Origin of the sequence: Gordonia rubripertincta (assembly GCF_038024875.1) — a bacterium.
GTDB classification, from domain to species: Bacteria; Actinomycetota; Actinomycetes; order Mycobacteriales; family Mycobacteriaceae; genus Gordonia; species Gordonia rubripertincta.
The window spans coordinates 4540593-5001965 of sequence record NZ_CP136136.1 but is presented as its reverse complement, the minus strand read 5'-3'; the positions used below and the strand labels follow the sequence as shown (position 1 = coordinate 5001965).

Below are 461373 nucleotides of genomic sequence, written 5' to 3'. Positions count from 1 at the left end.
GGACACCGATCCGGAGATCACCTCACAACTGCCGGCCTCGACCAAGGCCTTCTACATCTTCACCTCGGGCACCACCGGCATGCCCAAGGCCAGCGTGATGAGCCACAACCGGTGGCTGGCCAGCTTCTCGGGAATCGGCGGCCTCGCGGTTCGGCTGCGCCACAGCGACACCATGTACGTGCCGCTGCCGCTCTACCACAACAACGCACTGTCGGTGTCGCTGTCGTCGGTGCTGGCGTCGGGCGCGTGCTTCGCGATCGGCAGGTCGTTCTCGGCGTCGAAGTTCTGGGACGACGTGATCCTCAACCGCGCCACCGCCTTCTGTTACATCGGTGAGCTGTGCCGCTACCTGCTGGCGCAGCCGGAGAAACCCACCGACCGGCAGCACTCGGTCCGCACCGTGGTCGGCAACGGGATGCGCCCCGATATCTGGGACGAGTTCCGCGAGCGGTTCGGCGTGGACCGCGTCGTCGAGTTCTACGGCGCCAGCGAACTCAACCTGGCCTTCGTCAACGCCTTCACCGTCGACAAAACGGCCGGCTTCTGCCCGCTGCCGTACAAGATCGTGGAGTACGACGAGGAGGGCAACCCCAAGCGCAACGCCGAGGGACGGCTGACCGAGGTCGGTAAGGGCGGGACGGGTCTGTTGCTCGCGCAGATCTCCAACCGCGTCCCGGTCGACGGTTACACCGACGAAGAGGAGACCGAGAAGAAGATCGTGCGCGACGCCTTCAAGAAGGGCGACTCGTACTTCAACTCGGGCGACCTCGTCCGCGACCAGGGCTTCGCGCACATCTCCTTCGTCGACCGCCTCGGCGACACCTTCCGCTGGAAGGGTGAGAACGTGGCCACCACCGAGGTCGAGGGTGCGGTCGATTCCTACGACGCGGTGGCCCAGTCGGTGGCCTATGGCGTCGAGGTGCCCGGCACCGACGGCCGCGCGGGGATGGTGGCGATCAAGCTGCGCGACGGCGCCGACCTCGAGCCGAAGCGGCTCGCCGAACACCTCTACAAGGCGCTGCCGTCGTATGCGGTTCCGCTGTTCGTGCGGATCGTCGACGACTTCGAGCAGACCTCGACGTTCAAGAACCGTAAGGTCGAACTCCGTAAGGAAGGTTATGCCGACGCCGAGGCCGATAAGGTCTACGTGCTGGTCGGCAAGGAGAAGGGCTACGTGGAGTACTACGAGGATTACCCGGACGACGTGGCAGCCGCCAAGGTTCCCAAGGGATGACCGTTTCGCCGACCCTGTGCGGTCGTCCGGTGGCCACCGACCGCGCGCTGGTCATGGCGATCGTCAACCGCACCCCCGACTCCTTCTACGACCGTGGCGCCAGCTTCGACGACACCGCCGCGCAGCGGCGCGTCGACCAGGTGGTCGCCGAAGGTGCCGACATCATCGATGTCGGCGGGGTGAAGGCAGGGCCCGGCGAGGAGGTCGACGCGACGACCGAGGCGGCTCGCGTGGTGCCGATGATCGCGTGGATCCGCGAGCGCCACCCGGATGTGCTGATCAGCGTCGACACGTGGCGCAGCGAGGTCGCCGACCAGGCGTGCGCGGCGGGGGCCGATCTCATCAACGACACGTGGGCCGGATTCGATCCCGAGGTCGTCGCGGTGGCCGCCGAACGCGGCGCGGGGATCGTGTGTTCGCACACCGGCGGCGCCGTCGTCCGGACCCGTCCGCACCGGGTCTCCTACGGCGATTCCGTCGACGCGGTGGTGGCCGATGTGCTCGCCGAGGTGACCGGGGCGGCCGAACGGGCTCTGGCTGCGGGCGTACATCGAGACGCGATCGTTATCGACCCGACGCATGATTTCGGCAAGAACACTCACCACGGGCTCGCTCTGTTACGCGGTGTGAAAGATCTTGTTAATACGGGCTGGCCGGTCCTGATGGCGCTGAGCAACAAGGATTTCGTGGGGGAGACTCTGGGTACAGACCTGGAGCAACGGTTGGAAGGAACTCTCGCCGCGACTGCTCTGGCCGCCGCCGAAGGCGCCCGGATCTTTCGCGTACACGAGGTCGCCGCCACCCGTCGTGTGGTCGACATGGTCGCTGCCATCGCGGGAACGAGACCGCCCGCCCGAACAGTCAGGGGACTTGCATGACCAAGCAGAAGCGACGTAACCCCATCACTCGCGACAAGGGCGCCGTCTGGCCGACGCCGGCCGAGGCTCTGGGTACCAAGCGGCAGTGGTCGGCAACCCACACCTGGGAACAGCCGGACTGGACCATCGACGAACTCGTCGCCGCAAAGGCCGGTCGCACCGTCTCGGTGGTGCTCCCCGCGCTGAACGAGGAGGAGACCGTCGCCGACGTGATCGCCTCGATAATGCCGCTGTACGGCACGCTCGTCGACGAACTCATCGTCCTCGACTCGGGCTCCACCGATGCCACCGCCGAGCGTGCTCTCGCCGCCGGCGCGCAGGTCATCAGCCGTGAAGAGGCGGTACCCGAACTCGAACCCGTCAAGGGCAAGGGTGAGGTGCTGTGGCGTTCGATCGCCGCGACCACCGGCGACATCATCGCCTTCGTCGACTCCGACCTGATCGACCCGGACCCGGCGTTCGTGCCGAAGATGCTCGGACCGCTCCTGGTGAACCCGGAGATCCATCTGGTGAAGGGCTACTACCGCCGCCCGCTGCGGACCGGCGGCACCCAGGACGCCAACGGCGGCGGTCGCGTCACCGAACTCGTCGCCCGTCCGTTGCTGGCCTCCCAGAAGCCCGACCTCACCGCGGTTCTCCAGCCGCTCGGCGGTGAGTACGCAGGCACCCGCGAGATGCTGTCGTCGGTGCCGTTCGCGCCCGGCTACGGCGTGGAGATCGGCCTCCTCATCGACACCTACGACCGGTACGGTCTCGCCGGCATCGGACAGGTCAACCTCGGCGTTCGCACCCACCGCAACCGTCCGCTCATCGAACTCGGCGTCATGAGCCGACAGATCGTCGGCACGCTCATGCGGCGATGCGGCATCGAGGACTCCGGTGTCGGACTCACCCAGTTCACCGCCGAGTCCGACGGCTCGTTCACCCCGCACACCACCGAGGTCTACCTCGAGGACCGTCCGCCGATGAACACGCTCCGCTCCGTCGATGCCAAGGTGATGGCCTCCTAAGCGATCTCGTAGGGCACCGACGACCACTCGACCCCGGCGACACCGTGACACGCCTTCGGCGTGACGCAGTGTCGCCGGGGTTCGTGTGGGGCCTCGCCTCCGGACGGGGCGGACTGCCGCGGGGCCACCCGACGCCGGTCTGTCAGGATGGGACGTATGCAGACCCTGCTGCTGTACCTGCTGATCATGGCGCTCGTCGCCGGGGCAGTGTTCGCCATCGTCTGGTTCGTGTTCGGGCGCGGGGAGGATCTGCCCCCGGTCGAAACCGACACCACCCTCACCCGTCTGCCGACGGTCGGGATCAGCGGCGACGACGTCCGGGCGCTGCGTTTCATGCAGACGTTCCGGGGTTACAAGCAGTCCGAGGTCGACTGGGCGCTGGCGCGTCTCGCACGCGAGGTCGACGACCTTCGAACGGTCATCGCGCGTCTCCGCGAGCGCGAGTCCAAGACAGGTGTGACCCCTGCCGCGACGAACGTTCCGGACGCTGCCGCAGAAGATGCCGACAACCCCGAGAACAGCCGGGAACAGGCGGTTTACGGCGATCCGGACCCCAATTCCGCCACGCGCGAGGCAGGTCCGTCGATGTCCTCCGACAGGTGATCGGAGCACGTCAGAACCGTGCTTGTGTCGCGCACTCGCATTCGATTGAGACGACGACACGTATCATGTTCAAAGCAGGACACTGTGAAGGGAGCTTGAGAATGGCGGCAATGAAGCCACGTACTGGGGACGGCCCCCTCGAAGCGGCCAAGGAAGGGCGTGGAATCGTTGTCCGGATTCCGATCGAGGGCGGAGGTCGTCTCGTCGTCGAGCTGACCGCCGACGAAGCCGCCGCACTGGGTGAGGAACTCCGCGGGGTCACCGGCTGAACGGAGATCTCGCCGACGTCGTCGAGCTGCTTCGATGCCCGGTGTGTACCGGGCCTTTCGAGACCGCGCCGCCCGGGACCGGGCACGACGAGACTTCCCCGGCCGTAGCCGGGGCCCGGCCGTCACCGCGTGGAGGAACACTCCGCTGCGGTGACGGTCATTCCTTCGACATCGCCAGACAGGGTTATGTCTCACTGCTCGACGGACGTTCGGGTTCTTTACGTGCCGACACGGCGGCCATGGTCGCGGCCCGCGCACGGGTCCACGAAGCCGGCTTCTTCGACCCGGTTCTCGACGCGGTGGCCGAACGGACACGCGAATTCGGCGCGAACGTCGACAAACCCGTCGTCCTGGATGCGGGAGCCGGTGGGGGCCACTACCTTCGCGCCGCGGTGACTGCTCTCACCGGCGCGTCGTCATCTACCGCGGCCCGCGGGATCGGCATCGACCTCTCCAAATTCTGTGCGCGGGCGATCTCCCGCGGCGCTCCGAGTCACGCGGCGATCGTCGCCGACATCTGGCGCGGCCTACCGATCGCCGATGACGCTGCCACCGTTGCGCTCTCGGTGTTCGCGCCACGCAATGCCGCCGAGTTCGCGCGGGTACTGCAGCCCGGCGGAGGTCTTGTGGTCGTCAGCCCGGCCGCGGATCATCTCGCCGAGATCATCGAGCCGATGCAGATGCTGCGCGTCGACTCCGGCAAATCCCAGCGGCTGCAGGCCACCTTCGCCGACGGTTTCGAGGTCGTCGACTCGTCGCCGGTCCGTTCCGTTCTCGAACTCGATGCGCGGACCGTGGGCGACCTCGTCGCGATGGGCCCGTCGGCCTTCCACGCCGAGGACGCCGACATCCGCTCACGTGCTGAGGCATTCGTCGGGGACGGACGGGTGCAGGTGTCGTTGTCGGTCGTCGTCACGACCTGCCGTCCGACCGCCGGGAACTGACCACCTACCGCGCAGGCGGTGCGTCAGCGAAGGACCGAGTTGTACACCCCAAGGGTCTGTTCGGCGATCGTGGCCCACGAGAACTCGGCCTCCGCACGCTCGCGGCCCGCCGCACCCATCGACGTCGCCATCATCGGGTCGGCGACGACAGCGTTCACCGTCTGAGACAGGTCGTGTTCGAAGGTCTGCGGATCGACGGGGTCATAGGGCACCAGCCGGCCGGTGACGTGATCGCGCACCACCTCGGGGATCCCGCCGACCTCCGAGGCCACGACCGCGGTTCCGCAGGCCATCGCCTCCAGGTTCACGATGCCCAGCGGTTCGTACACCGACGGGCACACGAAGACCGATGCCGCGGTGAGGATCTCGCGGATGCGGGGCAGCGGCAGCATCTCCCGGACCCAGTGCACACCGGGCCGGGACGCGGACAGCCTGCCGACCGCCGCCTCGATCTCGGCGCCGATCTCCGGGGTGTCGGGCGCACCGGCGCAGAGCACCAGCTGGACGTCGGGGGCGAAGTCGTGGGCGGCCGCGACGAGATGTGCGACACCCTTCTGCCTGGTGATGCGTCCGACGAAAGCGACGATCGGCCGCTGGGGGTCGACGCCGAGCGCGGTGAGCGTCGACTCCGGCCCGAAGGGGTCGTCGACGGGATACCACTGGGTGGTGTCGATGCCGTTGCGCACCACGTGGACCCGCTCGGGGTCGAGGCGTGGGTAGGTGTTGCAGACGTCGTTGCGCATGCCCGAGCTCACCGCGATCACCGCGTCGGCGTATTCGACCGCGTTGCGTTCGACCCAGCTCGACACCCGGTAACCACCGCCGAGTTGTTCGGCCTTCCACGGGCGTGACGGTTCGAGCGAATGCGCCGTGAGGATGTGCGGGACACCGTACAGCTGCGCGGCGACGTGTCCGGCGAGGCCGGTGTACCAGGTGTGGGAGTGCACGACGTCAGCGCCTTCGGCCCCGACTGCCATGCGCAGGTCGGCGGAGAGTGTCGTGATCGCCGCATTCGCCCCGGCCAGGCCCGGATCCGGTGAATAGACCGCTGCGGTGTCGCGTTCGGCGCCCATGCAGTGCACGTCGACGGTCGCGAGATCGCGTAGGTGACGGACCAATTCGGTGACGTGTACGCCGGCACCGCCGTACACCTCGGGTGGATACTCCCGTGTCATCATCGCCACCCTCATGATGACGACGCTAGTGGCATCGCGGGCAGTTCGCCATCGCTGTGCGAACACGGCCGCGAATCCGTCGGTGCTGTCATCTGGCCGAGGCTGTCGATCGCGGTTAAGTTGGGGGAGTGAGATCACAGCCGCACGTCCTCGGCATCGTCCTCGCAGGCGGCGAAGGCAAACGCCTTTACCCGTTGACAATGGACCGGGCCAAGCCTGCGGTGCCCTTCGGCGGTGCCTACCGGCTGATCGACTTCGTACTGTCGAACCTGGTCAACGCCGGATATGAGCGCATATGCGTGCTGACGCAATACAAGTCGCATTCGCTGGACCGGCACATCTCGCAGACCTGGTGGACGTCGGGTTTCCACGGGGAATACATCACGCCGGTGCCCGCGCAGCAGCGCCTCGGACCCCGGTGGTACACCGGCAGCGCCGACGCGATCTTCCAGTCGATGAACCTCATCACCGATGAACAACCCGAGTACATCGTGGTCTTCGGTGCCGATCACGTGTACCGCATGGACCCGTCGCAGATGGTCGAGGCGCACATCGCGTCCGGTGCCGACGTGACCGTCGCCGGCATCCGCGTGCCACGTGCGGAGGCGGTCGCCTTCGGATGCATCGACTCCGACGCCTCCGGCAAGATCACCCGCTTCCTGGAGAAGCCCGCCGACCCGCCCGGAACCCCGGACGACCCGGACTCGACCTTCGCCTCGATGGGCAACTACGTGTTCACCACCGAGGCGCTCGTCGAGGCGCTGCGCGAGGACGCCGCCGACTCCGACTCCGACCACGACATGGGCGGCGACATCATCCCGGCGTTCGTCGCCCGCGACACCGCCTACGTCTACGACTTCAAGGACAACGAGGTGCCGGGCGCCACCGAGCGCGACAAGGGTTACTGGCGCGACGTCGGAACCCTCGACGCGTTCTACGAGGCGCACATGGATCTCGTGTCCGTGCACCCGATCTTCAACCTCTACAACGGCCGCTGGCCGATCCGCGGCGAGACACACAACCTCCCACCGGCCAAGTTCGTCCAAGGCGGCGTGGCCGAGGACTCGGTGGTCGGTTCGGGCTGCATCATCTCGGGTGGCACCGTTCGCAATTCGGTGCTGTCGTCGAACGTCCTCGTCGAGGACGGGGCGATCATCGAGGGCAGCGTTCTCATGCCGGGCGTACGCATCGGCAAGGGGGCGGTCGTCCGTAAGGCGATCCTCGACAAGAACGTAGTCGTCGGCGACGGCGAGCAACTCGGCGTCGACCCCGACGCCGACCGGGAGCGCTTCTCCGTCAGCGCCGGTGGCGTTGTGACGGTCGGCAAGGGGATTCGGGTCTAGCTGGGGGTCGCGTCAGCCAGTTCTTGACTGCCGAACCTCAACTCGACCGGCAGACGTCAATCGACGTCTGCGGGTCGGGTTGAGGTCGACCAGTGAACACAGGGTCTTGTCAGTCCCGCAGCGCGGCCTGAATCAACTCCGGGATGTCGGCGTCGGTGTCCGGGGGGAGGCCGTCGATGGGCCACCACTGCAGGTCCACCGATTCCTCGCTGCGTTCGAACTGTGGCAGACCGCCGTCGGCGGTCGGGGCCGCGACCACCCGGTAGCGCACGTCGAGATGCCGGGTCGGCACTCCCAGCGAGCAGGTGATCGGGTGGGTGTGCAGATGGACGATGCCACCGCCGGCGCCGACCTGGTCGAGATCGAGCCCTGGGATGCCGGATTCCTCGCGGGCCTCCCGCAGCGCGGCGGCGGCCAGGGTCTCGTCGGATGGTTCGCAGTGTCCGCCGAGCTGGATCCACTTGCCGACGCGGGGATGCAGGGTCAGCAGGACATGGCTGCGGTCGGCGTCGAAGACGATGGCCGACCCGGTGAGATGGCCTGCCGCACAGGCCCGCAGGCACGCGTCGGGGGTGGCGGCGAGGAACGCGAGATAGGCATGCCGAAGACTGTCCTGCCCCGAGTCGGGCGCCTGCCACGCGGTCAGTGCCCCGACAGCTGAGGCATGCAGGGATTCCGCACTCACAGTTCGATCACCCATTCGTCGGTCGGCGCCGCGTCGCGCAGCGGAGCAGCCTCGAGAGGGTGCCCGACGGCGACGGCACCCAGCGGCTCCCACGACGCGTCGAGTTCGAGAACACGACGCACGGTCGGCGCGGCGAAGATCGTGGAGCCGACCCAGCAGCTACCGATCTCGCGGACCGACAACGCGATCAGCAGACTCGCCACCGCGCCGCCCGCGGCCACCGTGAACATGGTGTGCTCGGCCGCGTTGCGTCGGTCGTCGGGGTAGTCGTGCACTCCGTCGGGCACCAGGAACGGGATCACCAGTTCCGGTGCGTCATACAGGATCTGCCCACGACGGAGTCGCTTCTCGATCGATTCGGGTGTCTTGGAATCGGCTTCGAGGTCGGCACGCCATTCGGCGGTCATCGCGTCGAGCAGCGCACGACGCCGCTCATCAGACCGCACCCACACGAACCGCACCGGATGGGTGTGGTGCGGCGCGGGCGCGGTGAGGGCCTCGCCCAGCGCGGCGCGCAGCAGTTCCGGGTCGACTGGCCGGTCGTCGAAGGCCCGTACGGAGCGTCGGGTACGGATGGCCTCCCGACGGCCCAGCGCGATCGCCTCCTCGGTGCCGAGCCGGAACAGATCCTCCTCGGCGGGACGGATCAGGTCGGCGGCGGTCGAACCGTCGTCGACGGGCGCGAACCCGCGTACGACGGCCACCGGCACGGCGGCGAGCTTGCCCTTGACCAGGTCCGCGGCCGCGGACAGTTCGTCGGCGACCGCGATGTCGGTCACCACCAACGGGTTCCCGTAGTCGTCGGTGCCGCCGTCGTAGGGATGGGTGACAGCGATACCCGCCGACCCGATCGCGACATCGGTCTGCCCGGTGCGCCAGGCACGCCCCATCGTGTCGGTGATGATCACCGCGACCTCGAGACCGACACGCTCGGCGATGGCGGTGCGCAGTCGTCTCGCGCTGCCGTCGGGGTCCTCGGGGAGCAGGGCCAGCTGGTCGGAGCGGACGTTGGAGCCGTCGATCCCGGCTGCTGCCTGGACCAGACCCAGACGGTTCTCGGTGATCAGCGTGCGGTTCTTGCGGGCGAGTACCCGCACCGACTCGGCCTCGACGAGCTTGCGCCGCAGCGCATCACGCTCCTCGGGATCGGCCGGCGCATCGACCATGCGGCCCTCGGCCTTGGAGATGATCTTGCTGGTCACCACCAGCACATCTCCGGATTCCAACCATGGTGCGGCGGCGAGGATCTCGGCGGCGACGTCGGATTCGGCAGTGAACTCGGGGAGCCCGCTGACCGGCCGGATCTCGAGGCCACCCGGGGCGCGGTGATCGGCGAGGTCACTCACTCGGTGCCCGCGTTCTGTTCGGGCATGGCCACGTCGACGAGTGCGCAGGCAGCGCGGATCATCTGCGCGGTGGCCTGGGGGTCGGTCATCAGCAACGGTGCGGAGCCGATGGCGATCCCGTCGACCTGCGCGCTGTCGCCCTCGGCGATCAGCCAACCGTCGAGGATGCCGTTGCCGCTACGGGCACCGTAGTGGCCGGCGACGGCCTCGGCGGACGACTCGACACCGATCACCGAGAGGCACGCGTCGGCCATGCCGCGCAGCGGCCGGTTGTCGATGATCGGCGAGACACCGACGACCGGGGCCTTGGTGGTGCGCAATGCACTGCGCATCCCGGGAACGCTCACGATCGCGCCGATGCTCACCACCGGGTTCGACGGTGCGAGCAGGATGACGTCGGCGTCGGTGATCGCGTCGAGCACCCCGGGTGCGGGTGTGGTGTCGTCCGATCCCACCTGTGCGAAGCCGAAGGTCGGGACCTGGGCACGGTGGCGCACCCACCACTCCTGGAAGTGGATGGCGACGCGCTCGCCCTCGTCACCGTCCGGCTTGGCGATCACCACATGCGTCTCGTGCCGGTCGTCGGTGACCGGCAGCAGACGCACGCCCGGACTCCAGCGTCGGGACAGGGCAGCGGTCACATCGGACAACCTGTACCCGGCGTCGAGCATCTGGGTACGGATCAGATGGGTGGCGAGATCGCGGTCGCCGAGGCCGAACCAGTCGGGGTCGGCGCCGTAGGCGGCGAGTTCCTCTTTCGCGTGCCAGGTTTCGCCGCGCCTGCCCCACCCGCGTTCCGGGTCGATGCCGTCGCCGAGGGTGTACATGCACGTGTCGAGGTCGGGGCAGATGCGCACACCATGCATCCATGCGTCGTCGCCGACGTTCACGATCGCGGTGATCTGATGTTCGCCGACACCGATCGTGGGGTCGTCGGGATGCGGCGGGAACGGGGTGGTGCCGAGCAGTTCGCGCAGTCCGAGGAGGAAACGCGCGCCCCCCACGCCGCCGACGAGTACGGTCACCTTCACAGCAGGTACTCCTTCACACCGCCACTCTAGTGGTCGGCCACGAGGGCCCGTACGCCGCTGTCGCGCCCGTCCTGCGGGCGGGGAGGAGGGCTCGGGAGTGTGATCTTCACTTCGCCTTCGAGCCGTCGTCGTGTCGAGTCACAGATTTGTCGGCACGCGATGGTAAAGGGAATTCTTCGATTCAACTTGACCGGGACCGCCTCCGGCGTGTCTAATCACATCAGTGTCATTCCGAGTTTGAGATCGAGAACATCTGAGGTCGAGAACCACTGGCCTCCAACGGATTCGATCATATGTTCGAACTTGGTTGAGGGCCGGTGCCGGCAGTGAAGGGGCCGTCGCTCGGGCGCTGTGTACAACGGATGCAGTGAGTCAGTGCACCCCGAGTACAAATGGTGTGGCAGAAATGGTGGGTACGGCAGCACGTCGTGTTCGCAAAGGACAGTCAACGACCAACATCCCGAGCTAGGAGGCGCCGACGATGGCTTTGGACAATCCGATCGGCAATCCGCTTGAACCACATATTCGCCCGCAATTCATCGCAGAGCCGCACGTGATGACATCCACCCCGGAGATCGGCACCGCAGAGTTTCACACCCTTGGACCCGTTGACGATTCGATGATCGGTGGCACCGCGCGTGCGGCCGCACTCGAATCCGTTGGCGGTGCAACCGATCTCGTCGATTCCGACGCAGACGATGCCACCGGCCGCCGTCATCTGGCCTTGGTGCCCAACGACTTCGACGATCTGTTCGACGCCGTCGAGGAGCAGTGGCAGGACCGTGCACTGTGTGCGCAGACCGACCCGGAGGCGTTCTTCCCGGAAAAGGGTGGATCGACACGTGAGGCCAAGCGAATCTGCCAGGGCTGCGAGGTCAAGGCGGAATGCCTGGAGTACGCGCTCCACAACGACGAACGCTTCGGGATCTGGGGCGGTCTGTCGGAGCGTGAACGCCGTCGCCTGAAGCGCGGAATCATCTGAGAGGTCGCCGGAACGGCGTCCTCCGAACAATCGAATTACCCAGTGAGAGCTGGACGCTCGACGCTCAGGCGTCGAACGCGATCATCGACCGCGGATCATTCAGGTCCGCGGTCGATCGTGTCTTCGTCGACGCCCAGATGGGTGGCGACCTGCTGGACGAGGACCTCATGCACGAGCTCGAGGAGATCTGTGCCCTTCTTGGCCCGTGACTCCAGCGGCCGGCGGAACAGGATGATCTGAGCCCGCGTGGGCACCCCGTGGACGTCCATCCCCGCGGGGATCAATCGGGCGAGCGGCACTGCGCCGTCGGCGGTCACCTCGTCGGGCCACTCGACGGTCTCGGGATCGCGTGGGAGTAGTCGCGGGATCTCGTCGACGGCGATGTCGAGTCCGGCCAACTGGTCGTGCCACTGTGCGTCGATCTCGGCGAAGGCCTCGAGTGCGACGGCGTCGAACTCGTCGGAGCGGGTGTTGTAGGCGGGGACGTTCTGCGGCAGCAGCGGGGATCGCAGGCCGCGGCCACGCCGATCTCGGTACCGTCCGACCCGGCGTCGGCCACGACGGATTCCCGGCTGGCCGATCGAGCCGCGCGGCGTCGGCTTCGGGTGGATGCGCATGGCGCGAGTCTATGAGGTCACGGTGGTCTCTGTCTCCCCGCCTGCCCCCGTTCTGAGCGTGTCGAGTCCGTGGTTGCGGACAGTGGGGGCTAATCTCGTCACGTGAAGCTTCCCCGTCTGTGCTGCCGACCCGGCTGCGCCCGATCCGCGGTGGCTACCCTGACCTTCGTCTACGCCGAATCGACTGCGGTGATCGGTCCGCTGGCGACCTCGCAGGAGCCGCATTCCTGGGATCTGTGCGACGACCACGCTCGACGGATCACCGTCCCGCGGGGCTGGGAGATGCTGCGTAGTGAGCGGGGATTCTCGGTGCCCGCCGAGGACCACGAGCTGACCGCCCTCGCCGAGGCCGTCCGCGAGGCCGGCGCCGTCGCCGGAGGTGGACGCCCGGGTTTCATCGACAGCGGGCCCCGCGGCCGTAACTCCGACCGGACGTCGGCCGACTCTCTCGATGCCTTCGACTCGCGAGCTCTCGACGAGGCGCGTGCGGCCGACGCTGCATACGACGCCGCCCTCGCCGATCGCCGCAGCGGCCGTCATCGCGCCGGCCCCGTCGACTCGCCGTCACAGCCGTCAGCAACCCCGGGTGCGCCCCGCCACCAGACCCGACCCCGGCCGGGTCGCCGCGGACATCTGCGGGTACTTCCGGATCCGGTCGACTGACCGCACACCACCACGCGGGGGGCGTGGAAGCCGGTGTCGTTGTCGGGGGCCGCGGCCGTTCGTACTCCGGTCCTGCGCCTCTCCGGGGGTCGAACGAGTGACTGTGTCGCGTACCCGGGCGTGTGTCCCCGCGGCTGGCTACGCTGGTCCCATGCGTACCGGTACACCCGACCTCGATGACGCCGAGGAGCTGTTCTCTGCGGACGTCGACGGGCTCTTGCGGGCCGTCGCGCTCGCCGGGGCTCAGGTTCGTGCCACCGCCGAGGCGGTCCGTGAGGGCGTACTGTCCCCGCTCGCGGATCTGCGGCCCCGCAGCGTCGTGATCGTCCACGGCTCCAGTGAGGTCTCGCATCGGGCGGCCGAGCTGGGGGTCGCCACCCTCGCCGCGCGCGTCGACGTCCCGGTCGTGACGGGTCCCGTCCTGCCGGGGTGGGTCGGTCCGCTCGACGTGGTGGTCGTGGCCGGTGAGGATGCGGGTGACATGGCGCTGGCCGATGCCGCCGCGCGTGGGCTGCGCCGTCGGGCGGAGGTGGTCGTCGCCGCACCCGTCGCCGGTCCCCTCCGAGATGCGCTGGGCGGCAACGGGATCGATCTCTCCCCGCGGTTCGACGTCGAGCCGCGGTTCCGGTTCGTCGGATTCGTCGCCGCGCTGCTCGCGGTGTTCGGCGGTCTCACCCAGGTTCGGGTGACCGGCCCGGTGCCCGCACTCGACGACCTGGCCGATGCGCTCGACGCCGAGGCGTCGGGCTCGCACCCGTCGCGGGAGACCTTCCACAACCGGGCCAAGTCCCTGGCTGTCCGCGTGCAGGGGCGTCCTTCCGTGTGGACATCGGATTCGCCGGCGGGTTCGGTGCTGGCCGTTCATGCCGTGACGAGTCTTCTCGCCTTCGCCGGGATCGTCGGTGCCGTCGCCGAACTCGGCGACGTGGCACGGATGTCCCGGCTCCTGGATTCGCGACCCGGCACTGCGCCGGCTATCGATTCGATCTTCTACGACCCGGAGTTCGACGGTCCGGCGCAGGAGCCCGCTCCGCGCATCCTGGTGGTGTCGACCGCCCGTCGTGAGTGGTACACCCGGCAGCGGGTGATGGGGCTCGGCGACGTCGACCTGGTGGTCGGCGCCGACGAGGGAGACACGTTGCCGCAGAACGGCGGGCAACCGTGGGACGACCGACGGCCGGTGCCGGGTGAGGACCCGGTGGCCGACGGGCCCGGCGACCTGCTCGATTTCCTGGTCGCCGCCTTGCGGGTCGAGATGGCGGCGGTGTATCTCCGCCTGATTGGGAACACGGTGCAATGAGGATTCTCGACGGAGTGGTGCGCCCCTACGCGTGGGGCTCACGAACAGCCATCGCGTCGATCCAGGGGAGGCCTGTCCCGTCGGCGCATCCGGAAGCCGAGTTGTGGTTCGGCTCGCATCCGGCGGGCTCGGCGCGGTGCGTCGACCCCTCGGGTCCGGAGCAGGACCTGGTCGAAGTGATCGACGCCGATCCGGTGGCGACCCTCGGCGCGGCGAGCGCAGCCGAGTTCGGCAACCGACTGCCGTTCCTGCTCAAGGTCCTCGCCGCCGAGGAGGCGTTGTCGTTGCAGGCGCACCCGTCCGCGGACCAGGCGCGCGAGGGGTTCGAGCGGGAGAACGCCCGCGGCCTGGCTCTCGAGGCCCGTGACCGCAACTATCGCGACCCGTGGCACAAACCGGAGCTGATCGTCGCCACGACGCCCTTCGACGCGCTGGCCGGTTTCCGTGATCCGCACAAGACCGTCGCCCTGCTGCGCGAACTGCAGGTCAGCGAACTCGACCACTACCTGGGAATGCTGGCCGGACAACCCGATTCCGAGGGTTTGCGGGCGGTGTTCACCACGTGGCTGACGCTGCCGGAGTCGTCGATCCGGCAACTCGTTCCCGCGGTCCTGCACGGCGCGATCGAGGTGTTGAGCGCGGGCCGCACGGAGTTCGCCGCCGAACTGCGCACGGTGTGTGAGCTCGGTGAGGACTACCCGAACGATCCCGGTGTGCTCGCCTCGCTGCTGCTCAATCACGTGCATCTCGAACCGGGGCAGGGTCTGTACCTGCCCGCCGGCAACCTCCACGCCTACCTACGGGGCACCGGTGTCGAGATCATGGCCAACTCCGACAACGTCTTGCGCGGCGGCCTCACGCCCAAGCACATCGACGTGCCGGAGTTGTTGCGCGTCCTCGATTTCACCCCCGTCGATGCTGCCCAGATGGCGCCGCCGGTGCGCATGGTCGGCGCCGAACGCGTCTACCTCACGCCGGCGCCGGAGTTCCGGCTGTCGCGGATCGAGTTGGACGGCACCGGATTACACCACTCGTCGTCGATCTGCTTCGACATGCCCGGACCGCAGATCCTCGCCGTACTCAGCGGCGCGGTCGAGGTCCGCCCCGCGGACGGTGCGCCGCTGACCGTGAAATCGGGTCAGGCTCTGTGGATCACGAACGAGGACCCGGACGTGATCGTGCGGGCCGCCTCGGCGCGCGCGGTCTTCTACCGCGCGCTGGTGCCGGTCGCGGTGTCGGCCGCCGAAGGTGTGTCGGCGTCCGCGCCGGCCGCGGTGACCGCCACCGACTGAGCCCCGCTATCGCCGGACCGGCGCCGCGGGTGTCTGCGCGGCGGGCTCCGGATACCCGCCGATGAGATTCCATTCGTCCGGGGTCGCGACCATCGTCACCAGCACCGGCTGACCGCCGGCGTCGAGCGAGAGGTCTTGTGGCGCACGCGCATTCTGGGTCAGGGCAACGGTGGGGGCGTGGGTCGGCTCGTGGACGCCGGGAGCGGACACGATCATCCGCGTCGTATCCGGTTGCGGTGACGGGGGAGTGACGCCGTCGACGATGACGAGCGCGGGCCCCGGCCGGGCCGGTGTGCGGTCGCCGGCGAGTGACAGTGCGCTCGGGTCGGCGACGGCGCGGACCAGCGGTGCCCAGCGATGCGGGCGGTCGGAGTGGACGCGCACCGAGGCGCCGACGGCGACCGCTCGCAGCGCGATCTGTGCGACGACGTGGATACCGGCGGCGACCGACACGGTGGCGATGCCGGGACCGACCAGTCGGGTGGCGACGGCGCGACCCGTGTGGTCGGCGCCGATCAGCTGACCACATCCACCGGCCGGGAGGCGGACCGCGCCGAGGAAGGCCTGCGCGTCCTCGCCGGTGAGCGTCGGCAGGTTCCGGTCCAGGCGGGCGGGGGTCGCGATGGGGAGACTGACGGAGAGGGCGTCGAACTGTCGGCCGTCGAGCGGCCGCAGACCGGCCGGCCACGAGGGCACCGACCGGTGCGCATCCGGGAACTCGTTGAATCGCACGAATGCGGAGACCTCGACCTCGGGCCGTCCGTTGCGATGGCGGCGGTCGGCGGTGACGTGCCGGAGTCGAACGGTGAGGGTGGTGGAGACGGCCGAGTTCACCCACACGTCGCGGACGACGGTCGGCAGCGCATCCGGTTCCACTGCGGCACTGCGGATGCGGAGCCCGGAGACCCCGACCGATTCCCATTCCTCGGTCAGCAACCCGATGCCGGCGCCCTCGGTCAGTTGGGTGGTGACCGAGGTGATCTGCGCGGCGGACAGGATGGTGGTGGCCAGTCCGTGTTCGGCAAGGCGTTTGGCCACCCGGCGGGTCGTGACCGTCGCGGTCCGCAGGGCGCCGGTTGCGCCGCCGCCGCGTCGCGCCACGGCGTCGGGGCATTTGAGCGGATCGAGCCGCAGCACGACGAACACCGAACGCTGTGCCGTCGCCGACAATGGGCCGAGGGTGCGGTCGTAGGTCGCCGGTGCCACACCCGAACCCCACATGCGCACACCGTGACTGATGATCTCGATCGAGCTGAGCGCGATGTCGTATCGGTCGATGCACTCGGCGAGGACGTCGAGGGGGACGAGTTGGCCGTTCTCGTCGCCGAGGGTGCTGTTGCCCGGGGTCAGATAGGTGACCGCGGGGCCACCCGGGTCCACGCGGACCACGGTGACCAGGGTGTCGCCGACCCAGCGGGCGCCGATGGTCGTGGGGGTCGACGACCGGCGTGCCGACGGCCGGGTCGAGGGCCCGGACATCGGGACGTCGAACGGGGCGGGGTTGAGGTCGGCGTCGCTCCGGCGCATCCGCGACCAGGAGAACGACATCCGCGCGGCGAGCCGGCTGAACAGAGACTGCCGACCGCCCACGCTCACCAGCCCGGCCGCGATCACCGCCGCCACGATCAGGGCCGGCAGCCCCCACGCGCTCCCGGACAACGCCCACACGACGAGGCCGAGGGCCAGGATCACCTCGATCACCACGAGTGTGCGCAATCCCGACGCGCGCGTGTTCCGATCCACGATCCCCCCTCGATCCCGGCGCCGCGCCCCACGCGGCTCGCCCGTCGGTGTGTCCACAGGCGGCGAAGCCCCACACGTGGGGGGCTCATATGTCGGTTAGGCTACTACCGCGCGGCAGGGGGTACGCCGCAGGAGATCACAACCGATCCACACCGACGCCCGTTCGCGGGCGCGTGCTGGTCGGTGCGGACAGGGGGAGTCGTGGCACGTCAGCTGACGACCAAGGCTCAGGTCAACGGCTATCGGTTCCTGATCAAGCGACTCGAGCACGCGCTCGTGCGCCGCGACGTGCGGATGCTCCACGACCCGATGCGGTCCCAGCTGCAGGCACTCGTGGTCGGAACCGTCCTCGGCCTGCTCGTCCTCGGTGGTTGCGGAGTGTACGGCCTCGTCCGGCCGCAGGGATCGGTCGGCGACGCCTCCATCGTCGTCAGCAAGAACAGCGGCAGCACCTATGTCCTCCTCGAGGACACCCTGCACCCGGTGCTCAATCTCGCCTCGGCCCGGCTCATCACCGGGAGCTCCGAGAAACCGACGTCCGTGGCCGACACCAAACTCGAGCCCTACCCGCGCGGCCCGCTGCTCGGTATCCCGGGTGCGCCCGCGTCTTTGCCGGGTTCGGCGCACAAGAGCACCTCGATGTGGACTGTGTGTGACTCGTCGACGGTCTCGTCGGACACCGCGAGCGAGTCGATCCGACAGGCGGTCATCGCCGACGAACCCGTGCTGGGGTCGTCGACCGTGGAGACCGCCCGTCCCGAGGACGCTGTGCTCGTCCGCACCGGCACCGAGACCTTCTTGATCTATCAGCTGTTCCGCGACGGGGCCTGGAGCCCGGTCCGGGCGGCAGTCGACACCGACAGTGCGCCGGTCATGCGCGCACTCGGCCTCGACGGCGTGACACCACGCCGGATGACCCCGGGCCTGCTCAACAGCTTCCCGCTCGTCGAACCGTTGGAAGTGCCCACCGTTACGGGTGCCGGGCAACCGGGCGCAGTCGGCTCGACGACCGTCGGGTCGGTTGTGAAGTCGGTCGACGTCGACGACGAGACGACCTATCACGTCGTGCTCCGCGGCGGTGTCCAGGAGATCAGTGCCCCCGCCGCCGAGATCCTGCGTCTCGCCGACCGCGAGGGTGCGGCGCCCGTCAAGACGGTAGCGCCCGGCGAGCTCGCCACCCTGAACGTGGTGGAGGAGTTGCCGATCGGTGATTTCCCCCAGGTCAATCCGTCGATGCGTGGCCTCTCCGCCGATCCGACCCTGTGCCGCAGCTGGTCTCGCGGCACCGACGATCCGCGGGCCGAAACCGCGCTGCTGGCCGGTCGCGCGCTTCCACTGGAGTCCGACGCCCGGCCGGTACGCCTGACGTCGGCCGACGGTGACGGGCCCGGACTCGACGAGGTCTATCTGCCGCCGGGCTCGGGGGAGTACCTACAGGTGACGGGCAACGAAGCCGACAGTGCCCGCACCGAATCGCTGTTCTACGTCAACGATTCGGGTGTGCGCTTCGGGATCCCGGATCTCGAGACGGGTGGGACCCTGGGGCTCGGCGACTCGCCTTCGCGCGCACCGTGGTCGGTGGTGTCGCTGCTCGCGCCGGGTCCGACGCTGTCCCGGGACGCCGCGCTGGTCGCCCACGACGGTCTGAAGACGGCCGCGATCGAGCCGGCGGGGGAATAGTCGACCCGCTCGTCGTCGGTCGTCATCGTGCCGCGCCGGGTGCCGACGCGCGCTCGGCGGTGTCCCGGTCCTCGACGGCCGCGGCGACCTGTTCGGTTGCCGCGCGGATGAGATCGCCGTACGCCCCGGCGGGAAGCGCGGACATGTGCTCGCGGGCTGCCTCGACGTGCCGACGTGCCGCGTCGAATGAACCGAGCCGTCGGAACCCGTCGGCGAGGTTGAGGTGGAGAGACGGGTAGAACGCTGCGACGTCGAGCGCGGCGTGATGGGTCCGGGCGCGTTCGTCGCCGACGGCCTCGGTGATCGCCTCCATCATCGGGTCGGTGGCTGATGTCATGTCGGAATCTCTTCTCGGGCGGGTGCCGGCTCCTGCGCGGCGGCACGTCCACCGCCGGGCGGCGTGTGGTCGGCGGCCGGCGATGGTCCGGCCCCGGGCGGCGCGATCGGCATCACCAGGGTGGTGAGATCACCACGGTCCGCGGAGCGGATGGTGGCCGGCAGATCGTGACCGCGGAAGTCGACGAGCACATCGGCGCCGATCGCGGAGATGATGGCGGGATACAGAGTGATCATCTCGAACCAGAGATCGAGCGATGGTCCCCGTACGGTCGCCGGTATCCGGGCTTCGTTGTCCGAAAACAGGTTCCGAAGTGTCATCGTGGACCGTCCGACGACGAGCCCGATCTGATCCGCGTCCCGGTGCTCGAGCGCGCGCAGGAACGCGGTGGTGGGGATCTGGACGCGCGTGGTCACCGGTGGGAGCGCCTCCAGCATGGCGCGGTGGTCGGGGAACGGTTCGGCGAGGAGACGGCAGGACCGGTCGCCACGGTCGCTGAGCCGCAACCACATCTCGTTCTCGGTGGCGTCGATCTCGACCCGCGGGCTGCGCCGGAGGTCGGCGAGGGCATTGCGCAGATCGGTGCCGTCGACCGTCGCGGCCCAGGTCGTCGGTCGGGAACTCGACGGCACCATGGTGCGGGTGGCGAGGCGGTATCGATCGGTGGCGGTGACGGTCAGGCCGTCCGGGCCGGCGTCGAAACGCACCCCGCCGAGTACCGCGATGTCCGGGTCGGCGGTGGTGGCGGTGAGGACCTGCCCGATCGCCGCTGCCAATACCGGACCGCTGAGCGCCGCGACCGGCTCGGTGGATCGGGTGAGGAGAGAGTCCTTGATCCGGAGTGCGTGTCGCCGAGCGGCTTCGGCGTCGTCGATGACGGCGTCCACGTGCTCGTCCACGAGACGGATCGCTTCGTCGGGGTCGGCGTCGAGTGCCTTTCCGACCGCCGCCAGCGACATACCGATCTCGCGCAGCCGGCGAAGTAGCACCGCACGGTGGAGCTGGTCGTCTCCGTAGAACCGGTATCCGGTCGTCGGTGCGACCTGAGCCGGCCGCAAGAGGCCCGCGTCACCGTAGAAACGCAGGGCGCTGGCGGTGAGCCCGCATCTCTGTGCGAACGAACCGATCGGCATCAGGTCTGGGCTGGTCACCCTCACATCATCGGGCTTCCATCTACGTGAAGGTCAACCCCTGAGCGGCGATCAGGTCAAGGGTCCGCCCACGATGTTGCCGACGATGCCGCGGATGATGTTGGTGCCGTCCTCGCCGCGCAGTTCGTCGTACCAGGCAGCTGTTTTCGCCGGGTCCTTGCCATGGGTGACGTCCGAGCGCTTGCGCGCGCGGAGCACGAGCTCGCCGGCGCGTTCGGTGCGTGCGGACTCGTAGGCGCTCAGGGCGGCGACCGGATCGTCGGGGTGGTCGCGGAAGGCGAACTGCAGGGCTATCGCGTCCTCCATCGCCGAACAGCCGCCCTGCCCGATGTCGGGGGTGGTGTTGTGTGCGGCATCGCCGAGCACGGCGACGCGTCCCCTGACCCAGGTGTCGAACGGGTCGAGGTCGAGGATCTCGACCCGGTTGGTCGTCGCGGGGTCGAGTTTCGCGATGAGGGTCTGAACGCCGGGCGCCCAGTCGGCGAACTCCGCGGCGAGGACCTCGCGCGCGGTGCCGCGTTCGAACGGAACGCCCTGGGGCATCGGGACGTCGAAGAAGAAGTAGAAACGGTTGCCCGCCACCGGCATCACCGACACTCGACGCGAATCACCCACGTAGGTCGTCCATTCGGTGGCGGGTCCGATCTTCTCGTCGACCTCGACGAGTCCATTGAAGTTGACGTATCCCGCGTAGCGCCGCGTCACCGGGCCGGCGAGCACGTACTCGCGGGTCAGTGACTTCGCCCCGTCGGCGCCGATCACGATGTCGGCGGAATCGGTGGAGCCGTCGGCGAATTCGACGGTCGCGCGATCCGGGCCATCATGGACGGCCACCATCTTCTTGCCGAAGTGGATGTCGTCGTATCCGTAGGCGTCCATCAGCATCTGCTGCAGTTCGGCGCGCGCGATCGGGTACGGCCGCTGACCCACCTCGTCGATGAGCGGCTGCATGCTGAAGCGGCACATGATGTCACCGCTGAAGCCGTCGACGTAACTCATCGAGTCCATGGTGCCGCCCAGTTCGGCAGTCTCCTTCTCCAGACCGAGGTGGTTGAGGCACTTGACCCCGTTGGACCACACCGAGATCGCCGCGCCCACGGGCTTGTTCTCGGTCACCTGCTCGTAGACCTCGACGTCGACACCGAGCTGCTTGAGGGCGATGGCCGCCGACATGCCGCCCATACCCGCGCCGACGACCACTGCCTTCACACTCACCACCGCTTCCACGAGATCACCCGCCGACCACTCGCGCCGGCACGACACCCCAGGCTAAGTCGCGGCCGACGGTGGCGCGCGGCGAGACACCTCGTCCGGCCGACGAGAGGACGGGGTCGCAGGTGTCAGTGCGAGCTGCGGGAGGTCACGAGTGCGGTGACCATCTCCTGCCACTGTGTGGTGATGGTCTCGAGATCGAGGCCGACCTCCACCATCAGATATCGGACCGATCCGGCGGCGAGCGGTGCCTGCACGGCCAGCGACATGAAATCGAGCTCGTTCGCGAAACCCAACTGCCGGAGCAAGATTTGGACGTGCTGGGTCGACGCGCGGCCCACCGGATGGGTCATGAAGTCGTCGGCGGCCGCCCCGGCCTCCAGCAGGATGTCGAGGTGGTCACAGGTGAGTTTGAGGCGGGCACGGCCATAGGCCAGCAACCGGTCGAGCGGCGGTGCGCCGGGTCCCAGGGGTTCGGGCCCGGACAAGTAGGCCTGCTGCATCTCCGATTCGGAGTGATCGAGGAGTGCGAGCATCAGCCCGGTGCGGTTGCCGAAGCGGCGGAACACCGTGCCCTTGCCCACGCCGGCCTCGCGGGCGACCGCCTCCATGGTCACCGCGGCGGCGCCGTGGTGATCGATCAGGTTCTTGGCGGCAGCCAGCAGCAGACGCCGATTACGCGCGGCGTCGGCACGTTCGGTCCCCGAGGTGTTGAAGGAGATATGGAGAGGGGAGTGGTCTGGGCCGTTCGGCACGTGATGAGGGTAACTCTTCACCCGGCTCGGGAATCAATCGGACCCGGGTCCGGTTCCTTGGTGCGTATCTCCGGTCCATCGGGCCGGTTCCCTCGTCGAAAGGAACGACATGTCGGATCGAGTTGTCGAACTGGTAGCCCTCGTCGGGAGCCTCCGTGCCGCCTCCGTCAACAAGCAGCTGGCCCACGTCGCCGCCGACAATGCTCCCGCCGGTGTTCACATCACCGTCGTCGACCACCTCGGTTCGCTGCCGTTCTACAGCGAGGACATCGACGTGGAAGGTCAGGTCGACGCGAGCGTGACCGCCCTGCGCGAGGCCGTGGCCAAGGCGGACGGCGTCCTCATCGCGACCCCCGAGTACAACGGCACCATCCCGGCCGCGCTGAAGAACGCCATCGACTGGCTCTCGCGTCCCTACGGCGCCGGCGCGCTGGGCGGCAAGCCGGTGGCCGTGCTGAGTGCGGGCCTCGGCCAGTACGGCGGACAGTGGACCCGTGAGGACACCCGCAAGTCGGTCGGTATCGCGGGCGGGCGCGCGATCGAGGAGGCCGACCTCGGTCTGCAGATCCCCGCACTCCCCGAGGGTGGCCTGACCGATCCGACGATCGTGGAGAAGGTCGTCGCATCCGTGACGCGCCTCGTCGACGAGGTCGCCGTCAGCGCCTGATCGTCGTCTCCGACTCTTCGCCCTCCCGACTCTTCGACCCCTCGGCGCCGTACCGGGCCCACGCCCGGTGCGGCGTCGTCGTGTAGGCGAGCTGGGGATTGTGGACTGCCGGTGCACATGTTGTGGAGCACCGCTGGACAACCTGTGAGCGACACGCCGGGCGCGTCCGGGACACGCCGGAATTTCGAATCCTGCACCCCTCCGACCTGCATGTCTTCCACCGATGTTATTCACAACCCCTTGTGGTGCCCAGAAATGTCAGCCACTAGGTGTAGTGTTTGCCCTACCAGTCAGGCGGACAAGAGGAAGTGGACGTAATCCTCCGGGAACGCCAGGAAGACGGTGACTCAGATCACCATCTTCACGCTGGGAAACTGCACGTCACTGGCGATTCCAACGACCCGAGGAGTACCTCTCGATGTCTTCCATCACCGTCTACACCAAGCCGGCATGTGTCCAGTGCAACGCCACCTACAAGGCCCTCGACAAGCAGGGTCTGTCCTACGAGATCGTCGACATCAGCCAGGACCCGGAAGCCCGTGACTACGTCATGGCGCTGGGCTACCTGCAGGCTCCGGTCGTCGTCGCCGGCGACGAGCACTGGTCGGGTTTCCGCCCCGATCGCATCAAGGCCCTTGCCACCGCCGCTGCCTGATCGCCCGCAGTCTGCCGTCACCATCGACCCCGCACGCGGGTGCGATCCGAAGGGGAAGCCGGATCCGCCGCGTCGGGATGTGACAGCCGAGACGAATGTGGCCATCGGGCCCCGATACGGGAAATGGTCACGAAGGTTCCGGCGTTGGAACCACCAGGCGTCCCGAGTGTCGGACGCAACGAGCAATCGTCATCACAATCGGTCACCGTCATCAGGGTTGGAGGGAGACATGTCGGCCACCTCGCCGTTGATCGTCTACTTCTCCTCGGTCTCCGAGAACACCCACCGGTTCGTCGAGAAGCTGGGCATGCGCTCCGTGCGCATCCCGCTGACCGGCGCGCGCGGTGAGTTCAGTGTCGACGAGCCCTACGTGCTGGTCTGTCCGACCTACGGCGGAGGCAAGGCGACGGGGCAACCCGGCGGCTTCGTCCCCAAGCAGGTCATCCGCTTTCTCAACGACGAACACAACCGATCCCTGATCAGGGGGGTCATCGCGGCGGGCAACACGAACTTCGGTGAGGAGTTCTGCTACGCCGGCGACATCATCTCGCGTAAATGTCGCGTGCCCTACCTGTACCGATTCGAACTGATGGGTACCACCGACGACGTCGACCGCGTCCGCGCGGGACTGGCCGACTTCGCGCAGAGCCCGGCGTTCGCAGCTGGTGTGTCGCTGCACCCCACGCCGGCCTGACGCCCCGCCCAGCACGTCGCCACCGGACTGTCACACCCCGCCCATACTCTGCCCACGAGGCACTTGGTAAGCCCCCACTATCCGCAGGAGTCATCTGTCGTGTCGCCCACCGCCGCCGTCTCGGACACCTCTTCAGCAAGCAAGTCGGGCGTGCATGCCGGCCCGTCGGGTCATGAACCCGGCGAGCTCGACTTCCATGCGCTCAACGCGATGCTCAACCTGTACGACGCCGACGGCAAGATCCAGTTCGACAAGGATCGCGAGGCCGCGCGCCAGTACTTCCTGCAGCACGTCAACCAGAACACCGTGTTCTTCCACGACCTCGACGAGAAGCTCGACTACCTCGTCGAGGAGAACTACTACGAGCCCGAGGTCCTCGACAAGTACGATCGCGATTTCGTCAAGGGGCTGTTCAAGCACGCCTACGACAAGAAGTTCCGCTTCCCGACGTTCCTCGGGGCGTTCAAGTACTACACGAGCTACACGCTCAAGACCTTCGACGGCAAGCGCTACCTCGAACGCTTCGAGGACCGCGTCTGCATGGTGGCGCTGACGCTGGCCGACGGCGACACCGCCCTCGCCCGCAACCTCGTCGACGAGATCATCTCCGGCCGCTTCCAGCCGGCCACCCCGACCTTCCTCAACTCGGGCAAGAAGCAGCGCGGCGAGCCGGTCTCGTGCTTCCTGCTTCGCATCGAGGACAACATGGAGTCGATCGGCCGCTCCATCAACTCGGCACTGCAGCTGTCCAAGCGCGGTGGCGGAGTCGCCTTGCTGCTCTCCAACATTCGTGAGCACGGCGCCCCGATCAAGAAGATCGAGAACCAGAGCTCGGGTGTCATCCCCATCATGAAGCTCCTCGAGGACTCCTTCTCCTACGCCAACCAGCTCGGCGCGCGTCAGGGTGCGGGCGCGGTCTACCTGCATGCCCACCACCCCGACATCTACCGCTTCCTCGACACCAAGCGCGAGAACGCGGACGAGAAGATCCGCATCAAGACACTGTCGCTCGGCGTGGTCATCCCGGACATCACGTTCCAGCTGGCCAAGACCAACGACGACATGTATCTGTTCAGCCCGTACGACGTCGAACGCGTCTACGGTGTGCCGTTCGCCGACATCAACGTCACCGAGCGCTACCACGAGATGGTCGAGGATCGTCGTATCCGCAAGACCAAGATCAAGGCGCGCGAGTTCTTCCAGACCCTTGCCGAGTTGCAGTTCGAGTCGGGCTACCCGTACATCATGTTCGAGGACACGGTGAACCGGTCCAACCCGATCGACGGCAAGATCACCCACTCCAACCTGTGCTCGGAGATCCTGCAGGTCTCGACGGCGTCAACGTTCAACGATGACCTGTCCTACTCCCATGTGGGCAAGGACATCTCGTGCAACCTGGGGTCGCTGAACATCGCCAAGACGATGGACTCGCCCGACATCGGCCAGACCATCGAGACCGCGATCCGCGGGCTCACCGCGGTGAGCGACCAGACGTCGATCACCTCGGTGCCGTCGATCGAGCACGGCAACAACAACTCTCACGCCATCGGTCTCGGCCAGATGAACCTGCATGGCTACCTGGCCCGCGAGCGCATCTTCTACGGGAGCGACGAGGGCATCGACTTCACGAACATCTACTTCTACACGGTGCTCTTCCACGCGCTGCGTGCGTCGAACCGGATCGCCCGTGAGCGCGGCCAGGCGTTCACCGGCTTCGAGAAGTCGAAGTACGCGTCGGGTGAGTTCTTCGACAAGTACACCAACAAGGTGTGGGAGCCGGAGACCCAGAAGGTGCGGGACATCTTCGGGCAGGCCGGGATTCACATCCCGACCCAGGACGACTGGCGTGAGCTGAAAGAGGCCGTCCAGCGCGACGGCATCTACAACCAGAACCTGCAGGCCGTCCCGCCGACCGGTTCGATCAGCTACATCAACCACTCGACCAGCTCGATCCACCCGGTTGCGGCGAAGATCGAGATCCGCAAGGAAGGCAAGATCGGCCGCGTCTACTACCCGGCGCCGTACATGACGAACGACAACCTGGAGTACTACCAGGATGCGTACGAGATCGGGTACGAGAAGATCATCGACACCTACGCCGCGGCGACGCAGCACGTCGACCAGGGCCTGAGCCTGACGCTGTTCTTTAAGGACACAGCCACCACGCGCGACGTCAACAAGGCGCAGATCTACGCATGGCGCAAGGGGATCAAGACGCTGTACTACATCCGTCTCCGACAGATCGCGCTCGAGGGGACCGAGGTGGAGGGCTGCGTGTCATGCATGCTGTGACCCTCTGCGCCACCGCGCCTTTCAGTACTCCCGGCCCCCACACCCCCCGTTAGACGAGGAACAGTGATGACCTCCACCGAAAGCCACAGCCCCGCCGACGGCACCCCCATCAAGCTGGTCAGCCGGGTCTCGGCGATCAACTGGAACCGCGTCCCCGACGAGAAGGACGCCGAGGTGTGGGATCGCCTCACCGGCAACTTCTGGCTGCCGGAGAAGGTGCCGGTGTCCAATGACATCCCGTCGTGGGGCACGCTGACCGAGTACGAGAAGCAGCTCACCATGCGGGTCTTCACCGGCCTGACCCTGCTCGACACCATCCAGGGCACAGTCGGCGCGGTGTCGCTGATCCCGGACGCCACCACTCCACACGAGGAGGCGGTGCTCACCAACATCGCGTTCATGGAGTCGGTCCATGCAAAGTCCTACAGCTCGATCTTCTCGACCCTGTGTTCCACCAAGGAGATCGACGAGGCCTTCCGCTGGTCGGAGGAGAACGAGAACCTGCAGCGCAAGGCGCGCATCGTCATGGACTACTACCGTGGCGACGACCCGCTCAAGCGCAAGGTCGCCTCGACGCTGCTCGAGTCGTTCCTGTTCTACTCGGGCTTCTACCTGCCGATGTACTGGTCGAGCCGCGCCAAGCTCACCAACACCGCCGACCTGATCCGCCTGATCATCCGTGACGAGGCCGTCCACGGTTACTACATCGGCTACAAGTACCAGCGCGGCCTCGAGACACAGACGCCGGAGCGTCGTCAGGAGCTCAAGGACTACACCTTCGAGTTGCTGTTCGAGCTGTACGACAACGAGAGCGACTACACCGAGGCGCTCTACGACGAGGTCGGGCTCACCGAGGACGTCAAGAAGTTCCTGCGCTACAACGCCAACAAGGCGCTGATGAACCTCGGCTACGAGGCGATGTTCCCGAAGGACGAGACCGACGTGAACCCGGCGATCCTGTCGGCCCTGTCGCCCAACGCCGACGAGAACCACGACTTCTTCTCGGGGTCGGGCAGCTCGTACGTGATCGGCAAGGCCGTCAACACCGAAGATGAGGACTGGGACTTCTAGATCGTCGTTCGGCTCGGGGGATCCGAGTCGAACGAGTGCAACACCGAACCGCTCCGAGGTTTATCCCGGAGCGGTTTGTGTCTTGTGCGAGCTTCTCACTGCGGAATAGCAACTGCAAGAGAGGTGCTTGGTGGAACGCGCTCTTGCTGTTCGTCCGAGCGGACGATGGTCGTGCTGTATGGGCGCCGGTACGGTAGCGGAATTCGTAGAGGCCGAGGTGATCTGCGTCCCAAGTGCGGACCTCGGCACCGTCCTCCCAAGAAGGAGTTCCGCGTGCGCTCACCAAAACCCTTGGCTTCGAGCCTTTCGAGGTTGTTCTTTGCCGCAGTCTGTGCGTACGCCCTGGTCTTCGGTGGGCAGATGCTTGTCTCCCCACAGGCGGACGCTGCGGTCCAATGTCGAACAGCTAGTGGTGGATACACGCAAAAGACGGTGACGGGTGCGACAGCATACCGTTTCACGCATACCGCGAGCTTCTGTTTCGATGGGCGGAGGGTGACTCGCGTCTACAACCAGAGCATCGGAATCAACAGCATCGACGCGAACTTCTACTGGCGAGGAATCGTGAACCAGACCCACGGAATTAACGGCAACGGTTCGGGATGGTCCTTTAGGAAGGGGCAGTTAGACAACTGCGTCCTGAAGTACGGTTGCATAGGCACTGGCTATCCGTGGGTCACCCTCAATTTCAAGGGCAATGGCGCGTGGTCAGTGTCTTCGGGGCCGCGCTAGTTCCCCGCTCGGCAGAATTCGTAGAAATAAAGCGCCTATACCGCCGATAACTTCTACAAATCGCCGGCGGTCAGGCGGTCGTAGAGATCACCGAGTTCGTCGATGGCCTCGGCAATGTCCGCCGGCGCCACACCCGTCGCCCGTAGCGCGGCACGGAGGTCCGAACCGTCGAGCGCGGTGAGTGGGTTCATCCGCGGGACCGAGGGAAGTGGCGGCAGCGTCGACGCGGTGCCGTAGAAGTCGTCGGGCCGCAACGCGTCCGACGTCGAGCTCTCCTCGACGGCAGGGGATTGTGCGGGGCGCGAGTCGATCTCGGCCAGCAGGTCACGCAGGTCGGTACCCATCACCGTCAGCAGCGTCAGTGGCGAGCGGTCGATCTCGGCGGCGATCTCGTAGCTGGTCACCAGCGCATGGACGCACCGCGGGGCCTCGTCGGGACAGGTGCAGTCGGTCGCGACGTCCGCGGATTCGGTGGGCACGAGCAGCTCACCGAGGATCGGCGGTTGCTCTCCCCGCGTTAGCCGCATGAGTTCCTCGACGCCGCCGCGGTCGCGGAGCAGCCCGGCCAGCGTCGGGGTGTCGACGGTGCGTGTGGTGATGATGACGTCGAACGGTTCGAGCTGGGTGCCGTCGACCGACGCCGTCACCCGGCCCGCACCGATCCGCAGACCGCGCACATGCCGATCACGGAAGTACCTGCGCGCCTTGGTGACATGACGGCTGTCGGCGACCGCCTCGCCGTCGGCGCCGCGACCCTCGACCACGTCGACGAACGCCCGCGACCACGGCGTGAGGCCGTAGCCGCGGACAGCGATGGTGCCACGCTCGCCCTTGCGCTGGGTGCCCTTCTTACGGACGGTCATTCGCTCACCGCCTCGTCGCGGAGCCGGAACAGTTCGAAGAGTTCGTCGTCGGCGAGGTCGGACACCCAGTTCTCGCCGGCGGCGACGGTCAGCCGGGACAGCTCGCGCTTCTTGGCGATCATGTCGTCGATCCGCTCCTCGATGGTGCCCACACACACGAACCGGTGCACGGATACCTTCTGGTTCTGGCCGATGCGGTAGGCGCGGTCGGTGGCCTGGTCCTCGACGGCCGGATTCCACCAGCGGTCCACGTGGATGACGTGGTTGGCCGCGGTGAGGTTGAGGCCGGTGCCGCCCGCCTTGAGGGTCGCCAGCATCACCGGGGGGCCGTCGTCGGACTGGAAAGCGGCGACCATGCGATCGCGTTCCGTGCGGCCGAGTCCGCCGTGCAGCAACGGGATCTCGGTGCCGAACTGTTCGGCGAGCCAGCCCGACAGCATCTCGCCGAACGCCGCGAACTGGGTGAAGACGAGTGCGCGGTCGCCCTCGTCGGCGACGGTGGAGACGATGTCGGCCAGCAATTCGACCTTGCCCGAACGGTGTTCGCCGTCGCGGATGAGGTCCGTGCCGTCGGCGAGGTAGTGCGCCGGGTGGTTGCACACCTGCTTGAGCCGGGTGAGCGCGGCCAGTACGTTGCGACGACGCAGGGTGCGTTGCTGCTTGTCGCGCAGCGCGGCCATGAGTTCGTCGATGACCGCACGGTAGAGGGCGGCCTGCTCGACGGTGAGATTGGCGCGCACCGCGAAATCCGCCTTCTCCGGCAGATCGGCGGCGATCGCCGGATCGGTCTTCTCGCGGCGCAGGATGAACGGCCGGGTGATCGCGGACAGGCGCCGCAGTGCTCCGGCGTCGCGGTCGCGTTCGATGGGCTCGGCATAGCGCGCGCGGAACACCGATGCCGACCCCAGCAGTCCGGGGTTCACCAGGTCGATCACCGCGCGCAGGTCCTCGAGACGGTTCTCCACCGGGGTTCCGGTCAACGCGAGACGTCGATCAGCGGGGATGTTCCGGATCGCCTTGGAGGCAATCGTGTTGACGTTCTTGAGGTGCTGGGCCTCGTCGACGACGACGCGATGCCAGGGATGCTCGGAGAGCAGTTCGAGGTCGCGGCCGGCGATCGCGAAGGTCGTGATGACCACGTCAACGGAGTTGCGTATGCCGGTGAACACGGTTCCCGATGCGCGCGAGGGTCCGTGGTGGATCGCCACTCGCAGCGAGGGCGCGAAACGCGTGAACTCGCGAGACCAGTTGCCGACCAGCGACATCGGACAGACCACGAGGGTCGGCCCGGGTGGCTCGGCGTCGTCGGTGCCGCGCATGCGCTCGTGGCATTCGAGCGCGATCACCTGCAGCGTCTTGCCCAGACCCATGTCGTCGGCGAGTACGCCTCCGACACCGAGGTTCGACAGGTGTGCCAGCCAGTCCAGACCCCGCTGCTGATAGGGGCGCAGCACGGCCTCCAGATCTGCTGGCGGAGCGACCGGTTCGGGTCGGATGGCACCGCCTTCGGCGACATCGTCGAGCCACGAGAGTCCTTCGACCCGGGTGACGGGGACCGGGAGCTTGTCAGCCCCGCCGGTCACGAGGCCGAAAAGTTCGCCGAAATCGGCGGGCGGTTGGGATGCGGCGAGCGCGCGCTGGGTCGCGACGAATGCCGCGGCGCGCGTCAGCGCCGATCCCTCGGCGCGAACCCATACGCCGCGTACCCGGACGAGGTCGCCCTTCTGTCCGGACAGTTCGTCGAGGTCGGCATCCGTCAGGGTGATGGCGTCGGGGGTGTCTCCCAGAGCCAGGCGCCATTCGAACTCGCGGATCTCACGGAGCCCGACCATCGCCGCGGGTGCGCCGCCGCCGGGCGGAGGCACTGCGCGCAGGGTGAGGCTCGGTCGGACCTCGGCGATTGTGCGGGGGAGCAGCACCGGGATTCCGGCGGCACCGAGAGCGGCGGCCCCGGTGGCGAACAGCTCGGCCGCGACGTCGGTGGGGAGCAGGAAGTCGAGAGAGCCGCGATCCGGGTCGGCCCGGTCGAGTTCGGGGAACTCGCGTACCGCGGTCGCGAGTGCGGTGGTCAGCTCGTCGAGTTCGTGAGCATCGAGGCGATGAGGAGCGACCGGCTCGATCTGGCCGTCGATACTGCGCCGGCAGACCTCGAGTCGCCACCGGGAGGCGTCGGCGACCTCGTCGCGCGTTGGCAGGTCGAAGGAGTCGTCGGCCCACGCGTCGTCCCAGTGGGTCTCGGCAAGGTCGTCGTACTCGGGCTCGTGGAGACGGAAGATGAGGGACTGGTCGTCCCGCGGCACCCCGGCATTCCACCGGGACCAGCTCCCCACGGCGGCCGCGAGTCGCTCGGGGGAACAGGGCGGGCCGGCGTCGGTGCCGGGCAGTAGCGCGCGGACCACCGGCGACGCCGGACGCGGCTCGCCGAGCCGGGGGATGGAGCGGGCGATCGTGGTGCGGCATTCGTGGTCGACGAGTTCGGCGAGGAAGTCGTCCAATGCGGCGTGGGAGCCGTTGTGTAGCAGGGCATCCGGAGCGCTCCCCAGGACGACGGCATGCCAGCTGCGCCACGTCGGCGTCGGGATGACGACCCAGCGGAGCAACCATTCACCCGTGACGTGCTCGGCCGACGGCGCCACCGAGCCGGCGGCGACGAACGAACGCACGCCGTCGAGCAGGTATCGGTACCACCGCAGGTCGCCGGTCACCGTCACCGATCGCGAAGCGTCGAGCAGGGACACCGCCGAGGTCAGACCGAGCGTGGCCGCTCGGACGAACTGCCGGCGGTTGCCCTCGCCGACGATCGGGATCTCGCTGCGGAACCGGCGGCCGGACAAAGCGTCACGGAGCGGCTCCGGCAGGTCCGCCGGTTCGCCGTCGACCCACACGGCCATACCCACACCGGGTCGCCACAGGGCGTGGAGCGGTGCGAGGGAACGAGGCGTCGGGGCGGAGTCCGGGGGAGTCGGCCCACTGAGCTGCGATTCTGATGGCATCGAGGATCGCCCGCCAGTCTAACGACGGCCCCCGACACGCGGTTTCCCCGTCGTTCGCCGCGGGTAAGGAAGAGGATCGATTCGCAGTACACCGGCATCACGAGTGCGAGGAGGCACCGATGGGACAGTCGAAGAACCAGCAGGCCGAACACGAGGAGGGCACTGCCGAAGTTCGCAAGGACCCGCCCGGGCCCCAGGACCACGGACGTGAGGGCGGCATGGCGACCCGGGAGAACGCGCCCGATGCGGTGAAACGCTCGGGCGACTCCGGAAACTGACTCGGGACTGACGAGACCAACTGACCGGGCACGCGGCAATACGCGTGCCCGGTCGGTTCTGTCTGCAGACCAGAAAGGTCAGGAGACCTCGCGGAGGAGACCGGTCGCCACGTCGAAGACGAACCCGCGCAGCGAGCTGGTCTTGGTGATGTACGGGCTGTTCTTGATGCGGTTGAGCGACTGGCGTACGTCCTCGTCGATGTCGCTGAACGCCTCGGCGGCCCATTCCGGCTTCTGGCCGATCTCCGCCTGGATGTCGCGCTTGAAGTCGTCGTCGGTGAAGGTGAGCATGCCGCAGTCGGTGTGGTGGATGAGCACGATCTCGGTGGTTCCGAGGAGTCGCTGGCTGATCGCGAGAGAACGGATCTCGTCGGCGGTGACGACGCCGCCGGCGTTGCGGATCACGTGGGCCTCGCCCTCGTTGATGCCGAGGGCGCGATAGACGTCGAGGCGGGCGTCCATGCACGCGACGATGGCGATGTGCTTGCTCGGCGGCAGCGGTAGGGGGCCGTTGAAGGATTTGGCGTATTCGACGTTGTTGGCCAGGTACTGATCGGTGACAGTCATGCGCAAACAGTGATGGGTCGGGGCGTCCGGAGCGAGGGTTTGACCTGGCCTGATCCAAACAGTGGACGTGGGGACGGCTCAGGAGTTGCCGTCGAGCGAACCCTTGACGTCGTTGAGGACCAGCCAGGCGGCGGCGAGGCCGGACGAGTCGTACCAGACGGCGTCGTCGACGGCGAGGACGCGCTTCCACATCGAGGCACCCCAGGCCCAGCCACTCGTCGCTGAGCAGGACCTTTTCGCCGTGCTCCTGGCCCTTCTCGCCCTCGAAGCTCACATAGATGAGGTCGCCCTCGGCCTCGCGGAAGTTCTCGGAGGTGACGGGGAAGGAGTCGGAGACCCGTTGCGGACCGGGGCGCTGCACGCCGATCTCGCCGAGGATCTGACCGGCGAAGGTGTCCATGCCGGCGATGGTCTCCGAATCCGCGCCGAACCGGACCAGCGACACCTGGGTGTGTGAGGCATCCATGCGCCTGCCGGTTTTGCCGGCCTCGGTGGTGAACTCTGCGAGACGCTGGCGGCCGGCCTCGCCGCGGCCGACGGCGTCGGCGACCGCCTGGAACTGGTCCTGCCAGTCGCCGGCCGGGATGGTCACCGAGCGCACATCGCGAAAGGTCTTCGACGACGCGGCGGTCTCGGGGGTGGTGAGGACGAGGTCGGCGTCGGCCTTCGCAACCGCAGCGGCGTCGGGGGTGGTCCCGATCGCCGGTACGGAGGTCAGTTGCGGCCCGAGATAAGCGGGCACCGAACCGGGAGCGGCGGTCACGGCGGTCACCTTGTCGCCGATGCCGAGGGCACAGAGTGCGTCGAGGAGCGTCGGATCGGTCACGACGATCCTCGCGGCGTCGGTGGTGCGGGATTCGGCAGCCGTGGGGGCGAGGCAGGTCTTGGAGAAGTCACGCTCGGGGGAGACGATGTTGACCTCCGCGACACGCGTGACGGTCGTCGAGATGGGGGAGCCGTCGGGGGTGGTCAACTGGTCGTCACCGGAGCACGCCGCCGACGCGACGACGACCACGCCGAGGACCGCCGCCGCCCAGACGGGCCGGCGGCCCCGCACACGACGAACACGTACATCCGTGACCCCGTAACCCCTGCTCTGCACCCGCCCAACCTAGCACCGGCACTCAGGCGTCGAGCGTAGGCTTCAACGGGGCCGCGAGACCGTCGGTCGCAGACGTCGCCGAGGGTGTCCGGAACACCCGGCGCGTCGACGAGGAAAAGGGTTTGAGCACCGCCGATGTGGTGTGTCAGGCGTCGAATACGACAGATCGTAGGACCCGCTCGGCCCAGGCGTCGGTAAGGGTTTAGGATCAGTACTCAGCGCTCGGTTTGTGTTCATGTGCCGACCGACGTTCGAAGGGGTTCGACGTCGAGCTCGCGCAAGAGGAGGATCTGTGACCGCGGTAGACCAACCCACCACGCAAGTGGCTCCAGTGCGACCATTCCCGGAGCGCTATCAGCCCAAGGGTTCGTTCATCTACAAGCTGTTGACGACGACCGATCACAAGCTGATCGGCATGATGTACATCACTGCATGTTTCGCGTTCTTCCTCATCGGCGGCCTCATGGCGCTGCTGATGCGTGGTGAGCTCGCGCATCCGGGCATGCAGTTCCTGTCCACGGAACAGTTCAACCAGCTCTTCACGATGCACGGCACCGTGATGCTGCTGATGTACGCGACCCCGATCGTCATCGGCTTCGCCAACTTCGTGTTGCCGCTGCAGATCGGTTCGCCCGACGTCGCGTTCCCGCGACTGAACGCACTCGGCTTCTGGCTGTTCGTCTTCGGTTCGACCATCGCCATCGCCGGCTTCATCACCCCGGGCGGCGCTGCCGACTTCGGTTGGACGGCGTACACGCCGCTGACCGATGCCGTGCACAGCCCCGGCCTCGGCGCCGACCTGTGGATCATGGGTCTGGGTGTGTCAGGTCTGGGCACCATCCTCGGTGCCGTCAACATGATCACCACCGTGGTCTGCCTCCGTGCACCCGGTATGACGATGTTCCGCATGCCGATCTTCACCTGGAACATCCTGGTGACCAGCGTGCTCATCCTGCTGATCTTCCCGCTGCTGACCGCCGCCCTGATGGGCCTCGAGGTCGACCGCCAGTTCGGCGCCCACATCTACGACCCGGCCAACGGTGGCGTCATCCTGTGGCAGCACCTGTTCTGGTTCTTCGGACACCCCGAGGTGTACGTCATCGCGCTGCCGTTCTTCGGCATCGTCTCGGAGGTCTTCCCGGTCTTCTCGCGTAAGCCGATCTTCGGTTACTCCGGCCTGATCTACGCGACCCTCGCGATCGCCGCCCTGTCGGCCGCCGTGTGGGCGCACCACATGTATGTCACCGGCGCCGTGCTGCTGCCGTTCTTCTCCTTCATGACGTTCCTCATCGCGGTTCCGACCGGCGTGAAGTTCTTCAACTGGATCGGAACGATGTGGCGAGGTCACATCACGTTCGAGACGCCGATGCTGTTCTCGGTCGGCTTCATCGTGACCTTCCTCTTCGGTGGACTGACCGGTGTTCTGCTCGCGAGCCCGCCGCTGGACTTCCACCTGTCCGACAGCTACTTCGTGGTCGCGCACTTCCACTACGTGCTCTTCGGAACCATCGTGTTCGCCACCTACGCCGGCATCTACTTCTGGTTCCCGAAGATGACCGGACGTATGCTCGACGAGCGCCTCGGCAAGATCCATTTCTGGCTGACGTTCATCGGTTTCCACATGACGTTCCTGGTGCAGCACTGGCTGGGCAACGAGGGCATGCCGCGTCGTTACGCCGACTACCTGCCTTCGGATGGCTTCACCACGCTGAACACCATCTCGACCGTCGGTGCGTTCATCCTCGGCCTGTCGACCCTGCCGTTCCTGTGGAACGTCTTCCGCAGCTACCGCTACGGCGAGGTCGTGACCGTCGACGATCCGTGGGGGTTCGGCAACTCGCTGGAGTGGGCGACCTCGTCGCCGCCGCCGCGTCACAACTTCACCGAGCTGCCCCGTATCCGTTCGGAGCGTCCGGCCTTCGAGCTGCATTATCCGCACATGATCGAGCGGATGCGTGCCGAGGCTCATGTCGGCCCGGGTCACGAGGCGGGCAAGGATCGCCAGATGGAGGAGGCTCGCCGCGAGCCGTTCACCGTCGGATCGCATGAGGGGTCGCCGGATCCCGATCCGCGCTGACCGGTGGGCAACGACTCAACAGGCACTACCGGTACGACCGTTCTCTTCACTGTCACCGGTCCCGACCGGCCAGGTGTCACCTCTGTTCTCATGGGTGCCCTGGCCGGTCAGGCCGTTGCCCTGCTCGACGTCGAGCAGGTGGTCATCCGCGGTCAGCTGACACTCGGCGTGCTCGTCTCCGCGAACGGCGACCCCGAGACGTTGCAGGAGATCGTCGAGCAGGCGATGGCCTCGATCGGCTTCGACGTGCGGGTGGAGATCGGTGTCGACTCCGGTAGCCGCACGACCTCATCGCATGCCGTGGTGATCCTCGGCAGCCCGGTCACGGCGACTGCTTTCAGTGCGGTCGCCGCGAAGCTGGCCGGCCAGGGCGGCAACATCGACTCGATCCGCGGTATCGCCGACTACCCGCTCACCGGCCTCGAACTGATGGTCAGCGTGGCCGGGCGCGGCGGGGTCGCTGCCGACGCCGCTTTGCGCAAGGGTCTCGCCGAGGTCGCCGCCAAGCATTCGGTCGACATCGCCGTCGAACGTGGTGGTCTGGCCCGGCGTGCCAAGCGCCTCATCGTCTTCGACGTCGACTCCACCCTGATCCAGGGTGAGGTCATCGAGATGCTCGCCGCGAAGGCCGGCCGCGAGGCCGAGGTGGCAGCGGTCACCGAAGCCGCGATGCGCGGCGAACTCGACTTCGAACAGTCGCTCCATCAGCGCGTCGCTGCCCTCGCCGGGCTCGACGCCGGGGTCATCGACGACGTCGCGAAGTCGCTGCAGCTCACACCGGGCGCCCGCACCACCATTCGTACGCTGCACCGGCTCGGTTTCCACTGTGGCCTGGTGTCGGGCGGTTTCCGTCAGGTCATCGACGGTCTGGCACACGAACTCGAACTCGACTTCGTGCGCGCCAACACCCTCGAGATCATCGACGGTAAATTGACCGGACGCGTGATCGGTGAGGTCGTCGACCGGACCGGCAAGGCGCGTGCGCTGCGTTCCTTCGCCGACCAGGTCGGGGTGCCGATGGAGCAGACGATCGCCGTCGGCGATGGTGCCAACGACATCGACATGCTCAGCGTTGCCGGACTCGGCATCGCCTTCAACGCGAAGCCCGCGCTGCGGGAGGTCGCCGACGCCACGCTCAACCATCCGTTCCTCGACGCCGTGCTGTTCATTCTCGGCGTCTCGCGCGACGAGATCGAGGCCGCGGACGCTGCCGACGGCGTGTACCGGCGGGTCCCGCTCGGCTGACGTGTCGGACACGACGGACAGCGACGACGTGACGGGCTTGCCCGTCACCCCCGATGCGGTCGTGGCGAACCATCGACGCCTCGTCGGATATGTCGGTGGCGGTGGGGATCCCGAGGATCCGGCCGACGTCCTGGCGATGGCGATGGTGTTGCGCATCGAGAAGTCCGATCCGCCGGATCGCACCGACCTGTTGACCGCGGCGGCACGGGCCGTCGCGCTGCTGTGTCTCGACGACCGCGCAGCCGGTGACGGGCCGTGGGCGAAGGCGATGGACGACTGGTGCAACGCGCGGATCCGCAAGATCGCCCGCCGTGCGCGTGGAGCGCAATGGGCTGCAGCGCAAGAGGTGTGGGGTGTGACCGCGACCGAGGGTGGCGCCGAGGCGCGCGCGTTCGTACCCGGCCGCGTCGGCGATCTGGACCGTCGGGTCAAGAAGCTGCAGATCGGCGGCACCGAGGTCGACGGCGAACTCCCGATGGAGAAGCCTGATCACGGCGTCGTGCTGTGGACCAATCCCGGACTCGATATGACCGTCGGCAAACTTGCCGCACAGGTCGGCCACGCCTCGATGCTCGCCGCGAAACTGCTGACCGCCGAGGAGACGATCCGGTGGCGGCTCGACGAGTGTCCGCTGGCGGTGCGTGAGGCCGCCCCCGAACAATGGCGGGACCTGCTCGACGCCGATGCCGCCGGGTCCGCGATCGCGGTCCGTGATGCCGGGTTCACCGAGATAGCGCCCGGTTCGGTCACCGTCATCGCCGAGGTCGTCGGGAACTGATCACGAGACAGGGGAGCAGATGAGCGCCACCGAACTACCCGACTGGGCGAAAAACCTCGACCTCCGACCGCATCCCGAGGGGGGATGGTTTCGCGAGACCTGGCGCAGTGAGGTCGGTCTGCCGGAGTTCGTGCTTCCCGCTGGTTACACCGGTGAGCGGACTGCCGGAACAGCCATCTACTTCGTCCTGATGCCCGGCGAACAGTCCGCCTGGCACACCGTTCGCGGTTCCGAGATCTGGCTGCACCATCGCGGGGCGCCGGTGCAGCTCGACCTCGGCGGCGACGGCGATGCGCCCGGCGATCCGACCCCGATCATCGTCGGGCCCGACATCGAGGCCGGGAATCGGCCGCAGGCGTTGGTGCCTCCGGGCGTGTGGCAGCGTGCGCGCCCCGTCGGCGACGAGGCGGCCCTGGTCAGCTGCATCGTGGTACCCGGCTTCGACTTCGCGGACTTCCGGCTCGAGGACTGACGCCCTCGCTGCGGATCAACTGCCCACGGCCACCGGCGAATTCGCCGGAGCGAGGTGGCCCAGGGTGCTCAGCCACACGTCGCGGCTCGGCGCCAGCGACGCGACGATCAGCTCGTCGGCATCGCCATGTCCGGCGAACCAGCTCAGGTACTGCCGCACCTCGTCGGGCGTTCCGACACCGGCGTAGGTGAGCATCTCGTCGATCTGCCGACCCTGAGGCATCGACAGCACGGCGTCGGCTTCCTCGTCGGTGAAGGTGCGGCCCCGGCCGTAGAGCAGCGAGACACGCTGGCGCCGGGCGATCTGCAGTTGTTGCCGGGCGACCTCCGGATCGTCGTCGGCGATGACGCCGACTCCGGCGATCACGTAGGGCTCGGCGAGGACCTCAGACGGCCGGAACTCGCGGCGGTACAACTCGACGGCCTGTGTGAGGGCCTGCGGTGCGAAGTGGGACGCGAAGGCGTAGGGGAGTCCGAGGGCCGCGGCGAGCTGCGCGCCGAACAGCGACGAGCCGAGGATGTAGAGAGGTACGTGGGTTCCGGCGCCCGGGGTCGCGCGGACTCCCTCGATGCGGGATTCGTCGCCGAGGAACGCCTGCAGTTCGAGAACGTCGTGCGGGAAGCGCTCGGCCGAGGCGTGCGTACGACGCAGGGCCTGAAAGGTCTGCTGGTCGCTGCCCGGGGCGCGGCCGAGCCCGAGATCGATGCGGCCGGGATGGAGTTCGGCGAGGGTGCCGAACTGCTCGGCAATGGTGAGCGGGGCGTGGTTGGGCAGCATGACGCCGCCGGCACCCAGGCGGATGGTCGAGGTGTGGGCGGCGATGTGCGCGATGAGCACGGCAGGCGCCGACGACGCGATCGCCGACATGTTGTGGTGCTCGGCGTACCAGATCCGCTTGTATCCCCACTTCTCCGCGTGCTGCGCGAGATCGACACTGGCGGCGAGGCTTTCCGCGACGGTCTCGTCGCGGCCGACGGTGGCGAGATCCAGGATGGACAGAGGCAGATGTTGAGCGGTCACGTAGTCCATCAACCCGGCGGACCTGCCGGGGTATTCCCGTGCCGTGTCCGCGACGGCCGCCACGGCTACCTCCGACACGACTGATCCGATCCGGTCGAACGAGAGGGCGTGAGGCAGGATAGGGGTCGTGACCGAATCCGATCCCGACCTCTTGATCGACTTCCGCGACGTCGCGATCGTCCGTGGCGGCAAGACGCTGGTCGGCCCGCTGTCCTGGCAGGTCGAACTGGACGAACGCTGGGTCATCATCGGCCCCAACGGTGCCGGTAAGACCACCCTGCTGCGGCTCGCGGGGGCAGAAATTCATCCGACTTCGGGCACCGCGTTCGTGCTCAACGAGAAGCTCGGCCGGATTGAGATCCGCGAGCTCGCGACGCGGATCGGCGTCGCCAGTCCCGCCCTGGTCGACCGGGTGCCCGACCACGAGGTCGTCAGCGACGTCGTCATCTCCGCCGGCTACGCGGTCCTGGGTCGCTGGCGCGAGGCCTACGACGACATGGACCGCGACCAGGCCGTCGAATCGCTGGAGTCGATGGGTGCCGAGCATCTCGCCGACCGCACCTTCGGCACCTTGTCGGAGGGTGAGCGCAAGCGCGTGATCATCTCCCGCGCGCTGATGACCGACCCCGAACTGCTGCTGCTCGATGAACCCGCCGCCGGTCTCGACCTCGGCGGCCGGGAAGAGCTCGTCGACCGTCTCGCCACCCTCGCCGCCGACCCCGACGCCCCCGCCATCGTGCTGATCACCCATCATGTGGAAGAGATCCCGGAGGGGTTCACGCACGCGCTGATCCTGTCCGAGGGCGGCGTCGTGGCTCAGGGCCTCCTCGAAGAGGTCATGACCAGCGAGAACCTGACGGCCGCCTTCCGGCAGCAGATCATCCTCGACAAGGTCGACGGCCGGTACTTCGCTCGACGCCGTCGCCGCGCGGGCGGTCACCGTCGAGCAGGAGGCAACTGATGACATCCACCGATCAGGGACCCGAGGTCGTGTCCGCACCGATCCGCGACGCCGCGACGGTCGTCCTGGTCCGTGACTCCGCGGACGGCATCGAGGTGTTCCTGCAGCGTCGGGTGAAGCAGATGGCCTTCGCCGGTGGCATGACCGTGTTCCCGGGTGGCGGCGTCGACAAGCGCGACGCCGGCGCCCACGTGGCCTGGACCGGGCCGGACCCGGCGTGGTGGGCCGAGCAGTTCAACACCGATGAAGAGCTCGCCCAGGCGCTCGTGTGCGCGGCCGTCCGCGAGACCTTCGAGGAATGCGGCGTCCTGCTCGCGACCACCGACGACGGTGCCTTCGCCGACCCGGGGGCCCTCGCCGACGACCGGCAGCGGCTCGTCGAGAAGTCGCTGTCCTTTGCCGAGTTCCTCACCGCGCGCGGCCTCACCCTGCGCGCCGATCTGCTGAGTCCCCTCGCGCACTGGATCACCCCGGTCAACGAGAAGCGGCGCTACGACACCCGTTTCTTCCTCGCCGCCATGCCGGAGGGCCAGAAGGCCGACGCCGAGACCACCGAGGCCGAGGTGGCGCGCTGGGTCAACGCCCGCCTCGCGATCGACACCTGGGCCGGCGGCAAGCACTTCCTGATGCCGCCGACCTGGGCGCAGCTGCACTACGTCAGCGGCTTCCCGAGCGTCGAGGAGCTGCTCGCCGCCGAGCGGTCCATCGAGTGCATCCTGCCGAACACCACCCCGGGCGCCGGGCTCGCCGGACTCGGCTTCCCCGGCTCCGACGAGTACTTCCGTACCCTCGGCGATCAGACGCCGCCGGAGATCACGCTCTAGGGCCTCAGGCCTCGTCGAGGTCGACCGTCTCGTCCTCGTCCTCACCGATCTCCTCGCGATCGGCCCATTCGAGCAGTGTGTCGAGTCGGTACGCGACGTCGTCGATCTCGGCGTGCAGATCCCCGAGGTCGGCGAACCGCGCGGGCACGGTGGCGATGGTGAAATCGTCGGGTTCGATGTCGTCGATCTCGTTCCAGCGGATCGGCGTGGACACCGTCGCGCGCTGGTTGCCGCGCACCGAGTAAGCCGACGCCATGGTGTGGTCGCGAGTGTTCTGGTTGTAGTCGACGAACACGGCCGCCGGGTCGCGGTCCTTGCGCCACCACGTCGTCGTGACGTCCTTCGGAGCGCGACGCTCGACCTCTCGCGCGAAGGCGAGCGCGGCGCGTCGGACCTGCGGGAACCCCCACTCGGGGGCGATGCGCACGTAGATGTGCAGACCGCGACCCCCCGAGGTTTTCGGGAAGCCGCGCATGCCCAGCTCGTCGAGGACCTCCTCGACGACGTGGGACACCCGCTGGATGCGTGAGAAGGTGCAGTCGGGCATGGGGTCGAGGTCGATACGCCACTCGTCGGGGGATTCGGGATCGGTTCGACGGGAGTTCCAGGGATGGAACTCGACCGTCGACATCTGCACCGCCCAGATCACCGACGCCAGCTCGGTCACGCACAGCTCGTCGGCGGTCCGCCCGTACCGGGGGAAGTAGATCTCGGTGGTCTCCAGCCAGTCCGGTGCGCCCGCAGGGACCCGCTTCTGGTGCACCTTGTTGCCGCTGATGCCCTTGGGGAAACGGTGCAGCATGCAGGGACGTTCGCGCAGGGCCCGCACGATGCCGTCGCCGACCGACAGGTAGTACTCGGCGAGGTCGCGCTTGGTCTCGCCGCGTTCGGTGAAGTACACGCGGTCCGGACTCGACAGGCGAACGGTGCGATCACCCACTGTCAGCTCGATCGGCTCACCTGCGGAACCCGCGCCTTTGGCCATGTCGCCCACTGTAGGGCGGTTCGATGTGACGCGTGGGATCTCCGGGGCCGGTGACACCGGCCTGCGACACCGGGCTGACTTACCAGACGGTAGCCTTCGAGAATGCCTGAGTTCGTGACCCTCGAAACGTCCGACGATCATCCCGGCGTGGGCACCATCCTGCTGGCCCGCCCGCCGATGAACGCGTTGAGCCGCCAGGTGCAGGCCGAGCTGGCCGCGGCCGCCGAGGAGGCGACGCTGCGCGACGACATCAAGGCCGTCGTCGTCTACGGCGGACCGAAGGTCCTCGCCGCCGGCGCCGACATCAAGGAGATGAACGACCTCGGCTACGCCGAGATGAGCAAGGTCGCGGGTCGTCTGCAGCGCGACCTCGGCGCCATCTCCGAGATCCCGAAGCCCACGGTCGCGGCGATCACCGGCTACGCGCTGGGCGGTGGCCTCGAAGTCGCGCTGGGAGCCGACCGCCGGATCGCCGGTGACAACGCGAAGCTCGGCGTGCCCGAGGTCCTGCTGGGGCTCATCCCCGGTGGTGGCGGGACGCAGCGTCTGGCGCGGCTCATCGGACCGGCCAAGGCCAAGGACCTCATCTTCACCGGCCGGTTCGTCGGCGCCGAGGAGGCACTCGCCATCGGCCTGGTCGACGAGGTTGTCGCCCCTGACGAGGTCTACAACGCCGCCCTCGCCTGGGCGGGACAGTTCACCGGCGCCGCGTCGGTGGCCATCGCCGCCGCCAAGAAGGCCGTCGACCAGGGCCTCGGCGTCGACCTCGACACCGGACTCAAGATCGAAGAGCAGCTCTTCGCCGCGCTGTTCGCGACCGAGGACCGTGCCATCGGCATGAAGTCGTTCGTGGAGAACGGTCCCGGCAAGGCGAAGTTCACCGGGCGCTGACGGCCCCACCAACATCACGACTGACCGACCCACGCGACAAGGAAGCGATCATGACCACCGACGCCACTCCCGGTATCGATCCGGCGCCGAATCCGCATGCCACCGAGGAGCAGGTGCAGGCCGCTCTGAAGGACACCAAGCTCGCCCAGGTGCTCTACCACGACTGGGAGGCCGAGACCTACGACGAGAAGTGGTCGATCAGCTTCGACGAACGCTGCATCGATTACGCGCGTGGACGGTTCGACGCCATCGAGACCGACGAGTCGCTGCCGTACGGGCGTGCGATGGAACTCGGTTGCGGCACCGGCTTCTTCCTCCTGAACCTCATGCAGTCCGGTGTGGCCGAGAAGGGTTCGGTCACCGACCTGTCGCCGGGCATGGTGAAGGTCGCGCTGCGCAACGCCGAGAACCTGGGCCTCGACGTCGACGGCCGAGTCGCCGACGCGGAGAAGATCCCGTACGACGACAACACTTTCGATCTCGTCGTCGGACACGCTGTGCTGCACCACATCCCGGATGTCGAGCAGGCGCTGCGCGAGGTGCTGCGCGTGCTGAAGCCGGGTGGCCGGTTCATCTTCGCGGGTGAACCGTCGACCATCGGTGACTTCTACGCGCGCTGGATGAGTCGCGCGACGTGGGCCGTCACCACCAACGCCACCAAGTTCGGGCCGCTGCAGAGCTGGCGTCGCCCGCAGGAGGAGCTCGACGAGTCCTCGCGTGCCGCCGCGCTCGAGGCCGTCGTCGACATCCACACCTTCGATCCCGACGAGCTCGCGGGCATCGCCCGTTCGGCCGGTGCCGCCAAGGTCGCCACCGCCACCGAGGAACTGGCCGCCGCCATGCTCGGCTGGCCGGTCCGCACCTTCGAAGCCGCGGTGCCGCCGGAGAAGCTCGGCTGGGGCTGGGCGCGATTCGCGTTCGGCGGCTGGAAGCGCCTGACCTGGCTGGACGAGAACGTCCTGCGCAAGGTCGTCCCGCAGAAGTTCTTCTACAACGTCGTGGTCACCGGTACCAAGCCGGAGTGATCGCCGGCGATCTGTGAAAGCGCAGGGATTTGACGCGCATTCGCTCCACCGATCGGGTCGTCGCTTTCGCGGCGGCCCGATCGTCGTTTTCGGGGCCGGGGCCGCTTCCTGCGTGCAACCATGGGCTATGGCCACCCTGCTGACGTCCGATGAGTTCGAGATCCGACTGCTCTTCAGTGATCCGGTGCCGGAGGTGAGGCAGTTCCTCCACGAGGCCATCGAGAAGCGCGAACCCATCGCTCTCGACGTCGAGGGCACGGTCCATCTGTTGAACGTCGCCAACGCCACACACGTGGTGCTGGCCGAGCAGGACCCGGACGACGAGTCGTTGGCCACCGGGGATCGGACCACGATCGTCACCTCCATCGTGGAGTTGCGTCAGTAGGCTCTGCGACGCGGCGGGTGGCCCCGGGGAGGCGCGGGCCACGACGGTAGCCTGCAAGGATCATGAGCTACACCTTCGGTCTCGACGATGTCGCGTTCCTGCGGTCGCGCCACGGTGAGAAGGCCCTCGACACGGTGTCGGGTCTGGCGCTCACCCCCGCGTCGATGCTGTCCGACATCACCGAGGTCCGCGGCCGGTACACACCGCACGACGCCGCGCTGATCGAGACCGTCCGGAACCGTCGGCGAGCCGCAGCGAAACTGCGGGACCCGGCCGAGTTGTTGCTCACCGACGACGGGCTGCAGCAGGCGACCGCGTCGGTCGTCGCTGCGCATCGCGCCGCCGAGATCGCCGCTCGCTTCTCGGCGTCGGTGGTCCACGACCTGACCTGTTCGATCGGTGCCGAGCTCCGGGAACTGGTGCGCGTCAACGGGATCGCCGGAGTGATCGGCAGCGACCTCGACCGCGTCCGGCTCGCGATGGCGCGCCACAACGTACCCGATGCGACGCTTCTGGTGGCGGATGCGCTGACCCCGACCTCGACTGCGGACGTTCTTCTCGCCGACCCTGCTCGACGCTCCGATGCGGGCCGGATCTTCCGTCTCGACCAGCTGACCCCACCGCTGCTCGAACTGCTCGCCACCTATGCGGGCCGCGTGCTGATCGTGAAATGTGCTCCCGGACTGGACCATCAGATGCTGCGGAACCGGTTCGGATTCGACGGCGAGGTGCAGGTGACCTCGCTCGACGGGGGCGTCCGCGAAGCGTGCCTGTGGTCGGGGCCGGGGGTCGAGACCCGGCGCCGGGCAACGGTTCTGCGCACCCGGCCCGACGGCGCGGTATCGGAGTTCGAGATCACCGATCACGAGGACGACGACGTGCCGGCCGGTGATGCGGGGGAGTGGATCGTCGATCCGGACGGCGCTATCGTGCGAGCCGGACTCGTCAAGCACTACGCCCACCGCTTCGGCTTGTGGCAACTCGACCCGCAGATCGCCTATCTGACCGGCGATTCGGTGCCCGCCGGGGCGCGCGGGTTCCGGGTGATCGAGCAGGTCGGAGTGACGGAGAAGGTTCTCCGCAAGGCCCTGGCCGCCCATGGTTGCGGCCCGCTCGAGATCCTCGTCCGCGGCCTCGACGTCGATCCCGACCAGCTCCGCAAGAAGCTCAAACCCAAGGGTGACCGCCCACTGTCGGTCGTGCTCACCCGGATCGGACGCAAGGGAACCGCTTTCATCTGCGAGCCTGGTGTGAGGTTCTGACGGACCGCTGTAAACCGGAGCTTGACACTTCGATACTTGTAAACCTAATCTTTACAAGTGTCCGAGGTGGAAGAAACAGCACGGGAGATCGAGCGGTACGCGCGCAGTGTGGCAACCGGACCCGGTTTCGAACCGGGGGACCCGGGTGCTCGCGAGGCGGCACTGACCCGAGTCCATGACGCACTCCAGTTGGGCCGTCGTGCAGAGGAATTGCTCAGCGCCACGGCTCGCGCCGCACGTGAGTTCGGATGTACCTGGCAGGAGATCGGCGACGTCGTCGGTGTCACCCGTCAGGCGGCGTTCCAACGCTTCGGCAAACCCATCGATCCCAGAACAGGAGCACCCATGCAGAAAGTCACGATCGCCCACGCCGATGCCATGGCCCTCGACGTCATCGAGAAGATCGCCAAGACCGAGTGGGCGAGTGTAACAGCACGTTTCGACGAGCCGATGACCGCAGCCCTGACCGACACCGCATTGGCCGACGCCTGGGCGTCAGTCGTCGCGCTCCACGGCGAACTCGAGAACACCGGAGCGCCTTTCGTGCGCGGCCACGGCCTGCACACGGTGGTCGACGTCCCGCTCGAGCAGGAGGCCGGGGAGATGGTCTTCCGCGTCGCGTTCGACGCCGACGGTCGGATCGCGGGGTTGTTCTTCCTCAATCCCGACGCGGCGAGCAAGGAACTCTGAGCGGCCAAACACGAAGTGCGGGCTGAGTGTTGGGAAACGACACTCAGCCCGCACTCTGCGTCGGAGCTATCCGAGGTTCTTCTTGCTGTCGAAGAAGTACACCTCGCCGAGGTTGGTCGCGGTCGCGATCTGACCCGAGTAGGAGACCGAGACGCCGGTCGCGAAACCGGACGAATTCGGCAGCGGCAGAGTGCGTTTGGTCGTCCCGTCGTCGGTGGAGACCTCCACCAGTGACAGGGTGTTCTTGCCGGCGTCACGGACGACGGTCCAGGCGGTCTTCTGCTGGGTCAGCGCGGACAGGCTGACCGTGGCGAGATCGGTGCGCTGCCAGACCTTCTCGGCGCGGTCACCCGCGTCGCGGTACAGGGTGAGCGGGGCACCGAGCGAGCCGGTGGGGATGATCAGGCCGTCGGGCGACACGGTCATCGTCGCGAAGCCGTGACCCCCGATGTCCTGGGTCCACTTGGTCGACCCGTTCTCGGTGTTCAGGGCGACGATCTTGCCGTCCCGCGAGAAGGCGTACAGCGTCGCACCGTCGGCGGACAGGGTCGGCGTGCCGATGACGCCGCTCGGGACGTCGGCCTGCCAGGCGGTCCGCACCTCGCGCTTGCCGGCGACCTTGTTGTACTTCATCGCCCGGATCTGTGACGACGCCGCGCCCTGGGGGAAGAAGTTGAGGTAGAAGCGTTCCCGGCCGGTGTCGACCGCGGCGGGTGCGGGGATCGCGCACCGGGGCCCGTTGCTCACGCAGTCGCCGAAACCGAGGAGCGGCTGCGCCGGGTCGGCATCGTCGCGCAGCTTCACCTCGGGGGCGACGAGCTCGTTGCGCTGGGTGTCGATCAGCAGGATCTGACCCTGCGTCGTGGTCACCAGCACCTCGTTCGGCGCGGCGAACTTCGCCGACAGAGGGACACCGATGACGCCGGCGCGCCAGCGGATCGCGCCACCGGCGTTGAACGCGAGGAAGGTGGTCTCCTCGCCGAGGTACGGCTGGTCGTACTGGTCGACGAGCATCGCATTGACCTCGACACCCGCGCGCATGTCCTTGCAGAAGTTCTTGCGACCCGATCGGCCGTCGAGCACCAGCACGTTGCAGCCCTGAGCGGCGTTCGACGTGACACCGACATTGCCCTTGCCCGAAATGGTGACGGGCGCGGTGACGGGACCGCCGGTGGGGCGTGTCCAGCTGAGGGTGAGGTCGTCGGGGACGTCGGCGTAGGCGAAGTTCGCGTTGCCGGGGACGCCGCCGTAGCTGGGCCAGCCGACGCTCGGGACCGACCGGACGTCGATGTGTCCGTCGGAGCAGCCGGCGAGCACCAGCGAGCTGACGGCCATGACGGCGACGAACAGGCGGGTCAGCGCAGATCGGCGGTGTCGGGACACCTGCTGTCGTGCCAGGGCCATCCTGCTCCTCATAGTCGGGTGCTCTCCGGCACGAGTCGTGCCAGGAGTGAGCCTATCGTGTGTGATTTTCGGGTCGTTTAGGGTTTGTCCCATGACCACCATGTGGAACGCCTCCTACCGATCGCGACGCCGCGCCGGCCGCCGTCGCGATCCCGAGCAGGCACGATTCCTCACTCTCGATTCGCTGCGCTGGGTGAAACGCAATCGCGCGTACACCCCGTGGTACCTGGTCCGCTACTACCGTCTCGCGAAGTTCCGCCTGGCCAACCCGCATGTGGTGCTGCGGGGGATGGTCTTCCTCGGCCGCAACGTGGAGATCCACTGCACTCCGGAACTCGCCCGGATGGAGATCGGCCGCTGGGTGCACATCGGCGACGGCAACTCGATCCGCTGCCACGAGGGCAGTCTGAAGATCGGCGACAAGACCGTCTTCGGCTGCAACAACGTCGTGAACGCCTACCTCGACCTCGAGATCGGCGGGTCGACGCTCATCGCCGACTGGTGCTACATCTGCGACTTCGACCACAAGATGGACGACATCACGCTCCCCATCAAGGACCAGGGCATCGTGAAGGGTCCGGTCCGCATCGGGCCGGACACCTGGGTGGCCGCGAAGGTGTCGGTGCTGCGCAACACGATCGTCGGCCGCGGTTGCGTCCTCGGTTCGCACGCGGTGGTCAAGGGAAAGATCCCGGATTACTCGATCGCGGTCGGCGCACCCGCCCGCGTGGTCAAGAACCGCTTGGACGACTGGGCCAAGAACGCCGAACAGCGCGCGGAGCTCGAACGCGCCCTCGCCGACATCGAACGCAAGAAGGCCGCCGCCGAGAGAGCTGCGGCGGAGAAGGCGAAGTAGCGACCGACCGGCCGTCCGGTTCGACGTCGCGCGCGACGTCGATCCGGCCCTGCGAGATCAGGGTTCGGCAGGTTCGTCCCCAGACGGCATCGACGTGGCTGCCGGGGTCGACGGCGAGTGCGACGGCGCGTCGCTGTCGTCGGTCGGAGCCGTCGCCTCGGCGGCTGCGGGTTCGACGACGGTCTCGGTCCACCGCGATCCGTTCCGTTCGACGGTCGTCACCGTGCCGTCCGGGTCGGTGACCTCCAGGGTCGAGGTCCCGGGAAGCCAACGGATCTCGCTGGTCGACGGATACCGTCCCTCGTACACGGCCTCGCCGGTTTCGGTGCTGCGGATCGTCACCTCGCTTCCCGACCGGAAGTACGCGTAGTCGCTTGGTTCGGAGAGGATTCCGCCGGCCGGAGGGGCGGTGCTGTCTGGCGTCGTGGTCGCCGAGGTCGACTCGTCGGCGTGCTCTGCGCCGTCGGTTTGTGTGGCGGCCTGACCGGGATCCGACGACTCCGGGGCCGCGCGAAGCGCCGCGCCTGCGGGGGCGGTTCCGCATTTGATTCCTGTTGGCAGTTCGAGGAGAGTCGTCTTGCGAATCCATTGGTCCCGGTAACCCGCGGATTCAAAATTTCCGACCAGGTTCGTGAGTCGAATTCGGACTGAACTGCTGCCGAAGATGTTCAACAGGTCGAGAAGAGCGGAGAGAAGGTCCTCGGCGATCACGTAGGTCTCGGTACCGGTGGTCTGGGTGGCCGGTACCGTAGCCAGATGGGCGTCGTCGTCGTCGGGGAGGCTCAACTTGTACGCCGTGTAATTCGGCGAGGCCGGCCAGCTCAGCTGTACCGATGAGAACAGAATAAGGACCGAGCTGTTGGTACAGCTGAACGATGTCGGACCGGCAGGCCGGCCGGCGTTCACCGTGCCCGTGGCGGTTGCTGTGTCGGAGGCCGCCAATGCCTCAGCGGTGCCGTGGACGCTGGTGATCCCCACTACGACGACCGTGGCGGCGGCCGTGCCGGTCAGGACGCGTTGGCCTGCAGACGAATTGCGCCAACCCTGCCTCGGTGCGAAGCCGACAGCGAGAAGAAACAGGATCGCGAGAGCTTGTAGAGCAAGCGTGTACGGATTCTTGAGCCAGGCGGCGACGTAGCCGAGAAACGGCACAGTCCCGAGAACGCGGTCGACCTGGGTCACGGCGTACGTTCGCGGATCGTCGGCGTCGTTCGCATCGCCGCGCAGTGTCAGGGATACGGAATTACCGGTACGCCCGTCGACCGAGGCGACTCGATGCGTCACTCGCACTCCGTCGTCGCGGATGACGCTCACGACGTCGCCGCGTTGCACGGAGGTGGCCGGCATCGAATGGCCGAGTCCGAGCGAACCGGTCGGGATGGTGGGCGCCATCGACCCGGTCTCGAAGATCATCGGACGGACCCCGAAGGCCAACGCGATGATCGTCGCGATCAGACAAACGCTGCCCAAGACGGCACCGACCGTCAGTAGACGATCGCCCCGGCGGCGGGGAGTGGGTGACGCGAATCCGGCGGTCGGGAAGTCCTCGATTTCGGTGTGTTGCATCACGGCACCGTCGTATCGAACGTGAAGGTGACCGAACCGCCTGTCCCCGCGAGGTTTCCGGCCGCAGTGGTAGGCAAGGTCAGTTGCAGGCACAACGCCTCGCTGCCGCTCGTCGCCGCGAGTGGGCCCCGCCCCGTCGAAAAGGCCACCGGGTTACCGGTGATCGGGACGTTGTCGGCGACCTGAATACCGTTTGCGCCCGGGACGCACGTAGAGCCGCTGACCGATCCGCCGGCCACCACCTTCAGCAGCATCGCCTGCCCCAGTGCCGTCGCGCTGGAGACCTTGGAGTTGTAGTGAAACGACACCGAACCGGTGTTCTGCACGTTGATCACAAAGGCTGTGGTGTCCCCAGGTAGGAGCGACCCGGGAAAGGCGAACAGGTACGACGCCGAACCATTGGCCTTGATCTCCACATTCGCGGTCGTGAACGTGCCGGAGGTGGTGGCCGCGCTCGTGGTCCACAAGGCAGTCGTGCCGATTGTCGCCGTCGTCAGCAGGATTCCGCACGTCAGCAGCGCGCGCAGGCGGCGAGACGCGCCGGATGACCAGGTGAGGCGTGTCATGGCGCCGGCTCCGGGTCGTCGTTCTCGCGTTCCCGACGATCCGCGATGAATTGCCATGCGCCGTAGACGAACAGGAGTCCGGCAAGAGCGAACGCGGTCACGGTTCGACGCTTCTCCGTGAACCAGTTGTTGACCCAGCCGATGAGCAGCAGCCAGGACACGGCCTCCCACAGATGGTGCAGGACACCGCGGCGCACGTCCGGGTGATCACGTCCGGCGTCCGGGTTGTCGAACTCGGCCATCGGCTGATCGTCGAGGGCCGGTGTCGATCTCGGTTCGTTCATGGTCGGGTCTGCTCCGCTGCGAAACCAAAGGTGATCGTGAAGGTCGCCGGCTGTGCCCCCGTCACCGAGACGAGGGTCGCGCGAATGCACCACGAGGTGACGGCGCCGACGGCGAGAGGTGACCAGGGCGAGGTGAACACGGTGCCCGGGGCCGAGCTGTCCTGGGCGGTGAACGCGCCGGTCAGAGGAGTGCCGGTGCCTGGGCAGTTCGATGCCGGGGCGCCGGACAGGTTGACCGTCACCGTTGCACCTGGCGTCGACACCGATGGCCCGGCCGTTGCCAGTCGGAACCGCAACGGCGTCGAGCCGGTGTTGGTGACGTGCAGCACCGCCTGCTGGGCCTGTCCGGGAACGACATTCGATCCGTTCAAGGCGGGGAAGGTGAACGAGCCACCACCGGCCCCCGGTGCCAGGCCGAGCGTGCCGGTGGTGATGTTGCTGCTGGAGACATCTCTCCGCTCGGCCCATAGTGCCCCGGTGGTCCGCACCGATCCGAAGAACAGCACGGCCACCACGATCGCCAGGGCGGCGAGGAGGATGCCCCGCCGCGTGAAGGCTGCGGGCATAAGTGAACCGACGTTATGCCGGTCGGACCTGATTCAACGCGATTCTCATTCCGCTGACATTGATTTGTCCGTCGGTGAAATCCAGGTTCGGAGTGTTCTCAGCGAACGCCACGGTGACGGATACCGGAATGACCTGCGCGTCGGAAACCACGACGGCCGTATTCGGGGTTCCTGCTCCCACCTGAGTGGTGGTGGTGACATACGTCGTATCGGGAACGGTCGATCCGGTGCCGATCCCGGTCACCGAGAGTTAGGCTTTCATGTTCTTTCCGGTCGCGGTCACGGTGCAGCTCGCGTTGTACCGCCAGGTGTCGCCGGGCACCATGAGATCCGTTGCCGGGTCGATCGTCGTCCCGCCGTTCATGTTGCCCGAGATGTCTGTCCATGTACCCGCGGGGCAGACCAGCCCGAAGTCGCCGGCGGTGATGTTGCCACCGGCGACTTCCTCTTCATCACTCCACAACGCATATGACCCCATGCCTCCGAGAAGTAGGATCGCGCCCGCGCCGACGGCAATTGCGCCCTTGGATTTCCGATTCATGAACGTGCCCCTTCCAGGGAGAAACTGTGCCCAGGAAAATTCACTGTGGGCAATGCGCGTCACGTTAGCAAAACCGGAACCAGGTCCGCTTTAGGAGCGGATGTTATTTATCATTCGGAATTAACTCGTTATGGAAAGTGCAAATCAGTGCGCGGCGGGTTTTCCCGGATCCCGTTCCGGGAGGGGACGCAGCGGAATGTCCGGTCGCCCGACCGGATGACGCACGCGTCGCTTGGCGGCGAGATGCACCGACGCGGTCCGCTCGGCCACCTCGGCCCAGGAGAACTCCGCGGTCAGTCGGGCACGTGCCCGGAGGGCTCGCTGCGCTGCGGCGCCGGGGTCCGACAGTGTCGCGCGTACTGCGGCAGCGAGGCCGGCGACGTCGGCCGGTTCGAAGGTGAGGCCGGTGTCGGGTTCCTGCACCGCTTCGCCGAGACCGCCTGCGGTGGAGACGATCAGCGGGATGCCGGTGGCCGCGGCCTCGAGGGCGACGATGCCGAACGGCTCGTACCGGCTGGGCAAGACGATCGCGTCGCAGCGGTGCATGAGCGTCACGAGCTGGTCGTGGTCGACGGCGCCGACGAACCGCACCGCCTTGCTCACCCGGTGCTTGCGCGCCTGCTCCAGCAGCCAGTCGCGCTGGGTTCCGTCACCCGCGATGGTCAGAGTGGTGCCGGGATGGCTGCGGCGGATACGGGGGAGCGCGGCGAGTAGGTCCTGCACGCCCTTCTCGTATTCGAGGCGGCCGGCGAACAGCAGTTCCGCCGGACCGCTGGTCCGGGTGCGTGCAGCGAACGGCCATGTGTCGACGTCGATTCCGTTGTGGATCACGGAGATGTCCGCGGCGTCGTAACCGAAGAGCCGGTTGACCTCGTCGCGCATGGACGTCGAACATGTGATGAGGGAGTCTGATTCGGCGACGAGCCACCATTCGACCGAGTGCACCTGGCGATTGGTGCGGCCGCTGACCCAGCCGCTGTGCCGTCCCGCCTCGGTGGCGTGGATGGTGGAAACCAGTGGCACGTCGAAGAATTCGGCCAGCGCGATCGCCGGGTGGGCCACCAGCCAGTCATGTGCGTGCACGACGTCGGGAATCCATCGGGTCGAAGAATCCGCGAATGCTCTCTCGCCGTAAACATTCGGCCCGCTCGCTCCGCTCCCGGCGCCGGCCAGGATCTTGAGTCCCGCCCGGATGAACGAATGACCCATCGCGAGAGTCCAGGCCATCATGTCCTGACCGAACTCGAACTCCGGCGGATCCTCGGCGACCGCGATCACGCGTACGCCCTCCACGACAGAGTCGGTCGTCGGGTGGCTGACCGCATCGGTGCCCGAGGGGCGGCGCGTCAGCACCACCACATCGTGTCCGGCGGCGGCCATCTCGGTGGCGAGGTGGTGCACATGTCGACCCAGTCCACCGACCACGACGGGCGGGTATTCCCACGACACGAACAGCACCTTCATCCGACGCCCCCCTCAGCATCCGCGGTCAAGATCGCGTGCAACCGGCGCGCATCGAGTGCGGGAAACAGATTGTCGGCCCGCGCCCAGTTCCGTGCCAGGTCCGCCGCGACCTCGTCACGTCCGCGCATGGCGGCATCGCAGATCTCGCGCGTGGCATGTGCGTGCGTGTGCGCTCGCGAGACAGCGTACTGCGCGGCAGTGTCCTTCGACACCATGAAAGGCCAGTCGGAAGACACCGTGAGCAGCGTCTCCCGGACGATCTGATCGGCGACGCGGCTGCGCTGTCCGCCACCGGCGAGGAGTTTGGCCACGGCGTCGAGGGCGGTCTCGGTCACCTCCTCGTTGAGGGTGACGAGGTGCTGCACCTGTGGACCGTTCCACACGCGCCAGTCCTTACCCGACCCCCACGACGACGCGGGGAGATCGACCGGCTCGCCGACGAGTCCGGATCGCGTTGCGCCGGCGAGGGTTCCGACCTTCACCCCGACCTCGGGCAGGCGACGAAGGACGCGTTCGAGCCAGATCGGACCCTCATGCCACCAATGCCCGAAGAGCTCGGTGTCGAAGGCTGCGACCACCAGCGCGTCGCGGCCGATGCGCGCCGACTCCTCGATGAGGCGCTCCCGGACGTGCCCGACGAAATCCTCGACGTGGCGGTCGATCACGGCGTCGATGCGGGCCGGATCGTAGGGCTTCTTCTGGTTGCCCGGCACCGAACGTCCGGTGACGCGGAACCGCTTCAGTCCCGATTCATGGTCGTAGGTGTGGAAGTCGCGGTAGGCGGCGTGGCCGGGGTAGCCCGACTTCGGCGACCACACGCGGTAACTGACGGTGAGGTCACGTCCGTAGGCGATGACCCCGCTGTCTCCGACCGGGCGGCCGAGGGCGGTGTCGCCGTGCAGGGTCGGACCGTCGACCATGAAGTGCCCGACTCCCGCGCGCGCGTACTCCGCTTCCATCCCCGGCGCGAAGGCGCATTCGGGTGCCCAGATGCCTGCGGGGTCGAAACCCCAGCGTGCGTGTGCGTCGTAGAGGCCCTCACGGAGGAAGAAGGTGCGCAACCGCGGGTCGAGCAGCGGCGCGAACGGATGCGCGAGGGGTCCGCCGAGGATCTCGGCGACCCCGCTCGAGGCGACACCGCGGATCAGTGGTGAGGCGCCGTGTCGCCACTTCGTCTCGAAGGTCTCCAGCGCGCGCTGGGCGTCGAGGAACTCACGGCGACCGGCGTCGGCGCGGTCGGGGTCGTTCGACGTCGCGGCCTCGGTCGCCCGCAGCTGCCAGTCGGCCAGCCATTCGTACATCGACGACGCGCAGTGCGGGTCGTCGAGCTGCGCGGCCAGGACCGGGGTGATCCCGAGGGTCAACTGGTCGGTGAAACCGTCGTCGGCGAGACGTTCGAGAACGTCGAACAGGGGGATGTACGACGACGCCCACGACTGGTAGAGCCATTCCTCGCCGACCGGCCAGCGCCCGTGGTTGGCCAGCCAGGGCAGATGGGAGTGCAGGACGAAGGTGAACTGTCCCGGAACCTCGGGGGTGCTCATGGTCATTGCTCAGTCCCGGGTCGCCACCGCGACCAGGTCGAGCGAGGCGTCGATGTCGGACTCGCGCGCGTCGCGCACGGCGAAGTCCTCGGCGGCCACACCGGCGACGTCGTCGACGAGGTCGGCCGGCCACGGTTCGCCGGCGAGGGCCCGCTCGATCTGGGCGTCGATCAGCGATCCGCCCCACTTCTCGTCGAGTGCGACCAGGCGCGGTCCGTGGTGCACGCCGAGCATCGCGTCGAGGGTGAACCCGCCGTCGACGATCAGCTCGGTGAGTTCGGCGGCGTTGAGCTCGCGGGTGTGGAACGGGTTGAGCGGGGTGTCCCGGCCGGGGGAGAAGGTGATCCGGTTGGGCGTCGAGATCAGCAGCTCGCCGCCCGGACGCAGCACGCGCCGGCACTCGGCGATGAATGCGGCCTGATCCCACAGGTGCTCGATCACCTGGAAGTTCACCACCAGATCCACCGAGGCGTCGTCCAACGGGAGATCGATCAGATTGCCCTGGTGCACGATCAGCCCGGGGTAGCGGCGGCGGGTGTGTTCGACCGCCGAGGTGTCGTAGTCGACGCAGACCACCGACGACGCCCCGGCGTCGGCGATCATCGCGGCCCCATAGCCCTCGCCGGACCCGGCTTCCAGGACCTCGCGCCCCGTGCAGCGGTCGAGGATGTGCCGGTAGGCGATCTCGTGGCGGCGGAACCAGTAGTTCTCCGCGGGTATCCCGGGAACCGTCCGCTCGCCGGTCAGCGCCAGCTGTTGGTCGGCGTCGAGGGACTCCAGACCGGTCATCCCGGCCGTCGGCGGAGAACCGAGGTCTGCGTCAGTCATCTGCAAGAGCGTAGGGCATGGGGTCGCGGCGTCCCGGTTCGTCCTGGCGTCGGCCACCGACCGAACGATCGGCCGTGGTCGTCGCCGGTTCTCTGTCCAGGTACGACGCCGGTCCATAGTGTGAGGTAGTCGATGTTTAGTGAGAACATAGGAGACGCTAAAGTGGTGGAGACCAATGGCCTTACCCGCCGGTAAGTTGCCGAACCCGACGCAGGAGGTCGACGAAGACCAATGACAAACATTGTCGTACTGATCAAGCAGGTTCCCGACACGTGGTCCGAGCGCAAGTTGTCCGACGACGACTACACCCTGGACCGCGAGGCAGCTGACGCGGTTCTGGACGAGATCAACGAGCGCGCCGTCGAGGAAGCGCTGAAGATCAAGGAAGCCGACGGCGGTGAGGTCACCATCCTGACTGCGGGTCCCGACCGCGCCACCGACGCCATCCGGAAGGCTCTGTCGATGGGCGCCGACAAGGCCATCCACATCAAGGACGACGCGCTCCACGGCTCGGACGCGGTCCAGACCGCCTACGTCCTGGCCCGCGCACTGGGCACCGTCGAGGGCGTCGAGCTCGTCATCGCCGGTAACGAGGCCACCGACGGCCGCGTCGGCGCGATCCCGGCCATGATCGCCGAGTACCTCGAGCTCCCGCACCTCACGCACCTGCGCAAGCTGACCCTCGAGGGCGAGACCCTCAAGGGTGAGCGTGAGACCGACGAGGGCATCTTCCACGTCGAGGCGCAGCTCCCGGCGATCGTCTCGGTCAACGAGAAGATCAACGAGCCTCGCTTCCCGTCCTTCAAGGGCATCATGGCCGCGAAGAAGAAGGAAGTCACCGTCGTCTCGCTGGCCGAGATCGACGTCGAGCCGACCGATGTGGGCCTGGAGAACGCCGGCAGCGTCGTGAACTCCTCCACCCCGAAGCCGCCGAAGACCGCGGGCGAGCGCGTCACCGACGAAGGCGACGGCGGCACGAAGGTCGCCGAGTACCTGGTCGGCCAGAAGATCATCTGATCTTCCCCACCAGTCCATCCGGCGAACCCCAGACATTCAGGAGAAAACCAACATGGCAGAAGTACTCGTGCTCGTGGAGCAGGACGCCGAAGGCGCCCTGAAGAAGGTCACCAGCGAGCTCATCACCGCCGCCCGCGCTCTCGGTACCCCGTCGGCTGTCGTCGTCGGCAAGCCCGGCTCGGCCGACGCGATCATCGACGGCCTCAAGGAAGCCGGCGCCGAGAAGGTCTACGTCGCCGAGTCCGACGACGCCGCCTCGTACCTGATCAACCCCCAGGTCGACGTACTGTCCTCGATCGCCGAGAGCGCCGCTCCGGCAGCGATCCTGGTCGCGGCCACCGCCGACGGCAAGGAGATCGCCGGCCGTCTCGCCGTGCGACTCGGTTCGGGTGTGCTCGCCGACGTCGTCGACGTCAAGGAAGGCGGCGTGGGCATCCACTCCATCTTCGGTGGCGCGTTCACCGTCGAGGCACAGGCCAAGGGCGACACCCCGGTCATCTCGATCCGTCCCGGTGGCGTCGAGGCCGCTCCGCAGGCCGGTGCCGGCGAGCGTGTCGACGTCGAGGTCCCGGCGGCCGCCGAGAACGCCGTCAAGATCACCAAGGTCGAGCCGAACATCGGTGGCGATCGTCCCGAGCTCACCGAAGCGTCGATCGTCGTCTCCGGTGGTCGCGGTGTCGGTAGCGCCGAGAAGTTCTCGGTCGTCGAGGAACTCGCCGACGCGCTCGGTGCCGCTGTCGGCGCCTCGCGTGCCGCCGTCGACTCCGGCTACTACCCGGGTCAGTTCCAGGTCGGTCAGACCGGTAAGACCGTGTCGCCTCAGCTCTATGTCGCCCTGGGTATCTCGGGCGCCATCCAGCACCGCGCCGGCATGCAGACCTCGAAGACCATCGTCGCGGTCAACAAGGACGAAGAGGCGCCGATCTTCGAGATCGCCGACTACGGCATCGTGGGCGACCTGTGCAACGTCGCCCCGCAGCTGACCGAAGAGGTCAAGAAGCGCAAGTGATCCACGAGATCACGTAGTACCCCGGTGGCCCCCGACTCCGCGTCGGGGGCCACCGTGCGTTTGCGGCCTGTTCATCCGAGCCCGCCGATGCGGCTCGTGTTCATCCGGATCGCCCCGACACGTCACGCGGCCGTGGTCGTGACGACGCCGGCGGTGGCTTTCATACGGGGCATGAACGCTCTGCAGTCCATCGCCACCACTACGGCAACCGATTCCGCTGTCTCGGCCACCCTGCTGACCGCCGGCCCGGTTCGGGTGCTGGTGTCCGACGACTCGGCCGACATCCTTGCCGCCCAACGACTTCGCTTCCGGGTCTTCGCCGACGAGCCCGGCTTCTCCGATCGAATCGGCGACGCGACCACCGGTTGTGACGTCGACCGATTCGACGAATTCTGTGAACACCTCATCGTGCGGCACGACGACCACGGCGTCATCGGGTGCGCGCGGCTATTGGCACCGCCGCGGGCAATCGCCGCCGGCGGCTGGTACTCGTCAACCGAGTTCGACCTGCGTCAGTTGGGTGACATCTTTTCCGAGACAGTCGAATTGGGTCGTGCATGCGTACTCGGCGGGCACCGTGACGGATCCGTCACCGCCCTCATGTGGGCGGCTCTGCTGCAGTACATGGATCTCGCGGGCTACCGGTATCTGATGGGTTGTGTCTCGGTGCCGCTGCACAGCCCGGGGGAGTGGATGCCCGGATCCGTGTTGCGCGCCGTCCGTGATCGCCTACGCGACGACTACTCCGACCCGGTTCGGCGGGTTGCGCCGCTGACGCCCCCGCGTATCGGTGGGCGTCTCCTCGACGACATCACGCCCTCGGACACCATCGGGATGCCGCCCCTGATGCGCGGATACCTGCGGATGGGTGCTCGTATCTGTGGCGAGCCCGCCGTCGACGATGTGTTCGATGTCGCGGACTTCCTCACCCTGCTCGACCGGGAGGGCGCCAACCGGCGCTATCTCGACCGCCTGCGATCGAGTGCCCAGCGTCTCGGCTCGGCGAGGTCCTGACGCGGTGACCACCCTGCCGGTGGAGCGTCACCCGTGGTTCCCGGTCAGTGACTGCGGGCATGCCTGCCTCGGTCCGCGGGTCGAGAGGCGCGTGGCCGACGCCGTCGTCGCGGGCGCGCGGCTGTGTCGTCTCGCCGCGATCGCCGGCTGGATCGTCGCGACACCCATTGCCGACGGGACGATGGCGCGGCTCCGGAGGCGGCCGCGACGAGCGTTGCGAGCGCGGGCCGCACGGCCACTGCTCGCAGCGCTCGGCATCGGGGTCGTCGTCGACGACCGGCGGAGCGATCGACGCGCGACCGGGCTCATCGTCGCCAACCACATCTCCTTCCTCGACGTCCTCGCGCTCGCGCTTGTCAGCCCGGCGCCGGTGGTAGCGAAGTCCGATGTCGTCGACATGCCGGTGGTGGCGGGGCTCGCACGCCGGTTCGGGGTGATCGCCGTCGACCGTGGGACGCTGCGCGGACTCCCGGCGGCGGTGGGCGATGTGTCCGCGCGACTGGCCGCCGGATCGTCGGTGATCGTGTTCCCGGAGGGAACGACCTTCTGCGGCCGGACGGGTGGCGCGTTCCGCCCGGCGTTCTTCCAGGCGGCGGTCGACGCGGAGGTGCCGGTGTTCCCGGTTCGCCTGCGGTTCGTCGGACCCGACGGGGGTGCCGCGACGGCCCCGAGTTTCATCGGCGACGACTCGCCGCTCGACACCCTCCGTCGGGTACTACGGGCCCGCGGACTCACCGTGGTCGTCCGCCTCGAACGGGCCGAGGCGCCGGGCGCCGACCGTCGGGAACTGGCCCGGCGTTGTGAGCGGGTGCTGAGCGCGCGGAAAGTGACATCGGCCGTTCTCTGATATAGGTTTCTTCGGTGTGGCCGAACCCGTGGCCGCGCAGATCGCCGTATGTCGAAGGAGTCCGACGATGACGTCCACCCTCAGCCGGGAAGCGGCCCGCGCCAAGTTCTTCGAGCTGCGGGAAGCGGAAGGTCTCGTCGACGACGCGGTCCTCGACACCGTCTGGGCGGGGCTCGCGACGCTGCGTCCCGAGGAGATGCTGGGCGCCTGGAAGGGCGGCGAGTTCACCACCGGTCACGCCATCAACGGCATGCTGGGGAAGGCCAACTGGTTCGGCAAGACCTTCACCTCGCGCAGCGACGTGCAGCCGCTGGTGTGCCGCGACGAGGACGGCAAGCTGTTCTCGAACGTCGAACTCGGCAAGGGTGAGGCGAGCCTGTGGGCGGTCGAGTTCCGCGGGGAGCTCACCGCGTCGATGGTCTACGACGGCCAGCCGGTCATCGATCACTTCAAGCGCGTCGACGACACCACCGTCATGGGCATCATGAACGGCAAGGGCGGCGTCATCGACGGACGGCACCTGTACTTCTACCTCGAACGCGTCTGAGGCGTCCGAGGAGGCGACCGCGGGGTCGGGTCCGGTGGTCGTGCGCCCGATGACCGGCGTGAGGCGCACAGCGCTCACACGTCGCGGAATTTGTCGACGTCGGCCGCGCGTTTATCCTTGCTAGCGATGCCCCTGCCAACCCGAGTGCCGCCGCGCACGTCCGTCTACCTCGACCACGCCGCTTCGACGCGGATGCTGCCCGAAGCTGTCGAGGCGATGACCGCTGTCTTCGGTGCCCCGGGCAACGCCTCGTCCCTGCACGGTTCCGGGCGGACCGCCCGACGCCGCCTCGAGGAGGCGCGCGAGGCGATCGCCGCGGCCGTCGGTGCGCGGCCGTCGGAGGTCATCTTCACCGGAGGCGGCACCGAGTCGGACAACCTCGCCATCAAGGGCATCTACTGGGCCCGTCGCCGCGACGACGACCAGCGTCGCCGCATCATCGTGTCGGCGGTCGAGCACCACGCCGTCCTCGACCCCGCGCAGTGGCTGGCGGCCGACGCCGGCGCGGAACTCGTGGTGCTGCCGGTCGACGCCGACGGCGTCGTCTCACCCGCCGATCTGCGGGCCGAACTCGAGGCGCACGCCGACCAGACAGCCCTCATCTCGGTCATGTGGGCCAACAACGAGGTGGGTTCCATCCAGCCCATCGCCGAGATCGCCGCGCTCGGAGCGGAGTTCGGTGTCCCGGTGCACTCCGACGCCATCCAGGCCGTCGGCCACCTGCCGGTCGACTTCGCCGCCGGTGGACTGTCTGCGCTGAGCCTCGCCGCCCACAAATTCGGCGGTCCGCAGGGCGTCGGCGCGCTGCTGCTCGGTCGCGAGATCGCCTGTGTCCCGCTGCAGCACGGTGGCGGCCACGAACGGGACGTGCGGTCGGGAACCCAGGACGTCGCCGGCGCCGCCGGGATGGCCGCCGCGCTGACCTGGTGCGTCGAGCACATGGAGGAGAACACCGCTCGCGTGCGTGCGCTTGCGTCGCGACTGTCCGAGATCCTGCTCGGTGTCGAGGGTGCGGTGCTCAACGGTGCGCCGGCGGACGCCCGTCTGCCCGGAAACGTCCATGTCTCCTTCGCCGGCTGCGAGGGGGACTCCCTGTTGATGCTGCTCGACGCCAAAGGCATCGAGTGCTCCACCGGTTCCGCGTGCACCGCGGGTGTCGCGCAGGCTAGTCACGTACTGCTCGCGATGGGACTCGACATGGCCGACGCCCGGTCGTCACTGCGGTTCTCGCTCTCCCACACCACCACCGACGCCGACATCGACGCGGTGGCCCAGGTCATCGACGAGGTCGTGGGCCGAGCTCGTGCCGCCGGCCTCGTCACCGCACCCGGCGGAAAGGTCTCCTGATGCGCGTACTCGCAGCGATGAGCGGGGGCGTCGACTCGGCGGTCGCGGCCGCACGTGCCGTCGACGCCGGCCACGAGGTCGTCGGCGTCCACCTCGCCCTCTCGACCGCACCGGGGGCCCTGCGCACCGGATCGCGCGGCTGCTGCTCGCGGGAGGACGCGTCCGATGCCCGCCGTGCCGCCGACGTACTGGGAATCCCGTTCTATGTCTGGGATTTCGCCGACCGGTTCAAGGACGACGTCATCGACGAGTTCGTCGAGGCCTACGCCGCCGGACGCACCCCCAACCCGTGCCTGACGTGCAACGAGAAGATCAAGTTCGCCGCGCTCGCCGACAAGGCGATCGCTCTCGGCTTCGACGCTCTCGCCACCGGCCACTATGCGCAGCTCGTCGACGGTGAGCTGCGTCGCGCCGTCGACCACGACAAGGACCAGTCGTACGTCCTCGCCGTCCTCACGAGCGAGCAGCTGTCCCGTGCGCTGTTCCCGGTCGGGGACACCCCGAAGGCCGAGATCCGGGCCGAGGCCGCTCGCCGCGGCCTCGCGGTCGCCGACAAGCCCGACTCCCACGACATCTGCTTCATCCCCAGCGGCGACACCCGCGCCTTCCTCGGCGCCAAGATCGGTATCCGCCCGGGCGCGGTCGTCGACGCCTCCTCCGGTGAGCGCCTCGCCGACCACGAGGGAGTTCACGGCTTCACCATCGGACAGCGCAAGGGTCTCGGCATCGACGCCCCCGCCGCCGACGGCAAGCCCCGCTATGTCACCGAGATCGACCCGGAGTCGGGCGCCGTCACGGTCGGTACCGCCGAGGACCTGCAGGTCTGGGGCATCACCGCGACGCGTGCGGTGTGGACGTCGGGCATCACCCCCGACGAACCGTTCGAGGCCGTCGTCCAGGTGCGTGCACACGGCGGGCTCGCACCCGTCACCGCGACCCCGACCACCGTCGACGGCGAACCCGCGATCGACGTCGTCCTGCACGAGCCGCTGACCGGAGTCGCACGCGGCCAGGCCGCCGTGCTGTACCTGCCCGACGCCGAACGCGGCGATCAGGTCGTCGGATGCGGGCGCATCGCCTCCACCTCGTCGCAGCCGACCGCCGTCGCGACCCGGTGACCACCCCCGGTCTGCCCACCGGCGTCGGAACCGGCGTGGGCTCGATGCCCGGCACCGATCCGCGCGCGGCGGCCGCGGTGGTCAACGGGGAGCTCGACCTCGCGCACCTCGTCGAACTCCCCGGTCGGGGTGCTGGTTCGGACCTGATCGGTCGGATGGCCGCGATCCTCGTCGACCTCCCGATGGACACCGCGACCTGGGGTTACCGTCTGGCGCAACGGGAATCGCAGCTCACCCGCCGCGCCCGCGACTTCCTCAAAGAGGATCTCGACGTCGTCGAAGAACTTTGGGAGACAGCAGGCTTCGTCGGTACCGGCCGGCCGTTCAAGGTCCAGGTCGCCGGTCCGTTCACCGCCTCGGCATCGGTGGAACTGCCCAATGGTCATCGCGTGCTGAAGGACCCGGGCGCGGTCCGCGACATCGTCGCGTCGACCGCGGAAGGACTCCGCGAACACGTCGGAGAGATCACCCGGCGTCTCGGGGCGCAGGTGGTCGTGCAGATCGACGAGCCGATGATCGGCCGGGTCATCGACGGAACCGTCAAGCCCCTCACCCGGTTCGACCCGATCCGCGCGGTGCCGGCCGTCGAAGCGGCGCGGGCTCTCACCGAGCTGATCGAACACGTCGACGCACCGGTGATCCTGCACGACTGCAACCGGCCCCGCTGGGATCTCCTCGAACACCTTCGGGGCGTGGCGTACTCGATCGACGTCACCGCCCCCACCGACGCCGACCTCGACGGCATCGGGATGCTCATCGACCGCGGCGACATCCTCGTCGCCGGTCGCGTCCCGTCCACCGCACCGAAGCGGCCGATCAACGCCGACACCGTCGCGACCGACCTCGCCGCAATCGCCGACCGCATCGGCCTCAACCGGAAGGTGTTGTCCGAGAACGTCGTCGTCACACCGACCTGCGGTCTCGCCGGGGCGTCGGAGAGCTGGGCGAAGAAGGCCCTCGCGGTATCCGCCGACGCGGGTCAGCTGCTCGGCACCGACCCGACCGCGCTCTGAGGCCCTCGAAGCTCTGCGGAATCCCGCCCGCCGGAACTATTCTGCGAGGGTGCCGCATCCGATCATGTTCGACGACTCCGACCCGGTCCTGGGTCGCGTGCGCGAGATCGCCCTTGCGTTGCCCGACGCCACCGAGGTCGTGGCCCACGGTCGCCCGACCTTCCGATGCGGCAAGATGTTCGCGAACTACGGCGGTGGCCTGAAAGGCGGCAAGGTCCGGTACGACCAGTCGGTCCTTTTCATCCCCGACGAGGCGGAGAAGCCCGCGCTCGAAGAGGACCCGCGGTTCTACGTTCCCGCCTACTACGGCCCCTTCGGCTGGCTCGGCCTGATCCTCGACGACGCCACCGACTGGGACGAGGTCGCCGAACTGCTCGACGCCAGCTACCGGCACGTCGCGCCGAAACGGTCGCTGGCGAAGCTCGACGGCTGACCCTTCGGGACCCGCCTTCCGCAGCTCCGGGCGCCTCAGGGAGCAGCGAGGCGACCCTGTCCGAGCACTCCGATACCCTCGGAACGTGGCAGAAACAACGGAGTCGGAGCGCCCGGCGACCGAGCAGTCGGGACCCGAGGGAGACCTTCGCGAGCAGTGGACCGAACTCGCCGAGGAAATCCGCGAGCATCAGTTCCGCTACTACGTGAAGGATGCGCCGGTCATCACCGACGGCGAGTTCGACGCGCTCCTCCGACGCCTGCAGGATCTCGAGGAACGCCATCCCGAGCTCGCAACCCCCGATTCGCCGACCAAGCTGGTCGGCGGCGGTTTCTCCACGGCATTCTCCCCGGCCGACCATCTCGAGCGGATGATGTCGCTGGACAACGTCTTCGACTATGACGAGATGACCTCGTGGGTCGAGCGCGTCAACTCCGACGCCGGCGTCAAGGCCGAGTTCCTCTGTGAACTCAAGATCGACGGGGTCGCGCTCGCGCTGGTCTACCGCAACGGTGTCCTGGAACGCGGTGTCACCCGCGGGGACGGGCGCACGGGCGAAGACGTCTCGCTCAACGCCCGCACCATCGAGGACATCCCGCAGCGCCTCACCGCCTCCGACGAGTACCCGATCCCGCACGTCCTCGAGGTTCGCGGCGAGGTCTTCTTCCGGGTCGAGGATTTCGAGGCGCTCAACGCATCGCTGGTGGCCGACGGCAAGCCGCCCTTCGCCAATCCCCGCAATTCGGCGGCCGGCTCGCTGCGGCAGAAGAATCCGCAGGTCACGGCCCGTCGCAGACTGCGGATGATCTGTCACGGTATCGGGCACACCGAGGGCTGGCGACCAGCATCGCTGCACGACGCGTACCTCGCGCTGGGTGCGTGGGGACTCCCCGTGTCGACCCACACCACCAAGGCGTCGGACGCCACCGAGATCCTGGACAAGATCTCCTACTGGGGTGAACACCGCCACGACGTCGAGCACGAAATCGACGGCATCGTGGTCAAGGTCGACGACTTCACCCTGCAGCGCCGCCTCGGTTCCACCTCGCGCGCGCCGCGCTGGGCGATCGCGTACAAGTACCCGCCGGAGGAGGCCACCACCAAGCTGCGCGACATCCAGGTCGGCGTCGGTCGCACCGGCCGCGTCACGCCTTTCGCGGTTCTCGAACCGGTCCTCGTTGCCGGGTCCACCGTGTCCCGCGCGACCCTTCACAACGGCTCGGAGGTCAAGCGCAAGGGCGTGCTCATCGGCGACACGGTGACCATTCGCAAGGCCGGCGACGTGATTCCCGAGGTGCTCGGTCCGGTCGTCGACCTGCGCGACGGCTCCGAGGTCGAGTTCGAGATGCCCGAACGCTGCCCGGAATGCGGTACGCCGCTGCGCCCGGAGAAGGAATCCGACGTCGACGTCCGGTGTCCGAACCAGGAGAGTTGCCCGGCGCAGTTGCGGGAGCGGCTATTTCATCTCGCCGGTCGTGGATCCTTCGATATCGAGGCTCTCGGTTACGAGGCCGCGACCGCGCTGCTGACGGCGAAAGTGATCCGCAACGAGGGCGACCTGTTCTCCATCACCGCCGACGACCTCGCCCGCACGGAACTGTTCACGACGAAGGCCGGCGCGTTGTCGGCGAACGGCAAACGCCTGCTGGCCAACCTCGACAAGGCGAAGGACGTGGCGTTGTGGCGAGTGCTGGTGGGTCTGTCGATCCGCCACGTCGGTCCCACTGCTGCGCGTGCGCTGGCGACCGAATTCGGTTCGCTGGAGGCCATCGAATCCGCCGACGTCGAACAGTTGGCGAACGTCGAGGGGCTCGGTATGACCCTCGCGCAGTCGATCCACGACTGGTTCACCGTGGGCTGGCATCGCGAGATCGTCGAGAAGTGGCGCGCGGCAGGCGTTTCCATGGAGGACCAGCGCGACGACTCGATCGCGCGAACGCTCGAGGGCAAGACCATCGTCGTGACCGGATCGCTGGTGGACTTCTCCCGTGACGGCGCCAAAGAGGCGATCCTGCAACGCGGTGGCAAGGCTTCGGGGTCGGTGTCGAAGAAGACCGACTACGTGGTCGTCGGCGATTCGCCGGGAAGCAAGGCCGACAAGGCCGAACAGCTCGGCGTCCCGGTCCTCGACGAGGACGCGTTCAAACGACTGCTGGAGACCGGCAGTTCGGACTAGACGCGGTCACCGCCAGATGCGACCGGCAGATATGCGGCGACTTACCGTCCCCCTGAGGGTGGAACGAGGGCAAGGTGCCCCCCGTGGTGACCGAGGGGGACGCATTGTCACGGCGTGGGCGGTTGATGCTCACTGCCACGAACAGCGGGCAGCGTCAACCATTGAGCGCCTTCTCGAACGCGCGGTACGCCCGTGGGTCGAACAGCACGAACCGGATCTCGGTCATCGTGGTGTCCGTGGATCGGACCGTTTCGACGGCCCGGTGTGCGCCGTCGTCCATCGGCCAGCCGTAGACGCCGGTCGAGATGGCCGGGAAGGCGATCGTCGTCGCACCCAATTCGTCTGCCACGCGCAGGGATTCGCGGTAGCAGGAGACCAGGAACTCGGAGCGGTCCTCGTCGTGGGAGTGTACCGGCCCGACCGTGTGGATCACCCAGCGTGCGTCCAGGTCGCCCGCGGTGGTCGCGACCGCCTCGCCGACGGGGAGTCCGCGTCGGTACCGACCGGCCCGTAGCTCCTTGCATTCGGCGAGGATCGCCGGACCGCCACGGCGGTGGATGGCGCCGTCGACCCCGCCACCGCCGAGGAGCGTCGAATTGGCGGCGTTGACGATGGCGTCGACCGTCTGGAGGGTGATGTCTCCCTGCACGAGTGTGATGGAGGTCATGGCTCCATCATCGCGCTATCCGTCGGCGCGCAACACCGTACTGACGATGCCTGCCAGATAGCCGAGCCGTGCGACCTCCGAGGGACGGAAGTCGGGTCCGCCGATGCGGCCGAGCAGGACGGCCTTGTCGTTGGAACCGATGGGTGCGGCGGCGAGACGGGTGTCCATCTCCTGCCAGGCGCCCGGCACCCAGTCACCCTCGGCGTCGAGCTGCGCCGCATGTTCCAGCGGCAGCCAGTCGGCCCTGGTGAGCGGGGTTTCCGGGGCTCCGGAAGAACCGAACAGTTGGAGCACGCCGCCGCTGGCCTTGGTGATGACCATGGCCCACGACACCCGCAGCACGCGCGGGGCGTTGTCGACGAGGACCTGGAGTCGATCGTTGCGGGACGCCGTGGCGACCTGGTCGACGAGCTCGAGTTCGCGGTGTGTGTCGAGCACACCGGAGTACGGGCGGATCGAGTCGACGCGAACGCCGTTGACCTTCTCCGCGGCCGTGATCAGGCTGTCGGGCAGCGAACCCGGCGGGACCTCCACGACGAGATCGTCGACGGCGTAACCGTTGCCGCGTTCGACCACTTCGAGAGACAGGATGTCCGCACCGACCGAACCGAGCTGCACGGCGAGCACACCGAGACTGCCGGGACGGTCCTCGAGGTGGACGCGCAACAGGTAAGACACGTGGGCCATTCTCGCACTCGTGAGGATTGCGCGCGCACCGCCGGGGGAGGGTCGGACCGGGCCCGGGCACGCAAACGGTGGCTGGAGTGAGTCGGGTCGGTGCGTTCCCATAGGCTGGAGAGGCACATCTGCGCCGCTCTGGCGTCGCGGTGGGCGACATGGCCGTGCAAATGATGGTGAGAAAGGACGCTGACGGTGGCTGGCGAACCGAAGTCCATATCGCGTGAAGAGGTCGCGCACCTGGCGCGATTGTCGCGACTGGCGCTGAGCGAGGACGAACTCGATGTCTACGCCGAGCAGCTGGACTCCATCCTGACCCACGTCGCGTCCGTGTCGGAGGTGGCCGCCGACGACGTACCCGGCACCGCGCATCCGGCCGAGCTCGCCAATGTGCTGCGCCCCGACGTGGTCGTGCCCGGTCTGAGCACCGACGCCGCGCTGTCCGGTGCGCCGGCCGTCGAGCAGGACCGTTTCGCCGTTCCGCAGATCCTGGGAGAAGAGCAGTGAGCCCCGCGTCGCACGCCGCAGCGCCTCGTCCCGCCGGTGACCTGACCGGCCTGTCCGCCGCCGAACTCGCCACCAAGATCGCGACCCGCGAGGTCAGCTCGGTGGAGGTCACGCAGGCCCACCTCGATCGCATCGCCGAGGTGGACGGCGAGCTCGGAGCCTTCCTGCACGTCAGCGGCGCCGAGGCGCTCGTCGCCGCCAAGGCCGCCGATGACGCGATCGCCTCGGGCGACGCCGTGTCGTCACTCGCCGGTGTGCCGATTGCACTCAAGGACGTCTTCACCACCACCGACGCCCCCACCACGTGCGGCTCCAAGATCCTCGAGGGATGGGTTCCGCCCTACGACGCCGCGGTCACCGAACGTCTGCGCGCCGCGGGCATCCCGATCCTCGGCAAGACCAACATGGACGAGTTCGCCATGGGCAGCTCGACCGAGAACTCCGCCTATCAGCTGACCCGAAACCCGTGGGACCCCACCAAGATCCCGGGTGGCTCGGGTGGCGGCAGCGCCGCGGCACTCGCTGCGTACGAGGCGCCGCTGGCGATCGGCACCGACACCGGTGGCTCGATCCGTCAGCCGGCCGCGGTCACCGCGACCGTCGGCGTCAAGCCCACCTACGGAACCGTGTCGCGCTACGGGCTCGTCGCCTGCGCGTCGTCGCTGGACCAGGGCGGCCCTTGTGGCCGTACGGTTCTCGACACCGCGATGCTGCACGAGGTCATCGCCGGACACGACCCACGCGACTCGACGTCCATCAACGTCCCGGTGCCCGACGTGGTCGCCGCCGCCCGCCAAGGCGCCGAGCAGGATCTGAAGGGCGTCAAGATCGGTGTCGTCACCGAGCTGCAGGGTGAGGGCTACCAGTCCGGTGTGCTCGACTCGTTCCACCAGGCCGTCAAGCTCCTCGAAGAGCGCGGCGCCGAGGTCGTCGAGGTCAGTTGCCCGCACTTCACCTACGCGCTCGGCGCGTACTACTTGATCCTCCCGTCCGAGGTGTCGTCGAACCTCGCACGCTTCGACGCCATGCGGTACGGTCTGCGCGTCGGCGACGACGGTTCGCATTCGGCCGACGAGGTCATGGCACTGTCCCGCGAGGCCGGTTTCGGCCCAGAGGTCAAGCGCCGCATCATGATCGGCACCTACGCACTTTCGTCGGGCTACTACGACGCCTACTACGGCCAGGCCCAGAAGGTCCGCACGCTGATCTCGCGCGACTTCACCACCGCCTTCGAGAAGGTCGACGTGCTGATCTCGCCGACCACGCCGACCACCGCCTTCCCGATCGGGGAGAAGGTCGACGACCCGCTGGCGATGTACCTGTTCGACCTCTGCACCCTGCCGGTGAACCTGGCCGGGATCGGGTCGATGTCGGTGCCGTCGGGTCTGTCCGAGGACGACGGAATGCCGGTCGGCCTGCAGATCATGGCGCCCGCACTCGCCGACGACCGGCTGTACCGGGTCGGCGCATCGTACGAGGCGGCTCGCGGCGCGATCATCTGACGTCTCTGCAACCCATTTGTGGTGGGTCTGCGAGGTCATCGCGGCACATCGCTGACCGCACGCGCCTGCTCGACCCCGTAGCGATGGCCGACGCCGGTGGGGCCGTCGAGTGCGGCCAGCAGGTCGACGCTGGTCTGTAGGAAGCTGACCACCGGCAGCCACGGGACCTGGGGTACCTGCCGACCGCCGAGCACTATCTCCGCGGGTTCGCTCGGGGGACGCCACAACGAACTGAGTGACCAGCGGACCACCGGATCGCTGCGATTGGCGACGACCACCCGCGGTGTCGCCGACACCTCGGCGACCGTCCCGGCCGGCGGCGCGGTCAGGACCGTCTCCGCGAGGAGGTCCGGGTGATTGTCCTCGAGCCAGATCCGGGCGGCGTCGGCCCCGATCGCGCCCAGGCTCTGGCCGTACAGCACCAGTCGGGGGCGGTCAGGTTCGGGCCGGCTCTCCAGGGCCTTCGCGACCTCGCCGACCAGCGCGATCGACGAGTCCGTTGCCGCCGCGTCGTCGGAGATGAACGCCTTCCACGACGGGACGCCGGCGTAGGGGAGTGTCAGGATTCGGACGTCGCCGCCGAAGCGGTCGACGAAGCCGGCCACCGCGGCCTGGTCGACCCAGCCCGATCCGGTGGGTACGGCCACGATCACCGCCTCTGCCGAAAGCCCGTCGTCGGCCACCCACGACTGAACCAATTGTGTTGCCGGACGCCGGAATTCCGGGGCCGAGAGTTCGCCGCGCAACAGCGTCCCGGATTTGGAGACGATGACGGTACCCGGCAGCCGTTGTCCCTCGTCGGCGCCCGCGGACGCGGGAGTGAGAAGGCCCGCGGTGAGGGCGACCGCCGACGCCGCGATGACTGCGGTGACGCGGGGGATGGCTACGATCGCTGCGACCGCTGTGAGCGGTGCCAGTGTTGCCCCGGCCCACCAGTCGGGGCCGGCCGGCCCCGCTCCGACGGCGGCACGGATCAGGTTTTGCCACCACACCGCCAGTCCCGCAGCTCCGGCCGCGACGAGCACGCCGACACCGAGGACGACGCGCCGCGATTGCCGGTCCGGTTGTCTTCGGCGGCGGGATGCTCTCCATGACAACAACATTCCGACGACCGCGCCCAGCGCCGTGACGCCGGTCGCCCCGATCGTGGTCGTCAGCGCATCGCGCGGGAGCGTACCGGGAAAGAGGGCGACGACATATGCGACGACGACGCTGACCACGACGACGGGGTGAGGCAGGTGTTGACCGGTGTGCGTCGACGATGCTGCGGGCGAGTACATCACGAAAGCTCCTCGGTGTGGGGATCCCGGTCGACGAGTGCGCGTTCGACCGTGGTGGACACGAGCTGCGGGATCGTTTCCTGGCGGGTGGGAGCTCCGCCGTACTGGCGCCAGGTGTTCCAGGCCAAACCGATCCGTGCCACGCGTGCCGCGGCGTCGCACGCAGGGTTGCTGCATGAGCGCTGCATCGCGTCGGCCAGCATGCGGTCCAGGGCGAATCGCGCCCACGAACCCAGCGGACGACCATTCGCGGCTGCTGCGCGCAGCAGGTCGTAGCCGAGATCATGTGTACGGCAGAGAGGTGTGAACCGGTCGGGGAGCGGTACCGGGGACGAGCAGTCGCCGTCCGGATCGACGGGCACACCGGATACGACGGCCGGTGTGTAACCCATGTGCACGTCGAAGGTCGCGGGCAGGACGTCCATCGTCGTGGCCGGGGCCGGCCCCGTCAGCGCCACGACGGCAGCGGTGTACGGGTTGTCGGCGTCCTCCGGAGAGGGGGCGACCACACTCGCGGTCGAACCGACGTCACCGGCGACCGCGTGCGCCGTCGACATCCACTGCCCGGCAACGAGAACGGTCAGTGTCAGGGCGGCCACCAGCCAATGGAGCGAATGTCGTGGGCTTGTGGGTCCGGTCTGATCAGCGGGTCGAGAAGCGTTGTCCGACGGCCATTTCCGCAGCGGTCCTGGAGTGTTCATGGACAGTGACGCTAGGTAGCGCAACCACCTGGCCACATCGCTCCGACGGGCGGTTCCCGCTCACCGGTGGGGGTGGGCGCGCGGCGCGCTGACCCTACTCGGGAACGAGGGCGTCTCCCCCGAAAGTATGAGGACTGACGGTCTCCGCCGGGCCTAGGGTGAACCTCATGTTCGGTTTACGCAAGCACTTGCGCGCGGCCGGCGGCGACTTCGTCGACTGGGCGTCCACGGCGCCCGTCGCCCAGGACCCCGCGGTGCGCGCCTACTTCTCCAAGCGGGTCAACTGGTTCTTCCTGGTCGTCGCCCTGATCATGTACTCGATCGCCTGGCCGACGTTGCCCGTGACGCATTCCGTACCCACGTTCCTGCTGCCTCTGGTCTCGGCGTTCGCGGCACTGCCGATCGCGCTCGCTTGGTCGGCGCCGCTGGTCGGCTGGGCGATCTCGGTGGTTTCGGCACAGGTCATCGGCTTGATCGTGCCGACGCACGGCGGGTGGGAACTCACCATCCAGGTGACCCACTTCATCGAGTTGCTCGTGCTGACCTTCGTGGTCATGCTCCGCTGTCCGCTGCGGTGGATACCGGTGGTGTGGCTGGCGACCTCCCTCGCCGTCGCCTACGCGGTGCATCCGGCGTGGATCGTGGGCATCTCGGTGCTCGCGGTGGTCGTGGCCCTCCTCCGCGGACTGATGGCGTCGCGCCGTCAGCTCGCCGCCCGCACCAGACAGACCGAAGAGGCCGAGGCGGAGTCCGCGGTGCTGCAGGAGCGTGCACGCATCGCCCGAGACCTGCACGACGTGGTGGCGCACCGGATGTCGATGGTCGTCGTCATGTCGCAGACCGCGCGGTACCGGATCGACGACGTCTCACTCGCTGCCGCAGCCGAATTCGACGCCATCGCCGACGCCGCACGAACGTCGCTCGACGAGGTGCGGCAACTGCTCGGTGTGTTGCGGGTCGAGGGTGCCGAGGTCAGCGCGGTCCCCAATCCGCGCCTGGCGCAGATCGATTCGCTCGTCGCCGAGACCCGGCGCGCCGGCTCCGAGGTCACCCTGAACCGGGAGGTCGACGACGGAATGGTCGGCGAGTCGGCGGCGCTGGTGGTCTACCGAATCATCCAGGAGTCGCTCGCGAACGCCACCCGGCACGCGCCGGGCAGCCGCACCCTGGTGAGCGTCACCCCGGGAGAGCACGGCGCCGTCGAGGTGGCCGTGGTCAATTCGGCCCCGACGGCCGCGCCCCTCGGGATCGGCGGCAACGGCGTCGGCATCCCCGGAATGCTCGAACGTGCGCAGGCAGTTGGTGGTTCGCTCATCGCGGCGCCAACGGTCGAGGGCGGATTCGCGGTGCGCGCGTGTATCCCGGCGACACCGCCTCGCGACGGCGTCCTCCCCGACGCGGCCGCCTCCGTCGTCACGCCGAGAGTCCCCTCCTCGGCCTCCGACCAGTAGCCTGTCACGCGTGCCGATCAACGCGGAACCGCAACAAGCACAGGGCAGCTCCCGCCCCATCACCGTCGTCATCGCCGATGATCAGGCGATGGTCCGGCAGGGCTTCTCGGCTCTGCTCGCCGCCCAGCCGGACCTGTCCGTGCTCGGCGACGCCGCCGACGGCGTGGAGGCGGTCGAGGTGTGCAAGCGGGTGCGGCCCGACGTCGTCCTGATGGATGTGCGGATGCCGCGCAAGGACGGACTGTGGGCCGCCGAGCAGATCCTGTTGGCCGGGCTGGAGCCGCCGACCCGCGTGCTGATGCTCACCACCTTCGACATCGACGACTACGTCTACGAGGCGTTGCGGATCGGCGCGTCGGGGTTCCTGCTCAAGGATGCCCCGGCCGACGAGCTCGTGCGCGCGGTGCGGGTGGTCGCCGCCGGTGAGGCCCTGCTCGCGCCGTCGATCACCAAGCGGCTCATCACCGAGGTGACCGCCCGGCGTCGACGCCCCGCCCGGAACCCGGCGCTGGAACACCTCACGCCGCGGGAGCGGGAGGTGCTCGACCTGGTGGCCGACGGCAAGTCGAACGCCGAGATCGGCGCCGACCTCTTCGTCACCGAGCAAACCGTCAAGACCCACGTGAGTAGTCTGCTGGGCAAGCTCCGACTGCGGGACCGCGCTCAGGCGGTCGTCTTCGCCTACGAGAACGGCATCAAGTGAATTCGTGCTCAGCGGGGAGGACACCCGCGCACTAGATTGGGGTGTGTTCGTCGCGTTCGAGAGGGAGGGTCTCACCACATGGCCAAGAGATTCGGCATTCTCACCTCCGGTGGTGACTGCCCCGGTCTGAACGCCGTCATCCGCGGTGCGGTGCTCAAGGGTGAAACCGTCTACGGTCACGAGTTCGTCGGCTTCAAGGACGGCTGGGCCGGTCTCGTCTACGGCGACATCATGGAGCTGAACCGCTCCACGGTCCGCGGCCTGTCGCACGAGGGCGGCACGATTCTCGGCACGAGCCGCTTCGGGCCCTACACCGAACCCGACGGTGGGCCCGACACCATCAAGAAGGTGCTCAAGAACCTCGGTATCGACGGGGTCATCGCGATCGGCGGTGACGGCACGGCTGCGGCGTCGAAGCGTCTGTTCGACGACGGCATCAACATCGTCGGGGTCCCCAAGACCATCGACAACGACATCGACGCCACCGACTACACGTTCGGGTTCAACACCGCCGTCGAGATCGCAACCGAGGCCATCGACCGCCTGCGCACCACCGGCAACTCGCACAAGCGGTGCATGGTGCTCGAGGTCATGGGCCGGCACGCCGGCTGGATCGCGCTGCACTCGGGTATCGCCGGCGGCGCGCACGTGATCCTCATCCCGGAGAACCCCGAGAGTCTCGACCAGATCTGCGCCTGGGTGACCAGTGTCAAGGCGCGCGGCCGTTCGCCGATGGTCGTCGTCGCCGAGGGGTTCAAACTCCCCGAGATGACGGAGGCGTACTCCACCAAGGGCCTCGACGGCTTCAACCGGCCGCGGCTCGGCGGCGTCGGCGAGGTGCTGGCCCCGCTCATCGAGGAGCGCACCGGCATCGAGACGCGGGCCACCGTGCTCGGCTACATCCAGCGCGGCGGCGTGCCGTCGGCCTACGACCGCGTCCTCGCCACCCGCATGGGCATGGCGACCGCCGACCTGGTCGCCGAGAAGGGCTGGGGTCAGATGGTCGCCCTGCACGGCACACGGATCGACCGGATCACCTTCGACGAAGCGCTCGGGGAGCTCAAGACCGTCCCGCTGGATCAGTACAAGGAGATCCGGGTCATCTTCGGCTAGACCGGCACGACTGCCGCCGGTTCGCGCGGGATGATGATCCACAGCGCGAGGTAGATCAGGACCTGCGGGCCGGGGAGCAGCATCGACAGCACGAACAGGACCCGGACCAGGGTCGGGTCCCAGCCCCAGCGTTCGGCGATGCCGCCGCAGACGCCACCCAGCCAGGCGTTCGAACGGGAGCGCGTCAGTCGCGGGGCGGACGAAGCGGGTTGTGCGGTGGTCATCGGGGTCTCCTGCTGATCGAGGTGGTCGGTGAACTGATGTCTACGACGGTAGGTCCGACGACCCGTTCCTGGCATCGGTGATCACCCTGAACGTTCCCCTGGGATATCGCCGCATAAACTGGCAGCCATGACTTCCGCCGCCGTCGAACTGTTGGAGTACGACGAGGTCATCGCCGCTTTCGATCCGGTGATGGGCCTCGAGGTGCACGTCGAGCTGGGTACCGCGACCAAGATGTTCTGCGGATGCCCGACCGACTTCGGCGCCGAGCCCAATACCCAGGTGTGCCCGGTGTGCATCGGCCTGCCCGGATCGCTGCCGGTCGCCAACGCGAAGGCCGTCGAGTCCGCGATCCGCATCGGCCTCGCGCTGAACTGCTCGATCCGGCCGTCGAGCAAGTTCGCGCGGAAGAACTACTTCTACCCGGACCAGCCGAAGAACTACCAGATCTCGCAGTACGACGAGCCCACCTCCTACGACGGCTACCTCGACGTCCTGCTCGCCGACGGCACCACGTGGCGTGTCGAGATCGAGCGCGCACACATGGAGGAGGACACCGGTAAGTCGCTGCACATCGGCGGTGCCACCGGCCGAATCCACGGTGCGAGCCACTCGCTGCTCGACTACAACCGCGCCGGCGTCCCGCTCGTCGAGATCGTCACCCGACCCATCGTCGGCGCCGGCGACCGCGCACCCGAGGTCGCGCGTGCCTACGTGACCGCGCTGCGCGACCTGCTCAAGTCCCTGGAGGTGTCGGACGTGCGCATGGACCAGGGTTCGATGCGCTGCGACGTCAACCTGTCCCTGATGGCCAAGGGCGCGAGCGAGTTCGGTACCCGTACCGAGACCAAGAACGTCAACTCGCTCAAGAGCGTCGAGGTCGCCGTCCGCTACGAGATGCGTCGTCAGGCCGCGATCCTGCAGGCCGGGGGCGAGATCGTGCAGGAGACCCGCCACTTCCACGAGACCGACGGCACCACCTCCGCCGGTCGCCGCAAGGAGACCGCCGAGGACTACCGCTACTTCCCGGAGCCCGATCTGCCTCCGGTTCAGCCGGATTCGGCGTGGATCGAAGAACTGCGCGCCACGCTGCCCGAGCTGCCGTGGCTGCGCCGTGCCCGCATCCAGGAGGAGTGGGGTGTCTCCGACGAGGTCATGCGCGACCTGGTCAACGTCGGCGCCGTCGACCTGATCATCGCCACCGTCGACGCCGGCGCCTCGCCGGAGGCAGCCCGCGGCTGGTGGGTGTCCTTCCTTGCGCAGCAGGCCAATTCGCGTGGCGTGGAGCTGGCGGACCTGTCCATCACGCCGGCCCAGGTCGCCGAGATCATCGAACTGGTCGACGAGGGGAAGCTGACCACCAAGCTTGCCCAGCAGGTTGCCACCGCGGTGCTCGACGGTGAGGGTGAGCCGAAGCAGATCGTCGCCGACCGCGGTCTCGAGGTCGTCCGCGACGACTCGGCACTGCAGAAGGCCGTCGACGACGCGCTCGCCGCCAACCCCGACATCGCCGAGAAGATCCGCGGCGGCAAGGTTCAGGCTGCGGGCAAGATCGTCGGCGACGTCATGAAGGCCACCCGCGGACAGGCCGACCCGGCGCGCGTCAAGGAACTCGTCCTCGCCGCCTGCTCGTAGACGCCACCTCCGCTGCGAGGCGTGAGGAGCGACAGCGACGACCGGCAGACGTCAGCTCCACCGGCAGACTTCGATCGAAGTCTGCGAGTCGAGCTGAGGTTCGCCGGTCGTCAGCGCTCAGGCGCGGAGGCGCCGGATCAGGTCCGGTCGTTGCCACCGCCCTGCGGGAGGAAGCGGAACACGCGGTCGTCGGTCGGCTTCGGCTCGCCGGCCTGCTTGTTGACCGTGGCCACCTGCAGGAGGCCGTTGGGCAGGGCCGCCATTCGGCCGAGTGCGCCGTAGCGCTTCTCGAGCGCGACGACCGGCGGGGTGATCGTCGGGTCCTCGCGGGTGGGTTCGCGGATTCCCTCGATGCGCTGGGTGCGGGTCGTCGAGACGAAGATGCTGCCGCCCGCGACACCGCATCCGGCGATCTGCGGCTTGTCGGGCCACGTCCACAGCACCTTGGGGCCGCCCTCTTCGATGACCTGTACGCGGTCCTCGGTGGCCGTCTGATCGGCGACGTAGATGGTGCCGGAGGTTTCGTTGGGGCACAGGGCGACCGATGATCCGAAGCCGGAGGCCAGGATTCGCGGCCGCGGGCTGACTCCCGAGGTGAACGAGGTGACCAGCAACAGTTTCCCGGCCAGCGACGACGGGTCCTCAGCGGCCGCGGGATTCCCGGCGTCACCGGTGGCGACGACCAGTTCGGTGGGCGTGCGGAAGTACATCGAACCCATGTTCCCGGTGGCGCCCTTGGGGATTCCGGTCAAGATCGGCTTCGGCACATCGTCGGGCGCCAACCGCACGACGCGGTTGTCCGACGGCGTCGTGATCAGCGCATAGATCAGACGATCCTGGGAGTAGGTGGGGGAGAAGGCGAAATCGATGAGCCCGCCGTCGCCCGACGCGTCGACGGGTGCCTGACCGAGGACCCGTTCGGGGCCATAACGCTTGGTGGTGATGATCTTTCCGGTGGTGCGTTCGGCTACCACCGTGACCTCACCCTGCTCGTCACCGGGCATCACCCCGCCCGTCGACGCGAGGCAGGTCGCGATCACCGCGGGGTCGGGGTCGACGCACGGGCCGGTGGGCGGCGGCTGGGTGTCACGCGGCGTCTCCGGCGGCGGCGTCGGCTCGGCCTGGCCGCTCGGTCGGTTGTTGGGACTGAACGCGCCGGCTTCCCGCTGACGGTCCTGTTCGGTGAAGTTCGCGCAACCGCCGACGGCGAGCGCGATCACCGCCAGAACCGACACCAGCATTCGGCCTGTCGGCCGCCCCTTCCACATGGCGTCCACAGTAATGGTGTGCCGACTCACCCCGCCGGGGTGCGGGGAGCGCACCCCGCGAGCCTCTAGAGTCGGGCTTGTGAGCGAACGCGACACGCCGAGCGACAGGGAGCCCGATACGTCGAGCCCGCCCGCGATGAGCCCGTACGACGAACCGACCGGCCAGATCCCGGTCCAGGATCATCCGCCGACCCCCGCACCGCGGCCCGAGGTCGATCGCGATGACTTCTACACCCGGCACGCACGGCGGCCGGCACCGTTTGCGCGGGTCGACGACCTGGACGACATCGATCCCGGCGACGTGGAGACTCGACAGATCAAGGGGAGTGCGGACAAGCCGCCGGCCGCACCCGTCCCCGAAGCCCCGCGAGTCCTGGAGTCCTCCACGGCCCCGGAACAGCCCCGCACGCCGGAAGCCCCGCGCGCATCGGAGCCCGACGTCGAACCGACCGAGGCATTCGAGCGACGCCCGGCTGCCGGTCCGGTCGGCGACATCCCCGCCGACGACACCGCGACCCGGCCCGAACCTGCATTGCCGCCGGTCGGCACCGCCCGCTACGACTTCCTCGACGAGGACGACACCGCCGGCCGCTACAGCGCGAACACTGCCGATCCGAGCGCCGCGGACACCGCCCTGATCGACGACGAGCCGGAGCGCAAGGGCCTGTTCGGTCGTCGCCGGCACCGGACCCCAGAGGACGAGTACGAAACCAAGTCGGTCGCCGACGACGATCTCGAGGATGCACTCGCGAAGTCCCGGCGCGGCACCCTCGACCTCGGGCTGTTGCTGTTGCGCATCGCGCTCGGTGGCGTCGTCGGCGCGCACGGACTGCAGAAGCTGTTCGGCCTGTGGAACGGGCCGCGTCTCAGCGGTTTCGAGCAGATGCTCGTCGACGGCGGGTTCAACGCCGATTACGCGCAGATCCTCGCCATCGTCGGCGCACTCGCGGAGACGGTCGGCGGCCTCATGGTCATCCTCGGCCTGTTCACCCCGATCGGCGCCTCTGCCATCCTCGGCACGATGCTGACCGCGGCGGCGTATCGGGTGTCCTCGGCCGGCGGTTTCGAATTCTTCGCCGCCGCACAGGGAGTGGAGTACGAACTGTTCCTCGCGACCACTGCGGCCGCGGTCATCCTCACCGGTCCGGGCCTGTACTCACTGGACTACCCGCGCGGTTGGGCACGCCGACCCTTCGTCGGGTCGTTCGTCTGGTTGATCGTGGGTATCGGTGCGGCCGCCGCCGTGTGGATCCTGGCGAACGGGACCAACCCGCTGAACTGACCTCGGCGCACAGACGAAAGTGCGGGGTGCGTGCCGGAAACCGGTACGCACCCCGCACTTTGTGGTTCGGCCGTCAGTCGACCCGACGGACTGCGCCCTTGTCGGCCGAGGTCGCGAGCTTCGCGTACGCGCGCAGCGCGGTCGTGACGGTGCGCTGGCGGTCCTTCGGCTGCCACGGACGTTCGGAGGCCTCCATCTTCGCGCGGCGCTCGGCGAGAATCTCGTCGTCGACGAGGACCTCGAGGCGACGGGTCTTGACGTCGATGAGGATCCGGTCGCCGTCCTCGACGAGTCCGATCGCGCCACCCGACGCCGCCTCCGGCGACATGTGGCCGACCGACAGACCCGACGATCCACCGGAGAACCGGCCGTCGGTGATGAGCGCGCACTTCTTGCCCATGCCGGTGCCCTTCATGAAGGCGGTCGGGTGCAGCATCTCCTGCATACCCGGACCGCCTGCGGGTCCCTCGTAGCGAACGACGAGAACCTCGCCGGCCTGGATGGTCTTGGACAGGATCACCTGAACGGCGTCCTCCTGGCTCTCGACCACACGTGCCGGACCCTCGAAGTGCCACAGGTCCTCGTCGATGCCCGCGGTCTTCAGCACGGCGCCGTCAGGCGCGAGGTTGCCGCGCAGGACGCACAGCCCGCCCTCGACGGTGTAGGCGTGTGCGAGGTCGCGGATGCAGCCGCCGGCGGCGTCGGTGTCGAGTGAGCTCCACCGGTTGGCGGTCGAGAACGGGGTGGTGGTGCGCACGCCGCCCGGCGCCGCATGGAACAGTTCGACGGCCTCGTCGAGGGCCTTGCCGCCGCGGATGTCCCAGTCGTCGAGCGCCTGGGCGAGGGTCGGGCTGTACACCGTCGAGGTGGTGTCGTCGAGAAGTCCGGCGCGACGCAGTTCACCGAGGATCGCGGGGATTCCGCCGGCCCGGTGGACGTCCTCCATGTGGTAGTCGGAGTTGGGGGAGACCTTCGACAGGCAGGGAACGTTGCGGCTGATCTCGTCGATGGTCGACAGATCGAAGTCGGCGACCTCGCCCTCCTGCGCCGCGGCGAGGATGTGCAGCACGGTGTTGGTCGAGCCGCCCATGGCGACGTCGAGCGCCATCGCGTTCCGGAACGCGGCCGGGGTCGCGATGCTGCGCGGCAGCACCGACGCGTCGTCCTCGCGGTACCAACGGTTCGCGGCGTCGATGACGACCTTGCCGGCGCGCTCGAACAGCGCCCGTCGCGCCTCGTGGGTGGCCAGCGTGGATCCGTTGCCGGGCAGGGCCAGTCCGAGGGCCTCGGTGAGGCAGTTCATCGAGTTGGCGGTGAACATGCCCGAACACGAGCCACAGGTCGGGCAGGCCGACCGCTCGACCTCGCTCAGCCCGTCCTCGTCCACGTCGCTGTTGGCCGAGGCGGAGATCGCGGTGATCAGGTCGGTGGGCGCCTGGGCGACACCGTCGACGACGACCGCCTTGCCGGCTTCCATCGGACCGCCGGACACGAAGACGGTCGGGATGTTCAGGCGCATCGCGGCATTCAGCATGCCGGGGGTGATCTTGTCGCAGTTGGAGATGCACACCAGCGCGTCGGCGGTGTGGGCGTTGACCATGTATTCGACGGAGTCGGCGATGATCTCGCGGGACGGCAGCGAGTAGAGCATGCCGCCGTGGCCCATCGCGATGCCGTCGTCGACGGCGATGGTGTGGAACTCACGCGGGACGCCGCCCGCGGCTCGCACTGCGTCGGCGACGATCTCGCCGACATCCTTGAGGTGCACATGGCCCGGCACGAACTGCGTGTACGAGTTGGCGATCGCCACGATCGGCTTGCCGAAATCGTCGTCGGTCATACCGGTGGCGCGCCACAGGGAGCGGGCGCCGGCGGCTTCGCGGCCGACGGTGGTGGTGCGTGACCTCAAGGCTGGCATGGGTTCCTCATATCGATCGTCGGGTCGGGCAGAGTCGGCGTCGCCGAACGCCTTCGGGCATCTGCTGGGCCGAAGTCGTTCTGCGCGTCGGACTCTTGGCGTCAACACCGCGATCCCGGGGGTTTGTCTCACTCGGGCTGTGTGGCCCCGGGAACTGGGTTGAACGGCGTCGCACGCTGAGGGTGGGCGTCGCGAGTCGCCGAGAGACCAGGCTACTCCGCTGTGACATGGGGAAACAAAACGATTCGGGCGTGACCCCGGGCCGTCGACGAGACGGCGGCGAACTCAGATTCCCAGAACCGCCTTGGCGATGGAGAAGTAGACGATCAGGCCGGTCGCATCGCAGAACGTCGAGATGAACGGGGTGGAGAAGACGGCGGGGTCCACCCGGATGGATTTCGCGACCAGCGGCATCACGCCGCCGACGGTCGCGGCCATCGTGCAGATCGACACGATCGTCAGCCCGATGACCGCGCCGATGTCGACGCCGTAGACCAGTGCGGCGACGGCGAACCCGACGACGCCGAGCAATGATCCCATCGTCAGCCCGACCCGGACCTCCTTGGCGGCGACCCGCACGACGTCGCGGGTGGTGACGTCGTCGGTCGCGAGGGCGCGGGTGACGGTGGTGGCGGCCTGCGACCCGGTGTTGCCGCCGATGCCCGTCAGCAGCGGGATGAACAGGGCGAGGGCGACCTTCTGTTCGAGGGTGCCCTCGAAGATCTCCAGGACGTTGACGGTGAGGATCGCCGACACCGCGAGGACGAACAGCCACACGATGCGGGCGCGGGTGATCGACAGGATCGACGCGTGCAGGTACGGCTCGCGGAGCGGTTCGCGGGCACCGGCACGGGCCTCGTCGGTGTCGCGAGCCTGTTCGACGACCTCGACCGCGTCGTCGATGGTGAGAACGCCGACCAGTCGGTTGTCGCGATCGACGACCGGCATCGCGAGAATGCCGCGGTCGACGCATCGTTGGGCGGTGGACTCGGCGTCGTCGTCGGCGTGCGCGAACATCGGCTTGCTCATCAGCGCGGCGATGGGTGCGTCGGGTTCGGCGAGGAGGAGGTCGCGGAGGCTGACCACGCCACAGAGCGACCGCGCGTCGTCGAGGACGGGCACGGTGTAGATCGTCTCGGCGGCGTGGCCGCGGTCCTTGACCCGGGTGAGGGCGGCGCCGGCGGTCTCGTCGCGCCGGGCGTGGACGAACTCGGGGCTCATCCGACGCCCGACCGAACCGCGCGGGTAACCGAGCACGACGGCGGTGACGTCGCGTTCGCTGGGGGCGAGTTGTTGGATGAGGGCTCGGGCGACGCCGGCGGGCAGTTCGTCGAGGAGTTCGGCACGGTCGTCGGGGTCGAGGCGATCGAACGCGGTCGCCACCTCGACCGTCCCGAGATCGTCGATGAGCCGACGCTGGGAACCCGCGGCGAGGTCGTCGAAGACCTCGACGGCGAGATCCTTCGGGAGGAGACGGAAGGCCACGCCCCGCGCCTGATGGGACAGACGGTCGAGGAGCGCGGCGATGTCACCGGCGGGCAGCGCCGAGAGCGCCGTCGCGGCCGCCCCGAGTTGACCGTCGGAGATCAGGTCGTCGAGTTGGTTGGCGTCGAGCGTCGCGTACGTCACGCCGACGAGCCTAATGGTTGTTGCCGGTGCCAAAGCCGTTCGCGCAGCGACGATTCTGTGCCGCCGGGACTTCTCGGGCCTACTTGTCGCGGTTCGCGGCGGCCTCGAACGGATCCGGGATGCGACCCTTGCTCACCACGTTCAGCACGGGGAGATCGCGAAAACCGATGGCCGGTAACTTGACCCGCTGACCGTCGGGGCGGACCGCACGCACCGAGCTCCACTTGGGGAACTGCAGGCCGGCGATCTCGGACCAGGGGAGTTCGGTCGTGGACAGGGCGCCCACGGCGCGAAGTCCGTCCTCGGTGACGACCGTGCGGAGGCGGTGGATCCACATGTACAGGGCCACCGGGGCGACGAAGAGGAAGGCGAACCAGTACGAGGCGCCGAGCAGCAGGACCACCACGAGCGCGACCATCGGAACCGTGAAGTAGGCGACACGGTTGATGCGGAAGACCACGGGATAGGGGATCTCCGCAGAGTCGTCGGGTGTCGAGGCGGCGGGGTCGCTGGAATCAGTCGGCACATGTCCATTGTGCCAACCCGGCCACGAGGAACGCGGCGTCGGGTCTACCCGGCGGTAGTCGGTGAGACGTCCGTCACCACCAGTGGGTTCTCATCATGTGGGACGGCGTGGTCCGGAGTTTGACTCAGAACGACGCGCGGTCCTACCGTGATCAACGTGATGACAAACGGGATCCTCGTAGTAATCGGCTGGCGCGTCGCCTGACCGGTCACTTCACAGACCCCTACCGGCATCGACGCGCCACCCTCGAACAGCGGAAGCTGTCGGGGGTTTTTTCATGTCAGGTAGTCACATCACCCCACCACCGAAATACAGACAAGATGAGGATCGTGCAGTGAGCGCACCAACAGCACGCACCGACGCCGGCCGTGATGAGCCGACGCGTAACGCCGGACTGCGTCAGCAGTCTCCCGCGGCGGGCAACCTCCGTGCGGTAGGTCAGCACACCGTCGCGCCGGAGCGCGTCAGCGGTGCGCAGTCTGTGGTCCGATCGCTCGAGGAGCTCGGTGTCGAGGTCGTCTTCGGCATCCCCGGCGGCGCGGTGCTGCCGGTCTACGACCCGCTGCTCGACTCCACCAAGGTCCGCCACGTCCTCGTGCGCCACGAGCAGGGTGCGGGCCACGCCGCCACCGGCTACGCGCAGGTCGCGGGTCGCGCCGGCGTGATGATGGCGACCTCGGGCCCGGGGGCCACCAACCTCGTGACCCCGCTCGCCGACGCCCAGATGGACTCGGTGCCCGTCGTCGCCATCACCGGCCAGGTCGGCCGCTCGCTGATCGGCACCGACGCCTTCCAGGAAGCCGACATCTCCGGCATCACCATGCCGATCACGAAGCACAACTTCCTGGTCAGCCGGGCCATCGACATCCCCAAGACCATCGCCGAGGCCTTCCACATCGCCGAAAGCGGCCGTCCCGGTGCGGTTCTCGTCGACATCCCGAAGGACATCCTGCAGAGCCAGACCACGTTCTCGTGGCCGCCGCAGATCGACCTGCCCGGCTACCGTCCGGTCACCAAGCCGCACGGCAAGCAGGTCCGGGAGGCGGCTCGCCTGATCAACGCCGCCAAGGCGCCGGTCCTCTACGTCGGTGGCGGCGTCATCAAGGCCAACGCCTCCGAAGAGTTGCTCGAGCTCGCCGAGCTGACCGGCATCCCGGTCGTCACGACCCTGATGGCGCGCGGCGCGTTCCCCGACAGCCACGACCAGCACCTGGGCATGCCGGGTATGCACGGCACCGTCGCGGCCGTGGGCGCCCTGCAGCGCAGCGATCTGCTCATCACCCTCGGCGCCCGGTTCGACGACCGCGTGACCGGTCAGCTCGACTCCTTCGCGCCCGATGCCAAGGTCATCCACGCCGACATCGACCCGGCCGAGATCGGCAAGAACCGTCCGGTCGACGTGCCGATCGTCGGCGACTGCAAGGCGGTCATCGCCGAGCTGACCGAGACGCTGCGCGACGAGCGGGCGACCACCGGCACCACGCCGGACCTGTCGGAGTGGTGGACCTACCTCGACGGCATCCGGAAGACCTACCCGCTGAGCTACGACCGTCAGACCGACGGTTCGATGTCGCCGGAGTTCGTCATCCAAGCGCTGGGCAAGGCCGCCGGACCCGACGCGGTGTACTGCGCCGGCGTCGGGCAGCACCAGATGTGGGCCGCGCAGTTCATCTCCTACGAGAAGCCGCGCACCTGGCTCAACTCCGGTGGTCTGGGCACGATGGGTTACGCGGTGCCCGCCGCCATGGGCGCCAAGGCCGCCGCACCCGACACCGAGGTCTGGGCCATCGACGGCGACGGCTGCTTCCAGATGACCAACCAGGAACTGGCCACCTGCGCGATCGAGGGCATCCCGATCAAGGTCGCGCTGATCAACAACGGCAACCTGGGCATGGTCCGCCAGTGGCAGACCCTCTTCTACGAAGAGCGCTACTCCAACACCGACCTTGCCACGCACTCCCGGATGATCCCGGACTTCGTGAAGCTGGCAGAGGCGTTGGGCTGCGTCGCATTCCGCGTGGAGCGCGAGGAGGACGTCGACGACGTCATCGCACAGGCACGTGCGATCAACGACCGCCCGGTCGTCATCGACTTCATCGTCGGCAAGGACGCCCAGGTGTGGCCGATGGTCGCCGCGGGCACCGGCAACGACGAGATCATGGCGGCCCGCAACATCCGGCCGCTGTTCGACGACGACGAGTCGGCGTCGGACCCGGTCGAGATCCACGAGACGATGAACGCCCCCCGCGGGACCGTCGACCAGCAGGTTGACAACGCTCCGGCCGACCGCGCAGCAGAGAAGGACCAGAAGTGAGCACCACCCACACCCTCAGCGTCCTGGTCGAGGACCGGCCGGGCGTCCTGGCCCGCGTCTCCGGATTGTTCTCGCGTCGCGGGTTCAACATCGAGTCGCTGGCCGTCGGCCCGACCGAGCTCAAGGGGATCTCGCGGATGACCATCATGGTCTCTGTCGAGGACTTCCCGCTCGAGCAGGTCACCAAGCAGCTCAACAAGCTGGTGAACGTGATCAAGATCGTCGAGCAGGACCCGGCCAATTCGGTGTCCCGCGAGCTCATGATGGTCAAGGTCCGTTCGGATTCGACCGTGCGCACCGAGGTCATCGAGGTGGTGAACCTGTTCCGCGCCAAGGTCATCGACGTGTCGCCGGAATCGCTCACCATCGAGGCCACCGGTACGTCGGAGAAGCTCGAGGCTCTGCTGCGGATGCTCGATCCTTACGGCATCCGTGAGATCGCCCAGTCCGGCGCCGTTGCGCTCGGACGCGGACCGAAGAGCATGTCGGCCAATCGCTGACCGTAAACTCCGCTGGTGACAGCGGCGAAGAATTTATATGTCCCTCGGCGAGAGAGAGAATCGCGAGGGGCGCCACAAATCGAAGGGAAACAAAGTGGCCATCGAACTGTTCTACGACGACGACGCGGATCTGTCGATCATCCAGGGTCGCAAGGTCGCGGTGATCGGCTACGGCAGCCAGGGCCATGCGCATTCGCTGTCGCTGCGTGACTCGGGCGTCGACGTCGTCATCGGCCTGCGCGAGGGTTCCAAGTCCAAGGCCAAGGCCGAGGAGCAGGGCCTGAAGGTCCTGACCGCTTCCGAGGCTGCCGCCTGGGCCGACGTCATCATGGTCCTCGCACCCGACACCTCGCAGGCACAGATCTTCACCGAGGACATCGAGCCGAACCTGAAGGACGGCGACGCGCTGTTCTTCGGTCACGGCCTGAACATTCACTTCGGCCTGATCAAGGCTCCGGAGAACGTCACCGTCGCCATGGTCGCCCCGAAGGGCCCCGGCCACCTCGTTCGTCGTCAGTTCGTCGACGGCAAGGGTGTCCCCGCGCTCATCGCCGTCGCGCAGGACCCGAAGGGTGAGGGCCAGGCTCTCGCTCTCAGCTACGCCAGCGCAATCGGCGGTGGCCGCGCCGGAATCATCAAGACCACCTTCAAGGAAGAGACCGAGACCGACCTCTTCGGTGAGCAGGCCGTGCTGTGCGGTGGCACCGAGGAACTGGTCAAGGCCGGCTTCGAGGTCATGGTCGAGGCCGGTTACGCACCGGAGATGGCCTACTTCGAGGTGCTGCACGAGCTCAAGCTCATCGTCGACCTCATGTACGAGGGCGGCATCGCCCGCATGAACTACTCGGTGTCCGACACCGCCGAGTTCGGCGGCTACATCTCGGGCCCGCGCGTCATCGACGCCGACACCAAGGAGCGCATGCGCGCCATCCTGAAGGACATCCAGGACGGCACCTTCGTCAAGCGCCTCGTCGCCAACGTCGAGGGCGGCAACAAGGAGCTCGAGGGCCTGCGCAAGCAGAACGCCGAGCACCCGATCGAGGTCACCGGCAAGAAGCTGCGCGACCTGATGAGCTGGGTTGATCGTCCGATCACCGAGACCGCCTGAGTCTCTCTGCTCTGACCGCGGGCCCGCACCTTTCGAGGTGCGGGCCCGCCGTCGTCGGAGCGCAAAAGGTTGGGTTCACAAGAGCTGCGGCGGGGCGGAAGATGTCCCGGAAATGCACAACGCCCCGGGTGTGAACCCGGGGCGTCGCGAGGGGAAGTTCGATCAGGCGATCGTGAATCCCTTGTACTCGGGGACCGAGGCCACCCGGTTCAGGATCGGCTTGATGTTGGTGCCGGTCTCCGGACCGAAGCAGCCGAGGAAGTAGTAGGCATTCACCATGCCGACGAGGCGGTCACCGACCACGACGGGGCTGCCGGAGTCGCCTTCGATCACGCACAGCTGGCTGAGATGGACGTCACCCTCGGAGAACCAGGCGATGCCACAGGTGTTGCCGGTGGTGCGACCTTCCTTGCACGCGATGGTGGGGAAGCCGATGGGGCGGGGATCGACCGAGCGGATCGTCACGCCGCGGACGGTGCGCAGCGGCACGACCTTCGAGGCGTCCATCTGGATGATCGCCATGTCGAGGTCGGAGAACGAATGGGTGATGGTGCCGGCCTGCCCGCGGTCCTGGAAGGTCTCCGAGTAGACCTTCTGGCCGGGGTTACCGCAGTGTCCCGCGGTGATGCCGATGAGCTTGCCGGTCTTGGAGCGGCCGATCGTCGTCAGGGTGCAGGCTGCAGCGGAGTTTCCACCTTTGAGGACAAGAATTCCAGAGCCGCCCCCGAGGAAGATCTTTGCCGGGGCCGCGACCGCGACACCCGCTCCCCAGCCGGCGAGCACCGTCGCAGCCAAAACCGCCAACAGTGCCGTCAGCTTCTTCGTCATCCGCTCTCCACTTCTGATTCGCAATGCGCCGAAACGCCTGCCGGAACTGGTCGCGGCAGGCGGTCAAAGCACACCGTACCGGGACTCTCCGGCGTTCGCTCCTGCGTGGGATCGACCCGCGGTCGGTTTGCAACCCTTCCGTGATGCTTGCCGCAGCGCGCCGTAATGCCCGTCACACTCTACCCAGCCCCACGGACACGGCGTCACTTTCAGGGTAGACCGCCTGTTCGGGGCCATCTACCAGACCTTTAAGCTGTGACACGGAGAGTCCACGACGCTCCGTCCTGCCAAAGGTGAGAATTCGCACCTGCCCCGAACCTGGAGAAAAGACTGTGAGCTCTGCTGGCCGCCCGGTCGTACTCATCGCCGACAAGCTGGCGCCGTCCACCGTGGAAGCACTCGGTGACGGTGTCGAGGTGCGATGGGTCGACGGCCCGGACCGTCCCAAGCTGCTCGAGGCCGTCGTCGACGCCGACGCCATCCTCGTGCGTTCCGCGACGACTGTCGACGCCGAGGTCCTCGACGCCGGCAAGAAGCTGAAGATCATCGCGCGCGCCGGTGTCGGTCTCGACAACGTCGACGTCCCCGCCGCCACCGAACGCGGCGTCATGGTCGTCAACGCGCCGACCTCCAACATCCACACCGCCGCCGAGCACGCCATCGCGCTGCTGATGTCGGCGTCGCGCCAGATCCCGGCCGCCGACGCCACCCTGCGTGAGAAGACGTGGAAGCGTTCGGCTTTCAACGGTGTCGAGATCTTCGACAAGACCGTCGGCGTCGTCGGCCTCGGCCGCATCGGTCAGCTGGTCGCCGCACGTCTGGCCGCCTTCGAGACCCACATCATCGCGTACGACCCCTACGTCTCGCCGGCCCGGGCCGCTCAGCTCGGCATCGAGCTGGTCAGCCTCGACGAGCTCCTCGAGCGCGCCGACTTCATCACCGTGCACCTGCCCAAGACGCCCGAGACCCTCGGTCTCATCGGCGCCGAGCAGCTCGCCCGCACCAAGAAGGGCGTCGTCATCGTCAACGCCGCCCGCGGTGGTCTGATCGACGAGCAGGCACTGGCCGACGCCATCAACTCCGGCCAGGTCCGCGCTGCCGGCCTCGACGTCTTCGCGACCGAGCCCTGCACCGACTCGCCGCTGTTCGACCTCCCGCAGGTCGTCGTGACCCCGCACCTCGGCGCCTCCACCAGCGAGGCCCAGGACCGTGCCGGCACCGATGTCGCCAAGAGCGTCCGCCTCGCCCTGGCCGGTCACTTCGTGCCCGACGCCGTCAACATCACCGGCGGCGCGGTCGACGAAGAGGTCGCCCCGTGGCTCGAGGTCGCGCGCAAGGCCGGTGTCCTCGTCGGCGCCATCAGCAAGGAGCCGCCGACCTCGCTGGTTGTCGATGTCCGCGGTGAGCTGGCCGCCAAGAACGTCGAGGTCCTCGGGCTCTCGGCGCTGCGCGGCCTGTTCTCGGCCGTCCTCGACGAGCCGGTCACCTTCGTCAACGCTCCGGCCGTGGCCGAGAGCCGTGGTGTCACCAGCGAGGTGACCACCGCTCCGGAGAGCCCCAACCACCGCAGCGTCGTCGACGTCAAGGCAGTGTTCGCCGATGGTTCGGTCCACAACGTCTCCGGCACGCTCACCGAGCCGCGCCTGGTCGAGAAGATCGTGAACATCAACGGCCGCAACTTCGACCTCCGCGCCGAGGGCCACAACCTGATCGTCAGCTACGCGGATCGTCCGGGCTCGCTCGGCAAGATCGGCACGCTCCTCGGTGACGCCGGCGTCGACATCCTCGCCGCCGGTCTGTCGCAGGACGCCGAGGGTGAAGGCGCCACGATGATGCTGCGCGTCAGCAGCGCGCTGACCGACGAGGTCGTCGAGGCCATCGGTTCGGCGGTGGGCGCCACCCTGATCGTGCAGGTGGATCTGTCGTGAAACTCGCTGTCATCGCCGGCGACGGCATCGGACCCGAGGTCATCGGGGAGGCGCTCGGCGTCCTCGAGACCGTCGTCCCGTCGGTGAGCACCACCGAGTTCGATCTCGGTGCTCGCCGCTACCACCGCAACGGTGAACTCCTCACCGAGGACGACCTGGAGTCGCTGCGCCGCCACGACGCAATCCTGTTGGGCGCCATCGGCGATCCGTCGGTGCCGCCGGGCATCCTCGAGCGCGGCCTGCTGCTCACGATGCGTTTCGCCCTCGATCACCACGTGAACCTGCGTCCGTCGCGCCGGTACCCCGGTGTCACCTCGCCGCTGGCCGGCGACCCCGAGATCGACTTCGTCGTCGTCCGTGAGGGCACCGAGGGTCCCTACACCGGCAACGGCGGCGCGATCCGCGTAGGCACTCCGCACGAGGTGGCCACCGAGGTCAGTGTCAACACCCGATTCGGCGTCGAACGCGTGGTGCGCAACGCTTTCCAGCGTGCACAGCAGCGTCGTAAGAAGCTCACGCTGGTCCACAAGACCAATGTGCTCGGCTTCGCCGGATCGCTGTGGAGCCGTGCGGTCGAGGAGATCGGCGCCGAATTCCCCGACGTCACCACCGATTACTGCCACGTGGACGCGGCGACCATCTACCTGGTCACCGATCCCGGCCGCTTCGACGTGGTCGTCACCGACAACCTGTTCGGCGACATCATCACCGACATCGCGGCTGCCGTCAGCGGCGGCATCGGACTGGCGGCGTCGGGCAACATCGACGCCACCGGCGCGAATCCGTCGATGTTCGAACCGGTTCACGGTTCGGCACCCGACATCGCCGGTCAGGGCAAGGCCGATCCGACCGCCGCCATCCTGTCGACCGCCCTGCTCCTGCAACACCTCGGTGAGAACGACGCCGCGGCCCGGATCGAGAAGGCCGTCGCCGACGACCTCGCCGAGCGCGGCGGACCGGTCGTCACCGGTGAGGTCGGCAAGCGCATCCGCGAACGCCTCGCCTGAGGGTCCGCGGACCGGCACCAACGGAATCAACCCACCACCCGACGATCGGGTGGTGGGTTGATCCATATGTGGTGAGTTCGGCGGCCGGTCAGGCCTTCACGGGCTCCTCGACCAGCCGCTGGGCGTCGCGCGGCACCAGGGGGGTGGCCGCCAGTGGGGCGAGCGCGGTGACCGCGAACGCCGCCGGGAAACCGACCGCGGCGATCAGTGCACCCAGCACGGGCGTCGTCGCGGCGGTGACCAGGTACTGACCCGTGTTCTGCACCGCGAGTCCGCGTCCGCTCCAGGCCGGCCCGGCGAACTCGGCGATTGCGGTGAACGCCAGGCCGTTGTCGGCCACCGAGATCACGCCGGCCACGGCCATCAGTGCGGGCGCGACGGGACTGTCGAACCAATCCGCCACGGCGAGAGCGCACATCGAAGCGACACCGGCGACCGCGATGACCCGCACCGGACGCATCCGGGAGAGCCAGGCATCCGACCATCGGCCCGCGGCGATCCGGCCGAACGCGCCGATCACCTGCGTCACGGTGATCAGGATTCCGGCACCGGCGGGCGACCAGTCGTGTGCCACGATCAACCACGTGGGTACGAAGGTCCACATCATCGACTGCGGTACGACGAGCAGCATGCTTACGGCGTGCACCCGGGCGAGGAACGAGTTGCCCCGGTAGGGGTTTCGGCCGGTCGTGGAATCGTCTTTGTGGCCGACGGAGCTCGCACGACGCGGCGGGTCGCTGATGCCGATCAGCACAGCCAGCAAGCCGGCGGCGGTGATCACGGCCGGGATGGCCAGGGCCGCAGCGGGTCCCTGGGTGGCCGCGACAACCGGCATGGTCAGCGCGCACACACCGATGCCCAGGGGTTGCGCCATCTGCCGGACACCCATCGCGGTGCCGCGCTGCTGAGCGGGGAACCAGCCCACCACGATCCGGCCGCTGGCCCCGTTGGCGGCGCCGGATCCGATGCCGCCCACCAGGAGAGCCGCGCCGATGAGGACATATGAGGCATCGGTGGCCGCAGCAACGGCCGCGCCGGTGGCGCCCACGAGCGAGATCGACAGAGAGATCAGCAGGATCCGGCGTTCGCCGTAACGGTCCAGCAGTATTCCCCACAGGAACGTGGCCATCGTGAGGCCGATCGTCGGGATGGCGGCGAGTGTCGCCGCCGCGGTGAGGGTCAGTCCGGCATCGGTGTGGAGCGCGGGGATCAGGTACGCGACGCCGCTCACGACGCAGGTGGTCGTCAGCGCGGCTAGCAGTGAGCATCCGAGGATGACCCACCTCCTGGTGTTGGACATGATGCTCAGGTCATCCATCCGAACTCACCCCGCTCTCTGCATCTCACAGTGTGGAACAATTGGCTCACATTCTAAGACCGCCGGAAGGGTCCGCCAACTCGACTCCCAACGGATGGGATCGGTGGGTGCGATAGGGTCTGGACATGCGCTTAGGTCGAATTGCGAGTCCCGACGGAGTGGCCTTTGTGTCCGTCGAAGGGGAAGGCGACGACGCAGTCGCCAAGGAGATCGCCGAGCATCCGTTCGGCACCCCGACGTTCACCGGTCGCTCCTGGAAACTGGCCGACGTCCGTGTGCTGGCCCCGATCCTGGCCAGCAAGGTGATCTGCATCGGTAAGAACTACGCCGCGCACGCGGCCGAGATGGGTGGCGAGGCGCCGGCCGATCCGGTGATCTTCATCAAGCCGAACACCTCCATCATCGGTCCCGAGGTCCCGATCGTGCGTCCGCCGTCGTCGGAACGCGTGGACTACGAAGGCGAGTTGGCTGTCGTCATCGGCCGTCCCTGCAAGGACGTCAAGGCCGCGCAGGCCAAGGACGTCATCCTGGGTTACACGATCGCCAACGACGTCACCGCCCGCGATCAGCAGAAGGCCGATGGTCAGTGGACGCGTGGCAAGAGTTACGACACCTTCTGCCCGCTCGGTCCCTGGATCGAGACCTCCTTCGATCCGTCCGACGTCGAACTCGTCACCGAGCTCGACGGAGCGGTCAAGCAGCGCACCCGGACGTCGTTGATGCTGCACGACATCGGCGAGATCGTCGAGTGGATCACGCGGATCATGACCCTGCTCCCCGGTGACGTGATCCTCACGGGCACGCCAGAAGGGGTGGGACCCATGGTTGCCGGACAACGGGTCTCGGTGACCGTCAACGGAATCGGCACGCTCTCCAACCCGGTGGTGGACAAGGCATGACAGCTCCCAGCACGGCACGCGTCAACGGCATCGACATCTCCTACAGCGTGGCCGGCAGCGGCCCGCTCGTCGTCATGGTGATGGGCACCGGAAGTCCCGGTCGCGTGTGGAAGGCCAATCAAGAACCGGCACTGGTGAAGGCGGGCTACACCGTCGTCACCTTCGACAACCGCGGCATCGCCCCGTCGTCGGAATGCCCGGAGGGTTTCGGCCTCGACGACATGGTCGCCGACACCGCCGCGCTCATCGAGCATCTGGACCGCGGTCCGGCCATCGTCGTGGGAACCTCGCTGGGCGCCCGGATCACCCAGGAACTCGCTCTGGCCCGGCCCGATGTCGTGAAGGCGGCCGTCCTGATCGCCACCTACGGGCGGAACACCCCGCTGCAGGAAGCGATCTCGGCCGGTGAGCGCGCGCTCTACGACAACAAGATCAAGCTGCCGTCGGAGTACCAGGCGGCCATCACAGCTCATCTCAACCTGTCGCCGCACACCCTCGACGACGACCGCGCGGCTCGGGACTGGCTCGACATCATCGGTTTCTCGCCGCAGACGATCACCCCGGGCGTGCGTGCGCAGCTCGAACTCCACAACAAGGAGTCCGACCGGCTCTCGGCGTATCGCAACATCACCCGTCCGACGCTCGTCGTCGGTTTCGCCGACGACCGCACGTTGCCGCCGAAGCTGGCTCGCGAGGTGGCCGAGGCGATTCCGGGCGCGGAGTACGTACAGATCGAACGTGCCGGGCATTTCGGCTATCTCGAACAACCGGCCGAGGTGAACCGCGTGCTCGTCGACTTCTGCGGGCGGTTCCGGGACTGAACGCGCCGGTCAGGGCCTGAGGCGGTTTCGTTACCCTGAAGGTCATGACCAGTAGTGAGACCGTACGAGTCCGATTCTGTCCGTCCCCGACCGGTACACCCCATGTGGGACTCGTGCGGACCGCGCTGTTCAACTTCGCCCAGGCGCGTCACGACGGCGGAACCTTCGTGTTCCGCATCGAGGACACCGATTCGTCGCGTGACAGCGAGGAGTCGTACCAGGCCATCCTCGACGCCCTGCGCTGGCTCGGGATGGACTGGGATGAGGGGCCCGAGGTGGGTGGTCCCTACGGTCCCTACCGACAGTCGGAGCGGCGCGACATCCACGCCGACGTCGTCAAGCGTCTCCTCGAGGCGGGGGAGGCCTACGAGGCCTTCTCGACCCCGGAAGAGGTCGAGGCGCGGCACAAGGCTGCCGGGCGTGATCCCAAGCTCGGCTACGACAACTTCGACCGCGATCTCACCGACGAGCAGCGGGAGGCCTACCGTGCCGAGGGTCGCAAACCGGTTGTCCGCCTGCGCATGCCGGACACGGACCTCACCTGGGACGACCTCGTCCGCGGTACGACGACCATCAAGGCTGGCACCGTTCCCGACTTCGCGCTGACCCGCGCGTCTGGCGACCCGCTGTACACATTGGTCAACCCGGTCGACGACGCGATGATGAAGATCACCCACGTCCTTCGTGGCGAGGACCTGCTCTCGTCGACGCCGCGGCAACTCGCGCTGTACGAGGCGCTCATCCGCATCGGCGTCGCCGACTTCGTCCCCCAGTTCGCCCATCTGCCGTTCGTGATGGGCGAGGGCAACAAGAAGCTGTCCAAGCGCGACCCCCAGTCGAACCTCTTCCATCACCGCGATCGGGGTTTCATCCCGGAGGGTCTGCTCAACTACCTGGCCCTTCTCGGGTGGGGTTACTCGAGCGACGTCGATGTCTTCTCGCTGGACGAAATGATCGCGGCTTTCGATGTGCGACAGGTCAATTCGAATCCTGCGCGTTTCGACCAGAAGAAGGCCGACGCGATCAACGCCGAGCACATCCGCCGACTCGAACTCGGTGACTTCACCGCACGCCTCAAGGAATTCCTCGTCGGTCACGGCCATCTGTCGGAGCCGGTAGACGATGTGAGTTTCGCCGCACTCGCCGAGCTGGTCCAGACGCGTATCCAGGTCCTCGGCGACGCCTGGGACCTCATCAAGTTCGTCTACGTGTCCGACGACGACTTCACCATCGACGAGAAGGCCGCGAGCAAGAACCTGGGTGCCGACGCGGTGGCCGTTCTCGACGCCACGATCGCAGCCATCGAGCCGTTGGCCTCCTGGACCACACAGGAGCTGCAGGACGCGCTCAACGGGGCTCTGGTGGACGGTATGGAGCTCAAACCGCGTAAGGCGTTCGGTCCGGTGCGGGTCGCCGTGACCGGTTCGCAGGTGAGTCCGCCGCTCTTCGAGTCGATGGAGATCCTGGGTCGGGAGAAGACCCTCGCGCGCCTCGCCGCAGCCCGTGAGATCGCTGCAAATTAGCCCTCTGAGCTGCACGTTTGTGGACTTCCAGTAACCCTTTGCTATTGTCTTTCTCGGCACTTTCCCGCAGGGAATAGGGAAGTCCATGGGGTATGGTGTAATTGGCAACACAGCTGATTCTGGTTCAGCCATTCTAGGTTCGAGTCCTGGTACCCCAGCGAACTGAAGAAGATCGACACCGCGAGGTTCGATCGCTGGAAGTTCCTTGGCCCCGTCGTCTAGCGGCCTAGGACGCCGCCCTCTCAAGGCGGTAGCGCGGGTTCGAATCCCGTCGGGGCTACAGAAGCTCCCTCTTCCTGCTCAACGCAGGAGGGGGGAGTTTTTCACTGCAAGGTGAATGCGGCCGGACCCATGCTAGGGTCTGGTTCGCCGGAAAGTTCCAAGGCCCCGTCGTCTAGCGGCCTAGGACGCCGCCCTCTCAAGGCGGTAGCGCGGGTTCGAATCCCGTCGGGGCTACGGTTACACCCTCCCTCTGTCCAGCAGAGGGAGGGTGTTTTTCTCTGTGCGGCACAACAACTCGCCCGCGTTGCGATGTGATCATCACGACACGGGCGAGTCTTGGGCTCGGAGATCGGGCTACAGGTACTGCGCGGTGCTTCCCGACGCCGGCATCTCCGGGATGCCGAGCTTGCGGTGATCCCACGAACGGGTGCGCGAGGGCACCAGGCGGACGGCCACACGCTTGTGCATCATCTGCTCGACGAACGGTCGCGATTCCTCGGTGTAGGGGGCCGTGTAGCGCTCCCAGACGCTGATCCCGACCTTCAGGCACGAGTCGGGGTCGTCGAGGATCTCGGCGGTCCCCTCGAAGGAGACGCCGCGCAACGTGTCGTAGGTGTCGCCGTCCTCGATCATCACTGTGCACCGGTTGTCGCGGCGGAGGTTGACCGCCTTCTGCGACTTGGACTTCGTCTCGAACCAGATCTCGCCGTCGATGACGCCGTACCACATGGCGACGAGGTGGATGCCGCCGTCGGGGCCCGTCGTCGCGAGGGTGGCCGTGCGGCTGCGCGCGACGAATTGCTCGATCTCTGCGTCGGACATGACGATCTGGTTGCGTTGATTGACTCCCATGTGACGAAGCTATCCGACGGACCCGCCGGACGGAACGGTCACTGCGCGGACGCGTGGGTGTCTCAGGCGCGGGAGGTCTGCAGCCGCTTGTGGATCGCATCGGCGGCAGCCAGCAGATCGGCCGCCCATCGTGCGCCGGGACGACGCCCCATGCGGTCGATCGGACCGGAGACCGAGATGGCCGCGACGACGTCGCCGTTGCCGTCGCGCACCGGGGCCGAGACGCTTGCCACGCCGGCGGCACGTTCGCCGGCGCTCTGGGCCCAGCCGCGGCGTCGGATCTCGTGCAGTGCACGCTCACTGAAGACGCTGTCGTGAAGCAGTGCACGCTGCGTGGTCGGGTCGGCCCAGGCGAGCAAGACCTTGGCCGCGGAGCCCGCGCTCATCGGGAATCGGGTGCCCACCGGCACGGTGTCGCGCAGACCGGTGGGTGGTTCCATCGCCGCGACGCACACGCGCTCGGCACCTTCCCGCCTATAGACCTGAACCGATTCGCCGGTGATGTCGCGAAGGCGGGGAAGGACCATCAGGGCCGACTCCGTCACGGGATCGTGGGCGGAGGCGGCGAGTTCGCCGAGAGCCGGCCCCGGCTGCCAGCGGCCGGTGATGTCCCGGGCGAGGAAGCGGTGGGTCTCGAGGCCGACCGCCAGCCGATGGGCCGTGGCGCGCGGGAGTCCGGTCCGCCCGCACAGCTCCGAGAGATTGCACGGGGCCTCGGCTATGGCATGCAGCACAGCCACGGATTTGTCGAGTACGCCGATTCCGCTGCTGACCCCGGATGCGCTATCCTTTCCCATAGGACGATACTAGCTGTCCAAATAGTGAGATGCACGTTTTCATCGTGAGATGGGCGTGCCCCGTCCGCCGAACCCGAGAAGATATCGAGTGCAGCCATGAGCAACAGCCCAGCCCAGCCGCTTACTCTCGCCGAGAAGGTCTGGCGCGACCATGTTGTCGTGCCCGGTGAAGCAGATGCGTCCGGAACCAGGAACCCGGACCTGATCTACATCGACCTCCATCTCGTGCACGAGGTCACCAGTCCGCAGGCCTTCGACGGCCTCCGGTTGGCGGGACGCCCCGTGCGGCGCCTCGACCTGACGATCGCCACCGAGGACCACAACGTCCCGACGATCGACATCGACAAGCCGATCGCCGATCCGGTGTCGCGCACGCAGGTCGACACCCTCCGCAAGAACTGCGAGGAGTTCGGTGTCCGGTTGCACCCGATGGGTGACGCCGAACAGGGCATCGTGCACGTCGTCGGTCCGCAGCTGGGTCTGACGCAGCCCGGCATGACCGTGGTGTGCGGCGACAGCCACACCGCCACCCATGGCGCCTTCGGTTCGATCGCGATGGGCATCGGCACCAGCGAGGTCGAGCACGTCCTGGCCACGCAGACGCTGTCGCTGCGTCCGTTCAAGACGATGGCGATCAACGTCGACGGTGAACTGCCGCCCGGCGTCACCGCCAAGGACCTGATCCTGGCGATCATCGCGAAGATCGGCACCGGCGGCGGGCAGGGATACGTCCTCGAATACCGCGGCGAGGCGATCCGCAAACTGTCGATGGAAGCCCGGATGACCGTGTGCAACATGTCGATCGAGGCCGGCGCCCGTGCCGGCATGATCGCCCCCGACGAGGTCACCTACGAGTTCCTCAAGGGACGCCCGCATGCCCCGAAGGGCGCCGAATGGGATGCGGCTGTTACCTATTGGGACAGCCTGCGCACCGACGACGACGCCGTCTTCGATGCCGAGGTTCACATCGACGCGAGTGAGCTGACCCCGTTCGTCACCTGGGGGACCAACCCCGGCCAGGGGGCGCCGCTGGGATCGATCGTTCCCAACCCCGCCGATTTCGGTGACGAGGTGGCATCGAGCGCCGCCGCCAAGGCTCTCGAGTACATGGACCTGAAGCCCGGTACCCCGTTGCGTGACATCAAGGTCGACACGGTCTTCGTCGGATCGTGCACCAACGGCCGCATCGAGGACCTGCGCGCGGTCGCCGACGTCCTCAAGGGGCGCAAGCTCGCCGACGGCATGCGGATGCTCATCGTGCCCGGCTCGATGCGGGTGCGCGCCCAGGCCGAGGAAGAGGGCCTCGGGGAGATCTTCCTCAACGCCGGCGCCGAGTGGCGTCAGGCCGGTTGCTCGATGTGTCTGGGGATGAACCCGGATCAGCTCGCCCCCGGCGAGCGTTGCGCCTCGACGTCGAACCGCAATTTCGAAGGGCGGCAGGGCAAGGGCGGACGAACCCACCTGGTGTCGCCGGCCGTCGCGGCCGCCACCGCGATCCGCGGGACGCTGTCCGCTCCGGCCGATCTCGGTTGAGTAACCCCCAGACCACATTCCAGACCAATTCCGAACAGGGGCTTTGAAAAATGCAGCCGTTCACCGAACACACGGGCATTGGCGTCCCGCTGCGCCGCAGCAACGTCGACACCGACCAGATCATCCCAGCCGAGTACCTGAAGCGCGTGACCCGCACGGGCTTTGAGGACGGCCTGTTCGCCGGATGGCGTACCGATCCGGACTTCATCCTCAACAACGAGCCGTGGAACAACGGCTCGGTGCTCGTCGCCGGTCCGGATTTCGGCACCGGCTCCTCGCGTGAGCACGCGGTGTGGGCGCTGTCCGATTTCGGGTTCCGCGTGGTGATCTCGTCTCGTTTCGCCGACATCTTCCGCGGGAACGCGGGCAAGGCCGGACTCGTCGCCGCCCAGGTCGAGCAGTCCGACGTCGAGTTGCTGTGGAAGCGTCTCGAGGAGAACCCCGGGATGGAAATCACGGTGAGCCTTGTCGATAAGACCGTCACCGCCGGAGACCTCGTGGTGCCGTTGGCAATTGATGACTACACGCGGTGGCGCCTGATGGAGGGTCTCGATGACATCGGATTGACGTTGCGCCAGGTAGACGCGATTTCCGAGCACGAATCGAAGCGCCCGTCGTTCAAACCGAGGACTCTCGCGGACTGACCCGAGACCCCTTCGGGGCCGCGCGGACGGCCGGGTCCCGCCGAGGTGGAGACCTTGTGAGCTGACATGCGATTTCGCAACACGGCGTCTTAATTGGCGTGGAAGATGGACGTTTTCAAATTCGACGTTTACCGTGTGTTGGTAGCTGGCCGAAAATCGGTCAGATCAGCTTGCGGAGGTACTTATGAACAAGGCGGAGCTCATTGATGAGCTGACCAAGAAGCTCGACGCGGATCGCAAGACTGCGACTGAAGCCGTCGAGCTCGTCGTCGACACGATCGTTCGCGCGGTCAACAAGGGCGAGAGCGTGACGATCACCGGCTTCGGCGTCTTCGAGAAGCGGAAGCGCGCACCGCGCGTCGCGCGCAACCCGCGCACCGGCGAAACCGTGAAGGTCCGTGCTACTTCGGTTCCCGCGTTCCGTCCGGGCGCTCAGTTCAAGGCCGTCGTGGCCGGCAAGCAGAAGCTCGCCGCCACCGGCCCGGCTGTGAAGCGCGGCAGCGGAGCCACCGCGGCCAAGAAGGCTGCTCCGGCCAAGAAGACCGCGGCGAAGAAGGCCACCCCGGCGAAGAAGACCGCGGCCAAGAAGGCTCCGGCCAAGACCACGGCAGCGAAGAAGACCACCGCGGCCAAGAAGACCACGCCGGCGAAGAAGACCACCGCAGCGAAGAAGACGACGACCGCGGCGAAGAAGGCCACCCCGGCCAAGAAGGCTGCACCGGCCAAGAAGACCGCCGCAAAGAAGGCTCCGGCCAAGAAGACTGCGGCCAAGAAGGCTCCGGCCAAGAAGTCGACGCGTCGCTGAAAACCGGCCCGGTAGGGCGAACCTCTCAGATCAACCCCTGGTGACTTCCCCACCAGGGGTTGATCTGTGTCCGGGGTCCTCAGCCCGGGTTCGTCAGTCCGGGGGCAGGGGACTCGCGATGTGATCGGCCGCCACGAGCCGGCCGTCGTGGAGCGAGCAGACCCATACACTGCCCTTGCGGTTCGACGCCTTCGGCAGCGTGATCCCGTCCTGCTCGGCCCACCATTCCATGAGCGGTGGGATCACCTTCCCCTGGCTGCACACGGCGGGCGTGTCCGGCATCTCGGACGCGAGTTCCCTGATGCGTCGTTGTGCCGCCGCCGGATTGGCGCGATACACCTCTTCGGAGAGGTCCGGCTCGCTCCGCGCTTCGACCTCGAGGCGGGCGCGCAGAGGTTCGAGCGTCTGCTCGCAGCGCACTCGATCCGCCGCGTGAACCCGCCGGGCACCGAAGGCCAGCAGAAGGGGGACGAGGGCCACCGCCTGCGTGCGGCCCACCGCGTCGAGTGGGCGAAGGCGGTCGTCGCCCTTGTACTGAGAACGTCGACCCGCCTTGGCATGGCGCACCAGCAGCAGGGTGTGCAGATCGGCCGGCAACCGCGTGAACTCCCGCAGGACCTGACGATCCAGCTCGTGGCTCAACAACTCGCGTGCCTTCTCGACCGTGAGCCAGCGCAATTCGTCGACCTCGTCGTCCGGGGTGAAGCCGGCGTCGCTGCCGCGCGCCGACCAGTAACGCACGTGCTTGCGACCCGCGTCGACGTCGTAGTGGACATCGCCGAGGTGCCGCCCGAGGACCACGTGTTGTCCGGTCTCCTCGGCGATCTCGCGGACCGCGGTGTCGACGAGGGTCTCGCCCGGCTCGCCCTTGCCCTTGGGGATCGTCCAGTCGTCGTAGCGCGGCCGGTGGACGACGGCGATCTCCACGTCTTCCGTCGCCGTCGAGCCCGACGGCGACGGACGCCAGACCACGGCGCCCGCGGCCCACACGTTCTTCGGCGGGGTCTTACCCATCGGTGATCACCGTCGGGAAGGGGCGCCGCGACCGGCCGGTCACGAATTGGTCTCCGGCCGACGACGATTGCGGCGCATCATCTGTCGTTGATGATCCCGGACCTCTTCTCCGGCGGCGGGGGAGGCCACCCAGCTGCCGTCGGTCTGCAGGACCCAGCAACGGGTACGGGGGTCGAGCGCGGAGGCGAAGATGTCGCCGAGTTCGCCGGCGAGGCGTTTGTCGCGCACGTTCACCATCACCTCGACGCGGCGGTCGAGATTGCGGTGCATCATGTCGGCGCTGCCGATCCAATACTCGTTCTGGGCACCGAAATGCAGGATTCGGGAGTGTTCGAGGAACTGTCCGAGGATCGACCGGACGTGGATGTTGTCGCTGACACCTTCCATCCCCGGGCGGAGTGCGCTGATGCCGCGGACCACCACGTCGACCGGAACCCCGTTCTGCGACGCGCGATACAGCGCGTCGATCACCTGCTCGTCGACCAGCGCGTTGGCCTTCAACTGCACGCGGGCGCGGTCGTCGCCTGCGCGGAACAGCTCGATCTCGCGGTTGATGCGTTTGATGATCCCCGCCCGGATGCCCTGCGGGGCAACGAGGATGTTCCGGTACTCCTTCTTGCGGGAGTAGCCGGTCAGGGTGTTGAACAGGTCGGTGAGGTCCGCGCCGATGTCGGGAGCGGCGGTCAGCAGGCCCACGTCCTCGTAGAGCCGCGCGGTCTTCGGGTTGTAGTTGCCGGTCCCGATGTGGCAGTACCGCTTGATGGTCGAGCCCTCGCGCCGTACCACCAGGCACGTCTTGCAGTGCGTCTTGAGTCCTACGAGTCCGTAGACGACGTGCACTCCCGCCTGCTCGAGTTGGCGTGCCCACTTGATGTTGGCCTGCTCGTCGAAGCGGGCCTTGATCTCCACCAGCGCCACGACCTGCTTGCCCGCCTCGGCGGCGTCGATGAGCGCGTTGACGATCGGGGAGTCACCCGAGGTGCGGTACAGCGTCTGCTTGATCGCGAGGACCTGCGGGTCGGCCGCGGCCTGTTCGATGAAACGCTGCACGCTCGTCGAGAACGAGTCGTAGGGGTGGTGCACGAGGACATCACCCTCGCGCAGCGTGGAGAAGACGCTCTTGGGCGTCTCCCGTTCGCCGAATGCCGGATGCGTGCCGGGCACGAACGGGCGGTCCTTCAGATGTGGCCGGTCGAGGTCGTAGAGCTCGAAAAGCGAAGACAGGTCGAGCAGACCGGGCACCTGGATGACGTCGGCCGGGTTCACGTCGAGTTCGCGCAGCAATAGATCGAGCATGTGCTCGCTCATGTCGTCGGCCACCTCGAGTCGCACCGGCGAGCCGAATCGGCGTCGGGCGAGTTCCCGCTCGAGCGCCTGCAGGAGGTCCTCGTCGCGGTCCTCCTCGACCTCGAAGTCGGCGTTGCGGGTGATCCGGAAGGCGTGATGTTCAACGACTTCCATGCCCGGGAACAGGGTGCCCAGGTTCGCGGCGATGAGATGTTCCATCGGGAGGTACACCGCCTGCTTGGGGCGCCCGTCGTCGGTGCCGCGGTAGGGCACCAGCTGATCGACCCGGATGAAGCGATTCACATTGTCGGGGACCTTCACTCGCGCGAAGTGCTCGCCGCTTTCGTTGACGTCCTTGACGGTCACCGCGAGGTTCAACGACAGGCCACTGATGTACGGGAACGGGTGAGCCGGGTCGACGGCCAGTGGCGTCAGCACGGGGAAGACCTCGTCCTGGAAGTAATCGACCATGCGGGCACGCTGCTCGTCGGTCAACTGCGACCAGGACACGACATAGATGTCGTTGGCGGCCAACGCCGGCCGCACCGAGTCGAGGAAGACCCGGGCATGGCGGTCGGCGATGCTCTGTGTGCGCCCGGCGATGCGCATCAACTGTTCGCGCGGGGACAACCCGTCGGCGGACCGGACCGACAGCCCCGTCTCGTCACGACGCTTCAGGCCGGCGACCCGCACCATGAAGAACTCGTCGAGGTTGGAGGCGAAGATGGCGAGGAACTTCGCGCGCTCGAGCAGTGGCAGCGAGGTGTCCTCGGCGAGGGCCAGAACACGGGAGTTGAAGTCGAGCCAACTCAATTCGCGGTTCAGGTACCGGTCCTCGGGCAGGTCTGCGGACTCGTCGGGGACGAGGGTTGCGGCCGGCGGCGCATTGGGGATCGGCGTGGTCGTGACAGTCGCGGTGGTCGATGAGGTCTCGTCGGCAGGGCTCACCCGTCAATCATGGACCAAACCCGCCGCGCTTGGCATGGGTCGGCGGCCGGCACCTCACCGCCGCCGCCCCGATGTCCGAATCGGCATGGTGCGACAGGCGAAGTCACGCGCTTCCAGAAGTGACGAAAAGCGTCGTCACAGGCGACGCAGGGCCTCGGCGGTGTGGGGGCCGAGACCGAGTGCGCGCGCGGCGTCGAGATCGGTGGCGGTGTCGACGTCGGTGCGCAGATCGGTCCATCGCGTGTGCGCGGGGTCGAGTTCGACGGCGCCTGCAGCTCGGTGCGCGGCCGCCGATCCCGGGCCGAAACGCGGTGCGTCGTCGAGGGCGCCGGTGTCGTCGGGGGTGAGGGTGCCGTGCAGCAGAACGGTGCCGGTCCCGTCGCGGTCGGTGAGGAAGCTGAGGCGATGTGCCGGCGCTTCGTGCAGGACCTCGCGCAACGAGTCGCTCGTCGCAGCCGGCAGATCGGCCTGGACGAACACGACCCGCATCGAATCGGGCCACGTCTCCCGCGCCCACCGTGCACCGTGACCGAAGGCGACATTCAGTCCCGATCCCGCGGTCGGGAAGGGCAACTCGGGCAGTCCATGGGTGCCCGTGCGCCGGGCGGCGGCGAGCACGTCGTCGTCGGGACTGACGACCACCACCCGCGAGACGCCGGCACCGCGCAGCGCTTCGACGGTGTCGAGGAACATCGCGAGGACCAGCGAGCCGCGGGTCGTCGGATCGTCGTGGCCGATGGCCGACGACAGGGTGGCCGCCAGCCTCGACTTCGCGCGATGCAGACTCTTGACCGCCAGCACGGCCACGACCGTCGCCCCGCCGGCCACGGGGGTCCCCGAGGCAGTGCTGAGGGCGACGCTCATGTCGACGGCGCTGTGGTCCATGCTGACCATCATGGTCCACCGGGGGGCCGCGGGTGACATTCCGGGTCTGTCGACACGGGAGTGGCATTAGGGTGGTCAGGTAGTCGTTCGGTCCGGTGAAACGGACCCGGGGCAGGAGGAGTGCGGTGCGCGCGGCGGTCATGGGTGCTGGATCCTGGGGTACGGCGGTGGCGAAGGTGCTCGTCGACGCGGGGACCGAGACGGTCATCTGGGCACGACGCCCAGAACTGGCCGATGCGATCAACTCCGAACACGTCAATCCGAACTACCTGTCGGACATCACGTTGCCGGAAGAACTCACTGCGACCAGCGACTCGGTCGAGGCCCTGAGCGGGGCCGACATCGTCGTCTGCGGGGTGCCGTCGCAGTCGCTGCGGGAGAACCTCAAGCAGTGGACCCCGCACATCGGCTCCGACGCGTCGCTCGTGTCGCTCGCCAAGGGCATCGAGACCAGCACGCTGCTGCGGATGAGCGAGGTCATCGCCGAGGTCACCGGCGTCGCCGACGACCGCGTCGCGGTCCTCACCGGGCCCAACCTCGCTCACGAGGTCGCCGAAGGGCAGCCGGCCGCGACCGTCATCGCCTGCACCGACGAATCCCGTGCGGTCACCCTGCAGAGCGCCTTCAGCACGCGCTACTTCCGCCCGTATACCAACACCGACGTCATCGGTTGCGAGATCGGCGGCTCGGCGAAGAACGTGATCGCGCTTGCATGCGGTATCGCCAGCGGCGTCGGATTCGGCCAGAACACGCTCGCCACGATCATCACCCGCGGTCTCGCCGAGACCATCCGCCTCGGTGTGGCCGTCGGCGCGCAGATCGAGACCCTCGCCGGACTCGCGGGCGTGGGCGACCTGGTCGCGACCTGTTCGTCCCCGTTGTCGCGCAACCGGACCTTCGGTGCGCGGCTGGGCGAGGGCGCGACGATGGCCGAGGCGCAGGCGGCCACCAACGGGCAGGTCGCCGAGGGCGTGAAGTCGTGTTCGTCGGTGCGTGCGCTCGCCGAGAAGCATCAGGTCCCGATGCCGCTCACCGACGCGGTCCACAAGGTGTGCCACGACGGGCAGTCGGTTGCCGACGCCATCAACTCCCTGCTCGGCCGCAGCGCCAAGCCGGAGATCTACCGGGACTGAGCCCCTCGACTGAACCGCGGAATCCGGGCGCGGTCAGCCGAAGTCGAGCGGTCCGCGTTCGAGTGTCTGATCGATGAGACCCGAGATGTCGGTGATCGGACCGTTCCCGGCATTCGACGGGACCCACAGTGCGACGTATGGGCGATGGTCGACGCACACATAGGCCTGCCCGGAACCGTCGACGGTGTCGGTGATGAACCACTGCACACCGGCCTGGCCCGCGGCGTGGATCTCCTGGAGGTTGCTCGTCGGGGACAGTTCCGCCGGCCGGGTCACGCCACAGCGGAGGGTCAGGTCGTCGCCGGACCCCTCCGCGGGCCAGGTCGCCCGGTCCCCGGAGACCTCCTTGTCGCCGAATCCCTCGAAGGTCTGCGGCACCGCCTCGAGCAGTCGCGTGCAGTCCGCCGATGCGCTGCCGTCCGCCGCATAGGACTCGACGGGGTTCACCGCATCGGGGCGCAGCGCGGCGAACGCGATGAACCCTGCGATCACCATGATGGGGATGGCGACGAGGGTGGCGATGAGCGCAGGACTCAGCCGGGAATCGGTGCCGTAGCGCTCGACGGCGGTGGGGTCCTCGGTGGACACGGCGTCATCACCACGGGCCGGATCACCGGCGACCGGGTCGTCCGCCTTGTCGTCCACGGGATCCTGCGGGGTGTCATCCGAACCTGCTGACGTCACGCCACCACAGTAAGAGCCGAACAGGTCTGCGACGACGTCGGTACCCCGCGGAACCGGGACTAACGGGTGTTGCCGACCACCGGACAGGTCAGGGTGCGGGTGATCCCGTCGACCTTCTGGATCTGCGGGACCACGTTCTCGGTGAGCTGCGTGGCATCGGCGGCATCCACGCGAACGATCACGTCGTAGGGTCCGCTGACCTCTTCGGATGAGGCGACACCCGAGATCTCGGCGATCGTCGCCGCCGCCAGGGCGGCTCTACCGACCTCGGTCTGGATCAGTATGTATGCCTGAACCACGGACATCCTCTCCGTTTGTGCCCCCTCGCCGACCCGGGCGGTCGAATCCGGCGGCAACGGGCGCTGCGCGGCGAACACCGTTCGCCGTGAGCCCAATACACTGTGGCACACATTGTCACCGACAAACCCGCTCGCGCGCGACTCAAAGCGGACCCGACGAGAGTGAGACCTGACAAGTGACCTCCGACGACGTCGGTACAACCCGATCCGACTCCGTCGGGATAGACCGGTCCGACTCCGTCGGGATAAACCGGTCCGACTCCGTCGGGATAAACCGGTCCGACTCCGTCGGGATAAACCGGTCCGACTCCGTCGGGATAAACCGGTCCGACTCCGTCGGGATAAACCGGTCCGACTCCGTCGGGGAGATCGGCGAGCGGGCCGTGATCGCCGCACTCACCGCGGCCGCGACCGCGGCCGGCCCGGCCGACGACATCGTGATCGGCTCAGGCGACGACGCGGCCGTCCTCGACATCGGCGGTTCGGCGGTCATCAGCACCGACACCGTGGTCGAGGGCCGGCATTTCCGGTTCGACTGGTCGACGCCCCAGCAGATCGGGGCGCGGGCGGTGGTCCAGAGTTCGGCCGACGTCGCCGCGATGGGTGGTCGGACGACGGGGCTGGTCGTGTCGATCGCCTGCCCGGCGGCAACACCCGTGGGCGTCATCCTCGACCTCAACGACGGTGTCGTCGGCGCCGCCCATGCGCTGGGCGCACGTGTTCTCGGCGGGGACCTGGTGGCGGCGGAGCAGGTGGTCGTGAGCGTCACCGCGGTCGGGGCCCTCGAGGGTCGACGACCGGTGTCCCTGGGTGGTGCCCGTCCTGGCGACGTGCTCGCCGTGAGTGGTGCCCTGGGTGCGAGCGCTGCTGGTCTCGCCGTGCTGTCGACGCCCGGTATTGACGATTCGCAGTGGCCGGAAGTCGTTGCTCTCCATCGTGTTCCGATGCCCGATCTGAGTCAGGGCCCCGTCGCGGCCGCTGTCGGAGCCCATGCGATGACCGACATCTCGGACGGTCTCGTCGAAGAGTTGCTCACCATGTCGCGGGCGGCGCGGGTGGCCATGACAATCGAGGTCGATGCGGTACCGCGACGACCCGATCTGGCCCGCCTGGCAACGGAACTCGGAGCCGACGTGGACGAATGGGTTCTGACGGGCGGTGAGGATCACCACCTGCTGGCGGCCTTCGACGCCGCGTCGGTGCCGGACGAGTGGTCCGTGATCGGGTCGGTCCGAGAGGCCACGTCGTCGACCCCGGAGGTGTGGGTCGACGGCCGGCGCGTCGGTGGACCCGACGGACCGGACCTGCACGGCTGGCAGTCGTTCGCCGAGCCGCGCGGGTGATGTGCCGAATCCGTGCGGTTCGGCCACCGGAACCGCCACGCTCCACAACACTGTGGACATGGACTCGCGATCCGATCCGGCCGGCGACTCACCGTCGTCGATGCTCCTCGCGACCGTCGTCAACCCGGCCGGACTGACGCTGGCGAAGACGGTCACCCCGGAACGCGTGCCGGCGTTCGCATCGGTGGGTCTCGGTGCCAGCCCGTCCTGGCACGCCTTCGCGATCGACCAGACCGGGATCGCGTTCAGCGACGAGGTCGGGGTGGTGGGGGACCAGCGCATCCGGATCGACCTGGACGCTCGCGTGGAGGTGGACCCGACCCTGAGTTGGGCGCCCGGAGAGTTCTTCGGTCTCACCGGGGATCCGGTGCCGCAGTGCGCCCGCGGCACCCTGCGACGCGTCGTCGCCGAACTGGTCGATGCCGGCCTGCACGCCATGGTGGGCCACGAACTCGAGTTCGTTCTCGTCACCGCGGACGGATCGCCGCTGCCGTCCGCTCCGTGGACCCCGTACGGCGCGGTCGGGCTTCTGGAGTACGAGGAGTTCGTGCGGGACGTCCTGGTGTCGTGCCGTGCCGCGGGCATCGCCGTCGAACAGCTGCATCCGGAGCATGCACGGTGGCAGTTCGAGGTCTCACTCGGTCCGGCGGACCCCGTCACCGCCGCTGATCGGCTGGTGCTCACACGGCTCATCATCGGTCGCATCGCCCGCAAGTACGGTCTGCGGGCGAGCTTCTCGCCGAAACCTTTCGCCGACGAAGCCGGATGCGGTGCCCATCAACATGTCTCGTTGCACCGCGGCGATCGGCCGCTGTTCTCGGGCGGAACCGGCGTCGCCGGGATGACGTCCGACGGTGCGCGCGCGCTCGCCGGCATCGTCGATGCGCTCCTCGAACTGCAAGGGGTGCTGTGCGGCTCGGTGGTGTCCGGATTACGCATGCTGCCCGGTCAGTGGGCGGGTGCGCACGTCTGCTGGGGCGTGGAGAACCGGGAGGCGGCGGTGCGGCTGGTCCGTGCGGACTCGGCGCACGATGCGAGTGTTGCCGGAGCGCAGGGTGACAGACCGGAGGTCCGGGGTCGGGGTGCGAACGTCGAGGTGAAGATCACCGACCCGTCGGCGAACGTCTACTTCGCCACCGCCGCCATCCTGGGCGCGGCAGCGGCCGGCATCGAGCGGGAGGCCACCCTGCCGCCCGAGGTCGCCGTCGATCCTCGTACCCGTGCGCCCGGCGAGCGCACGCTGCTCTCCACCGACCAGGGAGAGGTGGTCGACCGGATGGATGCGTCGCCGCTGCTGCGCGGAATCCTGGGCGATCCCGCGGTCGATGCGCTCGTGGCGGTCCGCCGGTACGAGGTCGTCCACATCCCGGATCACACCCCCGAAGCACTTGCCGAACGGTTCCGGCTGGCCTGGAGCATGTGACCGGCGCGGGTGGGCACGGGCCGCCGTCGGTGCGTGGCTAGAGTCTCGGTATGGCGATCTACGCACTCGACGACCGCGAGCCCGTTCTGGGCAACGACACCTATGTCCATCCCGATGCGGTGGTGATCGGAGCCGTCACTCTGGAAGACGGCGTCTCGGTGTGGCCGGGGGCCGTCCTGCGCGGCGACTACGGCACCATCACCATCGGCGAGCGCACCAACATCCAGGACGGCACGGTCATCCACTGCACCGTCTTTGAGCCGTCCGTGATCGGCGCACGCTGCGTCGTCGGGCACAACGCGCACATCGAGGGAGCGACGATCGGCGACGACTGCCTCATCGCCTCCGGGTCGGTGGTCCTCAACGGTTCGACGATCGGCAACGGTGCGATCGTCGGGGCCGGCGCCGTCGTCCCGTTCAAGTTCGACGTGCCGCCGCGTCGCATGGCCCTCGGCGTCCCCGCGCGTCTGCGGGAGAACTACGAGGTCCCCGAAGGCCACACCGATCTCAACAGCGAGATGTACTTCCAGAACGCCCAGTACTACCGCAAATCTCTGCGGCGACTCGACTGACACCGTGACCACACCGACGGTACCGATGGGGAGACCGCAGTGACCGCACCGACCAAACCGCTCGCCGAGATCATCGACCCCGGCTGGGCCGAGGCCCTCGCCCCGGTCGAACCGATCATCACCGAGATGGGCCAGTTCCTGCGCAACGAGATCGCCGAGGGACGCCGCTATCTGCCCGCCGGGCAACACATTCTGCGGGCGTTCACCCGGCCGATCGACGACGTGCGCGTGCTCATCGTCGGGCAGGACCCGTACCCGACCCCGGGACATGCTGTCGGACTGAGCTTCTCGGTGGCCCCCGACGTACGCCCGATCCCGCGGTCGCTGGCCAACATCTACACCGAGTACTGCTCCGACCTCGGCTACCCGATGCCGAGCAACGGCGACCTCACCCCGTGGGCCGACAACGGCGTGCTGCTGCTGAACCGGGTGCTGACCGTGGCACCCGGGGAGCCCGCATCGCACCGCAAGAAGGGGTGGGAAGCGGTCACCGAATGCGCGATCAAGGCGCTCGTCGCCCGCGACGAACCGCTTGTCGCGATCCTCTGGGGCAAGGACGCCGCCTCGCTGCAGGAGTGGCTGCCGGATGTCCCGACCATCGTCTCCGCACACCCGTCGCCGTTGTCCGCGTCGCGTGGCTTCTTCGGGTCGCGGCCGTTCAGCCGGGCCAATGAAGAACTCGCCGACCTCGGTGCCGACCCGGTGGACTGGCGACTGCCCTGATGACACAACCGCCCCGCTTCCACACGGAAGCGGGGCGGTCGGGTCAGCGGTGAGATCAGCGCGTCTTGCCGAACTCCGGCGCGCGCTTGCCGACGAATGCGTCGACGCCTTCGATACCCTCGGCCAGACCGGAACGCTCGGAGATGGACCGCCCTTCGAGGGCCAGCTGTTCGAGAAGCGAGTTCTCCGACGAGACCGACAGCAGGTGCTTGGTGCCGGAGTCGGCGGAGCGGGGTCCGGCGGCGATCTTTTCGGCGGTGGCGCGTGCGACGGTCTCGACGTCCTCGTCGGCGACGATCTCGGAGAAGATGCCCCAGTTGAGTGCGTCGTCGGCGGACAGGACGCGGTCGGTGAGGATGATCTGACGGGCTCGGGCGGCGCCGACGACGCGGGGGAGGGTCCAGGTGAGTCCGCCGTCGGGGGTGAGACCGATGCCACGGTAGGCGGGCCGCAGTTTGGAGGAGGTGCCGCCGATCGCGACGTCGGCATGCAGGACCAGCGACATCCCGGCTCCGGCCGACCAGCCCTTGGCGGCGGCGACGACCGGTACGTCGGCCTCGTAGAGGGCGGCGACGAAGGCGTGGAAATTGTCGGCGATCAGGCGCAGATAGGTGGGGCGATCATCGGCGGCGGCGAAGGCGCGGACGTTGCCGCCGGCGCAGAAGTTCTTGCCGGCTCCGACGAGCAACACCGCGCCGACGTCACGACGGCCACGAGCCACCTCGCGCAGAGCCTGGGTGCCCGCGGCGATCCCGTCGTCGTCGAGAGAGTTGCCCGCGCCGGCAGCCGACACCGCGATCGTCAGGACGCCGTCGGCCTCGCTGACGAGTGTGGGGGCGTCGGGCCGAGTGATTTCCGTGGCAGGGGATTGTGTGGAGGTCATGCGCGAAACATTATCCCGCCCACACCAAAGACCCGACGCCGGGGAGCTTGCGCTCGGTGGCATCGGGTCTCGTGCTCTCGGAACCCCAAGTCACCCGCGTTGCGGGTGACGCGGAGGTCAGACAGCTGCGGTCTTGCCGGCCTTCAGGCAGGAGGTGCAGACGTTCTTACGCTTGCGGTTGCCCGGGGCGACCTCGACGCGAACAGACTGGATGTTCGGGTTCCAGCGGCGGTTGGTACGGCGGTGCGAGTGAGACACCGACTTGCCGAAGCCCGGGCCCTTGCCGCAAATGTCGCAGACGGCAGCCATCGTCGAACTCCCTTGATAGATGAATATGGTCTGGTGGTCAGCCTCTCGGATCGGCACCACCGGAAGGTGTGCGCGTGGACCGAAAGGCAACCCTGCAAGGATAACCAGCTCGGGTGGGCGTGACCAAATCCGGGTCGGACTGCCTCGCCTCGTGGTGCGGAGGTCCCCGGACCGTCGGGGACGCCGAGTAACCTGACACACATCCTTCCGGCAGGTCCCGTCGGCCCGCGACCCAGCCCCGTCGTATGCCCACGTCAGAGCGAGAAAGAGTCACCGCGTGATCGCCCGCACCATCAACCCGCAGCTGCTGCGCGACTGGGCCCGTGTCTGTGTCGACCAGCTCGAGGAGTTCCGCGGTGAGATCAACGACCTCAACGTCTTCCCGATCCCGGATTCGGACACCGGCAGCAACATGCTCTTCACCATGCGTGCTGCCGCGGAGGCTGCCGATGCGACATCGGATGAGGCGTCGTTGCCGCAGGTCGCGCGCGCGATGGCCGACGGAGCGGTGGCGCAGGCCCGCGGAAACTCGGGCATCATCCTGTCGCAGGTCCTCGTCGGCCTGGCCGACGGTGCGGAGATTCTCGGCGACACCGACTCCCTGACCTTCGGTGATCTGGCGTCGCTCGGCCTACGGCTGGGATCACTGGCCGCGACCCGTGCGGTCAGCGAACCCCGCGAGGGCACGGTGCTCACACTGGTGCGGGTGGCCGCCGAGTCGGCCGCGGCGCATGAGAAGGAGACCGCCGCCGACATCGTCCGGGCCATCGCCGACGACTGTGCCGAGGCGCTCGAACGCACACCGGAGCAGTTGTCGGTACTCGCCTCCGCCGGTGTCGTCGACGCCGGCGGTCGCGGCTTCCTGGTGATCGCCGACGCGATGGTCCGGGTGATCACCGGCGTGGCCAACCGCCGGCGCCGCTACCGGGGCATCCTCACCGACAGCGCGACCCTCGGACACGGCGTCGACGACTCGTGCGTGGAGAGCAGCGACCAGGACTTCGAGGTCATGTACCTGCTCGACGGCGCGGCCGGTGACCAGATCGCCCGGCTCCGCGAACGGCTGGACGAACTCGGCGACGCCGTGGTCATCGTCGGCGACAGTTCGAGCCGCGAGGATGAGCGCTTCTCCGTTCACGTGCACACCTGCGAACCCGGTGCCGCCGTGGAGGCCGGCGCGGGACTGGGGCGGTTGTCGGATGTCCGCATCAGTTGTTTCGCGCTGGATGCCATTCGCGCACAGTCTGATTCGAATGAGCCCCCGCCCCGGCACAAGCGTGCGGTGGTCGCGGTCGCATCTGGTGAGGGGGCCGCCGACCTCTTCGCCGAGGCCGGGGCGACCGTACTCCGCGCCGACGACGGGCTGACCGCACACGCGTTGGGGCAGGCGATCCGCGACACCGACAGTGCGCATGTGGTCGTGATGGCCAACGGCGCATTGAGTTCTCAGGATCTCGTCACCGTCACCACCGAGGTGCGTTCGACACGACGGTCGGTCCTGATGCTCCCGACGTCGTCGATGACCCAGTGCCTGGCCGCGCTCGCGGTGCACGACCCGAGCGAGATCCCCGACGTCGACGCCTACGCGATGGCGGAGGCCGCCGCCGGTGCGCGGTGGGGATCGCTGCAACTCGCAACCACCAAGATGATGACGCTGGCCGGGATGTCGGAGGTCGGGGATGTCCTGGGACTCATCGGCGACGACGTCCTGGTGGTGGCGCCCGATCAGACCTCCGCGGGGACCGCGCTCATCGACCTGATGCTCGCGACCGGTGGTGAACTCGTGACCGTGCTCGCCGGTACCGACGTCGACGAGGAGGCGCTCGAGGCCGTCGGCGAGCAGATGCGGCGTAACTACCCGGGCATCGAGCTCGCGGTCTATCGGACCGGGCAGCGCAGCGACCTGCTGCAGGTGGGTGTGGAGTGAACGAACTGGCACTGGCGGATTCGCTGTCCGACGTCCTCGGGTCCAAGCCCGCCGACAAGCTCGCGGGACTCGGCGTGACCACGGTGGGGGAGCTGCTGCGCTACACCCCGCGTCGGTACATCCGTCGTGGTCTCGTGGCCGACCACCAGCGGCCCGAACCGGGCGAGTGGCTCACCATCGTCGGCCGGATCACCAAGTCCGACCTGATCCAGATGAAGAGTCGCCGTGGCCAGTTCCTGAAGGTCAAGGTCACCGACGACAACGAGGTCTACGAGGCGAGCTTCTTCAACCCGAAGTTCATCCGCCATCAGCTGCGCCCCGGTGCCCGGGTGATGATGGCCGGCACGGTCAAGTACTTCCGCGAGCAGATCCAGCTGTCGCATCCGGAGTGGATGATCCTGCCCGACGGCGATCCCGAGATCGAGGACCACGTCGTCGGCTCCAAGATGCTGACCGAGATGTACGCCGTCGAGGAGGAGATCGCGAAAGAGGAGGGTGCTCACCCTCTCGTCGCGATGTTCGACCGCGAGATCCTACCGATGTACCCGGCCACCAAAGAGGTTCAGACCTGGGACATCCTGGGTGCGGTCCGGCGGGTCCTGGACCACTGCGCGCCGATCCCCGACGCGTTGACCGATGCGCAGCGTCGGGAGCGGGGGCTCGTCTCGACCGACGAGGCGATCCGCAAGATCCATCTGCCCGACTCCGAGGACGACGTGAAAGTCGCCTCGCATCGGCTGAAGTTCGATGAGGCGCTGGCGATCCAGACGGTGCTCGCGCAACGGCGCCTCGCAGGTCGCAGCGAATCGGCGCCGCCGTGCCCGCACGTGCCCGGCGGTCTCGAGGACAAGTTGCGCGAACGTCTGCCGTTCACGCTCACCGAGGGCCAGGTCGCGGTCGGGGAAGAGCTGGCCGAGGACCTCGCGCTCGCGCAACCGATGTCCCGGCTGCTGCAGGGTGAGGTGGGTTCCGGTAAGACCCTCGTCTCGCTCCTCGCGATGCTGCGGGTCGTCGACAACGGATACCAGTGCGCAATCCTCGCACCCACCGAAGTGCTTGCCGCCCAGCATCACCGGACGATGAAGAAGATGCTCGGTGACCTCGCCGAGGGCGGCGAGTTGACCGCGGCCGACGGGGCGACCCGCATCGCCCTGCTGACCGGGTCGATGAAGACCAAGGGGCGGCGCGAGACGCTGCTCGACGTGGTGACCGGCACCGCGGGCATCGTCATCGGCACCCATGCCCTGCTGGAGGAGAAGGTCGAGTTCTTCGACCTCGGCCTCGTCGTGATCGACGAACAGCACCGGTTCGGCGTCGAACAGCGTGACGTGTTGCGCAACAAGGGCCGTGACGGTCGGATCCCGCACTTCCTGGTGATGACCGCGACGCCGATCCCGCGCACCGTCGCGATGACCGCTTTCGGCGACCTCGAGACGTCTGTCCTGCGCGAGCTGCCCCGCGGGCGCCAGCCCATCTCGACCTCGGTCGTGCCGATGGGTCGGCAGAACTGGGTCGACCGGGTGTGGTCGCGTGCCAACGAGGAGATCGACGCCGGCCGCCAGGTCTACGTGGTCTGCTCGCGCATCGGCGACGACGACTCGCCGGAACCCGAACCCGGCCCCGACGGCGAGAAGGGACCGAAGACGACCTCGGTGGTCGAGCAGTACGAGGCCCTTGTGGCCGGTCCGTTCGCGCATCGCCGGGTCGAGATGCTGCACGGCCGTCTGGCGCCGGAGGAGAAGGCGGAGATCATGGACGCGTTCGGTCGCGGCGAGGTCGATGTCCTGGTGTCCACCACCGTCATCGAGGTCGGTGTGGACGTGCCCAACGCGACCACGATGGTCATCGTCGACGCGGAGCGATTCGGTGTCAGTCAGCTCCATCAGCTGCGCGGTCGCGTCGGCCGTGGCCAGCATGCCGGGCTGTGTCTGCTGATGACCAACAGCAACGAGATCTCCCAGTCGATGCAGCGTCTGCGCGCGGTCGCCGGGTCGAACGACGGCTTCGAACTCGCCCGCGTCGACCTCGAACAACGCCGCGAGGGCGATCTGCTCGGTTCGCTGCAGTCCGGTGTCAACACCTCGCTGCGGTTCCTGTCGCTGCTCGAGGACGTCGAGGTGATCGAGGACGCGCGCGGACTCGCGGAGGACGTCGTGAGCGAGGACATCACGCTGTTGCACCACAGCCCGCTGGCCGATCTCGTCGACGGGATTCTGGTCCCGCAGAAGATCGCGTATCTCGACAAGTCCTGAGTTCCGATTCGTTCCCGCCGGTGTGTCTCCTTCCGCTTGTCGAGCTTGATCAGCCGGAGGTAGGTGGGCGGGCCCGAGGGAAACAGTTGCGCGGGAACGCATTCCGCGCCCATGGAACCGTGGGAGCGTGCGCTGCGTCAAAGTCCCATGGTCCTTCACGACGCGACGTTCCGATCGCCGACGCTACGGCGGCTGCGCATGCGTCTGCGGTGGATCGGCTGGAACGGATCGGCGGCCGGGTCGTGGTCGGCGCGGCAGTGGGGGCTGCTGGTCTTCGCGGTGGCCACGACGATCGTGGTCGCGGTGGGGTCCGGTGGATTCGGCCCGCGACCCGACACCGACCCGCGGGTTCGGGCACTGGCGCGAGAGGCGTTGGCTCGTCTGGCGTCGATACCTGTGTACGCGCAGCGTCCGGACCGCGACGACTACGACCGGAGCGCATTCGGCTCGGCGTGGACGGACGCAGTGGCCGTCGCCGGCGGCGGCAACGGATGCGACACCCGTAACGACATCCTGGCCCGGGACCTGCGAGACATCCGGGCCGGACCGGTCTCGAGTTGCCCGAGAGGGGTTCTCGCAGGGGAGTTCCGGAGTCCGTACAGCGGTGAGTTCGTGGTGTTCCGTCGTGACCGCGGGGCGTCGAACGTACAGATCGATCACATCGTGCCGCTGGCCTACGCCTGGGACATGGGCGCATGGTCGTGGGAAGCCGGCCGCCGAATCGACTTCGCGAACGATCCGGCCAACCTGGTCGCGGTCGACGGGTCGTCGAATCAGGAGAAGAGCGACTGGGAACCGGCACGATGGATGCCGAAGGCTCGCGGGTTCTGGTGCCAGTATGCGATCCAGTTCGTGACGGTCAGCGCGACATACCGTTTGACGGTCGACCGGGGGTCACGGGAAGTGCTCACCAAGGCACTCCGTTGCGCCGGTTGACGTGATTCGGGCGGCTTCGCCATCGGACGCGTTGTGCAGCACGTGCCGTAGAGGGCGGTGCCGACCGCACCATACCGACCCGGACCGCGTAGGCGGTACCGAGCGGTATGGAGCGGATCGTCACCCCAAGTGTGGCCGGACCGGCTCGCCGGCCGAGCGCCGGCCGAGCGCCGGACGAGATCAGGCCGAGAACGTCGGTCGCCCTCCGGTGGGGCGCTTGAGCTGCGAGAAAGCGGACGTGGTCCCGAGTGTGGTGATCGCGGTGAAGAGGGCGTGCGCCTCCTCGCCGGTCGGGATGTCGGAGAGAACCGGGCCGAAGAAGTGGGTTCCGTCGATTCCGGTGATCAGGCTACCGCCGGTCTCTCCCAGTGCTTCCTGGCTCCGCTGGTGCGCTGTTTCCACTGTGTCGTCCCACGAGTCGTCGTCCATTGCGTCGGCCAATTCGGGAGGGAGCCCGGCCTCGGCGAGAATCTCGGCGACCACGGCAGGGGTCATCTCGTCACCGGCTTGGTGAATGCGACGGCCCATCGCTGTGTAGAGCGGCTCAACCGAATTGGCGCCGTTCTTCGCGATGGCGGCCATGAACACCCGGCCGAGTCGGCGGGAGGTGTCCCACTGCCGGCGCTGCTGATCGGAGGCGGGCTCGCGATCCTGGTTCAGGACGGCGAGGCTCATGACGTGCCAGTCGACGGTGGCATCGTGTTGTGAAGCCTCGTCGGTGAGCCATCGCGATGCGGCCCATGCGAAAGGGCACACCGGATCGAAGTAGAAGTCGAAGCGGGTCATGACAACTCCTGTCGTGTCAGGGGATTCTTTTCCGAGGTCGGCGGGGTCAGGACTGATCCGACAGCGCGTCGATCGCGGCCTGCAGCTTCGCGGCGGCATCGACGGCGACGGACTCGAGCTCGGGCTCACCCGAGACCTGAACCATCAGAGCCGGATTCATCGCCTCGACGAGTGTCGTGCCGGGATGGTCCGGGTTCGCTCGGACGACGACGTTGCACGGGAGCAACAGTCCGATCTGGCGTTGGACCCCCAGCGCTCGATGAGCAAGAGGCGGATTGCAGGCGCCCAGGATCAGGTACGGCTCCATGTCCTCGTCGAGCTTGGTCTTCAGCGTCGCGCGGACGTCGATCTCGGTGAGGACGCCGAATCCCTGGTCGGCGAGAGCGGCGCGGGTGCGTTCGACCGCTTCGTCGAAGGGGACGGTCAAAGTGGTGGCGAGTGCGAGTGTCATTCTGTTCCTTCGTTTCGGAGATGGTCAGTGAGAGAAGCTGATCGAGGGCAGGATGCGGCGCAACCAGCTGGGCGCCCACCAGGCGGCGCGGCCGGTGATCCGCAACAGGGCCGGAAGGAGTGTGAGGCGGATCAGGACGGCATCCAGCAGAACTGCGACACCGAGGATGATGCCCATCTCCTTCGGGGGGAGAGGCTCGGCCAGGGCGAAGGTGAAGAACACCGCCACCATGACCGCCGCCGCGGCGAAGATGATCCGGCCGGAGTGGGCCATGCCGTCGATCTGCGCCTGTGTGGCGTTGTCGGACCGCTCGAAGTGTTCCTTCGCGGTGGCGAGCAGGAAGACCGTGTAGTCCATCGCGATCGCGAAGATCATGGCGAAGAAGAACACCGGTCCCCACCCGTCGAGGAAGCCCTGCGGTGTGAAGCCCAACAGGTCCGCGAGGTGCCCGTCCTGGAAGATGAGCTTCGCGACGCCGAAGGCAGCTGCCGTCGACAACAGACTGACCACGGTGCCGATCAGGGCGATCAGCGGTGCCTGCAGCGAGACCAGGAGCAACAGAAAGCCCAGGATGAGGATGACGGAGACAACCAGCGGGAAGTAGTCGTTCAGGGCCTGCTGGAGGTCCAGGTTCTCGGTGGGCGCGCCACCGACCAGCGCGCCGTCGGGAAGGGTGTTGCGCAGGTCGTCGACGATCGTGCCCATCTGCTCGTCGGATGGATCGACCGACGGAAGTGCCTGCATGAGAACGTAATCCGAGTCGTCTGCGGCGGGCATCGGGGGAGTCACCATCTGGATTCCCGGGGACTGAGAAGCGGCCTGCGCGGTCTGCTGCGCCTCGTCGGCAGGCGCGACGATCTGCAACATCCCGGGTGCGCCCTCGCCCATCTGTGACTGGACGAGTTCGTAACCCTGACGCACCGGTGCGTCCTCGGGGACGACGGTGATCGACGGCATCGCGACCTTCAGGCCGAACACCGGGATCGCGAGCGCGACGAGAACGCCGAGGGAGCCGACGGCCACGGTCCACGGGTGACGGTGCAGGAAGAGTCCCCAGCGGGCGAACACCGGTGAACGGTGTTGCTGACGGCGGGCATACGGCATCGACACCGCATTGACCCGGGGACCCAGCTTGCCCAGTGCGGCGGGCAGAAGTGTCAGGGTTGCCGCCAGGACGAAGACGACGGCGAGCATGATGCCCACGGCCATCGTTCGCACCGCGGGTGCGGGAACCAGCAGCACCGCGGACAGGCTCACCAGGACGGTGATGCCGGAGAGCAACACCGCCTTTCCTGCGGTGTCCATGGTCTCGGCGACCGCGGCACGCATGTTGTCCTCGTAACCGCGCATGGCATCGCGGAAGCGCGACACGATGAACAGGGCGTAGTCGATGCCCAGGGCCAGGGCGAACATCATGGCGAAGTTGATCGCCCACACCGAGATCGGGGTGACCTGGTTGAGCAGGACCAGTCCGCCGGCGGAGGCGACGAGTCCGGCGATGGTCAGCAGCAAGGGAAGTCCGGCCGCGACCAGCGACCCGAAGGCCAGCACCATGATCGTCAAAGTGACCGGCCAGGAGAACAATTCGGCCTTGATCATCGCGTCGTGGTTGGCCTTGTTGAAGTCACTCCACAACGCCGACGCGCCGGTCGGGTAGACCTCGACGCCGTTTCCGGACAGACCGGTCAGCTCGTCTTTGTGTTCGTCGACCGCCCGCACCATCTCGTCGGTGTTGGCGGCAGCGCCGATGATGACGATGCCGGTGTGACCGTCGGGGCTGATGGACATCCCCGGTTGTGGTGGCACGACCTTGGCGAATCGGTCATCGGTCGCCGCGAGTTCGGTGATCTGTCCGACGACGGCCTGGACCGCGGGACTCTCCACGCGATCGCGGTCGGAGTGGACGACCACCTGGACCGCGGCCGAGGAGTTCCCGCCGAAATGCTGTTGGGCCAGCTCGCGGACCTGGACGGACTCGGACCCGTTGGCCTGCCATCCGGCGCCGGCGAGGGAGGAGAACACCGAGGGTGCCGCCGCTCCCAGGACCACCAGGAGCAGTACCCAGACGCCGAAGACCCAACGGGCGCGACCCGCCATCGTCGCGCCCCAGCGTCCGAGGAGCCCGGCTGTGGGACCCGAGGTATCAGGTGCTGCTTCGTCTTCGGACAAGGCCGAATTCGACGACATGAGAATCCTTTCGTTTATACCCCTAGGGGTATCCGATCTGGCGTCGAACATACCCCTGGGGGTATCCTTGGGTCAAGGGGCCGATATCGATCGGTTGCGGAAACGGCGGAATGCCGAGACAGGAGAGGTCGGAATGACCAGTGATGGGAGGGCCCGTGCGGCCGTCGACGACGAGGCGATGGGTGCTGTCCTGAATCGGCTTCGACGCGCTCAGGGCCAGCTTGCGGGCGTGATCGCCATGATCGAGGCGGGTCGGGACTGCGCGGACGTGGTCACGCAGCTCGCGGCGGTGTCACGCGCGCTCGACCGCGCAGGGTTCAAGATCGTTGCATCGGGGATGTGGCAATGTATCGAGGCCGCTGACGGCGAACAGCCGCCGTTGTCTGAAGCCGAACTGGAGAAGTTGTTCCTCGCCCTGGCGTGACGACGCGCGGGCTGATGTGGTGATGGGCGCGGGGCGGAAGAGAGAGGGCTGTGGGGCCCTCCCTCTTCGGTGATCGCCGGCGCGCGCCGGCGTGATGTGTGTGCGGCGCTAGCTGGGGTAAGCGGCGCGGGGCAGCCCGGCCTTCGCCATCAGCAGGCTGGCCGGGCACCATCCAACCGCGCTGTAGAGCAGCAGGTTCGCGGCGACGAACAGAGTGAGCACGGTCCACCATGGGGACACCGTCAGCACGAGGATGACGCTGATCGTCACCATGACGCCCGCGAGCGCGGGCACCATTCTTTCCACCGTCAGTCGGGGCTCGTGAGTACCGGTTGCGCGTGTCATGGGTCTTCCTTCTGCGGGGGACGTGTGAACGCCCGGGATCGATGACGACGCCACTATACCCCCTGGGGTATAGTGGCGTCGTTGTCTCGAACTCGAACGTAAGGACCGAGAGCATGTGTTCACCGGTGAAGTGCCCAACGTGTGGTAAGACGACCTGGTCGGGCTGTGGCAGCCACGTCGACCAACTCAAGCGTCGCGTTCCCGCTTCTCAGTGGTGCGACGGGCACGAGCAAGAGCCGTCCCGACGTTCCAAGTGGTGGTCGCGAGCCTGACCGGACGAATCTCCTTTGGGGACGTGCTCGGCCCGGCGCTACTCTTGAGAACGGCATATCTCCCGCGACGACCTCGTCGCGGCGACCACCCGCGAAGTCGAGGAAGTTGATGAGCGCACCCACCGCAGAGCCCTCCGTCGCAACCGGCGAGTCCGACACCGAGAAGGTCGTCCTCGGACTCGCCAGAGCTGCGAAAACGGCATCCCGCTCACTGGGTGGACTGACGACGGCGGACAAGAACGATGTCCTGCTCGCGGCCGCCGACGCCATCGAGGCCGCCACGGAGACGATCCTCGCGGCCAATGCCGAGGACATCCAGCGCGCCGAGGAGGCGGACACCGAGGCGAGCCTGCTCGACCGCCTGCGTCTCGACGCATCCCGCGTCGTCGGCATCGCCAACGGTCTGCGGCAGGTCGCGGTCCTGCCGGACCCTATCGGCGAGATCGTCGCCGGCAAGACCCTGCCCAACGGGCTCCAGCTCCGACAACTCCGGGTTCCTCTCGGCGTTGTCGGCATCGTCTACGAAGCACGTCCCAACGTCACCGTCGACGCCTTCGGCATCGCCTTCAAATCCGGTAACGCAGTGCTGCTCCGCGGCTCGTCGTCGGCGCGGTCGTCGAACGCCGAACTCGTCCGCATCCTGCGGGAGACCTTGTCCTCCAAGGGGGTCAGTGCCGACGCGGTGTCGTTGCTGCCCAGCGGGGACCGCTCGAGCGTCACCGCGCTCATCCGCGCCCGCGGGCTCGTCGACGTCGTGATCCCGCGGGGCGGTGCCGGACTCATCGAGGCCGTCGTCTCCAATGCGACCGTCCCGACCATCGAGACCGGCGTCGGCAACTGCCACGTCTACGTGCACGCGCTCGCCGACCTCGACGTCGCCGTCCGCGTCATCCTCAACTCCAAGACGCGTCGGCCGAGTGTCTGCAACACCGCCGAGACCGTCCTCGTCGACAAGGCCGTCGCCGTCGACGCGCTGCCCCGGATCACCCAGGTGCTCCAGTCGCAGGGTGTTGTCATCCACGGAGACGAGCCCGGCATGGAACCGGCCACCGAGGACGACTGGCGCAAGGAGTACCTGTCGATGGACATCGCGCTGAAGATCGTCGACGATCTCGACGCCGCGGTCTCACACATCGACACCTACGGCACCGGGCACACCGAGGCGATCATCACCACCGACCTCGCGGCCGCGGACGAGTTCACCCGCCGCGTCGACGCCGCCGCAGTCATGGTCAACGCCTCGACGGCCTTCACCGACGGCGAGCAGTTCGGGTTCGGCGCCGAGATCGGCATCTCCACCCAGAAGCTGCACGCCCGCGGCCCGATGGGCTTGCCGGAACTGACCTCCACCAAGTGGCTGGTCTGGGGCAACGGCCACGTTCGGCCGGCCTGATGACGACCCCCGCCGAGTACACCGGCTCCGGACCGCAGGTCGTCCCGTCGTTCACCTCCGTCGACGACGTCGTCGCGAAGCTGCGTGCGACCGGCTATCTCGCCGACGACGCCACCGCGACGTCGACCTTCCTCGCCGACCGTCTGGGCAAGCCGCTCCTGGTCGAGGGGCCCGCGGGTGTCGGCAAGACCGAGCTGGCCAAGTCGATCGCCGCGGCCACGGACGCCGAACTCGTCCGCCTGCAGTGCTACGAGGGCATCGACGAGGCACGCGCTCTTTACGAGTGGAACCACGCCAAGCAGATCCTGCACATCCAGGCCACCGGCAACCGCGCCTGGGACGAGGCGAAGACCGACATCTTCTCCGACGAGTTCCTGCTGCCGCGTCCGCTGCTCAAGGCGATCTCGCGCGAGGGTTCGACCGTGCTGCTGATCGACGAGGTCGACAAGGCCGACGTCGACATGGAAGGTCTGCTCCTCGAGGTGCTCAGCGACTTCGCGATCACCATTCCCGAGATGGGAACCGTTGCCGCGCAGCGCCGTCCGATCGTGCTGCTCACCTCCAACGCCACGCGCGAACTGTCCGAGGCGCTCAAGCGCCGCTGCCTGTACCTCTACATCGACTTCCCTGATGCCGAGCGGGAGAAGGAGATCCTCGCATCGCGGGTACCGAACCTGTCGTCGTCGCTGAGCGCGGAACTCGTCCGCATCGTCGGCGTGCTGCGGACGCTGGACATCCGTAAGAAGCCGTCGGTGGCCGAGACGATCGACTGGGCCAACACCTTGCTTGCACTCGGCGCGGGCGAGCAGGCCGACACCAAGCGCGGGGGCCTCGACGACGGTCTCATCGCGCGCACGCTCGGGGTGGTGCTCAAGCACCGGCCCGACCTGAAGACGGCTCTCAAAGAACTCAAGCTGGGCTGATGACGACTCCGCTCGTCGCGCACCTCACCGATTTCGTCGACGAGCTGCGTCGTCGCGGGATCGTCGTGGGGCCGTCGGCGCTGATCGACGCGGCGAGCGCGATGGAGGTCCTCGACCTGCTGGAGCGCTCGCGTCTCCGCGAGGGGTTGGCGACCACGCTGCTCGTCGACAATGCGCATCGCGGGGTGTTCGACCGCGTCTTCGATCTGTGGTTCCCGGTGGGAGCCGGAATGCGCACCGTCACGGAGGATCTGCCACGCGACGAGGAGGGCAACCTCGATGTCGAGGCCGTGCGTGACGCGCTCGCCGAGCTGCTGGCCGACGACGCGGCGGCCAGTGACGGCCGGCTCGAGCAGGCGATCGCGATGATCGTCGACGAGCTGGGACGCTATGGCTCCACGAAGGGTGAGGCCTTCTCGGCGTACCAGGCGATCTCCGCGGTGAGCCCGCAGACGCTGATCGCCAAGATCGCCGCGGCGATGGCCGGGGACGGCGAGGGCGTAGGTGGCCGACCGGGCACCGAGCCGCTGTACCGGCAGGCCGCCCGCCAGAAGGCCGCCGATCTGCGGGCAGCGATCGAACGCGAGACGCAGCGTCGGATGGCCGACCGCAACGGCCGCGACAAGGTCGGTGCCTACGCGGTGCCGCCGCTGCCGGAGAACGTGAACTTTCTCTCCGCGGGCGCCAAAGAGCAGGTGGAGATCCGCAAGACCATCGAGCCGCTGGCCCGGCTCCTCGCGGCGAAGCTCGAGACCCGACGCCGCCGGGCCCATCGCGGTGCAGTGGACGTACGGAAGACGCTGCGCGCCTCGATGTCGACCGGCGGTGTGCCGATCGAACTCAGTCACCGCAAGCCCCGTCCCGGCCGCCCGGAGCTGATCATCATCTGCGACGTGTCGGGGTCGGTCGCCGGTTTCAGTCAGTTCACGTTGCGACTGGTGTACGCACTCCGGCAACAGTTCTCGAAGGTTCGGGTGTTCGCCTTCGTCGACACCGTCGACGAGGTGACCGAATTCTTCGACCACGGCGAAGAGGACTTCGGTGCGGCGATGCACCACATGATCTCGACCGCGCGGATCTCGACGCGCGACGGACATTCGGATTACGGGAACATGCTCGCCGGCTTCGTCGGCGACTACGCTGAGACGCTGACTCATCGCGGAGCGCTGCTGGTCCTCGGCGACGGCCGTAACAACTATCACGACGCGCACGTCGACGCGCTCGCCGAACTCGTCGAACGTGCCCGTCACGCGTACTGGCTGAACCCCGAGGCGAAGGAGCATTGGGGGACCGGTGACTCGGCCGCCACCGATTACGCGGAGGTCATCGACATGTTCGAATGCCGCAACGCCACACAGCTCGGCACGGTCATCGCCGACCTGCTGCCGATCTGAGCGCGGCGTCACCGCGTAGACTGACCGTCCATGTCAACCGACCGCCATCGTGCGCGCCGCATCGGTGTGATGGGTGGCACGTTCGATCCGATCCACAACGGGCACCTGGTGGCGGCCAGCGAGGTCGCTCATCGCTTCGAGCTGGACGAGGTGATCTTCGTCCCGACCGGACGCCCGTGGCAGAAGCTGGGCGAGCACACATCGGTGAGTCCGCCCGAGGATCGGTATCTGATGACGGTCATCGCGACGGCGTCGAATCCGCAGTTCAGCGTCAGTCGTGTCGACATCGACCGTGACGGTGACACCTACACCGTGGACACGTTGCGCGACCTGCGGAGGCAACTGCCCGACGCTCAGCTGTACTTCATCACCGGCGCCGATGCGCTGGAGTCGATCCTGTCCTGGCAGGATTGGGAGGAACTGTTCGACCTCGCCCGCTTCGTGGGCGTGAGCCGACCCGGCTACGAACTCGACGCCACGCACCTGGCCCAGCATCTCGCGCAGATGCCGGACGACACGCTGCACCTGCTGGAGATCCCGGCGCTGGCGATCTCGTCCACCGAATGCCGCACACGTGCGGCGCTGGGCCGCCCGGTCTGGTACCTGGTGCCCGACGGCGTCGTGCAGTACATCGCCAAGAGGAAGCTGTATCGTGCGCCTCGGGCGTCGTCGCCTGGTGTGTCCGCGCCGGGAGCGGAGCGAGCGGGCGGAAGGTCCGCCGCGCCGGGAGCGGAGCGAGCGGGCGGAAGTTCAACACCGTCCGCGCCGGGAGCGGAGCGAGCGGGCGGAAGTTCAACACCGTCCGCGTCGGGAGCGGAGCGAGCGGGCGTCGAGCCCTGAGTGAATATTTCGAGAGGACTTGTGTGACTGCGTCAGCTGAAGCGTTGGAGATGGCCAAGGTGGCTGCTCTGGCGGCCGCGGAGAAGCTCGCCCATGAGGTGACCGTGATCGATGTGTCGGAACAGTTGGTGATCACCGACGCCTTCGTCATCGCGTCGGCGGACAACGAGCGGCAGGTCAATTCGATCGTCGACGAGGTCGAGGACAAGCTGCGCGAGGCCGGTCACAAGCCGCTGCGTCGTGAGGGCACCCGTGAGGGGCGTTGGGCGCTGCTCGATTATGCCGAGATCGTCGTGCACATCCAGCACACCGACGAGCGCCGCTTCTACGCGCTCGAGAGTCTGTGGAAGGACTGCCCGGTCGTCGAGGTCGAAGGACTTTCGTGAGCGGGGGTCCCGATACGCACGACACCTCGGTCGAGCGTCTGACCCCGGTCGTCCGGCGGCTGATCCTGCTGCGCCACGGGCAGACCGAGTACAACGCGGGTAGCCGTATGCAGGGCCAGCTCGACACCGACCTCTCCGAGCTCGGTGTGCGGCAGGCTAATTCGGCTGCCATCGAACTGGCGAAGCGACAACCGCTGGTGATCTGGTCGTCGGATCTGAAGCGTGCCCGTGACACGGCGGAGGCTCTTGCGCAGCGGACCGGACTGCCGGTCACAACCGATGTGCGCCTTCGTGAGACGCATCTCGGCGAGTGGCAGGGCCTGACCCATCTCGACGTCGACGAGGTCATGCCCGGCGCGCGTGCGGTGTGGCGCGACGACGCGACCTGGACGCCACCGGGTGGCGAGAGCCGCGTCGACGTGGCGAAGCGTTCCACCCCGGTGGTCGACGAGCTGATCGAGCTTTTGCCGGATTGGGGTGTCGGCGACAATCCCGAGGCGCCGGTTGTGCTGGTGGCCCATGGTGGCGTCATCGCGGCGATGACCGCGGCGCTGCTCGGTCTGCCGGTGGACGACTGGCCGGTCTTCGGTGGTCTCGCGAACACCAGCTGGGTGCAGCTGTCGGGTCACGGTATGCCCGGCGACCTCCCGCGGTGGCGGTTGGACGTGTGGAACGCGTCGGCCGAGGACTCGGACCCCGCCGTTCAGTGACCGACGTGAACGGCGGTGCCCCCTCGGGGGAGCGCTGCATGATGGTCCTGTCCGACTCGCTGGCCTACTACGGCCCGGTCGGCGGGCTGCCCGCGAACGATCCGCGGATCTGGCCGTCGCTGGTCGGCGCCGACGTGGGTCTGCCGGTGAAGCTGTTCGGCCGGATCGGCTGGACGAGCCGCGACGTCTGGTGGGCGCTGACCCAGGACCCGAACATCTGGGCCACCGTGCCGAACACCGACGTCGTCGTCCTTGCGTTCGGCGGCATGGACACGCTGCCCTCGCCCTTGCCGACGGCGCTGCGCGAGCAGATCCGTTACGTGCGGCCTAATCGGCTGCGGCAGTTGGTCCGTGACGCGTACTCGTGGGTGCAACCCCGCGGCTCGCGCGTGGGGTGGCCGCTGGCGCTGCCGCCGAAGGTGACGGTTGAATACCTCGACAAGATCCGTGAGGCCCTCACACAGCTCCGGCCGGATCTGCCGATCGTCGTGTGCCTGCCGCCGACGCATCGCAGCCCGTACTACGGCTACGTCCACACCGGTCGGATCCCGGCCACGGCGGCGATCGCGCGGTGGGCCGACGAGCACGGACTGCCTTGCGTCGACTTCTATCCGGTGACCCGCGACGCCTTCGACGATCCGGCGGCGGAGATGAACCCGGACGGCATCCACTGGGGCTTCTCCTGCCATCGTCAGATCGCGGATCTGGTGGCGCCCGTGGTCGAAATGAGCCGCGCGAACACGTGGTCGACTGAGGCGTGACTCCCATGTGAGGTCCCACAGGTGAACCGGCTAACGTAGACGCGTGCCTGTCGTCGTAGTCACAGATTCGTCGTCTCGGTTACCGGAATCGGTCACCGAGCACTATGGGATCCGGCAGGTCCCGCTCCATGTCACGATCGAGGACAAGGACTACCGCGAGGGTGTCGATCACATCCCGGAGGATGTCGTCTCGACACCGGGTGTGACCACGTCGGGGGCCAATCCAAGTGAGCTGACCGAGTACTTCGAGTCGGCACTCGAGGCGAGCGACGGTGCCGGCGTGGTGGCCGTGCACATGTCGCGAAAGCTCTCCGGCACGTGGAGTTCGGCGCGGCTGGCGGCCGAGAAGTTCTCCGGACAGGTCCGCATCGTCGACTCCCGATCCGTCGGTCTCGCAGTGGGTTTCACCGCCGTCGCGGCGGCGCAGGCGGCCGCGGACGGCGCCGACCGGGATCGCGTGTACGAGTCCGCGATCCGGCAGGCCGCGACCGTCGACTCGCTGCTGTGCGTCCAGCAGCTCGACAACCTGCGTCAGAGCGGCCGGATCTCCGCGGCCGGCAAGATCTTCGGCTCGGCGTTGTCGATCAAGCCGATCCTGCACATGGTCGACGGCACGCTCCAGCTCAAGGAACGTCATCGTACGTTCTCCAAGGCACTGGACAAGATGGTCGACGCGGCGGTCGAATCCGCCGGTGGACGTGCGGTCACGGTCGGCGTCCAGCACTGCGAGACCCCCGACGTCGCGGCGGAACTCCTCGCCACGCTGCGCAACCGGCTGCGGATGGTGACCTCCGAGCTGACCGTCGACCTCGGGCCGATCCTCGGCTCCCACGTGGGCCCCGGATCGGTGGGCATCGTCATCGCGTCGCATCTCGACCCGATCGAAGGGCTCGAAGAAGGCTGAGCCGCGCGACCTGAGTGGGGAACCGGTGGACAGTCTGGTTGCTGTCCACAGATCGGTCGGCCGCGCGCTGTGCCACGTCGTTTCAGCGCTGAACCGCCCTAACGTGTGGCGCCATGAGCGCATCAGGACGGCGGAATCCGCTGGACCGTCTGGGACCGGTCGTCGAGTCGCCGGCGCGGTGGGATCTGTCGCCGGCCGGAGCCGAATCCGACCCACCGCCCGGTGTAGGCGACCCGGTCGCGGCAGCTGTTGTCATCGAGGAGCCCGAACATCCCGGCTGGGGGATCGGCGGGATGCCGACGTGGCTGGATGCGCCGCCGCCGTCGCCACCGCGTCGTGGTCGGGTCGGGCGATTCGACGACGTGCTCGACCCGGACGACGACTCTCCGGGCGGGGACGAGGACGACGACCCCATTCGACGCCGACGCTTCGCGGTGGCGCCGCCGGCAGCGATCGCGCTGATCGCGGTCGGGGTGATCGCCTGCGTCGTGGCCGGGTTCGGACTGTTCCGCGGAACGGATACGACGCCGGTGGTGGACTTCGGTGCAGCCGGGCTGTCGTCGACGGCGGCGGTATCGACGCCTCCGGTTGCCGCACAGCCGAGTACGACGCCGGCCCAGTTGGTGGTGAGTGTCGTCGGCCTGGTGAACAAACCGGGACTGGTACGTCTGGCTCCTGGAGCGCGGGTCGCGGAGGCGATCGACCACGCCGGTGGGCCGCGTAAGGGCGCGGACCTGTTGTCGCTGAATCTCGCTCAGGTTCTGCGGGACGGGGATCAGGTCCTCGTCGGCTATGCCGGTGGTGAGGGGCAGATGTCGATGCGCAGTGCGGTGGTCGGCGCGGAAGGTGCTGTGCCGGCGCCCGGTCCCTCGGCGGGCCCGGGCAGTCCGCCACCGGCGCCACCGGCGGCGGCCGGCGGTCGGGTCAACCTGAACACGGCGACCGAGACCGAACTCGATGCACTGCCCGGGGTCGGTCCGGTGACGGCGAAGGCGATCCTCGACTGGCGAGAACGCAACGGCCGCTTCACGTCTGTGGATCAGCTGGCCGAGGTCGACGGGATCGGTCCGGCGCGACTGGCGAAACTGCGTGACCTTGTGACGGTCTGACGGTGGACTTACGGCTGCTCGTGCCGGCGGTGGTGGTGTGGGCGGTGACGGCGTTCGGTCTGGTGGCCCCGGTCGGGGTGAGCGTCAGCATCGCGATCGTGGCGTCGGTGGCTGCCGTGGCCGGTGTGGTCGGGTCACGCCGGTTCGGTTGGGGAGTTGTGGGGCTCGTCGTCGTGGGAGCCGGCCTGGCCGCTGCGTGTGCAACGTCGCTCGCTCTTCGGCAGGAGGTGCGCGCCGACCATCCGTTGGGGCATGTCGCTGGAAAGGCAACGGCGGTCATGACCCTCCGCAGCGATCCGACCCCGATCGGACCGGCCGGTCAGGGACGTATCCGCGCGCGGGTGGACGTCGAACAGATTGGGAATCAGCGGGTTACGAACGCAGCTGCAGAGCTGCGCGGTGCGGCACAGTCATGGTTGGGTTTGCTGCCCGGCCAACGGGTTGTCGCGGTCGTGAAGGTGCGGGCACCGCCGAACCGAAGTCTGCTCGTCGCATCGGTGACGGCCTCGACTCCGAAACTGGTCGGTGAACCGCCCGCGTATCAACGAGTCGCCGGATCGATCCGGCAACGCCTGCAACTGGTGGCCACCCGCGGCCTCGAACCGGAGGCCGCCGGCCTGCTGCCGGGTCTGGTGCTCGGTGACGAGAGCGGGCTGGACGAGGACCTGCGCGACGACTTCCGCGCCGCCGGACTCAGCCACCTGACGGCGGTGTCGGGAGCGAACTTCGCGATCGTCTGCGGCGCTGCACTTCTCATCGTCCGCAGTACAGGGGTGCCCCCGCGGGCGGCGGCGGTCGTCGGACTGGTGGTGATAGTCGGGTTCGTGATGCTCGTACGACCCACGCCGAGCGTGCTGCGGGCGGCGCTGATGGGTGCAGTCGGTGTGCTGGCACTGTTCGCGTCGCGGCGGTCTCAGTCGATGCCGGCTCTCGGGGCCGCGGTGATCGGTGGTCTCCTGTGGTGGCCGGAACTCGCGCTGCAACCGGGTTTCGCGCTCTCGGTGGCAGCCACCTGCGCGATCGTGCTGTGGGCGCCGCGTCTGCGGGACCGGTTGCGGGCGTGGCGATGTCCGACGGGGCTCGCAGAGGTGATCGCGATGGCGGTCGCCGCGCAGGTGGTCACCGCGCCGATCGTCGTGCTGGTCACCGGCCGGTTGTCGGTGGTCGGGATCGTGGCGAATCTGCTCGTCGCCCCCGTCGTCGCGATCATCAGCGTGGTCGGAACCGTCGCCGCCCTGGTCGGTGCGGTCGGCCCGCCGGACGGACCGGGCGCCGGGATGGCCGAGCTGTTGGTGCGTGCTCTGGGACCGGAGCTGTGGTGGATGATTCGGTGCGCGCACGTCCTCGGCGGGCCGGGGTGGGCCAGTGTCGAGGTGTTCGGGTGAGGAGAAGATGAGGCAGATGCCCCACGCGGGTAAGACGGGTCGCGGACGACGCTGGGGTCATGAACACACAGACACCCCGAGAGGTCGTCACCGAAGCCCGCACTCACCCGCGGCTCGCCTCCGGTGATGACGAGCGATTCGCCGGCTACGGCGTCATGGGCCTGCCGTTCGAGTCAGGCCACTATCTGGCTCTGCGCGACATGGTCGCCAGTTCCATCGGACCCGCGTACCGGTCCGTCTGGCATCGAGATCCACGCGGACACTGGACGCTTTACACCACCACCGAACCCGATCAGAGTTGCCCGCGCTACTTCGGTGCGGGCGCGACCACGAGACGGGTTCCAGCGATCAACGTCGGCTGGACCGACGACCGGACGTTCGAGGTGACTATGGGCGACATCCTCCGCTGGACAGTCGAGCTGGCCTCGTCGCCGGCGACGCGGCTGATGACCACGCTGAGTGGTGCGACGCCAACCGCAGCGTGGCGCAGCCGGACCGTGCTGCACGCCATCGGCCCCATGGCGACGCTCATGCTGCACGCCGGCCGAATCCGCATGTGCGCCCGAACCCCCAACGGGCCGCAGTTCCGCGGAACACCGCTGTACGTCTGGCGCGTCGTCGATAGCCGGGCGTGGCTGGAGGATGAGACATTCGGTCCGCCCGCACCCCTCGACGAACAGATCAGCATCGGCGACATCCCACTCCCGCAACGCGGACTGTTCTTTGTCGGCCGGTCGGCCTTCGACGCACCCGCCGTCGCAGACGACACCACGGACGCTTTCACCGACACCGGAGTACGGACATGACCACGACAGAATCGCCGTCACCAGCGGACACCGCCTCGGCGACAACCCTTCTCACCCGCACTGTCTACCTCGTCTACGGGGTGGTGGCCTACGTCGTCTTCCTGGCGGTGTTCCTGTGGGCGATCGCGTTCGTCGAGAACGCCTCGATCGTCGTCGGCGGCGTCGAGGTCGTGCGGCGGACCATCGATCGTGGCGGGGCGTCGGCGGGAGTGGTCACCGCGCTGACGATCGACGTCGGATTGCTGACACTGTTCGCCGCCCAGCACAGCGTCATGGCGCGCGACGGATTCAAACGACAGTGGACGCGGCTCGTGCCCCAACCGATCGAGCGCAGCACATACGTCCTGGCGGCGACCATGTGCCTGGCAGCTCTGCTCTGGTGGTGGCATCCGATCCCCACGACAGTCTGGGACGTGTCCACGCCTGCACTGCGGTGGGTTCTCGTCGCGGCGGCGTTGTTCGGCTGGATTCTCGTCCTGACCTCGACGCTCCTCATCAACCACTTCGATCTGTTCGGTCTGCGTCAGGTGGTCGCCAGCGCACGCCGGCGACCGCTTCCGCCGTATCGGTTCATCACGCCCCTCTGGTACGGGATCGTGCGCCATCCGATCTACCTGGGCTTCGTCATCGCATTCTGGGGTGGCGCCGACCATGACCGTCGGGCATCTGGTGTTCGCCTGCGCGACAACGTCATACATCTTCGTCGGCACCCACCTCGAGGAACGGGACCTGATCCGGGCGTTCGGGACGGACTACGTCGAGTATCGACGTCGCGTCCCGATGCTGGTGCCCGGGCTACGTACGCGTCGAGCGTCATCACGGGCGCACGCACAGGTCGGCTGACACCCGAGGCGATGAGCGCGACAATGAACGCCATGAGCCCGCAGACGGTGCTGCCACGTCGCGTCGAGGTGCTGGCCGGCCTGTCGGTCGCCATCGACCTCGGGCTTGGCCAGCCCGCCGAGCACATGCTGCGGTCGGCGGTCATCGCCACACGACTGGCGCGCCGCCTCGGGCTCGACCGATCGCAGCAGGACACCGTCTACTACGCGACGCTCGTCATGTGGATCGGCTGTCACGCCGACTCCGCCGAATACGCGCGCTGGTTCGGCGACGACATCGCGGTGCGCCGCGATGCCTATCTCGTCGACTGGTCGGGACTCCCGTACCTGCGTTTCCTCGTCGGCAATCTCGGTCGCGGAGAATCACTTCCGCATCGTGTGAAGACCATGGCCGAACTCTTCCGGGATTCGCGCGGCAACTTCGCGGCACTGGTGCACTCGCACTGTATGTCGGCGGCTGCCCTGGCCGGCCACATCGGACTGGGTCCCGACGTCGAGCAGGCGATCACGTACACCTTCGAGCGATTCGACGGGGGAGGCCTCCCCGGCGGGGTGCCGGGCGCGGAGATCCCGATCGAGATGCGGGTGGCGCAGCTTGCCGACATGGCCGAGGTCCACCAGCGCACGTACGGCGTCGACGGAGCAATCGCGATGGCGCGGAGTCGTCGGGGAGGGCACTTCGACCCAGACGTCGTCGATGCGTTCGCCGACGATCCCGCTGGGCTGTTCCCGGCCGACTCCGACGATCCGTGGGAACTGGCGCTGGCCATCGCGCCCGACGCAGAGTTGCGCCTCGACGATCCGGGGCTCGACCACCTACTGCTTGCCATCGGTGACTTCGTCGACCTGAAATGTCCCTTCGCGCTGGGTCATTCACGCGCAGTGTCGGCGCTCGCCGAGTCGGCTGCGGGGCACCTCGGTCTCGAGCGGTCGGAGATCGACGCGACCCGTCGTGCGGGCTGTCTCCATGATGTCGGGCGGATCGGGGTGTCGAACCAGATCTGGTCGAAGGCCGGCGACCTCACCGCGGCGGAGTGGGAGCGCGTTCGGATGCACCCGTATCTCACCGACCGCGTCCTCACGCGCATCCCGGGGCTCCGGGACGTGGCGCGCATCGGCCGGACCCACCACGAGCACCTCGACGGCACCGGCTACCCGCTGGGGCTCAGCGGGTCGGCGCTCGGGCAACCGGAGCGCATTCTCGGTGCCGCCGTCGCCTATCGGTCGGCGGTCGAGCCGCGGCCATATCGGGAGGCGATGTCAGCGGAGGAGGCGGCCGCGCGGTTGAAGCGCCGCGCCCATCGCGGAGAACTCGACGCCGACTGCGTAGCGGCCGTCCTCGTCGCTGCGGGTCACGCACGGACACGCACACGACGCACCGACGCGCTCACGCCCCGGGAGCGGGAGATCCTCGGACTCGTCGCGCGCGGGTTGTCCAACCGGGACATCGCGTCGAAGCTCGTCCTGAGCGAGAAGACGGTCCGCAACCACGTCGAGCGGACGTACACGAAGATCGGGGCGTCGAACCGGGTGGGTGCCAGCCTGTACGCGCTGGAGAACGGGCTCGCGGGGTCGGGGTGAGGGGCCGGTCCGAGCTCCGCGAAAAGCCCCCGGAAAGCGCCCCTGGGATGCACCCTCCAGAGGACAATGGCTGACGATATGTCGTCGGCACCGTCGCACAGGGCCGATCCGAGGGGCGCTTTTCAGTGCAGGGTCGAGCCGAGTGCGCGTCGCGGTAGCCCCCGCAGATATGTCCGCCCGATCTGGCACGATGAGCGGGTGACCGATCGCCTGCACCTGCTCCTCGGAGACGACGACTTCCTGACCGGCCGGGTGATCTCCGCGGTCGCCGAGGCGACGTCGAAGGAAGCGGGCACCCAGGTCCCGGTGACCCGGGTGCGTGCCGGTGACGTCAGCGAGCACGAGCTCGCCGAGCTGCTCAGCCCGTCGCTGTTCGCCGAGGAACGCGTCGTCGTCATCGAAGCGGCGGCAGAGGCAGGCAAGGAGCCGGCTGCGCTCATCGCGGCGACGGCCACATCCCTGCCCGACGGCATCACGCTGATGGTGATCCACTCTGGTGGCGGTCGCGCAAAGTCGATGGTTCCGGCGTTGAAGAAGTCCGGTGCCGTCGAGCACGCGACCACCGCACCGAAGTGGGCATCGGACCGAATGACCTTCGTCCGCAATGAGTTCCGCTCGCTGGGCGTGAAGGTCAGCGCCGACGTCGTCGAGCAGGTCGTCGAGAGTGTGGGTTCGGAACTGCGTGAACTGGCTGCCGCATGCGCCCAGCTTGTCGCCGACACCGGCGGCAAGGTGAACCGCGAGAGCGTGCAGCTGTACTACCAGGGCCGGTCCGAGGTGACCGGCTTCGAGGTCGCCGACAAGGCGGTCCTGGGCGATCGCGCGGGTGCGCTCGAGTCGCTGGCCTGGGCGATGCACCACGGCGTGCCGCGCGTCCTCCTGGCCGACGCCCTCGCCGAGGCCGTTCACGCCATCGCCCGCATCCGCCCGATGGGTTCGATCGACCACTTCGCCGCCGCCTCCGAACTCGGCATGCCGCCCAACCGGGTCAAGGCCGTCCAGGCGAAGGCCAAGGCCTGGGATTCGGAGTCGATCGCCCGCGCGGTCGGCGTCGTCGCCAAGCTGAACGGCGACGTCAAAGGACAGGCGGCAGACGCCGACTATGCGCTGACCCACGCCGTCGCGGCCGTCGCGGATCTCCGGCCGGACGGTCGACGCCGGAGCTGAGCCGGCACTGGGTATCGCCAGGCGACACCTAGTGCCGACTGTCTGAGTCTCTTTCAGTGGATCGGCGGGAGCGACTCAACCGCGCGCGGCCGGGCGGGCGGTATCTATCAGCAGAGAAGAACGACGATCACCCCGGCAACCGCGTGGATGCTGCCGGGGTGATCGTGAGTATGAACATATGGCGGCGCGCTATGCGCCGGGACGACCCGGGGGTCGGGGTGGGTCAGCTCAGAGCTTGTTGACCGCGAGAGCGATGGCCGACTTCTTGTTGGCGGCCTGGTTCGCGTGGATGACACCCTTGCTGGCGGCCTTGTCGAGCTTGCGGCTCGCGGCCTGGCCGAGCTCGGTGGCCTTGTCCTTGTCGCCGGCCTCGACGGCCTCGCGGAAGCTTCGGATCGAGGTACGCAGTGCCGACTTCACCGACACGTTGCGCTGCCGGTTCTTCTCGTTGGTGCGGTTGCGCTTGATCTGAGACTTGATGTTCGCCACGCGTGTTACCTCTGTCGTTGCTGGTGGATATGTCGGTCTGTTCTGGTCGGGCGGCGGACCGGTTGGCCCGAACTCGCACCGCGCGGCGTCGGCGCGTGAAGGATCTTCACGGCGTCACCGCAACAGCGGACAACATTACCAGCCGGGATCAGTCAGCCCAAAATCCGTCGGCGGGCCGATGCGCGCCGAAAAGAATCATCGTGGGCAAAAGTCTAGGCTCGAGTCATCATGTCCGTCGTTTACGTACACATCGGCCTTCCCAAGACCGGCACAACGCACCTGCAGGATCGACTCTGGCGCAACCGTGACCTGGCGTTACAGACGTCAGGGTTGCTCTACCCGGGCAATGTGATCTCCGATCACTTCCACGCCGCCGTCCACCTCCAGCCGGAGCGCTACCTCGACTGGGCCGACCCGGCCTTCTCCGGGGTGTGGCCCAAACTGCTCGGGCAGATGCGGGCCTGGCCGCAGACCTCGCTGCTGTCGCATGAGCTCTACAGCACCGCGACGAACGACCAGATCGAGCGGCTTGTGGCCGATCTGTCGTTCGCCGACGAGGTCCACGTCATCGCGACCGTGCGCGACCTCGCCCGCCAGCTCCCGTCGGTCTGGCAGGAGAACGTCAAGAACCAGCGCCGTGCCTCCTTCGACGAGTTCGTGGACGCGGTCGCGTTCGCGGCCGAGTCGAACGCGGTGGGCGAGGCGTCCGCAGACGGTGCCGGTCCGCTTGTCGAGGACGAACCGTTCTGGGAGTTCCAGAACCACGTCGGCATCCTCGCGAAGTGGGCGAAGTTCGTCGGACCCGAACGCGTCCACGTGGTGACCGTGCCGCGCGGTCGTCCGGAGCCGGGTGACGGCCTCTGGGATCGCTTCCTCCGCGTGATGGAGGTCGACCCGGCACCGTTGAACATCCCGGTGCCCAGCCTCAACAGTTCGCTGTCGGCGTCGCAGGCCGAGTTCCTCCGCGGTCTGAACCAGCGCCTGCAGCCGGAGACCATCGAATGGCGCCGCTACGAACGCATCATCAAGGGGCAGGTGATCGGCGAGATCCTGTTCGAGGCACGCTCGGGCGCACCCCAGGGGTTGACGGTCAAGCACCGGCAGTGGGCCGCCGCGCAGGCGGCCACGATGGTGGAGGCCGTACGCAGCGCGGGATACGACGTAGCGGGTGACCTTGCCGACCTCGACGTGTCGCCGGACGGTGCCGCCGCCGACGCGCCGATGCCGTCCGACCGGGAGGTGCTCGACGTGGCTCTCGACACGATCGCCTCGATGGTCCTCGCCGCTCCGCTGCCCAAGGTCGGACCGCCGGTGAAGACGCGCGCAGCCAATGTCCTGCGGCGGGTCAAGCGCCGCGCCCTCGCGATGCGACGCTCGCTCTGAGGCGCCGGCGCGCAGTGCGCACGACACGGTCTGCCAACCGTCGTGCCGATTTCGCGGTTATGCGGCACCATGGCAATTTATGACCCCCGCATCGACAAGTACGCCCGCCAAGAAGGTGGCGCGTAAGTCCGCATCCGCGAAGACAACGACGTCGAGCTCGTCCGGGAAGGCGGCCTCGGGCCGCTCCGGATCGTCGAAGAGTTCGGGGTCGGGAGGCAGGTCCGGCAAGTCGAGCGGTGAAGAGAACTTCACCGGGAACTTCGGCGGGTACTCAAAAGGCCCGTACGGCAAGGCATTTGACGAGATGTTCGATGCCTCGGGGGATGTGCGCACCCCTTATCGCGGCATCTACAAGGCGATGGCGGACGAGGACTCGTCCGACCTGGTCGAGGCCCGCGTCGAGGCCCTGGGCCGCGCGTACCTCGATCAGGGTGTGACCTTCTCGCTGTCCGGCAAGGAACGCCCCTTCCCGTTGGACGTTGTGCCGCGCGTGATCTCGGCCGGTGAATGGAGCAAACTCGAAGCGGGTATCACCCAGCGGGTGCAGGCCCTCGAGCTGTTCCTCGACGACATCTACGGCGAGCAGGAGATCCTGCGCGACGGCGTGCTGCCGAAGCGGCTCGTCCACTCCTGTGAGCATTTCCACCGGCAGGCCGCAAACATCCGGCCGCCCAACGGCGTTCGCATCCACGTCGCCGGAATCGACCTGATCCGTGACGAGAACGGTGACTTCCGGGTCCTCGAGGACAACCTGCGGTCGCCGTCTGGTGTCTCGTACGTGCTCGAGAACCGCCGTGCGATGGCTCGCGTGTTCCCTGATCTCTTCTCCAAGCACCGCGTCCGTGCGGTCGCCGACTATCCGAGCCACCTGCTGCGTGCCCTGCGGGCGTCGGCGGCGTTCAACGAGGCCGACCCGAACATCGTCGTGCTCACCCCGGGCGTGGCGAACTCCGCGTACTTCGAACACTCGCTCCTCGCACGCCTGATGGGCGTCGAGCTCGTCGAGGGTCGAGATCTGTTCTGCCGCGACAACGTCGTCTACATGCGCACCACCGAGGGCGAACAACGCGTCGACGTCATCTACCGCCGCATCGACGACGACTTCCTCGACCCGATGCAGTTCCGCCCCGATTCGATGCTGGGTGTCGCCGGACTGCTCAATGCGGCCCGCGCCGGCAACGTGGTCATCTCGAGCGCGGTCGGCAACGGCGTCGGCGACGACAAGCTGATCTACACCTACGTCCCGGAGATCATCGAGTACTACCTCGGTGAGAAGCCGAGTCTGCAGAACGTCGACACCCTGCGCTGCTGGCTTCCCGAGGAGTGCGAGGAGGTCCTCGACCGCATCGACGAGCTCGTCGTGAAACCCGTTGAGGGATCGGGTGGATACGGAATCGTCTTCGGGCCCGAGGCCACCAAGGCGGAGCTGGACACCCTGGCCCGCAAGGTGCGTAACGACCCGCGCGGCTGGATCGCACAACCCGTCGTGCAGCTGTCGACGGTGCCGACGAAGATCGGCAACGAGATCCGCCCCCGTCACGTCGACCTGCGTCCGTTCGCCGTCAATGACGGCGAGTCGGTCTGGGTCCTGCCCGGTGGCCTCACTCGCGTCGCCCTGCCGGAGGGATCGTTGGTGGTGAACTCCAGCCAGGGAGGTGGTTCCAAGGACACCTGGGTGCTCGCCAGCCGGACGTCGGAGGCCGAACGCGAACTCTCCGGCGCGAAGGTGGTCACCACCAGTGGCGTCGCCGCGGCCCGGCCCGCCGACAATGCCCCCGACCCGGTGCACACCCAGACCCAACAGCAACAACAGGGCGCGTCCTCCCGGTCGCGGTCACCGGGCAAGCAGTCCCAAGGTCTCGTCGGCATGACTCAGCAGCAGGGAGGTGACCCCCGATGATGTTGGCGCGCAACGCCGAATCCTTGTACTGGATCGGCAGGTACGTGGAACGCGCCGACGACATGGCGCGCATCCTCGACGTCGCGGTCCACCAGCTGCTCGAGGACACCACCGTCGACGTCGACCAGCAGGCGCGCCTGATCATCCAGGTGCTCGGGCTCGAGGCGCCGGAGACCGACGAGGAACTCGACGTGTGGTCGCTGACGGAACGGGTGGCCTACGACGCCGACGCGGTCGGGTCGATCGTCGACCTCATCCGCGCCGCGCGTGAGAACGCCCGCGGCGCACGGGAAGTCACGTCGAGTGAGCTGTGGGAGTGTCTCAACACCACCTACAACGGACTCGACGCCGCCGAACGCCGCTCGCGCCGGCTCGGTCCGCACGAGTTCCTCTCGTATGTGAAGAACCGGGCGGCCATGTTCGCCGGTCTCGCCGACGCCACCCTCAGCCACGACGACGGCTACCGCTACCTGCTGCTCGGCCGTTCCGTGGAACGGGTCGACATGACGATCCGAATGCTGTTGTCGCGTGCGGGGGATCGCACGTCGTCGCCGGCCTGGGTCAACGTGCTGGTGTCTGCCGGCGGCCACGACACCTTCCTGCGCACCTACCGCGGCGTCCTCGACGCGGAGAACATCGTCGAGTTCATCCTGCTCGACCGTCTGTTCCCGCGGTCGATCTTTCACGCGCTCAGCGTCGCCGAACGCAACCTCGGCCAGCTCGAGAAGGGGCCCAGCCGCGTCGGCGCGCAGGCCGAGGCCCAGCTGCTGCTCGGCCGGGCACGGAGTTCGCTGGAGTTCCTCGAACCCGGCGAGCTGCTCGACGGACTGCAGGAGCGGCTCGTCGATCTGCAGGACACCTGCCGTGCCGTCAACGAGGCGGTCACCAAGCAGTACTTCCATGTGTCGCCGTACGTCTCGTGGGCCGACACCCGCGTCAGCGACAACCAAGTCATCGAGGAGAGTGAACTGTGAGCTGGCGTCTGCGCGTCGTCCATTCGACCGGTTTCGCGTACCACAGTCCCGTCACCTCCTCGTACAACGAGGCCCGGATCACGCCCCGCAGTGATGCCCGGCAGAACGTGATCGTCAATCGTGTCGAGACCGTCCCGGCCACCAGGTCGTACCGCTACACCGACTACTGGGGTACCGCGGTCACCGCCTTCGACCTCCACGCACCGCACGAGGAGCTCGAGGTGTCGGGCATGTCGGTCGTCGAGACCGACGCCGGACAGCGTCCGGCCGAGGAAGACCAGGCGTCGTGGGAGGACATCCGTAGTGAGGCCACCATGGATCGCTACGACGAGATGCTCTCCAACACGACCTATGTGCCGAAGAACCGGCAGTTGATCGCAGCGGCGAAGAAGGTCGCCAAGGGGCTCACCCCGGGGGAGACGGTCGAGGCGCTGTCCCGATACGTCCACGAGGAGATGGAGTACGTCCCCGGCACCACGGGCGTGCACACCACCGCCGTCGACGCGTGGAACGAACGCAAGGGTGTCTGCCAGGACTACGCCCACCTCACCCTGGTGATGTTGCGCGGCCTGGGGATTCCGGCCCGCTATGTGTCGGGGTATCTGCACCCGAAGCCGAATGCCGCGATCGACAAGACGGTCCAGGGTCAGAGCCACGCATGGATCGAGGCCTGGACCGGTGGCTGGTGGGGCTACGACCCGACCAACGACACCCCGATCACCGAACAGCACGTGTCGGTCGGCGTCGGCCGCGACTACGCGGACGTATCGCCGCTCAAGGGTGTCTACACCGGCGGCGGCGCAACGGATCTCGACGTCGTCGTGGAGATCACGCGGCTGGCGTAGGGGAGTGCTCAGCCGTAGGGGAGTGCTCAGCGCCAGCCGAAGCGCGACCTGAGTTCGTCGGCGACCGCGTCGAAGCGGCGACGGTCGAGGATGGCGCCCTCGCGTCGGATGCCGTCGGAGTCGACGACGAGGACGCGGTCGAGGCGGACGAAGCTCGGCCGGTTCTGTGAGTCCCAGCTTCCGGTGCCGACGGCGAACCAGTCGTCGTCATCCTGGTGATGGTCCTTGCTGGACAGCATGAGTCCGAGAACGTCGTCGGCCGTGCGCGCGTTGGCGTCACGGCCGACGACGAGCACCGGGCGGTCCTTGCCCTGGCTGGGGTCGTCCTCGTAGGCGACCCAGGTCCACACGATCTCGCCGGGGTCGGCGTCGCCGTCGAGTTCGGGGTGGTAGCTGATCGTGCGGGCGACCTCGGCGGTGGGGCGGAAGCGGGACCGGATGTTGCGGCTCGTCACGCCCGAGATTCTTCCATCAGGAACTCGTCGACCGCGTCGGCGGTCAGCTGCGCGGTCGGCTTCCTCTTCGGGTTCAGGTCGTGGCCGACCTTCTCGAGTTCGACGATCCGCGTCGGCGCGTCGATCAGGCCGATGGCCGCGGCCATCTCCTCGGTGGTGCCGAACGGGTCGGTGCTGCCGTGGACGACGAGGGTCGGCACGGTGATCGACGGCAGGTGCTCGGTGCGCAACCGGTCGGGCTTGCCCGGCGGGTGCAGGGGATAGGAGCTGAGGAGGAGGCCGTCGGCGAGGTCGGTGCCGTCCTCGGCGACCGCCATCGACGCCTGACGCCCGCCGTAGGAGTGGCCGCCGACGAACAGCGGGCCGTCGGACTCGTTGCGGAACCTCGCGCAGGCGGCGCGGATGCCGTCGCGGTCGGCCGGCGATGTCGAGGGGCTCGGCGGTCCCTTGGGCCGGCGCCGGCGATAGGGAAGGTCGATTCGGGCGACGACGTAGCCGCGTGAAGCGAGTTCGTCGGCGAACGCGCGCAGGATGACCGCGTCGCGGTTGCCGCCCGCGCCGTGCGCCAGGACGATCGTGGCGCGGGGAGTGCCGTCCGGACGGTGCACGTCGGCGGCGACGTCCTCGGCCTCGACGGTGGTGATGGTGGTCGCCGGCTTTTTCGACTCGGCGGGCTCGGCTGTCACGGCTGCCACGGTAGCGCCCCGCCATCCGCTTGGGCACCATTCGCGGCGCTCATGAGAACATGGTGGTCAACGTACGTGTCCATCCTCGAGGAGTAGTTCCAATTCCCACCTTCGCCGACCAGACCTTCACCGACCCGGCGCGCATCCGGAACTTCTGCATCATCGCCCACATCGACCACGGAAAGTCGACGCTGGCCGACCGGATGCTGCAGCTCACCGGTGTCGTGGAAGAGCGCCAGATGCGGGCGCAGTACCTCGATCGCATGGACATCGAGCGTGAGCGCGGCATCACCATCAAGGCGCAGAACGTGCGATTGCCGTGGCAGCTCGACGGTGACGACTACGTCGTGCACCTCATCGACACACCCGGTCACGTCGACTTCACCTACGAGGTGTCCCGTGCGCTCGAGGCGTGTGAAGGTGCGGTTCTCCTCGTCGACGCCGCGCAGGGCATCGAGGCGCAGACGCTCGCCAACCTGTACCTGGCGATGGAGAACGACCTCACCATCATCCCGGTCCTGAACAAGATCGACCTTCCCGCGGCCGACCCCGAGCGGTATGCCGCCGAGCTCGCCCACATCGTGGGCTGTGAGCCCGAGGACGTCCTGCGGGTGTCCGGCAAGACCGGCGTCGGCGTCGGCGAACTGCTCGACGAGGTCATCCGCAAGGTGCCCGCCCCCGTCGGGAACGCCGACGCCCCGGCACGCGCGATGATCTTCGACTCGGTCTACGACACCTACCGCGGCGTGGTCACCTACGTCCGTGTCGTCGACGGCAAGATCGTGCCGCGCGAGAAGATCCAGATGATGTCGACCGGTGCGACGCACGAACTGCTCGAGGTGGGCATCGTGTCGCCGGAGCCGAAGGCCACCCAGGGCCTCGGCGTCGGCGAGGTCGGCTACCTCATCACCGGCGTGAAGGACGTCCGACAGTCGAAGGTCGGCGATACCGTCACCAGTGCGCGCAACGGCGCGAGCGAAGCGCTCACCGGCTACCGCGAACCGCGACCGATGGTCTACTCGGGTCTGTACCCGATGGACGGGTCGGACTATCCGGTCCTCCGTGAGGCGCTGGAGAAGCTGCAACTCAACGACGCCGCGCTCACCTATGAGCCGGAGACGTCGGTGGCGCTGGGATTCGGATTCCGTTGCGGCTTCCTGGGTCTGCTCCACATGGAGATCACCCGCGAGCGTCTCGAGCGCGAGTTCAACCTCGACCTCATCTCGACCGCACCCAACGTGGTGTACCGCGTCGTGATGGAGGACGGCTCCGAGCACATCGTCACCAACCCGTCGGACTGGCCGGAGGGCAAGACCCGCCACATCTACGAGCCGGTCGTCAAGACCACCGTGATCGCGCCGAGCGAGTTCATCGGCGCCATCATGGAACTCTGCCAGTCGCGTCGCGGCGAGCTCGGCGGCATGGACTACCTGTCGGAGACCCGCGTGGAACTCCGCTACACCCTGCCGATGGCCGAGATCATCTTCGACTTCTTCGATTCGCTGAAGTCACGCACGCGTGGCTATGCCTCCCTCGACTACGAGGAGGCCGGTGAGCAGGAAGCCGACCTGGTCAAGGTCGACATCCTGCTGCAGGGCGAGGCCGTCGACGCGTTCAGTGCGATCGTCCACCGCGAGGCGGCCTACGCCTACGGCAACAAGATGGCGCTCAAGCTCCGCGAGCTCATCCCACGCCAGCAGTTCGAGGTCCCGATCCAGGCGGCCATCGGGTCGAAGATCATTGCGCGCGAGAACATCCGAGCGATCCGCAAGGACGTCCTCGCGAAGTGCTACGGCGGCGACATCAGCCGTAAGCGCAAGCTGCTCGAGAAGCAGAAGGAAGGCAAGAAGCGGATGAAGACCATCGGCCGCGTCGAGGTCCCGCAGGAGGCGTTCGTCGCGGCGCTCTCCACCGATGCAGCAGGTGACAAGCCGAAAGGGAAGTAGATGACGGGGCAGGACAGCGCAACCAATCCGGTACTGGCACAGAGTGATCTGCCCTACGATCTACCGGACTTCGCGTCGATCTCCGACGACGATTTCCTGCCCGCCTTCCGCGAGGCGATGGCGTCGCATCTCGCCGAGGTCGAGGCCATCGCCGCCGACCCCGCCGCACCGACCTTCGCCAACACCATCGAGGCGCTGGAACTCTCGGGTCGCGACCTGGCCCGCGCGTCGGGGATCTTCTTCAACCTCGTGGGCCCCGACACCAACCCCAAGCGCAACGAGATCTCCCAGGAGCTCTCGACGCTGCTGACCGACCACGGCAACACGATCGCGATGAATCCGGTTCTTTTCGGCCGGATCTCGGATCTCTTCGCCCGTGCCGACGAACTCGACCTGACCGAGCCGCAGCGTCGTCTGCTCGACAAGCGGTACCGCGAGTGCGTGCGCGCCGGGGCCGGTCTGCCCGAGGCGGAGCAGGAGGAGATGCGTCAGATCGCCTCCCGGCTCGCCTACCTGACGACCACCTTCTCGCAGAAGATCCTCGACGACACCAACGACTCGGCGGTCCTCGTCGACGATGTCGCCGACCTCGACGGCCTGTCCGCCGGCCAGATCGCGGCCGCTCGACGCGCGGCGGCCGACGCCGGTCACGAGAGCGGCCACCTGATCACCCTGGAACTGCCGACCAGCCAGTCGGTGCTGACCGAGCTGACGAATCCCGCCGTGCGGCAACGGGTGTTCGACGCATCGGTGAACCGCTGCTCGCGTGGCAACGACCACGACACCCGCGAACTCGTCCTCGAGATCGTCCGTCTTCGGGCTCGCCGTGCCGAACTGCTCGGGTACCGCGACCACGCCGAGTTCGTCATCGCCGAGCAGACCGCACCGGACCCGTCCGCGGTCGACGACCTGCTCCGTGAGCTCAACGAGTCGGCGATGCGCGCCGGGGGGCGGGAACTGACGCGGCTCACCGAGTTCGCCGACGACGCCGAGATCGGACCCGCCGACCTGACCTTCTGGCTCGAACGCGAGAAGCAGGCCCAGTCCTCGGTGCCGCTCGACGGTTTCGCCGACTACTGCGAACTCGACACCGTCCTGACACGCGGAGTCTTCTACGCCGCCAACAAGTTGTACGGCCTGACCTTCGTCGAACGCACCGGGCTGCCCGTCTATCACCCCGACGTGCGGGTGTGGGAGGTTCGGGACGACTCCGGTACCGGCATCGGACTCTTCCTCGGCGACTTCTACGCGCGGCCGTCGAAGCGCGGCGGTGCCTGGATGAACAACATCGTCGACCAGTCGTCGGTGCTGCAGACCCAGCCGATCATCGTCAACGTCCTGAACCTGACGAAACCCGATGAGGGGCAGCCGTGTCTGCTCACCATCGATCAGCTGACGACCCTGTTCCACGAGTTCGGGCACGCCCTGCACGGTCTGCTGTCGTCGGTGGAGTATCCGTCGCAGTCGGGCACGTCGGTGCCGCGCGACTTCGTCGAGTTCCCGTCGCAGGTCAACGAGATGTGGTCGCTGCACCCCGATGTGCTCGCCAACTATGCGCTGCACCACTCGACCGGTGAGGCGATCCCGGCCGAACTGGCCACCGCCGCAAGGGAATCGGCCGGCGCCGAAACCGCGCACGGGACCATCGAATACCTCGCCGCGTCGTCGCTCGACCTGGCCTGGCACCGGCTGACGGTCGAGGAGGCCGCGGCTGTGACCGATGTCGAGGCGTTCGAGGCGAAGGCACTGGCCGAGGCCGGCCTGCAGACCGACCTGATCCCGCCCCGCTACCGCAGCGCCTACTTCAACCACATCTTCGGCGGTGGATATTCGGCCGGTTACTACAGCTACATCTGGTCGGAGGTCCTCGACGCCGAGACCGAACAGTGGTTCCTCGCCGCGGGCGGCCTGGAGCGCGACAACGGACGACGCTTCGCCGAGGCGACGCTGTCGCGCGGTGACAGCATCGACCCGCTGGTGTCGCACGAGGCGCTGATCGGCCGCAAACCGCAGATCGAACCGCTGCTGCGTCGTCGGGGGCTCGCGGCCTGAGCCGCGTCCGACCATGACGAGCGGGCAACGCCAGAACCTCGTGCGGTTCGCGGTGCTGAGCATCGTGACCGCCCTGATCGTGTTCGGTCTCAAGCTGCTGGCCTGGTGGATCACCGGATCCGTGGGCCTGCTGTCCGACGCGCTCGAGTCGATCGTCAACGTCGTCGCGGCCGTGGGCGCGTTCGTCGCGCTCCGGGTCGCCGCGAAGCCGCCGGACCGGGGACACAACTTCGGGCACACCAAGGCCGAGTACTTCTCGGCGGTCTTCGAAGGTGTTCTGATCGTCGTGGCGGCGGTGATCATCGTCGTGACCGCGGTCGACCGGCTCATCAACCCTCGCGAGCTCGAAGAGGTCGGACTCGGCCTCGGCATCTCCGTGGGCGCCACGGTCCTCAACGCGGCGGTGGGGTTGATCCTCATCCGCGCCGGCCGCAAACACCGGTCACTGACCCTGGAAGCCGACGGCAAACACCTGATGACCGACGTCGCGACCACCGTCGGCGTCCTCGTCGGTGTGTTCCTGGTCGCGTTGACCGGCTGGCTGCCGCTCGACCCGATGATCGCCATCGCGGTCGCGATCAACATCATGGTCGTCGGCACCCAGCTCGTGTGGCGCTCGAGTGCGGGCCTGATGGATTCCGCGCTTCCCGCCGAGCAGCGCACCTCGATCGACGACGTGCTCGAGCGGCACCGCGCCGACGGCATCGTCTTCCACGACATCCGCACCCGCGAGGCCGGTCACGAGCGGTTTCTGCAGCTCCACATGCTCGTGCCCGGTGAGTGGTCGGTGCAGCGCGCCCACGATCTCACCGAGGTCGTCGAGGACGAACTGCACGCGGCGGTCCCGGACCTGAACATCACGACACACGTCGAACCGGTCAACGATCCGCGCGCCTACGAGGACTGGCGACTGGAATAGGAACGGGCGCCCTGACCATGGCCTGCGGGAAGTTTTGATCTCACTGATTTGAACTCCGGCTACGGCCCGGCAGGTTGCTAGCGTAGTCCGGTCTCCGCCGGTCACAGCCCTCATTCGACCGGCCCCGCCGAGTCTTGGAGGAAGAGTGAGCGCTGGCCGAGTCATGCCGCGCGGCACCCGGGTGCTGGTGAGCCTTCTGGCGTTGGCGATGGTGTTCGTCGCGGGCTGTGGTGGCGGATCGACCGACGAGCCCGGCGGAGTGGACATCTCCAGTGGCGACCGGCACCTCGACCTGGTCGCCTACGCCGTCCCCAAGATCGGCTTCGACGAGATAATCCCGGCATTCCGCGACACCCCCGAGGGCCACGACATCGGCTTCTCGGCGTCGTACGGCGCCTCCGGCGACCAGTCGCGCAAGGTGGCCCGCCGTGTTCCGGCCGACGTCGTGAACTTCTCCGTCGAGCCCGACATCACCCGATTGGTCAAGGCGGGTCTGGTCGACGAGGACTGGAAGAAGCAGGCACCGAACAACAGCACCCCGTTCGGGTCGGTCGTCGCACTGGTGGTCCGCAAGGGCAACCCGAAGGGCATCCGCGACTGGGACGATCTGCTGAAGCCCGGTGTTCAGGTGGTCACCCCGAATCCCGGCAGCTCCGGCTCGGCGAAGTGGAACCTGCTCGCGCCCTACGCCGCGATCAGCAACGGCGGCCAGGACTCGCAGGCCGGCCTGGACTACGTGGCCGAACTGGTGCGCGATCACATCAAGGTGGTGCCCAAGTCGGGTCGCGAGGCCACCACGGCGTTCGAGCAGGGTCAGGGCGATGTCTTGATCAGCTACGAGAACGAGGCGATCATGCTCGACAAGGCCAACGCCGGCGCCGGTCCGAACAGCCAGGTCGAATATGTGATCCCCCCGCAGACTTTCAAGATCGAGAATCCCGTCGCGGTCGTCAAAACCTCCGACGACATCGCCGGCGCACGCTCCTTCGTTGACTTCCTCTTCACCCCGGAGGCGCAGCTGATCTGGGCCGAGCGGGGCTTCCGGCCGGTGGACCCCGCGGTCATCGAGGCGACCCGGGATCTCTTCCCTGGCGACATCGCGAAGCTGTGGACCATCGCCGAGCTCGGCAAGGTGCTCGGGAAGGGCACCGCCGAGGACAACGACGGCAAGGACCTGACCGGCTGGAAAGCCGTCGACGAGGCGCTGTTCGGCAAGAAGGGCGCCATCACCAAGATCTACGACTCAGGGGGTAAGCAGTGACCTCGGTCGACTCGACGGCCACGGAGACCGGGACACCCGTTCCCGACTCCCGGCCGCCACGCGGGTTCCTCGGACGCTCACGCACCTTCGCCGGTGTGAGCCCGATGACCATCGGCGTCGCCTGGCTCTGGCTCAGCGTCATCGTGCTGCTGCCGCTGGCCGCCATCACGGTGCAGTCCTTCGAGGACGGTTGGAGCGGCTTTTGGGAGGCGATCTCAGCGCCCGCCGCGGTGGACACCATCTGGATCACGGTGCTCGTGTCCGTGATCGCGGCGTTGATCAACGTCGTCTTCGGCACCCTGATCGCGTGGGTGCTGGTCCGAGACGAGTTCCCCGGCAAGGGGGTCGTGAACGCCATCATCGACCTGCCGTTCGCGTTGCCGACGATCGTCGCCAGCCTCGTGCTGCTGTCGCTGTACGGGCCGAACAGTCCCATCGACGTCCAGCTCAACGCCACCAAGCCCGCACTGGTGATCGCACTGACCTTCGTCACCCTGCCGTTCGTGGTGCGCCAGGTGCAGCCGGTCCTCATCGAACTCGACGTCGACGTCGAGGAAGCGGCAGCGGTACTGGGCGCGAACAACGCCACGATCTTCCGCAAGATCGTCCTGCCGGCCCTTCTCCCGGCGATCCTGACCGGCGCCGGCCTGGCGTTCACCCGTGCCATCGGCGAGTTCGGTTCCGTGGTGCTCATCGGCGGCAACATCCCGGGCGACACCCAGGTCGCCTCGCAGTACATCCAGCAGCAGATCGAGATCGATGCACCCGTCGACGCGGCAGCGATCTCCGTGGTGTTACTGCTGATCGCCTTCGTCACCCTGCTCGTCCTGCGCGTCGCGGGCCGCCGGCAGTCCAAGAGAGAGGACGCAGACCGATGAAGGTTGCACCTCTGACGAAGTATGGGCTGCGCACCGTCGCGCTCGTCTACCTGCTCATCCTCCTGGTGGTCCCGGTCGGCACCATCTTCTACCGCTCCTTCGAACACGGTCTCGGCCAGTTCTGGGAGTGGATCACCACGCCGGCGGCCATCTCGGCGCTGCAACTCAGCCTGCTGATCGTCGCCATCGTGGTGCCGCTCAACGTGATCTTCGGGGTGATCACCGCGCTGGCACTCGCCCGCGGCCGCTTCCCGGGCAAGGGTCTGCTGCAGTCGGTCGTCGACCTGCCGTTCGCGGTGTCGCCGGTGGTCGCCGGTGTCGCGCTGATCCTGCTGTGGGGCTACGGCGGCTGGTTCGGCGGCATCGAGAGTCTCGGCTTCCGGATCATCTTCGGCTTCCCCGGGCTGGTGCTGGCCACCCTGTTCGTCACGCTGCCGTTCGTCGCGCGCGAGGTCGAACCGGTACTGCGGGAGATCGGCACCGAACAGGAAGAGGCCGCAGCAACCCTGGGCGCCAGCAACTGGCAGGTCTTCTGGCGGGTCACCCTCCCGGCCATCCGCTGGGGCCTGACCTACGGCATCGTGCTGACCGTCGCACGAGCGCTTGGCGAATACGGCGCGGTGACCATGGTGTCGTCGAACTATCCCGGTGTATCCCAGACGCTGACGTTGCTGGTCCACTCCCGCTACACCGACGACTACAACGAGTTCGGCGCCTATGCGGCCGCGACCCTGCTGATGTTCGTCGCCATCCTGGTGCTCGTGCTGATGTCGCTGATCGAGCGCCGCGCCAAGTCCCGACTCGTCGACGCCGGCGAATCCGCCTCGGGCGACGTCGAACTCACCGAGGTCGACCTCACCCCGCCGCATGGCCCCGAGTCCGTCGATGCCAAGCAGATCGTCCATCCCGACGCCCAGTACAAGGAAGGCGTGTGACATGTCCATTCAGGTGATCGGCGCGAACAAGCGCTACGGCGACTTCGCCGCCCTCGACGACGTCTCCATCGACATTCCGGACGGTCAGCTCACCTCGTTGCTGGGACCGTCGGGCTCCGGCAAGTCGACGCTGCTGCGCGCGATCGCGGGCCTCGACACGCTGGACTCGGGCATCGTCCGCATCAACGACAACGACGTCTCGCAGAAGTCGCCGCAGAAGCGCGACATCGGCTTCGTGTTCCAGCACTACGCCGCGTTCAAGCACCTCACCGTGCGCGACAACATCGCGTTCGGCCTCAAGATCCGCAAGCGGCCCAAGAAAGAGGTCGACGCCAAGGTCGACGAACTCCTCGAGGTGGTCGGCCTCGCCGTCTTCCAGCACCGGTTCCCGGCCCAGCTGTCGGGTGGCCAGCGGCAGCGGATGGCGCTCGCCCGAGCACTCGCCGTCGACCCCAAGGTGCTGCTCCTCGACGAGCCGTTCGGCGCCCTGGACGCGAAGGTGCGAGATGACCTGCGCCGCTGGCTGCGTCGTCTCCACGAGGAGGTGCACGTCACCACCGTGCTGGTCACCCACGACCAGCAGGAGGCACTCGACGTCAGCGACCGGATCGCGATCCTCAACAAGGGACGGATCGAACAGGTCGGCACGCCCGACGATCTGTACGACCGCCCGGCCAACGAGTTCGTGGCGTCGTTCCTCGGGTCGACGGTGCGTCTGAACGGCGAACTCGTCCGCCCGCACGACATCCGGATCGGACGCACCCCGGAGATGGCCTCGCCGGCCGCGGACGCGTCGCTCGACACCGGCGTGATCAAGGCGACCGTGCTGCGCGTCGTGAACCTCGGCTTCGAGACCCGCGTCGAGCTCGTCGCCGCGACGACCGGTGACGAGTTCGCCGCCCAGATCACCCGCGGCGACCAGAACGCCCTCAACCTGCAAGCCGGGGAGACGGTGTACGCGCGGGCGACCAAGGTCGCGGCACTGACCGAGGTCTGAGACCCGGCCAGAGTGCGTCAGTGATTGGCCGGCTGGAACGTGTGCTGGTGCTCGGCCTCCTCGGCGCGGATCACGTGCATGACCGCGTTGATGAGCGCGAGGTGGGTGAAAGCCTGCGGGAAGTTCCCGAGGTGCTGACCGGTCTTCGCGTCGATCTCCTCCGCGTACAGCTTGAGCGGGCTCGAGTAGTTGAGCAGCCGCTCGCACAGGGCCTTGGCCCGCTCCAGCTCACCGATCTCGACCAGCGCCGACACGAGCCAGAACGAACAGATCGTGAAGGTGCCCTCCTCACCGGTGAGGCCGTCGTCGGTCTCCTCGACCTTGTAACGCAGCACCAGTCCGTTGTCGGTGAGCTCGTCGGCGATCGCGAGAACCGTTGCGCGGACGCGGTGGTCGTCGGACGGCAGGAACCGTAGCAGCGGCACGAGAAGCAGCGATGCGTCGAGCGCGTCGTCGCCGTAGCGCTGGGTGAAAACCCCGCGGTCGTTGACGCCGTGTTCGAGGATGTCGGCCTTGATCTCGTCGGCGATCGCCGCCCATTCCCGAGCGTGGGTCTCCTCGCCGTGCATGGTGGCCAGGCGGGATCCGCGGTCGAGGGCCACCCAGCACATCACCTTCGACGAGGTGAAATGCTGCGGTTCGCCGCGGACCTCCCAGATGCCGCGGTCGGGTTCGCGCCAGTGCTTGATCGCCTCCTCGACCTGCGCCTTGAGGACCGGCCACAGGGTTTCGGGGACGGCCTCGTGGGACTTGATGTTGAGGTACACCGAGTCCAGCATCGTGCCCCAGATGTCGTGCTGCGCCTGGTTGTACGCACCGTTGCCGATGCGGACCGGGCGGGCGCCGTCGTAACCGGAGAGGTGGGTGAGTTCTTCCTCTTCGAGCGTCCGCTCGCCGCCGACGCCGTACATCACCTGCAGGGGATGACGTTCGCCGTTGGTGATGCCGGAGACGTCGGCGATGAAGGAGAAGAAGTCGTCGGCCTCACGGTCGAGGCCCAGGGTGTACAGACCCCACAGGGCGAAGGTCGAATCGCGCACCCACGCGTAGCGGTAGTCCCAGTTGCGTTCGCCCTGAGGGGTTTCCGGCAGCGAGGTGGTCGCCGCGGCCAGCAGGGCGCCGGTCGGGGAGTAGGTGAGTCCCTTGAGGGTGAGCGCGGACCGCTGCAGATGGGAACGCCACGGGTGGTCGGGGAAGGTGCCGATGTTGATCCACTGCCGCCACGATTCAGCCGTCGACCACATCTTCTGGGCGGCCTCATCCCAGTTCTGCGGTGCAGGAAACCGAGACCAGCTCAGGGCGACGAACCGGTTGTCGCCCTCGACGAGACGCGTGCGCGCCCGTGCTTCTCGCCCCTCGAGTCCGAGGCGCAGGTCGGTGGTGAGCTTGAGTGTGGGGGTGTCGGCGTCGGTGTCCCGGGCGGTGGCGATGGCTTCACCGTAGGCCGGACCCGAGTACTCCCACTTGGTGGTCCCGCGGTGGTAGTCGAAGGCCGGCTCACAGCTCATGTGCAGTTCGACGGTGCCCGACACGCAGCGCACGGTGCGGAGCAGGATGTGCTCGGCATCCCAGTCGGTGGGCGTGCGGCGATGGGTACGGGAGCGTCGGTCGTTGTCGTGCCACGGACCCATGACAAGCGCATCGCGCACGATGATCCAACCGGTCTCGGTCTGCCACGTCGTCTCGACCATCAGGCTGCCCGGCAGGTATCGGCGGTCGACGGGCACGTTGACGCCGTACGGGGCGAGGCGGAAATGGCCGGCGCTGCGATCGAGCACCGCCCCGAAGACGCTCGGCGAATCGGGCCGCGGCACGCACATCCACTCGACCGAACCGTTCCGGGCGATCAGACAGTTGGTCTCGGTGTCGGACAGGAACGCGTAGTCGCCGATGGGTGGGAAAGCGCTCCGGTGCGCCGGGTTGGTCGGGACCATGGGCGCCGGTCCCGGGACGCTGACTCGTGCGGCGTCGGTGCCGGCGCCCTGTGCGGGAGTCGCGGTCGGCAGGGACGTTACGGTGGAGTCATCTGCAACAGACATGGGAACTATCATTGCGACGGACGCTGTCCGATGCCAGTCGGCCTGAACGGGGCCGGGCCGACAGTTGATCCGGATCGGACGGACGAGGTGATGAGGTGACGGCGTTCTTCGCCTGGTGGGACGGTGTGGAGGAGTGGCTGACCGGGCTGTCCTTCGTTCCGCAGCTCCTGGTCACCGTCGCCGTGGTGATTCCGGTCGCGATCCTGATCGCCTATGTTCTCAATCTCTTGGTCGATCTGGCGGCAACGCTGTTCGACCGCCGACACTTCGCCGACGACGATGGGACCGGACTGTGAAATTGATGCGCTCGCCGGTGACCCTCGCCCTGCTGGCGTTGTTGATCCTCGTCGTGATCGCCTGGCTCATCACGATGTAGATGCCTTGGGACCTGACGGGTCTCAGCGCCCGGCGATCACCGTTCGACGCTGAGTGGCTGTGCGGTACAGGCCACAGATGCCTTCGATGACGTCGGGGTGAGCGCCGAGTGGTCCGGCGACGAGTGTCTCGTCGGCCAGCGCGTCCAGAGCCGACTCGACCCGCTCGATCAGCAGACCGGCCGACAGGAAGTACGGGCTGAGGGCGATGCGCTGCGCACCGGCGACCCGGAGGCGACGCACCGCCGAGGTGACCGCGCGGTTGTTCGGACCGAGTTTGGTGGCGAAGACCACTTCGACCGGTCGATGCAGGTACGTCGACAGTTCGAGGGCCCGGCGGCGGACGTGTCGGTCGGCGGACTCGTCGGAGGAACCGACTGCCGACAGGATCACCCCGTCGCGCTCGCCCAGGCCTGCTTCGAGCAGACGATCGGCGAGGGCCGTCGTGAACGACCGGGTGCCGATGACGTCGGTCTGATGCGCGAACGGCCGGTGCTCGGCGATGATCGCCGGCAGGTCGACCTTGTGGTGATACCCCGCCGACAGCAGCAGTGGGACCACAACCGGATCGTCACCGGGCTCGTTCGGGCCAGACGCGAGCACATCGCCGACGAGCGGGTCGTCGAGGTCGAGGTAGGACAGGACCACCTCGACGCCCGGCAGAGCGGCGGCGACGGCGCCGCGCACACGGCGCGCGGTCGCGCCGAAGCGCGGATCGCGACTGCCGTGTGCGACGAGGACGAGAGAAGGACTCACACCAACTCTTTGAGATGCAGCGGCGCGAGCGCGTCGCCTACCAGACCGGCGGCGAGGGTGTTGCCACCCTGCGGGTCGATCAGCAGGAAGCTGCCCGACTCGCGGTTCACCTGATAGTCGTCGGCCGGGATGGGCTCGGCGGTCTGCACCGAGATCCGCACGATCTGGTTGAGCTCCACCGACTCCGGGGCCTCCACGAGCGCCAGGTTCTGCTCGTCGAAGAGCGCGTCGAGCCCCCCGACGATGGCCTGCGTGGTCTTGGTGCCGTGCTTGAGGAGCAGACGCGCGCCCGGGCGCAGCTGCTTCTCGGCGAGCCAGCAGATGGTTGCGGTGAACTGCTGCACCGGCTCCGGTGCGTCGACCGCGGCGGCGATCAGGTCGCCACGCGAGATGTCGACGTCGTCGGCGAGCAGGATCGTGACGCTGCGTCCGGTGTGCGCGGTCTCCAACGGGCCGTCGGCGGTGTCGATCTGGCTGACGGTGGTCCGCTGACCCGACGGCAGGACGACGACCTCGTCGCCCACAGAGACCCGGCCGGCCGCGATCTGACCCGCGTAGCCGCGGTAGTCGGGGTATTCGGCGGTGCGGGGACGGATCACGTACTGCACCGGGAAGCGCAAGCCCACCGGGGCACGTTCGGTGAGGTTCGGGACCGTCTCGAGGTGCTCGATGAGGGTCGGCCCGTCGTAGAACGGGGTGTTCTCCGAGCGGTTCGCGATGTTGTCGCCGTGCAGCGCGGACACCGGGATGGCGGTGACCTGCTCGTCGGACCAGCCCAGCGAGCGGGTCAGCTCGGTGAACTCCGCGGAGATCTCGGCGAACACCGATGCCTGATCGTCGACGAGGTCGATCTTGTTGACCGCCAGCACCAGCTGCGGCACACCGAGGAGAGCCATCACCGCGGCGTGGCGACGGGTCTGCGAGACGACGCCGTTGCGGGCGTCGACGAGCAGGATCACCAGCTGGGCGGTGGAGGCGCCGGACACGGTGTTCCGCGTGTACTGGACATGGCCGGGGGTGTCGGCGAGCACGAAAGAGCGTGCGGGCGTGGCGAAGTAGCGGTACGCCACGTCGATGGTGATGCCCTGCTCGCGCTCGGCGCGCAGGCCGTCGACGAGCAGCGACAGGTCGGGGCCCTCGAGACCGCGGTCGACCGAGGCCTTGGTGACGGCGTCGATCTGGTCGGCCAGAACCGATTTCGTGTCGTACAGCAGTCGGCCGACGAGCGTCGACTTGCCGTCGTCCACACTGCCGGCGGTGGCGATGCGGAGAAGGTCGGGTGCGTGCCTCATCAGAAATATCCTTCGCGCTTGCGGTCTTCCATGGCGGCCTCGGAGACCCGGTCGTCGCCACGGGTGGCGCCGCGTTCGGTCAGCCGCGATGCGGCGACCTCGGCCAGGACGGCATCGTTGTCGGCGGCGTCGGACAGCACCGCGCCGGTCGACGAGCCGTCGCCGACGGTGCGGTAGCGCACCGAGAGCCGCTGCAGCTCTTCGCCTTCGCGGGGTCCGCCCCAGACACCGGGGGTCATCCACATGCCGTCCCGCAGGAAGACGTCACGTTCGTGGGCGTAGTAGATCGAGGGGAGCAGGACCTGCTCGCGGGCGATGTAGCGCCAGATGTCGAGCTCGGTCCAGTTCGACAGCGGGAACACGCGGACGTGCTCGCCGGGTGCGTGCCGGCCGTTGTAGAGGTTCCACAGCTCGGGGCGTTGACGCTTCGGGTCCCACTGGCCGAATGCGTTGCGCAGCGAGAAGATTCGCTCCTTGGCGCGCGAGCGCTCCTCGTCGCGTCGACCGCCGCCGAAGACCGCGTCGAAGCGGTTCTCGGTGATCGCGTCGAGCAGCGGGATGGTCTGCAGGGGGTTGCGGACGCCGTCGGGGCGCTCGGTCAACCGGCCGTCGGCGAGGTAGTCCTCGACCTTGGCGACGTGTAGACGCAGGTTGTGACGTTCGACCACGTCGTCGCGGAACGCGAGGACCTCGGGCAGGTTGTGCCCGGTGTCGACGTGCAGCAGCGAGAACGGCAGCGGCGCAGGCCAGAACGCCTTCAAAGCGACGTGCAGCAGGACAGTGGAGTCCTTGCCGCCGGAGAAGAGGATGACCGGGCGCTCGAATTCGCCTGCCACCTCACGGAAGACGTGGATGGCCTCGGACTCCAACGCGTCGAGCGTGGTGAAGTCGTCGGCGTCGGCGGAGACGGACATGTCGCGGACGGGTTCGGTGACGGTCATGCGTGGAGCCCACATTCTGTCTTGGCGCGACCGGCCCAGCGGCCGCTGCGCGGATCGGATCCGGGTTCGGGTTTGGCGGTGCACGGTGCACAACCGATGGAGGGGTAGCCCTCGTCGACCAACGGGTTGACCAGCACGCCGTTGGAGTCGATGTAGTCCTGCATCTGCTCGTCGGTCCACGGCGCGATCGGGTTGATCTTGACCAGTCCGAAGGCCTCGTCGAACGAGATGAGCGGTGCATTGGCACGGGTCGGCGCCTCCACGCGGCGGATGCCGGTGATCCAGGCGTCGTAACCGGCCAGACCCGCCTTCAGCGGGACGACCTTGCGCAGCCGGCAGCACTCGCCGGGATCGCGCGCGAACAGGTTGCGGCCCAGCAGTTCGTCCTGCTGCGCGACGCTGTGTTCGGGGTTGAGGTTGACCATCTCCACCCCGTACACCTGCTCGACGGCGTCACGCGTGCCGATCGTCTCGGCGAAGTGGTAGCCGGTGTCGAGGAACAGGACCTTGACCGGGTCCGCACCGAGCAGGTCGCGGTCGATGTTCTTCACGGCGAGGTCGACGAGCGCGGCGTCCTGCATGTTCGACGCGACGACGAAGTTGGTGCCGAAGGTCTCCGCGGTCCAGCGGATCAGTTCCTCGGGGGTGGCGTCGGGGCCGAGGTCGGCCGCACCCTTCGCCGCGATCGCGCGGAGTTCGTCCTCGCTGTACCGGCGGGCGGTGGCCGGTGCGGACGTGCTGATGGTCATCGGAGAGCCTCCTCGTCGGCGCGAACGGCCCACTGCGCGAACCGTTCACCCTCTTCGCGCTGGTCGACGAAGTTGCGGACCACGCGCTCGATGTAGTCGCCCAGCTCGGTGCCGAGCACCTTGTGCTGGCGCAGCTTGCGACCGAAACCGGAGTCGAGGCCGAGGCTGCCGCCCAGGTGGACCTGGAAGCCGTCGGTCTGGTTGCCGTCGGCGTCCTCGACGAGCTGCCCCTTGAATCCGATGTCGGCGATCTGCGATCGGCCGCAAGAGTTGGGGCAGCCGTTGATGTTCACGGTGATCGGCACGTCGAGCTTCGAGTTGATGTCGGCGAGGCGCTCGTCGAGCTCGGGCGCGAGAACCTGAGAACGCTTGCGGGTCTCGGTGAACGAGAGCTTGCAGAACTCGATACCGCTGCAGGCCAGCAGGTTCCGACGCCACTGGGTGGGGCGGCCGTGCAGGCCGAGCGGCTTGAGCTCGTCGATGAGCCATTCGACCTTGTCGTCGGGGACGTCGAGGACGATCAGCTTCTGGTAGGGCGTGAACCGGACCCGGTCGGAACCGGCGGCGGCGACGGCCTCGGCGGTCTTGGTGAGGATCGTGCCCGAGACACGTCCGGCGATGGGGGAGAAGCCGATCGCGTTGAGCCCGTTGCGGAGCTTCTGCACGCCGATGTGATCGATCGGGCGTTCGGGCTGTTCCGGGGGCGGACCGTCGATCAGCTTGCGGCCGAGGTACTCGTCCTCGAGCACCTGGCGGAACTTCTCGATGCCCCAGTCCTTGATGAGGAACTTCAGGCGGGCCTTCGCGCGGAGGCGGCGGTATCCGTAGTCGCGGAAGATCGAGACAACGGCCTCCCACACATCGGGCACCTCGTCGAGCGGGACCCAGGCGCCGACACGCTGGGCGAGCATCGGGTTGGTGGACAGGCCGCCACCGACCCAGAGGTCGAGGCCCGGGCCGTGTTCGGGGTGGACGACGCCGACGAAGGCGACGTCGTTGATCTCGTGGACCACGTCCTGCTGGCCGGAGATCGCGGTCTTGAACTTGCGCGGCAGGTTCGAGTACTTCGGGTCCCCGATGTAGCGACGGACGATCTCGTCGATGGCAGGGGTGGGGTCGAGGATTTCGTCGAAGGACTCACCGGCCAGCGGCGATCCCAGCACCACTCGGGGGCAGTCACCGCAGGCCTCCGTGGTCTGGAGGCCGACGCCTTCGAGGCGCTCCCAGATCGTCGGGACGTCCTCGATCCGGATCCAGTGATACTGGACGTTCTCGCGGTCGGAGAGGTCGGCGGTGTCGCGGGCGAATTCGGTCGAGAGCTCGCCGAGGGTGCGCAGCTGCGCGACGTTGAGTGCGCCGGCGTCACAGCGCACGCGCATCATGAAGTGCTTGTCCTCGAGGATGTCGATGTTCTCGTCACCGGTCCAGGTGCCGTCGTAACCCTCGGCGCGCTGGGTATACAGGCCCCACCAGCGCATCCGGCCGCGCAGATCCTGCTTGTCGATCGAGTCGAATCCCTGCTTGGAGTAGATGTTCTCGATGCGGGCGCGGACGTTGAGGGGGTTGTCGTCCTTCTTGACCTGCTCGTTGGGGTTCAGCGGCTCGCGGTAGCCGAGCTTCCACTGACCTTCGGCGCGACGCTTGGCCGGGCGTGCCTTGCGCGCCGGACGCGCGCGCTTCTCGGTGCCGGCGCCTGCTGAGTCGACGGCATGAGGCTCGGATCCCGTGCTGGACACAGCAGGGGCATCGGTGGTGGACGTCATGAAATCTCCTGTGCCGGCGCACAGGGCCGGCGTTCATTGCACGAAAAAGTGGGCTGAAACGTGCCGGCATCCCCGGAACCGGGGACCAATCGGGGCCGAAACGTCGCTAGACGCGACAGAAAGCGCTGTTGACGCGCTTGAGATCAATGTGGCGACGCGCTGCGAGCCACACCCCTGGGAAAATCACGAGGTCCATAGTGCCACGACCATCATCGCCTCGTCTACTTGGGGTTATTTTCCATCACGATGATGGAAACGTGTCTGTGCCGGCCGGGCCGGAGGTCCTACCTGAGACGGTCAATGCCGCCGGTCACACGGTTATTCCGCGCTGCGGCGTCTTGCTTCCCGGCGCCGAGGGTCTCAGCGATTTCGGTGCAGACGCGGAGGTCGTCATGATGGAACGGTGAAAGTCGACATCGAAGCACCCACCTCTGAGCTCACCACGCAGCTCGTCGACGGGGCCTGCCGAGACGTCGACCCCGCGGTGCCGTTCGGCCTCTACCTGCATGTCCCGTTCTGCGCGACACGATGCGGGTACTGCGACTTCAACACCTACACCGCCGGCGAGCTCGGCTCGTCCTCGTCGCCGGAGTCCTGGCAGGCGGCGGTGGCTGCGGAACTGGAGTCGGCGGCTCGGCTGCTGTCGCCGGCGCGTCAGGTGTCGACGATCTTCGTCGGCGGCGGCACGCCGTCTCTCCTCGGGGCGGACGGTCTGACCAGGCTGCTCGACGCGGTACGCGCGAACTTCGACCTCGCCCCGGGCGCGGAGGTCACCACCGAATCGAACCCGGAGTCGACGTCGCCGGAGTTCTTCGAGCACTTGCGCACCGCCGGGTTCACGCGCATCTCGCTCGGCATGCAGTCCGCCGCCCAGCACGTGCTCAAGGTCCTGGACCGGGTGCACACCCCGGGCCGTGCGGTCGCCGCGGCGCGCGAGGCCCGGGCCGCCGGCTTCGACCACGTCAACCTCGACCTCATCTACGGCACCCCCGGCGAGACCGATGCCGATCTGCACGCGACCCTCGACGCCGTGCTTTCCGCGGGTGTCGACCATGTGTCGGCCTACGCGCTGATCGTCGAGGACGGCACCGCGCTGGCGCGTCGGATCCGGCGGGGCGAGATGCCCGCACCCGACGACGACGTGCTCGCCGACCGCTACAAAATCCTCGATGATCGGTTGAGTCGCAACGGTTTCGAGTGGTACGAGGTGTCCAACTGGGCGCTCGACGACGCCGGTGCGTGCCGGCACAACCTCGCGTACTGGAACAGTTCGGACTGGTGGGGGATCGGTCCCGGCGCGCATTCCCATGTCAACGGGGTGCGCTGGTGGAATGTGAAGCATCCGGCGCGTTACGCACAGACTCTGTGCGAGGGTGCGTTGCCCGCCGCGTCGTCGGAGCAGCTCACCGCGGAGGACCGTCACATGGAGGCGGTCATGCTCACCACGCGACTCCGCAGCGGCCTCCCGGACCGGCTCCTCGACGACGCCGAACGCGCGAACGCCGAAAAGCTCTGCGCCGACGGCCTGCTCGCCCCGGCCGGGGATGCCCACGTGCTCACCGACGCCGGCCGGCTTCTCGCCGACGGGGTGATCCGCCGCGTGCTCTGGGGTTAGGCAACGCGCACAGGTCCACCCCTTTTCCGTGAACCCGGCCCCGCGCCGGCCGGTGGATTCACGGAAAAAGGGTGGGTGTGCGGACTACCAGGGTCGCTCGGGACGCGGCGGACTCGTCCAGCCGGTGGACCGGCGGCCTCGACGATGCACGCCACCGCCGCTGTGGGGGTCGGGAGCGCTGCGCGGCGGCCGGACCGGTTCGGGCGGGACGTCGACGACGCGGGGACGCGCCGGGATCTCGGCGGTGTCCTCGAGCTGTTCCTCGAGAGCGCGTGCCCCCTCGGAGAGGTCGAGGGCGTCGAGATCGAGGGTGCGGGCATGGATGATGTTGCGGTTCCGCAGCGCCGAGCGCACGGCACGGTGCAATCCGTCCTCGAGGTAGAGCTCGCCCTCCCAGCGGACCACGTGCGCGAACAGGTCGCCGTAGAAGGTCGAGTCCTCGCTCAGCAGCTTGTCCAGGGCCAGCACCTTGGTCAGCGTCGTCAGCTGGTCGAGTCGCAGCTGGCGGGGAGGGATCTTCGCCCAGCCGCGCGCCGACAGCTTGTGGTCGGGATAGGGCCTGCCCTCCCGCACCCCCTTGAAGATCATGGAACTCCGCGCCGGTTTCGTAGTATGGAAAGTACCCAGTATGGGACGTAACCCAACTCTATGGCCCAACTCCATGGACCGGGACTTGGATCAGGAGGTGTACCGCGTGTCCACAACGGATGACCGTCGATTCGAGATCCTCCGCGCGATCGTGACCGACTACGTCGAGTCGCAGGAGCCCATCGGATCGAAGGCGCTCGTCGAACGGCATCAGCTCGGGGTGTCGAGCGCGACCGTCCGCAACGACATGGCGGTACTCGAGGCCGAGGGGTACATCACCCAGCCGCACACCAGCTCGGGTCGTGTCCCCACGGACAAGGGCTACCGGATGTTCGTGGACCGCATCAGCGAGATCAAGCCGCTCTCGTCGGCGGAACGACGCGCCATCCTGTCGGTGCTCGACTCCGGCGTCGACCTCGACGATGTGCTGCGACGCTCGGTGAAGCTGTTGGCCCAGCTGACCCGCCAGGTGGCCGTCATCCAGTACCCGGTGCTGTCGGCGGCGCGTGTCCGGCACCTCGAGGTCGTCTCGCTCTCGCCGTCGCGGCTGCTGCTCGTCGTGATCGTCGACAACGGTCGCGTCGAACAGCGCATGGTCGCGCTGAACGAGGACCGCGACGAGGAGGACATCGCACGCCTGCGGGACATGTTCTCCGTCGCGCTGCACGGCCAGCGACTCGAGGAGGCGTCGGCGGCGGTGGCCGAGCTCGCCAACTCGGCACCCGACGACATCCGCGGGGCGGTCCTCAACATCGCGACGGTTCTCGTCGAGACCCTCGTCGAACGGGGCGACGACCGTCTCGTCCTCGGCGGCACGTCCAACCTGGCGCGGTCGGCGGCCGATTTCACGCCCGTCGTCGGCGGCATGGACACGGTCCTGGAAGCCCTCGAGGAGCAGGTCGTCGTGCTCAAGATCCTCGCCACGACGCAGGACATGGGCCAGGTCACAGTGCAGATCGGGGAGGAGACCCAGACCGAGAACCTGCGTGGGACCTCCGTGGTGTCCACAGGGTACGGTGCATCGGGAACCGTGTTCGGCGGCGTCGGTGTGCTCGGCCCCACACGGATGGACTACCCGGGAACCATCGCCTCGGTCGCAGCCGTTGCCAAATACATCGGTGAGGTGCTCGCCGAACGATGACCGCCACCCGGCGGCGGAGGTCGGGCGAGAGCCGGAACCGGTCGTCGGCAGAATTGGATGGTTCCACTGCGTACCGCGCGGTCGCGTGTCCACTCCGAATAGGCATGCACCGCGTGGGCACAGACTGAGACCGCTTGGGTACCAACTGAAACCGAAGGATCACTACAACCGTGGCACGTGACTATTACGCAATCCTGGGTGTGGCGAAGGGTGCCAGTGACCAGGAGCTCAAGCGCGCCTACCGCAAGAAGGCACGCGAACTGCATCCCGACGTCAACCCGGGCAAGGAAGACGAGTTCAAAGAGGTCAGCACCGCCTACGAGGTGCTGACCGATCCGGAGAAGCGTCGCATCGTCGATGCCGGTGGCGACCCCCTCGCGGGCGCGGGCGCCGGTGGTTTCGGCGGTTTCGGTGGCGGGGGCGGTGGCTTCGGCGACGTCTTCGAGGCCTTCTTCGGCAACGGCGGCGCCTTCGGCGGAGGCGGCGGATTCGGGTCGGGGCGTGGTCCCCGCTCGCGCGTTCAACCGGGTGAACCCGCGCTGGTCAACATCAAGCTCGATCTCGCCGAGTGCGCCAAGGGCGTCAACAAGGAGATCACCGTCGACACCGCGATCCTGTGCGACGCGTGCACCGGTTCGGGAACCAACGGCGACAGCAAGCCGGTCGCCTGCGACACCTGTCATGGCGCAGGCGAGATCCAGTCGGTGCAGCGGTCCTTCCTCGGTCAGGTGATGACCGTCCGTGAGTGCCCCACCTGTCACGGCGTCGGCGAGGTCATCCCCGACCCCTGCCACAAATGCGGCGGCGACGGCCGGGTTCGTTCGCGTCGCACCATGACCGTCCGCATCCCGGCCGGCATCGAGAGCGGTATGCGGGTCCGGCTCAGCGGCCAGGGCGAGGTCGGTCCCGGCGGCGGCCCGGCCGGCGACCTCTACGTCGAGGTCACCGAGCGTCCGCACGAGGTCTTCCTGCGCGACAAGGACGACCTGCACTGCACCCTGAAGGTCCCGATGGTCGACGCCGCGCTCGGCGCCGAGTTCGACGTCGAGACCATTCTCGGAGACCCGGTAACCGTCAAGATCGACCCGGGCACTCAACCCGGTCAGGTGGTCAAGCTGCGCGGCCAGGGCATGCCGCACGTCAGCTCGGGGGTTCGCGGCAACCTGCATGTGCACCTCGACGTGGTCGTCCCGACCAAGCTCGACAACGCCCAGACCGACGCCCTCAAGAAGCTCAAGAAGGTGGCGCAGGACGAGATCGAGGTGGTCAACACCTCGGCCGCGGCCGCTCCGGGCGGACTCTTCTCACGACTGCGCAACGCGTTCGCAGGCAAGTGAGCCCACCGCTTTTCTGGGCGGACTCCGTCCCCGCCCCGGGTGCCGACCTCATCCTCAGCGGGCCGGAAGGCCGGCATGCGGTGACGGTCGCGCGCCTCGGGGTGGGGGAGCGCATCCTCGTCGGCGACGGCGCGGGATCGGTGGCCGGATGCGAGATCCGGGAGATCGCCGGCAAGGACACCCTCGTCGCGTCGGTGCGTGAGTTCTCGTTCCAGGCGCGGCCCACCCCGCAGGTGACCCTCGTGCAGGCGTTGCCCAAGTCCGAGCGATCCGAACTGGCCGTCGATCTGGCGACCGAGGCCGGCATCGACGTGATCGTTCCGTGGCAGGCGATGCGCTGTGTCGCACGGTGGACGGGCAAGGCGGACAAGGGAGTTGCCAAGTGGCGGGCCGCGGCGTCGGCTGCCGCGAAGCAGAGCCGACGACCCTGGATTCCTGAGGTCACCGACCTCGCCACCACCATCGACGTTCGTGCGCGGTGCGCAGACGCGGTGGCCGCGGGTGGTGTGGTCGCGGTGCTGCACGAGGAGGCCGCGCGGCCCCTCGCCGAACTGCTGCTCGCCGATGCGAGCGAGATAGTGCTCGTCGTCGGCCCCGAAGGCGGACTCGACGACGCCGAGGTCGCCGACCTCACCGCGCTCGGCGCCCATCCGGTGGTGCTCGGTCCGGAGGTGCTGCGTACCTCGACCGCGGGTGCGGTGGCGCTGGGTGCGATCGGCGTGCTGACCGGACGGTGGTCGCGATGAGTGGCGTCCGACGCTGCGCCGTACGACGCACCAAGATCGAATACGGCAGCGAGCCTTCGCAATTCGGCCACCTCTACCTTCCTCGAGAAGGCCTCGACCCGGCGACGCCGGCCCGGCTGGTCGTCCTGGTTCACGGCGGGTCGTGGGCGGTGGAGTACGGCTCGACGATCCAGACCGCGGTCGCGCGGACGATGTCCGAACGCGGTGCGGTCGTGTGGAACATCGAGTACCGCCGCGTCGGGGAGCCGGGCGGCGGCTGGCCGAACACCGGCCGCGACGTCCTCGACGCGATCCGTGCCCTCGACGGTCCGGTGCGCGATGCGCTGCAGGAGCAGGACGTCGACCTCCGTGTGATCGACTTCTCCTCGGTCGGCGTCGTCGGACACTCGGCCGGTGGGCAGCTCGCGGTGTGGGCCGTCGGCAAGCTCGGTGCGCGTACCGCCTCGACGACCATCACCACCGTTGTCGCCCAGGCAGCGGTCCTCGACACCGTCTCCGCGGCGGACAAACAGTCCCTGCGCGAGCTGATGGGCCGGCCGTACAGCGAGTCCCCGCGCCGCTACGAAGAGGCGTCGCCGATGCTCGCGCCGGTCTTCGACGCGCACGTCGTCGCCATCACCGGTGACGAGGACGACCTGGTCCCCGACGTGGTGAGCCGCCGCTACGTCGACGACGCGATATCGCGCGGGCAGTCGGCGGAACTGATCGTCGTACCGGGGGAGGGCCACGAGGCCTTCGTCGATCCGCGCAGCGGTTGTGCGCGGCAGACGATCCGGGTCCTGGGGATCTGATCGACCGGTATGTCCGATCGGCGGGCATACTGTGACGTCGACAGTCGACTTACGCACACGAAGTTGGTGGGGGCTCGTGCTTGTGAATCCAGATGCCTTACGTGGGCTTTCCGACAAAACGGCGGACGCAGCGGAAGTGGTCGAGGCGAACACGCTGGCCGGGGTGGTCCCGGGCGCGTTCTCTGAAATGCATGGGTCGACGTCCGAGTGGAGCGCACGTGCAGTAGATGAATTCGTGGCACCGCTCGTCGCACGTGTGTCTCAGGGCTTCGAGCAGTTGGCAGGTGGGGCCAGGGGAGCTGCAGGCAACTTCGAGGTGACAGATGAGGATCTCAAGTCCAAGATCGAAACCTCGTTCAAGCAATGATCCCTTCGCGTGCTCGGTTGACGGGTTGGAAGTTCGGGCCCATCTCGGCTGCGGCGGACATGGTGAGCACCAGGGGAGCTGCCATCGAGCAGGCAGGTCACGATATCGAGAGTTCGTGTGAAGCGTTACCTGCTGTCCGGGCGTGGGACGGCCCCAGCCACGCTGCCGCGACATCTGCGTTTGGGCGCGCCCGGGGCCAAACTGGTGATATCGGGAAACTGGCTGACCGCCTCGTCGATTCTTTGACTCAGGGGTATTGGACGCTGACCTCCGCGAAGGACAAACTGCTTGGAAAGGTCGCAGAGATAGAGGGCGGAGGACTCTTCCTGATTCATGACCACTGGGCGATCACCCTCCGACCAATGCCGATGACTCGCGCACGCGCAAAAGAACTCTTCGCGCAACGCGACAGTCTGCAGGAGCAATTGAACCCTCTGGTGACAGCGATGGGCCAGGCGGACGATTCAGTGTCCGAAAGTGTGCAGAGAGCCGCTCGCGTTGCGGGTTTCGAGATGCGGTCGTCGTCGATACCTCAGGTCACTCCCTGGCTTGTGAAGCCGGAAGACGACGTCCCTGACCCATCCACGCTGCCCGGGCAGCTCTATCAGCGTTCGGTATCCGAGGCAGACGCATCGGTGACGGTGGCAGAGACAACCACGGGTGTCGATTCGGACGGCCAAGAATTCACGACGCTGATCATGCAAGACGGAAGCCGGGTGGTCAGGACCGAAATCGGTCAGTCCCGCGGGGTGATTTGGACGGAGGACCGGTACGACCCGAGAGGAGAACTCGTGTGGAGTACCAGTGCGACGGACTGGCTCAACGGTCGAACGATGGTGTCGACGAGGTATGCCGATAGAACCTTGGTCTCGGTGCTCCATGGCGAAGACGGACGGATCATCAGCGGCGAGGTTCTTCCGAAGGGGCAACACGATGATGCGCGACCGCTGGACAGTGCTTTCTTCTCGCATCCCGCGTTGACAACCGTGGGTGGAGGTTTGGCAGGCGCCGAACAGATCAGCGACAACGCCCTCAAGAAGGAGCTCCCGACTCTGACGAAGAACGAGTTCCAGAATCTGAAAGCGGGGACGAAATTCGGAGGGTACGGCTTAGGGATTGGCATCGCTCTCTATGACGTGGCGACTGCAGGAGAACCTGAGGAGAAATGCCAGGCAGCTATCTCGGGGCTGGCGAGCGCCGTCGGTGGCACTGCCCTGGGCGCTGCCGGCGGCCTGGTGCCGATTCCCGTCGTCGATGTTGCAGCGGCGGGAGCCGGCACCGTCGCAGGGGCATGGTTGTTCGGATTTCTGGGCTCGGAGTTGGGAAGGGCTGTCTGTTATGACGAATGATCAGGCGGTTCCTGAGTGGGATAGGGTACGCGTCCAAACCCGATGGACCTGCGTTGCCTTGACGCTCTTCGGATCTCTCGGTCTCTTCTGGCTGTGGCACCTGGCAAGATCGCTGGCCGGCGGTCGCTATTCGGATGCCGCGTTTTTCGTGTGCGCGTCGGCGGCCTGCGCAGCCGTGCTCTGGGCGTCTGTGCTCGTCTTGAAGAACCGTGCACGGTCCATCGCGGCGCCAGGTACGGCTGATTGGGTTCCGGGTGGGGTTCGGTTCTCGACATCGCGTGGATTTCGTGTGGCCTACCGCATGGCTATGGCTTTCATCGCCATCTCGTCCGGCTTGTTCGCCGTCGGTACCTGGCTTGGACAGTTCGACTTCCCGATGAGCTCTGGACAGAAGTTGATCTTGCCCTTGGTCGCTGCCGCGGTTGCCGGCTACGCGGTTGGTGCGCTGACGTGGTTCGCGGCCGGATTTCTGCGGTATCCCGGCGTTGAGGTTTCCCCAGATGGTCTGTCCACCACCGGGTTTCGGCTGAAACAGACGGTCACGTGGGATAATGTCGCAGACATCGTTCCGCTTGCGGACGGCAAGAACCCGGAGATCGACATCGTTCTGAAGGATCGTGCACGGGCCGGCGTCGACATTTTCTACCGGGGTCCATTTGCACCGGCATATATGCGGGCTCAGCGCTCGGTACGAATCACCGCTGATCTTTTCGCCGTCGGAGCGGTACCTCTGCTCGACTTCATCGACTACTACGCGTTCAGCCCCGAGGATCGTTCCGAGCTGGCTGATGGTCGTGCACTGCGACGGTTGGCCTCAATGGGTCAACCGACACTCGACGGCTGAGGCGCCTGAGAAATATTGCCTGCTGATCGGCTGTTGCATAGCGATACACTGACCACACAACCGTGCGTTTCCTTCAGTGAATCCTCATTGCGAGGTGACCGAGATGCGCAGCCCAGAACCGCAGACCACCAGGAGTGATTTCATACGTGAGTGACGACAACCCCGACCCGAGCGGGCAATCCAGCCGAACGCAGCCGCGCCGGTCTGGGGTCACATCCAACGTCGAAGTCTCTCCCGGAGTGGTGTTCGGGCTGCTCGGCGCCAGTGACGTCAACCTTCGGACGCTCGAGCAGCTGCTGCCCGCCGACATCCACGTGCGTGGTAACCAGGTGACGCTGACCGGCGAGCCCGCCGACGTCGCCGCCTCCGAACGCGTCATCGCCGAACTCACCGACCTCGTCGGACGTGGCACCCCGCTGACCCCGGACCTCGTCCGGCACAGCGTGTCGATGCTCTCCGACGGCGGACAGGAGTCGCCGGCCGAGGTGCTGTCGCTGGACATCCTCTCGCGTCGCGGCAAGACCATCCGGCCCAAGACGCTGAACCAGAAGCACTACGTCGACGCCATCGACAACAACACCATCGTGTTCGGGTTGGGTCCGGCCGGTACCGGCAAGACCTACCTCGCGATGGCCAAGGCTGTACAGGCACTGCAGTCGAAGTCGGTCAACCGCATCATCCTCACCCGTCCGGCCGTCGAGGCCGGCGAACGCCTGGGCTTCCTGCCGGGCACGCTGAGCGAGAAGATCGACCCGTATCTGCGTCCGCTGTACGACGCTTTGCACGACATGATGGACCCCGAGGCGATCCCGAAGCTGATGGCGGCAGGGGTCATCGAGGTGGCGCCGCTGGCCTACATGCGCGGCCGCACCCTCAACGACGCCTTCATCATCCTCGATGAGGCGCAGAACACGACGAGCGAGCAGATGAAGATGTTCCTGACGCGCCTGGGCTTCGGCTCCAAGGTGGTCGTCACGGGTGACGTGACCCAGGTCGACCTGCCGGGCGGTGCGAAGAGCGGCCTGATGGCGGCGACCGCGATCCTCGAGGGCATCGACGACATCCACTTCTCCCGGCTCACCAGCCAGGACGTCGTCCGGCACCGCCTGGTCGCCGACATCGTCGACGCCTACGGTCGCGCCGAGGAGAACCAGCGCACCGGTGCACCCATCGACGCCGCGATCGGCGGCAACCGTGCGGCGCGTCGGGCAGCCTCTCACGGGCGTCGCTCATGAGCATCGAACTGGCCAACGAGTCTGGGGTCGAGGTGCCGGCCGAGCTGATCGTCGACGCCGCACGGTTCGCGGTGAACGCGATGGACGTGAACCCCGCCGCGCTGCTGTCGGTCTTGTGTGTCGACGAGGACACCATGGCCGACATGCACGTGCAGTGGATGGATCTGCCCGGACCCACCGACGTGATGAGCTTCCCGATGGACGAACTCGTCCCGGGCGGCCGACCCGACGCCACCGACCTCGGTCCGGCGATCCTCGGCGACATCGTGCTGTGCCCCGAGTTCGCGCGGAAGCAGGCCCGCGAGGCGCGTCGCTCGTTCGAGCACGAGCTCGCGATGCTGACCATCCACGGTGTGCTCCACCTCCTCGGCTACGACCACGCCGAACCCGAGGAAGAGCGCGAGATGTTCGGGTTGCAGAACGAGATCCTCGACGCCTTCTACGCCGAACGGCACCGACGCGCGCAGGAACAGCGCCAGACCGACCGTGACTCGCGGTTGCTGTCCAACATCGGATTCACCGGGACCGAACAGGGGACCGGCGAAACGGGGACGACCGGACGGTACGAGGAGGACTGAAAGTGTCCTCCGACTATTGGTTCATAGTGGCCGCAGTCGTCCTGATCGCACTCGGCGGGCTGTTCGCCGCGGTCGACACCGCGGTGTCCACGGTCTCCAACGCCCGCGTCGACGACATGGTCCGCGAGGGCCGCGCCGGCGCCCGACGCCTCGCCATCATCCTCGATGCACGGGCCACCTACGTGGGACTCGTGGTCCTGCTGCGCGTGGTCTGCGAGACCGCGGCTGCTGCACTCATCGCCCTGTCCGCGGCCGAATGGCTCGGGGTCGGCTGGGGACTCGTCGTCGCGATCACCGCGATGACGGTCATCTCCTACGTCGCGATGGGCGTCGGACCGCGCACCCTCGGCCGCCAGCACGCCTACACGATCGCGCTGTCGACGTCGTATCTGTTGTCGGCGTTGGGCATCCTGCTCAAACCGGTGACCCGACTCCTCATCCTCATCGGTAATGCCCTGACCCCGGGTCGTGGCTTCCGAAACGGCCCGTTCGCCACCGAGATCGAGCTGCGCGAGGTCGTCGACCTCGCCGAGGCGCGGGGCGTGGTGGCCGCCGACGAACGCCGGATGATCCACTCGGTCTTCGATCTCGGCGACACCAGCGCGCGCGAGGTCATGGTGCCGCGACCGGAGATGGTCTGGATCGAGGCCGACAAGAACGTCCTGCAGGCCACCAATCTCGCGACGCGGTCGGGACATTCGCGCATCCCGGTCATCGGCGAGAACACCGACGACGTACTCGGCATCGTCTACCTCAAGGACATGGTCGCGCGGACGGTCGCCAAACGGATCGACCCGACCACGCTGCGCGTCTCCGACATCATGCGCGAGGCCGAGTTCATCCCGGACTCCAAGCCGCTCGACAAGGTCCTCGCCGACATGCAGCTCACACGCAACCACATGGCGATCCTCGTCGACGAATACGGCGGCATCGCCGGTCTGGTGACGATCGAGGACGTCCTCGAGGAGATCGTCGGCGAGATCACCGACGAATACGACACCGACGAGCTCGCGCCCGTCGAGGATCTCGGCGACGGCTCGTACCGGGTGTCGGCACGGCTTCCCGTCGAGGACCTCGGCGAGCTGTTCGACGTCGAGATCGAGGAGGAAGAAGTCGAGACGGTCGGCGGGCTGGTCGCCCTCGAACTCGGCCGCGTGCCGCTGCCCGGCGCACGGGTCAAGTCACACGGACTGCAACTCGTCGCCGAGGGCGGCCCCAATCGCAAGGGACGCCAACGAATCATCACGGTCCTGGTCACGCGCGTCCCCGGGACCGAGGACGACGGCCGGGACTCGCATCGGCACGAATCCTCGAATGGTCGAGGGCATTCGGGTCGGCAGGGTCGCCATGACCGCACCGCGGCCCGCGAACACGAGGACGAGTCCCATCGCAACAACCACGAGCAACCGACAGCAAGGATGAACCAGTGACCGAGACCCTCGCCGACGAGGATCAGAAGCTCGTGGTGCTCGCCCGCGGAGCACTCGCGCGCGCCGAAGCGCGTTCCGGGGCAGCCGTCCGGGACGGCGACGGCCGCACCTACGCGGGCGCCGAGGTCCGCACCAGGACCCTCACGCTCAGCGGACTCCAGGTCGCGGTCGCCTCGGCGATCTCGAGTGGCGCCACCGCTTTCGAGGCGGCGGTGCTGGTCAACGGCGACGCCGACGATCCCGGTCTCGCGACCCTGCGCGAACTGAGTCCGCAGGCCTACGCCTACGTCACCGATGCGGCCGGCCGGCCGCAGCAGCGACTGGACGGCGCCGATGTCTGAGTCCGCCCCCGAGTTCCGTTCCGGCTTCGTCTGTTTCGTCGGCCGCCCCAACACCGGCAAGTCGACGCTCACCAACGCGCTGGTGGGGGAGAAGATCGCGATCACCTCCAACCGGCCGCAGACCACGCGCCACACGATCCGCGGGATCGTCAACAGGCCCGACGCCCAGCTCATCCTCGTCGACACTCCCGGACTGCACCGGCCGCGCACGCTGCTCGGCAAGCGGCTCAACGAACTGGTCCGCGACACGTACTCCGAGGTCGACGTGATCGGCGTCTGTATCCCGGCCGACGAGGCGATCGGCCCCGGCGACCGCTGGATCATCTCGCAGGTCCGCGAGATGGCGCCGCGCACCACGCTTCTCGGCGTCGTCACCAAGATCGACCGGGTCGGCCCCGAACAGGTCGCCAAACAGCTCATGGCGCTCTCCGGACTCCTCGGCCCCGACGCCGAGGTGGTGCCCGTGTCGGCCAAGTCGGGCAAGCAGCTCGACGTCCTGAGTGACGTGCTCGTCAGCCTCATGGAAGAGGGCCCGGCGTTCTATCCCGACGGTGAGCTCACCGACGAACCCGAACAGGTCCTGATGGCCGAGTTCATCCGCGAGGCCGCACTCGAGGGCGTCCACGACGAGCTGCCGCATTCGCTCGCTGTCGTCATCGAGGAGGTCATCGATCGCGAGGACCGGCGTCCGGACCAGCCGCCGATGGTCGACGTCCACGCGGTGCTCTTCGTCGAACGGGACAGCCAGAAGGGCATCATCATCGGGCGCAAGGGTGCGCGCCTGAAGGAGGTCGGTACAGTTGCGCGCGCACAGATCGAGCGTCTGCTGGGGACCAAGGTCTACCTGGATCTGCACGTGAAGGTCGCCAAGGACTGGCAACGCGACCCCAAGCAGCTACGCCGACTGGGCTTCTAAGACGAGCAGATTGCCGGCACCGTCCTCGCGGACACGGGCCGCGGGGGAGGTACGTCGATGGGAACGCACGAGTCGCGGGAGGCCTCCGACACAGGTCGCGGAGCGCACGAGGTGCCGGAGGTCGAGGAACCGACCGGACGGACCATCGCCGGGGTGCTCGGATCGCCCCGGTTCTGGCTAGCTCCGCTGATCCTCGTCGCGGTGCTGTTCTCGCTCATGGCCGCGTTGTACATGTCGGCCGTCGTCGACCCACAGCGCCACCTCCACGACTTCCCGATCGCCCTCGTCAACGAGGACTCCGGCGGCGAGGTGACCGGCGCCGACGGCAAGGCCACCGAGCAGAACATCGGCGATCAGGTCGCCGACGGCATCATCTCCTCGGCCGCCGACAACGGCATCGTCGTCCGACGCACCGACCGGTCGACTGCTCTCGGCGAACTGAACAGCGGCAAGGTGTACGGCGTCGTCGTCATCGGTTCGAACTTCACCAATCGTGCGGTCGCGCTTGGCCGTTCGACGGTGCTCCCGGCGCAGCCGACGCGCCCCGCCATCGACATCTTCATCAACCGCGGGTCCGGCGCCTTCGCGTCGTCGATCACCTCGACCTTCGCCGAGCAGGTGACCACCCGGGTCAACGCCGAGGTCGGGCAGCAGCTGACCGCGCAGGTGCGCGATCAGCTCGACCGCAACGACGTCACGTTCACCGGCGCCGCCCAGCTCGCGCTCGCCAGTCCGGTTGCGGTGTCGGTGTCGGAGCCGACGCCGCTGCCACAGGGCGCCGGAAACGGATTGTCGGCGTTCTACCTCACGCTGCTCCTGGTGCTGGCCGGCTTCACCGGCGCGATGATGGTGAGCATCGTCGTCGACGGCATGCTGGGCCAGACGCCCATCGAGTACGGCCCGTTCTACCAACTCCGCGAACGCCTCGCGATCAGCCGCTGGGCGACGCTCGCCGCCAAATGGACCATCATGTTCCTCGTCTCGGTGGTCCTCTCGACCCTGTTCATCGCGGTGGGCTCGTGGGTGGGCACGTCCCTGCCGAACGCCTTCGTGCTGTGGCTGATCTCGATCCTCGCGATCTTCGCGGTGGGCGTGAGCGCGAGCGCGATGATGGCCGTGTTCGGCAATGCCGGTCTGCTGTTCAATCTCGTGTTCTTCGTCGTGTTCGGCCTGCCGTCGTCGGGCGGAACACTGCCGCTCGAGGCGAGTCCGCGGTTTTTCGAGTGGATCGCCGCGATCGAGCCGATGCACGTCATCTACCTCGGTGTGCGCTCGGTTCTGTACTTCGACGCCGACCTGTCCGCCGGGCTCGCGCGGTCGGTCGTCCAGTGCTTCATCGGCCTGCTCGTCGGCGTGCTGCTGGGCATGCTCGGCACCAAGTACTACGACCGCAAGGGTTGGCACCGCTACCCGGGCGGCATGACGCTCCCACCGAAGCTCGACAAGATCGTCAACGCCGGCTGAGCGGGTTCTGCGCCCCGCCCCTTCCGCGGAAACCTGGCACGGTGGATGCATGTCTACGACGGTGGAGATGTCGATCGCGGAGATGTCGGCCGCTTTGCACGACCTGCGGGACGAGCTCGACCGTGCGGAGGAGCTCGCGGGGCCGCTGATCTCCGCGGTGGCCGAACAGCATCGGCAGAGCGCGCGCAACCTCGTGCACTACGTCACCGTGCGGCGGCGGGATCTGCGTCCGCTGCAGTCGTCGATGGCCGCCCACGGGTTGTCGAGTCTCGGCCGGATGGAATCGATCGTCTACTCCTGGATCGAGACGGTCATCGAGACCGTCGACGCCCTCGCCGAAGGCAGACGCAGACACCCGATCTGGGGTGATCTCTCCGACGGGGTCCGGGTTCTCGGCGCAAACCGCGACCAGTTGTTGGGCCGCGTGCACCCGGGTGGGGCCGACGACGTGACCGCCGACCGGGCCGGCGACGAGCACGGTGAACGAGCCAGCCGGGTGATGGTCACGATGCCGACCCAGGCCGCCGACGACGCGGATCTGGTGCGACGCATGGGCGAGGCCGGGATGGATGTGGCACGGGTGAACTGCGCCCACGACGGACCCGCCGAATGGGCGCGGATGATCGAGTCGGTGCGCGGACTCCCCGGGCGCGTGCGTATCGCGATGGATCTGGCCGGGCCCAAACTCCGCACCGGACCGCTCGAGCCGGGACCGAAGGTCGTCAAGGTGAAACCCGTCCGAGCCGACGACGGGACCGTCGAACGCCGATCACGGGTGCGGATGAGGACGACCCCGCCCGATCCCGATCACGCCCTGCCCGACGGCATCGACGCGATCATCCCGGTCGACGACCTCGGCGCGGTGTCCGAGGGCGACCGATTCCGGCTTCGCGACGCACGCGGTCGCCGTCGACGCCTGAAAGTCGTCGCGGTGTCCGAAGCCGGGATCGACGCCGAATGCGATCGCACCGTCTACTACCGGACCGGGGCGTCGATCACGGGGAAACGCCTCCGCGGAAAAGCTCTCGTCGTCGCGGACCTGCCGGAGAAGCGCCAGCATCTGCTGATCCGCACCGGCGACGAGATCCGACTCCAGCGTGACCTCGCGCCCACACCCGCGACCAGGGTCGGACCACATCGGATCGGATGCGAACTCGGGGTCGCCTTCGACGATGTCGAACCGGGGCACCGGGTTCTGTTCGACGACGGGAAGATCGCCGGACGCGTGCGCGAGAGGTTCGACGACGAGATCGTCGTCGACATCGAACGCGCCGGCCCGAAGGGCACCAGACTGCGCGCCGAGAAGGGCGTCAACCTCCCGGACACCACTCTCCACATCCCCGCGCTGACACCGGAGGACCGCGCTGCTCTCGAGTTCGTGGCGACGCACGCAGACATGGTCAACTTTTCGTTCGTCCGGTCGCCGGAGGATGTCGCCGACCTCATCGCCGAACTCGAGCGCCTCGACGCCCGGAACGTCGGGATCGTGCTCAAGGTTGAGACCCGCGCCGCGTTCGAATCGCTGCCGCAGATGCTCTTCGAGGCGATGCGATGGGATGCGGTCGGCGTGATGATCGCGCGAGGTGACCTCGCCGTGGAGGTCGGGTTCGGCCGGCTGGCCGAGGTGCAGGAGGAGATCCTGTGGCTCTGCGAGGCCGCGCACATTCCGGTCATCTGGGCCACGCAGGTTCTCGACGGTCTGGCGAAGAAGGGTGTTCCGTCTCGTGCTGAGGTCACCGACGCCGCGATGAGCCGCCGCGCCGAGGGGGTCATGTTGAACAAAGGCCCGTACATTGTCGAGGCCATCGAGGCGCTCACCTCGATCCTTGACCGGATGGGCGGCCACGTCGAGAAGAAGCGGTCGCTGCTGCGTCCGCTCACCTCGTTCGACATCAGCCCGCGCTGACCCATTGCTGCTCGAGTAACCCCGAGCTTGCGAAGGGCGTATCGGAAGGGCATGTCGGGGTCGGCGGTGTCGGTGGACGGTGGGACAATCGGCGGGTGAGGTTCTACCGGGATGAGGCCGTCGTGCTCCGCCAGCACAAGCTGGGCGAAGCCGACCGCATCATCACCCTGCTGACCGCGGAGCACGGGCTCGTGCGCGCGGTCGCCAAGGGGGTGCGCCGGACACGGTCGAAGTTCGGCGCCCGTCTCGAACCCTTCGCCCACATCGACGTGCATCTGTACCCGGGGCGCAGCCTCGACGTCGTCACCCAGGTGCACAGCCTGCACGCCCTCACCGACGCGATCGTCGCCGATTACGGGCGCTACACGACGGCCTGCGCGGTCCTCGAGACCGCCGAGCGGCTGGCGGGTGAGGAACGCGCACCCACCCGCCAGTTGCACCGCCTCACGGTGGGTGCGTTGCAGGCGCTGGCCGAGGACCGTCGGCCGCGGGAACTGATCCTCGACGCCTACCTGCTGCGCGCCATGTACAGCGCCGGCTGGATGCCCGCGCTGGAGGAATGTGCGCGCTGCGCCAACCCCGGTCCGCACCGGGCCTTCCACGTCGCCGCCGGCGGGGCGGTGTGCCTGCACTGCCGGCCACCCGGCTCGGCCACCCCGTCGCCCGGCGTGCTCGACCTCATGGACGCGCTGTTCCGCGGTCAGTGGGAACACGTGGAGGAGTCGTCGAACTCCCTGCGCCGCCAGGCCAGCGGCCTCACCGCCGCGCATCTGCAGTGGCATCTCGAACGTCAGCTCCGAACCCTGCCGCTCATCGAACGCACGGCGCCTCATAGGCTGATGGAAACGGGTGTCGAGCCAGGTGTGGAGCACGGGGTGAGGAGAGTCGACGATGGCGTTGCGGCCGGGTAGTTCGTCGAAGGGACGCAAACCGACGAGCCCACGCACGGAGGTTCGTCCCCCGGACCCCCATCCCAGCGGAGCGCGACCCCCGGCCATTCCCGCCCAGTTCGTGCCCAAACACGTGGCCTTGGTGATGGACGGCAACGGCCGCTGGGCCACCGATCGCGGACTGCCGCGCACCGAAGGGCACAAGCGTGGCGAGGCCGTCCTGATGGACACCGTCTGCGGCTGCATCGAATTGGGCGTCGGCTGGCTGTCGGCGTACGCCTTCTCGACCGAGAACTGGTCGCGCAGTCCCGAAGAGGTGCGCTTCCTGATGGGCTTCAACCGCGACGTCATTCGTCGTCGACGTGACGAGATGCACGAGATGGGTGTGCGGGTCCGCTGGGCCGGCCGCCGACCCCGCTTGTGGCGCAGCGTCATTCGTGAACTCGAGATCGCCGAGGAGCTGACGAAGGACAACACCGTGATGACGCTGACGATGTGCGTCAACTACGGTGGGCGTGCCGAGATCGCCGACGCCGCCCGTGAGATCGCCCGTCGTGCCGCGCGTGGCGAGATCGATCCCGAGCGCGTCACCGAGTCGACCTTCGCGCGCTACCTCGACGAACCGGACATGCCCGACGTCGACCTGTTCCTGCGTCCGTCGGGGGAGCAGCGCATCTCGAACTTCCTGCTGTGGCAGTCGGCCTACGCCGAGATGGTCTACCAGGAGAAGCTGTTCCCCGACTTCGACCGCCGCGACCTGTGGGACGCCTGCCTGGAGTACGCCTCCCGCGACCGTCGCTTCGGTGGGGTGAAGCCGTCGTGAGCGATGCCGCCGCGCTGCTCGAACGTGCCGCCGTCATCGTGGCCGAGCTCGGACCCACCGACCGTCCCGACGCGGAATCCGTTGTCGTGCAGGTCGGTCCGACGCGTGCCTCGATCCGGGTGCTGACCCTGTCGGAGGGCCTCGATGTTCTCGCCGTGACCCAGATGGTTGCCATGGACCTGCCCAACACCCCGACCCTGCGTGACGACGTGGAGGCTTTCGGCGCCCAGATGAGCTTCGGCAGCCTCCGACGCTCGGACCCGGCCGGAGTCACCACGGATGTGTTGCAGTACTACACCTTTCCCGCCGGGCGACTCGACGACCTGCCGCTGCTGACGGTGTTGCACATCGTGCTCGCGGCCGGCGTCGACGCCGCCGAGCGGCTGGTGGCGAAGTAGCACTTCCGGGCTGAGGTCGCTCCACGCTGTGTCAGTTGCGCTGGCAGCCTTGACAGTTCGCGCACAGTCCGAAGACCTCGACCGTGTGGTTGATGTCGGTGAAGCCGTGTTCGGCGGCGATGGTCGCGGCCCACTTCTCGACCGGGTCGGCCTGCACCTCGACGGTGGTTCCGCAGTTGCGGCACACCAGGTGATGGTGGTGTCCCGACGAGCAGTGGCGGTACCGGGTTTCGCCGGACCCGTCCCACAGGACGTCGATCTGACCGGCCTGACTCAGGGCCTGCAGGTTGCGATACACGGTGGTCAGGCCGATGGACTCGCCTCGGCCCTTGAGGATCTCGTGGAGTTCCTGGGCTGAACAGAAGTCGTCGGTGCCGGCCAGGGCGTCGGCGATGGCCGCGCGCTGGCGCGTCGAACGGACTCCGGTGACCGGCTGCGGGCCGGATGCCTCGACGCCGGTCATTCGGACACCACCGACGGGCCGCGGTTGGTCTCGTTCGCGTGGACCAGGGCGTCGACGACGATGTGGGCGACGTGGTCGTCGAGCAGTTCGTAGGTGATCTCGCGGCCGTTGCGGTGACCCCGGACGACGCCGGCGTCCTTGAGGACGCGGAGGTGCTGGCTGACGAGCGGCTGGCTCAGACCGAGGTGGCCGACGAGTTCGTGCACGCACTGGACGCGCTCACGCAGCGAGAGCACGATCGCGACGCGGGTGGGGGAGGCGAGAGCACGCAACAGGTCGGCGGCTGCCTCCCGTGCGGCGGCGGAGTCGTCGGCCGGTCCGGACGCGCCGAACTGACCGGATCCCTCGATGGGTTCAGCCGACATGTCACTCCTCCCGGACTGCTCGCGTCACAGCACTGCCGCCATTCTAACGGAAATCGTTTTCAATCAGTGAAGGCGGAGTCAGCCTTCGCTCCGTTGCCGCCGATCGACCGCCGGAACGCCGTCGGGACCGTTCGTCGCGAGCGCAAAGGTGGCCACGGTGTGGGCGACCGCGGCGGCGTTGACGGCCAGAAGTCCGGTGTTGATGTTGTCGATGGTGTCGCGGGGGCTGTGATAGTTCGGGTCGAAGGCCTCGCCGGCCTTGCCGCCCCACATCTCGGCCTCTTTCGCGCTCTTCTTCCGTTCGGCACCGGTCGCGACGCCGCCGGCGGGGATGCCGACCGCGATGAACGGGCCATAGTCGGATCGGCCGTCGAAATCGGCCGCGCCCAGCTGGATTCCGCGGTCGGCGTAGAACTTCGCGAAGACGCGTTCGATGCCGTCGGAACCGGCGGGACCCGCCGCGGCGCCCTTGCGTTCGGAGTCGTCGCCGTCGTAGGTGAAGTACCCGCCGTTGGGGGAGGCGAGCATGTCGAAGTTCAGGTACAGCGCGAGGGCACGGCGCCCGGCGGCGTCGAGACCGCCGACGTATTCGCTGGAGCCGACCAGACCGTCCTCCTCGCCGCCCCAGAACGCGAAGCGGACCCGGTGGGGGACTCGCGGTGACGACCCGAGGCGCAGGGCCGTCTCGAGGACCGCCGAGCTGCCGCTCGCATTGTCGTTCATGCCGGGACCTTCGACGACGCTGTCGAGGTGGGCGCCGGCCATCACGACGTCGTCGGGTGCCCCGGTGCGGGTCTCGGCGATGATGTTGCGGGTCGTGACCGGGGTGGTCTCCGCGTCGACGGACAGGCGCAGTTGCTCGGCCGCGCGCACCTGGTCGGCGTCGTCGCGCGCCACCGCGAGAACGGGGATGTCGGGCACGTCGTCGGTGCCGAGAGTCAACCCGAAGGGTGGACCGTCCTCGTTGTTCACGATGACGACTCCCACCGCGCCCGCCGACTGGGCGTGGCGGGCCTTGTCCGTGAAGGTGCAGGTGCCGCGGGTGATCACCGCGAAGGACCCGCGCACATCCGCCGGGTAGTCGGCGGGTGCGCATCCCGCTGCTGCGACGGTCACCGGTTTCGCGGTGACCGGCTTGCGGGTTCCGACCGAGTACTCGAGCACGTGGCCCTTCACGTCGCGGCCGTCGGCGGAGAACTTCACGGGCCCGAGGTCGAAGCGTTCGTAGCTGAGCTCGGGCGTGGTGACCTCGAACCCGGCGCCGCGCAACAGTCCGGCGACGTAGTCGACCGAGGCGTCGTAGCCGGGCGTGCCTGACGCGCGGGTCCCACCGTGGTTGTCCGCGATCTGCTGAAACGCTCGGACGTGCCCCATGACGTGGTCGAGGGTGACCGCGTCGGCCAGTCCGGCCGGGGTGACCTCGCGGACCGGTGGTTCGACGGCCGGTGTCGACACCGGCGCCGATGTGGCGCTGCGCGCCGGGCTCTCGGTTCGGTCGGCCGAGCAGCCGGCAAGAAGGGTCATCGTCGCCGCGGTGGTGGCGACGGCGGTCAGCAAGCGGTCTCGAGAGATCACCCTGCCACTGTGACAGTTCCGGCGGGCAGGCATCGCCGGTGGCGGTGGACGGCCTGCCGAAGCGACTGGTTTCGTCGAACGGATGCCCCGCTCGGTAGTCTGTAGGGGTTGCCGTGCGCGCGCCCGACCCCACCCGGTCGCCCCGCGCACGAGCAGGACAGTACGAAGCCGAACACCTTCAACCCGTGGAGAGCAGTTAACCGTGGCCGCCCAGTCCAAAGTGGAATCCGTCGTCAACCTCGCCAAGCGCCGGGGTCTGGTCTACCAGTGCGGTGAGATCTACGGCGGCACCAAATCTGCCTGGGACTACGGCCCGCTCGGCGTCGAGCTCAAGGACAACATCAAGCGGCAGTGGTGGCGGAACATGGTCATCAGCCGTGAGGACGTCGTCGGTCTCGACTCGTCGGTGATCCTGCCGCGCCAGGTCTGGGAGGCATCGGGCCACGTCGAGGTGTTCACCGACCCGCTCGTCGAGTCGCTGCACACCCATAAGCGCTACCGCGCCGATCACCTGATCGAGGCCTACGAGGCCAAGCACGGCCACCCGCCGGAGAACGGCCTCGCCGACATCAACGACCCGGAGACCGGCCAGCCCGGCAACTGGACCGAGCCCAAGGCGTTCAGCGGTCTGATGAAGACGTTCCTCGGCCCGGTCGACGACGAAGAGGGTCTGCACTACCTCCGTCCGGAGACCGCGCAGGGCATCTTCGTGAACTTCAAGAACGTGATGACCACCGCGCGCAAGAAGCCGCCGTTCGGTATCGCGCAGATCGGCAAGAGCTTCCGCAACGAGATCACACCGGGCAACTTCATCTTCCGCACCCGCGAGTTCGAGCAGATGGAGATGGAGTTCTTCGTCAAGCCGGGTGAGGACGAGGAGTGGCACCAGTACTGGATCGACCAGCGCTTCAACTGGTACGTCAACCTGGGTATCGATCCGGAGAACCTGCGACTCTACGACCACCCCAAGGAGAAGCTGTCGCACTACTCCAAGCGGACCGTCGACGTCGAGTACAAGTTCGGTTTCGCCGGCAACCCGTGGGGCGAGCTCGAGGGTGTCGCGAACCGCACCGACTACGACCTGTCCACCCACAGCAAGCACTCCGGTGAGGACCTGTCGTTCTTCGACCAGGCCACCGGCGAGCGCTACACGCCGTACGTCATCGAGCCGGCAGCCGGTCTGACCCGGTCGCTGATGGCGTTCCTGTGCGACGCCTACACCGAGGAAGAGGTGCCGAACGCCAAGGGCGGCACCGACACCCGCACCGTGCTGCGCCTCGACCGCCGCCTCGCGCCGATCAAGGTCGCGGTGCTGCCGCTGTCGCGCAACGAGAAGCTGTCGCCGAAGGCACGCGACCTCGCCGCCGAACTGCGCAAGCACTGGAACGTCGAGTTCGACGACGCGCAGGGGATCGGCAAGCGTTACCGCCGCCAGGACGAGATCGGCACGCCGTTCTGCGTGACCGTCGACTTCGACACCCTCGACGACCAGGCCGTGACCGTACGTGAGCGCGACACCATGAGTCAGGAGCGCGTCGCCCTCGACAAGGTCGCCGAATACCTCGGCGGCAAGCTGCTCGGCGCCTGACCGCACGCCGCCACACCCGGCATCCGGGTGTGGCGGACCGGCCACGATTCCGCCTGACCTGCGGATGTCTGTCACAATTGATGGCGAGTTGTCGCGCGGAGTAGGGCATGGGGTCCGTCATGCGCGTGACGAGAGAGTGAGTGGAGTCGTGTCTGTCAGCGGGAAAGTCGTTCATTACGACGCAAATCGGGGATTCGGTTTCTTGGCGCCGGAGTCGGGCGGTGCTGATGTGTTCCTCCACATCAACGACATCGACATCGACGAGAATTCGCTGAAGCCGGGTGCCAAGGTGTCCTTCGACATCGAGGAGACCGATCGCGGTTCCAAGGCGGTCAACGTCGCCGTGACCGAGGAGGCTCCGGCCGACGACTCGGCGGGAGCACGTGCGCATCGCCGTGACGACCACCACGGTCGTGGGGACCGCGGCGACCGCGGTCATCGTCGTGATGACCGTGACGACCGCGGCAGCCGACGCCCGCGCGGAGGCAGCGGTTCGCTCGACGCCGGCGCCTTCACCGAGGAGCTGACCGAGCTGCTCCTCGACGCCGACGATGACCTCACCGCACGCCAGATCGTGGCGATCCGTCAGCGGGTCACCGATTTCGCGGTCGGCCGGGGCTGGGTGCTTGACTAGCACCCAATCCGGGTCCGGCGCCGCCGGCCATGTCCTCCCGGCCGTGGCCGCCTACGGCGACGAGGCCGTCGAACGTTATGTCCCCGAAGGTGCCAAGGTCGCGAGTCTCCCGGGCACCCGAACGGATCATCGTAGTGATTTCGCCCGCGATCGTGCGCGCGTGCTGCACTCCGCCGCGTTGCGACGGCTGGCCGACAAGACACAGGTCGTCGGGCCGCGTGAAGGTGACACCCCGCGTACCCGGCTGACCCATTCACTCGAGGTGGGTCAGATCGGGCGCGGTATCGCCATCGGTCTGGGGTGCCGAACCCGACCTCGTCGAACTCGCCGGCCTCGCCCACGACATCGGGCATCCGCCGTACGGGCACAACGGGGAACGGGCGCTCGACGAGGTGGCCCTCGACTGTGGCGGTTTCGAAGGCAACGCGCAGAACCTCCGCATCCTCACGCGGCTGGAACCGAAGCTGCTCGACGCCGACGGCGTCAGTGCGGGCCTCAATCTGACGCGCGCGTCGCTCGACGCGACGCTGAAGTACCCGTGGACGCGGCGCAGTCCCGGCGGCAAGTTCGGCGCCTACGACGACGACGCGGCGACGCTCGACTGGGTTCGTCGCGATGCACCCGGAACCGCGAAGTGCATCGAGGCGCAGATCATGGACTGGTCCGACGACGTCGCCTACTCCGTGCACGACCTCGAGGACGGCGTCATCGGCGGTCGTATCGACCTCCGCAGCCTCGGGGACCCGCAGGATCGTCGAGAGATGGCCGAGATCGGCGCCAAGGAGTTCCCGGGCCTCGACCCGGAGGCCCTCGTCGACGCGGCGCAGCGACTCTACGAGATGGACATCGTGCGGGCGGTCGGCGTCTTCGACGGCACGCTCGACTCCTACGTCGCCCTCAAGCGACTGACCAGTGAGCTGATCGGGCGTTTCGCATCGGCGGCCATCACCGGCACCCGGGCGGTGGTCGGAGACCGGCCGGTCTCCCGCTACGACGCCGATCTCGAGGTGCCGCCGCTCATCGCCGCCGAGGTCCCGATGCTCAAGACCATGGCGCTGCGATTCATCTTCTCCAACGAACGCCACAAGGCGACCCAGCAACGGCAGCGGGAACGCATCCACCGTGTCGCCAATTGGTTCGTCGAGGCCGCTCCCGGAGGGCTCGACCCGATCTTCGTGCCCTGGTGGAACGCCGCGACCGACGACGCCGCCCGGATGCGGGTCATCGTCGACCAGATCGCGTCGATGACCGAGGGCCGCCTGGAACGCACCGACAAGCAGAACTCCGGAGCGCAAGCGCACCTGGGGTGAGGTCGGTCGCCGGGTGCTGTCGGCGTGTGTGAAGCGCCCGGTCATCCCCGCGTCGGGAGGTCACTACACTGGACGCGTGGCAGGCCGAATCCCCGATCGTGACATCACGGCGATCCGTGAGCAGACGAGGATCGAGGACATCGTCGGCGACTACGTCGCACTGCGCCGCGCCGGTGCCGACAGCCTCAAGGGACTGTGCCCGTTCCACGACGAGAAGTCGCCGTCGTTCCACGTCCGTCCCAACCACGGTCACTTCCACTGCTTCGGGTGCGGTGAGGGCGGCGACGTCTACAGCTTCCTGCAGAAGCAGGAGCACATCAGCTTCGTCGAGGCGGTCGAGCAGCTCGCCGACCGGCTCGGTTACCAGATCAACTACGAAGGTGGCGGCACCGCGATCAAGCGGGACCGCGGCACACGCGCCCGGCTCGTCGCCGCCAATGCCGCCGCCGCGAAGTTCTACCAGGCCGCACTGCAGACCCCGGAGGCGCAGGCGGCACGGGACTATCTGTCCGAGCGTGACTTCGACGCCGCGGCCGCCGTCCAGTTCGGCTGCGGATACGCGCCCGCCGGCTGGGACACGATGACCAAGGCCCTGCTGTCGCAGGGATTCGAGTTCAGCGAGCTCGAGGCGGCCGGCCTGTCCAAGCAGGGACGCAAGGGTCCCATCGACCGATTCCACCGTCGGCTGCTCTGGCCCATCCGCAATCTCGGCGGCGACATCATCGGCTTCGGTGCCCGCAAGCTCTACGACGACGACAACCTCGGCAAGTACATGAACACGCCGGAAACCATGCTGTACAAGAAGTCTCAGGTGTTGTTCGGTCTCGACCACGCGAAGAAGAGCATCGCCAAGGGGCATCAGGTCGTCGTGGTCGAGGGTTACACCGACGTCATGGCCATGCATCTCGCCGGCGTCACCACCGCAGTCGCATCGTGTGGCACCGCCTTCGGTGAGGATCATCTCGCGCTGATCCGTCGTCTGATGATGGACGACTCGTATTTCCGCGGCGAGGTGATCTACACCTTCGACGGGGACGACGCCGGAAAGGCCGCCGCGCTCAAGGCTTTCGAGGGGGAGCAGGCGATCTCGGGCCAGACCTTCGTGGCGATCGCGCCCGAGGGCATGGACCCGTGCGAACTCCGTCAGTCCCGGGGCGACGCCGCGGTCCGCGACCTCATCGCCCGGCGCGTGCCGATGTTCGAGTTCGCGATCAAGACATTGCTGACCGAACACGACCTGGACACCGCTGAGGGCCGAGTCCACGCCCTGCGCGACACGGTTCCGGTGGTCGCCCGCATCAAGGACATTGCGCTACGCGACGAGTACGCCCGTCAGCTCGCCGGCTGGGTCGGCTGGGAGGAAGTGAGCCAGGTCCTCGGGCGGGTGCGCGAAGAGGGTGCGAAGATCCGGAAGGCGAAGGGCGCCGGGGACTCCGGGCGTGGTGGTCGGCGCGGTGGGCCCGCACGCAACCGGCCGGAGGCGGAGGCCGCACCGACGTCCGCACGCCCCCAGCCCAACGACCCGCGGCTATGGCCGCAACGCGAAGCCCTCAAGGCTGCGCTGCAGTACCCGGCGATCGCCGGCACCGTCTTCGACTCGCTGCCCGTCGAATGCTTCGACGAACCGGCGTACGCGATCGTGCGGCAGGCGATGATCAGCATCGGCGGCACGTCGTCGGGTCTGGGTGGGGCCGCCTGGGTCGACGCCGTCCGCAACGCCGTCGACGACCCGGTCATCGACCCGCTGGTCACCGAACTCGCCGTCGAGTCGATGCCCGTCGACGAGGACAACATCGCTCGCTACATCACCAGCGTTCTCGCCCGCCTGCAGGAGGTGTGGGTCGGCTCGCAGATCGCCGACATCAAGTCCCGTCTACGCCGGATGGCCCCGAGCGACGACCCGGACGGCTACAACGCCGTCTTCGGCGATCTCGTGGCGCTGGAGGCGTATCGCCGCAGCCTGCTGGAGCAGGCGCTGGACCCGACGGTCGGCGCCGGCTGAGCACCGACCGCGATGAGTTCTCGTCGTTCGCCTGGTCTGACCATCGACCACGTCTGAACGGAGAACACCACATGGCGACGACGATCTACTCGGCAGCGGCATCGCTCGACGGCTTCATCGCCGGTCCCGGTGGCGACATGTCCTGGCTGACGCGATTCTTCGGCGAGGACGCACCCGAGGGCAGCGACAGCACGGCAGCGCTCCGTCTCCGGGAGGGGACCGGGTCCCTGCTGGTGGGAAATCGGAGCTTCCGCGGTGACGATCCCAACAAGGGCACCGACCGCGAGGGCGCCTTCGAGGGTGAATTCCATGGACCGACAGTCGTTCTCACGCACAACCCGCCCGCCGAGCCCGTGGAGGGCGTCACCTTCGTCTCCGACCTGAACCGCGCCGTCGAGGAGGCCAAGCGCCTGGCGGGAGACGGGTACGTCACCGTCATCGGCGCCGACGTCGCGCGTCAGATGATCGACGCCGGACTGCTCGACGAGGTCCTGCTCTTCCACGTCCCGGTCTTCCTGGGCGACGGGGTCCGGGTCTTCGATCGACCCGGCGGCGGAGAGGTGCGCCTGACGCGTGTCCCCGGCGAAACCGAGTTCTGGTGCCGCGTCGAGAGGTGAGCGGGATCGGGTGACGGGCGGTGTGAGAGCCTGGATTCATGACGACGGTGTCGATCGGCGATCTCACGGTGAACTACGCGGAACAGGGGAGCGGCGAAAGCTCTTCAACGCCAATTGTTCTGGTGCACGGACTGGGTGAGGACAGTCGAAGCTGGGCGCACACGCAGCGCGACCTCGCCGATCTGCACACCTACGCCTATGACCTCCGCGGCTTCGGCTCGACGACGGTCGGCGAGGCTGATGGGACGCTGGACCAGCTCGGTCGGGATCTCGTCGGGTTCCTCGAGACGGTGACCGGACCCGCGATCGTGGTCGGGTTCTCCGCCGGCGGGACGATCGTGCTCTGGGCCGCTGCCGAGCGGCCGGACCTGGTGAGCCGGGCCATCGTCCTCGGTACGTCCTCGGTGGTGGGACGAGCCGCTGCCGAGTTCTACCAGCAGCGCGCCGATCAGGCCGCCGACACCTCGAGCGACGAGTTCGGCACCGCGATGCGCGACGACACCGTCGCCGGCCTGGTGTCCGCTCACGACCGCGTCGACGAGATCACGGCCAGGAGGCTCGAGGCGGTCGGGGATGGCGCAGGCTATTCAAACGCCGCACGAGCGATGGCCGGAGTGCGCGAGCAGCCACTGACCCCACGGCTTTCCGAGATCCGGCAGCATGTCGACGTGATCGCCGCCGATCGTGACGCGTTGTGTCCGGAGAAGGCCGCGAAGATGATCGTCGACGGTCTGGCGGACGTGACCTACCGCGTGATCCCGGACGCCGGGCACCTGATGAACGTCGACAACCCGGCCGCCGTGACCGCGGCGCTGCGCGAGGCCATCGTCGGCGACTGATCGTCGGCGAGAAAGATCGTCACCGCGTGGTGGGGAGTGCGGGGCTCGAACCCGCGACCTACGGATTATGAGTCCGCGGCTCTAACCGACTGAGCTAACTCCCCGTGCGGGCACCCGGCCCGCGGGAGGAGATTACCGCACGGTCTCCCGGCGGTTGCAGCCCGCCGCTGTGCACAAACGGTCGACGGTCGACGGCGCCGCAGAATCGGTCACGGTGGACGTGAGTACGCCGATGACGTCGAGGGGCTCAACGGTGGCGGCGAGCTTCCGAAGAGCCTCGTCGACGTGGCCGGCCGCCGAATGGCAGGCCGCCGAATGGCCGGCCGCCGAATGGCAGGCCGCGTTCATCTCCATCCGTCCGTCAGGGCAGATCTGGGCGGCCGCATCCGCGGTGTCCCACGGCTCCCTGATCTTCGGTGCGGTGCGTCTGGCCCACTGGAGGATTTGCGGCAGTTGGTTCCGGATACCGGAACCAACTGCCCCAGCTGTCCCTTCGCTGACCTGCCGTTTTGTTGTCCGGCGGCGGCATGCGCTAGAGTCTGTCCTCGGTTCAAGTGATGCGTTCACGACGCCTCGCGGGGACCAGAGCAATCCCCCATAGCTCAATTGGCAGAGCATTCGACTGTTAATCGAACGGTTACTGGTTCGAGTCCAGTTGGGGGAGCAAACGAGAAGCCCGCCCCTGCGAAAGCAGGCGGCGGGTTTTTTCGTCGGCGCACACAAACCCGCCCTCTTTCGGCAGAATCAACACCTTCGCGGGGGTTTGCGGTTGGTGCGCGGACGGGTCAGGCCTTCGCCCTGTGCCGGTAGTCGTACTCCGCCTGCGCCTCGCGCACCGTCGGCATGCTGTCCTGCACCAAGTCGATGAGTCCTTGCAACTGGTCGGCGACCTGCCGGCCGAGCGGGGTGAGGTGGTACTCGACCTTCGGCGGGATCGCCTCCAGGACGGTTCGCACGATCATGCCGTCGCGCTCCAGGTTCTGGAGCGTCTGCGACAGCATCCGTTCGCTCACGCCGTCGACGCGGCGTCGAAGTGCGCTGAACCGATAGTTGCTCTCGCCCAACGCGATCAGGACCAGGCTGCCCCAGCGCCCGGTGACCGTCTGCAGAGTCGACCTCGACGAGCAGTCGCGTGCGAAGACGTCCGCCTCGAGGGACTGGTCGTCGTGGTCGGGCATGGCCTCAGGTTAGCGAAGGTCACACCGATTGGCTAACCAACCGTATTGCACTTACGAAAAGTAAGTGGGTACTGTCTCGGGGACAGACCATGACGACGAGGGAGAACGACCATGACGATTGCAGTGACGGGTGCGACGGGGCAGCTCGGTGGACTGGTGATCGGCGAGCTGCTCGCACGGGGAGTCCCGGCCGCGGACATCGTGGCGATCGTGCGGGATGAGGCGAAGGCCGACGACCTTGCGTCGAAGGGCGTCCAGATCCGCGTCGCCTCCTATGACGACCCGGAGGCACTTCGACGCGCACTCGACGGTGTCGACAAGCTGCTCCTGATCTCGGGTTCGGAGGTCGGACGTCGAGTTCCGCAGCACACCAACGTGATCGAGGCCGCGGAAGCCGGGGGCGTCGGGCTGATCGCCTACACGAGCCTCCTCAATGCCGCGACGAGCGGACTCGGGCTGGCGCCCGAACACGTCGCCACCGAGAAGCGTCTCACCGAGTCGTCGATCCCCGCGGTCTTCCTCCGCAACGGTTGGTACTGGGAGAACTACCTGCAGGCCATCGGGCAGGCTGCCGCCACCGGCGCACTGTTCGGTGCGGCCGGCGAGGGCAAGGTTGCCGGTGCGGCCCGCGCCGACTACGCGGCTGCCGCCGCTGCGGTCCTCACCGCTGACGCCGACCAGGGTGGCAAAATCTACGAGCTCGGCGGCGACGAGCGCATCACCTACGCCGACCTCGCGAAGATCATCGGCGAAGCGGCCGGTAAGACCGTCGAATACCGGGACCTGCCCGAGGCCGAGTATGCGAAGGTGCTCGCCGACAACGGCGTCCCAGAGCAGTTCGCCGCCGTGCTGGCGGGCTCCGATGCCGGCATCGCCCGCGGCGAGCTCGACACCACGTCCGGTGACCTTCAGGCGCTCATCGGCCGGTCGTCGACGCCGGTCGCCGAGATCGTCCGAGTCGCTACCGCCTGACACTGCTCCGCACCGATGAGTTTCGCTGCGGCGTCGAGTCTGTCCTGGTTGGATTGGCCGACGACGACAGGAGCGGAAAAACATGCCGCAGCTACTCAGAGTGCAGAACTTCGCGGTCTCGCAGGACGGGATCGGTGCCGGCGAGAACCAGACCTTCGAGCGGCCGTTCGGTGACACCGTCGAACCCTGGGAACTGATGTCCTGGGCAGGGGCCACCGCGAGCTGGCCCAACCGCACCGATCCCGGCGGCACCCGCGGACTCGACGACTACTTCACCCGCGACTTCACCCACAACATCGGTGCGGAGATCATGGGCCGCAACAAGTTCGGGCACCAGCGAGGTCCGTGGACCGACCATGACTGGCTGGGGTGGTGGGGCGACGAGCCGCCGTTCCACACCCCGGTCTTCGTCCTGACCCATCACCTCCGACCGTCCTTCACGTTGGGTGAGACCACATTCCACTTTCTCGACGCCACACCGGCCGAGGCGGCGGAGAAGGCGAAGGCCGCGGCCGACGGCAAGGACGTCCGGATCGGCGGGGGAGTCAGCACCGTCCGGGAGTTCCTCGACGCCGATCTCATCGACACGCTGCACATCGCGGTCGCACCCGTCACCTACGGAAACGGACTGCGGCTGTGGAACTCGCCCGCCGAGTTGGAGGACCGTTTCGAGCACGAAGTGGTCCCGAGTCCGAGCGGGGTCACCCACCACTTGTTCTGGCGGAAGTAGTTTTTCGCCAACTCCCGGAATGTGCGCGTCGACCGGCGTAGTTGTAGGGGTCATGACCGAACTCGCCGACAAGGCCAAGACCCTGCTCGAACTCCACCGGCCCGGAGACCCGGTGATCCTGCCGACGGTGTGGGACGCATGGTCGGCGAATCTGGCGGTGTCCGCGGGATTCACCGCACTCACCGTCGGTAGTCACCCGGTGTCGGACTCGATCGGCAAACCCGACAACGAGGGCATCACCTTCGGGGAACTCACGACGCGGATCAAACAGATCACCGCAGCGGTCGACGTCCCGATCTCCGTCGACATCGAATCCGGCTACGGCGAAGACCCCAAGACGCTGATCGACGGCCTCATCGACGCCGGTGCTGTCGGCCTCAACATCGAGGACACCGTCCACAGCGAGGGCGGCCGACTCCGCGAGGCGCAGGAGCACGCCGACTTCGTGGGCGCCCTGCGGGCGGCGTCGGACGCCACCGATGTCCACGTCGTCGTCAACGCCCGCACCGACCTGTTTCTCAAGCAGGTCGGCGACGAATCCGACCGCGTCGACCGCGCCATCGCCCGGATGAAGCTGTGTGCAGAGGCCGGTGCCGACGTGCTCTATCCCGTCGGTTTCCACGACGACGCCACGCAGAAGCGGCTCGCGGACGAACTTCCGCTCCCGGTCAACGCCATCGGGCACCCGACCAAGAACAACAAGGCGGCACTCGCCGCGCTCGGCGTCGGACGCGTGAGCTTCGGCCCGCTGTTCCAGATGGTGCTCGCCGAACGCGCCGCCGAGGTTCTCGCTCCCTGGAAGTAGGGACGACCGGCGCGAATCGGGCGCGAACTGTCAGACGCCGGGTCTACCGTCGGGGCATGGCACTCACCAAGAACGAAAGAGAAGCGTTTCTGGCAGAACCACACGTCGCGGCGTTGTCCGTCGAGGCCGAGCCCGGGAGGGCGCCGCTGACGGTGCCGATCTGGTACCAGTACGAGCCCGGCGGCCGGCCATGGCTGCTCACCGGCACAGAGTCGCGGAAGCTGAACCTCATCCGGGCGGCGGGGCGGTTCACCCTCATGGTCGACGAGGTGTCGCCGCGCCTCATGTACGTCTCGGTGTCCGGCGATGCCGTCGACATGGTCGCCGGAACCCGGGACGACCTGCGCGAGATGGCATCTCGTTACCTTCCGCAGCAGGCCGTCGAACCGTACATCGAGATGGCCGAGAAGGAACACGGTCCGCAGACCAAGGTGTACCTCGACCCTCAGCAGTGGGTGTCGCTGAACCTCGGCAGCCTCGGCGACCTGCCGGTGGTATGACGCCGGACACAAAGCGCGAGGCGGCATCGCTACATTGAACCCATGCCGAAGCCTCGTCAGACCTCCGACGCCCCCGACGCCAGCATGGCGACGACAGACGTCGAAGACGGCGTGACCCCGCTCGACGGCAACGAGTTCCTGCAGGCCAACCGCACGAACCGGGAGAAGTATCGGGCCGAGGCGGAGGCCAAGGCCGCGAAAGCGGCCCGCAAGGCGGCCCGTCGCGGGGAGGCGGTCGATGCCGACGCCGCGCTCGAGGACTCGATCGACTCCGACGAGACGGTCGCGAATGACCGCACACCGCGCAAGCTCGACCCGCCCGCGGCGTCGGGCAAGAGCGACCGCTGGACCGGTTGGGCGACGAGTCTCGGCAAGAAGACCTGGGCAGTCCTCGCACTGGTGGCGGTTGCCGTCATCCTCGCGGCGTCGACCGCGGTGTTGGCCGTCGCCTACGTCGATGCCGACCGTCGGGCAGGCACTGCGGCCGGCGCGATCGACTCGACGATCCTCGACACCGCACGCAAGTACGCCGCCGAGATCACCACCTACAACTCGGCCGACTACTCCGACCTCGACCGCAGAATCCGCGAGATCTCCACTCCCGCGTTCACCCAGACCTACATCGAGTCCTCGCAGGACGCCCGAAAGGGCTCCACCGAGGCAGCGGCCGTGTCGACCGCGAAGGCCGACAACGCCGGCATCATGTCGCTCGACGACGAGAAAGCCGTCGTGCTCGTGACACTCGACCAGACCGTCAAGTCGCCGCAGACCGCACAGGAGTTCCCCGACGGGTTCCCGTACCAGACACGCGTCAAGGTGACCCTGGTGCAGCAGGACGGCCGCTGGCTGATGGACGACTTCGCGGTGCTGTAGGAGTTACGTTCCCGCCCAGCAGAATTCGCACCGACAGCGCCTCGATGCGTTCGGGGGAGGGTTGTGGCCGCAGCCGCGACAGGTCGGTGACGACGTTGAGTGCGGCGTGCACCAGGAACCGCGCGTGGGTGATCGGGAGGTTCGCTCGCTCGCGACTCATCCAGGTCGCCCATTCATCGACGGTGATGCGTTGCTGATGGCGCAGCGCATCCCGGGCCTCAGGCGTGGCGTGTCCGATCTCGGTCTCGTAGACGCTGATCAGATCGGTTGAGCTGCAGGTCAGTCGAACGTATCGGCGCACCATTCCGACGAGCGCCTCGTGCGGCGTCGTCGCATCGGCGAGGGCGTCGGAGATGGCGGTCGTGACGCGGTCGGTCGCCCGCCAGAACGCGGCCTCGAGGATCGCGACCTTGCTCGGGAAGTGGCGGTACACGCCGGATGCCGGAAGGTCCGCGGCATGCGCGATGTCCTCGATGGTGACGTCGCGGAAGCCGCGGGCGGCGAACAGGTTGATCGCCTCCGTCAGGATGATCTCGCGCTTCGCCGCCGGTGCGAGGCCGTGAACGGCGGGAGCCGGCGGTTGCACCGGATCGGGGAGGTCGACGTCGAGCAGGTCGAACGCGGTATCGGAGATGAGGGTGGTGACCTCGCGCGCCGGCAGCGAGGAGCGATGGGTCGTCGGGCTGGCCGCGACGCTGGTCATCGCGGCGACGGTCAGATTGGCGTCGGCATCGCCGAGCTCGGGGCGCAGGCGTCGCGCCGCCGCGCGAACACGGCGGTGCTGGTGCACCACGACGTCGCGGACGATGTCCCGGTCGGCCGGCTCGAGGTACCGGGACTCCCACCGGTACAGGCCACCGGTGCGGCGGTTCTCGAAGGAGGCCGCGGTGATCGCCACGAGCAGGTCGCGCAGTTCGTCGTCGCCGGCGGGTTCCACCGCATCGAGCGCCGACCGCAGCGACTGGGCCAGCACGGCGGTGGTCTCCGCGAACAGCGCGTACTTGTTGGGGAAGTGCCGGTAGAGCGCGGGCGCGGAGATCCCCACCGCATCGGCGATGTCGTCGAGGCGAACCGCGTGGTAACCGCCGTCGCTGAATGCTTTCGCCGCAGCATCGATGATGAGTCGCCTGCGGTCGGCCGGACGGCGTCGTCGGGTGCCCGGCGCGACGGTCTGAGACGTGTCAGAGGTCGACGTCCCCGGGCGCACGGTCATGGCGACACACTCTATCCGGATACGACGTTCACACATGATTTTCGGGGCGATCGTCCGAAAAACCCAGCAAGGGGTCTTCAGTGACGAGTATAAGTTAACCAAGATTCTCGTGATCTGCGTCGCACTGTGGTAGTACTCTAGGCGATGGCACAGATCCGAGAATCTGTGTCTATCTGTCCGGCCACGAGTGGGGAGTGCAGTGAGCGACGAGACCAGCCAGGCAATCGTGACCTCGGTCGACGACCGAGGAGTCGCGCGGCTGACGATTTCCCGCCCGGAGAAGATGAACGCGCTCGACACCGAGGCGAACCACGGCATCAAGGCTGCGATGGAGGAGTGGTCGAAGAGCGACGACGTCCGCGTCATCGTTCTCGACGGTGCCGGCGGGAGCTTCAGCGCCGGAGCCGACGTGGTCTCCATCAACTCACAGTCGACGGCCAACGGTTCGTCGGGGCTCGACCCCGACCAGGCTCGCGGGATCATCTCCGCCGGTTCGGAACTCGCCCGCGCGGTCCGCTCGTCCCAGGTTCCGGTCATCGCCTCCGTCGATGGACCGGCCGCGGGCATCGGTGCCTCGCTGGCCCTGGCCGCCGACCTCATCTACACGACGAAGCGGTCGTACTTCCTGCTCGCCTTCATCAACATCGGCCTGATGCCCGACGGCGGCGCGTCGATGCTCTTCACCTCAGCTGTGGGCCGGGTCCGCGCCAACGAACTCGCGCTCCTCGGTGAAAAGCTTCGCGCCCCTGAGGCTCTCGCGGCGGGACTGGTCAACGGTGTCTACGACGACCGGCCCGCCCTCGACGAAGCCGTCGACAAGGTAGCCGCGAAGCTCGCCGGCAAGAGTCGGTCCGCACTGCGCCTCACCAAGTCCGCGCTCGACGCCCACACCATGTCGGGCTTCGAGGCCGCGATCGCGCGAGAACTCGAGGGGCAGACCGAACTGCTGCAGTCGCCGGAGTTCCAGGCCGCCATCGCCGCCTTCGCCGGCAAGAAGTGAGCTCGGAGACAGCGCCGAAACCGCACTCCCGCAGACGCATTCACGACCCACCTTCGTCACGACGACAGACACCAAGGAGACCGATCGTATGACCGCGACCGTCGACACCGTCACCGACCTCGCCACCGAACCGTTGCGCTCCCGCCGCAACCACTGGAACAACCAGATCAAGCGCCACGCCTTCATGAACCCCGAGGGCCCGGCCCTGAAGTTCCAGGGCGAGGTCACCACCTGGAAGGAACTCGACGAGCGGACCCGCGCCTTCGCCGCCGCCCTGACCCGTCGTGGCGTCCAGTTCGGTGACCGCATCCTCGTGGTCCTGCTGAACCGCAGCGAGTACGTCGAAGCGGTGCTGGGCGCCAACCTGATCGGCGCCATCCCGGTGCCGGTGAACATCCGTATGAGCCCGGCCGAGATCGCGTTCCTCGTGAACGACAGCGGTGCCAAGGTGATCGTCACCGAGACGATGCTCGCCCCGCTCGCCGACGCCGTCGCGGCGTCGACCAATGCGATCGACCACATCGTCGTCGTCGGTGGATCGGACAAGGACAGCCACCTCGACTACGAGGCCCTGGTCGCCGAGGGCTCCTCGGACCTGCCCGAGATCGACGTCCCCGAAGAGACCGTCGCGCTGATCATGTACACCTCGGGTACCACCGGAAAGCCCAAGGGCGCCATGCTCACCCACACCAACATGCAGGCGCAGGCGGTGACCTGTCTGCAGGCGCTGCAGACGCGATCCGACGACATCGGATCGTGCGTCGCGCCGATGTTCCACATCGCGGGACTCGGCGCGATGGCGCCGCTGTTCTACATGGGTGCGCTGTCGGTCATCCATCCGCTCGGTGCCTTCGACCCGAACGACATGCTCGACACCATCGAGAAGGAGGGCACCACCTCGATCTTCCTGGTGCCGGCTCAGTGGCAAGCCGTCTGCGCCGCCCAGCAGGCCAAGCCGCGAGACCTGAAGCTGCGCGTCATCAGCTGGGGTGCCGCCCCCGCGTCGGACACGGTGCTGCGGGCGATGAACGAGACCTTCCCCGACGCGCTGAACGTCGCCGTCTTCGGTCAGACCGAGATGTCGCCGATCACCTGCGTGCTCGAGGGAAAGGACGCGCTGAACAAGATCGGTTCCATCGGCAAGGTCGTGCCCTCGGTGACCGCGCGCATCATCGACCCCGAGGGCAACGACGTCAAGCAGGGCGAGGTCGGCGAGATCGTGTACCGCGGGCCCAACATGATGAAGGGCTACTGGCAGAACGAGCAGGGCACCGCCGATGCGTTCGCCGGCGGCTGGTTCCACTCGGGCGATCTCGTGCGTGAGGACGAGGACGGCTTCCTCTACGTCGTCGACCGCGCCAAGGACATGATCATCTCGGGCGGCGAGAACATCTACTGCGCCGAGGTCGAGAACGTCCTGTTCGGTCACCCGAGCATCAGCGAGGCCGCGATCATCGGCCGCGCGCACGAGAAGTGGGGCGAGGTGCCGGTGGCGGTCGTCGTCCTGGCCGAAGGCGTCACCGACCTGGCCCTGGCCGACCTCGAGCCCTACCTGAACGAGAACCTGGCCCGCTTCAAGCACCCGAAGGACCTGGTCATCGTCGACGAGCTGCCGCGCAACGCCGGTGGCAAGGTCGTCAAGCCGACCCTGCGGGCGAGCTACGGCTCCAAGGACGCCGGTCTGGCCGACTGACCCTGTCGCGGTGTCCCGGCGTCGGATTCGGCGATCGAGAGGTTGCCGGTGGCGATGGAACACGGACTAGAACACGTTTCACTTTTGTGATTGAGTGACTACAGTCACAAGCGACGGCAACCCGTCGCTCGACGGACTTCCCGGGGCGAGATTGTTGCCGGGTTCGAACGGAGGAGACCAGTGAAGACAAAGGGCGCGCTGCTGCGTGAGCACAACAAGCCGTGGGCGATCGAGGAGATCGAGATCGGCGATCCCAAGGCCCACGAGATCAAGATCAAGATGGAAGCGGCGGGCATGTGCCACTCCGACCATCACTTGATGACCGGCGGCATCCCGATGGCCGGGTTCCCGATCCTGGGTGGCCACGAGGGTGCGGGTGTCGTCGCCGAGGTCGGCGAGGGCGTCACCGACTTCGAGGTCGGCGACCACGTTGTGCTGTCGTTCATCCCGTCGTGCGGCAAGTGTCCGTCGTGTCAGTCGGGCATGGCCAACCTGTGCGACTTCGGCGCCATGCTGCTGCAGGGCGAAGCGGTGTCGGACAACACGTTCCGAATCCAGACGGCAGCCGGCGAGAACGTCTACCCGATGACCCTCCTGGGCACCTTCGCGCCCTACATGGTGGTCCACGAGGCGTCGGCGGTGAAGATCGACAAGGACATCCCGTTCGAGGTCGCCGCACTGTGTGGCTGTGGTATCCCCACCGGCTACGGCTCGTCGACCCGCAGCGGTGACGTCCGTCCCGGCGAGGACGTGGCGATCGTCGGTGTCGGCGGCGTCGGTACGGCAGCCCTCCAGGGCGCTGTCATCTCGGGTGCCCGCAACGTGTTCGCCATCGACCCGGTCGAGTGGAAGCGTGAGCAGGCGCTGAAGTTCGGTGCCACCGCGGCATTCGCGTCGGTCGAAGAGGCCGCGATGGCGATCGCGGAGACCACCCACGGCGGCATGTGCCAGAAGGTGATCGTCACTGTCGGCGAGGTCCACGGCAAGGACGTCGACCTGTGGATGGGCATCACCGCCAAAGGTGGCACCTGTGTGCTGACCGGCATGGGCAACATGCTCGAGAGCGACGTGACGTTGAACCTCGCGATGCTGACGCTACTGCAGAAGAACCTGCAGGGCTCCATCTTCGGTGGCGCCAACCCGAAGCTCGACATCCCGCAGCTGCTGTCGATGTACAAGATCGGCAAGCTCAACATCGCCGACATGATCACCCGCCAGTACCGTCTGGACCAGATCAACGAGGGCTACCAGGACATGCTGGACGGCCGCAACATCCGCGGCGTCATCCGCTACACCGAAGAGGATTGGTGAGCCCTGTGCCCACCGGCCGGCACGCGGGCACGGGTAACGTGACCCGATGTGTCGGTCCTTGAATCTCTGACGGAATGGCCTGTCGACAATGTGTCGGCGGCGATCATCACCCGCGACGGGGTCGCCGAGGAATTCGGCGACCCCGTTCGCGTCTACGAACTCGCCTCGATCACCAAACTTTTGGTCGCCGAGGCGATTCTGGTGGCGGTCGAAGAGGGAGCGGTCGAGCTCGACGATCCGGCCGGCCCTCCCGGGGCGACCATCCGGCACCTCCTGGCACACGCATCGGGACTCGCCTTCGACTCGCGGGATCTCGAGGCCGGGGTGGGAGAGAAGCGCATCTATTCGAGCGCGGGCTTCGAGATCCTGGCCGAGACGGTGGAGCAGGCCGCGGGCATCGGCTTCGCGGAGTACCTGGCCGACGCCGTCTGCGCACCGCTTGGCATGAAGTCCACCGAACTGTACGGGCCCGCCGGGCACGGGGCGCGGTCCACCACCGCCGACCTCGCGCGTTTCGCGCAGGAACTCCTCGCGCCTCGACTACTGGCACCGGAGACCCTCGCCGACGCGACATCGGTCCAGTTCCCAGGACTCGACGGCTTCGTTCCCGGCTACGGCAGGCACCGCCCGAACGACTGGGGCCTCGGGTTCGAGATCCGATCGGCGAAGTCCCCGCACTGGACCGCGACGGGCAACTCGCCCCGGACCTTCGGGCACTTCGGTCAGGCCGGCACCTACCTCTGGGTCGACCCCGAACTGCAGGCGGCATGCGTCGTCCTCACCGACCGGGCCTTCGGGCCGTGGGCGAAACCGTTGTGGAGCGAGTTCAACGACCGGGTCGTCAGTGAACTTTCGTCACAGAAATGAACCTTTCTCGCACGAGAAACTAGCGCAACACGCGCATCATGGGGCACAATGAATCCCACGAGTGTGATATCCGAAGTCGCGAGGTGTGTTGGGGAAGACGTTCCTCGTCGACAACGGAGGTGAAAAGGTGCGCAATCTGAACCAGTTTGCGGACATGACAACAGGAGTGGTCTACATCCACTCGGCGCCGGTGGCGCTGTGCCCACACGTGGAGTGGGCTCTGTCGTCGACCCTGAACGCGCGCGCGAACCTTAAATGGTCGGCCCAGGACGCCGAACCGGGTATGCAGCGTGCAACAGTCGACTGGGCAGGGCCGGTCGGGACAGCGGCACGTCTGGTGACCGCTCTGCGCGAATGGTCGGCGCTGCGGTTCGAGGTCACCGAGAACCCGAGCGAGGGTGTCGACGGCGAGCGCTACAGCTACGTGCCGGGTCTGGGGCTCTGGCGCGGATCGACCAGTGCCAACGGCGATGTCATCATCGGCGAGAACCAGCTGCGCTCGATGATCGAATCGCAGCCCGACAGTGCCGGTCTCGCCGGCGAGCTCGAAGCCGCTCTCGGTACGGCCTGGGACGACGCGCTCGAGCAGTACCGCATGGGCGGTGCCGGGGCCGAGGTCACCTGGTTGCAGCAGCGGGTCGGCTGACCCTTCGAGACGCGCCCTCCGCAAGCTCCGGGCGATCCTCAGGGACCCGGGGAGACGCTTTGCAAGCTCCGGGCGCTCCCTGAGGAGCGAGGCGGCGTCCTCGGTTGTGAGGAACGACACGCCCGGTAGGCGCGAGACGGGGTTTCGTCGGCGCAAGAAGTGGGAAACTTCCTGACGCTGCGGAGAATACAGACTTCCCAGGGAGCGCGGTGATTCGTCCCGCGAGCTCAGGGACACACGAGAAACGCCACCGGTGAGAACCGGTGGCGTTCTTCGTGTGTACGTCCGCTGGTCAGAGCGGGATGTTCTTGTGACGTCCGCGTCGAGCGGGGGCGGCCGCGAGTGCCTCGGCGATGATGCTGCGTGTGCGGGCCGGGTCGATGATCTCGTCGACGACGCCGATCGACTGTGCGCGTCCCACACCGCCGGCGATGGCCTCGTGTTCGGCGGCCAGCCGGTCGTGGAGTGCCTCACGCTCGTCGTCGGGTGCGGCGGCGAGGGCCTTCTTGTGCAGGATGCCGACGGCGGCCTTGGCGCCCATGACGGCGACTTCGGAACCGGGCCAGGCGAATACGGCGGTGGCACCGAGCGCCCGCGAGTTCATGGCGATGTAGGCGCCGCCGTAGATCTTTCGCGTCACGAGGGTGACGCGGGGGACCGAGCACTCGGCGAAGGCGTGGAGGAGTTTGGCGCCGCGTCGGACGACACCGTTCCATTCCTGTCCGACGCCCGGCAGGTAGCCGGGGACGTCGGTGAGGACGATGAGCGGGATGCCGAAGGCATCGCAGAGGCGGACGAACCGGGAGGCCTTCTCGGCGCTCTCCGAATTCAGGCAGCCGCCCATGCGCAGCGGGTTGTTGGCGATCACGCCAACGCTGCGGCCGGACAACCGGCCGAACCCGATCACGATGTTCGGCGCCCACTTCGCCTGCAGCTCTTCGAAACTGGAGATCTCGGTCTCGCCGTCGGCGGCGAGTGCCGTGTCCAGCAGCTTCTCGACGACCGGGTGGACGTCGTAAGCGCGGCGGGCGGATTCGGGCAGCAGGGCCTTCAGGTCGGTGTCACCGGCCGCGGCCAGTTCACGGTTGAAGTGGCCCTGCTGACTGAATGTCGAGACGAGACGTCGCGCGCGCCACAGGGCGTCGGGCTCGGAGTCGGCCACGATGTGGCAGACGCCGGACTTCTTGCCGTGAGTGGTGGGGCCGCCGAGCGACTCCATGTCGACGTCCTCGCCGGTGACGCTGCGGACCACATCGGGCCCGGTGACGAAGACGCGACCGGCCGGGGCCATGATCACGATGTCGGTGAGGGCGGGTCCGTAGGCCGCGCCGCCGGCCGCGAAGCCGACGACGACGGAGATCTGCGGGATGTATCCGGAGGCCCGGACCATCGCCTCGAAGACCTGACCCACGGCGTGCAACGCCTCGACACCCTCGGCGAGGCGGGCGCCACCCGAGTGCCAGATGCCGATGACCGGCGCCTGCTCGGAGATGGCGGTGTCGATGGCGTTGACGATGTGAGCACACCCGACGACACCCATGGCACCACCCATGACGGTGCCATCGGTGCAGTAGGAGACCGTGCGAACGCCGTTGACGAGGCCGACCGCGGCCTGGACCCCGGACTTGTCGCGAGGATGCAGCAACGACATGGTGCCTTCGTCGAAGAAGTTCGTCAGCCGCAACAGCGGGTCGCGGGGATCGGCGGCTTCTTCGCGGCCGGCCATGGGAGCCAAGGTCGTCATCGCAGTCTCCTCCAAGGGTGTCGGGCGTGGTTCGTCTCAGGCACTACCGAGATCGGCGGGGAGCCGACGCTCAGTAGCGACCGAAGGCGAGCGCCACGTTGTGCCCACCGAAACCGAACGAGTTGTTGATCGCGTAGTCGATCTGTCCGTAACGGGGTTCACCGTGGACGACGTCGATGTCGCATTCCGGGTCCTGGTTCTCGAGGTTGAGGGTCGGCGGGATGACGCCTTCCTCGACGCTCTTGATGGTCAGGACCGACTCGAGCGCACCCACCGCACCGATCGAGTGTCCCAGAGCGGACTTCGGCGCGTAGATCGCAGCATGCTGACCGATGGCAGCGGTGATACCGGCGGCCTCGGCGGTGTCGCCGATCGGCGTCGACGTCGCATGCGCGTTGATGTGGGTGATGTCGGACTTCTGGAGACCGGCGGTCTGCAGTGCCCGCGTCATCGCGCGGGCGTTGCCCTGACCACTGGGGTCCGGGGCAACCAGGTGGAAGCCGTCGGAGGTGATGCCGGAACCGAGCAGGCGTGCGTGGATGTGCGCACCGCGGGCCCGAGCGTGCTCCTCGCGTTCGAGGATGAGCATCGCGGCACCTTCGCCGAAGACGAAGCCGTCGCGGTCCTTGTCGAACGGACGAGAGGCGGCAGCGGGATCCTCGTTGCGGGTGCTCATCGCACGCATCATCGAGAACGCCGCGATCGGCACTGCGTCGATGTGTCCCTCGACGCCACCGGTGACGACCATGTCGGCGTCACCCATGACGATGTGACGCCATGCATGTGCGATCGCCTCGGCACCCGACGAGCACGCCGAGACCGGGGTGATCACGCCCGCGCGGGCGCCGATGTTCAGGCCGACGACGGCCGCCGGGCCGTTGGGCATGGCCATCGAGACGGCCAGCGGGGACACCTTGCGGTAGTTGCCGGTGCCTTCCATGGCCTTGACGGCGTCGATCATCGCGTCGCCGCCACCCTGGCCGGTGCCGATGACCACGGCGAGACGGTCGGGATCGACCTCGGGCTCGCCGGCCTGCGTCCAGAGACGCTTGCTCAGCACGTGGGCGATGCGCTCGACGTAGGCCATCCGACGAGATTCGACTCGCGTGACCTCTTCGGACGGATCCGTCAGCAGCCGACCGCCGATGCGCACCGGCAGGTTGTACTTGGTGATGAAGTCGTCGGTCAGCTCGCGGATGCCCGACTCACCCGCCAGCAGGTTTTTCCACGTCGAGTCGAGATCCTCGCCGAGCGAGGTGGTCGCCACCATGGAGGTGACGACCACGCTCGGGAAGTTCCCACCCAGCGTCGAGTAGTCGCGGAGGGAGGGGGAGCTCATCAGTTCTGGTCTGCCTCGACCTGGGCCTTGATGGCAGCCGCAGCCTCGGGGTTCTCGCTCTCGAGCTTCTGGATGTACGAGACGGCGTCGCCGACGGTGCGCAGACCGGCGAGGTCCTCATCGGGGATCTTCACGCCGTACTTGTCCTCGGTCTGCACCGCGATCTCGACCATGGACAGCGAGTCGATGTCCAGATCGTCGACGAACGACTTCTCCATCGTCACCTCGGACGGCTCGATGCCGGTGACTTCCTCGATGATCTCGGCGATGCCGGCAATGAGTTGTTCCTGGGTGGCAGCCACTGTGTGGTTCCCTTTCGTGTTCGGGTTGATGATTCCGGAGCGTCTGACGGACGTGTAGCCCGCGCGCTTGGACAGATCGGCGCCGGGCGCCGATCTTCCGGGGGTCGCGGACTAACCGCGACCGCTATCCAAGTTCTGCGATCTTCGCGATGTCGCCGGGCTCCTTGAGAGCCAGCGATGGGGTGCCCTTCAGCTCACGCTTGGCGATCCCCACGAGCGTGCCCGCCGGTGGCAGTTCCACGACGGCGGTGGCCGAGTTGTCCCGCAGGTACGCCGAGCAGAGATCCCAGCGGACCGGCCTGGTGACCTGGCCTACCAGTTTTGTCAGTGCGTCGACGCCATTCGTTACAGGCTGACCGTCCGAGTTGGACAGCAGCGTGCGATTCGGGTCGGCCGGGGTGATCTTCGCCGCCGCGGCGGCGACCGCGTCCTGCGCCGGGGCCATGAAGTGGGTGTGGAAGGCGCCGGCGACCGCGAGCTTGCGGATGCGGGCTTTCTCCGGCGGCGAGGCGATGAGCTCGTCGATCTTCTCGACGGCGCCGGCCGCGACGATCTGACCGACCGCGTTGCGGTTGGCCGGGACGAGCTCGAGCTCGTCGAGGCGGGCGAGTACCGCGGCCTCGTCGCCACCGAGAACGGCGGCCATGGTGGTGGGCACCAGGGCACAGGCCTTGGCCATCTCGGCGCCGCGGATCGCGGCGAGGGTGACGGCCTCGTCGGCGGAGATGACGCCGGTGATGGCAGCGGCGGCGAGCTCACCGACCGAGTGGCCGGCGACGGCCGCGTCCGCGGGCAGTTCACCGTTCTTGCGGACCTCGTCGAAGGCGAGGAGGGCGGCGACGACGACCAGCGGCTGGGTCACCGCGGTGTCGGTGATCTCCTCCGCGGTGGCGGTGGTACCGAGTCTTTCCAAGTCCAGTTGAGTGAGCTTGGACCACGTGGCGATCTGATCACGGGTGCCGGGCAGGTCGAGCCACGGCGTGAGCATGCCGGGTGTCTGGGAACCCTGGCCGGGAGCAAGCAACGAAAGCACGTGACCAGAGAACACCCTTTGCCCGCTCCATGTGGGTGTGGAGAAGCATGAACCTTGATGCCGGGTTTTGTGGGGTTCCCACAAACTTGACCTCAGTGTCACCTGCTTCGTCATCAGGCTGAGATTCGTTACCGAAACGTGCTCTTAAGGCTCCTATCAGCATAAATCGTGAATCGGACATGTTGCCAGTGTGACTCATGGTGCAGGAGAGTCCGATTTGTGCCTTAAGTGTGTCAGACGACCGACAGTCGTCGCGATCCGTAGTACATACGCGTCTCGTGGGTTTGTCGGATCGCGGCGTGTGATTTCCGCAATTTTTTTCAGTCTGTACCGGACCGTATTTGGATGTATGTACAGAACGCGCGCGCAGGATTCGACCGATCCGCCAGAGTCGAGGTAGGCCTCGAGCGTCGTGGTCAGTGTGGTGCCTCCCGTGGAGAGCGGACGGACCACCGATTCGACCAGGGCGGCGACCGCCGATTCGTCACCGTTGAGAGCTCGCTCGGGGAGCAGTTCGAGACTGTGGACCGGGCGGGGTGCACTCGGCCAGCCCACCACCGCTTCGATCGCCGCCATCGCCTCGGCGGCGCTGGCATGGGCGCTCCCCAGGTTCGGCATGGTCGGTCCGATGACCACCGGGCCGTCGGCGAAGTGGGAGAGAAGAGCCGAGACGAACTTCTCCGTGGGGCGTGCGGGACCGCTGACGATGGCGACGAGCACCGAACCCTGGACCACCGACAGTGCCGACCGGTCGAACTGTCTTGCCGTGTTGTGGATGGCCAGCGGCACCGACACGTTCTGTTCGGGTGGCGGGGTCCCGACGATGACCGTCGCCGGGGCGTCGGAGTCCCAGTTCAGGGCTGCCGCGCGGGAGAGGAGCTGGGGACCGGTGTCACCGCGGACCACGGCGTCGACGACCAGGGCCTCGAGTCGGGAATCCCACGCGCCGCGCGATTCCGCGGCTGATGCGTAGATCGCGGCGGCGGCGAAGCCGATCTCGCGCCCGTATCTCAGAACCGACTCGGTGAGTGCGCGGAGCTGGGCGTCGTTGCGAGCAAGCAGCGGCAGCCACTTCTCGAAGAACTCCATGGCCACGCGGACCATCTCGACGGTCTGCAGCAGCGTGATACGTCTGGCGAGGTCCTGCGGCACCACCTGAAACGCCTGGACCGTGAACTTGACGTTGCCCTCGGGGTCCTGGATCCACTCGACGAAGTTCACGACCGCCGTCTGCACGACGAGCTGGACACTCGCGCGCTGCGCGGCGTCGAGGTCGCCGAAGTACGGCAGCTGGTCCTGCATGGAGTGGACCGCCTCGGTGGCGAGGCGTCCGCTGTACTGCTTGACCCGCCGAAGAAGCGTGTCCGGCAGCGCGTCGTGCACGGTGGCGGGGGCCGGTACATGGGCACCCCGCTCACCGAACACGTCAGCCGGTGGTGTTGTGGGCTGATTCACTCGCGCGTCGGACACCATCTCAATCTAGTCCCCGGAAACCGCCGCGCCGGGATCGCTGGTCTGTCCGGGTGCGGCGGTCCGGTGCCGAACTAGGCCACGCCGGGATCGCTGGTCTGCTCCGGAGCGGCGGCGACGTCGTCGATCTTGTACTTGTCCGCGGCCTGCTTGGCCACCGACATGTCGATGTGACCGTCGCGGGCGAGTGCGACCAGTACCGCGACCACGATCGACTCGGCGTCGACGTTGAAGAAGCGTCGTGCCGCCGGCCGGGTGTCGGAGAAACCGAACCCGTCGGTGCCCAGCGTCAGGTACGTGCCGGGCAGGTAGGCGCGGATCTGCTCCTGGACGCCGCGCATGTAGTCGCTGACGCCGACGAACGGTCCGGCCGCGTCGGCCATCAGCTCGGTCAGGTAGGCGGGTGCGGGCTCGCTGCCCGGATCGCGCAGCGCCTGCCGGTCGGCGCGGATACCGTCTCGGGCCAGTTCGCTCCACGACGTCACCGAGTACACGTCGGCGCCGACGTTCCACTCCTCGGCGAGCAGCTCGGAGGCACGCAGCGCGTCGGGCATGGTGATGCCGGAAACCAGGATGTTGGCCGGGTACTCCTTGTTCCCCGGGGCCTTCTGGAACAGGTAGCCGCCCTTGACGACGCCCTCGTGGTCGACGTGCTCGGGCTTCGCCGGCTGGCTGATCGGCTCGTTGTAGACGGTGATGTAGTAGAAGACGTTCTCCGGGTCCTCGCCGTACATGCGCTTGAGACCGTCGTCGACGATGTGGCCGAGTTCGTAGGCGAACGCCGGGTCGTAGGCGACGACGGCCGGGTTGGTCGCGGCGAGCAGCGGCGAGTGGCCGTCGGCATGCTGCAGACCTTCACCGGTGAGCGTCGTACGGCCGGCGGTCGCGCCGATGACGAAGCCGCGCGCCATCTGGTCGGCGGCCGCCCAGAAGCTGTCGCCGGTGCGCTGGAAGCCGAACATCGAATAGAAGATGTACAGCGGGATCATCGGCTCGTCGTGCGTCGCATACGACGTGCCGACGGCGGCGAAGCTGGCCGCCGAACCGGCCTCGTTGATGCCCTCGTGCAGGATCTGGCCTTCGGCGCTCTCCTTGTAGGCGAGCATCAGCTCGGCGTCGACCGAGGTGTAGAGCTGTCCGTTGCGGTTGTAGATCTTCAGGGTCGGGAACCACGAGTCCATACCGAAGGTGCGGGCCTCGTCGGGGATGATCGGCACGATGCGCTTGCCGATCTCCTTGTCGCGCAACAGATCCTTGAAGACGCGGACCAGTGCCATGGTGGTCGCGACCTGCTGCTTGCCCGAGCCCTTCTCGGTGGTCTTGAGCGCCGACGACGTGTCGGCTTCGAGGACCTTGGCCTTGGTACGGCGGCTCGGCAGGAAGCCGCCGAGGGTCTTGCGGCGATCCAGCATGTACTGGAGTTCCGGCGAATCCTTGCCGGGGTGGTAGTACGGCGGCAGGTACGGATCCTTCTCGAGCTGCTCGTCGCTGATCGGGATGCGCGTGCTGTCGCGGAAGGCCTTGAGGTCGTCGAGCGTCAGCTTCTTCATCTGGTGGGTCGCGTTGCGTCCCTCGAAGTGCTTGCCGAGCGTGTAGCCCTTGATCGTGTGCGCCAGGATCACCGTCGGCTGGCCCTTGTGGGTCATGGCGGCGGCGTAGGCGGCGTGGATCTTGCGGTAGTCGTGGCCGCCGCGCTTGAGGTTCCAGATCTCGGCGTCGGAGAGGTCCTTGACGAGCTCCTTGGTCCGCGGGTCGCGATTGAAGAAGTGTTCGCGGACGAACGCGCCGTCGTTGGCCTTGTAGGTCTGGAAGTCGCCGTCGGGCGTCGTGTTCATCAGATTGACCAGGGCGCCGTCACGGTCGGCGTGCAGCAGTGCATCCCACTCGCGGCCCCAGATGACCTTGATGACGTTCCAGCCGGCGCCGCGGAAGAACGACTCCAGCTCCTGGATGATCTTGCCGTTGCCGCGCACCGGACCGTCGAGGCGCTGCAGGTTGCAGTTGATCACGAAGGTCAGGTTGTCGAGGCCCTCGGTGGCCGCGAAGCTGGCGAAGCCGCGCGATTCCGGCTCGTCCATCTCGCCGTCGCCGAGGAACGCCCACACGTGCTGGTCGGAGGTGTCCTTGATGCCGCGGTCGTGCAGGTAGTGGTTGAAGCGCGCCTGGTAGATGGCGTTCATCGGGCCGAGGCCCATGGAGACGGTCGGGAATTCCCAGAAGTCGGGCATCAGCCGGGGGTGCGGGTACGACGGCAGGCCGCCGCCCTCACCGGCGTGGCTGTGCTCCTGGCGGAAGCCGTCCATGCGGGCCTCGTCGATGCGGCCCTCGAGGTAGGCGCGGGCGTAGATGCCGGGGGAGGCGTGGCCCTGGATGAAGATCTGGTCGCCGCCGCCGGAGTGGTTCTTGCCGCGGAAGAAGTGGTTGAAACCGACCTCGTACAGCGACGCCGACGACGCGTACGTCGAGATGTGGCCGCCCACACCGACTCCCGGACGCTGAGCGCGATGCACCATGATCGCGGCGTTCCAGCGGATCATCTGACGGAAGCGGCGCTCGACCTCCTCGTCGCCGGGGAACCACGGTTCCGCCTCGGTGGGGATGGTGTTCACGTAGTCGGTGGAGGTGAGTGCGGGGATCGACACCCGCTTCTCGCCGGCACGCTCGAGCAGGCGCAACATCAGGTAGCGGGCGCGGCCGGGGCCGGCGGCGTCGAGCAGGGCGTCGAACGAGTCGAGCCACTCGGTGGTCTCGTCGGGGTCGATGTCGGGCAGATAGGACGCGACGCCTTCGCGGATGACGCGGACGCGGTGTCCGCTCCGTCCGGCAGCACGTCCGTTGGAGCCCGGGCCGGCGTGCTCGCTGGGAATCGTGTCCTGCGTCGCCTGGTCCATCTGGTCGGTCACGGTGATGCCTACTCCCTCTGACAGGCCGGACTCGGGGTGGTGGTCCGGCTGCATGGTGTACGACACTGCAACTCCGATGTTGTGCGGTGTCACCCCTCATCGTGCCCCATGTGAGGTGGCTTGGCACCGGGTGGATCCGGGTAGGCTGCCGCGACAGCGAAGCTGCTGTAGCTTCCTTGCAGCGTTACTGACGAGTAGGGGGAGAGCAATGCTGGGCGCAGGGGAGGCCAGGCCCGGCCGCAGCGGACACGGGGGTGTTCGGACGAGTGTGATCGTCGGCATCGCATTCGGGGGAATCATGTTGTCGGCGTGTACGTCCACGGTCGGAGGTGCGGGTGTCGCGGCACCCGGTGAGGTGGCGATCTACCGGTCGGAGGTGTCGGCGTCGGCGGCCGCGCAGGTGCGGACCGAAGGCGTCGAACTCTGTCGGGAGTCGATGTCGTCGATGGTCGTGATGGTGCGCGGCTACAACACCTTCATCAAGCGGCTCAACACGACGCATTCGTACCCAGAGGTCGGGGATCTCGCCGACAAGGCGCGCGCGAGTCTGATCGCCGGTGCCGATCAGATCCGTCCGAGGATCACCGCGAGTGCGCCCGTCGACGTCGCGACGCCGGCGCGGACGTTCCTCGATTCGACGGCGCGTCTCGAGAACGCGATCCGCAGGGAACAGCGCACCGAACTGAACACGGTGTCGGGGCAGTGGACCCGCGACAAGGCGCGCCTGCTCGAGGTGTGCGGTGAGTACACGCCGGTGCCGGCGGCGTCGTCGGCGACGCCCCGTTCCTCGGGCACCACCACTCCGGCGCCGACGAGTCCCGGTCGCTGAGCGGTTCCGGTGGTCGGCGAAAAAGAAACGCCCGAAATCGAGTGACGTAGGTCGGCTTGCAATGTGAGGCTCTAGGCTGTTGCCTATGCTGACAAGCGAGTTGGCGTACACAGATGCACACACCGGCGACGGAAAGAACGTCCCATCACCCTCAGGAGGTCACGCGCGGTGGTAGCCGCCACAGACGGTACGGGCAGCAACGCCCAAAAACTGGGCTTGAAGGCCGGCTTGGTCGTGCAGGAAGTCGGCTGGGACGAGGACACGGACGACGAGCTGCGAGCCGACATCGAGGACGCGATCGATGCCGAGATGGTCGATGAGGATGCCGACGACGTCGTCGACGTCGTCGTCCTCTGGTGGCGCGAAGGCGACGGAGACCTCGTCGACGCGCTGATGGACGCCATCGGACCCCTTGCCGAAGACGGATACGTGTGGGTGTTTTCGCCCAAGACCGGCAAGCCGGGATACGTGGATCCGAGCGAGATCGCCGAGGCGGCCCCCACCGCGGGCCTGACCCAGACGTCGGCGATCAGCCTGGGGGATTGGTCGGCAGCCCGACTCGTTCAGCCGAAGGCCCGCTCGGGCAAGAAAGCATGAGTGATGCTCTGCCCACCGCGCCGCTGAGCGTCGGTGACCAGGCACCTGATTTCGAACTCCGGGATCAGAACAACCAGCTCGTGTCCCTGAGCGCGTTGCGCGCCGAGCGCAACGTGCTCGTGGTCTTCTTCCCGCTCGCGTTCACCGGCACCTGCCAGGGCGAGCTGGGTTACATCCGCGACCAGCAGCCGCGCTTCGAGAACGACGACGTGACCACCGTGACGATCTCGGTGGGTCCCTCCCCGACGCACAAGGTCTGGTCGGCGGCACAGGGGTTCCTGTTCCCGCTGCTGTCGGACTTCTGGCCGCACGGCGAGGTCGCCAAGGCGTATGGGGTGTTCAACTCCGATCGCGGGTACGCGAACCGCGGCACCTTCCTCGTCAACCGCGAGGGTGTCATCGTCTACGCCGACATGGTCGGGCCGGGCGAGGTGCGGGAGAACAACGTCTGGGACAAAGCCCTGGGGTGCTGTTGGCTGATCTATAGCTCCAAGCCGCGCTGGGCGCGGGTTGGAGCTATGAATCGTGGTGCGCGCAAAGGGATTCGAACCCCTGACCGCTGGTGTGTAAGACCAGAGCTCTACCGCTGAGCTATACGCGCGCGGAGTGCCGAGAGCGTCACTCGCGACAATGAATCTAGCCGGTCGGGACCGATCGCCCAAACCGCGGGGCTGCGACGGGCGAACCTCACTTCGACCTGCAGACTTCGATCGACGTCTGCAGGTCGAGATGAGGTTCGCCGGTCGGCGGCTCAGGCGAAGACCGGCGGAAGGGCAAGCACCATGATCGCGCCCCAGATGACGTGGGTGATCGCCGGCGCGAGGACACCGGCGGTGCTGCGCCGCAGGATCGCGCAGACGGTACCCAGGACGGCGCCGGCGAAGCCGAGCATCACGTTGCCGCTGGCCATGGTGACGAGCACGTAGATGACCGTCGACACCAGGACCGGGTTGTAGGGGCGCGCCGCCGAGTAGACCGACCCGCGGAAGAACAGCTCTTCCGCGAGACCGTTGACCACGGTGATCAACGTGACTATGGCGAGGCTGCCGTAGTCGGCGAAGGCGAGCACCTGGTTCGCAAGATCGCTGACCCCGGGGATCATCCGGGCGATCAGACCGCCGACGACGAAGGCCGCGCCGACCGCGAGGCCGACGGCGGTGCCCAGGCCGATGGCCCCGAGACGGTCCGGGGGCCGGGAGGAGATCGGGCTGTAGGCGCCGAGCGGCAGCGGGCCGGAGACGAAGGCGCCGACGGTCCAGACGACGGCCAAGCCGACCGTCAGCGGATAGAACGCGGTGTCGCCCGGCTCCACGCGCAGCGAGATGCCGAGCACGACCGCCCCGATGACGAGGAAGACACCGACCAGCCAGCGGCGTCGGACGTAGTGGGAACCCGGATCGGGATCACGATCCAGAGCTATCGAGTTGTAGAGGTCGCGAGCCAGTGCAGTCACCAGCAGTCGTCACCACCTTGGTCGGTCGTCAACGGACACACGTCGTCAGGTACGGGCCGGCAGAAGGGCTCCGGCGATCCTCGCCGACACCCTCAGCGTGCCACCGATCGTCCCACCCACGCGGCGTTTGACGCGCAGCCAATCGCCGCCGGCCCACGCGGGGTCGGTGTCGGCGAGGTGGTGCAGGTCGTGCAGATCGCAGACGGAACGGGGATACGGGGACTCGACGGACGCGCGCACGGCGTCGCGCATCGGCGTCAGACCGCCCTCGGGTGGCGGCACCAGCTCGCGGATGCTGTGCTCCGACGCCGTCATCGAATGGTTCAGCGACGTCACGAGTTCCTCGGTGAGCGACGCCGGGACCGGCACGAACATGCCGCCGAGGCGGCCGGCGAGACGGGTGCTCACCCCGAAGACCGGAAGACGCAACCGCGGGAAGCGGACCGCGGAGATGTACTCGTGGAGAATCGAGATGTAGCGCGCGTGGTCGGGCCCGGAGATGTCGTATTCGCCTGGCGGAAGCGATGATTCGCACGCGGCAACGAGGTAGTGGATGGCGTCGCGGATGGAGATCGGGTCCATCTCGTTGGTGATCCAACCGGGTTCGGGGATGACCGGCAGGCGGTCGGCCATGTAGCGGATGATCTCAAACGACGTCGAGCCGGCACCGATGATCACCGCCGCGCGGAGCCAGACGAGTTCCGGACCGTCCTCGACGACGAGCCCCTCGGCGACGTCGGCGCGGCTCTGCAGATGCGACGAGAGCTGGTCGTCGCCGGGCACGAAGCCGCCGAGGTAGACGATCCGGCCGACGCCGGCATCGCGCGCGGCCTCGGCGACGTTGCGTGCCGCATCGCGATCGCCGTTGGCGAAGTCCGCCTGCCCGATCGCGTGGACCAGGTAGTAGATCGCGTCGACCTGCCCGGCGTCGGACATGGCCTTCTTGACCGAGATCGGGTCGTCGGCGTCCATGGCCACCTTGATGACGTCCGACGACCAGCCGAACCGGTCCAGTTTGCGGGTGTCTCTGGACGTGACCACGACCTCGTGACCCTGCCGCAGCAATGCGCATACGAGCCGGGAACCCACGTACCCGGTCGCCCCCGTGATGAGTAGCCTCATGCCTTCGACCGTAGAGAAGAATCCGCGATCCGGTCGGAACAGCAGGTCAACGCGGTCAGGGCCGGGCGGACATCGCCCGTCGATAACGTTCGGCGACCTGGTCGTGATACGCCGCGACGGCACCCAGTTCGACGCGCAGCTCGTCGGGTTCGAGGACGGTGAAGTCGGCGTCGAAGGCGTACATCCACCGTGCGATCGACGTCAGTGAGGTGCTGTAGACGGTCACCTCGCAGCTGTTCTCGTCGCCGGATTCCAGGGCACCCCAGTAGTGGTGGATCATCGGCGCGACCTCGTCGAGCGGAAGGTGGACGCGGACCCGCGCGGTCGCCTGTTGCTGCACGGCACCGAGACCACGGGCGACGAAGGCCGCGGCGCCGCCCTCGGGGGGTTCGCGCGGGGTGAATCGGGGGCCGGTGGGGATCTTCGGGTCCATGCGGTCGACGCGGAACGAACGCCAGTCGTCGCGGGCGAGGTCGAAGCCCACGAGATACCAACGGTTCCCGCTGCGCACCAACCGGAACGGCTCGACCTCGCGTCGACTCTCCTCACCGTCGTTGCGCCGGTAGTCGAAGCGCAGGCGTTCGTGGCGGTGGCAGGCCGTGGCGATGTCGGTGAGGCGTTCGGCCGGGACCGCGCTCGTCGGCGCTTTCCGCGGGATGGCCTCGATCCGCAGCGCGTCGAGGCGGTGCTGGAGTCGCGACGGCATGACCTGACGCAGTTTCGCAAGCGCCCCGGCCGATGCCTCGGCCATGTCGGCGACCGCGCCCGTCGTCACCGCGTCGAGCCCGAGCGCGACGGCGAGGACCTCCTGGTCGTCGAGGAGCAGGGGCGGCATCTCCGCGCCGGCGCCGAGCCGATACCCGCCGCGCGCACCGACATTCGCGTCGACGGGGTAGCCGAGCTCGCGCAGCTTGTCGATGTCGCGTCGCACGGTGCGGGTCGTGATGTCGAGGCGTTCCGCGAGCTCCCGGCCCGACCATTCCCGCCGCGTCTGCAACAGCGACAGCAGAGCCAGCAGCCGGGCCGAGGTTTCCAACATGCAGACATCTTGCCGCAGGATGCGGACAGTTTCTGTCCTTGTTCGGGGGATCGGTGCGGCTCGTGGCGGTGCGTCAATGCGGCCGTGCTGCACACCGATCCCGATAGGGTTGGTGCGGTCCGGGTCTCGCCGGGCGCACGACGCTAGGAGCATCACATGCCGACGACCATCCTGCCGCTCGCCGAGGTCACCGAAGGCTTGATCGCCCAGTGGGACGCGATCGCCGACGTCGCCGCCGGATTCACCGACGAGCAGTGGTCGGCGGCATCGGTACTGCCCGGATGGACCAACGCCGACATAGTCGCGCACATCATCGGTACCGAGAGCATGCTGGACGGTCGCGATGTGGAGGCCACCCGTACGGTCAGCGCACTCGACCACGTGCGCAATCCGATCGGCGAGCTCAACGAGAAGTGGGTCGACCACTACCGCCCGAAGCCGCGGGCCGAGGTCCTTGCCGCGCTCGACGAGATCATCACGGTGCGCACCGCGGCGCTGCAGGCGATGACGCAGGAGCAGTTCGACGCCCCGTCGATGACGCCGGCCGGCGCCGACACCTACGGACGCTTCATGCGCATCCGCGTCTTCGACTGCTGGATGCACGAGATCGACCTGCGCGACGGCACCGACGGATCCGCGGTCACCCACTCCGTCCCCGCGTCGTTGGCGCTGGAAGAGATCGGTGCGTCGCTGCCGTTCGTCGTCGGCAAGCGCGCCGATGCCCCCAAGGGCAGCAAAGTGCTCTTCGACGTCACCGGCTTGTCCCCGCGGACGGTTCGGGTTCTCGTCGGCGACCGCGCGTCGCTGGTCGACGAGTTCGACGGTGGCGACGCGTCGGCCGACGTGCGTCTGCGGATCGACGCCGCGAACCTGGCCCGGTGCGCCGGGGGGCGTCGGGACGCCGCCCCGGATGCGGTCGAGATCGAGGGTGACGCCGCGCTGGGCAATGCAATCCTCGATCGGATGAACTATGTGATCTGACCCTTCGAGGCTCGCTTCGCTCGCACCTCAGGGCACGACGTTCGCAGAGTGCGGTATGGCTGCCGGAAAACGGCACTGATGACGCACTCTGGCGTGGCGCTACTCGCTGACCGTCGCCTTCTGGATCAGGAGGTTCTGGTTCGGCGGTCCGGACTGGGCGCCGGGTTTGGCGGGGGTGAACCCTCCCGCGACGATCTTGTCCAGGACGGCGAGCCCGGACGGGTCCATGGTGCCGACGATCGAGTAGGTGAGCGGGAGGTCGGTGTCGTCGGCGAGCATGAAAAACGTCGTCGAGCCGGTGGCGCCTTCGTCATCGGGGAGATCGAGGATGCCGACGGCGCCGCGCGGGTAGGTGACCTGCGGGATCCCGTTGCTGTCGGTGCCGGCCGACGGTAGGTCCCGGGGGAGTTCGTCGGGGCTGGTCCAACCGGGGTTGGTGCCCTCCTTGCCGCCCGACGACCCACAGATCAGGTACTTCGCCGACGCCCGGTGGCACTTGCTGCCGTCGTAGAACCCGGACTTGATCAGCGAGACCATCGCGCCGACGTTGCACGGCGCCTCGGCCCGGTTGAGTGTCATCGTGATGGTGCCCTGCGCGGCGATCGGGATCTGGGCGTCCACGGAGCCGGTGTTCGGCTGGGTCGACGCCGGTGCCGGTTGGGTGATGCCGCCGACGACCGTGCGCGCTGGGTAGTTGCACGCGACGGTGCCGGCGGGCATCGCCTGGTTCGAGGTGTCGGGGTCCGGCGGATCATCCCCGCCCCTTGACAGTGCGACGACGATGCCCGTAACCGCGAGGGCGATCACCACCACGCCCACGCCGATGGCGATCGCGATGTTGCGGCTGGTGTTCGACTTTCGGGGAGGCGGAGTCGGGGTGCCGCCCCACTGGTTGGGCCCGGAGAATGACTGGGCTCCCGAATACGCCTGGGGTCCTGAGAACGCCTGGGGGCCTGAGTATGATCGCGGCCCCGAGTGGGACTGTGGCCCCGAACGGGAAGGGCCCGAATGGAATTGGGGTCCTGAGAATCCTTGCGGCCCGGACGCTCCCGGCGGCGGACCATATCCGCCGGCCGGGCTCGGAGCGTGCGGCGACCCGTGGACGTTCGGGCCCGAACCCAGACCGCGGACCATCGTCGGGTCGGATGCCATGGATCCGCCCGGCGTCGGGTGGGCAGCCGGCGGTGGGGACTGCGGCGGGAGCGGAGCGTGGGGCCGCGGGTGCAGGCCCGCGGGTGGGATCGGCTGGGGCACGACCGTCGGCGGTGCCTGCTCGGCCGGAGGTGTCTGCGGTCGGGTTGCCGACGTCGATGCGCGGCCCGCCAGCGCTTCGGAGGCCGCGTGGATGAGTTCGCGCGCGCTCGGGAAACGCTGCGCCGGGTCCTTTGCGAGACCGCGTGCGATCACCGGGTCGAGCGGACCGCCCGTCTGCGGTGGGGGCTTGGTGATGTGCGCCGTCATCAGGCCCTGATCGGTCTTCGCCGGGAACGGGGTCTGGCCGGTGACGCACTCGTAGAGCACGCAGGCGAGGGCGTAGTTGTCCGAACCCGGGCCGGCCGGCTCGTCGCCGAACCGCTCCGGTGCCATGTAGGCCAGCGTGCCGAGCGCGGTTCCCACCTGCGTCAGGCGACTGTCGGTGGTGCCCTGGGCGATACCGAAATCGACGAGGTAGGCGAAGTCGTCGGCGTCGACGAGGATGTTGTCGGGTTTGATGTCGCGGTGGACGAGACCGTCGCGGTGCGCGGCGTCGAGTGCCGCCGCGACCTGGCCCAGGATGCGGACCGCCCGATCCGGTGGGAGGGGGCCGGAACCGAGTACCTTGCGCAGATCCTGGCCGTCGACGAGGCGCATGTCGATGAACAGGACGCCGTCCGTCTCACCCCAATCGTGGATCGGGATGACGTGCGGATCGGACAGTTTCGCCGCGGTCTTCGACTCGCGCTCGAACCGTTCGCGGAAGTCCTTGTCGTGCACCAGGTGTGGCGGGAGCACCTTCAGGGCGACGCGTCGTTCCTTGCCGGTGTCGTAGGCCTCGTACACCTCACCCATGCCGCCGCGACCGAGAAGTCTGTCGATGCGGTACGGGCCCAGTGTGGTGCCCGCTCTCGACGATGGATCGGTCACGTCATCCTCGGTTCTTCGAGCGTCAGATCTCGGCCGGCGGTCGAAACCACCCTAACGACTGGCACGCGGCTTCGTACATCGGGCGGACGCCGGACCGGCGGCGATCACGACCGCTCCGGTGCGACGTCGGCGTCCGTCAGACCGGGGCCGCGTGCGAATTCGCGGGCCTTGGCTCCGGAGAGGATCTGCGCAGGTAGGGGATCGCTGAGCAAGGTGCGGACGAGGGTCGCCGACGCGTCGAGCGGGGCATCGCTGCCGACGATGACGATGTTGCCGGTGCGTCGACCCTTGAACATCGCGGCGTCGGCGATGAGCAGGAGGTGCTCGAAGACCGATGCGACGGTGGCGGCCTCGGCCCGGGCTCCCGCGAGATCCCGGCTGTCACCACAGTTGGCGAGATACAGCCCGCCCGGCACGAGCACGTCGCGCACGGCGTTGGTGAACTCACGGGTCGTCAGATGTGCGGGCGTGCGGTCGCCGGCGAAGGCGTCGCGCACGACCACCTCGCGCGTCCCCGGCTGGAGCGACGTCACGACTTCCCGCGCATCGCCGACCCGGATCCGCAGCCTGGGAGCGCGGGGCAGGTCGAACCACTCGCGTACGAGGCGGGCCAGCTCGCCGTCGACCTCGACCGCCACCTGCCGGGCGTCGGGGTACCGGTGGTCGAGGTAGCGGGCGAGCGCGCACGCCGCGCCGCCGAGATGGAGGACTCGCAACCGGTCCGAGGTGGGGTGGCGTTCGGCGATCACGGCGGCCATCTGACGCAGGTACTCGAAGTCGAGCACGGTCGCGTCGTCGGGATCGATATGCGAACTATGCGCGCCGTTGACGGTCAGCAACCAGCCGCCGGCGATGGTGTCGCGCGCGAGTTCGGCGACGCCGGTGTCGATGACGTGCCGACCCGGGGTCGGTTCCGCGGTTGACCTGGCCACGGGTCGAGTCTGGCACGACCGCGGTCGATACGATCGCGCGGTGCCCCTGACTCGTGAGCAGCGAAACCGACCCCCACGACGAGCCCTGCCGGCCGCAGCCGGACTCGTCGCCGGCTTCCTCCTCGACGAGGCCCTGGGTGACCCGTCGACGGGGCATCCGGTGGCCGGTTTCGGCCGCCTGACGTCGGCGCTCGAACGTCGCCTGTACCGCGAGTCGCGGGCCGCCGGCGCCGGCCTGGTCGCGGTGGCCGCGGGCGGCGTCGTGGGCGTGGGAGTAGCTGCGACGGCCGGGCGCCGGGCGCCGGCCCTGGTGGCACTGACCGCGGCGTCGACCTGGATCGCGCTGGGCGGGACCTCGCTCTGCCGGGTGGGCGATGCGGTCGCCGACGCCCTCGAGTCCGACGACATCGACGCGGCGCGCGCTCTGATCCCGAGTCTCTGCGGCCGGGACCCGGAGTCGCTCGACGAGGCCGGGATCTGTCGGGCGGCGCTGGAGTCGATCGCCGAGAACACTTCCGATGCGACCGTCGGACCGTTGTTCTGGGGAGCGGTCGCCGGCGTCCCCGGAATCCTCGGGTACCGCGCGGTCAACACCCTCGACGCGATGGTCGGGTACCGCAACGAGCGCTATCGCGACTTCGGCTGGGCGGCCGCGCGGCTCGACGACGTCGCCAACATCCTCCCGGCACGACTCGCGGGCGCGTTGATCGTCCTGGTGTCCGGGTCGCCCCGACGTGCCGCCGAAGCCTGGCGACGTGACAGTCACGCGCATCCGAGCCCGAACGCCGGGGTCGTCGAAGCTGCTTTCGCCGGAGCCGTGGGGGTGCGGCTGGGGGGTCGGACCGTCTACCCGCACGGCGTCGAAGAACGGCCGTCGCTGGGTTCCGGGCCGGCACCGAGGCCGGCCGATCTACGGACAGCGGTCGAGTTGTCGCGGCGGGTCCAGCGGGCGACGCTGGCCGCGTGCGTGGCGGGGTGTCTGATCCGGTTCGGGCTCAGCCGCCGTAGCGCCGGCTGAGCTTGTCCCGCACATCGCCGTCCTGGCTGCGGGGGTCGGGCGTCGCGTCGCGGACGTCGCCGACCGTGTCCTCGGCGACGGGCCCGTGCCCGATGCGTCCGACGTTGTGGACCACGGTGGTGCCGCTAGCGGCGCGCAGTTCCTCGCGCATCTGCCGACGACGTTCGGCGCGGGAGGCGGCGGTACTCGGCTGTGTATTCGGTGCGGTGTCCTCGGGATGCGTCGCGGTGTCCGCGTCGGCGACCTCACCGGTGCCGGCGGTGGCCTCCGCTGCGAGAGCGGCCCGCGCGGCGGCAGCGCGTCGGCGCGAGCGGATCTCCGCGATCAGGAAGTACAGGACGCCGAGCGGCGCCATGATCCCGAATGCGAGCCACTGCAGCCCGTACGAGAGGTAGGGGCCGGTGTCGAGTTGGGGGAGCGGGATCTCACCCAGGGAGCCCGGCCGGTCCGGGGACAGCTGCAGGTAGAAGTCGTCCATCGACGTACCGGTCGCGGTCCCGACCAGACCAGGGTTGATCGACGGGACCGTCAGCACGCCGTTGTCGGCGAGGGAGCCGCGGTCGGCGCTGACGCTTTCCGCCGCGCGAATCCGCCCCTCGATGGTCTGCTCACCGGCCGGCGGCGCCGGAACGTCGGGGACCCCGCCCTCCACCGGGCGGACAAAACCGCGGTTGATCAGGAGCACACGATCCGACCCGTTCACCGCGAACGGCGTCAGGACGACGACGGCCGGGCGTTCCTGGATGTTGCGCAGTCGCACCAGGGCCTGCCGGTCCTCCAGGTATCGGCCGGTCACCTCGACCTCGCGCCACTCGGTCGACGGGTCGAGGGTCGACGAGGGCGCCACCTCGGCGAGCGGAGCGGTCTCGAGAGAGGTCGCGGTACGGATCAGGTCGTTGCGGCGTTCGGTGTCGGAGTTCTTCCCCAGCTGCCACGGCGCGAGAAGTGTGAAGCAGGCCACGGCGAACGCCGCGACGACGACGCCGAGGGCAATCCACCCGGGACGCAGGATCGTTCGCAGCACGTGCACGGTGCCCAGGTTACTCAGCACCTGTAGCGTGATCTAATGCGAGACTTCATCTGTCTGAACTGCGGCCAGCGCCTTTCCTTCGAGAACAGTCTGTGCCTCAACTGCAAGAGCCCACTCGGGTTCTGGCTCGGGTCCCGCTCCATCCAGGTCCTCGACGAGAAGGGACGCGCGGAGGTCGACGGCGTCCTCCTCGAGCGATGTGCCAACATCAAAATCGCGCAATGCAACTGGCTGGTGAAGTGGACGGGTAACCCCGAGCTCTGCCAGTCGTGCGAGCTGACGCGCACGCGTCCCGGCGACGACGACCCGGAGGCGCTGGTGGTGTTCGGTCAGGCCGAGACCGCCAAGCGGCGTCTCGTCCTCGAACTCACCGAGCTCGGGCTGCCGATCGAGAATCGTGACGAGAATCCCACCACGGGTCTTGCCTTCGACCTGCTCTCCAGCGCGCAACAGAACGTCATCACCGGTCACGCCAACGGAGTCATCACCCTCGACCTCGCCGAGGGGGACGACGTCCATCGTGAGCAGATGCGCGTCGAACTCGACGAGCCCTACCGGACGGTCCTCGGACATTTCCGGCACGAGATCGGTCACTACTACCAGCTCGTCCTGATCACCGACGATCGTCGTCCGCAGTTCGAGGAGCTGTTCGGGAACCCGGACGACGACTATCAGGCCGCGCTCGACCGGCATTACAAGGAGGGTGCGCCGGAGGGGTGGCGGAAGAACTACGTCTCTTCCTACGCCACGATGCACCCGGCGGAGGACTTCGCCGAGACCTTCGCGCACTACCTGCACATCCGCGACACCCTCGACACCGCCGCCGCGTTCGCGATGGCGCCCTCGGGTACGACACTCGACAGCGTGCCTCCCGGCGACGTGGGCTTCGACCGCATCATCGACGAGTGGCTGCCACTGACGTGGGCGCTCAACCAGATCAACCGGTCGATGGGTCACCCGGACCTCTACCCGTTCGTGCTCCCGGCGCCGGTGCTGGAGAAGATCCGCTTCGTGCACAACCTGGTGGCACCGGCCGGCTGAGACCGTTCCGGTGGACTGGGCGTGGTCGTCAGGCCATGCCCAGCTGAATCCGCACCCAGTCGATCAGGCCGGGGAGCGCGCTCTCGATCTGTTCGCGGGTCGCCACGAAGTCGTCGGTGCCGCCGTAATAGGGGTCAAGCAGGGCGAGATCGTCGGCGGGTGCCGACGGGTCGAACGACCGCAGCAGTCGGGTCCGGTCACCGAGCCGCTTGCGCTCGAGCTCCCGGACGTGGCCGTCGTCCATCGCCAGGAACAGATCGGCGTCGAAATGCTCGGGTCCGAGCAGTGCTGCCACGTGCGCATCGGAGTAGCCGTGGGCGAGCAGTTCGGTGCGGGCGCGGTTGTCGGCCGGCTCGCCGACGTGATACCCGGTGATCCCGCAACTGGTGACACGCACCTTGCCGCCCAGTCCCGCGTCGTCCAGCGCGGTCCGGAAGATGTTCTGCGCCATCGGCGATCGGCAGATGTTGCCCGTGCACACGAAACAGATGTGTAGTTCTTCAGCCACTGGTGTCTACCTCAGCTCGACGTGCCGACGCGCCCGGTTGTCGAGGGTGTCGGGTCACATACCCAGGACGTCGCGCAATTCGGCGGTGGACTCAACCGTCCAGGCTGCGTCCTGTTCCTCCCCGTGCAGAGAATAACCCCATCTGACCAGGACCGCTGAGATCCCGAAGGCCGCGGCGCCGTGCACATCGTGGCTGCGATCGCCGATCATCACGACCGGCGCGGTGACGTGGCCGGTGTCGGCGTCGACGGGCAGACCCAGCTCGGCGACCGCGTGGGCGATGACGTCGGCCTTGTGGCGGCGCGTGCCGTCGTCGCTGGCGCCGGCGATGTACTTGAAGTGGTCGGTGAGACCGAAGTGCTCGAGGATCCGGTGCGCGGTGGTCTGGTTCTTCGACGTCGCGACCGCCACCGTGCGCCCCGAGTCGGAGAGATCGGCCAGGACGTCGGGCATCCCGTCGTAGACCGCGTTCTCCCGCCAGCCGATCTCGGTGTAGCGCTCGCGGTAGGCGCGCATCGCCTCGTCCGCGACCTCGGGTGCGAGCCCCAGGCCGTGGAGGGTGTCGATCATCGGCGGCCCGACGATGCCCGCGACGACCTGAGGGTCGGGCTCGGGTGCGTCGACGGCGGCGAGGGCGTGCCGGAAGCTGTTGGCGATACCCGCGAAGCTGTCGGTGATCGTGCCGTCGAGGTCGAAGAGCAGCACGGTGTCGGGATGGCGGGGATCTGGCGGCGTCAACACGCGTCCATCGTGCACGTAAGGTCAATAGACATGACAGCTGGGTCTGGCGTCGCATCTCCCTCCGACCTGTCCGATCCGGATCGGCACGGCGATCAGGACGCGGCACCCGGGCTGGTGGATTTCGCCGTCAATGTCCGAGGCACGCCACCGCCTTTCGTCCTCGACGCCATCATGCGCGGTCTCGGTGACCTGGCTCGTTATCCCGGCCTCGACGACGAGCGGCGCGCGGTCGACGCCATCGCCGCCACCCACGGTCGCTCACCCGACGACGTGCTGCTGCTGTCCGGCGCGGCCGACGGTTTCGAGATGCTGCCGCGACTCGGCGTGCGCCATGCCGCGCTCATCCAGCCGTCGTTCACCGAACCGGAGATCGCACTGCGTGCCGCGGGAGTGCCCATCACGCAGGTGACGCTCCACGAGCAGTGGCGGCTGTCCGGGGCGCAGGTGCCCGACACCGCCGACCTGGTGATCCTGGGCAACCCCACCAACCCGACGTCGGTGCTGCATCCGCGGGAGTCGATCGATGCGCTGCGGCGTCCGGGACGCATCATCGTCGTCGACGAGGCCTTCGCCGATCTCACCCTCGGTGCCGACGGTGGACTCGAGCCGCAGTCGCTGGCATCGGCCGACTGGCCGGACCTCATCGTGATCCGGAGTGTGACAAAGACTTTCGGCCTCGCCGGGCTGCGTGCCGGCTATCTACTCGCGGCGCCGGGGATTCTCGCGCGTCTGCGTGCGGGGCGTCGTCCGTGGGCGCTGTCCACACCCGCGCTGGCCGCCCTGACCGCCTGCCTCGGCGACGAGGGACACCGCTACTGCGCCGAGCAGGCCCGACGGGTCGCGGCCGAGCGCGCCGAGATGATCGACGAACTGACGCGGATCGGGCTCGTCGTCGTGGCGGAACCGGCCGCGCCGTTCGTCCTCGTCGAGGTGCCGCGCGCGACCGAGGTCAAGCAGCGCCTCGTCGACCACGGGTTCGCGGTGCGCAGCTGCGCCAACTTCGTCGGACTCGGCGACGGCCATCTTCGGCTGGCGGTACGTCCGGTCGAGCAGGTTCGCGCGCTGACCGCGGCGATCGAGCAGGTACGAGAGGAGATGAGGGATGGGAACCGTGTCGACGTCTGAGGGAGTCACCGTCGGAGACGTGGTCGACGCCGTGGAGCGTGCGTATCCGCCGGCGCTCGCCGAGTCCTGGGACGCCGTGGGGCTGGTGTGCGGCGACCGGTCCGAACCGGTGCGTCGGGTCCTGGCGTGCGTCGACGTGACCGACGCCGTAGTCGACGCGGCCGTCGCCGAGAAGGCGGACCTGGTGATCACCCATCATCCGCTGCTGATGCGCGGGGTCACGTCGGTGGCCGCGGACACCCCCAAGGGCCGCATCGTGCACCGTCTGATCCGCGACGGCATCGCGCTGCTGTCGGCCCACACCAACGCCGACAGTGCGCGGCCGGGTGTCTCCGACGCCCTCGCCGATCTCCTCGGCGTCGTCGACACCGCGCCCATCGAACCGAAATCCGCTGCACCGCTCGACAAATGGGTGGTGATGGTGCCCGAGGGCAACGTCGAACAGGTCAGTGAGGCGATGTTCGCCGCCGGCGCCGGTGAGATCGGCGACTACCGCGACTGCTCCTGGACGGTCGTGGGCACCGGCCAGTTCGAAGCGCAGGAAGACGCGTCGCCGACGATCGGTGAGATCGGCACCCGCACCCACGTCGACGAGGCGCGGGTGGAGATGGTCGCCGACCGGTCCCTCCGCGGGTCGGTGCTCCGGGCGCTGCGCAACGCGCATCCGTACGAGGAACCGGCGTTCGACGTCTTCGAGCTCGCCGACCTCGGCAGCGGACTGGGTCTGGGCCGGGTCGGTTCGCTGCCCGAGCCGATGACACTGCGTGACTTCACCGATGTCGTCGCCCGCGCACTGGGCGCGCCGTCGGGAATCCGGGCGGCCGGCGATCCCGATGCGCTGGTGCGCACGGTAGCGGTCTGCGGCGGGGCGGGCGATTCGCTGCTCGGGCGCGTGCGTGGGCTCGGCGTCGACGTCTATGTGACCGGCGACCTGCGCCACCATCCCGCCGACGAGAGCCTGCGCGACGGAGGGCCGGCACTCGTCGACGCCGGACACTGGGCCACCGAGTTCCCGTGGTGCGACCAGGTTGCGGAGCTGGTCCGCGAGGAGTGCCACGTGCCGGTGGTGGTGTACGACACGCCCACCGACCCATTCGGACTGCACAGCTTCGGGTGACGCCCGCAGGACCGCCTGACCAAAGGCCATCCGCCCGCCGGGACGCCGGGACCAGCCGCGTACGGTAGGGGGACTTCAGAACTTCAGAGAGAGGAGGCCGCAATGAAAGTCGACGCCGGAGTGCAGCGACTGTTGCTCGATCTCGCGGACTCCGATGCCGAGATCAACCGACTCGAGCATCGCCGCAAGAACTTGCCCGAGAACGCCGAGATCGCCGAGCAGGAGAAGGCGATCGACGCTGCCCGTGACGATCTGGTGCGTGCGGAGATCTCCGCCGAGGACCTGGGCCGCGAATACCGCCGCATCGAGTCCGAGGTGACGGGGATGGCCAACCGCGAGGCCAAGGACTCCAAACAGCTTGCCGCCGGTGGGCTGGCGCCCAAGGCGTTGTCGGAGCTGCAGCACGAACTCGCCGGACTCGGACGCCGCCGCGCGGTCTTCGAAGAAGAAATGCTGACCCTCATGGAGCAGCAGGAGGCCGTCGAAGCCGAGCGCGACCGCGCCGCCGCGACGATCTCGCACCTCGAGGAGAAGGTCGCCGACACCCGGGCTCGCCGGGATCAGTCGCTCGCGACCATCGAAGAGGACCTGACGCGCGCCCGCGAGAAGCGCGACACGATCGCCGCGGAGATCGACGCCGACCTGCTGGCCGTCTACGACAAGCAGCGTGCCAACGGTCGCATCGGCGCAGGACTCCTGCGTGCACGACGCTGCGGCGCCTGCCGGATGGAACTCGACCGCGGCACCATCGCCTCGATCAGCGCGGCGCTGTCCGACGAGGTCATCCGCTGTGAGGAATGCGGCGCAATCCTCGTGCGGACCACCGAGTCAGGGATCTGACCACTGTGGGGGAGAAGTCCCCGTCCTGGCAGGGACAGCGGAGTTCGCCGACGCGGTTCATCTTGCTCCGTCACGGCCAGACGGCGCTGTCGGTGGATCGTCGGTACTCCGGGCGCGGCAATCCCGAGCTGACCGCGGAAGGTCTGCGCCAGGCGCGCGCGGCGGCCCAGCGGGTTCTGCGCGAGAAGGGCATCTCGGCGATCGTGACCTCGCCGCTGAGCCGCGCCCGTGCCACCGCCGACGAGGTCGCCGCGGTGACCGGCGTCGACGTCGTCGAACATCCCGGACTCATCGAGAACGACTTCGGCGAGTGGGAGGGCCTGACCTTCGTCGAGGCATCTGAACGGCATCCGGAGATCCACCGCGAGTGGCTGTCGGACATCACCGTGCCCGCGCCGGGCGGTGAGAGCTTCGCTCAGGTCGCCGAGCGCGTCGCGGAGACGAAAGACGATCTGCTGCAGCGGTATCCCGGTCAGACGGTCGTGCTCGTCTCGCACGTCACGCCGATCAAGCTGATGCTGCGGGAGGCGCTGGGCGTCGGGCCCGAGCTGCTGTTCCGCCTCCACCTCGACCTCGCGTCGGTGTCGATCGCCGAGTTCTTCCCCGACGGTGGTTCCGTCGTACGTCTGGTCAACGACGCTGCGCACTGGCACTGAACCGACGGATGCAGGTCGAAGTCTGATCCTGGGGGTATCCTGGGTTCGCGAACGAGTCGGCCGGGCGGCCGCGGTGAGCGGAACGGACGGAAGACCGTCACGCCGCGCACCGAGGAAAGTCCGGACTCCACAGAGCAGGGTGGTTGCTAACGGCAACCCGGGGTGACCCGCGGGACAGTGCCACAGAGAACAGACCGCTGGCCGCGAGGCCGGTAAGGGTGAAACGGTGCGGTAAGAGCGCACCAGCGGCGCGGGTGACCGCGTCGGCTCGGTAAACCCCACCCGGAGCAAGGCCGAAGCACGCACCTCGCGGTGCGTGTGCGCGGGCGTTACGAGGGCTGCTCGCCCCAGCCCGCGGGTGGGCCGCTCGAGGTACCCGGCGACGGTGTGCCCAGATGGATGGTCGCCGCCCGCGACGGTCGAGAGACCGCGCGGGTACAGGATCCGGCTTACGTGCCGACTCGTTCGCCTTCGGCTCGCGTGCGCCGGATCGGCCGCGTCCGCGCGCTAGGGTTCGAGGCGTGACGCGCTTCCTCTTCGCCCCCGACATCGACTTCGCCGGTATCCGCGATCAGCTCGGGGTGGACGAGTCCTACGGCGACGACGCGCTCGCCGAGGCCCGCGACGCCGTCGACCGGTTCGCGGACTCGCGCGAGGACCAGACCGACGTCCCGTTCGTGACCATCGACCCGCCGACGTCGCGCGATCTCGACCAGGCCGTCCACCTCGCCGCCGACGGTGACGGGTTCGTCGTCGACTACGCCATCGCCGACGTCGCGGCCCTGGTGATCCCCGAAGGCGCTCTCGATCAGGAGAGCCGGCGCCGCGGGGCCACCGTGTACTTCCCGGACGGCTCGGTACCGTTGCATCCGCGCGAACTGTCGGAGGGCAGCGGATCGCTTCTGCCCGAACAAGTTCGGCCCTGCGTGCTCTGGACGATCCGGGTCGCCGGGGACGGAACGGTCGCCGAGGTCCGGGTGCGTCGCTCGCGGATTCGATCCGTGGCCCGCTTCGACTACGCGGCGGTCAGCGCCGACGCCGAGGCCGGCCGACTCCATCCGTCGATCGCGGCGCTGCCGGCCTTCGGCGAGCTGCGGCAGAGCGTCGCGATGGACCGCGGGGCCGTCGAACTCGACCTGCCGGACCAGCAGGTGTCCCGCACCGACGCGGGCTGGCGCCTCGACCTCGAGCCCCACACGCCGGCCGACAGGTGGAACTCCCAGCTCTCGCTGCTCGCCGGGATGTGCGCGGGCACGATCATGGCCGACGCCGGGATCGGGCTGTTGCGGACGCTGCCGCCCGCCGATTCCGAGGCGGTCGACGATCTGCGCGCCGCCGCGACGGCACTCGACGTCGAATGGCCCGAGGGTATGGCCGTGGGTCGGTTCCTGGCGGGCCTGCCCGGCGACCGGCCGAGCACGCTCGCCATCCAGTCGGCCGCGGGCGGACTCATGCGGGGCGCCAACTATCTCGCGCTCGACGGTTCCGACGAGGCGCGTGCCATCCCGGATGGCAAGAAGCGGCACGCGGCGATCGCCGGTCTCTACGCCCATGTCACCGCGCCGCTGCGTCGACTCGGGGACCGGTTCGCCACCGAGGTGTGCCTCGCGGTCACCGCCGGCGACGACGTACCCGACTGGGTGATGCGCGCCCTGCCGACCCTGCCGAAGATCCTGCGTTCCGCCGACACCCTCGGCGCCACCGCCGACCGAGCGAGCATCGACCTCGCCGAGGCGGTCATCCTCGGCGACCGGGTCGGCGAGCGCTTCGAGGCCGTCGTCATGTCCGCGGCCACCGATCGCAAGCCCGCGCAGGTCTTCATCGCCGACCCGCCCGTCGTCGCGGGGTGCGAGGGCGACCTCCGGCCGGGCACCAGGCTCGACATCGAACTGGTGACCGCCGACGAGGTGACGCGGACGGTCGGGTTCCGGCCCGCGTAGGGCGCTTTCCCCGCGGGAGCGTTTACCGCGCGCGTGACCGTTTCCCTCCCGCGGGTGCTAGCCAATAAGCGGGAAGTAATCAGTCCCGCGGGAGAAAAATGCTTGCGCGGGAGGTGATCTCACCAGGCCTTCGTGGCTCGTCGCTTGCGCTCCTCGCACCTCAGGCAGCGGGGGCGGGGCGGGTCAGAGGTCCTTGGCGGCCTTGCGGTACGCGGCGACCGCGCGGTAGGCGTCGGCTTCGAGGCGGGCGTCGAGCCGGCCGACGATGAACATGTCGGCGGGACCGAGCTTTCCGTCGGCGAGGATGGCGGCGAGGTGGGCGCGGCTGATTCGGATGTCGTTGAAGTCGCCGAGAGCGGACTGGACTTTCTTGGCGACCGCACCGACCTCGCGGTACTTCTTCTTGTTCAGCGGTTCGGTCGCATCGATGCTGTAACGCAACCGCTTTGCGCGTTTGCGGATCTTGTGCATCTGCTCCTGCCACTCGGCCGACCCCTCGGCGAGGTCGGCGAGATCGGCCTGGGCCTTGCGGATGTGCTTGCGGCTCTTCGCGATCGCCTTGTCGACGACGACGTTCGCCGGGAGCTCGGCGTCAGGCCCCGGCGGGGGAGAGGCGAGCAGTGCATCGATGGAGTCGAGCAGGGTGAAGTAGCGCTTCGACGACATCGCGGCGTGCGCGGCCCGGATCGCGCGGTCGTGGGTCCGGGACTCGGCGCCGGCGAGGGCGGCGAGCAGTTCGGGGGAGGCGTTCTCCCCGCGGAGCAGGGACTGGTCGAGTTCGAGCTGGACTTCGGAATCGCGTGCGTCGCCGAGGATCTGCGCGAGCAGCTTGAGTTCGGCGCCGATGTGGGCGGTGCGCTCGGCGTCGAGCACCGTCGGGAAGCCCGACAACACGCTGCGCAGCCGGCGGCACGACACCCGCATCTGGTGCACGGCGTCCTCGGCGTCTTCGCGCACGAGTGGGTCGTAGGCGATCAGACTGTTGCGGTGCAGCGCGATGTCGGTGATGACGAGCTCGAGAGCGGTGGGCCGCTTGGACAATCGGGGTTTGTGGACGGTCGGGGTCGACCCGATGGCACGGGCCAGCTTCGATGCACTCGACGCCGAGCGGCCGCCGCCGGCGCGCAGGGCCTTGTCGGCGGCCTTGAGCAATTTGGTGGTGCCGCCGGAAAGGAGTTCGAACTCCCACTCCGCCCACTGCTGGGAGTGTCCGCCCGGCAGCAACGACTGCGCGGTGACGAGGTCCTCGGCGAGTTCGGCGAGCGGCTCGTCGTCGACGCCGAGCAGGCGCGTGACCGTGCGCGTGGTGGAGATGACGGCGACCGGGTCCAACTTGCGGGACCGGGTGAGCGCGAGGACCGGCGTCACCAGGGCCTCGGGGATCTCACCGTCGGCCGGCGCCTCGTCGAAGCCGATCTGCAGTTCGCGACGTGCGCCGGGGATGTCGGTGGGCCGCTTGAGATGCCAGCCCTGATCGGTGCCACCGGTGCGGCGTCGCATGGTGATCTTGTTGCCGGCGAGGTCGAGGGTCTCGGTGTCGAAATAGGTGGCGTCGAGCGAGAACGTCTCGGGTTCGGTCGCCGACACGACTCCGGGGAGCGCGCGCAGGTCCGGGGCCACATGGCCGGGATCCACGTCGAACTTGAGTTCCACCTCGACCTGCTCGGATGCGGCCACCTGATCCTCCTGACGCCGACGAAACGGTGCAGCTGACTCGAGTCTAGTGACCGCGGCTCCGGCGCCCCTCATTCGGCGAAGCGGTCAGTTGCTTCCAGCAGATGATGTTTGATGCCGGTCTCGAAGGAGGCGTGACCGGCGTCGTCGACGATGCGGAGATCGGCGGCCGGCCAGGCGCGGTGAAGGTCCCACGCGCTGCGCATCGGGCAGACGACGTCGTAGCGGCCCTGGACGATGACACCCGGGATGTGTGCGATGGCGTCGATGTTGTCGAGCAACTGGCCGTCGGCGAGGAAGCCGTGGTTGACGAAGTAGTGGTTCTCGATCGACGCGAAGGCGAGGTCGAAGCGGTGGGCCTCGTCGGCGTCCTGGCCCGGCTCCTCGGGGCGGGGGAGGAGATAGCTGGTGGCCTGCTCCCAGCCGGTCCACGCCCGGGCCGCGGCGCGGGCGACCGACGCGTCGTCGGACGTCAGCAGGCGGTGGTAGGCGGCGACGAGGTCGCCGTCGCGTTCGTTCTCCGGGATCGGCTCGAGGTAGCTCTCCCAGACGTCCGGGAAGATGTGTGACGCGCCGCCGTTGTAGTACCAGTCGATCTCACTGCGGCGCAGCAGGAAGATCCCGCGCAGCACCAGTTCGGTGACCCGGTCGGGATGCGTCTGGGCATAGGCGAGACCCAGCGTCGAACCCCAGGAGCCGCCGAAGACCTGCCAGCGGTCGATGCCGAGGTGGGTCCGGAGCTTCTCCATGTCGGCGATGAGGTGAGGGGTGGTGTTGACGCTCAGATCCGCGCCGTCGGCGATGTGCGGACGCGACTGTCCGCAGCCGCGCTGATCGAACAGCACGATCCGGTATCTCGCGGGGTCGAAGAAGCGCCGCTGGGTCGGAGACGTCCCACCGCCCGGACCGCCGTGCACGAAGACCACGGGCTTGCCGTCGGGTTTCCCCGAGGTCTCCCAGTAGATCTGCTGGCCGTCACCCACATCGAGGTGACCGGATTCGTAGGGTTCGATCTCCGGGTAGAAGTCACGCATGGTCACCGAGCCTAGGCGCAAACCGGGGTTCCGTAGAAGTTGTGGGGGTAGGGGGCGTCCACGCCTTCCACGGATCGCCGGTCAGTAGCTGTGCTCGGGGCCGGGGAAGACGCCGCGACGGACCTCGTCGGCGTACTGTTCGGCGGCCGAACGCAATTCGGAGCCGACATCGGCGAAGCGCTTGACGAACTTCGCCGTCTTGCCGTGGGTGAGGCCGGCCATGTCCTGCCAGACCAGCACCTGGGCGTCGGTCTCGTTGCCGGCACCGATGCCGACGGTCGGGATCGTCAGCTTGCGGGTGATCTGACCGGCCAGGTCGGCGGGGACCATCTCCATGACGACGGAGAAGGCGCCGGCCTCCTGGACTGCGATGGCGTCGGCGATGAGCTGGTCGGCGCCGTCACCACGGCCCTGGACGCGGAAGCCGCCGAGGCCGTTGACGCTCTGCGGGGTGAAGCCGATGTGCGCCATGACCGGGATGCCGGCAGCGGTCAGGGCCGCGATCTGCGGGGCGACGCGTTCGCCGCCCTCGAGCTTGACCGCGTGTGCGCCGGTCTCCTTGAAGATCCGGAAGGCGTTCTCGAGGGCGTGCTGCGGGCCGATCTCGTAGCTGCCGAAGGGCATGTCGGCGACGACGAGAGCGTGCGGGGCGCCGCGAACGACGGCGCGGATCAGCGGGATCATCTCGTCGACGCTCACCGGGATGGTGGTGTCGTAACCGAGCACGACGTTGGCCGCCGAGTCGCCGACGAGCAGCACCGGGATTTCGGCGGCGTCGAAGATGCGCGCGGTCGAGTAGTCGTAGGCGGTCAGCATCGACCACTTCTCGCCCTCGGACTTCATCTGGGCGAGGTGATGGACGCGGGTCACCCGGCGCTTGGGAGCGTCGGTGGAAGGGGTGGAGGTGGATGCACCATAGACCGAGGATTCGGACATCGTTGTCTCTTCTCTGCCTCGAGTCCCGACTGGCCCGAAAGGGCGCGGCGGGTACCCGGGTTGAACACGGACAAGCGCCATTGTGTCACCGCAGGCAGGTGGTGTAACCGCTGCAGGTTATGCGATTGGTCACACCGTCAAGGAGGTCCTCTCGGTCGGCTGGGGTAGCGCTGTCGCCCTCGGGCAGCATCCTGGCTGCTCCCGGGCCTCCCAGACCTGCGGCCGGGTGTCCCAGATATTGAGACGACGTCGGCAAACCTGCAGCACAAAGAGCTGGTGTTGCGCGTGTAACACAGATTTAACAGCCGACTTCTAATGTCGGCGACCATGGATCGCCAAAAGGAATTCGTGCTGCGGACCCTCGAAGAGCGCGACATTCGCTTCGTCCGACTGTGGTTCACCGACGTACTCGGTTATCTGAAGTCCGTGGCGATCGCGCCGGCCGAACTCGAGGGTGCCTTCTCCGAGGGCATCGGCTTCGACGGCTCGGCCATCGAGGGCTTCTCCCGCGTGTCGGAGGCCGACACCGTCGCCAAGCCCGACCCGTCGACCTTCCAGATCCTGCCGTGGACCACCTCGGCCGGCCGCCACCACTCGGCTCGCATGTTCTGCGATATCGCGATGCCCGACGGCACCCCGAGCTGGGCCGATTCCCGCCACGTGCTGCGTCGCCAGCTCAACAAGGCCGCCGACCTCGGCTTCAGCTGCTACGTACACCCCGAGATCGAGTTCTTCCTCCTCAAGGACTCGCCGCTCGACGGTTCGGTGCCGACCCCGGCCGACACCGGTGGTTACTTCGACCAGGCCGTCCACGACGCCGCACCCAACTTCCGTCGACACGCCATCGAGGCTCTCGAGTCCATGGGCATCTCGGTCGAGTTCTCCCACCATGAGGGCGCGCCGGGCCAGCAGGAGATCGACCTCCGCTACGCCGACGCGCTGTCGATGGCCGACAACGTGATGACCTTCCGCTACCTCATCAAGGAGGTGGCGATTAACGAGGGCGTGTGGGCGACCTTCATGCCGAAGCCGTTCAGCGAACACCCCGGCTCGGCGATGCACACTCACATGAGCCTGTTCGAGGGCGACATCAACGCCTTCCACAACCCCGACGACCCGATGCAGCTGTCGGCGACCGGCAAGAAGTTCATCGCCGGCATCCTGCACCACGCGTCGGAGATCAGCGCCGTCACCAACCAGTGGGTCAACAGCTACAAGCGACTCATCCACGGAGGTGAGGCCCCGACCGCCGCGACCTGGGGCGGTGCCAACCGGTCCGCGCTCATCCGCTTGCCGCTGTACACACCCAACAAGGCGTCGTCGCGCCGCATCGAGGTGCGCAGCCCGGACTCGGCCTGCAACCCGTACCTGACCTTCGCGGTCCTGCTGGCCGCCGGCCTGAAGGGCATCGAGGAGGGTTACGAACTCCCCGACGAGGCCGAGGACGACGTCTGGGCCCTCACGCCGGCCGAGCGCCGGGCGATGGGGTACCAGGAACTGCCCGGCAGCCTGGCCGACGCGCTCACCAAGATGGAGAACTCGGAACTCGTCGCGGAAGCCCTCGGCGAGCACGTCTTCGACTATTTCCTGCGCAACAAGTGGAGTGAGTGGACGGGCTACCGCAGCATGGTCACCCCCTACGAGCTGAAGAACTACCTGCCGCTGTAAGGGACCGGGCCCGGTCGTTAGGGACCGCGATGTCGTCTCCGGTGATCCGTATCGCTATTTTTGTGATGTGACACGACGACCGGGACGCAGCGCGGTACCCAGTGCAGGACGGTTGGGTCTGCTCGACACCTCCGCGCCGCAGCATCTTGCCGAACTCGGCTGGAACACGCCCGAGTCCGTCGACGTGCTGTGGGCGCTGTCGCGCGCACCCGACGCCGACCTCGCGCTCCGGACGCTCGTCCGCCTGCGCGGAGCGGTCGAGGGCGAGTGGTCCGAGATCGACTCGACGCTGCGCACGAACAAATCGTTTCGAGGACGTCTGTTCGGTGTCATCGGCTCCTCCGACGCCCTGGCCGATCATCTCGTCGCCGAGCCGTCGGCCTGGCGTCTGCTGCTCGCCGACGAGTTGCCCGGCCGCGACGAGGTCGACCGTCGGATGCTCGAATCCGTCGGCGCCGAAACCGTGCCGGGCGAGGTCGAGAAGGGTAACCGCGTCTATCGCGCGAAGCTCACCGGACCGAAGTCCGTCGTCGCGCTCCGTCTCGCGTACCGCAACCTGCTCCTGCAGTTGGCCGCGCACGATGTCGCCTCCACGGTCGAGGACGAACCGGTCATGTGGCTCCCGGAGGTGGGCGCCTACCTGTCCGACCTCGCCGACGCCGCACTGACGGCGGCACTCGCCGTCGCCTTCACCGAGGTGTGCGGCGACGGTCCGATCCCGGTCCGCATCGCCGTGATCGCGATGGGCAAATGCGGTGCGCGCGAACTGAACTATGTCAGCGACGTGGACGTCATCTTCGTCAGCGACCCGGCCGACGGTGTCGCCTCACGGATCGCGGGCGAGATGATGCGGATCGGTTCGCTGGCCTTCTTCGAGGTCGACGCCGCGCTGCGCCCGGAGGGCAAGTCCGGCGCGCTGACCCGCACGCTGGATTCCCATGTCGCGTACTACGAGCGGTGGGCCAAGACCTGGGAGTTCCAGGCGCTGCTGAAGTCCCGCGCGATGACCGGCGACATGGAGCTGGCGAACGAGTACATCGCGGCGGTCAAGCCGATGGTGTGGAAGGCCGCCGAGCGCCCCGACTTCGTGCCCGAGGTGCAGAAGATGCGGCGCCGCGTCGAATCACTGGTCCCGGAGGGAGAGCGCGAGCGCAATCTCAAACTGGGACAGGGGAGTCTGCGCGACGTCGAGTTCGCGGTGCAACTGCTGCAGATGGTCCACGGCCGCGTCGACGAAGAACTCCGGGTGATGCCGACGGTCGACGCCCTCGCGGCACTGACCGCCGGTGGGTACGTCGGCCGCGACGACGGCGCCAATCTCAGTGCGTCGTACCAGTTCCTGCGACTGCTCGAACATCGGTTGCAGCTGCAGAAGTTGAAGCGGACCCACCTGCTCCCGAAGCCCGACGACACCGAGGGGCTGCGCTGGCTGGCACGGGCGGCCCACATCCGTCGCGAGGGTGAGCTCGACGCGACCGGCGTGCTGCGCGAACAGATCCGCCATCAGACCCTCCGCGTCCGGCGGCTGCACCAGAAGCTGTTCTACCGTCCGCTGCTCGAGGCGGTCACCCGGTTCAAGCCCGACGAGCTGACGCTGAGTGACGAGTCGGCCGAGAGGCGCCTGGCCGCACTGGGTTACGCGATGCCCGACCGCGCGCTCAGTCACATCCGGGCGTTGTCGAACGCGCCCGGGCGCCGCGGTCAGATCCAGCTGCTGATCCTCCCGCAGTTGCTCGAACACATCGGTGACACACCGGATCCCGACGCCGGTCTGCTCAACTATCGCCGGTTGTGCGAGGCGCTCGAGGACAAGGACTGGTTCCTCCGGCTGCTCCGCGACGACGGGGTGGTCGCCGAGCGGCTGATGAAGGTGCTCGGCACCTCGGAGTTCATCGCCAACATGCTGATGCGCTCGCCCGAGGTGATCCACCAGTACTCCGACGGCCCGGACGGGCCGAAGCTGTGCGCCATCCGGCCCGAGGACGTGGCGAAGGGGCTCATCGCCTCGACCGTGCGCCAGGAGGACATGAAACGTGCCGTCGCCGTTGCGCGTTCGCACCGTCGTGCCGAGCTCGTGCGGGTTGCGTCGGCCGACGTGCTCGGTCTCATGGACGTGCCGACCGTGTGCAAGGCGCTGTCCAGCGTGTGGGCCGCGGTCCTCAACGCCGCACTCACCGTGGCGATCGACATCTCCGAGCGGGACCGCGGCAAGCCCGCGCCCGCACGCATCGCCGTGATCGGGATGGGGCGGCTCGGCGGCGGTGAGCTCGGCTACGGCTCGGACGCCGACGTCCTGTTCGTCTGCCAGCCGAACCGCGACACCGACGAATCCGAGGCGGTGAAGTGGTCGCAGACGATTGCCGAGACCGTCCGCTCCGCACTCGGCAGCCCCAGTGCCGACCCGCCGCTCGAGGTCGACACCGGACTGCGTCCCGAGGGGCGCAACGGCCCGGTCGTGCGCACCCTGGCCGCCTACTCCGCGTACTACGCCCAGTGGGCGCAGCCGTGGGAGGTGCAGGCGCTCCTGCGCGCGCATCAGGTCGCCGGCGACGAGGCCCTCGGTATCGACTTCCTGCACATGATCGACCACGTGCGCTACCCGGTCGGCGGGGTCAGCAACGAGGCGGTCAAGGAGATCCGGCGCATCAAGGCGCGCGTCGACGCCGAGCGGCTGCCGCGCGGAGCCGATCCGGCCACCCACACCAAGCTGGGACGCGGCGGGCTCGCCGACATCGAGTGGACGGTGCAGCTGCTGCAGCTGCGCTACGCCCACCGCTACCGCAGTCTCCACAACACCTCGACGCTGGAATCACTCGATGCGATCGGCGCCGCGGAGTTGTTGTCGGAGAACGACGTCGCGCTGCTCAAGAACGCCTGGATCACCGCGACCAAGGCGCGTAACGCGCTGGTCCTGGTTCGCGGTAAGCCGGTCGATCAGTTGCCCGGCCCGGGTAAGCAGCTGCGGCAGATCGCGTATGCGGCGGGCTGGCCGGAGGACAAGGCCTCGGACTTCCTGGAGAATTATCTGCGGGTGACGCGCCGGGCGAAGGCCGTGGTGCTCAAGGTCTTCGGCGCGTAGTCGCGCGGCTGCTGTACGGGGGGACAGGTGAAGAGATTCCTGTGGGTGTCGGCGTACATCGTCGGCTGGGCGATGCTGGCCGGGGTGGTGCTGGCGGTGTGGCTGCACTTCTATCCCTCGCGCGGGAACGTTGCGCTGTATCTGACGAGCGGGGTGGCCTTCGCGCTCGTCCCGGCGCTCGCCGCCATCACGATCTTCGCGGCGTTGCGCCGCTGGTTCATGCTGGCGATCGCGCTCGTCGTATCCGGCGTGCTGGCCTACACCCAGATCCCGCTGGTGGTCCCGGCGAGCGCCCCGCAGGGCGAGGAGTTCACCGTCGTCTCCGCCAATCTGCTCTTCGGCGGCGGTGACCTCGGTGCGCTGGAAAAGATCGTGGCCGAGGCCGATCCCGACATGCTTTCCCTGCAGGAGGTGACTCCCGAAGCGCTGCAGCGGATTCGCGGCAGCAAGATCGCGCGTCTCCTGCCCAACGAATTCGCCATCCCGTACTCGTACGCGGCGGGCACCGCGTTGTTCACCAGGGCGACCCTGTCGGATCGGTTCAACATCCCCGACACCATCCTCCACAACCTGCAGGCGCGCACCGACCTGCCCGGCGCACCCGGTACGCACGTGCTGGCCATTCACCCGGCCGCACCGCTGTGGGGGGAGAAGGACGGCTGGTTCCACGACATGGGCATCCTGGCCGACCACTTCGCGAAACTGCCCGCGGGGCGGGTGGTCGCCATCGGCGACTTCAACTCCACCTGGAACCACGCGACCTACCGCAAGCTGCTGACCAACGGGCTCGTCGACGGGACGGACGTGGCAGGCGCGGGCTTCCTGCCGACGTATCCGACGGACACGAGGCTCGGCAACCGTCCGCTCGTCGCCATCGATCGGGTCATCCTGCGCGGATTCGTGGCCACGTCGATGGACAGTCACCACCTGCCAGGTTCCGATCACCGGGCGCTGGTGGTATCACTGATTGCATCATGAGCGCCAGCATCTCCGGTCCCGACACCGCGGGCCCCAGCATTTCCCAACGGCTCCGTGAGGCGACCGCCGCCGCACACCAGCAGGCCGAGACGGCTCCCTTCATCGACGACCTGATGTCGGGCCGCCTCGACAGCGGCGAGTACCAAAGGCTGGCTGTGCAGCTGTACTTCGTCTACGAGGCCCTCGAAGCCGTCGGTGACCACCTGGCCGACGATCCGATCGCCGGAGCCGTGATCGACGACAAGCTGCGTCGGCTCCCGAGGCTCGGTGCAGATCTGGCGTCGTTCGGCGTCGACCCGAGTTCGTTCAGCCCGCTGCCGGCCGTCGCCCGGTACGTCGAGGCCATCGAGGCCACGCGAGATGACCCGGCTCGCTATGTGGCACACCACTACACGCGATACCTGGGCGACCTGAGCGGGGGACAGGTCGTGGCCCATCGAATGCGCGAGCACTACGGCGTCGACGCTTCGGCGCTGAGTTTCTACACCTTCGACGAGATCGAAAAACTCAAGCGCTACAAGGATTCCTATCGCGCTCGGCTCGACGCCCTGCCGCTCGACGCCGCTGCCGTGGAACGGCTCGTCGACGAAGCGGTCGCCGCGTTCGGCCACAATCAGGCCGTCTTCGGCGACCTCGACTCGGCCAGCGCCGCCTGACGGCGGCGAGTACCTGTTGGGGTTCAGTTCACCTGGAGCTTGACGGTGCGGTCCAGCACGACCTCGTGGAGGTCGTCCCCTTGACCAATTCGATGCGCAACTGATTGTTCTCGAGTCGGCTGGTGGTGCGAACCACGCGCGGGGTGCCCTCGAGGCTGATGCGGTCACCGGGGACAAGGTCTTCGACATACACATCTCTGGTCATGCGACCAAACTAAGGCCGTACCTTGTGGTTTGGCAGAGTAAGAAGTCACATTTGTGCGGTAGATCACATCATTCTCTGTTCAGGCCCTCGCAATGAGACGTTCGACTCCTTCGCGTATCACCGTCAGCCCGAAATCCATTTCCGCGGAGAAGAAGTCGTCGGAGTTCTGCATCGCGGGGTCGGCGCACTCCGCGGCGAGCACACATGCAAACGCCCTCGCAGACGACGAACGCCCCGTCCGCGAGAAGGCGGACGGGGCGTCGTGGTCGAATGCTGGGATCAGCAGTCGTAGTACAGCGAGAACTCGTACGGGTGCGGACGGATCTGCACCGGCTCGATCTCGTTCTCACGCTTCAGCGCGATCCAGGTCTCGATGAGGTCCTCGGTGAACACGCCACCGGCGGTGAGGTACTCGTGATCCTCTTCGAGGCGGTCGATGACGGCGGACAGCGAGGTCGGCGCCTGCGGGATCGACTTGGCCTCCTCCGGCGGGAGCTCGTAGAGGTCCTTGTCGACCGGCTCGTGCGGCTCGATCTTGTTCTTGATGCCGTCCAGGCCGGCCATCATCATGGCCGCGAACGCCAGGTACGGGTTGCCCGAGCTGTCCGGGCAACGGAACTCGAGGCGCTTGGCCTTCGGGTTGTTGCCGGTGATCGGGATACGCACACAGGCCGAACGGTTGCGCTGGCTGTAGACCAGGTTGATCGGGGCCTCGTAGCCCGGGACCAGACGCTTGTAGGAGTTGACCGTCGGGTTGGTGAACGCCAGCAGCGACGGGGCGTGGTGGAGGATGCCGCCGATGTAGTAGCGAGCCAGATCCGACAGGCCTGCGTAGCCGGCCTCGTCGTGGAACAGCGGCTTGCCGTCCTTCCACAGCGACTGGTGGGCGTGCATGCCCGAGCCGTTGTCACCGAAGAGCGGCTTCGGCATGAAGGTGACCGACTTGCCGTTCTGCCATGCGGTGTTCTTGATGATGTACTTGAAGAGCTGCACGTCATCGGCCGCGTGGAGCAGCGTGTTGAACTTGTAGTTGATCTCCGCCTGACCCGCAGTGCCGACCTCGTGGTGGCCGCGCTCGAGCTCGAAGCCCGAGTTCTGCAGGTTGGTCGACATCTCGTCGCGCAGGTCGACGTAGTGGTCGTATGGAGCAACCGGGAAGTAGCCACCCTTGGGGCGGACCTTGTAGCCCAGGTTGGGGCTGCCGTCGGGATCGCTCGGCGAGGCGGTGTTCCACCAGCCCGACTCCGACTCGATCTCGTAGAAGGTGCCGTTCATCTCCGAGCCGAAGGACACCGAGTCGAAGATGTAGAACTCGGCCTCGGCGCCGAAGAAGCAGGTGTCGGCGATGCCGGTCGAGGCCAGGTAGTCCTCGGCCTTGCGCGCGACGTTACGCGGGTCGCGGCTGTAGGCCTCGCGGGTGAACGGGTCGTGGACGAAGAAGCTGATGTTCATCGTCTTCGCCTTGCGGAAGGGATCGATCCGCGCGGTGGCCGGGTCGGGCAGCAGCATCATGTCCGACTCGTTGATCGACTGGAAGCCGCGCACCGACGAACCGTCGAATGCCAGACCGTCCTCGAACACGCTCTCGTCGAACGCCGAAGCGGGGATCGAGAAGTGCTGCATGACACCGGGCAGGTCGCAGAAACGGATGTCGACGTACTCGACACCTTCCTTCTTGATGCCCTCGAGTAGTTCTTCTTTACTGCTGTACACCGTGCGGTGACTCCTTCGTGATCGGGTGGTCAGTCGTACTGACACGCCACACACATCCGCCACCGAGAAACAGCAGCGGATCTCAGCGGCAACCGTATGGAGGCGAAGTTGCCCAGGCGTCAAGTCCGTGTTTCCCCCGTGTTACACACCCCGGTGTTCTTGGCGACACACGGCTCATACCTCGGTGAACGCACTCGGCAGCTCCCACCCTAGCCCGCCGCGGCGACCGGGGAGGGTGGTAGGGGTAACGGCCCCGACTACGATGGACACCATTGAACGCCGTGGTCGTCGACGACGCGCCGCGGCCGCGAGAGGAGTCATCACAATGGGACGTGTAACCGGTTCCTGGCTGTCGGGGCCGCAGATCGGTCCCGGCGACGGCGTCGACAACGATTTCCGCGGTCAGGACCTCGGCCTGCCTGCGTCCGGGCCGGGCTCGCTGGCCACCGGGTGGCCGCGCGTGGCCGGGCTCCTCGTCGACTGGCTGATCGCCGGTGGTCTCGCGCTTATCTTCGTGGGCGGCAACCTGATGTCCTCGAGTCTCGCCGGTGCCCAGATGGCCATCTGGTTCGTGATGGGGATCTTCGCGGTCTCCCTGTTCGGCTTCACCCCCGGCCAGTACGCGGTGGGCATGCGCGTGGCCCGCGTCGACTTCGGGGCCGAGCGCAACGCCGCCGAGGCCGCCGGCAAGGAGAGCCCGGCGTCCGTCGGCATCGTGCGGGCCTTCTTCCGCCAGCTGCTCATGGTGTTCCTGGTGCCGGCCCTGATCAACGACTACAACGGTCGTGCTCTGCACGACCGCGCTACCGGAACGGCGATCCTCCGGACGCGCTGAGCCGTTTTCACGCCTGGAGCGAGAAAACCCACGACCCCGTGTGGGTCGTGGGTTTCCTTCGTGGATGGAGGGTTTCGCGTCAGCCGCGACGACGCGCGGTGCGCTGCATGCTCTTCATCTTCGCGTTCCCGGGCAGCGGGCCCTTCGGCATTCCGGGGCCGGGGGCCTTGCTGCTGAGCGCGGCGAGACGGCCCTCGAGGGTCTCCATGCGCTTGCGGTCGATGTTGCTGGGCAGCTTGTTGATGTGCCGCTCGAGCTTGGACAGCGGGACCTGGCCGTCGTCGTTGCCGACCATGATCTCGTAGATCGGCGTGTCGCCGACGACGCGGGCGGCCTTCTTCTTCTCCTGGTTCAGCAGCGACTTCACCCGGGTGGGGGAGCCCTCACCGACGAGGATCACGCCCGGCTTGCCGATCACGCGGTGCACGGCGTCGAGGTGCGAGGTACCCGAGACGGCCTGGGCGACGCGCCACTGGCCGCGCATGTTGCCCAGCGCCCAACCGGCGGCACCGGGCTGACCTTCGGCCTTGGTGTAGACGTTCTTCTGCACGCGACGGCCGAACAGGATGAACGCACCGAGCACACCCAGCACGACGCCGAGCGGGATGAGCAGCCACGGCGAGCCCAGCAGGAAGCCGAGTGCGGTGAACACGGCGATGGACAGCACGATCACACCCACCATGTAGGGGATGAGTCGCTTGTCTTCCTTGCGCTGCATCTGGAACGCCTGCCACAACTGCTGGCGCCGTTCCTTCGATGCAGCCTTGCGGGCCTGCTTCTTAGCGGCCTTTGCTTCCTTGCTCACGGACTGCGCCTTTGCCATACGGCCAGTTTACGTCCGGTCGTCCGGTGACCTGCCGCATGGTCGGCAGGCGGGGTGCGGGTGCGGTCAGCGCGCGAGGCGGGCCATCAGGCTGGACGCCTCCTGGCTGGCCGAACCCTCGGCGGCGAGATGCGCCAGGGCCGGCGAGATCTCGCGGCCGTGATGGGCCATGGCCTGCGCGTACAGGCGGCCGGCACGGTACGACGAGCGCACCAGCGGCCCGGCCATGACACCGGCGAAGCCGATCTCCTGGGCGAACTCGGAGTGGTCGACGAACTCCTCCGGCTTGACCCACCGCTCGACGGGATGGTGCCGCGGCGAGGGACGCAGGTACTGGGTGATCGTCAGGATGTCGCAACCGGCCTCATGGAGGTCGACGATCGCCGACTGCACCTCTTCCGGGGTCTCGCCCATGCCGAGGATCAGGTTCGACTTGGTCACCAGGCCGAAATCGCGGGCCGCGGTGAGGACCTCGAGGGAGCGCTCGTACCGGAACGCCGGACGGATACGCTTGAAGATGCGGGGCACCGTCTCGAGGTTGTGGGCGAGCACCTCCGGCCGGGCCTCGAAGACCTCGGCCAGCAGGTCGGGCTTGGCGTGGAAGTCCGGGATCAGGTTCTCGACGCCGGTGCCGGGGTTGAGCCGGTGGATGGCGCGGACGGTCTCGGCGTAGAGCCAGGCACCCTCGTCGGGCAGGTCGTCGCGGGCGACACCGGTGATCGTCGAGTAGCGCAGACCCATGGCCTGGACGCTCTCGGCGACGCGACGCGGCTCGTCACGATCGAGTTCGGCGGGCTTGCCGGTGTCGATCTGGCAGAAGTCGCAGCGTCGGGTGCACTGTTCGCCGCCGATGAGGAAGGTGGCCTCGCGGTCTTCCCAGCATTCGTAGATGTTGGGGCAGCCGGCCTCTTCGCAGACGGTGTGCAGGCCCTCGCGCTTCACGAGTCCCTTGAGTTCGGTGAACTCCGGGCCCATCGTCGCGCGGGTCTTGATCCAGCTGGGCTTGCGCTCGATCGGGGTCTGCGCATTGCGCACCTCGAGGCGGAGCAGTCTGCGGCCCTCGGGAGCGGGCGAGGCGGGAGCGGGGGGTCTTCGGTGCGGGTGCCGAGGCCGGGGGTGTGGCGTCGGGGGCACCGGGTCCGGGGGTGAGGGGGGACGCGGTCACCGGACCGATCCTACGCTCGCCGTCGCAGGCGCCTCGGATCCAGTCGGAGCGGCCTTCTCCCAAGGGGTGTCCAGGGCGTCGAGTACGGCGGCCGCGACGGTGTCGAGCAAAGAGGCCACCGAGATCGGTTGTGCCAGTTCACGGGACAGCGAGGTGACGCCGGCGTCGGCGATCCCGCACGGGACGATCGCCTCGAAGGCCGACATGTCGGGGTCGATGTTGAGTGCGAACCCGTGCAGCGCCACACCGCGCGCGACGCGGATGCCGATCTGGCCGAGTTTGCGCTCACCCGCGGCGTCGTCGATCCACACACCCGAGCGTCCCTCGACGCGTCCGGTGGTGACGCCGAGACCGGCGCAGACGGAGATGAGGGCGCTTTCGAGGCGTCGCACATATTCGACGACGTCGAGCGGCTCGGCGAGCTTCACGATCGGGTAGCCGACGAGCTGTCCCGGTCCGTGCCAGGTGATGCGGCCACCTCGGTCCACGTCGATGACGGGCGCGCCGTTGGTGGGTCGGTCGGCGTCCTCGGTGCGTTTGCCCGCGGTGTAGGTCGACGGGTGTTCGAGCAGGAGGAGCACGTCGTGGTCGAGAGTGCCGTCGGCTCGCTCGGTGGCGAGCCGGTGCTGCATCTCGTAGGCATCGCGGTAGTCGACGGTGCCCAGGCGCCGGACCTCGACAGGTGCCGGGTCGGCGCGGACGGAACGGTGGGTCATGACGCCGGCTTCGTCGCGTAGGCCAGGGCCTCGCGGATCTCGGGGTGGTTGAACGTGAATCCGTGGTCGGTGAGCACGTGGGGTTCAACGCGTTGACTGAACAGAATCATTTCCTCGGCCATCTCACCGCCCACGCGGCGGGCCACGAACTCGGGCACCGGCAGCACGGCGGGACGGTGCACCGCCTTGCCCAGCGCTGTGCAGAACTCGCCGAAGGGCAGCGATCCGGGAGCACTCAGGTTGACCGGGCCGGAGATGTCGGGGGAGTCGAGGAGGAACTCGATCGCCCGCACCTCGTCGATGAGGCTGATCCAGGAGAAGTACTGCTTGCCGTTGCCGATCGGGCCGCCGAGTCCGAGTTTGAACAGCGGACGGAGCTTGCCGAGCAGACCGCCGTGCGAGCTGAGGACCGGCGCGGTCCGAAGCAGGACGACGCGGGTGTCGGGGCCGGCGTTGGTGGTCGCAGCCTTCTCCCAGTCGACGACCAGCCCGGCGAGGAATCCCTCACCGGGACCGTCGGTTTCGACCGCCGCCCGGGTGCCGGTGTCGCCGTAGTAGCCGGTCGCGCTGGCACTGACGAACGTCGGGATGCCGAGGTCGCGCACCGCTTCGGCGAGGACCTCGGTCGGGGTGATGCGCGAGTCGCGCAACTCCTGCTTGAAACGGCCGGTCCACCGGCCGTTGCCGACGCCGACCCCGCCGAGCGAGACCACCGCGTCGACACCGTCGAGGCTCTCTGCGGGCATCCCGATGGTCTCGGGATCCCAGCTGAACTCGTCATCGGCGAGTGCCTCGCGGCGGACCAGACGGATGACCGTGTGGCCCGCCGCGCGAAGCGAGTTGACCAGGGCGTTCCCGATGAGGCCCTGTGAACCGGCGACGGCTATGCGCATCGCTTGCTCCGACGTCGTCGTCTCGGCGTGAGCCTAGAGACCCAGGTCCGCGGCGAAGGAGGCCTCTTCGAGGCGCTTCTTCACGGTGGTGAGGAAGCGGCCCGCGTCGGCGCCGTCGATGAGCCGGTGATCGTAGGTCAGCGGCAGGTACGACATCGACCGCACCGCGATCGACTCGGAGCCGTCCTCGCCGGTGATGACGACCGGACGCTTGACGATCGCACCGGTGCCCAGCATCGCCGCCTGCGGCGGGACCAGGATCGGGGTGTCGAACAGCGCGCCCTGGCTACCGATGTTGGTGATGGTGAAGGTGCCGCCGGCGAGCTCGTCGGGCTTGAGGCCGTTGGAGCGTGCTCGTGCCGCGATGTCGGCGATGGCGCGGGCGAGGCCGGCCACCGACAGGTCGTCGGCGTTGTGGATCACGGGCGACAGCAGGCCCTGCGGGGTGTCGACGGCGATGCCGAGGTGCACCTTGTCGTAGTAGGTGATCTCCTTGGCGTCCTCGTCGATCGAGGCGTTGACGTTCGGGTGCGCCTTCAGCGCCTCGACGACGGCCTTGGCGATGAACGGCAGGAAGGTCAGGTTGACACCCTCGGACGCCTTGAAGTTCTCCTTGGCCGCCTTGCGTAGGCTGACGATCTTGCTCATGTCGACCTCGAAGACCTGCGTGAGCTGAGCGCTCTGCTGCAGCGACTCGCGGGTCTTCTTGGCGGTGATCTGGCGGATCCGGTTGATCTTCTGAGTGGTTCCGCGCAGCTCGGCGAGCTCCGGACGGATCTCCGGCGAGGCCGACGACGACGCAGATGCGGCGGCGGCCGGCTCGGCCTTCTTCTCCGGGGCGGCAGCCGGCTTCTTGGCGGCCTCGGCCGCGGCCAGCACGTCCTGCTTGCGGATGCGGCCACCGACACCGGTGCCCTTGATCGAGTTCAGGTCGATGTTGTTCTCCGCAGCCAGCTTCCGCACCAGCGGGGTGACGTACGGGGTCGACTCGACGGTCGGCGGATCCGACTTCGCGGGGGCCTCGGCCTTCTCTTTCTCGGGCTCGGGCTCGGGCTCGGGCTCCGGTTCCGGCTTGGGCTCTTCCTTCGGCTCTTCCTTGGCCTCGGGCTCGGGCTCCGGTTCGGGCTCGGACTCCGGCTCCTTCTTGGACGGTGCCGCCGAGGCGTCACCGATGACGGCCAGCTTGCCGCCGACCTCGACCACGTCGTCCTCCTGGGCGAGGATCTCGAGCAGGGTGCCGGCCACCGGCGAGGGGATCTCGGTGTCGACTTTGTCGGTGGAGACCTCGAGCAGCGGTTCGTCGGCGGCGACCTCGTCACCGACGGCCTTGAGCCAGTTGGTCACGGTGCCCTCGGTGACGGACTCGCCGAGCGCGGGCATCAGCACGTCCGTGCCCTCGGCCGAGCCGGAACCGGTGTCGGCGGTCGGCTTCTCGGCCGGTGCCTCTTCCTCGGTGGACGGCTCCTCGGCGGCCTCTTCGGGCGCGGGCTCCTGGGCGGCCTCGGTGGGCTCGTCGCCCCCTGCGGAATCGTCGGAGCCGGAGTCGTCGGAACCGGCCTCGTCGGCGTCACCGATCAGTGCGAGTTCACCACCGACCTCGACGACGTCGTCCTCCTGCGCGATGATCTTCGTCAGCACACCCGACGTCGGAGCCGGGATCTCGGTGTCGACCTTGTCGGTCGACACCTCCAGCAAGGGCTCGTCGGCCTCGACGGTGTCGCCCTCCTCCTTCAGCCACCGGGTGACTGTCCCCTCGGTGACACTTTCACCAAGGGCGGGCATCTGGACGGAGAAGGCCATCGTTGTGAACTCCTGAACTCGACGTGGTGGTCTGTAGGTTTGTGGCCCGTCGGTGTGTGCTCCGTGGGCACGGGGGGTGGGGAGCGGTCAGGGGACCGCGGAATGAGTGGCGGGTCAGCCATTCATCCCCGCGGATCACCCTACCCGTACGCCGCTTCGCCGACCGGCTTCGGCTCGTACTCGCGGGTAACGATTCTCAACCGTCGGCGGCATGACATGTCAGCCGTTGGCCGCGATGTCCTCGAGGACGGCCGCGATGGTCCGCACGGGAACGCCCGTGCCGCCCTTGGTGGTGTAACCCCACGGGCCGCCGGTGTTGAAGGCCGGCCCGGCGATGTCGATGTGGGCCCACTGCACGTCCTCCGGGACGAACTCCTTGAGGAAGATGCCCGCGGCGAGCATGCCGCCCCAGCGGTGCGGGGTGACGTTGGCGAGGTCGGCCACACGCGACTTGAGGTCGGCGCGCAGCTCGGCCGGCAACGGCATCGCCCACGCGTTCTCCCCGACATCGGCGGAGCGGGCGGCCACCCGATCCCGGAACTCGTCAGTGCCCATCACGCCCGGCGTGCGGGTGCCGAGCGCCACCATCTGCGCGCCGGTCAGGGTCGCGGTGTCGATGAGGTAGTCGGGATCGTCCTCGGCCGCGCGCACGATCGCGTCGGCGAGGATCAGCCGGCCCTCGGCGTCGGTGTTGAGGACCTCGACCGTGCGCCCGCCGTACTGGGTCAGCACGTCACCGGGACGCTGCGCGGTGGACGAGGGCATGTTCTCGGCCATCGGCACGGTCGCGGTGACCGAGACGTCGAGGTCGAGGCGGGCGGCCAGGATGGTGGCGGCGATGACCGCGGCCGCACCGCCCATGTCCGAGGTCATCTGGTCCATGTTCGCGGCCGGCTTGATGGAGATGCCGCCGGTGTCGAAGGTGATGCCCTTGCCGACGAGGGCGACCTTCTTGGTCGCCTTCTTGCCGGTGTGGGTCAGTCGCACGAGGCGGGGGAGACGTGACGAGCCCTTGCCGACGCCGATGATGCCGCCGTAACCCTGTGCCTCGAGCTCCTTGTCGTCGAGGATCTCGACCTTGAGGCCGGCCTTCGAGCCGAGCGTGCGGGCGCGGGCCGCGAACTCCTCCGGGAAGAGGTGGCTGGGCGGGGTGTTGACGAAGTCGCGGGCGATGGCGACCGAATCCGCAACCGCGATCGCGCGGTCGAGTTCTGCCTTGGCCTCCTTGGACTTCGACTCCACCAGAAGCGTGATGTGTTGCGGTGGCGTCTTCTTCGGCTTCGACGACTCCGAGCGGAACTCGTCGAACCGGTACGCGCCGAGGAACAGGCCCTCGGCAGCGGCGCCGAGGTCGACCGACGAGAGGGTGGTCGCGACCGACTCGTGGCCGTCGAGTTCGCGGGCGACGATGCCGGCGGCCTGACGGACCTGGTCGGCGTCGTCGAGGTTGTCGGCGTCGCCGAGACCGACCGCGACGACGAGGTCGACGGGCAGCGACTCGGGTGCCGCCAGGCGGGTGACCTCGCCGTGCTTGCCGGTGGCGCCGAGCGCCGTCAGGGCGGCGGTGATCGCCGCGGCCTGGGCGTCGTCGAGCACGCCGTCACCGATGGCGAGCGTCGGTTCGGCGGTGGACTCACCCTTGCCGTCGGCCTTCTCGTCGCCGTCCGGCGCGCTGATCAGGCCGATGACCAGGGCGGCGTCGCCCTTGCCGATCGAGGTGGACAGGTCGAATTCGGGGCCGCGTACGCGGTCGACGGTGTCGTTCTTGCTCACCCGCTCAACTTTGCCACAGCGCGCCGGATGTCGGAGGCGACCGCGGGACCGGCCCGGCCGGCGGGCGCGGCCCGATACCGTATGGGCCATGAGTGAACTCCTCGCCGGACCCATCGCCGACCGTCACGCCGCACTCGAAGCGAGTTTCGCCGAGTTCGGCGGCTGGAACATGCCGGTGTCCTACGCGGGCACCGTCGCCGAACACACCGCGGTCCGCGAGGCCGTGGCGATCTTCGACGTCAGCCACCTCGGCAAGGCGTTGGTGTCGGGTCCCGGCGCCGCCGCGTTCGTGAACTCGACCCTCACCAACGATCTCGGCAAGATCGTTCCCGGAAAGGCGCAGTACACGCTGTGCTGCAACGAATCCGGTGGTGTCGTCGACGACCTCATCGCCTATCTCGTGAGCGACGAGGAGGTGTTCCTGGTCCCCAACGCCGCGAACACCGCGACCGTCGTCGCGCAGATGTCGGCCGTTGCGCCCGAGGGGATCTCGATCGCCGACCAGCACCGCGACTTCGCGGTCTTCGCCGTGCAGGGTCCGCGCTCGCCGGAGGTCCTCACCGGGCTCGGCCTGCCCGCCGACATGGAGTACATGGCCTTCGCCGACGCCGAGCTGCCCACCGCCGACGGCGACAAGCCGGTCCGCGTGTGCCGCACCGGATACACCGGTGAACGCGGCTACGAGATCCTGCCCCGCTGGGACGACGCCGGGGCCGTCTTCGACGTGCTGCTCGAGGCGATCACCGCGGCGGGTGGGCAGGCCGCCGGTCTCGGCGCCCGCGACACCCTGCGCACCGAGATGGGTTACGCCCTGCACGGTCACGAGCTCAGCCCGGAGATCACCCCGGTGCAGGCACGGTCGAGCTGGGCGGTCGGCTGGGACAAGCCGTCGTTCTTCGGACGCGACGCCCTGGTCACCGAGAAGGAGGCCGGCCCGGCGCGCCGCCTCTACGGACTCAAGGCAACCGGCCGCGGCGTGCCGCGCGCCGACTGCGCGGTCAAGCTGGGGGACACGGAGATCGGGGTGTGCACCTCCGGCACGTTCTCGCCGACCCTCAAACAGGGAATCGCGCTCGCGCTGCTGGACACGGCGTCGGGCGTCAAGAAGGGCGACCAGGTGGTCGTCGACGTGCGCGGCCGCGATCTCACCTGCGAGGTCGTCATCCCACCGTTCGTGGCGTCGCACGTGTGACCCCGGCGTCGCAGGTCCATGGGCCGCCTCACACGCATCGGACGGGCGCGGAATTGCTTTTGCGGCCAGCGGTACCATGGGCCGCATGACCTTGGAGTTCAACCGTACCGAGCATCCCCATCCGGTGTCGGAGAACCGTCGTGCGGAGATTCTCTCCGCCCCGGGATTCGGCCGCTACTTCACCGACAACATGGTGATGGTGGACTACGACGCGGACAAGGGCTGGCACAACGCGCAGGTACGGCCGTACGGGCCGATCGCACTCGATCCCTCGGCGATGGTGCTGCACTACGGTCAAGAGGTCTTCGAAGGTCTCAAGGCCTACCGTCAGCCCGACGGCTCGATCGCCGCCTTCCGCCCGGAGGCCAACGCCGAGCGGCTGCAGCGCAGCGCCGAGCGCCTCGCGATGCCGGCGCTGCCGGTCGAGGACTTCATCGAGTCCCTCAAGGCGCTGCTCGACGCCGACAACGCGTGGGTTCCGCCGGCAGGCGGTGAGGAGGCGCTGTACCTGCGGCCCTTCATGTTCGCCTCGCAGGCGGGTCTCGGCGTCAATGCGCCGTCGTCGCAGTACATCTACTCCGTCATCGCCTCGCCGGCCGGCGCCTACTTCTCGGGCGGCATCAAGCCCGTCAGCGTGTGGCTGTCCACCGAGTACGTGCGCGCCGCTCCCGGTGGCACCGGTTTCGCCAAGTGCGGCGGCAACTACGCCGCGGCCTTCCTGGCGCAGCGTCAGGCCACCGAGCAGGGCTGCGACCAGGTCGTCTGGCTCGACGCGATCGAACGCCGCTACATCGAGGAGATGGGCGGCATGAACCTGTTCTTCGTGTTCGGCTCCGGCGCGGACGCCCGCCTCGTGACCCCGGAACTGTCGGGGTCGCTCCTCCCGGGCATCACCCGCTCGTCGCTGCTGACGCTGGCCACCGACGCCGGCTTCGCGGTCGAGGAACGCAAGATCACCACGGAGGAACTCCGCAAGGGCGTCGCCTCCGGCGACATCACCGAGGTCTTCGCCTGTGGCACCGCCGCGGTGATCACCCCGGTCGGTCACGTCAGGGGCGTGGGCGAGGACTACACGATCAACAACGGTCAGACCGGTGAGGTCACCCAGGCCCTCCGCGACACCCTCACGGGCATCCAGCGCGGCACCTTCGCCGACACCCACGGGTGGATGACGGAGCTCTACCGGGCCTGACCCCGGCCGCAGCACAGACATCTTCTGGCGCCACGATCTCGCCGATCGTGGCGCCAGAACTGTTCTGGGCGGCGCTCAGATGAGCAGGCCGACGAGCGCGAGGGCGACACCGAGTTCGATCGTCGCGCCCAGGACGTCGCCGTTGAGTCCGCCCATGCGTCGTGCGCAGTGCCGGGTGAAGATCCATGCGAACACCACGACCGCGAGTACGACGACGAGTGCCTGTGCCACCGCGGCGACATCGAACCCGTTGTCGCGCAGGGCGATCGGCACCGTGGCCACGGCGGCGATCAGACACCACACCGGGATCGAGGCCCGCTGGGTGCCGGCGACGAGGGCGCCGAAGCCGCTCGGGTGAGCGGGGGAGATCGATCGCCGGGTGCCCACGAGAGCGCCGAGTCGCCCCAGCGCGATGGCGAAAGCGAGCTCATACCAACGTGATTCGTCGACGAGGCCGGACGACGCGGCGGCTTGCACCCCGAGTGTGAGGACGAGGGTCGCCACCCCGAACGGGCCGACGGTCCCGCTGCGCATCACCTCGGCAACCCGCTCCGGCGGACCGTAACAACCGAGCCCGTCGGCGGTGTCGGCCAGGCCGTCGAGATGCATTCCCCGGGTGAGCGCCGCGGTCAGGACGACGACGAGGACGCCGATGAGTGCGGTGGGGAGGTCGGTGAGCGACAGCCCGAATGCGAAGGCCGCGGCCGCGGCACCCACCACGACGCCGACAACGGGGAGTGCCGCCATCACCGCACCGCCGACCGCGCGATCCGGAAGCTCGTCCGGGTCGGTCCCGGTGCCGACCGGCAGGACGGTCATCCAGCACACTGCGGTCCGGACCGCTCGCAGCGGCGAGATCATCGCGCGACCGGACGTGTCATGGGTGTCAGGACGACTCGGCCGCTTCGGGTACGGCCGAATCGTCGCGGTCGGTCACCCCGGCCTCGGCGAAGGTCGCCATCGAGATGAGGATGTCGGTGGCCGACTGCACGACCGGCAGCGCCAGGACCGCGCCGCTGCCCTCGCCGAGGCGCATCGACAGATCGAGGACCGGTTCGAGGTCGAGGTGGTCGAGCGCGATCTGATGCGCGGGTTCGACCGACCGGTGTCCGGCGATCCACCAGCGCGTGGCGCCGGGTGCGAGCTCGTTGGCGACCATGGCGGCCGCGGTGATCACGACGCCGTCGAGGATGACGGGGGTGCGGCGGAGCGCAGCCTGCGCCAGGAAGCCCGCGGTGGCCGTCAGGTCGGCGCCACCGACTGCGGCGAGGAGAGCGAGCGGATCGTGCACGACCTTGCGGGCCCGGCGCATGCCGTCGCGGATCGCGGCGGTCTTCCGCATCCAGCCGTGGTCGTCGACACCCGTTCCGCGGCCGACGATCTCGACCGGTTCGCGGCGTGTGAGCGCACCGATGAGGACGGTGGCGGGGGTGGTGTTGCCGATGCCCATCTCGCCGGCGATCAGCAGGTCGCTGCCCGAGTCGACGAGCCGGTCGGCGATCGCCCGACCGGCGGCCAGCGCAGCGCGGGCCTCGGCGAGGGTGATGGAGTCGGTGGTGCGCAGGTCCTCGCTGCTACGGCGGACCTTGAACGTCGACAGATGGGGCGCGGTGTCGGCGTCGACGGACATGTCGACGACCGTGACCGAGGCGCCGATACGCGCAGCCATGACGTTCACCGCGGCGCCGCCGGAGGAGATGTTGGCGACCATCTGCGCGGTCACCTCGGGCGGGAACGCCGACACGCCGCCCCGGGCGACGCCGTGATCGCCGGCGAAGACGACGACGCTCGGCGAGGTGATCGGCGAGGGTGGGCACTGCCCCTGGCACGCGGAGATCCAGACCCCGATCTCCTCCAGGCGACCCAGCGAACCCGGCGGCTTGGTCAGAGTCTTGTGGCGCTCGCGGGCCTCGAACGCGACGGCTTCGCTCGGGGGAGTGATCGGTCCGAAGACCTCGGCGTCGGTGGGATCCGGGAGATCGCCGGACGCCGTGACGGGTGTGGGCTCGGTGACGGCGCCGGGCGTGACCGGGGCGGGGGTCGCCACCGGTGCTGTCGTGACCGGCGCGACGGCCGGCGCTGGTGCGGCGGAAGCCGTTGCGCCGGTGAGGTCTCCGGCGGACGGGCCGCCGGGTAGGTCGAGCACGCGGCCGGCGACCACGAGCGACACCCGGTCGCACACCTGTGCCACCGCCGAGTTCAGGGTGCCGAGCAGGTCCTGGAACAACCGGCCCGCCGGTGTCGGGGGAACCAGGGACAGGCCGACCTCGGAACTGATCAGCACCACGTCGGCGTTCATCGCCTGCAGCGCGTCGCAGAGCTCGGTGATGTCGGCGTCGAGGTCGATCTTCGAACCGGACTGCCAGCCGTCGACGGCGTCGATCCGTGCGGTGAGCCAGCTGCCGAGGTCGTCGACCAGGGCCGGGATGTCGGGTGCCGCGCGGAGGGCCTCGGCGAGATCGGTGGTCTCGATCGTCGTGTAGCGGGCGTCGCGGCGCTGCTTGTGGGTGTCGACCCGCGCCGTCCACTCGGCGTCGGCCGTGGTCACCGGTCCGGTGGCCAGGTACCGGATCTGCTGATGCGCGCGGAGCAGCGACTCGCCGTGTGCGGATTTACCCGAACGCACACCGCCCAGGACGAGTGTGCGCGTAGCGCGATCGGCCATCGATCAGACTTCGTCGCCGCGCGACACCGAGGGCTTGGGCGCTCGCATCTTCCGGAGCTGCATGGCACGGGTGAACGCATACCAGCCGAGCTTGAAGCCGCCGTCCTGCGAGTCGGGATAGCGTTCGGCGACACGACGATTCACGAGACGGCCCAGGATGAAACCGTCGACGGCCATGAGGACGACGAAGGCCACGAGGATCAGGTTGGTGAGCCCGGCTGCCTGCGGAACCATGAACATCAACACGATGAGCAGGATCGCGAACGGCATGAACAGGCCGGCGAAGTTGCGGCGTGCGTCGACGATGTCGCGGGTGTAGCGACGGACCGGGCCCTTGTCGCGGGGCATGAGGTAGGCCTCGTCGCCCTCCATCATCCGCTCGCGCTGCTCGAGGCGCTTGGCGCGACGCTCCGCGGCGAGCTGCTTCTTCTCGTCCTTGGAGAGCGTGTTCTTCAGTTCTTTCTTGCGCGCGCGGGCCTCGGACCGGGTGGTCGGCGGCGGCGCGACGGGCCCACGACGCTTCTCGGCCTCACGACGCTTGGGGGTCGGGCGGCCCTTTCCGGGGGTGGTCTTGCTGCCCTTGGCCGGCGCGGAGTCCTCGGTGGCCGCGTCGTCGGCGGCGTACGTGGTCACCGTGCTCTCGCCGGATTCCTCCGACGTCTCGTCCTTCTTCCATGGCAGCTTCACGCCTACGAGGGTAGGTGATCGCGGTTGCGGTCGAAACGCGTGGTCGTCGCTTTTCGGTGGACCCTCGCAGACGCCCGAATCGGTCACCCTGCCGGGTCGTGGTGGCGCTCCTATACTTCGTGCTCATGACCCGGGACGGAAGTCGGCGTTTGCGCATCCTGATCGCGCCGGATTCCTTCGGCGACACCATGTCCGCTGTCGTGGCCGCGAACGCCATCGCCCGCGGATGGGCGGCCGCCCGGCCCGACGACGCCCTCGTCCTCGCACCGCAATCAGACGGCGGGCCGGGGTTCGTCGACGTCCTGGCCTCGAGATTCGGCACCCTCGTCACCGAGGACGTGCACGGCCCGCTCGGCGCGGGCGTCACCGCGCACTGGCTCTTCGACGCCGCGTCGTCGACCGCATACGTCGAATGCGCCCAGGCCTGTGGCCTTCATCAACTGGGCGGCCGGCCGACCTCGCGGACCGCGGCCGCCGCCACCACGCACGGTGTCGGCGAACTCGTGGCGGCGGCCCTGGCGCGCGGCGCACGACGCCTCGTCGTCGGACTCGGCGGCAGCTCCACCACCGACGGCGGTGCTGGGCTCGTCGACGCGCTCGGCGGACCGGAAGATGCTCGCGAGCGACTCGCCGGGGTCGAGATCGTCGTGGCGTCGGATGTGGAGAACCCGCTGCTCGGAGCGTTGGGTGCGGCGGCGGTGTTCGGACCGCAGAAGGGCGCCGACCCCGAGACCGTCGAAGTCCTCGAGAAGCGCCTCACCGAGTGGTCGATCATCCTGAACGAGCTCGCCGGGCGCGACATCACCGCCGACGCCGGTGCCGGTGCAGCGGGCGGAATCGGCGCCGCGCTCCTCGCATTGGGCGGCAGGCGGGTGTCCGGGGCGACCGTCGTCGCCGACGCCACCGACCTGACCGCCGACGTCGCGGCCGCCGACGTCGTCATCACCGGCGAGGGCAAGTTCGACTCCCAGACTCTCCGCGGGAAGGTCGTAGCGGCCCTGTACAACGCCGCGTCGACGACGGGCGCAGGGGGTGCCGGGGCGCAGACGGTGGTCCTCGCGGGACAGGTCGCGCTGTCCCCGGCCGAGATCGAGGAGGTCGGGATCGCGGGGGCGCACGCCATCGTCGATGTCGCCGGATCGGTCGAGGTCGCGATGAACGACGCCGAGAACCAGCTCGTGAAGCTCGCGGAGACGGTCGCCGGCTCTTTCGAAGCCGGATTCTGCCCGCCGGTCGAGTAGGCGAGAAGCGTGCGACGAGCTGTGTCGAAACCAGGTCCGAATAGGCGGGAATAGTCCTGGAAGGAGTACGGTTGTACGCACGGGCACAACCGGTCGACCTCCCGGCGAGCGGGGTGTTTCCCGATCATGCGCGGGCAGAGGGCTCCGCGACGAGATCGGACCACGTCACACCGGGACCACACCACTACAGGAGCATCAATGACCGTGCAGAACGAAACGAGCACTGCCACCGGCGTCATCCTGAGCGACGCAGCCGCCTCGAAGGCAAAGGCACTGCTCGAGCAGGAAGGTCGCGACGACCTCGCGCTGCGCATCGCCGTGCAGCCGGGTGGATGCGCTGGTCTGCGCTACCAGCTCTTCTTCGACGATCGCACCCTCGACGGCGACATCACCTCGGACTTCGGCGGCGTCACGCTGGCCGTCGACCGGATGAGTGCTCCCTACGTCCAGGGCGCCACCATCGACTTCGTGGACACCATCGAGAAGCAGGGTTTCACCATCGACAACCCGAACGCCACCGGTAGCTGCGCCTGCGGTGACTCGTTCAACTGAGTCGAACACGTCTTCCGACACCGGCCGTATCCCGATTCGGGATGCGGCCGGTGTCGTGTGTCGGGGCAGTGGGTAGCGTGAACAGCTGTCCGACCAACCAATCGAAGGGCTGAGACCGCCAGTGGCAATCGTTGTATGCGGCTCCATCGCAACCGACCATCTGATGAAGTTCCCCGGGAAGTTCTCCGAGCAACTGCTCGGCGATCACCTCGAGCACATCTCTCTCAGCTTCCTCGTCGAGGACCTCGTCGTCCGACGCGGCGGCGTCGGGGGCAACATCTGCTACGCCATGGGCCAGCTCGGCGGCAACCCGGTGCTCGTCGGCGCGGTCGGCTCGGACTTCCACGACTACCGCAAGTGGCTCGAGTCCAATGGCGTCGACTGCCGTGGCGTCCGGGTTTCCGAGACCCATCACACCGCTCGATTCATGTGCACGACCGACGAGACGATGGCGCAGCTCGCCACGTTCTACGCCGGCGCCATGAGCGAGAGTCGCGACATCTCGCTCGCCGACGTCATCGCCGAGACCGGTACGCCGGAGCTCGTGCTGATCGGCGCCGACGACCCGGCCGGCATGCTCAGCCACACCGAGGCCTGCCGTGCCGCCGGTATCCCGTTCGCCGCCGATCCCAGCCAGCAGCTGGCACGTCTCGACGGGGAGCAGGCCCGGACCCTCATCGAGGGCGCCGCATACCTGTTCACCAACGAGTACGAATGGGGCCTCCTGCGCCAGAAGACCGGCCTGTCCGAGGCGCAGGTCGCGGAGATGGTCGGCGTGCGCGTCACCACCCTCGGCAAGGACGGCGTCGAGATCGTCGAGCGCGACGGCACCCGCATCCACGTCGGGGTCGTCCCCGAGTCCGAGAAGGTCGATCCGACGGGCGTCGGCGACGGTTTCCGTGCCGGCTTCCTGTCCGCGCTGTCCAAGGGTCTCGGCTTCGAGCGCGCCGCGCAGGTCGGCTCGATGGTCGCCGTGCTGGTGCTCGAGACGGTGTCGACGCAGGACTGGTCCTGGGACATCGAGACTGCCCTCGCCCGCATCGAGGGTGCCTACGGTGCCGAGGCCGCAGCGGAGATCAAAGCCGCCTTCTGACAAGTTCTTTCGGGACGGGTGGCGCGGGCAATGGTCTGCGCCATCCATTTTCGCGTTTCCAGGGCGGTGACCGGTCTGACATTGCCGTCGTGATCGGTGGTGTGCCAACGTGGAGGCAGAGTCCGCTCTACCGGACTCCCGGACGAGGGGTGCTGTACCCGGTGTGCGACAAGACGGCCCGCAGGAGGCTGTCATGTCGTGGTTGATCCTGGTGCTGTCCGGTGTCTTCGAGGCCGTCTGGGCCACCGCGCTCGGGAAGTCCGAGGGGTTCACCAAGCTCGGACCGTCGGTCGTCTTCGGCGTCGCACTCGTCATCAGCATGGGTGGTCTGGCGTACGCCATGCGCGATCTGCCGGTGGGCACCGCCTACGCCGTCTGGGTCGGCATCGGTGCGGTGCTGACCGTCGTCTATGCGATGGCCACCGGTGAACAACCGGCCTCGCTGATCCAGGCGCTGTGTCTGGTGATGATCGTCGGCGGGGTCATCGGGCTGAAGCTCGCTCACTGACCCGGAAGGCCGCCGACACCGAAGACCGCCCCCGGTACTCCAGGGGCGGTTCTCGGGGGCGCTTTTCGGCAGGCGGTACTAGAGGCGGACCGGGTACGTGTGGTCGACGATGTCCGGCACGATCGTGCCCTCGACGAAGATGCCGTGCCAGATCATGAAGACCAGTACCGTCCACAGGCGACGGCTGTTGTCCACCACGCCTTCCCGGTGCTCGTTGAGCATCGCGATGACCGCCGTCTTGTCGAAGATGTGGTCTGTCTGGCTCTTGGTGATCGTGTCGTGTGCCCAGTCGTACATCTCGGTGCCGGCCAGCCAATGGCGGATCGGGACCGGGAAGCCGAGCTTCTTGCGGTGCAGGACGTGCGCCGGGACGATCTGCTCGAGCGCCTTGCGCAGGGCGTACTTGGTGGTGCCGTGCGAGATCTTCTCGTCGTGGGGCAGACGCTCGGCGACCGCGAAGACCTCCGGGTCGAGGAACGGCACGCGCAACTCGAGGGAGTTGGCCATCGTGATCTTGTCGGCCTTGACCAGGATGTCGCCGCGCAGCCAGGTGAAGAGGTCGAGGTGCTGCATGCGGGCCACCGGGTCCCAGCCCTCGCTCATCGCGTAGATCGGGGCGGTGACGTCGGTGTGGGTCCACTCCGGGCGGTAGTCGCGCAGCACCGCGCGGAGTCGCGCGTCGTCGAAGCTGCGGGCGTTGCCGTAGTACCGCTCCTCGAGGGTGAGCGAGCCGCGGTGCAGCAGGCTCTTGCCGCGGGTGCCCTCCGGGATGCGGTCGGAGATCTTGCCGGCGGCCCGGCGCAGCGGGCCGGGGAGACGGTCGAAGGCCGCGAGCGACAGCGGCTCCTTGTAGATGGTGTAGCCGCCGAACAGCTCGTCGGCGCCCTCACCGGACAGCACGACCTTGACGTGCTTGCGTGCCTCGGCGGCGACGAAGTAGAGCGGGACCAGGGCGGGGTCGGCGACCGGGTCGTCGAGGTACCAGACGATCGACGGCAGCGCCTCGATGAACTCCGACGGTCCGACGACCTTGACGACGTGTTTCGCGCCGATCGCCTCGGCCGACTCGGCGGCCACGTCGACCTCCGAGTAGCCCTCGCGCTCGAAGCCCGTGGTGAAGGTGATCAGGTCGGGGTTGTGCCGGATCGCCAACGCGGCGATGGCCGTCGAGTCGATACCGCCCGAGAGGAACGAACCGACCGTCACGTCGGCGCGCATGTGCTTGGCAACCGAGTCCGCGAGGACGTCGGCGATCTCGTCGTAGCGCTTCTGTCGCGTGGCGTCGGTGACCGGCTTCACGCCGAACTGCGGCGTGAAGTAGCGGCGGATCGACAGCGGGCTGCCGGGGGAGGCGGTGGCGTGGCAACCCGACTCGAGCCGGCGGATCGACGCGTGGATGGTCTCGGGTTCGGGGACGTACTGCAGTACGGTGTAGTGCTCGACGGCCCGCGGGTCCAGGTCCTTGGACAGGCCCACGCGTTCGATGAGCTCGAGCAGCGACTTCTTCTCACTGCCGAAGACCAGCCCGCCCGGACCCGAGGCGACGAACAGCGGCTTGATGCCGAACGGGTCGCGCGCGAGGAACAGCGACCGGTTCTCGGTGTCCCAGATGGCGAAGGCGAACATGCCGCGGAGACGGCGCACCGCGTCGGGACCCCAATGGTGGAAGGCTGCGACGATGGCCTCGCCGTCACCCTCGGTGCGGAAGACTGCGCCTTCGTCCTTGGTGAGCTCGGCGCGGATCTCCAGGTAGTTGTAGATCTCGCCGTTGAAGACCAGCGCGTAGCGGTCCGGGTTCTCCGGCGGACCCCAGCGCAGCGGCTGATGAGAATGCTCGATGTCGATGATCGAGAGGCGGTTGAAGCCGAAGACGATGTTCTCGTCGTGCCAGGTGCCCGGCTCGTCGGGCCCGCGATGCCGCATGCAGTGCGAGGCCACCGCCACCGCGTCGACGACCTCGGCGGCCGTCCGGTCGGATGTCAGAAGGCCGAGCAGACCACACACGTTGGCTTCTCCCCAATCTCGTCGCGAGCACAGGTCCCGACGGGCGTCGGGTCGCGTCCGAGTATGCCTGAGCCACCAGCGGGATTCCGACCTGGAGGGCGCGGACACGACCGGATCAAACCCCAATCACGAAAGCTTCTCCCGGTTGGTCTACGCTGCGTAGTACTAGGTGCAAGACTCTCGTCGTGTGTCCACGGCGGGTACTTGCCCTTGCAGGTCATGTGGCATGCACTCACTGCGGCGCGAGGGCGCCGGTGAGCGAGCAGGAAGGCGTGAAATTGGCACACGGTGGACGGCCCCGAGCGCGGCGTGTCTCATCCGCGTCGCAGACGATGAAGCGACTGGGAATCGTCGTCGCTCTCGGACTCGGCGCACTGCTGATGTCGGGATGTGACGCCAATGAGGCGATGCGTTTCGGTTGGCCCGAGGGCGTCACGCCCCAGGGTAAGAAGATGGTCGATCTCTGGACCTGGTCCGTCATCGCCGCACTCGTCATGGGCATTCTGGTCTGGGCCCTGATCTTCTGGACGATCACGTTCCATCGTGCGAACGACGCCAAGAAGGGCGTCTTCCCGCGTCAGACGGCGTACAACGTCCCGTTGGAGCTCACCTACACGGCGATCCCGTTCGTCATCATCGCGGTGCTGTTCTACTTCACCGTGATCGTGCAGAACGACGTCGAGGGCAAGAACGACGACTCGAAGGTCGTGGTCGACGTCACGGCGTTCCAGTGGAACTGGAAGTTCGGCTACAACAAGGTCATCTTCAGCGACGGATCGACCTACGACGGCTTCGAGGCCGCGGGTAACCCGTTCCAGGTCCAGGAGCAGGCCGGCAAGGCCGTCGTCGAGCCCGAGGTCGAGGGTGAGCACGGTGGCGAGCTGCCCGGCCCCGCCGGCGGTCGTGACGACGACATCCGCGACTACCTGAAGTTCGACAAGATCGAGACCATCGGCTCGTCGACGGAGATCCCCGTCCTGGTGCTCCCGACCGGAAAGCGCATCGAGTTCAACCTCGCCGCAGCCGACGTCATCCACTCGTTCTGGGGTGCCGGAGTTCCTGTACAAGCGCGACGTGATGCCGTTCCCCAAGGAGAACTCGACCGACCCGATCTTCCAGATCGGCTCGATCGACCGGACCGGAGCATTCGTCGGCCGTTGCGCCGAGATGTGCGGTACCTACCACTCGATGATGAACTTCGAGGTCCGCGCGGTCTCGCCGGAGGACTTCGACAGCTACATCCGTTTCCGTGAGTCGAACCCCGAGGCCACCAACGCCGAAGCGCTCGCGTCGATCTGCCAGGCACCGGAAGCCGTCACCACGGTTCCGTTCGACAGCCGACGCAAGTCCGACGGTTCGGTGACCGCATCCGGCAACCCGGATGACCCGACCCTCGCCAACTGCACCAAGAAGGAGAGCTGACGATGAAGATCGAAGCCCGTCTCTTCGAGATGTTGACAGCCTTCTTCGCGCTGACCGGTGTCGCGTACACCCTGTTCACCGCGTTCACCAGCAAGGGCATCGAGTGGGTCGGCGTCGTCGGCCTGTTCTTCGCGGCGGGCCTGACGCTCATCGCCGGCACGTTCTTCCGGTTCGTGTCGCGTCGCGTCGAGATCCGCCCCGAGGACTACGAGGATGCCGAGATCGAGGACGGCGCCGGCGAGCTGGGCTTCTTCAGCCCGCACTCGTGGTGGCCGATCCTGATTGCCCTGGGCGCCTCCACCTTCGCGGTCGGTTTCGCCTCCGGTAACTGGTGGCTCGCGATCTTCGCGGCCGTCGCGATCATGGGTGCCGCCGCCGGGCTCGTCTTCGAGTACCACGTCGGTCCCGAGAAGCACTGAGCGCTCGCAAGAACCAAAGAAGAACGACGCCCCACCTCTGTGGTGGGGCGTCGTTCTTCGTCCTGGGTCAGCGGCTCTCCGGGACCCGTCGGCTCATCGGCGAACGGGTCCGTACACCTTGAGTCTGCGGTAGTCGACGCGAAAGTGGGCGTCGGTGAAGCTGTCCTCGACCTCGCCGTCGTGGGACACCGCCACCGGGCCGCCGACGGCGGTGAACCGGAACTCGGGGACCTGCATCTCGTGGTAGAGCCGAGAACGTTCCAGCCGGCCGGCGGCCAGAGATCCCAAGAGACGCAGGGTCGCCCAGCGGTGGCCGGTCTCCAGGATGCGCACGTCGAGCAGGCCGTCGTCGAGCCGTAGGCGCCGCGAGGGCAGAAAACCCGTGGGTTGGTAGATCGAATTGCCGATCAGGAACAGGGAGACGTCGAGGACCTTCCCGTCGACCTCGATGCACACGTGGGCATCCTTGCGGATGACCCGGAAGATCGCGGTGGCGGTGGCGAGCGGACGGCTGATGCGATGCCGGAGTCGCTCTCGGACGCGAACGAAATGCGGGTACGCGCCGATGCTCGCGGTGTTGAGGATCAGCCGGGAGTCGTTGAGCCACACCGCGTCGACGCGGGACACCGAACCGGCCCTGATGGCCTCGACGGTGTTCTCGACCGTGGCGCAACCGATGTCGCGTGAGAAGTGGTTGAACGTGCCGGCGGGGAACACCGCCAGCGGCAGGTTCGCATCGATGGCCGCGCGCGCCGCACAGGCGACGGTCCCGTCTCCGCCGGCGACCCCGACGATCGAAGCACGTGTCGCCACATCGGCGAATACCGTTGCGACATCGTCATCTTCGTCGAGCTCGACGATCTCGGCCGCGGGGAGGGCCTTCCGGATGTCGTCCAGAACACGACGACCCCGCCCGTCCGACGACGCGGGGTTCACCACCACGACGAGACCGGCGCCGTCCGGGCGCGGCTCGGCGTCGACGAACGTCGGGTCCGCGAGAGAGATGGAGGGGCGGGTGATCGGGGGAACGACCCGTGTTCCCAGCGTCGCGACCGTGGCACCGATCCCGAGCCCGATCACGACGTCACCAGGGTAGTGGGCGCCGGTCGCGACGCGGGAGAGCCCGACGAGGCCGGCCAACGCCGACAGGAGAAGACCCGCGGGCGGACTCTCGACGGCCACCCCCACCGCGAAGGCTGCTGCGCTGGCCGAGTGTCCGGAGGGAAACGAGCTCGAGGTCGGTTGCCGGCGCCCGCGACGGGGGACGGGGATGAGCCCCGGGGAGGGACGTGCGCGGCGGCGAATCCGTTTGGCGCCCTGGTTGGTCACAAAGCTGGTGACGGCCAGCGAGGCGACTCCTCGGGCGGCTCCGCGCTGCAACGACGGACGGCCGGAGACGGCCAGTCCGGCGGCGATCGCCATCCACAGCTTCGAGTGGTCCGCCGCGTGGGTCAGCGCCGGCATCGTCTTGTCCAGCAGCGGACTCGGCGACCGGGCGATGGTGTCATAGATCTCGGCGTCGAGAGTGCCCATCCCACGGGTGATCTGGGACAGGCCGGAACCACGATGTCGTAACCGGCGCATGGTGTCCACCGTGCCACATCCGGTGGGGTAGGGGAGTGGTGGGACAGTGGGCGAACAAAGAAAGCGGGCCGTCGTGCACCAGTTGGTGCGCGACGACCCGCTTCTGTTGTGTGGAACTACTCGCCGAGGGGGTTGCCACCCTTGGCCTGGAGCTCGCGGAGAGCCCTGCGCTCGGCGGCTTCGAGCTCGTGCTCGGCCTCGACGTGGCGCAGCTGCTCCTCCGGCGGGTCCGCGGTCAGGATCGAACCCGTACCCGGGGCACCCGCGGAGCCGAGCTTGTTCATCCGCTTCGGCAGTGCGACACCCTCGTACGGGAGCGGGATCGGGTGACCGTGGCTGTCCACCGGGCCGAGCGGTTGGTGCAGCTCGATGTACTCACCCTGCGGCAGACGCTTGATGATGCCGGTCTCGATGCCGTGTGCCAGGACCTCACGGTCGCTGCGCTGCAGCGAGATCGCCCAGCGGTAGGCGATGAAGTACACCACCGGCGGCAGGATGATCAGACCGATACGGCCGATCCACGTCGTCGCGTTCAGCGAGATGTGGAACTTGAACGCGATGATGTCGTTCATGCAGGCCAGCGTGAGCAGGATGTAGAACGAGAACGCCATCGCACCGATCGCCGTGCGCACCGGGGTGTCACGCGGGCGCTGCAGCAGGTTGTGGTGAGCGTCGTCTCCGGTGAGCTTCTTCTCGATCCACGGGTACGCGAACATCAGACCGAACATGATCGTGATGATCAGGACGACCCAGTTGGACATCACCACGGTGTAGTTGCCCAGGTAGAGCTCCCATGCCGGGAACAGACGGATCAGACCGTCGGTCCATTGCATGTAGATGTCCGGCTGCGATCCCGCCGACACCTGCGCCGGGTTGTACGGGCCGATGTTCCAGACCGGGTTGATCTGGAAGATGCCCGCCATGACGGCCAGGACACCGGTGACGAAGGCGAACATCGCGCCGCCCTTGGCCGCGAATACCGGCATGATGCGCACGCCGACGACGTTCTTCTCGGTGCGGCCGGGGCCGGGGAACTGCGTGTGCTTCTGGTACCAGACCAGCGCCAGGTGGGCGCCGATCAGGGCCAGGATGATGCCCGGGAAGAGCAGGATGTGCAGCACGTAGAGGCGCGGAATGATGATGTCGCCGGGGAAGTCCCCACCGAACAGCGCCCAGTGGATCCAGGTGCCCACGACCGGGATGCCGAGGACGATGCCACTCATGGCGGCGCGGACGCCGGTACCCGAGAGCAGGTCGTCGGGGAGCGAGTAGCCGAAGAAGCCCTCGAACATCGCCAGCACCAGCAGGAGGCAGCCGATGATCCAGTTGGCCTCACGCGGGCGGCGGAACGCACCGGTGAAGAAGATGCGCGCCATGTGGATGATGATCGACGCCGCGAACAGCAGGGCTGCCCAGTGATGGATCTGGCGGACGAACAGACCGCCGCGGACCTCGAAGGAGAGATCCAGCGTGGTCTCGTACGCCTTGGTCATCATGACGCCGTTGAGCGGCTGGTAGGCGCCGTCGTAGACGACGTGCGTCATCGACGGATCGAAGAACAGCGAGAGGTAGACGCCCGAGATCAGCAGGATGATGAAGCTGTAGAGCGCGATCTCACCCAGCATGAACGACCAATGGGTGGGGAACACCTTGTTGATCTGGCGACGCATACCTGCGGCGAGGTGATACCGCGAATCCACCTCTTCGGCCTGTGTGCCGAGCTTTTCGGCGATGCTCATGACTTACGCTCCCAGAATGCCGGGCCGACGGGCTCGATGAAGTCGCCTGCCGCAACGAGGTAACCCTCATTGTTCACCGTGATCGGCAGCTGTGCCAGAGCGCGGGCGGCCGGTCCGAAGATCGGCTTGGCGTACTCGAGCGCGTCGAACTGCGACTGGTGGCAGGGACACAGGATGCGATTGCTCCGCTGCTCGTACAGCGATGCGGGGCAACCGAGGTGGCTGCAGACCTTGGTGAAGGCGAAGTAGTCACCGTAGTTGAAGCTCTCCTGGCCCTGACGCTTGATGGCGCGGGCCGCGTCCTCGGGACGCAGACGGATGAGCATGACCGGGTTGCGGACCTCGTGCAGGCTCTCCATCAACGCGTGACGGGAGTGCTCAGTTTCGCCGAAGCCGTTGGAACGGCGCCACGGGAACACGGTCTCCATGCCGCCGGCGTCGAGATCCTCGGGGCGGACCAGGGCGACCTGGTACGGGTTGCCCGTGTCGCGACGCAGGTAGATGGTCTCGTTCGGGTCTTCCTTCGAGTTGTAGATCGGCGACCAGCCCGAGTGCCACAGGGGAGCATTCTCCCGCTCGGCCCACGGGTTCTTGATGAAGCCACCGAGGAAGGCCACGAGTCCGGTCAGCGCGAACGCGCCCAGACCGAAACCGGCCGAACCGATGATCATCTTGCGACGACCCAGGGTCGAGGTGGTGCCGGTGTCCTGGAGGAGTCCGACGATCGTCTTCTTGTCGACCTCGGACGAACCGCCGTCGTGGCGATCCTGGACGGAGATCTCAGCCGGGATGAACTTCTTGGTGATCAGGATCAGCGCGACGCCGATGGCCAGCACCGAGAGACCGAACGTGGCGCCGAGGAGCGGCGTGTTGAACGTGTACCACCAGTAGTTCGGGTCGTCCGGAAGGGCGAACTCCCAATGATTGAACAGGAAGATGCCCAGGCAGGCGAGCGCGGAGATGCCGGCGATCGTGAACCAGATCGCGACCTGCCGCTCGGCGCGCTTCTCGACCTTCGTGCCCGGTTCGGCGTACCGCGGGGCCCGATGGATGATCTCGACACCGTCGAGATTGGTACCGAGTTTGACGAGTTCCTCGGTGCTCATCTGATCGAGTTCGTCCCTCGACGGGACGTCCTTGTCACTGCCGCTCATGCTCGAGATCCCATCCACATGGCGCCTGCGACGATGGCGACGACGCCGACAAACCACATCACCATGCCCTCACTGACCGGCCCGAAGCCGCCCAGTCCGAGTCCGCCGCTGGGCTGGGCCTCGGTCACGTACTTGACGTAGGCGATGATGTCTTTCTTTTCATCCGGATCCAGCTGCCGGTTCGAGAACTTGGGCATGTTCTGCGGGCCGGTCAGCATCGCGGTGTAGATCTGTGCCTCGTCGACGCCGTCGAGGACGGGTGCGTACTTACCCGAGGACAGGGCGCCGCCACGACCGGTGAAGTTGTGGCACGACGCGCAGTTGAGGCGGAACAGCTCACTGCCTCGACCGATGCTGTCGCCGCGGAGCGAACTCGAGGCGACGTCGCCGTTGGCGTCGCGCGGGACCTGCGGTCCGCCGCCCTCGGCCTGGATGAAGGCGCCGAGCTGATCGATCTGCTCGGTGGTGAACTTGGCCGGCTTGCGCTGCGCCTGTGCCTCACCACGGGCGGCCGGCATACGGCCGGTCGACACCTGGAAGTACACGGCGGCATCGCCGACGCCGAGCAGTGCGGGACCACGGTCGGGCACACCCTGCAGGTTCGCGCCGTGACAGGTGATGCACGAGGTCTCGTAGAGCTTGCGACCGTCGTTGATCATCGCGGCGTTGCTCTCGTCCGCCACCGCGACCTGGGGGTCCGGGGTCAGAACCGAGGCGAGCACACCGGCCATGACCAGACCGGCCAGGAGCACGATGGTGCCGCTTGCGCGTCGACGGAGCTTGCGTCGGGCCTTGGCGCGGCGGGCGTCGGTGCCGCTATCCGACGGTCGCGGTGGAGATGAACTCATCTGTGACTCTCTACTAAGCGGGACGGACTGTTTGTTAGAGCGATTCGCGCTGTGTGTTCGACAGGCGGGGTGCGCTCTGCGGGGCTGGCCGCGGAGTGCGCGGGGTCGCCGGCGTCATCGGATGAAGTAGATCGTGACGAACAGTCCGATCCAGACGATGTCGACGAAATGCCAGTAGTAGGAGACAACGATTGCGGCGGTTGCCTGCGCCGGGGTGAACTTCGAGAGCTTCGTGCGGATGAGGAGGTAGACGAATGCCACCAGACCGCCGATGACGTGCAGGCCGTGGAAGCCGGTCGTCATGTAGAAGACGGAACCGTATGCACTCGACGACAGCGTCGTGCCCGTGTGCACCAGGTGGTAGTACTCGTACGCCTGGCCGCATACGAAGAACGTGCCCATGGCCAGCGTGATGACGTACCAGCGGCGGAGGCCGAAGACGTCACCCCGCTCGGCGGCGAACACGCCCATCTGGCAGGTCACCGAGGACAGAATCAGCACCGTCGTCACCGGTATGGCGAGGGCGAGATTCAGCTCGGTTGGCTCCATGGGCCAGCCGACAGCGGAGTTGGCCCGGGCGACGAAGTACATCGCGAAGAGGCCAGCGAAGAACATGAGCTCACTGGACAGCCAGACGATCGTGCCGACGCTGACCATGTTGGGACGGTTCAGCGAATGGACGCGCGAGGTGATGGCTGTTCCTGAGGTACCTACGGCGCTTGTCACAAGTGAAGTATGACGGTTCGTAGTAAGCGGTGGCCACCCGGGTCGGATATTGGTGGCAGGTTTTTGTCCCGCTGCAGGTCGGGGGCCTCGTGATGTCGACTTCGGCGTGTCCGCAGACGCTGTTCGACGGGTGTGTTCACGTCCTTCTCGCGATGACTACGGTGAGTTCATGTCGACTTCGGATTCCTCCGGTCCACGCGACCTCAACGGGCGGGTCGTCGCCCGGGGTCGACTGGCGCGTCTGCGATCCCGGCTGCGGGGCGGTGGCGGCGCCGGTCCGCTGGGCCTCACCGACGAGGTGGTGGTCGTCGCCGGCTCGGATGACGACGCGATCGCCTCGTCGACGGCCCTGGAAGCATCGTCGTGGCGGGCAGGAGAAGAGGTCGTCCTGCGTCACGATCTGGAGGTACCCGCGGATCGGCTCGCCGACGCCGCCGCGGTGGCCGCCCTCGACGGCTACGAGGTGGTCGACGACGAGCGCTGGGGGTCGCTGCCGCATGCCGTCGACGACCGGTTCGAGGTGCTCGTCCTGGCGCGTGTCCAGTTGCTCGACGCCATGCATCTGTCGCAGGAACGGTCACGGATGGCGAGTCTGGGCTCGCGCCACGACGGAATCGCACGCCGGTGGTCTGTACTGCAACGTCCGTCGGACGGGGCGGGGCACTAGGCTCTCTGCGTGTGAGTACCGCACAGTCTGCCTTCACCTGGCCGCAGATCCTCGGCAAGATCACCGATCGCATCGACCTCTCCGCCGAAGAGGCGGGCTGGGCGATGAACGAGATCATGACCGACAGCGCCAGCGGCGCCCAGATCGCCGCCTTCGGCGTCGGCGTGAAGATGAAGGGCGCGGCGCCCGGCGAGCTCGTCGGCCTGGCGCAGGCGATGCTCGATCACGCGACCCTCGTCGAGGTGAGCCGCCCGGCGGTCGATGTGGTCGGTACCGGCGGCGACCGGTCACACACCGTCAACATCTCCACGATGACCTCGATCGTGATCGCGGCAGCAGGTATCGCGGTCGTGAAGCACGGCAACCGGGCGGCGTCGTCGAAGAGTGGCGGTGCCGACGTGCTCGAGGCGCTCGGGGTGGACATCACCCTGTCGGCAGACGCGGTGGCGCAGTGTGTGGACGAGCTCGGTATCGGGTTCTGCTTCGCGCCGGTGTTCCACCCGGCCTTCCGGTTCACCGGCCCGCCGCGGAAGGAGATCGGCATCCCGACCGTGTTCAACGTGCTCGGACCGCTGACCAACCCGGCGCGCCCCAAAGCCGGCCTCATCGGCTGCGCCTTCGCCGATCTCGCCCCAGTTCTGGCCAGCGCGTTCGCCGATCGCGGCGGTTCGGCTCTGGTGGTGCGCGGCGACGACGGCCTCGACGAACTCACCACGACCACCACCTCGACGGTGTGGCAGGTCGTCGGCGGTCAGGTGTCCCAGATCCGCATCGACCCGGCCGATCTCGGCATCGCCCGCGTCCAGCTGTCCGCACTGCAGGGCGGCGACGCGGTCGCCAACGCCGCCATCGCTCGCGAATTGTTCTCGGGCACAACAGGTCCCGTGCGCGATGCGGTTTTGCTGAACTCCGCGGGCGCGATCGTGGCGTTCGAACAGCAGGGTCCGATGACGTCGGCCGAGCTGACCGAGGCACTCGGCGCAGCGAAGGATCGGGCCGCCGACGCCATCGACTCGGGTGCGGCGGCGACGCTGCTCGACCGCTGGGCGGCGCTGAGCACCCAGCTGGGATCGGCAGCTCGCGGCTAGTTCTCGCCGATGGAGAAGCCACCCTCGACGTCCGAGCTGGAGTAGCTGCGGAACGCGATGTGGGTGGCGGACTTGAGCACGCCGGGCAGTCGATTGATCTGCCCGGTCACCACCGACGCGATGTGCTCGTGGTCGCGGACGCGGATCTTCGCGATGAGGTCGACGTCACCCGCGCAGGAGTACACCTCTTCGACGCCGGCGATGTCGGCCACGGCCTGAGCGGTCTCCGGGATCTGGTGGATGTCGGCCTGGATGAGGACGATGGCAGTGATCATGGCGCAAGCCTAGTGGCCACCAGCTCACGGATCGGCGAGCGCGGCGCGGCTCGTGGCGTCCGGTGCATCACCGCGCGGGCGTCGGAGCGGGCATCCCGCGCGGATTGCGACCAGCCGCGCCGGCGTTCGGCGCATCCTGCCGGGAGCGCCACCGGGTCGGTGGTGGACACGATCCGGGCCCCGGGTTCGGTCATCCACCGGTAGATCAGCGCCACCTCCTCCGGCGGTGCCCCGCGCAACGGCCCGGGCTCGGGGATGACGGTCTCGGCCGCAGCGACGAGGGCGTCGACGACCGGCATGGGGGAGACGCCTCGCCGGGCGCGCCCGGCCGCCGCGAGCCGTCCGTGGCGGACGACGGCGAGATGCCAGCCGCGTTCGTCGTCGGGGCGGGCGATGACGATCTCGGCGATCGCACACAGCGCGGCCAGCCGCTGACACCGCGCGAGGGCGTCGATGGTCAACGCGAGCCGGTCGCGGTGGCGTGCCGCAGTCTCGAACATCTGGGCCTCCGAGAGGTCGGCGAGGCGTGCGGTGAGGTCGTCGAGGAGGTCGTCGGCCTCGCCGCGCATCAGCCGGCGGGCCGCGGTCACGCGCGGTAGGTAATCCGGGACGGTCTGCGGCTGTTCCGCGGCGGCGTGGCATCCGCCGGGCTGGCGGACACCGTCGGCCGTTGGGCACCAGTGGTAACCGGTGGCCCCGAGCCGCTTGGTGCACGTACGGAGTCCGGCGGCCGCGGCGATCACGTCGGCCACCGTCGCCGCGTTGTTGCGGTTGCCCACCGGACCGATGGACTCGTCCGTGGGCGTGCGGCTCACCTTGAGGCGGGGGAAACGCTCCTCGGTGAGAGTCACCCACCATCCCTTGTGGGGCTGCGTCGAACGCCGGTTGTAGGCCGGTGCGTGCGCGGCGAGCAGCCGGAGTTCGCGGACGGCCGCCTCGAGGGCGTGGGAACACTCGACGACGTCGACGCGCTCGGCCAGCAGGACCATCTCGGCGATACGGCGTCGGGGGTCGCTGCCGGAGAAGTAGGAACGGACGCGGCGTCGGAGGTCCACCGCGGTGCCGACATAGAGGACCTCGTTCGACGGCCCGCGAAAGAGGTAGACGCCCGGTCGCGCGGGTACGCGGTCGGCCATCTGCCGTTTGGCCCGCAAACGGGGGTCGGTGCGGGGCAGATAAGAGGTGAGTTCCCCGACCGTCGAGATTCCCTGGTTCCCGACCCGTTCGAGGAGACGGTGGAAGACCTCGACAGTGGCGCGGGCGTCGTCCAGGGCGCGGTGGGTGGGACGGACCGACACGTCGAAGAGGTCTGCGAGGGCGCTGAGCTTGACCGTGGGCGCCTCGTCGCGCGGCAGGATGCGCCGGGCCATCGTCACGGTGCAGAGGCTCAGGCTGAACGGCCAGTCCAGATGGAGCCGGAGGGCGTTCTGTCGCAGGAACCCCATGTCGAAGCGAGCGTTGTGCGCGACCAGGATCGAACCGCGGGCGAATTCGAGGAACGCCGGCAGTACGGACTCGATCCGGGGCGCATCGGTGACCATCGCCGTCGTGATCCCCGTGAGCGTGACGATCTGCGGCGGGATGGGCCGGCCCGGATCCACGAGGGTGGCGAACTCGCCGATCACCTCGCCGCCGCGGATCTTCACCGCGCCGATCTCGGTGATGCGGTCGTGCGCGGGATTCGAACCAGTCGTCTCGAGGTCGACGACGACGAGGGTGGTGTCGAACAGGGCCCGATCGCTGAACTCGCTCGACATGGCGTCGTCGCCGTTGGCCTGGTCCGCGGCTTCGAGGTCGGCGAAGGTCAGTTGTCCCGTGGTCACCTGTCCTGCGGCTGCACCGCCACCATCCCTGAGCGTCACGAGGCGAACATTAGTTCGATGCACCGACACGGGGGATGTGACACCCCGATCTATCGTTCCGTTTCGATCCGGGAGTGCGGCAGGGACGTTCGCCGACGTCGTCTGTTACTCGTGTGACGGATGTTTCGAACAGTGTGCGAACGAGTTTGTCGGTGGTGCCCCCTAGTCTCCACCTCGAAGTGAGAGATCGACGCCGACGGCGGCGAATCCACCCGCCGTGACCCGCACGATCCGGAGTTCAAACGCCTCCGACGGCCAGATGAGATGGAGATCACACGATGCACGTTGATTGCGCGACCTGCCCGGCCCGCCCCGTCGCCTGTGACGGGTGCATGATGACGGTACTTTTCGGTGGCCCGAACTGGGACGATGCACCTGCCGAAGGTGGAGCTTCGGTAACGGTGCAGGCCCTCGACGACGATGCGGAACTGGACCTCGCGATCGATGTTCTCCAGTCGGCTGCAATGATCACCAGTGCCGCTGCACGATCTGCAAGAACCGCGAAAACCGCACGTCAGATCCCCTTTCGGGTGGTCTCCTCGACAGAGCTCCGCGCAGGCTGAGAATCGGCGGCGAATTGCGTGTCCGTTGCCTAGTGGACACAGCGCCGACGATTTCGTAACCTTTCTGAGACCTTTGCGGAGCGTCCCGCTTCAACAGAAGTGGTCCGCACAAGTCGCCGCTCAATCGCCCTCGCGGGCGAACCGGGGAACCACATACTTCGGGCAGCGTGGCCTGGCCTGTCACAACCGACATGACCAGCCGGAACTGTCCCGATCGGGGTGAATCGCGTCAACGCGCAAACGTGTCCTCCTGGGATACGCCTGTGCCGAAAACGCGTAGGGCCACTCTTCCGGCCCGAACCCGACAGCTAACCCGGTCGGCGGTACAGGGAGAAACTGAAGGAGAACTCGCTTCGTGCCCAAACATCGTTTGGAACAGCCCAATCGTGGGAGCAAGGTTGCCAAGAAGGCGGTGATCGCTGGATCGATCACGCTCGGTTCGCTCGCCGCCGCGGCCGGACCTGCCCTTGCAGCCCCGGTCCACACCCCGCTCGGTACCTTCGAGATCCCGGCTCTGCCCGGTGAGCAGAAGGCCCCGGAAGCGGCCCCCGCACCCAAGCCCGTCGCGAAGAAGTCGCCGGCTGCCACGGTCGAGATCCCCAACGTCGGCCAGTTCACCATCCCGGGTATCGGCCAGAACCAGATCCCGCAGCAGTTCCGCCCGCACGGTGGCGCTCCCCTCGGGCAGCCGCAGTTGACCGCCGGCCAGAAGGCCGTCAAGGCTGCGGAGAGCAAGATCGGCTCGCCGTACTCTTACGGTTCGGCCGGCCCCAACGCCTTCGACTGCTCGGGTCTCGTCTACTGGTCCTACAAGCAGGCCGGCAAGACCATCCCCCGTGACAGCTACGGCCAGCTCGGTGGCGGTCGCGCGGTCTCCTACAGCGAGGCCAAGCCCGGCGACGTGATGATCTTTAACGGTGGCGGCCATGCCGGCATCTACGTCGGAAACGGACAGTTCGTCCACTCCTCGACCTACGGCACGCCCGTGAAGCGTGACGCCGTCAAGGAATGGCAGCTCACCGGAATCCGGCGGTACTGATTCCAACTGAACACGAGCATCAGGAGAGGGCGGGTCGCGAGCTTTGTGCGATCCGCCCGATCCAGTCCTGGGGGCCACCGGGGGAACTCAGGGTGGTCCGCGGGGAGGAACGAAGCGGTAGAGGAGTGACTGGACCGTGCTTTCCGGGGAGGGACTAGTGAACGCGACGCGTCGGCGCGCTCGATCGGGCCCGATGGTGCTCGCCTTGTGCCTGCTGGCGGCGATCGTGACGGCCGTCCCGCTGACGACCGGCGTCGCCGGGCAGGCCCAGGCCGCGCCCGCGCGATCGGCCGACCAGCTACTCGATCGCTACAAGCAGCTCGGTACCGAGGCCGAGAAGACCACCGAGGCGATGCACAACGCCAAGATCGAGTACGACAAGCAACGCTCGATCGTCACCCAGGCGAAGCGGGCCGCCGCCGACGCCCAGCGCAAACTCGACATCAGCCGTGAACAGCTGGCCTCCTACCAGGCCAGGGTCGACGCCATCGTCCGCGCCAGCTACCAGGGTGCCCGTGTCAGCGGGCTCTACGCGGTGATGGTCAGTGACTCGCCGCAGGCACTGCTCGATCAGATGTCCGGACTCGACATGATCTCGCGGCAGGCGGCATCCGACCTGACCGCCATCAAGAAGGTCCGCGCCCGCACCGCGGCCGCCAAGAAGGACGCCGACCAGACCGCGCTCGCCGCGTCAGAGGCCGTCTCGCGCGCCGAACGGGTCCGCGGAGACCTCCAGACCAAGCAGGCCGACCTGCAGATGCAGGCGATCCAGATCCGCGCGATCTACCAGTCGATGACCGGTAAGCAGCTGGCCGCCCTGCGCGGCCCGAAGTTCGACTTCGATCCGCGGATCGTCCCCAAGGGCACCGCCGCCGCGCTCGTCGCAGTCCAGGCCGCGCTCACGCGCATCGGCGATCCGTACGTCTGGGGCGCGACCGGTCCGAGCTCGTTCGACTGCTCGGGTCTGATGGTGTGGGCCTACAAGCAGGCCGGCAAGACCCTCCCGCGGTCGAGTGAGGCGCAGATGGCCGGCGGTCAGCCGGTGTCCCGCGAGGACCTCAAGCCCGGAGATCTGGTGATCTACTACCCGGACGCCCACCACGTCGGGATGTACGTCGGTGACGGATACGTCATCCACGCCTCGACCTTCGGTGTCCCGGTCAAGGTCGTCCCGCTCGACGAGGCCGGTCCGTTCAACTCCGGCCGACGGTTCTAGACTCCACTGGTGGTGTCACTCCGCGGGCGTTGGCGCCCGACGCTCGCGTCCGCGGTGGTCCTGTTCATCGGTGTGGCCGCCGGATGCGGCAGCCCGGAGCCGCCCACGACCGACGCGTCGATTTCCCGTGGCGCGTCCACGACGGCCTCGACCCCGGCCAACCCCTATGAACAGCAGCGCGCCGAGGGTGTGACGCGCCTGCTCGACGATCTCACCGGGACGATCACGTCCGGCAATCTGCAGAAGATCGGGTCGTTGCTCGACGATGCCGCGACCCCGGCCTTCGAGAGCCGCTGGGTCACCGCGGCCGAGAATTTCCGTTCCCGGCAGTTCGCCCGCGGCGACTCCGACGGCCGGTTGCAGTTCAAGAGTTTCCGCTACCAGCTGGCTCCCACGGAGGAGGCCGAGACGCTGGTGCCCGCCGACGTCCAGGGTCTCCTCGACGCGAACGGCAGCTCCGACGCCTGGGTGGCACCGGTGGAGCTGCGCTACGCCCTCGGCGGTGAACGCGCACCCGGTGTCGACGAACCCGAGATCGTGGTGACGACCCAGTTCGTGGTCGCCCGCTACGGTGACGAGTGGAAGCTCGTCGGCGACACCGCGGCACTCGGCGAGAAGCCGACCCCGACCCAGCTGTGGGAACTGCCCGGTCTGTCCGTCTCCGACGTCGCCACGGCCGGTGGGACGTCGGTGATCACCCGCTACCTCCGCACCAGCCCGGCGTCGGCGAACCTGCCCGAGCTGCTGCCCGACGCCGTCGACGCGGTGACCGCCTTCTGGGGGGACTCGTGGGACCGGCGCGCCGTGCTGGTGACCACCTCGGACCAGGAACAGTTCTCCGATCTCGTCACGCAGGATGGCGGCGTGATCGGTGCGGCGGCCGCGGCGACCGTCTACAGCCGGGTGGACTTCCCCCGGCGTACCGCCATCGGCCAGCGCGTGATCTTCACCCCGGCCGCCGACGACCTGGCCCCGCCGACACTCGACGTCGTTCTGCGTCACGAACTCACCCACGTCGCAGCCCGTGCGCAAACTGCTCTCGACGCCCCGCTCTGGATCACCGAGGGCGTGGCCGAATACGTCGGCCGCAAAGGCACCTACCGCCGTCTCGCCGACGCCGCACCCGATCTGACCGAGGCGGTCCGGGCGGGGAGAACTCCCACCGCGCTGCCGGACGATGCGGCCTTCGCGATGGACGGGCAGACCTCGCAGCTGGCCTACCAGAGCGCATGGTCGATGGCCGCCTACGTCGCGGATCGCTACGGCGAGGCGCGACTGAAGAGGTTCTATCTCGGGGTCGCGGCGACCGCCGATCCGGCTCGCCAGGACGCTGCGATCCGGGCCGCACTCGGAGTCAGCCGCGACGAGCTCATCGCCGGATGGGGCCGATGGCTCGACGGGCAGGTCCGCTGATGGGACGAACCCTGTTGATCACCAACGACTTCCCGCCCCGGCCGGGCGGAATCCAGTCCTACCTGCAGAACCTGGTCGATCTGCTCCCGCCGGGGGACATCGTCGTCTATGCGCCGCGCTGGCGCGGCCGATCACACATCGACTTCGACGCCGAGGTTCCCTACCGGGTGTACCGCCATCGCACGACGCTGATGTTGCCGACCCCGTTCGTCGCCCGCCGTGCAGCGGAAATCGTTCGGCGCGAGCAGATATCGACCGTCTGGTTCGGTGCGGCCGCGCCGCTGGCCGTCCTCGCGCCCGCGATGCGGCGGGCCGGTGCACAACGCATCCTCGCGAGCACGCACGGTCACGAGGTCGGCTGGTCGATGCTCCCCGTCGCACGTCAGGTGCTGGGCCACATCGGTCGCCACACCGACGTCATCACCTTCGTCAGCCGGTACACCCGCGGTCGATTCGCGTCGGCCTTCGGTGCGCATGCGGCATTGGAATACCTGCCGCCCGGCGTCGACGTCGCGCGGTTCTCGCCCGATCCTGTTCTGCGGCAGAAGTTCCGGGACCGCCACAAACTGGGGGACCGGCCGACGATCCTGTGTCTGTCGCGCCTCGTCCCGCGCAAGGGGCAGGACGTGCTGATCCGTGCGCTGCCGCTGATCCGCCGGACGATCCCCGACGCGGTCCTCGTCATCGTCGGTGGAGGTCCATACGCCGAGAAGCTGCACGCACTGGCGACCCGGGCGGGTGTCGAGGACCAGGTGATCTTCACCGGATCGGTTCCGGCCGAGGAACTCTCGGCGTACCACAACATCGCCGACGTCTTCGCGATGCCGTCCCGCACGCGCGGGGGAGGGCTCGACGTCGAAGGCCTCGGGATCGTCTACCTCGAGGCGTCGGCCACGGGGGTGCCTGTCGTCGCCGGCCTGTCGGGCGGCGCGCCGGAGACGGTCGTCGAGGGCATCACCGGCACAACGGTCGACGGCACCGACGTCGATGCCGTCGCGATGGCCATCCTGTCGATCCTCGGTGACCGGGCAGCCGCCGCCGAGATGGGCGCCGCCGGACGACGTTTCGTCGTCGACAACTGGCAGTGGAGTCAGATGGCCGCCCGGTTGCGGCAGTTGCTCTGAGGCTCTGAGCCTCTCGCGGCTGAAATGCGCCCCTGAGAAGCGCCCCCGGTTTCCGCCCGGCGTCGAAATGCGCCCCTGGGAAGCGCCCTCCGTAGCGCTGCGGGCGACATATCGCTCGCGGCGCCGCGCTAGAGGGAGGATCGCAGGGGTGCTTTTCAGTCTGGGGCCGATCCAAGGCGCGGATCTCAGGGGCGCTTTTCGGGGCGGGGCGCAAGTCAGGGGCGGTTTCAGTCGATCGACGCCCGGGCGGCGTGTGCCGCCTACGCCTCAGCCGACACCCGCACGACGATCTTCCCCCGCACGTGCCCGGACTGGCTGCGTTCGTGGGCGGCGGAGGCGTCAGGCAGGTCGAAGACCTGGGCGATCTCCGGCTCGAGGTCGCCGGCGTCACCGAGTCGGGCGAGTTCGGCGAGATCTGCGGAGTCGGGTCGGACCCATACGTACTCGCCGCCGAACTCGTCGCGCGCCCGGGCATCGATGATCGAGGCCACCGTGCCGCCGGCGCGGAGTACGTCTGGCACCGAGTCGATCGCGTCACCGCCGACGTAGTCGAGGACGACATCGACGCCGTCGGGCACGAGCTCGCGCACCCGGTCGGCCAGGCCGTCGCCGTAGGTGGTGGGCTCGGCGCCGAGACCCCGTAGGTAGTCGTGATTGGACTCGGAAGCGGTGCCGATGACCCGCGCGCCCAGCGACCGCGCGATCTGGACCGCGAACGATCCGACGCCGCCCGCAGCGGCATGTACGAGCACCGTGTGGCCCGACGTCACGCCTGCCCGTCGAATGGTCTGGTACGCCGTCAGTCCGGCGAGCGGAACGGCAGCGGCCTCCTCGAACGACCAGGCGGCCGGCTTGTGGGCGAGTGTTCGGACCGGTGCGGAGACCAGATCGGCGAAGGTACCCCCGGCGACCTCGCCGCCGACGAGGTCCTTACGGACGTAACCGAACACCTCGTCGCCGACCCGGAACTCGGGCGTGTCCAGGCCGACCTGTTCGACGACGCCCGCGACATCCCAACCGGGCACCACCGGGAAGACGGTGTCCAGGACCTCGGCGAGGTGACCTTGCCGGATCTTCCAGTCCACCGGGTTCACACTCGACGCGCGCACTCGGACCAGGACGGAGTCGGGGCCGACCTTGGGGGTGGGGAGGTCGGTGATCTCCAGGACATCGGGGCCGCCGAAGCGGCTGTAGGTGATAGCTCGCATGATGGCACCAACGGGTGCCCGGACGCATTGATTCCATGACCCGACCGCGGGTGCCGGGTATCGAACGCCCCGACACCGGAGTCAGAACGCCGCCGCCGGGAGGGCGGCGGCGCGTCTCATCGCTGGTAGATCGCCTCGATGTCGTCGGAGAACTTCTCGACGACCACGTTGCGCTTGACCTTGAGTGTCGGCGTCATCTCGCCGGTCTCCTCGGTGAAGTCCGACGGCAGGATGCGGAACTTCTTGATCGCCTCGGCGCTCGACACGGTCTTGTTGGCGGAGTCGATGGCTGACTGGACCTCGGCGCGGAGGTCGGCGTCGTCGATGAGGTCGGCGACCGAGGCCGACTCCGGCTTGTTGTTGCGTTCCTTCCACGCCGGGAAGACCTCCGGGTCCACGGTGATGAGCGCGGCCACGAACGGCTTCGCATCGCCGACGACCATCGCCTGCGAGATCAGGGCGTGGGCACGGATGACGTCCTCGAGACCGGCGGGGGAGACGTTCTTGCCGCCCGCGGTCACGATGAGTTCCTTCTTGCGGCCGGTGATCGTGATGAAACCGTCGGCGTCGACGGTGCCGAGGTCGCCGGTGTGGAACCAGCCGTCGACGATCGCGCCCGCGGTCGCCTCCGGGTTCTGCCAGTACTCTTTGAACACGACGCCGCCCTTGAGCAGGATCTCGCCGTCCTCGCCGAGGCGGACGGAGTTGCCCGACAACGGCTTTCCGACGGTGCCGATCTTCCAGGCCGACGGGGTGTTCACGCTGAACGCGGCCGTCGTCTCGGTCAGGCCGTAGCCCTCGAACACGGGGATGCCGACACCGGAGAAGAAGTGGCCCAGACGTGCACCCAGCGGACCGCCACCGGAGATCGCCATCCCGCACTCGCCGCCCAGGGCCGTACGGAGCTTCTTGTAGACCAGCGCGTCGAACAGCGCGTGCTTGAGCTTGAGGACCAGACCGATCTGGCCCTTCTCACGCCCCTCCGAGTACGCGACCGCGGTGTCGGCGGCGGCGTCGAAGATCTTGCCCTTGCCGCCGTCGTAGGCCTTCTGACGTGCGGAGTTGTAGACCTTCTCGAACACGCGCGGCACCGAGAGGATGAGAGACGGCTTGAAGACCGCGAACTCGTCGACGAGGGTCGAGATGTCGCTGGTGTGTCCGACCTCGGCTCCGGCCTCGATCGCTACGAGGGTGATCGCACGGGCCAGCACATGTGCCAGCGGCAGGAACATCAGGAGGCGCTTCTCGTCGCGCCCGATGAGGTCGTCGAGTAGGTCACCGGCGAGCACCGCGCGTACCTCGGACAGCATGTTCGAGTGGGTCAGCTCGCATCCCTTGGGGCGTCCGGTGGTGCCCGAGGTGTAGATCAGGGTGGCGGGATCGGCGGCCCCGAGGGTCGCGCGGCGCTTGCCGACCTCGTCGTCGTGGACGTCGGCGCCGGCGGACACCAGTTCGTCGACGGCACCGGGTGCGTCGGCTCGGTCGATCTGGAAGACCTTGACCGGCTCGGTGAGCGAGTCGATGGACTCGAAGGCGGCGCGGTGGGCGTCGTCCTCGAGCACGATCGCGACGGCGCCGGAATCGCGCATGATCCATTCGATCTGGCTTGCCGACGACGAGTCGTAGATCGGCACGGTGATCGCGCCGGCCGACCAGATCGCGAAGTCGAAGAGGTTCCACTCGAGGCGGGTGCGCGACAGCAGTGCCACGCGGTCGCCGGGGTTGACGCCGGAGGCGATCAGGCCCTTGGCGATCGACGAGATGCGTGCTGCGGCATCGGCGGCCGTGATGGGAGCCCACGTGTCGCCCTGCTTGTGGCGGAACACGACGTGCTGCGGTGATCGCTGAGCCAGATCGAAGATGATGTTCGTGCAGTTCTCGTCTTCGGCGATCGAGAACTTCGCAGGCACGCTGTACTCACTCATCGTGGTTACCCTCCAGTAGATGCCGTTGTGCAAATCGTATCCCTGCTGTAAATCGGCACGTTCACGGCACCGCCCTTCGGGTGCACTACCCTGCGTCGACGCGAGTATGTGAAGCTAGTGGGCGTGACGAGCATCCAGGTGGCCGACGAGGTCTTCGTCGCCGCGGCACCACGCCTGGCCGCTGCCGTGATCGGCGACCCCGCCAACTGGCGGCGATGGTGGCCCGACCTGCGTCTGGCGGTCACCGAAGACCGTGCGGAGCAAGGTGTCCGGTGGCGTGTCGACGGGCCGGTGGCCGGGACGATGGAGATCTGGAACGAGGCGGTCCTCGACGGCTTCGTCCTGCACTACTTCCTCCACGCGGAACCGACCCGCGCCCTGCCCGGTGAGCGGGGGGACGACCCGGTCGCCCGGGCCGACGCGCTGGCCGAGGAGAACAAGCGACGTCGCGTGGCGGGCAAGGACATGTCCTTCGAGGTGAAGCGTCTCCTCGAGGCGGACCGGCACGTGGGCGGCCCCGCGGCGGGGGCCGAGACCGCGGAGGCCGTGTGATGGCCGACCACACCGAACGCGACATCGTCATCGGCGCCGACGCCGAGGACATCCTCGCCGTCATCTCCGATTTCGCGCACTACCCGGACTGGGTCACCGCGGCACACGAGGTCGAGGTGCTGCGCACCGACGACGCGGGACGGGCACTCGAGGTGCGTTTCGTTCTCGACGCGGGTGTCCTGCAGGACACGTATGTACTTGCCTACGAATGGGATCCGCAGGGAACCTCGGTCTCGTGGCGGCTGGTCTCCAGCGATCTGCAGAAGGATCAGCGCGGCCGCTACATCTTGACCCAGCAGGTGCCCGGCTCCACCAAGGTCACCTATGAGCTCATGGTGGATCTGCAGGTGCCGATGATCGGTCAGCTCAAACGCCGTGCCGAGAAGGCGATCACCGATGCCGCGCTGAACGACCTGAAGAAGAGGGTCGAAGGCTGATCGATCTCACACCCATACATGTGGTGCTCGGTCCGGGAGGCTCCGGTGTCTCCGCTGTCGCTGCCGCGGCGGCCTCCCAGCGGCCCAGCACGCCTCGGGATTCGCGTCAGGCCGTCACCCGGCCCGAGCAGCACACCCTGCTCATCACCGTCGACCGCTGGTCGCCGGTGCACGACTGGGCCCGCGTCTACCGGCAGCCCGGTGAGCCGGTGGCGGTCTCGAAGTTCCTCCACCTGCTGACCCTCGACCGCCTGGATCTGACCGAGCGCACCTGGTCGGCGTTCATCGACGTCCTCGAACACACCGCGGGTCGCAGCAAGGCCGTCCTTCCCGGGGTGGGGACCCTCTCCGGCATCGACGCCGCGGAGCTCACCTCGCTCCCGGGTATCGACGACTTCCTGCTGCTGCGGCGCATCCGCGACGAGGCGACGAGCGGTCGGTGGCAGCGGATCATCGTCGACCTCTCGGGGTGCGGCGACCCGCTGCAGTTCCTGCGCGGGGGATCGGTGCTCAGTCAGGCGCTCAATCGCTTCTGGCCGCGGCACCGACGCCTCGCGACGGCGTCCGAGCGGCCGGTGATGGCCCCACTGACCGCTGCCGTCGACGCCATCGACCGCGACTGTGCCGATGTCGCAGAGCTGTTCTCCGACGCGCACGCGGTGGCGGTCCACCTCGTCCTCGGTGCCGACGACCGTGCCCGCCGCCTCGCGGAGCACTATGTCGCCGGTGCCGACGTCATGGGGCTGCCGCTGGCGTCGGTCCAGGTGAACCGTGGCGTGGGTTCGGAGTCGCCGGAGGACCTCGCCGCACACATCGAGGGGATGCTCGACGGTCCCGGCGGCAGCCGCGGTGTGCCGGTGGCCCTGGTCGAGCGGTCCGCGGAGACGATCGATCGCATGGCACGGCTGCGTAAGCTCGCGGTTCGGCTGCCCGATCCGCACGGCGTCGCGCGCGGTTCGGCCGCGTCGGTCGTGGAGACCGTGGCCGGCACGGAGACCGCCTTCCGGTTGTCGTGGCCGCAGCGCCTGCCCGAACCCGATTCGCTCGCACTCGGCCGCAGCGGCGACGACCTGCTGGTGACGATCTCCGGTTTCCGCCATCCGGTGCGTCTGCCGTCGGTGTTGCGCCGGTGCATCGTGGTCGACGCGGCGTGGGAGGACGGGCGGCTGACCGTCGGCTTCGTGCCCGACCCCGCGGTCTGGCCGCGCCGGTAGCCGGCCACGCACGGCCACCGGGTACGTTCGAAGACCGCGTAGCTCGTGGCGACCACAGACTCGTGGATCACACGGTCGGCGACCACACGGTACGGTGCTGGGACGCCCGCCCACCGGTGGTGACGGGTGACAGCGGCACGAGGCCTCCGGGTACCAGCGGCGAGGGGAGAGAACGCGAATGGGCACGGACGAGGGGACGTCACGGGGTGACGGGCCCGGTCGTGACGACCGTGGCGCTGCACAGGGCGATCCGGTCCGGGACCTGCTTCTCGGGTTGGCCAATCAGATCGACGCGCTGGCGGCACTCTTCGCCGGTGGTCGTCAGGAAGCGACCGCCGCGGCCTCCGGCTATGCCGCCGCATTCGGCGCCGACGGACCCGTCGGCCATGCGCTGGCAGGCGCGTCGGGCGAGATCGGTTCGCTGTTGAGCGAGATCGGTGACCTCGTCGCTCGGCTCCTCGCAGCGGTCATCGCCGTCCTCGAGGCCATCGCCGAGGCATTGCGGTCGGCCCCCAGCACGATTTCCGAACCCCGGCACTATGAGCCGATCGCGGTCCGGATCGGCAGTTCCCGACGCTTCGACGCACACACCGGGTCCGACGAGGAGCAGTGATGGGTGAGCTGACGATCGGGATCGACATCGGCGGCACGAGCGTGCGGGCATCGGTGGTCGACGACCGCGGCACGATGCTCGACACCCTGCGCGCCCAGACCCCGTCGACGGTGGAGGCCCTCGAACACTGCCTGGACCGCCTCGTCGGCGAGCTGATCTCGCGCTGGGACGCGAAGGCCGTCGGGCTCGCGATCGCCGGCTTCCTCACCACCGACCGCAGCATCGTCCGGTTCGCACCCCATCTGCCATGGCGTGAGGCCCCGGTGGCCGAGGACATGACCCGACGCGTCGGCATCCCGGTGTTCGCCGAACACGACGCCAACGCGGCAGCAGTCGCGGAGGTGCGGTTCGGTGCCGCCGCCCGCGGGCACAACACTGTGGTGCTGGCCATCGGGACCGGCATCGGCGCCGGGTTCGTCATCGACGGTGAGATCTACCGCGGGAGCTACGGCGTCGCGCCGGAACTCGGACATCTCACGATCGTCCCCGACGGGCGCGCCTGCGCCTGCGGCAAACGCGGCTGCTGGGAACGGTATTGCAGCGGAACGGCATTGGTCGACACGGTGGTCGAGCTGCTCGCCGACGGTGCACCCCTGAACGGCGACTGGGGACGCAGCCAGCTCGCCGCCGACGTGGCCGCCGATCCCGGTTCTCTGACCGGACGCCGGGTCGCCGGGGCGGCCGCCGACGGCGACGCCGTGGCCCTGGCGGCCTTTGCCCGGTTCGCGACGTCCCTGGGACAGGGGCTGGCGATGATCGCCGACATCTTCGACCCCGACCTGATCGTCCTGGCCGGTGGCGTCGGCGCGGCGTCGAGCCTGTTCCTCGACGAGGCCCGCGAACACTACGCCCGGCAGGTCACCGGTGCCGGTCACCGCCAGCTCGCCCGCATCCGCGGCACCCAGCTCGGCGAGACGGCCGGTGTCGTCGGCGCGGCTGAGGTTGCGCGCCAAGGACTTCGGGCCGCGACGAGTCGATCGGCTCCGCCGTCGGCCGCCCGCTGACGAAACCGGGGACAGTCGGTACGGTCCGACGCAGGTATGGTCTTGATGTCGGGACCAAGGGGTGAGGGGTTCCGGCAGTGGGGGTCCGATGTCGACCGCGGCATCGGGTCGAGTAAGTGGCGCGGCGAGGAGAGTCTCATGTGGTACTGGGCGTTCAAGTACATCTTCCTGGGACCGATCCTCCGGGTTCTCGGACGCCCGACCATCGAGGGCCATGAGAACATCCCGACCGACGGGCCCGCGATCCTCGCGAGCAACCACCTGGCCGTGATGGACAGCTTCTTCCTCCCCCTGATGGTCGACCGCCGCATCTACTTCCTCGCCAAGAGCGAGTACTTCACCGGCACCGGACTCAAGGGTGCGTTCCAGCGGTGGTTCTTCACCGCGGTCGGGCAGATCCCCATCGACCGGTCGGGCGCTGCCGCCGCCGAGGGCGCCCTCACCGCAGCTCGCCGCCAGCTCGACAACGGCAAGCTGATGGGCATGTACCCGGAGGGCACCCGCTCTCCCGACGGCCGCCTGTACAAGGGCAAGACCGGACTCGCGCGCCTCGCCATGGACACCGGTGTGCCGGTCATACCGGTCGCCATGGTCGACACCCACAAGTTCAACCCGCCCGGGTCGGTCCTCCCGCGACCCACGAAGGTGACCGTCCGCATCGGTAAGCCCCTCGACTTCTCCCGTTTCGCGGGCATGGAGGGCAACCGCTACATCGAGCGTGCCGTCACCGACGAGATCATGTACGAGCTCATGCAGCTCTCCGGTCAGCAGTACGTCGACGTCTACGCCGCGAGCCTCAAGAACAAGGCCCCCGCAGTCGAGCCGCCGGCCGCCGACGCTGCTGCCTGAGAGCGTCGCCGGAGGAGTTCTAGCCCGCTTCGCCGACCTTTGCCTCGTCGAGGATGACGCACAGCTCGGGAATCCAGTCGCGATCTGCGGGGACGACGTGGTCGAGGTCGAGTCCGCGTAGTTCGTCGGCCGTGAACCACTGCATGTCGAGGTGTTCCAGCGCGGCCGGGGTGCCGGCGCGGAGCCGTGCCCGGTAGGCGTGCAGGACGAGGCCGCTGGGCAGGGTCACCGGCTTGCCGACGGCGTCGCCGGCCTCGACGTCGGCGCCGAGTTCCTCGCGAATCTCCCGGACGAGCGCGGCCGCGTGTGTCTCGCCGGATTCGACCCGGCCGCCGGGGAGTTCCCACTTGCCGGCGAGTTCGACCGGATGGGCGCGCTGGGCGAGCAGCACCCGACCGGCGTCGACGATGGCCGCGGCCACCACGTCCATCGGGAGGTCGTCCGCCGCGCCGGTCCCGCGGGCGGAACGGGTGGCGATCAGCCAACCCATCGTGACGAAGGTGGCGATCGTCCAGGCCGCGCCGAGTACGGCCACGACGGCGTCGGGAGGCACGGGGCCGTATTCCTCGAGTACGCGCAGGATCCATGGGATGCCGAGGCCGGCGACCACGAGCCACATGACGAGGATCGCGCGGGCACCGAGGCGCCGTGCGCCGGCGCCGTGGACCAGCCAGATACCCAGCGGGACGACCCAGACCCAATGGTGGACCCACGAGATGGGCGAGATCAGCAGACCGAAGAACTGCACGACGAGCAGGACGCCGAGGGCGTCGGAGACCGCGCGCCAGGTGAACACGACCGCCACGGTGGCGACCACGACGCCGAGGAACCAGATCCAGCCGGTGCCGACGTCGAATCCGACGAACCTCGACATCGTTCCGCGGAGACTCTGGTTGATGACCGCCTCGACGGGGCCGATGCGTTCCGCGTCGCCGAAGAGGGTGCCGTAGTAGGTCCGGGTGACCTCGGGGAAGAGCAGCAGACAGCCCAGGACGGTGAAGACGAAGGCGAACGCCGCCGACAGCGCGCCCCACGGCTTGCGGACGGCGAGGTACCAGAGGCCGGTGATGGCCGGGGTGAGCTTGATACCGGCCATCAGACCGATCAGCGCGCCGCCCGCGAGCACACCGCGTTCGCTCGGGGTCCCGTCGGCGCGGCGTGCCCAGGAGATCGCCAGCAGGGTGCCGAGCATGAGGAAGACGTTGATCTGGCCGTAGTCCAGGGTCACCCGGACCGGTTCGCACCAGATGGCCGGTGCGGTCCACAGCGCGGCGAGCGCGTGGACGTCGGTGGTGCGCCCGCAGAGTCGGAGCGAGAGGACCACGCACGCGTAGAGGGCGGCGAAGGTCGCGAGCTGCCACCCGATTGCCACGACGTCCCACGGGATCAGCGACAGGGGATAGAGGACCACCGCGGCGAACGGCGGATAGGTGAAGGGGAGCGCGAAGTCCGTCTCACCGGAATAGGTGAACAAATAGAGCGACCCGTCGGCGAGACCCGCCGAACCGTCGCGGTAAACGTGCAGGTCCACAAAGTTCCTGCCGTTCACGGTCAGCGTGTCCCAGACGAGCCGCGCGATGATCGACGCCGCCAGGAGAGCGGTCGCCAGCACAGACCTGGAGCGCACGAATTACCAGGGTAGCCAGCAAAGGACGGCAATGGCGAAACGTGACTCGTCCGGGCGCGTATCCGTGCCCACCTCGCCGCGCCTCGAGGCCGCCCGGGGCAGGTGTGAATACTGTCCCCATGCGGTTCTTCTACGACTCGGAGTTCATCGAAGACGGAAACACCATCGAGCTGGTCTCGATCGGGGTGGTCGGCGAGGACGGCCGTGAGTTCTATGCGGTGTCCACCGAGTTCGACCCCGGCCGCGCCGGTGACTGGGTCCGCGCCAACGTGCTGCCCAAGCTGCCGTCCCCGTCGTCGCCGGTCTGGAAGGACCGTCGACGAATCCGCGAGGACCTCCTCGAGTTCCTCACCGCGGACGGGACCGACATCGAACTGTGGGCGTGGATCGGTGCCTACGACCACGTGGTCATGTGCCAGATGTGGGGTCCGATGACCGCGCTGCCCCGTCCCATCCCGCGTTTCACCCGCGAACTCCGCCAGCACTGGGAGGCCGCCGGACGTCCCGCGCTCCCGCCGGCGCCGTCCGACGCCCATGACGCACTGAGCGACGCCCGGCACAACCTGCGGCGCTGGGAGGCGATCGAGAAGGCTCGTCTCGACCCGCGTGGCTGACCCCGCGTAAATCGCCGGGGAGCCTGCTTTACGCTGGAACAGTGGTGAACTGGACCGTAGACGTTCCTATCGACGAACTCCCCGAACTGCCGCCGCTTCCCGGTGGCCTCCAGGAGCGTTTCGACGACGCGATGAGCCGCCCCGCGCTGCAACAGCCGAGCTGGCCCGCCGAGGAAGCACGCAAGATCCGCACCGTCCTGGAGTCGGTGCCGCCGATCTGCATGCCTGCCGAGGTCCAGTCGCTGTCGTCGCAGCTGGCCGACGTCGCCGAGGGTCGCGCCTTCCTGCTGCAGGGCGGCGACTGCGCGGAGACTTTCGCCGACAACACCGAACCCCACATCAAGGCGAACATCCGGACGCTGCTGCAGATGGCCGTCGTCCTCACCTACGGCGCGAGCATGCCGGTGGTCAAGGTCGCGCGTATCGCCGGCCAGTACGCCAAGCCGCGGTCGTCGAACGTCGACGCCCTGGGTCTGCCGTCCTACCGCGGCGACATGGTCAACGGCTTCCCGGCCGACGAGGCCGTCCGCCAGCACGATCCCTCACGTCTGGTGCGGGCATACGCGAATGCCGCCGCGGCCATGAACCTGGTCCGGGCACTCACCCAGGCAGAAGCAGACCTGCATCGCGTCCACGACTGGAACCGCGAATTCGTGCGGACCTCGCCCGCGGGCGCCCGCTACGAGGCCCTGGCCTCCGAGATCGACCGCGGCCTGCGCTTCATGGACGCCTGCGGCGTCACCGACTCGAGCCTCCACTCGGCGTCGATCTTCGCCTCGCACGAGGCACTCGTCCTCGACTACGAGCGCGCCATGCTGCGCCTCGCCGACGCCCCGGACAGGGAATCGCAGGAGAAGGTCCTCTACGACCTGTCAGCGCACTTCCTGTGGATCGGAGAGCGCACCCGTCAGCTCGACGGCGCGCACATCGCGTTCGCCGAACTGATCAGCAACCCGATCGGTGTGAAGATCGGTCCGACGACGACGCCCGAGCAGGCCGTCGAGTACGTCGAGCGTCTCGACCCGCACAACGTCCCCGGCCGCCTGACCCTGGTGGCCCGGATGGGCAACGGCAAGGTGCGCGAGGTGCTCCCGGCGATCGTCGCCGCCGTCGAGGCGACCGGTCACAAGGTGATCTGGCAGTGCGACCCCATGCACGGCAACACCCACGAGGCGTCGACCGGCTTCAAGACGCGCCACTTCGACCGCATCGTCGACGAGGTGCAGGGCTTCTTCGAGGTCCACCGCGCACTCGGCAGCCACCCCGGTGGCGTGCACGTCGAGCTGACCGGTGAGGACGTCACCGAGTGTCTCGGTGGCGCTCAGGAGATCTCGGATCTCGACCTCGCCGGCCGCTACGAGACCGCCTGCGACCCGCGCCTCAACACCCAGCAGTCGCTGGAGCTCGCGTTCCTCGTCGCGGAGATGCTGCGCGGCTGAGGTCAGCCGATCGTGAGATAGGTGCTGCCGAACCAGAATCCGGCAGCACCGAGGCCCACGGCGAGCAGCAGCACCAGCAGGATCCACAGGACCGCGCCCAGACGCCCGCCCCCGACGAGTTCGGGTTCGAGCGGGTCCCGGTCGTGAGCGTCGACGACATCCCGGCGACGCGCGCCCGGTCGGTCCTCGCGCCCGCGTGCGGGTGCTGCAGCGCGATCATCCGCGTCGCCGACCCCGGCACCCGGGCGGATGGGTGCCGCGGGGGAGTCCGGCGACGACGATCCCGGCTCGTACGGTCCCGGTGCCGACTGGACCCGGGTGTCGTGACCGACCGGACCGGCTGCGCGGTAGCGCGACTTCATCTCTCGCTCACGGGACCGCTTCGGTGCGGGCACCGTGAACGGCGGGAGGTCGAGGTCGTCGGCGACCGCAAGAAGCGCCCGCTGCATCTCGAAGCCGTCGGCATATCGGTCGGCGGGGTTGCGTTCGGTCGCCCGCAGCACGATCTCGTCGAACTCCGCAGGGACACCGGCGATCACGTCGCCTGGAGCGGGGACGTCGTAGGTGAGTCGCTGGTAGGCCAGCGACAGCGGTGAGTCGCCGTGGAAAGGTGTTCGGCCGGTGAGCAATTCGAACATCATCACGCCCATGGAGTAGACGTCGCTGCGGGCGTCGGCGTGGGTGGACTCGACCTGTTCGGGGGACAGGTAGGCGGCGGTACCGAGGATGACGCTGGCCGAGGTGACCCCTGCTTCGGCGACGGCGCGCACGAGTCCGAAGTCGGCGACCTTGACCTCGCCGGCGTCGGAGATCAGCACGTTCTCGGGTTTGACGTCGCGGTGGACCAGGCCCGCGGCGTGTGCGGTCCCGAGGCCGCCGAGCACGGGTTCGGCAACGGCGACCACCGCGTGCGGCGGCATCGGGCCCCGTTCGCGGAGCAGTTCGCGCAGGCTCCCGCCGTCGACGAGTTCCATGACGAGGAAGGCGATGCCGTTGTCGATGCCCTGGTCGTAGACCGCGACGAGACCCGGATGCTTGAGGCCGGCGACCGCGCGCGCCTCGAACTCGAAGCGGCGCAGGAACTGCGGGTCGCCAGAGTACCGGGAGTCCATCACCTTGACCGCGACCTCACGCCCGAGCCGGAGGTCGACACCGAGGTAGACCGCCGACATGCCGCCCCGTGCGATGGGTGCGTCGATGCGGTACCGGTCCTCGAGGACGGTCCCGAGCATCGGGTCGACGGGGGCGTTCACCCCGCTGAATCTACCTGCAGGACCACGCCGTCGGGGTCATCGGCGCGTGTGACCCGCCCCCGGTGTCGGGTGCGCGGAGGTCGGCGGTTTCATCGTGCCCGGGTCTACCGCTACGCTTCTTTCCGTGGGTTCCATTCCGTTGTCGCCTGACACCCTGTCCGCTGATGTCGAGATGCTGTCGGTCGACGAGGTCGCCGACCGGCTTGCGGTGTCCACCAACCGGGTGCGCACACTCATTCGTGATCACAACCTGCTCGCCGTCTCCCGCGGCGGGCATCCGGTCATCCCGGCGGTGTTCTTCGACGACGAGGGCGTCGTCAAACACTTCTACGGTCTCGTCGGGGTCCTGCTCGACGGCGGTTACACCCGAGACGAGGCGATGAACTGGTTGTTCACCGTGCAGGAAGACCTCGACCTCCACCCGGCCGCGGCGCTGCACACCGACTCCGCGCGCGAGGTCATCCGCCGGGCGCAGGCTCAGGCTTTCTGACCTTGTCCTCGCCGGACACCGGTTGATCCGGCGTTCCGGTACGTTCCGAGCCCCAGGCCCATCGTCCGAAGCGGCCGAGCCGCAACGGGTCCGGACGTAGCAGCGACCAGGCGGCGAGACCGGCGAGCAGGAACGCCAGCGTGAGCTCGAAGGGCTTGTAGAAGACGATCGCATCGTCGGGCTGGAACACGATGAGCATGAACGTCGACACCCCGACCACGGTCGCGCGCGCCCACGGCGGAAGCGTGAACGCCACCGCGACCGCCAGCACCCACGTGTAATACCAGGGGAGCGTGGACGGTTCGAGCAGGAGCACGGCCAGCATCGCCCACGTCATCCCGGCGACCGCATCCCGTTCGTCGTGACGGTGACGCCACCACAGCGCCACGAGGGTGACCGCGAGGACCGCGGATCCGATCGCACGCGTGATCTCCAGCACCGGTTGCAGATTCAGTGCGACGAACGGTGCGGCGACCAGCGTGACGACATGCGCGGCGAAGGTCGGGATCGTGAACCAGTTGATGATCACATCGGCCCAGCCCAGGCCCGTGAGCCAGCCGAATCCCAAGCCCACCAGCAGGGTCCACAGTCCGAACACCGTGACCGAGATGCCGACGATCGCGGCGAAGACACCGACCACGTCTCGGGCGGTCAGCGGCCGACGGGACCGTATGTGGGACAGCCAGATCCACAGGACGAACGGCAGCGCGATGCCGGCGGTGATCTTGATCGACACCGCGAGCGCGAGGACCGCGGTGCCGGCGACGTGGCGCCCGGTCACGACCAGGACGACACCGGTGGTCAGCACGCCCGCCATCAGGAGCTCGACGTGGGGTCCCGCGACGAGATGGATGAGGACCATCGGATTGAACAGCGCCAGCCACAGTCCCGCCTGCGGTGAGGCGCCGAAATGCCGTGCGAGCCGGGGGATGGCCCACAGCGACAGGAACAATCCCGGTAGCAGGACGAGTCGCACGGCGAGGATGCCGGCGACGACGTGGTCACCGGTGACCTCGGTGACCACGCGGAGCAGACCCATGGTGAACGGCCCGTACGGCGCGGTGGTGGTGGCCCAGACCGTCGCCATGCTGTCGACGAGCGGGCCCGGGTGGTGGGCCGGACCGTCGGCGTAGGGGTTGAACCCGGCCCCGAACACCGCCCCCTGGGCGAGATAGGCGTAGACGTCGCGGCTGTAGACCGGTACCGCCACGACCAGCGGTGCCGCCCAGGCGATCAGCCACCGCTGCAGGGTCCGGACGGACGGGGAGTCCGCGGCCCCTCGGGCGATCCGACGGCCGAGCCGCACCCCAGGCGAACACCATCAGGAAGACGCCGAGCCAGAAGAAGATGCCGAAGAGGTTCTTGCCGTGACCGTAGGTGATCCAGCTGAGTCCGAGGTCGGCGAGTGTCGTGGTGTTGCGGGGCGGGTCGCCGACGCCGAAGCTGCCCATGCACACGCCGATCGCGCCGACCGCGCCGATGACCAGATCGCCGCGGGCGGTCCGGTCACGAACGCCCGCGGGCGTCGCTGCTGGTGCTTCCACGCCGGGGCTCACGCCTCGCGATGAGCGGTCCGGTGGGCGACCGCGGTGAGTTCGTTGCGGATGTCGTCGCCGATGTCGGCGGTGTCGAGGGCACCCCAGAGCTGCCCCGAGGAGGTCGTCGATCTGCTTCTCCATCTCGGCGACCGCGCCCACGTCGACGAGAAGCCCTCGTGCGGAACCCAGTTCGTCCTCGTCGAGTGGGCGTCCGATGAAGCCCCGCAACCGGTTCCCGACGGCGGGGCCGGAGTCGTCGGCGCGTCGCAGGGCGGTGGCCAGCAGGGCGGTGCGCTTGCCCGAGACGAGGTCGTCACCCGAGGGCTTACCGGTCCGCTCGGGGTCGCCGAAGACGCCCAGCTGGTCGTCGCGCAGCTGGAAGGCGATGCCGAGGTCGTGCCCGATCTTCCGCAGCGTCGCGACCAGATCCTCCGACGCACCCGCGAGACGTGCGCCGAGCTCGAGCGGGCGGGCGACCGTGTAGGCGGCCGTCTTGAACTCCATCACCCGATACGCCGCGGCGGGCGAGTCGTCGCCGCTCGCCTCGTTGACGATGTCGAGGAACTGGCCGCCGAGCACCTCGGTGCGCATCGCCGCCCAGGTCGCGCCAACGGCCGGCGGGAGCGCGCGGTACTCGACGGTGCCCGCCTCAACCCCCGGCCGGTGATCGTGCACGAGGTCGTCGGCCCACGCGAGCGCGAGGTCGCCGGCCAGGATCGCCGCGGCCACCCCGTGGTCGGCGGCGTCGCCGGCCCAGGAGGCGGCGGCATGGCGTGACTGGAAGACACGATGCAGCGTCGGATGTCCGCGCCGGGTGTCGGACTGATCGATGATGTCGTCGTGGATCAGGGCACACGCCTGCACGAGTTCGAGGGCCGCGCCCACCCGCAGCGCGTCGCGGGCCTCACGACCGACGTCCGACGCCGGATCGGAGACGGCGCGACCTGATTCGGTCATACCGCACCGCCATCCGGCGAAGGCGAAGACCGGCCGGATGCGCTTGCCGCCCTGCAGGACGAAGTCGCGGACCAGTTCGGCCGCGGTACCGACCACCGGGGCGATCTCGGCCGCGGCGGGGACCGCGACATCGAAGAAACTGCGCAATTCGGTCTCGACGGCCGCCGGGACCGCATCGAGCGAGGTCGGCGTGGGGGAGGCGGAGGTCACCCTGCCAGGCTATGCGAATCGCTCTCTACACTGTTCGGGTGACCCCAACCGCTCCGGCACCCTCGATCGTCGAACGCCTGTCCGCCCCGCACCGTGGACCGGTGCCGTTCTCCGTCGAGTTCATGCCCCCGCGCGACGCCGAAGGTGAGGCCCGGCTGTGGCGCGCGGTGCGGATCTTCGAGCGGTTGTCCCCGGCCTTCGTGTCGATGACCTACGGTGCCGGCGGTTCGACGCGCGACCGCACGGTCCGCATCACCGGCGAACTGGCCGCCCAGACCACGCTGCTGCCGGTGGCGCACCTCACCGCGGTCAACCACAGCATCGCCGAACTGCGCGCTCTCGTCGGTGCGTACGCCGATCAGGGCATCGCGAACATCCTCGCGCTACGCGGCGACCCGCCGGGCGATCCGCTCGGGGAGTGGATCGCCCATCCGGAGGGCGTCGAGTACGCCGAGGAGCTGGTCCACCTGATCGACACCCTCGGCGACTTCCACGTCGGCGTGGCGTCGTTCCCGGAGGGCCACCACCGTGCCCCCGACCTCGAGCACGACACCCGCAACCTGGTGAACAAGCTGCGCGCGGGCGCCGAGTACTCGATCACCCAGATGTTCTTCGACGTCGAGGACTACCTGCGTCTCCGCGACCGGGTGCAGGCCGCCGACCCCGAGCAGGGCGCCAAGCCGATCATCCCGGGCATCATGCCGGTGACCTCGCTGGCCAGCATCAAGCGCATGGCCGAGTTGTCCGGTTCGGTGATCCCGCCGAAGGTGGTGGAGCGATTCACCAAGGCCGCCGGCGACGGTCCCGAGGAGGACCGTGCGACGGTTCGCGCGGTCGGCATCGACTTCGCCACCGAGACCGCGGAACGGCTCATCGCCGAGGGCGCACCGTGCCTGCACTTCTGCAGCCTCAACTTCGCCAAGGCGACTTCAGAGGTGCTCGGCCGCCTCGGCGTGGACGTCGACGCCGCGCTGCACGTCCCCGCCTGACGCCGGTCGGGTCCTAACTCTTCTCGGGTGCGCTCGAGGCCTTCGGGTCAGCGGCCGCCGAGAGACCCTCACCCGACAGGGTCGACGGTGCGGTGTTGGTGGCGACCGGTCGTCCCGGGCGCGGGCCGCGGTACCGCTTCGCGTAGGCAAGGCGCACGATGACCAGCACCGCGATCAGACACACGATGGCGACGAACCACGACCAGCTGCTGACCGCGGCGGTCGCGGGATCCGGGTAGGTGGCATCGGCGGTGAAGTCCGACGGCTCGCCCGGAGCCGGGGTCCAGGTGACCGTCGACTCGCCGACCTGGTCACCGTTGGTCGCCGTCACCGGCCCGCCGAAGGTGACCGTCAGCTGGACGAAGTCGCGACCCGGGATCAGTTCGGACAGGTCGGTGTCACCGCGGAAACGAACCACCTCGGCGCTGCGCTTGGCGGTGAGGTCCATCGTCAGCGAGGTCTCGCCGTAGGCGTCGGCGACAATGTCGCCGAGCTGGCCGAACTGGCCTGCGGTGAGATCGGAGAAACTCGCACGGGTGCCCACGCGGGTGACGGCCTCCTCGCCGTTCTCGCCGCCCTTGCCGTCCCCACCATCGGCTGACTCCGACGGGGAAGCCGACTCCTCCTCGGGCGTCTCCTTGTACTCGGCCACCGAGACCTGCCCCATCATCGACTCGGGGAGATCCAGCTGCGGGGCGCCGCGGGGATTGTCCGGGGACGTCGCGACTATGACACTGCCCGAATACCGATCGCCCACCGTCGTCGAACGTTCCAGACATCCGGCCATCAGCGGCGACAGGAGAAGAGCCACGACCGACACCGCCACCGGCATCAGCCGGCGGTGTCGGGACTGACCGCGGGAGGACTTCGGTGCACCCTGCTCGGGATTCGACAATCGCACGCTGCTCATCGTGCCAGACGCTCAGCGGAACGAGCGTCTCCGACGCTCAGCCGAACAAACGTCTCCGACGCTCAGCCGAACAAACGTCTCCGATGCTCAGCCGAACAAACGTCTCCGACGCTCAGCCGAACAAACGTCTCCGACGCTCAGCCGAACAAACGTCTCCGACGTAGTGCCGCGTGGCCGGCGATGTAACCGCTCGCGCCCGTCACCCCGCCGCCCGGATGTGTCGACGCCCCGGCCAGGAACAGCCCGTCGGCGCCGGGGACGCGATGACCGGCCAGGTCCGGGGTCGGTCGCCACATGAACATCTGGTCGATCGACATCTCGACATGCATGATGTTGCCGCCGATCAGGCCCAGTTCGGACTCGAGATCCTCGGGGGTCTGGATGTACCGGTGGGCGATGGACTCCGCGAAACCCGGTGCGTGACGGTCGACCTCGTCGCAGACCGCCGCGGCCGCCTGCGCACCCAGCGTCGACCAGTCGCCCCCGGCGTCGCTTGCGAGCCGGTACGGATGCCACTGCGCCCACAGGTTGATCGCGTGCCTGCCCTCCGGGGCGAGGCCGGGGTCGATCGCCGAGAAGCTCATCGCCACGACGGCGGGCCGCGGAGGCAGTGAACCCACCGCCGCGGCGGCGTGCGCGCGGACCAGGTGTGCACGGTCGGTGACCAGCAGACCGAGGGCAGAGTGGACGCCGTGGGCGGGCAGGTCGTCGGGGAGGCCGCGGTAGGCGGGCAGTGCGGTCGTGCCGAGGCGCACCGCCATCCCGATCCCGCTGCCGACGACGATGTCGCGCCGCCAGCGGTCGATGGTCCCGGCGTCGAAACCGCCCGCCGCCAACAGATCCAGGGTCGCCAGGATATGGCAGGCGTTGATCACCGTGGGCGTGCACCGACGCTCACCGGATTGGGTCTGCACCCGCCAGTGGTCACCGCACCGGGTGATCGAGACGGCCGGGTCCCCGCACACGATCCGGCCACCGTCGGCGCCGATGCGGTGGACGAGCGTATCGGTCAGCGCACCGCTGCCGCCGATCGCGCGGCCGGGCGGGATGAGATGCATGAGAGCGGCGAACCCGACCATCGGCGCGGTGCCGGGTGCGCTCATCGGCGGTCCCGACTGCGCGCCGAACCAGGCGAGTCCGGCCTTGAGCTGTTCGGAGTCGAAGTATCGGTCGAGGAGCGAGTCGCCGGACGTCATGAGCTCGGCGGTGAGGTTCATCATCGCGCCGCTGCGACGTCCGATCGGGCCGGTGCGTTCGGTGGTGGCCGTCGACCCCAGACCTCCGAACGCCCGTCCGAACTGTCGCATCGACGCCGGCCGGTAGAAGGCGTCCATGACGGCCTGCGCCCGTGGCGTCCAGGTCTCGACGAACCGTCGGTACGCCGCGGCATCCTTTGCGCCACATGCCCGTTCGATGGAGGTGCAGGTCGCTTCGAGGTCGGTGCGGAAGACGATCGCCGGTGCCGTGTCGGTCGCCGGCACGAAGGCCCAGGGGTCGCAGTCGACGTAGCGGAGTCCGTGTGAGGCGAGGTCGAGGTCGTCGAGAACGGGGGAGTGCCGGATCATCAGGTGCGCCGAGGAACCGCGATCGATGCGGTGCCCGGGGAAACGTTCGACGGTCGACACCGCCCCGCCGGGGATGTCGTCGCGTTCGAAGACCTCGACGTCGCGTCCGGCCTGCGCGAGGTAGGCCGCGGCGATCAGGCCGTTGTGGCCGCCGCCGACGACCACCGCGTCGCGCCGCTCCCCGTGCCCACTCATGAGTGTTCCGTGCTGTGCGGTGTCGTCTTTGTCTGTGCCACGCCCTCTATCTTCCAGATTGTGGCGGCACGGGGGGTGGCTGCAGCTTCAGCGGCAGCGGACGGCCGAGAAACGCGAACGGACGGGGGTCGCCGGTGAAGGTGAAATGCCGGAGCACATCCGAGAAACCCATCCGCCGGTACAGCGACCACGCCCGGTTCTGCTCGGCGGGGATCTCCGGCGTGGACAGCAGCACATGGCGTTCGGGGCGCTCGGCGAGCAGCCGCGCCAGCAGCAACTGTCCGATGCCGCGCCCCTGTGCGGTGGGGTGGACGTGGAGCTCGGTCAGCTCGAAGTAGTCCCGGGCGATCATCTCGATGTCGGCGGGGGAGCGTCCCGTCTGCCGCAGCCCGAGTCGGAGCTGCTGATTCCACCACTGCCCGGTCGCGCCGGTGTAGCCGTAGGCGATGCCGACCAGGACGTCACCGGGGCCCGTACCCACCGGCGGTCCGACCCGGCGACGGGACGTCGGCATCGACTGCGCCTCGTGCGGAGACAGGGTGGCGATCGCGCCGATTGCACGCCAGCCCGGCCGCGCGATGTGTTCGCGCCACAGCGACGCTCGGTGCACCTCGGTCCCGCGGGGATATCCCATCGCGGTCACATAGACGTCGAGAGCGGGCTCCAGCCACACTCGGGAGTCCTGACCACTGAGGTTCACCAGACGGATCGTCAACGTCGGATCGCCTCCGGGCTCACCGAGCGGGCCCGCACCGCCCCGGTCATGCGCTCTCCGACCATCTGGTGTGACTGTCCTCTCGGTACGGCGGACTCCGCGGAATCGGGTCGCGGGACTCGGTGTTGAAGAAGGTTGCGAGCGCGAATCACGCCTTGAAGAGACGCGCGACGCTAGCTATATTGAACGTGTCGAACGGGTGTTCGATGAATGTGCCTCCGCAAGCTGTTCGCGTTCATCCCGACGACATGACGGTCCGGTGGCGGACGAGGGAAGCGTCTGCCACCGGACACCGTCGTCAGCGAGTGAGGAGGATGCCATGCCCGGACGGCCCACATCCCGCCGGTCCGCCCCCGTCGACCCGGTGATGGTCGGACGTGCGCGCGATCTCCTCCAGCGTGCCCATCTCCTTCTCGACAACGCCGACGGCGTCTCCGACGACGCCGAGCGGTTCCGGCAGTTCTATCTCGTCGCACTCCGCGCGGCCGGCGCCGCGATCGCCATCAGCGAGCCGGTCGGCCCCGCCCGCCGCAAGACGTCGAACGCCTGGACTCGTATCGGTGTGGTCGCTCCCGACCTCGCCCCGTTGGCTGCGCGCTTCGCCACCCTGTCGTCCATCCGGATGAAAATCGAGTCGGGGATCATCCGAACACTCGACCCCGACAGTGTTGCCGGCATGCGGCTCCTCGTCCTCGACTTCCTCCGGAAGGTCGAAACCTTGGTCATCGCTCATGAGCAAGGCAAGTTCGGGACAGGGGACCTCCAAATCGGGCGAACTGCGTGAGGCCGGACACACTTTCGGCGTTCCGTTGTCGTTCCGGTATGTGCATCCGGGACCACAACAGCGAGTAATGGTGGTCGCGGCTGATTTCACCTCGTATCATGGGGGAATAAGGCGCAGACGCCTCACCGGTCGCGGTTGACCGTCGTCGGCGTCGCGGATCAGGGAGAAGGAGGGTCGGTGCCACTTTCGGAGCACGAGCAACGCATGCTCGAACAGATCGAGAGCGCTCTGTACGCGGAAGACCCCAAGTTTGCGTCCAGTGTCAAGCGTCGTCGGCTGGGTAAGTCGAGTGGCCGTCGTCGCCTACAGGCGGTGGCAGTCTTCGTCGTCGGCCTCGTGATGCTCGTCGGCGGTCTCATCGTCAAGATCGACATCGGGGGCTTCCCGATCGTCAGCCTCCTCGGCTTCCTGGTGATGTTCGGTGCCGGCCTCTTCGCCCTCTGGGGTGACGATCTCGCCGACTCCGCGACGTCCGCGCCGCGCGCTGGAGGCAAGAAGCAGTCCGGGCCGTCCGGCTCCAAGCGCAAACTGTCGGAGCGGATGGAAGAACGATTCAACCGTCGATTCGAGCAGGAGTAGACATCCCGCCGGCCTGAAGGCCACGACTCTTCGGAGAGCCGCGCACCCCATGGGGTGCGCGGCTCTTTTGTCTGGGCGGATGAGCGCGCTCCCGGCCTGTCGAATTCGCGTTCCCCACCGTCCCCCACCCGGGGTCCCCACCTTCCCCCACCTGCGTTCCCCACATCCCCCCACCCGGGTCCCCACTTTGCCCCACGTGCGGAGAACTGCTGGTCGCACAGACCTCTGAAGCCTCAGGAAACGCGTTTGTCACACGATTGTGGACGAGTCCTCACGCGTTCATGCAAGGGACACGCATGCAGTGTAAGAAGTTTCACGGGTCTGAACTGGGGATTTGCGGCACGGTGGAGGGCGTGTGGGCTTCTGGGGTGGAAAGTGGAGGAAAGTGGGGTACTGTGGCAGCACTGGGTGAGGCGATCCGGAGCGCGGAACCCAGGGGCAGGAGGTGTCGACATGTCTGTGCGATTCGTCGGCACCTACACGCCCAAATTGGACGACAAAGGGCGACTCACGTTGCCCGCCAAGTTCCGCGATGCACTGGCAGGAGGGGTAGTGGTCACCAAAGGCCAAGACCACAGCTTGTCGGTGTACCGGACCGAAGAGTTCGATGCGATCGCGGCGAGGATCGTCGAGGCGTCACGCAACGACCCTGACCTCCGTGCGTTTCAGCGGACCTTCTTCGCCGGTTCGGAAGAACAGCGACCGGACGGCCAGGGCAGGATCAGCCTGTCCTCCGACCATCGCATCTATGCGGGACTGTCCAAGGAGTGCGTGGTGTTCGGCAGCTTCGATCACCTCGAGATCTGGGATTCGGCCGCTTGGGACGAATACCAGTCGCAGCACGAGGAGAACTTCTCGGCAGCCAACTCGGCCGCGTTGAACGCGGTCCTGTAGCCGAGAGGGGACGAGGCGAAGCGGTACTCGGGCTTCGGGTGGCACGAGGCCCCGATCCGGTCCGACCCTGGCGTACTTCCCCAACGCCAGGTACGGAATCGGATCGGGACCTCGCTCCATCCGGGGCGCGGCCCGACGGTGATCCACTGTTCGCCCGCGACATGACACTCCTCCGACAAGTCCTTCGCACCGAAACGCCGACTCTGCCGACCGACATGGCCGACACGCCGATGGGGGCCCTTCGTGGATGACACTGGTGACGACACTCGCCGCTCCGGCGAGTTCGGCCACATCCCGGTCATGGGCCGGCGGATCGTCGAATTGCTCACCCCGGCACTGGAATCAGAGGGCCGGCGAGTGTTTCTGGATGCGACGCTCGGCGCCGGTGGGCACAGCGAACTCATCCTGGACACATTCCCCAACGTGCACCTCGTCGGTATCGATCGCGACGCCTCCGCCCTGGACATCGCGCGGCGCCGGCTCGAACCACACGCGGACCGGATCTCCCTGCACCAGGCCACTTTCCACGAAATCGCCGACGTCCTCGACGACGCCGGTGAGGAATCCATCGACGCCGCCCTGTTCGATCTCGGCGTCTCGTCGATGCAGCTCGACCAGGCCGGCCGGGGCTTCGCCTACTCGGTCGACGCGCCCTTGGACATGCGGATGAACTCCGACGACCCGCTGACCGCGGCGGATGTCCTCAACACCTACAGTCACGGCGACTTGGCCCGTGTGCTCTCCGAATACGGGGAGGAGCGTTTCGCCGGCAAGATCGCCTCGGCGGTCCTGCGTGAGCGGGAGAAGGAACCCTTCACGACGAGTGCACGCCTCGTCGAACTGCTCTACGCGACGATCCCGGCGGCTACACGCCGAACCGGCGGCCACCCGGCCAAGCGCACCTTCCAGGCCCTGCGCATCGAGGTCAACCACGAACTCGACGTCCTCCGTGAGGCGTTGCCGACCGCGCTGTCGGTCCTCACGGTCGGTGGCCGTGTCGCGGTGATGAGCTACCAGTCGCTCGAGGACCGGATCGTCAAGCGGGAGTTCGCAGCTCGCACGACCTCGACCTCGCCGCCCGGCCTCCCCGTGGAGTTGCCCGGCACCGCTGCGGAGTTCCGCCTCGTGACCCGCGGCGCCGAGCGTCCCGACGACGAGGAACTGACCATCAATCCGCGATCGGCGCCGGTGCGAGTCCGGGCGGTCGAGCGAGTCGAGAAGAAGGGCTGATCATGACGATCCTGCACGACGCCCCTCGTCGTCCCGGCTCCGGCCGTTCCGACGACAAGCATTCCGGCTCACGTCGTTTCGACGCCGGACGGGCCGACGCCGGACGGGCCGACGCCGGGCGGTCCGACACCGAACGGAACAGTCGTCGGTCGCGGCGCGCACGCATCGAGTCCGAACGGGCGACCCGCTCGCGGGCGGCCCAACGGGCGCTGGACCGCCGTCACAAGCGCATGGCCACCGGCGCGGTCGCACCACGCGCGGCCCGCGGTGGGTTGTCGATGTCGGGTGTCTCGCTTCGGGAACGCTTGCAGCACACACCCTTCGTGGTCCCGGTCATCGCGTTGCTGGTTCTGGGCCTCGGTCTGAGCCTGTGGCTGTCCACCAAGTCGGCTCAGGACTCCTACAAGCTCGGCATCGAGCGGACGGAGAACCAGTCGCTCATCGACCAGCGGGACGCGCTCAAGCGGACCTTCGAATCCGGCAACTCGGCTCCGGAACTGTCCCGGGAGGCAACCCGTCTCGGCATGATCCCGTCGGACAATCCGGCGCGGATGATCGTCGACGACCCGCGCCGGCCCCGCATCGTCGGGAAACCCGCACCGGCATCGGGGAAGCCGATGGCCGACCTCAACCCCGAACTGAAGCCCGACCCCACCGAGACCATCGACCCGCGCAAGGTGGACGATTCGATCGGCCTCGGCGGTGGGGCCGTCGGCGCACCCAACCCGCCGGCACAGCAGACCCCGGCCCCGTCGACTCCGGGGCAGTCCGGGCCGTCGCCGTCACCGCAACCCGTTCCGGCTCAACCTGATCCGGTGCCCGGGCAAGGGGAGGGCCCGCCGCCGACCGGGTCCGCACCCGCGCCCTCGACCCCGATCCCGGCCCCGAATGTCGTGCCCCGGACGTGAGGTGGCCGCGGGTCGTAAGGGCCGTCACAGTGCGCCCACCGATCTGCAACCCGCCGACGCCAAATACCTGTCACGACCTTGAAGCGGTGAACAATTGACGACCATGACACGTGCGACCTTCGAGCGACTCGGCAACGCGCCGTCTCGCCCGGGACGTCGCCCGGGCCAGGGCTCCCGTGCGACCGCCGGCGGCCCGGGTGGCCGCGGACCGGGAAAGGGCGGTCCCCGGAACAGCGGGGGACTGCACAGTTTCGGGTTCCGGACCAAGGTGTTCGGTGTCGTCGTGCTGCTCGTGGTCCTCGCGGTCGCGGGGAAGATGATCGTGGTCCACACCATCCAGGCCGGTTCCATCTCGGCCGAGGCCGCCCAGCAGCGCGAGTACACGCAGGTCCTGACGGCCAAGCGTGGTTCCATCCTCGACCGCAACGGTCGCCCGCTGGCCTACACCGACGAGGCCCGGTCACTGACGTTCCTGCCCAAGGCGGTTCGCAAGTCGATCGATGAGGAACACCGCAAGAACGACGAACTGCCCGGCGTCGACGAGCGCCTCAAGGAGATCGCCAAGGGTGTCTCGGTGGCACTCGGCGGTTCGATCAGCGAAGAAGACCTCCTCGCGAAGATCACCGGCGACGAACCCTTCGTATACCTCGCGCGGGCCGTCAGCCCCGACGTCGCCAAGCGCATCACCGAGGAGTTCCCCGAGGTGGGCGCCGACCCGGAGAGCATCCGGCTCTATCCCGGTGGTTCGCTGGCGGCCAACGTGATCGGTGACGTCAACTACGACGGCAACGGTCTCATCGGCCTGGAGGCCTCACTCGACGCGATCCTGTCCGGCACCGACGGTTCCCGTACCTATGACCGGGGATCGGACGGCGCGATCATCCCGGGAAGCACTCGCAACGTGCACCCGGCGATCAACGGCTCCACCGTCCGCCTGACCCTGGATTCGGACACCCAGTGGTTCGTGCAGAGCGAGGTCATGAAGGCCAAGCAGGCCTCCGGAGCGAAGGGCGCCTCAGCAGTCGTGCTCGACGCCCGCACCGGCGAGGTGCTGGCGATGGCGAACGACGGCACCTTCAACGCCGCGCTGCCGCTGTCGGATCAGCCGAAGGCCGAACTCGGCAACCCGTCGGTCACCTCCCCGTTCGAGCCCGGTTCGGTCAACAAGCTCGTCGCGGCCTCCGCCGCCATCGAATACGGCCTCACCCGGCCGGACACGGTCCACCAGGTGCCCGGCAGCATCCAGATGTCCGGCGTCACCGTCCGCGATGCCTGGGAGCACGGCGTCGAGCCGTACACGACCACCGGCATTTTCGGTAAGTCGTCGAACGTGGGCACGCTGATGCTCGCCAAGCGCATCGGCGAGGAGCGCTTCGCCGACATGCTCAAGCGTTTCGGGCTCGGCCAGCGCACCGGCGTCGGACTCCCGGCCGAGAGTGCCGGCGAGGTCCCCGCACTGAGCCAATGGTCGGGCGGTTCCTTCGCCAACCTGCCCATCGGACAGGGTCTTTCGATGACGCTGCTGCAGATGACCGCGATGTACCAGGCGATCGCCAACGACGGCCTGCGCATCCCGCCGCGGATTCTCGCCGGCGAGGAGCGCGACGGCAGCACCCCGGAGGGACGTGCTCGTCCCGAACCGGTCCGCGTCGTCAGCGAGGAGACCGCCCGGACGGTCCGCGACATGTTCCGATCGGTGGTGCAGGACGATCCGATGGGCGTGCAGATGGGCACCGGCACCAAGGCGGCCGTCAGCGGTTACCAGGTCTCCGGCAAGACCGGTACCGCCCAGCAGGTCGACCCGTCGTGTGGCTGCTACTCGAACTCGCGCTACAACATCACGTTCGCCGGGATCGCCCCGGCCGACGCCCCGCGGTACGTCATCGGGATCATGCTCGACAACCCGCGCCGCAGCTCCGACGGCACCGGGGGACAGTCCGCCGGACCGCTCTTCTCGACCATCGCATCGTGGCTGCTGCAGCGCGCCCAGGTCCCGCTCTCTCCGCCGACCCCGAGGCTGACCCTCACCGCGAAGTGATTCCGGCCCGGTGGTCGGCGCACCGCATCCCGGACGCCGATCCCGGGGTCGGTATCGTGAGTGCAATTCTGCGCCGAACACGAACCCAGACCGCGAGTGACCAGACCACAAGAACACCGACCGAGAACAACCGAGGAGGCGAACACATGACGTCTCGTGGTTCCTCGCACAAGGGATCGGCCGGCAGACGCAAGGGCAAGAAGGCCCCCGGTCGCCCGCGCGAGGTCGCGCCGACGGCCGTGACGGTCCTGTCGACGGCCACCGGCGCGCGGCTCGACCTCGTCGGCGGCGCCGATCGCGACACCAGCGTGCAGGGCGTGACCCTGCGCGCGCAGGACGTGCAGCCCGGCGATCTGTTCGCGGCCCTGCCCGGTGCGGCCACCCATGGCGCGCGGTTCGCCGACCAGGCGGTCGCCGCCGGGGCGACCGCGATCCTGACCGATCCGGCCGGCCGCGCGGAACTGAGCCGCGTCCTGCCGCCCGAGACCGCCGTCGCGGTCCTCATCCACCCCAGTCCGCGGACCGTGCTGGGCAGCGTCAGCGCCCGCGTCTACGGGAACCCGTCGCAAAGACTGAAGCTGATCGGGATCACCGGCACGTCGGGCAAGACCACCACGTCGTATCTCGTCGAGGCCGCACTGCTCGCCGCCGGCCACTCCGTGGGACTCATCGGAACGGTCGAGACCCGCGTCAACGGCGTCGCGCAGCCGAGTTCGCTGACGACACCGGAGGCCCCGACCCTGCAGGCGCTGCTGGCGTCGATGCTCGAGGACGGTGTCGACGTCGTGGTCATGGAGGTCTCCAGCCACGCCCTGTCGCTGGGCCGCGTCGACGGCGCACATTTCGCGATCGGCGCGTTCACCAACCTCTCGCAGGACCATCTCGATTTCCACCAGACGATGCGCGCCTATTTCGACGCCAAGGCGCAGCTGTTCGTGCCGTCGTCGCCGAACCACGCGGTACGCGCCGTGGTGTGCGTCGACGACGAGTGGGGTCAGCGAATGGCCGACCTCGCCCGTCGTCCCGGCGAGGCGGCGCATCTGCAGCCGGTGACGGTGTCGACCGGTCCGACGCCCGCCCATTGGCATGCCGGGCCGTCGGATCTCGCCGGCGACGGCACCTCCCACACGCCGATCACCGAACCCGACGGCGACCACGTGCTCGTCATGCCGCTCCCGGGTCGCTACAACGTGGCCAACGGACTGCTGGCCGTCGCCGTGGCCCATGCCGCGGGTGTGCCGATCTCCACCGCCCTCGACGCGGTCGCGTCGGTGAGCGTCCCGGGACGACTGCAGCGGGTCGACCGCGGACAGCCGTTCCTCGCCCTCGTCGACTACGCCCACAAACCCGGAGCCATCGAGGCCGTCCTGGCGACCCTGCGCGGTCAGCTCGCCGACGGCCCGGGCCGCGTGGCCATCGTGGTCGGAGCCGGCGGCGACCGTGACTCGGGCAAGCGGCCGCTGATGGGGGAGGCCGCCGCACGCGGTGCCGAACTCGTCATCGTCACCGACGACAACCCGAGGTCGGAGGAACCGGCCGCCATCCGGTCCGAGGTTCTCGCCGGCGCCCGCGGCGTCGACGCCGCCGACCGCCCGGCCGGTGCCGAACCGGTACGCGAGGTCTCCGATCGTGCGGCCGCGATCGCCGAGGCCGTCGCCTGGGCGAGGCCCGGCGACATCGTGCTGGTCGCGGGCAAGGGACATGAGGCAGGGCAGGAGATCAACGGCGTGAAGCATCCGTTCGACGACCGTGAGGTCGTCGCACAAGCGCTGGACGAGTTGCCGAACGCATCCACCGAACCGGTGGGCGCGGAGGGTGATCGATGACCGGATCGTTCGTCACGGTGATCCGCGGGGATGCGCCGGTGATGGTCGACGACGCACGTCTGCTCATCCGCCGACTCGCCGAGCACGCCGGCGCGATGCGCGGCAGCACCGCGGAAGATCGGCCGCGTACCTGGGCGATCATCGCCGAGGTCGCCAGCCCTGACGGGACCGCCGAGAACCAGCGCGTCGTCGAACACGATCTCCTCGGACGTCTGGCGGTCCGGCTGGCCGTCGACAAGACGCTCTGCGTGGGCGACTCCCGATCGGTTCACGCCCTGCACCAGGGCGCCGTCATGGAGGGGTCATGGGGAGACGAGGCGCGCATCGTCGACACGGTCGAGGCTGCCGCGGCACTCGTCGACACCGACCCGGACTGGCGGCCCGCCGCCGGTGATGTCATCCTCCTCGCGGCAGCGAACGCCGACCTCGACTCGGTGGTCACGGCGTGGAGTGCGAGCTGCGGGTGGCAGATCCGCGAGGATACGGACGCCGGTCACGGCGATGAGGGGACCACATCATGAGGGCACGCGATGAGGCGCGCCGGCCGAGAACACTGAGCAGAGTCGGAGAGAAGAGCGTGGCGGGGAACGGACGAGCGAACACGAGGGCAGCACGGTGACCCAGATCCTCCTCGCGGGTGCGATCGCGATCGCGGTGTCGATCCTGCTGACCCCCGTGCTCATCAAGGTGTTCTCCCGTCAGGGATTCGGCCAGGAGATCCGGGTCGAGGGCCCCCAGAGCCACCAGACCAAGCGCGGCACGCCGTCGATGGGCGGTGTCGCGATCCTCGCCGCGCTGTGGGCGGGCTACTTCGGCTCGCACCTCGTCGGGTTGTTCACCGACGCCGGCAACGGACCGACCGCGTCTGGTCTGCTCGTGCTGGGCCTCGCGACCGCACTCGGCATCGTCGGCTTCCTCGACGACATCATCAAGATCCGCAAGCACCGCAACCTGGGGCTCAACAAGACCGCGAAGTCGATCGGGCAGTTCATCGCCGCGATCCTGTTCGGCATCCTCGTGCTCCAGTTCCGCAACGACTACGGCCTCACCCCGGCCAGCACCCACCTCAGCTACGTGCGCGACATCGATGCGATCGGCCTCGGTGCGGTGGTCTTCGTGGTGTTCTGCTGGCTCGTGGTCGCCGCGTGGTCCAACGCGGTGAACTTCACCGACGGACTCGACGGCCTGGCCGCGGGTTCGATGGCGATGGTCCTCGGCTCCTACGTCCTCGTGACGTTCTTCCAGTTCGTCAACGCCTGCGCCGGCGGCGCCAAGCCGCCCAGCGACATCCCGACCGGGTGCTACCAGGTCCGCGACCCCCTCGACCTCGCGATCATCGCGGTGGCCGGCGGCGGCGCCTGCCTCGGCTTCCTCTGGTGGAACGCCGCACCGGCGAAGATCTTCATGGGTGACACCGGCTCGCTGGCGCTCGGCGGCATGCTCGCCGGCTTGTCCATCACGACCCGGACCGAACTCCTCGCGGTCGTCATCGGCGCACTGTTCGTCGCCGAGATCATGTCGGTGGTCATCCAGATCGCCTTCTTCCGGACCACCGGCCGCCGTGTGTTCCGGATGGCGCCGTTCCACCACCACTTCGAACTGGGCGGGTGGGCCGAGACGACGGTGATCATCAGATTCTGGCTGCTCACCGCCATAGCCTGTGCCTTGGGCCTGTCGCTCTTCTACGGCGAGTTCCTGACCACAAATGGCTGATCCGCGCGCCGAGAACCCCGCGTCTGACGGCGACCCGCTGGGGTTGGCCGGGAAGACCGTGGTGATCGGCGGCGCGGGTACCGCCGGCATGTCCGCGGCCCGCTACCTGGTCACCAGGGACGTCCGCATCCTCCTCGCCGACGACCGGTTCGCCGCAGGTGATGCCGGCGCCGCCGACCGGGAGTCGGCCGTCGCCGCTGTCCCCGGGGTCGCCGACCTGATCGCCCAGGGCGCCGCCGCCGTCGCGATCTCCGATCTGCTCGTCGACCCCTCGTGGACCGCCGACACCGCGGTCGTGATCGTCTCGCCCGGATTCGCACCCACCCACGATCTCGTCGCGCAGGCTGCGGCGGGCGGTGTGCCGGTGTGGGGCGAGGTCGAGCTGGCCTGGCGGGTCGACGCCGCGGGCCTGCTCGGGGAGCCGCGGACCTGGCTGGTCGTCACCGGCACCAACGGCAAGACCACCACCACCTCGATGCTCGCCGACATCGTCGAGCGCTCCGGGCGTGCCGGCGCGGCGTGCGGCAACATCGGCCTGCCGGTCCTCGATGCCATGCGTGCGACGCCCCGCGTCGACGTGCTGTGCGCCGAGTTGTCGTCCTTCCAGCTGCACTGGGCGCCGTCGGTCGCCCCGGCCGCGGGGGTGGTGCTCAACGTCGCCGACGACCATCTCGACTGGCACGGCACCTTTGACGCCTATGCACTGGCCAAGGCCGGTGCGCTGCGCGGCGACATCGCGGTCGTCGGTCTCGACGACGCCGTCGCGTCGGGCTTGCCGGGCGCGGGGCGCCGGGTCGGCTTCACGCTCAACCCGCCGCAGGACGGCCAGCTCGGCGTCGAGGACGGGCAGCTCGTCGACCGTGCCTTCGGCGCGGGTCGTCTGCTGTCGGCGGACGCCGTGCATCCGGCCGGCCCGTCGGGCGTCGCCGACGCCCTCGCCGCCGCTGCACTCGCCCTCTCGATCGGTGTCGAACGCGACGCCGTCGAGACCGCGCTCACCGATTTCCGGCCCGCCGCCCATCGTGGCGAGGTCGTGGCGACACGCGACGGCATCCGCTTCGTCGACGACTCCAAGGCCACCAACCCGCATGCCGCCCAGGCTGCGGTCGCCGCGTACGACCGCGTGGTGCTGATCGCGGGCGGCCGGCTCAAGGGCGCGTCGATGGACGGGATGCTCACCGCGGTCGGCGATCGGCTCGCCGGGGTGGTCGCCATCGGCCGGGATCGTGAGCTGGTCGTCGAAGCGATCACGCGACACGCCCCAGAAGTCCCAACAGTCACAGTATTCACAGGGGACGATGGCACGGTGAACGTGCATCGCCAGGGTCAGACCGCACCCGTCCTCTCGTCGATCCCGAACTCGTCGACTCGAGCATCGGGGTCGGACACCGCCGTTGCCGTAATGGACCGGGCGGTCGCCGAGGCCTGGGAGCTCGCCACGGCAAGCGACCCGAAGCCCGACGCGGTGCTCCTCGCACCCGCCGCGGCGTCGCTGGACATGTTCGCCGGCTACGGCCGGCGCGGTGACGCGTTCGCGCACGCCGCACAGGACATCGCCGGCACCTCTGCCGCGCGGTGAGTCGCGTGAGCACCGACAAGACCGCGGTCGACGAGAGCACCTTCGACGACGAGAACACGTCGGCCGACTCGTTCGACGACGGAACGGACGAGAGCCGGGCCGCGTCCGTACGTCGGAAGGCATCAGAGGGTGCGGGCGCGCTGTCGAAGCCCGCCGCCGAGGTCTCCGCGGCAGCGTCGACCGCCGCGGCGGTCACGGCCTCGTTGCCGGCCATGCTGGTCGAGGGCGTGCGCAACCTCCTGGCCCGGCCGCTGGCCTCCTACCAGCTGGTCCTCACGATGGCGTTCATGCTGACGACCTTCGGTCTGGTGATGGTGCTGTCGGCGTCGTCGGTCGAGGGGTACTCGCAGGAGGGATCGGCCTACGGGCTCTTCACGACGCAGGTCATCTTCGCCGGACTCGGCCTCGTCGTCTTCTACCTGATGCTGCGGGTCCCCGTCCGCCTGCTCCGACGCTTCGCCGCGCCGTCGATGGCCATCGCCATCCTGCTTCTCGGACTGGTGCTCATCCCCGGCATCGGCACGCTCAGTCAGGGCGCGCGACGCTGGTTCGTCATCTCCGGTGTGTCGGTGCAGCCTTCGGAGCTGGTCAAGGTGGCGCTGTGTATCTGGGGTGCGCACCTGCTCGCCTCGCGGCGCCGGGACAACGCCTCGATCAAAGAGCTCCTGATACCGCTGGTCCCGGTCGCGATGCTGGTCTGCGTGCTGATCATCCTCGAGCCCAACCTCTCGACGACGATCACCATCGCGATCATCGTCGGCGCGATGCTCTGGTTCGCCGGCCTGCCGATCAAGGTCTTCTCGGCGTTCGCCATCTCCGGCGTGATCCTCGCGGTGATCCTCGCGCTCGCCGAGGGCTACCGATCGCAGCGCGTGATGAGCTTCCTCGGCGGCATCGACGATCCGCAGGGCGCCGGCTACCAGGCACGCCAGGCGACCTACGCGCTCGCCAACGGCGGCGTCTTCGGCGTGGGCCTCGGCCAGTCGAGCGCCAAGTGGAACTATCTGCCCAACGCGCACAACGACTTCATCTTCGCCATCATCGGCGAGGAACTCGGCCTACTCGGTGGCCTGCTGGTGGTGTTTCTGTTCGTGCTGCTGGGCTACATCGGCTTCCGTATCGCGCACCGCTCCACCGATCCGTTCCTGCGCCTGATGACCGCGACCATCACCGTGCTGATCCTCGCCCAGGCGTTCATCAACATCGGCTACGTCATCGGCCTGCTGCCGGTCACCGGTATCCAGTTGCCACTCATCTCGGCGGGCGGTACGTCGACGCTGACCGTGCTCGCGATGCTCGGCCTCCTGGCCAACGCCGCGCGACACGAACCCGAAGCCGTTGCGGCACTCACCACCGGGTCCCAGGGCCGGCTGGGCCGGATCCTGCGGCTCCCGACACCGGTGGCCTACCGGCAGACGCGCGCAGAGACCCTGCGAGATCGACTCGCCGAGCGTCGCTCGGCCGGTGGACGATCCGGGGGCCGTACCGCCGGACGGGCCGGGGCACCCGGGCGGGCAGGAGCGTCGACCCGTCGCGGACGACCGGCCGAACCCGCTCCGACCCAGAGCCGGTTCAGCATGCCGTGGAAACGGGCGAAGTCCACCGAACCGGCACCCGCACGAGGTGCGTCCGCACGGCGTCCGGCCGCGGCAGGTCGCACCCGACCTGCGCCGTCGGCACGAGCGGGCGTCGACTACCGTGGCGGGTATCCCGGCGCCGGCAGTGCACGTCGCTCGGCGTCACCGGGGTGGCGGGCGGGCGCGCATCAGCCGCGGACGCCGAGGTCCGCCGACCCCGGGCGCGATCGGCCGACACACGGCCGCGCGGGACGCCGCTGACGGCTCCCGCGACAGGCGATGCCGCTGCGTGGGACAGACGTGCACAGGGCTGGAGATGGAGTGACAGAGCCGGTGAGTTCGGGTGCAGCACAATCTGATACAACCGGGGGCCCGGTCGGGCGGCCGTTGTCGGTGGTCGTCGCGGGCGGCGGGACCGCCGGACACATCGAACCCGCGCTCGCCGTGGCCGACGCGATCACCCGCATCGACCCGACGGCCCGCGTCACCGCACTCGGGACCAGCCGCGGCCTCGAGGTCGACCTGGTGCCCGAACGCGGATACGACCTCCGGCTGATCCCGCCGGTCCCGCTGCCGCGCAAACCCGGGATGGCCCTCGCCAAGACCCCCGGACGCCTGGTGTCCTCGGTCGCGGCCACCCGCAAGGTACTCGCCGACGTGGACGCCGACGTCGTCGTCGGCTTCGGCGGGTACGTGTCGGTGCCGGCCTACCTCGCCGCGCAGATGCATTTACGCGGGCGCAACCGCCTCCCGATCGTCATCCACGAGGCGAATGCCTCGGCCGGTATAGCCAACAAGGTGGGCGCCCGGTTCGCCGACCGCGTCCTGGCCGCTGTCGACGGCTCCGGACTCGACGCGACCGTCGTCGGCATGCCGGTCCGCGGTGTCCTCACCGAACTGGACCGGCCCGCTCTGCGGGCCAAGGCGCGCCACTACTTCGGTCTCGACGAGGAGGCCCCGACCCTGCTCGTCTTCGGTGGTTCCCAGGGCGCGCAACGCATCAATGCCGCGGTTTCGGGTGCGGCCGAAGCCCTCGCGAAGGCGGGCATCGGTGTCCTGCACGCCTACGGGCCCAAGAACTCGATCGACCCGGTGATCGTCGAGGGCGCCCCGCCGTACCGGGGCGTCGGCTACCTCAAGCGGATGGACCTCGCCTACGCCGCCGCCGATCTGGTGATGTGCCGGTCCGGCGCGATGACCGTCGCCGAGGTGTCGGCCACCGGTCTGCCCGCCGTCTACGTCCCGCTGCCGCACGGCAACGGCGAACAGCGCCTCAACGCGCTGCCGGTCGTCGAGGCCGGCGGCGGACTCATCGTCGAGGACTCGGCGGTCAGCGCGGAGTGGGTGGCGCGTGAGGTCCCGGCCCTCCTGCAGGACACCGAGCGGCTGCAGAAGATGTCCGCGGCCGCCGCGGGCACGGGCCACCGCGACGCCGCCGCAGCCGTCGCCGACGCCGCCCTCGAACTGGCTCGTGGGTTCCGAGCGGGCCGGGGCCCGTCCCGCAAGGCGTTTCGTTCCCGCCGATCGGCCGGCGAACGGTGACAATTGGACGGGACAGGGCCGGCGAGACGACCGGAGAAGGCGTGGGAGGTGACGGCATGAGCGAGGGGACGACTGTGGGAACCGGAGGACTGCCACCGCAGCTGGCCCGCGTGCACATGGTCGGCATCGGCGGAGCCGGCATGTCCGGGCTCGCGCGCATCCTGCTCGCCCGCGGCGGTCAGGTCTCCGGATCGGACGCCAAGAACAGCCGGGGCATCCTCGAACTCCGCACCCGTGGCGCACGAGTCCAGGTCGGGCACGATCCGTCGGCGCTCGACCAGATCCCGGGCGGCCCGTCGGTGGTGGTCACCACCCACGCCGCCATCCCCAAGACCAATCCCGAGCTGGTGGCCGCCCGCTCGCGGGGCATCCCGATCCTGCTGCGCCCGCGCGTGCTCGCCCAGCTCATGAAGGGCGACCGGACCCTGTTGCTGGCCGGGACGCACGGCAAGACCTCGACCACTTCGATGGCCGTTGTCGCACTCCAGCACGCCGGCAGCGACCCGTCGTTCGCGATCGGCGGCGAGCTCAACGAGTCGGGGACCAACGCACATCACGGCGGCGACCCGGTCTTCGTGGCCGAGGCCGACGAGAGCGACGGCTCGCTGCTCGAGTACACGCCCGACATCGTCGCCGTCACCAACATCGACGCCGACCATCTCGACTTCTTCGGGTCGATCGAGGCCTACGTCGAGGTGTTCGACAAGTTCACCGAACGCATCCGGACCGGCGGCACCCTCGTGGTCTGCCTCGACGATCCCGGATCGGCGGCACTCGCCGGACGCGTTCGCGGCGATCTCGCCGAGCGCGGGGTGGCGGTCCTCGGCTACGGTCGCGGCACTCATGCGGGCCTCGCGCCCGGCGTGCCCAACGTGGCGACCCTGCTGTCGTGGGAACCGCGAGCCGCCGGGGGAGCGGCACGGGTCCGTTTCACCGCGCCGGTGACCGGTCCCGCCGACGAGAACGGCACGGTCGTCGATCGCGAACTCGTCCTCCCGCTGCCGGGAGAACACATGGCGCTCAACGCGATCGCCGCGGTGATCGGTGCCGTGCGCGTCAACGGCGCGGGGACCACCGACGCCGCGGGGGCCCTCGACGGGATCCTGGCGGGCATCGGGGCGTTCGGCGGGGTCCATCGTCGGTTCGAGTTCCGCGGACGCCGGGGCGGCGTCGAGGTCATCGACGACTACGCCCACCATCCCACCGAGGTGCGCTCGGTGCTGTCCGCGGCGCAGTCCATGATGGCCGCGCGGGTCGGCCCCGGCGCGCCACGCGGTCGTGTCATCGCGGTCTTCCAGCCCCACCTGTACTCGCGCACGGTCGAGTTCGCCGACGAGTTCGCCGCCGCTCTCGACCTCGCCGACACCGTGGTCGTCGCCGACGTCTACGGCGCCCGCGAGGCACCGATCCCGGGTGTCAGCGGCCGGACCATCGCCGACAAGCTGACCCGCCCGTCGGTGTTCGCGCCGGATCTGTCGCGGCTGGCCGGGCAGGTCGCCGGCCTGGCCCGGCCAGGGGACGTCGTGCTGACCCTGGGCGCGGGCGACATCACCATGCAGGGTCCCGAGATCCTGGCCGCACTGGGTGCGGACACCGGGACCGACGACGCGACGCCGGCGACCGGTGAGGGCCCCGGCGACGGGGGCCTCACAGGACGGGTCTCGTGATCCGCTGGCCGACCCGCCGCCGGTCCCGCCTGATCCTCGGCACCCTGATGGTCGTCGCCGCGGGGGTCGGACTGGTTCTGATCGCCTACCTCACCCCGCTGATGGCCGTGCGCAGCACCGACATCCGCGACAACGGTTCGGTTCCGGCCGACGAGATCCTGCGCGTCGCGGCCGTCCCGCCGGGGACACCTCTCCTCCAGGTGGATACCCGCGCCGTCGCGCAGCGGGTCGCCGGTATCCCGTCCCTCGAATCCGTCCGCGTCCAGCGGTCCTACCCGTCGACGCTGACCATCACCGTCGTCGAGCGGGTGCCGGTGGTGATCGTGACGAGCGGGGACGAGGTCCATGTCCTCGACCGGTCCGGGGTGTCCTTCCTCCACTACGTCCGCGCCCAGGGCGTGCCGCCGGAGGTGCTCAAGCTCCCCGTCCTCGAGACCCCGAACCCGGGCCCGGCCGACCCCACCACCCGGGAGGCGATCACTGCGGTCGCCGGACTGCCGGAATCGCTGGCGCGACAGGTCATCCGGGTGTCGGCGAGCTCTCCGGTCGACATCGAGTTCATCCTCACCGAGAATCGCCGGGTCATCTGGGGCGACAGCGATCGGGGTGCGGAGAAGGCGCGAACCCTCACGTATCTGTTGAGCCGGGACGCCAAGATGTACAACGTCTCGAGCCCCGAGTTCCCGGCCTACAAGTGATCGTGGCGACCGCCGGCCGGCCGCACGCGCCGGGAACGGCGTCAGATTCGTTGAAGATCTGGGAAATTCACCGAATTTCGGGTGCGACTTCCCGACACGCCGGGCGCTGTTGTGGATACCGGGGCCCGGGATGCCTAGCGTCATCTCCACAACGAACTACTTGACATAACTCTAAATCTATGGTTCAGGTTTAGGGTTTTGCCAGCACTTAGCCGCTGAGACCTCAGCACCGGAACGCGCTGAGAGATCAGCAACGGAACATCGAGCACGACCCATTACGAGGAAGGCGAGCGCATGACGCCACCGCACAACTACCTGGCCGTCATCAAGGTCGTCGGCATCGGCGGCGGCGGCGTGAATGCCGTCAACCGCATGATCGAGCAGGGGCTCAAGGGAGTCGAGTTCATCGCGATCAACACCGACGCGCAGGCCCTGCTGATGAGCGACGCCGACGTCAAGCTCGATGTCGGTCGCGACTCCACCCGTGGCCTGGGTGCCGGTGCCGACCCCGAGGTCGGCCGCCGTGCCGCCGAGGACGCCCGCGACGAGATCGAGGAACTCCTCAAGGGCGCCGACATGGTCTTCGTGACCGCGGGCGAGGGCGGCGGCACCGGCACCGGTGGCGCACCGGTCGTCGCGCAGATCGCCCGCAAGCTCGGCGCTCTCACCGTCGGTGTGGTCACCCGCCCGTTCTCCTTCGAGGGCAAGCGTCGCGGCGGACAGGCCGAAGCGGGCATCACCGCGCTGCGGGAGTCCTGCGACACCCTCATCGTGATCCCCAACGACCGCCTGCTCCAGCTCGGCGACGCTCAGGTGAGCCTCATGGACGCCTTCCGCAGCGCCGACGAGGTCCTCCTCAACGGTGTCCAGGGCATCACCGACCTCATCACCACCCCGGGTCTGATCAACGTCGACTTCGCCGACGTCAAGGGCGTCATGAGCGACGCGGGCAGCGCGCTCATGGGCATCGGTTCGGCCCGTGGTGAGGACCGCGCCAAGAAGGCGGCCGAGTCGGCGATCAACTCGCCGCTGCTCGAGGCTTCGATGGAAGGCGCTCGGGGTGTACTGATCTCGATCGCCGGCGGCAGCGACCTCGGCCTCTTCGAGATCCACAACGCGGCCACCCAGGTCCAGGAGGCGGCCCACGAGGACGCCAACATCATCTTCGGCACCGTGATCGACGACAACCTCGGCGACGAGGTCCGCGTGACCGTCATCGCCGCCGGTTTCGACGGTGGCACCCCGAAGAAGCGCTCGGATGTGCCCGCCGCTGCCGCCGGCCGTTCGGCCGTCGGACAGGGGCAGGCCGGCGCGGTGTCGGCGCCGCCGAAGAGCGATCCGCTGTTCGGTGACATCCCCAAGGGGTCGGGTGATCCCTTCGGTGGTGAGCGTGAACCGGAGCCCCCGCGTCGCAACACCGTGCACCTCGACGACGACGACGTCGACGTGCCGTCCTTCATGAAGCGCTGACCCGCATGCGGGTACGTCGTGTGGTCACCACGCGTGCCGGCGGCGTCTCGGTGGCACCGTATGACTCGTTCAACCTCGGTGACCATGTCGGAGACGACCCGGAGGCGGTGTCCGCCAACAGGAATCGTCTGGCCGAGCAGATCGGGTTGCCCGCGTCGTCGGTCGTCTGGATGGAACAGATCCACAGCCGCAGCGTGACGGTCGTCGACGGTCCGGTCACCGAACCGGTCCCGGCGACCGATGCGCTGGTGACGACCACGCCGGGACTCGCGCTCGCCGTGCTGTCGGCCGACTGTGTTCCGGTGCTCCTCAGCGACGACGAGGCCGGCGTGATCGCCGGTGTCCACGCCGGGCGCGTCGGGGCACGGATCGGCATCGTGCGCGCGACGCTGAAGGTGATGGTCGAACTCGGTGCGCGCATCGAGTCGATCGGTGCGTTCCTCGGCCCGGCCGCCTCCGGCGAACAGTACGAGGTGCCCCCGGCGATGCAGGCCGACGTCGAGAAGCATCTGCCCGGGAGCGCGAGCCGCACCAAGAAGGGCACGACGGGCCTCGACCTGCGTGCAGGTCTGCGCCGTCAGCTCCTCGAGGCCGGGGTCGCCGGCGTCGCCGTCGACCCGCGCTGCACGATCTCGGACCTGAGTCTCTTCAGCCATCGGCGCGGCGCACCGACCGGCCGCCTGGCATCGGTGATCTGGATGGACGACGAGAGTGCGCCGGACGGCGAGTAGACCCCCGGTGCTCCACGCGGAGAATGATGGGGGACATGAGCGACTCTCTCGATGACGCACGCACCGCCGAGCTGTCCGAGCGACTCGAAGCCGTACGCGGGCGGCTCGACGCCGCCATCGCGGCTGCGGGCCGCCCCGCCGGGTCGTGCGCACTCCTGGTCGTCACCAAGTACTTTCCGGCCGACGACGTCCGCCGGTTGCTGAACCTGGGCGTCCGGTCGTTCGGGGAATCCCGCGAACCCGAGGCCGGTCGCAAGGTCGCCGCGGTTCTCGCCGACTGGGCACCCGAGGATTCCACCGACGTGCCCGTGTTCGACATGATCGGGACCGTCCAGTCGAAGAAGGCCCGTTCCGTCGCGCGGTGGGCGCGTGCGGTGCATTCGGTGGACCGCCCGAAGGTGGTCGACGCGCTGGGCCGGGCCGCGCGAGCCGCGCTCGACGAGGGGGAGCGGACCGAACGCCTCGGGGTTCTGCTCCAGGTGAGTCTCGACGGGGACCCGCAACGCGGCGGCGTCGTCGAGGCGGATCTCCCCGCACTCGCCGAACAGGTGTCGGCCGAGGACGCACTGCAGCTGCGCGGGCTCATGGTCATCGCCCCGCTCACCGGCGAGCGGACGCACTGGATGGACGAATCCGCCCGCGTTCACAACGCTTTTCGGGATCAGTACGCCGACGCCGTCGAACTGTCCGCAGGCATGTCCGGTGACATGGAAGAGGCGGTTGCAGCCGGCTCGACATGCGTGCGTGTCGGAACCGCGATCATGGGCGATCGGCCGCTACTCTCTCAGTAATCACATTGGTAACAACAGAACCAAGTGACACAACAAGCGCAGATATCTCAGCAAGCACAATGACATCAGATGCACCACCCGGCACGGCTGCACACCGGCGTCGCACGACAGAGAGGCCGACTATGACCACGATGCAGAAGTTCAAGGCTTACTTCGGCATGGTGCCGCCCAGTGAGTACGAGGACGACTACCTCGAAGACGGCTCTGCGCTGCGTGCCCCGTCGCGTGAGCGCGTCTACCGTGACGACTACTACGGTGACGGCTCCTACGACCCCGGTTACGAGCCCTCCCTGCGCGACCCCGGCTTCCGCGAGGCCGGCTACCGCGACGAGATGGCCTACGACGACCGTCATTTCGACGGCGGATACGAACTCGCCGGCGACTTCGCCCCCGAGTTCGCCTACGCCGGACCGCGTCCGGCTCCCGAGGCCCCCATGCGCTCCGCTGCGCGCCTCGAACCGCTCCAGCGTTCGTCGAGTGCCGCCCTGCGTGCCGCGTCGTCGCGACCGGCGGGCCCCGAACATCGCGAGCTCGAGCGCGTCTTCGCCGACGGCCCGCTGCAGAAGATCACCACCCTGCGTCCCTCCGACTACAGCGAGGCCCGCACCATCGGTGAGCGCTTCCGCGACGGCAACCCGGTCATCATGGACCTCGTCGACATGACCAACGACGACGCCAAGCGACTCGTCGACTTCGCCGCGGGCCTGGCGTTCGCCCTACGCGGTTCCTTCGACAAGGTCGCCACCAAGGTCTTTCTGCTGTCGCCGGCCGACGTCGACGTGTCGCCCGAGGACCGCCGCAAGATCGCCGAGACCGGCTTCTACAACCACTCCTGATGCAGGTGGGCACCCTCGGTTCGCACCGAATGGTGCTCTTCAGGCAATCTTGACGCGTGGCTGCGATTTTGTTGGGTGTCCTCTATTACATCCTGTTGGTCTTCTGGTTGCTTCTCCTCGGCCGGCTCGTCGTCGAGCTGGTGCGGACGTTCGCCCGCGAGTGGCGGCCCACCGGGGTGGCGGTCGTGATCATCGAGACGGTCTTCACGCTGACCGATCCGCCGATCAAGGCGTTGCGCCGGGTCCTCCCGCCGATCCCGCTCGGTCCGATCCGCCTGGATCTGTCGCTGATGATCGTCATGCTCGTCGTCATCATCGCCATGAATGTCGTGAACGGTCTCCGCGCCGACGCGGTCGCCGATTCGCTGGCCACCGCACTGGTTCTCACCCGCTCCTGATTCGCCGACGCGTCGTCCGCCGGGTCCCCGGAGACCCGGGTACCTTGGGGTACGGCGATGGACTACCGTTGGTTGTCGTCTTCGGTGCCCTGCCCGTTCGGACGCGTTTCGATCGGGCTGAGCATCAAACAGTGCGACCTACGGTTCGCATGTGACAGGATTGGTCGCCAGTTACAGTTTTTGACTGGTATGAATAGTTAGTGACAACCTGTATTGGTCGAACGACTCACGTCGCGCGATCCGGGTTGGACGGCCCGCCAACTGAACACAAGCTTCACCACAGACACGAGGGGAACCGACATGCGGCTGACTCCAGCTGATGTGCACAACGTCGCGTTCAGCAAACCGCCTATCGGTAAGCGCGGCTACAACGAGGACGAGGTCGATCAGTTCCTCGATTTCGTCGAGGCCGAGCTCGCCCGGCTGATCGAAGAGAACACCGACCTCAAGCAGCGCGTCGAGGAACTCGAGGGTGAGGTCGCCGACGCCCGGTCGGGTGCCGGCGCAGCCCCCGCCGAGGAGCGGACCCAGATGTTCGCCAAGCCGCCGGTCCAGGAGCAGCCCGCTCCCGTCCAGCAGCCCGCGCCCACCAACGACGACGCCAACGTTCGTGCCGCCCGCGTTCTCGCACTCGCACAGGACACCGCGGACCGTCTGACCGGCAGTGCCCGCGCCGACGCCGACGCGATGCTGGCCGATGCGCAGACCCGCGCCGACACGATGGTCTCCGAGGCCCAGAGCAAGTCCGACGCCATGCTCGCCGACGCGCGCCAGCGCTCGGAGGCCATTCTGGCCGACGCCCAGACGCGTTCCGAGGCGCAGCTGCGTCAGGCGCAGGAGCGCGCGGACGCACTCCAGAGCGACGCCGAGCGCAAGCACAGCGAGATCATGGGCACCATCAACCAGCAGCGTGGTGTGCTCGAGGGCCGGATCGAACAGCTCAAGACGTTCGAGCGTGAGTACCGCACCCGTCTGAAGACCTACCTGGAGTCGCAGCTCGAGGAGCTGCAGCAGCGGGGCAGCGCCGCACCGGTCGAGGGCGGTCGTCCCGATCAGTCGTTCTCGAACGACCCGGGCAGCGGCGGTTTCAGCAGCTACTCGCCGAGCTGACCTCCGCGCCGGACATGCACCCTAGGCTGGTGATGTGCTGACCTTGGCCCTGGGCGCGACCCTCATCGGGTTCGTGCTGCTCATCCTCGGTCTCATCACCGGGACCGTGTGGCTGGCCGTTGCCTGCATCGTCATCTGTCTCCTCGGGCTGGCCTTCCTGCTCGTCGACGTGTTCTCGGGACGTAACCGGGACTCCGCTCGATCGCTGGAGGACATGGTCCCCGGAGCCGGACGCGACGAGGTCGACACCGACAGCGACGACGCCGGTTTCGCCGGGGGCCGAAGCGATGCCGACGAGTCCCGGACACGCCGGCATCCGACGGCGATGCCGTCGGCGCGGGACTCCGACACCGGTGAGGCGACGGTCGCTTATGAGCAGCCCTCCTTCGAACCCGGTATGGGCGCACCGTCGGGGCCGACGCCATCTCGGCCCGTGGTGCCCGAGAGTCGCCCGGCGCACGAGCGTCGTGAGGGCAACCTCGAGGACTACCTGCGGTCGGTCGGCGAGCCGGTCGGCCAGCCGAACTCCGGTCCGACGCCCGTTCCCGGTCCGGCACCGTCCGGCCGGGGTGCACCGGGGCAGCCGCCTCGTGCCCCGTATCAGGCGCCGGGTCAGCAGTCTCCCGGCGGTCAGCCGTCGCGTCCCGACCCGTCACCGCTGCCGCAGTACGGGAACCCGCCGTCGGGTCCCCAGCAGCAGTACGGGCAACCGCCCTCCGGGCAGCGGGCGTCCGGGCAGCGTCCGGCGTGGCCTCAGGGTCAGGACTCCGCGCGACCCGATCCCGCCCAGTCGGGTGAGCGACCGCAGGGGGAGCAGCCCGAGCCCCCGGAACCGCGACCCGGCCGGCGTCGTGCGGCGGATTTCGATCCGCTCGACCCGAACTGGCGTCCACCGCTCGACTGACTCCTCTTTTGTGACCACGCACCGCCCGGACGGCGATACCGATTCGCCTGTCCGGGCGGTGCGTCGTTACACTGGTTGACGCGTCGATCCGGCCATCACCGGGGAGCACCCGGAAGAACAGAGCCGTCGCCCGAACCAGGGCAGCGCTCCCAGTAGAACCGGGCGGGCGTGGCCCGTCACAGCCACGGGACCGTACGGGTAGACCCGCGCGATCCGATGAGTGGCGCCGGAATGCGGGCGCAAGCGGGGTGGTACCGCGCAGACCTTACGGTGTGCGTCCCCGTGCCGAGGAGAGACATCACCAGGCACGAGGAGACGAGCCGTGACCGACACGAACGAGACGGGCGCGAACGCGACCGGACGTGTGTACCCCAAGGTCGACATGACGGGTGGGACAGGGCGCAGCGCCCCCGATTTCCCGTCCGTGGAGCAGAACGTCCTGCAGTACTGGGATGCCGACTCGACGTTCGCCGCGTCCATCGAGAACCGCGCCGACGCCGAGGAGTTCGTCTTCTACGACGGACCGCCCTTCGCCAACGGTCTCCCGCACTACGGCCATCTCCTGACCGGTTACGTCAAGGATGTGGTACCCCGGTACCAGACCATGCGCGGCAAGAAGGTCGATCGCCGATTCGGTTGGGACACACACGGTCTGCCCGCCGAACTCGAGGCCGAACGCCAGCTCGGGATCACCGACAAGTCGGAGATCGAGAAGATGGGCATGGAGAAGTTCAACGAGTACTGCCGTGACTCGGTTCTCCGCTACACCGGTGAGTGGCGCGACTACGTGACCCGCCAGGCGCGCTGGGTGGACTTCGACAACGACTACAAGACACTCGACCTCGACTTCATGGAGTCGGTCATGTGGGCGTTCAAGGCCCTTTACGACAAGGGTCTGATCTACCAGGGCTACCGCGTGCTGCCCTACAGCTGGTACGAGCAGACGCCGCTGAGCAATCAGGAGTCCAAGCTCGACGACGCCTACCGCATGCGCCAGGACCCGGCGGTGACCGTGCGGATGCCGCTGTCGGTGCCGGATGGGCCGCTGGCCTCGCTCGACGGTGTCAACGCGCTGATCTGGACCACCACGCCCTGGACCCTGCCGTCCAACCTCGCGATCGCGGTCAACCCCGAGGTCACCTACGTGCACGTCAAGGCCGCCGACGGTCAGCAGTACCTGCTGGCCGAGGCGCTGCTGGGCGCGTACGCCAAGGAGATCGCCGACCCCGAGGTCGTCGGCACCCACCTGGGCAAGGACCTCGAGAACCTCTCCTACACACCGCCGTTCGAATTCTTCGTCGGACACCCCAACGCCCACCGCGTGCTGCTCGGCGACTACGTCACCACCGAGAGCGGCACCGGCGTCGTGCACCTCGCGCCGGCCTTCGGTGAAGAGGACATGGACCTCGCGACCGCCAACGGCATCGAGGTCGTGCAGCCGCTCGATCCGGGTGGCCGCTTCACCTCGCAGGTTCCGCCGTACGAGGGCCAGATGGTCTTCGACGCCAACCCGGTGATCATCAAGGACCTCAAGGCGGCCGGCCGCATCCTGCGCCACGAGACCATCGAGCACTCCTACCCGCACTCGTGGCGGTCGGGACAGCCGCTGATCTACATGGCGGTGCCGTCGTGGTTCGTCGCCGTCACCCAGTTCCGCGACCGCATGGTGGAACTGAACAAGCAGATCACCTGGGTGCCCGAACACATCCGCGACGGCCAGTTCGGCAAGTGGCTCGAGGGTGCGCGCGACTGGAACATCAGCCGCAACCGCTACTGGGGCGCGCCGATCCCGGTGTGGATCTCCGACGACCCGGAGCACCCGCGCATCGACGTCTACGGTTCGCTCGACGAACTCGAGCGCGACTTCGGCGTGCGCCCGGACAACCTGCACCGGCCGTTCATCGACGATCTCACCCGACCGAACCCGGATGACCCGACCGGGCGGTCGACGATGCGCCGCGTGCCCGAGGTCCTCGACTGCTGGTTCGAGTCGGGCTCGATGCCCTATGCGCAGGTGCACTACCCGTTCGAGAACCGCGACTGGTTCGACGGCGGGGACTCGGCCTCGGCGGTGGCGCACAACCCGGGCGACTTCATCGTCGAATACAACGGTCAGACTCGCGGCTGGTTCTACACCATGCACGTGCTGGCGACCGCGCTGTTCGATCGGCCCGCGTTCAAGACCGTTGCCGCACACGGCATCGTGCTGGGTGACGACGGCCAGAAGATGTCCAAGTCCAAGCGCAACTACCCGGACGTCAACGAGGTCTTCGACCGCGACGGCTCCGACGCGATGCGCTGGTTCCTGATGGCCTCGCCGATCCTGCGCGGAGGCAACCTCGTCGTCACCGAGCGCGGCATCCGCGAGGGTGTCCGTCAGGCGCTGCTGCCGTTGTGGAACGCCTACAGCTTCCTGCAGCTCTACGCAGATCGCCCGGCGACCTGGCGGACCGACTCGCAGAACGTCCTCGACCGCTACATCCTGGCCAAGCTCGCCACCACGCGCGAGGTGATGACCGAGGCGCTCGACACCTACGACATCGCCGGTGCGTGTGACGCGTTCCGTGAGTTCGTCGAGTCGCTGACCAACTGGTACGTGCGCCGTTCGCGGGCACGGTTCTGGGCCGGCCAGGAGACGGACACCGACGCCTTCGACACCCTCTACACCGTGCTCGAGGTGGCCTCGCGGCTCGCGTCGCCGCTGCTGCCGCTGGCGACCGAGGCGATCTGGCGCGGACTCACCGGTGGCCGTTCGGTGCACCTGACCGACTGGCCGACCGCCGACGAGCTCCCCGCCGACGCCGATCTGGTCGCGGCGATGGACGAGGTCCAGGCGGTCTGCTCGGTCGCGTCGAGCGTGCGCAAGGCCAACAAGCTGCGCGTCCGCCTGCCGCTGCCCGGTCTGACCGTGGCCTCGCCGACCGCGGCCGCACTCGAGCCGTACGTCGACCTGGTCAAGGACGAGATGAACGTCAAGTCCGTCTCGCTCGCCACCGACGCCAGCGAGTACGGCCGCTACGAGATCGCGGTCAACGCCCGCGCCGCGGGCCCGCGCCTGGGCAAGGATGTCCAGCGCGCGATCAAGGCCGTGAAGTCCGGCAACTGGTCGGTGGAGACGAACGCCGAGGGCGCGGAGGTCGTCGTCGCCGATGGCATCGAGCTCCACGACGGCGAGTACAGCCGCAAGCTGGTGGCGGTCGAACCGGACTCCACCGCCGAGCTGCCCGGTGGCAAGGGTCTCGTCGTGCTCGACACGGCGGTGACCCCCGAGCTCGAGGCCGAGGGCTGGGCCAAGGACCGCGTGCGCGAACTGCAGGATGCGCGCCGCAACCTCGATCTGGACGTCTCCGACCGCATCACGGTGCGCCTCGTCGTCCCGGCCGAGCGTCTCGAGTGGGCACAGACCCACGCCGACCTGGTCGCCGGAGAGGTCCTCGCCGTGGAGTTCGACGTCACCGCCGACGGTGCGCCGGGAGCCATCGAGCTCGGCGACGGCGTCACCGCCGATGTCGCGAAGGTCGGCTGACCGGCTATTTCGCGCTGACTGTCACGTTTCTGCCGCCGTCGGTGTCTCGAGGATGACCACCTCGAACACCGACGGAAGGCAGAACGATGAGCACCACCGACACCACGCAGGAGATCCAGACAGTCGAGCGGACGCACGTGGTCGTCCTGGGCGCCGGCTATGCGGGGGCGATGGCGGCCAACCGGCTGCGGCGCAACCCCGCCGTCGACGTCACGGTCGTGAACCCGCAACCGTTCTTCGTGCAGCGAATCCGGTTGCACCAGTTCATCGCACGGACGGGTGAGCCGCAGGCCGCATTCGACGACGTGCTCGGCGACGGCATCGACGTCGTCGTCGACACCGCCGTCCGGATCGACGCCCGCGCCCGGCGGGTACATCTGGCATCGGGGAAGCACGTCGACTACGACTACCTGATCTATGCCATCGGCAGCCGCCATCACCTCCCGGACCTCCCGGGCGCGGCCGACCACGCCCTGTCGGCCTCGGACTGGGCTGCGGCACAGCACCTCCGGGAACGCATCGACGCCCTGGACGCCGGTGCGCCGGTGGTCGTCGTCGGCGGCGGCCTCACCGGGGTCGAGCTCGCCGGTGAACTCGCCGAACGCGGCTTCGCGGTGACGCTGGCCGGTGGCGGTGCCGTCGCTCCGTCGGTGGGTGAACGCGGCCGTCGGGCCACCATCCGGCAAATCGGCCGACTCGGCGTCGACGTGCTCGACAACGCTCGGGTCATCGCGGTCGAGACCTCGCGGGTCATCCTCGAGACCGAGGGTCGCGAACAGTATTTGCCCAGCGCGGCAACGGTCTTCGCCACCGGTTTCCAGGCCCCGGAGCTCGCCGCGGACAGTGGGTTGACCACCGACGGGATCGGCCGTCTGCAGACCGATGAGAGCCTGACGAGCGTCGACGACGATCGGATTCTCGGCGCCGGGGACGCGGTCGCAGTCCAGGGGATCACTCTGCGGATGAGCTGCCAGGCGGCTCAGCCGCTGGGGGCCCAGGCTGCCGAGGCCGTGCTCGCCCGGATCGCCGGTGACCGGCCGATCCCCGTGGACCAGGCCTTCGTCGCACAGTGCACGAGCATCGGGCGCCACGCGGCCACCCTGCAGTTCACCCGGCGCGACGACTCGCCCGCGCGAGCGGTGGTGACGGGCCGTCTCGCAGCTCTGGCCAAGGAAGCGGTGTGCCGCGGTACCGTGTGGAACATCCGCCGCGAGGGCGCGCACCCGGGCGCATTCAGCTGGTTGCGCGGTCGCGAGGTGACCGCCGAGCGTGAGCCGGTTCTGCAGTGACCGGCTCGCCGACGAGAGGCAGGGTTCCGGTGAACGGCAGGCACTCGGAGAACGACCGGCGGGCAGCTCGTTTCGCCGAGTTGCGGCCGCTGCTGTTCACCGTCGCCTACGAGATGGTCGGGACCGCGGCCGACGCCGAAGACGTGCTGCAGGACAGTTACCTGCGGTGGGCGGAGGTCGACGACACCGAGATCGCCGACACCAAGGCGTATCTGGCGAAGATCGTCACCCGGCAGGCACTCAACGTGCTGAGGTCGCGGTCGCGGCGACGCGAGGAGTACGTCGGACCGTGGCTGCCGGAGCCGATCCTGACCGACGAGCGGGATCTCGCCGACGACGTGGTGCTCGCCGAGGCGGTGTCGACGGCGATGCTGATCGTGCTGGAGTCGTTGAGCCCGAACGAGCGTGCGGTGTTCGTGCTGCGCGAGGTGTTCGGCTTCTCCTACGACGAGGTCGGCGACATGCTCGCCAAGCCGGCGGCCACGGTCCGTCAGATCGGGCACCGCGCCCGGAACCACGTCGAGGCGCGTCGTCCACGGTTCGACCCGGTGGATTCCGAACGCGCGGTCGCGGTGGTCGACGCGTTCCTCTCGGCTGCACAGTCCGGTGACGTCGAGGGCCTGCTGACCATGCTCGCCCCCGATGTCGAGTTCACCGCCGACAGCGACGGCAAGGTCATGGCGGTGAAGCACCCTATCCACGGCGCTCTGGCCGTGGCCCGGTTGCTGACCGGCTTCGCCCGGCTCGGCCGCGACATGGATTACCGACTCGAACCGGCGGTCTTCAACAACCAGTCCGGCGTGGCGATCTACATCGACGACCGGCTCGAGGGCACGTTCACCCTCCACATCGTCGACGGCGTCATCGAGCAGATCTACGCCATGCGCAACCCGGACAAGCTGACCGGCCTGGAGGAACCGCGCACCGTCGCGCGGTGAACTCCCGCGCCCCGGTGGCGACCTGAATTCCTCAGCCGTGCAATGGGATTGGTACTAGTTCCGGAACAGCCCCGACAAGGTCAGCTCGATCTGCGACCGGAACAGGTCGGCGGGGTGGGCGAAGGTGTCGTTGCCGTACTGGCCGAAGGTCTCCAGGCTGATCGCACCGACGAGGACTGCCCAGAGGGTCGTCGACGCGGCCATCACGTCGTCCGGGGCGTCGATGCCGAACTCGTCGCGGATGGCGGACATGTCGCCGGCGACCCCGGTTGTGGGAGTGGGCAGGTCGTCCCGCAACAGTCCCTCGGACCAGGCGGCCGCGCACTCGCGCAGGAGCAGGGCCGGGATGCGTGTGCCCGGCACCATCGTCTCCTCGCCCGGCGCGGCATAACCGGGTACCGGGCTGCCGTAGAGGAGTGCCCAGCGGGCCGGGTCGGCGAGTGCCCACTCCCGGGCGGCCTCCGCGGCGGCGAGCAGTCGCGCCCGTCGGTGGTCGGCTTCGACGGCCGCAACCGCCAGGTCGATGGCGTCGCCGACGTCGTTGTACGCCTCGACGAGCAGCATCGTCAGCAGGTCGTCGCGGCTCGGGACGTACCGGTAGACGGCCGAGGACACCACGCCCATCTCCCGGGCGATCGCGCGCAGCGACAGTCCGGCCGCGCCATGGGTGGCCAGGTGCTTGCGCGCCAGTCTGCGGATCTCGTCGGTCATCATCGCGCGGTTCTCCGCGCGGCTTCGTCCGGTCGCCATGGGTCGATCCTCGCACACTTCGAGAGCAGTGCTCTTGATTTCTTGCGCGAGTGGGTGCAGACTCGAAAACGAGAGCGGTGCTCTCGAAACCTGCCACCCACCACGAAGGGGCTCATCACGATGACCGGCACGACCCACTACCGCGCTCCCGAGGGACTCGACAACGTTTTCAACCGCACCGTCCGTTGGCTCGCCGACCACGGCGTCAACCTCGCCGGCGCGCAGAACCTCACCGTCCCCGGCCGCAAGACCGGCAAGCTGCAGACCATCCCGGTCAACGTTCTGCGATTCGACGGCGGGGAGTACCTCGTCTCGCCGCGCGGCAACACCCAGTGGGCCCGGAACGCACGCGTCGCCGAGACCGTGGAACTCCGGCGCGGACGCCGTCGGACCGTGGTTGCCCTCGCCGAGGTCGACCCCGACCGGCGCCCGCCGATCATCGGCGAGTACCTGCGCAAGTGGGGTTGGGAGGTCGGCCGTTTCCCGCCGGAGGGGCTCGACGCCAAGCCGTCCGACGCCGACCTCGCCGCGCATGCCGGCTCGATCCCGGTCTTCGCCATCACGTCCGCCGGCTAGCCGATTTCCCCAGCGCGTCGGCTCACTAGACTCGGACAGGTGGTGCGCCCGGATTCCGACTCGACGATCGCGGACGGTTCATCCGTACCCGAACGGTGGATGTCCGGCGGGGGATCGGGCGGGGCACCGGCCGGTGCCGATTCCGAACGCGGCGCACGCTGGGTGATGCACCTCGACATGGACGCCTTCTTCGCCTCCGTCGAACAGCTCACCCGCCCGACGCTGCGCGGCCGCCCGGTGCTCGTGGGCGGTTCCGGCGGTCGGGGAGTGGTGGCAGGAGCGAGCTACGAGGCCCGGGTGTTCGGGGCCAGGTCGGCGATGCCGATGCATCAGGCCCGACGCCTCATCGGCCCCACCGGCGTCGTGGTGCCCCCGCGCGGTGCGGTCTACGGCAAGGTCAGCAAGCGGGTGTTCCGCATTGTGCGCGAAGCGGTTCCGGTGATCGAGACGCTGTCCTTCGACGAGGCGTTCGCCGAACCGGCCGAACTCGCCGGGGCCTCGGTGGCGCAGGCGCGCGAGTTCGCCGAGGAGGTGCGCGCCCGCATCCGCACCGAGTGCGGACTCGCGGCTTCGGTCGGATTCGGCAGCGGAAAGCAACTCGCCAAGATCGCCTCGGGGATGGCGAAACCCGATGGTGTGATGGTGATCCCGCCGTCGGGCGAGATCGATTTCCTGCACGGACTGCCGGTGCGCAAACTGTGGGGCATCGGTCCGGTCTCGGGGGATCGTCTCGCGCGGCTGGGAATCGACACCATCGGAGACCTCGCGCGGATGTCGACGGTCGAGGTCGCGTCGGTGCTCGGCGGCACCGTCGGACCTGCGCTGCATCGGCTCGCCCAGGGCATCGACGACCGGCCGGTCGCCGAACGCGCCTCGGCCAAGCAGATCAGCGCCGAATCGACCTTCGCCGAGGACATCGTCGACCTCGACGAACTGCGCAAGGCGATCCGCAAGGCCGCCACCGACGCGCATCGCCGGCTGCTCAAGGACGGGCGCGGCGCGCGCACGGTGGTGCTGAAGCTCAAACGTTCCGACATGTCGATCCTGACCCGCTCGGCGACCACCGCCGCCGCCACGACCGACTTCGACGACCTCGAACGCACCGCGCAGCGCCTCGCCCTCGACCCGCGCACGGTCGGAGCGATACGTCTTGTGGGCGTGGGGTTCTCCGGTCTCAGTGCGGTGCAGCAGTACGCGTTGTTCGACGATCTCGACGCCGCGCCGGACGAGACGACCCACCACGACACCGCCTCCGCGGGTGGCGCGGGGAGCCCGTCGTCGGACTCCGGCGACATCGTGGAGGTGTCGGAGACCGTGCACGATACGACCGTCGACACCGAGTCACCCGAACCCGTGCGGTTCGCCCCGGGCGGAAATCCGCAGAGCCGTGCGCCGTTCGCGCCGGGCGCCGACGTGACCCATCCCGAGTTCGGGCACGGCTGGGTGCAGGGGAGCGGGCACGGCGTCGTCACCGTCCGCTTCGAGACGCGCACCACCGGACCCGGGCGCACCCGCACCTTCGGTGTCGACGACCCCGATCTGCGTCCCGCCGACCCGCTCGACAGTCTCGAATGGGATCTCGGCGCCGACGACGACGAGTGACCATCCTGGAATCAGCTGTGCCGCATCAATTCCCGGATGCCGAGAAGAACCCGGCGATCGTGTCGGGACTCGCCTTCGCGGTGAGCAGCGCGATCAGTGCCATGCGGGCCTGCGGCGCACGGAGCCACGGCGACACGATCGCCCCTGCCCGGTGCAGGTCGACGGCACCACCGCCACCGCCGTAGGTCGCGGACACCTTGCCGTAGGGGACCCGGCTGGTCACCACGACGGTCACGCCGTGGGTGACGGCGAGCGCGACCTCGGCGGTGATGTCCGGGTGCGTGTTCCCCGAACCTGTCGCGGCGAGAACGATGCCCGCGGCGTTCTGTGCGACCGCGGCCGCGATCAGCCCGGGGGACACCCCGGGATACAGCGCGAAGAGGTCGACCCGGGCGGTGCGGCCGAGCGGGATCCCGTCGGTCAGCACCGGACGCGGCAGGTCGGTGCGTACCGAGTCGAAGGCGACCGCGTCGGACGTCGACACCTTGAACAACCCGCGCGCCGGCAGCACGCGACCCCCGGCGACCACCAGGACCCCGCGGCCCCGATTCCCGGGATCGCGGACCGCGGCCAATGCGGCAGCCAGGTTGATCGGACCGTCCGCGTCGGGTCGGTCGGCCGGTGACTGGGCTCCGGTGAACACGACCGCCCGTTCGTCGGCGCAGTACAGATCGGCGAGGAACGCCGTCTCCTCCATCGTGTCGGTGCCGTGCGTGACCACGACCCCGGCGACCTCCGGGTCGACGAGGGCGTCGGCGATCGCCCGCACCACCGCGAACTGGTCGGCCACGGTCATCGCCGAACTGTCCACCGACATCAGGTCGACGGTGCGGACGGGACCCGTCCCGGTGCCCCCGGCCCCGGCGTCCGCGGCTTCGGCGTCCGCCGCTCCCGTGCTGGATGCGGCCGACAGCAGGTCGTCGGCGCCGAGCGCGGGAACGGCACCGTCGGCCGTGGTCCGGGCGGCGATGGTGCCGCCGGTGGTGATCAGCACGGTCGTCGGCGAGCCGAGCGGGGGAGAAGCGGACATGGTCGTCAAGCCTCACGGCAGGCAGCCCGGGCGTCAAGCGTCGTGGCCGCGGCGTGGAACCCGGATCATCCGGTTACGTTTGGCATAGTGGTGTGGGTTGTCGCCGGGCCCGCCCCGGCAGACCCCATCGGCGAGTCATGGGAGAGCGCCCCGGCGCACCCACGTCCACAGACATAGTGAGGGAGATCGTTGAAGTATCGGAAGTTTCTTGGCGCGACCATGATCGCGGCCGCATTGATGACCGGTGTCGCAGCCTGCGGTGGCGACGACAGCGACGCACCGCCCGTCCCGACCGCGACCAGCACCGCTGATGCCGGTGCCGCCGGCGGCGACACCGAATCCGAGATCACCAACGGCAGCAAGCCGCCGTCGATCACCGCTCTCAACGAGCTCGTGGACACCGCCGTCGACCCGAAGATCCCGAGCAAGGACAAGATCGTCCTCGTCGAGGGTTCGGAGAAGGACCCGGCCATCTTCGACGAGCTGGTCAAGGCCCGCGCAGAGAACTCCGACGTCGACTGGGTCCTGGTGAACCCGGTCATCAGCGCCGGCCCGAACAAGGCCCGCGTCAAGGTCCGCATCGAGACCGCCGGCAACCCGCCGACCAACGCCGAGTCGACCATCGTCTTCGACGACGGCCGCTGGAAGCTCTCCAACGAGACCGTGTGCAACCTGCTCGGCCTGTACCAGGTCAAGAGCGCGATGTGCGCCGCCTGATCGCAACGACTCGATAGACCGGGAAGCCGGGTTGTCCTCACCGCCAGGTGACGGTCAACCCGGTTTTCTGTACCAGGGGGCGTGACGGGTCGGCCCCGACGAGTTCGCGCGCACCGGTGTAGGTCAGTCGGCCGCCGACCGGCAGCCCGCGCGAGAGGTCGATCTCGACGCTGCCGCCGCCCTCGGAACTGAAACGGCTGATGGTGAGGGTGTCGCTGCCGCCCGGGATCGCGAAGACGGAGTTCACCGGGGTCTCCTCGGCGGAGAACTGGATGGTCAGACGGTTCCCGTCCCAGGCCGACAGCCGGGCGTCGATCGTCTGCGTGACCGTCGCGGCCGCCGAGATGACGCGTTCGGTGCGCCACCGCGCACCCACCGCGATCGGCTCGGTCGGCAGCGCGATGGAGGTGTTCAACGCCGTCACCAGGGACTGTTCGACGGCCAGGCGTGCTTCCTGGCCCGCCTGCTCGGGAGGGGCGAGACGCAACGCGACCGGCGCGAGTCCGGGGCCGGTGGTCAGTCCCGCCTTCGTGCCCGTCATCGCCGGCAACTGCCCGTTGAGGGAGGCGTCCGGAGACGTCACGGTGCCCAGTTCGAGTTCCAGCTCCGATTTCTCGGCGCACGAGAACCGCGCGGTCATCGGGGTCTCGACGGTCTCGGCATCCGCCGAACCAGGGGAGGCGACATCGGAGGTCGTCACCAGCGTCACGGTCTGCGCGGACGAGGTGTCGGGAGCGGGAGCGGCCACGCGGCGCTCACCCTCACCCGGGTCGACCAGGGTGACCGTGGCCCCCGCAATCGGCACCGGCGCCGCTCCGGCCGCGCGGGAGGGCGATCCGTTCGCGCAACCGGCGACCGTCGCCGAACTGGCGCCCGCAGCATCGTCGGACCCCGACGAGCACCCCGCGACCAGCACGGATACCGCCGTCAAGACGGCGCACGAGGAGACAACGGACCGGAGGACACGACGATGCGAGGACACGGGTAGCCAGCGTATTCGACGGGTCGTGGACAATGAGGCTGTGGATGACCAACCCCTGACGGATTCCGGCAACGCGGATCCGCACGGCGCCGATTCTCCGGACGCCGACCGCGATCGAGTCCGATCGGACGACGCGACCCCCGCACGACGTTTCTCCAAGATGTCCGCCGCCGTTCTCGGCGTCGCGCTCGTCGTCATCGGGCTGGACCTGCTGACCAAGGTGATCGCCGTCGCGACGCTCGACCCGCAGCGCCCGATCGAGATCATCGGAGACGTCGTCACCCTCCGACTCGTGCGCAACAGCGGCGCCGCCTTCTCACTGGCCTCGGGATACACGTGGGTGCTGACGATCATCGCGCTGGTCGTCGTGGCCGTCATCGTCCGCTACAGCAGCAGGCTGAAGTCCTGGGGCTGGGCGATCGGTCTGGCTCTCGTGCTCGGCGGTGCGATCGGTAACCTGATCGACCGCATCTTCCGCGCCCCGGCACCGCTCCAGGGTCACGTCGTCGACTTCGTCTCGGTCGGTTGGTGGCCGGTGTTCAACGTGGCGGATTCCGCCGTGGTCTGCGGGGCGATCCTGCTGGTGGCGCTGTCGGCGCTGGGTTTCGACTACGACGGCAGCCGCACCGGGTGGGCGGCCCGCCGGAACAAGCACGACCACGACGGCGAAGACGGGGGCAGTACCCATGCGTGAATCACGTGTCGTGCCGGTACCCGACGGACTCGACGGCATGCGCGTCGACGCCGGGGTCTCCCGCATGCTGGGTCTGTCGCGGACGGTCGTGGCGACCCTCGCCGAGGAAGGTGACGTCATGGTCGACGGGGTCGTCGTCGGCAAGTCGCACAAGCTCGCCGCGGGGACCCTCCTGCACGTCACCTTGCCCGAGCCCGACGAGCCGCTGCGGGTCGAACCGACGCCGGTCGAGGACCTCGAGGTCATCTACCACGACTCCGACATCGTGGTCGTCGACAAGCCGGTCGGTGTGGCCGCGCACCCCTCGCTCGGCTGGAGCGGGCCCACCGTCATCGGCGCGCTGGCCGCCGCCGGCTTCCGGATCTCGACCTCCGGCGCCCATGAGCGCCAGGGGATCGTCCACCGGCTCGACGTCGGGACGTCCGGCGTCATGGTCGTCGCGGTGTCCGAACGCGCCTACACGTTGCTGAAGCGGGCATTCAAACAGCGGACCGTCCACAAGGGCTACCACGCCCTCGTCCAGGGGCATCTCGATCCGCCGTCGGGCACGATCGACGCGCCGATCGGCCGTCACCGCGGCAACGACTGGAAGTTCGCGGTGACCGCGAACGGCAAGCCGAGCATCACCCACTACGACACCCTCGAGATGTTCGCCGCGGCGTCACTGATCGACGTCCACCTCGAAACCGGTCGGACACATCAGATCCGCGTCCACTTCTCGGCGCTGCACCATCCGTGCTGCGGTGACCCGACCTACGGTGCCGACCCGGTCCTGGCCAAGAAACTCGGTCTCGAACGGCAGTGGCTGCACGCTCGGACACTGCGCTTCGCCCACCCCGCGGACGGGCGCATGGTCGAGTTCAGCTCGGAGTATCCCGACGATCTCCAGCACGCGCTCGACGTGCTGCGCGACACCTGACCGACTTGCCGGATCCGTGCCGGTGGTGGCGGCATTCGTTCGGTCGTCAACCGGCGACACCACCGGGCAACTCGCCTAGATTGAGAGGGTGTTCGAGCCTGGAACGGTGATCGCCGGGTACCGCGTCGAGCGACTCCTCGGCAGCGGTGGAATGGGCGCTGTCTTCCTCGCGCGGCACCCCGAGCTCCCCAGGTACGACGCCCTGAAAGTCCTGAAGGACTCGGCGGGCCTGACCGACAACAACTTCCGTCGCCGGTTCCTCCGGGAAGCGGAGGTGGCGGCGACGCTGGACCACCCCAACATCGTCACCGTCTTCAACCGTGGCCGGGCGACGGTCCCCGTCGCGTCGAAATCCGGTCAGTCCGACCTGCTCTGGATCGCGATGCAGTACGTGCCGGGCACCGACTGTGCCCGCGAACTGCACGACATCGGACGGTTCGCGCCGCCGCGGGTCGCCCACATCGTCTCGCAGGTCGCCCGCGGCATCGACCATGCCAACCGCCGTGGCCTCACCCATCGCGACGTCAAACCCGGCAACATCCTGCTCGCCGAGGTCGACGAGGACTCGCCGGTCGATGAGCAGCGGGTGCTGCTGACCGACTTCGGCGTCGCCAAGATCTCCGACGAGACCGAGGCGCTCACGTCGGTCGGCACCGTCCTCGCGACCCTGTCCTACGCCTCACCCGAACAGCTCATGGGGCGGACGCTCGACGGCCGCAGCGATCAGTACTCCCTGGCGGCCTCCACCTTCCATCTGCTCACCGGCCGGGTGCCGTTCGACGACCGCGACACCGGGGCGGTCATCGGCGCACACCTCAAGGAGCCGGTGCCGCCGGCGTCCGAGCTCGTACCAGGACTGCCGTCGGGGGTCGACGGGGTGATCTCGAGGGCCATGGCGAAGACGCCCGAGGAGCGGTTCGCGAACTGTCGCGAGTTCGCCGAGGCGCTGACGGCGAGTGTCCGGCCGGTGAAACCGCCGGCGGTACCCGACGCCGGAGCCGTCACCGTACGCGGACCCTCACCCCGGCCGGTCCTCCGGAACCATCCCGCCTCGACGCCGGCGGCCCGTCGACCGGGTCCGCCCACATCTCCGCCCCCGGGACGTCCGGTGTACCGCGGACCGTCACCGACCCCGCCCGGCGGGGAGGCAACTCGGCGGGCCGCACCGCGCCAGACCCCGGGACGCCCCGTCCCGGACAGGGCGCGGCAAGAACGGCAGGCACCATCACGTCCGGCGACCGGCGCGGACCCCGCCGTGTGGCAACACCCGCCGTCCGGCCCGCACCGCCAGACCAACGACCACCTCCGCGCCGCGGGCTCGGGTCCGATGGGCCGCCCTCCGAGCGGCCCACCGTTCCCGGGCGGGACCGTGTCCTCCGGTGGTCCCACTCGGTCGGGTTCGAACCGCCTGCCCCTGGTGCTGGCCGGGGTGGCGGCCGTGCTGCTGATCCTGATCGTCCTCGTGTTCGTCGTGGCCTTGTAGTTCGTGTGACGCTGCAGCCCGCGAGGTGGGCGTGCGCGAGGCGCACATGGTGTCACAGCCGCCCCATTCGTCACGGCCCGGAGTGCCTTCCGGTGGGTGTCGGTGCGCGCGCCTAAAGTAGACCCGGACTCGGCGACCGGCGTGCGCACGATCAGCGCGCGAAACGACCACGGGCACAGCAACCAGCGAGCACAGCAACCAGCGAGCACAGAAGAGGCACAGTGACGGACTCGTTTGTTCACCTGCACAACCACACCGAGTACTCGATGCTCGACGGTGCGGCCAAGGTGTCACCGTTGTTCGCCGAGGCCAAACGGCTGGGCATGACCGCGATCGGCATGACCGACCACGGGAACATGTTCGGTGCCAGCGAGTTCTACAACTCCGCGATCAAGAACGACATCAAGCCGATCATCGGTATCGAGGCCTACATCGCTCCTGGTTCGCGGTTCGACACCAAACGTGTCCAGTGGGGTTCGCGCGAACAGAAGAGCGACGACGTCTCGGGTTCGGGTGCCTACACGCACATGACGATGGTCGCCGAGAACGCGACCGGTCTGCGGAACCTGTTCAAGCTGTCCTCGCTCGCCTCCATCGAGGGGCAGCTGGGCAAGTGGTCGCGTATGGACGCCGACCTGATCGCCGAACACGCCGAGGGCATCATCGCGACCACCGGCTGCCCGTCGGGTGAGGTGCAGACCCGTCTGCGCCTGGGTCACGACCGCGAAGCGCTCGAGGCCGCGGCGAAGTGGCAGGAGATCTTCGGCAAGGAGAACTTCTACCTCGAGCTGATGGAGCACGGCCTCGAGATCGAGCGCCGCGTGCGCGACGGTCTCCTCGACATCGGCCGCAAGCTCGGCATCAAGCCGATCGTCACCAACGACTGCCACTACGTCACCAAGGAGCATGCCGCCGCCCACGAGGCGCTGCTGTGCGTGCAGACCGGCAAGACGCTGTCCGACCCCACCCGCTTCAAGTTCGACGGCGACGGCTACTACCTGAAGTCGGCCGCGGAGATGCGCGAGCAGTGGGACTCGGTGGTCCCGGGCGCATGTGACAACACGCTCGAGATCGGCGAGCGCGTCCAGTCCTACAAAGACGTCTTCACCCACCGCGACCGCATGCCGGTCTTCCCGGTGCCCGACGGCGAGACCCAGCAGACCTTCCTGCGCAAGGAGGTCGCGAAGGGGCTCCGGGAGCGTCGTTTCGCCGGTACCGAGGTGCCGCAGGAGTACCTCGATCGCGCCAACTACGAGCTCGACGTCATCATCCAGATGGGTTTCCCGGCCTACTTCCTGGTGGTCGGCGACCTGATCCGCCACGCTCTCGAGGTCGGCATCCGCGTCGGCCCGGGCCGTGGTTCGGCGGCGGGTTCGCTCGTCGCCTGGGCGCTGGGCATCACCAACATCGACCCGATCCCGCACGGACTGCTGTTCGAGCGATTCCTCAACCCCGAGCGCGTGTCGATGCCCGATATCGACATCGACTTCGACGACCGCCGTCGTGGCGAGATGGTCCGCTATGCGACCGAGCGGTGGGGTAGCGACAAGGTCGCCCAGGTCATCACCTTCGGAACCATCAAGACCAAGGCCGCCATCAAGGACTCCGCCCGAGTCCAGTTCGGCCAGCCGGGTTTCGCGATCGCCGACCGCATCACCAAGGCGCTGCCGCCGCCCATCATGGCCAAGGACATCCCGGTCTGGGGCATCACCAACCCCGAGCACGAGCGCTATGGCGAGGCCACCGAGGTCCGCACGCTCATCGAGACCGACCCGGACGTCAAGAAGATCTACGACACGGCACTCGGCCTCGAGGGCCTGATCCGCAACGCCGGTGTCCACGCTTGTGCCGTGATCATGTCGTCGGAGCCGCTGACCGACGCGATCCCGGTGTGGAAACGTGCGCAGGACGGCGCGATCATCACCGGCTGGGACTACCCGTCGTGTGAGGCCATCGGCCTGCTGAAGATGGACTTCCTGGGTCTGCGCAACCTCACCGTCATCGGTGACGCCCTGGAGAACATCAAGCTCAACCGCGGGATCGACCTGGACCTCGACTCGCTGCCGCTGGAGGACGAGAAGACCTACGAACTACTCGCCCGCGGCGACACGCTCGGCGTGTTCCAGCTCGACGGCGCGGCCATGCGCGAACTCCTGAAGATGATGCAGCCCACCGGCTTCGAGGACATCGTCGCCGTCCTGGCGCTGTACCGACCCGGTCCGATGGGTGTGAACGCCCACACCGACTACGCCAAGCGCAAGAACGGTCTCCAGGAGATCCGACCGATCCACCCGGAGCTCGAGGAGCCGCTGAAGGAGATCCTCTCCGAGACCTACGGTCTGATCGTCTACCAAGAGCAGATCATGCAGATCGCGCAGAAGGTCGCCGGGTACTCGCTCGGACAAGCAGACCTGCTCCGTCGTGCGATGGGCAAGAAGAAGAAGGAGATCCTCGACGAGGCCTACGACGGCTTCGCGGAGGGTATGCGCAACAACGGCTTCTCGCAGGCGGCGATCACCGCCCTGTGGGACACGGTGTTGCCGTTCGCCGGCTACGCGTTCAACAAATCGCACGCCGCGGGCTACGGTCTCGTCTCCTTCTGGACCGCCTACCTGAAGGCGAACTATCCCGCCGAGTACATGGCCGGTCTGCTCACCTCGGTCGGCGACGACAAGGACAAGGCGGCGATCTACCTCGCCGACTGCCGCAAGCTCGGCATCACCGTCCTCCCGCCGGACGTCAACGAGTCGCAGCGCAACTTCGCGGCCGTCGGTGCCGACATCCGCTTCGGTCTCGCCGCCATCCGCAACGTCGGGTCGGGCGTCGTCGGGTCGATCATCAACGCGCGCGAGGAGAAGGGGAAGTTCACCAGTTTCTCCGACTACCTCGGCAAGATCGATGTCACCGCCTGCAACAAGAAGGTGACGGAATCGCTGATCAAGGCGGGCGCCTTCGACTCTCTCGGCCATCCGCGCAAGGGCTTGTTCCTCGTGCACGCCGAAGCCGTCGAATCGGTGATCGGCACCAAGAAGGCCGAGGCGATCGGACAGTTCGACCTCTTCGGCGATGCCGGCGGAGCCGACGACTCGATGGCCGAGGTCTTCGCCGTCAAGGTCCCTGAGGAGGAGTGGGACACCAAGCACAAGCTCGCGATCGAGCGGGAGATGCTGGGCCTCTACGTCTCCGGGCATCCGCTGGCCGGCGTCGAACACGCCATCGCCGCGCACACCGACACCTCGATCACGTCGCTGCTGGAAGGCGACATCTCCGACGGTGCGCAGATCACGATCGGCGGCATCATCTCGTCGGTGACGCGCCGGGTGAACAAGAAGGGCGAGCCGTGGGCCGCGGTCACCCTCGAAGACATGGTTGGTGGTGTCGAGGTCTACTTCTTCCCGCGCGCCTACGTCGCGTACGGGATGGACATCGTGGCCGACAACATCGTGCTGATCAAGGCCCGCGTGAACCTGCGCGAGGACAGCATGATGATCTCCGCCAACGACCTCGCCGTCCCCGACCTGGAGACCGCCGGCGCGACCAAGCCGGTCGCACTCACGCTGTCCGCCCGACTCTGCACCCCGGATCGGGTGCAGGCGCTCAAGCAGGTGCTGACCCGACATCCGGGTATGGCCGACGTGCACGTCACGCTGGTCAGCGACAAGCGGCAGACGCAGCTCAAGCTGACCGAGTCCCTGCGGGTCGCGCCGAGTTCCGCGCTGATGGGCGACCTGAAAGCACTGCTCGGACCCAGTTGCCTGGGCTGATTCCTGGGCGACCATCACCATGGTTTCGGCCCGCCGAACATTTCTCTTCGACAGGCGCTATACTCGACGGCACGTCCAGTCACGCCCAGCCGTCGAGGGGAGTGTTCGCAGATGACCACGATGATCGGCATCAACGCGCACCGTCCGGTTCGGCGTGCGCAGCGCACGGTCGAGGTCTTCGGCGTCGAGTGGCCGGCCCACAAGGCCCACGCGGTCCTCGCAGGTGTCGCCACCGCCGTCGTGACCCTGCTGATCTTCGGATCGTTGCAGGCCACTGCGTGGGTGACGGCGGTGGCGGTCCTCGCGGTGTGGTGGGGTGAGCGCTACCTGCCCGGGAACGCGGCGGTCGCGCCCCGATCGAATCCGCCCGGGATCTCGTAGATCCGTCCGTCGAATCCGGCCCGGTACAGACGTCCGGCCCCGAACCCGCGGTCGCCGCGACCGTAGGAGAGCACGCTCGACGTCGGCAGTCCGCTCGCCAGCACGCAGTAGCGTCCGGGCGAGGTGATCCGGACGATCTCACCGGTCGCGTTGAACGGCACGACAGGCCGGTCACGTGAATCGAGCGTCAGCCCATCGGGGGTCGACGGCGCACCCACGCCGAGCAGGCTCTGCACCGCGCGCGGATTCGTCGTCGAGATCCGGCTGACACCCGGGTTCACGAAGGTGCGCGAGACGTAGAGCCAGCGGTCGTCGCGGCTCAGGACCGCGCCGTTGGCACTCGGCAGCGCGCCCCACGCGGCGTTCACCGCCCCGCCCGGTGAGACCCGTCCGATGAGATTGCCGAAGTCGTTGGTGGCGTACACGTTTCCGCTCGCGGCCACATCCATCCCGTTCGCGGCCGACAGCCCCGTCACCCACGGCCGAAACGCGCGGGTGTTGACGTCCAGGCGCCCAATGGACGCGTGGCGTAGCGCGTCACCGACGACGACGCGGGGATCGGCTCCGTAACCGACCAGCAGGGTTCCACCCGGAGTCCAGGCGAGCGCGCCCGCACCGCTACCGCCGGGAACTCGCGCGATCGGGACCGCAGGTGCACCAGGGCCGTTCAGCCGAAACACGCGACCCGAGATGAGGTCGGTGGTGTAGAGGCGTCCGCCGGCGTCGACGGTGAGGCCTTCGAGCGCGGCGCCCGGAACGACGCCGACGAGTCGGGCGGGGGCGGCACCCGGACACGACGGCGCGGCCGAGGCGGGCGCCGGACCGACGGCGGTGGCCAGCCCCAGCGCCATGGCCGCGGACGCCGCGCCGGCGGCGATCCGGGTGAGGCGAGAGGTACGCCGGGACCGGCGCGGAGATGGATGGCGAGATGTCATGACTGCTCCCTGTTCAGGTGGCGGGTCGTACGTGCCTTCTCCTCGCGCGGCCCTGCATGCCGTCCGCGTGCGACGAGCGACGTCGCGAACATACCCACCTGCGGGGTGGGGCAACCGCGGAATGAGGCCGACCGCAGCGGCCGAGCACACCGACCTCGCCGAAATCGAAGTACCCGGGCGCCTCGAACGATCCCGCGCAGTGAGACCATGGCAGTCGTGAGTACGCACCACGTCCCCGTTCACCAGCACGGTCCGGCACTGAGTCTCGACGCCATCGAGGCGGCGTCGGAGCGAATCGCCGACGCCGTGGCGCGTACCCCGCTCGAGGCCTGCCCGCGACTGTCGGGGTCGGGTGCCCAGATCTACCTCAAGCGCGAGGACCTGCAGACCGTACGCTCCTACAAGATCCGCGGCGCGTACAACGTGATGGCCCAACTCTCGGCCGAGGAGCTGTCCCGCGGTGTGGTGGCGGCCAGTGCCGGAAACCACGCCCAGGGCGTCGCTTTCGCGTGCAAGAGCATGAAGGTGCCCGGACGGATCTACGTCCCGACCACCACCCCGAAGCAGAAGCGCGATCGGATCGCCTGGCACGGCGGCGATTTCGTGGAGCTGAAGGCGATCGGGGAGACCTACGACGCCGCGGCGGCGGCCGCGCAGGCCGATGTGATGAGCACCGGCTCCGCATGGATTCACGCCTTCGACGACCCGCGCACCGCGGCTGGGCAGGGAACCATCGCGCGCGAGATCGTCGAGCAGTTGGGCCGCGTGCCCGACGTCGTCGTCGCGCCCGTCGGTGGCGGCGGTTGTCTGGCCGGGATGGCCACCTACCTGCGCGGACTATCCGACGAGGTGACGATCATCGGCATCGAACCGACCGGGGCCGTGTCGTTGAGTGCGGCGCTGGTCCACGGCGGGCCGATCACCCTCGACGAGATCGACCCCTTCGTCGACGGCGCGGCCGTGAAGCGGATCGGCACCATCGGCCACCGGGTGATGTCCGAACTCGGCGCGAGCGTCAGTGATCACCCGATCCTCGCCGGCATCTCCGCGACCCCCGCTGCGCAGATCATCCCCGACGGTCCGGTGTCTCCGGCCCCCGGGGCGGCGCACATCACGCACGTCGACGAGGGCGCCATCTGCTCGGCGATGCTGGAGCTGTACCAGAACGAGGGCATCATCGCCGAACCGGCCGGAGCACTGGCGGTCGCCGCATTGGACAAGCTGCGACTGCCCGACGACGCGGTCGTCGTGTGTCTGGTGTCCGGCGGCAACAACGACGTCTCCCGCTACGGCGAGATCATCGAACGCTCACTGGTGCACCGGGGTCTGAAGCACTACTTCCTGGTCGACTTCCCGCAGGAGCCCGGCGCGCTGCGTCGCTTCCTCGACGAGGTCCTGGGACCCGACGACGACATCACGCTCTTCGAATACGTCAAGCGCAACAACCGCGAGACCGGTGCCGCCCTGGTGGGCGTCGAGCTCGGCAGCCCGGACGGCCTCGGCGCCCTGATGGACCGGATGGCGCGCTCGCGCCTGCACTGTGAGCGCCTCGAGCCCGGTTCGCCGGCCTACGAGTATCTGACCTGATCTACCGCAGTCCGACGATCACGTTGTGGCCGGACGACACACCGTCAGCCGGTTGCTCCCAGGCCAGCCGGACGTCGAGCGGCCAGGGGAGTGACACGGGCGCGGCGCCGGGGACGCACACCACCGACCACTCGCCGCGGTGCATCGCGAACCAGCCTGCCGCCTCGTCGAATTCGGCGTCGACGGAGGAGAACGCCGAATCATACAGGGCTGCTTCGGTTTTCCGGAGCGCGATCAGTGACCGGTAGAAGTCGAGCACGCGGGCGTGGTCGGGCCGGGTCGGCTCCGACCAGTCCAGCTTCGACCGCTCGAAGGTCTCCGGGTCCTGCGGGTCGGGCACATCGTCACTGTCCCAACCGTGCTCGGCGAACTCCGCCTTCCGGCCCTCCGCGGTCGCCCGGCCCAGTTCCGGTTCGGGGTGGGAGGTGAAGAACTGGAACGGCGTTGCGGCAGCCCACTCCTCGCCCATGAACAGCATCGGGGTGAACGGGGACAACAGGATCAGGGCGGCCTTGATCGCGAGCTGTCCGCCGTCCAGGTTGGCGCTCGGCCGGTCGCCGATCGCGCGATTGCCCACCTGATCGTGGGTGCACGTGTAGGCCAGCAACGACGACGCGGGCACCCGATCGGTCGGGATCGGCCGGCCGTGGCAGCGCCGCCGGAACGACGAGTAGGTGCCGTCGTGGAAGAACCCGCCCGTCAGAACCTTTGCGAGACACTCGAAACTGCCGAAGTCGGCGTAGTAGCCCTGTCGTTCACCCGAGACGAGGGTGTGGACGGCGTGATGGATGTCGTCGTCCCACTGGGCGGCCAGCCCGAGACCACCGGCCGACCGCGGCAGGAACAACCGCGGGTCGTTCAGATCGCTCTCCGCGATCAGCGACAGCGGACGCCCGAGTTCGGCCGACAGCGCATCCGTGGCGGCGGCCAGTTCCTCGAGGATGTGGACCGCACGATGGTCGGCGAGGGCGTGGACGGCGTCGAGTCGTAGTCCGTCGATGTGGAATTCGGTGAACCAGCGCAGTGCGGTGCCGGCGATGAACGCGCGTACCTCGTTGGAGTCGGGTCCGGACAGGTTGACCGACGATCCCCACGACGTCGTGCCTTCGCTGAGATACGGCCCGAAGTCCGGCAGATAGTTGCCCGACGGGCCCAGATGGTTGTAGACGACGTCGAGGACGACGCCGAGCCCCTTGGCGTGGCAGGCGTCCACGAACCGGGCGAGTGCCGCCGGGCCGCCGTAGGTTTCCTGCACGGCGTACCAGCCGACTCCGTCGTAACCCCAGTTATGGGTGCCGTTGAAAGCGTTGACCGGCATCAGTTCGACGAGATCGACGCCGAGATCGACCAGGTGGTCGAGCCTTTCGATCGCGGAGTCGAGAGTGCCTGCCGGGGTGAAGGTCCCGAGGTGGAGTTCGTAGATCACCGCGCCGTGCACATCGCGGCCCGTCCAGCCGGCGTCGGTCCACAGCGAGTCGTCGACGGTGAACAGCGCCGACATCTCGTGGACGCCTTCGGGTTGACGGACCGAGCGCGGATCGGGACGCACCGGTCCACCGTCGATCGAGAACCCGTAGCGGAGGTCCGGACCGGTTTCGATCGCGGAGTCCGCGGGGACCCGCCACCACCCTCCTGCGTCGGCGGACATCGGTACCGACCGTGACCGGGAGTCCGGACCGCCGGATACGACGAGGTCCACCCTGTCCGCCTCGGGGGCCCACACTCGTATCTCGTTCACCGAGGTCGGCTGTTGAAACGGAGCTGCATTGGAACGAAGTGGGGGGTTTTGTTCCCGTTGGTCGGCCGACCAAGTTATGGTGCTCTGGTCAGTCGGGGACATTGTCGGGGAATTGCTCACATCATGCAAGGTATGTCGGGGTCACCGAAGTCGCACCGCGCGATACTGTGAGGCCGCACACACTCGAAGATGAGAGCGGGGTATATTACGGCGACGCTCATGCCCACGGGGGCACCTCGAGCAGATCAGCCGAGCGGTACGGGAGTTGGAGACAACACCGACGCATGGCGACCTGACGGCCGGTGAACGGGTAAGCCGAGACGCAAGGGTAGGGATTGAGCACAGACGCAGTCACCTCGGATGACGAGGAGGTCGGTCGGAAGAGACCGGGTGCGGTTCGGTCGTGGTTCGACAAACATGTCGTCGCGTCCTTCGACACCTTCGGACGCCAGCTGGGCATGTTCGTCGAGGTGTTCCGTACGCTCTTCGTCGACCTCTTCAAGCGGCGTTTCCCGTTCGGGGAGTTCATCCGCCAGTGCGCTTTCATGGCGAGCACCTCGGTGTTCCCGACCCTGCTCGTCGCCATCCCGATCGGCGTCATCGTGTCGATCCAGGTGTCCAACATCGCCGGCCAGGTCGGTGCGACGTCGTTCTCCGGCGCGGCCACCGGCCTCGGCGTGATCCGTCAGGGTGCACCGCTGGTCACCTCGCTGCTCCTCGCGGGCGCGGTCGGTTCGGCCATCGCGGCCGACCTCGGTTCCCGCACCATCCGCGACGAGATCGACGCCATGAAGGTGATGGGCGTCAACCCCATCGAGCGTCTGATCTCGCCGCGCCTCCTCGCCACGATGGTGGTCAGTTTCCTGCTCTGCGGCTTCGTCTGCTTCATCGGATTCATCACCGGCTACGTCTTCAACGTGTACTTCCAGGGCGGTACGCCAGGCAGTTACACGGGCACCTTTGCGTCTTTCGCGACGACCGCGGACCTGATGTTCGCGTTGGCCAAAGCCGTCATATTCGGCGCGATCGTGGCGATCGTCGCCTGCGATCGCGGCCTTTCGACGAAGGGCGGACCCGCCGGCGTCGCCAACTCGGTGAACGCCGCGGTGGTCAATTCCGTCCTGCTCCTGTTCACCGTGAACGTGATCCTCACGCAGCTGTTTGCGATCCTCTTCCCGGCGAAGGTGGTGTGAGATGACCGCGTCACGGTACGTGCCACCCGCGCTGAAACCCCTGGAGGCCGCCAAGGCCGTCTATCGCGGTCCGCGCGACGCCCTCGCGGCGATGGGGCACCTCATCACGTTCCTCGTCCGCTCGATCGGCGCTGTCCCGCTGGCCTTCCGGCACTACAGCAAGGAAGTCTGGCGCCTGCTCGCCGACGTCGCGTGGGGCAACGGCGCGATCGTCGTGGGCGGCGGCACGGTCGGCGTCATGGTGATCCTCGGGGTCATGGGCGGCGCGACCGTCGGCATCGAGGGTTACACCGCGCTCAACCTGCTCGGCATGTCACCGGTGACCGGTGGTCTGTCGGCGTTCGCGACGACGCGCGAGATCGCCCCGCTGCTCGCGGCGACGGCGTTCACCGCGCAATCGGGTTGCCGCTTCACGGCCCAGCTCGGTTCGATGCGCATCGCCGAGGAGATCGACGCCCTCGAGGCGATCGCCATCCGGCCGCTGCCGTACCTGGTCACCACCCGCATGCTGGCCGCGGTCATCGCGATCGTCCCGCTGTACTCGGTGTCGCTGGCCGCCAACTACCTTGCGTGCCAGTTCATGTTCATGCTCCAGAGCGGCCAGGGCGAGGGAACCTACCTCTACTACTTCAACCAGTTCATCGTGTCCTGGGACATGGTGTTCTCGTTCATCAAGGTGATCGTCTTCGTGCTGCTGACGACGTTCATCCAGTGCTACTACGGATACTTCGCCGCTGGGGGGCCCGAAGGTGTGGGAATTGCTGCCGGACATGCCATCCGGCTCGCGATCATCGTGATCGTGTTCGCGAACCTGGTCATGACACTCGTGTTCTGGGGCACCTCGCCCGGAATCAAGATCTCGGGATGAGGGAGCGCCGGTGAACATCGCGACCGACGGGCGTAACCCCTCGCTGATGCAATTCGTGCTGCGCGGCGTCGCCTTCCTCCTGGTCCTGCTGGTGATCTTCGTGCTGCTGTTCATGCGGTACCAGGGCACCTTCAGCAAAACGGTGGGTGTGACCGCCGACCTCGTCGACATCGGTGACGGCCTGACATCGGGCGCCGACGTCCGGTACAACGGCCTCATCGTCGGCTCGGTGAAGTCCATCTCGGTCGCCGATTCCGGCGACCGGGTCGACGCCGCGAAGGTGATCAAGAAGGTCGAGATCGACATCGTGCCCGCGCAGGCCGAGGGCATCCCGGCATCGGTGACGGCACGGACCGTGCCGTCGAACCTGTTCGGCGTCAACTCCGTCGAACTCGTCCGACCCGCCGAGCCGGGTACCGAACGACTGTCGTCGGGTGACTCCATCCCCGCCGACACGTCGCTCGAGACGATCAAGCTGCAGGACGCGCAGAACGAGTTGAATGCCATCCTCGACTCGGTGCCGCCGGAGGAACTCGCCCAGGTACTCGGTGTCGTCGCCGACGCCCTCAAAGGCGGCGGATCGGTGTTCGGCTCGTTCGTCGGCGTGCTGCGGACCTACTTCGACGCGATCAACGCGCAGTTCCCGCCGGGTGCACCCCCGGGATTCGACAACTTCGACGCCGCGATCAGCGGTCTCGCGGAGTCCTCGCCGGAACTGCTCGACGCCCTGGGGCGCAGCGTGATCCCGGCGGTGACCGTCGCCGAGAAGCAGCGTGACCTCGCGGCGCTGCTGTCCGGCAACCAGGGACTGCTCGACCAGCTACAGCTGATGTTCGCCCGCAACGGCAACGGCGGTCAGCGACTCGTCACCGACCTGAACCGCATGCTCGGCGCCACCGTGCTCGAACCGAACTCGTTGCCGCAGGCGATCATTGCGCTCAACAACCTCGCAGCCCGGGTGCTCACCGTCTTCACCGGGACAAACGGACACGTCCAGCTCAACATCGGCGTCAGCTTCGGTGCCTTCGTCCGCTACACCCGCCAGAACTGTCCGGTGTACGACGGCGGCCCGTACGGCACGCTGCGCGGACCCGGCTGCGTGGGGCCGGGAACAGGTACCGGACCGACGATGTCGGGTCCGCTGCAGATCTATCCGTCCGACGGCATGCGCAAGAACCGTCCGGTGGGCATGGTGACCACCGACGCCGACAAGAAGACCCTCGGTGCAGTGCTGCGCCGGGAGCCGTCGGCCGCCGACACGATCATGCTCGGACCGCTGGTCCAGTCCATCGACGCACGTGCCGGCGCCACTGATCAGGGAGGGGGACGATGAGCGCGGCCTCGGGTTCGATCCGCAAACCGTTGATCGGCTTCACGATCTTCGGGCTCGTCGCGTTGCTCGTGACGTACGTGATCTTCTCGACTCTGGAACGATCGGTGTCGGGATCGACGAACAATTACACGACGTTCTTCACCGACGCCTCGGGCCTCGCCGCCGGTGACGACGTCCGCATGGCCGGTGTCCGCGTCGGGCGCGTCGACAAGATCGAACTCGACAACGGGCGCGCGCGAGTCGAGTTCGAGGTGCAGAACGACCAGCAGGTCTTCACCAACACCCGGGCGGCGATCCGCTATCAGAACCTCATCGGTCAGCGGTATCTCAACCTGACCCTGGTCGAGGGCCGCGACAGCAACCCGCTGGCGCCCGGGTCGACGCTGGAGTTGCCGTCCGAGGACTCCTTCGACGTCACCAAGTTGCTCGCCGGTTTCCAGCCGGTGTTCGAGACCCTCGACGCCGAGCAGGTCAACGCGTTGTCGCAGGGTCTCCTCGAGGCGTTCCAGGGCAATTCGGTCTCGTTGAGCTACACCGTCGCCGAGGTGGGCCGGCTGGCCGAGGACACCGCAAACCGCGACATCGTGATCGGCGCGATCATCAACAACCTCAGTACCGTGATGCGCGACCTGTCCCGTCAGGGCGGCCAGCTCGGCACCGTGATCGAGTCGATGTCCGCTCTGATCGCGAACCTCAACTCGAACTCGGCGGCCTTCGGCAGCGCGGTCGCCGACATCGGACGCACCACAGACGGTTTCGCCGACGTCCTGAGCCGCAGCCGGGGCAGCCTCGCCGCCGCCGCGACCAACGGGCGGATCGCCACCAACACGCTCATCCAGAACGGTTCCAAGCTCGACCGGATGGCCGTCGACGCGCCGATCTTCCTCGGTCATTTCCCGCTCGTACTCGGAGAGGGTGCATACCTGAACATCTACGCCTGCGATCTCGACATCGCGATCGGTGATGTCCTGCTGCCACCGGGGATCTTCAACAAGATCGGTGGCACGAATCATTCGGTGGTGTGCCGATGAGCTGGTTCCGCAAGAAGTTCCGCAGCAACACCCGTGTCTGGTACGGCGTGATCGGGGCGGTCGTCATCGTCGCACTTCTGCTGGGCGTGACCGCGCTGGCCGGTGCGCATCTGGGGAAGAAGACGCTCACCGCCGACTTCGCCCAGGCCGGCGGGATCCGGCCGGGGGACAAGGTGCGCGTCGCCGGCATCGACGTCGGTGAGGTCACCGAAACCGAACTCGCCGGCCGCCACGTCGCGCTCACCATGAAGGTCGACACCGACGTCAAGGTGACGAAGAACGGCATGGCCGAGATCAAGATGTCGACGCTGCTCGGTCAGCGCTACGTCGATGTGTCGCTGGGCGATTCGCCCGAGGAGGCACCCGACGGCCACATCGAGCGCACCGCGGTGCCCTACGACCTGAACCGCACCATCGAAGCGGGTGCACCGATCCTGACCGGTATCGACGACCAGACCCTCTCGCAGAGCATCCGCACACTCAATCGTCAGCTCGCCGGTGTCCCCGCGATCACCGAGCCGACGTTCGAGGCCCTGACGCAGATGTCTGAGGTCATCACCAACCGCAAGGACCAGATCAATCAGTTGATCGCCGACACCAAGACGATCACCAACATCGTCAACGACAACCAGGCGCAACTGGCGGTGATCGTCGGCCAGGGACGCGACCTGACCCAGAAGATCGTGGCCCGTGAGGAGCTGGTGACACGCCTGCTCGACGGCATCGCCGAACTCACCGAACAGGCCAGTGCGGTGGCAGGGGAGAACGCCAACCAGTTCGCCCCGATCATGGCCAACCTCAACACCATCACGCAGGGGCTGGAGAAGAACCGCAACAACCTGCGCAAGCTACTGGAGATACTCCCCGTGACGGCTCGTCTGACCAACAACGTCATCGGCGACGGCCCCTACGCGAACGGTTACCTGCCCTGGGGCATCTTCCCCGACAACTGGCTGTGCCTGGCCCGGGTGGTGGACGGATGCTGAACCCGCAGAAGCTGCGTCGTTCGACGCTCCTCGTGTGCATCTCCCTGTTCGGCATCATCGGACTGTCGGGATGTTCGATGATCCCGGGCAGCTGGAAGGCAGCCTTCGGGCAGGCGATCGAGGTCACCGCGTACTTCGACAACGTCGCCGGCCTCTACGTGAGCAACGACGTCGCGGTGCTCGGCATGCCGGTCGGTCAGGTGACCGCCGTCGAGCCGCAGGGTGATCGGGTCAAGGTCACCATGACCATCGACAACGACGTGCCGGTGCCCGCCGACGCGACGGCGGCCATCGTCAACACCTCCATCGTGACCACGCGCCACGTCGAGCTGACCCCGGCCTACGAGGGCGGACCCAAGCTCGAGGACGGCTCGGTGCTCAAGGAGACGAAGGCCCCGGTCTCGGTCGGTGAACTGTTCGACGCCATCGACGGTCTCGTCGTGGGCCTGAAGGGGGAGGGCCCGGGTCCGGGACCTCTCGCGGACATGATCGACATCACCTCGGGCATCGCCACGGGCAACGGCGAGGAGATCCGTGCCGCCCTCGATCAGCTCGGCCAGGCGTCGAACGTGATCTCGGGCAACAGTGACGCGCTCGTCGACATCATCGAGACCATCGAGGGACTCACCACCACGCTGGTGGAGAACTACCCGAAGATGACGGCCTTCTCGAAGTCGGTCAACGAGGTGTCCCAGCTGCTCGGCGCGCAGTCGCCCGGTCTCGTGGCGACCATGCGCAACCTGAACCAGAGCCTGCAGAACACGACGGCGTTCCTGCAGAACAACACCAACACGATCTCGGTCTCCTTCGACCGCCTCGCCGCGCTGACCGCCAACCTGAGCGACTACTCGCGGCAGGTTGTGGAGACCATCGATGTCGGTCCGCTGCTGTTCCAGAACCTGAGCAACTCGATCTCCGCCGAGCAGGGCGCCTGGCGTGCACAGGTGCTTCTCGACAAGTCGCTCCTCGACAACGAGTTGCTCGCCGAGTTCTGCGAGGCGATCAACCTGCAGAAGGACGGCTGTCGCACCGGCAAGCTGAAGGACTTCGGTCCGGACATGGGCATCTACTCCGCGATGCTGGAGCTGACGAAATGAGAGCGGTGACAAGCGCTTCCCTGGGTCGCACGGTCGCTGAACCGACACGTGGCCGTTCCCGCATGCGACGCGGCGCGGTGACGGCGGTGCTGCTCAGTGCGCTAATGGGGCTCACCGGCTGTGGCCTGTTGCCCGGCCTCACCGTCGAGCAGATCCCGCTGCCGGCCCCCGGTGGCATCGGTGACTCCATCCGGCTGACGGCGAATTTCGACAACGCCCTGAATCTGCCGACACGCGCCAAGGTGAAGCTCAACGGCACCGACGTGGGGCAGGTCGACACCATCGTTGCGAAGGACTACTCGGCGATCGTCACCATGGACGTCAGCACGAAGACCGAACTGCCCGTGGGCACGGGTGCCGAACTCCGGCAGGCGACTCCGCTGGGCGACGTGTTCGTGGCGTTGCTGCCGCCGCCCACTGCCACGAAGGGCTTCATGGTCGATGGAGACACCCTGACCGGTCCCACCTCCGCGGCGTCGACCGTCGAGGATCTGCTCATCAGCATGAGCGGCGTGGTCGACAGCGGTTCGCTGAACTCGCTCACGGTCATCCTCACCGAACTGAGCGCGGCCGTCGCGACCAATCCGACGGACCTCAACGGTGCGATCCGTGGTCTCACGACCGGCATCCGCAAACTCAATCAGAGTTCGGCGCAGGTCGACAGGTCGCTGGAGAACACCCGAATCCTGACCGGTCAGCTGGCGGACGGCCGAGCACAGATCATGGCCTCGATCAACAAACTGGGCCCCGCGCTTCAGTCGCTGAACGGCCAGATCGGCTCCATCTTGACCTCGCTGGACAAGGCCCAGCAGGTGACCGCGGCGACCAATGACTTCCTGCGCACCGATCAGGACAACCTCGTGGAGATGCTCGGGCATCTGTCGACTGTGCTGGCCGGTCTGCGGCAGGCGGCCGGCCCGCTCGGGTCGCTGGCCGACAACCTGCACACGTTGACCCCCAAGTGGATCAAGTCCACGCCGGGTAGCGCGGCTGCGGTGTCGGCAAAGGTGTACTGGCTGAACCCGGGCGTCGGGTTCGACTCGGCGAGCAGGCTTCCCGAGCTCGAGGACGTCGATTCGGGCTCGGCAGCGCTCCAGCAGACGCTCACGCGGCTGCTCGCCCGACTCACCGGAACCAAGGGGTGCTGCGGATGAGCGGCGTATTCGGTTTCCTCCGCAAGCATTCCGTACTCGCCGGCAACATCGGGCTCGTCCTGGTCATGGTCGTCGGGCTCGGCTACCTGTCGCTTGGCACGTTGCGGTGGGAACCGTTGGCGGGCAAGTACAAGCTGACCATCGAGTTCCCGATCTCCGGCGGCCTGCAGGAGACCTCGGGGGTCACCCTTCGCGGGGCGCGTATCGGCGAGGTCGACACCATTCGCGTGCAGCCGGATTCGGTGACGGTGAAGGTCTCGGTCGACGACCGGTACAAGATCAACCGCAACACCCAGGTCTCCGCCCTGGGGTTGTCGGCGGCCGGCGAGCAGTACGTCGACTTCCAACCGACCACCTCGGAGGGGCCATACCTGAAGGACGGCGACGTGATCGAGGCCGGGCAGACCAAGGTCACCGTGCCGTTCTCCGATCTCCTCGAGTCCTCGCTGGAACTCATCCAGCAGATCGATCCGGCGCAACTGCGCTCGGCCGTGGACAACCTGAAGATCGCGCTGTACTCCGAGGACGGCTCCAACGATCTCGAGGTGCTGTTCGACTCGGGCGGAACGATCTTCGCCCGGCTCTACACCGCGTTGCCCGAGACGACGAAGCTGATCCAGAATGCGGGCACCATCTTCAAGACGACCGCCGACATCCAGCCCGACTTCGGGACCACGGTGTCGGGGCTGAGCGACCTGATCAACGCCGCCGCGGCCTCCGACAAGGAGCTGCGCACGCTGCTCGACCGCGGCCCGTCGCAGATGACCAGCCTCGCCGGTTCGATCAACCAGCTGACCGACCCGGTGACCGACGTGATGAAGCAGTTCCTCGACATCGCCGAGCAGGGCGCGCTGCGTGCACCGGCCCTCGCGACGCTGATGCCATCGATCCGGGATGCGAGCATCAAGAGCCTCACCATGTTCCACGACGGCGCGTGGTGGGCGTTCGGTTCGGTGTATCCGCGACCGAGCTGCAACTACCCGGTCACCCCGCGTCGGCCGACCCAAGTACTCGAGCTGACCATCCCGACCAATCTGTACTGTGTGACCGAGGATCCGAACCAGCAGATCCGTGGTTCGGCCAACGCCCCACGACCGCCGGGCGACGACACCGCAGGGCCCCCACCGGGTTACGACCCGAATGCCCGCACGGTGCCGCTCGACAAATGACGACCAGACAAGTTGCGTACCTGTAGATGACAGACCCTGAGAAGCCAGATCTCGAGAAGAACGTGTCCGACGAGGAGACCGGCACCGAGAAGGTCGGCACCGAGAAACCCGTTGCGGATGCCACTGCGACTCCGCGCGGAAAGTCGGCGCGTCGCACCGGTTCCGGTCCCATGGGACCCGAGCCTGCGACTGCACCCGAGCCGCAGCCCGCGACCGGTAAGAAGGAGTTCTCGCTGACGGTCACCGCGAGCGGGATCAAGCGCGCACTCGGTGCGTTCGTGGTCATCGCCCTGATCGCGGCTGTCGGGTTCCTCGGCTGGCGGACGTACACCTTGCAGAGCGAGGCGACCGCCTTCGCCGACGCCAAGACCGCCTCGGCGGATTTCGTCACCAAGCTGGTGACGACCCTCAACGCCGACAATGCGGGCAACTCCAAGGAACTGCTCGGTCCGCTGTCGACCGGGGAGCTGCGCAAGCGTCTCGAGCAGGAGCGCGCCGACACCGAGCAGAATGTCGAGGCCCTCAAGATCGAGGTGTCCTCGAAGATCAGTGTCGTCGCGGTCGAGACGGTGGAGACCGACTCCGCCAAGACGGTCGTGATGGCCGAGGTGACCGGCCGAAGCGTCAAACTACCCACCGGCGGAACCAGTCTCATGGTGTTCCGGCTCGACCTGGACAAGGAGGACGGCAAGTGGCTGGTCTCCGAGGTCGACGGCCCGCCCGGTAGTCCCAGCGGCCAGATCGACCCGTCGCAGTCGCTGCCGGGTGCCGGTGGCGCACCCGCGCCGCAGCCGAGTTCCGCACCGGCGCCGGCAGGCTAGTCGGCCGCTTCGCCTGTCGGCGCCGCGACCCTCCGCTCCTTCAGGTGCGAGGAGCGTAAGCGGCCGGCCACGACGGGCCGGTGAGCCGAATGCATCGGCCGTCCAACGACCTTCAGTGATCAGAGACGAGTATCGCCACCGGATGGTCGGCGCGCACGGTGTGCAGATCGACCGTCGAGTCGTAGACCGCGCCGCTCCGGACATCACGCCAGCGAGCGCCGCGCGGTAGCCCGACAACGGTGCCGGCCGCCGATTCGGGTTTGAGGCTGTGGGTGAACCGCGCGGTGACCACGACGACCTCGGGGACGCCGGCGGGGCCGCGGCTGAAGGCGACGGCGTGATCGGAGGCCGGGCCGTCGACCGGCAGGCGGTCGTACGTGGCCGACGCACCGAAGGCCTCCGGGTGCGCGGCGCGGACCTCGAGCGCGGTACGAACGAGCTCGGCCTTCGGATGCTCCAGAGTCCGACCGAAATCCACCGGCCGCCGGTTGTCCGGGTCGACGAGCGAGTCCTCCCACCATTCGGTGCCCTGATAGATGTCCGGGACGCCGGGTCCGAGGATGGCGATCGCCTTGCGCGCGAGGGCTTCCTGCTGAAAGGCCGGGGTGGTCCGGTCGACCAGTTCGCGAACCGCGGTCGCGATCGGCTCGGTGGTGACCTGCTCGATCCAGTGCTCGATCGCGTCTTCGAACTTCTCGTCGACCTCGGTCCACGTGGTCCTGAGTCCGGCCTCGCGGCAGGCTTTGCGCGCGTATTCGACGATGCGGGCACGCAGTTCACCGGTGGCCTCTCCGTCGACCGGCCACACGCCGAAGATGTTCTGCAACAGGAAGTAGCACGCCAGATTGTCCGGGATGTCGGTCCCCAGCCAGACGCGTTCGATCAGCAGCGACCACCGTTCGGGAACCTGGGAGAGCACGGCGATCCGGGCGCGGACGTCCTCGCCCCGCTTCGTGTCGTGCGTCGATGTCGCGGTCATCGCCAGCGGCCACCGGTGGGCGCGTTCGGTGTTGTGGTCGTGGAATTCGTTGAGCGACACCGCCGGGTTCGCCGGATCGCCGCCCACCTCCTGCGCCGACACCAGTCGGGCCGTGCGGTAGAAGAGGCTGTCCTCGACGGACTTCGCGGTCACCGCACCACAGGTCTGCGCCAGGCGTGAGGTCGCGGCACCAGCACTCCGGGTGGCGCGCATGATGGCGTCGAGTGCTCGTGTCAGAGAAGGGTTCTCGGTGGCGATTCGCACCGCGGTCGTCTCCAGGCGAGGTCGCAGGGACGGATAGTCGGCGCGGTAGACACCGAGGCCGGCGATGAGTTCGGCGCAGGCGTCGGCGATCGCGTCGGAGTCGGCGGCCGGGTCGGAATGGGTGATCGCGCGGACGAGCCGGCGGAGCTCGGTGGGGAAGGACTCGCGCAGCGTCGTCAGCTTGCGCTGGTGCTCCACCGACGCGAACCATTGCGCGTCGCCGGTCTCGCCGGTGATGTGCTCGTTGAGTTCGGTGAGCTGCACGACGCCCGACGGTGCGACGAACAGTCCGTCGATGATCCGCATCTGGTCGTAACCGGTGGTGCCCTCGACGGGCAGCGTCGGTTCGAGGGGCTCGTCCGGCGCGAGGATCTTCTCGATGTAGATCAGCCGCTCGTCGCCGACGTCGGCGCGGAGAGTGCGCAGGTACTGCTGGGGATCCCAGAGCCCGTCCGGATGATCGACGCGCACACCGTCGACGAGATCCTCGGCGAAGAGCTCCCGCAACCATTCGTGGGTGGCCTCGTAGACCGTGGAGTCCTCCTGCCGGAGGCCGGCGAGCTCGTTGACGGTGAAGAACCGGCGGTACCCGATCAGTCCGCTGTTCCACGGCACCAGCTTGTAGTGCTGGCGCGCATGGACTTCCGCGGCGCTCCCGTCGCCGGTTCCGGGGGCGATCGGGAAGGCGTGGTCGTAGTACCGCAGGTTGCCCTGCTCGTCGATCTCGAGCGGGCTCAGGTCTCCGTCGGCGGCGACGACCGGTAGTGCGATCTTGCCCCCGGCGCCGTTGTCCTCGCTGAGGTCGACGTCGAAGTACGAGGCGTAGGCCGACCGGGCGCCATGGCGCAACAGGTCCGCGAACCACGGGTTGGCGAGCGCGTCGGCCACCCCGGTGTGGTTGGGGACGATGTCGATGATGAGGCCGAGGCCGCGTTCGGAGGCCGCCTTACGGAGTTCACGGAGACCGTCGATGCCACCGAGGACGTCGGACACGGCGGGCGGCGGGACCCAGTCGTAACCGTGGGTCGACCCGGTTGCGGCCGTGCCGATGGGAGACAGGTAGACGTGACTGACCCCGAGGTCGACGAGGTGATCAAGGGTCGCGGTGACGTCGGCGAACCCGAAGTCGCCGTTCAGTTGGAATCGGTAGGTGGCCCGTGGTGTCGGACGAGTGCTCATCGTGTCTGTGCCCGCCGGTCTCAGGACGTCGCCCGCAGCACGAGCACCGACCGACCGCCCACCGTCACCGAATGACCGGATGCGGCAGTCAGATCCGAGTCGCCGGTCGGATGGGTCGTGTCGAGTTCGCCGACCCACTCGGAGCCGTACTGCTCCGGCGGCAGATGGAAGTCGATGGGCTCGTAGTGGGCGTTGAAGCAGATGAAGAACGAGTCGTCGACGACCCACTCGCCGCGCTCGTCCTTCTCTCCGAGTCCCTTCCCGTTGAAGAACACCGCGAGGCTCTTGCCGAATCCGCTGTCCCAGTCCTCGGACGTCATCTCCACGCCGGCGGGGGTGAGCCACGCGATGTCTCGGGCCTGATCGCCCCATCGGATCGGTTTGCCGCCGAAGAAGCGTCGACGGCGGAACACCGGATGGGCGGTGCGCAGCGCGATGGCCTTGCGGGTGAACTCCAGGAGGTCGGCGTTCTCCTCGGCGAGAGACCAGTCCACCCAGGACAATTCGGAGTCCTGGCAGTACACGTTGTTGTTGCCCTGCTGGGTGCGTCCGATCTCGTCACCATGGGCCAGCATCGGCGTGCCCTGCGACAAGAACAGCGTCGCCAGGATGTTGCGCTGCTGCCGGGCACGCAGGGCGTTGATCTCGGGATCGTCGGTCGGACCCTCGACGCCACAGTTCCAGGACCGGTTGTGGCTCTCGCCGTCGCGGTTGTCCTCGCCGTTGGCCTCGTTGTGCTTCTCGTTGTACGACACCAGGTCACGCAGCGTGAAACCGTCGTGGGCGATCACGAAGTTGATGCTCGCGAGCGGGCGGCGACCGGTCGCCTCGTACAGGTCCGACGACCCGGTGAGTCGGGAGGCGAACTCGCCCAGCGTCGACGGTTCGCCACGCCAGTAGTCGCGCACGGTGTCGCGGTACTTCCCGTTCCACTCGGTCCACAACGGCGGGAAGTTGCCTACCTGATAACCACCCTCGCCGATGTCCCACGGCTCGGCGATCAGCTTCACCTGGCTCACCACCGGATCCTGTTGCACCAGATCGAAGAACGCCGAGAGTCGGTCGACGTCGTGGAGTTCGCGGGCCAGCGTCGAGGCGAGATCGAAGCGGAAACCGTCGACGTGCATCTCCAGGATCCAGTAGCGCAGCGAGTCCATGATGAGCTGCAACGTGTGCGGATGCCGTCCGTTGAGGCTGTTGCCGGTACCCGTGTAGTCCATGTACATCTCGGGGTTGTCGTCCACGAGACGGTAGTAGGCGGCGTTGTCGATCCCGCGGAAAGACACCGTCGGACCGAGGTGGTTGCCCTCGGCGGTGTGGTTGTAGACCACATCGAGGATGACCTCGATGCCGGCGTTGTGGAACTCGCGCACCATCGCCTTGAACTCGGTCACTGCGCTCGCGGGTTGGTCGGGGTTCGACGAGTACTCGATGTGCGGGGCGAGGAACCCGAAGGTGTTGTAACCCCAGTAGTTTCGCAGGCCCTGATCCCGGAGGGTGAAGTCCTGCATGAACTGGTGCACCGGCATCAGTTCGATCGCGGTGATCCCCAGAGACTTGAGATGGTCGATGATCACCGGATGGCAGAGTCCCGCGTAGGTGCCGCGCAGGCTCTCGGGCACACCGGGATGGGTGGCGGTCATGCCCTTGACGTGGGCTTCGTAGATGACCGTCTGGTGGTAGGGACGGTTGGGCGACCGGTCGTTCTGCCAGTCGAAGTACGGGTTGATGACCACCGAGACCATCGTGTGCCCCAGCGAGTCGAGCCCGGGCATCGGATACTCGGGCGCGGGATCGATCTCCGGAAGCGGCTCGAGCTCAACCGATTCCGCATCATCACTGGCTTTAGTGGCCTCAGCGGTTCCGGTGACCCCGCGGTCGGCAGCAGTGCCCTCGTCTGCATCGCCCTCGGGTTCGGTGTCGCCGGCTTCGGTGTCCACCTCATCGGCATCGGTGTCCCCGGGGGCGGCCTCGTTCTCCGGATCGCCGCCCGCCGCATCACCGGTGTCCGCCGCAGGTCCCTCGCCGTGGTCCCCGGCAGAGTCCTCCGCGTCGTCGGGTGTCGGCAGCGGGTAGGAGAACAGTGAGGGGTCGCCGTCGAAATCGCCGTGGAAAGCCTTGCCGTACGGGTCGAGAAGCAGCTTGCTCGGGTCGCATCGCAGTCCGCGGGCAGGATCGTAGGGGCCGTACACGCGGAAGCCGTAGAACTGTCCCGGGACCACGTTCGGCAGGTAGCAGTGCCAGCAGTAGCCGTCGACCTCTTCGAGCCGGATACGCCGTTCCTTGCCGTCCCGGTCGATGAGGCACAGCTCGACGGCCTCGGCGACCTCGGAGAACAGCGAGAAGTTCGTTCCCGCACCGTCGTAGGTCGCTCCGAGCGGGTACGGGGTTCCCGGCCACACCGGGATGGGTGCGGGTTCGGGTTCGACGAGCGCATCGACCTGGACCGGGTCGTCCGGCATGGGGACCGGCGGGGTGTCGGTCGTGCTCGGGTCCGGTTGTTCACCCTCGGTCGGCGAATCGGTACTGCCCACCTGTGGAGACGACGTCATGGGTCGACCCTAGTCGTGTTGGGTCAGGCGGTCATCTCGGAGACCGATCATCCGCCCGAAACGGTCAGTCGGCGGAGCTGCCTGTACAGGAGGTCGGAAAGGCTGCGAAAGACGCAGGTCACGGTACCTGCGGGCCGGTCCAGGGCAATTGGGCCTCCATCTGCCGGCCGAGCTCGTCGGTCAGACTGCGGACAAACGTCGCCGAGAGGTGATGTGGGTCCTTGTAGACGGTGATGTTGCCGACGATCGCGGGGCAGAAGTCGTCGGTGCAGATACCCCGCGACATGTCCAGCGGGTGGAAGTCCGGGCGGGTGGCGGCGAGCTCGAGCGCCGGGTCCTCGGGGGCGAGGACGGCGGCACGGCGCGAACCGCAGCTCTCCGCGTCGCCGCCGTCGGCGAGGCAGATGGGTGTGTCGATGGTGCCCTTGCCGTTCTTCGGCCACGGCGTGTCCCGCATGCCGAACACCGGGACGCCGGCGTCGAGGAAGCGATCGAAGATCGGGGTGTAGTCCGGCGGCACCCAGTCGCCGGGCTGATAGTCGCGCGGGCGGGTCGAATTGGTGAACACCGCGTCGGGCTTGTCGGCGATGACCTGTTCGATGACCCGCTGACCCCAGTCGTAGCACTCGGGGTAGGGGACGCCGCGCTGCTTGGGGACCTGGTTGGTCGACAGCGGGCACCCCATCTTCAGGTAGGTCTTGACCTTGAACCCGTTGCGTTTGCCGAGGGTGTCGAGTGCGGAGATCCACATCTCCGCATGCGATCCGCCGGCCAGCGCGATCGTGCGGGTCGCGTTCGGATCGCCGTACTCACCGATGTGAATCTCGTTGTCGGTGAAGTCGCTCATGTATCCGTCGGTGGAGGTCTCCGGGTAGTCCTGGATCACTTCCAGCGCCGACGGCTGAGGATCGAGCGCGGGGACCGGCCAGTTGTCGAGCAGGGCACGCGCACCCGGGTACGACCGCGGGTCGAGGTTCTTGGTGTCGACGACGATGTTGTCGACGTGGTTCTCCCACACCTTGATGCCGACTCCCGCGACCACACTGCCGAGCAGCAGGATCGCCGTCACCACCGCGGTGTAGGACAGCCCGCGGGACCGGCCCTCGCGGTTCCCCCGGGCGAGGGCCACCCGGTCACCGCCGCGGAGCGGGTCCTCGATGTAGCGCTTGGTGAGCCAGGCGAGACCGATCGACACCCCGAGGATGCCGACTCCTTCGAGGAAGTTCGCGTGATTCTTGTCTCGCCAGGTCAGGTAGAAGATCAGCAGCGGCCAGTGCCACAGATACAGCGCGTAGGCGATGGTGCCCAGCCACACCGGCCAGGTACTCGCCAGCATGCGGTTGGCGGCCGGCATCTGGTCCGGCGCGACGTGCGAACCGTGCGGCGCCTTCTGCAGTGCGGTCGCGCCCGCCCAGATGATGAGGAGTGTCGCACCGACGGGGACGAGTGCCATCGGGCCCGGGTACTCGTCGACACCGTCGATCCACCAGCCGCAGCTGATGATGAGCGCGAGCGCTCCGGCAGTGGCCAGGTTGCGCACCCAGTTGGGCACGCGCAGGCTCGGCAGCCAGATCGCGAGCAGGCCGCCGACCAGCGGCTCCCACAGTCGCGAGATCGTCGAGTAGTAGTTGTACGGCTGGTTGATCGCCATGCCGCGGTGAGCCCACCAGAACGACCCCAGGGCGACGACGAGGACCGCGGCGAAGACCAGGACCCGGATGACGCGCGGATCTGCGAACGGGCGGGCGGCCTTGGCCAGCAGCTTCAGGACTCCGGCGAACGCCATGGCGACGATCAGGGTCAGCAGGAAGAACTGTCCCTGCATCGACATCGACCAGATGTGCTGCAGGGGACTGTTGGCCGAACTCGCGGCCAGGTAGTCCTGGGAGTTCAGTGCCAGGTACCAGTTCTGGTAGTACAGGGCGCTGGCCACGACCTCGTTACCGATGTTGGCCCAGCGGGTCTGCGGCAGGACCACGACGGTGAGCACTGTGGCCGCGAGCAACACGGTGATCAGGGCGGGTAGGAGTCGCTTCAGCAGTCGTTTCAGCCGCGGCCACGGGTTGAGGGTGTCGCGGAAGGTGACGTTCGGCTTCTGTGCGTAGATCGCGTGCCGGAGGAGTGAACCGAGAAAGAAATATCCCGACAGGGTGAGAAAGACGTCGACGCCGCCGGAGACTTTCCCGAACCACACGTGGAAGCAGGCCACGAGGGTGATCGCGATGCCGCGCAGACCGTCGAGGTCGGTGCGGTAGGCGGGGGTCGTCGGCGTCGAGGGGGCCGACTCCGGCGCCACTACTCGAGTCGTCGATGCCACAGAGAAGTCTTTCGGGTCGGGAACGGTTTCGGCCGGGTAGCAATGTACCCGCAGAAGCTGTGAATTCCTGAGCCGCGGCGGTTGCGACACCCGGTCGACTTGGTCACGGGTCTTGGGAGATCAGCGACGCGCCCGGGTGCGGGCCCCGTCGAGGATGATCGTCAGCCCGTCGACGAACTCGCCGGTGAAGTCGCGGCCCGACGGTTCGATGACGCCGAGACGTTCCATCTGCGCACGGGTCTGTTCCTCGATGGTCAGGCCGATAACCAGCTGACAGATCGCGACGCTGACGGCCTCCGCGTCGCGCAGCGAGAGCCCGCCGGCATGTCCGGCCGCGACGATGTCGGCGGCGATGGCCTTGGTGGACAGTCCGCTGGCCCAGCTCGAGGACACGACTTCGGCGCTGTCGGGCACCTCGAGCAGGGCCGCGCGCATGCCGGTGGCGAGTAGGCGGAGCCGCTCGTCCCACGCCAGGTCGGCGGCCGGGATCGTGACCGCGCCCAGGATGTCGTCGGCCAGAGCGGCCAGCAGGGTCTGTTTGTTGGGGAAATGCCAGTACAGGGCGTTGGGGCGGACCCCGAGTTCGGTGGCGAGCCGGCGCATCGACAGGTCGGCCAGGCTGTGCTCGCGCAGGATGTCGCGGGCAGCGCGGAGGACGTCGGTGCGGGTGTTGCTCACGCGGTCAGCGTAGTGACCCCGGTCGGAGCAGCCCACGCGAGCTACCTGTACACCGTCCAGGCATTCCCTGTACGGTGTTCAGGAATCCTGGACGGTGTCCAGGCGATCCGGGGGAGAGAGAATCAGGAGGAGCGCGCCGTGGACCAGGCCGAGATCAGCCGTGTCGACGCCGAGCACATCTGGCATCCCTACGGGGCGCTGCCCGCGACGACCCGACCGCTGGTGGTCACCTCGGCGTCGGGGGTTCACCTCGAACTCGCCGACGGACGAACCGTGGTCGACGGCATGAGTTCGTGGTGGGCCGCGATCCACGGCTACCGGCACCCGCGCCTCGACGCCGCGGCCGCCGTCCAGATGGGCCGGATGTCGCACGTGATGTTCGGGGGACTCACCCACGAACCGGCCGCGCGGCTCGCCCAACTCCTTGTCGAACTCACCCCCGAGCCACTGCAGAAGGTGTTCTTCTGCGACTCGGGATCGGTCGCGGTCGAGGTCGCGGCCAAGATGGCCTTGCAGTACTGGCGCAGCCGCGGGGAGTCGCGGCGCACCCGGTTGCTGACCTGGCGCGGCGGCTACCACGGCGACACCTTCACGCCGATGAGCGTCTGTGATCCCGACGGCGGAATGCACTCGATGTGGTCGGCGGTCCTCACGCAGCAGGTCTTCGTCGACGCGCCCCCGGCCGACTTCCGCCCGGAATACGTGACCACGCTGGAGGCCGCGGTCCGGGAGCACCGCGACGAACTCGCCGCCGTCATCGTCGAGCCTGTCGTCCAGGGTGCCGGCGGTATGCGCTTCCACGATCCTGCATATCTGTCCGCCCTGCGCGACATCTGCGACCGTCACGGCGTCCTGCTGATCTTCGACGAGATCGCCACCGGATTCGGCCGTACCGGAACACTCTTCGCCGCCGATGCCGCACACGTCGCCCCCGACATCATGTGCGTCGGCAAGGCGCTCACCGGCGGGTACATGACGCTCGCCGCAACGCTCTGCACGTCCCATCTCGCCGAGGTCATCAGCGCGGGGGAGGCCGGCGGACTCGCCCACGGCCCGACCTTCATGGCCAACCCGCTCGCCTGCGCGGTCGCTGTCGCGGCCATCGAGCTGCTGCTCGAAACCCCGTGGGCCGAGCGCGTGGCGGAGATCGGAGCGGGTCTCGCCGAGGGGCTGACGCCGTTGCGGGACCTCGACGGCGTCGTCGACGTCCGGGTGCACGGTGCGATCGGTGTGGTCGAACTCGACCGTCCCGTCGACATGTCGGCGGCGACCGCGGCTGCAATGGACGCCGGCGCGTGGCTGCGGCCCTTCCGCAACCTCGTCTACACGATGCCACCGTTCATCTGCACCCCCGACGACGTCGCGACGATCGTCCGCGGGATCTCCGCGGCCGTGCGTGCCACGCTCGGCGAAACATCCTCTGCATTTTCCGAACTCGTGGCGGCGCGATCATGACCATCGCCGCGGGACAGCCGGTGGCCGGCCAGGATGTCACCTCGGGTGCGGTCGGACTCGCCTGGCTCGCCCGTGCCGCACGCGATCGTGCCGAGGCCGGCCTGCATCGCGAGCCGCATGTCCGACGAGCCGGTGCCGACGCCGTCAATCTCGGCTCGAACGACTACCTCGGACTGTCGACGCACCCCGACGTCATCGCCGGTGCGCAGGCCGCGGCCGCGCAGTGGGGTGGCGGATCGACGGCGTCGAGGCTCGTCGTCGGCACCACCCAGGCCCATGTCGACCTCGAGAACGAACTGGCCGACTTCCTGGGTTTCCCTGCCGCACTGGCCTTTTCGTCTGGCTACCTCGCCAACGTGGGTGCGGTGACCGCACTCGCCGGACGCGGCGATCTGATTGTCAGTGACACCGGGTCGCATGCGTCGCTGATCGATGGCTGCCGGCTGTCCCGGGCGCGCGTGGTCGTCGTCGACCGCGGCGATCACGAGGCCGTGCGGGCCGCCCTTGCCGAGCGCACCGAGGAGCGGGCGCTCGTCGTCACCGATTCGGTGTACAGCATCGACGGTGAGCCCGCGCCCGTTGCCGACTTGTATGCCGCGGCCCGCGCGCACGGCGCGGTGTTGCTCGTCGACGAGGCCCACGCCGTCGGCGTCCGTGGCCCAGGTGGGCGCGGACTCGTTGCCGAGCAGGGACTTTCCGGCGCGCCCGATCTGGTGGTCACCACGGTGCTGTCGAAGTCTTTAGGGGCGCAGGGCGGGGTGGTCCTCGGACCGGAGATCCTGAGGTCGCACCTGATCGACTGCGCGCGCCCCTTCATCTTCGACACCGGACTCAATCCGGCAGCGGTCGGCGCCGCGCGTGCCGCATTGCGGATACTGCGTGCCGACCCGGCGCTGCCGGACCGGTTGCGCGACAATGCCCGTCATCTGGCACGCGCCTGCGGCGTCGACGAGCCTGCCGCCGCGGTGATCTCGATCATCGTCGGTGATCCGCAGCGTGCCGTCGACGCGGCCGCGGCCTGCCGTGACCGCGGAGTCCTGGTCGGGTGCTTCCGCCCACCGTCGGTCCCGCCGGGCACGTCCCGCCTGCGGATCACGGTCCGCGCCGACCTCGACGCCGCGACCCTCGACCACGTCGCCGAGGTCGTCGACGCCGCGCTCCGCGAGGTGGGTGCCCGATGAGCGCGCCGGCGCCAGCTACCCGCGGTCGCGTGTTCGCCGTCACCGGCACCTCGACCGACGTCGGCAAGACGGTGGCAACGGCGGCCCTCGCGGCTGCGGGCCACGGGGGGAGTGTTGCCGTCTGCAAACCCGTCCAAACCGGTGTCGCCCCAGCCGAACCCGGCGACCTCGCCGAGGTCTCACGCCTCGCCGGGGACGTGACCACGGTCGAGTCCTACCGCTACCCGGAGCCGCTCGCCCCGGACACCGCGGCGCGGCGTGCGGGGATGCCGTTCGCCGATCCGGCCGTCATCGTGCGCGCGGTCGACGACCTCGCGGCCACCCATGACCTCACGCTCGTCGAGGGCGCGGGCGGTGTGCTGGTGCGGTTGGGGGAGTCCGCCACGCTCCTCGACGTCGCCGCCCAGACCCTGGCGCCCGGCACCGACGACGGCGTCGTCATCGTCGTGGCTCCCGGCCTCGGTGCTCTCAACCACGCCGAGTTGACCGTGGATGCGGTTCGCGCACGGGGGCTTCGGCCCGCCGGCCTCGTGATCGGTTGGTGGCCAGAGGAGCCCGACCTCGCGATGCGCTGCAATCGATCCGATCTGCCGCGGGTCACCGGTGTTCCGGTGGTGGGCGTGCTGCCCGCCGGGGCCGCCGGCCTCGAGCCCGCGGAGTTCCGTCGAACCGCCCCGTCGTGGTTCGACCCCGACTGGGTCGCCGCATCTCTCACCGGCCATCCGACCTCGCTCGCCCAGACCTCATAGCCCGATTCAGCCCGCCCGAACCAGATCAGTTCCAGTACAAGGAGTTCAGCCCGTGACCCAGGCAACCGTCGATACGACCCGCGGCGCACAGACGTCCGACGACATCCTCGCCATCGCCCGCGAACAGGTGCTCGGGCGCGGCGAACCGCTCGACCGTGAGCAGGTCCTGGCCGTGCTGCGCCTGGACGACGATCGCCTGACCGAGCTGCTGCAGCTCGCCCACGACGTGCGCATGAAGTGGTGCGGACCGGAGGTCGAGGTCGAGGGCATCATCTCGCTGAAGACCGGGGGCTGCCCCGAGGACTGTCACTTCTGCTCGCAATCGGGCCTTTTCGCGTCACCGGTGCGCAGCGCCTGGATCGACATCCCGTCGCTGGTGGAGGCCGCCAAGCAGACCGCGAAGACCGGTGCGACCGAGTTCTGCATCGTCGCCGCCGTCCGTGGCCCCGACAAGCGCCTGTTGAGCCAGGTCGCCGCCGGTATCGAGGCCATCCGCAACGAGGTCGACATCCAGATCGCCTGCAGCCTCGGCATGCTCACCCAGGAGCAGGTCGACCAGCTCCGCGACATGGGCGTGCACCGCTACAACCACAACCTCGAGACCGCGCGCAGTCACTTCCCGAACGTCGTCACCACCCACACCTGGGAGGAGCGCTGGGACACGCTGCGCATGGTGCGCGAGGCCGGCATGGAGGTGTGCTGCGGCGGCATCCTCGGCATGGGGGAGAGCCTGGAGCAGCGCGCCGAGTTCGCCGCCGATCTGGCCGCTCTCGAGCCCGACGAGGTGCCGCTGAACTTCCTCAACCCCCGTCCGGGTACGCCCTTCGGTGATCTGGACGTGCTGCCGGCGTCGGAGGCACTGAAGTCGGTGGCCGCGTTCCGTCTCGCCCTGCCGCGCACCATCCTGCGCTTCGCCGGCGGCCGCGAGATCACCCTGGGCGACCTCGGCGCCAAGCAGGGCATTCTCGGCGGCATCAACGCGGTCATCGTCGGCAATTACCTGACGACGCTCGGCCGGCCCGCAGAGGACGACCTCGACCTCCTCAGCGACCTGTCGATGCCGATCAAGTCGCTCAACGACACGATCTGACATCTCCGCCACTCCCGACAATCCCAGACGATCGGTAGCGTGTTCTCTCATGATCGACACCGTCCCGGGGCCGCTCGCCGAACCGTGCAGGTTCGGCGTGTACACCGGCCTCGAACTGGAACTGCAGGCACCCGACGCCATCCCGCCTGCCGCGCGGCTGGGGCTTGAACCGCCGCGCTTCTGTGGACAGTGCGGACGCCGCATGGTCGTGCAGGTGCGCCCCGACGGCTGGAGCGCCCGGTGCTCGCGCCACGGGACGGTCGACTCGGCCGAGCTGGGTCGTCGGTGAGCGATCGGGTGTCCGGACGGCGTCCCGCCCGGTCGGTTGCGACCCTTCTCACGGTGACCGCGGCAGTGATCGTGCTCGGCGCGGTCGCCGGCGCGATCTGGGCACTGGTGACGCCGCCGACCACCGGCGTCGTCCTGAAGGGGCTGACCCGCGACGACATCTCGACCGAGTTCGGCGGGGTCGGCGCCTTCGCGCTGATCATGTTCATCTACGGCGGCGTCGCCGCACTCGTCGCGTGGGCAGCGGCGCGGCCGTGGCGCGGTGTCACCGGTTTCCTGGTCCCGGCAGTCGGCACGGTGGGCGGATCCGCGATCGGCGCTCAGTTCGGAATGTGGCTGGCGGGCTTTCGGTTCGACGACGGCATCGCCGGCCTCCCGCTGGAGTCCGTGTACCGCGTGGTGCCCGACCTCTGGCTCGACGGCGGTACTCGCGCCGGACACAGCGCGCCCTGGACGCTGCTCATCTGCGCACCGTTCGCCTTCGCGCTCATCTACCTGGTGTGCGTGTTGTCCTCACGAACGGCAGACCTCGGCGTCGGAGATCTCGATGACGACCACCCTGCCGACGATCCGACCGGATCGGACCTCACATCGGCGGACGCAGCGTCGCGAACTCATCTGTGACGCGTAATTCGTTGTCGGCGAACGCATAGAGCGCCGGCGGCCGCCCGCCGGAGCGGCCCGTCTTGCCGACGGTGCCGGTGGACACCACCACGGCGCGTCGGCTCAGGATGCGCAGCAGGTTGGTCGTGTCCACCGGGTAACCGAGTGCGGCGCAGTAGATCTCCGACAGCTCCGACATCGGGAACTGCTTTGGGGCCAGTGCGAAGGCGATGTTGGTGTAGGAGAGCTTGGCCGCCAGGCGATGCCGCGCGGTGTCGATGATCTCGGCGTGGTCGAAGGCCACCGGCGGCAACGCGTCGACGGCGAACCAGGCCGCCCCCTCGGGCAGGGTCACCGGGCTGTCCGAGCGGACGAGTCCCATGTAGGTCGACGCGATCGTGCGTACGTCGGGAACACGTCCCGGATCGGAGAAGACCGACAGTTGCTCGAGGTGGGCGATGTCGCGGACGTCCATCGTGTCGGCGACGAGTCGGCGGGCGACGACCGACAATGTCTCGTCACCGGCGACGTCGCCGCCCGGCAGCGACCAGCGACCGGATTCGGCGTCGGTGTGGGAGAGCAGGACGCACAGCGCAGGGTGAGCGTCGCTGCCGTCCGCGGAAGGCGGAGTGCGGACCTGGAAGACGACGCTGAGGACCTCGACACGCACGGTGCCGTTGGTCAACGCTGGTGAGCCGTCGGAACTGGAGGGGTCGGACCCGGCGGCTGGCATGGCGTCGATTGTATGGGTCCGCCGCCCGGTGATCAGCGAACCGGCGACGTCAACACGCGTGCCGCACCGTCGGTGACGGCGATGGTGTGTTCGCTGTGGGCACCGCGGGAGCCGTCGAACGAACGGATCGTCCAGCCGTCGGCGTCGAACTTGATGCGTTCGGTGCCGAGCGTGAACCAGGGCTCGAGCGCCAGTGTCAGTCCGGGCTGCAGTTTCATTCCGCGCCCGGCTTTGCCGATGTTCGCCACATGCGGGTCCTCGTGCATCGTGCGACCGAGGCCGTGGCCGCCGAACTCCGTGTTGACGCGGTATCCGTAGGACTTGGCGACGGCTCCGATCGCGGCGGAGATGTCGCCGAGCCGGGCGTCGGGGCGGGCGGCGTCGATGGCCGCAGCCAGGGCCTCTTCGGTCGCCTGGACGAGCCGCTGATCTTCCGGGCGGGGTGTGCCGACGATGACGCTGCGGGCGGAGTCGGCGACCCAGCCGTCGATCGAGACCGCGATGTCCATGGACAGCAGGTCGCCGTCGGCCAGGACGTAGTCGTGGGGGAGTCCGTGCAGGACCGCGTCGTTCACCGACAGACAGATGACGTTGCGGAAGGGGCCGCGCCCGAACGAGGGCGAGTAGTCCCAGTAGCAGGACTTCGCGCCGCGCTCGGTGATGAGGTCGCGGGCGCGCTGCTCGAGGTCGAGGAGATTGACGCCGACGTCGGCCCGTTCCGCGAGGTCGGCGAGCAGATCCGCGATGAACGCCCCGGTCACCCCCATGGCGTCGACCTCGGACGGTGACTTCAGCTCGACCATTCTCGTTCCCCTCTGTGTTGAGTGCTGCTCCGGTATAGAAATACCACGGATGCGGTATATCTATACCGCATCCGTTAGGCTCGGGGCATGGTCCGCAACCCGTTGACCCCGGAACAGATCGCCGCCGGTCGCCGTCTGGGCGCCCGCCTGCGTGAACTCCGCGGCGCCCGCCCCCTCGGTGAGGTGGCCGTCAGTGCCGGGATCTCCCCGGAGACGCTGCGCAAGATCGAGACCGGCCGCATGCCGACGCCCGCGTTCGCCACGATCGCTGCACTCGCGCGGTCGCTGGACACCTCGCTCGACGACCTGGCCCGTGTCATCTCTGACTCGGGCCTCGACGCCGAGGTGGCGCGCGCCGGGTGACCCCGCACCCGTCGGGCCTCACGTATCGCGAGGTCGGTGCGACCGCCGGAAAGCTGCCGGCGGGCTACCACCATCTGCGTCGCTCGCGCGTGATCGGTGCGGGTGAGAAGTGCTTCTTCACCGCTGCAGGCCGAATCCTGAACTGGGACATGCATCGTCGCGCCGGAATTGGGGTCGACGCGTCAACCCCGCCTGCTGCGGTCGGTTCGGCGGTGACGATGCGCTTGGGCATCGGCCCGGTGCGGATCTCCGCTGCGTGTCGGGTCATCGAGGTGATCGATACGGTGTCGAGCGATGCAGGCGCCGAGCGCGGCTTCGCCTACGGGACCCTGTCCGGTCATCCGGAGATCGGGGAGGAGCGGTTCTGGGTCGAGCGACTCCCGGACGACTCCGTGATCGCCCATATCGTCGCCTTCTCACGACCGGGTCGGTGGTTCACCCGGCTCGGCGGCCCGATCGGACGGATCGCACAGGCGAGGATCACCGAGCGGTACCTCGACGCCCTGATGTGTTCCTGACCGGTCGGCCGGTTCGGGGGCGTAGGGGCGACGGGAATGAACGGAGTGTGGTGAATGTTACGATGCATAGCGTTTTCGACCATGAGTCGAAAACCCTGCCTCGGACACACGGCCCGTGCTCCGGGGACACCGATGACCCGGTGGTCGTAGACGTCCGCCGGGACAGCCAGAGGAGTGGCAATGAGCATCACCAGTGATCGCCCGGCGGCCGTGACCGCGCCAGCTGTTTCGGGTTCGGCGCTCATGGATGCCGAATGGTTCGACGCACCGGGCGGCTACGCCGGTGTCGAACCGACTCAGGAGTGGGCGGACGAGGTTCGTCGCCTCGCACGTGCCCGCAACGCGACCCTGCTCGCGCACAACTACCAGCTTCCCGCCATTCAGGACGTCGCCGACCACGTCGGTGATTCGCTGGCCCTGTCGCGTATCGCGGCCGAGGTCGACTCCGACGAGATCATCTTCTGCGGTGTGCACTTCATGGCGGAGACCGCCAAGATCCTCAGCCCGGAGAAGCGCGTCTTGATCCCGGACGAGCGCGCCGGATGCTCGCTCGCCGACTCGATCACCGCCGACGAGCTGCGCGCCTGGAAGGCAGAGTTCCCCGATGCGCTCGTGGTCTCGTATGTGAACACCACGGCAGAGGTGAAGGGCCTGACCGACATCTGCTGCACCTCGTCGAACGCCGTCGACGTGGTCGCGTCGATCGATCCCGATCGCGATGTGCTGTTCCTCCCGGACCAGTTCCTCGGCGCGCACGTCAAGCGCGAGACCGGCCGCGACAACATCCATATCTGGGCGGGCGAGTGCCACGTGCACGCCGGTATCAACGGTGACGAGCTGGCCGACCAGGCCGCGTCGCACCCCGATGCCGACCTGTTCATCCACCCCGAATGCGGTTGCGCCACGTCGGCTCTCTATCTGGCGGGCGAGGGTGCGGTGCCCGAGGACCGCGTGAAGATCCTCTCGACCGGCGGCATGCTCGACGCTGCCCGTGAGACGGGCGCCAAGCAGGTTCTCGTCGCCACCGAGATCGGCATGCTGCACCAGCTGCGCAAGGCCGCACCGGGCGTCGACTTCCAGGCCGTGAACGACCGCGCGTCGTGCCCCTACATGAAGATGATCACCCCGGCTGCGCTGCTGCGCTGTCTCCGTGAGGGTCGCGACGAGGTGTTCGTCGACATCGACGTCGCGGAGAAGGCCCGCAAGAGCGTCGAGCGGATGATCGCGATCGGTAATCCGGGTTCGGGCGAGTGACCGGACGCTCCGCGGTGAGTGAGGGTTTCATCGGACAGGCCTCGGCCGGTGGATCACTGGAACTGGTCGTCGACGATGAGATCCGTGCCCTGATCCGCACCGCCCTCGATGAGGATCTCCGGTACGGACCCGACGTCACCACGACCTCGACCGTCCCGGCCGGCGCCGTGGTCGACGCCGCGATCGTCAGCCGCGCACATGGCGTCATCGCCGGTGTGCCGGTGGTGATCGCGGTGTTCGACGAGGTCATCGGCGAGGGCAACTTCGAGGTGACGGACGCGGTCGCCGACGGTGGTGTCGTCGAACCCGGTGACACGGTCCTGCGGGTCCACGCTCCGACGGCCGCGCTCCTGACGGCGGAACGCACCGCGCTCAACCTCATCTGCCACCTGTCGGGGATCGCGACTGCGACCCGGGCGTGGGTCGACGCGGTCGCCGGTACGTCGGCCCAGATCCGTGATTCCCGCAAGACGCTCCCCGGTCTGCGACTGCTGCAGAAGTACGCGGTGCGCGCAGGTGGGGGAGTCAATCACCGCATGGGTCTCGGCGACGCCGCGTTGATCAAGGACAACCACGTCGTCGCCGCCGGTTCGGTCGCCGCGGCGCTGGAGGCGGTCCGCGCGGCGGCTCCGGGTCTGCCGGTCGAGGTCGAGGTTGATTCGCTGTCCCAGCTCGACGAGGTTCTGCCTCTCGAGCCGCAGCTGGTGCTGCTCGACAACTTCGAGCCGTGGGAAACCCAGATGGCCGTGCAGCGACGCAACACCAAGTCGCCGCAGACCAAGCTGGAGAGTTCCGGCGGCCTCACGCTCGACGTCGCCGAGGACTACGCCCGCACGGGCGTCGACTACCTCGCCGTCGGTGCGCTCACCCATTCGGTGACCGTGCTCGACCTCGGGCTGGACATCCCCGCGCCTGAATAGGGACTGCAGTCGATCAGTATGACGTTGTGCCCGGTTTCCGGGCACAACGTCATACTGCTGCGAGCCTTGGGTACGCCGCGGCGAGGAGTAGTGAGGCGAGGGTGGCTTCGGCGTCGGAGGCGTTGCGGAGGTCGATGACCTGACGCATCTGTAGGCGTGGGGTATCGCCGGGCGCCGGTTCGGGTCCGTGGATTTCGGTGCGTACGTGTTGTAGGTGTTCGGCGAATCGTCGGGGTATGTCGGGTCGCCGGTTGATGTGTTCGGGGTTGGGGTGGTGCGCCGGGTTCGGCGTTCAACCGCCAGGCGCAGCGGCCTTCGTCGGGACCTTCACGGACCATGCGGGTGGTGTAGCCGCCGGGTTCATTGCTGACCATCCGATTGTGTTTCGGGCACGCCGGTGCGAGGTCGGTGATGTCGGTGAGTCCACCGAGACCCCAATCCAGTTGCGCGTGGTGCAGTTCCACGTGCGCGGCGGATATGCCGCAGCCTGGGGTGGAACAGACCTCGCCATCGGGTCGGGCGAAGGACACGAGACGTTGTTCACGGGTGGCCAACCTCTTGCCGCGCCCGAAGTACAGCGGGACGGCGGTGGCGTCTTTGAACACCGCCAGCCAGGGCTGTGCGTCCGCGGCCAGGTTGACGAGGTCAGTGATCGGGATCAGGGTGCCGGTGGCGGTGGTGGCGAACCCGGTTTCGCGTCGTAGGTCGTTGAGATCGGCTTTGATGATCAGCTGGATGGGCAACCCGCGGTGGCTCTTACCCAGGAGTCCGTCGTCGAACACGGCTTTCAGGAGTGCGTTGAGGGCGTCGTGGTTGAGCTGGGCGGGGGTGCGGTCATCGCGTGCGGCTGCGGCTTCGACCGCCTCGGGGTCGGCGTCCTCGATGGAACCGTGGGGGGAGTCGGGGTCGTCGGGGTTGTTCATACCGGGTTTGGCCCAGACGGCGAGCAGCATGGTGACCCGGGCGAGCAGCTCGGGTGTGAGGTTGGCGGTCATCTTGGCGGTGCCGTCGGCGCGTTGCCGGTTGACCGACAGATTGCGGCGACGTTTGCGGTCGGTGTCGTCGGTCAGTGTGCCGTCGGGGTCGAGGTGGGCCACCAAGCGCGCCCCGAGGGCGGTGATGTCGGCGGGGGTGTGGTCGACGGCGATCTCGGTCATCTGTCGTTCGGCGGCGACTTTCACGTCGTGGTCGGTGGCGTGTGGGATCTGGTCGAGGACGTCGAGTACTGCCCGAACGTGGGAGGTGCTGACCTTGCCGTCGGCCAATGCCTCTGCCAGAGCGGGGCGTTCGGGTTCGAGTGGTTCGCCGGTCGGGCTGAGGTGGGTGGCGGTCGCGTGGCGTTGTTTGGTGCGGCGCATGGGGTCGGCCACGCGTAGGCGGTGGGTCATGAACTGGGTGATGCTGCGGTGGCCGGTCTTGTGGGGTAGGTCGCGGTCGGCGATCTCGATGATCTGTCGGTCGCCGGCGAAAGTGAGTCGGGCGATGGCGCGTTCGGTGTCGGCGGCGACGTCGACGAGCTCGGCATCGGAGCACTGTGTCAGATCGGCGGTCTGCAGTTCGGTGGCGAGCCGGTGCAGTTCCTGGACGAGTTCGGAGGCGCGGGTCGACGGCCTGACGTCGGTCTGCGGGTTTTCGGTCAAGACGGTCACCCCCCGATGCCGTTGTCGAATGCATGTTCGACTGTACGCGTAATCCTGCTGCCGTGCAACGCTTATCGCGATCAGGTAGGTGGCCCGCGCTTGTCGGAGGTGTGTGCTATCGCGTCTCCCTCGGCGGGCTGGGCACCGGCGAACCCCGCAACGAAAATTGGCTCTTACGGTATACGGGTAGGGGGTATATAGTCGGTCGCATGAGTGCTACATCGACCCACCCCGGGCACGACACGGGTATGCACGAAGGTCACCAGCACGCTGGTGGCGATCACGGCGGTCACGCCGACCACGTCGGCCGGTTCCGCCGGCTGTTCTGGATCATGGCGGTGCTGGCCATCCCGACCGTGGCGTTCAACGAGATGTTCGCCCACCTGATCGGTTATTCGCTGCCTCACCACGGCTGGGTCATGTGGATCTCGCCCGTTCTGGGCACGGTCATCTACCTGTGGGGCGGCCGGCCGTTCCTCACCGGCGCGGTCGCGGAGGTCAGGTCCCGCACTCCGGGGATGATGCTGCTCATCGGATTGGCCCTCACCGTCGCCTTCGTCGCGTCGTGGGGCGCGAGTCTCGAGTTGCTGGACAGCGAGCTGAACTTCTGGTGGGAGCTGGCGCTCCTCGTCGTGATCATGCTGCTGGGGCACTGGGTCGAGATGCGAGCGCTGGCCCAGACGACATCGGCCCTCGACTCGCTGGCCGCGTTGCTGCCCGACGAGGCGGAGAAGGTCGACGGTGCCGGAACGGTCACTGTCCAGGTGTTCGAACTGGAGGTGGGAGACGTCGTACTGGTCCGGCCCGGCGCATCGATCCCGGCCGACGGGGAAGTCGTCGACGGCACGGCGGATGTGGACGAGTCGATGATCACCGGTGAGTCGCGACCGGTACGACGATCGGTCGGCGATCGCGTGGTCGCCGGGACGGTCGCCACGGATTCTGCGGTCCGTGTGCGGGTCACCGCGATCGGTGACGATACCGCGCTGGCCGGGATCAAACGGCTCGTCGCCCGGGCGCAGGCCTCGTCGTCGCGGGCCCAACGTCTTGCCGACCGCGCCGCCGGGTGGCTCTTCTGGTTCGCCGTCGCCGCGGCGGCTGTCACGGCCGTCGTCTGGACCTCGGTGGGCATGCCGGATTCGGCGGTCGTCAGGGTGATCACGGTGCTCGTCATCGCCTGCCCGCACGCCCTCGGTCTCGCCATCCCGTTGGTGGTGTCGATCGCGACGGAGCGCGCGGCGCGAGGGGGAGTGCTGATCTCCGACCGGCTCGCCCTCGAGACCATGCGGTCGGTCGACGCCGTGCTCTTCGACAAGACCGGGACGCTGACCCGTGGCGCTCCGACGCTGCGCGCCGTCGAACCCGCGGACGGCCGCACATCGGACGAGGTGCTGGTGCTGGCGGCGTCGGCCGAGGCGGACAGCGAGCATCCGCTTGCCGTTGCGATCGTCGAGGCCGCCCGGGGTCGGGACCTGGAGGTGCCGGCGGCGCAGGACTTCACCTCCTCACCGGCGGTGGGTGTCTCGGCGCGCGTGAACGGAACGCTCGTCGCGGTGGGCGGGCCGAGGTTGCTCGACAGCCAGGGTGTCGCGGAGCTCCCGATTGTCGGGACTTGGCGTGACGAGGGGGCGATCATTCTCCATGTCGTGGCCGATGGTGGGGTCGTCGGAGCGCTGGCGCTGACCGATGAGGTGCGACCGGAGTCGCGCGAGGCGGTCGACGGTCTTCGCCGCCGTGGGGTCGAAGCGGTGATGGTCACCGGGGACGCGCAGGCGGTGGCCGAGGACGTGGCTCGGGATCTGGGGATCGACCGCGTCTACGCCGGTGTCCGGCCGGAGGACAAAGCCCAGAGGGTGGCCGAGCTGCAGCGCGAGGGCAAGCGGGTCGCGATGGTGGGTGACGGGGTCAATGATGCGCCGGCACTCGCGCAGGCCGACGTCGGCATCGCCATCGGAGCCGGTACCGACGTCGCCATCGCCTCGGCGGGTGTGATCCTGGCGTCCTCGGACCCGCGGTCGGTGCTCTCGGTGATCGAGTTGTCACGGGCGAGCTACCGGAAGATGGTGCAGAACCTGTGGTGGGCGGCCGGGTACAACCTGATCTCGGTCCCCCTCGCGGCCGGTGTGTTGGCGCCGATCGGATTCGTTTTGCCGATGAGCGTCGGCGCGATCTTGATGTCGGTGTCGACGGTCGTCGTCGCGCTCAATGCACAGCTGCTCCGTCGGCTGGACCTCTCTCCCGATCGCAAGAGTGACCCTGACAGCGATCGAGTGACCTGACGCCGGATCTTCGGCGAGGGCTCGGACCCGCTACCCCCGGCGGTTCCGGGCCCCGTCGTGTCACCTGAGTCGATCTCGAGAGTTCGTTATCGAAAACGCTGACATCACACTGGTGATCTCACTCACACAGGATCATTTGTCCAACATGGTCCTACCTGCGTCGTTATCCGAAATCCATTGTGCCACAATCATATTCAGTTTCACCTATGAAACGGAGCCGCGCGGGGTGCCGAAAGTGTTTTCCGGGGATTCTTGAAATCGTCCCGTAATAGTCGAACATTCATATCTACTGACAAGTAACAACGATGCGGAAAAGGGGTCGAAAGGCCATCTCTGTCCGCGTCTGTTGTTCCGTCTCCCCAACGATGTGAAGATTTGTGACATTCCCTCATGAAGCTCTCTCCCTCTGCGCGCAAGCCCCGCCACGCGTGCGACAGAACCAGTAGATCGTCTCAATTCGGCCGATCCCGTTCCGCTCGACAATGGGCCATCGGTCTCGGTGGAATGGCGCTCGCCGCGAGCGTTGCGGTTACCGCATTCGGAGGGTCTGGCGCCGGCGTCGCCGCTCCGCCTCAGACGGTTCCCACCTTCAACCTCTTCATTCCCGGGACCTGGGAAACCGATGCGGCCGCTGACCCGACCCATGCCACCGGCGCACTGGCCGGGGTGGCCGACTCGATCTCGCGGACGCACGGCGACTCGGCGACCATCTACTTCCTGCCATACATGGCCCGCGCCTTCGACAACGGGCGGACGTACGCGGACAGCAAGGCCACCGCGATCGCTAACGCGTCGAAGGTCCTCGCCGACTGGGCGGAAGCCGATCCCGATCTGAAGTTCACGATCAGTGGCTACAGCCAGGGTGCTGACGCGGCGGGAGATCTCGCCGCGGCGATCGGGAACGGTGACGGCCCGATCCCGGCGGACAAGGTGCTGGCAGTCGGCCTGCTCGCCGACCCCGGTAACGGAACGGCTGGTCAGAAGACCGTCGGCCCGAGGCCACGCGGCATCGGGATCGCCGACCCGCGACCTGAGGGGATGGGGAGGCTGTCCGGGAAGGTCACGAGCATATGTGCACCCTCCGACCTCTACTGCTCCATCGACAAGCGGCGCCATCCCGTCCTGGGCAAGATCGGCACCGTTCTCAGTGAGGGGGCCGAGGATGTGGCGGACGCCGTCGAGACCGCCATCGACGTCATCGGCGCGATCATAAGGATCGACTATGCCGGTATGGGTGCGGACATTCGTCGATTGCCGCAGCTCATCGGGGTGGGAGACCTTCGCTCGGCCCATCAGGTCGCGGGGCGTGTGAACACGCAGTTGCGCCCATTCGTGAAGCTTGCGGACAAGGTGGACTACGCGAAGACCGCCCGCATCCTCGACCTCATTCCGGATCAGACGGGTCTCACCAAGGTCGGCGCCTCGATCTGCCGCGTACTCGATCGGGTGGACATCGAACGGAGCGCGGACCTGGTCGGGGAGGTTCAGGAGCTGACCTGGACGGCGGCGGGGACGGTGGGGGCACGAGTCGGTGCAGCATCGATCCCCGACACCGAGGTCTCGGCCGAGGAGGTTCTGGAGCTGGGGAAGGAGCTCGCCTCGTTGGTCGCGGACACGACCGTCGATGCCTCCGACGACGAGGGCGCGGGCGAGGGGAACTCCGGGGTGTTGTCCGAACTGATCTCGCCCGAGTTCAAGGAGCTCGGCAGGGAGCTGGCCAGGATCGTCACGAAGCAGGCCATCACCGACCCGGCGTCGCTGATCCGCGACGCCGTCACGGCGAAGGACTTCTACTCGGGGACCTCGCACACCGACTACGCGAAGCTCGTCGTGGACGAAGTGGGTAGGAGTGCGATCGCGTGGCTGGGCGTCTGGCTGGCGGACACCATCAACAAGGCCGGCTTAAAGGTGGAAGGCGACTCGGAGTAGGCCGCTGCCGATGTATGCCAATAGCTGTTGACGAAATACCAATGACCATTGTCGTAAATTTCGGGACATTAATGATCTTGATCAAATGTCCATTTGGATCTGTAACCCAAACGGCCGATAGATACGACAACAGATGTAATCAGAATTCTGGAACAAATGACCTAGAGGCGGTGAGTGACTTCACAGGACTAATCTCAGAAAAACGGATAACCAAAACGCCGAGACAATCTAATTTACTCGTGAGTAGCAATGAGCTACGCCCCCCGCAGAATGATGGACGGAAGATGACCAACAACCAGACCCCCACCAGCGCCCCCCTGACCGACGAAGAGCGCAACCGCAAGAGCCGCAAGCGCAAGGCGATCCTCGCCTCCGGTGCAGTCCTCGGCGTTGGCGCTGTGGTCACCCTCGCCGCGTGGAACGACACCGTGTTCGGTGCCGGAACCTTCGGCATCGGTGACACCGCATGGAACGTGCAGGCGAGTGTCGACGGCACCAACTTCGACGAGTATGCGGACAGCGCCGCGCCCGGTGTCATCTCGTTCCCGGTGGTGGCGGGTGTGAATCCGATCAACCTGATGCCGGGCCAGACCACGAAGGGAAGCTTCTGGCTCAAGGAGACCAAGGGCTTCATGGACGCCGATGTCACCATCCAAGCCCCCGCGAACGCGACCAACACTCTCGCCCAGGCGCTCTACGTGACCATCAAGGACGGGAGCACCACCTTGGTGAACAACAAGCAGTTGAGCACCAGTGGCGTTGCCACGACGTTCCGGGTCACCAAGAACACGGCCAAGAAGATCGACTTCGAGGTGACCTTGCCGGCCAACGCCAACCCGAACCTCCTCGTCGACACGAGTGTCACCCCGCGCTGGGAGATGAAGGCGCAGAGCGTCGACAACCCGTGAGTCGTCCTCGATCCGGCGGCGTGGGTGTTCCTTCCCGCCGCAAGTCGCCGCCGGGTCGAAGGCTTCTCACGACACGCAGTTGCATCGCCTGCCGGCGAATCCGCACCACCGACCCAGAGAGACTGCTCGATGACGACGACCGCGAATCCCGGTACCGGCCGACCCGACACGGATGTGTCCGGGATCCGGGACTCGTGGACGGTTACCGAACCGCTGAGGGTCGTGGAACCCGCCCCGCGTGCTGTGTGGACACCGGCTCCGAGGGTGTGCATCCCGGCTTCGGACGCGCCGACAGTGCCCATCCCGGTGGTGCCGATGCCGCCGGCACCGGACTCGACGCCCACCGAGCCGCTGTCCGTCGAGTCGCACGCGACGCGTCCGGCGACGCGCTCGCTGGGGAGTCGGCTCGTCGACTGGGGACTGAACATTCTCGCCGTGTTCGGCGTCCTGTGTATCGCGCTGACAGTCCTTGCCTTCGTGGGTAACTACACGATCGTCATGTTCAAGACCGGCTCGATGGACCCGACGATTCCGCAGGGATCCATCGCTGTCGTGCACGAGATCCCGGCGACCGAGGTGAAGGTCGGTGACATCATCACCGTCGACCGTGGGGTCGGTCTGAAGCCGATCACTCACCGGGCCATCGCCGTGAAGCAACTCGGCGGTGGTGAAGCCCTCATCGGCATGCAGGGCGACGCGAACCCGAACCCCGACCCGGAGCCCTACCGCGTCAGTCAGGTGCGGAAAGTCGTCTGGCACGCACCGGGTCTCGCGAAACAGATCGTCTGGTTGTCGAATCCCTATGTTCTCGGCGCCATCACCCTGGGAGCGGCACTCCTCGTCCTCTGGGCCTTCTGGCCGAAGTCTCCCAACGGCCGCCGCGAAGACGAGACTGCCGATTCCCCGCGCTCCTCACCCTCAGTTCCACCGCAACTCATAGAGACACACGGCAAGCATGAACCTCACCAAGCGAAGCAAGATCCTGATCTCCGTCGTCGGCCTCATCGCGATCCTCGGCGTGATCGCACAGACAACCGGCGTGCTCGCGGCATGGAATGACAAGGTGTTCGCGAGCGCCACATTCACTCGTGGCGAGGTGCTCAAGGGCTACGCGAGGTCGGTGACGGCGCACGCCATCACCAACCGTGCTATCACAATCGGCGAGTTCACCGCAACGAGTCTCACTTACACCCACACCAGCCCCGGTTCGGCAACGACGCCAAGCCAGAGTGGTTGGACGCACAGCCGCAGCACCGGGTTGCTGCTCCTGGGAACAGTGGTCGCGGACGGGCGGTCATCAGCCACCTACTCGGTCGGCCCCGGTGGGAACGTCACCGCAACTGCGGCGTCGTATGCGAAGGAGGTCGAGCTGTGGCCGACTCTGCTCGCCACAGTTCTGAACACCGACGACAGTCAGTATCAGGCTTCGGTGAGCTGTACGACCGACGACTGGGGGAACGTCGTTTCCACCAGTGCGGTGGCACCGTCGGGAGGCAACTTCCGTGTCGGGTTGTCTTCGAACTCTTTCCCAGTACCCGGAGCGGGGGGAACCACGACGATCAACAACGTTCTGGCGGCTGGATTCCGGGTTCAGGGGACGATGAAGAGCATCGTGACGAAGACCGCCAAGACAGCTCTGTCGACGTTGGTGCTCGATGTCGACATCAAGGACGCAATCACCATGGACGTCGTGTGGACAGTCACAGTCCAGTTCGTCCGGGCCGAATGCGGTATCGGGGAGGCGCTTCCCAGCGTCGTCCAGCCGGTCGCCGCCGGCGCTGCCGCTCGGATGGCACGCCTTTCTCCGTCATCGGAAAGCGCCACGCAGTCCGAGTCCGCGGAGACCTCGGCGGCGGAGAGCAGTGAGTCGCAGAGCTCGAGCTCTGAGAAGTCCGAGTCCGAGAGCTCCTCGTCCGCAAGCTCTTCCGAGAGCGGAGCCGCCGAGACTCCGGCGCTGAAGCAGGGGCCGACGACCCCGACCGACGTCGACGTCGGGGAGCAGTTCCCGGTGATCGCCACCGATGGCACCGACCTCGGTACGGCGACGATCCAGAAGGTCGGGGTCGGGTCCACGGCTCCCTCGGACGGCGCACGATCGACGGTCGCGGTGAAGATGGCCGTGACCACGTCGGACACCGAGGACGAAGGACGGTTGTCGTCGGTCGACTGGGATGACTTCGCCGCGATCGTCGGGGGAGTGCAACAGGCACCCGGGCGGGCGCCGAACGAAGGGCCGGAGTTGCCGGATCAGCTGGCGCCGGGCCAGACCTACACCGGATGGGTGACGTTCACCGCGCCCGGTACGGCCGGCACGGCGATGTGGAAGCCCGAGGGCACAGCGGGTTTCACGTTCGTCCTCCCGGACCCGGAGGTGCCGGTGACCTCGACGACGTCCACACCCGCACCCATCGCGAACGCGCCAGAACCCGGTGAACCGGACGCGGCCCCGACCGAGGACGCACCCCCGACCGAGGACGCACCCGCGGCCGAGGCGCCTGCAGCCGAGAGCGAGGACTCCGACCCGGTGCCCACTCCGCAGAAGAAGAGTCGGTCGAGTTCCGACGCGTCCTCGTCTGACTCCTCGGACGAGGAGTAGCCGGCGCAACGGGATCTGTCCGTCGTCAGAAGTCCCGCGTCAGCCCGGTGAGAGCGCCTGCGAGATAGTCGTCTTCGGCTTCGTTGCCGGGCAGTTCGAGTGCGCGACGGTAGGCGGCCGCTGCGCCGTCATGATCGTCGAGTTCCGCGAGTGTCAGTGCCCGCGCCACATGGAAAGGGCGGTAGCGCTCGAGCGCGGTGTTCGACGCCAGCCGGTCGAGCAGTTCCAGTCCTCGTGACGGTCCGAAAGCCCGTCCGATGGCGACCGCCCGTCCGACCCTGACCACCGGGCCGGGGTCGTGCGCCTCGAGCAGGCGGTAGAGGACGGCGATCTGCGCCCAGTCGGTGTCCTCGGCGGTTCGCGCCTCCGCATGAACCGCGGCGATCGCTGCCTGGATCGTGTACGCGCCCGCGTCACGTTGTGCTGCAGCGGATTCGGCGAGTGCGGTACCCTCCGTCACCAGCTCCGCGTCCCAGAGGGCGCGGTCCTGGTCGGACAGCGCGATCGGACGGCCGTCGGGGCCCACCCGTGCGGGCCGCCTCGACTCGGTGAGCAACAGTAGTGCGAGCAGGCCCTCCGTCTCGGCGCAGGGGAGCAGTCCCTGAAGCGTCCGCGCGAGGGAGATGGCCTCGGCGGTGATGTCGTCGCGGATGTGCGAGCTGCCCGTCGACCGTGCGAAGCCCTCCGAATACAGCAGGTACACAACGCGCAGGACGCCGCCGAGACGGGCGGGCAGGTCGTCGGGGCGTGGCGCATGGAACGGGACACCCAGTGCCTTGATCCGCTTCTTCGCGCGCACGAGTCGCTGCTGTGCGGTCGGAACCGGTATCAGGAGGGCGTGCGCGACCTCGGGTGTGGTCAGCCCGGCGACGAATCGCAACATGAGCGCGATCCGGTCCTCGATCCGTAGAACCGGGTGGGTACACGCGAAGAACATACCGAGACGTTCGTCGGGCAAAGCCGGCTGCGTGATGTCGGCGGGGTCGCCGAAGTCCGCCGGAACGGGCGCGCGGTCCCAATCACTCTGGAGCTGAACGAGTTTCCCGGCAAGGACGTTCTCCCGGCGCAGCGCATCGAGCACCCGACGCTTGGCCGTCGTGATCAGCCATGCTTCCGGCGATTCGGGGACGCCGGACCGCGGCCAGGTGATCAGCGCTTGGGTCAGCGCGTCCTGGAGTGCGTCCTCGGCACGGTCGAGGTCGCCGAATCTCTTGGTGAGGGTGGCGATGACACGTGTGCGGACGTCGCGGTCGATCGTGGCGACCGCTCGACGGGCCGCGAGAGGCGCGCCCGCCGAGCGGTCGGATGGCCCGTTCACGGCTCAGTACGGTGCAAGCGGCCGGATCTCCACGTGACCGCCAGGTGCCGATCCCGGGCTACGACGAGCCCATTCGATAGCCTCGTCGATGTCGGCGACGTCGATGACGTAGACACCGCCGACGAACTCGCGAACCTCGGCGAACGGACCCGACGACGCCACCACACGCTCCCCGGTGCCGTTCGTGTGCACGACCGCGCGTTCGTCCTCCAGGGCGAAAGAGCTGACCACGACGCCGGCCTTGGTGATCTCCTCGTCGAACGCGAAGAACTCCTCGGGCGTGGCACCACCCTCCTCGCCGCACGCCGGGTCGTCGACATGTCCCATGAGCAGCAGTGCGTATTTCATCGTTCCTCCACCTCATCTGCCGCCGGACCGGAGTGGCCCGACACCATGGTGACGTACGGTCGGACCCGATATCGACAGCAGGCGGAACTTCTCGGCGAAAACGAAAAGTGGGAGGTCCGAAATTCGGACCTCCCACTCGTCGGGGTGGATGACGGGACTCGAACCCGCGACAGCCAGGATCACAACCTGGTGCTCTACCAACTGAACTACATCCACCATCGGCATCGGAAACCTGGGCTTTCGCACCTGGCCTCAGAGCCAAGAACACTCTAGCGGGTAGATGCCGCAGAACTCCAATCGGTTATCTGACCTGCGTTTTCAGGCGGGTCCGAGATCCTCGACGATCTTCGCGAGCGCATCGACGTCGGGACCGGGAGCAGGCACGAAGGCTGCTGCGCGGTAATAACGGAGCTCGCGGATCGACTCGCGGATGTCGGCGAGGGCGCGGTGGGCGAGTCCTTTGTCGGGCTGCCCGAAGTACACCTTGGGGAACCAGCGCCGGGCCAATTCCTTGATCGAACTGACGTCGACCATGCGGTAGTGCAGGTAGGCGTCGAGTTCGGGCATGTCGCGGGCGATGAAGCCGCGGTCGGTGGCGATCGAGTTGCCGGCCAGCGGGACGGCGCCGGGCGTCGTCACGTGTTTGCGGATGTAGTCGAGCACCAACTTCTCCGCCTCGACCAGCGTGACGGTGGACGCGCGTACCTCTTCGGTGAGACCGGAATCGGCGTGCATCTTGGTCACGACGTCCGGCATCGACGCGAGAGCCTCGTCGTCGGCGTGGATGACGACGTCGACGCCGTCACCCAGGATGTTGAGATCACCGTCGGTGACCAGGGCCGCGATCTCGATCAACTTGTCCGACTCGAGTCGGAGGCCGGTCATCTCGCAATCGATCCACACCAGTTTGTCCTGCACCCGACAACCTTAACGAACCGGCACGACAAGCCCGCGTCAGACGGAGAACAGCGGTGTTCCGGGGGCTATTGTGTCCCTCGTGACCGAAGCCCTCAGCCCTGCTCAGACCATCGCCGCCGGCTACGCCTTTGCCTCGACCTCTCTCGAACTGGGGACGGTGTCGGTGGACGGTCAGGTCGACGCCACCGCGTCGGTGCGCATCCCGCTCGCGATGATGAACCGGCACGGCCTCGTTGCCGGCGCCACGGGTACCGGCAAGACCAAGACGCTGCAGTTGCTGGCCGAGCAGCTCTCCGCCAACGGTGTGCCCGTGGTGATGGCCGACATCAAGGGGGACCTCTCCGGGCTGAGCCGCGAGGGCGTCGGCAACGACAAGATCGTCGCGCGTGCACAGCAGACCGGCGACTCCTGGCAGCCCGCCGCTCACCCCGTCGAGTTCGTCTCGCTCGGTGACACCGGCATCGGCGTGCCCATCCGGGCGACGATCACGTCTTTCGGCCCGATCCTGTTGTCCAAAGTGTTGGGACTCAACGACACCCAGGAATCGACCCTCGGCTTGATCTTCCACTGGGCGGACAAGAAGGGCCTGCCGCTGCTCGACCTGAAAGACCTGCGGTCGGTGATCGCCTTCCTCACCGGTGACGAGGGCAAGGAGGAGCTCAAGAACATCGGCGGGGTCTCGCGTCAGACCGCGGGTGTGATCCTGCGCGCCCTGACCAATCTCGAGGCCGACGGCGGCGACACGTTCTTCGGTGAGCCCGAGATCGAACCCGCCGACCTCATCCGCCTCGCCGCCGACGGTCGCGGCATCATCACGCTCTTCGAACTCGGCGCACAGGCCGCCCGGCCCGCCCTGTTCTCCACCTTCCTGATGTGGATCCTGGCCGACCTCTTCGAGTTCCTGCCCGAGGTCGGCGACCTCGACAAGCCGAAGCTGGTCTTCATCTTCGACGAGTCGCACCTGCTGTTCGACGACGCGTCGAAGGCGTTCATCGACCAGGTCGTGCAGACGGTCAAGCTGATCCGCTCGAAGGGCGTGGGTGTGTTCTTCTGCTCGCAGCTGCCCACCGACATCCCCAACGAAGTGCTGTCGCAGCTCGGCGCCCGCATCCAGCATGCGTTGCGCGCCTTCACCCCCGACGATCAGAAGGCGCTGAAGAAGACGGTCAAGACCTACCCGATCTCGGAGGTCTACAAGCTCGAGCAGGTCCTCACCTCGCTGGGTACCGGCGAGGCCGTGGTGACGGTGCTGTCGGAGAAGGGTGCACCGACTCCCGTCGCGTGGACGGTTGTGCGTCCGCCGCGTTCGTCGATGGATGCCATCGGCGCGGAGGCGATCACCGCCGCCGCCCAGGCCAGCCCCCTGTATGCGAAGTACGGGCAGTCGATCGACCGCGAGTCGGCCTACGAGATGCTCGCCGCCAACACCCTGGCGCCCGGCGAGCCTGCCGACGCGCCCGCACCGGCACCCATCCCGGCTCCGGCACCCGCTCCCATGCCTGCTCCGGCACCGAAACCCGTCCCCGAGGAACCGGGCATCATCACCGAGGTGCTGACCAGTAAGCCCATGCAGAGCTTCCTGCGGTCCGCGGCCAGCGCCGCGGGACGCGAGTTCAGCCGCGCGATCTTCGGCACGGGGCGGCGCCGCAAGCGGTGAGAGGAGTTCAGCGCGAGGGTTACTCGGCGCTGAATTTGCGGTAGAACCCGCCGACGATCGGCGCGACGACGGCGCGTGGGGTGTACCCGCCGGCCACCGACATCGCCTTGGACAGGGTTCCGGGAACGATGCGCATCTTGTTGTGCGCCAACGCGTCCAGGCTCATCTCCGCAACCTTCGCCGACGAATGCCAGAGGAAGTCGGGGACGACCTTGTCCACGATCGACTCCTCTTCGGGTGTCGGCGTGTGGGTGCGGACGGGCCCGGGCGCGAGCAGCGTGACGTGGACGCCCCGGGACGAGACCTCACCGCGCAGGGATTCGCTGAAGGTGTTGACGAAGGCCTTCGACGCGGCGTAGGTGGCGTTGTTCGGGATCGGCATGTTGCCGGCCGCCGACCCCACCATGAGGATGCCGCCGGAGCCGCGCTTCACCATCTGGGGGAGCACCGCGAGGGTGAGGTCGTGAACGGCGTTGACGTTCAGGAGGACCTGGGATTTCTCGTAGGCGGCGTCGAGTTCGGCAACGGGGCCGAAGGTGGCGATGCCGGCGTTGTTGCAGAGGATCGAGATCTCGCGTCCGGCGAACTCGGCGGCGAGGACCTCGACCTTGGTCGGGTCGGACAGGTCGACGGCGCGGACCTCGACGGCGACATCGTGCGCCGCGCGCAGTTCGCCGGCGAGCTCCTCGAGGAGCTCACCACGACGGGCGACGAGGATGACCGAATGGCCACGGGCGGCCAGCGCCCGGGCGAGCTCGCGCCCGATACCGGAGGAGGCCCCGGTGACGACGGCGCGGGTGTTTTCTGAAGGCGGCGGGACCGGCATGGGAGCAATCGTAACCGTCGCTGCGCCCCGGCTCGTCGAGGAGAGCGGAGGCGCAGCGGCGGTCGGCGTGTGAGAGCTCAGTCGATACCGGCGGCGACCTCGGTGCCCTGCCGGATCGCCCGCTTGGCGTCGAGTTCGCCCGCGTGGTCGGCACCGCCGATCACGTGGGTGGTGACGCCGGCGAGGGTCAGCGGATCGATGAGTTCGCGCACCGATTCCTGTCCCGCGCAGATGACCACGTTGTCGACCTCGAGGAGGCGGGTCTCGGTCACGTTGCCCTCGTCGTCGCGGAAGCTGAGGTGCAGACCCTGGTCGTCGATCTTGTCGTAGGTCGCGCCGCTGATCTGCTCGACGCCCTTCATCTTCATCGTGGCGCGGTGCACCCAGCCGGTCGTCTTGCCGAGCGACTTGCCCTGCTTACCGGACTTGCGCTGCACCATGTAGACCTGACGCACCGGCGGCAGAGGACGGGGTTTGGTGACGAAACCGGGCTTCTCCGGATCGTCGGTGACCCCCCATTCCTGTTCCCATTCCTTCAGATTCAGCGTCGGCGACTCGTCGGTGGTGAGGAACTCGCTGACGTCGAAGCCGATGCCGCCGGCACCGATGACAGCGACCCGCTTGCCGATCTCGCGGTGACCGAGGACGGCCTCGGCGTACGACATCGCCATCGGATGGTCGACGCCGGGGAAACTCGGGATGCGCGGCACGACGCCGGTGGCGACGATGACGTCGTCGAACTTCTCCGCGATGAGGGTGTCGGCGTCGACCCGCGTGTTGAGCCGGACGTCGACGCCGAGGACCTCGAGCTTGCGGGTGAAGTAGCGGATCGTCTCGCTGAATTCCTCCTTGCCGGGGATGCGGGCGGCGATGGAGAACTGGCCGCCGATCGAGTCGCCGCCCTCGAACAGCGTCACCTTGTGGCCGCGTTCGGCGCTCGACACCGCAGCCGACAGGCCGGCCGGTCCGGCGCCGACGACCGCCACGCGCTTGGCCTTGCGGGTCGGGCTGAGGACCAGCGTGGTCTCGCGTCCGGCGCGGGGATTCACCAAGCACGACACCTTCTTGCCGACGAAGGCGTGGTCGAGGCAGGCCTGGTTGCAACCGATGCAGGTGTTGATCTCGTCGGCGCGTCCCTCGCGGGCCTTGTTGGCCAGGTGGGGGTCGGCGAGGAACGGACGGGCCATCTGGATGGCGTCGACGCGGCCGTTGGTGAGGATCTCCTCGGCGAACTCCGCGGTGTTGATGCGGTTGGCGGCGATCAGCGGGATCGACACCTCGTCGCGGAGACGCTCGGTGAACTTGACGAAGGCGCCGCGGGGCACCGAGGTCACGATCGTGGGGACCTGGGCCTCGTGCCAGCCGATGTCGGTGTTGATCGCATCGACGCCGTGCTCCTCGGCCTTGCGTGCCATGAGGGCGATCTCGTCCCAGGTCTGGCCCTTGCGGATCAGATCGGCGACCGACTGACGCAGGATGACCGGGAAGTCGCGGGGAACCTGACGGCGGATCTCCTTGATGACCTCGACGAGGAAGCGCTGCCGGTTCTCGGTGCTGCCGCCCCACTTGTCGGTGCGGTCATTGGTGTGCGGGCACAGGAACTGGTTGATCAGATACCCCTCGCCGCCCATGATCTCGACGGCGTCGTACCCGGCCTTACGAGCCAGCTTCGCCGACTGGCCGAAGGTCTTGATGACGTGCCGGATGATCGGCTCGGTCATCTGCAGGTGCTTGAACGGATGGATCGGCGACGGCTCCTTGCCCGGCGCGACCTTGAACGGGGTGTATCCGTAACGGCCGGCGTGGATGAGCTGCATGGCGATCTTGCCGCCCTCGTCGTGCACGGCCTTGGTCACGCGCTGATGACGCTTCCAGTCGAGAGCGTTGGTCATCTTGCCGCCCGCGAACATGAGCAGGCCGGTGCGGCTGGTACCGAAACCTCCCGTGATGATCAGTCCCGCACCGCCTTTCGCGCGCTCGGCGAAGTAGGCGGCGAGCTTGTCGGTGTCCCAGAGGCGATCCTCGAGACCCGTGTGCATCGACCCCATCACCAGACGGTTCTCGAGGGTCATGCCGCCGATCTGCAGCGGCGTGAACAGGTGCGGGTAATGCGGGTTGGGTTGTGCCGTGTGGGCTGACATGGCGCGACCTTTCATCTCGGTGTCGTCGTGACGTCTCGTGCGTGTATTGCTCGGTCCGGGTCGGGGTGTTCGGTGTGGTTACCGGCGTCGGTGGTTCACATACCGGCGAGTTCGCGTTCGAGTGCGGGGATGACCTCGTCGCACCACTCGATGTAACCCTCCTCCTGCCGGATGCCACCGCGCAGCACGAGGTACTGGTGGAGCTTGCGGCCGGTCAGGGTGTCGGGTTCGGGGTAGTAGTCCGCCTGGAACCCCTTGAACAGCTTCAGTTGTGCGACATGCTCGTCGCGGTGGGCCTTGAGTTCGCCGATGATGGCGGCGAGATCGCCGAACTCGGCGGCGCGCAGTTTGACACCGATGTCGCTGCGGAGCGACTGCCGCGGGGTCGGACTCATCGCCCACTGCGCCAACGCATCTCGACCGGAGTCGGAGATCGTGTAGACCTTCTTGTCCGGGCGACCGTCCTGGCTGATCGACTCGACGCTGACCAGTCCGTCGTCGAGGAGCTTCTTGAGCGTCCGGTAGATCTGCTGGTGGGTGGCCGACCAGAAGTAACCGATGGACCGGTCGAACTGCTGACCGATCTCATAACCCGTGCCGGGTCGCTCTGCCAGCGACACCAGAATCGCATGTTCGAGCGCCATGTGGGCACGCTAACACTGCAACAATGCACTATGCAACAAGGTGCCTATGAGTCTTGTTGCATATGCAGGTGGGCGAGCATGGGGTAAGGGGAGCGGGCAGGCCGTGAGTGCCGCAAACTGTTGCGCATGACTGAACCGGGGACGAGATCCCAGAACCTGTTGTCGTGGAAGCTCACGACGAACACCGTGGTGGCACCGGAGGAACGGCTGACCTGGCCGAAGACCGTGAGCATCGGTCTCCAGCACGTGGTCGCGATGTTCGGCGCGACCTTCCTGGTGCCGGTGCTCACCGGGTTCCCGCCGTCGACGACCCTGCTCTTCTCGGGTATCGGCACCATCCTGTTCCTGCTGATCACCCGTAACCGTCTCCCCAGCTATCTGGGCTCGAGTTTCGCGATCATCGCGCCGGTCACGGCGGCGGTGGCCTCCGACGGTGCGTCGTCGGCGCTCGGCGGATTGGTCGCGGTCGGTGCGCTGCTCGTCATCATCGGCCTGATCAGCCATTTCGCCGGGGTGCGGTGGATCGAGACGCTCATGCCGCCGGTGGTGACCGGCGCGATCGTGGCACTGATCGGCCTGAACCTGGCTCCGGCCGCGAAGAACAACTTCGTCGCCGACCCCGTTCTCGCGACCATCGTGCTGGTCCTGCTCGTCGCCTCGGCGGTGCTGTTCCGAGGACTTCTCGGGCGTCTGGCGATCTTCCTCAGCGTCGCGTTCGGTTATGTGCTGGCGCTCGTCCTCGACTGGATCGACTCCGACAACGACTACATCGACACCTCCGGCATCGCCGACGCCGCGTGGGTCGGCCTGCCCGACTTCCAGACCCCGACCTTCGATCTCGGTGTGCTGCCGCTCTTCCTCCCCGTCGTCCTCGTGCTCGTGGTGGAGAACATCGGTCACGTGAAGTCGGTGGCGATGATGACCGGCAAGGACTACGACGACACCATGGGTCGCGCGCTCGCCGCCGACGGTCTCGCGACGATGCTTGCGGGCAGCGGCGGCGGTTCGGCGACGACGACCTACGCCGAGAACATCGGCGTGATGTCGGCGACCAAGGTCTACTCGACCGCGGCCTACTGGGTCGCCGGTGCGGCAGCGATCCTGCTCGGCCTGTCGCCCAAGGTCGGTGCGGTGATCGCCGCGATCCCGCCGGGCGTCCTCGGTGGCGTCACCACTGCCCTCTACGGCCTCGTCGGCATCATCGGCGTGCAGATCTGGGTCAGCAACAAGGTCGACTTCTCGAAGCCGATCAACCAGTTCACCGCGGCGATCCCGCTCATCATCGGCATCGCCGATTACACCTGGCAGGTCGGCGATCTCGTGTTCGCCGGCATCTCGCTCGGTTCGATCGCCGCTCTGGTCATCTACCACTCGATGCGGGTCATCGGCGGCTGGCGCGGAACGGTGGTTCCCGACAAGTCCTGAACAGGTCGGTCGTCACCACGGGAGCCTCAGCGGGATGTCGGGGATCGGTCCCGGTAGGTCGATGTCCCCGTCGGCGCGGTCGTTGAGCAGATACAGCCCCCACAGGGGTGCCGGCGCGCCGAGCGGTGGTGGCGGGAGTTCGGGGACGTCGGGTTTGCGCGCGACGTACAGGTCGGGTTGCTGACCGGTGATGACCTTCACCATGTTCCGGAAGGCCGTCGAGTGCGGGTCGTTCCAGTAGCCGCCGTGGGTCTTGATCCCGCTGTCGTAGGTGCGGCCGTCGATCTCGACCGTGCCCGTGTCGAGGCGTGTCACGCCGGGCGCGGAATCGGGGTCGGAGCCATGCGGATTGCCGGGTAGCGATTGCGCGTAGTGGATCGGGTCGCCGGGAAATGTCAGTGAATAGCGTTCGACGCCGCTCGGGTGCGGCAGATCGTGCACGCCGGTGCCGGCCGACGAGGCGTAGATGACACGGTCGGGTGTCAGGCCGAGCTGTTCGGCGGTACCGACCACCGATCCGCCGTACGAGTGGCCGATGTAGGTGGTGCGCGCTCCCGGTGCGTGGCGGGCGATCTCGGCGTCGAGTTCGGTCCCGAACAACTCGAGCCGCGCTGCCATCGCGCCGGCGAAGGCCGGACTCGTGGCCGCACGGAGGTCCGGGGGCAGGTCGCCGTCGAGGTAGAGGAACACCGGGCCGTCGGTCTGGTCGGCGAGTTCGGCTGCGGCGCGCCGGTTGTCGCCGCCGGCGGTGTCGATGGTGGTACCGGTGCCGGGGACATAGGTGGTCGCATTCCGGGTATCGGGACGCAGCGATCCGATCATCTCGACGACGCGTCCCTGCGGCGTGTTCACGAAGGTCACGAACCGCCGCTCGCGCCCGTCGCCGGGCGTCAGCATCTCCCGCAGCGTCCGGGCACGGCGACCCTCGCCCCGGCCGGCCTGGATCTCGTCGACCAGGGCGTTGCGGATGTTGATCTCGTTGGCCTGGATGCGAAGGTCGAAGGGAACGCCCGGAAGGTTTCCCATCACATGCGGATTCGCCTGCAGGAGGCGTCGGACGTCGTCGGGGTCCATCTGTTCGACGATCGTCCGGATCTGGGGTGGACCGAGGCTCTCGAGCGTGTGGACCGCGTCGTCGGCGTCCATCGTCCGGCCGCCGGGCAGGGTGACGTCCGGTTGCCCGTCGACCATGGTCGTCAGATCGGCGGCGTACCCGTCGAGTCGGGAGCCGTAGCGTTCGTCCAGGGCGTCGATCGCGGTGAGGCCCGAGTCGATGGACTCGGAGACCTCGGCGGCGGTCGACGCTCGACGTGGATCGGGATGGGTGACGGTCCCGTCGTCGGCGACGTCGAATCCGGAGGACGTCGCCGCGTCGACGATCCGGAGCACGTGATCGCAAGCATGCGACAGGTCCGTGCCCGCGTCGGAGGCCTCGTCGGCGATCGTCTGCAGCACATTGCGGACCTCACCGCCGTGATCGTGCTCCTGCCAGATCTTCTGATGCGCGGCCGCGTGGGTGCGGCCGCGCCAGGACCGTACGGAATCGAAAGTCCGCACAGCGCGGTCGATTCCGGTGTCGACGGCTTCGGCGGCGAGGGCGGCCGCCGATCCGGCGTCGGCGAAGGTCTGCGGATTCCAGGTACGCAGGGCCGAGATCGTCGGGCGCATCAGCGGGTCCGTAGCGAGTCGAGCTTCGACGCGACCCGAGCATCCGATGCGACGGTCGTCGTCACGAAGGTGTCGAGGAGTTCGCTCATCGTCAGCAACCGGTGGCCGATCGTTCCGACCGCGCGACGGGCGGGTTCAGCGGTGTTGCGGAGTGCACGTGCGACCCGGCTCGACGAACCCTGGATCTCGCCGATGGCCGCGGTGTCGATCGCGGAGATGGCGATGCCGTTGCCGCACCACGACCTGACAACGGCCTCGATCTCGTCCGGCGATACCCCGAAAGTGCCGTTGTCAGAATCGCTTCTGCGTTCGGGTCGGGGAAACCATCGGGGGACAAGCGGGATGGGCGAGGGAATGGGAAACGGTGAGAGCATGATCCTCCGCGACTCGTCGAGGACTGCACCACCGGGAGCGGTGGTGCAATTCTTGGACGCGCCGGGCGCCTCGGCGGTTCCGGATAATCGTTTCGCCCGGCCATGCGCGGTCGCTACGTTGGGGGGCACTCGACACAGACAGGGGAGTCACCGATGCCGCTACCGGCCTGGCGCACGAGAACGGAACGGGCCGACGACGTCACGCGCGTCCAGGAGATCAACGCCGACGCCTTCCCGACGTCGGAGGAGGCCGAACTGGTCGACGCGCTGCGCACCGACCCGGCCTGGATCGACGGGCTGTCCCTGGTCTCGGTCGATGCCGACGATCATCCGGTCGGCTTCGCACTGCTGACGCGCTGTCACATCGACGACGCTCCGGCCCTGTGCCTCGCGCCGTGCGCGGTGGCCACCGAACACCAGCGCACCGGGGCGGGCTCGGCCGCGATCATCGCCGCGCTCGACGCGGCGCGCGAGATGGGCGAGAGCACCGTCGTCGTGCTGGGCCACCCCGACTACTACCCGCGCTTCGGTTTCCGACGAGCTGTCGGCCACGGCATCAGGCTCAGTGTCGAGGTGCCGGAGGAGGCGTTGATGGTGCTCAGCCTCGACGGGACCGAGATCCCGGCCGGGACGGTGCGCTACGCGGCGCCGTTCGGCATCTGATGCCGTATCCACGGTGCCCCCGGCAGGACTCGAACCTGCGACCTAGGGATTAGAAGGCCCTTGCTCTATCCACCTGAGCTACGGAGGCTGGCCGACGCTCGTGACATCAGACACGCGGCGTCGGGCACATGGAGTTTACGACATGCTCCCGCTTCCGCCGCAGGTGTGCCGCACACCACGGCCTGACCAGGTCGGAGGGTGTGTCGTCGACGCGCCGACCTACAGTTGAGGAATGACCCGCTCGTCGACGTCCGCCTCGCCGGATCAGAATCGCGACGCGATGAACGAACCGCGCGGCGTCGTCACCGCGGTCCTCTGGGCGTCGGGATGGCTCGCCGCGATCGTCGCCATCGCAGTCACCGCCATCTCCGCGTCCACCGCGCTCAAGCTGACCGGCGTCCCCGACCCCGGTCCGCTCACCACCTACGGCCTGCCGACCCTGACCGCGATCGGTGAGTTCGCGGCCGCGATCGCGCTCGGTTGCGCGGTGTTCGCCGCTTTCTTCGTCCCGCCGCAGTCCGACAACGTGCTCGACGTCGGCGGCTATCGCGCCATCCGGATCGCGGCGTCGTCGGCGCTGGTCTGGTCGGTGTGTGCGCTGCTGCTGATGCCGCTGTCCGCGTCGGAGGTCAGCGGGTCACCGCTGTCGGAGGCGATCAAACCGGCCAACCTGATCAACGCCTACGGCCAGGTCGCCGAGGTGCGCACCTGGTTCTGGACGGCGGTGTTCGCGCTGGTCGCGGCGATCATCGCGCGGACCATCCTCAAATGGGGGCCGACGGTCGCGGTCATCGCGTTCACGATCTTCAGCCTGATGCCGTCGGCGCTGGCCGGACACTCCTCGTCAGGCGGCAACCACGACATCGCCACCAACAGCCTCATCCTGCACCTGATCGGCGCGACGCTGTGGCTCGGCGGTCTCGCCGCGGTGGTCGTCTACGCGCTGGCGTCCGGGCGGTGGCGGGGACTGGCGGTCCGGCGCTTCTCGCGCGTCGCCTTCTGGTGCATCATCGTCGTCGGCCTCAGCGGGGTGGTGAACGCCGCCGTCCGCGTGCCTTTCGATCAGCTCTTCTCCGACACCTACGGGCAGCTCGTCATCGCCAAGGTCGCGGCGCTCATCGTCCTCGGCGCGCTCGGCGCGTGGCACCGCCGTGTGACCATCGCCCAGCTCGATTCGGCTGAGCGGCCGTCGCTGTTCGTACGCTTCGGACTCGTGGAGCTGGCCGTCTTCGCGGCCACCTTCGGTCTCGCGGTCGGCCTGAGCCGGACCCCGCCGCCGGCCCTCGACACTGCGAACGTCTCCTCGGTCGAGAACGCCATCGGCTACGACATCGACGGCCCGCCGACCTTCGTCCGGTTCTTCACCGACTGGCGTTTCGACCTCATCTTCGGTCTCGCCGCGATCGTCCTGGCGGTCGTGTACATCCGCGGCGTCGTGCGGCTCAAGCGACGCGGCGACGACTGGCCGATCGGCCGCACCTTCGCGTGGCTTCTCGGATGTCTGTTGCTGCTCCTGGCGACGTCGTCGGGCCTCGGGCGGTACGCCCCCGCGATGTTCAGCGTCCACATGATCGCCCACATGCTGATGTCGATGATGATCCCGGTCCTGCTGGTGCTGGGCGGTCCGGTGACGCTGGCTCTGCGCGCACTCCCGCCTGCCGGCCGTGGCAACCCACCCGGACCCCGCGAGTGGATTCAGGCCGGCGTGCACTCGGGGCCGTCGCGCGTCCTGACGCACCCGCTGATCGCGGCCATCATGTTCGTCGGCAGCTTCTACATCCTCTACCTCGGCGGGCTGTACGAGTCGGTGGTCGAGTACCACGCCGCTCACCTGCTGATGAACCTGCACTTCCTGCTCAGCGGCTACCTGTTCTACTGGCTCGTCATCGGCATCGACCCCGCACCACGACAGGTCAAACCGGTCGCCAAGCTCGGCATCGTCCTCGGCTCGCTGCCGTTCCACGCCTTCTTCGGTGTGGCGCTGATGATGACCACGGCCGTCATCGCCGAGAACTACTACCGCGGACTCAATCTGCCGTGGACTTACAACCTGTTCGACGACCAGCGCGCCGGCGGCGGAATCGCCTGGGCGGCCGGCGAGATCCCGCTCGTCGTCATCATGCTGGCCCTGCTGGTCCAATGGCAGCGCAGCGACACCCGGCAGGCGAAACGCTACGACCGCAACGCGGTCCGCGACCACGACGCCGAACTCGAGAACTACAACGACATGCTCAAGGAACTCAACAAACGCGGCTGAGCTGCAACAGGATTCAACTCGATCCCGTCGAGACCGCGCAGACGGATGCACCGGCCTGGACCAGGGCGGCGACGTGCAGCGGGTCGAAACGGGCAGCTGTAGCGGACTGAGAACTCGCCACGGCCAGCTCCGGCGGGCAGCTCAAAGTCGTTACGACGTCGCGGGAGTCCGCGAGTTCGTCGACGATCGCCACGTTGAACTCGTTGATCGCTGCGCGGACCGGGCCGAGATCCGGTGTCGCGGGCGGAGCGGTCTGCCCGGGCAACCCCCACCGCGCGAACAGCCCACGCTGCACCGTCTTGCTCGCCTCGATCTGATCGCGGAACACGTTGCGTACGTAGGCGGGGTCGAGGTTTCGGGCGAGAGCCAGCTGCGACACGGTGCCGAGAACGACCTGTTCACGCGCGGGATCGTCGATGGGTGCACCGGATGCCCACTTCGACGCGGCCACCGTGTCGGCCAGTGCGAGGCGACCGGCGATCGCGTCGGTCAGGCCCGTCAAGGCAGGGGCCGGGGCCGCCGTGGACAGGGGTGGCGCGACCAGCATCGCGGTCGCCGCGATCAGACCCACCAGGAACACTCGCATTCGCATGCCGCGATCCTATGGGCGTTACGCCAGAGGTACCGGCGATCTGTGGGTAAACGCCGGAGAGTTCTCCACAACCCGATCGGGTCCCCGTCTCGGACGCAGGCCGGGGGAGATGCTGATGCGGCCACACTTCCCGTGGCCGACACCAGTAGGAGACGACCATGTTTGAGACGTACACGACCGTCATCGGAACCGTTGTGTCCGAGCCCCGCCGGCGCCAGACCACCACCGGCGAGGACGTGATCTCGTTCCGCGTGGCCTGCACCTCGCGCCGCATCGACAAGCGCAGCGGGGAGTGGGTGGACGGCCCGACGCTGTATCTGACGGTGAGCTGCTGGCGCCGACTCCTCGCCGGCGTCGGCCTCGCCATCGCGAAGGGGCGGCCCGTCATGGCGCACGGTCAGATCAAGACCAACGAGTATCCGACGGCCGACGGCTCGCGCCGCTCCGACCTCGAGATGACCGCCGTCGCCGTGGGACTCGACCTGAGTCGCTGCATCGTCACCTACCGGGGCACGCCGTCGTCGGAGCGAGACATCGCGGCCGCCTTGCCGGTCGCCGCCGCGGAGAAGGCGGAAACCCAGACGGCTGCGTGAGTTTCACGCCGTCCGGTTGCGGACCAGTCGCCAGTGGTTTCGCCCGTCGGCGCGCCGGTAGGACAACTCGTCGAGGACCTTGACGGCGATGGCCAGTCCGCGTCCCCGTTCGGCGACATCTTCGGGCAGGCTCACCGCGTCGAGGTCGACGCGCGCCGGATGACCGTCATCGCGGTAGCGTGCCTCGATCCGGTCCGCTGTCACCTCGACCTCGAGGCGGAGGTGCACGGTGCTCCCGTCCCGGGCGTGCTCGATGATGTTCGCGCCGATCTCGGCCAGGGCGAGCTCGAACTGCATGGCGTCCATGACGTCGACGGGACAGGCACGCAACAGATCCGCGAGCAGCGCGTGGACGTGCTCGAGGGTGTCGTCGGACGTGATCTCCTCGAGAGCGCGTGTCCCCGTGTGCTCGGTCATGACGGTGATCCGGCGGATCTCATTCGACGGTCTCCGAGGCGGGGCCGAACGCGGAGTCCGCGGACTCGTGCACGCGCAGAACCCGATTGAGATTGGTCAGCTCCAGAACGGTGACGACCTGCTCGGTGGGAGCGGCGATCCGTAGATCCCCACCCGCCTGCCGTGCGACCTTCAGCCCGGAGACGAGCGCGCCGAGACCGGACGAGTCGATGAAGTCGGTGCCGGACAGGTCGACGACGATCCGGGACGACCCGGCGCCGACGAGCTCGTGCAGCTGATCGCGCAGTTTGGGGGCCGCCACCATGTTGAGCCGGCCCGCGGGGGTGATCGCCACGGCGTCGCCGTTCACGGCGCGGGTCGCGAAGGTCGTCATCATTGCCTTTCGTCTGTGGAGCTGCCGGCGGAGGAGTCGTTCGCGGTGGTGCCGTCAGTGGTGGTTTCGACCGCGGTGGTCTCGTCGTGACCGCGGTAGCGGACCGCCATGATGACGACGCTGAGGATCACCAGATCGAACAGTACCCAGAACAGGTTGACCCCCACGCCCAGAACGGAGATAGCGCCCCGCCACAACTGCACGATGCCGATCAGCGACGCCACGACGAGGAGGACCATCGCCGCGAGCTGAGGCCGGACGAGATGCCACGGCAACGCGTCCTGGGACTGTTTCGTCTTCGGCGTGACCGCGAATCCCAGAGGTCGGTTCAGGTAGACGTTGCGGAACGCCGTGGTGCAGGCCCGGATCCAGACCGGGAACAGCGCGAGACTGTACTGCTGCCCGCGCCAGGTCGGGGTGCCTCTGGCCACCACGAGGAACAGCACCTGGTTAATCACCAGGAACGGGATGAGGCGGAGGAAGAAGTCCCAGCTGTAGGCCTGGACGGGGAGAACTCCCAGTACGAGGTACACCACCGGGGCGGCGATGTAGGCGATCGCCGCGAAGCCGGCCAGGTAGCTCCACATCGTCGCCCAGTACATGAGTCGCTGGGCGACGGTCAGCCCCTTCTGGACCAGCGGGTTCTCTCGCAGCATCACCTGGATGGTGCCCTGAGCCCACCGAAGGCGTTGGGTGAGCATCGTTTTCAGGTCCTCGGGAGCCAGTCCGTAGGCGAGGTTCTCATGATGGTAGGCGGAGTTCCATCCCAGGGCATGCAGCCGCATACAGGTGGCCATGTCCTCGGTGACCGAGATCGTCGCGAGGGGCAACATCGGTTGCGCCTCATCGGATCTGCCGACGTCGACCGCGGCGACGAGGGCACGGATCGATTCGATGGCGCCGAGCGGGGACCATTCGCGCTCGGCCAGAACCGCCAGAGCGTCGAAGTCGAGCGATCCGGCACCGGTTTCCTGTTCGCCGAACTCGGTGAGGGCCTCGATCGCCTCGAGGTCGGCACGCATCGCCTCGACGTCGGCGTCGACGAGTCCGCGGGCGGCCTCGTCGACCCGAGCCTGGAATCGGTAGGTGATGTCGGCCAGCGGTTCCCGGTTCTTCAGCTGTGCCCGCGCCTCCTTGACCGCGGCAGCCACCCGGTCGAGCGCGGCGAGTGCCGGAGCGTTGTCGCGGACGCGGCGTCTGGTCTTGCGGAGCACGGTCCGTGCGGTGCGCAGGGCACGGTCGACGCCGTCCTCGACGGCGGTGACGTATTGCGTGATCCCGAGCTGCATCAACGCTTCCCGCCGCAGCACGGCGTTGGAGCCGCAGAAGAAGGCCGCGTTCCAACCGTCTTTTCCCTGCTGGATCGGTCCGTAGAAGAGCGGTGCCTGCGATCCCAGCGGGTCCGACGGCGGTACGTTGACGAAGTACTGCGGCGTCTGGACCAGGGCCATCTTCTCGTCGTGGAAGTAGCCGAGCGTGCGGTCGAGGATCTGCGGTTCGGGGACCTGATCGGCGTCGAGGATGAGGATGAACTCACCCTCGGTCTGCATGAGCGCGTTGTTCAGATTGCCCGCCTTCGCATGTCGTGGTTTGTCCAGCCAGTTCGACGACCGGGTGAGGTAACCGATGCCGACCTCGTGCGCGGCCTCCGCGAGTTCGGCGCGGTCACCGTCGTCGAGAATCCAGGTGGTGTGCGGGTAGGTGATGGCCTTGGCGGCGAGAGCGGTCTTCATCACGAGGTCGACCGGCTCGTTGTAGGTGGTGATGAAGACGTCGACCGTCGCGCCCGCGGGCGGCGGCGGAGGGTCGGGCCGGTGCTGCAGCTTCCACATGGTGAGCCCGAACAGCAGCGAGTCGATGAGGCTGTAGGTCTCGGCGACGACCAGCGGGACGGCGATCCACCACGCCTCCCAGTTCACCGATGCCAGCCAGCGCCACACGATGTAGTTGAGGCCGAGCACGGCGGCCGTGACGATGAGCAGCCGCAACCACGGCGACGGGGCGGTCCTTGCGAGGGCGGCCTCCTCGATGCTCTCGCTCATCCGGCCTCGTCCCGTCGGATCGCGACGAGGGTGACGTCGTCGACAGGAGGGGTACTGGCCACCATTTCCTCGACCTTTGTTCGGACCGCAGCAGGAGTGCTTGTGCCGGAGAGCATTCGGAGTAGTTCGAACGCGTCCCCGCCGGCGACGAGGTCGAGGAGACCGTCCGAGGCGATCACGAGCATGTCGCCGGGGCCGAGATCGACTGCGGCCGAACGCCAGGTGTCCTCCGGCAGGATGCCGATCGGGAGTCCGCTACCGCGCAGGACGGTGCAGTGGCCGTCGGCACGACGGACGGTGGCCAGGCCGTGGCCACCGTCGACGTAGTCGACGTGACCGTCTCGGGTCCGCAGCCGGGCGTGGAACAGCGTCGCGAAGGTCTCGGTGCCCGCGAAGTCCTCGGCGAGCTGCCCGGCGACGGTGCCCACGACCTCGCCGAGGTCGTGGTCTGCGCTCTCACCGCACGTGGCGTCGAAAGCCCGTGTGGCGGCCCGCATCGCCGACCGCACGGTCGCGGTGAGGATCGCCGCTCCCAGACCTTTGCCCATGACGTCGGCGACGGTGAACACGAGTCCGTCGTTGCAGGGGTAGTGGTCGTAGAAGTCGCCGCCCACGGCGAACGCGGGGAGGCACATCGTCTCGATGGAGTAGCCGGGCACGATACCGAGCGGTGGGGGGAGCAACTGACGTTGCACCTTCGCGGCGCGTTCGAGATCGTCGGAGTTCTCGATCTCGCGTTGCGCCCAGGCCGCCAGCTCGCGGAACGCGGCCAACTGGTCGGCGGTCAGCTGCCGGGGCCGGGTGTCGTAGACGCAGAAGGTGCCCACCGGGTGACCGCCCGGACCGTACAACGGATACCCGGCGTAGAAACGGATTCCGCCCTCCCCGCTGATCTGGGGTATCTCGGCGAAGAACGGGATCGTCGAGACGTCCTCGATGACGAGCGCCGGGTCGGCAGGGCGCGTGTAGGCCCGCGCGACCGTCACCTGGCACACGGTCTGCTCGCGTGGCTGGTTCTGCAGTTCGATGCCGTCGACCGCCTTGAACCATTGCCGATCCCGATCGAGGAGAGACACCGTCGACATCGGTACACCGAACACCGCCTTGGCCATGCGGGTGATCTGCGCAAACCGGTCCTCGGGCTCGGAGTCGAGCAGGTTGAGCTGCTGCATCGACCGCAGACGCGCTTCTTCGACGTCGGGATCGATCCGCGCGTGTGTCTCGTCCACCGCGACCTGACCCGGACTGTCCGCCTCGACCCCCGTCACCGCTCGATTCCCTTCACCGCAATCCCACTTCCTCCAGTGCGCGTGCCATTGCCTGGCCCGCCTCCGGCGAGCTGGTCAGACCCCAGTCCGCTTCCTTGTCGTGGTCGAACCAGACGAAACCCGTGACCCCGTCGGCTTCGTCGAGGTAGTCGACGAGATCTGCGATCCAGTCGGCCTTCGAACCGCCGGCCTCGGCGCAACCGACCTCGGTGACGAGGATCGGTTTGTCGGGCGCGAGTTCGCGCAGCTGGTCGAGAGAGGGCCCGAAGAGGTCGTTCGGCGACGTCCATCGGTGGCCGGGTACCGAGCCCCAGTTGTAGCCGTCGACGCCGAGGACATCGACGTAGTCGGCGCCGGGGTACCAGCGGGACAGGGGAGCGTCGGAGATGGGCACATTCGGCGCCCACACCCACTTCACGTTCACCGCGTTCTTCGACGCGAAAAGGTCGTGGACGTGGCGCCACGCCGCGACGTACAGCTCGGGTGGCGTCCCACCCGCGGGACTCCACGGGTACCAGTCGCCGTTGGGTTCGTGGGCGAACCTCAGATATACGGTCGAACCCCAGGCGACGAGCTCGTCGGCCCAGCGGTACAGGTAGTCGTCGTGCGTTCCGGCAACGATCGAGGACATCGAGAACGCGGCACGATCGTAGGTGCCGTCGCCGACATGCCGCCAGGGCTCCCAGGTGACGATCGGCTCGGCCCCTGCGCCGATCACCGCGTTCAGCGCCGCGATCGGCGGGATGGCGGTGAAGTCCTCGAAGAACATGTTGATGGTCGGAGAGACCCCGGTCAGCGCGGTGACGCCGGCGACCTCCGCGGGCTCGAGCGGGCCGCTCGGCGTCGTGATGCCGAACCGCAGACATGAGCCTGCCGGACCGTACAGCGGCGAGATGGTCGGAGGACACTGCCGGGGCTCGGCCGCACAGGCGCCGACGGCACCCATCGACGTGACGATCACGCCCACGACCACCGTCAGCACCGTCCACCTACCAACCGAGCGCATGACACTCCCATCGCTCACCCCGGCGCCGCACTTGTGCTCGCCCGGCGCCACAACTCACACACCCGTCGTCGGCCCACGCCGACGCGAACCATTCTCGCGACAAACCGTGCGTCGCGCCCGGCATCCGGCCAAATGCGCGGCCCGGTCCGGGCGGAGCGGGTCACCGGGCGACGGGCCCGCCGGGGCCGACCACTAGGCTGGGGCCTATGTATGCGCACCGACCGTGCGTGCGCCAGAGCATCTCAAATTGCTGACATCTACCCGCATCGAGCAGGTCCGAAGGAGTTTTCACGTGGCTGAGTTCATCTACACCATGAAGAAGGTGCGCAAGGCGCACGGCGACAAGGTCATCCTCGACGACGTCACCATGTCCTTCTACCCGGGCGCCAAGATCGGCGTCGTCGGTCCCAACGGTGCAGGTAAGTCGTCGATCCTGAAGATCATGGCGGGCCTCGATCAGCCGTCGAACGGTGAGGCCTTTCTCGACCCGGACGCCACCGTCGGCATCCTGCTCCAGGAGCCCCCGCTCAACGAGGAGAAGACGGTCAAGGAGAACGTCGAAGAGGGCATGGGCGAGATCAAGGTGAAGCTCGACCGCTTCAACGAGATCGCCGAACAGCTCGCGACCGACTACTCCGACGAGCTGATGGAGGAGATGGGCAAGCTCCAGGAAGACCTGGACAACAACGACGCCTGGGACCTCGACTCGCAGCTCGAGCAGGCCATGGACGCCCTGCGCTGTCCGCCCGCCGACTCGCCGGTCACCCACCTCTCCGGTGGTGAGCGCCGCCGCGTCGCGCTGTGCAAGCTGCTGCTGCAGAAGCCCGACCTGCTGCTCCTCGACGAGCCCACCAACCACCTCGACGCCGAGTCGGTGCTGTGGCTCGAGCAGTTCCTCGCCTCCTACCCGGGCGCCGTCCTGGCCGTGACACACGACCGGTACTTCCTCGATCACGTCGCGCAGTGGATCTGTGAGGTCGACCGCGGCAAGCTGCACCCCTACGAGGGCAATTACTCCACGTACCTGGAGAAGAAGGCCGAGCGTCTCGAGGTCCAGGGCAAGAAGGACCAGAAGCTGCAGAAGCGCCTCAAGGAAGAGCTCGCCTGGGTCCGTTCGGGTTCGAAGGCCCGCCAGACCAAGAACAAGGCCCGACTCGCCCGCTACGAGGAGATGGCCGCCGAGGCCGAGAAGACGAGGAAGCTCGACTTCGAAGAGATCCAGATCCCGACGCCGCCGCGCCTCGGCGACGTGGTGGTCGAGGTCTCCCACCTCGACAAGGGCTTCGAGGGCCGTGTCCTCATCAAGGACCTGTCCTTCACGCTGCCGCGCAACGGCATCGTCGGCGTGATCGGCCCCAACGGTGTCGGTAAGACCACGCTGTTCAAGACCATCGTCGGTCTCGAGGAGCCCGACTCGGGCACCGTCAAGGTCGGCGAGACGGTCAAGCTGAGCTACGTCGACCAGACGCGCGCCAACATCGACCCCAAGAAGAACGTGTGGGAGGTCGTCTCCGACGGACTCGACTTCATCGAGGTCGGCCAGAACGAGATGCCGTCGCGCGCCTACGTCAGTGCCTTCGGCTTCAAGGGCCCGGATCAGCAGAAGAAGGCCGAGGTGCTCTCCGGTGGTGAGCGCAACCGCCTGAACCTCGCGCTCACCCTGAAAGAGGGCGGCAACCTGATCCTGCTCGACGAGCCGACCAACGACCTCGACGTCGAGACCCTGGGATCGCTGGAGAACGCGCTCGAGAACTTCCCCGGCTGTGCCGTGGTCATCAGCCACGACCGCTGGTTCCTGGACCGCACCTGTACCCACATCCTGGCGTGGGAGGGCAACGTCGAAGAAGGAAAGTGGTTCTGGTTCGAGGGCAACTTCGAGGCATATGAAGCGAACAAGATCGAGCGACTCGGCGCCGACGCGGCACGCCCGCACCGGGTGACCCACCGCAAACTCACCCGCGATTAATACCGGCCCGTCCGGCACGGGTGACTAGCATCGGCGATGTGACCTCACTCGTGCCGGACGCGGTGAACCACTACTTCAAGTCCCGGGCCGAAGGCTCCGGGGCGGACAGCGCCGCCGAGCAGGTGGTGCGTCACCTTGACGTCGCGACCCGGCGCGACCCCGGCCAGGCACTGGTCGAGGTCGCCGTGGACGAGGGCGGCGCGGTCGAGATCGTCGTCGTCAACGACGACATGCCGATGCTCGTGGAGGCGGTGCTGGCGACCGTCGAGGCACACGACCTCTCCATCGACCGCATGGACCATCCGGTCATGCCGGTGCAACGCGACACCGACGGCCGGCTCGAGGCGATCGATGACGGGCCCGGCGCCGTCTGGGAGTCCTGGATCTTCGTCGGCGGGCTCGCCGGACATCCCGGCGTCGACCCGGATGTGCTCCGATCGGACCTCCTCGAGGTCGTGTTCCGGGTGGGCGACGTCGACCACGACGCCGCCCGGATGCGGTCGCGGATGACATCCTGTGCCGCCGACCTGTCGGTGGCACCGGTGCGCGAGTCCACCGGCATCCGCAACACCGACCGCTACGAGTACGCCAAACTCCTCGAATGGTTCGCCGGGAACCATTTCCACCCCCTCGGCTACACCCGGGTGGGCACCGACGGCGCCGGGGACGGCGACGAGCGGCTCGGTGTCTGGCGCACCGACTCCATCAACCGGGACTTCCCGTCGGTGACCACGCGGCCACTGCTCCCACGAGCGAGTCGGATCTTCGTCGCCACTGGCATCCAACGGTCGAATTTCCCTGTGCTGCTGCAGGTCCCGGCCTTCGATTCGCACGGCAACTACGACGGTGAGCACCGGTTCCTCGGCACGCTGACCTCCTCCGGTCTGCACCAGACCGTGCTCGACGTCCCGGTCCTGCGTACCAAGGTGCACGATGTGCTCGCGCGGGCAGGTGTCGACGAGGACTCCTTCGCTGGGCAGTCCATGATCGAGCTGTTGCAGAACTATCCGGTGGTGGAGATGTTCGCCTCCACCACCGACGAGCTCGCCCGTCGCGTCACCGAGATGCTCGACGCGGTCGCGACCCGCTCGCTGCGGCTGTTCGTGCGGACCAACGTCGACGGCAAAACCGCGGTCGCCCTCATCTACCTACCGCGGGATCGCTACAACACCCAGAGTCGACTCGCCCTCGAACGTGCCCTCATGGACGAATTGCACGGCAGCGCACTCGAATACACGGCTCGTGTGAGCGAGATGCCGCTCGCCCTCCTCCAGGTGCTGGTCTGTATCGAACCGGGCGCCGCATCCGAACTGGGATCGGTGGACACCGGGTCGCCCGCGCATGCCCGGATGCAGGCGGCTCTCGCGGCGGCGATCCGTGGCTGGGACGAACGTGTCCGGGAACTCGCCGCGACCCTCGGCGACCGGTTCGGGCCGTCTTCCAGCGGTCCGGAGCTCCTTCTGCGACAACTACCCTCACTCTCCGACGACTACAAGGAGATCCGCAAACCCCAGGACGCCCTCGAGGACCTGATCCACGTCGTCTCCCTCGAACCGGGCGCGCTCGCGGTGACACTCGACGCCACCGAGGAGCGCGGGCCGGGCGACCGCCACCGCTGGCGGTTCACCCTCTACCTGTGTGGGGAATCGGCGACCCTCACCGACGTCCTGCCGGTGCTGCACAGTCTAGGCCTCGACGTTCTCGAAGAGCATCCGTACGAGATCCGGCGATCCGACGACACCGTCTGCTGGGCCTACGAGTTCATCGTGCAACTCGCCGCCGGGATGTCGGTGGACCTCGACCATGCCGACGACCTCGAGGAGCGCTTCACGGAGGCGTTCCGTCGGATCTGGGTCGCCGCAGCAGAAGTCGACGACTACAACGAGCTGATCATCCGCTGCGGCCTGGACTGGCGATCGGCGGCCATGCTGCGTGCCTACGGGCAGTACCTGAGGCAGTGCGGATTCTCCTACAGCACAGCCCATGTCGCGAACGTGCTGGGTTGTCATCCACAGATCACCCGCGGGCTGGTCGATCTGTTCGTGGCGTCTTTCGACCCGGTCGCCGCCGATCTCGACCGGCGCGAGCGGGTGAGCGAGCAACTCCGGGCCGACATCGGCACGGTGCTGAGTCTCGACGCCGATCGCGTCGTGTCGGCCTTCGCGGCCGTCATGACGGCGACGTCACGGACCAACTACTTCGTGACGGACACAACCGGTGAAGGGTTTCGCGAGCATCGTCCGGTGATCTCGTTCAAGCTCCGGCCCCGCGAGATCCCGCAGACCCCCGAACCCCGTCCGCTGCACGAGATCTTCGTGTACTCGCCTCGGGTCGAGGGCGTCCACCTGCGGTTCGGTGCGGTGGCGCGCGGTGGGCTGCGCTGGTCGGATCGCAAGGAGGATTTCCGTACCGAGATCCTCGGCCTGGTGAAGGCTCAGGCCGTCAAGAACGCCGTCATCGTCCCCCTCGGCGCGAAGGGCGGATTCGTCGTCAAACGCCCGCCGGCGCCGACCGGGGACGCCGCAACCGACCGGGATGCGCAGCGCGCGGAGGGGATCGCCTGTTACCGACAGTTCATCTCGGGTCTGCTCGACATCACCGACAACATCGACCGCTCGACCGGCGAGGTCATCCCGGCACGGGGTGTGGTCCGGCTCGACTCCGACGACACCTACCTGGTCGTCGCGGCCGACAAGGGCACCGCGGCGTTCTCCGACATCGCCAACGAGATGTCACAGTCATACGGCTTCTGGCTCGGTGACGCGTTCGCCTCGGGCGGTTCGGCCGGTTACGACCACAAGGCCATGGGCATCACCGCGCGCGGTGCCTGGGAATCGGTCAAACGGCATTTCCGGGAGATGGGCGTCGACACCCAGACGCAGGACTTCACGGTCGTCGGAATCGGCGACATGAGCGGGGACGTGTTCGGCAACGGCATGCTGCTCAGCGAGCACATCCGGCTCGTCGCCGCCTTCGATCACCGGCACATCTTCGTCGACCCGGACCCGGTCGCGGACCGATCCTTCACCGAACGCCGCAGGTTGTTCGAGCTGCCGCGATCGTCGTGGGCCGACTACGACACCGATCTGATCGGCGTGGGCGGCGGGGTGTGGTCCCGCGACCGCAAGTCGATCCCCGTCAGTGCGGAGATGGCGGCCGCACTCGGCATCGACGAGGGCGTCGACGAGCTCTCGCCGCCCGAACTGATCCGCGCGATCCTGCTCGCGCCGGTCGACCTGCTGTGGAACGGCGGGATCGGCACCTACGTCAAGGCGTCGACGGAATCCCACGGGGACGTCGGCGACAAGTCGAACGACGCGATCCGCGTCGACGGTGATCAGGTGCGGGCCAAGGTGATCGGAGAGGGCGGCAACCTCGGGGTCACCGAGCGCGGCCGGATCGAGTTCGATCTCGCGGGCGGCCGGATCAACACCGACGCGCTCGACAACTCGGCAGGCGTCGACTGCTCGGACCACGAGGTCAACATCAAGATCCTGCTCGACTCGGCGGTGTCGGGCGGTGCGCTCGATCCCGGCGACCGGAACCCGCTGCTCGAATCGATGACCGACGACGTCGCCGACCTCGTTCTCGCCGACAACATCTCGCAGAACTCGGAGCTGGGGTTCTGCCGCACCTTCGAGCTGACCCGCGTCGAGGTGCACGCACGGATGCTCGACCAGCTCTCCCGCGAACGCGGCATCGACCTTCGGCTCGAAGCCCTTCCGCAAGCGCGGGAGCTCCGCAAGCGGTTCGAGGGGGAGCTGCACCGCGGACTCACCTCACCGGAGTTCGCGACCCTGATGGCGCACGTCAAACTCGAGGCGAAGTCGGACCTGCTGGCCAGCGACCTCCCCGACAACGACGTTTTCGCCCCACGCGTCGCCCGCTACTTCCCGCAAGCCCTGCGCGAGACGTACGGCGAGCAGATCAACTCCCACCGGCTGCGACGGCAGATCGTCACGACGACCCTCGTCAACGACGTCATCGATCACGCCGGGATGACGCACTTGTTCCGGTTGAGCGAGGGCGCGGGGTGCACAACCGAAGAAGGTGTCCGCGCCTACGTCGTGTCCAACAGGATCTTCGGCATGGGCGAGGTCTTCGAGAGCATCCGGCACGCACCGGCACCGGCCGAGGTCGTCGACGGGATGATGCTCTATGCCCGCCGGCTGCTGTTCCGGGCGTCGCGGTGGCTGCTCGCGTTCCGTCCGCAGCCGCTCGCCCTGGCTGCCGAGATCACCCGCTACTCCGATCGAATCACCCGGTTGTCCGCGTCCGTCGACGGGTGGCTGGGGGAGAGCTCCGCGAAGGACATCGCCGACCGGGTGCGCGTGTATGTCGACGAGGGGGTCCCCGACGACCTCGCCCGGACGGTAGCCGTCAGCCTGCACCGGTTCTGCCTGCTCGACATCATCGACGCCGCGGAGATCTCCGACCGCGATCCCGAAGAGGTCGGCGACCTCTACTTCGCGGTGATGGAACACTTCGGACTCGAGGAACTGCTCACCGCGGTGTCGAACCTGGACTACGGCGACCGCTGGCACGCGCTCGCCCGGCTGGCGGTTCGCGACGACATGCACGGCGCGCTACGGGCGCTCACCCTCAAGATCCTCGAGGTCAGCGAACCCGACGAGTCGAGCGACGAGAAGATCGCCGAATGGGAATCCTCCCAGTCGAACCGGCTCAGTCGCCTGCGCACCGTTCTCGATGAGATCGAGGAGACCGGGACCCTCGACCTCGCGACACTGTCGGTCGCTGCACGGCAACTCCGGAGTGTGATTCGCTGACGCGTTTCCCCCCTGGTCCGTTTCGGCCCCGCCACCCGATGCCCGGGCCTAGCCTGGGCTCATGACGCGCACGGCCCCGCGAATCTGCCCGCTCTGCGAAGCGACCTGCGGGTTGTCCCTCGTTGTCGACGTCCACGGCGGCCCGATCGAGGAATACCGCCGAAGAGGACGGACACCCGCGTGAGCACGTGACCGGTGCCCGCGGCGACGCCGACGACGTGTTCAGCCATGGCTACATCTGTCCCAAGGGGGCGAGCTTCGCACAACTCGACAACGACCCGGATCGTCTCGAACGCCCGCTGGTCAAACGGGGCGGACGGTTCGTCGAGGTCGATTGGGACGAGGCGCTCGACGAAGCGGTCACCCGCCTGCGCACGGTCATCGACGCTCACGGTGGATCGTCGGTCGGGTTCTACCTCGGCAACCCGTCGGCGCACACCATCGCGGGCACCATGTACGCGCCGCTGCTCGCGCGGGCGATCGGCACCCGCAACGTGTTCAGCGCCGGCACCCTCGACCAGATGCCCAAGCAGGCGGCGTCGGGATAGCTGTTCGGTCACGCCGGGACCTTCGCCGTCCCCGATCTCGACCGCACCGATCACCTGGTGATCATCGGCGCGAATCCCGTTGTCTCCAACGGCAGTATGGCCACCGCCGCGAACTTCCCCGGCAAGCTGAACGCCCTCCGGCATCGCGGCGGACGACTCACGGTCATCGACCCGGCGCGCACCCGCACCGCTCGTCTGGCAGATACCCACCTCGCACCACGCCCGGGAACCGACGCCGCATTGCTGGCCGCCGTCGTCACCTGCCTGTTCGACGAGGGACTGGTCGCCGACGAGCTCGGTGGAATCGCGCCCCACGTGCAAGGTGTCGACGAGTTACGCAGAGAGATCGTCGATCTCACGCCCGAGCGGGTGGCCTCGTACTGCGATGTGCCGGCCGAGGCCATCCGCGCGCTCGCCCGTGCGATCGCGGCGGCACCGACGGCGGCGGTCTACGGCCGACTGGGCACCACGGTCGTCGAGTTCGGCACCCTCGGCAGCTGGCTCATCGACGTGGTCAACGTCCTCACCGGCAACCTGGATCGGCCCGGCGGGGTCATGTTCCCGACGGCGCCGACCGCCCCCGCGCCCCGTCCGGCCCGACCGGGGCGCGGATTCCGGACCGGCCGCTGGCGCAGCCGGGTGTGGGGACATCCCGAGGTCGCGGGGGAGTTGCCCGCCGTCGCGATGGCAGAGGAGTTCGAGACACCCGGAGAGGCGCAACTGCGGGCACTGGTCACGGTCGCCGGCAACCCCGTGCTGTCGGCGCCCAACGGCCGCCGGCTGGCCACCGCGCTCGATGCCGCCGACGTCGTCGTGTGCGTCGACCCCAATCTCAACGAGACCACCCGGCATGCCGATGTCATCCTGCCGCCGCCGCGCCCCTCCCAGAGCCCGCACTTCGACGCGATCCTCAACAACCTCGCCGTACGCGCGAACGCCCGCTACTCGCCGCGGGTACTGCCGCTACCCGACGGCCGGCCCGACGAGATCGACATCGTGTGTCGCCTGATCCTCGGGATTTCCGGGGCGGGCGTCGACGCCGATCCGGGCCTCGTCGACGAGCAGGTCATCGCCGCGACCCTGGCCAAGGAGGTGACCGACCCGCATTCGCCGGTCGCCGGACGCGACGTCGAGACCCTCGTGGCGATGCTGCCCGAAGCGCCGGGCCACCAGCGCCGCCTGGACATGATGCTGCGGCTCGGTGCCTACGGCGACGGTTTCGGTGCACGGGAGGGCCTCACGTTCGCCGATGTCCTGGCCGCCCCGCACGGCATCGACCTCGGTCCGATGCGCCCGCGTCTGCCCGGGGTGCTCCGCACCGCGTCGGGAAAGGTCGAGCTGGCACCGGAGCCGCTGATCGGGGACCTCGCCCGGTTGCGTGCCGCAGTCGACGCCGAACACGAGTCGGGCGATCCGTCGCTCTTCCTCGTCGGGCGCCGTCACCTGCGGTCCAACAACAGCTGGATGCACAACCTGCCCGCACTCACCGGCGGGACCAATCGCTGCACCCTGCAGATGCACCCGGACGATGCGGCGCGCCTGGGCATCGACGGCGTCGCGACGGTCCGCGGCGCGGGCGGGTCGCTGACCGTCCCGGTCGAGCTCACCACCGACATCAAGCCCGGAGTCGCCTCGATGCCGCACGGCTGGGGTCACGACGACGCCGAGGCCCGCCTCTCCGTGGCGGCCGCGGAACCGGGGGTCAACGTGAACATCCTCAACGACGGGACACGGCTCGACCCGCTCTCGGGGACCGTCGTCCTCAACGGCGTGCGGGTCGAGGTCGGTCCCGCCTGAATCGCTCGCGGTCGTCACCGCCCGTCAGGGGTGCCGGGGCCCGCCGTGCGTAGGGTTGAGTCCGCGACGCCCGACGGCGTCGTAGCAGCAGATCCGGATCGACAGGGGATGGAACGCACGTGCTCAACGAGGACTCGGGGACCGCGACGACCGACGGCTACGTGGTGAAGGTCCCGGTGCGATGGTCGGACATGGACGTCTATCAGCACATCAACCACGCCCGGATGGTCACGCTGCTCGAGGAGGCGCGTATCCCGTGGCTGTTCCTCGACGGCCGGCCCACCGCGCCGCTGCGGGACGGCTGCCTCGTGGCCGACCTGCACGTGAAGTACCAGGCACAGCTGCGGCACTCCGAGGGGCCGATCGAGGTGACCATGTTCGTCGAGCGCCTGCGCGCCGTCGACTTCACCGTCGGCTACGAGGTCCGCGCGGCCGGGGCCGATCCCGCATCGAAACCGGCGGTCGTCGCCAGCACCCAGCTCGTCGCCTTCGACGTCGCCGGCCAGCGCATCGCACGGCTCACCCCGGAACAGAAGGACTACCTGAACTCGTTCCGCCGCGGCGACGACACGTCCACGAAGCAGCACTGATGGAACGGTTCATCCAGATCGCGGAGTCGGATCGCTCCAACGCGTCGGCGTTCCTCGCCCATGCCCAACGGCTCGACGACGCCGCCGTCGTGCGCGTCGTCGCCCGCTCGGATGGACTCGTCGCACTCTGGACACACACCGGATTCGAGGTGCTCGCGACCCGTGCGGTCTTCGGGCAGCTGGCACCAGCCGACATCGTCTGCGACGCGGCATCGCTGCACGCCGCGCTCGCCGCGGCTCCCGCAGGCGCACCGGTAGATCCCGGATTCTCCCTCGACTCCGCCTGGCGCGGTGCACTTCCCGCATCCGTCGGCTACCGACACGTCGACGACGTGCCCGCCCGCAGCATCGTCGGCCTGGCGCGCGACGGCGCCCGCGTGGCGCGCGAGGAGGGAAGTGCTCACGGACCCGCCACGGGTGTGCTCGACCAGGGCGTGCTCGAGGTCTCGACCGAGGACGGTGCGCTGCGCGCGGTCGTCACCATGCGCTCGCTCTTCGCCTTGACCGGGATGGGTTTCCTCCGCGACCGCGACGGGCGCGCGGTCACCGAGAGCTCACCGGTCGAGGACATCGACGCCGCGGAACCGGTCCGGATCCGCTTGTCGGCGGCCTGGATTCGGGTCGACGCCCGATACGGTTCGGTGTACCAGCGGCGTCACCGTGACCTGTCGGTCACGGTTCTATAGAGGATTCTCAGACCAGCCAGGCGGCGGCGTCGGGCGGCAGCATGCCGTCAACCAGCGGCGAACTGATCAGCAGGAGCTCACCCGGCGGCAGCGGAACCGGGACCTCGCCGGCGTTCAGTGCGCAGATCAGGAATCCCTCCGACCGCCGGAAGGCCAGGCAGCCCTCCGGTGCCTCGTACCAGTCGATCGAGTCGCCGGCGAATTCCGGTCGGTTGTAACGTAATTCGATGGCCGCTCGGTACAGCGACAGCATCGAGCCCACGTCCTCGAGCTGTGCCTCGGCGGTGAGTGACCGCCACGACTCCGGCATCGGCAACCAGGTGTCGGCCGACGAGCTGAAACCGAACGGCGGCTCGGTACCCTGCCACGGCAACGGAACCCGACATCCGTCGCGGCCGCGTTCGGCGTGACCCGACCGTTCCCACACCGGATCCTGGAGGGCCTCTTCGGGCAGATCGTCGACGTTGGGCAGGCCGAGTTCGGAACCGTTGTAGAGGAAGATCGAACCGGGCAGGGCCATCTCGACGACGAGCATCGCCCGGGCACGGCGTGTCCCGCGGTCGAGATCGAGTTCGCCGGTCGCGGGATGGGCGGGGGCGTACCGGGTCACCTCGCGTGCGACGTCATGGTTCGACAGCGTCCAGGTGGGCGTCCCCGACACCGACAGGACCGCGTCGAGGGAGTTCTCGATGGCCTCTCGGATCGCCTCGGATTCGAAAGGGGCCTTGGCGAGTCGGAAGTTGAAGCCCAGGTGCAGTTCGTCGGGGCGCAGGTATTCGGCGAATCGCTCGTTGTCGTTCACCCAGATCTCGCCGACGTTCGCAGCGCCCGGGTACTCGTCGAGGACCTTGCGGATCTTGCGGTGGATGTCGTGCACCGCATAGTTGTTGAACCGCGGATCGTCGTCGTCGTTGGAGAGCAGCGCGGTCTTGGTCAGGTCCATGTCGGGCAGGTCGGCGGGCTTGGCCATCCCGTGCGCGACGTCGATGCGGAAACCGTCGACCCCGCGATCCAGCCAGAACCGTAGTGTCTTCTCGAGATCTTCGAAGACCTCGGGGTTCTCCCAGTTCAGGTCGGGCTGCTCGGCGGCGAAGATGTGGAGGTACCACTGTCCGGGGCTGCCGTCGGCCTCGGTGACCCGGGTCCACGACGGCCCGCCGAAGATGCTGTGCCAGTTGTTCGGTGGCTCGTCGCCGTTCTCGCCGCGACCGTCGCGGAAGATGTACCGGTCGCGTTCCGGACTGCCCGGGCCGGCGGCGAGTGCGGCCCGGAACCACTCGTGCTGATCGCTGGTGTGGTTGGGGACGAGGTCCATCGTCACCCGGATGTCGCGGGCGTGGGCCTCGGCGATGAGGGCGTCGAAGGTGGCGAGATCGCCGAAGAGCGGGTCGATGTCGCGCGGATCGGCGACGTCGTAACCGTGGTCTGCCATCGGAGAGGTCATGATGGGGCTGAGCCAGATCGCGTCGATGCCCAGCAGTTCGAGATATCCGAGTTTGCCGATGACACCGGCGAGATCGCCGACACCGTCGCCGTTCGCGTCGCAGAACGACCGCGGATAGATCTGGTAGAAGACCGCGGACTTCCACCACGTGGTGTCGGTCGGGTCCAGCTGGGGCACCGACACGGTGGCCGGTTCGACTCGTGCCGCGATGGTTTCGACCTCAGGGACGAAATCGGCGTCCGGGTCGAGTTCGGCATCCGCCTCGGCCTCGATGGCCTCGTCATCGAGGGCATCCGGATCGGTCGTCGAGGGATCGACGACTTCCGGGTCGGCGGCCTCGGCGTCTGTGGTTGCGCGATCGTCGATTTCGGGATCGTCGGCTGCCGCGGCGTCCTCGGTGGGGACGGCGCTCACAGCGTCGACGGTCTCGGCATCCGATGCGTCTCCGGCGATCTCGGGGGTGTTTCCCGACAAGTCACTCACGTTGCCCTCGGTACCCGTGGTCTCCGGTACGTCGGTGTGTGCGCCGTCGGTCTGACCCCCGTCAGATGGCTCGGCGGGGACAACATCTGGTGTCTCATCGCTCACCGTGGTCATTCTGCCTTACCTGAGTTTTCGGCGAGAAATCCTGGTCAATCGGCGCGTCGTGCGCGTGTCGAGAGTTCGGGTGGCGAAAAGCCGAGGGTTCCCGCGGATCTCAGATCGGTGAGTTCATCATCGACTGGGCGGCCATCTCCATGTAGTCGACGAGTGCCTGCCGATGCGGTGGGTCCAGGGTCTCGTCGTCGATCGAGGCGATCGCGGTGTGCATGCACCGCAGCCAGGCGTCGCGCTCGATCGGGCCGACGCGATAGGGGTTGTGGCGCATGCGCAGCCTCGGATGGCCACGCTCCTCGGAGTAGGTCCGCGGACCACCCCAGTACTGCTCGAGGAACATCCGCAGCCGTCGCTCGGCGGGGCCGAGATCCTCCTCGGGGTACAGCGGGCGCAGCACTTCGTCCTTGGCCACCTCGGTATAGAAGACCTCGGTGAGCCGATGGAACGTCTCCGCGCCGCCGATCTCCTCGTAGAAGCTCCGCGGGGTCGGGTCGGGGGAGTTGCCGGATTCGCCAGTCACAGCCGCCATTGTCCCTACGACCGAGGGGTGCCTCAACGTCGCGTGCCGCCGGCGGGTCCGATCGAGGTGTCTTGCGGCGGATTCTCGCTGCACGACGCCGGCGTCCGTGGTGAACTTGTGCAGGTCAACCCGTTCACGCAGGCCTGGCGGGAGGTCGAATGACGCACCGGTCACATCACCAGACGAGCGAGGTGAGGCGGCTGCACGGAGGTGCCGCCTCGCCGGCGGCCGGGTCACGGTCGTGGACGCGCCGCCGGGTGCTGCTGCTCAACGCCACCTATGAGCCCCTGAGCGCGGTCACCATCCGCCGCGCCGTCGTCCTGATCCTGCGTGGCCGCGCCGACCTGGTCCACGCCGACGAATCCGCAGGCGCGTTCCACTCGGCCGCGACGGAGGTCGCGGTGCCGACGGTGATCCGGCTGCGGAACTACGTACGGGTCCCGTACCGCGCGACCGTCCCGATGACCCGCGCGGCGCTGATGCATCGAGACCGGTTCCGGTGCGGATACTGCGGCAAACACGCCACCACCATCGACCACGTCGTGCCGCGCAGTCGGGGCGGGGCGCACAACTGGGAGAACTGCGTCGCCTGCTGTGCGTCGTGCAATCACCGCAAGGCCGACCGCCTGCTCAGCGAGCTCGGCTGGACCCTGCGGAACCGGCCGGTCGCACCGAAAGGCCGGCACTGGGGGCTCATCGCCGCGGTCAAGGACATCGATCCGGCGTGGATGCAGTACATCGACGCCGGGGCTGCCTGAGGTGCGGGATCATTGCTGGAGAACTCCGCTCGGGCACTGTCTACGACGCGCTGTAGGGGTCGCTGCACCGGGCCGTGTGATGTGGGCTAGATTGATCAACGATGACCTGTGCCGACAACCGGCCGGGTCCGGCGCGACCATCGAAAGGGTGACATGGACAGCCTGATCGTCCCCATCGGAGTGCCAGTCACGATCGTGACGGTGCTCTTCGTCGTGCTCTGCGTTGTCGCGATGGTGTTCTCCGGCGGGGTCAAGTACCCGGAGGTCAAGGAGTACACCCTCGATCAGCAATGGGAGCATGCACCGCTTCTCTTCAGTGCCACCGACATCGAACCGATGGCACTTCCGCGGCACGCGGAACCCGGCGACGTTGATGGGAGCTCGGCAAGTGGCAAGTGGTGAGGTTTCGCACGCGAACGTGAGTGCAGAGGTCGCGGCCCGTTCGGCTGCCGAGCTGCCGCTCGGCGCCGTGATCACCAACAGCGGACGCATCTCGGCGGCCCGCTACCCGGGTGACGCACCGACGACGCCGCCCTTCAGCAAGAAGGACCTGATCGCCCTCGACGACACCCTGAAGGCCGCGAGCGAGAAGGCTCTCGTGCGCTTCTCGGTCTACATCGGGGATCTCGACGGTGACCTCGACGCGAGCGCCCGCGCCGTTCTGGCGAAGGCTCCCGAGCCCGCCCACGGCACGCTGATCGCGGTGTCGCCGAACACGCGCGACGTCGTCATCGTCTCCGGTAGCGAGGTGTCGAGCCGCGTCAACGACCGCGTCGCCGCACTCGGCGTCACCGCCGCGGTCACTGGCTTCCGTCAGGGCAACCTGATCGACGGCCTCATCGCGTCGCTGCGTGTCATGGCGACTGCCGCCGCCGGAGGCTAGTCCCCGCAGACCACGAAGAAGGCCGCTCCACCTCTCGGTGGGGCGGCCTCTTTCGTGTTCGAGGACTGTCGGATCAGCGATACATGCGGACCAGGGGACAGGTGAACGGATCGCGATCGGAGAGCCCGACCTGGTTGAGGTAGCGGATGACGATTGCGTAGGACCCGATGAGCGAGGTCTCGGTGTACTGCACGCCGTGCCGTGCGCAGTGGGCCCGGACCAGCGGCTGCACCTTCGCGAGGTTGGGTCGCGGCATGCTCGGGAACAGGTGGTGTTCGATCTGGTAGTTGAGCCCGCCCATCATGAAGTCGGTGACCGGACCGCCGCGGATGTTGCGCGACATCAGCACCTGCCGGCGCAGGAAGTCCACACGCATGTCCTTCGGAACCAACGGCATACCCTTGTGGTTCGGCGCGAACGAACCGCCCAGCAGGAGCCCGAACACCGCGAGCTGCACGGCGATGAACGCGACCGCGAGTCCGGGCGACATCACGAGGAACGGAACCGCGACGCCGAGGAGCAGGCGCAGCAGGATCAGCGAGATCTCGACGGCACGGTGCGGGACGGCGGTGCGTGCGGCGAGACCCTGGAGGCTCGCGACGTGGAGGGCGGCGCCCTCGAGTGTCAGCAGCGGGACGAAGAACCACCCCTGACGTCTGGTGAACCAGCCGTAGAGGCCCGTCCGCTCCTCGGCGATCGCCGGCACGAAGGCGATGGGGCCGTCGGCGATGTCGGGGTCGATGCCCACCTGGTTGGGGGCCTTGTGGTGACGGTTGTGCTTGTTCCGCCACCAGTGGAAGGAGAGACCCGCGCCCGCGGCGGCGAGAATCCGCGCGTTCCACTCGTTGGCGCCGGCGGAGGCGAACATCTGGCGGTGGGCGCCGTCGTGTCCGAGGAAGCCGAACTGGGTGCTCACCACGGCCAGGAGAGCCGCGGGCACGATCTGCCACCAGGTGTCGCCGAGCAGGACCACCGCCGTCCAGATCCCGACGAACGCGAGGACGGTCAGGGCGATCCGGGCGATGTAGAACCCGCGCCGACGGTCGAGCAGTCCTGATGCGCGGACCTCCGCGGCGAGTTCGGTGTAGGAACTCACGAACTTCGTGTCACGCGCATGCGACACAGCTGAAAGGGACAAGAGTGCGTACCTCTGGCCTTCTGATTGTTGCCAGGTACGCCGGAGAGATCAGCTTTCGGAACTGAGGCGCGTCACGAGAGACATGAACCGGAATTGCGATGCATCAAGGGGCGAGTCCCATCATGCCACGCTTCCGTGCGACGGGCCCGGCCCGCGTCGTCGTCGTGCGGGCCGGGCCTGCTCAAGACTCCGCTCAGGATCGCGGTGCGGAGGCCTCGAGCACCTTCTCGTGGGCTCCGGTCCCGGCCGAGTCGAGGTCGTCGTCGACCATGTTCGACTCGTCGAACGGAATGCGACCGGCGAGCACCTCGTCGACCTGGTGCTTGTCCATCGTCTTGGTCCAGGAACCGACCAGCAGAGTCGCCACCGCATTGCCGGAGAAGTTGGTGACCGCGCGCGCCTCGGACATGAACCGGTCGATACCGACGATCACGCCCACGCCCTCGAGCATCTCCGGGCGGTGCGCCTGCAGTCCGGCGGCGAGCGTCGCGAGTCCCGCGCCGCTGACGCCGGCGGCGCCCTTCGACGCGATGATCATGAACGCGAGCAGACCGATCTGCTCGCCGACCGACAGCGGGTCGCCCATCGCGTCGGCGATGAAGATCGAGGCCATCGTCAGGTAGATGGCGGTGCCGTCGAGGTTGAACGAGTACCCGGTGGGCACCACGACACCGACGGTCGTCTTCTCGACGCCGAGGTGTTCCATCTTGGCGATGAGACGCGGCAGCGCCGATTCCGACGACGACGTCGCGAAGATCAGCAGGTATTCGCGGGCCAGGTAGCGGACCAGACGGAAGATCGAGACCCCCGCGACGGTGCGGAGGAGCACGCCGAGCACGCCGAAGACGAAGACCAGGCAGGTGAGGTAGAAGGCCAGCATCAGGATCGCCAACTGCTGTACGGCCGCCCACCCGGTCTGGCCGACGACGTTCGCGATCGCGCCGAAGGCACCGATCGGAGCGACCCACAGCACCATGGTCAGCACCTTGAAGACCAGCTTCTGGAAATAGGAGACCGCGGTCAGGATCGGCTCGCCGGTGCGTCCCATCGCCTGGATCGCGAATCCGACGAGGAGCGCGACGAACAGAGCCTGCAGGACGCTGCCGTCGGTGAGGGCCGAGAGCATCGACTCCGGGATGATGCCCTGGATGAAGTCCATGGTGTCGCCCGATTCGTGGGCCTCCTTGGCGAGTTCCTCACCCTTGTCCGACATCGACGAGATGTTCAGGCCCTCACCGGGCTGGATGAGGTTGCCGACGACCAGTCCGATCGCCAGCGCAACCGTCGACATGATGAGGAAGTAGACGAACGCCAGACCACCCACCTTGCCCACCGTCGCGGCCTTGCGGACCGATCCGATGCCCAGCACGATCGTGCAGAAGATGACCGGCGCGATCATCATCTTGATGAGGCTGACGAACATGGTGCCCAGGACGCCGAGGTTCTTGCCGACCTCGGGGGCCACGAGACCGACGACGACGCCGGCGACCACCGCGATGATGACCGCGATGTAGAGCCAGTGTGTGCGGTCGCGCTTGGCCTGTGGGGCCTCGGCCTCCGCCGCCTCGTCACCGGCCTTCGGATATACGTTCATCGGCGATTCTCTCCTCGTGTACCGGGAACATGGGCGATTAGGATTGTGAACCGACCAGGTGACCACCGTCACGGTTCTGTTCATTACGTTCACCGCTGCCGGGAATAGCCCGATATGGGCCTTGCCAACCACGGCACGGCGAGTCACCACGGTCGGGACACGGATGAGGGGCGAGCATGCGGTGGTTCCCGCGGACGCTGGCCGGCCAGGTGGCGGCGCTCGCGCTGGTCGTCGTGGCGGTCGTGGTCGTGGCGGGGAGTGTGCTCGCGGCGATCGACGCGCGCGTCGACGGGGACCGGGCCGCCCGCGACGAGGTCACCGCGGTCGCGGTCAGCCTCGCCCAGGCGCCCTCGACGGTGTCCGCGCTCACCTCGCCGGACCCGAGCGCGATCCTGCAGCCGGTCACCGACCGGATCCGTCGGGAGACGGGCATGGCCTTCATCACCGTGCTGGGACCCGACCGGACGCGCTACACCCACACCGACCCGTCCCTGATCGGTGCGCCCTACATCGGCAGCGTCGACGCGGCTCTGCGCGGCGAGACGATCACCGAGACCTACACCGGCACCCTCGGTCCGTCGACCCGGACGATCACGCCGGTCCGGGGTCCCGACGGCCGGATCGTCGGCATGGTCGCCGCCGGCATCACCCAGCGTTCCCTGACGTCGACCTGGCGCGGGGAGCTCCCTCGGATCGCCGTCACCGCCCTCGCTGCCCTGCTGACGGCGGCCGCCGGCGTCTGGTGGATTCGACGACGCCTGTTGCGGCAGACCGGCGGACTCGCCCCGGACGACCTGCGCCTGATGTACGACCACCACGACGCGGTGCTGCGTGCGGTCCGCGAGGGCCTGATCGTTGTCGAGGACGGTCGGCCGGCGCTGGTCAATGCCGAGGCGCAACGCCTGCTCGGCATCGGAACCGACACGCCCGCACGCGAACTGCCGGACTTCCTGCGCGGGGACGGGGTCTCCGACGAGCTGCACGCCGAGGGCGGACGGGTGTTGCTCGTCAGCCGCTCGCCGGTGTCCGGGCGACGCGGCTCGTTGGTCGTCACGATCCGCGACCGGACCGAATTGGCCGAGGCCATGGGAGAGTTGGATTCGATGACCCGATTCGCCGAGGCACTCCGCTCCCAGGCGCACGAGTCGGCGAACCGGCTGCACACGCTGGTCGCACTGGTCGAGATGGGACGGCCGGAAGAGGCGGTCCGACTGGCGACCACCGAACTCGAACTGTCCCAACACCTCATCGACCGGATGACCCATGCGGTCGCCGAGCCGGCGCTCGTCGCGTTGCTCCTCGGGAAGAGTGCGCAAGCTGCCGAACGGGGAATTGCGTTCTCGCTCACCGAGGATTCCCAGGTGAGTGACGAGGCCACCCAGATCCTGTCACCGCGCGAGATGATCACCGTCGTGGGGAACCTCGTCGACAACGCCCTCGACGCCTGCGATCCGATCGATCCGTGGGTCGAGGTCGGGGTCATCGGGGACCACGATGCACTCGAGATCGTCGTCGCCGACAGCGGTCCCGGGATGGACGACGAGCTGTTCGGTCGCGCCACCGCCCGTGGCTATTCCACCAAGTCCGGCGGCGACGAGGCCGGGCGCGGACTCGGCCTGGCCCTCGTCGCGCAGGTCGTTGCTCGACACCGGGGGACGTTGACCGCCGAGAACACCTACGGTTCGGTGGTCACGGTGCGTATCCGGGCGGAGTCGTCAGGGGCAGTGGTGACCGGGTGATCCGCGTTCTGATCGTGGAGGACGAGCCGGTGATCGCCGAGGCGCACCGCGACTACCTCGCACGCATCGGCGGATTCGAGGTCGTGGGCGCGGTGACCACCGCGCAGGAGGCGTTGCGCGCCGCGCGGACTCATGGCGTCGACCTGGTGCTGCTCGACCTCGGTCTTCCCGACGCCCGGGGCACCGACCTCGCCTCCGCCCTGTCCGGGGTGCGTCCGGCCCCAGACGTCGTCGCCATCACCGCGCAGCGGGATCTGCCGACCGTGCGCGCCGCGATGTCGCGCGGGGTGCTGCTCTACCTGCTCAAACCGTTCACGTTCGCGGCCTTCCGGGACAAGATCGAGCAGTATCTGCGTTACCGGGAGGCGTTGACCGGCGAGGCGGAGGCGGTCAGTCAGCGCGACGTAGACCGGGCACTGGCCGAGTTGCGTTCCGGCGATCACCGACGGACGGCGAAGAAGGGTTCGGCACCGCAGACCGAGGATGCGGTGTGTCGTGCCGTGCGGGACAGTGCCGACGGGCTCACCGCATCGGAAGCGGCTCGCGCGCTGGGATCTTCGCGGGTCACGGCATGGCGATATCTGGAACGACTCGCCGACGACGGCGTCCTCGACCGCGACACCCAGTACGGCTCGGCCGGCCGGCCGCAGGTGCGGTATCGGTGGAGGCGGGCCCGCAGGTGAGCGCCATCGGTACGCGGCATGGCGTTGGTGCTGGACAAACGGCGTAGACTGAATTTCGTCGGGTTGCACGCCGAGAGAATCACTGTTGGCGGCCCCGGTCACTTCGGCCGCATCCAGACGGCGACCGAGTCAGGCGAATGCCATGATCACCACCACTCGAATTCTCGACTCGCTTCCGCGCAGCCGCCTCTTCGGGCACATACGCGACTATCACCGCGCCCGACCGGGTCACTCATCGAGGCCTCAGACAATCGTGAGCGGGATCCAAGAGCAGGATTCGCGCGACGTGCCGGGCGACCTGCTCGCCGAATGGGATGTCCAGTTCCATCCCGCGACCAGCGCGGATACGAACGATACGAGCGAAGTCGTCGGTGACGTCCTCGCTTGCCGGACCCTCCGGCGGGACCGTCATTCACGGACTGCGGTTCTCGAAGCCGACTCGCACCCGGTGATCCTGCTCGCCACAGATGTTCTCAAGGTCCGCGCCGGGGACGTCTGGGAAAAGGTGATGAGGACTGTCGAGGGTGGCGGAACCCTGTCAGATGTTCTGTTCGAAAACCAGAGACGGGAACCCTGATGTCCGCACGCCTCGATCTACCTCCCATTGCCCGCCGGCTCAACGAGCGACTCCTCGCGCACTCCCGGGCCGGCCGAACCGATGACGACACCGCGGCCATGGTCGGTGACCTGCGTTCCCTGATCGTCGACGCGGTGACCGAGCTGGAGAATGACGTGATCATCAGCAATGACCGATCTCGCAGTGCCGCAAAGCAATCGATTGGTACAGCGGTCCCCTCCGAACTCGCCGGGAGCCGGAACAACCCGGCGGTCCCGGATCCAAGAAGAGAGCTGATGTCATGACAGTCATCATCGGAGTCATCATCCTGGTCGCCGCGGTGATCGCGACGGCGGCCGGTTTTCTCGCCAACAACGGCAGTGCGAACGGTCTCGCACCTGACAGTTTCGCCGTCTTCGGCTACCACGTGAGCGGAACCACGGGTGCTCTTCTACTCCACGGTGTGGTGTTGGGAGCGCTCGGCATGCTGGGGTTGGCCATGATCCTGGTGGGGGCGAGGCGGTCCTCGCGCCGCGGGCACGTCGCGCGCCGCGACCTCAAACGGTCCGAGCAACGCGTCGCCGCCCTCGACCACGACCGGGCGGAGAACGCGAACGGCCCGGCGAACACAGTCGCTGTAACGTCGTCGAACCGGTCGCGCCACGCTCCGCGTACCTGGCGCCACCCGTTGGGTAGCAGGGCGTGAACGCGCCGACCGCGCATCCGCCTCGCCGGTTGCGGTTGCGGCTCAAGCCCGCCGATTCGGTTCGGGGGGCAGTCGATGGCGCGTGGTGGCCGCGAACACGCGACCTGGCAACGGAGCTCCCGGATATCGCACAAGCACTCGACACCCGGTTGCCGCGGCTCGAACGGGTCGGCTACCGGATCGCCGACTGGGATACCCAGCCGAACCGGAAGGTTGGGGTCGACGGCCGGTCGGTGCACTTGGAGGGCTTCACCACGTGGGCGCCCGGCGAAGTTCGATTCTCTTGTCCGAGCGGGACACTGACGCTTGCCGTCCTCGGTCCGGAGACAGATCCGGACGCGGCGCACCGGATGATGATGCGTGCTGCCGAACGGACCAACACCCAGTCCGCGGAGACTCTCATCGCATCGGCGGCTGTCGCCGACGGACACCGGACCGGTCACGCCCCACCGGCGTGGGACACCCCAAGAGACGACGACACCGATCGGTTGATCGGGCGCAGACTCCAGGTGAGCCGATGGGGCGAGGCCGATTCGTTGAAACCTCAGCCCTGCGCGTCGAACTCGCGTGCACGCAGCGAACGCGCCACGCCGTCGCGGCCTTCGGAGATCAGCCGCTTGAGGGCAGGCGGATGATCACCCGCGACGAACTCCTCGGCGAGGTCGAGGGCATGCTGCGTCATCGCCCAGCTCGGGTAGAGGCCGACGACGACTGTCTGGGCGACCTCGCTCGAACGGCGTGCCCACACCTCGGGGATCGCCTCGAAGTACTTCTCGAGGTACGGCTCGAGCAGTTCGCCCTGGCCCGGACGTGCAAAGCCCTCGATCATGGTGCGGGTGTAGATGTTCGACAGCGAATCGTCGTCGATCGCCTGTGACCACGCGTCGGCCTTGGCCTCGGGGAGCGGTCGCGACGAGCGTGCCGCGGCGGCCTGCCGGGTGCCGGTGGCGGTGTTGTCGCGCTGGGCCTCCGCGTCGATGGTCGGGGTCGAGGCGGCGTCGGCATCGATCGCACCGGCGGTTGCCAGCGCGCGCACCAGCTTCCACCGGAGGTCGGTGTCGACGGCCAGGCCGTCCAGACCCTGCTCGGCCGGGTCCGCGCCATCGAGAAGTGCTCGTGCCACGTCGACCTGGTCGTCGTTGAGCCTGCCGGCCAGCCAGGTGTTGACGAAGGCGAGCTGGTGGTCGGAGCCCGCGTCGGCACCCCGGGCGAGTTCCAGCAGCCGGGCGCTGAACGCGGGCCGACCGGTCGAGGACACCCAGGCGGGGTCGGCGTAGGACTCGATCGCGGTGGTCGCCTGCATCAGGACACGCTGCACCACACCGATCTCGGTCTCCGATGCGATCCCGCGTTGCACGAGTTCGACGAAGTCGCGGGCGCGCATCTCGGCCTGGCGGGTCATCTCCCACGCCGCCGACCACACCAGGGTGCGCGGCATGGAGTCGGTGATGTCGCCGATGCGGGCGGTCGCGGTCGCCAGCGACTCGGGGTCGAGACGGATCGACGCATAGGTGAGGTCGCCGTCGTTGAGCAGCACCAGGTCCCCGCGGTTCACGCCGACGAGGTCGGCCACGTCGGTGCGCTCACCCTCGACGTCGAGTTCGACGCTGTGGGTCTGTTCGATGGCGCCGGAACCGTTGTCGGCGTAGATGCCGACGCGGAGCCGGTGCACACGGGTCTCGCCTGCGCCCGGGGCAGCGCCGTCCTGGACGATGGTGAACCGGGTGAAGGCCCCGGACTCGTCGATCTCGAAGTCGGGTCGCATGACATTGATACCGGTGGTACGCAGCCACTGGTCGCCCCAGTCCGACAGATCACGACCGGACGACTTCTCCAGTGCGCCGAGCAGATCGGTGAACGTCGCGTTGCCGAACTTGTGGGCGGCGAAGTAGTCGCGCAGACCGGCGAGGAAGTCGTCCACGCCGACGTAGGCGACGAGCTGCTTGAGCACCGACGCGCCCTTGGCGTAGGTGATGCCGTCGAAGTTGACCTCGACGGCGGCGATGTCGGGGATGTCGGCGGCGACCGGGTGGGTCGAGGGCAGCTGATCCTGCCGGTACGCCCAGGACTTCTCGACGTTGGCGAACGTCGTCCAGGCGTTGGTGTACTCGGTGGCCTCCGACTGGCAGAGCACCGAGGCGAAGGTGGCGAAGGACTCGTTGAGCCACAGGTCATCCCACCACTGCATGGTGACGAGGTCGCCGAACCACATGTGCGCCATCTCGTGGAGCACGGTCTCGGCGCGACGCTCGTAGAGGTACTTGGTGACGCGCGACCGGAAGACGTAGTCCTCCAGGAAGGTCACCGCGCCGGCGTTCTCCATCGCGCCCGCGTTGAACTCGGGCACGAACAGCTGGTCGTACTTGCCGAAGGCGTAGGGGATGCCGAAGTTCTTGTGGTAGAAGGCGAATCCCTGCTTGGTCTCGGTGAAGAGCCGGTCGGCGTCCATGTGCTCGGCCAGCGAGGCACGGCAATAGATGCCCAGGGGAATGTCACCGTGGTCGTCGGAGTAGACGTCGGTCCACTCGGCGTACGGCCCGGCGATCAGCGCGACAAGGTAGGTGCTCATCGGCGCGGTCTCGCGGAAGCGGTGGATACCCGGCTCGGCGGCGGTGGTCTCGACGTGTGCCGCGTTCGAGATGACCTTCCAGTCCTCCGGTGCGGTGACCGTGAGCGTGTAGGTGGCCTTGAGATCGGGCTGGTCGAAGCAGGCGAACATGCGCTTGGCGTCGGCGGTCTCGAACTGGGAGTACAGGTACACCGAGTCGTCGGACTGGTCGACGAAACGGTGAAGGCCCTCACCGGTGTTCGAGTAGGCGCAGTCGGCGACCACGGTGAGGGTGTTCTCCGCGGCCAGCCCGGGCAGGGCGATGCCGACGGATTCGTCGAAGCCGGAGACGTCGAGTTCGACGCCGTTGAGCGTCGCGGAGTGCAGCGTCGGTGCGACGAGGTCGATGAAGGTCTCGGCACCCTCGGTCGCGGTGAACGTGACCGTCGTGGTGGATCGGAACGTCTGGGTGCCGGGCGCACCGTTCCCGTCGGTGAGGTCGAGTTCGATCTGGTAGTTCGACACGTCGACGATCGCGGCGCGCTCGCGGGCCTGGTCTCTGGTGAGGTTCGGGGCAGTCACGCAGGCCAGCTTATAGAGATCGGCGGTGCTCAGCCGTCCGACAGCAGATCGGCGGGCTGAAGGATCGCGGTGGCGAGTGCGGTGAGCGCGTCGGAGATATCCGGTCGCGCGCGCAGTTCCGGCGACTGGACGATGTCGCCGGTCACGCCGATGAACGCGCGGGTGAGGCCTGCGGCGTCGCCGTCGGAGAGTTCGGGCGAACGGGCGCGGATGGCGGTGGCCCATTCGGCGATGTATGCGCGCTGGGCCGAACGCAGTGCGTCCTGGTCGGCCTCGGACAGGTATACGAGGTCGCGGGTGAAGACGGAGATGATCCGTCCGTGCACGCCGAGCGCGTACTCCACGTGCAGTGAGATCAGCACGTCGAGGGCGTCGTGGGGCTCGACGCCGTCGAGGGTGTGGGCCGTGAGGAAGAGCGTGCCCTCGAGGGCGCGGAACAGGATCGCGCGCAGAACCTCGGTCTTGCCCGGGATCTGCTGGTAGAAGGTGGCGACCGAGATGTCGGCCGCCCGCGCGATGTCGTCGATCCGGACGTCGTGGAAACCCCGCTCGGCGAACAGGCCGGTGGCCGCATCGAGGATGCGCTCGTGCCGGTCGGCGGGGCGTCGGATGGGCAACGACGGGGGCGAGGCATCGGGGCCGGCCGCGGGCACCTCGCAGTCGTCGATCGACCGGGCGATGGCCCGCTGGATCTGCATCACTCGCGCGGGCGGCATCGACCCGCGGATCACCGAGGTGTTGGAGTACAGGCTCAGGACGGCGAAGCCGAGCAGGCGGGCGTCGGCGTCCGGTAGGTCGGGTCGCACGGCGGCGACCTTGTCGGCGATGTAGTCGCCGTACTTGGTGAAGTAGCCCCGCATCTCCGCGAGTTGTGTGGGCTGTAGGTGTCGTTGCTCGCGGCGCCAGAGGATGGACACGTCGTGGTTGGCGGTCATGTCCCCGAGACGATCGAGGAAACGCCACAGCTGGGCCTCCGGCGTCTCGCCGTCACCGTCGGCCTCGCGCACGAGCTGGTCCACCAGGTCTACCTGGGTCAGCAGCGCCTGCACGAGGATGTCGTGCTTACCGGGGAAGTGCCGGTACACCGCGGGACCGGTGAGACCCACCGCGGCACCGATCTGCTCGATGCTGACGTTGCGGTACCCGTAGTCCTGGAAGAGGATCGTCGCCGCCCGGACGATCTGCTCGGCCCGGAGCCCCCGGGGGTTCGCCCGCGCACCCGCCGAACCGGGACCGGAGCCCGGATCATGCGGCGTCGACGACATGACGTTTCCTCTCCGAGAACGGTGGCTGATCCGGACGTGCTCATCCGACCGGGCTCCTCCCCAGGAACCGTAACCGGATCCGGCGCAGATTTTCGCAGCTCACATCACAAACCGGGAACAGCCCGACGCGGGCCGATGTTGAGCACGGGTGACGGTGCCGCCGGTACGGTCGAGATCGATCACCACTTCTGAGAGGACGTCGACGATGTCAGAGCAGGGCCAGTCCACCACCGATCGGGTCGATTTCTGGTTCGATCCGCTCTGCCCGTGGTGCTGGATCACCTCCCGGTGGATCCTCGAGGCCGAGAAGGTCCGTCCGATCGACGTGAACTTCCACATCATGAGTCTCGCCGTCCTCAACGAGGGCAAGGACATCCCCGACGAGTATCGCGAGGCCCTGAAAAACGCCTGGCGTCCGGTCCGGGTGATCGCCGCCGCGGCAGCGGAGAAGGGCGACGAGATCCTCGCACCCCTCTACGCAGCGATGGGCACCCGGATTCACAACGAGGGGATCAAGGACTTCGACGAGGTCATCGCCGGCGCGCTCGCCGAGCTCGGCCTCGATGCCGCGCTGGCCGAGGCCGCCGGCTCCGAAGAGTTCGACGAGGCCATCCGCAAGAGCCACCACGAGGGTATGGACAAGGTCGGCGACGACGTCGGCACCCCGACGATCCATGTGAACGGTGTCGCCTTCTTCGGCCCTGTGCTGTCACGCATCCCGCGCGGCGAGGACGCCGGCAAGGTGTGGGACGGGGCGCTCGCCCTCGCCTCCTACCCGCACTTCTACGAGCTCAAGCGCAGTCGCACCGAGGATCCCGAATTCGACTGAGTAACAGTCCGCATCGCCCCCCGGCAAGCCGCTTCTCGAACCCCTGCTCAGAACCTGGGCGGGGGTTCGATGCCGTTCGGGAGCGAACCGGCCGGGACCGTCGCGGGGTGTGCCGGTGGTGGCACGGCCACGACGTTGCCGCTGCCGATGCCGCGCACGATCCGGCGTGGCCGTAGCAGCATCGCGCCGGCCCGGGTGCGGTCACGGAGTGCGGCCGCCCGCCAGGTCAGGACGGGATGGGTCGAGATCGCGTTGACCAGGTGCACGAAGAACCCGCGTTCGTGGGTCGCACGGTCGGCGAACTGATCGAAGTCGACCGCGGACAGCATGTACTTGCCGGCGGCCAGGACGCCGATCGCACTTGGAGCTCCCGCCGGCTTCGCGTAGTAGCCGTAGTTGTCGGCGGTGTACTCCTGCGCTCGTGACAAGGCGCTGCCGAGCAGAGGGATGTTGGTGCCGAAGACCGTTGCCAACTGACGCCAGTACGACGTGTGTCCGGCCGCGATGTGCCCGACCTCGTGGCCGATGATGAACTCCAGCGCCTCCGGGCTCCGCGCGGCGCCGCCGACCTCGAACAGGTCGGAGTACACGACGACGAACCGGCGGAATCCGTGGCCGGAGGCGAAGGCGTTGATCTGCCCGTTCCCGAGGACCACGTAGGCGTCGGGTACGTACTCCAATCCGTAGCGGGCGGCGGCCTCGACCACCATCCGGTAACCCTCCGGGAACTGGGTCGGCGTCATCTGCACGCCGTTCACGCGCGGCGTCGCATAGGTGAGACCGCGGATCACGAACAGCAGGAGCGGAAATGCCAAGGCGGCCAGCAGGATCTGGTCCAGCATGCCGAGGGCGACGAGGAGGATGATCGCCGCGTATCCCACCGTCGTGGTGAGGATGACGAGGACGAGGACCGGGATCTCCCACGGATGCAGCTGCGGGCGTGCGGCGAAACGAGCCGCGCGAAGCCAGCGTCGTGACGGGTCGGGGGGTGTCTCCGGGAGCGGGTCGGCGACCCCGGGCACGTTCGGGATCGGGTTCGGCAACGCTCGGGGGATGGGCGCAGGCGTGTCCACGCCCTCAATCTATAGTGGCGCCATGCGTGTCTATCTCGGTGCCGACCATGCCGGATTCGAACTCAAGAACCAGATCGCCGACCATCTGACGGCGAACGGACACGAGGTGGTGGACTGTGGCGCCCACGTTTACGACGCCCTCGACGACTACCCGGCCTTCTGCATCGACGCCGCCGCCCGGACCGTCGCGGACCCCGGCAGCCTGGGCATCGTGCTCGGCGGCAGCGGCAACGGTGAGCAGATCGCCGCGAACAAGGTGCCCGGTGCCCGTTGCGCCCTGGCCTGGAGCGTCGAGACCGCGCAGCTCGCACGTCAGCACAACAACGCCCAGCTGATCGGCATCGGCGGGCGCATGCACTCCACCGAGGAAGCCCTCGCCATCGTCGACGCCTTCCTGGCCACCGAGTGGTCGGATGAGGCGCGCCACCAGCGCCGCATCGACATCCTCGCCGAGTACGAGCGCACCGGCGTGGCGCCCGAGGTCCCGCAGCCGCCGGCCTGATCGGTGCCCGAAGGTCATACGCTGCACCGGCTCGCCCGCCGGCAACAGCGACTCTTCGGTGGCCGCCCGGTTCGGGTGACCAGCCCCCAGGGGCGGTTCGCCGACGGTGCGGCCGCCGTCGACGGGATGACCTTCCACGCCGCGGAGGCGTGGGGCAAACATCTGCTCCATCGCTACCGCGACGGTCGTACCGAGCGGATGGTGCACATCCACCTCGGCCTCTACGGCGCCTTCACCGAGCTGACGGCGCCGCTACCGGAGCCGGTCGGACAGGTCCGGCTGCGCATCGAGACCGAGGACACCGGCACCGACCTGCGCGGCCCGACCGCGTGTGAGATCTACCACCCTGCCGATCTCGACGCGTTGATCGCCCGTCTGGGTCCCGACCCCCTCCGGCGCGACGCCGACCCGGAGCGCGCCTGGGCGGCGATCTCGCGGTCGTCGCGTCCGATCGGCGCGCTGCTCATGGACCAGAAGGTCATCGCGGGTATCGGGAACGTCTATCGCGCCGAAGTCCTCTTCCGTGCCGGGATCGACCCCATGCGCCCCGGAAAAAGTCTTCTCCGAAGCGAATTCGACGAGATGTGGACCGACCTGGTGGCGCTGATGAAAGTGGGCGTACGTCGCGGCCGGATCCATGTGATCCGGCCCGAGGACGACCATGGGGCACCGGCGTATGCGACGAATCGGCCGCGGACCTACGTCTACCGCCGGGCAGGGGAGCCGTGTCGCATCTGTGGCACCCCGGTCCTGCTCGCCGAACTCGAGGCCCGCAAGCTCTACTGGTGTCCGGTTTGCCAGACGTGATGCTCCCCTCAAAAGATGTATGGATAGGCGAACCTCAGTAACATCGCGGGAGTTCGGGATGCACGGCATCCGCGTCGGAGTCTGGTGGGGTAAGCGTGTCGATCGCCGAGGAATCGCGTGTCCATGCCGGCCTTATTTCGCGCGGCGAGGTGTCGCCACTGAAGGACGTACCGTTCCACGGCGCCTCCGATGCGCCGATCACCCGACGCGTTCTCGCCGGCGGCAATCTGTTCCCCGAGGCCGAGAAGCGCGTGGTCGCCCACGAGATGCGAGCCGTCTCGGCCGCGAGCCGGGACTACTGCGAACCCCACGTGCACGACTGCCCCGAGATCAACATCCTCCTCTCGCTCGACCACCTGGTCTACGAGATCACCCTGGGCGACGAGTCGTACGTGGTGGAGGCACCGGCGAGTATCTACATCCCGGCCGGCCTGACCCACAGCGCGAACGTGATCGAGGGGAGTGGTTTCTTCATCGCGATCATCGAGACCGCGGACTACGTAGCGAAGCCGCCGCCTGGCACCACCTTCTGACCTCCGTTCTCCCCGAGGCCCCCAGAGGATCTCAGCGAACCCACAGCGTCGCCTGACGTCCGTTCACATGTGCGGTCGTCACGATGGATGAGGTGTACAGAGACGAGCAGACCCCCGACGACGCCCTCGGAGACGTTGATCGACCGGGGATCACCGTCCTCGTGGTCGGCGGAACCGGCGAGTCGTACCCGGGTGATGCCCGCACCGAGGTCACCGGCCTTCTCGCGGGTGTGACCGACGAACTCGACGATCGGTTCTCCTGCCGTTGGGTCGCCTATCCGGCGAGCTACGGCCCGGCGCCCCATCCCGGCGGCATGAGCTTCGCCGACAGTGTGGCGATCGGTGCCCGGCGATTGTCCGAGCTGCTCGAGCGGACCGCGGGATCGGTTGCGCTGCTGGGATATTCGCAAGGGGCAGTGGTGATCCGGACGGCGCTCGCCGAACTGGGGGCACGTCGTCACCCGGTCGTCGGCCGAGTGCTCGGCGTCGGACTCGTCGCGGACCCGCACCAGCCGCCGGGAGTCGTACCCGGATGTGACGGATGGGGTGTCGCGGGTCCCGGGGAACAGCTGCCGACCGACCTGCCCGTGATGTGGGTGGGCGCCCCAGATGACATGATCTGCAACGCCCGTGCGGACTCTCTGGTCCGTGACATCGCCGACCTCACACGGGCGATGACCTTCGCCGCGTTGGGCCGTTGGCGACGCAGCGCATTCGAGGTGCTGCGCCGCAACGCCTTCCAGAACGCCCGCCGCACAACCGTGCGCCCGTCGCAGTGGCGGCGGGACATCCACCGACTCGCCTCGGCCTGGTGGGAGATCCGTTGCTACCTGCCGTCGATGGTGCGGTTTCTCGGTGTCGCGTGGACGAATTCGCCGGGCGGACGTCACACCTCGTACCGTCATGAGCCTTATCGACGCGGATCCGTCACCGACCCCGCCTCGACCGGGTGCCAGGTGATCGCGGGTTGGCTGCAGGTGCAGGCGACGTTCGCTGCCGTCCCCGCAGGCGACGTCCGCGCTGCTTGAGCAGTCGCGGCCCGAGTCGTGACGTCGCGACTCCGCCTGACCCGGACGACGACGAAGGCCGGTCACCGTGGTGGTGACCGGCCTTCGAGGTCGGATATGACGGAGGTCAGTTGCCGTCGTACTGGCCGCCGATCGTGTTGCGGACGACGATCGGGGTTCCGCGCGGGACGTTGTCGTATACCCACTTGCCGAACTCGGTGGTGACGTTGATGCAGCCGTGGCTCACATTGCTGTTGCCCTGCTGCGCGACGGACCACGGTGCGGCGTGGATGAAGATGCCGTCCCACGACATGCGGGTCGCGTACTCGACGTAGGTCCGGTAACCCTCGGCGGAGTCGACCGGCACACCGTACGTGGACGAATCCATGTACATGTCGCGGTACTTCTCCTTGGTGTAGTAGACACCGTTCGGGGTCGGGTGCTTGTCCGAACCCATCGAGATCGGCATGGTCTTGACGACCTCGCCGTTCTTCCACCACGTGATGGTGTGTGTCTTGTCGTCGGCCAGGGCGATGTACCCGGTCGGGGTCTTCACGTTCGGGATGGCCGGGCCCGCGGGCTTCTCCGGGGTGGTGCTGCTCGTCGGCGGCTCCGGGGCCTTCGGGGTGCTCGGTGCCGGCGGAGTCGGCAGGCCTGGGATCACGGGGATCTCGACCGGCGGCAGGCCGGGGATCACGGTGACGGGTGCAGCGTTCGCAACGCCGGGGAGGGCGAGAGCCATGGCCAGGACGCCGACGACGATCCCGCTGAGGCGCCGAGTGGTGCGTCGACGAGACCGCGAGGTCGGCACATTGTTGGTCTGCACTAGTCGTACCTTCGGTTCGATGAATATCTCGCGCTGTACATCTGAAAGCGCGAATCCATCGTTACACAACCGTTGTCTAGCGGCCAAGGAACGCAGCCCGTTCGACTACGCCACGATCGCGAAGGGGGCATCCGACCTGGCAAAAAGCAGTGGTGAGCGCGCCGCCTACAACTCGTGTGATGGTCGTCACATGCGGATGGCAGACTTGGCCGATCATCCCGTTGGCGTACATCATCGCCCCTGTCGCGGTGGTGTCAACAGGATCGGTTGTCCCCCTGAGGTGCCGGGACTCAGGCGGGTTGCGGGTGCTCGGTGCGCAGATGTCGCACGGGCTGCGCGCACGCCTCGTCGCGGCAGACGAGCATGATGTCGATGCGTTCGAGCCCGGTCTCGGATTCGGTGATGTCCCGGCGTATGTACAACGGTGCGCCGCAGGTCTGACACCTTCGCTGGGTTTTCGTATGTGTGGATGACATGCCCCCACCCTACGCGAATGTGGCGTGGGTCACAGGTCGGTTTCGGCTTCACGAACAGCGCAAACGAGGTCGTCGGCCGGAGCAATGTGTATGTCGGCACCCGGGAAGGACAGGGCGTGTGCACGAGAGTGCACGCAGGTCGGGAGACATTTCCGCGCGGAGGGGGGTGCTGACGTCTGCGAATGGAAGACCGAGAGCAATGAACCGACCCTTGACCACCTTGACGTTCGCTGTCGCCACCGCCACCGCCGGGCTTTTCGGTGGCGCGGCACTTGCGAGCGCCGACGCACCATGCACGATGCCCATCGCCAACGGGCAGACAGCCCCGTGTCCGCCTCCCGTCATCTCGACGGGCCCGGGGGGAACGGCGCGGTGAAGGACACCCCGGAGACACCGCCACTGCCGGACCTGCCGCCGTTCTATGACTATCCGTATGACTTCTACGAGTTCGGCGAGATTCCTTGGCTGGACCCATTTCTTCCGTGACGCGCCGTAGCTGACCGCCCGGAGAATCGAAACGACCCTGGTCCGTTCGTCTTTCGACGGACCAGGGTCGGATCGTGTCCTCGACCGGGTCGAGGGGGTGGTGGAGCGGGTGACGGGAATCGAACCCGCGTAGCTAGTTTGGAAGACTAGGGCTCTACCATTGAGCTACACCCGCGTGCTTGCGATCACCGGGAGCCGGAGTTCGCCGCGTGCGATGAGTGACTGTACATGGCGGCGCGCCGGTTTTCTAAATCGGGGTGTGCGTGGCGGTGCGTCCGGCACCCGTTGGTCGTGGCGCCACGGGCGCCCCGTACTATCTTCTGTTGGCCCTGATGCGCGGTCGGCCGTGAGGCCTCCACCGCGACCTGAGGACCGCGGGATGTGGCGCAGCTTGGTAGCGCATCCGCTTTGGGAGCGGAGGGTCGCAGGTTCAAATCCTGTCATCCCGACTTGTCGATGTGACCGTGTGGGTCACGGGGGCACACCACCCGAAACCGAACTTTCATCACCACCGCAGATATAAGGAGCAGTAGGCGTGAAGAGCACTGTCGAGCAACTCACCCCGACCCGAGTGAAGCTCAATGTCGAGGTCCCGTTCGAGGAGCTGTCCGCAGACTTCGACCGGGCTTACAAGTCCCTGGCCCAGCAGATCCGGATCCCCGGCTTCCGTCCGGGTAAGGCGCCCGCCAAGCTGATCGAGGCCCGCGTCGGTCGCGACTCGGTCCTGGCGCAGGTTGTCAACGACGCCATCCCCGCCAAGTACTCGGAGGCCGTCGCCGAGACCGAGACCAAGGCCATCGGCCAGCCGGAGATCGACCTGTCGGAGCTGAAGTACGGCGAGTCCGTCACCTTCACCGCCGAGGTCGACGTCCGCCCGGAGATCGCCCTGCCCGACTACTCGACCCTCTCGGTCGAGGTCGACGCCATCGAGATCGATGACGCAGCGGTCGACGAGCAGCTCGAAGGCCTCCGCGCCCGCTTCGGCACCCTCAAGGGTGTCGAGCGCGGCATCGAGAACGGTGACTTCGTGTCGATCGACCTCGAGGCCACCGTCGACGGCGAGGCCGTCGAGGAGGCCACCACCGAGGGTCTGTCCCACGAGGTCGGCTCCGGCCAGCTCATCGACGGACTCGACGACGCCCTCATCGGCCTGAAGGCCGGCGAGAGCAAGGAGTTCACCACCAAGCTGGTCGCCGGCGACCACGCCGGTGACGAGGCTCTGGTCAAGGTCACCGTGCAGTCGGTCAAGGAGCGCGAGCTCCCCGACGTCGACGACGAGTTCGCCCAGATGGCCAGCGAGTTCGACACCGTCGAGGAGCTGCGTGCGAGCCTGGCCGAGCGCGTCGAGCAGTCGGCGAAGCTCGAGCAGGCCAACAAGATCCGCGATGCCGTGCTCGAGAAGCTGCTCGAGACCGTCGAGGTCCCGCTGCCGGAGAAGGTCGTCGCCGAGGAGATCGAGGGTCAGCAGCACCAGATCATCCACGCTCTCGGTCACGACGACGAGCAGGTCGCGAAGTTCCTCGAAGCGCAGGGCAAGACCCGCGAGGAGTGGGACGCCGAGGCCCGCGAGGAGGCCGAGAAGTCGGTCAAGCAGCAGCTGCTCCTCGATGCGATCGCCGACCAGCAGGAGACCGAGGTCAGCCAGGACGAGCTGACCCAGCAGATCATCTTCACCGCGCAGCGCTACGGCATGCAGCCGCAGGAGTTCATCCAGCAGCTGACCCAGGCCAACCAGGTCGGCGCGGTCTACGCCGACGTCCGTCGCGGCAAGTCGCTGGCCGGCATCGTCGGTGAGTTCACCGTCACCGACACCAAGGGTGCGACGGTCGACACCTCCGAGTTCTTCGGGAGCAACGACGACGCCGAGTCGGACGAGGCGGTCGACGCCGACAACTGAGTCGACCCGGAACCTCACCACGCATCATCGATCGCCGGTCCCCGTTCGCGGGGGCCGGCGATCGGCGTCGGGTGCACCGATCTGCATTCGCCGTTCACAGTGATGACCCGTTCTGCTCTCAGCGAATAGACGTGTCCTCGGGAGTGCCGGTGGGTGCGGATTGGTTAGTGTCGGTGAGGACGTCATCAGACAGATGGAAACGTGTGCGACGCCCGAGACGGCGCGCACAGGTCATGACAACAAGGCAAAGGTAGGAACCCGTGAGTGAGCCGACCATCCACACACCCTCGATGAGTTCGGGTGTGGCTGGGTTGAACCTGACCGATTCGGTGTTCGAGCGTCTGCTGCGCGAACGCATCATCTTCCTGGGTACCCAGGTCGACGACGACATCGCCAACCGGCTGTGCGCGCAGATCCTGCTGCTCGCCGCCGAGGACCCCACCAAGGACATTCACCTCTACATCAACTCGCCCGGTGGCTCGGTCACCGCGGGTATGGCCATCTTCGACACCATGCAGCTCGCCGAGTGTGATGTCGCCACCTACGCGATGGGTATGGCCGCGTCGATGGGCCAGTTCCTCCTCGCGGCCGGCACCAAGGGCAAGCGTCATGCCCTGCCGCACGCGCGGATCATGATGCACCAGCCGTCGGCCGGCATCGGTGGTACCGCCGCCGACATCGCCATCCAGGCCGAGCAGTTCGCGCTCACCAAGAAGGAGATGAACCGGCTCAACGCCGAGTTCAGTGGTCAGCCGCTCGAGAAGATCGAGGCCGACGCGGATCGCGACAAGTGGTTCACCGCCGAGCAGGCCAAGGAGTACGGCTTCGTCGACAAGGTGATCTCGCGTCCGGGGCAGTGACCCGGTCCCGAGCATCCCGCCACCTCCGAGCCACACCTATTCATTGGAGCAACAGATGACCAACTCCCTTTCCCTGGACGGCATGCCCGCCGAGGTCGCCGCCGGTATCCCCGCGTCGGCCTTGGCGCTCAAGAACATCGAGGCGCGCTACATCCTGCCGTCGTTCATCGAGCACACCCCGAACGGCCAGCGCCAGTACGATCCGTACGCCAAGCTGTTCGAGGAGCGCATCGTCTTCGTCGGCACCCCGATCGACCAGGTCGTGTCCAACGACGTGATGGCCCAGCTGCTCGTCCTCGAGTCGCAGGATCCCGATCGTGACATCACCATGTACATCAACTCGCCCGGCGGCAGCGTGCCCGACATGCTCGCCATCTACGACACGATGCAGTACGTCCACTGCGACATCGTGACCGTGTGCCTCGGCGAGGCGGCCTCGGCCGCGGCGATCCTGCTCGCCGGTGGAACCCCGGGTAAGCGTGCGGCCCTGCCGAACGCGACCGTGCTGATCCACCAGCCGCGCACCGGCGGTGCCTACCAGGGTCAGGTCTCCGACCTCGAGATCCAGGCCGCCGAGATCGAGCGCATCCGCGACCGGCTCGACGAGATCCTGTCCAATCACACCGGCCAGGACAAGGCGAAGATCCGCAAGGACACCGACCGCGACAACATCCTGACCGCTCACGCGGCCAAGGAATACGGAATCATCGACGAGGTCTTCGAATACCGCAAGAAGTCGATGAAGAAGTCCTAGGGACAACCCACAACCAGCTCAGAAGTCGCGGGGATTTCTGTCGCGACATTTGGCCTTATCGGTCGAAGTTCGAGCGGTGCGCGGGTACCGTCGGGTTACCGGGCATTCGGAGGTCGTCAGATCATCCGTGCCCGACTGCGCGCGACGCGACGGACCACGACGACAGTCCGGCAACGAGGAAGTAGGTACTACGCGAGATGGCACGAATCGGAGACGGCGGCGACCTGCTCAAGTGCTCTTTCTGCGGGAAGAGTCAGAAGCAGGTGAAGAAGCTCATCGCCGGCCCCGGCGTGTACATCTGCGATGAGTGCATCGACCTGTGCAACGAGATCATCGAGGAGGAGCTCGCCGAGAACGGCGACGTGAAACTCGACGAACTCCCGAAGCCCGCGGAGATCCGCGACTTCCTCGAGAAGTACGTCATCGGTCAGGACACCGCCAAGCGCACGCTCGCGGTGGCCGTCTACAACCACTACAAGCGCATTCAGGCGGGGGAGAAGAAGGACTCCCGCACGGGTGAGACCGTCGAGCTGATGAAGTCGAACATCCTCATGCTCGGCCCGACCGGTTGTGGCAAGACGTACCTCGCGCAGACGCTGGCCAAGATGCTGAACGTGCCGTTCGCGATCGCCGACGCCACGGCGCTCACCGAGGCCGGTTACGTCGGTGAGGATGTCGAGAACATCCTGCTGAAGCTGATCCAGGCCGCCGATTACGACGTCAAGCGCGCCGAGACCGGCATCATCTACATCGACGAGGTCGACAAGATCGCCCGCAAGAGCGAGAACCCGTCGATCACCCGGGACGTGTCCGGTGAGGGTGTGCAGCAGGCGCTGCTGAAGATCCTCGAGGGCACCCAGGCGTCGGTGCCGCCCCAGGGTGGGCGCAAGCATCCGCATCAGGAGTTCATCCAGATCGACACCACCAATGTGCTGTTCATCGTCGCTGGTGCGTTCGCGGGTCTCGAGAAGATCGTGTCCGAGCGAATCGGCAAGCGCGGCTTGGGTTTCGGAAACGACGTGGCGAGCAAGGACGAGGTCGACACCTCCGATCAGTTCGCCGATGTCATGCCGGAGGATCTGATCAAGTTCGGGCTGATCCCCGAGTTCATCGGCCGCTTGCCGGTCGTCGCCTCGGTCACCAACCTCGACAAGGCCTCGTTGGTGAGCATCTTGTCGGAGCCGAAGAACGCACTGGTGAAGCAGTACACCCGCCTGTTCGAGATGGACAACGTCGAACTCGAGTTCACCCAGGACGCCCTCGAGGCGGTCGCCGACCAGGCGATCCACCGTGGCACCGGTGCTCGTGGCCTGCGCGCCATCATGGAAGAGGTCCTGCTGCCGGTCATGTACGACATCCCGAGCCGCGACGACGTCGAGAAGGTCGTCGTCACCGGTGAGACGGTGCGCGACAACGTGTTGCCGACCATCGTGCCGCGCAAGGCCTCGAACGACGAGCGTCGCGACAAGACCGCCTGACGCGATCTCTTCGCAGACGACGAGAATCCCCGCCCGGATCGCCGGGCGGGGATTCTGTTCTCTCGCCTGAGGTCCGGCGGGTCAGGCCGGTTCGAGGCGGATGACCACGGCCTTGGACACCGGGGTGTTGGATTCCTTCGCCACCGCGCCCAGCGGCACCAGCGGGTTGGTCTCCGGGTAGTAGGCGGCCGCGTTGCCCTGCGGGGTGTCGTAGGCGACGATCTCGAAGCCACGCACGCGACGCTCCTCGAGCCCGTTCTTGCCGTCGAACTCCGAAACGATGTCCACCCGCTGGCCGTCGTGCAGCCCGAGTGCGGAGATGTCCGCGGGACTGACCATCACCACGTGCCGGTTGCCCTTGATCCCGCGGTAACGGTCGTCATGGCCGTAGATGGTGGTGTTGTACTGATCGTGGCTGCGCAGCGTCTGCAGGATGAGACGCCCTTCCGGGATGTGCACCCACTCGAGCGGATGCACCGCGAAATTCGCCTTGCCGTTCGGGGTGTCGAACGACCGGTTGTCACGCGGCGGGTTCGGCAGCACGAATCCGTCGCTGCGCCGGACGCGGATGTTGAAGTCCTCGAACCCCGGGACCACCCGTTCGATGCGATCGCGGATCACGTCGTAGTTCCCCTTGAGTTCCTGCCACGGGACCGGATGATCCGCGCCGAGGGCAGCGGTGGCCAGGTCGCAGACGATGGCGACCTCGCTGCGCAGATCGGGCGACACCGGAGGTAGTGAGCCCCGGGACAGGTGCACCACCGACATCGAGTCCTCGACCGAGACACGTTGGGCCACACCGTTGATGACATCGCGGTCGGTCCGGCCCAGGGTCGGCAGGATGAGTGCCGCGCGACCGGTGACGGTGTGCGACTCGTTCAGCTTGGTCGACACCTGCACGGTCAGGGCGCAACGGCGCAGTGCGGCCGCGGTGGCCTCGGTGTCAGGGGTGGCGGAGACGAAGTTGCCGCCCATCCCCATGAAGACCCGGACCTTGCCCGCGGCCATCGCGTTGATCGCGGCGACGGTGTCGTACCCGTGCTTGCGCGGGCTGACGATCCCGAATTCGGCATCCTGTGCAGCGAGGAAGGATTCGGGCATCTTCTCGAAGATGCCCATCGTGCGGTCGCCCTGGACGTTGGAATGCCCTCGCACGGGGCACAATCCGGCCCCGACCTTGCCGATCATGCCGCGCAGCAACAGCACATTGGTGCCCTCGGCGATCGTCGCCACCGCGTGACGGTGCTGGGTGAGTCCCATCGCCCAGCACAGCACGATGCGCTGCGAGGTCCGCACGGCGTCGGCGAGATCGACGATCTGGGCTCTCGTCAGACCAGTGACGGCGGCGACCTCGTCGATGTCGACGTCGTCGAGCAGGGCGAGGTAGTCCTCGGTGCCGGCGCACGACCCGGTGAGGAACTCGTGGTCGAAGACGGTGCCGGGGTTCGCCTCCTCGGCGTCGCGCAGCAGCCGGGCGATGGCCCGGAACAGGGCCATGTCGGAGCCGAGCCGCACCTGGAGGAAGTCGTCGGCGAGCTTGGTCCCTTCGCCGATGACGCCGCCGATCTTCTGCGGGTCCTTGAACCGCATCAGGCCCGCCTCGGGCAGCGGGTTGATCGCGACGATCCGCGCCCCGTTGCCCTTGGCCTTCTCGAGCGTGGCCAGCATCCGGGGATGGTTGGTCCCGGGATTCTGTCCGGCGATGAGGATGAGGTCGGCGGCCTCGAGGTCCGGCACGGTCACCGACCCCTTGCCGATGCCGATGGACGTACCGAGCGCGGCGCCCGACGATTCGTGGCACATGTTCGAGCAGTCGGGGAGGTTGTTGGTCCCGAGGCTGCGCGCGAACAGCTGGTAGACGAAGGCGGCCTCGTTGCTGGTCCGTCCGGAGGTGTAGAAGACGGCCTCGTCGGGGGAGGACATCGCGGCGAACTCGTCGGCGATGATCCGGTTGGCGTCGTCCCAGCTCACCGGGCGGTAATGGGTGTCGCCGGGCGCGAGATACATCGGATGCGCCAACCGGCCCTGTTGGGAGAGCCAGTAACCGCTGCGGGTGGCGAGGTCCTCGACGCTGTGGGCGGCGAAGAACTCGGGGGTCACCGAACGCTTGGTGGCCTCCTCGGCGACGGCCTTCGCACCGTTCTCACAGAACTCTGCATGCTTGCGGTGACCGGGGGTCTCCGGCCAGGCGCAGCCGGGGCAGTCGAAGCCGTCGCGCTGGTTGAGTTTCAGGAGCGTCTGCGCGGTGCGCACCGGGCCCATCTGCTCGAGTCCGCGCTTGAGCGCCACCGCCACCGCGGGAACCCCGGCGGCCCAGGTCTTCGGATGCGTGCGATGGACATCGATGGGATCGTCGACGCGGGGGTCACTTTCAGGGCTGCGGCTCATGTGTCCATCTTGCCTCGCCGCGGTCACGGATCACGCACACTGGGTGTCGTGACTCAAGACACGGGATCAGACGGTTCGGAACTCGCGGCGATCGTGCTGGCCGGCGGACGTTCGCGGCGCATGGGGAGCGACAAGGCGGCACTCGACTGGGACGGGGAGCCGATGCTCGCCCGCGTCGTGCGGGTCGTCGCGCAACGGTGTGATCCGGTGCTCGTCGTGGCCGGTGAGACGTCGGCGGCCTTCCGTGGGATCGACGACATCCGGGACCGCGCGGCGCCCGGAATCGATCGGTCCAAAGTGCACTGGGTGACCGACGAACAGGAGGGGGCCGGCCCGCTGGGCGGGCTGGTCGCGGGACTTGCCAAGGCCGCGGCCGACGGCGCCGACCTCGCTTTCGTGTGCGCCACCGACATGCCGCTGATCGCGCCCGAACTCATCGACGAACTCCGACTCGGGCTCACCGACTCCACACAGGCGGTGATCGCCCGTGATGCGCAGCGTGACCACCCGATGGCCGGGATCTACCGGACCGACGCCGGGCCGGTGATCGCCGATCTGGTGGCCGGCGGTGAGCGCCGGATGCTCGGTGCGATCGAGGCACTCAACACCCACCGGGTGGGCGTGTCGGACCCCGACTGGCTCGTGAACGTGAACGCGCCCGAGGACCTGCACCGGCTGCGGGTGACGACGGGCTGAGCGCAGTCGAACGCCGGCGAGGAGTTCCGTCGCCGGTGGGAGCCGGCGGCTCGACCGTTGCGTACCGGGCGACGGTGGTTCGGACCCCGGCTCGGCGAGCCGACCGACGTGACCCGGCTCCTGCTGTTCGTCACGTCGGCGGAGGCGTCGTTCATCACCGGGGCGGAGTACGTGATCGACGGCGGACTCCTCCTCGGTCCGGCGCTTCAGGCCGAGAGTGCGTGAACCGCACACGAGTGAGGACCGGGGCGAGGTCACACCCGGCGGAACCATAGAATGGCGGCCGTGACATCACTCGACCCGACATCTGCGCTGCCCGAGAACGAGTTGCCGAAATCCTGGGACCCCGCCCAGCACGAGGCGACGCTCTACCAGGGCTGGGTCGATGCCGGCTACTTCACCGCCGACGCGACGAGTGACAAGCCCCCGTTCTCGATCGTGATCCCGCCGCCCAACGTCAACGGGTCGCTGCACATGGGTCACGCCTACGAGCACGTTCTCATGGACGCGTTGTCGCGTCGTCGCCGGATGCAGGGCTACGAGGTGCTGTGGCTGCCCGGCATGGACCACGCCGCGATCGCCATGCAGACGATGGTCGAGCGCAAGCTGGCCGCCGAGGGCAAGACCCGCGACGACCTCGGCCGCGAGGCCTTCATCGAGCGCGTGTGGGCCGAGAAGGTCGAGATCGGCGGCAACATCGGCGAACAGATGCGTCGTCTCGGCGACGGCGTCGACTGGTCGCGTGAGCGGTTCACGATGGACGAGGGCCTGTCGCGCGCGGTTCACACCGTCTTCAAGAAGATGTTCGACGACGGGCTGATCTACCAGGCGGAGCGTCTGGTCAACTGGTCGCCGGTCCTCAAGACCGCGGTCAGCGACATCGAGGTCAGCTACGCCGACGTCGAGGGCGAGCTCGTCAGCTTCCGCTACGGCTCGCTCGACGACTCCGAACCCCACATCGTGGTGGCGACGACCCGTCTGGAGACGATGCTCGGCGACACGGCGATCGCGGTGCACCCCGACGACGAGCGGTACGCGCACCTGATCGGCACCGAACTGCCGCACCCGTTCCTCGACCGGAACATCCCGATCGTCGCCGACGACTACGTCGACCCCGAATTCGGCAGCGGTGCGGTCAAGATCACCCCGGCCCACGACCCCAACGACTTCGCGCTGGGTCAGCGGCACAACCTGCCGATGCCGACGATCATGGACTCCTCCGCCCGGATCGCCGACACCGGAACGCAATTCGACGGCATGGACCGTTTCGAGGCGCGGGTCAAGGTGCGCGAGGCGCTCGCCGAGCAGGGTCGCATCGTCAAGGAGGTGCGCCCGTACCTGCACAGCGTCGGACACTCCGAGCGCACCGGTGAGCCGATCGAACCGCGACTGTCGATGCAGTGGTGGGTCGATGTCTCGTCGCTGGCCCAGGCCGCCGGCGACGCCGTCCGGGACGGTTCGACCGTGATCCACCCGAAGTCGATGGAGCCGCGCTGGTTCGGCTGGGTCGACGACATGCACGACTGGTGCATCTCGCGTCAGCTGTGGTGGGGTCACCGCATCCCGATCTGGTACGGCCCGGACGGCGAGGTCGTCTGCGTCGGACCCGACGAGGAGGCGCCGGAGGGGTACGTCCAGGAGACCGACGTCCTCGACACCTGGTTCTCCTCGGGTCTGTGGCCCTTCTCCACCATGGGGTGGCCGGAGAAGACCGACGACCTCGAGAAGTTCTATCCCACTTCGGTTCTCGTCACCGGTTACGACATCCTGTTCTTCTGGGGTGGCGCGGATGATGATGTTCGGCACCTATGTCGGCAGGGACCTGGGCCCGGGCAACGAGATCCCGTTCCACAATCTGTTCCTGCACGGCCTGGTCCGTGACGAGCACGGCCGCAAGATGTCGAAGTCGAAGGGCAACGGCATCGACCCGCTCGACTGGGTGGAGCGCTTCGGCGCCGACGCGCTGCGCTTCACGCTGGCCCGCGGCGCGAACCCGGGCGCCGACATCTCGGTGGGCGAAGACCATGCCCAGTCGTCGCGCAACTTCGCGACCAAGCTGTACAACGCGACGAAGTTCGCGATGATGAACGGCGCCAAGGTCGCCGAGCTGCCCGACGCGGAGGCACTGACCGACGCCGACCGCTGGATCCTCCGGCGCCTCGACGAGGTGCTCGCCGAGGTCGACGCCGGCTTCGAGTCCTACGAGTTCTCCAAGGCCTGCGAGTCGCTCTACCACTTCGCCTGGGACGAGGTGTGCGACTGGTACCTCGAGCTGGCCAAGGTGCAGTTCGCCGAGAACGACGAGAAGCGTTCGGAGACAACCTCCATCGTGCTCGGCGCGGTCCTCGAGCCGCTGCTGCGCGCGCTGTCGCCGGTGATGCCCTTCGTCACCGAGGTGCTGTGGAAGACGCTCACCGGGGGCGAGTCGCTGGTCATCGCCGAGTGGCCGACCCCGTCGGGACAGGACTGGTCGACCGATTCGGCGGCCCGCGTCGCCGACCTGCAGCGCCTCATCACCGAGGTGCGTCGCTTCCGTAGCGACCAGGGACTGCGTCCCAGTCAGCGGGTGGCCGCACAGTTCGACGGACTCGGAGAGTCGGGCATCGAGCCGCTGCTGCCGTATGTGCAGTCGCTGGCGCGTCTCGATGCCGCCGGACCCGGCTTCGGGGCGACCGCGACCATCGAGGTCCGGCTGTCCGTCGCGACCGTCACCGTCGCGATCGACACGTCGGGAACTGTGGACGTTGAAGCCGAGCGGAAGCGCCTCACCAAGGACCTCGCGGTCGCCGAGAAGGAATTGGCGACAACCTCGGCCAAGCTCGGCAACGAGCAGTTCCTGTCGAAGGCCCCCGACCATGTGGTCACCAAGATCCGTGACCGCCAGCGGATCGCGACCGAAGAAGTCGAGCGCCTGAACGCGAAGCTGGCGAGTCTGGCCGGCGGCGCGTGAGCGACGAGACCGGCTTCCCCGAAGAGGATCCCGCCGTCGTCGGCGAGGACCCGTTGGGACTGTCGGAACTGCTCGACGCGGAGGAACGGGCGGCGGACGCCGAGCACGACCGTCCGCCGCTGACCGTCCACGACAGCGCCGACGATCTCGCCGAACTCGCCGACGTCGAGGCCGAACTCGACACCCGCTGGCCCGAGACCAAGATCGAGCCGTCGCTGACGCGGATCTCCACGCTGATGGATCTGCTCGGTTCGCCGCAGCGCAGCTACCCGGCGATCCACGTCGCGGGCACCAACGGCAAGACGTCGGTGACGCGGATGATCGATGCGCTGATGACCGCGCTGCACCGGCGGACCGGCCGGATCACGAGCCCTCATCTACAGCGGGTCACCGAACGGATCTCGGTGGACGGCAAGCCGATTCGTGCGCGGACCTACATCGACACCTACCGCGAACTCGAGCCGTACATCACGATGGTCGACGACAGCTCGACCGCGGCCGGAGGGCCGCGGATGAGCAAGTTCGAGGTGCTGACCGCGATGGCCTACGCGGTCTTCGCCGAGGCGCCGGTTGACGTGGCCGTGGTCGAGACCGGCATGGGTGGCCGCTGGGACGCCACCAACGTCATCGACGGCATCGTCTCGGTCATCACGCCCATCGCCATGGACCACGCCGACTATCTCGGCGACACGCTGTCGGCCATCGCGGGGGAGAAGGCCGGGATCATCAAGCCCGGTGAGCCCGACGCCCTCGGCGCCGTCGACCCGGTCACGATCATCGCCGAGCAGAACCCCGAGGTCATGGACGTGCTGCTGCGTGCAGCGGTCGAAGCGGGGACTGTCGTGGCTCGTCAGGGGTCGGAGTTCGCGGTCGTCGGTTCGGCCACCGCCGTCGGCGGTCAGATGCTCACGATCCAGGGGCTCGGCGGCGTCTACGACGAGGTGTTCCTGCCGCTGCACGGTGCTCATCAGGCCGCCAACGCGTCCTTGGCGCTCGCCGCGGTCGAGGCCTTCTTCGGTGCCGGCCCGGACCGTCAGCTCGACATCGATGCGATCCGGAGCGGTTTCGCCACGGTCGGCAATCCCGGCCGGCTCGAACGGCTCCGCAGCGCGCCGACGGTGTTCGCCGACGCCGCGCACAATCCGCACGGCGCGAACGCACTGGCCCAGGCGCTCGCCGAGGAGTTCGACTTCCGGCGCCTCGTCGGCGTCATCGGTGTGCTCGGCGACAAGGACGCGCGGGGACTGCTCGAGGCGCTCGAGCCGGTGCTCGACGCCGTCGTCGTCACCAACAACGGCTCACCGCGTGCACTCGACGCCGAGACGCTCGCGGAGTACGCGACCGAGGTGTTCGGCGAGGAACGGGTCGTCGTGCAGCCGTTCCTGCCCGACGCTGTCGAAGAAGCCATCGCCCTCGCGGAGGAAGCCGAGGGCCAACGAGTCTCAGGTGCAGGCGTCGTGATCACCGGCTCGGTGGTCACCGCCGGCGCCGCGCGCACCTTGTTCGGTAAGGAACCGTCATGACCCGGTACACCCCACCCACCAACGACCCGTGGAAGGGCCTGCGCGGGGTGATGGCGGGGACGATGATCCTCGAGGTCATCGTCATCATTCTCGCGTTCCCGATCGTCTGGCGCCTCGGCGGCGGACTGACCTGGGTGTCCGGTGGATACCTGATCCTGCTCGTGCTCGCCATGATCTCGGCCGCCGGGATGCAGGGCCGCCCGTATGCACTCAAGCTCGACCTCGCCCTACAGGTGGCGGTGATCATCGGTGGCGTCTTCCACTGGTCCATCGCTGCGGTCGGTGTGGTCTTCGGGTCGGTCTGGCTCTACATCGTCTACATCAAACGGGACGTGGAGAAGCGCGTCGAACAGGGCATGCTCCCCGGCCAGGAACCGATCGACTGACGCCTCTCACCTGGGTGGTCAACGCTGTCGGAGGCGGCGGTTCGGTGGTCGCAACACCTGTGGCCGGACCGTTATCGGCGAAGCCGAGCGAACTGCGGGAGTTGCTGTAACAATGGCGCAAGCCGTGGGGGAGCGGACTGGTTCCCGCCCGGCTTTCTTTCATCGCGACTCGCAATCGCAGCGACATCCAAACGTGAGGACGTACGTGCAGTTCCTGTTTTCCCGGACCCCCGCCAGTATCGATCGCCCCCGCACCTCCGCCCGTCTCGGCCACATGGCCGGCACTGCGCTGCTCGGGGCGGCCGCGTTCGCTCTGGGCGCTCCCGCCGTCGCCTCGGCGGAGCCCGCCCCCGAGCAGACGCCCCCGGCGCTCGAGGCGTTCTCGGTGCCCGAGGCAGGAGCGCCGGTCCCCGTCTCGCAGGGCGAGTTCAGCTACATCGCGACCCACGACATCACCACGCGCGCAGCCGGGATGAAGGCACCCGAGGCCATCGCGACCATGCCGGTGCCCGCCCAGTACCGTCCGGCGAATCTCGCTCTGGCGCAACAGTTCGACCTCGCTCTCGCCGGTGCGCTCGCCTCACCCGGGGGATGTCTGCAGATCGTCGTCGACCCGCAGGCACGCTCCGGCAGCCTGTTCAACTACGGGTTCTTCCCGGTCGCCGGTGAGTACTGCTCCTGACCGTCGAAATCCCCCGGCCGGTCGATAAGGTGTCAGTCGTGACTGAACGCACTCTCGTACTCATCAAGCCGGACGGCGTCGAACGCTCGCTCGTCGGCGACATCATCAGCCGTGTCGAGCGCAAGGGGCTCACCCTCGTCGCTCTCGAACTCAAGACCGCAGGCGACGAGGTGGCCCGCGCCCATTACGCCGAGCACGCGGACAAGCCCTTCTTCGGCTCGCTGCTGGAGTTCATCACCTCCGGCCCGCTGGTCGCCGCCGTCCTGGAGGGTCCGCGTGCCATCGCGGCCTTCCGTCAGATCGCCGGCGGCACCGATCCCGTGGAGAAGGCGGTGCCCGGCACCATCCGCGGCGATTTTGCCCTGAACACGCAGTACAACCTGGTCCACGGCTCGGACTCGCCGGAATCGGCCGAGCGTGAGATCAGTATCTGGTTCCCCGAACTCGCAGGCTGACCGGGGTCACCTCGCTCCGACTCGGTCCGATGCGCGTGTCAAACGCGCATACTTTGCGGTCATCCGACCCCCGTGTGGGATACTTGCAGGGTTATCGCCGACACACTTTGTCGACGATGGCCGGATGACGCGCCTTGGTTCGGCGCGTCGCGGTGCGACAACCTCGCACCGCGACGCCCACAACCACAGCTGACCCCGCCGAGGTTCGTACTGCTGCCAGCAGCCGAACACTCAGGCTTCGCCCTGTGCCCGGTGTCGTGGAAGGCGCCCGGGATGCGGTCATCGACACAGCAAGAGCGTTCTCTGCTGAACCGACACGGCTCAGCGTGATGACGCGCAGACCACACAACACCGGCCATACGTGGACCGGGACACAGAGCAGACCCTCGCGTGGCCGCGTCAGCCCGACGCGCCCGGGGGTTCGAGGAGACTGAGTGACCGACAACGGGTCACCGGCTGACGCGAACGCAGCGCCAGAACCGGTGGAAGAATTCCCCAGCAAACTTCGTGTGCACGCATTGGCCCGCTTCCTGGGCCTGACGAGTCGGCAGGTGCTCGCGCACCTGGCCACTCTCGGGGTGCAGACGCGTAGCCCCCAATCGAGCGTCGACCGTGAGTTGGCGCAGGCCGTGGCCGAACGGGTGCGGGCGAACGTCGAGGCCGACGAGCCGGGCGTGACCCCGGCTGCCCCAGAGGAGGCCACCCCCGAGGCGGCCGCCACCGAGGTCGCCACTACTGATCCGACCGCCGGAGAACCGGCTGTCGAGCAACCCGCCGCCGAGGAGCCCCCCGCCGCGGAGGCGGAGGCACCGAAGGCCGACGAGCCGCCGAGCCTGTTCTCGGCAGCGTCGACGCGGTACGACGAGCCGGTTGCGGCACCCGCCGCCGAGTCCGACACGTCCTACGGCACCCAGCCGTTGTTCCTGCAGCCGCAGGCCCCGGCCGAGAAGCCGAAGACCGCACGCCCGGCCAAGCAGGCCGACAAGCCGGCGAAGGCCGATGACTCGACCGCCGACTCCGGCGCGATGACTCAGGAAGCCAAGGCTGCCGAGACGAAGGCGCCCGAAGCGACGGCTCCCGAATCACAGGCTCCCGACTCAAAGGCTGTCGAGACGAAGGCGCCCGAGACGGACACCACGGACTCGGATGACTCCGACGAGACCGCGGACACCACCGACAACGCGGACAACTCCGACAACGACGACTCGGGTTCGGGTCGTAGCCGTCGTCGGCGTCGTGGTCGTCGTGGTCGTGGCCGCGGTCGCGGAGACCAGGGCGGTGACGGCGAGTCGGGCGATGGCGCTGACGACGATTCCGACGAGAACGACGACAAGCCCGAGTACAAGGCCTCCGACGTCGGCTCCTCGACCGAGTCCGCCGGCGAGGCGACGACGGACGAGACCCCTGAGGAATCCGAGTCGGACGGCTCCGGCTCAGACGACTCCGGCTCAGACGACTCGAAGTCCGACGAATCCAAGTCGGAGGAGTCGAAGTCGGACGAGCCGACGTCTCGCCGCCGGCGCCGCCGCCGGTCGGGGTCGGACACCTCGGAGGAGGCCGCTGGCAAGGACTCCGCTGCCGACGATTCGTCGAAGGACGGCGATTCCGGTGACGACGACTCGGACGACAACGACGACGACTCCGGTGACGATTCCGCTGAGGCGTCCTCGACCCGCCGCCGGCGCCGGCGCCGGCGCCGTAAGGGCGGGGGAGACTCCGACGAGGGTTCGCCGGACGATCCGCCGAACACCGTCGTCCACGAGCGTGAACCTCGCAGCAAGCGGGCGCGCGACGAGGTGCAGGGCATCTCCGGTTCGACGCGCCTCGAGGCCAAGCGCCAGCGCCGTCGTGACGGCCGCGACGCCGGTCGCCGGCGTCCGCCGATCCTGACCGAGTCGGAGTTCCTGGCCCGTCGTGAGGCGGTGGACCGGGTGATGGTGGTGCGCGAGCGCAGCGCCAACACCAGCATCACCGACGCCGATGGCCACGACCATGCCGCGGTGGAGGACTACACCCAGGTCGCGGTGCTCGAGGACGGTGTCCTCGTCGAACACTTCGTCACCACGGCGACGTCGTCGTCGATGGTCGGCAACATCTACCTCGGTCGCGTGCAGAACGTGCTGCCCGGCATGGAGGCGGCCTTCGTCGACATCGGTCGCGGGCGCAACGGTGTGCTGTACGCCGGCGAGGTCAACTGGGACGCCGCCGGACTCGACGGGGGTTCCCGCAAGATCGAGCAGGCGCTCAAGCCCGGCGACCATGTGCTCGTCCAGGTCAGCAAGGATCCGGTGGGACACAAGGGTGCCCGCCTGACCACGCAGATCTCGCTGGCCGGCCGGTACCTCGTCTACGTGCCCGGCGGGTCGTCGACCGGCATCAGCCGCAAGCTGCCCGACGTCGAACGCAAGCGTCTCAAGCAGATTCTGTCGAAGCTGGTCCCCGAGGACGCCGGCGTGATCATCCGCACCGCATCCGAGGGCGTGAGTGCCGAGGAGCTCGGTGCCGACATCACCCGCCTCGAGGCGAAGTGGAAGTCGATCGAGGAGTCGGTCGAGAGCGCCAAGAAGTCCGGTTCCGGCGCGCCGACGGCGCTCTACGAGGAGCCCGACCTGCTGGTCCGCGTGGTCCGCGACCTGTTCAACGAGGACTTCAAGAAGCTCGTCGTCGAGGGCGACAAGGCATGGAACCTCGTGGAGGGTTACGTGAGCTCGGTCGCCCCCGATCTCATGGAGCGGGTGGAGAAGTTCAGCAAGCCGCACGCGGATGCCCCGGACTCGTTCGTGGTCCACCGCATCGACGAGCAGCTTGCGAAGGCGCTCGACCGAAAGGTCTGGTTGCCCTCGGGCGGCACGCTGATCATCGAGCACACCGAGGCGATGACGGTCGTCGACGTCAACACCGGCAAGTTCACCGGTTCGGGCGGAAACCTCGAGGAGACGGTCACCCGGAACAACCTCGAGGCGGCCGAGGAGATCGTGCGGCAGATGCGTCTGCGCGACATCGGCGGCATGATCATCGTCGACTTCATCGACATGGTCCTCGAGTCGAACCGTGACCTGGTGCTGCGTCGCCTCACCGAGGCGCTGGCTCGGGACCGCACCCGTCACCAGGTGTCGGAGGTGACCTCGCTCGGCCTGGTCCAGATGACCCGTAAGCGTCTGGGAACCGGTCTGCTCGAAGCGTTCTCGACCCCCTGTACCACGTGCGGCGGGCGCGGCCTGATCGTGCACGCCAACCCGGTCGAGGTGCGCGGTGGCGACGATTCGGCGAAGTCGGACGGCGCGGGTTCCAAGCGTTCGCGCCGCGGCAAGAAGAAGTCGGAGGCCCCCGCCGAGGCTGCGGCACCCAAGACCGCTCCGCCGGCGACACCGCCGCACAAGCCCGCCGCCGAGCACCCGCTGTTCCGGGCGATGGCCGCACATCACCACGACGGTGAGCATCCCGAGGGGGAGCACCGCGGGGGTGAGCACGTCGAGGTCGAGCAGACCGTCGCTACTGCCGCCGAGACCCCGGTGACGACAGAGCCGGAGAAGGTGGCACCGGAGAAGGCGGAGACGCGGGACCCGGAGCCCGCGAAGACGGAAGAGCCGACCTCCCCGGAACCCGAAAAGGCCAAGGAACCAGCCAAGGCCGAAGTGCCCGCGAAGGCCGAGGAGCCGACCCCGTCGACCGACGGCCAGGCGCCCGCGGCGAAGCGTCGCCGACGGGTGGTCCGGCGTCCGGCGCAGACCACGACCGCGCCGGAGAACGTGGTGATGACGGCCGTGGACGCGGCTCCGGAGCCGCCGAAGACCACCTTCGGTCCCGTCTCCACCGGGGAGTCGGTGGTCGCGGTGCGGCGGCGCCCACGGAAGCGGACGGCAGGCAGGCCCGCCGGACCGCCGCCGGCCGACAGCTGAGGTCCGAGGCAGGGGACGGCGGGGCGAGTTTGACCCGGCCACCGCCGTTCCCGTAACCTTGGAAAGTCGCCTCCCGCGGAGGGTCTGCGCTGTTCTGTGTGCCACGTGCACCGGAACCGGCACAAATCCCGTGGCAGGCCCTCTGGTGTGAATCGCAGCCACTCCCGGTCAACTGACTGGGTGGATTGCGGCCCGCACCGGCACGCACTACACGAACGCCTTCGAATGCGCCTCGGCGCTGACGAAGGGCCCGACCAGACGATTAAGAGGAAGAACTTCGATGGCAACGTACGCGATCGTCAAGACCGGCGGCAAGCAGTACAAGGTCGCTGAGGGCGACACTGTCAAGGTCGAGAAGATCGACGAGAAGGTCGGCTCCACGGTGAGCCTGCCGGTCGCGTTGGTCGTCGACGGCTCGACCCTGACCACCGACGCCGACAAGCTGGCCAAGATCTCGGTCACCGGCGAGGTCGTGGAGCACGTCAAGGGCCCCAAGATCCGCATTCACAAGTTCAAGAACAAGACCGGCTACCACAAGCGCCAGGGTCACCGTCAGAAGCTGACGGTCCTGAAGGTCACCGGCATCAAGTAGTTCGACAAGCTTCGCGAAGACCTCAGGAGGACTGACACATGGCACATAAGAAGGGCGCATCCAGCTCCCGCAACGGTCGCGATTCCAATGCCCAGCGACTCGGCGTGAAGCGCTTCGGTGGCCAGCAGGTGAGCGCAGGAGAGATCCTCGTTCGTCAGCGCGGCACCAAGTTCCACCCCGGCGTGAACGTCGGTCGCGGTGGCGACGACACCCTGTTCGCGCTCGCCGCGGGCGCGGTGGAGTTCGGCAGCAAGCGTGGCCGCAAGACGGTCAACATCGTCCCGGAAACCGCTCAGGTCTGACCCGAGTACTCCGGCACGACAAGCCTTTTCGCAGGGCGGGCAGGGTCATCACGTACCCGGCCCGCCCTGTTCTTTTTTGACGGAAGAAGGATTCGATGTCACGGTTCGTCGACCGCGTGACCATTCACGTCGCTGCGGGCAACGGTGGCCATGGCTGCGCCTCGGTTCACCGGGAGAAGTTCAAACCTCTCGGCGGCCCGGACGGCGGCAACGGCGGTAACGGCGGGTCGGTGCGACTCGTCGTCGACCCGCAGGTGCACACTCTGCTCGACTTCCACTTCCGTCCGCATGCCAAGGCGAGCAACGGCAAGCCCGGCGCCGGCGACAACCGCGACGGTGCCATGGGCGAGGATCTCGTCCTGAAGGTGCCCGACGGCACGGTCGTCCTCGACGAGAACGGCACGATCCTCGCCGACCTCGTCGGCACCGGTACGACCTTCGAGGCCGCCCAGGGTGGCCGGGGCGGTCTCGGCAACGCCTCGCTCGCGTCGAAGGCCCGGAAGGCTCCCGGTTTCGCCCTGCTGGGTGAGGAGGGGCAGCAGCGTTCGCTCGTCCTCGAGCTGAAGTCGGTGGCCGACGTCGGCCTCGTCGGCTTCCCGTCGGCGGGCAAGTCGTCGCTGGTGTCGGTGCTGTCGGCGGCCAAGCCGAAGATCGCCGACTACCCGTTCACCACTCTCGTACCGAACCTCGGTGTGGTCCAGACCGCCGGTGACGTGTTCACCATCGCCGACGTGCCGGGCCTGATCCCGGGTGCCTCGACCGGTCGTGGTCTCGGACTGGAGTTCCTGCGCCACCTCGAGCGGTGTGCCGTCCTCGCGCACGTCGTCGACTGCGCGACCCTCGAGCCGGGTCGCGATCCGGTGTCCGACATCGACGCCCTCGAAGCCGAACTCGCCGCGTACAAGCCGGCACTCGACGCCGACCACGGTCTCGGCGACCTGGCCGAGCGGCCGCGTGTGGTGATCCTCAACAAGGTGGACGTCCCCGACGCCGCCGAACTCGCCGATCTCGTGGAACCCGAACTGGCCGAACGCGGTTGGCCGGTGTTCCGGATCTCGGCGGTGGCCCACGAGGGTCTGCGCGAACTGACCTTCGCACTGGCGAAGATGGTCCGCGAGTACCGGGAGGCGCAGCCGGAGAAGACACCTCGCCGGGCGATCATCCGCCCGAAGGCCGTCGACGACACCGGTTTCTCCATCGTCCGCGATCCCGACATCGAGGGCGGGTTCATCGTCTACGGCACGCGGCCGGAGCGCTGGATCGCCCAGACGCAGTTCGACAACGACGAGGCCGTCGGCTACCTGGCCGACCGCCTCAACCGCCTCGGCGTCGAGGACGAACTCGTGAAGATGGGTGCCGAGCCCGGCGCCCCGGTCACCATCGGTGCGGTCACCTTCGACTGGGAACCGAGCACGCCGATGGGCGACGAGGTCCCGGTCACCGGACGCGGCACCGACATCCGACTCGACCGCAACGACCGCGTGGGTGCCCACGAACGCAAGCAGGCCCGCCGGTTGCGGCGCGGACTGCCCGTCGAGGACGGAGAGCAGGGCCAGTCGTGACCGCGGAGGCCGGCATCGAGGTGCGTGGCGTACGGGAACAGATCGCGCACGCGCGCAGCATCGTGGTGAAGATCGGCTCGTCGGCGCTGACCGACCTGGCCGAGGGACTGGACCGGGATCGGCTCGACGCCCTGGCGGACGCGCTCGAGGCGCGGATGCGCGCCGGTTCCGACGTCATCGTCGTGTCGTCGGGTGCGATCGGCGCGGGTATCGCCCCGCTCGGTCTCAAGAAGCGTCCGACGGATCTTGCCACCAAACAGGCCGCGGCCAGCGTCGGACAGCTCGCCCTGGCGCACGCCTGGGGGACATCATTCGCCCGCTACGGTCGCACCGTCGGACAGGTCCTCCTGACCGCCGACGACATCTCGAACCGCTCGCATCACGCCAATGCCCAACGCACACTTGACCGTCTGCGGTCGCTCGGTGCGGTTGCCGTGGTCAACGAGAACGACACGGTCGCGACCAACGAGATCCGGTTCGGCGACAACGACCGGCTCGCCGCGCTCGTCGCCCACCTCAGCGGGGCCGACGCCCTGGTGCTCCTCTCCGACGTCGACGGCCTGTACGACGGCGACCCGCGCAAGGTCGGCGTGGACGGTCGGCGCGCCCGTCTGATCCCCGAGGTGAACGGCCCCGAGGACCTCGACGGCGTCATCGCCGGGTCCGGGGGAGCGCTCGGCACCGGCGGGATGGCGTCGAAGCTCGCCGCAGCGCGTCTGTCCGCGGACGCCGGTGTCCCGGTTCTGCTCGCTGCCGCGTCGTCGGCGGCGCAGGCGCTGGCCGACGCCTCGGTGGGCACGGTGTTCGCCGCCCGCGAGGAGCGGTTGTCGGCACGCCGATTCTGGGTTCGTCACGCCGCCGACGCGCGGGGCAGGATCGTCCTCGACGACGGCGCTGTCGCGGCCGTATCCCGCAGGCGCCGTTCGCTTCTCGCTGCCGGCGTGGTCGGCGTCGAGGGCCGGTTCTTCGACGGCGACGTCGTCGAGCTGGTGGACCAGCGGGGCGTCGTGAGGGCGCGCGGGGTCGCCTCCTATGACTTCGACGACGTCACCTCGATGATCGGCCGCCACACCGAGGACCTGCCGGCCGAACTGCAGCGGCCCGTCGTGCACGCCGACGACCTGGTCGTCGTCTCGCGCTGAACGTCGCCTGCCGCCGATCTAACCGGCGGCGAGTGCCGGTAGCACCACCCCGGCCCGATGGTCGATCTTGAGTGACGCCAACTCGTCGGCGCGGGTGTGGCCGCGGTTGACGATGATCAGGGGCTTCCCGGCGCGGTGTGCTCGCCGTGCGAACCGCAGGCCGGACATCACCGTCAGCGACGATCCGATCACGAGTAGGGCATCCGCCTCGTCGACCGCCGAGAATGATTGCTCGACAAGAGGTTTCGGAACAGTCTCGCCGAAGTAGACGATGTCGGGCTTGAGGATCCCGCCGCAGTGTGGGCAGTCGATCATCCGGAAGTCCGAGGTGTCGGTGAGTGTCGCGTCGGCGTCGGGTGCCACCTCGATGGCCCCACGCCCTGCGACACGTTCGGCGAAGCCTGCGTTGATCTCCTCGAGCAGTTGCGCAAGACGGTGCCGGGAGATTCGCCAGTCACACCTCAGGCAGCGGACACGGCCGTAACACCCGTGCAGCTCCAGCACGCCCCGTGTCCCGGCCTTGGTGTGCAGCATGTCGACGTTCTGGGTGATCACCGTGGACACCCGACCCTGGCCCTGCAGGTCGGTCAGCGCGAGATGCGCGGGGTTGGGGAGCGCGGCGTCCATGTGACGCCAGCCGAGGTGATTGCGCGCCCAGTAGTGCCGGCGGAACTCGGGGGAGGACAGGAACATCTCCAGGGTCATCGGCGTCCGCGGTGGCGAACCGGGGCTGCGGTAGTCGGGGATGCCCGAGTCGGTGGAGATGCCCGCGCCGGTCAGGACCGCGACCCGGCGTCGGGCCAGGATGTCCGTGGCGAGATCGATGCGCTCGGCGACATCGTCGTCGAGGGGCGTGTGTTCGGCCGGGGTCTGGCCGAGCTGAAGACGAGTGCGCACCCTGCCCAGGATAGGCAGGGTGCGCACTCGATGACTTCTACGCCGGTCGAGGGGTCAGGAGAAGGCGGTCTCCTCGACAGCGTCCTCGGCATGCTTACCGGTCGGCTGCGGGACGGCGACCAGGGGGTACACGCCGTTCTCGTCGTGGACCTCGGTGCCGACCACCGGGGGATTGAACACGCACAGCATGCGCATCTGGGTGTCGGCGGTGACCGTGTGGCGCTCGTGGCCGTTCAGCAGGTACATCGTGCCGGGGGCCAGTGGATGGGTCTCACCGGTCTCCCGGTTGAGCAGGGTTCCGGTGCCTTCCACGAGCCAGACGGCCTCGATGTGATTGGCGTAGTGGAACTCGTTCACACTGCCGGCTTCGATGGTGGTCTCGTGGAACGAGAACCCCACACCGTCGCCGCCCAGGACGATTCGCTTGGAACGCCAGTGGCCGTCGGCCACGTCGCGCTCGGTACCGGTGATCTCTTCGGTGGTTCGGACGATCATCCGATCACCTCCTTGACTGCGTCGGAAAGGATGGACAGGCCGCGGTCGAGGTCCTCGCGCGAGATGGTCAGCGGCGGGAGCAGCTTGACGACCTCGTCGGACGGACCCGACGTCTCGGCCAGCAGCCCGGCACTGAAGGCCTGCGCGCAGACCTTGCCGGCTGCTGTGTGGTCGTCGAACACCAGGCCGCGAACCATTCCGCGACCGCGGGTCGAGATGCCTTCGTAGCGGTTGCAGAGGTCGGAGAAGACCTCGTGGATGCGCTCGCCCTTCGCGTGGATGTCGCGGCTCAGGGTGTCGTCGGACCAGTAGAGCTCAATGGCCTTGGCGGCGGTGACGAACGCGGGGTTGTTACCGCGGAAGGTTCCGTTGTGCTCGCCGGGGGTCCAGACGTCGAGTTCTGGCTTGAACAGGGTCAGCGCGAACGGCAGGCCGTAGCCGCTGATCGACTTCGACAGCGTGACGATGTCGGGCTTGATGCCGGCTTCCTCGAAGGAGAAGAACTCGCCGGTGCGGCCGCAACCCATCTGGACGTCGTCGACGATGAGCAGGATGTCGCGGCGCTTGCACAGGTCGGCCAGCGCGCGCAGCCACTCGGCGCGTGCGACGTTGACGCCGCCCTCGCCCTGCACGGTCTCGACGATCACCGCGGCGGGACGGTTCAGGCCACTGCCCGAGTCGTCCAGGACGCGCTCGAACCAGGCGAAGTCCTCCATGACGCCGCCGAAGTAGTTGTCGAACGGCATCGGGGTCGCATGGACCAGGGGGATACCGGCGCCGGCGCGCTTCATCGAGTTACCGGTCACCGACAGCGAACCCAGCGTCATACCGTGGAACGCGTTGGTGAAGCTGATGATCGACTCTCGACCGGTCACCTTGCGGGCCAGCTTGAGTGCAGACTCGACGGCGTTGGTGCCCGTCGGCCCGGGGAACTGGATCTTGTAGTCGAGTCCGCGGGGCTCGAGAATGTGCTGGTTGAACTTCTCGATGAAGTTGCCCTTGGCGACGGTGGCCATGTCGAGGCCGTGAGTGATGCCATCCGACGCGATGTAGTCGATCAGAGCTTTCTTGAGCTCGTCGTTGTTGTGGCCGTAGTTCAGCGAACCGGCCCCGGCGAAGAAGTCCAGGTACTTCCGACCGTCCTGGTCGGTGATGTAGGACCCCTTGGCGGTGGTGAAGACCGCCGGCCAGTTGCGGCAGTAGCTGCGAACCTCGGACTCGTGGGTGGTGAACACCGAGTCGTCGTAGGTTTTGTCGAGAACAGGAGTGGTGTCGAGAAGTTGCATGACCTGCTTCCTTCTTCTTGGTATAACCGCGCCACGTCTGTGTGAGCGCAGGAGTTCCGGTGCGGTTCGACGACCGTGAGTACCCAGAACTCGGAAATTTATGCCGGTTTTCGGCATCTTTTCTGAGTCGTCCCAGCGCCGTTGTGGCACTGGGTATTTCGATGGTGATCGGACTTACAACCCTCGACACGGGTGTGCCGGGATCACGCGCAAGCGCTCAGGGCTCGGGGATCTCCGGTTCCAGCATGTAGAGATCCTCGGGCTCGTGCGAGTCCGGGAAAGTGTTGGCGGCGAACAGGTCACGGCGCTCGAAGCGGAGACCGCGGGCCTTCGCGACCGACTCGAACAGTCGCTGCGACGGGATGTTGTCGGGGCTGATCGTGGTGTGCATCGCCACCATTCCGTGTCGGTTCGCACGATCGAACAGATGATGCAGCATGGACGCGGCGACGCCGTGTCCGCGCATCGAATCGTCGACGGCGACCTGCCACACCATGAGGGTGGAGGGGTCGCTCTGACGGCGGTATCCGGTGACGAAACCGACCGGACGGCCGTCCACCTCGGCGACAATCGAGGTGTCGGCGAAGTCGTGGCACCAAAGGACGTAGGAGTACGACGAGTTGACGTCGAGAACCTTTGAGTCCGAGGCGATTTCCCAGAGGCGGGTACCGTCGGCGACAGTCGGCGTCCGATAGTCGACGGTGAGGACAGTTGTTGGGGCCGTTCTTGTTTGTGAAGGGCTCATAACGCTCTCGACGTTAACAACGGGTATCCGGGAAGTCACCCACCTGCGGAAATTGCCCCAACGAACCCCTACCTTCTACCTGATCAGACATGCAATGTGAAGTGAGTCACAAGAGTGTCACCCACGCGTCGATTCGGGGGTTCCCGGGGGAGCAGAATGGCCGCATGACGAGGATCATCGCCGGCGAGCTACGGGGTAGACGGCTCCGTGTTCCGGACGAGGGAACTCGTCCCACTTCCGACCGAGTACGGGAGTCGGTCTTCAACATGTTGGACGCCCGGTTCGATCTGCACGGGCTGTGGGTCCTCGATCTGTACGCCGGGTCCGGGGCCCTCGGCATCGAGGCGGTGTCACGTGGTGCCGCCGGCGCCACCTTCGTCGACTCCGCGCGGAAGGCCGCGACCGTGATCGGGGCGAATGTGAAGGCGTGTGGGATCGCCGCGTCGACCACCGTACTGACACGCCCGGTGTCCGCCTATCTGTCCTCGCCGCCCGAGAAGACGTACGACCTCGTGTTCTCCGACCCTCCGTACGCGGTCGACGCGGCAGCGTTGTCCGACGATCTGGCCAAACTGGCCGCGACCCGGCTCGCCGTCGACGCGCTGGTCGTGGTGGAGCGTTCCGCCCGATCGTCCGGCGGCATCTGGCCGGACGGGTTCGAGGTCATCACGGACAAGAACTACGGCGACACCCGCGTCGAGGTCGCGGAGTTCATCGGCTCCTGACGTGCCGGAAGCGAGGGACCTGACGGTAAGTTCGGGCCATGACGACGGCAGTGTGTCCCGGTTCCTTCGATCCCTTCACCCTCGGCCACCGTTACGTGGTCGAACGCGCCGCGGCGTGTTTCGACGAGGTGGTCATCACCGTGGTGGTCAATCCCAACAAGCGCGGCATGTTCAGTGTCGACGAGCGCATCGCGCTCATCGAGGAGGACTGCGCCGATCTGCCCGGTGTGCGGGTCGATCGCTGGGAAGGCCTTCTCGTCGACTATCTGAAGCAAGAGTCGATCCACACCATCGTCAAGGGGCTGCGTTCGGCGGTCGACTTCGACTATGAGGTCCCGATGGCCCAGATGAACCGCGCCCTCGCCGACGTGGAGACGGTCTTCCTGCTCACCGATCCCCGGTTCGCGCATGTGTCGAGCTCACTCGTCAAGGAGGTCGCCAAGCTCGGCGGTGACGTGACGCCCTTCCTGTCGCCGCACATCCACAAGAACCTGACCGCAAAGCTCACCGGGGAGCGTTCCGTCTAGGAGCCACCTGCGGGGATCGCGACACACCCCGCGCGCTTCACTAATCACAGGCGCAACATTCGGCACAATAGTCACAGATTCACCAACTGTTGCAAACAGGCAAGCGCCGGATTGGGGTGGCTGTGTACCGGGTATTTGAGGCTCTCGACGAGCTCGTGGCGATTGTCGAGGAGGCGCGGAGTGTGCCGATGACCGCGGGCTGTGTCGTGCCGCGCGGTGACGTGCTCGAACTCCTCGACGACATCAAGGACTCGATCCCGGGCGAGCTCGACGACGCTCAGGACGTCCTCGACCAGCGCGACACCCTGATCGGTGATGCGCGGGAGCATGCCGAGACGGCGGTGGCCAAGGCCGACTCCGAGTCCGAGGCCGTGCTGGCACATGCCCGTGCCGAGGCCGACCGCATCCTGTCCGAGGCCAAGGCCCAGGCGGATCGCATGGTCGACGAGGCGAGCTCGCACTCACACTCGCTCGTCGAGGACGCCACCGAGGAAGCGCGCCGGCTGCAGACCAGTGCCGCCCGCGAGTTCGAGGCCGTCACCGGCCGGGCCCGTGCCGAGGCGCAGCGCACCATCGATGCGGCGAACAACACCTACGACAAGTCGGTGGCCGACGGCATCGCCGAACAGCAGCGCCTGGTGTCGGAGACCGAGGTCGTCGGTGCGGCCAAGTCCGAGGCCGAACGCATCATCGACGCGGCTCACGCAGAGGCGGATCGCCTGCGCGGCGACTGCGACGTCTACGTGGACGAGAAGCTGGCCCAGTTCGAGGAGATCCTCACCGGCACACTGCGGTCGGTGAACCGTGGACGCCATCAGCTGCGTACCGGTGCGGGCATGCACGACTACGTCGAGTACCCCCGCAGCGTCGACGAGCCGGCACGCGATTCCCGCGGCGACAACTCGCGTTCGCGCGAGACGTCGACCCGGAACTCCTACGACCGCGACCAGGGATCCCCGCTGGCGGTGTGACCTGCCGGACAGCCGATCCGGCGCACACCGTGGCGTCGGTCGATGATTCGTGATCGCCAGCGTATGGTGCAGTTTGTGTCTGATCATGCTGTGACATCAGAAGCGTCGCACGGTCCCGGTTCGGCGCCGCGGCGCGACCCCTTCGTCCTCGACGTCCGGTCGCTGGGTCGGCGCCCGGGCACCATGTCCGAGGTGCACAAGACGGTGACGACCCCCGACAAGCTCGGGGTCGAGATGATCGGTATCCCGGCCGGCTCGGACGTCGACCTCGATCTCCGGCTCGAGTCGGTGAGCGAGGGAATCCTGGTGACCGGCACCGCGTGCGGTGAGACCGAGGGTCAGTGCTCGCGTTGCCTCGAACCGGTCGACGGCACGGTGACGGTGTTCCTCACCGAACTGTTCGCGTACCCCGACAGTGTGACCGAGCAGACCACCGAGGAAGACGACGTGCACCGCATCGTCGACGACCGGATCGACCTCGAGCAGTCGATCATCGACGCGGTCGCGCTGGAACTGCCGATGTCGCCGCTGTGTTCGGAGGACTGCCCGGGGTTGTGCCAGGTGTGCGGCATCCGGCTGGCGGTCGCCGAACCGGGTCATGCGCACGAACTGATCGACCCCCGCTGGGCCGGTCTCGCGAACAAGTTCTCGGAACTCTCCGACGGCGAGACGGCCGCCGAGCCCGACACACAGGAACGTCGTGACTGAGGCCACCCGCGAGGCCGGTCGGCGTGCCGCGCTGCTCGCCGCGCTCGACACCGACATCCCCGAAGACCTTCTGACGCTGGCACTCACGCACCGCTCATATGCCTACGAACACGGGGGTCTGCCGACCAACGAGCGCCTCGAGTTCCTCGGCGACTCCGTTCTCGGCGTGGTGATCACCGAGCGCCTGTACCTTCATTTCCCGGATCGTCCCGAGGGCGAACTCGCGAAGATCCGCGCGAGCGTGGTCAACATGCACGCGCTCGCCGACGTGGCCCGCGGCCTCGGCGACGAGGGCGGCCTGGGCAAGTACCTGTATCTCGGTCGCGGCGAGGAGATGACCGGCGGTCGAGACAAGGACTCGATCCTCGCCGACGGTCTCGAATCACTCTTCGGCGCCGTGTTTCTCAGCCACGGCCTGGAGACCTCGCAGCGGATCATCCTGCGTCTCTTCGACGAACGCATCGAGAAGGCCGGGCAGCTCGGCGCCGGCCTGGACTGGAAGACCTCGCTGCAGGAGCTGAGCTCCGAACGCGGCTACGGCCCACCGCAGTACCAGATCTCGTCCACCGGCCCGGACCACAACAAGGAGTTCACCGCGATCGCGATGATCGCGGGAGAGAACCTCGGCGAGGGTGTCGGCCGCACCAAGAAAGAGGCCGAGCAGCAGGCGGCGGCCCACGCGTGGAAGGCTCTCACCGAACGCGCCTCTGCGTCGTCCGAGCCCGCGTCCTGACGGCCCGAAACCTTCATGCCTGAACTACCCGAGGTCGAGACCGTCCGGATGGGTCTCGAGAAGCATCTGACCGGGCGGTTCCTGACCTCGGTCGAGGTGCTCCATCCCCGTGCCGCCCGCCGGCACGTCGGCGGCGAACCCGATCTGATCGGTCGCCTGGCGGGCAAACGCGTCACCGGGGTGCGCCGCCGCGGCAAGTACATGTGGATCGACGTCGCCGACGACACCGACCGTGCCGCGCTCGTCGTGCATCTCGGCATGAGCGGGCAGATGCTGATCGCCCGCGACGGCGCGCCCGACCACACCCACCTCCGCATCCGCGCGACGCTCGACGACGACAACGAGCTGCGTTTCGTCGACCAACGCACCTTCGGCGGCTGGCATCTCGACGACTACGCGGTCTCCGACGACGCCGCCGACATCCCGGTGTCGGTGGCGCACATCGCCCCCGACCCGTTCGACCCGGCCTTCGACGCGGCCGCCGTCGTGACCCGCATGCGCAGTAAGCACTCCGAGATCAAGCGGGTCCTGCTCGACCAGACGGTCATCTCCGGCGTCGGCAACATCTACGCCGACGAGGCGCTGTGGCGCGCTCGGCTGCACGGTGCGCGCATCGCCGAGACGATCTCGCGCAAGAAACTGCTCGAACTGATCGACGCGGCCACCGCGGTGATGACCGAGGCCGTCGAGGTCGGGGGCACGTCGTTCGACGCGCTGTACGTCAACGTCAACGGTCAGTCGGGCTACTTCGAGCGGTCGCTCAATGCCTACGGACGCGAAG

General features: G+C 67.9%; 412 protein-coding genes, 10 tRNA genes, 1 other RNA gene, 11 pseudogenes and 2 riboswitches (2 of these 436 running past the window's edge). Of the genes and pseudogenes, 279 read left to right on the top strand and 155 right to left on the bottom strand.

Going from position 1 to position 461373, the window contains the following annotated elements:
- From RVF83_RS22805 to RVF83_RS22780, 6 genes are all read left to right on the top strand, one after another.
- Positions 1-1234: the 3' portion of a long-chain-acyl-CoA synthetase gene (locus RVF83_RS22805; protein WP_005198695.1), read on the top strand. Its footprint begins 596 nt before the window's first position; only the last 1234 of its 1830 coding nucleotides appear in the window; its start codon lies beyond the left edge, outside the window; its stop codon occupies positions 1232-1234.
- Entirely contained in the window at positions 1231-2112 is an 882-nt protein-coding gene (gene folP / locus RVF83_RS22800) for a dihydropteroate synthase (RefSeq protein WP_005198696.1), read from the top strand. Before RVF83_RS22805 ends, folP begins: the two co-directional genes overlap by 4 nt.
- Positions 2109-3122: a glucosyl-3-phosphoglycerate synthase gene (locus RVF83_RS22795; protein WP_005198697.1), complete on the top strand. Its 1014-nt coding sequence runs from the start codon at positions 2109-2111 to the stop codon at positions 3120-3122. The genes folP and RVF83_RS22795 overlap by 4 nt, the downstream gene beginning before the upstream one ends.
- A 156-nt stretch (positions 3123-3278) precedes the next feature.
- The gene (locus RVF83_RS22790) at positions 3279-3725 is read left to right on the top strand and encodes a DivIVA domain-containing protein (protein ID WP_005198698.1); all 447 of its coding nucleotides are present in this window, start codon (positions 3279-3281) and stop codon (positions 3723-3725) included.
- A gap of 101 nt (positions 3726-3826) precedes the next feature.
- On the top strand, positions 3827-3994 hold the full coding sequence (locus RVF83_RS22785; protein WP_004019232.1) for a DUF3117 domain-containing protein: 168 nt from the start codon (positions 3827-3829) through the stop codon (positions 3992-3994).
- Between the two features lie 41 nt (positions 3995-4035).
- The gene (locus RVF83_RS22780; protein ID WP_174351886.1) at positions 4036-4938 is read left to right on the top strand and encodes a putative RNA methyltransferase; all 903 of its coding nucleotides are present in this window, start codon (positions 4036-4038) and stop codon (positions 4936-4938) included.
- A gap of 23 nt (positions 4939-4961) precedes the next feature.
- Here the strand turns inward: RVF83_RS22780 and glgA are convergent, their stop codons facing one another.
- A complete protein-coding gene (gene glgA / locus RVF83_RS22775; RefSeq protein WP_210735278.1) occupies positions 4962-6128 on the bottom strand; it encodes a glycogen synthase in 1167 nt (388 codons plus the stop codon).
- Positions 6129-6241: 113 nt separating this feature from the next.
- Between glgA and glgC the strand changes: the two genes are divergently transcribed.
- Positions 6242-7456, top strand: coding sequence for a glucose-1-phosphate adenylyltransferase (glgC, locus tag RVF83_RS22770; protein ID WP_005198703.1), 1215 nt, complete (start codon positions 6242-6244; stop codon positions 7454-7456).
- Positions 7457-7565: 109 nt separating this feature from the next.
- On the opposite strand, the gene RVF83_RS22765 is transcribed toward glgC, so the two are convergent.
- The 3 genes from RVF83_RS22765 to cofD are packed head-to-tail and all read right to left on the bottom strand — an operon-like array spanning position 7566 to position 10518.
- Positions 7566-8141 (bottom strand): NUDIX domain-containing protein, encoded by a 576-nt coding sequence (locus RVF83_RS22765; RefSeq protein WP_005198704.1) that lies wholly within the window; start codon positions 8139-8141, stop codon positions 7566-7568.
- Positions 8138-9487: a coenzyme F420-0:L-glutamate ligase gene (locus tag RVF83_RS22760; protein ID WP_005198705.1), complete on the bottom strand. Its 1350-nt coding sequence runs from the start codon at positions 9485-9487 to the stop codon at positions 8138-8140. The genes RVF83_RS22765 and RVF83_RS22760 overlap by 4 nt, the downstream gene beginning before the upstream one ends.
- The gene (gene cofD / locus RVF83_RS22755) at positions 9484-10518 is read right to left on the bottom strand and encodes a 2-phospho-L-lactate transferase (protein ID WP_005198706.1); all 1035 of its coding nucleotides are present in this window, start codon (positions 10516-10518) and stop codon (positions 9484-9486) included. The genes RVF83_RS22760 and cofD overlap by 4 nt, the downstream gene beginning before the upstream one ends.
- 718 nt (positions 10519-11236) lie before the next feature.
- On the opposite strand from cofD, the gene RVF83_RS22750 reads away from it, so the two are divergent.
- Positions 11237-11500, top strand: coding sequence for a WhiB family transcriptional regulator (locus tag RVF83_RS22750; RefSeq protein ID WP_174310842.1), 264 nt, complete (start codon positions 11237-11239; stop codon positions 11498-11500).
- Between the two features lie 95 nt (positions 11501-11595).
- On the opposite strand, the gene RVF83_RS22745 is transcribed toward RVF83_RS22750, so the two are convergent.
- Positions 11596-12117: a metallopeptidase family protein gene (locus RVF83_RS22745; RefSeq protein WP_005198708.1), complete on the bottom strand. Its 522-nt coding sequence runs from the start codon at positions 12115-12117 to the stop codon at positions 11596-11598.
- 102 nt (positions 12118-12219) lie between these two features.
- Here RVF83_RS22745 and RVF83_RS22740 point away from each other — a divergent pair, with 102 nt between their 5' ends.
- From RVF83_RS22740 to manA, 3 genes are all read left to right on the top strand, one after another.
- Entirely contained in the window at positions 12220-12780 is a 561-nt protein-coding gene (locus RVF83_RS22740) for a DUF3499 domain-containing protein (protein ID WP_174351887.1), read from the top strand.
- 151 nt (positions 12781-12931) lie between these two features.
- A complete protein-coding gene (locus RVF83_RS22735; protein WP_005198710.1) occupies positions 12932-14080 on the top strand; it encodes a hypothetical protein in 1149 nt (382 codons plus the stop codon).
- Complete coding sequence (manA, locus tag RVF83_RS22730) at positions 14077-15372, top strand: mannose-6-phosphate isomerase, class I (RefSeq protein WP_039880442.1); 1296 nt, start codon at positions 14077-14079, stop codon at positions 15370-15372. The genes RVF83_RS22735 and manA overlap by 4 nt, the downstream gene beginning before the upstream one ends.
- 6 nt (positions 15373-15378) lie before the next feature.
- Here the strand turns inward: manA and eccE are convergent, their stop codons facing one another.
- Positions 15379-17115: a type VII secretion protein EccE gene (gene eccE / locus RVF83_RS22725; RefSeq protein WP_005198712.1), complete on the bottom strand. Its 1737-nt coding sequence runs from the start codon at positions 17113-17115 to the stop codon at positions 15379-15381.
- A gap of 201 nt (positions 17116-17316) precedes the next feature.
- On the opposite strand from eccE, the gene eccB reads away from it, so the two are divergent.
- Positions 17317-18795 (top strand): type VII secretion protein EccB, encoded by a 1479-nt coding sequence (eccB, locus tag RVF83_RS22720; RefSeq protein ID WP_005198713.1) that lies wholly within the window; start codon positions 17317-17319, stop codon positions 18793-18795.
- Between the two features lie 22 nt (positions 18796-18817).
- Here eccB and RVF83_RS22715 read toward each other — a convergent pair whose 3' ends face one another.
- From RVF83_RS22715 to RVF83_RS22700, 4 genes are all read right to left on the bottom strand, one after another.
- Positions 18818-19132: a hypothetical protein gene (locus RVF83_RS22715; protein ID WP_005198714.1), complete on the bottom strand. Its 315-nt coding sequence runs from the start codon at positions 19130-19132 to the stop codon at positions 18818-18820.
- Positions 19129-20283 carry a MerR family transcriptional regulator gene (locus tag RVF83_RS22710; RefSeq protein WP_005198715.1) on the bottom strand — a complete coding sequence of 385 codons (1155 nt, stop codon included), beginning with the start codon at positions 20281-20283 and terminating at the stop codon, positions 19129-19131. The genes RVF83_RS22715 and RVF83_RS22710 overlap by 4 nt, the downstream gene beginning before the upstream one ends.
- Before the next feature lie 51 nt (positions 20284-20334).
- A complete protein-coding gene (gene hpxO, locus RVF83_RS22705; protein ID WP_039880469.1) occupies positions 20335-21492 on the bottom strand; it encodes an FAD-dependent urate hydroxylase HpxO in 1158 nt (385 codons plus the stop codon).
- Between the two features lie 131 nt (positions 21493-21623).
- The gene (locus RVF83_RS22700; protein WP_005198717.1) at positions 21624-22250 is read right to left on the bottom strand and encodes a TetR/AcrR family transcriptional regulator; all 627 of its coding nucleotides are present in this window, start codon (positions 22248-22250) and stop codon (positions 21624-21626) included.
- Positions 22251-22359: 109 nt separating this feature from the next.
- Between RVF83_RS22700 and RVF83_RS22695 the strand changes: the two genes are divergently transcribed.
- The 5 genes from RVF83_RS22695 to nrdF all read left to right on the top strand — a co-directional run bounded on the left by RVF83_RS22695 (position 22360) and on the right by nrdF (position 27629).
- Positions 22360-22917 (top strand): NAD(P)H-dependent oxidoreductase, encoded by a 558-nt coding sequence (locus RVF83_RS22695; RefSeq protein ID WP_005198718.1) that lies wholly within the window; start codon positions 22360-22362, stop codon positions 22915-22917.
- A 418-nt stretch (positions 22918-23335) separates the two neighbouring features.
- Positions 23336-23572, top strand: a complete 237-nt coding sequence (locus RVF83_RS22690; RefSeq protein WP_005198719.1) for a redoxin NrdH — start codon at positions 23336-23338, stop codon at positions 23570-23572.
- Between the two features lie 229 nt (positions 23573-23801).
- The gene (gene nrdI, locus RVF83_RS22685) at positions 23802-24266 is read left to right on the top strand and encodes a class Ib ribonucleoside-diphosphate reductase assembly flavoprotein NrdI (RefSeq protein ID WP_005198720.1); all 465 of its coding nucleotides are present in this window, start codon (positions 23802-23804) and stop codon (positions 24264-24266) included.
- A 99-nt stretch (positions 24267-24365) separates the two neighbouring features.
- Positions 24366-26558, top strand: a complete 2193-nt coding sequence (gene nrdE, locus RVF83_RS22680) for a class 1b ribonucleoside-diphosphate reductase subunit alpha (protein ID WP_005198721.1) — start codon at positions 24366-24368, stop codon at positions 26556-26558.
- A gap of 66 nt (positions 26559-26624) precedes the next feature.
- Positions 26625-27629, top strand: coding sequence for a class 1b ribonucleoside-diphosphate reductase subunit beta (gene nrdF, locus RVF83_RS22675; RefSeq protein WP_039880444.1), 1005 nt, complete (start codon positions 26625-26627; stop codon positions 27627-27629).
- A 785-nt stretch (positions 27630-28414) separates the two neighbouring features.
- On the opposite strand, the gene RVF83_RS22670 is transcribed toward nrdF, so the two are convergent.
- Positions 28415-29224: a hypothetical protein gene (locus tag RVF83_RS22670; protein WP_005198724.1), complete on the bottom strand. Its 810-nt coding sequence runs from the start codon at positions 29222-29224 to the stop codon at positions 28415-28417.
- Positions 29221-32217 (bottom strand): DEAD/DEAH box helicase, encoded by a 2997-nt coding sequence (locus RVF83_RS22665; protein ID WP_039880446.1) that lies wholly within the window; start codon positions 32215-32217, stop codon positions 29221-29223. The genes RVF83_RS22670 and RVF83_RS22665 overlap by 4 nt, the downstream gene beginning before the upstream one ends.
- Positions 32218-32336: 119 nt before the next feature.
- Between RVF83_RS22665 and RVF83_RS22660 the strand changes: the two genes are divergently transcribed.
- On the top strand, positions 32337-32495 hold the full coding sequence (locus RVF83_RS22660) for a hypothetical protein (RefSeq protein WP_085950790.1): 159 nt from the start codon (positions 32337-32339) through the stop codon (positions 32493-32495).
- Positions 32496-32573: 78 nt separating this feature from the next.
- Here the strand turns inward: RVF83_RS22660 and RVF83_RS22655 are convergent, their stop codons facing one another.
- Both RVF83_RS22655 and RVF83_RS22650 read right to left on the bottom strand, forming a co-directional pair.
- Positions 32574-33062 carry a beta-class carbonic anhydrase gene (locus tag RVF83_RS22655; protein ID WP_005198726.1) on the bottom strand — a complete coding sequence of 163 codons (489 nt, stop codon included), beginning with the start codon at positions 33060-33062 and terminating at the stop codon, positions 32574-32576.
- Between the two features lie 78 nt (positions 33063-33140).
- A pseudogene (locus RVF83_RS22650) lies at positions 33141-34119 on the bottom strand (ABC transporter substrate-binding protein).
- 337 nt (positions 34120-34456) lie between these two features.
- On the opposite strand from RVF83_RS22650, the gene ctaD reads away from it, so the two are divergent.
- From ctaD to RVF83_RS22630, 4 genes are read left to right on the top strand one after another with little or no spacing between them, the layout of a single operon-like run.
- Positions 34457-36241: a cytochrome c oxidase subunit I gene (gene ctaD, locus RVF83_RS22645; RefSeq protein ID WP_005198728.1), complete on the top strand. Its 1785-nt coding sequence runs from the start codon at positions 34457-34459 to the stop codon at positions 36239-36241.
- Between the two features lie 3 nt (positions 36242-36244).
- Entirely contained in the window at positions 36245-37486 is a 1242-nt protein-coding gene (serB, locus tag RVF83_RS22640; RefSeq protein WP_083877533.1) for a phosphoserine phosphatase SerB, read from the top strand.
- 28 nt (positions 37487-37514) lie between these two features.
- Positions 37515-38264, top strand: coding sequence for an aminoacyl-tRNA hydrolase (locus RVF83_RS22635; protein ID WP_039880470.1), 750 nt, complete (start codon positions 37515-37517; stop codon positions 38262-38264).
- 19 nt (positions 38265-38283) lie between these two features.
- Positions 38284-38736, top strand: coding sequence for a cupin domain-containing protein (locus RVF83_RS22630; protein WP_005198731.1), 453 nt, complete (start codon positions 38284-38286; stop codon positions 38734-38736).
- 15 nt (positions 38737-38751) lie between these two features.
- Here RVF83_RS22630 and RVF83_RS22625 read toward each other — a convergent pair whose 3' ends face one another.
- On the bottom strand, positions 38752-39765 hold the full coding sequence (locus tag RVF83_RS22625) for an LLM class flavin-dependent oxidoreductase (protein ID WP_039880471.1): 1014 nt from the start codon (positions 39763-39765) through the stop codon (positions 38752-38754).
- Positions 39766-39883: 118 nt separating this feature from the next.
- On the opposite strand from RVF83_RS22625, the gene RVF83_RS22620 reads away from it, so the two are divergent.
- Positions 39884-40717: an ABC transporter ATP-binding protein gene (locus tag RVF83_RS22620; RefSeq protein ID WP_005198733.1), complete on the top strand. Its 834-nt coding sequence runs from the start codon at positions 39884-39886 to the stop codon at positions 40715-40717.
- Positions 40717-41541: an NUDIX hydrolase gene (locus tag RVF83_RS22615; protein ID WP_005198734.1), complete on the top strand. Its 825-nt coding sequence runs from the start codon at positions 40717-40719 to the stop codon at positions 41539-41541. The genes RVF83_RS22620 and RVF83_RS22615 overlap by 1 nt, the downstream gene beginning before the upstream one ends.
- A gap of 4 nt (positions 41542-41545) precedes the next feature.
- Here the strand turns inward: RVF83_RS22615 and ligD are convergent, their stop codons facing one another.
- Positions 41546-42526, bottom strand: a complete 981-nt coding sequence (ligD, locus tag RVF83_RS22610) for a non-homologous end-joining DNA ligase (RefSeq protein ID WP_039880472.1) — start codon at positions 42524-42526, stop codon at positions 41546-41548.
- A gap of 102 nt (positions 42527-42628) precedes the next feature.
- On the opposite strand from ligD, the gene RVF83_RS22605 reads away from it, so the two are divergent.
- From RVF83_RS22605 to RVF83_RS22585, 5 genes are all read left to right on the top strand, one after another.
- Positions 42629-43417 carry an enoyl-CoA hydratase-related protein gene (locus tag RVF83_RS22605; RefSeq protein ID WP_005198736.1) on the top strand — a complete coding sequence of 263 codons (789 nt, stop codon included), beginning with the start codon at positions 42629-42631 and terminating at the stop codon, positions 43415-43417.
- Positions 43418-43467: 50 nt separating this feature from the next.
- Positions 43468-44442, top strand: coding sequence for a class I SAM-dependent methyltransferase (locus RVF83_RS22600; RefSeq protein ID WP_005198737.1), 975 nt, complete (start codon positions 43468-43470; stop codon positions 44440-44442).
- A gap of 127 nt (positions 44443-44569) precedes the next feature.
- Positions 44570-44827, top strand: coding sequence for a hypothetical protein (locus tag RVF83_RS22595; RefSeq protein WP_005198738.1), 258 nt, complete (start codon positions 44570-44572; stop codon positions 44825-44827).
- A 62-nt stretch (positions 44828-44889) separates the two neighbouring features.
- The gene (locus RVF83_RS22590) at positions 44890-46089 is read left to right on the top strand and encodes a class I SAM-dependent methyltransferase (protein WP_005198739.1); all 1200 of its coding nucleotides are present in this window, start codon (positions 44890-44892) and stop codon (positions 46087-46089) included.
- Between the two features lie 57 nt (positions 46090-46146).
- The gene (locus tag RVF83_RS22585) at positions 46147-46779 is read left to right on the top strand and encodes a DUF3887 domain-containing protein (protein WP_005198740.1); all 633 of its coding nucleotides are present in this window, start codon (positions 46147-46149) and stop codon (positions 46777-46779) included.
- 66 nt (positions 46780-46845) lie between these two features.
- Here RVF83_RS22585 and RVF83_RS22580 read toward each other — a convergent pair whose 3' ends face one another.
- Complete coding sequence (locus RVF83_RS22580) at positions 46846-48183, bottom strand: PQQ-binding-like beta-propeller repeat protein (RefSeq protein ID WP_005198741.1); 1338 nt, start codon at positions 48181-48183, stop codon at positions 46846-46848.
- Positions 48184-48274: 91 nt separating this feature from the next.
- On the opposite strand from RVF83_RS22580, the gene RVF83_RS22575 reads away from it, so the two are divergent.
- On the top strand, positions 48275-49039 hold the full coding sequence (locus RVF83_RS22575) for an acyltransferase (RefSeq protein WP_005198743.1): 765 nt from the start codon (positions 48275-48277) through the stop codon (positions 49037-49039).
- A gap of 57 nt (positions 49040-49096) precedes the next feature.
- Here the strand turns inward: RVF83_RS22575 and RVF83_RS22570 are convergent, their stop codons facing one another.
- The 9 genes from RVF83_RS22570 to RVF83_RS22530 all read right to left on the bottom strand — a co-directional run bounded on the left by RVF83_RS22570 (position 49097) and on the right by RVF83_RS22530 (position 56398).
- Positions 49097-50605: a hypothetical protein gene (locus RVF83_RS22570; protein WP_005198744.1), complete on the bottom strand. Its 1509-nt coding sequence runs from the start codon at positions 50603-50605 to the stop codon at positions 49097-49099.
- Positions 50605-51171 (bottom strand): hypothetical protein, encoded by a 567-nt coding sequence (locus tag RVF83_RS22565; RefSeq protein WP_005198745.1) that lies wholly within the window; start codon positions 51169-51171, stop codon positions 50605-50607. Before RVF83_RS22565 ends, RVF83_RS22570 begins: the two co-directional genes overlap by 1 nt.
- Positions 51168-51455: a hypothetical protein gene (locus tag RVF83_RS22560; protein ID WP_005198746.1), complete on the bottom strand. Its 288-nt coding sequence runs from the start codon at positions 51453-51455 to the stop codon at positions 51168-51170. Before RVF83_RS22560 ends, RVF83_RS22565 begins: the two co-directional genes overlap by 4 nt.
- On the bottom strand, positions 51452-52021 hold the full coding sequence (locus RVF83_RS22555) for a hypothetical protein (protein WP_005198747.1): 570 nt from the start codon (positions 52019-52021) through the stop codon (positions 51452-51454). Before RVF83_RS22555 ends, RVF83_RS22560 begins: the two co-directional genes overlap by 4 nt.
- 13 nt (positions 52022-52034) lie before the next feature.
- A complete protein-coding gene (locus RVF83_RS22550; RefSeq protein ID WP_005198748.1) occupies positions 52035-52265 on the bottom strand; it encodes a hypothetical protein in 231 nt (76 codons plus the stop codon).
- A gap of 6 nt (positions 52266-52271) precedes the next feature.
- On the bottom strand, positions 52272-52562 hold the full coding sequence (locus RVF83_RS22545; RefSeq protein ID WP_005198749.1) for an alternate-type signal peptide domain-containing protein: 291 nt from the start codon (positions 52560-52562) through the stop codon (positions 52272-52274).
- A gap of 144 nt (positions 52563-52706) precedes the next feature.
- Positions 52707-54026 carry a glycosyltransferase family 4 protein gene (locus RVF83_RS22540; RefSeq protein ID WP_005198750.1) on the bottom strand — a complete coding sequence of 440 codons (1320 nt, stop codon included), beginning with the start codon at positions 54024-54026 and terminating at the stop codon, positions 52707-52709.
- Positions 54023-55576 (bottom strand): glycoside hydrolase family 57 protein, encoded by a 1554-nt coding sequence (locus tag RVF83_RS22535; RefSeq protein WP_005198751.1) that lies wholly within the window; start codon positions 55574-55576, stop codon positions 54023-54025. The genes RVF83_RS22540 and RVF83_RS22535 overlap by 4 nt, the downstream gene beginning before the upstream one ends.
- A 3-nt stretch (positions 55577-55579) precedes the next feature.
- Positions 55580-56398: a class I SAM-dependent methyltransferase gene (locus RVF83_RS22530; protein ID WP_039880448.1), complete on the bottom strand. Its 819-nt coding sequence runs from the start codon at positions 56396-56398 to the stop codon at positions 55580-55582.
- Positions 56399-56629: 231 nt separating this feature from the next.
- On the opposite strand from RVF83_RS22530, the gene RVF83_RS22525 reads away from it, so the two are divergent.
- The 10 genes from RVF83_RS22525 to ligA all read left to right on the top strand — a co-directional run bounded on the left by RVF83_RS22525 (position 56630) and on the right by ligA (position 66919).
- A complete protein-coding gene (locus RVF83_RS22525; RefSeq protein ID WP_005198753.1) occupies positions 56630-57415 on the top strand; it encodes an electron transfer flavoprotein subunit beta/FixA family protein in 786 nt (261 codons plus the stop codon).
- Between the two features lie 52 nt (positions 57416-57467).
- Positions 57468-58424 (top strand): electron transfer flavoprotein subunit alpha/FixB family protein, encoded by a 957-nt coding sequence (locus tag RVF83_RS22520; protein WP_005198754.1) that lies wholly within the window; start codon positions 57468-57470, stop codon positions 58422-58424.
- Positions 58425-58511: 87 nt separating this feature from the next.
- Positions 58512-59438, top strand: coding sequence for a GNAT family N-acetyltransferase (locus RVF83_RS22515; protein ID WP_005198755.1), 927 nt, complete (start codon positions 58512-58514; stop codon positions 59436-59438).
- Between the two features lie 4 nt (positions 59439-59442).
- Positions 59443-60285, top strand: a complete 843-nt coding sequence (locus RVF83_RS22510) for a lysophospholipid acyltransferase family protein (RefSeq protein ID WP_005198756.1) — start codon at positions 59443-59445, stop codon at positions 60283-60285.
- Positions 60286-60352: 67 nt separating this feature from the next.
- Entirely contained in the window at positions 60353-60832 is a 480-nt protein-coding gene (locus tag RVF83_RS22505) for a DUF4334 domain-containing protein (RefSeq protein ID WP_005198757.1), read from the top strand.
- 144 nt (positions 60833-60976) lie between these two features.
- Positions 60977-62179 (top strand): cysteine desulfurase family protein, encoded by a 1203-nt coding sequence (locus tag RVF83_RS22500; protein ID WP_005198758.1) that lies wholly within the window; start codon positions 60977-60979, stop codon positions 62177-62179.
- Complete coding sequence (gene mnmA / locus RVF83_RS22495) at positions 62179-63297, top strand: tRNA 2-thiouridine(34) synthase MnmA (protein ID WP_168432588.1); 1119 nt, start codon at positions 62179-62181, stop codon at positions 63295-63297. Before RVF83_RS22500 ends, mnmA begins: the two co-directional genes overlap by 1 nt.
- Complete coding sequence (locus RVF83_RS22490) at positions 63243-64310, top strand: vitamin-B12 independent methionine synthase (protein WP_051989271.1); 1068 nt, start codon at positions 63243-63245, stop codon at positions 64308-64310. Before mnmA ends, RVF83_RS22490 begins: the two co-directional genes overlap by 55 nt.
- A gap of 49 nt (positions 64311-64359) precedes the next feature.
- The gene (locus RVF83_RS22485; RefSeq protein ID WP_005196987.1) at positions 64360-64743 is read left to right on the top strand and encodes an MmcQ/YjbR family DNA-binding protein; all 384 of its coding nucleotides are present in this window, start codon (positions 64360-64362) and stop codon (positions 64741-64743) included.
- Positions 64744-64828: 85 nt separating this feature from the next.
- Entirely contained in the window at positions 64829-66919 is a 2091-nt protein-coding gene (ligA, locus tag RVF83_RS22480; protein WP_005196989.1) for an NAD-dependent DNA ligase LigA, read from the top strand.
- 154 nt (positions 66920-67073) lie between these two features.
- Here the strand turns inward: ligA and RVF83_RS22475 are convergent, their stop codons facing one another.
- Both RVF83_RS22475 and RVF83_RS22470 read right to left on the bottom strand, forming a co-directional pair.
- On the bottom strand, positions 67074-67586 hold the full coding sequence (locus RVF83_RS22475) for an O-acetyl-ADP-ribose deacetylase (RefSeq protein ID WP_005196991.1): 513 nt from the start codon (positions 67584-67586) through the stop codon (positions 67074-67076).
- Between the two features lie 15 nt (positions 67587-67601).
- The gene (locus RVF83_RS22470) at positions 67602-68273 is read right to left on the bottom strand and encodes a hypothetical protein (protein ID WP_005196993.1); all 672 of its coding nucleotides are present in this window, start codon (positions 68271-68273) and stop codon (positions 67602-67604) included.
- Between the two features lie 186 nt (positions 68274-68459).
- Between RVF83_RS22470 and gatC the strand changes: the two genes are divergently transcribed.
- Together gatC and gatA are read left to right on the top strand one after the other, a co-directional pair.
- Entirely contained in the window at positions 68460-68771 is a 312-nt protein-coding gene (gene gatC, locus RVF83_RS22465; RefSeq protein ID WP_005196994.1) for an Asp-tRNA(Asn)/Glu-tRNA(Gln) amidotransferase subunit GatC, read from the top strand.
- Positions 68768-70273: an Asp-tRNA(Asn)/Glu-tRNA(Gln) amidotransferase subunit GatA gene (gene gatA / locus RVF83_RS22460; protein ID WP_005196996.1), complete on the top strand. Its 1506-nt coding sequence runs from the start codon at positions 68768-68770 to the stop codon at positions 70271-70273. Before gatC ends, gatA begins: the two co-directional genes overlap by 4 nt.
- Before the next feature lie 35 nt (positions 70274-70308).
- On the opposite strand, the gene RVF83_RS22455 is transcribed toward gatA, so the two are convergent.
- The gene (locus tag RVF83_RS22455) at positions 70309-71553 is read right to left on the bottom strand and encodes an alpha/beta-hydrolase family protein (protein WP_005196997.1); all 1245 of its coding nucleotides are present in this window, start codon (positions 71551-71553) and stop codon (positions 70309-70311) included.
- A complete protein-coding gene (locus RVF83_RS22450) occupies positions 71553-72152 on the bottom strand; it encodes a hypothetical protein (RefSeq protein WP_005196999.1) in 600 nt (199 codons plus the stop codon). Before RVF83_RS22450 ends, RVF83_RS22455 begins: the two co-directional genes overlap by 1 nt.
- Positions 72153-72421: 269 nt before the next feature.
- On the opposite strand from RVF83_RS22450, the gene RVF83_RS22445 reads away from it, so the two are divergent.
- The 3 genes from RVF83_RS22445 (at position 72422) to RVF83_RS22435 (ending at position 75521) form a co-directional block, all read left to right on the top strand.
- Positions 72422-73705 (top strand): sensor histidine kinase, encoded by a 1284-nt coding sequence (locus RVF83_RS22445; protein ID WP_005197000.1) that lies wholly within the window; start codon positions 72422-72424, stop codon positions 73703-73705.
- 10 nt (positions 73706-73715) lie between these two features.
- The gene (locus tag RVF83_RS22440) at positions 73716-74408 is read left to right on the top strand and encodes a response regulator (RefSeq protein WP_005197001.1); all 693 of its coding nucleotides are present in this window, start codon (positions 73716-73718) and stop codon (positions 74406-74408) included.
- A 78-nt stretch (positions 74409-74486) separates the two neighbouring features.
- A complete protein-coding gene (locus tag RVF83_RS22435) occupies positions 74487-75521 on the top strand; it encodes a 6-phosphofructokinase (RefSeq protein WP_005197002.1) in 1035 nt (344 codons plus the stop codon).
- Here RVF83_RS22435 and RVF83_RS22430 read toward each other — a convergent pair.
- On the bottom strand, positions 75518-75745 hold the full coding sequence (locus RVF83_RS22430; RefSeq protein WP_005197003.1) for a PspC domain-containing protein: 228 nt from the start codon (positions 75743-75745) through the stop codon (positions 75518-75520). The genes RVF83_RS22435 and RVF83_RS22430 overlap by 4 nt on opposite strands.
- Before the next feature lie 127 nt (positions 75746-75872).
- Between RVF83_RS22430 and gatB the strand changes: the two genes are divergently transcribed.
- A complete protein-coding gene (gene gatB, locus RVF83_RS22425) occupies positions 75873-77378 on the top strand; it encodes an Asp-tRNA(Asn)/Glu-tRNA(Gln) amidotransferase subunit GatB (RefSeq protein WP_005197004.1) in 1506 nt (501 codons plus the stop codon).
- A gap of 137 nt (positions 77379-77515) precedes the next feature.
- Here gatB and RVF83_RS22420 read toward each other — a convergent pair whose 3' ends face one another.
- Entirely contained in the window at positions 77516-78619 is a 1104-nt protein-coding gene (locus RVF83_RS22420) for a PQQ-dependent sugar dehydrogenase (protein ID WP_005197005.1), read from the bottom strand.
- A gap of 106 nt (positions 78620-78725) precedes the next feature.
- On the opposite strand from RVF83_RS22420, the gene RVF83_RS22415 reads away from it, so the two are divergent.
- Positions 78726-79928: a DoxX family protein gene (locus RVF83_RS22415; protein ID WP_039880232.1), complete on the top strand. Its 1203-nt coding sequence runs from the start codon at positions 78726-78728 to the stop codon at positions 79926-79928.
- A gap of 73 nt (positions 79929-80001) precedes the next feature.
- Here RVF83_RS22415 and ilvD read toward each other — a convergent pair whose 3' ends face one another.
- The 3 genes from ilvD to RVF83_RS22400 form a co-directional block, all read right to left on the bottom strand.
- Positions 80002-81846: a dihydroxy-acid dehydratase gene (ilvD, locus tag RVF83_RS22410; protein WP_039880233.1), complete on the bottom strand. Its 1845-nt coding sequence runs from the start codon at positions 81844-81846 to the stop codon at positions 80002-80004.
- 285 nt (positions 81847-82131) lie between these two features.
- Positions 82132-83475: a magnesium transporter gene (mgtE, locus tag RVF83_RS22405; RefSeq protein WP_005197008.1), complete on the bottom strand. Its 1344-nt coding sequence runs from the start codon at positions 83473-83475 to the stop codon at positions 82132-82134.
- Positions 83476-83554: 79 nt separating this feature from the next.
- Entirely contained in the window at positions 83555-84001 is a 447-nt protein-coding gene (locus RVF83_RS22400; RefSeq protein ID WP_005197010.1) for a PH domain-containing protein, read from the bottom strand.
- Positions 84002-84335: 334 nt separating this feature from the next.
- Here RVF83_RS22400 and RVF83_RS22395 point away from each other — a divergent pair, with 334 nt between their 5' ends.
- The 3 genes from RVF83_RS22395 to ilvC all read left to right on the top strand — a co-directional run bounded on the left by RVF83_RS22395 (position 84336) and on the right by ilvC (position 87923).
- The gene (locus tag RVF83_RS22395) at positions 84336-86315 is read left to right on the top strand and encodes an acetolactate synthase large subunit (protein ID WP_119032788.1); all 1980 of its coding nucleotides are present in this window, start codon (positions 84336-84338) and stop codon (positions 86313-86315) included.
- On the top strand, positions 86312-86815 hold the full coding sequence (gene ilvN / locus RVF83_RS22390) for an acetolactate synthase small subunit (RefSeq protein ID WP_005199381.1): 504 nt from the start codon (positions 86312-86314) through the stop codon (positions 86813-86815). The genes RVF83_RS22395 and ilvN overlap by 4 nt, the downstream gene beginning before the upstream one ends.
- A gap of 94 nt (positions 86816-86909) precedes the next feature.
- Positions 86910-87923 (top strand): ketol-acid reductoisomerase, encoded by a 1014-nt coding sequence (gene ilvC / locus RVF83_RS22385; protein ID WP_039880683.1) that lies wholly within the window; start codon positions 86910-86912, stop codon positions 87921-87923.
- A gap of 162 nt (positions 87924-88085) precedes the next feature.
- Here ilvC and RVF83_RS22380 read toward each other — a convergent pair whose 3' ends face one another.
- Positions 88086-88751 (bottom strand): S1 family peptidase, encoded by a 666-nt coding sequence (locus RVF83_RS22380; RefSeq protein WP_005199379.1) that lies wholly within the window; start codon positions 88749-88751, stop codon positions 88086-88088.
- A gap of 332 nt (positions 88752-89083) precedes the next feature.
- On the opposite strand from RVF83_RS22380, the gene serA reads away from it, so the two are divergent.
- The gene (gene serA / locus RVF83_RS22375; RefSeq protein ID WP_005199378.1) at positions 89084-90679 is read left to right on the top strand and encodes a phosphoglycerate dehydrogenase; all 1596 of its coding nucleotides are present in this window, start codon (positions 89084-89086) and stop codon (positions 90677-90679) included.
- The gene (locus RVF83_RS22370) at positions 90676-91686 is read left to right on the top strand and encodes a 3-isopropylmalate dehydrogenase (protein ID WP_005199377.1); all 1011 of its coding nucleotides are present in this window, start codon (positions 90676-90678) and stop codon (positions 91684-91686) included. Before serA ends, RVF83_RS22370 begins: the two co-directional genes overlap by 4 nt.
- 88 nt (positions 91687-91774) lie before the next feature.
- Here the strand turns inward: RVF83_RS22370 and RVF83_RS22365 are convergent, their stop codons facing one another.
- A complete protein-coding gene (locus tag RVF83_RS22365) occupies positions 91775-93004 on the bottom strand; it encodes an MFS transporter (protein ID WP_005199376.1) in 1230 nt (409 codons plus the stop codon).
- A gap of 125 nt (positions 93005-93129) precedes the next feature.
- On the opposite strand from RVF83_RS22365, the gene RVF83_RS22360 reads away from it, so the two are divergent.
- The 6 genes from RVF83_RS22360 (at position 93130) to RVF83_RS22335 (ending at position 96703) form a co-directional block, all read left to right on the top strand.
- The gene (locus RVF83_RS22360) at positions 93130-93903 is read left to right on the top strand and encodes a fumarylacetoacetate hydrolase family protein (RefSeq protein ID WP_005199375.1); all 774 of its coding nucleotides are present in this window, start codon (positions 93130-93132) and stop codon (positions 93901-93903) included.
- Complete coding sequence (locus RVF83_RS22355; RefSeq protein ID WP_005199374.1) at positions 93900-94724, top strand: alpha/beta fold hydrolase; 825 nt, start codon at positions 93900-93902, stop codon at positions 94722-94724. Before RVF83_RS22360 ends, RVF83_RS22355 begins: the two co-directional genes overlap by 4 nt.
- 44 nt (positions 94725-94768) lie before the next feature.
- A complete protein-coding gene (gene gltX / locus RVF83_RS22350) occupies positions 94769-96247 on the top strand; it encodes a glutamate--tRNA ligase (RefSeq protein WP_039880674.1) in 1479 nt (492 codons plus the stop codon).
- Between the two features lie 86 nt (positions 96248-96333).
- Positions 96334-96405 (top strand) — tRNA-Gln (locus RVF83_RS22345).
- Positions 96406-96454: 49 nt separating this feature from the next.
- Positions 96455-96527 (top strand) — tRNA-Glu (locus RVF83_RS22340).
- A gap of 103 nt (positions 96528-96630) precedes the next feature.
- A tRNA-Glu gene (locus RVF83_RS22335) sits at positions 96631-96703 on the top strand.
- A gap of 120 nt (positions 96704-96823) precedes the next feature.
- Here the strand turns inward: RVF83_RS22335 and RVF83_RS22330 are convergent.
- Both RVF83_RS22330 and RVF83_RS22325 read right to left on the bottom strand, forming a co-directional pair.
- Positions 96824-97321 (bottom strand): PPOX class F420-dependent oxidoreductase, encoded by a 498-nt coding sequence (locus RVF83_RS22330; RefSeq protein WP_005199372.1) that lies wholly within the window; start codon positions 97319-97321, stop codon positions 96824-96826.
- Between the two features lie 62 nt (positions 97322-97383).
- Complete coding sequence (locus RVF83_RS22325; RefSeq protein WP_005199371.1) at positions 97384-98118, bottom strand: IclR family transcriptional regulator; 735 nt, start codon at positions 98116-98118, stop codon at positions 97384-97386.
- Positions 98119-98214: 96 nt separating this feature from the next.
- Here RVF83_RS22325 and leuC point away from each other — a divergent pair, with 96 nt between their 5' ends.
- From leuC to RVF83_RS22310, 3 genes are all read left to right on the top strand, one after another.
- Positions 98215-99651: a 3-isopropylmalate dehydratase large subunit gene (gene leuC / locus RVF83_RS22320; protein WP_005199370.1), complete on the top strand. Its 1437-nt coding sequence runs from the start codon at positions 98215-98217 to the stop codon at positions 99649-99651.
- Between the two features lie 50 nt (positions 99652-99701).
- Complete coding sequence (leuD, locus tag RVF83_RS22315) at positions 99702-100295, top strand: 3-isopropylmalate dehydratase small subunit (protein ID WP_005199369.1); 594 nt, start codon at positions 99702-99704, stop codon at positions 100293-100295.
- Between the two features lie 184 nt (positions 100296-100479).
- Positions 100480-101100: an HU family DNA-binding protein gene (locus RVF83_RS22310; RefSeq protein ID WP_005199368.1), complete on the top strand. Its 621-nt coding sequence runs from the start codon at positions 100480-100482 to the stop codon at positions 101098-101100.
- Positions 101101-101193: 93 nt separating this feature from the next.
- On the opposite strand, the gene RVF83_RS22305 is transcribed toward RVF83_RS22310, so the two are convergent.
- The 3 genes from RVF83_RS22305 to cofC all read right to left on the bottom strand — a co-directional run bounded on the left by RVF83_RS22305 (position 101194) and on the right by cofC (position 105234).
- Complete coding sequence (locus RVF83_RS22305) at positions 101194-102114, bottom strand: NUDIX hydrolase (RefSeq protein WP_005199367.1); 921 nt, start codon at positions 102112-102114, stop codon at positions 101194-101196.
- 39 nt (positions 102115-102153) lie between these two features.
- Complete coding sequence (locus RVF83_RS22300; RefSeq protein ID WP_005199366.1) at positions 102154-104349, bottom strand: RNA degradosome polyphosphate kinase; 2196 nt, start codon at positions 104347-104349, stop codon at positions 102154-102156.
- Between the two features lie 135 nt (positions 104350-104484).
- Positions 104485-105234, bottom strand: coding sequence for a 2-phospho-L-lactate guanylyltransferase (gene cofC, locus RVF83_RS22295; protein WP_005199365.1), 750 nt, complete (start codon positions 105232-105234; stop codon positions 104485-104487).
- Positions 105235-105359: 125 nt separating this feature from the next.
- Between cofC and RVF83_RS22290 the strand changes: the two genes are divergently transcribed.
- Entirely contained in the window at positions 105360-106367 is a 1008-nt protein-coding gene (locus tag RVF83_RS22290) for an NAD(P)H-dependent glycerol-3-phosphate dehydrogenase (protein WP_005199364.1), read from the top strand.
- A 33-nt stretch (positions 106368-106400) separates the two neighbouring features.
- On the opposite strand, the gene RVF83_RS22285 is transcribed toward RVF83_RS22290, so the two are convergent.
- Together RVF83_RS22285 and RVF83_RS22280 are read right to left on the bottom strand one after the other, a co-directional pair.
- A complete protein-coding gene (locus tag RVF83_RS22285; RefSeq protein WP_005199363.1) occupies positions 106401-107051 on the bottom strand; it encodes a DUF3515 domain-containing protein in 651 nt (216 codons plus the stop codon).
- Between the two features lie 59 nt (positions 107052-107110).
- Positions 107111-107356 carry an Lrp/AsnC ligand binding domain-containing protein gene (locus RVF83_RS22280; protein WP_005199362.1) on the bottom strand — a complete coding sequence of 82 codons (246 nt, stop codon included), beginning with the start codon at positions 107354-107356 and terminating at the stop codon, positions 107111-107113.
- 215 nt (positions 107357-107571) lie between these two features.
- On the opposite strand from RVF83_RS22280, the gene RVF83_RS22275 reads away from it, so the two are divergent.
- Genes RVF83_RS22275 through RVF83_RS22260 form a run of 4 tightly spaced genes read left to right on the top strand, consistent with a single transcriptional unit; the run spans position 107572 to position 111411 of the window.
- The gene (locus RVF83_RS22275; RefSeq protein WP_413617308.1) at positions 107572-108693 is read left to right on the top strand and encodes a thiamine-phosphate kinase; all 1122 of its coding nucleotides are present in this window, start codon (positions 107572-107574) and stop codon (positions 108691-108693) included.
- Between the two features lie 58 nt (positions 108694-108751).
- On the top strand, positions 108752-110116 hold the full coding sequence (locus RVF83_RS22270; protein ID WP_051989311.1) for a glutamine synthetase family protein: 1365 nt from the start codon (positions 108752-108754) through the stop codon (positions 110114-110116).
- 50 nt (positions 110117-110166) lie between these two features.
- On the top strand, positions 110167-110688 hold the full coding sequence (locus tag RVF83_RS22265) for a gamma carbonic anhydrase family protein (protein WP_005199359.1): 522 nt from the start codon (positions 110167-110169) through the stop codon (positions 110686-110688).
- Positions 110689-110727: 39 nt separating this feature from the next.
- Positions 110728-111411, top strand: coding sequence for a uracil-DNA glycosylase (locus RVF83_RS22260; RefSeq protein WP_005199358.1), 684 nt, complete (start codon positions 110728-110730; stop codon positions 111409-111411).
- Between the two features lie 55 nt (positions 111412-111466).
- Here the strand turns inward: RVF83_RS22260 and RVF83_RS22255 are convergent, their stop codons facing one another.
- Positions 111467-112294, bottom strand: coding sequence for an enoyl-CoA hydratase/isomerase family protein (locus RVF83_RS22255; RefSeq protein ID WP_005199357.1), 828 nt, complete (start codon positions 112292-112294; stop codon positions 111467-111469).
- 117 nt (positions 112295-112411) lie between these two features.
- A complete protein-coding gene (gene rpmB / locus RVF83_RS22250) occupies positions 112412-112603 on the bottom strand; it encodes a 50S ribosomal protein L28 (protein WP_004023092.1) in 192 nt (63 codons plus the stop codon).
- A gap of 277 nt (positions 112604-112880) precedes the next feature.
- Here rpmB and RVF83_RS22245 point away from each other — a divergent pair, with 277 nt between their 5' ends.
- From RVF83_RS22245 to RVF83_RS22235, 3 genes are all read left to right on the top strand, one after another.
- On the top strand, positions 112881-114530 hold the full coding sequence (locus RVF83_RS22245) for a DAK2 domain-containing protein (RefSeq protein ID WP_005199356.1): 1650 nt from the start codon (positions 112881-112883) through the stop codon (positions 114528-114530).
- A complete protein-coding gene (recG, locus tag RVF83_RS22240) occupies positions 114527-116782 on the top strand; it encodes an ATP-dependent DNA helicase RecG (protein ID WP_005199355.1) in 2256 nt (751 codons plus the stop codon). Before RVF83_RS22245 ends, recG begins: the two co-directional genes overlap by 4 nt.
- 147 nt (positions 116783-116929) lie before the next feature.
- Positions 116930-117718, top strand: coding sequence for an HNH endonuclease family protein (locus tag RVF83_RS22235; protein WP_039880672.1), 789 nt, complete (start codon positions 116930-116932; stop codon positions 117716-117718).
- 180 nt (positions 117719-117898) lie between these two features.
- Here RVF83_RS22235 and RVF83_RS22230 read toward each other — a convergent pair whose 3' ends face one another.
- From RVF83_RS22230 to RVF83_RS22220, 3 genes are read right to left on the bottom strand one after another with little or no spacing between them, the layout of a single operon-like run.
- The gene (locus tag RVF83_RS22230) at positions 117899-118504 is read right to left on the bottom strand and encodes a DsbA family protein (RefSeq protein WP_341261976.1); all 606 of its coding nucleotides are present in this window, start codon (positions 118502-118504) and stop codon (positions 117899-117901) included.
- A gap of 46 nt (positions 118505-118550) precedes the next feature.
- Positions 118551-118955 (bottom strand): DUF302 domain-containing protein, encoded by a 405-nt coding sequence (locus tag RVF83_RS22225; RefSeq protein WP_005199352.1) that lies wholly within the window; start codon positions 118953-118955, stop codon positions 118551-118553.
- Positions 118956-118979: 24 nt separating this feature from the next.
- Positions 118980-121142, bottom strand: a complete 2163-nt coding sequence (locus RVF83_RS22220; protein WP_005199351.1) for an MMPL family transporter — start codon at positions 121140-121142, stop codon at positions 118980-118982.
- Between the two features lie 133 nt (positions 121143-121275).
- On the opposite strand from RVF83_RS22220, the gene RVF83_RS22215 reads away from it, so the two are divergent.
- Positions 121276-121566, top strand: coding sequence for a metal-sensitive transcriptional regulator (locus RVF83_RS22215; protein ID WP_005199350.1), 291 nt, complete (start codon positions 121276-121278; stop codon positions 121564-121566).
- 108 nt (positions 121567-121674) lie between these two features.
- Here RVF83_RS22215 and RVF83_RS22210 read toward each other — a convergent pair whose 3' ends face one another.
- Positions 121675-121911, bottom strand: a complete 237-nt coding sequence (locus RVF83_RS22210; protein WP_039880670.1) for a YgaP family membrane protein — start codon at positions 121909-121911, stop codon at positions 121675-121677.
- Between the two features lie 381 nt (positions 121912-122292).
- Here RVF83_RS22210 and RVF83_RS22205 point away from each other — a divergent pair, with 381 nt between their 5' ends.
- From RVF83_RS22205 to holA, 14 genes and pseudogenes are all read left to right on the top strand, one after another.
- Positions 122293-123576 carry a glutamate-5-semialdehyde dehydrogenase gene (locus RVF83_RS22205; protein ID WP_005199345.1) on the top strand — a complete coding sequence of 428 codons (1284 nt, stop codon included), beginning with the start codon at positions 122293-122295 and terminating at the stop codon, positions 123574-123576.
- On the top strand, positions 123576-124499 hold the full coding sequence (locus RVF83_RS22200) for an AAA family ATPase (protein ID WP_005199342.1): 924 nt from the start codon (positions 123576-123578) through the stop codon (positions 124497-124499). Before RVF83_RS22205 ends, RVF83_RS22200 begins: the two co-directional genes overlap by 1 nt.
- Positions 124499-125893 (top strand): vWA domain-containing protein, encoded by a 1395-nt coding sequence (locus RVF83_RS22195; RefSeq protein ID WP_005199341.1) that lies wholly within the window; start codon positions 124499-124501, stop codon positions 125891-125893. Before RVF83_RS22200 ends, RVF83_RS22195 begins: the two co-directional genes overlap by 1 nt.
- A gap of 30 nt (positions 125894-125923) precedes the next feature.
- Positions 125924-126733 (top strand): nicotinate-nucleotide adenylyltransferase, encoded by an 810-nt coding sequence (gene nadD / locus RVF83_RS22190; protein WP_039880668.1) that lies wholly within the window; start codon positions 125924-125926, stop codon positions 126731-126733.
- A 23-nt stretch (positions 126734-126756) separates the two neighbouring features.
- On the top strand, positions 126757-127119 hold the full coding sequence (gene rsfS / locus RVF83_RS22185) for a ribosome silencing factor (protein ID WP_005199339.1): 363 nt from the start codon (positions 126757-126759) through the stop codon (positions 127117-127119).
- The gene (locus RVF83_RS22180) at positions 127116-127829 is read left to right on the top strand and encodes a histidine phosphatase family protein (RefSeq protein ID WP_005199338.1); all 714 of its coding nucleotides are present in this window, start codon (positions 127116-127118) and stop codon (positions 127827-127829) included. The genes rsfS and RVF83_RS22180 overlap by 4 nt, the downstream gene beginning before the upstream one ends.
- Before the next feature lie 38 nt (positions 127830-127867).
- Positions 127868-128590, top strand: coding sequence for a diglucosylglycerate octanoyltransferase (gene octT, locus RVF83_RS22175; RefSeq protein ID WP_051989310.1), 723 nt, complete (start codon positions 127868-127870; stop codon positions 128588-128590).
- A 43-nt stretch (positions 128591-128633) separates the two neighbouring features.
- On the top strand, positions 128634-129494 hold the full coding sequence (locus RVF83_RS22170) for a DegV family protein (protein WP_005199336.1): 861 nt from the start codon (positions 128634-128636) through the stop codon (positions 129492-129494).
- A 113-nt stretch (positions 129495-129607) separates the two neighbouring features.
- A complete protein-coding gene (locus RVF83_RS22165; RefSeq protein WP_039880666.1) occupies positions 129608-130603 on the top strand; it encodes a helix-hairpin-helix domain-containing protein in 996 nt (331 codons plus the stop codon).
- Positions 130604-130605: 2 nt separating this feature from the next.
- The gene (locus RVF83_RS22160) at positions 130606-131988 is read left to right on the top strand and encodes a ComEC/Rec2 family competence protein (RefSeq protein ID WP_005199334.1); all 1383 of its coding nucleotides are present in this window, start codon (positions 130606-130608) and stop codon (positions 131986-131988) included.
- Between the two features lie 59 nt (positions 131989-132047).
- Positions 132048-132794 (top strand): hypothetical protein, encoded by a 747-nt coding sequence (locus RVF83_RS22155; RefSeq protein ID WP_005199333.1) that lies wholly within the window; start codon positions 132048-132050, stop codon positions 132792-132794.
- Positions 132791-133637, top strand: a pseudogene (gene mddA, locus RVF83_RS22150) (methanethiol S-methyltransferase). The gene RVF83_RS22155 and the pseudogene mddA overlap by 4 nt, the downstream one beginning before the upstream one ends.
- A 23-nt stretch (positions 133638-133660) precedes the next feature.
- Complete coding sequence (locus tag RVF83_RS22145) at positions 133661-135217, top strand: HD domain-containing phosphohydrolase (protein ID WP_005199331.1); 1557 nt, start codon at positions 133661-133663, stop codon at positions 135215-135217.
- A gap of 198 nt (positions 135218-135415) precedes the next feature.
- On the top strand, positions 135416-136384 hold the full coding sequence (gene holA / locus RVF83_RS22140; protein WP_005199330.1) for a DNA polymerase III subunit delta: 969 nt from the start codon (positions 135416-135418) through the stop codon (positions 136382-136384).
- 228 nt (positions 136385-136612) lie between these two features.
- Here holA and rpsT read toward each other — a convergent pair whose 3' ends face one another.
- Complete coding sequence (rpsT, locus tag RVF83_RS22135; RefSeq protein WP_005199329.1) at positions 136613-136873, bottom strand: 30S ribosomal protein S20; 261 nt, start codon at positions 136871-136873, stop codon at positions 136613-136615.
- Positions 136874-137101: 228 nt separating this feature from the next.
- On the opposite strand from rpsT, the gene RVF83_RS22130 reads away from it, so the two are divergent.
- The 4 genes from RVF83_RS22130 (at position 137102) to RVF83_RS22115 (ending at position 141975) form a co-directional block, all read left to right on the top strand.
- Positions 137102-138256 (top strand): hypothetical protein, encoded by a 1155-nt coding sequence (locus tag RVF83_RS22130; protein ID WP_005199328.1) that lies wholly within the window; start codon positions 137102-137104, stop codon positions 138254-138256.
- 79 nt (positions 138257-138335) lie between these two features.
- Positions 138336-140156, top strand: a complete 1821-nt coding sequence (locus RVF83_RS22125) for a circularly permuted type 2 ATP-grasp protein (protein ID WP_039880663.1) — start codon at positions 138336-138338, stop codon at positions 140154-140156.
- Positions 140153-141130: an alpha-E domain-containing protein gene (locus RVF83_RS22120; RefSeq protein ID WP_005199325.1), complete on the top strand. Its 978-nt coding sequence runs from the start codon at positions 140153-140155 to the stop codon at positions 141128-141130. The genes RVF83_RS22125 and RVF83_RS22120 overlap by 4 nt, the downstream gene beginning before the upstream one ends.
- Positions 141127-141975, top strand: coding sequence for a transglutaminase family protein (locus RVF83_RS22115; RefSeq protein ID WP_005199324.1), 849 nt, complete (start codon positions 141127-141129; stop codon positions 141973-141975). Before RVF83_RS22120 ends, RVF83_RS22115 begins: the two co-directional genes overlap by 4 nt.
- 26 nt (positions 141976-142001) lie before the next feature.
- On the opposite strand, the gene RVF83_RS22110 is transcribed toward RVF83_RS22115, so the two are convergent.
- Both RVF83_RS22110 and RVF83_RS22105 read right to left on the bottom strand, forming a co-directional pair.
- Positions 142002-142430: a type II toxin-antitoxin system PemK/MazF family toxin gene (locus RVF83_RS22110; RefSeq protein ID WP_005199323.1), complete on the bottom strand. Its 429-nt coding sequence runs from the start codon at positions 142428-142430 to the stop codon at positions 142002-142004.
- Positions 142427-143125, bottom strand: coding sequence for an alpha/beta fold hydrolase (locus RVF83_RS22105; RefSeq protein ID WP_005199322.1), 699 nt, complete (start codon positions 143123-143125; stop codon positions 142427-142429). The genes RVF83_RS22110 and RVF83_RS22105 overlap by 4 nt, the downstream gene beginning before the upstream one ends.
- A gap of 50 nt (positions 143126-143175) precedes the next feature.
- Here RVF83_RS22105 and lepA point away from each other — a divergent pair, with 50 nt between their 5' ends.
- The 7 genes from lepA (at position 143176) to RVF83_RS22070 (ending at position 152104) form a co-directional block, all read left to right on the top strand.
- Positions 143176-145062 (top strand): translation elongation factor 4, encoded by a 1887-nt coding sequence (gene lepA, locus RVF83_RS22100; RefSeq protein WP_039880661.1) that lies wholly within the window; start codon positions 143176-143178, stop codon positions 145060-145062.
- Positions 145063-147114, top strand: coding sequence for a M3 family metallopeptidase (locus RVF83_RS22095; protein ID WP_005199320.1), 2052 nt, complete (start codon positions 145063-145065; stop codon positions 147112-147114).
- 13 nt (positions 147115-147127) lie between these two features.
- Complete coding sequence (locus RVF83_RS22090) at positions 147128-148033, top strand: cation diffusion facilitator family transporter (protein ID WP_005199319.1); 906 nt, start codon at positions 147128-147130, stop codon at positions 148031-148033.
- 163 nt (positions 148034-148196) lie between these two features.
- Entirely contained in the window at positions 148197-149294 is a 1098-nt protein-coding gene (locus RVF83_RS22085) for a sulfate ABC transporter substrate-binding protein (RefSeq protein WP_174351899.1), read from the top strand.
- Positions 149291-150172, top strand: coding sequence for a sulfate ABC transporter permease subunit CysT (gene cysT, locus RVF83_RS22080; protein WP_005199316.1), 882 nt, complete (start codon positions 149291-149293; stop codon positions 150170-150172). Before RVF83_RS22085 ends, cysT begins: the two co-directional genes overlap by 4 nt.
- Positions 150169-151107: a sulfate ABC transporter permease subunit CysW gene (gene cysW, locus RVF83_RS22075; protein WP_005199315.1), complete on the top strand. Its 939-nt coding sequence runs from the start codon at positions 150169-150171 to the stop codon at positions 151105-151107. The genes cysT and cysW overlap by 4 nt, the downstream gene beginning before the upstream one ends.
- A gap of 1 nt (position 151108) precedes the next feature.
- The gene (locus RVF83_RS22070; RefSeq protein WP_005199314.1) at positions 151109-152104 is read left to right on the top strand and encodes a sulfate/molybdate ABC transporter ATP-binding protein; all 996 of its coding nucleotides are present in this window, start codon (positions 151109-151111) and stop codon (positions 152102-152104) included.
- Positions 152105-152121: 17 nt separating this feature from the next.
- On the opposite strand, the gene RVF83_RS22065 is transcribed toward RVF83_RS22070, so the two are convergent.
- Positions 152122-154155, bottom strand: a complete 2034-nt coding sequence (locus RVF83_RS22065; RefSeq protein ID WP_081474342.1) for a glycoside hydrolase family 15 protein — start codon at positions 154153-154155, stop codon at positions 152122-152124.
- Between the two features lie 83 nt (positions 154156-154238).
- On the opposite strand from RVF83_RS22065, the gene RVF83_RS22060 reads away from it, so the two are divergent.
- Positions 154239-154439, top strand: a complete 201-nt coding sequence (locus RVF83_RS22060) for a hypothetical protein (protein ID WP_005199311.1) — start codon at positions 154239-154241, stop codon at positions 154437-154439.
- Between the two features lie 102 nt (positions 154440-154541).
- Here the strand turns inward: RVF83_RS22060 and RVF83_RS22055 are convergent, their stop codons facing one another.
- From RVF83_RS22055 to RVF83_RS22035, 5 genes are read right to left on the bottom strand one after another with little or no spacing between them, the layout of a single operon-like run.
- On the bottom strand, positions 154542-155273 hold the full coding sequence (locus RVF83_RS22055; protein WP_005199310.1) for a sirohydrochlorin chelatase: 732 nt from the start codon (positions 155271-155273) through the stop codon (positions 154542-154544).
- A complete protein-coding gene (locus tag RVF83_RS22050; protein WP_005199309.1) occupies positions 155270-156565 on the bottom strand; it encodes a sulfate adenylyltransferase subunit 1 in 1296 nt (431 codons plus the stop codon). Before RVF83_RS22050 ends, RVF83_RS22055 begins: the two co-directional genes overlap by 4 nt.
- The gene (gene cysD, locus RVF83_RS22045) at positions 156565-157521 is read right to left on the bottom strand and encodes a sulfate adenylyltransferase subunit CysD (protein ID WP_005199308.1); all 957 of its coding nucleotides are present in this window, start codon (positions 157519-157521) and stop codon (positions 156565-156567) included. Before cysD ends, RVF83_RS22050 begins: the two co-directional genes overlap by 1 nt.
- Positions 157503-158255 (bottom strand): phosphoadenylyl-sulfate reductase, encoded by a 753-nt coding sequence (locus RVF83_RS22040; protein ID WP_005199307.1) that lies wholly within the window; start codon positions 158253-158255, stop codon positions 157503-157505. Before RVF83_RS22040 ends, cysD begins: the two co-directional genes overlap by 19 nt.
- A complete protein-coding gene (locus RVF83_RS22035) occupies positions 158252-160018 on the bottom strand; it encodes a nitrite/sulfite reductase (RefSeq protein WP_005199306.1) in 1767 nt (588 codons plus the stop codon). The genes RVF83_RS22040 and RVF83_RS22035 overlap by 4 nt, the downstream gene beginning before the upstream one ends.
- A gap of 403 nt (positions 160019-160421) precedes the next feature.
- Here RVF83_RS22035 and hemW point away from each other — a divergent pair, with 403 nt between their 5' ends.
- Entirely contained in the window at positions 160422-161633 is a 1212-nt protein-coding gene (gene hemW, locus RVF83_RS22030; RefSeq protein WP_005199305.1) for a radical SAM family heme chaperone HemW, read from the top strand.
- Between the two features lie 84 nt (positions 161634-161717).
- Here hemW and RVF83_RS22025 read toward each other — a convergent pair whose 3' ends face one another.
- Entirely contained in the window at positions 161718-162221 is a 504-nt protein-coding gene (locus RVF83_RS22025) for a type II toxin-antitoxin system VapB family antitoxin (RefSeq protein ID WP_005199304.1), read from the bottom strand.
- A 106-nt stretch (positions 162222-162327) separates the two neighbouring features.
- Here RVF83_RS22025 and hrcA point away from each other — a divergent pair, with 106 nt between their 5' ends.
- The 17 genes from hrcA (at position 162328) to RVF83_RS21940 (ending at position 178777) form a co-directional block, all read left to right on the top strand.
- Positions 162328-163362 carry a heat-inducible transcriptional repressor HrcA gene (gene hrcA / locus RVF83_RS22020; RefSeq protein WP_005199303.1) on the top strand — a complete coding sequence of 345 codons (1035 nt, stop codon included), beginning with the start codon at positions 162328-162330 and terminating at the stop codon, positions 163360-163362.
- Between the two features lie 170 nt (positions 163363-163532).
- A complete protein-coding gene (gene dnaJ / locus RVF83_RS22015; RefSeq protein ID WP_005199302.1) occupies positions 163533-164699 on the top strand; it encodes a molecular chaperone DnaJ in 1167 nt (388 codons plus the stop codon).
- Positions 164696-165445 carry a 16S rRNA (uracil(1498)-N(3))-methyltransferase gene (locus RVF83_RS22010; protein WP_005199301.1) on the top strand — a complete coding sequence of 250 codons (750 nt, stop codon included), beginning with the start codon at positions 164696-164698 and terminating at the stop codon, positions 165443-165445. The genes dnaJ and RVF83_RS22010 overlap by 4 nt, the downstream gene beginning before the upstream one ends.
- Positions 165442-166236 (top strand): alpha/beta hydrolase family protein, encoded by a 795-nt coding sequence (locus RVF83_RS22005; RefSeq protein WP_005199300.1) that lies wholly within the window; start codon positions 165442-165444, stop codon positions 166234-166236. Before RVF83_RS22010 ends, RVF83_RS22005 begins: the two co-directional genes overlap by 4 nt.
- 76 nt (positions 166237-166312) lie before the next feature.
- Entirely contained in the window at positions 166313-166603 is a 291-nt protein-coding gene (locus RVF83_RS22000) for a type VII secretion target (RefSeq protein WP_005199299.1), read from the top strand.
- A gap of 17 nt (positions 166604-166620) precedes the next feature.
- Complete coding sequence (locus RVF83_RS21995) at positions 166621-167952, top strand: hypothetical protein (protein ID WP_247602373.1); 1332 nt, start codon at positions 166621-166623, stop codon at positions 167950-167952.
- 58 nt (positions 167953-168010) lie between these two features.
- Complete coding sequence (locus RVF83_RS21990) at positions 168011-168796, top strand: hypothetical protein (RefSeq protein WP_247602374.1); 786 nt, start codon at positions 168011-168013, stop codon at positions 168794-168796.
- Positions 168797-168942: 146 nt separating this feature from the next.
- Complete coding sequence (locus RVF83_RS21985) at positions 168943-170031, top strand: PhoH family protein (protein ID WP_039880654.1); 1089 nt, start codon at positions 168943-168945, stop codon at positions 170029-170031.
- Complete coding sequence (gene ybeY, locus RVF83_RS21980) at positions 170028-170609, top strand: rRNA maturation RNase YbeY (RefSeq protein ID WP_005199295.1); 582 nt, start codon at positions 170028-170030, stop codon at positions 170607-170609. Before RVF83_RS21985 ends, ybeY begins: the two co-directional genes overlap by 4 nt.
- A 2-nt stretch (positions 170610-170611) precedes the next feature.
- Entirely contained in the window at positions 170612-172039 is a 1428-nt protein-coding gene (locus RVF83_RS21975; protein ID WP_005199294.1) for a hemolysin family protein, read from the top strand.
- Entirely contained in the window at positions 172036-172380 is a 345-nt protein-coding gene (locus tag RVF83_RS21970) for a hypothetical protein (protein WP_005199292.1), read from the top strand. Before RVF83_RS21975 ends, RVF83_RS21970 begins: the two co-directional genes overlap by 4 nt.
- The gene (gene era, locus RVF83_RS21965; RefSeq protein WP_005199291.1) at positions 172373-173296 is read left to right on the top strand and encodes a GTPase Era; all 924 of its coding nucleotides are present in this window, start codon (positions 172373-172375) and stop codon (positions 173294-173296) included. Before RVF83_RS21970 ends, era begins: the two co-directional genes overlap by 8 nt.
- 57 nt (positions 173297-173353) lie before the next feature.
- Positions 173354-174760 (top strand): YhgE/Pip domain-containing protein, encoded by a 1407-nt coding sequence (locus RVF83_RS21960; protein WP_005199290.1) that lies wholly within the window; start codon positions 173354-173356, stop codon positions 174758-174760.
- 49 nt (positions 174761-174809) lie between these two features.
- A complete protein-coding gene (locus RVF83_RS21955) occupies positions 174810-176666 on the top strand; it encodes a pyruvate kinase (protein WP_005199289.1) in 1857 nt (618 codons plus the stop codon).
- Between the two features lie 95 nt (positions 176667-176761).
- Positions 176762-177577 (top strand): DNA repair protein RecO, encoded by an 816-nt coding sequence (gene recO, locus RVF83_RS21950; RefSeq protein WP_039880651.1) that lies wholly within the window; start codon positions 176762-176764, stop codon positions 177575-177577.
- Positions 177558-178379 (top strand): isoprenyl transferase, encoded by an 822-nt coding sequence (locus RVF83_RS21945; RefSeq protein ID WP_005199287.1) that lies wholly within the window; start codon positions 177558-177560, stop codon positions 178377-178379. The genes recO and RVF83_RS21945 overlap by 20 nt, the downstream gene beginning before the upstream one ends.
- Positions 178376-178777 (top strand): hypothetical protein, encoded by a 402-nt coding sequence (locus tag RVF83_RS21940; RefSeq protein WP_005199286.1) that lies wholly within the window; start codon positions 178376-178378, stop codon positions 178775-178777. The genes RVF83_RS21945 and RVF83_RS21940 overlap by 4 nt, the downstream gene beginning before the upstream one ends.
- A gap of 31 nt (positions 178778-178808) precedes the next feature.
- Here the strand turns inward: RVF83_RS21940 and RVF83_RS21935 are convergent, their stop codons facing one another.
- The 3 genes from RVF83_RS21935 to RVF83_RS21925 all read right to left on the bottom strand — a co-directional run bounded on the left by RVF83_RS21935 (position 178809) and on the right by RVF83_RS21925 (position 181129).
- A complete protein-coding gene (locus tag RVF83_RS21935) occupies positions 178809-179240 on the bottom strand; it encodes a Fur family transcriptional regulator (protein ID WP_005199285.1) in 432 nt (143 codons plus the stop codon).
- Positions 179237-179605, bottom strand: a complete 369-nt coding sequence (locus tag RVF83_RS21930) for an ArsR/SmtB family transcription factor (RefSeq protein ID WP_005199284.1) — start codon at positions 179603-179605, stop codon at positions 179237-179239. Before RVF83_RS21930 ends, RVF83_RS21935 begins: the two co-directional genes overlap by 4 nt.
- A gap of 78 nt (positions 179606-179683) precedes the next feature.
- Positions 179684-181129 (bottom strand): M28 family peptidase, encoded by a 1446-nt coding sequence (locus RVF83_RS21925; RefSeq protein ID WP_039880677.1) that lies wholly within the window; start codon positions 181127-181129, stop codon positions 179684-179686.
- Between the two features lie 253 nt (positions 181130-181382).
- Here RVF83_RS21925 and RVF83_RS21920 point away from each other — a divergent pair, with 253 nt between their 5' ends.
- The 6 genes and pseudogenes from RVF83_RS21920 (at position 181383) to RVF83_RS21895 (ending at position 188170) form a co-directional block, all read left to right on the top strand.
- Positions 181383-182768, top strand: a complete 1386-nt coding sequence (locus RVF83_RS21920; protein ID WP_005199282.1) for a glycine--tRNA ligase — start codon at positions 181383-181385, stop codon at positions 182766-182768.
- Positions 182769-182916: 148 nt separating this feature from the next.
- Positions 182917-183402, top strand: a complete 486-nt coding sequence (locus RVF83_RS21915; RefSeq protein ID WP_005199281.1) for a cold-shock protein — start codon at positions 182917-182919, stop codon at positions 183400-183402.
- Positions 183395-184712, top strand: a pseudogene (locus tag RVF83_RS21910) (deoxyguanosinetriphosphate triphosphohydrolase). Before RVF83_RS21915 ends, RVF83_RS21910 begins: the two are co-directional and overlap by 8 nt.
- A gap of 76 nt (positions 184713-184788) precedes the next feature.
- Positions 184789-186714 (top strand): DNA primase, encoded by a 1926-nt coding sequence (gene dnaG, locus RVF83_RS21905; RefSeq protein WP_168432589.1) that lies wholly within the window; start codon positions 184789-184791, stop codon positions 186712-186714.
- A gap of 71 nt (positions 186715-186785) precedes the next feature.
- Positions 186786-187331: a dihydrofolate reductase family protein gene (locus RVF83_RS21900; RefSeq protein WP_005200193.1), complete on the top strand. Its 546-nt coding sequence runs from the start codon at positions 186786-186788 to the stop codon at positions 187329-187331.
- A 38-nt stretch (positions 187332-187369) separates the two neighbouring features.
- The gene (locus RVF83_RS21895) at positions 187370-188170 is read left to right on the top strand and encodes an alpha/beta fold hydrolase (protein WP_005200192.1); all 801 of its coding nucleotides are present in this window, start codon (positions 187370-187372) and stop codon (positions 188168-188170) included.
- Between the two features lie 27 nt (positions 188171-188197).
- Here RVF83_RS21895 and RVF83_RS21890 read toward each other — a convergent pair.
- Positions 188198-188274 (bottom strand) — tRNA-Ile (locus tag RVF83_RS21890).
- Between the two features lie 28 nt (positions 188275-188302).
- Complete coding sequence (locus tag RVF83_RS21885) at positions 188303-188518, bottom strand: hypothetical protein (RefSeq protein ID WP_341261975.1); 216 nt, start codon at positions 188516-188518, stop codon at positions 188303-188305.
- Between the two features lie 243 nt (positions 188519-188761).
- Between RVF83_RS21885 and RVF83_RS21880 the strand changes: the two genes are divergently transcribed.
- Positions 188762-188834 (top strand) — tRNA-Asn (locus tag RVF83_RS21880).
- Positions 188835-188955: 121 nt separating this feature from the next.
- On the opposite strand, the gene RVF83_RS21875 is transcribed toward RVF83_RS21880, so the two are convergent.
- Positions 188956-189348 carry a winged helix-turn-helix transcriptional regulator gene (locus tag RVF83_RS21875; RefSeq protein ID WP_005200191.1) on the bottom strand — a complete coding sequence of 131 codons (393 nt, stop codon included), beginning with the start codon at positions 189346-189348 and terminating at the stop codon, positions 188956-188958.
- 111 nt (positions 189349-189459) lie between these two features.
- Between RVF83_RS21875 and RVF83_RS21870 the strand changes: the two genes are divergently transcribed.
- The 5 genes from RVF83_RS21870 to RVF83_RS21850 all read left to right on the top strand — a co-directional run bounded on the left by RVF83_RS21870 (position 189460) and on the right by RVF83_RS21850 (position 193228).
- The gene (locus RVF83_RS21870; RefSeq protein WP_005200190.1) at positions 189460-190320 is read left to right on the top strand and encodes an SDR family oxidoreductase; all 861 of its coding nucleotides are present in this window, start codon (positions 189460-189462) and stop codon (positions 190318-190320) included.
- Positions 190321-190402: 82 nt separating this feature from the next.
- A complete protein-coding gene (locus RVF83_RS21865) occupies positions 190403-191050 on the top strand; it encodes a dihydrofolate reductase family protein (RefSeq protein ID WP_005200189.1) in 648 nt (215 codons plus the stop codon).
- Positions 191051-191102: 52 nt separating this feature from the next.
- Positions 191103-191855, top strand: coding sequence for an isocitrate lyase/PEP mutase family protein (locus RVF83_RS21860; RefSeq protein WP_005200188.1), 753 nt, complete (start codon positions 191103-191105; stop codon positions 191853-191855).
- Positions 191856-191911: 56 nt separating this feature from the next.
- A complete protein-coding gene (locus RVF83_RS21855; RefSeq protein WP_005200187.1) occupies positions 191912-192355 on the top strand; it encodes a pyridoxamine 5'-phosphate oxidase family protein in 444 nt (147 codons plus the stop codon).
- 42 nt (positions 192356-192397) lie between these two features.
- Positions 192398-193228 carry a hypothetical protein gene (locus RVF83_RS21850; RefSeq protein ID WP_005200186.1) on the top strand — a complete coding sequence of 277 codons (831 nt, stop codon included), beginning with the start codon at positions 192398-192400 and terminating at the stop codon, positions 193226-193228.
- On the opposite strand, the gene RVF83_RS21845 is transcribed toward RVF83_RS21850, so the two are convergent.
- Positions 193167-194441: a TetR/AcrR family transcriptional regulator gene (locus RVF83_RS21845; RefSeq protein WP_005200185.1), complete on the bottom strand. Its 1275-nt coding sequence runs from the start codon at positions 194439-194441 to the stop codon at positions 193167-193169. The genes RVF83_RS21850 and RVF83_RS21845 overlap by 62 nt on opposite strands.
- A 199-nt stretch (positions 194442-194640) precedes the next feature.
- On the opposite strand from RVF83_RS21845, the gene RVF83_RS21840 reads away from it, so the two are divergent.
- From RVF83_RS21840 to RVF83_RS21820, 5 genes are all read left to right on the top strand, one after another.
- Complete coding sequence (locus RVF83_RS21840; protein WP_005200184.1) at positions 194641-195441, top strand: enoyl-CoA hydratase-related protein; 801 nt, start codon at positions 194641-194643, stop codon at positions 195439-195441.
- 88 nt (positions 195442-195529) lie between these two features.
- A complete protein-coding gene (fadD5, locus tag RVF83_RS21835) occupies positions 195530-197134 on the top strand; it encodes a fatty-acid--CoA ligase FadD5 (protein WP_005200183.1) in 1605 nt (534 codons plus the stop codon).
- Between the two features lie 180 nt (positions 197135-197314).
- Entirely contained in the window at positions 197315-198445 is a 1131-nt protein-coding gene (locus tag RVF83_RS21830; RefSeq protein WP_005200182.1) for an NDMA-dependent alcohol dehydrogenase, read from the top strand.
- Between the two features lie 48 nt (positions 198446-198493).
- Entirely contained in the window at positions 198494-199312 is an 819-nt protein-coding gene (locus RVF83_RS21825; protein WP_005200181.1) for a serine hydrolase domain-containing protein, read from the top strand.
- 127 nt (positions 199313-199439) lie between these two features.
- Complete coding sequence (locus tag RVF83_RS21820; RefSeq protein WP_005200180.1) at positions 199440-199958, top strand: DUF3145 domain-containing protein; 519 nt, start codon at positions 199440-199442, stop codon at positions 199956-199958.
- Positions 199959-200250: 292 nt separating this feature from the next.
- Here RVF83_RS21820 and RVF83_RS21815 read toward each other — a convergent pair whose 3' ends face one another.
- From RVF83_RS21815 to aceE, 6 genes are all read right to left on the bottom strand, one after another.
- Positions 200251-201702 carry an acyl-CoA carboxylase subunit beta gene (locus tag RVF83_RS21815; RefSeq protein WP_005200179.1) on the bottom strand — a complete coding sequence of 484 codons (1452 nt, stop codon included), beginning with the start codon at positions 201700-201702 and terminating at the stop codon, positions 200251-200253.
- A gap of 70 nt (positions 201703-201772) precedes the next feature.
- Entirely contained in the window at positions 201773-203041 is a 1269-nt protein-coding gene (locus RVF83_RS21810; RefSeq protein WP_005200178.1) for a KasA/KasB family beta-ketoacyl-ACP synthase, read from the bottom strand.
- Positions 203041-203343 carry a meromycolate extension acyl carrier protein AcpM gene (acpM, locus tag RVF83_RS21805; RefSeq protein ID WP_005200177.1) on the bottom strand — a complete coding sequence of 101 codons (303 nt, stop codon included), beginning with the start codon at positions 203341-203343 and terminating at the stop codon, positions 203041-203043. The genes RVF83_RS21810 and acpM overlap by 1 nt, the downstream gene beginning before the upstream one ends.
- Before the next feature lie 124 nt (positions 203344-203467).
- The gene (locus RVF83_RS21800; RefSeq protein ID WP_005200176.1) at positions 203468-204376 is read right to left on the bottom strand and encodes an ACP S-malonyltransferase; all 909 of its coding nucleotides are present in this window, start codon (positions 204374-204376) and stop codon (positions 203468-203470) included.
- A gap of 195 nt (positions 204377-204571) precedes the next feature.
- On the bottom strand, positions 204572-205846 hold the full coding sequence (locus RVF83_RS21795) for a PucR family transcriptional regulator (RefSeq protein ID WP_039881020.1): 1275 nt from the start codon (positions 205844-205846) through the stop codon (positions 204572-204574).
- 74 nt (positions 205847-205920) lie between these two features.
- A complete protein-coding gene (gene aceE, locus RVF83_RS21790; protein ID WP_039881017.1) occupies positions 205921-208803 on the bottom strand; it encodes a pyruvate dehydrogenase (acetyl-transferring), homodimeric type in 2883 nt (960 codons plus the stop codon).
- A gap of 154 nt (positions 208804-208957) precedes the next feature.
- Here aceE and RVF83_RS21785 point away from each other — a divergent pair, with 154 nt between their 5' ends.
- The 3 genes and pseudogenes from RVF83_RS21785 to RVF83_RS21775 all read left to right on the top strand — a co-directional run.
- Positions 208958-209578, top strand: a complete 621-nt coding sequence (locus tag RVF83_RS21785) for a hypothetical protein (RefSeq protein WP_005200173.1) — start codon at positions 208958-208960, stop codon at positions 209576-209578.
- A gap of 168 nt (positions 209579-209746) precedes the next feature.
- Complete coding sequence (locus RVF83_RS21780) at positions 209747-210175, top strand: DUF3052 domain-containing protein (RefSeq protein ID WP_005200172.1); 429 nt, start codon at positions 209747-209749, stop codon at positions 210173-210175.
- Positions 210172-210642, top strand: a pseudogene (locus RVF83_RS21775) (peroxiredoxin); the annotation flags it as partial. The gene RVF83_RS21780 and the pseudogene RVF83_RS21775, both read left to right, overlap by 4 nt.
- A gap of 59 nt (positions 210643-210701) precedes the next feature.
- Here the strand turns inward: RVF83_RS21775 and RVF83_RS21770 are convergent.
- The 4 genes from RVF83_RS21770 to RVF83_RS21755 all read right to left on the bottom strand — a co-directional run bounded on the left by RVF83_RS21770 (position 210702) and on the right by RVF83_RS21755 (position 213789).
- A tRNA-Val gene (locus tag RVF83_RS21770) sits at positions 210702-210776 on the bottom strand.
- Between the two features lie 150 nt (positions 210777-210926).
- Complete coding sequence (locus RVF83_RS21765) at positions 210927-211634, bottom strand: CPBP family intramembrane glutamic endopeptidase (protein ID WP_039880996.1); 708 nt, start codon at positions 211632-211634, stop codon at positions 210927-210929.
- 39 nt (positions 211635-211673) lie between these two features.
- A complete protein-coding gene (locus RVF83_RS21760; RefSeq protein ID WP_005200169.1) occupies positions 211674-212750 on the bottom strand; it encodes an NAD(P)H-binding protein in 1077 nt (358 codons plus the stop codon).
- A 55-nt stretch (positions 212751-212805) separates the two neighbouring features.
- Positions 212806-213789 carry a helix-turn-helix transcriptional regulator gene (locus tag RVF83_RS21755; RefSeq protein ID WP_005200168.1) on the bottom strand — a complete coding sequence of 328 codons (984 nt, stop codon included), beginning with the start codon at positions 213787-213789 and terminating at the stop codon, positions 212806-212808.
- A gap of 156 nt (positions 213790-213945) precedes the next feature.
- Between RVF83_RS21755 and RVF83_RS21750 the strand changes: the two genes are divergently transcribed.
- Positions 213946-214770, top strand: coding sequence for a maleylpyruvate isomerase family mycothiol-dependent enzyme (locus RVF83_RS21750; protein ID WP_005200167.1), 825 nt, complete (start codon positions 213946-213948; stop codon positions 214768-214770).
- A gap of 99 nt (positions 214771-214869) precedes the next feature.
- On the opposite strand, the gene RVF83_RS21745 is transcribed toward RVF83_RS21750, so the two are convergent.
- Both RVF83_RS21745 and RVF83_RS21740 read right to left on the bottom strand, forming a co-directional pair.
- Positions 214870-216894: a protein kinase domain-containing protein gene (locus RVF83_RS21745; RefSeq protein ID WP_005200166.1), complete on the bottom strand. Its 2025-nt coding sequence runs from the start codon at positions 216892-216894 to the stop codon at positions 214870-214872.
- A 104-nt stretch (positions 216895-216998) separates the two neighbouring features.
- The gene (locus RVF83_RS21740) at positions 216999-217826 is read right to left on the bottom strand and encodes a spermidine synthase (protein WP_005200165.1); all 828 of its coding nucleotides are present in this window, start codon (positions 217824-217826) and stop codon (positions 216999-217001) included.
- 40 nt (positions 217827-217866) lie between these two features.
- On the opposite strand from RVF83_RS21740, the gene RVF83_RS21735 reads away from it, so the two are divergent.
- On the top strand, positions 217867-218844 hold the full coding sequence (locus tag RVF83_RS21735) for a cobalamin biosynthesis protein (RefSeq protein ID WP_005200164.1): 978 nt from the start codon (positions 217867-217869) through the stop codon (positions 218842-218844).
- Here the strand turns inward: RVF83_RS21735 and RVF83_RS21730 are convergent.
- Positions 218822-219874: an SURF1 family protein gene (locus RVF83_RS21730; protein ID WP_051989346.1), complete on the bottom strand. Its 1053-nt coding sequence runs from the start codon at positions 219872-219874 to the stop codon at positions 218822-218824. The genes RVF83_RS21735 and RVF83_RS21730 overlap by 23 nt on opposite strands.
- A 36-nt stretch (positions 219875-219910) precedes the next feature.
- Here RVF83_RS21730 and RVF83_RS21725 point away from each other — a divergent pair, with 36 nt between their 5' ends.
- On the top strand, positions 219911-220915 hold the full coding sequence (locus tag RVF83_RS21725) for a zinc-binding metallopeptidase family protein (protein ID WP_005200162.1): 1005 nt from the start codon (positions 219911-219913) through the stop codon (positions 220913-220915).
- A gap of 28 nt (positions 220916-220943) precedes the next feature.
- On the opposite strand, the gene RVF83_RS21720 is transcribed toward RVF83_RS21725, so the two are convergent.
- Both RVF83_RS21720 and RVF83_RS21715 read right to left on the bottom strand, forming a co-directional pair.
- Positions 220944-221423 (bottom strand): low molecular weight protein-tyrosine-phosphatase, encoded by a 480-nt coding sequence (locus RVF83_RS21720; RefSeq protein WP_005200161.1) that lies wholly within the window; start codon positions 221421-221423, stop codon positions 220944-220946.
- Positions 221424-221477: 54 nt separating this feature from the next.
- A complete protein-coding gene (locus tag RVF83_RS21715) occupies positions 221478-222164 on the bottom strand; it encodes an HAD hydrolase-like protein (protein ID WP_174351910.1) in 687 nt (228 codons plus the stop codon).
- Between the two features lie 30 nt (positions 222165-222194).
- Here RVF83_RS21715 and cobC point away from each other — a divergent pair, with 30 nt between their 5' ends.
- From cobC to RVF83_RS21685, 6 genes are all read left to right on the top strand, one after another.
- Entirely contained in the window at positions 222195-223289 is a 1095-nt protein-coding gene (cobC, locus tag RVF83_RS21710; protein ID WP_005200159.1) for an Rv2231c family pyridoxal phosphate-dependent protein CobC, read from the top strand.
- Complete coding sequence (locus RVF83_RS21705; protein ID WP_005200158.1) at positions 223267-224406, top strand: Nif3-like dinuclear metal center hexameric protein; 1140 nt, start codon at positions 223267-223269, stop codon at positions 224404-224406. Before cobC ends, RVF83_RS21705 begins: the two co-directional genes overlap by 23 nt.
- A 102-nt stretch (positions 224407-224508) precedes the next feature.
- Positions 224509-225246: a zinc ribbon domain-containing protein gene (locus RVF83_RS21700; protein WP_005200157.1), complete on the top strand. Its 738-nt coding sequence runs from the start codon at positions 224509-224511 to the stop codon at positions 225244-225246.
- 5 nt (positions 225247-225251) lie between these two features.
- Entirely contained in the window at positions 225252-225902 is a 651-nt protein-coding gene (locus RVF83_RS21695; RefSeq protein ID WP_005200156.1) for a histidine phosphatase family protein, read from the top strand.
- 52 nt (positions 225903-225954) lie between these two features.
- An RNA gene (rnpB, locus tag RVF83_RS21690) (RNase P RNA component class A) lies at positions 225955-226370 on the top strand.
- A gap of 53 nt (positions 226371-226423) precedes the next feature.
- Positions 226424-227842 carry an RNB domain-containing ribonuclease gene (locus RVF83_RS21685; RefSeq protein ID WP_005200155.1) on the top strand — a complete coding sequence of 473 codons (1419 nt, stop codon included), beginning with the start codon at positions 226424-226426 and terminating at the stop codon, positions 227840-227842.
- A gap of 183 nt (positions 227843-228025) precedes the next feature.
- Here RVF83_RS21685 and RVF83_RS21680 read toward each other — a convergent pair whose 3' ends face one another.
- From RVF83_RS21680 to panB, 3 genes are all read right to left on the bottom strand, one after another.
- Complete coding sequence (locus RVF83_RS21680) at positions 228026-229519, bottom strand: CYTH and CHAD domain-containing protein (protein ID WP_005200154.1); 1494 nt, start codon at positions 229517-229519, stop codon at positions 228026-228028.
- 68 nt (positions 229520-229587) lie between these two features.
- The gene (gene pip / locus RVF83_RS21675; RefSeq protein ID WP_039881012.1) at positions 229588-230550 is read right to left on the bottom strand and encodes a prolyl aminopeptidase; all 963 of its coding nucleotides are present in this window, start codon (positions 230548-230550) and stop codon (positions 229588-229590) included.
- Positions 230551-230631: 81 nt separating this feature from the next.
- Positions 230632-231486: a 3-methyl-2-oxobutanoate hydroxymethyltransferase gene (panB, locus tag RVF83_RS21670; RefSeq protein ID WP_005200152.1), complete on the bottom strand. Its 855-nt coding sequence runs from the start codon at positions 231484-231486 to the stop codon at positions 230632-230634.
- Positions 231487-231813: 327 nt separating this feature from the next.
- On the opposite strand from panB, the gene glnA (RVF83_RS21665) reads away from it, so the two are divergent.
- From glnA (RVF83_RS21665) to RVF83_RS21650, 4 genes are all read left to right on the top strand, one after another.
- Positions 231814-233154: a type I glutamate--ammonia ligase gene (gene glnA / locus RVF83_RS21665; RefSeq protein WP_039881010.1), complete on the top strand. Its 1341-nt coding sequence runs from the start codon at positions 231814-231816 to the stop codon at positions 233152-233154.
- Positions 233155-233221: 67 nt separating this feature from the next.
- The gene (locus RVF83_RS21660; protein ID WP_083877562.1) at positions 233222-236233 is read left to right on the top strand and encodes a bifunctional [glutamine synthetase] adenylyltransferase/[glutamine synthetase]-adenylyl-L-tyrosine phosphorylase; all 3012 of its coding nucleotides are present in this window, start codon (positions 233222-233224) and stop codon (positions 236231-236233) included.
- Between the two features lie 27 nt (positions 236234-236260).
- Positions 236261-237211 carry an endonuclease/exonuclease/phosphatase family protein gene (locus RVF83_RS21655; protein WP_005200149.1) on the top strand — a complete coding sequence of 317 codons (951 nt, stop codon included), beginning with the start codon at positions 236261-236263 and terminating at the stop codon, positions 237209-237211.
- The gene (locus RVF83_RS21650) at positions 237208-237867 is read left to right on the top strand and encodes a heme oxygenase (biliverdin-producing) (protein ID WP_005200148.1); all 660 of its coding nucleotides are present in this window, start codon (positions 237208-237210) and stop codon (positions 237865-237867) included. Before RVF83_RS21655 ends, RVF83_RS21650 begins: the two co-directional genes overlap by 4 nt.
- Positions 237868-238351: 484 nt before the next feature.
- Here RVF83_RS21650 and glnA (RVF83_RS21645) read toward each other — a convergent pair whose 3' ends face one another.
- A complete protein-coding gene (gene glnA / locus RVF83_RS21645; RefSeq protein WP_005200146.1) occupies positions 238352-239785 on the bottom strand; it encodes a type I glutamate--ammonia ligase in 1434 nt (477 codons plus the stop codon).
- A 325-nt stretch (positions 239786-240110) separates the two neighbouring features.
- Between glnA (RVF83_RS21645) and RVF83_RS21640 the strand changes: the two genes are divergently transcribed.
- Entirely contained in the window at positions 240111-240620 is a 510-nt protein-coding gene (locus RVF83_RS21640) for an RDD family protein (RefSeq protein ID WP_005200145.1), read from the top strand.
- A 79-nt stretch (positions 240621-240699) separates the two neighbouring features.
- Here the strand turns inward: RVF83_RS21640 and RVF83_RS21635 are convergent, their stop codons facing one another.
- From RVF83_RS21635 to RVF83_RS21610, 6 genes and pseudogenes are all read right to left on the bottom strand, one after another.
- Positions 240700-241443, bottom strand: a complete 744-nt coding sequence (locus RVF83_RS21635) for a DUF4191 domain-containing protein (protein ID WP_005200144.1) — start codon at positions 241441-241443, stop codon at positions 240700-240702.
- Positions 241444-241509: 66 nt separating this feature from the next.
- Positions 241510-242608 (bottom strand): annotated as a pseudogene (gene lipA / locus RVF83_RS21630) (lipoyl synthase).
- Entirely contained in the window at positions 242605-243324 is a 720-nt protein-coding gene (gene lipB / locus RVF83_RS21625; RefSeq protein ID WP_005200142.1) for a lipoyl(octanoyl) transferase LipB, read from the bottom strand. Before lipB ends, lipA begins: the two are co-directional and overlap by 4 nt.
- Complete coding sequence (locus RVF83_RS21620) at positions 243321-244217, bottom strand: TIGR01777 family oxidoreductase (RefSeq protein WP_005200141.1); 897 nt, start codon at positions 244215-244217, stop codon at positions 243321-243323. Before RVF83_RS21620 ends, lipB begins: the two co-directional genes overlap by 4 nt.
- 33 nt (positions 244218-244250) lie before the next feature.
- Positions 244251-246017, bottom strand: a complete 1767-nt coding sequence (gene sucB, locus RVF83_RS21615) for a 2-oxoglutarate dehydrogenase, E2 component, dihydrolipoamide succinyltransferase (RefSeq protein WP_005200140.1) — start codon at positions 246015-246017, stop codon at positions 244251-244253.
- Positions 246018-246236: 219 nt separating this feature from the next.
- Positions 246237-247790, bottom strand: a complete 1554-nt coding sequence (locus RVF83_RS21610; RefSeq protein ID WP_005200139.1) for a leucyl aminopeptidase — start codon at positions 247788-247790, stop codon at positions 246237-246239.
- Between the two features lie 88 nt (positions 247791-247878).
- Here RVF83_RS21610 and gcvT point away from each other — a divergent pair, with 88 nt between their 5' ends.
- Together gcvT and RVF83_RS21600 are read left to right on the top strand one after the other, a co-directional pair.
- Positions 247879-248982, top strand: coding sequence for a glycine cleavage system aminomethyltransferase GcvT (gcvT, locus tag RVF83_RS21605; RefSeq protein ID WP_005200138.1), 1104 nt, complete (start codon positions 247879-247881; stop codon positions 248980-248982).
- Positions 248983-249067: 85 nt separating this feature from the next.
- Entirely contained in the window at positions 249068-250174 is a 1107-nt protein-coding gene (locus RVF83_RS21600) for a branched-chain amino acid aminotransferase (protein WP_039881003.1), read from the top strand.
- Between the two features lie 75 nt (positions 250175-250249).
- On the opposite strand, the gene RVF83_RS21595 is transcribed toward RVF83_RS21600, so the two are convergent.
- Genes RVF83_RS21595 through RVF83_RS21585 form a run of 3 tightly spaced genes read right to left on the bottom strand, consistent with a single transcriptional unit; the run spans position 250250 to position 253526 of the window.
- Positions 250250-251035 carry an adenosylcobinamide-GDP ribazoletransferase gene (locus RVF83_RS21595; RefSeq protein ID WP_005200136.1) on the bottom strand — a complete coding sequence of 262 codons (786 nt, stop codon included), beginning with the start codon at positions 251033-251035 and terminating at the stop codon, positions 250250-250252.
- A 25-nt stretch (positions 251036-251060) separates the two neighbouring features.
- On the bottom strand, positions 251061-252839 hold the full coding sequence (gene cobT / locus RVF83_RS21590) for a nicotinate-nucleotide--dimethylbenzimidazole phosphoribosyltransferase (RefSeq protein WP_005200135.1): 1779 nt from the start codon (positions 252837-252839) through the stop codon (positions 251061-251063).
- A 3-nt stretch (positions 252840-252842) separates the two neighbouring features.
- Positions 252843-253526 carry a DUF3043 domain-containing protein gene (locus tag RVF83_RS21585; protein ID WP_005200134.1) on the bottom strand — a complete coding sequence of 228 codons (684 nt, stop codon included), beginning with the start codon at positions 253524-253526 and terminating at the stop codon, positions 252843-252845.
- Positions 253527-253675: 149 nt separating this feature from the next.
- Between RVF83_RS21585 and RVF83_RS21580 the strand changes: the two genes are divergently transcribed.
- The 4 genes from RVF83_RS21580 to RVF83_RS21565 all read left to right on the top strand — a co-directional run bounded on the left by RVF83_RS21580 (position 253676) and on the right by RVF83_RS21565 (position 256920).
- Positions 253676-254767: a glycerate kinase gene (locus RVF83_RS21580; protein ID WP_005200133.1), complete on the top strand. Its 1092-nt coding sequence runs from the start codon at positions 253676-253678 to the stop codon at positions 254765-254767.
- Between the two features lie 198 nt (positions 254768-254965).
- Positions 254966-255319 carry a HesB/IscA family protein gene (locus RVF83_RS21575; protein ID WP_005200132.1) on the top strand — a complete coding sequence of 118 codons (354 nt, stop codon included), beginning with the start codon at positions 254966-254968 and terminating at the stop codon, positions 255317-255319.
- A gap of 121 nt (positions 255320-255440) precedes the next feature.
- A complete protein-coding gene (locus RVF83_RS21570; RefSeq protein ID WP_005200131.1) occupies positions 255441-256412 on the top strand; it encodes a carbohydrate kinase family protein in 972 nt (323 codons plus the stop codon).
- Between the two features lie 115 nt (positions 256413-256527).
- Positions 256528-256595, top strand: a riboswitch (guanidine-III (ykkC-III) riboswitch).
- Between the two features lie 10 nt (positions 256596-256605).
- The gene (locus RVF83_RS21565; protein ID WP_005200130.1) at positions 256606-256920 is read left to right on the top strand and encodes a DMT family transporter; all 315 of its coding nucleotides are present in this window, start codon (positions 256606-256608) and stop codon (positions 256918-256920) included.
- A 78-nt stretch (positions 256921-256998) separates the two neighbouring features.
- Here RVF83_RS21565 and asnB read toward each other — a convergent pair whose 3' ends face one another.
- Complete coding sequence (gene asnB / locus RVF83_RS21560) at positions 256999-258924, bottom strand: asparagine synthase (glutamine-hydrolyzing) (protein WP_005200129.1); 1926 nt, start codon at positions 258922-258924, stop codon at positions 256999-257001.
- 332 nt (positions 258925-259256) lie between these two features.
- Between asnB and RVF83_RS21555 the strand changes: the two are divergent.
- A pseudogene (locus RVF83_RS21555) lies at positions 259257-260346 on the top strand (cytochrome c oxidase subunit II).
- A gap of 2 nt (positions 260347-260348) precedes the next feature.
- A complete protein-coding gene (locus RVF83_RS21550) occupies positions 260349-260765 on the top strand; it encodes a cytochrome c oxidase subunit 4 (RefSeq protein ID WP_005200127.1) in 417 nt (138 codons plus the stop codon).
- A gap of 93 nt (positions 260766-260858) precedes the next feature.
- Here the strand turns inward: RVF83_RS21550 and RVF83_RS21545 are convergent, their stop codons facing one another.
- The 5 genes from RVF83_RS21545 to RVF83_RS21525 all read right to left on the bottom strand — a co-directional run bounded on the left by RVF83_RS21545 (position 260859) and on the right by RVF83_RS21525 (position 266816).
- Complete coding sequence (locus tag RVF83_RS21545; protein ID WP_083877563.1) at positions 260859-262349, bottom strand: bifunctional phosphatase PAP2/diacylglycerol kinase family protein; 1491 nt, start codon at positions 262347-262349, stop codon at positions 260859-260861.
- A 116-nt stretch (positions 262350-262465) separates the two neighbouring features.
- The gene (locus RVF83_RS21540; protein ID WP_005200125.1) at positions 262466-264088 is read right to left on the bottom strand and encodes a cytochrome b; all 1623 of its coding nucleotides are present in this window, start codon (positions 264086-264088) and stop codon (positions 262466-262468) included.
- Positions 264085-265242, bottom strand: a complete 1158-nt coding sequence (locus tag RVF83_RS21535) for a ubiquinol-cytochrome c reductase iron-sulfur subunit (protein ID WP_005200124.1) — start codon at positions 265240-265242, stop codon at positions 264085-264087. Before RVF83_RS21535 ends, RVF83_RS21540 begins: the two co-directional genes overlap by 4 nt.
- Entirely contained in the window at positions 265239-266090 is an 852-nt protein-coding gene (locus tag RVF83_RS21530; RefSeq protein WP_005200123.1) for a c-type cytochrome, read from the bottom strand. The genes RVF83_RS21535 and RVF83_RS21530 overlap by 4 nt, the downstream gene beginning before the upstream one ends.
- Positions 266091-266204: 114 nt before the next feature.
- Positions 266205-266816 carry a cytochrome c oxidase subunit 3 gene (locus RVF83_RS21525; RefSeq protein ID WP_005200122.1) on the bottom strand — a complete coding sequence of 204 codons (612 nt, stop codon included), beginning with the start codon at positions 266814-266816 and terminating at the stop codon, positions 266205-266207.
- A 169-nt stretch (positions 266817-266985) separates the two neighbouring features.
- Between RVF83_RS21525 and RVF83_RS21520 the strand changes: the two genes are divergently transcribed.
- Positions 266986-267483: a hypothetical protein gene (locus RVF83_RS21520; protein WP_005200121.1), complete on the top strand. Its 498-nt coding sequence runs from the start codon at positions 266986-266988 to the stop codon at positions 267481-267483.
- An 11-nt stretch (positions 267484-267494) separates the two neighbouring features.
- Positions 267495-268571 carry an anthranilate phosphoribosyltransferase gene (trpD, locus tag RVF83_RS21515; RefSeq protein ID WP_005200120.1) on the top strand — a complete coding sequence of 359 codons (1077 nt, stop codon included), beginning with the start codon at positions 267495-267497 and terminating at the stop codon, positions 268569-268571.
- Here the strand turns inward: trpD and RVF83_RS21510 are convergent.
- Both RVF83_RS21510 and RVF83_RS21505 read right to left on the bottom strand, forming a co-directional pair.
- The gene (locus RVF83_RS21510; RefSeq protein ID WP_005200119.1) at positions 268568-268846 is read right to left on the bottom strand and encodes an Lrp/AsnC family transcriptional regulator; all 279 of its coding nucleotides are present in this window, start codon (positions 268844-268846) and stop codon (positions 268568-268570) included. The genes trpD and RVF83_RS21510 overlap by 4 nt on opposite strands.
- Entirely contained in the window at positions 268843-270708 is a 1866-nt protein-coding gene (locus RVF83_RS21505; RefSeq protein ID WP_039880984.1) for a DEDD exonuclease domain-containing protein, read from the bottom strand. The genes RVF83_RS21510 and RVF83_RS21505 overlap by 4 nt, the downstream gene beginning before the upstream one ends.
- A 332-nt stretch (positions 270709-271040) precedes the next feature.
- Here RVF83_RS21505 and RVF83_RS21500 point away from each other — a divergent pair, with 332 nt between their 5' ends.
- The 5 genes from RVF83_RS21500 (at position 271041) to RVF83_RS21480 (ending at position 276063) form a co-directional block, all read left to right on the top strand.
- The gene (locus RVF83_RS21500; protein WP_247602376.1) at positions 271041-271271 is read left to right on the top strand and encodes a hypothetical protein; all 231 of its coding nucleotides are present in this window, start codon (positions 271041-271043) and stop codon (positions 271269-271271) included.
- Positions 271272-271378: 107 nt separating this feature from the next.
- A riboswitch (cyclic di-AMP (ydaO/yuaA leader) is annotated at positions 271379-271609 on the top strand.
- A gap of 17 nt (positions 271610-271626) precedes the next feature.
- Positions 271627-272310, top strand: coding sequence for a C40 family peptidase (locus tag RVF83_RS21495; RefSeq protein WP_005200117.1), 684 nt, complete (start codon positions 271627-271629; stop codon positions 272308-272310).
- Positions 272311-272446: 136 nt separating this feature from the next.
- Positions 272447-273526 (top strand): C40 family peptidase, encoded by a 1080-nt coding sequence (locus tag RVF83_RS21490; RefSeq protein WP_005200116.1) that lies wholly within the window; start codon positions 272447-272449, stop codon positions 273524-273526.
- 9 nt (positions 273527-273535) lie between these two features.
- Positions 273536-274939, top strand: coding sequence for a hypothetical protein (locus RVF83_RS21485; protein WP_039880982.1), 1404 nt, complete (start codon positions 273536-273538; stop codon positions 274937-274939).
- Positions 274939-276063 (top strand): glycosyltransferase family 4 protein, encoded by a 1125-nt coding sequence (locus RVF83_RS21480; protein WP_005200114.1) that lies wholly within the window; start codon positions 274939-274941, stop codon positions 276061-276063. The genes RVF83_RS21485 and RVF83_RS21480 overlap by 1 nt, the downstream gene beginning before the upstream one ends.
- 260 nt (positions 276064-276323) lie before the next feature.
- On the opposite strand, the gene RVF83_RS21475 is transcribed toward RVF83_RS21480, so the two are convergent.
- Entirely contained in the window at positions 276324-277271 is a 948-nt protein-coding gene (locus RVF83_RS21475; protein WP_005200113.1) for an NADP-dependent oxidoreductase, read from the bottom strand.
- A 116-nt stretch (positions 277272-277387) separates the two neighbouring features.
- Complete coding sequence (locus RVF83_RS21470; RefSeq protein ID WP_039880980.1) at positions 277388-279196, bottom strand: AMP-dependent synthetase/ligase; 1809 nt, start codon at positions 279194-279196, stop codon at positions 277388-277390.
- Positions 279197-279304: 108 nt separating this feature from the next.
- Here RVF83_RS21470 and RVF83_RS21465 point away from each other — a divergent pair, with 108 nt between their 5' ends.
- The 6 genes from RVF83_RS21465 to RVF83_RS21440 all read left to right on the top strand — a co-directional run bounded on the left by RVF83_RS21465 (position 279305) and on the right by RVF83_RS21440 (position 283865).
- Positions 279305-279748, top strand: a complete 444-nt coding sequence (locus tag RVF83_RS21465; protein WP_005200111.1) for a hypothetical protein — start codon at positions 279305-279307, stop codon at positions 279746-279748.
- Entirely contained in the window at positions 279748-280185 is a 438-nt protein-coding gene (locus tag RVF83_RS21460) for an SRPBCC family protein (RefSeq protein WP_005200110.1), read from the top strand. The genes RVF83_RS21465 and RVF83_RS21460 overlap by 1 nt, the downstream gene beginning before the upstream one ends.
- Positions 280186-280205: 20 nt before the next feature.
- Positions 280206-281399, top strand: coding sequence for an ArsA-related P-loop ATPase (locus RVF83_RS21455; RefSeq protein WP_005200109.1), 1194 nt, complete (start codon positions 280206-280208; stop codon positions 281397-281399).
- 178 nt (positions 281400-281577) lie between these two features.
- Positions 281578-282012 (top strand): hypothetical protein, encoded by a 435-nt coding sequence (locus RVF83_RS21450; RefSeq protein ID WP_005200108.1) that lies wholly within the window; start codon positions 281578-281580, stop codon positions 282010-282012.
- Positions 282012-283016 carry an ROK family protein gene (locus tag RVF83_RS21445; protein ID WP_005200107.1) on the top strand — a complete coding sequence of 335 codons (1005 nt, stop codon included), beginning with the start codon at positions 282012-282014 and terminating at the stop codon, positions 283014-283016. The genes RVF83_RS21450 and RVF83_RS21445 overlap by 1 nt, the downstream gene beginning before the upstream one ends.
- 138 nt (positions 283017-283154) lie before the next feature.
- The gene (locus tag RVF83_RS21440) at positions 283155-283865 is read left to right on the top strand and encodes a lysophospholipid acyltransferase family protein (RefSeq protein ID WP_005200106.1); all 711 of its coding nucleotides are present in this window, start codon (positions 283155-283157) and stop codon (positions 283863-283865) included.
- 19 nt (positions 283866-283884) lie between these two features.
- Here the strand turns inward: RVF83_RS21440 and RVF83_RS21435 are convergent, their stop codons facing one another.
- The gene (locus RVF83_RS21435) at positions 283885-285477 is read right to left on the bottom strand and encodes a glycosyltransferase 87 family protein (RefSeq protein ID WP_005200105.1); all 1593 of its coding nucleotides are present in this window, start codon (positions 285475-285477) and stop codon (positions 283885-283887) included.
- A gap of 134 nt (positions 285478-285611) precedes the next feature.
- On the opposite strand from RVF83_RS21435, the gene RVF83_RS21430 reads away from it, so the two are divergent.
- Positions 285612-286106 (top strand): polyadenylate-specific 3'-exoribonuclease AS, encoded by a 495-nt coding sequence (locus RVF83_RS21430; protein ID WP_005200104.1) that lies wholly within the window; start codon positions 285612-285614, stop codon positions 286104-286106.
- A 41-nt stretch (positions 286107-286147) separates the two neighbouring features.
- Positions 286148-287545: a class II 3-deoxy-7-phosphoheptulonate synthase gene (locus RVF83_RS21425; protein WP_005200103.1), complete on the top strand. Its 1398-nt coding sequence runs from the start codon at positions 286148-286150 to the stop codon at positions 287543-287545.
- 2 nt (positions 287546-287547) lie between these two features.
- Here RVF83_RS21425 and RVF83_RS21420 read toward each other — a convergent pair whose 3' ends face one another.
- The gene (locus tag RVF83_RS21420; protein WP_005200102.1) at positions 287548-288798 is read right to left on the bottom strand and encodes a protein kinase domain-containing protein; all 1251 of its coding nucleotides are present in this window, start codon (positions 288796-288798) and stop codon (positions 287548-287550) included.
- 124 nt (positions 288799-288922) lie between these two features.
- Between RVF83_RS21420 and RVF83_RS21415 the strand changes: the two genes are divergently transcribed.
- Positions 288923-289288 carry an Rv2175c family DNA-binding protein gene (locus tag RVF83_RS21415; RefSeq protein ID WP_005200101.1) on the top strand — a complete coding sequence of 122 codons (366 nt, stop codon included), beginning with the start codon at positions 288923-288925 and terminating at the stop codon, positions 289286-289288.
- Here RVF83_RS21415 and RVF83_RS21410 read toward each other — a convergent pair.
- Positions 289257-290844, bottom strand: a pseudogene (locus RVF83_RS21410) (alpha-(1->6)-mannopyranosyltransferase A). The gene RVF83_RS21415 and the pseudogene RVF83_RS21410 sit on opposite strands and share 32 nt — an antisense overlap.
- Positions 290841-291993, bottom strand: a pseudogene (locus tag RVF83_RS21405) (polyprenyl synthetase family protein). The pseudogenes RVF83_RS21410 and RVF83_RS21405 overlap by 4 nt, the downstream one beginning before the upstream one ends.
- A gap of 11 nt (positions 291994-292004) precedes the next feature.
- On the opposite strand from RVF83_RS21405, the gene RVF83_RS21400 reads away from it, so the two are divergent.
- Positions 292005-292982: a methylenetetrahydrofolate reductase gene (locus tag RVF83_RS21400; RefSeq protein WP_005200098.1), complete on the top strand. Its 978-nt coding sequence runs from the start codon at positions 292005-292007 to the stop codon at positions 292980-292982.
- Between the two features lie 13 nt (positions 292983-292995).
- Here RVF83_RS21400 and RVF83_RS21395 read toward each other — a convergent pair whose 3' ends face one another.
- The 3 genes from RVF83_RS21395 to RVF83_RS21385 form a co-directional block, all read right to left on the bottom strand.
- Positions 292996-293892: an LppM family (lipo)protein gene (locus RVF83_RS21395; protein WP_039880977.1), complete on the bottom strand. Its 897-nt coding sequence runs from the start codon at positions 293890-293892 to the stop codon at positions 292996-292998.
- 137 nt (positions 293893-294029) lie between these two features.
- Positions 294030-295652 carry a phytoene desaturase family protein gene (locus RVF83_RS21390; RefSeq protein ID WP_168432610.1) on the bottom strand — a complete coding sequence of 541 codons (1623 nt, stop codon included), beginning with the start codon at positions 295650-295652 and terminating at the stop codon, positions 294030-294032.
- Positions 295653-295698: 46 nt separating this feature from the next.
- The gene (locus tag RVF83_RS21385; protein WP_005198799.1) at positions 295699-296367 is read right to left on the bottom strand and encodes a GNAT family N-acetyltransferase; all 669 of its coding nucleotides are present in this window, start codon (positions 296365-296367) and stop codon (positions 295699-295701) included.
- A gap of 319 nt (positions 296368-296686) precedes the next feature.
- On the opposite strand from RVF83_RS21385, the gene RVF83_RS21380 reads away from it, so the two are divergent.
- From RVF83_RS21380 to RVF83_RS21265, 24 genes are all read left to right on the top strand, one after another.
- Complete coding sequence (locus RVF83_RS21380) at positions 296687-297151, top strand: SAV_6107 family HEPN domain-containing protein (protein ID WP_005198800.1); 465 nt, start codon at positions 296687-296689, stop codon at positions 297149-297151.
- Between the two features lie 177 nt (positions 297152-297328).
- Entirely contained in the window at positions 297329-297730 is a 402-nt protein-coding gene (locus RVF83_RS21375; protein ID WP_005198801.1) for a DUF3040 domain-containing protein, read from the top strand.
- A 453-nt stretch (positions 297731-298183) separates the two neighbouring features.
- Positions 298184-298624, top strand: a complete 441-nt coding sequence (gene mraZ / locus RVF83_RS21370; RefSeq protein WP_005198802.1) for a division/cell wall cluster transcriptional repressor MraZ — start codon at positions 298184-298186, stop codon at positions 298622-298624.
- A gap of 243 nt (positions 298625-298867) precedes the next feature.
- Complete coding sequence (rsmH, locus tag RVF83_RS21365) at positions 298868-299854, top strand: 16S rRNA (cytosine(1402)-N(4))-methyltransferase RsmH (protein WP_005198803.1); 987 nt, start codon at positions 298868-298870, stop codon at positions 299852-299854.
- A 2-nt stretch (positions 299855-299856) separates the two neighbouring features.
- Positions 299857-300762: a hypothetical protein gene (locus tag RVF83_RS21360; RefSeq protein WP_005198804.1), complete on the top strand. Its 906-nt coding sequence runs from the start codon at positions 299857-299859 to the stop codon at positions 300760-300762.
- Between the two features lie 103 nt (positions 300763-300865).
- Positions 300866-302800: a peptidoglycan D,D-transpeptidase FtsI family protein gene (locus RVF83_RS21355; RefSeq protein WP_005198805.1), complete on the top strand. Its 1935-nt coding sequence runs from the start codon at positions 300866-300868 to the stop codon at positions 302798-302800.
- Between the two features lie 146 nt (positions 302801-302946).
- On the top strand, positions 302947-304626 hold the full coding sequence (locus tag RVF83_RS21350) for a UDP-N-acetylmuramoyl-L-alanyl-D-glutamate--2,6-diaminopimelate ligase (protein ID WP_005198806.1): 1680 nt from the start codon (positions 302947-302949) through the stop codon (positions 304624-304626).
- Positions 304623-305147, top strand: a complete 525-nt coding sequence (locus tag RVF83_RS21345) for a hypothetical protein (protein WP_005198807.1) — start codon at positions 304623-304625, stop codon at positions 305145-305147. Before RVF83_RS21350 ends, RVF83_RS21345 begins: the two co-directional genes overlap by 4 nt.
- A gap of 94 nt (positions 305148-305241) precedes the next feature.
- The gene (gene mraY, locus RVF83_RS21340; RefSeq protein WP_005198808.1) at positions 305242-306339 is read left to right on the top strand and encodes a phospho-N-acetylmuramoyl-pentapeptide-transferase; all 1098 of its coding nucleotides are present in this window, start codon (positions 305242-305244) and stop codon (positions 306337-306339) included.
- A complete protein-coding gene (murD, locus tag RVF83_RS21335) occupies positions 306332-307918 on the top strand; it encodes a UDP-N-acetylmuramoyl-L-alanine--D-glutamate ligase (RefSeq protein ID WP_005198809.1) in 1587 nt (528 codons plus the stop codon). The genes mraY and murD overlap by 8 nt, the downstream gene beginning before the upstream one ends.
- Positions 307919-307923: 5 nt before the next feature.
- Entirely contained in the window at positions 307924-309756 is a 1833-nt protein-coding gene (ftsW, locus tag RVF83_RS21330; RefSeq protein ID WP_005198810.1) for a putative lipid II flippase FtsW, read from the top strand.
- 18 nt (positions 309757-309774) lie between these two features.
- On the top strand, positions 309775-311037 hold the full coding sequence (murG, locus tag RVF83_RS21325; RefSeq protein ID WP_239582369.1) for an undecaprenyldiphospho-muramoylpentapeptide beta-N-acetylglucosaminyltransferase: 1263 nt from the start codon (positions 309775-309777) through the stop codon (positions 311035-311037).
- Positions 311038-311093: 56 nt separating this feature from the next.
- On the top strand, positions 311094-312704 hold the full coding sequence (murC, locus tag RVF83_RS21320; RefSeq protein ID WP_005198813.1) for a UDP-N-acetylmuramate--L-alanine ligase: 1611 nt from the start codon (positions 311094-311096) through the stop codon (positions 312702-312704).
- Entirely contained in the window at positions 312701-313402 is a 702-nt protein-coding gene (locus RVF83_RS21315; protein WP_005198815.1) for a cell division protein FtsQ/DivIB, read from the top strand. Before murC ends, RVF83_RS21315 begins: the two co-directional genes overlap by 4 nt.
- A gap of 294 nt (positions 313403-313696) precedes the next feature.
- Positions 313697-314872, top strand: coding sequence for a cell division protein FtsZ (gene ftsZ, locus RVF83_RS21310; protein ID WP_005198817.1), 1176 nt, complete (start codon positions 313697-313699; stop codon positions 314870-314872).
- A gap of 5 nt (positions 314873-314877) precedes the next feature.
- The gene (pgeF, locus tag RVF83_RS21305; RefSeq protein WP_005198819.1) at positions 314878-315603 is read left to right on the top strand and encodes a peptidoglycan editing factor PgeF; all 726 of its coding nucleotides are present in this window, start codon (positions 314878-314880) and stop codon (positions 315601-315603) included.
- 26 nt (positions 315604-315629) lie between these two features.
- Positions 315630-316394, top strand: coding sequence for a YggS family pyridoxal phosphate-dependent enzyme (locus RVF83_RS21300; protein ID WP_005198821.1), 765 nt, complete (start codon positions 315630-315632; stop codon positions 316392-316394).
- 122 nt (positions 316395-316516) lie between these two features.
- Complete coding sequence (locus RVF83_RS21295) at positions 316517-317230, top strand: cell division protein SepF (RefSeq protein WP_005198823.1); 714 nt, start codon at positions 316517-316519, stop codon at positions 317228-317230.
- 56 nt (positions 317231-317286) lie between these two features.
- Positions 317287-317628 carry a YggT family protein gene (locus RVF83_RS21290; RefSeq protein WP_005198826.1) on the top strand — a complete coding sequence of 114 codons (342 nt, stop codon included), beginning with the start codon at positions 317287-317289 and terminating at the stop codon, positions 317626-317628.
- Positions 317629-317928: 300 nt separating this feature from the next.
- Positions 317929-318738, top strand: a complete 810-nt coding sequence (locus RVF83_RS21285; protein WP_005198831.1) for a DivIVA domain-containing protein — start codon at positions 317929-317931, stop codon at positions 318736-318738.
- Positions 318739-318772: 34 nt separating this feature from the next.
- Positions 318773-319642 (top strand): hypothetical protein, encoded by an 870-nt coding sequence (locus tag RVF83_RS21280; protein ID WP_005198832.1) that lies wholly within the window; start codon positions 318773-318775, stop codon positions 319640-319642.
- A 322-nt stretch (positions 319643-319964) separates the two neighbouring features.
- The gene (gene ileS, locus RVF83_RS21275; RefSeq protein WP_005198833.1) at positions 319965-323168 is read left to right on the top strand and encodes an isoleucine--tRNA ligase; all 3204 of its coding nucleotides are present in this window, start codon (positions 319965-319967) and stop codon (positions 323166-323168) included.
- A gap of 86 nt (positions 323169-323254) precedes the next feature.
- Positions 323255-324457, top strand: a complete 1203-nt coding sequence (locus RVF83_RS21270) for an NAD(P)/FAD-dependent oxidoreductase (protein ID WP_005198834.1) — start codon at positions 323255-323257, stop codon at positions 324455-324457.
- A gap of 29 nt (positions 324458-324486) precedes the next feature.
- Positions 324487-325395 carry an RNA polymerase sigma-70 factor gene (locus RVF83_RS21265; protein ID WP_005198835.1) on the top strand — a complete coding sequence of 303 codons (909 nt, stop codon included), beginning with the start codon at positions 324487-324489 and terminating at the stop codon, positions 325393-325395.
- A gap of 54 nt (positions 325396-325449) precedes the next feature.
- On the opposite strand, the gene RVF83_RS21260 is transcribed toward RVF83_RS21265, so the two are convergent.
- Positions 325450-326145 carry a TetR/AcrR family transcriptional regulator gene (locus RVF83_RS21260; protein ID WP_005198836.1) on the bottom strand — a complete coding sequence of 232 codons (696 nt, stop codon included), beginning with the start codon at positions 326143-326145 and terminating at the stop codon, positions 325450-325452.
- A gap of 120 nt (positions 326146-326265) precedes the next feature.
- Between RVF83_RS21260 and RVF83_RS21255 the strand changes: the two genes are divergently transcribed.
- Positions 326266-326721 carry a nitroreductase/quinone reductase family protein gene (locus RVF83_RS21255; RefSeq protein ID WP_005198837.1) on the top strand — a complete coding sequence of 152 codons (456 nt, stop codon included), beginning with the start codon at positions 326266-326268 and terminating at the stop codon, positions 326719-326721.
- Between the two features lie 99 nt (positions 326722-326820).
- A complete protein-coding gene (locus RVF83_RS21250; protein ID WP_051989298.1) occupies positions 326821-328323 on the top strand; it encodes a DNA polymerase IV in 1503 nt (500 codons plus the stop codon).
- Positions 328324-328348: 25 nt separating this feature from the next.
- Here the strand turns inward: RVF83_RS21250 and RVF83_RS21245 are convergent, their stop codons facing one another.
- Entirely contained in the window at positions 328349-329353 is a 1005-nt protein-coding gene (locus RVF83_RS21245; RefSeq protein WP_005198839.1) for an asparaginase, read from the bottom strand.
- A 237-nt stretch (positions 329354-329590) separates the two neighbouring features.
- On the opposite strand from RVF83_RS21245, the gene RVF83_RS21240 reads away from it, so the two are divergent.
- Positions 329591-330070 carry a hypothetical protein gene (locus RVF83_RS21240; protein WP_005198840.1) on the top strand — a complete coding sequence of 160 codons (480 nt, stop codon included), beginning with the start codon at positions 329591-329593 and terminating at the stop codon, positions 330068-330070.
- Positions 330071-330107: 37 nt separating this feature from the next.
- On the opposite strand, the gene RVF83_RS21235 is transcribed toward RVF83_RS21240, so the two are convergent.
- Positions 330108-331052, bottom strand: coding sequence for a hypothetical protein (locus RVF83_RS21235; protein ID WP_051989294.1), 945 nt, complete (start codon positions 331050-331052; stop codon positions 330108-330110).
- Positions 331053-331092: 40 nt separating this feature from the next.
- Here RVF83_RS21235 and lspA point away from each other — a divergent pair, with 40 nt between their 5' ends.
- From lspA to RVF83_RS21210, 5 genes are all read left to right on the top strand, one after another.
- Positions 331093-331746: a signal peptidase II gene (gene lspA / locus RVF83_RS21230; RefSeq protein ID WP_085950792.1), complete on the top strand. Its 654-nt coding sequence runs from the start codon at positions 331093-331095 to the stop codon at positions 331744-331746.
- Positions 331739-332665 (top strand): RluA family pseudouridine synthase, encoded by a 927-nt coding sequence (locus RVF83_RS21225; protein WP_005198843.1) that lies wholly within the window; start codon positions 331739-331741, stop codon positions 332663-332665. The genes lspA and RVF83_RS21225 overlap by 8 nt, the downstream gene beginning before the upstream one ends.
- 88 nt (positions 332666-332753) lie before the next feature.
- On the top strand, positions 332754-334148 hold the full coding sequence (locus RVF83_RS21220) for a serine/threonine-protein kinase (RefSeq protein WP_005198844.1): 1395 nt from the start codon (positions 332754-332756) through the stop codon (positions 334146-334148).
- A 221-nt stretch (positions 334149-334369) separates the two neighbouring features.
- Positions 334370-337912 carry a DNA polymerase III subunit alpha gene (dnaE, locus tag RVF83_RS21215; protein WP_005198845.1) on the top strand — a complete coding sequence of 1181 codons (3543 nt, stop codon included), beginning with the start codon at positions 334370-334372 and terminating at the stop codon, positions 337910-337912.
- Between the two features lie 111 nt (positions 337913-338023).
- Positions 338024-338293, top strand: a complete 270-nt coding sequence (locus RVF83_RS21210; protein WP_005198846.1) for a hypothetical protein — start codon at positions 338024-338026, stop codon at positions 338291-338293.
- Here RVF83_RS21210 and RVF83_RS21205 read toward each other — a convergent pair.
- Complete coding sequence (locus RVF83_RS21205; RefSeq protein WP_005198847.1) at positions 338236-339144, bottom strand: SMP-30/gluconolactonase/LRE family protein; 909 nt, start codon at positions 339142-339144, stop codon at positions 338236-338238. The genes RVF83_RS21210 and RVF83_RS21205 overlap by 58 nt on opposite strands.
- Positions 339145-339435: 291 nt before the next feature.
- On the opposite strand from RVF83_RS21205, the gene ilvA reads away from it, so the two are divergent.
- Positions 339436-340815: a threonine ammonia-lyase IlvA gene (ilvA, locus tag RVF83_RS21200; protein ID WP_005198848.1), complete on the top strand. Its 1380-nt coding sequence runs from the start codon at positions 339436-339438 to the stop codon at positions 340813-340815.
- A 1-nt stretch (position 340816) separates the two neighbouring features.
- Here ilvA and treZ read toward each other — a convergent pair whose 3' ends face one another.
- Positions 340817-342538, bottom strand: a complete 1722-nt coding sequence (treZ, locus tag RVF83_RS21195; RefSeq protein WP_005198849.1) for a malto-oligosyltrehalose trehalohydrolase — start codon at positions 342536-342538, stop codon at positions 340817-340819.
- Positions 342539-342888: 350 nt separating this feature from the next.
- On the opposite strand from treZ, the gene RVF83_RS21190 reads away from it, so the two are divergent.
- From RVF83_RS21190 to RVF83_RS21150, 9 genes are read left to right on the top strand one after another with little or no spacing between them, the layout of a single operon-like run.
- The gene (locus RVF83_RS21190; RefSeq protein WP_005198850.1) at positions 342889-343746 is read left to right on the top strand and encodes an MlaE family ABC transporter permease; all 858 of its coding nucleotides are present in this window, start codon (positions 342889-342891) and stop codon (positions 343744-343746) included.
- Between the two features lies 1 nt (position 343747).
- Positions 343748-344614 carry an MlaE family ABC transporter permease gene (locus tag RVF83_RS21185; RefSeq protein ID WP_005198851.1) on the top strand — a complete coding sequence of 289 codons (867 nt, stop codon included), beginning with the start codon at positions 343748-343750 and terminating at the stop codon, positions 344612-344614.
- A 10-nt stretch (positions 344615-344624) separates the two neighbouring features.
- Entirely contained in the window at positions 344625-345947 is a 1323-nt protein-coding gene (locus RVF83_RS21180; RefSeq protein ID WP_005198852.1) for an MlaD family protein, read from the top strand.
- Entirely contained in the window at positions 345944-346978 is a 1035-nt protein-coding gene (locus RVF83_RS21175) for an MCE family protein (protein WP_005198853.1), read from the top strand. Before RVF83_RS21180 ends, RVF83_RS21175 begins: the two co-directional genes overlap by 4 nt.
- Positions 346975-347964 (top strand): MCE family protein, encoded by a 990-nt coding sequence (locus tag RVF83_RS21170; RefSeq protein WP_005198854.1) that lies wholly within the window; start codon positions 346975-346977, stop codon positions 347962-347964. Before RVF83_RS21175 ends, RVF83_RS21170 begins: the two co-directional genes overlap by 4 nt.
- The gene (locus RVF83_RS21165) at positions 347958-349061 is read left to right on the top strand and encodes an MCE family protein (RefSeq protein ID WP_005198855.1); all 1104 of its coding nucleotides are present in this window, start codon (positions 347958-347960) and stop codon (positions 349059-349061) included. Before RVF83_RS21170 ends, RVF83_RS21165 begins: the two co-directional genes overlap by 7 nt.
- On the top strand, positions 349058-350215 hold the full coding sequence (locus tag RVF83_RS21160) for an MlaD family protein (RefSeq protein WP_210735522.1): 1158 nt from the start codon (positions 349058-349060) through the stop codon (positions 350213-350215). The genes RVF83_RS21165 and RVF83_RS21160 overlap by 4 nt, the downstream gene beginning before the upstream one ends.
- Positions 350212-351384, top strand: coding sequence for an MlaD family protein (locus RVF83_RS21155; protein ID WP_039880544.1), 1173 nt, complete (start codon positions 350212-350214; stop codon positions 351382-351384). The genes RVF83_RS21160 and RVF83_RS21155 overlap by 4 nt, the downstream gene beginning before the upstream one ends.
- Before the next feature lie 26 nt (positions 351385-351410).
- A complete protein-coding gene (locus RVF83_RS21150) occupies positions 351411-352205 on the top strand; it encodes a hypothetical protein (RefSeq protein WP_005198858.1) in 795 nt (264 codons plus the stop codon).
- Between the two features lie 112 nt (positions 352206-352317).
- Here the strand turns inward: RVF83_RS21150 and treY are convergent, their stop codons facing one another.
- The 4 genes from treY to RVF83_RS21130 all read right to left on the bottom strand — a co-directional run bounded on the left by treY (position 352318) and on the right by RVF83_RS21130 (position 360174).
- Positions 352318-354627: a malto-oligosyltrehalose synthase gene (gene treY / locus RVF83_RS21145; RefSeq protein ID WP_143931907.1), complete on the bottom strand. Its 2310-nt coding sequence runs from the start codon at positions 354625-354627 to the stop codon at positions 352318-352320.
- A 20-nt stretch (positions 354628-354647) separates the two neighbouring features.
- Positions 354648-357089 carry a glycogen debranching protein GlgX gene (gene glgX / locus RVF83_RS21140; protein ID WP_174351893.1) on the bottom strand — a complete coding sequence of 814 codons (2442 nt, stop codon included), beginning with the start codon at positions 357087-357089 and terminating at the stop codon, positions 354648-354650.
- 208 nt (positions 357090-357297) lie between these two features.
- A complete protein-coding gene (locus tag RVF83_RS21135) occupies positions 357298-359475 on the bottom strand; it encodes an acyltransferase family protein (RefSeq protein ID WP_005198862.1) in 2178 nt (725 codons plus the stop codon).
- Positions 359476-359616: 141 nt separating this feature from the next.
- Entirely contained in the window at positions 359617-360174 is a 558-nt protein-coding gene (locus tag RVF83_RS21130) for a TetR family transcriptional regulator (RefSeq protein ID WP_039880547.1), read from the bottom strand.
- A 138-nt stretch (positions 360175-360312) separates the two neighbouring features.
- Between RVF83_RS21130 and RVF83_RS21125 the strand changes: the two genes are divergently transcribed.
- The 6 genes from RVF83_RS21125 to RVF83_RS21100 are packed head-to-tail and all read left to right on the top strand — an operon-like array spanning position 360313 to position 365561.
- Positions 360313-361629: an adenosylmethionine--8-amino-7-oxononanoate transaminase gene (locus RVF83_RS21125; RefSeq protein ID WP_005198864.1), complete on the top strand. Its 1317-nt coding sequence runs from the start codon at positions 360313-360315 to the stop codon at positions 361627-361629.
- Positions 361626-362810, top strand: coding sequence for an 8-amino-7-oxononanoate synthase (locus RVF83_RS21120; protein ID WP_005198865.1), 1185 nt, complete (start codon positions 361626-361628; stop codon positions 362808-362810). The genes RVF83_RS21125 and RVF83_RS21120 overlap by 4 nt, the downstream gene beginning before the upstream one ends.
- Positions 362807-363559: a dethiobiotin synthase gene (bioD, locus tag RVF83_RS21115; RefSeq protein WP_005198866.1), complete on the top strand. Its 753-nt coding sequence runs from the start codon at positions 362807-362809 to the stop codon at positions 363557-363559. Before RVF83_RS21120 ends, bioD begins: the two co-directional genes overlap by 4 nt.
- 52 nt (positions 363560-363611) lie before the next feature.
- Entirely contained in the window at positions 363612-364649 is a 1038-nt protein-coding gene (gene bioB / locus RVF83_RS21110; protein WP_005198867.1) for a biotin synthase BioB, read from the top strand.
- Positions 364650-364698: 49 nt separating this feature from the next.
- Positions 364699-364938, top strand: coding sequence for a hypothetical protein (locus tag RVF83_RS21105; protein WP_005198868.1), 240 nt, complete (start codon positions 364699-364701; stop codon positions 364936-364938).
- Complete coding sequence (locus RVF83_RS21100) at positions 364935-365561, top strand: DUF2567 domain-containing protein (RefSeq protein ID WP_005198869.1); 627 nt, start codon at positions 364935-364937, stop codon at positions 365559-365561. The genes RVF83_RS21105 and RVF83_RS21100 overlap by 4 nt, the downstream gene beginning before the upstream one ends.
- Here RVF83_RS21100 and RVF83_RS21095 read toward each other — a convergent pair.
- Positions 365524-366273 carry an NUDIX hydrolase gene (locus tag RVF83_RS21095; protein WP_005198870.1) on the bottom strand — a complete coding sequence of 250 codons (750 nt, stop codon included), beginning with the start codon at positions 366271-366273 and terminating at the stop codon, positions 365524-365526. The two genes, RVF83_RS21100 and RVF83_RS21095, sit on opposite strands and share 38 nt — an antisense overlap.
- A 32-nt stretch (positions 366274-366305) precedes the next feature.
- Positions 366306-367076 carry a type I methionyl aminopeptidase gene (map, locus tag RVF83_RS21090; RefSeq protein WP_005198871.1) on the bottom strand — a complete coding sequence of 257 codons (771 nt, stop codon included), beginning with the start codon at positions 367074-367076 and terminating at the stop codon, positions 366306-366308.
- Between the two features lie 87 nt (positions 367077-367163).
- On the opposite strand from map, the gene RVF83_RS21085 reads away from it, so the two are divergent.
- The 4 genes from RVF83_RS21085 (at position 367164) to nadC (ending at position 370131) form a co-directional block, all read left to right on the top strand.
- Entirely contained in the window at positions 367164-367439 is a 276-nt protein-coding gene (locus RVF83_RS21085) for a helix-turn-helix transcriptional regulator (protein WP_005198872.1), read from the top strand.
- Positions 367436-367957 (top strand): DUF1990 family protein, encoded by a 522-nt coding sequence (locus tag RVF83_RS21080; RefSeq protein WP_005198873.1) that lies wholly within the window; start codon positions 367436-367438, stop codon positions 367955-367957. Before RVF83_RS21085 ends, RVF83_RS21080 begins: the two co-directional genes overlap by 4 nt.
- A gap of 180 nt (positions 367958-368137) precedes the next feature.
- The gene (gene nadA, locus RVF83_RS21075; RefSeq protein ID WP_005198874.1) at positions 368138-369211 is read left to right on the top strand and encodes a quinolinate synthase NadA; all 1074 of its coding nucleotides are present in this window, start codon (positions 368138-368140) and stop codon (positions 369209-369211) included.
- A gap of 14 nt (positions 369212-369225) precedes the next feature.
- Positions 369226-370131, top strand: coding sequence for a carboxylating nicotinate-nucleotide diphosphorylase (gene nadC, locus RVF83_RS21070; protein WP_005198875.1), 906 nt, complete (start codon positions 369226-369228; stop codon positions 370129-370131).
- 49 nt (positions 370132-370180) lie between these two features.
- Here the strand turns inward: nadC and RVF83_RS21065 are convergent.
- Positions 370181-371780, bottom strand: a pseudogene (locus RVF83_RS21065) (DUF222 domain-containing protein).
- 200 nt (positions 371781-371980) lie between these two features.
- Between RVF83_RS21065 and RVF83_RS21060 the strand changes: the two are divergent.
- The 5 genes from RVF83_RS21060 to RVF83_RS21040 all read left to right on the top strand — a co-directional run bounded on the left by RVF83_RS21060 (position 371981) and on the right by RVF83_RS21040 (position 379483).
- Entirely contained in the window at positions 371981-374050 is a 2070-nt protein-coding gene (locus RVF83_RS21060; protein WP_083877535.1) for a heavy metal translocating P-type ATPase, read from the top strand.
- Positions 374051-374554: 504 nt separating this feature from the next.
- Positions 374555-375979: a cutinase family protein gene (locus RVF83_RS21055; RefSeq protein ID WP_005198878.1), complete on the top strand. Its 1425-nt coding sequence runs from the start codon at positions 374555-374557 to the stop codon at positions 375977-375979.
- A 284-nt stretch (positions 375980-376263) separates the two neighbouring features.
- Complete coding sequence (locus RVF83_RS21050; RefSeq protein WP_005198879.1) at positions 376264-376887, top strand: SipW-dependent-type signal peptide-containing protein; 624 nt, start codon at positions 376264-376266, stop codon at positions 376885-376887.
- Between the two features lie 129 nt (positions 376888-377016).
- Positions 377017-377946, top strand: a complete 930-nt coding sequence (locus RVF83_RS21045) for a signal peptidase I (RefSeq protein WP_005198880.1) — start codon at positions 377017-377019, stop codon at positions 377944-377946.
- Complete coding sequence (locus RVF83_RS21040; protein ID WP_039880506.1) at positions 377843-379483, top strand: hypothetical protein; 1641 nt, start codon at positions 377843-377845, stop codon at positions 379481-379483. Before RVF83_RS21045 ends, RVF83_RS21040 begins: the two co-directional genes overlap by 104 nt.
- Before the next feature lie 25 nt (positions 379484-379508).
- Here the strand turns inward: RVF83_RS21040 and RVF83_RS21035 are convergent, their stop codons facing one another.
- The 4 genes from RVF83_RS21035 to orn all read right to left on the bottom strand — a co-directional run bounded on the left by RVF83_RS21035 (position 379509) and on the right by orn (position 382067).
- Entirely contained in the window at positions 379509-380801 is a 1293-nt protein-coding gene (locus tag RVF83_RS21035) for an RNA polymerase sigma factor (protein WP_005198882.1), read from the bottom strand.
- Between the two features lie 3 nt (positions 380802-380804).
- A complete protein-coding gene (locus tag RVF83_RS21030) occupies positions 380805-381149 on the bottom strand; it encodes a YciI family protein (RefSeq protein ID WP_005198883.1) in 345 nt (114 codons plus the stop codon).
- A 143-nt stretch (positions 381150-381292) separates the two neighbouring features.
- A tRNA-His gene (locus RVF83_RS21025) sits at positions 381293-381365 on the bottom strand.
- Between the two features lie 102 nt (positions 381366-381467).
- Positions 381468-382067, bottom strand: a complete 600-nt coding sequence (gene orn, locus RVF83_RS21020; protein ID WP_005198884.1) for an oligoribonuclease — start codon at positions 382065-382067, stop codon at positions 381468-381470.
- Positions 382068-382137: 70 nt separating this feature from the next.
- Between orn and RVF83_RS21015 the strand changes: the two genes are divergently transcribed.
- A complete protein-coding gene (locus RVF83_RS21015; protein WP_005198885.1) occupies positions 382138-383724 on the top strand; it encodes a helicase HerA-like domain-containing protein in 1587 nt (528 codons plus the stop codon).
- A 19-nt stretch (positions 383725-383743) separates the two neighbouring features.
- Here the strand turns inward: RVF83_RS21015 and cmrA are convergent, their stop codons facing one another.
- The 3 genes from cmrA to RVF83_RS21000 all read right to left on the bottom strand — a co-directional run bounded on the left by cmrA (position 383744) and on the right by RVF83_RS21000 (position 387335).
- Positions 383744-384550, bottom strand: coding sequence for a mycolate reductase (gene cmrA / locus RVF83_RS21010; RefSeq protein ID WP_005198886.1), 807 nt, complete (start codon positions 384548-384550; stop codon positions 383744-383746).
- 77 nt (positions 384551-384627) lie between these two features.
- Positions 384628-386691 carry an NADPH-dependent 2,4-dienoyl-CoA reductase gene (locus RVF83_RS21005; RefSeq protein WP_005198887.1) on the bottom strand — a complete coding sequence of 688 codons (2064 nt, stop codon included), beginning with the start codon at positions 386689-386691 and terminating at the stop codon, positions 384628-384630.
- A 95-nt stretch (positions 386692-386786) separates the two neighbouring features.
- On the bottom strand, positions 386787-387335 hold the full coding sequence (locus RVF83_RS21000) for a PadR family transcriptional regulator (RefSeq protein ID WP_005198888.1): 549 nt from the start codon (positions 387333-387335) through the stop codon (positions 386787-386789).
- A 126-nt stretch (positions 387336-387461) separates the two neighbouring features.
- Here RVF83_RS21000 and RVF83_RS20995 point away from each other — a divergent pair, with 126 nt between their 5' ends.
- Positions 387462-388760: a uracil-xanthine permease family protein gene (locus RVF83_RS20995; protein ID WP_039880508.1), complete on the top strand. Its 1299-nt coding sequence runs from the start codon at positions 387462-387464 to the stop codon at positions 388758-388760.
- 12 nt (positions 388761-388772) lie between these two features.
- Here RVF83_RS20995 and RVF83_RS20990 read toward each other — a convergent pair whose 3' ends face one another.
- Both RVF83_RS20990 and RVF83_RS20985 read right to left on the bottom strand, forming a co-directional pair.
- Positions 388773-390428 carry a hypothetical protein gene (locus RVF83_RS20990; protein ID WP_005198891.1) on the bottom strand — a complete coding sequence of 552 codons (1656 nt, stop codon included), beginning with the start codon at positions 390426-390428 and terminating at the stop codon, positions 388773-388775.
- Positions 390428-390802 (bottom strand): hypothetical protein, encoded by a 375-nt coding sequence (locus RVF83_RS20985; RefSeq protein ID WP_005198892.1) that lies wholly within the window; start codon positions 390800-390802, stop codon positions 390428-390430. Before RVF83_RS20985 ends, RVF83_RS20990 begins: the two co-directional genes overlap by 1 nt.
- Before the next feature lie 153 nt (positions 390803-390955).
- Between RVF83_RS20985 and RVF83_RS20980 the strand changes: the two genes are divergently transcribed.
- Positions 390956-391465, top strand: coding sequence for a GNAT family N-acetyltransferase (locus tag RVF83_RS20980; protein WP_005198893.1), 510 nt, complete (start codon positions 390956-390958; stop codon positions 391463-391465).
- Between the two features lie 14 nt (positions 391466-391479).
- Here the strand turns inward: RVF83_RS20980 and RVF83_RS20975 are convergent.
- A tRNA-Arg gene (locus RVF83_RS20975) sits at positions 391480-391553 on the bottom strand.
- Between the two features lie 144 nt (positions 391554-391697).
- Here RVF83_RS20975 and RVF83_RS20970 point away from each other — a divergent pair.
- Complete coding sequence (locus RVF83_RS20970) at positions 391698-393722, top strand: cytochrome c oxidase assembly protein (protein WP_039880510.1); 2025 nt, start codon at positions 391698-391700, stop codon at positions 393720-393722.
- Positions 393723-393735: 13 nt separating this feature from the next.
- Here the strand turns inward: RVF83_RS20970 and RVF83_RS20965 are convergent, their stop codons facing one another.
- Positions 393736-394314, bottom strand: coding sequence for a chorismate mutase (locus RVF83_RS20965; RefSeq protein WP_005198895.1), 579 nt, complete (start codon positions 394312-394314; stop codon positions 393736-393738).
- A 158-nt stretch (positions 394315-394472) separates the two neighbouring features.
- On the opposite strand from RVF83_RS20965, the gene RVF83_RS20960 reads away from it, so the two are divergent.
- On the top strand, positions 394473-394907 hold the full coding sequence (locus RVF83_RS20960) for a single-stranded DNA-binding protein (RefSeq protein WP_005198896.1): 435 nt from the start codon (positions 394473-394475) through the stop codon (positions 394905-394907).
- 3 nt (positions 394908-394910) lie between these two features.
- On the opposite strand, the gene RVF83_RS20955 is transcribed toward RVF83_RS20960, so the two are convergent.
- Genes RVF83_RS20955 through RVF83_RS20935 form a run of 5 tightly spaced genes read right to left on the bottom strand, consistent with a single transcriptional unit; the run spans position 394911 to position 400013 of the window.
- Complete coding sequence (locus tag RVF83_RS20955; RefSeq protein WP_005198897.1) at positions 394911-395324, bottom strand: ATP-binding protein; 414 nt, start codon at positions 395322-395324, stop codon at positions 394911-394913.
- A 19-nt stretch (positions 395325-395343) separates the two neighbouring features.
- Positions 395344-395697: an STAS domain-containing protein gene (locus RVF83_RS20950; protein WP_005198898.1), complete on the bottom strand. Its 354-nt coding sequence runs from the start codon at positions 395695-395697 to the stop codon at positions 395344-395346.
- Entirely contained in the window at positions 395697-397739 is a 2043-nt protein-coding gene (locus tag RVF83_RS20945; RefSeq protein ID WP_005198899.1) for a glycosyltransferase family 2 protein, read from the bottom strand. Before RVF83_RS20945 ends, RVF83_RS20950 begins: the two co-directional genes overlap by 1 nt.
- On the bottom strand, positions 397736-399007 hold the full coding sequence (locus tag RVF83_RS20940) for a PP2C family protein-serine/threonine phosphatase (protein WP_005198900.1): 1272 nt from the start codon (positions 399005-399007) through the stop codon (positions 397736-397738). The genes RVF83_RS20945 and RVF83_RS20940 overlap by 4 nt, the downstream gene beginning before the upstream one ends.
- A gap of 13 nt (positions 399008-399020) precedes the next feature.
- The gene (locus RVF83_RS20935; protein WP_039880558.1) at positions 399021-400013 is read right to left on the bottom strand and encodes a glycoside hydrolase family 26 protein; all 993 of its coding nucleotides are present in this window, start codon (positions 400011-400013) and stop codon (positions 399021-399023) included.
- 292 nt (positions 400014-400305) lie between these two features.
- Here RVF83_RS20935 and ettA point away from each other — a divergent pair, with 292 nt between their 5' ends.
- The 5 genes and pseudogenes from ettA (at position 400306) to RVF83_RS20910 (ending at position 410387) form a co-directional block, all read left to right on the top strand.
- Complete coding sequence (ettA, locus tag RVF83_RS20930; protein ID WP_005198902.1) at positions 400306-401979, top strand: energy-dependent translational throttle protein EttA; 1674 nt, start codon at positions 400306-400308, stop codon at positions 401977-401979.
- A gap of 38 nt (positions 401980-402017) precedes the next feature.
- Positions 402018-406766, top strand: coding sequence for an NAD-glutamate dehydrogenase (locus RVF83_RS20925; protein WP_005198903.1), 4749 nt, complete (start codon positions 402018-402020; stop codon positions 406764-406766).
- A 61-nt stretch (positions 406767-406827) separates the two neighbouring features.
- Positions 406828-409111, top strand: a pseudogene (locus tag RVF83_RS20920) (molybdopterin-dependent oxidoreductase).
- A gap of 119 nt (positions 409112-409230) precedes the next feature.
- Complete coding sequence (locus RVF83_RS20915; protein WP_005198906.1) at positions 409231-409701, top strand: acyl-CoA thioesterase; 471 nt, start codon at positions 409231-409233, stop codon at positions 409699-409701.
- Entirely contained in the window at positions 409701-410387 is a 687-nt protein-coding gene (locus tag RVF83_RS20910) for a hypothetical protein (protein ID WP_005198907.1), read from the top strand. Before RVF83_RS20915 ends, RVF83_RS20910 begins: the two co-directional genes overlap by 1 nt.
- Positions 410388-410394: 7 nt before the next feature.
- On the opposite strand, the gene RVF83_RS20905 is transcribed toward RVF83_RS20910, so the two are convergent.
- Together RVF83_RS20905 and RVF83_RS20900 are read right to left on the bottom strand one after the other, a co-directional pair.
- Complete coding sequence (locus tag RVF83_RS20905; protein WP_005198908.1) at positions 410395-412428, bottom strand: alpha-amylase family glycosyl hydrolase; 2034 nt, start codon at positions 412426-412428, stop codon at positions 410395-410397.
- Positions 412429-412528: 100 nt separating this feature from the next.
- Positions 412529-412957: a globin gene (locus RVF83_RS20900; protein ID WP_039880513.1), complete on the bottom strand. Its 429-nt coding sequence runs from the start codon at positions 412955-412957 to the stop codon at positions 412529-412531.
- Between the two features lie 18 nt (positions 412958-412975).
- Here RVF83_RS20900 and RVF83_RS20895 point away from each other — a divergent pair, with 18 nt between their 5' ends.
- The 4 genes from RVF83_RS20895 (at position 412976) to RVF83_RS20880 (ending at position 414589) form a co-directional block, all read left to right on the top strand.
- Positions 412976-413110 (top strand): hypothetical protein, encoded by a 135-nt coding sequence (locus RVF83_RS20895; protein WP_255220662.1) that lies wholly within the window; start codon positions 412976-412978, stop codon positions 413108-413110.
- Positions 413107-413706 (top strand): HNH endonuclease, encoded by a 600-nt coding sequence (locus tag RVF83_RS20890; RefSeq protein WP_005198910.1) that lies wholly within the window; start codon positions 413107-413109, stop codon positions 413704-413706. The genes RVF83_RS20895 and RVF83_RS20890 overlap by 4 nt, the downstream gene beginning before the upstream one ends.
- A gap of 153 nt (positions 413707-413859) precedes the next feature.
- Positions 413860-414108 (top strand): hypothetical protein, encoded by a 249-nt coding sequence (locus tag RVF83_RS20885; protein WP_005198911.1) that lies wholly within the window; start codon positions 413860-413862, stop codon positions 414106-414108.
- The gene (locus RVF83_RS20880; RefSeq protein WP_005198912.1) at positions 414095-414589 is read left to right on the top strand and encodes a DUF5130 domain-containing protein; all 495 of its coding nucleotides are present in this window, start codon (positions 414095-414097) and stop codon (positions 414587-414589) included. Before RVF83_RS20885 ends, RVF83_RS20880 begins: the two co-directional genes overlap by 14 nt.
- A 73-nt stretch (positions 414590-414662) precedes the next feature.
- Here the strand turns inward: RVF83_RS20880 and RVF83_RS20875 are convergent, their stop codons facing one another.
- Positions 414663-415727 (bottom strand): fatty acid desaturase family protein, encoded by a 1065-nt coding sequence (locus tag RVF83_RS20875; protein ID WP_005198913.1) that lies wholly within the window; start codon positions 415725-415727, stop codon positions 414663-414665.
- Between the two features lie 193 nt (positions 415728-415920).
- Positions 415921-417321 carry a C4-dicarboxylate transporter DctA gene (locus tag RVF83_RS20870; protein WP_005198914.1) on the bottom strand — a complete coding sequence of 467 codons (1401 nt, stop codon included), beginning with the start codon at positions 417319-417321 and terminating at the stop codon, positions 415921-415923.
- A 176-nt stretch (positions 417322-417497) separates the two neighbouring features.
- On the opposite strand from RVF83_RS20870, the gene RVF83_RS20865 reads away from it, so the two are divergent.
- From RVF83_RS20865 to RVF83_RS20840, 6 genes are all read left to right on the top strand, one after another.
- The gene (locus RVF83_RS20865; RefSeq protein WP_005198915.1) at positions 417498-419060 is read left to right on the top strand and encodes a sensor histidine kinase; all 1563 of its coding nucleotides are present in this window, start codon (positions 417498-417500) and stop codon (positions 419058-419060) included.
- Positions 419057-419743, top strand: coding sequence for a response regulator (locus tag RVF83_RS20860; protein WP_005198916.1), 687 nt, complete (start codon positions 419057-419059; stop codon positions 419741-419743). Before RVF83_RS20865 ends, RVF83_RS20860 begins: the two co-directional genes overlap by 4 nt.
- Positions 419744-419885: 142 nt before the next feature.
- Positions 419886-420320 (top strand): hypothetical protein, encoded by a 435-nt coding sequence (locus tag RVF83_RS20855; RefSeq protein ID WP_039880515.1) that lies wholly within the window; start codon positions 419886-419888, stop codon positions 420318-420320.
- The gene (locus RVF83_RS20850) at positions 420320-420604 is read left to right on the top strand and encodes a hypothetical protein (protein ID WP_005198918.1); all 285 of its coding nucleotides are present in this window, start codon (positions 420320-420322) and stop codon (positions 420602-420604) included. Before RVF83_RS20855 ends, RVF83_RS20850 begins: the two co-directional genes overlap by 1 nt.
- Positions 420601-421005: a hypothetical protein gene (locus RVF83_RS20845; RefSeq protein WP_005198919.1), complete on the top strand. Its 405-nt coding sequence runs from the start codon at positions 420601-420603 to the stop codon at positions 421003-421005. The genes RVF83_RS20850 and RVF83_RS20845 overlap by 4 nt, the downstream gene beginning before the upstream one ends.
- Complete coding sequence (locus tag RVF83_RS20840; protein ID WP_341261974.1) at positions 421002-421640, top strand: DUF5994 family protein; 639 nt, start codon at positions 421002-421004, stop codon at positions 421638-421640. The genes RVF83_RS20845 and RVF83_RS20840 overlap by 4 nt, the downstream gene beginning before the upstream one ends.
- Here the strand turns inward: RVF83_RS20840 and pepN are convergent.
- Positions 421550-424135, bottom strand: coding sequence for an aminopeptidase N (gene pepN / locus RVF83_RS20835; protein ID WP_005198921.1), 2586 nt, complete (start codon positions 424133-424135; stop codon positions 421550-421552). The genes RVF83_RS20840 and pepN overlap by 91 nt on opposite strands.
- 29 nt (positions 424136-424164) lie before the next feature.
- On the bottom strand, positions 424165-425400 hold the full coding sequence (locus RVF83_RS20830; RefSeq protein WP_005198922.1) for a TetR/AcrR family transcriptional regulator: 1236 nt from the start codon (positions 425398-425400) through the stop codon (positions 424165-424167).
- A gap of 205 nt (positions 425401-425605) precedes the next feature.
- Between RVF83_RS20830 and RVF83_RS20825 the strand changes: the two genes are divergently transcribed.
- Positions 425606-426229 carry a DsbA family protein gene (locus tag RVF83_RS20825; RefSeq protein WP_005198923.1) on the top strand — a complete coding sequence of 208 codons (624 nt, stop codon included), beginning with the start codon at positions 425606-425608 and terminating at the stop codon, positions 426227-426229.
- 47 nt (positions 426230-426276) lie between these two features.
- On the opposite strand, the gene RVF83_RS20820 is transcribed toward RVF83_RS20825, so the two are convergent.
- The gene (locus RVF83_RS20820; protein ID WP_005198924.1) at positions 426277-427302 is read right to left on the bottom strand and encodes a M48 family metallopeptidase; all 1026 of its coding nucleotides are present in this window, start codon (positions 427300-427302) and stop codon (positions 426277-426279) included.
- Between the two features lie 22 nt (positions 427303-427324).
- Between RVF83_RS20820 and RVF83_RS20815 the strand changes: the two genes are divergently transcribed.
- From RVF83_RS20815 to RVF83_RS20800, 4 genes are all read left to right on the top strand, one after another.
- Positions 427325-427804 carry a ribose-5-phosphate isomerase gene (locus RVF83_RS20815; RefSeq protein ID WP_039880516.1) on the top strand — a complete coding sequence of 160 codons (480 nt, stop codon included), beginning with the start codon at positions 427325-427327 and terminating at the stop codon, positions 427802-427804.
- Between the two features lie 3 nt (positions 427805-427807).
- Complete coding sequence (locus RVF83_RS20810) at positions 427808-428611, top strand: Fpg/Nei family DNA glycosylase (protein WP_005198926.1); 804 nt, start codon at positions 427808-427810, stop codon at positions 428609-428611.
- Positions 428612-428706: 95 nt separating this feature from the next.
- Positions 428707-429144, top strand: coding sequence for a hypothetical protein (locus RVF83_RS20805; protein ID WP_005198927.1), 438 nt, complete (start codon positions 428707-428709; stop codon positions 429142-429144).
- Between the two features lie 83 nt (positions 429145-429227).
- The gene (locus tag RVF83_RS20800; RefSeq protein ID WP_005198928.1) at positions 429228-430172 is read left to right on the top strand and encodes a PE-PPE domain-containing protein; all 945 of its coding nucleotides are present in this window, start codon (positions 429228-429230) and stop codon (positions 430170-430172) included.
- Positions 430173-430278: 106 nt separating this feature from the next.
- Here the strand turns inward: RVF83_RS20800 and RVF83_RS20795 are convergent, their stop codons facing one another.
- The gene (locus RVF83_RS20795; RefSeq protein ID WP_005198929.1) at positions 430279-430977 is read right to left on the bottom strand and encodes a L,D-transpeptidase; all 699 of its coding nucleotides are present in this window, start codon (positions 430975-430977) and stop codon (positions 430279-430281) included.
- Positions 430978-431267: 290 nt separating this feature from the next.
- Positions 431268-431453: a hypothetical protein gene (locus RVF83_RS20790; RefSeq protein WP_005198930.1), complete on the bottom strand. Its 186-nt coding sequence runs from the start codon at positions 431451-431453 to the stop codon at positions 431268-431270.
- A 327-nt stretch (positions 431454-431780) separates the two neighbouring features.
- Here RVF83_RS20790 and RVF83_RS20785 point away from each other — a divergent pair, with 327 nt between their 5' ends.
- Entirely contained in the window at positions 431781-431939 is a 159-nt protein-coding gene (locus RVF83_RS20785) for a hypothetical protein (RefSeq protein ID WP_341261973.1), read from the top strand.
- A 101-nt stretch (positions 431940-432040) separates the two neighbouring features.
- Here RVF83_RS20785 and RVF83_RS20780 read toward each other — a convergent pair.
- A tRNA-Gly gene (locus RVF83_RS20780) sits at positions 432041-432114 on the bottom strand.
- 200 nt (positions 432115-432314) lie between these two features.
- Between RVF83_RS20780 and RVF83_RS20775 the strand changes: the two genes are divergently transcribed.
- From RVF83_RS20775 to clpX, 5 genes are all read left to right on the top strand, one after another.
- A tRNA-Pro gene (locus RVF83_RS20775) sits at positions 432315-432388 on the top strand.
- Between the two features lie 86 nt (positions 432389-432474).
- Positions 432475-433836: a trigger factor gene (gene tig, locus RVF83_RS20770; RefSeq protein WP_005198932.1), complete on the top strand. Its 1362-nt coding sequence runs from the start codon at positions 432475-432477 to the stop codon at positions 433834-433836.
- Between the two features lie 260 nt (positions 433837-434096).
- Positions 434097-434696 (top strand): ATP-dependent Clp protease proteolytic subunit, encoded by a 600-nt coding sequence (locus tag RVF83_RS20765; protein ID WP_005198933.1) that lies wholly within the window; start codon positions 434097-434099, stop codon positions 434694-434696.
- A gap of 55 nt (positions 434697-434751) precedes the next feature.
- Positions 434752-435450, top strand: a complete 699-nt coding sequence (locus RVF83_RS20760; protein WP_005198934.1) for an ATP-dependent Clp protease proteolytic subunit — start codon at positions 434752-434754, stop codon at positions 435448-435450.
- A gap of 197 nt (positions 435451-435647) precedes the next feature.
- Complete coding sequence (gene clpX / locus RVF83_RS20755) at positions 435648-436928, top strand: ATP-dependent Clp protease ATP-binding subunit ClpX (RefSeq protein ID WP_005198935.1); 1281 nt, start codon at positions 435648-435650, stop codon at positions 436926-436928.
- Positions 436929-437009: 81 nt separating this feature from the next.
- Here the strand turns inward: clpX and RVF83_RS20750 are convergent, their stop codons facing one another.
- Positions 437010-439316: an FdhF/YdeP family oxidoreductase gene (locus RVF83_RS20750; protein ID WP_005198936.1), complete on the bottom strand. Its 2307-nt coding sequence runs from the start codon at positions 439314-439316 to the stop codon at positions 437010-437012.
- Between the two features lie 48 nt (positions 439317-439364).
- Here RVF83_RS20750 and mobA point away from each other — a divergent pair, with 48 nt between their 5' ends.
- The 12 genes and pseudogenes from mobA to proB all read left to right on the top strand — a co-directional run bounded on the left by mobA (position 439365) and on the right by proB (position 453505).
- Positions 439365-440012 (top strand): molybdenum cofactor guanylyltransferase, encoded by a 648-nt coding sequence (gene mobA, locus RVF83_RS20745; RefSeq protein WP_085950793.1) that lies wholly within the window; start codon positions 439365-439367, stop codon positions 440010-440012.
- A gap of 57 nt (positions 440013-440069) precedes the next feature.
- On the top strand, positions 440070-440237 hold the full coding sequence (locus tag RVF83_RS20740) for an SDR family oxidoreductase (protein ID WP_005198938.1): 168 nt from the start codon (positions 440070-440072) through the stop codon (positions 440235-440237).
- Positions 440238-440288: 51 nt separating this feature from the next.
- Positions 440289-442962, top strand: a pseudogene (locus tag RVF83_RS20735) (valine--tRNA ligase).
- The gene (gene folC / locus RVF83_RS20730) at positions 442959-444485 is read left to right on the top strand and encodes a bifunctional tetrahydrofolate synthase/dihydrofolate synthase (RefSeq protein WP_005198940.1); all 1527 of its coding nucleotides are present in this window, start codon (positions 442959-442961) and stop codon (positions 444483-444485) included. Before RVF83_RS20735 ends, folC begins: the two are co-directional and overlap by 4 nt.
- Positions 444482-444871, top strand: a complete 390-nt coding sequence (locus RVF83_RS20725; RefSeq protein WP_005198941.1) for a DUF4233 domain-containing protein — start codon at positions 444482-444484, stop codon at positions 444869-444871. The genes folC and RVF83_RS20725 overlap by 4 nt, the downstream gene beginning before the upstream one ends.
- Positions 444872-445076: 205 nt before the next feature.
- Positions 445077-445553, top strand: coding sequence for a hypothetical protein (locus RVF83_RS20720; protein WP_051989295.1), 477 nt, complete (start codon positions 445077-445079; stop codon positions 445551-445553).
- A 38-nt stretch (positions 445554-445591) separates the two neighbouring features.
- Positions 445592-446008 (top strand): nucleoside-diphosphate kinase, encoded by a 417-nt coding sequence (gene ndk, locus RVF83_RS20715; RefSeq protein WP_005198943.1) that lies wholly within the window; start codon positions 445592-445594, stop codon positions 446006-446008.
- Between the two features lie 434 nt (positions 446009-446442).
- Entirely contained in the window at positions 446443-449907 is a 3465-nt protein-coding gene (locus RVF83_RS20710) for a translation initiation factor IF-2 N-terminal domain-containing protein (RefSeq protein ID WP_005198944.1), read from the top strand.
- A 280-nt stretch (positions 449908-450187) separates the two neighbouring features.
- Positions 450188-450499 carry a 50S ribosomal protein L21 gene (gene rplU / locus RVF83_RS20705; protein ID WP_005198945.1) on the top strand — a complete coding sequence of 104 codons (312 nt, stop codon included), beginning with the start codon at positions 450188-450190 and terminating at the stop codon, positions 450497-450499.
- A gap of 38 nt (positions 450500-450537) precedes the next feature.
- Complete coding sequence (rpmA, locus tag RVF83_RS20700) at positions 450538-450801, top strand: 50S ribosomal protein L27 (protein WP_005198946.1); 264 nt, start codon at positions 450538-450540, stop codon at positions 450799-450801.
- A gap of 95 nt (positions 450802-450896) precedes the next feature.
- Entirely contained in the window at positions 450897-452363 is a 1467-nt protein-coding gene (obgE, locus tag RVF83_RS20695; RefSeq protein WP_005198947.1) for a GTPase ObgE, read from the top strand.
- Positions 452360-453505: a glutamate 5-kinase gene (gene proB / locus RVF83_RS20690; RefSeq protein WP_005198948.1), complete on the top strand. Its 1146-nt coding sequence runs from the start codon at positions 452360-452362 to the stop codon at positions 453503-453505. The genes obgE and proB overlap by 4 nt, the downstream gene beginning before the upstream one ends.
- Before the next feature lie 18 nt (positions 453506-453523).
- On the opposite strand, the gene RVF83_RS20685 is transcribed toward proB, so the two are convergent.
- From RVF83_RS20685 to ectA, 4 genes are all read right to left on the bottom strand, one after another.
- Entirely contained in the window at positions 453524-454402 is an 879-nt protein-coding gene (locus RVF83_RS20685) for a Sir2 family NAD-dependent protein deacetylase (protein ID WP_039880567.1), read from the bottom strand.
- A 54-nt stretch (positions 454403-454456) separates the two neighbouring features.
- Positions 454457-454897, bottom strand: coding sequence for an ectoine synthase (locus RVF83_RS20680; protein ID WP_005198950.1), 441 nt, complete (start codon positions 454895-454897; stop codon positions 454457-454459).
- Positions 454894-456183 carry a diaminobutyrate--2-oxoglutarate transaminase gene (gene ectB, locus RVF83_RS20675; RefSeq protein WP_005198951.1) on the bottom strand — a complete coding sequence of 430 codons (1290 nt, stop codon included), beginning with the start codon at positions 456181-456183 and terminating at the stop codon, positions 454894-454896. Before ectB ends, RVF83_RS20680 begins: the two co-directional genes overlap by 4 nt.
- 217 nt (positions 456184-456400) lie before the next feature.
- A complete protein-coding gene (gene ectA, locus RVF83_RS20670) occupies positions 456401-456928 on the bottom strand; it encodes a diaminobutyrate acetyltransferase (RefSeq protein ID WP_005198952.1) in 528 nt (175 codons plus the stop codon).
- A 164-nt stretch (positions 456929-457092) separates the two neighbouring features.
- On the opposite strand from ectA, the gene rsmD reads away from it, so the two are divergent.
- The 6 genes from rsmD to mutM form a co-directional block, all read left to right on the top strand.
- The gene (gene rsmD / locus RVF83_RS20665; RefSeq protein ID WP_039880519.1) at positions 457093-457653 is read left to right on the top strand and encodes a 16S rRNA (guanine(966)-N(2))-methyltransferase RsmD; all 561 of its coding nucleotides are present in this window, start codon (positions 457093-457095) and stop codon (positions 457651-457653) included.
- 38 nt (positions 457654-457691) lie between these two features.
- Complete coding sequence (gene coaD, locus RVF83_RS20660; RefSeq protein ID WP_005198954.1) at positions 457692-458180, top strand: pantetheine-phosphate adenylyltransferase; 489 nt, start codon at positions 457692-457694, stop codon at positions 458178-458180.
- 122 nt (positions 458181-458302) lie between these two features.
- Positions 458303-459151 carry an ATP synthase F0 subunit B gene (locus tag RVF83_RS20655; protein WP_005198955.1) on the top strand — a complete coding sequence of 283 codons (849 nt, stop codon included), beginning with the start codon at positions 458303-458305 and terminating at the stop codon, positions 459149-459151.
- 42 nt (positions 459152-459193) lie between these two features.
- Positions 459194-459859, top strand: a complete 666-nt coding sequence (locus RVF83_RS20650; protein ID WP_174351890.1) for a YceD family protein — start codon at positions 459194-459196, stop codon at positions 459857-459859.
- Entirely contained in the window at positions 459852-460592 is a 741-nt protein-coding gene (rnc, locus tag RVF83_RS20645) for a ribonuclease III (protein ID WP_005198957.1), read from the top strand. Before RVF83_RS20650 ends, rnc begins: the two co-directional genes overlap by 8 nt.
- A gap of 15 nt (positions 460593-460607) precedes the next feature.
- Positions 460608-461373: the 5' portion of a bifunctional DNA-formamidopyrimidine glycosylase/DNA-(apurinic or apyrimidinic site) lyase gene (gene mutM / locus RVF83_RS20640; protein ID WP_005198958.1), read on the top strand. 119 nt of this gene lie beyond the right edge of the window; the window shows 766 of its 885 coding nt (coding positions 1-766); it begins with the start codon at positions 460608-460610; the stop codon falls past the right edge of the window.

Bases quoted from the DNA above. Each gene is read 5' to 3' on its own strand.
- RVF83_RS20850 (WP_005198918.1), top strand. From the start codon at position 420,320: ATGTCCGCACGCCTCGATCTACCTCCCATTGCCCGCCGGCTCAACGAG.
- RVF83_RS21810 (WP_005200178.1), bottom strand. From the start codon at position 203,041: ATGAGCTCCCCCTCCCTCCGCGACTACTCGACGCTGGGTGGGAACTTC.
- nrdF (WP_039880444.1), top strand. From the start codon at position 26,625: ATGACCTCCACCGAAAGCCACAGCCCCGCCGACGGCACCCCCATCAAG.
- RVF83_RS21550 (WP_005200127.1), top strand. From the start codon at position 260,349: ATGAAGATCGAAGCCCGTCTCTTCGAGATGTTGACAGCCTTCTTCGCG.
- map (WP_005198871.1), bottom strand. From the start codon at position 367,076: ATGGTCGAGCTGAAGTCACCGTCCGAGGTCGACGCCATGGGGGTGACC.
- RVF83_RS21755 (WP_005200168.1), bottom strand. From the start codon at position 213,789: ATGTTGGAAACCTCGGCCCGGCTGCTGGCTCTGCTGTCGCTGTTGCAG.
- RVF83_RS20935 (WP_039880558.1), bottom strand. From the start codon at position 400,013: ATGCGCTCGGTTGGTAGGTGGACGGTGCTGACGGTGGTCGTGGGCGTG.
- ftsZ (WP_005198817.1), top strand. From the start codon at position 313,697: ATGACGCCACCGCACAACTACCTGGCCGTCATCAAGGTCGTCGGCATC.
- RVF83_RS21255 (WP_005198837.1), top strand. From the start codon at position 326,266: ATGACCGGCACGACCCACTACCGCGCTCCCGAGGGACTCGACAACGTT.
- RVF83_RS20990 (WP_005198891.1), bottom strand. From the start codon at position 390,428: ATGCGCCCGACGATCTCGGCCCTGCGTACCTGGAATCCGCAGACCTTC.
- RVF83_RS21285 (WP_005198831.1), top strand. From the start codon at position 317,929: ATGCGGCTGACTCCAGCTGATGTGCACAACGTCGCGTTCAGCAAACCG.
- RVF83_RS21250 (WP_051989298.1), top strand. From the start codon at position 326,821: ATGTCCGGCGGGGGATCGGGCGGGGCACCGGCCGGTGCCGATTCCGAA.
- RVF83_RS22040 (WP_005199307.1), bottom strand. From the start codon at position 158,255: ATGACCATCAGCACGTCCGCACCGGCCACCGCCCGCCGGTACAGCGAG.
- RVF83_RS22065 (WP_081474342.1), bottom strand. From the start codon at position 154,155: ATGATAGTTCCCATGTCTGTTGCAGATGACTCCACCGTAACGTCCCTG.
- RVF83_RS22090 (WP_005199319.1), top strand. From the start codon at position 147,128: ATGACGAGCGGGCAACGCCAGAACCTCGTGCGGTTCGCGGTGCTGAGC.
- lipB (WP_005200142.1), bottom strand. From the start codon at position 243,324: ATGACCCACCGTTCCGTCCGCGCCGACCCGGCACCTGTCGAGGTCCGG.
- RVF83_RS21095 (WP_005198870.1), bottom strand. From the start codon at position 366,273: ATGCCAGCCGCCGGGTCCGACCCCTCCAGTTCCGACGGCTCACCAGCG.
- RVF83_RS22735 (WP_005198710.1), top strand. From the start codon at position 12,932: ATGCGTACCGGTACACCCGACCTCGATGACGCCGAGGAGCTGTTCTCT.
- RVF83_RS22215 (WP_005199350.1), top strand. From the start codon at position 121,276: ATGACCAGTGATGGGAGGGCCCGTGCGGCCGTCGACGACGAGGCGATG.
- ligD (WP_039880472.1), bottom strand. From the start codon at position 42,526: ATGGCCAAAGGCGCGGGTTCCGCAGGTGAGCCGATCGAGCTGACAGTG.
- RVF83_RS21545 (WP_083877563.1), bottom strand. From the start codon at position 262,349: ATGCGCCGGTTACGACATCGTGGTTCCGGCCTGTCCCAGATCACCCGT.
- RVF83_RS21205 (WP_005198847.1), bottom strand. From the start codon at position 339,144: ATGGCGCTGGGGCTGGCCACCGCCGTCGGTCCGGCGCCCGCCTCGGCC.
- RVF83_RS21620 (WP_005200141.1), bottom strand. From the start codon at position 244,217: ATGCGCATAGCCGTCGCCGGTTCACAGGGCCTCATCGGGAACGCCCTG.
- RVF83_RS21480 (WP_005200114.1), top strand. From the start codon at position 274,939: ATGGGACGAACCCTGTTGATCACCAACGACTTCCCGCCCCGGCCGGGC.
- pgeF (WP_005198819.1), top strand. From the start codon at position 314,878: ATGCGGGTACGTCGTGTGGTCACCACGCGTGCCGGCGGCGTCTCGGTG.
- RVF83_RS22605 (WP_005198736.1), top strand. From the start codon at position 42,629: ATGCCTGAGTTCGTGACCCTCGAAACGTCCGACGATCATCCCGGCGTG.
- RVF83_RS21060 (WP_083877535.1), top strand. From the start codon at position 371,981: ATGAGTGCTACATCGACCCACCCCGGGCACGACACGGGTATGCACGAA.
- RVF83_RS20995 (WP_039880508.1), top strand. From the start codon at position 387,462: ATGACTGAACCGGGGACGAGATCCCAGAACCTGTTGTCGTGGAAGCTC.
- RVF83_RS20965 (WP_005198895.1), bottom strand. From the start codon at position 394,314: ATGCGAATGCGAGTGTTCCTGGTGGGTCTGATCGCGGCGACCGCGATG.
- RVF83_RS22325 (WP_005199371.1), bottom strand. From the start codon at position 98,118: ATGGGAAAGGATAGCGCATCCGGGGTCAGCAGCGGAATCGGCGTACTC.
- RVF83_RS21945 (WP_005199287.1), top strand. From the start codon at position 177,558: ATGGCGTTGCGGCCGGGTAGTTCGTCGAAGGGACGCAAACCGACGAGC.
- clpX (WP_005198935.1), top strand. From the start codon at position 435,648: ATGGCACGAATCGGAGACGGCGGCGACCTGCTCAAGTGCTCTTTCTGC.
- ybeY (WP_005199295.1), top strand. From the start codon at position 170,028: ATGAGCATCGAACTGGCCAACGAGTCTGGGGTCGAGGTGCCGGCCGAG.
- RVF83_RS22165 (WP_039880666.1), top strand. From the start codon at position 129,608: ATGAGCGCATCAGGACGGCGGAATCCGCTGGACCGTCTGGGACCGGTC.
- RVF83_RS22590 (WP_005198739.1), top strand. From the start codon at position 44,890: ATGAGCTACACCTTCGGTCTCGACGATGTCGCGTTCCTGCGGTCGCGC.
- RVF83_RS22600 (WP_005198737.1), top strand. From the start codon at position 43,468: ATGACCACCGACGCCACTCCCGGTATCGATCCGGCGCCGAATCCGCAT.
- RVF83_RS22570 (WP_005198744.1), bottom strand. From the start codon at position 50,605: ATGCAACACACCGAAATCGAGGACTTCCCGACCGCCGGATTCGCGTCA.
- RVF83_RS21390 (WP_168432610.1), bottom strand. From the start codon at position 295,652: ATGAGTGGGCACGGGGAGCGGCGCGACGCGGTGGTCGTCGGCGGCGGC.
- RVF83_RS20725 (WP_005198941.1), top strand. From the start codon at position 444,482: ATGACCCGGTACACCCCACCCACCAACGACCCGTGGAAGGGCCTGCGC.
- RVF83_RS20960 (WP_005198896.1), top strand. From the start codon at position 394,473: ATGTTTGAGACGTACACGACCGTCATCGGAACCGTTGTGTCCGAGCCC.
- RVF83_RS21640 (WP_005200145.1), top strand. From the start codon at position 240,111: ATGGGACGTGTAACCGGTTCCTGGCTGTCGGGGCCGCAGATCGGTCCC.
- RVF83_RS21040 (WP_039880506.1), top strand. From the start codon at position 377,843: ATGAACCTCACCAAGCGAAGCAAGATCCTGATCTCCGTCGTCGGCCTC.
- RVF83_RS22490 (WP_051989271.1), top strand. From the start codon at position 63,243: ATGCGGGCGCATCGCCTCCACCTCGTCGCAGCCGACCGCCGTCGCGAC.
- RVF83_RS22095 (WP_005199320.1), top strand. From the start codon at position 145,063: ATGACGGGGCAGGACAGCGCAACCAATCCGGTACTGGCACAGAGTGAT.
- RVF83_RS22305 (WP_005199367.1), bottom strand. From the start codon at position 102,114: ATGGGTAAGACCCCGCCGAAGAACGTGTGGGCCGCGGGCGCCGTGGTC.
- RVF83_RS21935 (WP_005199285.1), bottom strand. From the start codon at position 179,240: ATGACCGGCGTCGAGGCATCCGGCCCGCAGCCGGTCACCGGAGTCCGT.
- RVF83_RS21050 (WP_005198879.1), top strand. From the start codon at position 376,264: ATGACCAACAACCAGACCCCCACCAGCGCCCCCCTGACCGACGAAGAG.
- RVF83_RS22745 (WP_005198708.1), bottom strand. From the start codon at position 12,117: ATGCGCATCCACCCGAAGCCGACGCCGCGCGGCTCGATCGGCCAGCCG.
- RVF83_RS22795 (WP_005198697.1), top strand. From the start codon at position 2,109: ATGACCAAGCAGAAGCGACGTAACCCCATCACTCGCGACAAGGGCGCC.
- RVF83_RS22505 (WP_005198757.1), top strand. From the start codon at position 60,353: ATGACGTCCACCCTCAGCCGGGAAGCGGCCCGCGCCAAGTTCTTCGAG.
- mraZ (WP_005198802.1), top strand. From the start codon at position 298,184: ATGTCTGTGCGATTCGTCGGCACCTACACGCCCAAATTGGACGACAAA.
- RVF83_RS21430 (WP_005200104.1), top strand. From the start codon at position 285,612: ATGCGGTTCTTCTACGACTCGGAGTTCATCGAAGACGGAAACACCATC.
- RVF83_RS20790 (WP_005198930.1), bottom strand. From the start codon at position 431,453: ATGTCATCCACACATACGAAAACCCAGCGAAGGTGTCAGACCTGCGGC.
- RVF83_RS20945 (WP_005198899.1), bottom strand. From the start codon at position 397,739: ATGAGCGAGAGCATCGAGGAGGCCGCCCTCGCAAGGACCGCCCCGTCG.
- RVF83_RS21170 (WP_005198854.1), top strand. From the start codon at position 346,975: ATGAGCTGGTTCCGCAAGAAGTTCCGCAGCAACACCCGTGTCTGGTAC.
- RVF83_RS22545 (WP_005198749.1), bottom strand. From the start codon at position 52,562: ATGAATCGGAAATCCAAGGGCGCAATTGCCGTCGGCGCGGGCGCGATC.
- RVF83_RS22235 (WP_039880672.1), top strand. From the start codon at position 116,930: ATGGTCCTTCACGACGCGACGTTCCGATCGCCGACGCTACGGCGGCTG.
- lepA (WP_039880661.1), top strand. From the start codon at position 143,176: ATGGTGGTCAACGTACGTGTCCATCCTCGAGGAGTAGTTCCAATTCCC.
- rsmD (WP_039880519.1), top strand. From the start codon at position 457,093: ATGACGAGGATCATCGCCGGCGAGCTACGGGGTAGACGGCTCCGTGTT.
- RVF83_RS22785 (WP_004019232.1), top strand. From the start codon at position 3,827: ATGGCGGCAATGAAGCCACGTACTGGGGACGGCCCCCTCGAAGCGGCC.
- RVF83_RS21005 (WP_005198887.1), bottom strand. From the start codon at position 386,691: ATGTCAGCCCACACGGCACAACCCAACCCGCATTACCCGCACCTGTTC.
- RVF83_RS22560 (WP_005198746.1), bottom strand. From the start codon at position 51,455: ATGAACGAACCGAGATCGACACCGGCCCTCGACGATCAGCCGATGGCC.
- RVF83_RS22625 (WP_039880471.1), bottom strand. From the start codon at position 39,765: ATGGACTACGTGACCGCTCAACATCTGCCTCTGTCCATCCTGGATCTC.
- RVF83_RS21750 (WP_005200167.1), top strand. From the start codon at position 213,946: ATGCCGACGACCATCCTGCCGCTCGCCGAGGTCACCGAAGGCTTGATC.
- sucB (WP_005200140.1), bottom strand. From the start codon at position 246,017: ATGGCCTTCTCCGTCCAGATGCCCGCCCTTGGTGAAAGTGTCACCGAG.
- RVF83_RS22035 (WP_005199306.1), bottom strand. From the start codon at position 160,018: ATGACGTCCACCACCGATGCCCCTGCTGTGTCCAGCACGGGATCCGAG.
- rpmB (WP_004023092.1), bottom strand. From the start codon at position 112,603: ATGGCTGCCGTCTGCGACATTTGCGGCAAGGGCCCGGGCTTCGGCAAG.
- RVF83_RS21700 (WP_005200157.1), top strand. From the start codon at position 224,509: ATGAAAGTCGACGCCGGAGTGCAGCGACTGTTGCTCGATCTCGCGGAC.
- RVF83_RS21270 (WP_005198834.1), top strand. From the start codon at position 323,255: ATGAGCACCACCGACACCACGCAGGAGATCCAGACAGTCGAGCGGACG.
- RVF83_RS21185 (WP_005198851.1), top strand. From the start codon at position 343,748: ATGACCGCGTCACGGTACGTGCCACCCGCGCTGAAACCCCTGGAGGCC.
- RVF83_RS21210 (WP_005198846.1), top strand. From the start codon at position 338,024: ATGACCACGATGATCGGCATCAACGCGCACCGTCCGGTTCGGCGTGCG.
- RVF83_RS20905 (WP_005198908.1), bottom strand. From the start codon at position 412,428: ATGACCACGGTGAGCGATGAGACACCAGATGTTGTCCCCGCCGAGCCA.
- RVF83_RS22790 (WP_005198698.1), top strand. From the start codon at position 3,279: ATGCAGACCCTGCTGCTGTACCTGCTGATCATGGCGCTCGTCGCCGGG.
- aceE (WP_039881017.1), bottom strand. From the start codon at position 208,803: ATGCAGCCGGACCACCACCCCGAGTCCGGCCTGTCAGAGGGAGTAGGC.
- RVF83_RS22005 (WP_005199300.1), top strand. From the start codon at position 165,442: ATGAGTGGCGTCCGACGCTGCGCCGTACGACGCACCAAGATCGAATAC.
- RVF83_RS20750 (WP_005198936.1), bottom strand. From the start codon at position 439,316: ATGAGCCGCAGCCCTGAAAGTGACCCCCGCGTCGACGATCCCATCGAT.
- RVF83_RS20680 (WP_005198950.1), bottom strand. From the start codon at position 454,897: ATGATCGTCCGAACCACCGAAGAGATCACCGGTACCGAGCGCGACGTG.
- RVF83_RS20955 (WP_005198897.1), bottom strand. From the start codon at position 395,324: ATGACCGAGCACACGGGGACACGCGCTCTCGAGGAGATCACGTCCGAC.
- RVF83_RS20815 (WP_039880516.1), top strand. From the start codon at position 427,325: ATGCGTGTCTATCTCGGTGCCGACCATGCCGGATTCGAACTCAAGAAC.
- RVF83_RS21225 (WP_005198843.1), top strand. From the start codon at position 331,739: ATGCGTGAATCACGTGTCGTGCCGGTACCCGACGGACTCGACGGCATG.
- RVF83_RS22280 (WP_005199362.1), bottom strand. From the start codon at position 107,356: ATGTCCGTGGTTCAGGCATACATACTGATCCAGACCGAGGTCGGTAGA.
- RVF83_RS20890 (WP_005198910.1), top strand. From the start codon at position 413,107: ATGACGCACCGGTCACATCACCAGACGAGCGAGGTGAGGCGGCTGCAC.
- RVF83_RS22575 (WP_005198743.1), top strand. From the start codon at position 48,275: ATGACCACCATGTGGAACGCCTCCTACCGATCGCGACGCCGCGCCGGC.
- glgX (WP_174351893.1), bottom strand. From the start codon at position 357,089: ATGCCGGACGACCCGGTCCAGGTCGATGCGCTCGTCGAACCCGAACCC.
- RVF83_RS22355 (WP_005199374.1), top strand. From the start codon at position 93,900: ATGACAGCTCCCAGCACGGCACGCGTCAACGGCATCGACATCTCCTAC.
- RVF83_RS22555 (WP_005198747.1), bottom strand. From the start codon at position 52,021: ATGCCCGCAGCCTTCACGCGGCGGGGCATCCTCCTCGCCGCCCTGGCG.
- RVF83_RS21925 (WP_039880677.1), bottom strand. From the start codon at position 181,129: ATGACCCTTCTTGCCGGCTGCTCGGCCGACCGAACCGAGAGCCCGGCG.
- rplU (WP_005198945.1), top strand. From the start codon at position 450,188: ATGGCAACGTACGCGATCGTCAAGACCGGCGGCAAGCAGTACAAGGTC.
- RVF83_RS21875 (WP_005200191.1), bottom strand. From the start codon at position 189,348: ATGCCCGACCACGACGACCAGTCCCTCGAGGCGGACGTCTTCGCACGC.
- RVF83_RS22430 (WP_005197003.1), bottom strand. From the start codon at position 75,745: ATGACCACCGCACAACCCGCTTCGTCCGCCCCGCGACTGACGCGCTCC.
- RVF83_RS20980 (WP_005198893.1), top strand. From the start codon at position 390,956: ATGCCGCTACCGGCCTGGCGCACGAGAACGGAACGGGCCGACGACGTC.
- RVF83_RS22120 (WP_005199325.1), top strand. From the start codon at position 140,153: ATGATGTTGGCGCGCAACGCCGAATCCTTGTACTGGATCGGCAGGTAC.
- mnmA (WP_168432588.1), top strand. From the start codon at position 62,179: ATGCGCGTACTCGCAGCGATGAGCGGGGGCGTCGACTCGGCGGTCGCG.
- RVF83_RS20870 (WP_005198914.1), bottom strand. From the start codon at position 417,321: ATGAACGTATATCCGAAGGCCGGTGACGAGGCGGCGGAGGCCGAGGCC.
- RVF83_RS21380 (WP_005198800.1), top strand. From the start codon at position 296,687: ATGCCCGGACGGCCCACATCCCGCCGGTCCGCCCCCGTCGACCCGGTG.
- RVF83_RS21120 (WP_005198865.1), top strand. From the start codon at position 361,626: ATGACCATCGCCGCGGGACAGCCGGTGGCCGGCCAGGATGTCACCTCG.
- RVF83_RS21900 (WP_005200193.1), top strand. From the start codon at position 186,786: ATGGCGACGACGATCTACTCGGCAGCGGCATCGCTCGACGGCTTCATC.
- RVF83_RS22565 (WP_005198745.1), bottom strand. From the start codon at position 51,171: ATGACACGCCTCACCTGGTCATCCGGCGCGTCTCGCCGCCTGCGCGCG.
- RVF83_RS22220 (WP_005199351.1), bottom strand. From the start codon at position 121,142: ATGTCGTCGAATTCGGCCTTGTCCGAAGACGAAGCAGCACCTGATACC.
- RVF83_RS22515 (WP_005198755.1), top strand. From the start codon at position 58,512: ATGCGGCTCGTGTTCATCCGGATCGCCCCGACACGTCACGCGGCCGTG.
- RVF83_RS22085 (WP_174351899.1), top strand. From the start codon at position 148,197: ATGCCGCGCGGCACCCGGGTGCTGGTGAGCCTTCTGGCGTTGGCGATG.
- RVF83_RS22365 (WP_005199376.1), bottom strand. From the start codon at position 93,004: ATGGATGACCTGAGCATCATGTCCAACACCAGGAGGTGGGTCATCCTC.
- RVF83_RS21930 (WP_005199284.1), bottom strand. From the start codon at position 179,605: ATGTCGGCTGAACCCATCGAGGGATCCGGTCAGTTCGGCGCGTCCGGA.
- treY (WP_143931907.1), bottom strand. From the start codon at position 354,627: ATGAGCACTCGTCCGACACCACGGGCCACCTACCGATTCCAACTGAAC.
- ilvD (WP_039880233.1), bottom strand. From the start codon at position 81,846: ATGCCAGCCTTGAGGTCACGCACCACCACCGTCGGCCGCGAAGCCGCC.
- RVF83_RS22270 (WP_051989311.1), top strand. From the start codon at position 108,752: ATGGACTCGCGATCCGATCCGGCCGGCGACTCACCGTCGTCGATGCTC.
- panB (WP_005200152.1), bottom strand. From the start codon at position 231,486: ATGTCCGAATCCTCGGTCTATGGTGCATCCACCTCCACCCCTTCCACC.
- RVF83_RS21845 (WP_005200185.1), bottom strand. From the start codon at position 194,441: ATGACCGTGCGCCCGGGGACGTCGACCTCTGACACGTCTCAGACCGTC.
- RVF83_RS22535 (WP_005198751.1), bottom strand. From the start codon at position 55,576: ATGACCATGAGCACCCCCGAGGTTCCGGGACAGTTCACCTTCGTCCTG.
- RVF83_RS21540 (WP_005200125.1), bottom strand. From the start codon at position 264,088: ATGAGCATCGCCGAAAAGCTCGGCACACAGGCCGAAGAGGTGGATTCG.
- RVF83_RS21595 (WP_005200136.1), bottom strand. From the start codon at position 251,035: ATGATCTCGCCGCTGCGAGCGGTCCGGACCGCAGTGTGCTGGATGACC.
- RVF83_RS21785 (WP_005200173.1), top strand. From the start codon at position 208,958: ATGCTGGGCGCAGGGGAGGCCAGGCCCGGCCGCAGCGGACACGGGGGT.
- RVF83_RS22155 (WP_005199333.1), top strand. From the start codon at position 132,048: ATGAACACACAGACACCCCGAGAGGTCGTCACCGAAGCCCGCACTCAC.
- octT (WP_051989310.1), top strand. From the start codon at position 127,868: ATGATGGTCCTGTCCGACTCGCTGGCCTACTACGGCCCGGTCGGCGGG.
- RVF83_RS22070 (WP_005199314.1), top strand. From the start codon at position 151,109: ATGTCCATTCAGGTGATCGGCGCGAACAAGCGCTACGGCGACTTCGCC.
- RVF83_RS22670 (WP_005198724.1), bottom strand. From the start codon at position 29,224: ATGACCGTCCGTAAGAAGGGCACCCAGCGCAAGGGCGAGCGTGGCACC.
- RVF83_RS20865 (WP_005198915.1), top strand. From the start codon at position 417,498: ATGCGGTGGTTCCCGCGGACGCTGGCCGGCCAGGTGGCGGCGCTCGCG.
- RVF83_RS22540 (WP_005198750.1), bottom strand. From the start codon at position 54,026: ATGAAGGTGCTGTTCGTGTCGTGGGAATACCCGCCCGTCGTGGTCGGT.
- RVF83_RS21885 (WP_341261975.1), bottom strand. From the start codon at position 188,518: ATGAACGCGGCCTGCCATTCGGCGGCCGGCCATTCGGCGGCCTGCCAT.
- RVF83_RS21240 (WP_005198840.1), top strand. From the start codon at position 329,591: ATGACCGGTGTCGCAGCCTGCGGTGGCGACGACAGCGACGCACCGCCC.
- murC (WP_005198813.1), top strand. From the start codon at position 311,094: ATGAGCGAGGGGACGACTGTGGGAACCGGAGGACTGCCACCGCAGCTG.
- RVF83_RS21870 (WP_005200190.1), top strand. From the start codon at position 189,460: ATGACGATTGCAGTGACGGGTGCGACGGGGCAGCTCGGTGGACTGGTG.
- murG (WP_239582369.1), top strand. From the start codon at position 309,775: ATGCCGCTGCGTGGGACAGACGTGCACAGGGCTGGAGATGGAGTGACA.
- nadD (WP_039880668.1), top strand. From the start codon at position 125,924: ATGTCAACCGACCGCCATCGTGCGCGCCGCATCGGTGTGATGGGTGGC.
- RVF83_RS21520 (WP_005200121.1), top strand. From the start codon at position 266,986: ATGTCGACTTCGGATTCCTCCGGTCCACGCGACCTCAACGGGCGGGTC.
- RVF83_RS21575 (WP_005200132.1), top strand. From the start codon at position 254,966: ATGACCGTGCAGAACGAAACGAGCACTGCCACCGGCGTCATCCTGAGC.
- leuD (WP_005199369.1), top strand. From the start codon at position 99,702: ATGCAGCCGTTCACCGAACACACGGGCATTGGCGTCCCGCTGCGCCGC.
- RVF83_RS22225 (WP_005199352.1), bottom strand. From the start codon at position 118,955: ATGACACTCGCACTCGCCACCACTTTGACCGTCCCCTTCGACGAAGCG.
- leuC (WP_005199370.1), top strand. From the start codon at position 98,215: ATGAGCAACAGCCCAGCCCAGCCGCTTACTCTCGCCGAGAAGGTCTGG.
- RVF83_RS21445 (WP_005200107.1), top strand. From the start codon at position 282,012: ATGGGTGAGCTGACGATCGGGATCGACATCGGCGGCACGAGCGTGCGG.
- RVF83_RS22255 (WP_005199357.1), bottom strand. From the start codon at position 112,294: ATGACCTCCACACAATCCCCTGCCACGGAAATCACTCGGCCCGACGCC.
- RVF83_RS21470 (WP_039880980.1), bottom strand. From the start codon at position 279,196: ATGAGTGAGTACAGCGTGCCTGCGAAGTTCTCGATCGCCGAAGACGAG.
- RVF83_RS22310 (WP_005199368.1), top strand. From the start codon at position 100,480: ATGAACAAGGCGGAGCTCATTGATGAGCTGACCAAGAAGCTCGACGCG.
- RVF83_RS21155 (WP_039880544.1), top strand. From the start codon at position 350,212: ATGAGCGGCGTATTCGGTTTCCTCCGCAAGCATTCCGTACTCGCCGGC.
- manA (WP_039880442.1), top strand. From the start codon at position 14,077: ATGAGGATTCTCGACGGAGTGGTGCGCCCCTACGCGTGGGGCTCACGA.
- RVF83_RS20800 (WP_005198928.1), top strand. From the start codon at position 429,228: ATGGATGAGGTGTACAGAGACGAGCAGACCCCCGACGACGCCCTCGGA.
- RVF83_RS21245 (WP_005198839.1), bottom strand. From the start codon at position 329,353: ATGTCCGCTTCTCCCCCGCTCGGCTCGCCGACGACCGTGCTGATCACC.
- RVF83_RS22025 (WP_005199304.1), bottom strand. From the start codon at position 162,221: ATGATCTTCAAGGGGGTGCGGGAGGGCAGGCCCTATCCCGACCACAAG.
- RVF83_RS21815 (WP_005200179.1), bottom strand. From the start codon at position 201,702: ATGACGACCTTGGCTCCCATGGCCGGCCGCGAAGAAGCCGCCGATCCC.
- pip (WP_039881012.1), bottom strand. From the start codon at position 230,550: ATGCGTGACTTCTACCCGGAGATCGAACCCTACGAATCCGGTCACCTC.
- cofC (WP_005199365.1), bottom strand. From the start codon at position 105,234: ATGGACCACAGCGCCGTCGACATGAGCGTCGCCCTCAGCACTGCCTCG.
- RVF83_RS22230 (WP_341261976.1), bottom strand. From the start codon at position 118,504: ATGACCCGCTTCGACTTCTACTTCGATCCGGTGTGCCCTTTCGCATGG.
- RVF83_RS21895 (WP_005200192.1), top strand. From the start codon at position 187,370: ATGACGACGGTGTCGATCGGCGATCTCACGGTGAACTACGCGGAACAG.
- glnA (WP_039881010.1), top strand. From the start codon at position 231,814: ATGGATCGCCAAAAGGAATTCGTGCTGCGGACCCTCGAAGAGCGCGAC.
- RVF83_RS21960 (WP_005199290.1), top strand. From the start codon at position 173,354: ATGGGAACGCACGAGTCGCGGGAGGCCTCCGACACAGGTCGCGGAGCG.
- RVF83_RS22455 (WP_005196997.1), bottom strand. From the start codon at position 71,553: ATGTACTCGCCCGCAGCATCGTCGACGCACACCGGTCAACACCTGCCT.
- RVF83_RS22715 (WP_005198714.1), bottom strand. From the start codon at position 19,132: ATGACATCAGCCACCGACCCGATGATGGAGGCGATCACCGAGGCCGTC.
- RVF83_RS21535 (WP_005200124.1), bottom strand. From the start codon at position 265,242: ATGAGCGGCAGTGACAAGGACGTCCCGTCGAGGGACGAACTCGATCAG.
- RVF83_RS22615 (WP_005198734.1), top strand. From the start codon at position 40,717: ATGACATCCACCGATCAGGGACCCGAGGTCGTGTCCGCACCGATCCGC.
- RVF83_RS22145 (WP_005199331.1), top strand. From the start codon at position 133,661: ATGAACGCCATGAGCCCGCAGACGGTGCTGCCACGTCGCGTCGAGGTG.
- murD (WP_005198809.1), top strand. From the start codon at position 306,332: ATGGCTGATCCGCGCGCCGAGAACCCCGCGTCTGACGGCGACCCGCTG.
- RVF83_RS22200 (WP_005199342.1), top strand. From the start codon at position 123,576: ATGACGACCCCCGCCGAGTACACCGGCTCCGGACCGCAGGTCGTCCCG.
- RVF83_RS20910 (WP_005198907.1), top strand. From the start codon at position 409,701: ATGGAACGGTTCATCCAGATCGCGGAGTCGGATCGCTCCAACGCGTCG.
- RVF83_RS21725 (WP_005200162.1), top strand. From the start codon at position 219,911: ATGCGAGACTTCATCTGTCTGAACTGCGGCCAGCGCCTTTCCTTCGAG.
- RVF83_RS22475 (WP_005196991.1), bottom strand. From the start codon at position 67,586: ATGACCTCCATCACACTCGTGCAGGGAGACATCACCCTCCAGACGGTC.
- cmrA (WP_005198886.1), bottom strand. From the start codon at position 384,550: ATGCCGGTCCCGCCGCCTTCAGAAAACACCCGCGCCGTCGTCACCGGG.
- RVF83_RS21160 (WP_210735522.1), top strand. From the start codon at position 349,058: ATGAGAGCGGTGACAAGCGCTTCCCTGGGTCGCACGGTCGCTGAACCG.
- RVF83_RS21705 (WP_005200158.1), top strand. From the start codon at position 223,267: ATGGGAACCGTGTCGACGTCTGAGGGAGTCACCGTCGGAGACGTGGTC.
- RVF83_RS21460 (WP_005200110.1), top strand. From the start codon at position 279,748: ATGGCCGACCACACCGAACGCGACATCGTCATCGGCGCCGACGCCGAG.
- RVF83_RS21510 (WP_005200119.1), bottom strand. From the start codon at position 268,846: ATGATCACTGCCATCGTCCTCATCCAGGCCGACATCCACCAGATCCCG.
- RVF83_RS21530 (WP_005200123.1), bottom strand. From the start codon at position 266,090: ATGAGTTCATCTCCACCGCGACCGTCGGATAGCGGCACCGACGCCCGC.
- RVF83_RS21085 (WP_005198872.1), top strand. From the start codon at position 367,164: ATGGTCCGCAACCCGTTGACCCCGGAACAGATCGCCGCCGGTCGCCGT.
- RVF83_RS22445 (WP_005197000.1), top strand. From the start codon at position 72,422: ATGTTCGGTTTACGCAAGCACTTGCGCGCGGCCGGCGGCGACTTCGTC.
- RVF83_RS20650 (WP_174351890.1), top strand. From the start codon at position 459,194: ATGATTCGTGATCGCCAGCGTATGGTGCAGTTTGTGTCTGATCATGCT.
- gltX (WP_039880674.1), top strand. From the start codon at position 94,769: ATGACCAGTAGTGAGACCGTACGAGTCCGATTCTGTCCGTCCCCGACC.
- RVF83_RS21760 (WP_005200169.1), bottom strand. From the start codon at position 212,750: ATGAGGCTACTCATCACGGGGGCGACCGGGTACGTGGGTTCCCGGCTC.
- RVF83_RS21350 (WP_005198806.1), top strand. From the start codon at position 302,947: ATGACGTCTCGTGGTTCCTCGCACAAGGGATCGGCCGGCAGACGCAAG.
- RVF83_RS22470 (WP_005196993.1), bottom strand. From the start codon at position 68,273: ATGGCCCACGTGTCTTACCTGTTGCGCGTCCACCTCGAGGACCGTCCC.
- ectB (WP_005198951.1), bottom strand. From the start codon at position 456,183: ATGCAACTTCTCGACACCACTCCTGTTCTCGACAAAACCTACGACGAC.
- RVF83_RS22435 (WP_005197002.1), top strand. From the start codon at position 74,487: ATGGCCAAGAGATTCGGCATTCTCACCTCCGGTGGTGACTGCCCCGGT.
- RVF83_RS20885 (WP_005198911.1), top strand. From the start codon at position 413,860: ATGGACAGCCTGATCGTCCCCATCGGAGTGCCAGTCACGATCGTGACG.
- RVF83_RS22695 (WP_005198718.1), top strand. From the start codon at position 22,360: ATGTCGGATCGAGTTGTCGAACTGGTAGCCCTCGTCGGGAGCCTCCGT.
- RVF83_RS21600 (WP_039881003.1), top strand. From the start codon at position 249,068: ATGACCTTGGAGTTCAACCGTACCGAGCATCCCCATCCGGTGTCGGAG.
- RVF83_RS20855 (WP_039880515.1), top strand. From the start codon at position 419,886: ATGATCACCACCACTCGAATTCTCGACTCGCTTCCGCGCAGCCGCCTC.
- glgA (WP_210735278.1), bottom strand. From the start codon at position 6,128: ATGAGGGTGGCGATGATGACACGGGAGTATCCACCCGAGGTGTACGGC.
- folP (WP_005198696.1), top strand. From the start codon at position 1,231: ATGACCGTTTCGCCGACCCTGTGCGGTCGTCCGGTGGCCACCGACCGC.
- RVF83_RS21400 (WP_005200098.1), top strand. From the start codon at position 292,005: ATGCGAATCGCTCTCTACACTGTTCGGGTGACCCCAACCGCTCCGGCA.
- RVF83_RS20950 (WP_005198898.1), bottom strand. From the start codon at position 395,697: ATGACGACCTTCGCGACCCGCGCCGTGAACGGCGACGCCGTGGCGATC.
- RVF83_RS22265 (WP_005199359.1), top strand. From the start codon at position 110,167: ATGGCGATCTACGCACTCGACGACCGCGAGCCCGTTCTGGGCAACGAC.
- RVF83_RS22360 (WP_005199375.1), top strand. From the start codon at position 93,130: ATGCGCTTAGGTCGAATTGCGAGTCCCGACGGAGTGGCCTTTGTGTCC.
- RVF83_RS22665 (WP_039880446.1), bottom strand. From the start codon at position 32,217: ATGCCATCAGAATCGCAGCTCAGTGGGCCGACTCCCCCGGACTCCGCC.
- RVF83_RS21855 (WP_005200187.1), top strand. From the start codon at position 191,912: ATGGCACTCACCAAGAACGAAAGAGAAGCGTTTCTGGCAGAACCACAC.
- RVF83_RS22210 (WP_039880670.1), bottom strand. From the start codon at position 121,911: ATGACACGCGCAACCGGTACTCACGAGCCCCGACTGACGGTGGAAAGA.
- RVF83_RS21345 (WP_005198807.1), top strand. From the start codon at position 304,623: ATGACCGGATCGTTCGTCACGGTGATCCGCGGGGATGCGCCGGTGATG.
- ilvA (WP_005198848.1), top strand. From the start codon at position 339,436: ATGGCAGTCGTGAGTACGCACCACGTCCCCGTTCACCAGCACGGTCCG.
- RVF83_RS21865 (WP_005200189.1), top strand. From the start codon at position 190,403: ATGCCGCAGCTACTCAGAGTGCAGAACTTCGCGGTCTCGCAGGACGGG.
- RVF83_RS22660 (WP_085950790.1), top strand. From the start codon at position 32,337: ATGGGACAGTCGAAGAACCAGCAGGCCGAACACGAGGAGGGCACTGCC.
- RVF83_RS22520 (WP_005198754.1), top strand. From the start codon at position 57,468: ATGGCAGAAGTACTCGTGCTCGTGGAGCAGGACGCCGAAGGCGCCCTG.
- RVF83_RS21260 (WP_005198836.1), bottom strand. From the start codon at position 326,145: ATGGCGACCGGACGAAGCCGCGCGGAGAACCGCGCGATGATGACCGAC.
- RVF83_RS20825 (WP_005198923.1), top strand. From the start codon at position 425,606: ATGTCAGAGCAGGGCCAGTCCACCACCGATCGGGTCGATTTCTGGTTC.
- RVF83_RS22580 (WP_005198741.1), bottom strand. From the start codon at position 48,183: ATGGCCCTGGCACGACAGCAGGTGTCCCGACACCGCCGATCTGCGCTG.
- rpmA (WP_005198946.1), top strand. From the start codon at position 450,538: ATGGCACATAAGAAGGGCGCATCCAGCTCCCGCAACGGTCGCGATTCC.
- RVF83_RS22595 (WP_005198738.1), top strand. From the start codon at position 44,570: ATGGCCACCCTGCTGACGTCCGATGAGTTCGAGATCCGACTGCTCTTC.
- RVF83_RS21295 (WP_005198823.1), top strand. From the start codon at position 316,517: ATGACCACGATGCAGAAGTTCAAGGCTTACTTCGGCATGGTGCCGCCC.
- RVF83_RS21175 (WP_005198853.1), top strand. From the start codon at position 345,944: ATGAGCGCGGCCTCGGGTTCGATCCGCAAACCGTTGATCGGCTTCACG.
- cysW (WP_005199315.1), top strand. From the start codon at position 150,169: ATGAAGGTTGCACCTCTGACGAAGTATGGGCTGCGCACCGTCGCGCTC.
- obgE (WP_005198947.1), top strand. From the start codon at position 450,897: ATGTCACGGTTCGTCGACCGCGTGACCATTCACGTCGCTGCGGGCAAC.
- ectA (WP_005198952.1), bottom strand. From the start codon at position 456,928: ATGAGCCCTTCACAAACAAGAACGGCCCCAACAACTGTCCTCACCGTC.
- RVF83_RS21165 (WP_005198855.1), top strand. From the start codon at position 347,958: ATGCTGAACCCGCAGAAGCTGCGTCGTTCGACGCTCCTCGTGTGCATC.
- fadD5 (WP_005200183.1), top strand. From the start codon at position 195,530: ATGACCGCGACCGTCGACACCGTCACCGACCTCGCCACCGAACCGTTG.
- RVF83_RS20845 (WP_005198919.1), top strand. From the start codon at position 420,601: ATGACAGTCATCATCGGAGTCATCATCCTGGTCGCCGCGGTGATCGCG.
- RVF83_RS21105 (WP_005198868.1), top strand. From the start codon at position 364,699: ATGATCGACACCGTCCCGGGGCCGCTCGCCGAACCGTGCAGGTTCGGC.
- RVF83_RS21055 (WP_005198878.1), top strand. From the start codon at position 374,555: ATGGCGCTCGCCGCGAGCGTTGCGGTTACCGCATTCGGAGGGTCTGGC.
- RVF83_RS21500 (WP_247602376.1), top strand. From the start codon at position 271,041: ATGATGACGGTACTTTTCGGTGGCCCGAACTGGGACGATGCACCTGCC.
- coaD (WP_005198954.1), top strand. From the start codon at position 457,692: ATGACGACGGCAGTGTGTCCCGGTTCCTTCGATCCCTTCACCCTCGGC.
- cobT (WP_005200135.1), bottom strand. From the start codon at position 252,839: ATGGCCGATCGCGCTACGCGCACACTCGTCCTGGGCGGTGTGCGTTCG.
- RVF83_RS21650 (WP_005200148.1), top strand. From the start codon at position 237,208: ATGAGCGCCAGCATCTCCGGTCCCGACACCGCGGGCCCCAGCATTTCC.
- RVF83_RS20760 (WP_005198934.1), top strand. From the start codon at position 434,752: ATGACCAACTCCCTTTCCCTGGACGGCATGCCCGCCGAGGTCGCCGCC.
- RVF83_RS20970 (WP_039880510.1), top strand. From the start codon at position 391,698: ATGACCCGCTCGTCGACGTCCGCCTCGCCGGATCAGAATCGCGACGCG.
- RVF83_RS21440 (WP_005200106.1), top strand. From the start codon at position 283,155: ATGTGGTACTGGGCGTTCAAGTACATCTTCCTGGGACCGATCCTCCGG.
- RVF83_RS22630 (WP_005198731.1), top strand. From the start codon at position 38,284: ATGAGCGCCACCGAACTACCCGACTGGGCGAAAAACCTCGACCTCCGA.
- RVF83_RS21030 (WP_005198883.1), bottom strand. From the start codon at position 381,149: ATGAAATACGCACTGCTGCTCATGGGACATGTCGACGACCCGGCGTGC.
- RVF83_RS21150 (WP_005198858.1), top strand. From the start codon at position 351,411: ATGACAGACCCTGAGAAGCCAGATCTCGAGAAGAACGTGTCCGACGAG.
- gatB (WP_005197004.1), top strand. From the start codon at position 75,873: ATGACTTCCGCCGCCGTCGAACTGTTGGAGTACGACGAGGTCATCGCC.
- era (WP_005199291.1), top strand. From the start codon at position 172,373: ATGTCTGAGTCCGCCCCCGAGTTCCGTTCCGGCTTCGTCTGTTTCGTC.
- RVF83_RS22525 (WP_005198753.1), top strand. From the start codon at position 56,630: ATGACAAACATTGTCGTACTGATCAAGCAGGTTCCCGACACGTGGTCC.
- RVF83_RS21850 (WP_005200186.1), top strand. From the start codon at position 192,398: ATGCCGAAGCCTCGTCAGACCTCCGACGCCCCCGACGCCAGCATGGCG.
- RVF83_RS20900 (WP_039880513.1), bottom strand. From the start codon at position 412,957: ATGGCGGCTGTGACTGGCGAATCCGGCAACTCCCCCGACCCGACCCCG.
- RVF83_RS21300 (WP_005198821.1), top strand. From the start codon at position 315,630: ATGGGGGACATGAGCGACTCTCTCGATGACGCACGCACCGCCGAGCTG.
- RVF83_RS22655 (WP_005198726.1), bottom strand. From the start codon at position 33,062: ATGACTGTCACCGATCAGTACCTGGCCAACAACGTCGAATACGCCAAA.
- gcvT (WP_005200138.1), top strand. From the start codon at position 247,879: ATGAGTGAACTCCTCGCCGGACCCATCGCCGACCGTCACGCCGCACTC.
- RVF83_RS21395 (WP_039880977.1), bottom strand. From the start codon at position 293,892: ATGAGCAGCGTGCGATTGTCGAATCCCGAGCAGGGTGCACCGAAGTCC.
- RVF83_RS21860 (WP_005200188.1), top strand. From the start codon at position 191,103: ATGACCGAACTCGCCGACAAGGCCAAGACCCTGCTCGAACTCCACCGG.
- RVF83_RS21565 (WP_005200130.1), top strand. From the start codon at position 256,606: ATGTCGTGGTTGATCCTGGTGCTGTCCGGTGTCTTCGAGGCCGTCTGG.
- RVF83_RS21360 (WP_005198804.1), top strand. From the start codon at position 299,857: ATGACGATCCTGCACGACGCCCCTCGTCGTCCCGGCTCCGGCCGTTCC.
- RVF83_RS21635 (WP_005200144.1), bottom strand. From the start codon at position 241,443: ATGGCAAAGGCGCAGTCCGTGAGCAAGGAAGCAAAGGCCGCTAAGAAG.
- RVF83_RS21045 (WP_005198880.1), top strand. From the start codon at position 377,017: ATGACGACGACCGCGAATCCCGGTACCGGCCGACCCGACACGGATGTG.
- RVF83_RS22125 (WP_039880663.1), top strand. From the start codon at position 138,336: ATGACCCCCGCATCGACAAGTACGCCCGCCAAGAAGGTGGCGCGTAAG.
- nadA (WP_005198874.1), top strand. From the start codon at position 368,138: ATGAGCATCACCAGTGATCGCCCGGCGGCCGTGACCGCGCCAGCTGTT.
- cysD (WP_005199308.1), bottom strand. From the start codon at position 157,521: ATGTGGGCTCCACGCATGACCGTCACCGAACCCGTCCGCGACATGTCC.
- RVF83_RS21955 (WP_005199289.1), top strand. From the start codon at position 174,810: ATGTCTACGACGGTGGAGATGTCGATCGCGGAGATGTCGGCCGCTTTG.
- RVF83_RS22050 (WP_005199309.1), bottom strand. From the start codon at position 156,565: ATGAGGCACGCACCCGACCTTCTCCGCATCGCCACCGCCGGCAGTGTG.
- cobC (WP_005200159.1), top strand. From the start codon at position 222,195: ATGACAGCTGGGTCTGGCGTCGCATCTCCCTCCGACCTGTCCGATCCG.
- RVF83_RS22195 (WP_005199341.1), top strand. From the start codon at position 124,499: ATGACGACTCCGCTCGTCGCGCACCTCACCGATTTCGTCGACGAGCTG.
- RVF83_RS21000 (WP_005198888.1), bottom strand. From the start codon at position 387,335: ATGGCGCTCGAACATGCGATTCTGGTGTCGCTGGCAGAGCGACCCGGC.
- RVF83_RS22205 (WP_005199345.1), top strand. From the start codon at position 122,293: ATGAGCGCACCCACCGCAGAGCCCTCCGTCGCAACCGGCGAGTCCGAC.
- RVF83_RS22380 (WP_005199379.1), bottom strand. From the start codon at position 88,751: ATGACGAAGAAGCTGACGGCACTGTTGGCGGTTTTGGCTGCGACGGTG.
- RVF83_RS22690 (WP_005198719.1), top strand. From the start codon at position 23,336: ATGTCTTCCATCACCGTCTACACCAAGCCGGCATGTGTCCAGTGCAAC.
- nrdI (WP_005198720.1), top strand. From the start codon at position 23,802: ATGTCGGCCACCTCGCCGTTGATCGTCTACTTCTCCTCGGTCTCCGAG.
- RVF83_RS21475 (WP_005200113.1), bottom strand. From the start codon at position 277,271: ATGCGAGCTATCACCTACAGCCGCTTCGGCGGCCCCGATGTCCTGGAG.
- RVF83_RS21450 (WP_005200108.1), top strand. From the start codon at position 281,578: ATGGGCACGGACGAGGGGACGTCACGGGGTGACGGGCCCGGTCGTGAC.
- RVF83_RS22130 (WP_005199328.1), top strand. From the start codon at position 137,102: ATGTCCGTCGTTTACGTACACATCGGCCTTCCCAAGACCGGCACAACG.
- RVF83_RS21355 (WP_005198805.1), top strand. From the start codon at position 300,866: ATGACACGTGCGACCTTCGAGCGACTCGGCAACGCGCCGTCTCGCCCG.
- RVF83_RS22530 (WP_039880448.1), bottom strand. From the start codon at position 56,398: ATGACTGACGCAGACCTCGGTTCTCCGCCGACGGCCGGGATGACCGGT.
- RVF83_RS22330 (WP_005199372.1), bottom strand. From the start codon at position 97,321: ATGGGAGTCAATCAACGCAACCAGATCGTCATGTCCGACGCAGAGATC.
- bioD (WP_005198866.1), top strand. From the start codon at position 362,807: ATGAGCGCGCCGGCGCCAGCTACCCGCGGTCGCGTGTTCGCCGTCACC.
- RVF83_RS20985 (WP_005198892.1), bottom strand. From the start codon at position 390,802: ATGCTCTCACCGTTTCCCATTCCCTCGCCCATCCCGCTTGTCCCCCGA.
- RVF83_RS22420 (WP_005197005.1), bottom strand. From the start codon at position 78,619: ATGCTGGTGTCGGTTCTGGCGGTGATCGCGCTCGCCGTCGGCGGTTGC.
- RVF83_RS20830 (WP_005198922.1), bottom strand. From the start codon at position 425,400: ATGTCGTCGACGCCGCATGATCCGGGCTCCGGTCCCGGTTCGGCGGGT.